This window comes from Phascolarctobacterium faecium (genome assembly GCF_003945365.1).
Taxonomy (GTDB): Bacteria; Bacillota; Negativicutes; order Acidaminococcales; family Acidaminococcaceae; genus Phascolarctobacterium; species Phascolarctobacterium faecium.
Map to the genome: position 1 here is coordinate 345,415 of NZ_AP019004.1, position 461,373 is coordinate 806,787.

Below are 461,373 nucleotides of genomic sequence, written 5' to 3' on the forward strand. Positions count from 1 at the left end.
GCAATACCCAAACCGGTGTCGGTACGGCACGCAGAAACGTAAAGAACGCGCTCAGAGCATACGTCACAAATTTATTTTTCATCAGGTTACGGGCACCAAAGGCAGCTAATACCAATCCCAGCAGAACGCTGTAAATAGTTGCCAGCACAGTTATTGCCACTGTCTGGGAAAAGGCCTCCAGCGTCAGCCCAAAATCGTGAAAATCCAGCAGCGCCAGCAAACCAAAGGTCTTCCCCAGGTCAGGCAGCCTGGAAATAAGCTTCAGCCAATCCAACTGCAGATAATATAACGCCACTATCGAAACGACTGTTACAGCTGCTAAAAACCAGCGCAGCTCACTATCCTGCCCGCTGCGGGCAACACGGATCCTGCCGTTACTGAACTCAAGACACTGCACCCTCGCCTGTACAAAAGTCTGCTCCATTTTATGTCAACACCTTTCTTCGCAGATAATTAGTTAAAAATTCCACCATAATGACCATCGCCGCAATAACCAGAATAATTCCTGCCGCGCCGGCATAATTAAACGACTTGATATAGGAAAACAGCACCAGCCCGATCCCCCCGCCGCCTACCATTCCCACAATAGTCGATGCGCGTATATTAAGTTCGATGCAGTACAGGAACCAGGCGATAAACTGTGTCAGGCAGGTCGGTACGATACCCTGACAGACCTTCTGCCAAAACGTACCGCCGCAGGCCGTCAGCCCTTCCATTGCATCACAGGATACCTCGTCGATCACTTCAATAAACGCTCTTGTCATAAAGGCAAAGGTCGAAATCAGCAAAGCAATAAAACCAACACCGGTACCAATACCCAGTGACGAAAAAAGGATAAAAGCCCAGACCAGTGTCGGGATATTCCTCAGAAAAGTGGCAAACCCCCGGATCGTTCTGGCCAGTCCCTTCCAGGGTGATAAAGAAGTGCTGCCGAACACAGCGAAAAGAAAAGCAAACACTGCCGCAACGAAGCTGGACGAAACCGCCAACGCAAAAGTTACAAGAATCGATTCTACTACTACCGGCGAAGCATTGAAGCGTGGCGGCAGGAAATCCTGAAACAGAAATTTCCAGAATTCTCCCTGTTCCCAAAGCACCTCCAGCGGATTAAAACGGGAAATATAAGTCGCCAGGCAGAACAAAACCAGCACGACCACTAAAAACCAGGTATAAACCTGTTTTTCACGGGGATTCATTATACTTATTTTTTCAGGCATAATTTTCACCCTGCTTAATGATCAGATTTTCCATCGAAGTATTATAAATTTTCTCTATCACTGCATTATTCAGCTGCTGCGGGGTTCCGTCAAAAATCATTTCTCCTTTTGCCAGACCGATGATGCGCGTAGCATAACGCATGGCCACATCCAGCTGATGCAGATTGACGATACAGGCAATATTACGGCGCTGCGTCATCTGATAGATCAGATCCATAATGATTTTAGACGCATTAGGGTCCAGTGAAGCGATCGGTTCGTCACAAAGAAGCAGCTTCGGTTCCTGCATAATCGCCCTGGCAATACCTACGCGCTGTTTCTGACCGCCCGAAAGATCACTGGCACGGTTATATAAACGATCGCCCATCTCGATTTCCTGCAGCAAGTCAATCGCCTTACGTTTATCCTCTTCCGTATAATTACCCAGCATCCCGTCCAACGCCGACATATAACCCAAGCGCCCATGCAGCACGTTCTGCATTACCGACAGCCGCTGCACAAGATTATAATGCTGAAAGATCATCCCGACTTTACGCCGCAGCAGCCGCAGCTTTTTGCCGGACGCACCGGTAACTTCCTCGCCGTCGATGTATACATGACCTCCGCTGGGGACTACCAGCTGATTGACCGTTCTCAGCAGGGTGGACTTGCCCGATCCGGAAGGACCTATAACAGCGACAAATTCTCCGGCTCTGACCTCCAGACTGATATCATGCAAAGCGCGGACCTGATTGCCATAAACTTTCTCGATATGCTCCATTTTTAAAACCGTGCTCATGCTTCCTCCTATAAAAAAGGCCGGACAGCGCCGGCCTCTGCTCCAACTTATTTACTGCTGCTCAGGGCTTTGTTCAGATCAATGATACCTTTGTAATCTTCAATACTGCATTCTACGAAACGCTTATCCTCTGCACCCATTACCCCTTTGTAGTAAGCGGCATTGTCATAGCTCAGGATAAAGTTTTTTACCTTTTCCTTCACTTCTGCCGGCAGATCCCTGCGCAGAGCCATCGGTTCGGACGGGATCGGATCAGAAGCGAAAATAATTTTAACGTCATCTTTGCTGACACGTCCCGCATTGATCTCAGCCGCCAGAATTGCATCAGAGATAGGAGCTACCTGCACATCACCCTTGACTACAGCCGCCAGACCTGCTTGATGCTTGCCGGAAAAGCTGACTGCCTGGAAAAATTTGCCATTAGTATGCAGATCATCCATCGAAAGCTTCTCACCGGGAAATGCTTTCATAATCGCCGCTGAAGGGATCAGATTGCCGGAAGTGGAATTCGGGTCAACGAACGCCATCGTTTTCCCTTTGATGTCCTGGATACTATTGATATCAGTATTCTTGCTGCTCGTAACCAGAACAGACTTATAAGTCGCGTTCTTTTTATCTTTATCCTTGGCAATCATCCCGATCGGTTCTGCACCTGCACGTTCATAAGCCAGGCAGAAGCTTAACGGTCCAAAATAAGCCATATCGGCTTTACCGGTACGCATAGCCTCAATCACCGCATTATAATCGTTAGATACCAGCTCTGTGACCTCCATTCCCAAAACCTTGCTCAAATCGCCCGCCATACCTTTTCTGGCATCGGCATTTTTATCTGTCGATTCATTCGGCAGATAAGTGATCACAAATTTCTTTTGCTCAGACTGACCGCCGCAGCCGCTGAACAGCAAACAGCTCATTACTGCCAGCATCAGCAGGGCGCAGACCTTGAATAATTTTCTTGATTTCATTTCCTTCTCTCCTTTTTCACAAGTACTGAAATTTTGCTTGCATCTGGAAACACTGTCATCATAACAAAGCTTTCTTTGCTTTGAATTAAGAAGGCTTTAAGTTCTTGTAAAGAATTTCGCCTTTCTTTAAAGGTTTGTTAAAGCATGACCCTTAAAATACCCGTGAAAATAAAAAAAGTCCGCAGGCTGACATACATCAGCCTGCGGACTTGCACTTTTTAAATTGTTTTAAGCTGTTAGATCTTTACATCGATCTGGGCCGATACGCCCACACCCTGCACGCGGTTGATACCGCTGATAGCGACCTTATCGACCGGGATCAGCGCTTTCGCACGGAAGCTTTTAAAGAAGGAAGCCTCCAGCTGCAAAGCAGCCTGACATTTATCTACCTGCTCCTTCGGTCCCGATACCTGAGCAGCGCCGGCATAACTTCCGTCACCCACGGTAATGATCGGCACTACCTTGGTAGCGTAATCGCTGGAGATAGGATATTTTGCCGTCAAAGTATTGATAGCGCTGTTCAGCTGGTCGGCAAACTGGCTGACCAATAACGATACAGCGCCGCCTTTAACTACGGTACCCAAAATACCGGCCTGCGCCGGAGCCGTTCCCTGTCCCAGTAAAAATCCGCAGACCAGTGCCGCGGCGATCCATTTTTTCCCCTGCATAATATTACCTCCTCTGCCTTAATCATTTCAGATTTATCGTTTCAATTCGACATCAACAAACAAAACTCTTGCTCTTTTGCAAATTGTTCACCAAGAAATCACAAAATATTTCTCCTGCCGATAATTTTATGAAACTTCTGCATTTTACAAACTGCCTGTTTTGCGATACGATAGGTTTAAGAAGATTTTACAGCGGCAGCATTTGCCGCAGCAAAGGAGCTGTTATTATGGAACAGTTTAAATATTACGCACCTACAAAAATACTTTTCGGTAAAAATACCGAAGCCGAGGTTGGTGAACTCTGCAAAACACAAGGAGCAAGCAAGGTCCTGGTACACTTCGGAGGCAGCAGTGCCAAAAAATCCGGTCTGCTTGATCGTGTCTGCGGCGCACTGCAGGAAGCAGGACTGCACTATGTGACCCTGGGCGGCGTTGTGCCCAATCCTCGTTTAAGCAAGGTTTATGAAGGTATTGAAATCTGCAGGCAGGAAAAAGTTGATTTTATTCTCGCTGTAGGCGGCGGCAGCGTCATCGACAGTGCCAAAGCCATTGGTTATGGGATTACCAATCCCGGCGATGTCTGGGACTACTACAGCGGCAAAGCGCCGCAGGCCTGCGCCCCTATCGGTGCCGTCCTTACTATTGCCGCGGCCGGCAGTGAAATGAGCAATGCGTCAGTCATTACCAATGAAGACGGCTGGCTGAAACGCGGACTGCAGTCGCCCTATGCCTACTGTAAATTTGCCGTTTTAAATCCCGAGCTGACCTGCACTCTGCCGCCCTACCAAACAGCCAGCGGCTGTACTGACATCATCGTCCATACTTTAGAACGTTACTTTACCAAACCCGGCGTCACCTCCCTAGCCCTCACTGACGGCATGGCCGAAGCTCTGCTGCGCAACGTCATGCGTAATGCCCGACTGGCTTTACAGAAGCCTGCCGACTATGACGTCCGCGCCGAGATCATGTGGGCAGGCACGCTTTCCCATAATGACATCACCGGCGACCGCAGTCAGGGCGACTGGGCTTCCCACCAGCTGGAGCATGAATTGGGCGGTATGTTCGATATTGCTCACGGCGCAGGCCTTGCAGCGATCTGGGGCAGCTGGGCCCGCTATGTGCTCAAACAAAACCCCTGCCGTTTCGCGCAACTGGCAGTTAACGTACTGAATGTTCCCTACAGCTTCGGCAATGACGAAAAAACAGCGCTTGAAGGAATCGCCGCCATGGAAGACTTTTTCCGTTCCATTGGTATGCCTACCTCGATCAGCGACATGGAAATCGAACTCACCGACACCCAAATCAAAGAGCTGGCACACAAATGCAGCTTTATGGGCAGAAGAACGATCGGCGGCTTCGTCACCCTAAACGCTGCCGATATGGAAAATATTTACCGGATGGCCAGATAAAACAGCGGCTATACTTGCTGCAGAAACTTTTACCCTCTTTAAAACACAAAGGACAAGCAGTTAAACTGCTTGTCCTTTGTATTTTTTACTCTGCCGGCGTTTCTTCATCCTGCAGATTCACTTCATCAAAAAGCACGGGCTCGATTTTTACTGAATTATTCTCCAGCTGTATTTTACGGTTTTCTTCAATATGCCAATCCCTGTCATTGACCAGGCTCTGTTCCCACGCCTGCACAACTTTTTTCTGAAGGCTGGTCAAAGTGGCCGTATATTTGTCATCTGTAGCGGGAGCCTCTGGTTTAGGTTCCGGCTGAGTACCGGATTTTACCACCAATGTGCCTGTCAGCTTCAGCGCATAGCCGTCCTGCGTAGAATACAGCAGCTCGCCCAAATCATATTCACCGGCTGCCAAACCATCTAATCCCAGGATTTTATCAGGGTCTACATTTATACCCAACTCCTGCAGTTTGGCAAGCAGCGCGGTCTTAAAATCACTGCCAGCTGCAGCTTCCAGCCTGCCCACATCACCGCTGATTTCCTGCAGAAACGGCTTCAGATACGGTGCCGTCTGTTTTTGATCGGTCTGCCAGACTTTTTTATCTTCTTCTCCCAGCCCATCTGCGAAAGCCTGATTGAACTCTGCTGTCGTAGCATATACTGTTCCTTCACCGTATTTTTGGTAACCGCTATCGGTGAGGAAATAGGCATTCCGGACGGCAGAAACTGCTTCTGTATCGGACGCGCCCATAATTGCATCTACGTCAGCACTGCCGCTGACCTTGCCTAAATTATAAACATTAGCAACGCTGCCATATTCTCCCAGCCCTAAAATACCGCCGATATTTTTATTACCGCTGACACTGCCGGTATTATAAGCATTTTTGATACTGGCATAGTCTAGCTCCTCATCATTGCCGTCATAACCGGCAACACCACCCACATTATCTGCGCCCTCGACAGCGCCGGTATTGTACACACCGTCAACCAGCGCATTGGCATTAGCGCCGCAGACCCCGCCGACATAATTTCCATCAGCAGTTACGTCCCCTGTATTATAGCTGTTTGCGATACTGCCGCCGGAATTAAAACCACAGATACCGCCGGCAAAACTATCCCCTTTAGAATTACCGCTGGTGATAATACCTTTGTTAGAAGCATTTACTATTTTCCCGCCATTGGTATTATAACCGGCAATACCGCCAGCGAGCTGCTGATCTGCAGAAATATTGCCTTCATTCGCTGCAGCTTCAATCAAACCGCCTTTATTGTTACCAACGATACCGCCTATATAACCATTGCCGCTCACATCACCGCTGTTAAAGGCCTCGATGACCGATCCTTTTCCATTCGCGTTTCTGCCTACGATCCCTCCGGCAGCAGAAATAACACCGATAATATTACCGCTGTTCTCAGTGTTCCTGATACTGCCGGAATTTTCCCCAACGATCCCGCCTACAGCTACGCCGCCAAGGATAGCGCCTTTATTAACAGCATTTTCGATAGTTCCCTTATCTATGTTATTGCCGCTGATACCGCCTACCGAATTGCCACCCATTGTTCCCTCTTTATATATCTTAACGTCGCCTTCGTTGACCACATCTTTTATTGTCCCTTTATTGATCCCGCTGATCCCCCCAAAACCGGTACTGTCGTTCACATTGCTTGTAACAGAGCCTTGATTAACAGCGTTTTCAATAGTTCCCTTACTATTGTTGACACCGGCGATGCCGCCGAGATTTCCCCAGCCAATAACAGCACCAGTGTTTTCAGCGTACTTTATAATACCAGTTTTGTTCCCGTCACCATTACTGCTGGCAATGCCGCCAACACTACCGCCATTTGTTGCCGTGATACTGCCGCTGTTACTGACAAATTCCACCGTACCATAATTAGTGCTGGTGATACCACCTACCGAAGAATTACCTTTGACAGCGGCTTTATTGGCAACATTACGGATCAGCCCCAGGTTTTTTCCCGCTATGCCGCCGACGCTGCTTTGTCCGCTGATACTGCCGGAGAGTGTCAAATTCGTTACTCGCGCGCTTTCCGTCAGACAGCCAAATAAACCAACATACGATTCGCCGCTGCGATCGATCGTTAAATCACTGATAGTATACCCCATACCGTCCAAACTGCCGGTGAACCCGCCTTGAAATCCACTTGGGGTTCCCATGGGCAGCTGTTTTAAAGCGCCAAGGCACGCAAACCCCTGACCGCTGTTCCAGCTGCTGGTAACAGAAGCATCTATTTCGTTAGCCAGCATATAATCGCCATTGACATAACTATAGTCAAAATTTGCACTGTTTTTTTGGGTTTCATAATTATTATTGATCGCCTGCAGCTCATATACGTCATGTACCAGCATACAATCAGTAATATTTTTTTCACTGCCGTCTAAGGCCGCTGTGACAATGCCCAAGCTGCTGGCTTTTGTTCCGCCGCCTTTGCTGTAATCGCTGACAGTATGCCCCCCGCTGCCATCGCCTACATCAATGGTAGTCTTATCCGTCACCTCGTAGCCGATGTTGATATTGTCCTTGGCCTTCAAGCTGACTTTACCCAGGTCGCCGCCTTGTATCTGCAGCGTATCAGCCTTGATGATCGAGATATTATTACCTTCAAAATTTATGGCGTCGGCAGCGATCGTTCCTAAATTAACAATATCGGCCTGGATTTTGGCAATACCATCGGCATCCAAATTTCCCAAAGTCCCGTTAAAGCCTTTACGGGCCTCTTCCGGCAGACTTCTTGTCGATGCTGTCAGGCTGCCTACATTGACCTCTGCCGCGGCACCAAACAAGATCCCGTTGGGATTGAGCAGGAAGACATGCGCGCCGCTGCCATTCAGCTTACCGAAAATCTCGCTGCGCTGGCTGCTCGTCACATAATTTAAAACGGCCTGCATATTTTTAAAATTTACTGTTTCTCCCTGGGCTATATTAAAGCTGTCCCAGTCTATAGCCAGATTGCCGCCGTTGCCGGTAATATCCATTGCACCGCCGCCAGGAGAGCCGATACTGCCACTGCCGCCCACGACCTGGCCGCCCTGCGGCAGGGCATAGCCCCAGTTTGGCAAAAGCAGCATGCCGCTGCTTACAATCGTGACCATGATCTTTTTATATAAAAGCATTTTCTCATTTTTCATCTTCACACAGCTCCTTATACTTGACCGATATTAAAACAGCTTGTAGGCCAAAAACCACAGCCTGCCGTTTTTATCGCTTTCTTCACTGGTAAACTCTTCACTGCCCAGCTTGCGCGCATAGTCAAGCCGCAGATAGTAATCGTCAGCCTTGGCGTACTGCAGGCCCAGTCCCCAACCGGCCAGACCGCGGTGCTGACCATAGCTTTTAGACAGCTCGACTTCGCCCCAATCCACATAAGCTGCCAGAGTCAGATCAGGTACGGGAGTGGCATAACGCAGTTCTGCCGTAGCCTGGTAGCCGCTGTCGCCACTGGCTTCACCCTGCGGATAAGCCCGCACACCGTTAGCGCCGCCTAGAACAAACTGTTCGCTGCCATCCAGATCTTTGCTGGCCAGCTGACTGTGGAAATTTACATGCAGATTCAAAACATTGCCTAATCTGCGGATATGATTGACGTCAGTATTGAATTTGTGATAGCTGCCTTCCGTGTAGCTGCTGGCATCGTCATAACTTAGCCGTCCCGCATAATATAAAGCGCTGTAGCCAGTATAACTGCCGGCACCTTTAATATTGCCCGCTATGCCGGCATACAGTGCATTACTGTGTTTTTTTGTATCGATGCCAAAGGTACGCAGCTCATCTTTCAGCTGGCGGTTATCGTAGCCATAAACTGCCGCCAGGTGATCAGAAGCAGTATTTATCAACGGCGTACTGCCATAAATGCTGAAAGTTTTAGCCCGTCCGACCGCGTCAAGGATATTATAAAAGCCGCTCAGCGTATAATCCATCAGGCTATAGCTGACGCCCAGTTTTGTCCCGCGGCTGCCGACCGGCATTTCGTAACCCAAATTATAGTTATGCAGGTTATCATTTGAAAGCATCCCACCCAGAAAAAATTTATCGCCGATCCTGCCGGGATTGTTGATCGTTGTCTGAAAGCCATATCTGTATCTGCCGCTGTATTTATTGCCATAATTATCAGTGTATAAAATCGTCTGCTGCGGTTTATCAGCCCGAAGATCGATCACAAAATCGCTGGTACCATTGGCCTGCCCAGCCCGCAAAACACCTACGGCTGTAACGCCGGCCAGATCGTTGATATTATTCAAAACTGTTTCCAGCCGGTCTGTACGCAGCAGCTCTCCCTTTTGCAGAATCCCTGCGGCTTTTTCTGCCTGTCCTTCCGCCAGAGCCGAAGTATTATTGACCTGTACATAGCTTAACCGCCCTAAGACTATTTTGACTTCAATGATACCGTCAGTGATTTCCTGCTGCGGCAAAAAAGCAGTAGCAACCGCGTAGCCCTGTCCGCGCAGATACGCAGTCAACTTATTGACCGCCTGCTGCAGTTCATTAAAATCGACTTCACGTCCGCAATAGCTTTCTACCAGCGCAGCCAATACGTCCTGCTGGATAGCATCTTCACTGGTAAAGACAAAATTCTGCAGATAAAACTTTCTGCTGCCGCTCACATCAGTGTTTGTTTCTTCTTTTGTCAGAACAGCCGTTTTATCCCCGTCCGCCCTGTTTTCTTCCAAAGCGCGCAGATCCCCGCTGCTGTTTGGCAAAGCTGTGGCAGCCGAAGCGCCGGCGCAGCTCAACACCAGCATCAGGCTTATGATTTTAGTTTTCATTTTTATTCTCCTTACACCATCAAACATTTATTTTGGGAAATATTTTTAATATATCAGTTATATTGTTTTATATTATACCACGTCTGTACCCCCCCACAAGACACGTTAAATTTTTAGTAAGATTTACTTTTTCTGCCGCGTTAACGGGTACGCGGCCGGCAGCAAGCTGCCCGCCCGCTATTTTCTGTATTTACGTCGAAAAATAGACTTCTCAAAAATAAAAAAGCTTTCTTTTCCATCGGATAAAATCCCATAAAAAAAGAAAGCTAAAAAACACAAAGACGCGTCTGCCAAAAGGCAGGCACGTCTTTTTTACTGCGCCCTAACGCATATTATTTACTTTTGAATCAGTTTCCTACGCCGGCGCCGTAATTATCAGCCTTTGATATCGCCGGCCTCTGCCACCATCAGCTGATCGACAAACTGCATCCTGACCGGTACTAAAAGCTTCTGTCCCGGTTGCAGGTTCGTATTCGCCAGCGCATTGGTTTCGCAGATACGGTAAATGACTTCGCGTACATCTTCGTCCTGATCGGCCCAGCGGTCAGCGATAGCCCACATGGTATCGCCTGTATGTACAGTGATCTGTTCGTAATGATAAACAGTATCATCCTGTAAAAAATTATAGCCTGTATATAAAATAGTGGTCATCAGCATTAATACAAACAACTTCTTCATAACTCCACGACCTTTCGAAACATCTGTTCGTTAAACATATAATAAACCGAACTGTTTTGTTTGTCAAGAGTTTTTCTAAAAATTTGTTCGTGTTTTAGGGTTTTAAGGCGAACGTTTCTGCAATCAGGCGAACAGATCTAACCACGCAGCACCCACATATAAAACGGCGTCGTTATTACTGCCAGCAGTGTACTGACCACCGTCAGCATCGCCGCATACTTGTAATCGCCGCCATAAACCTTAGCTACAATAGAAGTGTTCGTCATCGCCGGCATAGCCGCCTGCATAACAAATACATCGCTCATCAATTTCGGCAGCGCAAAAAACGGCAGACAGACCATAACGCACAGCGGACAGATCACAAACCTTCCCACCATTGCCGCCGTCAGCTCTCTGTCAAATTTGATCTCGCTCCAGGACGCTTTACTGATCGCGATACCGATAAACAGCATGGCCAGCGGCGTCGTCATTCCGCCCAGATAACGAAAAGAAGCTTCGATCGGCATCGGCAGCCGCCAATCAAGCATTACCAAAATAATTCCTGCCAAAAAACCTAACAGCGGCGGGTTCAGAACCACTTTCAGAGTCTTTCTGCTGAGCCACGGTGCCGCCACACCGGCATCAGACGCCATATCGTGCACGGCTACGACCCAGAACATCGTAGTATTGACCATATAATACAGCATGACATAAGGAATACCTTCTTCACCGAACAAAGCCAGCGTCATCGGCAGGCCGATGAAAATAGTGTTGGAAACAAAAAAGACAGTACAGAACACGCCGACCCGGTCACGCCGCACCTTCAGCAGCCGTGCTGCCGCATGGCCGATAAAATAGCCCAATGCCATGGAAATGATCGGTACCGGCAGACCGCCACTCATCTCGATCAGCTGATCGTGGCTGAAATTGACCGTCAGATTGACGATCATATAGGTAGGCAGGCAGACCTTGGTCACCAGCTGGGCCACAGCCGAGCTGAAGCTTTCAGAAAACCAGCCCTTACGGGACAGATAAAAACCGGTAGCTATCATAATAACGATAGTCAAAATGCCCTGCAGTGCGTGTAAGACTGCCGCCATAAAATCACTTCCTTAAAATAAAAGGCACCGAAGCCTTCGCCTCGGTGCCGCTCAAATCAGTTTTGGGCCTGTTTCGCTTCTTCCAATTTATGCTTCATCCAGTCGATCATGGCCAGTTTGCCGAATTCATGCCAGGTTTTACATTCAGTATTCCTGGCGATATATTCGTTCCATTTATCCTGGTTCACCTGTTCTACCTCCAGCAGATTCATGATGCCGAAGCCGCTGCGCCAGATCAGATCGTCCATCGAGGTATATTTACTGTTTTCCGTTAAAAATTTATCGTTGAACAATTCCTGAAAAGATACCTTTGCCAAAATCTTTCCCAGTTCCTCATCATGGGTAAAAATCTCCAGATAATGCTTAAACTCTTTTTCAATATCGATTGCTGCCATTGTTTCATCCTCCGACGGTAAATTATTGATTTTATAATTTATACTTTCTATTTTACCACAAAAAAGCCGATGGCGCTAACCATCGGCTTTTCTGTAAAACTAATGTGAATAAAAGGAGGGGTTGGAGATGAAAAATCTTAACAGTAAAACAGCTGTCAGTGACCGCAGTCGTGGCAGCAGCCGCTGCACACTTCAATACCTTCGGTCGACATACCGTTTTTGACCTTATAGTCATAAATCGCGGCACGCAAGCCGTCAGCTGCCAGGTTGGAACAATGCATCTTGATCGGCGGCAGTCCGTCAAGTGCTTCAGCTACCGCCAGATTAGTCAGTTCCAGCGCTTCCTCGACAGACTTGCCTTTAGCAAGCTCTGTTGCCATACTGCTGGTAGCGATAGCCGCACCGCAGCCAAAAGTCTGGAAACTGATATCGGTAATGATATTGTCTTTGACTTTAATAAAAATCTTCATGATATCGCCGCATTTGGCATTGCCTACCTCGCCGACGCCGTCGGCATCGGGCATCACACCCACATTACGGGGATTCATAAAATGATCCATTACTTTTTCACTGTATGCCATAAACTACACCTGCTTTCTTACTTGTGGTAAAGAGGCGACATCGCCCTTAATTTTTCAACGATCAACGGTAATTGCTCCAAAACATAATCGACATCGGCACTGCTGTTTTCTTCCGACAAGGTCAGACGCAGCGAACCATGCGCGATCTCATGCGGCAGTCCGATAGCCAGCAGAACATGCGACGGGTCCAGAGACCCGGAAGTGCAGGCACTGCCGCTGGAAGCCGCGATACCCATATGGTCAAGCAGCAGCAGCAGGCCTTCGCCTTCAATATATCTGATGCTGACATTTACATTATTCGGCAGTCGGTCAGTAGGATGTCCGTTTAACCTTACTTCAGGGATCTTTGCCAAAATCCCTTCGATCAATTTGTCACGCAAAGCACGTGTTTTTTCGGCATTGGCTTCCATATTTTCTTTCGCATAAGCAGCTGCCAGCCCCATACCGATGATCCCGGCCGTATTTTCAGTGCCGGCACGCAGGCCTTTTTCCTGCCCACCGCCGACGATCAGCGCCGGTACACGCACACCCTGACGGATATACACCGCGCCTACGCCCTTTGGTCCATGAAATTTATGCGCCGTCAATGTTAAAAGATCGATATTGTCGCCGGTAACATCAATAGGGATATGACCTGCCGCCTGTACTGCGTCAGTATGCAGCAGCACCTTATGTGCGCGGCAGACTGCGCCGATCTCTCTGATCGGCATTATCGTACCGATCTCATTATTGGCATACATCACCGAAACAAGGATCGTATCGTCGCGTAAGGCGGCCTCTACCTGGGCCGCTGTAACCCTGCCGAATTCGTCTACCGGCAGGTAAGTGATCTCAAAGCCTTCCTTCGCCAGTTCTTCACAGGTATGCAGTACAGCGTGATGCTCGACCTGCGTAGTGATAATGTGCCGTCCCTTCTTGGCATTGGCATGAGCCACGCCTTTAATAAGCATATTGTCACCCTCACTGCCGCCGCCTGTAAAAATGATTTCCTTAGGTGACGCGCCGATCAGATCCGCAACCTGCTGACGGGCAGCGGCAATAGCTGTTGCCGCACGCTGTGCTGCCTTATATATACTGGAAGGGTTTCCATAATTTTCTACCATAGCCTTTGCCATAGCCTCTGCTATTTCCGGTCTGACCTTAGTCGTGGCCGCATTATCTAAATAAACTTCCCGCATTGCGATCCGTCCTTTCTTAATTCCTACTTGTTTAGTATGATTACACTTTCAGTATAGTAATTCCCAGTATTTTTGTCAAGATTATTTTGTGAATTTTTTGTGTAGAAAAAATTTTTTTGTTCAGCTATTGAATTCCTAGTAAACTAGTAGTAAAATAATGTCAAGCTTTTGAAAGGACGTGTGCTTATGAAAATCTCTACCAAAGGACGTTATGCTTTGCGGCTGATGCTTGACCTGGCTTACAATCATACCGGCAGCTTCATCCCCATTAAAAATATCTCCCAGCGGCAGGATATTTCCGACAAATATCTGGAACAGATCATTACCCAGCTGAGCCGCGCCGGACTTGTCAAAAGCGCCCGCGGCGCCCAGGGCGGCTATATGCTCGCCAAAGAGCCGCAGGAATATACTGTAGGCGAAATACTGCGGCTGCTGGAAGGCAATCTGGCCCCGGTAGCCTGCGTAGACGATACCAAGGACGCCTGCACCCGTGCAGACGAATGTGTAACCATGGAAGTATGGCGTGAAATAAAAGACGCCGTTAATAAAGTAGTCGATAACATCACCTTGGCTGACTTAGTGGAGCAACAGCGGCAGAAATGCCGATGTTGTAAGTAAATTACCGCTTGCAGCATAATTTATTAAAGAAAGGTTTTGATATCATGACTAAAATTTATCGTAGCCTGATCGACTTGATCGGCAACACCCCGCTCTTAGAGCTGACCAACTATAACAGGAAATTTGCTCCGCAGGCGACTATCATCGCCAAGCTGGAATATTTTAACCCGGCCGGCAGCGCCAAAGACCGTATCGCCATGGCGATGATCGACGCCGCCGAAGCCCGGGGACTGCTGCAAAAAGATTCGGTCATCATCGAACCGACCAGCGGTAATACAGGTATCGGCCTGGCCAGCGTAGCCTCAGCACGCGGTTACCGCACGATCCTGACCATGCCTGAAAGCATGTCTGTTGAACGGCGCAACCTGCTGAAGGCTTATGGAGCCGAGCTGGTACTTACACCCGGTTCTTTGGGTATGCAGGGAGCTATCGACAAAGCAGAAGAACTGGCAGCAGAAATACCCAATGCTTTTATCCCCGGACAATTTGTTAATCCGGCCAATCCGGCCATCCATAAAGCAACCACCGGCCCCGAAATCTGGCGCGATACCAACGGCGAAGTCGACATTTTCGTTGCCGGCGTAGGCACAGGCGGTACTGTCAGCGGTACTGGCGCTTACCTGAAAGAAAAAAATCCGCGCGTCAAGATCGTCGCCGTCGAACCCAGCGATTCTCCCCTGCTGTCCGGCGGTAAGGCCGGCCCGCACAAAATCCAGGGCATCGGCGCCAACTTTATCCCCAAAAACTTTGACCGCAGCGTTGTCGATGAAGTTATCGCTATCGACGCGGCAGATGCTTTCAGCACCAGCCGCGAGCTGGCGAAAAATGAAGGCCTGCTGGTCGGCATTTCCTCCGGTGCTGCGGCCTACGCCGCTACGCTTCTGGCGCAGCGACCCGAAAACGCCGGAAAAAAAATCGTCGTCATGCTTCCCGACACCGGTGAACGTTACCTGTCCACCCCGGGCTTTATCGGCGACTGAATCAACTTTACCCTCTCCTGACAAACAAGCGCAGAGTACACCTCTGCGCTTGTTTTATGGTACTGTTTGAACCCTTGGCGAGGTATTTTCGAGCCTAGTGTTCATACGTGCCTTTATGGTATAATTATTTTATTAAATACGCGTCAATACGCATAAACGGAAGGATTGATTTTCATGGCTGATTTAACCCGCAGTGAAGCCTGGGAGCTGCTGACAAAATATAATAAGGAACCTTTTCACCTGCGGCACGCGCTGACGGTAGAAGGCATCATGAAATACTTCGCCAAAGAACTGGGCTATGCCGACGAAGCAGACTTCTGGGCTCAGGTCGGCCTGCTGCATGATCTGGATTTTGAAGTTTATCCTGCTGAACACTGTCTCAAATCACAGGAAATCATGCGCGAACACGGACTGGACGAAAGATTGATCCGCGCTACCGCCAGCCACGGCTACGGCCTGGCGCAAAACGATATCGAACCGCAGCACCAGATGGAAAAGGTGCTGTTCGCTATCGACGAGCTTTCGGGACTGATCGGCGCCGCTGCCATTATGCGCCCTTCCAAAAGCGTTATGGACCTGGAACTGAAATCAGTCAAGAAAAAATACAAAGATAAAAAATTCGCTGCCGGCTGCTCGCGCGACGTTATTGAAAAGGGCGCTGCCAACCTGGGCTGGACCGTCGACGAGCTGATCGAAAAGACTATTCTGGCTATGCGCGAATACGAAGCCGCTATCAACGAAGCCTGCGCTTCCTTTGATGCCTGAACGAACGAGGTTTTATAATAAATTATGAAGAAAAAAGTTTTAGTCGCCATGAGCGGCGGCGTTGACAGCTCTGCCGCGGCTATGCTCCTGCAGCAGCAGGGCTACGATGTAACCGGAGCCACGCTGCGTATGTTCTCCAACGAGGATCTGGGACTGGAGCAGGACAGTGCCTGCTGCTCACTAAGCGACGTTGAAGACGCCAAACTGGTTGCACACAAGCTGGGCATTCCCCACTATGTCTTTAATTTCAGTCCCTGCTTCAGGCACTGCGTCATCGACCGCTTTATCAGCGAATACGAAGCCGGCCGTACGCCAAACCCCTGCGTCGACTGCAATAAACACATCAAATTCGGCGAACTGCTCGATCGCGCCCGGTTGATGGACTGTGAATATCTGGCTACCGGTCACTATGCCCGCATCATTTTCGATGCTGACAGAAACCGCTGGCTGCTGGCCCGCGGCGACGACCACGCCAAAGACCAGAGCTATATGCTTTTTAACCTGACCCAACAGCAGCTGGCGCATATCCTGCTGCCGCTGGCAGATATTACCAAACCCGAGATCCGCCGGATGAGCGAAAACCGCGGCCTGGTAACGGCTCATAAGCCGGACAGCCAGGATATCTGCTTTGTCCCCGACGGCGACTACACCGCTTTTATCGAACGCATTACCAAAAATAAACCGCGCCCCGGTAAATTCATCCACCAAAACGGTCAGGTGCTGGGAACGCACCAGGGACTGATCCACTACACTATCGGCCAGCGTAAAGGTTTGGGCATTGCTTATGAATACCCGCTTTATGTTATTGATAAAGACATTGCCAGCAACACAGTTATTTTAGGCCCTAATGATGCTTTGTTCCAGAAAGCTCTGCTTGCCGAAAACTGTAACCTGATCGCGATCGATAAGCTGGAGGCGCCCCTGCGCGTCACCGCCAAGACCCGTTACCGGCAGAAAGACGTACCGGCAGTTATCGAGCCGCTGGCGGACGGTAAGATCAAAGTTACCTTTGACGAACCGCAAAGAGCCATCACCCCAGGTCAAGCCGTAGTATTTTACGACGGCGATTACGTAGTCGGCGGCGGTATTATCGCCGCGCCGCTGAAGGAGTAAGAAACATGAAATTCTTTCTCGCTGCTATCGTCACAGCAGCACTGCTCGCTGAAATAATCCCTGTTTGGGCCGCTGACCCAGGCAACGATAAAATCAAAAATAAGGCTCCTTCTGTCCATACAGAAGCTGATAACAGTAACGGACATCCGCCTGAAGGCATCAGCATCACGCCGCAGACACAGGCCCAGAGGCTGACAGCAGCTACAGCGAAAGCACAGCCGAACGCCAAAACACCGGCTGATACTGCGTCCAATACTACCTCCTCTGCCGATGCGGATATCAAAACTCCTCCTGCTGATATGCAGCCGGAACCAACCAAACCGGTGATCAAAAAAATCAAACCTCCGGTCCCTGAGGAAAAACCGCTGCGCGTGATCTGGCCGCAGGACTTTTATTATTATTCCTATAACGGCGATCCTTATTACAGCCTGTCGCTGCCCAAGGATTTCGGTACTGATACCCTCGCCGGACTGCCTGCTGCAGGTCCCATGCTGATGCGGGCCCAAAGCAACACTGTTTTGATGACCTTTGCCGCCACAGAAAATGATCCTGTTAAAAACCGGATCTTCAGCGAAGCGCTCAAAAACAGAAGCGAGATACCGCTGCCGCCATTAGGACCGAACGAAGAATACGAATATATCCCAGCCCCGCGTTATACTTACAATACTGACCCGGCGCCGCTGGAGCTGCCCAAGCAGATCACCAACGTCAAAATAGTGGATGCGGGCAGCGGACGGACAGCAGAAAACCTGATCGTTCAATATCTTTATCTCAGCTGTACGGCCGACGGACAGCATTGCATGGCTGTACTTACCCACAGCGAACGCAATCAGAAAGCCTTTGACGGACTGTTCGTCTTTCCTTATGCTGAAAAACAAAATTATATACCGTTAGTTACCTTCACCGCGCAGAGCCTGCGGGTGAGGAAATAAACAATAAAAGCTGATAAATAGAAGCGCTTAAACGCCTATATTTATCAGCTTTTTAATTATACTATCATCTATTTACAACAGCCCGGCCGGTATATACCAGTTTCTGGCATCTATCGGCAGCAAATCATTGGCGAAACAGATCACGCCGCCTGCACCTAATTTCAAGGCCCGTTCTCCCTCTGCCACCGGCCGCAGGATATCAAACTTCTTCGTTTCTTTCACCGGACTGGAGCTTTTGCGGATCGCCAAAGGATGTATGCTGCCATCAACATTCAGCACAAGCTCTACCTCCCGGCTGTTAAAGTCACGGTAATAACCAAGCGGCGGTATCTGTCCGCAATTACTGAAGCTCTTGTAGATCTCCATTACCGCCCATGTTTCCAAAAAGCTCGACGACATTGCCCCTGCTTCCAAGATCTCGGCATTACTCCAGCGCAGCAGATAAGCAGCCAGGCCGGTATCGGTAAAATATACCTTCGGCGCTTTCACACCATATTTTAAATTTGGATGCATGAACGGCTCCAGTAAATATACCAGCCCCGCCGCTTCCAGTACCTTCAGCCACTGCTTCGCCGTTGGCGCAGTGATCTCCGCTTCCTTGGCCAGCGCCGCATAGTTGATCATACTGCCGGTATAGCTGGCTGCCGCACATAAAAACCTGTAAAATTGCAGTTCATCATTGACCTGGGTCAGCGCCCTGACGTCACGCTGCAGAAAGGTCTGCACATAGGAAGAGTAATAGTTGTTCCAGTCCTGCTCTGAGGCATTGTTCAGCGCCGGCATACTGCCGCGCCAAATCTGCCCAAACAAATCACGCATCGGCAGTATCTCAGCTTCCTGCGCCCGCTGCAATAAAAATTTTTCTTCAGGCACAAAAGCTCCCGCACCAAGACCGGCTACTTCGGCATGACTGAACCCTAGCAGATGAACGATAGCGATCCTGCCTGCCAGGCTTTCTGTGACGTTTTCCATCAAATCAAAAGCATGCGACCCTGTCAGCCAAAAGTCACCGTTATTGCCATGCTCGTCTACGTACATTTTAATGTACGGCAGCAGCTTCGGCGCCATCTGGATCTCATCGATCAAGAGCGGCGGTTTATACCGCTGCAGAAACAGCCCCGGTTCCGTCATTGCCAAGCTGCGTACGTTGATATCGTCCATCGTCACATAAGTCCTGTTGCCTTCTGCCAGCCTGCGCAGCAAAGTCGTCTTTCCTACCTGACGCGGCCCAGTAACCAGCAGCACCTTACAACAACCGCTCAGTTTTTCAATTGTCGTCTCCAAATGGCGTTTGATATACATTCTAAAATCTTCCTATCTTTATTTTTACAAAATACTGCTTTTACTTACTGACCGTTGCTCTTTAACTCTATCAATATTCCCAGCGCAAGCCTACAGCTACCAGTTTGCTGCTGTCACTGCGTCCACTGGTATAATCCGCATTTTTGATTTTGGCATATCCAAGTACGCCGTCCAGATACAAAGACTTATTCAGCTTTTTCACATAGGTCAGCTGCACTTCATGCACACGCGGATTTCTGACAGCGGCACGATCCATATCCATACCGGTATATTCCAACCCGATCCGGTCGCCGTTAGCCAGATAATGGCTGATACTGCCATAATATTTCCTGGTATTTTTACCCATGGCATCACCCAGAATATCGTCTTTATAGGTCCAGCCATTAACTAAAGTCCAGTGGCTGTACCAGACGTTGTTAGTATCGCCCAGTTCCATACGCAGATCCCAACTGCCGTCACCGCCAAACAGCTGCGGGAAATACACACCGACACTGCGGGCGTGCTCACAGGGGAACCCGCCGGCCTGATCTTCGCCGTACAAAGAGCCATAAAGCTGGACACCAGGGAAACGGTAACGCAGATCGATGCCGCCAATATCGTTCCACTGGTCGTCACTCTCAGCATTATCACCCAGTATCCAATGCTTATTTAATGACTTGAACATTGATACACGTTCAAGTCCTAAAGACAGGTTATCTGTCGGCACTATATCAACCCTTACTCCCAGCAGTCCGGCATGATCCTTTTCACGCTGCCAGTTTGCTATCCCAGCAGAATGCGCTTTGTCTGCCCGGTTACCTTCCAAACGGCTGTAAAAAACGTTGACATTAGCTTTGCCCAGAAATTTTAAAAAACCGTTATCAAAGGTGTGCGGTTCCAGCAGATTCAGCTTGAGCATCGTCTGCGGCGTGGCATTGTTACTCATGGCAAAGGGCGCTTTCCCCCACTGCACAGCCTGCTTGCCAAGTTCTATCCCCCAGACGCCCAGATGTGTTTTTGCGTAACCTTCTTCAATACTGGCGTCACCATGCTGGTCTTTATCATAGCTGAACCTTGGCGTCAGGCTCAGAGCCAGATCTTTATTCAAACTGCCGGAGATCTCTGCTGCGCCGATAATATTAATGCCGTCGCCATACCTGTAGCCGTTGTTATTGCGATTCAGCGGCTGCCAGGAAGCATTGATCCCCTTACGGTAGCGATAGGAATTCTGCTGCATATCGCCGTAAGCCAGCCTGGCTTCGACAGCACGCAGCTTGATGTTGCTGCCATAGTCTGTATTTGTACCCTGTAAATAAGCAATTTCTTCTGCCAGATCGGCGCGCATTTCTTCATAATAAGTTTTCAGATAGCCTGGCATGGGTTTCGTCTGTGCTTTCTGCTGTGCTTCCATGATCCATTTTGCAATATCCAGACGGCTGTAAGGTCTGGTGCCTGTCGGCATATCTTTGATATAACCCATTCCTTCCAGTTTGTCGATATAGCTGTAATATCTGCTGTCCAGCGGCACATTTGCTGTTACCAGCGGCGACGCTGTTGCCGATACAGCAAAATATCCAGTTAGTAATATAGTCGTTATACTAAACAAAATATGTTTTTTCATTAATCATCCATCCTATAAGTTATATTATAAAGTATTTTATTTTTGTTATTTTTCACTATTACGTTTGTCATAAAATAATTTCCAAGCAGTTATTATTTCATCCACTGTTAAACTCTGATTATGTTCTGTAGTTGCAATTAATCCTTTTTCTTCTTCCTGTATCCGTTTATTAACATAATAAGTATAATCTCCTATTTTTCTTGCAGGAACTCCTGCGTATATACCATTTGAAGGTAAATCATGGTTTACAAAACTATTTGCACCAACGATGACATTTTCTCCAATTTTTACATCATACAATATTGTAGAACCACTACCTATAAAAGTATTCTTGCCTATTTCTATACACCCAATTCTTTCTTTAAACTTTTTCTGTGTTCTAGAACAATTATTAAGCATATAATTAATTCCGTCATGGGTTAAGAAAGTAACATTACTGGCTATTCTCACATTATCATTTAATTTTATTAATTTAGAATATAATGGCACTATACGGGGCATGATGGACACATTTTTCCCAACAAAACCATAAATATCTCGCGTGCGTACATAATCTGCACGTTTCATACTATCACCGATCATACAAAGTCTTATAGTCCACCATAAACGTTTAAATCTCATCATTATTTCTCCTATATATTTATTTATGTATTTTTCTTGAACAAAAACCATACATTTTCTGCTGTATGATTACCATAAGCCCCAATTCTTTTAAAATAAAAGCTAAATACAAAGATGCTAAAAAGAATGAACAAAAATTTAAATATTGATTCTTCCAGTAGTAAGCACCTATAACAAACATTGCTATCAATAAATTTATAATACTAATATTACACTTATCTAACTTGATATATTTATTAACATAAAATTTTCTGTGTTGAAACATTATAAAATTAGCAATGCAATGTGCAAAACTTACCCCGTAGACCTCAAATTCACCAATTAGAAATATTCCTAATATAATATTTGTGATAACAGCTGATATAGTCGTGTATCCTATTGCTGTAGTATCTTTATATGCAGTTAAAATTCCCCCTAAAAATATTGCTAAACAGTAAAAATATGCAGACAAAAATAATAAAGGAATATAATTCATAGCTTTGAAAAATTTTACATCTATAAAAAAATAAAAAATATATGGTACTATTGTAAGAACCCAAATCAAAATACTTGCCAAAAAATAATATGTAGTAAAAAATAAATTATTATATAAATCTTTAGAATATTCATTTTTAACAACACGAGCTGCTGTCTCTTGCCATGCTATACCAAAAAAACCATATATTACTCCAATAACTGTTGCTAGCTTATTGGCTACAGCATATATTCCAGCAGTAGCAAAATCTAAAAAACTAATAATTATAATCCTATCAGCTATTGACATAATAACAAGTGCTATTCTATTAGGGATAAGAGGAAAAGAATACAATACCATTTCTCTAATCTTTAACAATTTATAAAAGCGAAAATCAAAAAAACGCCAAATTTTAATATATATTCCAATTAATATCGAAATAATAATATGCGCAGACGCATTGGCCAATAATAAACCATCCACTTTCATATCAAAAAATAATACAATTATAAGAGTTAAAGTTACTAATAATAGAGAAATCGATGCATTATATAAAGTATATAGTATAAATAATCCTTGCCCCCTTAATATAGGATTGATTATATATGCCATTGAACATGCAAAATAATATAATGTTATAAAAAAACTATACTTGATATTAAATATATAATATGATACACAACCAAATAGGACTATTAGAAACATGCCCAATATTTGTATCAATAAAGAGTTAGTAATGACTTCTTTTTTCTCTTCGGCACTTTTACAATCAATTAAGAAGCGGAACATGGACTCATCCATAAGCATAGACACAATCGGGATAATACAAGTTCCAAGCGTACATATATAATCGTATAAACCATATTCCGTATTGTTAAGATATATAGTATAAAACGGTATCAAAAGAAAACTTAATATTTTCGTGGTAATACTTCCGATTGAGATAATAACGGTATTTTTTAAAAGACGTTTTTTTTCATCCATTATTTTCGACTCGTTTGCTTTTCAACTTTTTAATATATAAATATTTCCATATTCCAAATATCCCTATTAACGCCCAGAAAGGTTTATAGTACCAAAAAGAATCTGAAAACAGTAACTTTACACAACTAGATAAAAATATTACAAGCAATGCTTTCCAACACATATCTTTACAGCTTACTATCATTTTACCCACATTATAAATTAACCAACCAATAAATATACTTCCACCCAAATAACCAAAACATACAAAAACTTCTAAGAAAAAATTATGTGCATAACCCCAGTAAAATCTTTTCCCAATTTCATATCTGTCCCCATATACGCCGTGCCCAAATAATCCACCCTCTTTAATCAGATCTACAGCAGTATCATAAATAATATCTCTGCCATTAGCCTCTGTAATTTCTCCATTTACAAACATTTCAATAGTACGTGATTGAGAGTCAAATGAATTTAAATATACACTCAATAGTAAGGCAATATTATCCCACATCAATGCTGTTACAATTAAAACATTTGATAACAATATCCCAATTATTATTGTCTTGGTCGCATATTTACGAAATTCACGCCAATAAACTAACATACATATTGGCAAAAAAACTGCAATGCATGATAACGCTCCTCTTGATCCTGCCATTAGCATAGTATATGAACCTATAGGTATATATAGCAAATAACTTTTCTTCTTGGTATAAATATATGCTGCTAAAAATACTATCAGACAAAATGCCATATTGTATCCGAAAAGTAATTGATATCCCAATTCCACAGTATCGCCGTTAGCATCAACACCAACCCAATAACCCCGTACACTGGCTGCATAATATTGTAAGAAATAAAATATAAAATTTAATTTAGATGCAATAATAAGGCAGTTAAATATCTTTTGTCCATCACAGAAAAGACTTATAATAAGTAATGCGTATACACCTCTTGTCAATACAAGAAATCTATTTTCAATACCAAAATCTTCGTGTAAAAACCATATGTCATACTCTGGAAATATTATCCATGTTATAGCAAACAAAATAAATATGCCAAGATAATATTTCCAAACACTAAACTTATTATTTTTAACACTATAAATAGTACATAAGAAAATTGGTACCGCAAGTAATATATTCTCAATAGGTTTTAATATCTCCCAAACATTATTGGTGACGTTGGGAACAATTCTAAATAATGCTGCATCTAAAATATCACTGCAAAAAAATAGTATGAAAGCAAATGCGGCTAATTTATCTTTGATACTGTATTTTAAAATTTGGGTAAAGCTTCCCATGGTATTTCCATTAATTCTAATCACAGTTACCTCTTTAGACCTTAAGTTGGCTATACATTACTTTTCCATTATTATTTCGTGGTATATGTTCAATATATTTACTGACAAAACATTTTTTATAAAGCCCTAGTTTCTTACTTATATAAGAAACTACTTCTTCCAATATTTCTTTATTTTCTAAAAAAATTATCATCTTTTGATCATTACCTAAACATGCACAATCTATCTTAAATTCATCACTAATAATATTTTCACATTGATCAAGGCTAATACGTAAACCATACAATTTTAAAAATCTGGAAATTCGTCCAATTATATAGTAACAACCATCCTTATCTCTTTTAGCTATATCCCCTGTAATATAATAACCTTTACGCTCATCATTTTTATTCAAATCTTCCTTACAATTAGCGTACCCCATCGTAACATTATCTCCTCTATACGCCAGTTCTCCCTCCGCTATCATTTCCTCTATTGGAATACACTGTTCTACATCTAATAACGATAATTGACCTCCAGGTATCGCGCGACCAATACTACATATTTTACTAATTGCCAATGCGGGATCTAAATATGCTAATCGTGCAGTAGTTTCTGTTGTCCCAAATGTTGCATAAAATTTTTTACTATATTGTTCACAATATAAAGCTACTTTTTGAAATAAAACATCATTCATTCTTCCTCCGCCCTCAGCAAGAATTTTTAAAGTAGGATAATCTTTTAAAAAAAAGCCTAATTTATCAAGTACTTCATAGCTAAATGGTACACCTGTAATATCAGTAATTCCCTTTGTATTAAAAATTTTCCAGAACTCTTTATTTATCAAATTATAATCCGTCAATACTACTTCACTGCCTGCATAAAGATGACTACAAATCACAGATAAACCCATAGTATAGTTTATTGGTAAATCAGCCAAACCAATATCATTTGCTGTAAATCCAAAAAACTCTGCTACTTGTTTATAACTGAAATATACGTTTTTATAGCTGTGGCGCACCAGTTTAGGTGAACCAGTGCTACCAGACGTTGTTAAAAGAAAAGACAACTCTTCATTTACGGCATATTGAGGAAATTTAGTGTATAAGACAACAAAATTGTTTATTTTCGATACTAATATATAATTATTAAATTCAACTTCCATATTTCCTGGTACTATTAAATATTGTGGTTGATAGACATCAATTAAATTTCTCAATAAATCTCTATCCAAATCCTTGCCTAATAACAAAGGTACTACTTTATTTTCAATACAAGCTAAAAAAGTAGCAACTGCACCAATAGTATTGGAGCATAAAATGAATACTACTGATCGAGTTGGCATTACATTTTTGAAATTCAAGATAAAATTTTGTAATTGTCCATACGACATTGTCTCACCGGTATCATCAGTTAGAGCTATTTTATTTTCGTTATGTGCATCAATATTTAAAAACATATAATTACCCCGTTAGAAAACAAATTTTTTATAATGACGTGCATCCATCTACACTTAACACTTGTCCCGTTATATAAGCAGCATTATCTGAAGCTAAAAAAAAGCATGCTTGTGCAATTTCTTCCGGTTCAGCCATACGTTTCAATGCAATTCTATTTATTCTATTTTCCAAAAATTTTTTATCTGTATTTTTTATCATTTCAGTACGAGTTAATCCAGGAGCTACAGCATTTACGCGAATATTTTTTGAAGCAAGTTCTTTAGCTGCCGTTTTTGTTATCGCTATTACAGCTCCTTTAGTAGCAGAATAGACGAGTTGCCCCGGGTTTCCCTGAATACCTACCACAGAAGCAATATTAATGATATTGCCACCTGTACCTTGCCTTGACATTAATCTGCTAATTATCTGTAACATATTAATTGTGCCTGCAATATTAATCTCTAACATTTCCATCATATGCAAATAAGAAATCATCCCTATACATTCGTTATATTCAACAGCGGCATTATTAACCAATACGTCTAAATGTTTACATTCTTTCCGTATTTGATATATTACATTTATTGCCGCTTTTTCATCAGTAATATCGAAATTAAGAAATATTATTTTACCTATTGCCATTTTATTCCACTCTTGTATCCAACAAGCATTTTCTGCATTGCGGCCTACAACATAAACAATAGCTCCATTTTGAGAAAATAATTGAGCAATAGCCTTGCCAATTCCCCTCGTTCCACCAGTAATTAAACAAAATTTACCATCAAGCATTAAAATCTACACCTTTAGATTGCAATATTTTTTTCCCATTTTCATAAGAACCAAAATTTAAAATTTCTTCTGTATCTAACATTACATCAAAAACAGTTTCCAGATCCGCAATTAAGCCCATATGAGTAATAGAATCCCAATTTTCAGTATTTGCAAAAGTAAAATTATCATTTAATACCTCTAAAGGTACATTAAAAATATCAACAAACACCGACTGATATTTTTTTAAATTATTCATATTTCACCTCTATAGTTAAGATTATGGTGCAGCAATAATAATTAAACTGCTGCACCAGCTATTGAAATCATTATTTCATAAGCTCAAGAATATCCTGAACTGTCTGAAAACCTTTTACTACTTCACTAGTAAGTTTTATACCAAATTCATCTTCCATCATAACAATAATAGAAAGTTTAGACATAGAATCATATTCCTCAACATCACAAAGATCCATATCTGCTTTCAACGAACCTGCATCCATCTCCATAGTTTCTTCCAGTAATGCTAACTTTTCTTCAATAGTCATTTTCTTACCCCTTTACTTTTATTTATATAGATCACATCTTACTCTTCGTAAGAAATGTATCCATCATCAAAATATTCGTCAGTGTGTACCAAAGGTAAAATATCTTTAGTATTAACGAAACAATCGATAGTACTCCAGGATAAACCTACACCGAACCCACACATAAGTGTATGGATCACCTTATTCTTTTCATCATTTCCATATTTATTGACCATAGAAATAGGAACTGAAGAAGAACTGGTATTACCAAATTTATCTAAAGAAATTAAGGTTTTATCCATTGAAAACTCTGTCCGTTTCGCAACTTGCTTCATGATAAAAAGATTAGCCTGATGCAAAACCAGACAATCATAATCATCAGGAGTATAGTTTTGTAATTGCATCGTTCCTTTTATCAAATCCGGTACTTCAGATATAGTAAAATTAAATACTGCTACATCATCCATATATGAACACTTCTTTTCTTCTGGCGCTTCTGGGTGACGCCATTGACCATAAGGCGCAATAATTGCCTTAAAGCCATTACCGTCAGTTTTAGAAATCATTTTAATTGGTTTACTTTCCTTTTCCTTAACAATCAATGTTGCCGTGCCAGAATCACCGAACAGCATACTTGCCGAATGGGTAGTTTTAACTTTTACACTGGATTTCTTTTCTTTGGCAGAAGTATCACCACATAATAACAGTGCCATTTCAGTATTACTGTTTTGAAGCAAACTGGCTACAATATTCATTCCGTAAGTAAAGCCTGAACAACCAAGGTTTACATCAAAAGCAATACAATCTTTAGGCAAACTCAATCTATCCTGCAATACACAAGCAGTAGCAGGAATACCATAATCAGCCGTTTGAGTCACGAAAACAAGAATACCGATTTTCTTCACATCAATATTCTTTTCTTCAATGATTTTTTTTGCAGCCGCATAGCAGAAATCAGAAGTAGTCTGTTTTACACCAGCATTATAACGTCCTTCTACACCAGTCTTTTTAGTGAATTTTTTTATTACATCTGGATCTTCGTCAGAAATTTCTGTTAATGCTGTCCAATTATTTGATACCGCAGCAGCCATTGCCGCAATTTTAATATTATTAAATTCAGATATTACCAATTTTATATCCTCCAAACTATCAATTAGTAGTCAACCCACCATCAACTGGTAAACATATTCCAGTAATAAATCTTGACGATTCACTTAATAAAAAAGCTATTGCAGCGGCAACATCTTGAGATTCACCTATTCCAAGATACTGTCTGCTTAACAAGCCTCTATTTGAATTACCTTCTATCCCACCATTACCTTCTAAATACTTATAATACATATCTGTACGAATCATGCCTGGAGCTACTGTATTAACACAAATTCCTTTTTCAGATAATTCTCTAGCCAAACACCTAACCGCCCCATCCATACCTGCTTTAGATGCTGAATAAGCAACGTGTGCTTTTGTTCCCTTTATAGCTGAAGTAGAAGATATACCCACTATCCTCATTCCTGGATTAAAATTTTTCTTTTTCGTTAAACATCTTATGATTTCAATAAATCCACACAAATTTACATTCAAAACATTACTTACAACCCCTGGTTTAAAAAGCTGTAAAGGTCTATCATTATTTATACCTGCTGCATATACCAGCCCATCAACTGCACCAACATCGTCAACGATATTCTTAACACACGCTTCAATTTTTTCTAACTCATTAATATCCAGTAGATAATATTTATGCCCTTCCCCTTCTAGCATTGATATGGTTTCCTGTAGTTTCGCTTCATTACGGGCAATCAACATCATTTTAGCACCTAATTTGCTTAGCATAACAGCAGTATCCCTGCCAATGCCCTGTGATGCTCCGGTAAGAACTATTTTCTTGCCAGTTAAATCAACCAAATTAAACATTATATCCTCCTTTAATATTCAGACGGATTTATTATCCCATCTTTATAATATGAATCTGTTTCTAATACAGGCAAAATATTTTTGGGGTCTATTTCAAAAGAAGTGATTCCCCAAGATAAACCTATGCCAAAGCCTGCTGCTAAAATATTCTTTTTTTCCATATCGTTATCATCGCCGAAAGCATCACAAATAGTTAATGGTATTGAAATTCCACCGGTATTACCATATCTATCTAAAGAAATAAGAACCTGTTCTTGCGCCGCTCCTATTCTTCTGCTAATCTGTTTGATAATAAACTGATTAGCCTGATGCAATAGTATATGATCGTAACTATCAGCAGTTGTATTTGTTTCTTCAAAATATTCTAAGATAGATTTAGGAACATCCGATGTAGAAAATGTAAACACCGAAACCCCATCCATATATATATCGTATTTAGTACGCCTAATATTGTCGGAACATAAATATTCTTCATGAGAAGCATCCATATCTCTAAAACCACCAGCTGGTAATATTATAGATTTAAATCTATAGCCATCTGTATAAAGCGAAGTTTTAATAATGCTCCCGTTATTTTTTTTATATAAAATGGCCGCACCAGCATCGCCATACATCATTGCTATAGACTTATCATTAGGATTTACTAACTTACTTGCAGTTTCTCCCAAAAGCAGTAATCCGTATTCAGATTGGCTGTTTTGTAGCATTGAAGTCAAAACCTGTTGCCCATAAATGAATCCGGAACAACCCAACCCTACATCTAATGCTGCACAATTTACAGATAATTCTAATCTTTTTTGTAAAACACAAGCAGTTGCAGGTCTCCTATAGTCAGGCGATTGTGTTACAAAAACCAGCATACCTATTTTATTTTTCTCAACATCAATATTATTTAGTAACTTGTTAGCAGCTTCATATGCTAAGTCACTGGCTGTTTGTTTTGGGACGGCCCTATGTATACATTTTATACCTGTACTTTTTATAAACTTAGTAGTTACATCTTCGCCAAATTGTTTAACAAAATCGTCTCTTTCCAATTTATTTTCAGGTACTACGACTGCCATACCAACAACAGAAATATTATTAACTGTAAAATTAGCCATTACTTTCCTCCCACAACTGATAGTCTTTTATATAAAAACCATTAAAGTGTCCTGGATAAACAAAAACATCTTCTGGCAATGATTTTAGAAGCGGCAATGACTTTTCCTGCCATTTCTTTTTACTTCCTCCAGGTAACCCTGTTGTTGTCGGATAATCTCTAAAAAGCGAATCCCCTGAAAACAAAATTTCATTATTTACTAAAATACAAATACTTCCTAATGAATGTCCTGGACATTCAAATAAACATATTTTATTTCCTTGCCACTCTAGCGTTAAATGATCCTCAAAAGACCTGTCCGCTTGGCATGAATAATCAATATTTACTACTGGTTCTTCCACTGTTACCCATGTTTGCAGTTCACAAAAAGCATCAAAATAGCGTGATAAATTTTTCCTGGAACTTTCAATATTTTCTGCACAAATATTACTGCAAACAACTTCAGCCTCACACTTTTCTTTCCAGTAATTTACGCCACTTATATGATCATAATGTTCATGTGTAAGAAATATATAATCTACAGTTTTATTTTCCAGTCTTATATCTATAATACAAGGGTCTATAAGAATCAAATGATTATTTTCTTCCAACACATACATATTCGAAGATATTAAATTAGAAATTATATGGAAAATTTTCATATTTTCATGTAACTTTAAAGTATTATATACTTTGTTCTCCTCTGCATCTTTAAATAATCTTCTATAATTTATTTTTCCAAAGCTCTCATACGTTTAGCAGGATTGCCCAACACGGTCGTACCAGACTTAACATTGCCAAACACAACACTGCCAGCAGCAATTATTGCTCTATCTCCTATATTTTTCCCTGGTACAATAAAGGTATGCCCCCCAACTGTAACCTGTTTTCCTATTTTGCAATATCCACTAATACTAGTGCCTGGCATTATGCATGAGTATTTATCAATAAATACATCATGTCCTAAGGATACTCCACTATTAATAAAGACACCATCTTCAATATTCATATTGACAGACAACAAGGTATGACCTACAATTACACAATCTTTACCTATTTTTGTAGAAGGAGGGACATAAACATCAGGAGCTATTAAAGATTCAAATTTAACACCATTGGCGTTTAAAAAATCATGGATTTTCTTTTTTACACTAACATTGGCTATGGAACAAGTGCAAAATACCTCTTTATGTCGAAAAATCCACTCGCTGTTCCCTAATATTTTATAACCATTAATATTAGTTCCAACCTTGACATTATCATCTAAAAAACCTAATAAATCATACTTACCCATGTTCCCCTTCTTTATTTCAATCGCATTGATAATTTCAATCATATTGGCTATTTCTCTAGCTAAGCCACCAGCACCATACAATACAATCTTTTTCATACTAATTTGTCTCCAAAAAAGCTATTTATTTTATTTTTCTTCTCCTATAAATTTTCCATAGAAACAGAACTTTTACAATTAATTCCGCTTTTATTTATAACAATAAACACTATTTTCAGTATATTGTATATATCATAGAATTTTTATTTCTCAAAGAAATCCCCGACACATATAATTATGTTGTCACCTTTTTGTATTATACCTATTCCAACATCAGTCAATAACATTTTGATCAAATTGCTTAACTAAACTACTCACAATACGTTTCGTAAACACATAAAAGCTTCTGCTTTATTTACACAAATAGTAGAACCACGTAAATTGGCAAGTGCATCTATCGCTTGTAGCGACCTTGGATGTGGAAATTCTTGAAGCTGTGTTTGATAACATTTCATTGCCTCCACCTTGCTTGTAAATGTATTTGTAATATCATTCCAAACATTTGGCATAAAAGCATTTTCTGCATTTGGTATACTCCATTCTGTTTCTGAAAGTGTTTCATAAGCATAAATCGCTTTTAACTGTGGATTATTGACAGGTCTTAACGCAACCATAGCAGCCATAGCAACCTCATAATGATCAATATGCATATCACCCTTATGAGGTATAAAAGCTACATCTGGTTTTACCTTTTGAACTATTTCAAGAAAACTGGCATTAAGTTTATCGACTTCTAAATTTTTTAAATTTACAACAGGTAAATCTAAAAAAACCGTTTCTGTTACACCTAATAATTTATGTGCCTGCAAAGCTTCTTTTTTAATCTTTTTTACAATATTTTCATTTGAGCCAGATGTAACTTCACAAACAATCACTTGATTTCCTGACTGAGTATATTTAGCAATAGTTCCACCAACACCAAGTACCTCATCATCATTATGCGGTGCAAAAACTAAAACCTTCATACAACACCTCTTTACCTAAATTTGTGCCCGACAACTAAATTTTTATCACCAATGATTGTATAGTCATATACTTTCAACAAACCATCCTTGCATATAACTTCAAAATATGATTGCGAAACATTTGCTATTTGACCAGGTATACCAATATACTTAGTATTGTCTTCTAAGTTAGCTCTCCAAAAAATCACTTTCATATTATCGTCATAATTTGAAAATGCACCTGGATATGGTCTTGATACGGCTCTAATCAAAGTGTGTATTTCTTTCCCAGTATTTTCCCAATTAATAAGCCCATCTTCCGGATTTCTTTTTAGCAAGTACGTTGCTTGTTTTTCATCCTGCTCAATTGTTCGCATATTACCATCCATCAAATCCTTCAATACGCGTTCAAATAATTTAATAGCTGCTTTTCCACATTTTCTATGTACATCCTCAGCATAATCATCAGAAGAAATTTCATAATCTTCCTGCCCTAAAATATCTCCTGAATCCATTCCTTCATTGATTAAAAATAATGTACATTTAGTCTTAGTTATACCAAGTAATATTTGCCAAACAATAGCTGCACGTCCGCGAAATTTTGGTAATGGTGTAGGATGAAATCCAACAACCCCCAATTTTGCACAATTTAGTAATGGTTGTTTTACTAATTGCGATAAACCCACTACAAAAATCAAATCTGGTGCTATTTTTTCTATAATTTCTATATTCTCATTATCATTTATATTCTTAAATTTTTTATAAGGAATATTATTACTAATAGCTATATTATGATTTGGAAAATATCCCGAAACATTTTCTGAATATTTTTCATCCAAAGAAAACACCATACTAATGGGAAAGTTAAGCTTAATCATAGTTTCTAACAAATCTTTGGTTGAACCAACAGCTCCAACAACAATTGTTTTCATTCTGATAACTTCCTTGTAAATTTATTTTCGCCTAATACCACGATAGCAACTGTTTTAAATAATATTTTCATATCTAACATTAAAGACCAATTTTCAACATAAAATACATCATATTTTATACGATCTTCCCAAGACAAAGTTATGTTTCCATTTACCTGTGCTAAACCTGTCATGCCAGGTACAACATCTAACCTTTTACGCTGAAAAGTATCATATTTTGTAGCCTGTTCAATTACAGTTGGCCTTGGTCCAACCAAACTCATATCACCCATAAAAACATTTAAAAGCTGTGGCAACTCATCAACTTTCGTTCTCCTCAAAATTTCGCCGAAGAAAGTCAATCTTTCGGCATCTTTCGAAAAATCATGATTTTCTTCTGCAATTGTATCTATCTTCATTGTTCTTAGCTTTAAGATATTAAATGGTTTACCTTTATAGCCTGCCCGTACTTGTTTAAAAAATACAGGTCCTGGCATAAAAATCTCAATTCCTAATATAGATATAATCAAAATGGGTGATATCAAAATCAAACCAATACTACTGCCAAACAAATCAATCAATCTCTTTATTTTTATCATCACAGTATTCCGTCACTTCTATAAACCTCAAATCTTTTCTTATTTAATAAAATCTATAATCCAAATTTAATATATACTAAAACAAATACAATAAACTAATAGTGTACTTGGTGTGATTATTACTATTTTAAATAATAAAACTTTCTATTTATTTTTTCAAAACAACCCCAAACAATCTCAATAACCTTCTCCTGCTCTTCTGCCGTCATCTTGTTATCGCTGGGCAGGCATAAGCCTCTGTGGAAAATATCCATACCTACGTCTAAAGGCATTCCGTCTTTTCCAACACTTCCGCCGCTGATATAGGCATTAGTCTTGGCACGGCCGCTACCTTCCCTATTTACAAAACCATTCATTCTGTAAATAGGCTGCATATGCATAGGCTTCCAGATTGGACGTCCTTCAGCATTATAAGCTGCCAGTGTTTCCAGAATCTCAGTAGGACAACTTTTGCCCCTTTCACTTATATATAACGCTTCCTGCTCACTGCGCACCTGTTTGCACATAGCTTCTGAATCCAACAGCAGACAGGATAACCAGAAGTTTGGTTCAGATTTCTTTGCATCAAAGGGATTCATCATTACAGGTAAATCTTTAAAACCTTCCTTATATCTCTCATATATGGCTTTTTTCTGAGCAATATGTTCCTCTAAGTATGGATACTGACCTCTGACAACGCCGGCAATAACATTACTCATCCGGTAGTTGTAACCCAGCTCTTCATGCTGATACCAGGGTGCGTTCTCTCTGGACTGGGTTGACCATTTTCTTACTTTATTTGCAGCTTCCAGATCGTCTGTCAACAGCATCCCACCGGAGGAACCGGTAATGATTTTATTACCGTTAAAGCTGATACAGTTATAATCACCGAAAGTACCGGTCTGTTCCCCTTGATAAGAAGCGCCAAGGGATTCGGCAGCATCCTCTATAATAATGGCGCCATACTTATCGCAGACAGCTTTGATTTCTTCAATCTTTCCTGGCGTGCCATAAAGATGCGCTATAACAACTGTCCTGACCTCCGGATAAAGCTCAAAAGCCTTGGAAAGAGCAACCGGATCCATATTCCACGTATCATATTCCGTATCAATAAAAACCGGCTCTCCACCTTCGTACACTACCGGATTTACAGTTGCATCGAAGGTCATATCGCTGCAAAATACTTTCTTTCCCGGTTTTATACCTGCCAGCTTGACTGCCATATGCAGTGCAGCTGTACCGGTAGAAAGTGCTACAGCATATTTACAGCCAACTTTTGCGCAGGTTATACGCTCTACTTCGTCAATATTCTTTCCTACCGTCGACATCCAGTTGGTCTCATAAGCCTCGGTAACATATTTCAGTTCTTCGCCATGCATAGTTGGTGAACTCAACCATACTTTCTTTGCGAACGGCTCAAACTTCTTAACATTGTCACTTCTCATTACAATCCCCTCTAATCCTTGATTCTGTTTGGTGTATATGTAGGAACTACTTTCTTCAGCATTCCTACTACGTTTTCTTCATCCGCCTGTTCCAACAGCTTCTGTACCCACATATCCATTTTTTCTTTGCTGACTTTTTTGAGTTTTGCCGTAAAAATCTTTTCGTGGCAGGTTTCTTCTGTGCCGTCTTCGGCTGAAAGCAGTTCTTCAAACAGCTTTTCACCAGGTCGCAGCCCTGTGTATTTTATTTCTATGTCTTTCTCCGGTGTCAGCCCGGACAAAGTAATCAGTGTTTTTGCCAAATCGCAGATCTTGACCGGCTCGCCCATATCCAATACAAAAACCTCGCCGCCTTTGGCCATTGCTCCGGCCTGCAGCACAAGCTGACTGGCTTCGGGTATCGTCATAAAATACCGTTTCATGTCAGGATGCGTTACGGTTACCGGCCCGCCTTTGGCGATCTGCTTTTTAAAGAGCGGGATAACGCTGCCGCGGCTGCCCAGAACATTACCAAACCGTACGGCGACAAAGCGGGTTTTGCAGGTTCCGTTCATGCTTTGCACAAACATTTCGGCTACCCGTTTCGTGCAGCCCATTACGCTGGTCGGATTAACTGCTTTATCAGTAGAAATCATAACGAAGGTCTCTACGTTATGCGCTGCAGCTTCTTCTGCTACTGTTTTTGTTCCCAGTACATTATTTTTTACCGCCTCGATTGGCTGGTACTCCATTAACGGTACGTGCTTATGCGCCGCTGCGTGAAAGACTACCTGCGGTGCAAAGCAGTCCATAATCCCTTTTATTCTTTCCCGGTCACGCACGTCGGCGATGATCGGTACTTTTTTCAGTTCGGGATAAGTTGCGTTCAAGTCCTGTATGATCTCATAGATGCTGTTTTCGCCTTTGCCTAAAAGCAGCATTTTCTGCGGCTGCATTTTTGCTATCTGACGGCAGATCTCGCTTCCTATAGATCCGCCTGCTCCGGTCACAAGTACGATCTTGTCTTTAAGATAAGCGCTGACCGCTGCTGTGTTGAGTTTGACAGCTTCTCTGCCCAGCAGATCTTCGATCCCAACATTGCGCAGCTGGCTGACACTGACTGTGCCATCGATAAGCTCATATACGCCCGGCAATATCTTCAGCTTGCATTTTGTACGCTTACAGATTTCCAGGATCTGCTTTAAGGCTTCTCCTTTGACAGACGGCATCGCAACAATAATCTCTTCTACGCCCAGCCTGACTACATTTTCCTTAATTGCCAACCTGTTCCCCACTACTTTGACGCCAAACATCCGCTTACCGATTTTTTTCTCGTCGTCGTCTATAAAACCGACGACATTTCTGCCGTCGCTATGGTAACGTTCTATTTCACGGGCTATCACTGCTCCCGCATCACCTGCACCAATAATAAGTACTTTTTTAAAGCATCTGTTTTTAGAAAATCTCGCACTGAACCCTGGCTTGCACGACAGATAATTATAGACTCTTAGCGCCAGCCGCGAACTGCCTAAAAATAACAGCAGCAATACTCCGGAGATGATATACATACTACGCGGCAGCAGACTGTCTAAAAGCAGTGAATACGCATACCAGCTGAATGCTGCGCAGACAGCAGTTCCTGTAACTGCCAGCAGTTCACTGGATCCGGCATAACGCCAGATGCGGTCATAAAGCTTAAACATCAGGGCAAACATCAGCGTCAGTATAATAAATGACGGCAGCTGCATGACCAGCAGATCTAAATATTTTTCCGGCACAATTACATCAAACCGCAAATACGATGAAAGCAGTAAAGCCGCTGCCGTACTGATAATGTCTAGCGCCGCTAAAAATAACGGCAATAATAAATGTCCCAATCCTATCATCCCTCTAAAACAACTGTCTTTCGAATTCTTAACAATACTACTGATATCTTTTCAATACCTGCGCAGCTTCCATCTCACTTCTGGCGACGAACGTCCCCCCCGGATGTACTGTCGGAACCATAGTAATAGTAGTAACCATAGCCGTGCGTATGGGCCAGTTCTACCTTGTTAAGGATAACTCCCAGAATATGCGCTCCTGCCTGCAGCAGCCTCTGTTTAGCTTCTTTCGCTGCTGCTGGCGTAACTTCGCCGGAGCTGACCAACATGACCAGCCCGTCTACCTTACCAGATAGTACTGCCGCATCCGTTACCGGCATGATTGGCGGCGTATCGATAAGTATATAGTCATAATCCGGCTTTAACTGTTCCAGTAACTGTTCCATCCGTTTGCTTCCCAAAAGCTCGGATGGGTTGGGCGCTACCGGCCCGCTGGCTAAAAGCTCCAGATTCTCTATCCCTGTTTTTTGAATGACTTCCCGCACCTCTTCACTCGCCGAGATGCAGTTGCTCAGACCTTTATTAGTCAGCTTAAAAAGCTTATGTTGTGTCGGGTTGCGCATGTCACAGTCCATTAAAAGCACTTTGTGCCCGGCCTGCGCCATTACCACCGCCAGATTGCTGATCGTTGTACTTTTACCTTCGTTTGGCGTAGCGCTGGTAACGATGATCGTTTTCAGCTCCTGACCAACGTTGGAGAACTGGATGTTGGTCCTGATCGTTCTATATGCTTCCGCTACCGGTGATTTGGCATCACGGTCGGCAATCAGTGTTATCGTTTCCATAAGTACCTCCGCACTTTGTCAGCAAAGCTTTCCTGCTGTTTTCTTTCTTTGTTTTTCTTCAATGATTCATAATCCGGCACCGAGCCCAGAACAGGCAGGTCCAGATAGTTCACTACATCGTCCGCTGTCTTGATGGTTCTGTTCATCAGTTCTTTAGCAATAACAAAGCCGCTGCCGCCGAAGATTCCAAAAAAGGCTGCCAAAAGCAGGGTCAAAAGCTTTTTCGGTTTTACCGGGTCTTCCGGCAGTGTGGCCGTATCTACTACCTGTACCTCGGTGGATACCGCTACTTCGGCTACCTTGGCTTCTTCCAGGCGTTTGGCCAGCATGATGTAAATTTCATTGGCGACGCTGACGTCGCGCATCAGGCTCAGGTATTTCTGTTCTTTCTCGGAAAGCCGTTCTACGTCTTCCTGATTTCTTTTATCCAGACGCTCCAGCTCGGCAAGGTTGCTTTCAGCTACGCTGATCGCTGCTTCGCTGCCGAATTTACTGGTCAGCAGCTGCTGGTGCACTGGATTATCCGACGGCGCCTGCAGGGAGGCCACTTTGGCTATTTCCTGCTGCAGCTTGCTTTTTAAATTGGCGATAGCGTCTTCTGTTTCGATGACTTTAGGATGTTTGGCTGTATATTTGTCCAGATAATCTATCCTCTGGGTCTCTAGTTCGGCCAGTCGGGCATTATACTGCTTGATAACTGCGTTATCCGCTGTCGCTTTGGCTTCGCCGCCCAGCTGCTGGTCTGTTGCTGACAGCCGTGCCTGCGCTGTGGCAAGCGCCACTTTGTTTTCTGCACGCAGTTTATCGACGATACCCATTTTATCGGCCGCCAGCTGCATTTCGTCCGTCGGTGACAGGATCTTGCTGGCTTTTTTATATTCGGTCAGCGCACTTTCAGCTGCTTCAAGCTCGGCTTTAGAGGCTACGACCCTCTCTTCGATAAAGGCGCGGGTAGTTTTCTGTTCTTCACGTACCAGACCGGTCAGACGCTGCAAAAAGCCGTTAACAATCAGGTCGTTGGCTTTCTGGGCTCCTTCCGGCGTATTAGCGTTGACTGTAACTTTTAAGATCTCTGTATCTTTAAAAGGGTTGGTAGTGATCCTGTTTTTGATATAATCTTCATAACGCATATATTTGCCGTCACTGTCTGCTTCTTCCGTTTGTTCGATGACCGGAACGATGACGCTGCGGCTTTTTAAGATTTCCGCATAGGTGCTCATCAGCTGTTTGCTGGCCATGGCATTACCCATAGGCATGCTTTCTAAAAGCGACGAGCCTATCCCTTTGGGCTGCTTGATGCGCAGCAGCGAATCTGATTCGTAGACCGGTGAAGCTATAAGCAAATACAGCCCGGCGGCGACTATGCATCCGCCCGTGACTTTAGCGATGAACCTTGCGTTTTTCTGCACTATATGCGCCAGCTCGCGCAGGTCGATTGTGATTTCCTCTTCCACTTTATCTCTCCTCAGGTCAGTCGTTATTTTTGATTTCCGATACCATGTATGCGCCGCTGACGAAGGGCATAATATCACGTGCAATATTAATTTTGCCGTTGCTGGTCAGATACAGACAGTCGCCTTCGTTTAAAACATAGTTTTGGCTCTGTTCGGACTTTTTAAGATAATTGTTGATATTGACCAGTACAGGTTCTTCCGCACCTTTTCTGATCAGAAAGATTTTCTTTTTGGCGGCTTTTTCTGTAAAGCCTTCCGCTTTGCCCAGGGCATCTAATACGCGGTGGCTTTTTTCAAGCTCGTACAGTCCCGGTTTTTTTACTTCCCCCAGCACATAGACACGCGTCGTTCCCAGCTTTAAGATATTAACGCTGACCTGCGGCCTGACAAGGTATTCGGCCAGGCTCGCTTCCAGTTGCCGCGTAAATTCTGTTACTGTTTTTCCTGTCACGTCTATATCGCCGATCAGGGGAAAGGTTACTTTTCCATCAGGGCGTACTGTATAGGGGGTAGTGTTGCTGTTGGGCGGGCTGCTCAGATCTTCATGTCCATAGACTACTACCTGCAGCTGGTCGCCGGGACACATAATATAGTCGTTGTCTGCTGCTGACGCTGCTGCCAGTCCCTGCAGACTCAGCGCCAGGGTCAACGCCAGAATTGTTTTCTTCATCGGGATTCTCCTTTTTCTCTTTACTTCAATCTTTAATTTATTATTTGCCAAAGAGTCTCTGCCAGAAGCTCTTTGGTTTGTCTTCTAAAAATACTTTGGGCTGCTTGAGCTCTATTTCCTGATTTTTTAAGATCGCCTGCGGGTTCGTTTCTGTCATCTGCCGCAGTACTTCTTCTCCGGCCAGCTGCCTGATGACCGCCGCTGCCCGTGACATATCCGTATTGCGTCCTTCGCTGCGGTGCCCGTCCGACCCTAACAGATCGACCAGACCATTTGCCAGCAAGACCTTGGCATTCTCGCAGACGCTGCTGCCGAACATGCCGGTAAAGCTGCCGCTGTTGCACTGCATAAGCATGCCACGCCGCCGCCACAGTAGCAGCAGGTCAGGGTTTTCGCGCAGCTGCTGATACCTCTCCGGATGGGCAAGGATCGGCATTATCCCCTTCAGCTCCAGCTCATACCAGAATTCATCGGCATAGGCAGGGATTTCTGCCGCCGGCAGTTCGACCAGCAGATATCTACCGCCGTTTAAACAGTACGCGCCAGTCGCTCCCAGCTCCGGCAAAAGCTCCCAGTTCATCTGCACTTCTGCTCCGGGATAAAGCATAATATCTATCTGTGCTTCTGCACACAGCTGCCGCAGCTGCTGTGTTTTTTCCTTTATTTCTTCCCAGGAAGGCTTGTTCGCTCTTTCGATGACGTGCGGGGTCGCAAAGATAGCTTTAGTCCCGCTTCTGGCCGCAATCTCCAGCATTTGTAACGACATGCACTGATTCTTAGAACCGTCGTCTATATTCCATAAGATATGTGTATGTGTATCCAGCAAATGATCACCTTTATCTATCTTGAACTTAGTGTTGTTAATTAATTTCGTAATAATTGCAATCTGTATCCTAATGCTTTAATAAAACAATTAAAATATTTGTTTTATCAACTTTAGATTATACCACACTTGTACCCCCCCACAAGACATAACAGCTTCTAAAATTATATTTCAGTAACGTTTTTGCTCTTACTTATATTTTCATCGTACCTGTGCATCAATATTTACAATCTCACTTGCCAGCAACTATTTGTCACCAAAAGTACGAAGCCACAATTTTGCCGATTTTTTATTCTTATAAGCTATATTTATATCTTAATTATTCAATATTTTCTTACTCATTTTTGTATATTTCCAATACATAAAAACTTCCCTAATATTTTATAATTATTGTACCACGGTTGTACCCCCCCGCAAGACATAAGCACGTTTTCTTTTATATTTAAGTATACTTTTTGCTCGTACTTATATTTTCATCGTACCTGTGCGGCAATATTTACAATCTCACTTGCCAGCACCGCCTCTGCTGACATGCAAAAGCCGGACTCTATTCCCATAGAGCCCGGCAAAAAATAATCGCTCTCAACTTTAGCTGAGAGCGATTATTTTTTATCTTTTAATCTAACAGCAGTTTCTTCCTACAAGACTTTACTTAAAATCTATTTCCTTTCCCAGCACCTGCAATATCTTATCCAGCAGATTAACGCTGCAGTTGCATTCCTCCCGTTCGATACGGCCGTAATAATTGACCGACATATTACAGCGTTCGGCCACGTCGTTTTGGGTCAGCCCCAGCTCCAGCCGCAGCTGGTATAATTTGCGGCCGATGTTATTATAAGTATGCTTGCTCATTTTGCACCTCAGCTAAAAGTTTTGACTGTGAAAAATTTTAACCGCAAAAGCAGCAAAGCAAAATAACCCTATGGGTTGTATTTCTTATAGCCTACCCCAAAGGTTGTTTACAAAACAAATACAAAGGCGCATACTGAGCCCTGTTATGCATAACGCTTTACAGTACGGCCCGCCGTCATAAAATTATGGGAAGAACTGATATAAATAGCTATTTTGACAGATACTAATACAAGCAGCGCGGCTGCCCAGGCACTGCAGCTTTTGATAACTGCGGCGCAGGCAGGCGACAACGGTGCTTTACTGAAGCTGTGCAGTGATTTTAAGCCCCTGCTCAGCAGCGAAGCACGGCGCGAGATGTTTTATAATTCACTGGGGAAAGATGCGGAAGGCATCGCTGTGCTGGCTTTTATCGAGCTGGTACTCAAATACAGTGGTACTGATTATGTAAACTGGCCCGGTTACGCGCGCTGCAGAGTACATTTCGCTTTGTTCGACGCCATGCAGAAGCAGGGCCGGATCTGGGAAAACGAGATCGCCGTCAATACTGACAGCGAGGAAGGCACCGCCCTTCTGGATGAGGCCGGGTTGCAGCAGGGGCTGCCGGACGATATTGCCCAACTGCTGCTGTCACTGGAAGTACGGCAGGCTTTAAAACGGCTGACTGCCGAACAGCAGCAGGTTATCGAGCTGTTGTTTTTGCGCGAACAGAAACCCAAAGAAGCAGCCCGCCTGCTGGGCTGCAGTGTACGCAACGTCACCAAGCACCGGCTCAAAGGGCTGGATAAGCTGCGGCTGCTGCTGAGGCAGGACGGCTGACCGGCTCAACTAATCGCCGTAATTTCATAGATAAAAATAAAAAAGCATCGACAAAATTTGTCGATGCTTTTTAGCTTTTTATTTTTAGTGATGTGTGCCTCTGACAACAGTAATCCCCTGCTGCTCCAGGTATTCGGCAGTTTTGGTGATCACCGGGCATTCATGTTTTTCTCCCTGTGCGTCCTTCTTTTTGGTACAGCCGCTCAAATGCACGGCTTCAACGCCGATAGTAACAAGGCGATCCAGCTTTTTGCGCAGACCTTCCTCGTTATTGGGCATCTGTACATCACCGCAGCCGCTGCAGTTCAAAAAAGCGGCCAGTTCTGTTTCCTCTGCCTCATAAACGGCAAAAGCGTTGGTTTTATTATTGAATGCTTTAAGACAGCCGCTGCCGGTACAGTTATTACTGGTACGCAGACATCTTAAAACAGCGATCTTTTTCATAGGCATTTTTCCTTTGATTATTTTTTATTTTGTTATTTCTTTCATATAATTAGTCAACCTAACACCAATATTTTCCGGAATACCTGTGATCTTAAAATAATGCATACCTATTGCTCGAAACACTTCTTCCTCCAACAGTATCGTTGCTTCAAACAGTCCCAATAATTCTCTGCAAAAACATCTTCTTATATAATTATCACCTAATAACAAATCAAGCGCCAAAATATACGCATAAATATCATGAACAGCAACTTTATTTTTATTGATATCCTTCCATCTCAAAAGATTTTTGCTAACGATTTTTGTAGTTATGGTAGGGCTCAATTTATTTCTTGTAGGTTTAAATGTAATAAATTTCAAATTATGTGCTATTTTATTTCTATATTCCCTGATGATATTTAATGAAGAAATAGTAAATTCAACTTTGTTATTGTAGGGGATCGCGGCATCAGGCAGTAACATTTGGATAAGTTTTTGTTGCTCCGATGCTTGTAACAGCCTTATGAGATTAATCGTATTACCAAAAGAAACATTTTTCAACAATATCCACGGCGGTATATGGTTATGTTTTTGCATATAATGTTTGGTTGGCTGTGATATAGGTTTTACACCTGAATAAATATCATTACAATGTCTTTTAAAATCAGAAAAAAACAACTTATTATTATACGATTTATAAAAGCAACGCTCATTTAGATATTCATCCTGATGCACACCAAGATTTTCGGCTAAAACATAAGCCAGCTTTGTCTTAAACGAATTTTCGACAATAGTACTATATTTGAACAGGATAGATTGTATTCCCTTATCTACTAAACTAAAAAGATATATAAAGTCTATTGTCATTCCTTCAATAAACCGTTCTTTTTCCATGAAACAATCTTTGTAACCATTAACAAGATCATAGTAAGTAAGTGATTTTAACGCAGCTTCAGCAAAATCCTCATCTTCTATAATAAGTCCATAACGATTTTTTAAAATATCTATTTGTTCGCGATAAGTTTTAAATGGTTTATCATATTCCATAGGATCCCCCTATATAAAATAAAAACCCCACCGCCTTAGCAGAGGGGCAATGTCTGACCGCGAAGGCCGGACGTTTCATCTGATTAGATTATACCAAGATGACACTTGTGCTGTCAACTGTTATTTTGATGCTTCTGTTTCTGCCAGCACTTCTTTAAAGCAGTTGGTCAGGCTGGCAAAATCTGCCAGCGACAGCGTTTCGCCCCGGCGCTTGGGGTCGATACCGGCACGTTCCAACCATGCCGCAGCCTGTACGCTGCTGATGCCCATATTTTTGAGAGCGTTACTGAGCATTTTACGGCGTACGGAAAAAGCCGCCTTTACGACTTTGAAGAACAGTTTTTCGTCGCAGACCTCGACCGGAGGCACGGTGCGGCGTTTGCAGACAATGACGGCACTGTCGACATTGGGCGCCGGGATAAAGGATTCCGGCGGTACGATAAAGGCTATCTCCGGCTCAGTATAATATTGAATCGAAACTGACAAAGCGCCGTAATCTTTGCCGCCGGGCTTCGCGACCATCCGCTCGGCTACTTCCTTCTGCACCATGGCAACCAGCCGTTCCATAGGCAGGCGCTGTTCCAGCAGATTGAAAATGATCGGCGTGGTAATATAATAAGGCAGGTTAGCCGCCACCTTAAAGGTCGGCGCGCCAACAATATTTTTGATATCGACTTCCAGGATATCGCCGTTTTCTATACGCACATTATCGTAGCCTTCCAGTGTTTTTGCCAACACCGGCAGCAGCCTTTTATCCAGCTCGACTGCTACGACCCTGGCGCCGCTCTGCGCCAGTCCCTGCGTCAAAGTGCCTATACCGGGGCCGACCTCTAAAACCGTGTCGTCCTCAGACAGTTCTGCAGCAGCAACGATCCTGCGTACGACTTCTTCGTCGATCAGGAAGTTCTGTCCCAGTCTTTTATCCGCTTTTAATTTAAAGGTGTGCAATATATGATTGGTGACTTCGCGTCTGGCAATGATCGGTTTATCCATGCTGTTCTCCTAACTGCGCAAGCGCCTCGTCAAATTCGCTGCGGGTGACCCCATAGCTGTTGAGCCGCTCTAAAAACCTTTTGGCGTTGCCGTAGCCGATGCCCAGCAAAGCGCCCATTTTATCACGGCGATACGCCGCACTGCCTGTTCCGGCCAGATCGTTCTGCCACAGGTCTTGGCTGGTAAATTCGCTGTCAGGCTTATATTCATGGTGGCGCACCTTACTCAGCGCTGCCAGGATCGCCTCAGGCTGAGCCTGCTCGATGCCCACATCATTGTGCGCCGTAGCGTCCGCTTTAGGTACAAAGGCCTGCCCCGCTTCGGGAAAGCGCTGCGTCAGAAAGCGGCGGATACGTTCGCCGGCACCGTCCGGGTCAGTTAGGATAATGATGCCCCGCTTTTTATATGCGGCTTCGATCTGCCGCAGGGTATATGGCGCTAAGGTAAAACCGCCTGTTTCGATGGTATCGGCTTCCAGGGCGCGTTTGATCGCCACTGTATCCATTTTTCCTTCTACTACGAGAACTTCTTTCAGCAAGTCCGCGCCTCCGTTACTCTAAGATATATACGTCTAAGGTACGGCGTCCCCATTGAATGGCTCTGTGCCAGTCGTGCATAAACACGTCCAGCCGATTGCCGCGGATAGCGCCGCCGGTATCGCCGGCCATGGCAATGCCATAACCGGGGATATACAGTTTAGTATAATACGGGATAACCCGCGGGTCAACGGCCACGATACCTTCGTAAGGCACCAGTCCTATCGAAGTTCGTCCGGTACCGCTGCCTTCACCCAAGGTATAGGCGGTGATTTCCATGGTCATAACTTTATTATAACGCATCCGCCCGCGCGAAGTTTCGATAGAACGGGCCATGCCGCGCTCTACCAGCTCACGTCTAGGCTCTTCCAGCACTGTCTTGCTGATGATATGAGTTTGGAACAGGCCGTCTTTAAGCGTAGTTTTTCTGGTCACCTTCATCTTGCCGGGTACGCCCGGTTCCAGCACCTTATTCTCACCATACGGCTTTTCCAGATTATCAACAAACTCCACAGGCGGCTCGATCGGCTGCTCTTCTTCATGCAGCTCATCAAAACGCCCTAAAATATGGATCTCCAGGTCGGAAGTGATCGGCGTATCAACAGCAGGATAGACTGTTTTGCCTTCATAATTGATCGCCAGGGCATCCAGCGCCTCGCCGACAGTTGCTTTACCGGTATAGAATTTTTTGCTGACGCCATATTTTTCGATCGTTACAGGCAGAGCGCGTTTCAGCTCAATAACTTCCATGGTCTTTTTTTCGGCATTTGCCGGAGAGATCAGTATGCGGTCTTCTTTGCCGACCTTGACGCCGGACTCTTCCAAAATAGAACGGGGATCTTCAAGAATAGTGGTCACTACTTTTTCCTGCCCGTCGTAACGCAAAACTATTTCTTTGCTGTTAGCCAGACAAATAGCGCTGAAAACTAAAACTACCACTAACAGCAGCGGCAAAATTTCCATTGCTCTATATAATGATTTTCTATTAGGCATAAATTGTACCTCCTTTTAAAGACGTATAATTTTACCATAAAGAAAAATTTTCTGTCAAACTGTCGCCCTTAAACACACATAAGCTTTTGCACAAAAAACAAAAACGTAAAAACTACTGTGGACACAGATACTTGTTTTGACTTCTGGAAAATAACAGCCTTAAAATACAAACTGCCTGTTTGCGAAAAACAAACAGGCAGTTTGTATTTTATTTTATTTTATTAAAAAGAGTTTTGACATTTTTAGTAGTCTGCGCTGCCAGCGCTTCAAAGGTCGTGCCGCGCACTTCGGCCGCATTGCGTGCTACCAGCTCGGTATAACCCGGCTGATTACGCTTGCCGCGATAAGGCACCGGCGTCAGATAAGGTGAATCTGTTTCAAACAGCAGCAGGTCATCCGGCACATACTGCAGGACCTCGCGCACTTTTGCGGCATTTTTATAAGTAGAGGTGCCGCCAAAACCAAGATAAAATCCTCGCTTAAGCAGTTCCTTCGCCATTTCCAGTGAGCCGGAATAGCAGTGGAACACTGCCCGCACACCTGTGACTTCTTTTTGGAAGATCTCCAGGATATCGCCGTGCGCATCGCGGTCGTGAATGATCACCGGCAGGTCGAACTGTTTGGCCAGATCGAGCTGTTCTAAAAGACGGCGCTTCTGCACGTCCTTCGGCTCGTTGCCCTTCCAGTAATAGTCGAGGCCGATCTCGCCGATGGCTACTACCTTGGGGTGGACGGCCCAGGCTGCCAGCTCGTCAAGATAGCTGTTATCCAAAATACCCTCAAGGTCTTCAGGATGCCAGCCCACAGCGGCATACATAAAATCATATTTTTCAGCTAAACTTACAGCGAAACCCGACGTGATCTCATCACAGCCGGGATTGATGATCCCGTCCAGTTCTTCCTGCAGCTGTGTAAGCAGCGCGTCGCGGTCATCGGTAAAATAGTCCGAGTCCATATGGGCATGGGAATCGAATAGTCCTGTACGTGACATCTTATTTCACCTTGCTCCCGGAAGCGATATCGGGGGCATCAGCCAGCACCAGCTTACCTTCTCCGTCAGAGGCGGCCAGCAGCATCCCGCGGGATTCGATCCCACGCAGTTTTGCAGCTTTCAGGTTGGCGATCACGATAACATTGCGGCCGATCAGCTCTTCGGCAGTATAATGCTGCGCGATCCCGGAAACGATGGTACGTTCTTCTTCGCCGATCCTGACCTCAAGCTTCATCAGCTTATCGGTTTTAGGTACGCGCTCTGCTGCGGTAATGGTAGCTACGCGCAGATCTATCTTCATAAAATCATCGATAGTTATTTCTTCTGTTGCCGCGGTTTTGCTTTCCGTTTTGGCCTCAGCTTTTACTTCGGCCTTAACTGCTTGTTTAGCGGCCGGAGCAGTCTTTTTGGTAGCGGCGATAACAGTTTCTCCGCTTTCAGTGATCTCGATACGCGGATACAGCGGCTCACCCTTCTGCACTTTGGTGCCGTCAGGCAGCCCGCCCCAGGCGGTATCGGCCAGCAGGAACTGCTCGGGAGCAGTGAGGCCCAGCTGGGTATAGATCTTGGGACTGGTAGAAGGAATATAAGGACTTGTAAGGATAGCGACGATGCGCAATACCTCTGCCAGATTATACATAACTGTTTTCAGACGCGCTGCTTTGGCGGGATCTTTTGCCAGCAGCCAGGGGCCTGTTTCATCAATATATTTATTGGCACGGCTGATAAGCGCCCACAGAGCTTTGATCGCCGTGTTGATTTCCATATGGTCCATAGCGTTCTGATATTTCGCAACAGTTTCATTGACCAGGGCGATCAGCTCGTCATCAAGAGGATCACTGCAGGCGGTTTTGTGGATCACGCCGCCGTGATATTTTTCGATCATGCTGACCGTACGGTGCAGCAGGTTGCCAAGGTCATTGGCCAGATCAGCGTTGATGCGGGTGATCAGCGCGTCGCGCGAAAAATTGCCGTCACTGCCGAGGTTGATCTCGCGCAGCAGGAAATAACGGATAGCATCGGCGCCAAATTCGTCGATCAGCGCCAGAGGATCAATGACATTGCCCTTGGATTTGGACATTTTGTCGCCTTCAACTACCAGCCAGCCATGTCCGTAAACCTGTTTCGGCAGTTCTTCACCCATAGCCATCAGCATGATCGGCCAGATGATAGTATGGAAACGCACGATCTCCTTGCCGACCAGATGCAGGTTAGCAGGCCAGTATTTATTGAATTTTTCCGGATCACTGCCGTAACCAATACCGGTAAAGTAGTTGAGCAGCGCGTCAAACCAGACATAGACAACGTGTTTGTTGTCAAAAGGCACAGGGATGCCCCAGTCGAAGGTGGTGCGGGTGATGCTCAGATCTTCCAGTCCCTGTTTGATGAAGTTGATCATCTCGTTGCGGCGTGCCACAGGCTGAATGAAGTCGGGATGAGTTTCGATATATTCCAGCAGACGGTCCTGATATTTGGAAAGCTTAAAGAAATAGCTTTCTTCTTCCATACGCTCTACCGGACGGCCGCAGTCGGGGCATTTGCCATCGACCAGCTGACGCTCCAGCCAGTAGGATTCGCAGGGTACACAGTACCAGCCTTCATAATTCTTTTTATAAATATCGCCCTGTTCAAAGATTTTCTGCAAAATACTTTGCACAACCTTATGATGGCGTTCTTCGCTGGTACGAATAAAATCGTTATTGGTGATATTGAGGCGCTGCCATAAAAGTTTGAAATTTGCGATGATCTCGTCAACATATTGTATCGGGGTAACACCCATCTCCGTAGCTTTACGCTGAATCTTCAGACCATGCTCGTCACTGCCGGTCAGAAAAAAGACGTCTTCGCCCTTGGCGCGGTGATAACGGGCCACGGTATCGGCGATAGTCGTACAGTAAGCATGACCGATATGCAGTTTATCGCTGGGATAATAGATCGGGGTGGTGATATAAAACGTTGGTTTTGTCATATGTTGATCCCTTCTTCTTCTGAAATTAATTTATTATATAATTCCCGTTTGGGAATCTTATTTGCTTTAGCAACCTGCGCCAGCGCCGTTTTTTTATCGACGCCGCGAGCCAGCAGTTCCTGTACCTGCGCCAGCGGATCCTTTGCTTCCTGCGCAGGCTGCGGCTGTTCCAGGCCTCTGGCGATGACCAGGCAGAATTCACCGCGGGGCTTATTTTCATGCAGCCAGGTCAGGCACTGACTGACCGTGCCCCGGAAAAACTCCTCATGCAGCTTGGTCAGCTCACGCGCTGCTGCCAGCTGTCTGTCCCCCCAGACCTCCAGCACTTCCTTCAGCACCTGTTCGATCCTGTGCGGCGCTTCGTACAAAATAATCGTAGCCGGCAGATACTGCCATTCTTCCAGCTGCTGCCGCCTGTTTTTTTTGCTCTTGGGCAGAAATCCGCCGAAAAAAAACGGTGAGGCAGGCAGACCTGAAGCAATGAGCGCGCATAACGCGGCGTTGGCACCAGGTACAGGCACTACCTGCACGCCGGCATCGATCGCCAGTCTGGCCAGTTGTTCGCCCGGATCAGCGATACCGGGAAACCCGGCGTCACTGACTAAAGCGATATTTTTTCCGGACAGCAGTTCGTCCAGCAGATAAGCTCCCTGCCGTTCTTTGCTGTGCTCATCATAGCGTACCAGCCGTCCCTTGATATTGAAACGGTTCAATAACTGCAGTGTATGACGGGTATCTTCGGCAGCGATAATATCCGCCTCGGCCAGCATTCTCTGCGCCCTGGGCGTCATATCTTCCAGATTGCCGATCGGCGTCGCGCACAAATATAAAATTCCTGCCATTATTCTGCCTCCTCCGCCATACCGTAATACTCCAAAGTCTGTTTGCTGTGGCTGCCGTCCTCATTATACATAATAAGCGGCGGCAAAACCTCCAGTCCGTAACTGCCGCCTTTGACCATTTCCATGAGAAAGATCCAGGCGGGCTTATCCGCAAAGGCATGTACCCATTGCAGTTTTTTCGGCTGCAGACCATATTTAAGCGCCAGTTCCATACATTCCGTAAACCGTTCGGGCAGCTGCACAATGGCAAAACGCCCTCGATATTTGACCAGATAGGCGGCGGCGCGGAAGAAATCCTCCAGCGTTGCCGTCAGTTCATGGCAAGCCGCAGTCGCTACCCGGCGAACCTTACCGCTGTTACGGTAGGGCGGATTAGCTGCGATCAGATCGAAACTTTCCGAACGATAAAGCGCTTTCAGCTCCCGCAGATCGGCCAGCTCGGCACTGACACATTCCTCCAGCCCGTTAGCCGCAATGCTGCGGCGCATCAGCTCTACTACATGAGGATTACAGTCAACGCCTACTACTTGAGCCGCACCGCGTGCTGCCAGCAGCAGGCTGATGGCCCCTGTACCGGCGCCAAGTTCCAAAACACGGGCCTGCCTAACCAAATGCGGGAAAGCTGCCAGAAAAACAGCATCCGTCGTAAAACAAAATTCTTCCGAGTCCTGCCAGATCGCATAATTACAGCCGGGCAGGGAATCGCAGCGTTCTGTAGCTTTACTCATTTCAGATCGGATCGGCCTTGGAAGCATCAACGATCTCGTCCCATTCTACCTGGATAACGTTATCGGGCGTCAGCTGCACGGAAGCCGTACGCATAGCGCGGTTGATGCCTGTTACTTTGCCTTCTCCCAGCGGCGTTACTACCAGCGAGCCCAATTTGGGGATCTCGACACGGTCGTTGCCGCAGTTACGTTTACAGCCGCCTTCTTTGCAGCAGTACATATGGTTTTCATATTTCAGGCAGCACATCAGACGACCGCAGATACCCGAAATCTTCGCCGGATTCAGCGACAGATTCTGATCTTTAGCCATTCTGATCGATACCGGTTCAAAGTCACCTAAAAAAGTAGAGCAGCACAACGGCCTGCCGCAGCTGCCGATCCCACCCAGCATTTTTGCTTCATCGCGCACGCCGATCTGGCGCAGCTCGATCCGGGTACGAAACACAGCGGCCAGGTCTTTGACCAGCTCGCGGAAATCTATACGCCCTTCGGCTGTGAAATAAAATATGATTTTATTGACGTCAAAAGTAAATTCCACATCGATCAGACGCATCGGCAGATCGTGATTAGTGATCTTACGCAGGCAGATATTGAAAGCTTCTTTCTCGCGTACGATATTTTCTTCGACTTTCTGGGCATCTTCATCAGTAGCTTTGCGCAGCACCGGTTTCAAAGGCGAAACCACCTCACTGTCGCTGACCTCGCGCGGCCCTACTACTACTTCGCCGTATTCTACCCCGCGGGCAGTTTCGACAATGGCATGATCCCCCTGGGTTACGCTGCTGAGTGCGGGATCAAAATAATATATTTTACCTGCTTTTTTGAATCTTATACCTACAACTGTTGGCACTATCTCTCCTCCTTCCGAAGTATGTCTGTTTTAAGTACCACCGTTTCCAAAACCAGCTTGGCGCCGGCATTGCTTTCGATGGCCTGATATGCTTGCTGGGCGATGTCCGCCGCCTGCTTCAAATGCGAAGCGGGCCATGAGGCGGCCAAACGCCGTAATCTATCTGTGCAGTCACAGTTATAAATCTGTTCCTCCAGTCCGTTTTGCCAAAGCAAAACGTCCCGGGCTAAAAACAGCAGCATTTCCGTAAATAATAAACCGCCATGTTTGTCATAGCTTTCGAGCCATGGCTGCGAAGCTACATACCGCATGGGCTGCGCCAGCGGCAGGGCTTCCAGAAATTCCAAAGCCTGATCGCGGTAGCTGACGGCATCTGCAGCAGCCAAATTGACAGCAGCGCCAAGCGAACCGCCTGCCAGGCGGGCCAGCAGTTCCGGGCGTTCCAGCCCGAGCCTGTTCAAAGCCTCCTGTGTCAGTGCCAGGGGTATCTGGTCAAAGCGTAATTGAATGACCCGCGAAAGGATCGTCGGCAACAGGCGTTCCAGCCGCGACGCAACCAGAATAAACATCCAGTTTGACGGCGGCTCTTCGAGCAGCTTTAAAAGGCTGTTCGCCGCTTCTACCGTCATCCTGTCAGCAGCGTCGATGACGCATACCTTATGGCTTGAAAGCGCAGGCGCAAAGGCGGCCTGCCTGCTCATTTCCTTGATCTGTTCTATTTTCAGGTCTTTCCCGGGAGCTTCCTGCTCCACCAGAATAAAATCAGGATGGGCAAAGCTGTGCTCTGCCAGATTGATCAGACGGCAGGATTCGCACCTGCCGCAGGGATGTTCGTCCGGCTTCTGGCACAGGAATGTTTTAGCAAAACGCAAGGCCAGCTGCTTTTTACCAATACCTTCCGGGCCGTAAAAAAGCAGTGCATGCGGCCTGTTACCCGGCTGCAGCAGCCTGGCTAAAAATTCCTTATTCTGTTCATGTCCCAGAATATCGTCCCACATAGGCATCCTTTCCTCGCTTACTCTTTAAGTAAAGCCTCCAACTCGCTGATCAGACAGCCGCGTACGCTTTCCTGTTCCTGCAAAGCATCAATGACCCTGATCCGCTGTGGATAGGCCTTACTGAGTTCGACAAATCCCTGCCTTACCTTGAGCTGAAAAGCAAGTCCTTCGTTTTCAAAACGGTCGGTCACACCGCGCTGCGACCTGCGGCCTGCAAGCAACAGAGGATCTCCGTCCAGCAGCAGCGTCAAATCTGGTTCCAGCCCGCCCGTTGCAAAAGTGTTCAGCTGCAGCAGCTCCTGCAGCGGCAGACCGCGAACAAAGCCCTGGTAAACCAGTGTCGAATCGCTGAAACGGTCACAAAGCACGATTTTTCCGGACGCTAACGCCGGACGCACGACCTTATCTAAATGATCAGCACGTGCTGCCAGATACAGCAAAGTTTCTGTACGCGCGTCTATGGCCAGCTGCGGGTCAAGCACCAGCTGACGCAGGCGTTCAGCAGCTTCGCTGCCTCCCGGTTCACGGGTGCAGACAACTTCTCGTCCGTTCTGCCTCAGGTACTCTGCGATCAGCTCCAGCTGCGTGCTTTTGCCGCTGCCGTCGGGGCCTTCCAATGTGATAAAATACCCTTTGTTCATCAAAACACCACTCGTATTTCCCTCAAGCTGCCGTCAGCGGGTCCGCTGACCGGCAGGTTCAAGTTTTTCATATTTTCACAGTAAGCGATGATCGCTTCCGTAATCAGCTCACCCGGCAAAAGTACCGGTATGCCGGGCGGATAAAAGCTTACCTGCTCGGCACAGATTTTTCCGGCCGCACGGCACAGAGGTATGCTGGTCTTCGCGCTGTCGAAGGCCTGCCGTAAAGACATCACCTGCTGCGGTGCAGGAAGCTGTGGGCTGACCGTCAAACGGCGCGGCGTTTTTTTGTTTTTTTCCAGTTCGGTAAAAACCTGTTGTATCACAGCGAGTACGGCATCATAATCAGCGCCGCCGTCGCTATAGGTAACTAAAAATAACACGTTATCGGCATCTGTCAGTTCTACGGCAACACCTGCCTGCCGCAGTTTTTCCCCGGCTTCAATACCTGTATAACCCCAGGCGGCTACATTGACCGTCACCTTGGTGCTGTCAAACCCGGCAATACCGTTACTGCCGGCACAATCAGCCGTCAGCAGCTTCAGCCCCTTGAAGGTCTGTAAAAGCCGCCGCAATCTGTCTGCCGCAGCCACAGCCTGTGCCGCCATCTGCCTGCCGCCTGTCGCCAGCTGGAAACGCGCCGCGTCCAGAGACGCCATCAGCAGATAATTGGGGCTGGTTGTCGTCAGCAGGCTCATAACATCAGCAGCCCGCTTTAAATCAAGGCGCCGGCCCTGCACATGCAGCATCGAGCATTGCGTCATAGCACCCAAAATTTTATGCGTGCTTTGCGCGCAGGCATCCGCGCCGCACTCCATAGACGAAGGCGGCAATAATTCGCTGAAACCAAGATGCGGGCCGTGCGCTTCATCTACCAATAGTGCAGCACCATATTTATGGGCTATTTGAGCAATCGTTTTAATATCAGCAGCCTGACCGTAATAATTAGGGCTGGTCAGAAACACTGCTTTAATAGAAGGATCTTTTTGCAGAGCTTCTTCGACCTGCCCGGCAGTGACCTGCGTGTTGATACCAAAAACCGCATCAAACTGCGGTAATACGTATACCGGTTCCAGATCACCTAAAAGCAGCCCTCCGGCAACACTGCGGTGAGCATTGCGGGGAATAAGAACTTTACCGCCCGGTTTGACAGCAGTCATCAGCATTGCCTGAATGGCCTGCGTCGTACCGTTAACAGCAAAAAAACAGCGGTCGCTGCCGTAAAGCTGTGCGGCCAGGGTCTGCGCTGCGGCAATACAGCCTTCAGGACAATGGATGTCATCCAGCTCCGCCATCAGCGAAACGTCCATCTGCAATGCGCCTGCTCCCAGCTCGCCAGCCAGAAGCGGTTCCATTCCGCGGCCGCCTTTATGTCCCGGCGTGTGGAAAGGATAGACCTGTTCTTTTTTATATTTGAGCATAGCCGCTACAAGCGGCATTTTTTTCTGATCTGCCTGCAAAAGAAAGCCTCCACGATAAATACAAACACTTATCCATGTTATCTTTACATTTTATCACAAGCAGCAAGGCGTTACAAGCAATTGTAACGCTTCGTCAAACTACCGCTGCAACCGCCTGCTCACCGCAATAAAAATACTCCGGCTGCAAACAGCCGGAGCAAAGATATTCTGTTGTTCAGCCAACCATAGCAGCCTGCGGCTGCGGCTCGATTTCGTCTTTTAAATCTTCCCAAACGATAAAATTGGCTTTACTGAAACCGTTGAAGGTCGTCGCCGAAGCCGAAGTATAAGCGCCGCAGGAAGGAACCAGCAGCAGATCGCCTACCTCCTGGCGTACAGTCAGTTTGCCGCGGAACATGATATCCAGCGAATCACAGCTGGGACCGGCAAAAGTGGCTTCCACTTCTTCTCCTTCTTTAAAGCTGATCAGCTTAAAGTCCCACTGGTCAAAAATAACGCCGGAAAAAGTTCCGTATAAACCATCATCAAGGAAATACCAGGGCTGACCGCCGCGTTCAGTAACACCGATGACGCTGGTAATAAGGTTGACAGCCGTACCGCACATAAAACGTCCCGGTTCCGCCCAGATCTCTACATTGGGAAAATCTTCGTCCAGACGGGCGTTGATCTGTTTAAGCATTTCTTTTAAATTAAAACGCACCTTGGGTTCGGGAATCGGAAATCCGCCGCCAATATCTAAGATCCGCAGCTGCATCCCTGCAGCGGCAGCTTCTTCAAAAATCTCGCGGGCCAGATCAAGCGCATTCAGATATGGATCGGCGCTCATCGTCTGGCTGCCGACATGGAAACAAACGCCGGCGGCGTCAAGACCGGCAGCCTGTGCTGCCTGCAGTAGTTCTACTGCGCGTTCGCGGCCTACGCCGAATTTTTTATTCAAATCTACATGTGCGGAAGAATTGTCGATACGGATACGCAGAAGCACCGTAGCACCGGGGCAGCCCTGTGCCATTTTTACGATTTCACTTTCGCTGTCAAAAGTCATTTTATGTACACCGACGTCACAGCAGGCCTGCAGACCGCCGCCGGTTTTGATAGGATTGGCGTAAATCAGACGCTCGCCGTCAATACCCATTGCTGCCAGAGTTCTGATCTCGCCGTCAGAAGCAACATCAAAGCAGGAACCCAGGTCACGCAGCAGTTCCAAGATCCGCTGATGCGGATTGGCCTTGATCGCATAGTAAAGCTGCACACGCGGCAAGTGCTTTTTCAAAAAGCGATAGTTCTTTTCTATTTGTTCTAAAGAAAGTACCAGCAGCGGCGTTCCAAAGCGCTCTGCCAGCCTTTCTGCAGCATTTTGACTAAGTTGAAAAAAGATGTCCTTCTTCATATCCACTCTCCCCTTGCTTTAGCATTGATTTTACTCATATGATTTTACCACAAATTACTGAAAGTACAATAGGAAAATGAAAGAAATTGAAAAAAATTTGAGGAGTTTCAGGCAAAACCGTGATAATCACGCTTAACGTCTGTTTTTACTAAAATTTTACTGGTTTTTTAGGATTTTTAATATTTTTTTACTAAATAAGTCACTACTAAATATAGTAATCTATGCTGATTTGACAACACAAAATACCTAAATATGGAAAACCCCCGCTTATTAAAAGCAGGGGTTTGCAAAAACTACTTATTTTTTAGGTGCTTCGATAACGTCGCAGCCCATATAAGGCCGCAGGACTTTCGGCACGATAACGCTGCCGTCTGCCTGCTGGTAATTCTCGAGAATAGCGGCAACAGTACGTCCTACCGCCACACCTGAACCATTCAGGGTATGTACGAATTCCGGTTTGGATTTAGTGTCGCGGCGGAAACGGATGTTAGCGCGGCGAGCCTGGAAATCAAGGAAATTGGAGCAGGAAGAAATTTCACGATAGCAGTTAGCCGCCGGCAGCCACACTTCCAAATCATAAGTTGCAGCAGAACTGAACCCAATATCACCTGTGCAAAGACGCACGACACGATACGGCAGTTCCAATAATTGCAGCACCTTTTCGGCATTAGCCGTCAGTTTTTCCAATTCGTCCCAGGAATCTTCCGGCTTGGTGAATTTTACCAGTTCTACTTTATTAAACTGATGCTGACGGATCAGACCGCGGGTATCGCGGCCGGCACTGCCTGCTTCAGCGCGGAAGCAGGCGCTGTAGGCAGTATAATACAGCGGCAGATCGTCGCCGCTTAAAATTTCGTCGCGGTGCAGATTCGTGATCGGAACTTCGGCAGTAGGGATCAGGTAATAATCCAGCCCCTCCAGTTTGAACATATCTTCAGCAAATTTAGGAAGCTGGCCTGTTCCCTGCATACTGTCTTTATTGACGATGAACGGCGGGAAAAATTCCGTATAGCCGTTTTCACCGGTATGGATATCCAGAAAGAAATTGATTACGGAACGTTCCAGCCGGGAACCGAGTCCGCGGTAAAAAGTAAAGCGGGCGCCGGAAACCTTGCCGGCACGTTCAACATCGAGGATGTTCAATTTTTCGCCGATATCCCAATGAGCCTGAGGCTCAAAAGCAAATTTAGCCGGTTCGCGCCAGGTACGCACTACCGGATTATCGGCATCACTGCTGCCAACAGGTGTATCTGCTGCCGGCATATTCGGAATCGTCATCAGAATTTCTTTTAATCTGGCTTCGATATCCTTCAGCTCTTTATCATCTTCCGCGATCTTATCACCCAGGGCACGGACCTCGGCCATCTGCGCATCTGCATTCTCACCGGCTTTTTTCATTTTGCCGATTTCCTGAGAAGCTGCGTTGCGCTGGCTTTTAAGAGCCTCGACCTGCAGGGTCAATTCACGGCGTTTCTTTTCCAATTCCAAAAATTCGTCAAGGTTCACATTGGCGTTACGCTTACGCATAGCGTCCATAACCAATTCAGGATTTTCCCTAACAAATTTCATATCTAACATTATTCATTCCTCCAAATGTTGAATTACTTCGCAAACTTTATTTTAGCACAATTTACCATAATATGAAAGAGAACACGCCGAAGAACATCGGCGTGCCCGTAAAATCACTGTTATTCAGTTTAAAATCAGCTGTATTCTTTAAAAGTTTCAATCAAACCGTCACGTTTGGCCAGATAATTGATCGCGCTGATAGCGGCTTTCTGAGCCTGACCAGCCGCACGATTGACCTGCCAGGGCTGACCGGTGCAGTCGCCGCCGGCGAAAACGCCTTCGATGCTTGTTTCAGCCTGGTCGTCGACAAGAACAGAACGGCCGCGCATCTGCAGACCCGGCAAAAAGCTGTTGAGCGGATCAGAAGCACGGAACATAAAGACTGCCTGGACACTGAAAAATTCACCAGTGGTATGCAGCCCGGTTACTCTGTCGGTACCGGTAATATCAGTCGGCTGATCCAGGACCACCGTTACATTTTTGCGTTTTGGAGCTACGAAGCCCTGAAAACGGGGAATAAAAATTACTTCACTGCAGATATCAGCCAGATATTCTATTTCTTCCATCGCATCAGGAACAGTGGCGATCGCAGCAACGCGCTTACCTTTGTATTCAGCGCCGTCGACTTTGGCGCAGTAGCTTACGCCGCGGCCTAAAAATTCTTTTTCGCCCGGCAGCAGGCTGGAACGGGAAATACCCGTAGCAAGAATTACCGTATCGGCATTATACTGGCTGTTAGGCGTACCCAGTTCAAAATAACCGGCTTTCTCTTTTAATGAAACTATTTTTTCTTCGATAATCTCCGCACCGATATGGCGTGCATGCTCGATGAACCTGTCCATCAGCTCATTGCCGGAAATATCGGGACAGCCCATATAATCTGTGATAAGCTCGACACTGCGCAGACGGGGACTGAAACCGTGAGCCTCAAACACCACTACCTTCCGTCCTTTACTGCTGGCAGTAATAGCCGCCGACAGGCCCGCCGGACCGCCGCCGATAATTGCGATATCATATTTCATGTTTTAATCCTCCAAAAAATTTTTAGGGGAAGCCTTCATTTAGTTCAACAAGCTAACTGTTTTTATTTTACCTTCTTTAACACGTCAGCGTCAATCCTTTCCACATGTATACACAATTTTACCGTTTTTTTAAAACAGCTTCCTGCGGTTTTAGGAAAAATTAGAAAAACAGCGAAAAAACTCTTGCCAAACTTTCCATTTTCGTGTATTCTATATAAGCAACATTACGACGGCCCATTAGCTCAGTTGGTAGAGCACCTGACTCTTAATCAGGGTGTCGTAGGTTCGAGGCCTACATGGGTCACCAAAATTTGGCCGGTTGGTCAAGCGGTTAAGACACCGCCCTTTCACGGCGGTATCAGGGGTTCGATTCCCCTACCGGTCACCATTCGGGCGCTTAGCTCAGCTGGGAGAGCGTCTGCCTTACAAGCAGAATGTCGGCGGTTCGATCCCGTCAGCGCCCACCATTTTTTATTTTGGTAGAAGTTTTATGTAGCCCCACCAATGGCCCGGTGGTTCAGTTGGTTAGAATGCCGCCCTGTCACGGCGGAGGTCGTGGGTTCGAGTCCCATCCGGGTCGCCATTTTGCCTCGGTAGCTCAGTTGGTAGAGCAAAGGACTGAAAATCCTTGTGTCCACAGTTCGATTCTGTGCTGAGGCACCATCAAAGAGCAACACCCTTCTTTTAATAAAGAAGGGTGTTTTTGTTTTAAATCAATATCCAGATATAAATAAAAACTCAGCGCTTCAGCGCTGAGTTTTATCGTTTAATTTATCAAATCATGTTATTTGCTGAAAGTGTTGCCTGTCAGGGTGACTTCTTCCCAGCCTTCGTTTTTTATTTTATCAATTATCTGCGCTTCCGTTTTCCCACCTTTGTCAACACTGTTGGAAATACCACCTAAATTCGTCCCTTGGGGACTATAATACCATTTTTTAGCTGCAGAATCGTATATATAATTAGTGCCCCAATCTCCACTATTTTTAAAATCGCCATTACCATTTGCATAGGTCAGAAAACTGCCATCTGCAGTTAAATGGAATTTAAAATAAATCGTATTGCCATTTAAATCTACTCCGCTGGGCCATTTTCCTTTTTCTTTATAATAAGCTTCTCTAAAACCATCATTGGTCTTTACTAATGCACCAGAGGCATAAGTTGGCCACCAGCCCAGATCCTTCAGTTGCTGATCTGTCATAGCGCCGTACTTATCAAGAAATTCTTGAAAGTCATTCGTAATATTATCTATAACACTGGCATCATCGCTGACATTAGCTTCATTATGCTCAGCAATAGAACAGACTACTTTTTCATTACTGACGCTGTAAGTGCCATTATCGGCACATTTAGGGACAAAATTAAAATATTTATTATCGTTAGGTTCTTTTACAACTTCTGCCAGAAATCCCACCAGTGTCCCGTTGTAGTTCGATGCCTGCTGAGCGTGGAACATCCGCATGATCTGCGTCCGGTTAGCCAGACATTCCTTTTTCGCCGCTTCCTCGCGGGCTTCCATAAAATATGGAATCGCCAGACCTGCTAAAATTCCCAGCACTGCGATAACAATCACCAATTCAACTAAAGTAAAGCCTGTTTGTCTTTTCACTTTCGGACGCTCCTAAATCTATTCTCATTTGAATTTAACCATATATTCTTCAGAAAGTAAATATTATTTTTTAAAATAATATATTTTATTAATCTGCTGTTAATTATAAATCACATATTCATAATATGATTCAAATAAGAAATATGTATTCGCAAGGGGTAAGTGCAGCATTATTTACATCATCCAGCCAGAGTCTGCTTATCCCCGATGTCAAAAACGACAGTTTTTTTTACTTTCACTGCAGAAAATCTTGGTTGGCAGCAGGAATTATAAGCAGCTAAAGCGAATTGATAATAGTTAATTTATATATTGATGGAGGTAGCTATGTTTACACTCATAAAAAATGCTCATATTTACGCTCCTGCCGATACAGGCTGCCAGGATCTCCTGCTGGCCGGACGTAAAATCGTTCATATGGCTCCGTCAATCGGCGAGCTGCCTTTTGACTGCACCGTTATTGACGTCAGCGGGGCTAAAGTCACTACCGGTTTTATTGACCAGCATATTCATATTACGGGCGGCGGCGGCGAAGGCAGCTTTGCTACCCGCGTACCTGAAATCCAGCTGTCACAGCTGACAACGGCAGGTACTACGACAGTAATCGGGCTGCTTGGCACTGACGGCGTGACCCGCAGTATGGAAAATCTGCTGGCGAAAGCCCGTGGCCTAGAAGAAGAGGGTATTTCCACCTGGATCTATTCCGGAGCCTATCCTGCTGACAGCAATCATATCACCGGCACTCTGCGCAGTGACATCGTTTTGATCGACAAAATATTGGGCGGCAAGGTCGCAATGAGCGATCACCGTTCGTCTATGCCCAGCACACAGGCTTATGCCAGCCTGGCAGCAGAAGCCCGTATCGGCGGTATGCTGAGCGGCAAAGCCGGCGTGCTGCACATCCATATGGGCGACGGTAAACGCGGTCTGGAACCGGTTCTTGAGATCCTTGAAACTACAGAGCTGCCGATCAGTGTGTTCCGTCCTACTCATGTCAACCGAAATCCCATGCTTTACAAACAGACTATCCAATTCGCACTGCAGGGCGGTATTATTGATCTGACCTGCGGCATGACAGGCAGTGCTATCCCTGTGCCTCAGGCTGTTAAACAGGCTTTAGACGCAGGCGTACCTTTGGAACGTCTGACCTTGAGCAGCGATGGTAACGGCAGCATGCCTAAATTTAACGAAAACAATGAACTGATCGGGCTGACTGCCGCTGCGCCACGTTATCTATACGAAGAAATGCTGAGTATCGTCAAAGCCGGCGTATTGCCCTTTGACAAAGCATTACAGCTGATAACCTGCAATGTTGCCGATGCCCTGAAGCTTGAAGACAAAGGCCGTATTGCCGTAGGTAAAGACGCTGACCTGATCGTTTGGAACGACGACCTAACCTTAAACAAAGTTTTTGCCAGGGACCGCCTGATGGTAGATGAGGGGCAGGCCGTTGTCAAGGGAACTTTTGAAAACTAAAGGAGCTAAATTATGACGGCTAAAATCATTTGGACTTTGATCTTTTTCTGTTCTATCCGCGGTGTTTATGCCAACGCTGCAAAAAAAGAAATTGCCTATACCGTAGCATTTACAGTTACGCTGTTTTTCTCCATGTACATGCTGGCAGATCTTTTTGGAGTACTGCCGCCGGGCTTTATCGAACAATTATTTTGAGCAAGAATAGAATAATTAAAGCAAAAGGACTATTTCTTAACGAAATAGTCCTTTTTTCTATCTGAAATTTATTCGCCGCCCAGCAACCTGTAACCAATCCCCGCTTCGGTGATCAGATATTTAGGCTGCGCCGGATCAGGTTCTATTTTGCGCCGCAGCTGCCGCATATAGATCCTGATATAATGGGTATCCGTATCATATTCATTACCCCAGACAGCTTTCAGCAGCTGTTTATGCGTCAGCACGCGTCCGGCATATTTAAGCATCACCTTAAGCAGCTCATACTCTGTCGGCGTCAGCTTTACTTCACGCCCTTCCACTACTACCCTGTGTTCCAGAAGATTGAGCTGCAAACCGCCGCAGGTCAGTATCGGTTCTCCTTCTTTATTGCCGGCCCGGCGCAGACAGACTCTCATTCTGGCCATCAGCTCACCCATACCAAAGGGTTTGGTCACATAGTCATCAGCTCCGACATCTAAGGCGGCAATTTTTTCCTGTTCCTGCTCACGCGCCGTCAGGACAATGATCGGCGTTTCCGACCATTCCCTCAGAGCTTTCACTACTGCTTTACCGTCCATATCAGGCAGCCCCAGGTCAACCAAAATAATATCCGGCCTGAAGGAGGCCGCCATTAACAGCCCGTCCTGCCCTGTAGCAGCTTCACCCAGCTCATAGCCGTAGGCCTGCATTGATATTTTTAAAAGCTTTCTGATTGCGGGTTCATCATCAATAATTAAAACGCGCAATGTATTTTCAGTCATTTTTTTCACCAGCCTTTTCTTCCGGCAATGTTACAGGCAAGGCAAAAGCAAAAATACTGCCGCCACCAGTGCGCTGTTTAGCCCAGATCCTGCCGCGGTGGGCATCGACAATGCCTTTGCAGATCGCCAGCCCCAAACCGGTGCCGCTGATTTTCTCCGTTTGTCTGGCCCTGTAAAATTTATCGAACAAATGCGGTAAATCTTTGGCCGTCACCCCCAGCCCCCGATCTTTGACCATAACGATCACTTCGCTATCGTCAAGACAGGTCTGTATTTCGATCTCACTGCCTTCTACTGAATATTTTACCGCATTATCCAGTAAATTCAACACTACGTGCTCAAGTAAGGCCGCATCGGCATAAATCAGCGGCAGATCGTCTGCTATCTCTACTTTGATCTTATAGCTCTGCGTATGTTCCTTGCTGCGCCGCAGCGCACCGCTGACAACATCCTCCAGATCGCACCAGTCCAGCTTCAGCTGCAGCATCCCGCTTTCCAGACGGGCGGTATCTAAAAGGTTGCCGATGATCCGTTCCATCCTTTTAGAGGCATCGGCAATGGTTTCCAGAAGCTGCTGCCGCTGTTTCTCACCATAAGCAACAGCTTTATCATTTAAGGTATATACCGAAGCCATGATAGCCGCTAAAGGCGTTCGCAGTTCGTGGGAAACAGAATTAAAAAGCGCTGTACGTAATTTATCTGCCTCACGCAGCATTGCGGCCTGTTTTGCTTCGCTGCTCAGCCCGGCCCGCACCAAAGCGATCGCCAGCAGGCTTACCCACGCGCCCAGTACAGCCCTTTCCTCCGGCGATAACTTCCGTGTATCGATAGCGATGCCAACAACACCGATAACTTTTTCTCCATTCATCAGCGGTAAAAAAAGATTTTCAGCACCGGGTAAAGTATCAGTAGAACGTCCGGCGGCCTGTCCGTGTTCCTGCACCCAAGCTGCTACAGCATATTCTGACGGCGGCAGCTGAAATTCCGCGGCCGCATCCTCCTGCTGTACAGCATAACAGGCCTGCAGCCGCAGTACTTTACTTTCAGGCAATAAAATCAGCACTGTCCGCTGCAGCTCTCGTCCCACATGACTGACAAATTCTTCCATGATCGTCACTGCGTCATCGACTGCGGCAATACGGCTGCTGAAACGGTATAGACTGTTGACATTGCTTTCACGGCGTCTGGTACTTTCCAATTCCCGCCTCAGCGATTCTGTCTTTCCACCGACTAAAAATGCTACCAGTCCAAAGATCAGAAAGCTCCACAGATATCTGATATCATAAATAGTAAAAGTAAAAATCGGTTCCAAAAATAAAAAGTCAAAACCTAAAACACAAAAGAGCGCTGTTACATAGGCCGTACTTCTGCCCCACCAGGCTGCTGTCAACAATACCGGCAGCAAATACAGTAAGGATATATTGACCAGCTCCAGCTGACCGCGGAAAACATAGCAAAGCCCAGTAGTAATGACAACTGCCGCCAGCGCCCCTACATACTGGCGCCAGCCGGCCTGCTGCTGCGGTACTGCCGTAGTGATGACAGGAGACTTTTCTTCCTCTTCCCGCCCCTGGATGACATAAACATGGATAAACCCGCTCCTGTCAATCAATCTGTCAACCAAGGTTTTTCGGCCTATCTCATACCAGCGGCGCGGCCCTGATTTCCCGACCACGATCGCGGTAACATTTTCTCTGACAGCGATCTGCAGAACCGTTTCCACAAAATCCGTACCGGCAGTAGTCAGGATCTGACCTCCCAGCTCTTTAGCCAGATTCAGGTTACGCCAAAGCCTTTCCCGTTCTTTATCACCATGAGGAAATCGTCTTTCCGGTGTTTCGATATGCACAGCCAAAAATTCTGCGTGCAGTCCCTGAGCTAAACGCTGCGCCGCTCTGATCAGCTGTGCTGAAAAGGGACTGGCGCTGACGCAAACCATGACCTTGCCGGAAGCCGGCCAGGGACCTTCTATTTTATGCAGGCGCATATAGGCCAGCATATCCTGATCAACATGCCGGGCCGTAAATCTTAAAGCCAGCTCACGCAGCGCGCTGATATTGCCCTGTCTGAAAAAGCCCCGCAATGCCTGCTGGGCCTGCTGCGGACGATAAACCTTGCCTTCCTTCAAACGCTGCAGTAATTCTTTAGGCGGAATATCGATCAATCTGATATCATCTGCCAGCTCAAAAAACGCATCCGGTACAGTCTCACGAACAATACTCCCGGTAATTTGAGCAACAACGTCATTCAGGCTTTCGATATGCTGGATATTGACAGCAGTATAAACGTCGATACCGGCAGCCAAAAGTTCTTCTACATCCTGATACCGCCGCTGATGGCGCGAACCCGGCACATTACTGTGCGCCAGTTCATCAACGACTACCAGCTGCGGGCGGCGTCTGAGAATAGCATCCAGATCCATTTCCTGCAGCATCTTGCCATGATATTCTATTTCCTGCTCGGGGATACGCGGCAAACCTTCCAAAAGCGCTGCTGTCTCTTTGCGCCCGTGCGTAAGCACCAGGCCGAGTACAATGTCAGTCCCCTCCCGCAGACGGGCATGTGCTTCCTGCAGCATGCTACAGGTTTTACCAACACCGGCAGCAGCACCTAAAAAAACAGTCAGCTTGCCGCGCTGTTCTTTATTGGCAGCAGCCAGCAGCGTTTCAGCATATTCATGTCCACTTTGAGGTTTCTCTGTCAGTTCCATAACCTTCTCCTTCGCAAGATAGTCAAATAGGGCTGCCTGAATGCAGCCCTAACTTTTATTGATTCTGTTGTAAATTATCAAGCGCCAGATTCAATTTTAAAACATTGACTCTGTCCTCTCCGACAACTCCCAAATCAGCATTTTCAATATGTTCTGAAACCAGATCGCGTACCTGTCTGATTTCCAGACCACGTACTTTGGCAATACGTTCGACCTGGCAATAAGCAGCTGCCGGCGTCAGGTGCGGATCCAAACCACTGCTGGAATTTGTTACCAGTACGCTGGGCACTTCTTGATCAGATGTCCAGCCATTGGCCGCACGTACAGACTCTGCCAGCTCGCCGACCTGCTGCTGCAGTTTAGCGCTGGTACCGCCATAGTTAGTGCCGCCTGAATTGGCAGCGTCATTACCGCCTGCAGAAGGGCGGCTGCTGAAGTAGCGGGCATCTGTGAACGCCTGACCGATCAGAGCCGATCCTACCGGAACTCCGTCTTTTATTATTATACTACCATTAGCCCGGCTGGGAAATACCACTTGCGCCAAGCCTGTCATGGCCAGCGGATAAACCAGCCCGGTAAAAATACTCAAGGTTACAACCATTACTAACGATCTTATTATCGCGCCCATATTTCCACCTCATTCTTTCTTAAGCCAAGCCTAAAGCAACTAAAAGCACATCAATGATCTTGATGCCAATAAACGGTACGATGATACCGCCGACACCATAAATCAGCAGATTTCTCTGCAGTATTTTAGAAGCTCCCAGCGGTTTATAGGCTACGCCTTTCATCGCCAGCGGTATCAGCGCGATGATGATCAGCGCATTGAAAATCACGGCGCTTAAAATAGCGCTCTGCGGTGAATGCAGCTGCATGATATTGAGCACTTCCAACGGTGCATAAGTTGCGGCAAACAAAGCCGGGATAATCGCAAAATATTTGGCAATATCATTGGCAATACTGAAAGTTGTCAGGGAACCGCGTGTCATCAAAAGTTGTTTACCGATCTCCACAACTTCGATCAATTTCGTTGGATTGGAATCAAGATCGACCATATTGCCCGCTTCCTTAGCCGCCTGTGTACCGCTGTTCATTGCAACGCCCACATCTGCCTGAGCCAGTGCCGGCGCATCATTAGTACCGTCACCTGTCATTGCTACCAGCATTCCCTGCTGCTGATAGGAACGGATCATTTTCAATTTCGCTTCCGGCGTTGCTTCAGCCAGAAAATCATCCACACCGGCTTCGGCAGCAATCGCTGCCGCTGTCAACTGGTTATCACCAGTGATCATGATCGTTTTGATGCCCATTTTCCTCAATTCACTGAAACGTTCTTTAATACCGCCTTTGACGATATCCTTTAGATAAATAACACCCAGGACCTGTTTATCTTTGGCAACTACTAAAGGTGTACCGCCCTGATGCGCAATATTTTCACAGGCACTGCGGACTTCAGCAGGAAAAGCCCCACCCAGTTCGCTGACATAGTTCTGCATGGCTTCCATCGATCCCTTACGTATTCTGGCATCGACGATATCAATACCGCTCATTCTGGTCTGGGCGGTAAAAGGAATGAATTCTGCCTGTAAATGTGTAAGATCACGCTCGCGCAGGCCATATTTTTCTTTAGCCAGGACAACGATACTACGCCCTTCCGGAGTTTCATCAGCCAAAGAAGCCAGCTGTGCCGCATCGGCCAGTTCTCCCGCAGTAATGCCAGCAGCAGGAATAAATTCCGTCGCCATCCTGTTGCCCAGGGTAATCGTCCCCGTTTTATCAAGCAGCAGCACATTTACGTCACCGGCTGCTTCTACAGCACGGCCGCTCATTGCCAGGACATTACGTCCCAAAAGCCGATCCATTCCGGCAATACCTATCGCTGACAGCAAACCGCCGATCGTTGTAGGAATCAGGCAAACCAGCAGCGCAACCAGTGCCGTTACAGAAATAACCGTACCGGAATAAATCGCAAACGGTTCCAAAGTTACTACTGCAAACAAAAAGATAATCGTCAAACCAACCAAAAGAAGCGTCAAGGCGATCTCATTCGGGGTTTTCTGACGTTTAGCACCTTCAACCAGCCCGATCATCCGATCGAGAAAGGTTTCGCCGGGATTAGTAGTCACCCTGACTTTAATCCAGTCGGATAACACCTTAGTGCCGCCGGTTACAGAAGATTTATCACCGCCTGATTCGCGGATAACAGGCGCTGATTCACCGGTAACAGCGCTTTCATCCACCGATGCCATGCCTTCGATTACTTCGCCGTCGTTAGGAATGGTATCGCCAGCTTCAACCAAAACTATATCACCCTTGCGGATAGCTTCGGAACCGACGATTTCAAAACTGCCATCAGCTTTAATTTTCTTTGCCTGCAGAGATTTGCGGGCTTTACGCAGACTTTCTGCCTGCGCTTTGCCTCGGCCTTCGGCTACGGCTTCGGCAAAATTGGCAAACAGAACCGTAAACCACAGCCATAAATCTATATGCAGGTCAAACCAGCCTTCCTGTGTATTGCCTGCCATAAAAGCACGTACAGCCAGAACTGCTACTAAAATCGCGCCCAGAAAAACTATGAACATAACAGGATTCTTCCATTGGATACGAGGATCGAGCTTCAGGAACGCATTACGCACGGCCTCGCCCAAAATCTCTTGCTGTTGTCTATCTCTTTTCATCTCAGATCCTCCTTAAAATACCTTGCCCTGCAGCATAAACAATTGATCTACGATCGGTCCCAGGGCCAGGGCCGGTAAAAAAGTCAACGCGCCGACGATCAAAACAACACCGGCCAAAAGCACGGCAAAAAGACTGCTGCCCGTATTAAAAGTACCGGCATTGGCAGGAGCGATTTTTTTGGTTGCCATATTGCCTGCAATGGCCAAAACAGGCACAATAACGGCAAAGCGGCCGATCAGCATTGCCAAACCGATCAAAACATTGTACCACAGGCTATTGGCGCCCAAACCGGCAAAAGCACTGCCGTTATTGCCGACACCGGAAGCGAAACCGTATAAGATTTCACTGAGACCATGCGGCCCGGGGTTGGATATCCCGGCCTGACCGGCTTCCGTAAGACAGGATACAGCCGACATCGTTAAAATAGTGGCAGCCGGAATCAAAAGTCCGGCAATTGTCAAAACAACTTCTTTTGCTTCAATCTTTTTCCCCAGATATTCAGGTGTACGTCCTACCATCAGGCCAACAATGAAAACTGTGATAAATACATACAGCATCATACCGTAAAATCCGGCGCCGACACCGCCCAGAACAACTTCTCCCAGCATCATCTGCAGCATAGGCACTAATCCGCCGGTACCGGTGTAGCTGTCATGCATCGAGTTTACTGCACCGCAGGACGCAGCTGTGGTAACCGTTGCAAACAAACTGCTGCTGCCGATACCAAAACGGACTTCTTTGCCCTCCATAGCAGTATCGCCGCTGATGCCCTGCGCAGCAACTATCGGATTACCATATTTTTCAGAAGCATAGCAAACCCCCAGCATCAAAACAAAAAGCAGCAGCATGGATGCCAAAACAGCATAGCCTTGTTTTTTATCTTTACACATCTCACCAAAAGTAAATAATAAACCTGTAGGGATCACTAAAATCAAAAACATTTCCAGGAAATTGCTCCAGGGAGTCGGATTTTCAAACGGATGAGAAGAATTGGCATTAAAAAAACCGCCGCCATTGGTACCCAGCTCCTTAATCGCTTCCTGAGAAGCAACCGGTCCCATAGCAATAGTCTGCTGTGCCCCTTCGACGGTTTGTACATCGACATAAGGATTAAGGTTTTGGATAACACCCTGAGAAACCAGCAGCAATGTTGCTACAACACAAATCGGCAGCAGTATTCTGGTCGTACATCTGATTATATCTGCCCAAAAATTGCCTAACTCACCAGTATTTTTACGCACCAGACCACGGATCAGAGCAATTGCGACAGCAGCTCCTGTTGCCGCCGACAAGAAGTTTTGTACAGTCAAGCCCAGCATTTGTGTCAAATAACTTAAAGTCGTTTCGCCGCTATAAGCCTGCCAGTTAGTATTGGTCATAAAGCTGGCAGCCGTATTAAAAGCAAGATGCCAGGTTTCGACGTTGGGCAGCTGCTGCGGATTGAGCGGTAAAAAAGCCTGCGTCAGCTGCAAAACAAAAAGTGATAACATACCTAAAGCATTAAAAATAATGAGATTCAGGCAGTATTCCTTCCACGGCATTTCTGTGCGCGGGTCAACTTTAGCCATTTTATAAAAAATATTTTCCAAAGGTGCAAAAAATCTTTCACCACAGGTTTTTTCGTAATTAAAAACTCGCGCCATATATTTACCAAGCGGCCAGGCGCACAGCAATAATACGGCTAAAAACAGCACAAATAGCATAATGTCTTTTGTCATTTTAAAAATCCTCCGGTTTCAATAATGCATAAATCAGATAAAATAAAATACCTACTGCTAAAAGCGAACTGAGCCATAACTCAGTCAAGGGCAGCATTTCCATCATCATTTTCCCTCCTTGTACAAAAACACCACTTGCAAATCACCTTACTACTGATGATGACTTATTGTACTACTACCTTGCGTAAAGCCGCTGTCAAAAGAACCCTCCCCGCTGTAAAAAAGTTGTAAAAATTTGCCGTTCTGCGATTACTGTTTATTCTGTTCTAATAGAAGACTATAGCTGAAAATAAATAAAAATACCTCGGGAAAAATCCCGAGGTATTTTTCAGTTTATCTCAATAACCTTACCAACACCAATTTCTTTAACAGGTATCTGTGCATGTACTGCCGCTTTCGCTTGAAAGGAACAGCAGTGGCACGGATACAGCTCCCGAATATTATGCTTCTGTAAATAGGCGATCGTTTTTTCCAGACGGTCGTCGACCTTAAATAAATGCCAGCCGCCGATAACCCCCTGAACCTTAGCTTCACCGCAAACCTTTTTAGCATATTCAATGATATTGCAGATCCCGCTGTGCGAACAGCCTGTAATCACAAATAATCCTTCTGAGCCTCGGTAAACTAAAGCCGTATCATCAAGTACTAAATCTACAGGATCCTCAGCACTGCCAAACCCATGCCGCTGTTCAAAATCATTCAGTGTTGGGACCTCGCCTAAAAAAACCAGCCGTTTTGTTAACCATACCGGTTCTTTACTAAGCCGCAGCCTACACTTTTCCTGCAGCTGCTGTGCTGTAAAAGGGGCGCCTATAGCTTCGCCGGCAAACTGCTTCGGCTTCAGGGCATCCGGATGCGCCAGCAGCTGCAGTTCAGAAAAATATTCCTGCTCGCTCAGCCATAGCAAACCCCGTGTATGATCATTATGCCCATGTGAAAGCACTACCTGCTGTAAGCGGCTCAAATCAATCCCCAACGCCTGGGCGTTTCTAAGAAATATATCCGAATAACCCACATCAAATAAAATTCTGACATCACCATCTTCCAGATAATAGGCTACGCCCGGCTCACCTAAATAATAACGGTCAATCAGAGTATTGTTATCTACCAACACAGTCAGCTGCATCATATACCTCCATTATTTTCAAAAAATCAGTCTGTAACTTTTTTACTTTCCCTCCATAACTTTTCACGAAACCAATACTCCTACAAGCTGTATTTACTTTCACATTAAAGCTTCCCTGCAAGTATCATAAGTCATTCCTTCTCAGAATACAACTTTTTTCTAAATCTGCGGCATCGCGCCATAAAAGAAACGTCCTGCACTTGGTAGCGCGGGACGTTTCGTAAAAATTATAAAATTGTTCTTTTAACCTGCTAAACAACCGACACGGTCATTTAAAAAATGCAGCAGCCGATAACGGAAAAAGGAACCATTAGTAAAGCTTTGACACAGCTTTTCCAGCCAGCTGTAGGAACAGCCAAAATCCTCATAAAAAACTTCTTCGCACCAGATCTGCTGCTTTATATATTCAAAAACCTGTGGCACCTCTTCAAACAGCAGGATCTGTGCTACCGCAGTTGTATCCAGCCTATGTGAATTGAAAGCAGTACAGATATCCTGAAGCTGCTGCAGGCATTCACCTTCAGGCAGTTGCCACAGCTGCTGCAGCTTTTGTAACAGTTCCAGCATAGCAGCTTTATTTTTAACATCGCGGCCGGCAATATAGTCACATAAAGCCCCCGTACTTACCAGAGGCATTTTTAATTCATTATTTCCATACATGCTATGATAAAAAACTGTAGGAAAATACACATACTGCAAAAAGCCAAGCACGGCATAACAATTCGGCAGGCACAGCCATTGACTGCTGAAAATCTGCATTTCAGCAGCGATGATACTTGCGTTAACAATCACCGTTTCCTGCGTATTGTCTTCACAAAACCCGACTGTCGCCAAACGCTTTTCTGAAAGAAATTTATCCCAATAGGTCAGTTCATTATAACATTCATAATTTTTCATGCTAGATCAACGTGAGAAATATTCTACAACGAGCTGGTCTTCGATCTGAATAGGAATCTCTTCCCGCAGAGGCAGACGAACCAGAGTACCGCTGAAGCTTTCTTTATCCTTACTGATATACGGCAAAGCAAAGCTTTCACGTTCCAGGAAATTACTTTTAAAAAGCTCGTTACTGCGCGAATTTTCTTTCAAACTGATCACATCGCCTGCCTTACAGATATAAGACGGGATATTGACATTTTTACCATTGACCAGAATATGACGGTGCGTTACCTGCTGGCGTGCCAGACGAATAGAATTTGCAAAACCGATACGGTAAACCAGGTTGTCTAAACGGCATTCCAGTGTGCAGAATAAAGCGTCTGCCGTACGTGCCTTACTTTTACTTGCAGCTTTATAGTATCTCAGTAATTGACGTTCAAAAATGCCATAATAAGCTTTTATTTTTTGTTTTTCTAAAAGTTGTTTACCATATTCTGACATTTTTTTACTGCGTTTTACAGTTGTTCCCAATCTATCCAAAGCTTTAGGATGACCACACACATTGATGCCGAATCTACGGCACTCTTTAAATCTCGGTCCTCTTCTTGTTGCCACGTTTACATCTCCTTTATTATAAAAAATCATCAGCCGCTCTGGTTAGCTATCGCTAACTTCAAGCTACATTATAGCAACAACTTGCCCAGCCGTCAATATCTGCACAAAAATATACAAAAAGCACCCTGTAATAAGTACAGGGTGCTTAATTTCATAACTAAAAGCTAATATTATTCGCAGGTAAATGGCAGCAGAGCTACGTTACGTGCGCGTTTGATAGCAGTAGTCATTTGGCGTTGATGTTTAGCACAGTTACCGGAAATACGACGGGGCAAAATTTTGCCGCGTTCAGTAATATAACGGCGCAGCTTAGCAACGTCCTTATAATCGATTTCTTCAACTTTATCAACACAGAAGCTGCATACTTTTCTTCTGGTTCTTCTGCCTCTTTCACGTTTCATTCGCATAACCTCCCTATTTAGAATGGGATCTCTTCATCAAAAGGAACTGCGGAACCAAAAGATTCCATCTCGCTCTTCGGACCTGCATCGCCGGACTGAACCGGAGCTCCGCTGCCAGTTGCTTTACGTTCAATGAATTCTACGCTGTTGGCAATAACTTCTGTCACCCAGCGTTTCGTACCATCTTTAGCATCATAGCTGCGAATCTGCAAACGACCGTCTACAAGAGCCCTTTGACCTTTTGTAAGACTATTCCCGCATAATTCAGCGATTTTACCCCATACAACGATAGCAATAAAATCAGCTTCTCTTTGGCCTTCCTGATTAGCAAAAGGTCTGTCTACCGCTAAAGTGAACTGGCATACAACTTTGCCTGTCTGAGTATAACGAACCTCAGGATCACGAGTTAAGCGGCCCATTAAAATAACTTTGTTCATACTAGTTACCCTCCTGGTTACTCACCTTTTCTGATAATCATGTGACGCAAAATTTCATCGGTAATCTTCATAACGCGGTCAAGTTCTTTGACTGTTTTAGGTTCTGCACTGAAAGTTACGAGAACATACAAACCTTCTGCGATATCGTCGATTTCATAAGCAAGACGTTTCTTGCCCCAACGATCGGTTTTTTCTACAGTACCACCGTTATTGTTGATGAGGTTGTCAAATTTAGCAACAAGAGCTTCAAAAGCTTCCTCTTCAACGGGTTTTACGATGTACATGACTTCGTAGTTATTCACGAAATCACCTCCTCCTTTGGACTTTGGCCCCCTAATGGGAGCAGGGGAAGTATATATTACTATATACAAGCTTATGTATTATACCATTAGTCCCAGTAAATTGCAAGGGCAGTTTACTAAAAATAACCGTCATACTAAAAGCATGACGGTTATTTCCTTCGGCTGTTTTCTACGACTCTTTCCCTTATTTACGGCTTGTCTTATTTAGCGCCGAAGCTTTATTTTTCCCTCATAAGGCCCTTTTTATCAGGCGTCAGTTTTGACAAAATCGTCAAGCACCGCGCCGGGAGCTACCATTGGTTCAACCAGATCACTTTGTTCTACTACCGCTTCGATCAGGAAATTTTTTCCTTGTTTACGCGCTTTTGCCAATGCGGCGGTAAATTCAGCACAAGTAGTTACTGTCGCACCGTCTGCGCCGCAGGCTTTAGCAAAACCAACAAAATTAAACGGCGTCAGAATAGTAGAAGAGTAACGTTTATCATAAAAAACCTGCTGCCATTGACGGACCATACCCAAACAACTGTTATTGATGACAACAGTAATAAAAGGAGCGCTTTCACGCATCGCTGTATAGATTTCCATACCGGTCATTTTAAAGCCTCCGTCGCCGCAAATCTGTACAACCTGCGACTCAGGCAGGGCAATTTTAGCTCCCAAGGCTGCCGGCAGACCAAATCCCATCGTTCCGCAGCCGCCGCTGGTCAAATGATGCCGCGGCGCGTCTACTTCCAGATGCAAGGCTGCCCACATCTGATTTTGCCCGACGTCAGTAACAAATACCGTATCTTCACCTTTAAAGCTGCGCGTCAGTTCTTTCATCAGCCAGGGCGCTGTCAATCTTTCGCCGGACTGTGCCGCACGGTTTTCTGTCGCATCCCAGGCTTTGATCGTATGCCACCAATGTTCTATATCAAGTTTTTTCACCCGTTCACTCAGCTTGTTGAGGTTCTCTTTCATATCTCCGACTAAAGGCAGCGCTGTCATAACATTCTTATCTACTTCAGAAGGATCAATATCCAATTGGATAATCGTTTTTTTACCAACATAACGATTACGGTCACCTGTGACTCGTTCACTGAAACGGCTTCCCGCTACGATAAGTACATCGGCATTAGCAACTGCCATATTGGCTGCAATGTGTCCGTGCATACCTGTCAGCCCCAGGCATTGCCGGTCGCTTCCCGGAAAAACCCCAATCCCCATCAGCGTATTGACGACTGGCATCCCTGTTTTTCTGGCAAAACGCAGCACCTCTTCCGCAGCACCACTGTGAACAGCGCCGCCGCCTACCAGAAATACCGGCTGTCTGGCATTAGTAATAGTAACTGCTGCGGCTTCCAATATCTCTTCTCTGGCCGTTTCCATAACAGGCGGCGTCAGTGGCTCCGCTTCCATCCACTCCACATCTCCGACCTGCAGATTGCTGGGAACATCCACCAGCACCGGTCCCGGACGACCTTCCTGTGCCAGGTAAAATGCCTGCCGCAGCGCCGGCAGCAAATCCTCAGGCTTACGCACCAAAATATTATATTTCGTTATCGGCAATGTCACACCGACAATATCTATTTCCTGAAAAGAGTCTCTGCCTAAATTTGCAACAGAAACCTGTCCCGTAATCGCTACCAGCGGTACGGAATCTAAATAAGCTGTAGCCAGTCCCGTAACGATATTGGTCGCACCGGGGCCGGAGGTAGCTATACAAACCCCCGTTCTGCCGCTGGCACGTGCATAACCGTCAGCAGCATGGATGGCTCCCTGTTCATGCGCCGTCAGTACATTACGCAGCGGCGCGTCATATAACGCATTATACAAGGGAATTACCTGACCGCCCGGATAACCGAAAACAGTATCTACTCCCTGTTCCAACAAAACTTTAATAATAGCTTGCGCACCAGATAACTTCATTCTTCGCTTTCCTCCCAAAATCAGCACTTTCAGACTGCAGCTTGTTCCTGCAGCATCAAGGTATTTACGGAAACCACCGCGACCTGTTTTGCCAGCAGCTTCGCCATTTGCGCAACATCACTTTCAGTATTCAAAACAATTTCCAGTTCCATTCCGTCAGACTGAACCTTCATATTGAGTTCCTGCACGTCCACACCTTGTTTTGACAATACCCGCAGCACTCTCGGCAGTAAAGTCTCCTCATTTTTAGCCTTTAAAAATAATTTTCCCGACATTTTGATTTCCTCCCTCGTATGATTTTGATGGAAAGCAGTGCGTTAGGAACAAATAAAAAACGCCCCTGCTTTTGCAGGGGCGTATAAAATACGCGGTACCACCCTAATTTATAACTTCGCACCAGTCCATCAACCGGCTCAGAATTAACGCATCTGGTACGCATCATGCTACTTACTTCTGCTTTCGCTGACGAGTTCATGGGTGATTTACTCAACAAGCGCTCCGTGCCGATTTCCACCAACCATCGGCTCTCTGTGACTTTACATCTTGTCTTTCTTCCCAATCATCACTTTTACAATACAATATTAAGATTGGTCATATTATGCCACTTTTAACAGCACTTGTCAACACTTTTTTCAAAAAATATTATATTTGTTCCAATGTTTACAATGTTCTTAAATAATTGCCTACCAAAACAGAAATTCGTTCACTATATGCGGCATGATTAACTGCTAAAACTTCTTTGACCTGATCTGCAAAATTACCTGCTTCCGGAGCCAGCAAAGTTTTATAACTTAATGCGTAAGCTTTTCCTGTCTCAGTCTGTGGTATCAGAGCGTCTGTTTCTGCTAAACCGGCATAATCCCGCATTTGACAGGCCAGCTGCGGTGCCAGCTTCAGCACCGTTTCCCAGGCTGCCAGCCACAATACGCTGCTGAGCTTAAAATGCACTTTCCCTTTCAGGGTTTTAGCTACTGCTCCCAAATCTTTTAAGGTCAAATCAGCATGTAAAAAACTCAGTCTGTAGCCAAAAGTATCAGCAATAGCGGCATGGGTCTGCAGCATTTCCTGCAGCAGCTGCGCCTCATCCAGAGTATTGAGCCCTAAAGCCGCAAATTTAATGCCGTTACGTTGCAATTCATTAGCAATCAGGTAATGCTCCTGTGGAGAAAGTAATTTACCCTCTTTAGATATCAGCAGCTCAAAATCTATTTCCCAGGGAGTATTTTTAAGATAAGAATTATAAATGAACTGTGCGTGCATAATAGCTTCACCATATTCCAAAACGATACGCCGCAGCTGTTCAGGCTCAAAATGAATAACTTCACTTCCTACCTGAAAATTTGCTTCCAAATATGAGCCCTGCATCGCATCACGAAATTCCTGCGGAAAATCATTATAACGCTTCTCTACCTCTGCATCTGACATTTTTTCGATCTGCAGATTTATTTTATCGCTGCAGTCCAGGCCAATCATGCTATAGCCGTATAATAATGCCTTTACAATATCTTCTTCACTTTTCAACCCTTCAGCATTGGCACCATAGCCTTCTTTATAACCTGTTTCAAAAACTCCCCAGGTTGCAGCATCTACAGCTTCCAGAAAATTGCGTTTTAAGAGCACGCTGTCAGCAGCTGAATATTCTGCAAGGACAGGCTTTACCTGCTTTTTAGCAAACAGCGGCGCAATGCATCCGCCTGCAGCTCCCAGCCAGTCACTGAAACCGATACTCGTACCTTTAGTGCCGCAGGCACTGGGCGCTGCCCATTTTACAAAACGACGGATAACTGCCGCATTATTTGCATTCAAAGACATAATATCCACATGCAAACCATCCTGTTCACAGGAATTTTCGACAGCCCACATCGCTGTCAAAGGACATTCCCCCTGTGTAACACAGACTAATTTTTTATCAGCAGCCTTTATAACCAGTGCGACCCAGCCGTTAGTGACTTCGCTCATAGAGGCTGACACAACCTTGCCGCCTGCCGCAGCCTCCATTGTTTTTACTGCCAGTGCTTGTTTAATAGCCATTTTTCATCCTCCAAAAATCTCAGTTATCTTCCTTCTAATATTATCCACAATCTGCGCCTTTTACGCAAGTAAAACCCGGAAAATAACTAAACGCTATTTAAACCTTTGTTCGCCAAACTATAAATTATGCTTATCGACAGTACTTTTAATTTATCCACCTAAGGCGGATACAAAATATATGTGTCAAAAAAGCAAAATCCTCTCCATTTATCAACAATATCCACATAGTTTTCCACAGCATTCTGTGTATAAATTACATATTATACACAGTTTCAATCTTTTTTTCCCCTAAATTTTCCAAGTTATACCATATCACCCTTAAGTTATACACATTTTATCAACATTCTGTGGATAACTTTCAGAAAACTTTCCCCATTTTTCCACAACACAATATCTAGTTTGTTTATTGGCTCATACAGATGCTGAAGTCTATACTTTGTGTTCAAAGTGCACTGTCAAGGGCAACTTTTAATCGTTTGATTAAAAGTTTTATTTAAGCGCTTCTTGACACTGACAAAAGCTTTTACAAGTGTATATTTAAAGCCTTCTTTCTTCAGCCTAAATTTTCTGAAAATAAAAAAGCAGCAGTTTTTTTTAATTTAACTGCTGCTTAACTCAATTTTTACCGCCGTTTTATCTGTGCTATAGTAAATAAAAACAGACCAAACCATATCCAACCAAAAGCGACCATATGTACGGATGTGAAGTTTTCTCCGTACATAAAAACGCCTATCAGCAAACTGATTGTTGGAGCAATATACTGTAAAAATCCAATTATTTTTAACGGTAAAAGCTTTGCCCCTGCCGTAAAAAACAATAACGGCGTAGCCGTCACTACACCGGCACAGGCCAGCATTATCAACGTACTGGTTTCTGCTGTTTGATAAGCACTGGTTCCATGCAGGCTCAAATAATATTCATAAGCCAAAGCCAGCGGCGTTATAAGCAGTGTTTCCAGCATAATACTCGTCATTGTCGTTACCGATAAACATTTCTTGATCAAGCCGTATAAAGCAAAAGAAACAGCTAATGATACAGAAACCCAAGGCAGCTGGCCCAGGTTCCAAACCATTGTACCAACACCGATCACAGCGCAGATAACTGCTGCCATTTGCCAGTTATCCAAACGTTCTTTCAAAAAGAAAACACCAAAAACAATGCTCACTAAAGGATTGATATAATAGCCCATACTGGTTTCTACTATTCTGCCGTCATTGACAGCCCAAATAAACAACCCCCAGTTGAAACTGATCGTAATTGCCGCAGCCAGCATTGCCAGAGCCTGTTTAGGATTTGTAAAAATATCCTGAGTTTCTGCTAAAAAACTTTTTACTCTGCCGGAAGCGATGATCAATATCCATACAAAAACACAGGACCAGATAAAACGATTTGATAAAATCTCAAAAGCCTGTACTACGCCTAAAGTTTTCCAATAAATAGGCAAAATTCCCCATAGTAAATAAGCGGTCAAGCTATAAATTATTCCCTGTCTGAAAGTGCTTTCCATTGTTCCTCCATCTATCTGCCAATAATTATTTTCTTAAACTTGCCGGAATTGGAATTTTCAGGGCAATGATCGCCGCAGCTACCGGCAGCCAGGTAACGATCTGCATTACCAGCGGTAAACCAAAATTATCGGCAATAAATCCTAAAATAGTAACGCCAAAACCACCCATACCGACGCTGAAACCAATAGTAAGACCTGCTGCCATCCCAACGTTATCAGGCAGCATCGTCTGCGCTAAAACGATAGTTGTAGCAAACGACCCGATGATAAAAAAACCAGAAGCCACAACAGCCAGCATTGCGCCAATTTCCGTTCCTGCATGGCTGATCAGCCATATCGTTGGAATACTTAGTATAATCGATCCTAAAATGATCCTGCGGGCTCCTAAACGGTCACTGAGCACTGCACCCGTATAAGTTCCTGCTACACCACCCAATAAAAATGCCGACACCAAAGCGCTGGCAAAAATTGCTTCACTGCCACGAAATTTCATAAAAAATAACGGCAGATACGTAGATAATCCCGTATGGATAGTAGACCTCATAAAGATAAAAAACAGCAGTATAAACATTCCTGTATAAGAGAGCTTTTCTGAAGCAGCTTTAATTTGTACTGCAGCTTTTTTCAAACTATGCTCCGCATTAACACGTTTGTAATCTGGCATATATTTCATCATTAACCCAAAAACAAGCAGCCCTGGCAGAATAAAATACATCGTATTATGGATGCCATCCTGCAGTCCAATGAGAAAAGTCATCAAAATGGAGCCGACGGCCATACCGGCATTGCCTCCCAGAGAAAAAATGCCCATATTTTTGGCTTTACTGTTTTCATCGCTTAAAAAATTAACAGTTTTTGAAGCCTGAGGATGATAAGTCGCACTGGCTATACCGATTATAATAACGGTCAATAAAATTAAACTATAACTGGAAACCCAGCCTATGGCGGCAAACCCTGCACCTGCCATAGCAGCGCAAAAAGGCAGCAGGACAGGCATAGATCGCTTATCCGTAATATAACCAAATACCGGCTGAATAACCGACGACGTAATATTCTGCGTCAAAACTATAGCTGCCAGCTGCGAATAACTCAATGTAAATAATTCTTTAAGGTGTGGCAATACTATTGGTAAAGCACCAGCCTGTAAGTCAGTCACCAAATGACCTACTGCTAATGCTAAAATAGGTAAAAAATTTTTCTTTTGCATAACATGTCCTTTCAGAGCGATAAGTATATTGTAACATAAATACTCCTTTTAGTAGTGTTTTTAAGAAAAATTTACTTAAAGCGGTTATTCATTATAAGAATCGATATTTTACTTCATAAGTACACAGGCATACAACTTCCGGTTTTGCCTGCCATGTGTCCCAGGGCAAGGTCTGGCCGGATTGTATTTACCTAACATAAAAAAATAACCATACCGTATGGTATGGTTATTTTTTAACCGGCAGCTTTCTATCCTCCCAGGCCGCTTCCAGCCAAGTACTTTCGACGTTTAAGGGCTTAACTACTGTGTTCGGGATGAGAACAGGTGGATCCCCTTAGCTATCGCCACCGGATTGTTTCAGAAGGTCTTTAAGCCTTCAAAACTATATAGAAGAGTACAAACTTTTGAGTTCGCTGTGTGTTTTTACTTCTTTTCGGCGATTCACTTTCATCAAAAACGCTCCCCTCAGGTCGCTTTTTCGATATAAGTTCCGCCACCTCTAATTCTGACTTCGCTTGCGCTCGTCACAATCAGGGCATCACTTAAGTCAAGCCCTCGACATATTAGTATCGGTCCGCTCAATACATTGCTGTACTTACACTCCCGACCTATCAACCTCATCTTCTTTAAGGTGTCTTACTAGATTGCTCTATGAGAGATCTCATCTTAAGGCTGGTTTCACGCTTAGATGCTTTCAGCGTTTATCCTTTCCGAACGTAGCTACCCAACTGTACCCCTGGCGGGATAATTGGTACACCAGCGGTTCGTCCACTCCGGTCCTCTCGTACTAGGAGCAGCCCCCTTCAAATCTCTTGCGCCCGCGATGGATAGGGACCGAACTGTCTCACGACGTTCTGAACCCAGCTCACGTACCACTTTAATGGGCGAACAGCCCAACCCTTGGGACCGACTTCAGCCCCAGGATGTGATGAGCCGACATCGAGGTGCCAAACCTCCCCGTCGATATGGACTCTTGGGAGAGATTAGCCTGTTATCCCCAGGGTAGCTTTTATCCGTTGAGCGATGGCCCTTCCACTCGGTACCACCGGATCACTAAGCCCTACTTTCGTACCTGCTCGTCGTGTTTGACTCGCAGTCAAGCTCCCTTCTGCCTTTACACTCTTCGCGCGATTTCCGGCCGCGCTGAGGGAACCTTTGGGCGCCTCCGTTACTCTTTCGGAGGCGACCGCCCCAGTCAAACTGCCCGCCTGACACTGTCCCGGATTTCGTTACTCTCGCGGTTAGAATTTCAATACATCAAGGGTGGTATCCCAACGTCGGCTCCAGCCAGACTAGCGTCCAGCTTTCCATGCCTCCCACCTATCCTGTACGTAATGTATCAAAACCCAATGTCAGGTTACAGTAAAGCTCCATGGGGTCTTTCTGTCCAGTCGCGGGTAACCTGCATCTTCACAGGTATTTCAATTTCACCGGGTCCCTCGTTGAGACAGTGCCCAAATCGTTACACCTTTCGTGCGGGTCGGAACTTACCCGACAAGGAATTTCGCTACCTTAGGACCGTTATAGTTACGGCCGCCGTTCACCGGGGCTTCAGTCGAATGCTTTGGACTAATCCGAACATCCTTCCTTAACCTTCCGGCACTGGGCAGGTGTCAGCACCTATACGTCAGCTTTCGCTTTAGCAGGCACCTGTGTTTATGGTAAACAGTCGCTTGGGCCTCTTCTCTGCGACCACTCTATGCTCCATCCGCATGGGACTTCACAACAGTGGCTACCCTTATCCCGAAGTTACGGGTACATTTTGCCGAGTTCCTTAACGAGGGTTCTCCCGCGCACCTTAGGATTCTCTCCCCGCATACCTGTGTCGGTTTACGGTACGGGCGGTAGCTCTCTCACTAGAAGCTTTTCTCGACAGTGTGGGGTCAACAACTTCGCTCGCATCTCTGCTCACTCCGCATCACGCCTCAGGCTTTCAGTGCACGGATTTGCCTATGCACCACCCTACACGCTTACACATGCTCTTCCATTCGCATGCTTGCCTGCCCTTCTGTGTCACTCCATTGCTCAAACAATTACTACCGGTACTGGAATATCAACCAGTTGTCCATCTCCTACGCTCTCTGCCTCGGATTAGGTCCCGACTTACCCTGAGACGACGATCGTTGCTCAGGAATCCTTATGCTTTCGGTGGAAAGGATTCTCACCTTTCTTTTCGCTACTCATACCAACATTCTCACTTCCCACAAGTCCACCGAACCTTCCAGTTCGACTTCTACCCTATGGGAACGCTCCCCTACCCCGTATACTTTACGTATACAGCCACAGCTTCGGTTTCGTACTTTAGCCCCGGGAATCTTCGGCGCAGGGTCTCTCGACCAGTGAGCTATTACGCACTCTTTAAATGGTGGCTGCTTCTGAGCCAACATCCTGGTTGTTTATGAAACCCCACATCCTTTTCCACTTAGTACGACATTGGGGACCTTAGCTGGTGGTCTGGGCTGTTTCCCTTTTGACCACGGATCTTATCACTCGTAGTCTGACTCCAAGGCTCTACAGTATATCCATTCGGAGTTTGACAGGGTTCGGTAACCTTTACGGCCCCTAGCCCGATCAGTGCTCTACCGCCTATACTTACTACCTCAGGCTAGCCCTAAAGCTATTTCGGGGAGAACCAGCTATCTCCGCGTTCGATTGGAATTTCACCCCTACCCACATCTCATCCGAAAGCTTTTCAACGCTCACCGGTTCGGTCCTCCACGCAATTTTACCTGCGCTTCAACCTGGACATGGGTAGATCACTGCGGTTTCGGGTCTACCTACACTAACTAGCGCCCTCTTAAGACTCGCTTTCGCTGCGGCTCCGTGTCTTCCACTTAACCTCGCTAGTGCAGATAACTCGTTGGTTCATTCTTCAATAGGCACGCCGTCGCTTTCGCTTCGACTGCTTGTAGACATACGGTTTCAGGTACTATTTCACTCCCCTCCCGGGGTTCTTTTCACCTTTCCCTCACGGTACTATGCGCTATCGGTCGCCAAGTAGTTTTTAGCCTTGGAGGGTGGTCCCCCCTGCTTCCCACAAAATTCCTCGTGCTTCGTGGTACTCTGGATCTCGGCCTCTCTGCTCTGCCTTTCGTCTACGGGGCTTTTACCCTCTCTCGCTTACCTTTCCAGGTAATTCGACTAGGCCTGACTTCGATTCTGCCGGTCCTCAACCCCGAAAAGCCGGAGCTTCTCGGTTTGGGCTCTGCCCTCTTCGCTCGCCGCTACTGTGGGCATCTCGTTTGATTTCTCTTCCTCCGGGTACTTAGATGTTTCAGTTCCCCAGGTTCCCTCCCTTGCGGGTGACCATCCATGACGATGGCCGGGTTTCCCCATTCGGATATCCACGGATCAATACTTGCTTGCAGTTCCCCGTGGCTTTTCGCAGCTTACCGCGTCCTTCTTCGGCTCTTGGCGCCTAGGCATCCACCGTATGCCCTTAGTAGCTTGACTTTTCAGCTGCTAAGAAACTTACGTTCCTAGACTTTTTTCTCGTTAACTCTCATCAAATATAGCATTTTGATTAGAGGTTTATGTCTATTACTACTCACTCATCATTTTCATAATAAACTGTTTGTCTCTTCTATATGGTTTTCAAGGTTCAAAAAAGAAGGCTAAGCCTTCAAAACTAAACATTAACCAACGAATGTGCGTCGACTTGAAGTCTACGAGATATCTTACTATCTCATGTCTCCATAGAAAGGAGGTGATCCAGCCGCACCTTCCGATACGGCTACCTTGTTACGACTTCACCCCAATCATCGGCCCCACCTTAGACGGCTGGCTCCTAATAGGTTACCTCACCGGCTTCGGGTGTTACCAACTTTCGTGGTGTGACGGGCGGTGTGTACAAGGCCCGGGAACGTATTCACCGCAGTATGCTGACCTGCGATTACTAGCGATTCCGACTTCACGCAGGCGGGTTGCAGCCTGCGATCCGAACTGAGATCGGGTTTCTGGGGTTTGCTCTGCCTCGCGGCTTCGCTTCCCTCTGTTTCCGACCATTGTAGTACGTGTGTAGCCCAAGACATAAGGGGCATGATGACTTGACGTCATCCCCGCCTTCCTCCAGGTTGTCCCTGGCAGTCTCCCATGAGTCCCCAACTTTACTTGCTGGTAACATAGGATAGGGGTTGCGCTCGTTGCGGGACTTAACCCAACATCTCACGACACGAGCTGACGACAGCCATGCACCACCTGTTTTCTTGTCCCCGAAGGGAAATCTCTATCTCTAGAGCGTTCAATCAATGTCAAGCCTTGGTAAGGTTCTTCGCGTTGCGTCGAATTAAACCACATACTCCACCGCTTGTGCGGGCCCCCGTCAATTCCTTTGAGTTTCAACCTTGCGGCCGTACTCCCCAGGCGGGGTACTTATTGCGTTAACTCCGGCACAGAAGGGGTCGATACCTCCTACACCTAGTACCCATCGTTTACGGCCAGGACTACCGGGGTATCTAATCCCGTTCGCTACCCTGGCTTTCGCATCTCAGCGTCAGACACAGTCCAGAAAGGCGCCTTCGCCACTGGTGTTCCTCCCAATATCTACGCATTTCACCGCTACACTGGGAATTCCCCTTTCCTCTCCTGCACTCAAGCCTAACAGTTTCCAGCGCCATACGGGGTTGAGCCCCGCATTTTCACGCTCGACTTATTAAGCCGCCTACATGCTCTTTACGCCCAATAATTCCGGACAACGCTCGCCACCTACGTATTACCGCGGCTGCTGGCACGTAGTTAGCCGTGGCTTCCTCGTTTACTACCGTCATTGCAATGCATTGTTCACACACTGCACGTTCGTCATAAACAACAGAGCTTTACAGACCGAAATCCTTCATCACTCACGCGGCGTTGCTCCGTCAGACTTTCGTCCATTGCGGAAGATTCCCCACTGCTGCCTCCCGTAGGAGTTTGGGCCGTGTCTCAGTCCCAATGTGGCCGTTCATCCTCTCAGACCGGCTACTGATCATCGCCTTGGTAGTCCGTTACACTACCAACTAGCTAATCAGACGCAGGCCCATCCTTTAGCGATAGCTTACTTGTAGAGGCCATCTTTCTTCATCCTGCCATGCGGCAAGATGATCACATCCGGTATTAGCACTCCTTTCGGAATGTTGTCCCCGTCTAAAGGGCAGGTTGCCTACGCGTTACTCACCCGTTCGCCACTAAGAATTCTACCGAAATAAAATTCTCCGTTCGACTTGCATGTGTTAGGCACGCCGCCAGCGTTCGTCCTGAGCCAGGATCAAACTCTCCAATAAAGTTTTATTGAGAAAGCCGATTGGCTCTTTCGATTTGTTGTTAAGAAATTATTTTTTGACTTGGCAAACGCTCCTCTTTCAAGAAACGCTCGCCCGCACATTCGTTTTTGGTTATTGTTCAGTTTTCAAGGTTCTGCCTGCCGCCGCATTTCGGCGACTTGTATATAATAGCATTCCCCGTTACTTCTGTCAACACCTTTTTTGTAACATTTTTTATATTTTTGCATGATACACCAGGCAGCGTTGGCAACGTCTCCCGCTTGACTACAAGCCATTCCCCAGTTATTTTTTTGAAAAAATAACTGTTTATTGCATTGTCCGCCGTCCAAAAACGCTTCTATAATAGTTTACCTTTTACTGAATTTACAAATCCTGCCACACTAAAAATAAAAATCCGGCTTTGCCTTCTACAGCAAAACCGGATTCGAACAACTTAATCCAAACTATTATTCCCGATGTGCCTCCATCGAACGGCTGGCAATAATATCTACTCCCAATCCCAGAATATTTTCTACAATAATCTGGCCTTCAGTCACCGGAGCCTTTACGGCTATTTGGCGCAATGCCGCAGCACAATCCAAAATACGTTCTTTAGGCAGTGTAGTTTTAGATACGACGGGCAATAATGGTAAAAGTCCTCCTTTTACCTGTACGGTACTTGTCAGCATCCGCTTGGGGGCAACTACTTCATCATGGGCATATTTAGGACCACGGGGGCAGGTATTACCGGTAACACTTGTTACCGCACCGTCTTCTATAGTAACAGTCATCTCACAACCCAAAGGGCACATGATACAGTTCATTATACGAGTTTCTACAGCCATTTTTATGCCTCCTTGTTCAATGCCACAGTCAAAGTTTCTCCGATAAGCGCTGTCTTTTCTGCTGGAATATCGACAGCAATCATTTCACTTGGCTTGGCAACAGGCAGCATTTTTGTCAAAATGACATTTTCGCCGCTCTTTACTTCTAATTTTACTTTACGTTCCAGATTGGCAACACGCATAAATAAACGTGCTTTTTCACCATTTTCGGGCAGAGACAGTCTTTGCGGTACACATGTACGTACTCCGTTCGAGGTAATCACATTTACTGTACGCAAGTCGCCATCCAATTTTTCCTGCGCATCTAACGCTGCAAATTTACCTGCTATTTCCGCTTCTTCCGAAACAAAATCTACCAGGTCGTGTACATGTACAACATTGCCGGCAGCATAAAAACCAGGAAGACTGGTACGGCGGCGTTGGTCTACGATAGGGCCGCTGGTCAGAGGATGCATCTCTAAATCCAAACTGCGCGATAGTTCATTTTCCGGAATCAAGCCGACAGAAAGCAGTAAAGTATCACATTCAATATCAAATTCAGTCCCGGCAATCGGCTGCATTTTTTCGTTGACCTTTGCTACAGTTACACCGGTAACGCGATCACGTCCGTGGATCTTTGTGATAGTATGGGAAAGATACAAAGGAATATCATAATCATCAAGACACTGCACTATATTACGGGTCAAACCATTGGAAAACGGGCAGATTTCCAAAACGGCCTGCACTTTACAGCCCTCCAGGCTCATTCTCCTCGCCATGATTAATCCAATATCACCGCTGCCTAAAATTACTATTTTATGTCCAGGCAGATAACCTTCCATATTGACCATCCGCTGCGCCGCTCCGGCAGTAAAAACACCTGCCGGCCGTTCACCCGGAATTCTGATCGCACCGCGTGTACGTTCGCGGCAGCCCATAGTCAGAATAACGGTTCTGCCTGCAATTTTCAGCAATCCATGTTCAGGGCTGACTGCAATTACCGTTTTGTCCTGCAAAACTTCCAAAACCATCGTATCAACCAAGGTTTCTATTTCCGGTTTATCTTTGATCATTTCAATGCAACGATAAGCATATCCGGGTCCAGTCAGCTCTTCTTTAAAATGATGCAAGCCAAAACCATTATGAATGCACTGCTGCAGAATGCCGCCTAATTCCCGGTCACGCTCAATAACCAAAATACTTTCAGCACCATTCTGCCAAGCGCTATAAGCAGCAGAAAGTCCAGCCGGACCACCGCCGACAATAATTACGTCATATAAATTTTTCATTTTTATGCTTCCCCCTCATCTGCAGAGTTTTTTTCATAAAACAAATGAGAATCAGCACGTTCTTTCAAAACTTCCGGTACGGGTATACCCAGTTCCCGTGCCAGGATCTGGGTAACGCGCGGACCGCAGAAACCGCCCTGACAGCGTCCCATACCGGCACGCGTACGGCGTTTAACACCGTCAACTGTTTTAGCTCCGCAGGGCGCTTTGATAGCAGCGATAATCTCCGCTTCCGTGACCGTTTCACAACGACAGATAACACGGCCATACAATCTATTTTTTTCAATAAGCTTTGCCTGCTCCTCATGTGACAATCTATGAAAAAGAGGATTTTGCGGTAAAACAGCTTTAAAATCAGCTTTTACAGCGGCCGGACAATATGCCAACACAGCTTCAACAATCATTTCGGCTACTGCCGGAGCAGCTGTCAGTCCAGGCGATTGCATCCCTGCAGCATTAAACAAACCTGCTACAGGTGAAGCGCCGATGACAAAATCTCCGCTGCCGGAAACTGCACGCAGCCCTGCAAATTCAGTAATCGAAGCACCCATCGGCAAATTTGGAATCAGTTTTCTGGCAAAATTCATAATTTCGTCCATCCCTGTCAGAGTAACGGCAGTATCTTCCTTATTCTCCATATCCTGTGCATTAGGACCGATAAATGTATTGCCATGCGTAGTCGTACAGATCAGTATACCTTTAGACTTTTTATTAGGTGTTGGGAAAACAACGCCTTTAACCAAACTGGCTGCAGCAGTTTTATCAAAAAGAATATATTCGCCGCGGCGCGGATGAATAGTGAAGCTTTCATCGCCAGCCAAACGAGCGATACCATCTGCATAAACACCACCGGCATTTATGACACAAGCAGCCTTGATCAAACCTTTTGAAGTTTCTACAGCCGTAATTCTGCCAGCTTCCTTAATAAATCCAGTTACACGGCAGTCCGTAACTACTTCAGCGCCATTCTGCACTGCACATTGCGCAAAAGCCACAGCCATGGCAAAAGGCCAGCAAACGCCTGCCGACGGCGCCCATAAAGCGCCAACAACTGTTGTCAGATTTTTTTCTTTGGCTAAAACTTCTTCTCTATTTAAAATACGCAGGCCTTCAACGCCGTTTTTCTGACCGCGTTCCAATAATTCCTGTAAAGTCTGCATTTCTTCTTCACTGGTAGCAGCAACAAGAGAACCTGTCCATTCAATATCCAGACCTAATTCTTTTTGCAGCTCATGATATAATTTATTGCCGCGTACATTAGTAACTGCTTTTAAACTGCCTGTCGGCGCGTCAAAACCAGCATGTAAAATAGCACTATTAGCTTTCGTAGTACCTGCAGCAAGGTCCGGTTCTTTTTCAACAAGCACGCATTTTAAATCATACTTCGACAACTCACGCAGAATTGCAGTACCAACAATACCGCCGCCGATAACAACGACATCCGCTGTTTTGAAAAATTCCATCATTTCACATCCTAAACAAAAATTCTAAGTTATACTTAGTAATTTTATCACATTCTTTACAAAAAAAGAACTTACTTTATAGTTTTTACAAGAAAAATTTCATTTTTTGTCACCCACGGGACTTTTAAAGTCCCTATCACTAAAAAAATATCCTGTCAAATTTGACAGGATATTTTAAAAATTATTTTACAGCTTTATCCGGAAAAATTTTATTTAAAAAATCTATACATTTATCACTCACCGGCGTCAGTAAAACCCAACTCAAACCAACCAAAGAAATACTTAAAGAACCTACAGCAATATCTGTAAACCAGTGCGCTCCGGCCATAATACGCGGCAGCATAAAAATTATTAAAATAATGCAGCTGACGGCAAAAGCTTTTTTGCCAAAATATCTAAGCATGAAACCGGCATAAATCATCAGCATCAGACCATGATCGCCTGGAAAACTGTCGCCAGAATAATCCTTAGCTTTAAAAACCAGCATTTTACTGACACGATGAATATTTTCAAAAAATCCTGTCGGACTGCATCGCTGTACAGGAATCAAATGCCCCAGCTGATTTAATATTACCGCAAAAAACAGCATCGTGACACCGATAAACCACATTTTTCGTTTACCTAAATGATCCTGTTTAGAATAATAATAACCATATAATGCCAACATAGCCATTAAAGAAATTATATCGAAATGACGTACATTAGTCAGACCGACAAAATACGTAAAAGAGCTTTCAGGTTGAAGCTGTTCATTAAAGTAATAGAAAATGCTTTTATCCAATGTAAACCAAAAACCATGTTCAGCAGGTAAATACCAGCTAAAAAATATTGTTAAACCTACAGCATTTAAAAATATAATTTTTCCTAAGTTTTTTCCCACTTCCGACTCCTTTTACTGCGCCTCTTTCTGCAAGTCCTGCAACAATTCCTGTTGTTTGCCTGCATCTAATAACTTAATCATTTTATTTTCCACTATTCTTACAGCTGCTGCATCAATAGCGGCTGTTGTCAATTTATTTGTTTTTACAGCTTCCAGTACACCCTGATAAACCTGCTGCTGATGTTCATAATTATGACAAACCAGCAAAACATCAACTCCGGCCTGAACTGCTGCAACCCCCATTTCACGAAAACCATACATACTTGTTAAAGCTCCCATTTCCATATCATCTGTAATGATGATACCCTGAAAACCAAGCTCATTACGCAGAAAATTATTGATTACCTGAGGTGAAACACTGGCCGGCAATGTATCCAGTCCTGTATAAATCAAATGCCCTACCATAACCATAAAATCCTGGTTGTCAAAATTTTGGATAATATTTTTAAATGGTATTGTGTCTTCCTGCAATAAAATCTCTTTAGAAGCTGTAATCCGATATTGTTCTGTATGCGGATCGACCTCACTTTTTCCCATACCGGGGAAATGTTTCAAGCTGTAAATAATTCCTGCCTGATCATAACCACGGCAGGCCGCTTCGGTAAACTTGCTCACGGACGCAGCATCGTGCCCATAAGATCTTCCATAAGGAATACCAATATCTAAAACAGGAGCAAAATTTACATTGAAACCAATCGTTTCCAATTCCATAGCTGTCTGGTAAGCCCAGCGACGTGCATCTTCAGGAGTGCCCTGTTCAGCTATTCTGGCTGCTGCAGGAGCAACGGTCAACCCCTGCTTCATTCTGGCAACCATCCCGCCTTCCTGGTCAACACATAAATAAAGCGGTAATTTATTATATTCTTTATTCAGTCGCTGCAGGTTAGCATTCAGTCCTGTAACCTGATATTTATTATTCATATTGCGGTCAAATAAAATCACGCCGCCAACATGATAATCTCGCAGCATGCTCAACGCACCCTCGTCTATTTCCGTACCATCAATACCGATCAGCAGCATTTGTCCGATTTTTTCTTCTAAACTCATACCGGCAACCATTTTTACAGCCGCATCATGCAATGTCGGATTTTTTACTTCCGATTTAGGTTCAGCACTCTGGCCACAGCCAGTAAACAAAAAAACCGTCATAAAAACTATAAAAGCCAGACCTCTGCCGGCAGAAAATATTCTTTTCATAGTTACCTCATTTCTAAAATTTAGCTATATGTATATTTTAACATATTTTCTTTAATTTTTACAAATAGTTTTCAATCGTCTCTCTTGAAAAATTGACAGCTTCATTCGATTAAATTAGAATAAAATTAAAAAGAAAAGCAGGTGATAACTAATGAAACGTATTCTTTATCTGACCTTAACTATCATGCTTTGTCTGACATTTTTTACTGCTGTAACCTGGGCTGAGGAAAAAGCTTCTGCCGCCTCAGATAAAATTCTGAGCCAACAGCAAGTCGATGAGCTTTTGCAGGCTGATGATAATCCGGCTGCTTATGTTAAGATAGACGAAGATGCTTACAAGGTCTATCCCGATTTTAAAGATAAAAAAGCAGTCCGTAAAGAACTGTTAAAAAATCTTCCTACTAACAAAGTGCTTTATTTACTGACAGCCAGTGAGCAGACTTTCACCCTGGCTTTTGATGTAGTAAAGGATCTGGAAAAATCAGGCCGTCTTTATGATAACAGCCGTTATATGGGTGGTAAAGATGATTCTGATGCCGGCGCTGAAAACATAAAGGCAAATATTCATAAGTTCTGGTTTATGAAAATCCCCCGCGGCAGCACTGTTTATGATGACGGTGTAAATGTTGGTATCGGAATCGGTATCGGCCGGCGACATCGCGGCGGTATCGGTATCGGCTGGTAAAATTTATACAAAAAAGAAAAAGCCCTGCTGAGCAGGGCTTTTTTATTTTATTCTTCTGTAGCCTGGGATGTTTCTATGATCTCATCAGAAACATCGACTGTTTCCGTCTGCACATCATCTGTTATTACTTCTTCTGTAACGTCATCTTCAGCCTGCTGAACGGCAGCCAAAGAAACTACTTTATCATCATCATTCAATGTCATCAGTTTAACGCCCTGAGCATTACGTCCAAATTGGGAAATGCCTTCGACGTCAATACGGATAATGATGCCGGCAGCAGTTATCATCATAATCTCCTGCCCCGGAGTAATAACCTTCATTCCAATCACAATGCCTGTCTTTTCATTTACTTTGATATTTATTACGCCCTTACCACCACGAGTCTGTTTGCGATACTCGCTGACAGAGGTGCGTTTACCAAGTCCCTGCTCAGTCGCAGTCAATACTTCACTGTTTTCACTGGTCACGCTGTCCATAGCAACAACTTCATCACCATAATTCAGCTGAATACCGCGTACACCGTGAGCAGTACGTCCCATGGGACGCACATCCTGTTCATCAAAACGGATCGCAATACCGTTTCTGGTAGCCAGAATGATTTCTGAATTGCCATCAGTCAATTCTACACCAATAAGCTGTTCATTTTCATCCAGAGTAATAGCAATCAATCCAACCTTACGTGCACTGTTAAAATCTTCCAGATTGGTCTTTTTGACTGTCCCTTTATCTGTAGCCATAAACATATACTGCTCTGTCTTAAACTCTTTCACCGGGATAACTGCTGTAATCTTTTCTCCCTGCTCAATAGGCAGCAGATTGATAATCGCCGTTCCCTTAGCTGTACGTCCAGCTTCGGGAATTTCATAGCCTTTTTGCCGATAAACACGACCTTTATTGGTAAAGAAAAGAATATTATGATGAGTTGTCGACAGGAACAAATGCTCTGCACAATCGTCATTTTTCTTACCGCTGCCACCGGTTTTGCCGACACCGCCGCGTTTTTGATTACGGAAATTATCAAGAGTCTGACGTTTGATATAACCCTGATGGCTGATCGTTATGACAATATCTTCTTCAGCGATCAAATCTTCCATATCCATGGAAGAAGTATCATGTGAAAGAATCGTACGACGTGCGTCGCCGAATTTTTTTTTCATTTCCAACAGATCTTCTTTAATAATATTGAGGACTTTTTGCTCATCTGCCAAAACGCTCTCCAACCAATCAATCGTTTCCATAACGTCGATATATTCATCGTCGATTTTTTTACGTTCCAAACCTGTTAAACGCTGCAGACGCATATCCAAAATAGCCTGAGCCTGACGCAGGCTTAAAGTAAATTTTTCTACTAACGCAGTTTTAGCAATATCTGCATTAGCACTGCTGCGGATAGTATTGATAACTGCATCCAGATTATCCAGGGCTATTTTCAAACCTTCCAAGATATGCGCGCGGTCTTTGGCTTTACCTAATTCATATCTTGTACGACGGGTGATAACTTCTTTTTGATGGTTCAGATAGTGGACAAGGATTTCTTTCAGATTTAAAACCCGAGGATGTCCGTCAACCAAAGCCAGCATGATAATACCGAAAGAATCCTGTAATTTGGTATGTTTATATAATTGATTTAAAATAACATCAGGAACAACGTCATTTCTTAATTCGACAACGATACGCATACCACGGCGGTCAGATTCATCACGCAAATCAGTAATGCCTTCGATCACACCGTCTTTAACTAATTGAGCAATACTTTCGATCAGACGGGCTTTATTGACCTGATAAGGAATTTCCGTAACAACGATGCGGTGCTTGCCCTTCTGCATGGGTTCTATTTCTGCCTGTGCGCGGATTTTTACTATACCACGGCCGGTAGTATAAGCGCTGCGGATGCCTTCGGTACCAAGGATCGTAGCTCCGGTAGGAAAATCAGGACCCTTGATTGCTGTCATCAATTCCGGTATTTCTATATCAGAATTGTCGATCAGCATAATCAATCCGTCAACTACTTCACTCAGATTATGCGGTGGGATATTGGTGGCCATGCCTACAGCAATGCCGGCACTGCCATTAATGAGAAGAGCAGGTACCTTCGCCGGTAAAACGCTTGGTTCTTTCAGCGATTCATCATAGTTAGGCACAAAATCAACAGTTTCTTTTTCAATATCTTCCAGCATAACTTCAGCAACCTTGGCCATACGCACTTCCGTATAACGCATAGCAGCAGCCGAGTCACCGTCGACACTGCCGAAGTTGCCATGACCGTCTACCATCAGATAGCGTGTCGAAAAATTCTGTGCCAAACGTACTATGGCATCATAAACGGAAATATCACCGTGAGGATGATATTTACCGAGAACTTCACCAACGATACGGGCAGATTTTTTATAAGGCTTGTTGGATGCCATACCGGCTTCCTGCATTGCATATAAAATTCTGCGGTGTACCGGTTTTAAACCGTCACGTACATCAGGCAAAGCACGCTGCACGATAACGCTCATTGCGTAATCGATATAGGATTTTTGCATTTCTTCTTCAATGTAGACCGGTAAAACTTTACCAGTACCTGTCTCTAAATCCACAATATCACCTCAACATCTCATAATTACTTAAACAACAATTCATAAACCTGCTTGCCTATTAAAAGCGTGGTTACGATCAAATAAAGCGGTTTAACATAAGAAGCACCATGCCTGATAGCCATACGGGAACCAAAATAAGCACCTATCACCATGGCAAAGCCCATCAAAAGACCATAAGTCCACAAAACTGAACCACTTAAAGTAAAAGACAACAGCGCTCCGATACCACTGGCAAAATTCAGGGCCTTAGCATTACCGGCTGCCGTTACAAAATCATAACCCAAAAATAAAAATCCAAAAATCAGGAACGAACCTGTTCCCGGACCAAAAAAACCATCATAAAAGCCAATACCAAAGGCCATTACTACAGACCCAAGCAAGGCTGCCAATCCCAATTGTTTAACTGCCGATACATCGCCCCAGTCTTTACGACGGTAGGTGTAAACAGCAACTGCGACTAAAAGGACAACGATCACATTTTTCATCAGCTGTTCCGGCAGAAGATAAACTACATAAGCACCTAAAGCCGATCCGAGAAAAGAAAGCGGCATCAGACTTATGGCAACCTTTTGATTGATCTTTCCTGCACGCCAAAAAGAAAAAACACTCATCAAACCGCCCATAGAAGCAGCCAGCTTATTAGTTCCCAAAGCAAAATTTACAGGCAACCCTAGGGCCAGTAATGCCGGCGTAGAAATTAAACCGCCTCCGCCAACAGTTGAATCGATAAATGCGGCTATAAATCCTGCTAACAATAAAAAAGCAATCGTACTTGGATCTAAAATTTCCAAAATTTTCCCCTCACCCATCACCAAGCTTAAAGTTTATATTTAAGATAAAAACCTACGCGACCCTGATTACAGGTAAAAACCACTTTTTCCTGTTCAACCATATTACTGATAGCATAAGGATGAGCTGAAAGCAGTGGCGCATACTCCAAATTCCATTGAACGCCCTGCAAAGTAACTTCATTGCAATCTGTTAATGGCAGCAACGACAAAGCTTCTATATTTTCAGGACTGAAAGGTTTGAAAATCAAACTTTCATCCTTTTGGAGCAGTAATAAAATTTCCTGTTCATCAGCCATAACAACCTGCACATCACGTTGAATTTTATAATTCAGCAAAGAAAAAACATTACTGTACAAATGATCAAATCTGCCGCCCCAAATACCGCTGGCAACAATATTTACAGCATCCGGCATAGCTGCCAGTAAAAGCTGTAAGTCTGTATCATCTTTCAGAGGATCATGCAGAAGTATTTTTACTCCCGAAAGCTGTGCTTTCTCCCAGCAGTCTTTTGCCGCACTATCAGCATCGCCGCATAACCAAACAGGTTTTAAATTATTTTCACAGCAGCATTCGATCCCTTTATCAGCACAGTAAATATCTTTAGATGCAGCTATTTGCACCAGCCATTCGGACGCAGGCTTTCTACCTCCGGCCAATAATAAAGCTGTAGAAGAACCCTGCCTGGAAGTTTTTATTTCCAGCTCTCCCTGAGGCAAAAGTAGCTTCCAATTCTCCATTACCTTAAATCCTTCTTTTTAGCAGGTGCAGGTTTAATTATGATTTGTCCCTGTTCCTTATAAATTTTCCAGACAACGTCACCATTACCATTTTTAAACCAATCCATGCTTATTTCCAGCAAATACTGATTTAATTTTTCTTGAGCTTCAGCAGGTAATAATAATTCTTTCGCTGCTGCGGCTTTATTTTTCATTTTAGAAGAAACTATTTTTTCATCAGCATCAAAAGCATTTTCAAAGCTTTCTTTTTCTACATAGCCTTTAAACATTTCTTCATCAGAAAGATTTTTTTTGATTTTCATAATGACCTCCGTAATTACAGGTCCAGATTTCTTACTTTACCGGCATTAGCCTCAATAAATTGACGCCGTGGTTCTACTTTATCACCCATCAATATGGAGAAAATTGCGTCTGCTTCAGCAGCATCCTCCAAATGTACCTGTAAAATCGTTCTTCCGTCAGGATTCATAGTTGTTTCCCATAACTGCTCCGGATTCATTTCACCTAAACCTTTATAACGCTGGATATAGGGATTGCTGTCACGACCAACTTCATCCAAAACAGTCTGCAGTTCATCATCGCTGTAAGCATATAAATGCTTCTGACCTTTGCGGACCAGATATAAAGGCGGCTGAGCGATAAATACATGTCCTTCTTTGATCAAAGGCTGCATATAACGATAAAAGAAAGTCAACAGCAGAGTTCTGATATGAGCTCCGTCGACATCGGCATCTGTCATGATAATAATTTTACCGTAACGCGCTTTTTCCAGATCAAAATCTTCACCAATACCACAGCCAAAGGCAGTAATCATATTTCTGATTTCGTCACTGCTTAAAATTTTATCCAATCTTGCTTTTTCAACATTCAAAATCTTGCCGCGCAAAGGCAGAATAGCCTGAAAACGACGATCACGTCCCTGTTTGGCACTGCCGCCTGCAGAATCACCTTCGACAAGATAAATCTCTGTTTCTGAAGCATCCTTACTCTGACAATCGGCTAATTTACCAGGCAGACTGCTGATTTCCAAAGCGCTTTTACGCCTTGTTAATTCACGTGCTTTACGTGCTGCCATACGTGCCCTGGCGGAAAGAATTGATTTTTCTACAATCCTCTTGGCAATAACAGGATTTTCTTCAAAAAATTCTCCTAAACCTTCGCTGACTAGATTATCAACGATCGGACGAATTTCACTGTTTCCAAGCTTAGTTTTAGTCTGACCTTCAAACTGAGGCTCCTGAATCTTAATACTGATAACTGCAGTCATACCTTCACGGACATCATCACCGCTGAGGTTTTCTTCTCCGTCTTTCAAAGCACCGATTTTACGGGCATAATCATTGATAGTACGCGTCATTGCCTGTTTAAAACCGCTTAAATGTGTGCCGCCTTCTTCAGTATTGATATTATTGACAAAAGTAAATAGATTTTCAGTATAAGTATCGCAGTACTGCAGAGCTACTTCAACAATATTAGTATCTTTGATACCTTCGATGTAGATAGGATCATCATGGAGCTTATCCTTATTTTCATTTACATACTTTACAAATTCAATGATACCGCCTTCGTAATGAAAGCTTTCCTGTTTTCCAGTACGTTCATCATTGAGATTAATACGGATGCCTTTATTTAAAAAAGCCAGTTCACGTATTCTTAAACGCAGGGTTTCATAACTGTAGATAAGTTCCGTAAAAATCGTCGGATCAGGTTTAAAATGTACAGTAGTACCTGTTTCTTCAGTAGTACCCTTTTCATAAAGCGGCACAACTGTTTTACCACGGGAAAACTCAATTCCATAAATTTTACCGCTACGACGTACCTCAACCTCCATATGCTCGCTAAGCGCATTAACACAGGATACACCTACGCCATGCAGACCTCCGGAAACCTTGTAGCCTCCGTCACCAAACTTGCCGCCGGCATGCAGGATAGTCATAACTACTTCTACAGCAGGCTTGCCAACTTTATGCATTTCTACAGGAATACCACGACCATTATCACGTACAGTAATGCTATTATCGCTATGGATAGTCACATCAATAGCATCGCAATAACCTGCTAAGGCTTCGTCTATACTATTATCAACTGTTTCATACACCAAATGATGCAAACCACGGGCAGAAATACTGCCAATATACATACTTGGTCTTTTACGTACAGCTTCCAGACCTTCCAGGACCTGAATCTGTCCGGCACCATATTGTCCCTTAACCTCAGTTGCTTCTTCCAAATTAGACATAGTAACCTCCACATTCCTATAATTCAAGTATATTTAATACTTTCCTTCAACGATCAAAAACTTTTATAAATGGCATCACTGCCAAAATCTTCTTCAGCCCTTCGTTTTAAAGTCAGAGCGGAAATTCCCGATAAATACAAAGTATCAGTTGTTAAAATACAGCTTGAACACTCACCATTTTCCGATAAATCAATAATTTTATATTTATCCTTATTCACAGAAATATAATTATCATAAATTTCCGACTGTTGATCACGAATATTAAAAATAGCTATAATATCCGTATTTTTTATCATGCAGTCGGCACCAAGATGCAGATACATATTAATATTTCCTCCGCAATCCTTTAATAATATTTTGTGCAAGCTGTTCACTGATTTTATCAGGCTGCATCCCTGTTTTTAACATCACAGCCGTCATTTCTTCTCTGATATCAGACTGATTATTATAAACCTTAGCATAATAATACTGTTTCAAAGAATTTTTTACACTATCGAATAACATTTTATCACATTTGACATATTTTTGACAGTCATTGTAATTCAGCCAAGGTTCAGATGTCAAAATAGATACTATTTCTGTTCTCAATTTCTCTTTTTCATAACGCTGGCAGACGCGGCAAAGATCATTTTTTTCAATTAACGCAGCACCACAATATTTACATTTCATATCATTGTTTTCGATAAGTAATGCTTTTTTTCTTTGCAGACAAACTTTCCTGAAATGAGCAAGCTTTTTCTGCAATTCCTGATTATTAATATTTACCAGTGCCTGTCTAATAAAAATTTTCTCTGATTCCGTCAAAGGTTTAAAATTTAATTTCACTTCCTGTTCTTCTTTCGGAAGCTGCAAAAAATTTTCAATAGAGCCTGTGAAAAATTTTATATCCTTGACAGGGTCATTAGTCATAACACGATTTATATTATTAATAAACTGCTGTTTCATCATCAAAAGATGATTAGCCCAAACAGAGCTATCCGTATTTATATATAAAACTTTGCGTTCCAAACGTACTGGTTTTGAATGCTTAGCTACGTTAGCACCACAGATCTGTTCCCATTTACTCTGCATAGAAAAAATAAAATATTTATTACGACCTTCCTGATTAGGAAGCATTTTTAAAAGTACTCTTTCTATACCTTCCATTTTTATCCCTCTGCGATTCTGCCTTCAATAATCCTGAAATACGCATTTCCGCTCAAATCCGGAATCAAAGCTTTATCGTTTACCGTAATAAAAGTTTGAACTTTACCATCAATAAATTTTAATAGCTGACAACGTCTTTGATCATCAAGTTCACTCATTACATCATCCAACAGTAATACAGGAAACTCATCTATTTCCTGGCGGACATATTCAAGCTGTGCCAGTTTTAAGGCTAAAGCAGCACTGCGCTGCTGCCCCTGTGAACCAAAAGCTTTCAAAATTCTGTCATTTACTTTAAATAACAGATCATCACGATGAGGTCCTATACCCGTACTGCCTCTTAAAATATCTACCTGCTGCCGTTCAGACAGCTTACTGCGATAGAAATCTTCCCAACAGATAGCTTCATCAGGATAAAGAAGCTCGCCATTATTAGCTTTAAGTTCATAAAAAACAGTTAATGTTTCCAATTCACCAGTTAAAGCAGCATAAATATCTTTAGCTATATTTTTTAATTTCTGCAAAGCGGCCATCCTTTTTACAGCTATTCTGGCCGCAGTCAGCACAAATTCCTGATCCCAGGTCAATAAAAGCTCAATACTGGCATTATTATCACGGATATCTTTAAGAAGCCTGTTGCGCTGCTGTAAAATACGATTATATTTTATCAACAGATCATAATAAGCTTTATCAGTCTGTGAGATCTGCATATCAAAAAAACGTCTGCGTAAAGCGGGCTCACCTTTGATAAGCTGCAGATCCTCAGGTGAAAACATCACCATATTTAAAGTTCCGTAATGTTCCTTGGGCCGAACCTTTACATCGTTCAAAAACAATTCTTTTTTATTCTTACCATCGAGCTGCTGTCTTTTTATTTTAACATCATTTACCCCATGTAAATCTTCAAAATTAATACAAACAGCTAACTGATTTGTATCCAGACGCTGCATATCATCTTCCTGGGCAGTACGATGTGACATTCCAAAGGCAGCATAAAACATCGCTTCTAAAAGATTTGTTTTTCCCTGGGCATTCTGCCCATAAAAGATATTGACCATTGAAGTAATTTCCAAACAGCATTCTTTATAATTTCTAAAGTTAACTGCATAGATTCTTTTTACTTTCATAAATTATTCCGTTATAACTTTTATTTCTACTTGCTGATCTAAAACAACAGTATCCTGCGGAAAAACTTTCTTGCGTTTTTCCGTAACTATAACACCATTCAACGTAACTACTCCCGCTTCAATAGCCTCATGCGCCTGTCCTCCGGTCTCTAAAACTCCTGCATATTTCAAAAGATTAGAGATCGTAATAAATTTAGTAGTGATACCGACAGTTATTTTTTCCATTTTTTACCTTCTCGCTTAAAATACGACTCTGACAGGAGTAACGATATAAATATAATTACTTTCAGCAATCGGTTTAATGCAAACAGGACTCAGAGAAGTATTTAACTCCATCGTAGCCTGTTCATCAGTAAGATTTTTTAAAATATCAATGATATATTTAGAATTAAAAGCTACATTGATCGTTTCGCCCTGAGTTTGACATTCGATTACTTCACGTCCCTTACCAACGTCTGGACTGCTTGAGCTTACAACGATTTCATTATTTCCGACACTTACTTTGATAATACTGTAATCACCATCACTGGAAAATAAAGCAACGCGTTCTACAGCTCCGGCCAGTTCTTTAACATTGAATAGAGTTTTAATGTTAAAAGCAGGAGGAATAACTCTACGATAATCAGGGAATTTTCCTTCGATTAAGCGGGAAACAATTACCACTTTATCGATCTGTACCATGATTTGATTATTTAATAAAGAAAGTTTTACTTCCTGAGGTAACTCACTTGTTAAATTACGAGCAATTTCACTTAAAACTCTGGAAGGAATAATCATTGACATAGCTTCGCTGCTTTCCTGTTCCATAGTTTTGATTGATAAACGGTGAGTATTAGTACCTACAAAAGTTATCTTACCATCCTGGAGTTCCACTAAAATACCTGTGAACAAAGGTCTTGCTTCGTCTGTAGAGCAGGCAAAAATAGTTTTTTTAATAAGTTCCTTGATTTTTTCATCTTCTAAAACTATTTGTTTATCAGCATTAAATTCTGGAAATTTTGGATAATCATCTTCATTCATCAGTAAGAGCTGAAAATCAGATTTATCGGATTGAACATTGATAGTTTTTTCTTCTTTATTTTTTACGATGGTAACATTTTCGCCAGGAAGCTTACGCATCAATTCTGAAAAATGCTTTGCTGAAACAACTATTTCTCCTTTTTCCTGTATTTCCGCTTCTATACTGCAAGCTATAGCCATATTCAGATCCATTGCATGGATCTCTAAAATGTTATTATCTGCAATTAAATGGATTCCGGAAAAGATAGGAGTACTAGGTTTGGAAGAAATAGCTCTTTGAACTGTTTGGATTGCTTTGTTAAGGTTAGTTGTTTTACAGGTAAAAATCATGTTATACAGACCTCCATCTTTTTTATTATTGCTATATTAATTTAAAATCTTAGTAGACGTCGTAGTAGGGAGTGTGAATATGTGGAAACAGCCTAAAAACACTGATAAAAGCTTTTATGAAACTTGTTGATATAAGTGTGGATAATTGGGAAAATTTATTAACATTATCAACAGTTTTTTGTGTGATGCTTTTTATTAACTGTTTATCCACAGAAATAACGCAACTTATCCACAGAAACTGTAGATAAGTATTATATAATGGTAGAATTTTGAAAGTTATTGTTTTAATTTATCTACAAGGTAAGTAATAGTTTTTTCACAATTAGGATCTTCTTTGATCTTTTTTACGATTTTTTCATATGCATGGATAACAGTAGTGTGATCGCGGCCTCCAAAAAACTCACCAATTCGGGGATAAGAAAAATCAGCCATTTCACGACACAGATACATTGCTATCTGTCTTGGATAAGCAATATTTTGAGTACGTTTTTTTGTAAAAAATTCTTCTTTTTTGATTTTGAAATAATCAGATGTAACCTGAATGATATCGTCAAAAGTAATTTGTTTGTTTTTAGTGCTGGTTCCCATAGCGTCAAGTATTTTTTTTGCCAGATCTATAGTTATCGGACTTCCCATCAATGAAGCATAGGCTACTATTTTTGTATAAGCGCCTTCTATTTCACGTATATTGGTGTCAATGCTGGATGCAACAAGAGAAATAACATCATGAGGAATAGAGATGTTTTCTGATTCTGCTTTTTTTCTCAAAATAGCGATTCTTGTTTCCAGATCTGGAGATTGAATATCTGCGAGAAGTCCTGATTCAAAACGTGAACGCAATCGGTCTTCCAGCGTTTCGATTTCACGCGGAAGACGGTCGCTGGATATGATAATCTGTTTGTTAGCTTCGTATAAGGTGTTGAAAGTATGAAAGAATTCTTCCTGTGTCATTTCTTTATTTTTTAAAAATTGAATATCGTCGATAATTAAGCAATCGATATTACGATATTTTTTTCTGAAAGCATCTGTATTTTTATTTTGAATAGAATTAATTATTTCATTGGTAAATTTTTCACTTGAGATGTATAAGATTTTCATTTTGGAATCATTTATTTTTATCTGATTGCCAATCGCATGCATCAAGTGTGTTTTACCTAGACCGACACCGCCATAAATAAAAAGTGGATTATAGGCTTTAGCAGGATTTGAAGCTACAGCTTGAGCTGCTGCATAAGCAAACCTGTTGGAATTGCCGATAACGAAAGTTTCAAAGATATATTTTGGGTTAAGGTTGCTTTGGATATCATCTTCAAAAAGATCTTGCTGGGTAAAACTGTTTTTTACAGGCGGCAGAACTGCCTCAGGAAGCAGAGACCTGTTTTCAGTTTGTACTGGAGTAGTTTCTGCTGAATTTATAGGGAGTTCTTCAGTTTTCAAATCAAGGTTTTCAATTTTAAACTGCAGGTTTGTGCCGGTAATACTGGCAAGCATACCTTCAATGACTGTAGTATACGTTTCTTCAAGCCATTTTTTTGTAAAATTATTTTTGGCGCCTACTTTTAAGTAGGTATCTGTTATTTCTAAGGGAATCAAAGGTTTGATCCAGGCATTATAAACATTTTCACTGGTAGATTCATGGAATTTTTCCAGGAATTTTACCCAAACCTCTGCTAAATCGTACGAGCTCATAAAATACATCCTTCCTGTGGCTACTCATAAACGGCTTGTAAGGCGTTGAAATAATAATTTGAGACAAAAAATAATAGCAAGGCTTATAAAAAATCCTACAGTCGGTTTTCTGTCGCTGTAAAATATAAAAAATGACATAGTAAGACTATTATTACTATCACTATATTCTATCAAAATTAAGAGTTATTAGCAATTTTTAATTGAGAAGAAAATTTTGAAGGATAGAAAATAATAAAAATTTCTTTAACTAACTGCTTTATTCTTGACACTTTAAGTCGTTTCTAATATAATTTCTGTAGCTATCAATTCAAATCAATATAGAATTTGATAAAACTAGTGAGTGGTAAGGAGGTAAGATTTCATGAAACGTACTTTTCAACCTAACAACCTTAGAAGAAAAAGAACCCATGGTTTTAGAGAAAGAATGAAAACTTTGGGCGGTCGTCAAGTTCTCAAAAGAAGACGTGCTAGAGGCAGAAAGAAATTGTCTGCATAATATCATAAAAATAGGCCGCGAGAGTGGCCTATTTTTTCCATGCGGGCAGGTGCAAGAATTTGGAACCAAGAAAAAAGTTCACTTTTCCTAAAAAAAATCGAATCAAGTCTAAAGCCGGTTTTCAATTGGTGTATACTACCGGACGTTCTGTCGTTGACAGTTTATCTGTACTTTATGTTTTACCTTTAGACGCAGAAGGTCCTAAGATTGGTTTTGCTGTCGGTAAAAAAATTGGTAACGCCGTAGTACGTAATCGTGTCAAAAGAATGATGAGAGAAGTATTTCGTCATCATAAATCGGAATTGTTGACGAATATACAGCTTATTTGGGTAGCTCGTAAAAAACTGGCTGCTGCAGATTTAAAAACTTATGATCGAGTATTTATGCGTTTAGCTAAAAGAGCCGTTTTATTGAAGTAAGGTGAATTTCTGTGAAAACATTGATGATTGTTTGTATCCGTTTTTATCAGTTATTTATTTCACCGTTATTTCCGCCTACATGCAGGTTTTATCCTACATGCTCTCAGTACGCCATTGAAGCTATCCGAAAAAAAGGCGCTTTAAAGGGCGGCTGGCTGGCAGTTAAAAGGATAGCAAAATGTCATCCTTTTCATCCGGGCGGTTATGACCCTGTTAGTTAACAACTTGATAATGCAAATTAAAGTAGTAAATATATACACTAACCTCTAAGGAGTGATATCTTGGACTTTCTCAGTAATATTGTTCAGCAGGTTATTACGGTACTTTATAATATGACTGCTACTGTAGGTTTACCTAATTATGGCCTGGCAATTATCATTATGACGATTATTGTTAAAATACTGTTGTATCCTTTAACAAAAAAACAAATCGAATCAACAAAAGCAATGATGGCTATGCAGCCTAAAATGAAAGCTATCCAGGAAAAATACAAGAACGATAAACAACGTTTGAATATGGAACTGGCAAACCTTTATAAACAGGAAAATGTCAATCCTTTAGCTGGCTGTCTGCCGTTATTAGTACAAATGCCGATTATGATCGGTATTTTCTATGGTATTCGTGATTTTCATTATGTTGGACCGGCTAATTTTTTATGGATTCAAAGTATCTCTAATCCGGATCCGATGTATATACTGCCGGTTTTATCAGCTTTGACTACTTTTGTGCAGTCAAAACAGACTATGCCGGATACTTCTTCAGCACAAAATAAGATGATGCTGTATTTTATGCCGCTTTTTATCGGCTATATCAGTTTTAGCTTCCCAGCTGGTCTGGTGCTTTACTGGGTTGTTATGAACCTGATGCAGATCGGTCAGCAGGCACTGATGAATAAGGCTACTGTAAAATAATTGCTACAGGAGGCGAAAAAGATGGGTTTCCTAGAAAAAACAGGAAAAAATGTTGATGAAGCTTTAGAACAGGCTTTGAATGAGTTAAAAACTACTCGGGATAAAGTAAATATCGAAGTTATTGAAGAAGCGAAAAACGGTTTATTTGGTTTATTTTCTAAAAAAGCTAAAATTCGTGTTACTTTAAAAGATGCTGCTGCTAAAATTGGCGATGTTGTTGAAGAAGCTTTAGATAATATTAAAGCTGACGTTCAGGCCGGTAAAGAAGAATATAAAAATACTGTTGTAGACACAGATACAGAAGCAGCAGTAAAAAAAGAATTTGTAGTTGATGAAGAAGCAGTCCAGGCCGGTAAGGAATTTTTACAGAAAATATTCCATTCCATGAAAATTGAAGTGGTTATGGAAAAATTCGTTAATAAAGCTGATAGTACTGTTACTTTAAAATTGCATGGTCCAGATATGGGGATACTGATCGGCAAACACGGACAGACTTTGGATGCTCTGCAATATCTGACTAATCTCGTGGCTAATAAAAATTCCAGTGAAAGAATTCGTATTATTATCGATGTTGAAGATTACCGTGAGCGGAGAATAGAAACATTGAGCCGTTTGGCTGTACGTCTTGCTGATAAAGTTAAACGTAACGGTGAAAGAGTAGTTCTTGAACCGATGAACCCTCATGAAAGAAAGATTATTCATATGGCGTTGCAGAATGATCGCCGCATTACCACTTTAAGCGAAGGTGAAGAACCTTATCGTAAGGTAGTAATCGAATTAAAAAAATAATTTGTGTCTGAGACCCAGTAATTTATTTTACTGGGTTTCTCTATTGGAGAGTAATTATGGCAAAGAAACATACAGTTTCTGAAACTAACGAAACAATCAGCGCCGTTATTACGGCTTTAGGTGAAGGCGCGGTAGGAATAATACGCATCAGTGGTACTGAGGCTGCTGCGATAGGTGATAAGCTGTTTCGATCAGCTTCGGGTAAAAAATTGACCGAACATACACCGCATCTGCTTGTTTATGGTCATGTAGTTGATGAAGAAAATAGTAAAATAGACGAGGTGCTTGCTGTTTATATGCAGGGACCACATTCCTATACTGCAGAAGATGTAGTGGAAATACAAAGTCATGGCGGTTTACAATCGTTAAAAACTATCCTGGGTCTAACCTATAAAATGGGCGCTCGTCCGGCTGAACCGGGCGAGTTTACAAAGAGAGCTTTTTTAAACGGACGTATAGATCTGATCCAGGCGGAAGCAGTTATGGATATTATTAAATCACGCAGTGAAGCTTCTTTAAAAATGGCAGTACGTCAACAGGATGGCCAACTGTCTAAAAAAATCAAAGGTCTGCGCCGTAATTTATTAGATATTGTAGTAAATCTGGAAGCAGTTATTGATTATCCGGAAGAAGATATTGAGGAAATAACTTTTAATACTGTCAGTGAAGGTATGGAAAAGGTCAAACAGGAACTGGAATATCTGCTTAAACATGCTCATACCGGTAAAATATTACGCGAAGGTCTGCAGACAGTAATTGTCGGTCGTCCTAACGTAGGCAAATCAAGTCTTTTAAATGCTCTGCTCAGTGAGGAAAGGGCTATTGTTTCAGAATATGCCGGAACTACGCGCGATGTAATTGAAGAACAGTTATTGCTTGGCAGTGTGCCATTGGTATTAGTTGATACTGCCGGCATCAGGCAGACAGAAGATTATGTTGAGAAGATAGGGGTTGCCAGGAGTAAGGAACGTCTTGACAAAGCAGAATTGGCTGTAGTAGTTTTGGATGGATCTCAGCCTTTAAATGAAGAAGATGAAGAAATTTTAAATGCAGTTGCAGGTAAGCCCTGTGTTATAATAGTAAATAAAGGTGATCGACCGCAGGTAAATGATTTAACAGCTTTACAGAAACGCTTTGGTAAAGATAGAGTACTGCTTTTATCTGCAAAAACCGGCGGTGGGCTGGAACAGTTTACTGCCTGGCTGCAAAGTTATGTTTATGGTTCAGAGCATGCTATATCTGGTGGTGCTTATGTACAAAATACACGTCACGAGAATCTGCTGCGTGAAGCTTTGTTAAGTGTAGAAGAAGCAATCAGAGCAGCGGCATCGATGCTGCCATATGATTGTCTGGTCATTGATCTGCATAAAGCGATCGATGCTATGGGTTTGATTACAGGTGATACTCTTCAGGATGAAATCATCAATGAGATTTTTTCAAAATTCTGTGTTGGGAAATAAGAGTTTAGGTTGTAGGTGACAAAATGTATATTACTGATAATTATGATGTCGTCGTTATCGGTGCAGGTCATGCCGGAGTAGAAGCGGCCCTGGCGGCTGCACGCCTTGGCGGCAGGACTCTTCTTGCTACTTTGTCTTTGGATAATATTGCTTTGATGCCCTGTAACCCTTCTGTCGGCGGCCCGGCTAAGGGTCATTTAGTGCGTGAGATTGATGCTTTAGGCGGTCAGATGGGTCTAACTGCTGATGAAACCTGTATTCAGATGCGGCTTTTAAATACAGGTAAAGGTTATGCTGTCCATGCGTTAAGAGCTCAGGCTGATAAGCCTTTTTATCATACTTTGATGAAGCAGGTTGTGGAAAACCAGGAAAATCTGGATGTTAAACAATTGATGATCGACAGATTATTAGTTGAAAATGGAGCTGTAGTTGGTGTAGAGGCTGAAACGGGCGAAGTTTTTGAAGCGAAGTGCGTCATTTTAGCTACCGGCACTTATCTGCGCGGGCGTATTGTTTATGGTCAGGTAAATTATGAATCAGGACCTAACGGATTGCGCTCAGCCAATAAACTGTCGTCTTCTTTATTAGAGAATGGAGTAGAGCTGATGCGTTTTAAAACGGGTACGCCGGCGAGAATCGATGCCCGCAGCCTGGATTACAGCAGAATGGAAGCTCAATATGGCGATGAACAGGTACGTAATTTTTCTTTTATGAGTACGATTACGGAGAGAAAGCAGATTCCCTGCTGGCTGACTTATACCAATGCTGATACTCATAAGATAATTCGTGATAATCTGCATTTGTCAGGTATGTTCAATGGTATGATCGAAGGCGTCGGTCCACGCTATTGTCCTTCTATTGAAGCTAAAATCGTACGTTTTGCCGATAAGGAACGGCATCAGTTATTTGTGGAACCGGAAGGGCTACGTACAAATGAAATGTATGTGCAGGGAATGTCATCATCTTTGCCCGCACATGTTCAGCTGCAGTTTATGCAGACTATACCCGGTTTGGAAAATTGCCGGATGATGCGCGCCGGTTATGCTATTGATTATGATTGTCTTGATCCGCTGCAATTGCAGCGGACGTTAGAACATAAAGCTATCAGCGGACTTTTTTCTGCCGGTCAGGCGAACGGTACCAGTGGGTATGAAGAAGCCGCCGCGCAGGGGCTTCTTGCCGGCGTTAATGCCATGCAGAAAATAAGGAATAAAGAGCCGCTTATTTTAAGCCGCAGCGAAGGCTATTTAGGTGTTTTGATTGATGATCTGGTTACAAAAGGAACGAATGAGCCTTACCGCATGATGACTTCGCGTGCTGAATACCGGCTGCTGCTGCGTCAGGATAATGCTGACCTTCGGTTAACGGAAAAAGGCAGAGCTGTTGGTCTGGTAAACGATGTTCGTTACGAAGCTTTTACTGCAAAACGCAGTTTGCTTGAACGGACATTGCAGAATTTGAGCAGTACACATTTACCTCCTAATGCGGAAGTGCTTGCCAAATTGGCAGAGCTGGGAACAGCGCCGATTCGTTCGGGGATGTCACTGCTGGATCTGCTGCGCCGCAGTGAAATGACTTATGAAAAATTACAGCAGGCTTTTGAAGTGCCGGAGCTGCCGGAAGTAGTTGCCGAGCAGGTAGAGATTTTTGCCAAGTATGAAGGTTACATCAATAAGCAAAAACAGGAAGTGGAAAAAGCATTGAAGCTGGAAAATAAAAAAATACCGGCTGATATCGATTATTTAAGTATCAAAGAGCTGTCTTCCGAAGCAGTAGAGAAGCTGGCGAAAGTGAAGCCTGCTTCAATCGGTCAGGCTTCACGCATTTCCGGCGTTTCTCCGGCTGACGTCAGCGTGTTGATGATAGCGTTGGAAGTAATGCGCAGGAAGGAATATGAATCATGACGTTTGCTGAAATAATGCAGTTGAAAGGGAAAGAAGCGGGACTGAGCTTTACAGCACAGCAGCTGGAACAATTCAGTGCTTATTATGAACTGCTTGTGGAGACGAATAAAGTGATGAATCTGACGGCGATAACCGAGCCTGAAGAAGTAGCCGTTAAACATATGATTGATTCTCTGCTGGCATTTGATGAGAAGCTGTTTGGTGAAAAAACTTTAGCTGATGTTGGTACAGGGGCAGGATTTCCTGGTATCCCCCTGAAAATATACTGCCCTTCTTTAAAAGTAACTTTGATTGATTCCCTGGCTAAACGGCTGAAATTTTTGGAAACGGTTATTATTGAATTAGGACTAAAAGGTATTCGCTGTGTGCATTTACGGGCCGAGGATGCCGGCAGAGATCCCAGGCATCGTGAAAAGTATGATCTGGTGACGGCAAGAGCAGTTGCCAGACTGAGTGTTTTGGCAGAATATTGCCTGCCGTTAGTAAAAACAGACGGCAGCTTTATTGCACTAAAAGGCAGCAAATATCAGGAAGAGATAGCTGCTGCTGATAAAGCGCTGCAAATTTTGGGCGGGCGCCTGGTAAGTGCCGACGCCGTAAAGCTTCCTGGGTTGAATGATGGTCGTGCTATTGTGAAAATAGCCAAAATAAAAACTACTCCCAAGGCATATCCGCGTAAAGCTGGTTTGCCGGACAAACAACCCCTGGAATAAATAGTGGAGGTTAAGTTTATGACAGTTGATGATGGATTTTCTGTTTTAGAAGCAGGACGTGCGGAAATGGGTACCAAGCATAGCAGTAAAGCAATCGAGGTAGTACGGGTGCCTTTAGCTAAAGTTATACCGAATCCTTACCAGCCGCGTAAAACATTTGATGAAGATGGTTTACAGGATCTGGCGGCATCTATTGCCCAATATGGTGTTTTGCAGCCGCTTTTGGTAGCACCCATGGAAGATGGCAGCGGTAATTATCTGCTTATCGCCGGCGAGAGACGTCTGCGTGCTTCCAAAATGGCAGCTTTGAGTGAAATTCCTGTTATTATCAGTGATTATACTCAACAGCAGATTGCGGAGATAGCTTTGATCGAAAATCTGCAGCGAGAGGATCTGCATTATTTGGAAGAAGCCGAAGGCTACGAAATGCTGATGAACGAATTCCATCTGACGCAGGATTCTATGGCGGCTCGGGTTGGTAAAAAACAATCGACTATTGCCAATAAGCTGCGTTTATTGCGTTTGCCGCAGCCTGTACGCGAGTCTCTGCGCAAAAATGCCTTAACAGAAAGGCATGCCAGAGTTTTGCTTAAGCTGCCGACAGAGGCAGAGCAGCTGCAGATTGTAGAAACGATTGTAAAGAATAATTTCAGTGTGCGTCAGACAGAAGAATATGTAAAAAAATATTTGGATACAGATGAAGGCGAAGTTACTCCGAAGAAAAAGCGTCTGGTGATCGTTAATGATGTGCGTATCTATCTTAACAGCATTAAGCAAATAGTTTCTACGATAAAAGATGTTGGTATTCCCGTATCAATGGAGCAGGATGTTGACGGCGGTGACGTGCTGGTGACTTTAAGAATCCGTAATACTAAAAAACCAAAAGAGCCGCGTTTGTTTTAAGCCTACTGAAGCAGTGGTCTGTAAAGATCACTGCTTTTCTCTATGTATTTTTAAGAATAGTTCTGTACAAATCCAGCTAATGTAGTAAAATAGAAACAAGGTGACAGGAGAATAAGGGAGGGTCAATTCCATGGATTATAATGAGGTTTTAGAAACGGCGCGGACAAAAATCGGTACTAAATGTAAGGCTTGTCCCATATGCAATGGTGTAGCCTGCAGAAATACGATGCCAGGACCAGGGGCGAAAGGTATAGGAGATACTGCTATCCGCAATTATCAGAAATGGCAGGAGATCCGTGTCAATATGGATACTATTTGTGAGAAAAAACAGATAGATACAGGTTTGGAGCTGTTTGGCAAGCACTTCAGCTATCCTTTTTTTGCCGGTCCTGTAGGAGCAATAGCAATGCATTACAGTAACGCTTATAGTGACGTTACTTATAATGAAGTCCTGGTTTCAGCCTGTGCGGAAAATGGTATTGCCGCTTTTACAGGCGACGGTCTGGACAGCAGTGTCATGGCAGCGGCGACGCAGGCTATCAAAGCTGTTGACGGGCAGGGTATACCTACTGTCAAACCCTGGAATCTGGAAACGATTAAAGAAAAGCTGGCCCTGGTAAAGGAGTCTGGCGCTTTTGCCGTAGCTATGGATATTGATGCTGCTGGATTACCGTTTTTACAGAATATGATGCCGCCGGCCGGCAGCAAATCCGTTTCTGAACTGGCAGAAATTGCGCAGCAGGCAGGTGTACCATTTATTGTAAAAGGTATTATGACGGCGAAAGCAGCGTTAAAAGCGCAGCAGGCGGGAGCGCAGGCGATCATTGTTTCTAACCACGGCGGACGTGTCCTGGATCAGTGTGCCGCAACGGCAGAAGTATTGCCGGAGATAGCGGCGGCAGTAGGCGGGAAGATGCGTATTATTGTTGACGGCGGCGTTCGCAGTGGTGTTGATATTTTTAAAGCGCTGGCCTTGGGAGCTGATGCTGTTGTTATTGCCCGTCCTTTTGTTACTGCTGTTTTTGGCGGAGGGAAAGAGGGTGTCAAAGTATATATCGAAAAACTGGCTGCTGAACTGAAAGATACTATGGCGATGTGCGGTGCGTTTACATTGAAGGAAATAACCTCTGAGATGGTGCGCCGCAGTTAAATGTTTATAAGTGCAGAAGCATTATGAAGAGGATGTTTCACGTGAAACATCCTCTTTTTACTCATATTTGGAAATAGTGAAGGAAAGAAAGATGGAAATAATAAAAATTGTAAGACGAGAACGAAATTTGCTGGAAATATTAATGATTATTTGGGAAGATTCGGTGCGTCATACACATGATTTTTTGAGGGAGAGCGATATTAAAGTGCTGCGTCCGTTGGTATACAAGAATTTGGAATCTATTCCTGAATTATGGGCTATTAAGGCTGAAGATAGCTGTTATAAGGGTTTCATGGGCATTGACGGAATAAAGCTGGAAATGTTATTTGTCGCAAGCAGTGAACGTGGGCAGGGATTTGGTTCGAAGCTGCTGCGCCATGCTGTCAGCGGGCTTGGAGTGACGGAAGTCGACGTTAATGAACAAAATCCGCAGGCCTATTGTTTTTATCAGAAACAAGGTTTTAAAAAATATTCGCGGTCTGAGTTGGATGGACAAGGCAACCCGTTTCCTGTTTTGCATCTCAGGTATATATCTGCGAAAGATGGTTAAAAATATAAAGAAGGCAGGTAGATCATAATGAAATTTCAGGCAGCACTTCTGGTTGTAAAAAATATGGAAAGGTCAGTCAAATTTTATAAAGAAGTTTTAGGACTGAGAGTTACTATGGATCTGGGTGCGAATGTTACTTTAACAGGCGGAGTAGCGTTACAGACTCAAGAAAGCTGGTGTGAATTTATCAGTAAGGATCTTCAAAGTATCAGTTTTGGCGGCAATGCTGCTGAACTTTATTTTGAAGAAGATAAACTCGATGATTTTTTAAAAAAGCTGGCAGCAATAAAAGGGATCTTTTATGTACATCCAGTTCAGCAATATAGCTGGGGGCAAAGAGTAATTCGCTTTTATGACCCGGATTTTCATATCTTGGAGGTGGGTGAAAATATGAAGTCTGTCTGCAGAAGGTTTCTTGATAGCGGCATGACTATAGAAGCTGCTGCTGTAAGAATGAATGTGCCGGAAAAATTTGTGCGTGCCTGTGTGAGATAAAGCTGGAAGGTGGATAGATGATGTTAAAAATAGAAATGCTGACGGTGGAAACAGTTGGTGCGTTGAAACCTTTACTATTGGAGCTGGCAGATTACCATAATCAGACAGCTTTAAATTTCCGGGGGCTGTATCCGCTGGTTTGTGCAGATGAAAAGATCAGGACTCTGCAGCGGGGAATCAGCGCAGGCAAAACTGTCGCAGCAGTTCTGGCTGTTGATCATGGGTGGAAAGGTTTCTGTGTTTTTTCGCATACTGATGTCTGCGGCAGTATTGACTATCTTTATATCAGGCAGGAGCTGCGTGGGCAGGGGGCGGGAAAGATGCTGATGCAATGGATGCTTGAACGACTTGAGCGTCTGCCTTTGAAGCTGTTGAAACTGAAAGTTGTTTGTGGGAATACTGAAGCGGAGCGGTTTTATGAACATTATGGTTTTGCTGCCAGAACAATAACTATGGCCAAAGAATTAAAATAAAGGCTGCTGTTTATAGGAGAGAATTTATGCTGGAAAAGGCATTGTCGCAGAAAGAGTTAAGCGCTTTATTAGGGATGACGACATTTGAAATTTATAAGAAACTTTGTTGGCAGATTGAAGCCGATTATGATATGGAACACATCTGGAATAAAGGCGGCAGTTGCTGGCGTTATGAATATAAATACCGTCGCGGCGGCAGAACTTTATGTGGATTATATTTACGTGAAAGCTGTTTAGGGTTTATGGTTATTTTGGGAAAAGCTGAAAGGGAAAAATTTGAACAAGACAGAGCAAATTTTTCTGATTCAATAGTACAGGCGTATGATGCTGCAACTACGTATCATGATGGTAAATGGCTGATGATAGAACTGCAGGATGAACGCCTATTTACTGATCTGAAAAAGTTATTATATCTTAAACGCAAGCCAAATAAATAATAAGTACGAACATAAAAACTGAAAGATGAAGGTGGAAAATGTTTAAATTACGTCCTTGTCGAATTTTTAGGAGAACAATGGGAAATAATAGAAATGGAGTGGTTGGCAGGTGAGAGATAAATGTATACTGCCGTTTTTAATAACTGAACGGCTGGAATTTTTTCAATTGACACAGGCTGATTTGCCAGAGCTGGAAATATTGCTTGGTGATCCTGAGATCATGTATGCCTGGGAACATGGCTTTACTAAAATAGAATCACAGGCCTGGTTGAATGAAAATCTTCGCCGTTATAGCAGTGATGGTTACAGCTACTGGGCAGTTCGTAAAAAAAATGATGGCAGTCTTATTGGGGTGATGGGGATACTGAAAGAAGTGGCAGAAGGTAAGCAATATATTGGAATAGGATATATTCTGAACAAAAAATATTGGGGACAAGGCTATGCAGGAGAAGGAACTGCGGCTTTGTGTCAATATGCTTTTCGTAAACTGCAGCTGCAAACGCTTACGGCGCAGGTCAGGACGAATAATTTTGCTTCGCAGCACATTGCAGAAGGACTTGGTATGAAGGCAATGTGTAATTTTGTGAAAATTTACCGAGGTCAGGAAATGCCGCATTTTCTTTATACGCTGGATCGTGATAAATGGCTGAAGACAGCATCGAATGGAACTGTAATAATGCTGGAACTGGAAGCAAAAAAAGATTTTTTACAATTATTACTGCTGGGGGACGAAGACGAGAAAATGCTGGATCGTTATCTGAAGAGAGGAGATCTGTTTGCTTTATATAAGGGAGATTTGAAGGCGACAGTGGTCGTGACCCAGGAAAAAGAGGATGTGTTTGAAGTCAAAAACCTGGCGGTATGGCCGCAGGAACAACGTAGTGGTTATGGACGTTTTTTAATGACAGAAATGTGCCGCTTGTATAGTCGCTTGGGAACAAGAATGCTGGTCGGAACAGGTGATGTTTTTGAAACGCTGAATTTTTATCAAGCCTGTGGTTTTAGAAGAAGCCATGTGATAAAAAATTTTTTTACAGATAATTATCCTCAGCCGATTTTTGAAAATGGCATACAGCTTAAAGATATGGTGTATTTAGAACGTTTTTTGAAGAACGATCGTAGGCTTAAAAAGTAAGCTGTGTTATGAGATCTATAGTTGTAATGATAAGCTGTACATATAATAAAAAGCGATGTTTCATTTGAAACATCGCTTTTTGCTTTTATGCTGTTATCTGATAGCCGTTGGTTCTTAATGCAGCAGCAGCCTTCTGCAGATGGGATTCTTTGATAAGGATATAGTCAGTATTATAGGTTGAAACGGCAAAAATACTGATACCGGCATTTGCCAGCAGACTGGAAATTTTAGCGAGGATACCGACTAAAGCAAAATCAAGTACGCCGCAGATCTTTAAAGCCCGCCAGCCTCGTTCGCATTGCAGAACTGCTGCAGGAAGGTCGGTTTCAGGGCAGACCAGGGACAATTCTTCAGCAGTTTTACTAAAAAAAAACAGCGGCATCTGCCAGTTTATTTGAGAAGTATCTTGAATCTGGCACACAGCAAAGGTTTGTGGTAGAATCTGTAATTGCATATAATTGCTCCTTAAAATATTAATGATACTTTAAGTATAAGCAGTACAGTCGATTACTGCAAATTTATTTGCCAGAGAATATCTGTCCGGCTACGGCAACAGCATTGAGGACTTTAGGGAAACCCGTATAAGGTATGCAGTGCAGAAATGCTTCGATAATTTTGTCTTCTTTTATGCCAAAATGTAATGCTGCGTTGATATGTACCTGCAGCTGGGCTTCGCAGCCGCCTGCAGTCAAAAGGCTGGACAGCGTCAGCAGTTCTCGTTCCTGCAGACTGAGCCCGGGACGTTCGTAAATCTGGCCAAAAGCAAATTCAATGATATAGCGGGCCAAATCAGGAGCAATATCACTGAGATTTTCGATGACGTTACTGCCTGCAGTCCCATCGATTTTCTTTAAATTTTCTAAACCTGTTTTAAAATAATTATCAGACATTTACATTCACCTCCAAAATGATTACAATGAAAGTATAAATTTTAGACTATACTCTAAGTCAAGGATTAAGGATAAAAAATGAAAATCGGTGCATTTGCGGAATTAACTGGGATCAGTGCTTATACTTTGAGATATTATGAAAAAAAGGGCCTGTTGTTTGTTAAACGTGATCAAAATGGCTGTCGCAATTATCTGGCCGAAGATAGGGAATGGGTACAGTTTTTGTGTAAATTAAAAGCGACAGGGATGCTGCTGCGTGATATAAAGAGATATGCACAGCTGCGTTATAATGGGGACGGTACTATTGCCGAGCGGTTGGAGCTTTTGCTGAAACATCAGGTTTATGTAGCTGAAGAAGTACATAAATGGCAACAGTACAGTGAAAATCTGCAGGCTAAAATAGCTGTTTATCAAGAACAATTATTACAGCAGCGACAGAATGCAGATCTGAAATAGCAGTATACTCAGGTTATATTACGGCAATTATAAATACAGGATGTAAATTCTTTATCAGCGGATGAAGAAAATGATTGGGTGTTCTAAGTCACGCCTTGTTTTTGAAAGGTGTAGATTTAGACACTTTTTTTGAAGGGAGCAGACAAATGGTAAAAATTTATAATTTTTTGTGTACAGAAGCAAAAACTATCAGAGAAAAAGTTTTTATGGAAGAACAAGGTTTTAAAAATGAATTTGATGAATATGACGAAATGGTTCCGCATGCAGTACTATTTATGGAAGGGCGTGCTGTGGCGACAGGAAGGTTACTTCCGGGAGAGCGGTCGGGGGATTTTATTATTGGGAGGGTGGCTGTTTTGCCGAAGTTCCGTGACAGAAATTTAGGGGCACAGATCATGCTGGCACTGGAACAGGAAGCACGCAGAGTTGGCGGTAAGCGGATCAGTTTGTCCGCTCAATGTCGTGCCAGTGGCTTTTACCAGACTTTAGGCTACCGGGAAATTGGTGAGGCATATTTGGATGAATTTTGTCCGCATATTTTAATGGAAAAAAGCCTGTAAAATAAAAAACAGATTTTGATGAAGTTTTAGTAAAAGCAAATTTCATTAAATATGTGGATAAAACTGTGGGTTATGTTGATAAAAACTCAAAGCAGTGGTAATAGAAGCAAAGCTGGAGGAAGTTTTGGCTGCAAAGAATGTTGCAGCAATGTTTCACGTGAAACATTGCATGGAAGAAGCTGTGTAAAAGACGATGATTTGAAAGAAAGTAAGTGAATTTTAGTTTTTGCTATAGGTGAAACACTTAATTTGTGATAAAATGGGAAACAGATGAAATTCAAATAATTTATTTTGAAGATATTAAGGGTGAGGTGAAGATTTTGGTTAAGGTTATCGCTATTGCCAATCAGAAAGGCGGCGTCGGTAAAACTACGACTACTGTCAATTTGGCGGCGTGTCTGGCACAGAAGGGACGCAAAGTATTATTGATAGATTCTGATCCGCAGGGTAATTCTACCAGCGGGTTGGGATTTGATAAGCGCGATATCAAAAAGTGTATTTATGATACGTTGATCGATGATGTGCCGATGAAAGAATTGATCATCCATAGTTCCTATGATAATTTGGACGTACTGCCGGCGACGATCCAGCTGGCAGGAGCCGAGATCGAACTGGTAAGTCTGATGAACAGAGAAGGTCGCCTGAAAAGCTCATTGGAACGTGTTAAGCACGACTATGATTATGTGCTGATCGACTGCCCTCCGTCTTTAGGACTGCTGACTATCAACGCACTGACGGCTGCCAGTTCGGTGCTGATCCCTATTCAGTGCGAATTTTACGCCCTGGAGGGTGTCAGTCAGCTGATGAATACGATAAAATTAGTGCAGAGAAATCTTAATCCGGCTTTAAAGCTGGAGGGCGTAGTGATGACGATGTATGACGCGCGGACCAATTTATCGGCCGACGTTGTCGATGAAGTAAAAAAATATTTTGAAACGAAAATGTACAATACTATTATCCCGCGCAACGTACGCTTGAGTGAAGCTCCCAGCCATGGACAGCCGGTCATTGTCTACGACCCAAAATCCAAGGGTGCGATGGTTTACCAGGAACTGGCACGGGAGGTAATCGGTGATGAATAAAAAAGGTTTAGGCAAAGGTTTGGGTGCAATTTTTGGTGATGCAGCCGATCCGGTCAATACAGCGGTAGAACCGGTACGTAGTGACGAAGAAAAGAAGGAGCTGCTTCTGAAAGATATTGTTCCTAATCCACATCAGCCGCGGCAGGTTTTTGATGCAGCGAAACTGGCAGAATTAGTTGAATCTATCAAGCTGCATGGAGTAATTCAGCCGTTGGTAGTACGTAAACACGGACGTAAATATGAGATCGTTGCCGGAGAGCGTCGCTGGCGTGCTTCCAAGGAAGCCAAGCTGAAAACTGTTCCGGTTATTATTCGTGATTATGATGATGCAACGATGATGGAAATTGCTTTGGTAGAAAATATTCAGCGTCATGATCTTAATCCGCTGGAAGAAGCAGAAGGCATCAAACGGCTGATGACCGAATGCAAGCTGACACAGGAAGATGCTGCGAAAAAAGTTGGCCGCAGCCGTACTGCTGTTGCTAATCTGCTGCGGCTGTTAAATTTACCGCAGCAGATCAGAGAATATGTTTCACGTGAAACATTGACGATGGGGCAGGTAAAACCGCTGCTTTCTTTGGATAATGAAAAGCAGCAGCTTGAAGTTGCTGCGGCCATTATTGAAAAAGGCTGGAGTTCACGGACAGTGGAAGACGTTGTCAAAGAGCTGAAAACTGGGCGCAGATTCAAAGTTACTGAAGAAGCGGTAATTGTTGCTGAGGAAAAAGCAAACAATAAAAAAGTAAAGGCAGCCGCGGCAGGAGATGTTTTTACCAGCGATTTTCAAAACAGGTTGGTAGAATTATTAGGAACAAAGGTCAAAGTTGTGCCCAAGGATGAAAAAAAAGGCAAAATAGAAATAGAATATTATTCACCTGAGGATCTGGAGCGGATATATGATTTGCTGAACAGACCGGCGCAGCAGACATTAAAAAGGAAGAAGCCCTGGCTGTCTGTTTAAAATAAAGTGTTGCTGCATTGGTGAAAGAATGAAGTAAGTGCAAAGGATCTGGCACGAGCAGCGCTTACCGGGAGGGGAATTATGGTCGGTTTGGGAACGCTGGTTAACTCCGGAGCGATTTTAGCCGGAGCGGGCGCAGGATTATTGCTGCGCCGCGGACTGCCGGAAAAATGGCAGGAAAGCATCATGCAGGGTGTGGCACTGTGTATCATTGTTATAGGTGTACAGATGGCTTTTAAAAGTGAAAATATCATGATTGTCATTTTCAGTATTGTTTTAGGTGCTATCGTTGGCGAAGGTATCGATATCGATACGAAGCTGCAAAGATTTGGAGATTGGATCGGCAGTAAGCTGATTGGCGGACATGATGCCGGAGCGGCCAAAGCTATTGGAGAAGGTTTTGTTGCTGCCAGCCTGATTTATTGTGTAGGCGCAATGGCGATTATCGGCAGTTTGCAGGATGGATTAAAAGGTGATACAACGATCTTATTCGCTAAATCGACTTTGGATGGTATCATTGCGATTATACTGACGGCCAATCTTGGTATCGGCGTCGCTTTGTCAGCAGTAAGCGTACTGTTATATCAGGGTACTTTGACTTTGCTGGCCGGGGTACTGGAACCGGTCTTAACTACCAGTATTTTAAATGAAGTAACTGCTACGGGCGGTATGCTGATTATGGCGATCGGTGTCAATATGCTGAAAGTGGTGCAGATTCGTATTTCTAATCTGTTGCCGGCAGTGCTTTGGGCCGGGATCATCGTTGCAGTTTCAGGTCTTTTATAAAGGGAGAAGGAAGAACAATGGAACAGATCAATCAAATTTTGGGCAATAATCTGCTGTTTATAATAGCGGTACTACTGGTCTTGATAGTATTTTTGCTGGTGATGCTGGTAAATATGAATAGTAAGCTGAGAAAATTACAGTGGAAGTATGATTATTTTACTAAAGGCACAACTATGGATTTGGACGAAGTACTTACTCAGACGCTGGAAGATGTGCGCAGTGCGGAAGCCAAAATAACAGCTTTGGAAAAGAGCCGTGATGATCTGCGGCTGCGGTTAAAAAGTTGTGTGCAGAATTTACGCGTGTTAAGATATAATGCTTTTGATAATACAGGAAGTGATTTAAGTTATTCTGTAGCTCTGGTTGATGAAGAAAATAATGGTGTGGTGCTTTCAAGCATTTATGGCAGAGAAGAAAATCGCTGTTATGCCAAACCGGTTATAGCTGGAAAATCCCAGTATGTACTTTCAAAAGAAGAACAGGAAGTATTGCAGCAAAAGTGATAAAACAGACAAAAAAAGCATCGTTTTAAACGGCCTGTAAGGCTGGCGAAATCAAAAATGAATAGAATGGACTGCATCATAAAGGAAAAACGCTCACAAGCGATTTGTGGGCGTTTTTTCTGTGTTGACCTTAATCAGCAAATGGATCTTCACTAAGACTTTTTTTGCCATATAAAGTTTTTAAATTTGTGCTTGTGTTTTTATAATTTTTATCTGCCAGCGAGTTTGTTTCTTCCAAAACAGGAAAAGGAATCTGCATGATATTGATAAGCGTATCAAAAATAAGGTCATTAGTAAAATAGGCTGACGTATGCTTCTTTAAAATAGCCATAGTATGCGGGTATTTTTGAATATAGTTATCAGAGAAATACATATACAATGGAATGCGTGCCATATCGAAAGTAAATCTGGAAGCGTCGTGACCAAGACCTGCATCAACATCATCGGCATGATCTGAAAAATAAATCAGCCCCTGAAAGTTTGGCAGATCTTTTACCGCACTAAAAAGCTGCTTCATGACAAAATCGTTGTAAAGAATACTGTTATCATACTTATCAATATGAGATTTTCCCGTCCAGCGATTAAACGCATGCGGATAACGTTCTTCGTAAGAACCATGATTACCCATCAGATGCACAACTATCAGGGCTTTGTCGAATACCGGCAGTTTTTTTAAAACATCTACCAGACTCAAGTCGAAATGAGTAGTTTGAGTAGTTTCTCCCAGATGTCCGTTTAACCAGTATTGTGTTTGTGACTGATCAGCAATTACGGAAACCGGAGTATCCCAAGCGCCGTATTTTACCTGATTGCTTATCCATACAGTATGAAAGTCTGCTGCCTGAGCAATTTCTATAATAGATGCTGCCTGTTCCAGAGGCAGAGTATTATACTGATTTTTAGCTGTTAGAGCATAAGTCAGAACGGGAACAGTATGACTGTGACAGGAATAGGCGTTATCAAAAAGCAGAAAGCCATGCTGGTTTTTGATTGATTGAAGCCATGGTGTCGTAGGCCGGTGATAACCGTAAGCAGACATGTGGCCTTTATTTTGCGATTCGCCTATAACCAGAACGTAGACACCTGCAGCGTTTTTGGGAAGGGATTTTAAAGACCCAAGTATTTTTTGACGGGCGTTTTTTTGGGCAGAAAAATTATCATATTGAGCCAAAGCATTTCTTGTCTCCCGTAATGTATTGGTAAAAAAATTATCAGGGGTTATAGAACTTTTATATACTGTCAGCAGGTTAAGAAGCACAAATACAGCAATCGCTACTGGAGGCATATTATTTATGCGGCAGCTTTTAAGACGCAAGTGTAAAAGCAGAGAAAACACCAGATAAACAAGAACAAGAAAAAGAAATAATAATAAAGTCTGCCCAGTAAAGTTTGTTTGCAGATATTCGTAACTTTCAGAAACATTGGTTTGTAATAGTGCAAGAATTGTTGTGGCAGTGGGGAAACTTTGGCTGGAAGTATAATAACCCCAAACTGCTGTTGAAAGAAGAAACGTACAGATTTGGAGTAACAGTACTACTGGAGAAAGAAGTCGTAGAGTTTTATATGCGGTACTGTAATAATACAGAAAAAAAATGATATTGGTAAATGAAAGTGAAAATATAGAATAATAAGCTATATTGACGGAAGTTATAACTTCGCCGGCTGCGGTTTTACAAAATAGCAGTGATAAAAGCGGCAGCAGAGCTAATAAATAATTGTAAAAATAAATTCTGGAATAGGAGAATATTGATGTAAGGCAGCTCGTAATAAATACGGTGAATAACAGCTGCTTTGTTTTGGTAATAATAAAAGTTCCGCTGCCAAGCAGCTGTAGGATTAGCAGGACTGCAAATAAAATAAGAAAAAAGTGCCTAAATTGTTTGGTGAAAATATTTTTCATAAGTAATAATTTGTTTTTTATCATTATATGCAATAAAATCGCCTCCGAACAAATATTTTAGCACATTTGCCCCCCCCCACAAGACCGCAAAACTAAAAAGAGGTTATAATAGCTGTTATTTATTTGGAGGAAATAAAAAAGCGATTCCTAATAATTTAGAAATCGCTTTTATAATGTTTACATATATATATTGGTAATTCTTATTTTTGTAGAAAAAGATGAGCAGTTCTACGCACTACATATTTCCGTGGAACAGCTGCAGAAGGATGAACATTATTTGCGCGCTCATCAGGTACTTAAACCAGATTTTAGCATAAATAAATCCCTGTGGACTTACTTCATAGGCACCGGCAATACGTCCCTGGACACCATAAGACTCCAAAGCAGAAAGAAATAACAGCATACATCCGGGTTCCCAGCTGTCACCGGTAATGAGCCAGATACAGTAGAATAAGAAAAGAATATCAATGAGAAAATAAATCAGAAAAAAAATAGTGGTTTTATCAATAAAAACAACATGTACCTTTTTGGTACTTCTGCGCGCTTCGACTATGGCCCGGAAGTTATGCAGGAATAAAGCCAGCTCCCGGTGATATATGAAGGAAAAAACTTTCGCACATAAAAAAAGTAAGGGTATATAATGCATAGGAGCTCCTATCTGTAATCGATTAACATACAAGGATATTATACATCATATCAAGAAAAGCTGCCAAGCCATTTCCATGAATTTTGTATACAGTCTATGTTAAATGGAAAAAAGTATCTTGGATACGGATTAAAATAAAAAAAGTCCAAAAAATACAAAATCGTAAGGTAAATTATTTGTTTTTTGTATGGATTTACAAAAAAAGAGTTGACAAAAGTGTGAAAAATTATTTATAATTGTGAGCAGATAGTTACAAACGTAGCTTTGCCAGGAAAATACTGTTAAGAGGGGAACAGCGTCGGCTGCTGCATAGAAGTAACCAATTTATACTATTATAGGAAAAGGGGAAAGAACAAATGAAAACCTGGAAAAAAGTTGCCAGTGCTGCTTTGGCAGTGATGGTATTTGCTTCGCTGACAGCAGGCTGCGGCGGCGGAGACAAAAAGAAAGAGGCTGCAAACAGCAACGAAATCGTAGTAGGTGCAAGCTTTGAGCTGACCGGTAATGTCGCCAATTACGGCAAGTCTACTCTTTCAGGCTTAAAAATGGCTTTTGATGAAGTAAATAAAGCCGGCGGTATTGATGGTAAAAAATTGCGTATCGTGGAAAGCGATAACAAGTCGGAACCTTCTGAAGCAGGTAACTCGGTTACCAAACTCGTCACTCAGGATAAGGTAATAGCTGTTGTCGGACCGGCAACCAGCGGTTGTGTAGCTGCTTCCACACCTATCACTACTGCTAATAAAGTGCCTTTGATTGCACCTTGTGCAACTGCGCCGAACATTACTGTCGAAAATGGCAAAGTAAAAGAATTTGTGTTCCGTTCCTGCTTTATCGATCCCTTCCAGGGACGTGTTATGGCAGAATTTGCTGATAAAAACCTGAAAGTAAAAAATGTAGCGATTTTGTATGATGCTTCCAGTGATTATTCCAAAGGCTTAGCTGAAGTATTTACTAAAACTATGGAAGAAAAAGGCGGCAAGATCGTCGCTAAAGAAGCTTTTCTTGCTAAAGACCTTGATTTTAAATCTGCCCTGACGAAAATCAAATCCACTAATCCGGAAGCAATCTATATTCCCGGGTATTATGAAGAAGTTGCTAAAATCATTAAACAAACACGTGAATTGGGGTTGAATGTTCCGCTTTTGGGATGCGATGGCTGGGATAGTCCGAAGCTTGTTGAAATCGGCGGTCCTGAAGCTTTGAACAATACGTATTTCTCCAGCGCTTATTCCGCACAGGATAAAGAGCCTTCCGTACAAAAATTCATCGCCGGTTATAAAGCTATGTATAATAAAGAGCCTGATGTTTTCTGTATGCAGGGTTATAATGCCGGTCTGATTTTAGCTGACGCTATTAAACGTGCAGGAACTGCTGACGGTACTAAATTGGCTGCGGCTATTGCTGCGACTAAAGACTTGTCTGTTGCCAGTGGTAAATTGACTTATGACGCAGATCATAACCCGATCACCAGCGCTATTATTATTGAATTAAAAGACGGCGTTCAGACTTTCAAAGAAAAAATCACGCTGTAATTCAGATAAAAAAACTGTTTGCAAAAGAATATATAATATAGAACCCAGGTAGACCCATTGTTTTTTAGATGTTTTTTAGTCCGGCGTGTTTTAAACGCGCCAGATTAAATATATTTTGCAGTTTTCATCAGAGGGGGAAAAACAATGAAAAAAGTTACCAAGGTATTCTCAGTAATGGTAGCAAGCGTAGCTTTAGCAGCTATGCTCAGCGGCTGCGGCGGCGATAAAAAACCGGCCGGCGGCGATACCATCAAGGTCGGCGGTAATCTTGAGATGACCGGCGGCAGTGCCAGTTTTGGTATTTCTTCGAAAAATGCTATTGAGCTGGCTTTCAAAAACATTAATGACAAAGGTGGCATTAATGGCAAAAAACTGGAGCTTGTTGTGGCGGATAACAAGTCCGAAGCAGCAGAAGCTACCAATGCCATGCAGAAGCTGGTCTCTCAGGACAAGGTTGTTGCCGTTATCGGCCCAAACCTTTCCTCGGCTACGATAGCCGCAGGCGCGATCAATAACGGCAGTAAAGTGCTGGATATTGCTCCTATGGCTACCAACCCTAACGTTACAGTTGATCCGGCGACAGGAAAAACAAAAGAATATAATTTCCGCGCTTGCTTTATTGATCCGTTCCAGGGTACTGTTATGGCAAACTTTGCTAAAAATGATTTACAGGCAACAAAAGCAGCGATCCTTATCGATAATTCTTCTGACTATGCCAAAGGTCTGGCGGCGTTCTTTAAAGAGAACTTTATCAAGAACGGCGGCACTGTTGTGGCTGAAGAATCCTATCTGCAAAAGGATACCGATTTTAAAGCTACTTTGACTAAAATCAAAGCTGCGGCTCCGGATATTCTGTATGTTCCCGGCTATTACCAGGAAGTTGGTATGATCGTTAAGCAGGGCCGTGAGATGGGTATCGAGATCCCCATGGCCGGCGGCGATGGCTGGGACAGCGCTAAACTGCCTGAAATAGCAGGTAAGGCGGCACTCAATAATACTTATTTCTCAAGCCTTTATTCTCCTGATGACGATTCTGCTTTGAATAAAGCGTTTGTCAGCGAGTATGAAAAGGCTTATAAAGTAAAACCAGACGTTTTTGCAGCGCTTGCTTATGACTCTGCTTTGCTGGTTGCCGAGGCAATCAAAAACGCAGGCGATACCGATCCTGTGAAAATCGCTCAGTCTATGGCCAAGATCAACGGTTTTCAGGGCGTATCAGGTACCGTAACCTTTGACGCGCAGCATAATCCGGTTAAAAGTGCTGTAATTATCGAACATAAAGACGGCGCTCAAACCTTCAGGACAAAAATCAATCCTTGATAAAAATCCACAATTAATTTTTGCAATGGTGCGGGCTGTGGTATTACCACAGCCTCATTGCGTTTAATCCACGAGATCAGGAGGACGGGAATTATGGACATGGGTTCCTTTATGCAGCAATTTGTCCAACAGCTTATTAACGGCATTTCGTTGGGCAGTATTTATGCGCTGGTAGCATTGGGATACACGATGATCTATGGTATCATCAAGCTTATCAACTTCGCTCATGGCGATATTTACATGTTGGGTGCGTATTTCGGCTTTATAGCAACTACAATGTTTGGCTTTTCTTTTATTCCGGCTATACTCTTTTCTATGGCCTGTGCCGCATTAGCCGGTATTATTATTGAACGCGTGGCTTATAGGCCGATGCGTAATGCTCCAAGAATCGCAATCTTAATTACGGCAATCGGTGTATCTTTCTTTCTGGAATACAGTATGATCCTTATTGCAACGCCGCAGCCGCGTACGTTCCCGGCTGTGTTTGAAGCGACTATTTATCATTTTGGACCGTTGGTAGTAAACAGCCAGCAGATCGTTATCCTGATCAGTGCGCTGATTTTGATGGCCGTACTGACTTACATTGTACAAAACACCAAAGCGGGCAAAGCGATGCGTGCAGTATCTTTTGATGCTGATGCCGCCCGTTTGATGGGTATCAATATTGACCGTGTTATTTCCATGACTTTTGCTTTAGGTTCTGCTTTGGCAGCAGCCGGCGGTGTTTTGGTAGGTATCTATTATAACTCTATCGATCCGCTGATGGGCATGGTGCCTGGTATCAAGGCTTTCGTTGCCGCAGTTCTCGGCGGTATTGGCATTATTCCCGGCGCTATGCTGGGAGGGATTATCCTGGGCGTTGTCGAGGCGATGGTCAGCGGTTTCTTTTCTTCAACCTTCCGCGATGCTGCGGCATTTGCTATCCTGATCCTTATTTTGCTCTATAAACCTGCCGGTATATTGGGCAAAAATGTACGTGAGAAAGTGTAGGTGAGAGCTATGAATGCATTGAGAAAAAAAGATTTGCTGACATTGGTAGCCTGCGCTGTACTTTTTGCTGTTATGCAGGGATTGATGATGGCAGAGATCATCGGACCTTTCTGGGAACTGAATATCGTTCTGATTTGTATTAATATTATTCTTTCAGTCAGCTTGAACCTGATCAATGGTTACACAGGCCAGTTTTCTATCGGACATGCGGGCTTTTTGGCGGTTGGTGCTTATACCGGCGCTATCGTTACGGTCAAGCTTGGTTTTTCATATGAGCTGGCATTGATAGCGGGCACAGTTGCTGCCGGCTTTTTGGGATTTTTGATTGGTCTGCCGACATTACGTCTGAATGGCGATTATCTGGCGATTGCGACACTTGGTTTAGGTGAGATCATTCGTATCTGTATCCTGAATATCGATTATGTGGGCGGTGCTTCCGGACTGATGGGCATACCCCGTTTGACCAATTTCCCCTGGGTTTTCTGGATTATGATCTTCATCATTTTCTTTATTAAAAATTTCAAGAATTCAGCGCCAGGACGCTGTTGTCTGGCAATTCGCGAGAATGAGATCGCTGCTGATACTATGGGTATCGACACTACGAAATACAAAGTTATGGCGTTTACGCTGGGGGCTGCTTTTGCCGGCACTGCAGGCGTATTGTTCTCGCATTACTTTTATATTGCACATCCGGCATCCTTTACTTTCATGCGTTCTTTCGATATTCTGACCATGGTCGTTTTAGGCGGCCTGGGCTCGATGACAGGCGCTATTACCGGCGCTGTGCTGCTGACTTTTATTTCTGCTTATCTGGCAGAATATCCTGAATGGCGGATGATAATTTACTCGATTACTCTGATCGTACTGATGCTGCGCCGTCCGCAGGGACTGTTCGGTAATAAGGAGCTCAGCTTGAAAATGTTTCATTTAGGAGGTGGCAAAGATGGAAGCACTGCTGAAAGTAAATGATATTTCGATGGTTTTCGGCGGCTTGCGTGCTGTCTCCAACTTTTCCATGGAAATCAAAGCAGGTGAGCTGATTGGGCTGATCGGTCCCAACGGAGCCGGAAAAACTACGGCTTTTAATATGATTACCGGTGTTTATACACCTACTGAAGGCGAGATAATGTTCAACGGTACGCGAACCAGCGGTAAAAAATCGTATCAGGTAACGCAGCTGGGAATGGCGCGTACTTTCCAGAATATCAGACTTTTTTCCGAGCTTTCGGTTATCGACAATGTCAAAATTGCTTATAATATGCATGTCAAATATACTTTAGGCGAGGCGATTGCCCGGATTGGCCGTTATTTCAGCGAAGAGGATGAAATTACCAAAAAAGCCCTGGAGCTTTTAAAAATCTTTAAGCTGGAAGATAAAGCTTATGAAACAGCAAAAAATCTTCCCTATGGTGAACAGAGACGGCTGGAGATTGCCCGCGCACTGGCCACGGAACCGAAGCTGCTGCTTTTGGATGAACCGGCTGCAGGTATGAATCCACAGGAAACTAAAGAGCTGATGGAAATGATCCGCTGGATCAGAGATAAATTCAGCTTGTCGATTTTGCTGATCGAACATGATATGGGTTTGGTTATGGGGGTCTGCGAGCGGATATATGTTCTGGAATATGGTTTTTGTATTGCCAGCGGCACGCCTGATGAAATCAAAAATAATAAACGCGTTATCGAAGCATACTTGGGCGAGGAGGTATCCTGATGTTAAAGGTAGACAATATCGATGTATATTATGGTGCTATCCACGCTATCAAGGGCATCAGTATCGAGGTACCGAAAGGTGAGATCGTAACTCTGGTAGGGTCTAACGGCGCCGGCAAAAGCACAACGCTGCGGACTATTTCCGGGCTGATGAAACCGAAAAACGGCACGATCTTGTTTGAAGATAAAAATATCGTCGGCGTACCGGCACATAAAATTGTGGGTATGGGCCTATGTCAGGTTCCGGAAGGAAGGCATGTTTTTGCAAATATGTCGGTCATGGAAAACCTGGAACTGGGTGCATACCTGCGTAATGATAAGGATGGTATTGCCCGCGATCTGGAAGACGTTTTTAAAAAATTTCCTAGACTGCTGGAACGTAAGGACCAGATTTCAGGAACACTTTCCGGCGGTGAGCAGCAAATGCTGGCTATGGGACGGGCTTTGATGAGCAGGCCGAGACTTTTGCTGTTGGATGAACCCTCAATGGGTCTGGCACCATTGCTTGTTAAAGAAATTTTTAATATAATAAAAGAAATAAACGAGAGCGGTACAACGGTGCTTTTGGTAGAACAAAATGCCAATATGGCTTTATCAATTGCCGATAAAGCTTATGTATTGGAAACCGGCCGCATCGCTTTGGCAGGTACAGCACAGGAATTAGCCAGCAGTGAAGCTGTGCGTAAGGCTTATTTGGGCGGCTGATGCCGGAAAAGGAGCGTGTTTACAATGCTAGTTAAAGACTTTATGACACCTAACGTATTAACGATTTCAGAAGACAAAAGCATGCTGGAAGCCCGGGAACTGATGAAGAGCAGTGCTTTTCGCCGTATTCCGGTTGTAGATGATATCAAAAGAGTGATGGGCATTATCACTGATGGCGACGTTGGGCGCACTTCACCTTCTGATGCCAGTACTTTATCACGTTATGAAGCTAATTATCTGCTGTCACGCCTGAAGGTACGCGACGTAATGACCCGCGATGTGATTACTGTGCGTGATAACAGTGCAATTGAGGATGTAGCCTATATATTGTATAAACATAAGATCAACGCTCTGCCTGTTGTGAATGAAGATAACAGGCTGTGCGGCATTATTACGGACAGCGATATTTTCCGCGCTTTTGTTACCATCATGGGCATTGCTAAAAGCTGCACTCGTATCACGATCGATGTTACTGATAAGGTCGGCGTTATTGCCGATATCGGCGGTATGTTCCGCGATCAGGGCATCAATATCATTTCTGTTGTAACCAAGCGTAATGATGCCGATACTACGGAGCTGACTATTCGCGCTGACCTTTCGCAGCATGGTATGGATATTATTGAGCAGATCCGTGAAGCCGGTTACGATGTAACGGATATCAGTACGGTGAAGGGTGTAGAATAAGCTATGTTGGACGCTAAGTTCAATGTCGGCGATGTAGTGCGGATGAAAAAAGCTCATCCCTGCGGGTCCTTTGAATGGGAAATTACCCGTACAGGAATGGATTTTGGTTTAAAATGCAGGGGCTGCGGTCATTTTGTAATGATTGCCAGGCCTAAGTTCATTAAAGCTGTAAAAGCTGTGGTTTCTGCGGCCGATCAGTAAAATAGCAAAAAGCTCTGCTGTAAGGCAGAGCTTTTTAATTAAAAATATTGAAAGAGAGCGGCGCAAAATGCAGATTACAGCTTTAGATCATTTGGTTTTGACAACGAGTAATTTTGAACTCTGCGTCTGGTTCTATCGTGATGTCCTGGGGATGGAACTGTTGTGCCAGGACGACCATTATGCATTTCGCTTCGGTATGCAGAAGATCAATGTTCATCGTTGTCCTGCGGAATTTTTGCCGGCGGCCGGAAATGTGGCTTACGGCAGTCTGGATATTTGTCTGCTGACGGTAACGGAACTGCCCATTGTTTATCAGGAGCTGGCAAAGCATGGTATCGCGGTTGAAGTTGGTATCGTCGAGCGTAATGGTGCTTTAGGGAAAATGCAGAGCCTTTATGTGCGTGACCCTGATAACAATCTGGTCGAAATCAGCAGATATGAATGAAAACGGTTGAAAAACAAGCCCCCCTGTTTCTGATGAAACGGAGGGCTTGTTTTTTTATAAAGGCTGAAGTGACGTTGCAGGGCAAAGAGTACAAGGCTCTGTTCCGGTGTGATAGTAACAGTTTCCGGAATTTGATGATTTTATTCCAGTTTACTTTTAAAGGTCCAGCCGGCAATACTTAGTGTTAAAACAGCTATTAAGGCCAGCGGTATCAAATTTATCAGCACATGATACATATCCATATTTTTCAGCAGTAAGCCTTTGGCAATGACCAGAAAGAAACGCAGCGGATTAAGGTAAGTGAGGTATTGCAGTATGACCGGCATATTATCAATAGGCGAGATAAATCCTGATAACAATACGGCAGGCATCTGAAAGGTAAAGACACCTAAAATAGCCTGCTGCTGCGTTCTGCATAAGGATGAAATAAACAGACCGACACCGACTAAAGCTAAAAGAGCGACAAAGTCAGCTGCTAAAAAAACTGCAAGCGAACCAACCAAAGGAAAATCAAAAAAGTGTACTGAAATAGCAAGCATCACCATTGTCAGAAGCCAGGCTAAGAGCTGGGCCGGTACGGCTTTGCCGATGAGGATCTCGGTAGAAGACAGAGGGCTGACAATGAGCTGGTCAAAAGTACCGACTTCTTTTTCCCGGGCAATAGACAGCGATGTCAGTAAAAGCACAATGACCATCGAGAGCATAGCCATCAGGGAAACGAGTGAGTAATACTTATAATCAAGGTTGACATTGAACCAGTTTCTGGTGACTATTTCCAAGCGTGGCTCGCTGCCGGATAATTCTTTGGCATAGCTTTGGATGATCTGTGTAGCATAGCTGCCGATGATTGAAGCGGAATTTGTCTGCCTGCCGTCTGTTATCAGCTGCACGCTGGCGCCGGTCTTGTTTTTTATAGATACGGCAAAATCAGGAGGTATTTCCAGAGCCAGGCTTGCTTTTTGGATATCAATGCTTTGTTTGAGCTGTTCAGGCGTGTCAACAACCGCTACAGAGTTGAACCAGGGCGAATTTGCAAAATGGCTGATCAGCTCGCGGGAATAGTAGCTGCGGCTGTTATCCAGCACTAACATATCAATATTTTTTACTTCCATTGTTACAGCGTTGGCGAAAACAATAAGCTGAATAATAGGCATGATGGTAACGATCATTCTGCTGCGGGGATCTTTCCAGATTGCTTTAAATTCTTTAATGATCAGCGTCAATAATCGTGTTGTCATTTTTCCAACCTCACTAACGTATTTTTATAAACTAAAAATAACAACACAAGGCACAGACAGCTTAAATAAACGGTGTTGATCAGAACTATATCACTGATAGTTCCTGCTAAAAACTCACTTTCAATAAACGACACAAAATAACGCTGCGGTAAAACTGCTGTTAAATATCTGAAAAAAGCAGGCATGGATGAAATCGGAAACATCAGCCCGGAAAGGAGCAGTGCCGGTAAAAAACCCATGACTAAAGAGATCTGGCAGGCCAGAAATTGATTTTTAAAAATCGTGGATACCAGTAAGCCGATGCCCATACAGGTCAGCAAAAACAGGCTGCCCACCAAAAATAGTATGATATAAGAACCGCGGAAGGGCAGATCAAAAACAGCGATGCATAAAAACACGTTAAACAAAAGCGAGCAGATGCCCAAAATATAGTAGGAAAAATATTTTCCGGCTACAAAATGCAATCTGCTGAGCCTGGTGCTTAACAAAGCTTCCATTGTACCCCGTTCCCATTCCCTGGCTACGACAAGCGCTGTTAAAAGGATACCGACCAGACTTAGGGTTACAGCCAGAGAACCGGGCAAAATAAAATAATGGCTGTCAAGCTTCTCGTTATACCAGATCCGCAGCTGTGGATCTATCAGACTTACCTGTTGCTTACTGTAGCCGGTCGTTTCCAGCCACTGATAAATAACGCCGCTGGCATAGCTTTGGACATAGTTGGCAGTGTTGGTTTCGCTGCCGTCGGTAATGACCAGGATCTGTGCAGTGCGGCCATTGTTAAGAGTGACAGTAAAATCGTTAGGCACGATCACGGCTCCCTGAAGTTTGGAATTGACGATATCGCTGTACATGGCGTCCTTGTCATCGTAGACCTTCGTTCTGATATACTGATTATTACTGAAAGACCTGGCCAGAGAAACTACTCTGGGGTTGGCGTCATCCAGCTTAAGGCCCAGATTGATATTGACGGAGTCGACATTGATGCCATACATATAAATCAAAGACAGCAGCGTCGGCAAGATAAAAGCAATCAAAATACTGCTGGGATCGCGAAAGATCTGCAGGAATTCTTTTTTGATAAAAGCCCATAAAATTCTCATAGCCGTCCGCTTTCTGCATCTTTGCGGTTAATAAGCGTAATAAAGGCTTCTTCCATCGTCGCAGCAGCAGCCTGCGCTTTTAAAGCTGCCGGAGTGCCGACGGCTATAGTTTCGCCCTGATAAAATAAACTGATGTTATCACAATATTCCGCTTCATCCATAAAATGAGTAGTAATCAAAATCGTGACGCCTTTTTTTGCCAGGGCGCGCAGATGACACCAAAATTCTTTGCGGGTGACCACGTCTACGCCGGAGGTGGCTTCGTCCAGAAATAAGATCGGCGGATTATGGATGAGCGCGCAGGCTAAAGATAAGCGCTGTTTGATGCCCAAAGGCAGTTTTTCTGACAGCTGGTCAAAATAGACAGTCAAACCAAAATAAGACGCGATGCTGCCGACACGTTCTTTGATTTTTGCCAGGGGAATACCGTAAATACCGGCGAAGAATTCCAGATTTTCGCGGACTGACATATTGCCGTATAATGAAAATTTCTGCGCCATATAGCCTAGATAGGAGCGGGCTAAAGTAGGATTTTTCCTGATATCTACCCCCATGATTTTTGCAGTACCGTCTGTTGGCCGGGCCAGGCCGCACATCATTTTAAAGGAGGTAGATTTGCCGGCACCATTAGGGCCCAGCAAACCAAAAATTTCACCTTTTCTGATGTGAAAGGTGTTATTTTTTACAGCGGCAAAGTTACCGTACATTTTTAAGAGGTTTAAAGCTTCCACGGGATATTCTACAGTGCTTTCCCGATAAATATAATGGGCTGCGATCTGTGATTTTTTTTCTTCATAGCCGCCCATCAGGCGGATAACTTCGCGTTCAAAATCAGCAGAAGTGGCAGCCAGTGTTTCCGGCGGACCATGAAAGATGACTTTTCCCTTATCGATAACGACGGTATTGTCAAAACTGTTAGCTTCGTCCAGATAAGCCGTAGACCAGATTACGGTGGTATCTTCTTTGATCGTCGCCCGTACCAGACGCATTAAATCGCGGCGTGAGATGGGATCTACACCAACAGAAGGCTCATCTAAGACCAGGAATTTAGGGTCTCCTAAAAGCGCGCAGGCTAAACCAAGCTTCTGCTTCATACCGCCGGATAAATTACCGGCCAGTCGTTTTTGAAAGGGCCGCAGACCGGTAAAGTCCAAAAGTTCGTCAAAATTTTTATCGACTGATTTCAAATCTGCATAGAATTCCAGGTTTTCACGTACGCTCAGGTCTTCGTACAGTCCAAATTTTTGCGGCATATAACCTATTTGAGCGATAAGTTCTTTTTTTTGCCGGGCCGGATCATAACCAAGGGTCGTAACGGTTCCCGAATCGGCACACAAAAGCCCGATTATGATACGCAGAAGCGTGGTTTTACCCGCGGCATCGGCACCTACGATACCTGTCATTTGTCCTGTAGGTATGGTAAGCGTCAAATCGTCTATAGCAGTCGTATGTTCAAATTTTTTAGTAATATTATTTATTACTACCGTATCCATTTTACTTACCCCGGGTATCCTTCAAATCGATCAAAACAGTCGTGGGCATTCCCTGACGCAGAAATTTATCCGGGTTATCGGCATAAACACGGATCATGTAGACTAGATCTGTACGCAGATCGGTTGTCTGTACGCTTTTGGGCGTAAATTCGCTGACAGGGGAAATATAACCGATATGACCCTGATACGTTTTCCTGGCGCCTGTCTGCGGATCAGTACTGTCGGTAATGATCTGTGCCGGCATACCATCGTAAATATTGCCCAGATCTGTTTCATTGATATAGGCTCTGACCCAGATCGGGCGCGGTTTGGATAAAGTATAGACGGCCGTTCCTTTTTGAATGATCGTACCAGGCTCAACTAAACGTGCGGTAACGATGCCTTCTTCCAGTGCATAAAGTTTGGAGTAATCACTTTGCCTGGCTAAAAGATCTTTTGCGGTTACGGATGCATTATAAGCTGAGCGCGCTTCCTTCAAGGTGTTTTCCACAGTTTCAAAATCCAGCTTGGAAATAGCGCCTGTGCCATATAAAACAGTATATTTATCATAGACTGACTGCGCCTGGACCATTGCTGCATAGGCCTTGGCTACTTCACTTTCCGACTTGGCCTCCTGCAGCTTGTAATCTGCCGCGTCGATCTCTGCGACTAGGCTGCCTTCCCGTATTGTATCTCCTTCTTCAAAATACATTTTGGTGATTTGTCCCGGAACCTGAAAGCCAATATCAAATTGGCGGATATCTACATTCCCATATAGTGTTACCAGCGTAGGATCTTTTGCAGCAGGTTTCAAGAAAAACCACAGGCAGCTTATTACCGCTGTTATTACTGCTATCATGATTAAAAATTTTTTCTTCATCATACGGCTCCTTTGAGTGCTTTCTTAATTTAATAATAGAAGAAGAGCAGCCTCTTGGCAATCAACAAATCAGGGGCTTTTGTCGGATTTTGCAGTCATTGCAGCCAGCAGGGCGGGCTGGTCGATAAAGCTGCGTAGTTTGAGCCAAAAATCGAGCGGTGAAAGCGGACTGTCATGCTCGTAGCAATAGACCAATACCTGCAGATGACCATTGATGATAAATTCTATCAACAGCTGCAGCTGCGGTGTTATCTGCTGAGTAGTCAGCTGCAGGTTTTGGATCAGTACTTTCCGAATATGGTTTTTCATTTTATGGACAAAACGCGGATCGCCGTTCTGGCCTAGGAGCATTGCCAAAATACGGGCATTGCTTTTAAAAAATCTTTGTGACAACAGGCGTTCTTCTGCTGTAGGCATACCTGTGCGAAAAATACGAAGGCCATGCGGCAGAAAAGTGTCGACAAGCTGAAATAATTCATTTTCTAATTGTTTCAGCAGATCATCTGTATTATTGAAATAGGCGTAAAAAGTACTGCGGTTGTAACCGGCTTTTTTTGTAAGCTGTGAAACTGTTATTTTGTCGCAGGGCAGGGTCTGGCACAGCTGCAGAAAAGCTTCTACAATGCAGGTACGTGCTGTTGTCGGCTTAGTCATGGCAAAATCCCCTTTGCTTTTATTAATTTAATTATATTATAATCTGTCAGACTGCAAAAGAGAAGGCCGGTAAGCCGAGGGTAATTGATCGGAAACAGATCATTTATTGCCCGGGTAATATTTACAGCTTTTTTATGCTGGTCAGGGCTATTTTTACGGTTCCTGACATTTACCTGCCGCTGGGGCAGCGGTATTATATGGTTATGAAAGAGAGAGGTGAAGATAAATGACAGCCGCAACCTTTAATGCTTGTTTGAGTTTAGCAGTATTGGGTGTATTAACCTTTGCCTGCTGGCGTAAATACAGAATCTGTCTGCATACTAACGTACATAAATAAAGCGGTATCCGTGATAGGAAGTGAACCTGATGGTTGATTTGCTGGTGGTGCTGTTTTTTCCGGCAGTACTGACGGTATTGCTGAGCATAGCAGAGCTGCGCATTAAATATGCAGAAAAATAACTCCTGAATAAAATAAAAGAGCACTTCTAAACAGAAGTGCTCTTTTATTTTTTATTTATCTTCCTGCATATAGATATTCATACCTGGAACAGCGCCTTTGACGCCATTGGCGGCATAAGCTTTGCTGATGTTTTCCAGCAGGTCAAAATATACATTCCAGTAATCGGAGCCCTGGGCCCAAACACGGATCGTATATTCTACGGCATATTCTTTATAACCGGAAAGCCTGATAAATGGCTCAGGATCATTCAGAGTATTGTCCGTAGCTGCAACTGCCTCGGTCAGAGCTTTTTTTACAGTGGCAATATCGTTATTATAGCCGGCGCGGATCACAATATCGACGCGGCGTACCGGTTCCGAGGAAAAGTTAGTGATTTTTCCGCCGGCGATCTCACTGTTCGGTACGAAAATATCTTTGTTGTCGACAGTGATGATTTTGGTGCAGAGCATGGAAATTTCTTTAACTGTACCTTCGATACCAGCTGCGGCAACATAATCGCCTGCTTTGAATGGTTTGGTGATCAGCAGCATGATACCATTGGAAAGATTGGATAAAGCGCCCTGTACAGAAAGTGAAACAGCTAAACCCAACATACCTAAAACGGCCAGCAGTGAAGCAATAGGAATACCGATACTTTCAGCAACGATGCATACAGCGACAAAATTGAGCACTACTCTGATAACAGTGCGTAGAAAACCGCGCAGCGTCAAATCTACGTTCAGTTTATCCAGCAGTCTTTCTATTGGACCCATCAATGCTTTGATTACTGCGTGGCAGACAAGAAAAATGACAAGTGCGGAAATAATGTTGCCAACAGTCAGTTTACCGACTGAAAAATTAAGGATTTCCTGAATCGTTTCCATCATATAAACAGCTCCTTTTCATACTTGTTTATACAAACAAGCTAAAATATATTATTATTATAACATAAAATAATGTAATTAAATATCTTTAAATGAGAATTTAATAATTTACTGCAAAAATATATACTGTAGAAATATAAATAAATATGGGCTGAAAACAACTAATAAAAGCAATGGCATAATCTCCGCCGCAGTAATGATATTGCATAAAAACTGTCTTTGAGGTAAAATAAAGTATTACTAATAGATGAGGAGCGATCAGAGTGAGTACCAATTTAGAAGTAGGGATAGTAGGTTTGCCTAATGTCGGCAAAAGCACCCTGTTCAATGCTATTACCAAAGCGGGAGCAGAGGCTGCCAACTATCCTTTTTGTACTATAGAACCTAATGTAGGTGTTGTTGATGTGCCTGATAAACGCTTGTCTGTTTTGGGAGAAATGGTCAAAGCAAAAAAAATCGTACCTGCGGCAATGCGCTTTGTAGATATAGCCGGGCTTGTTAAAGGCGCGTCTAAGGGTGAAGGCCTGGGTAACAAATTTTTGGCGCATATCCGTGAGGTTGATGCCGTTGCACAGGTCGTACGTTGCTTTGAAGATGGAAATATCACTCATGTCGAGGGCAGTATCGATCCTCTGCGTGACATTGAGATCATCAATACAGAGCTGTGCCTGGCAGATATGGAATCGGTTGAAAAACGCCAGGAAAGACTGGTGAAGCTTTTAAAGACTGGTGATAAAAAGGTGCCAATCGAAAAGGCTGTTCTGGATAAAGTCTTGGCAGGACTCAGCGAGGCAGTGCCGGCACGCCGTCTGGGGCTGACTGAAGATGAGCTGGAATTTTTGAAAGAACTGCATCTTTTGACTATGAAGCCTGTTTTATATGTAGCCAATGTCAGTGAAGAGGAAGTTGCCGACGCATCTGCCAATCCGCATGTGCAGGCTGTTGTAAAGTATGCGGCCGGTGAGGGTGCAGAAGTGATTACCGTATCGGCGAAGATGGAATCGGAGATCGCCGAACTGCCGGATGAAGAAGCGCAGGAATTTTTGGCGATGGCCGGATTAGAAGAAGCAGGGCTTGATCGCCTGATCAAAGCCGGATTTAAACTTTTAGGGCTGATGACCTATATTACTGCCGGCGAAATAGAAGTACGTGCCTGGACGATCGTACGTGGAACTAAAGCGCCGCAGGCAGCAGGCAAGATCCATACAGATTTCGAACGCGGCTTTATCCGTGCGGAAATCGTTTCCTATAATGATCTGGTTGAGTGCGGGAGTAAAGCGGCTGCCCGCGATAAAGGGCTGGTTCGGCTTGAAGGTAAGGAATACGTGATGCAGGATGGCGACGTAGTCGAATTTCGTTTTAACGTTTGATTTGCAGACTCTTTTGGACGGTTTTAATAAGCGGTCCAAAAGAGTTTTATTTATATCACGTTATAAATTTTCACAAATGTTTATGAACCGGAAATATTTTTGAAGTGCAGATAAAAGTATGCTATAATAATTGCAAATTATCCATCTGATGATATTTACAAATGATTGAGAAACTTTAACAGTTATTTGTAAATATTCAGACGAACTCGGTTAAAGGAGCGATTCTAATGAAAAAATTATTGTTAGTTATTTCCATGTTGATTTTTGCAATGCTCATGACTGCCTGTGGTGGCAGCAGTAAAAGTGTTTTCACTGAGCCCGGCGCTATCGGGAAAATTATGGGCGAGCTGCAGAATAAAGATGGTTTAAAAGGACAGGAGCTTAAGGTATTTCAGGATATTACGATTGTTTCAGGAAAAGATTACGGCGGTAATTTTATTTCTATCAATATCCTTAAACCAGGAACCAAAGAAGATGTCGATCATTATGAATACCGCAACGGGAGCTGGAGCGGCCCATCTGCTGTAAAGATTACCGGCAGCGGTAATATGGAAGATAATCTGATCGCTTTGCAAGCATTAAATATGGACAAAATTCCTGAGATGTATAAAGCCTTCCAGGAAAAAGTAAGTGATAAAAAAGATGTAAAAGTCAAAGAATCGTTAGTGTATCGTTTTTGGAAAGGCGATTGGACCGTCATGATGGACGCAGAGAGCGACAGAGAAGCATACAGCGCAGAATTCGATTTAAATGGTAAAATGATTGATTTTAAAAAACGTTGATAAAAAAACTCCTTAACAGAATTTTTTCTGTTAAGGAGTTTTTTAATACCGGTTAAATATTGTGAAAAATAGTTTTAAATAGTTTTTCTAGTTGCTTTTTCAAGCCTATTTGATACAATATAAACTACGAAAGGATGGCCAGAATATGATTTTTGACACACATATGCATTGTGATTATTCCTGCGATAGTCATATGAAAATTGCCGAGGCCGTCGCTGCGGCAAAGCAGCAGAATATTGGCATCGTTATCACTGAGCACTGGGACGATGATTATCCGACGAATCCGAGTGCATTTATGTTTGATGTAGACGAATATTTTGAACGGTTTGGCCCTTATCGCAGTGACAAAGTGCTTTTGGGAATCGAGATCGGAATGCAGAAGCAGACAACAGCTGCAGATGAAGCTTTGGCTGGGAAATATCCCTTTGACTATGTGCTGGCATCCATGCATTGCATTAATGGCCGCGATCTGTATGAAGAACGCTGTTATGAAGGGCTGGCAAAAGTTGAAGCTGTACGTGAATTTCTGATAGATACACTGGCTAATTTGGAGCGGCATAATAATTTTGACGCTTTTGCCCATATTGATTATATGTGCCGGTATATGCCTTACGCAGATAAAGAACTGATTCTGGGAGAAGCGCCGGAACTTTTTGATCAGGTTTTTAAGCTGCTGATAGCAAAAGAAAAACCACTGGAGATCAATACCCGCCGGTTGGATGATGCTGGAGCTATGGCTTCATTACTGGCGGTGTACAGACGTTATGCACAGCTGGGAGGTAAATATGCGGTGATCGGCAGCGATGCCCATTATAAAGAGCATGTAGGGCGCCGCATGAGAGAAGCGCTTAGTTTAGCAGATGAGGCAGGCCTGGAGCCTGTATATTTTAGAGAACGCAAGATGCGGAAGATGAGGAGTTAAAATTTATGAGATGCGTACGTTTTGAAGAACAGGGCCGTGCCAGGATTGGTTTTATCGACGGTGATGTTATCCGCGCTGTCTATGGCAGTATTGATACTTATTGGCGGATGACAGATGAGGTTTTTCCTTTGGCTGGCGCTAAACTTTTGGCTCCATGTGTGCCGAAGCAGATTATTTGTGTCGGTTTCAATTATCGTGACCATGCAAGAGAATTTCATGTGGACGTACCTAAGGAGCCTGCGCTTTTTACTAAAGCTGCGCATACTGTTATCGGTAACGACGGCAAAATCATTTATCCGCGTCAGAGCCATGAGGTAGTTTATGAGGCTGAGTTAGGCGTTGTTATCAAAAAGCGGATGAAAGACGTAGCTCCGGAAGATGTGCCGGATTATATTTTAGGGTATACCTGCGCTAATGATGTTACAGCACGGGATCTGCAGTTGTCGGACGTACAGTGGCTGCGCAGTAAATCTTTTGATACTTTTTGCCCATTGGGGCCCTGGCTGGAAACTGATCTTGATCCTACAGATCTGTCGATCAAATTGTATTTGAACGGACAGCTTAAGCAGAATGGGCGCACCAGCGACATGGTATATAATCCCTATGAGATATTAAGCTATATTTCGCAAAGTATGACACTGGATGCCGGCGATCTGATTCTGACCGGTACGCCTATGGGTTGCGGTCCAATGCTGCCTGGAGATGAAGTTGTCGTAGAGATCGAGGGTATCGGCAAGCTGCGTAATGAAGTGGTAAAAGGATACTGAAATAAATAAAAAGGACGCTGCGGCGTCCTTTTTTATTGTTTGAAGAGGCAGTGAATTGACAGAAAAAAATTTGTCTTGTTAAGATATTTGAATCAGTAAAAAAAGAGATTTGATTTATTTGTGAATTCATCCTGAAGATGAATTGCAAATATTTGAAATAAATGTTAAAATTAAGTTCTGACTGATCAGTCAGGAAATGGTTGGGTGGTGTTTTTATGGTAAGGAATATGACAGAGGGAGATCCGCTGAAGCTGATCCTTCCTTTTATGGTACCGCTTTTGATCGGTAATGTCTTTCAGCAATTATATAATATAGCAGATATCATCATTGTAGGACGGACGATAGGGGTCAACGCACTGGCGGCAGTTGGGGCTACAGCGCCTCTGTTCATGATGCTGGTTGTGCTGACGATGGGTTTGTCTAATGGGTTCACGGTGGTTACGGGCCAGCGGTACGGCGCCGGTGATCTTGACGGTGTGCGCCGCAGTGTGGCGATGAGCACGATGCTGAGTTTGTTTTTTGTTTTGATAATGATGCTTATAGCAACATTTGCCCTTGATCCGGCTTTAGCGGCGATGAACGTTCCTGAGGAGTTGTTTGAAGATGCTAAAAGTTATGTTTTGATCATCAGTCATGGTATTATCGCCATGATGGGATATAATCTTCTGGCAGGCATTTTGCGTTCTCTGGGCGACAGTAAAACACCGTTATATTTTTTGATTATCGCAACGATCCTGAATATTTTTCTGGCGCTGCTGTTTATTATTCAGTTCGGCTGGGGCGTGCCTGGTTCAGCAGTAGCGTTGGTTATTGCGCAGGGCTTTTCCGCGCTGCTGTGTATTGTTTATATTGTCAAAAAATTTCCGATCCTGCGTCTGCAAAAGCAGGACTGGCATTTTGATTGGAATTTTGCCTGGGAGCATCTGCGTATGGGCCTGCCAATGGCGGTGCAGTTTTCAGTGTTGGGGCTTGGTATGATTTTCATTCAGGCTGTTTGTAATAAGTTCGGTCCGACTACGATCGCAGCTTTCACTTCCGCAATGCGGATCGAACAGCTGGCCTTGCAGCCGATGATTTCTTTTGGCTTGTCGATGGCGGTTTTCAGCGCGCAGAATTTTGGCGCTCATCGGTTTGATAGGATCCGCGAGGGTGTAAAAAAATGTTCGTTGCTGGCTCTGTGTTTTAGTTTATTTGCCGCTGTTATTATGTATTTCTTCGGCCGCGAAATGATCAGTATTTTTATCAGCGAAGCTAATGAACAGGTTTTATCGCAGGCGCAGCAGTATCTGCATCTCAGCGTGCCGTTTTATTTTTTCCTCAGTCAGATTTTTATCTATCGTAATGCCGTACAGGGTATGGGTATTGCGATGATACCTATGTTCAGCGGTATCGTAGAGCTGATACTGCGTACTTCTGCCGCAGTATATCTGACCGAATATTTTGGTTACAGCGGCATTTGTTACGCCAGTCCGATTGCCTGGCTGGGTTCGTCGTTATTTCTCTTTGCGAGTTATCATTATTTCATCAGGCTGCTGGAGGATTCATATAAACAGCATGCTGGTATAAACGGCTAAAAAGAAAAACTCCCGGAAAACCGGGAGTTTTTCTTTTTAGAATAGATACTCCAAAGACAGCATACCTTGGAAAGAACTGTAAGAATTACTGCCAAAACGTCCGCTGAGATCAGCAGAGATGAACCAGTCTTTATTGAATTCTTTTTCATAACCGAGACGAAGTTCGCCAAGATTTTTGTTACCGTCTTGAGAAATACTGTCACCAAGAGAAGAAATAGTGTAATTATTAGAATTGTGGAGCCAGTTTACCTCGGTAAAGAAAGAATCTTTTTTTGTCGAAGCTGTATTCTGTTCACTTAACCAACGCAGTCCCAAACGTGTTTGAAGATTGGCTTCATTGCCAAAAGCGATAGTACTGCCATTATTTTCAGTATACGTATCATTATTAAGCTTGGTATAGGTAAGCTGAAGCTTAGGCTGCCAAGAATAAGTACGCCGATCTGTTTCTTTGTAATTTATGGATTTACCGATTTCTGCCGAAAGTCCCCAGCCGTTGGTATCATAGCTTTCTTTGCTTAGTCCGGCACCATTGACTTCGTTATCAAACCAGCCATATTGGAACCAGGTATCAGCATACCAGCCGCTTCTGTCATGTGCGTTTTCAAACCAGCTGCCATAGACACCTAATAAAAATCCATCGACAGAACCTTTGGAATCACGGTTGGCGAAACTGGCTGAAGTCGTCTGGCTGCCATTGCCATAAGCTGCCATTATGCCGAACAGCTGCTGTTCACCTTTATCACTGACTTCATTATAAAGATCAGTGCCCATGCGCAGTTTGTATAGATTGGCATTACCGTGGATCTGATCGTTGCTGAAATCCTGTTTCGTACGGGTATAGCTGTTTATGATCCAGATATTAGGGCCATCTTCCTGATTGTTTTGATGCTGCAGATGCGTTTCACGATCATAAAGGCGGAGATCGAACATAGAACCGGCTAAGGCCATGTTTCCCAGATATGAACCTGTTTCAGGACGATAGACAGGGGCAGTAGTAGGCGCATAGGATGTTAAGTACCAATCACTTTCAGTACCTTGATTGCCGCCTTTGACGAGTGAATATTCATATAAGCCACCGACCAGGGGATTAGACTTGATGAAATTACCATCAGAATTCCCGAGAACTTCAATGACCTTGATACCCTGAGCGGTCTGTGCGCCACTGCCACCGATATTTTTAAAATTGATATAGGTTGTGCCTGAAGTGTCACCGCCGATGATCATTTTATCAGTTGCAGAATCGTCTTTGCCCAAGACGACATTCATATGCAGCTGGCCATTGTCGCCGCTGTAGTTTCCCGCCACATATAAATTTTTGAAATTTTCAGCCTTTTGAGCTTCGAGAAGCTCATTATCGTTGTTCCAGTCCAGATGACCAAATTTAATAACTGAATTATTCAGGGACAGATCAGTAACAAAGTTGCCTTCTGCTTCAGATCCCTGCCATAAATTTTTTGCAGAAGCGTTTTGGGTCATATTCCAGGTACTGTTATCCGTCAGAGCAAGATCAAGCCTGCTGCTTTTACCGGTACTGTCTATTGTATAATCTGTAAAAATAGCACCGTTCAGAACAGTGTTTTTAGAAGTATTGACAGTAATATTACTGGCAACAAGATCCGGATTAGTTGTCGTTTGACCGCCATAGGTAATATGGATCAAGTCTTTATTACTGGAATCATGAGCGGTTGCTGTACTGTTTACCAAGTTTAAAGTAGCGTCCTTGACTGCATCCGCGACATTGATAATGTCACTGTAATTAGTACCGCCAGGATTGCTGGCACGTTGATGCCCGTCAGTGGTTATTTCCTGGCCATGTGAACCTATCTGTATCAGGTGGCCGGTATAGACACCGTCACTGTCACTGGTGCTGGCAACTCCGTCATTAGTGATATCAGTATTTTCCAAATGGATGATTTGCTTACCGGCAGCCATATTATTACCGGTCTTATCAGTGGAGTTGCCCAGAGCTGAAGAATATTTTACGGCTGTGGAGCTGGCGTGGATTTTACTGCGTTCAAGCTGTCCATCGACAGCAAACATATTGAATCCAGCCCCATCTCCTGCTATTTTGATGCCATAAGCTTTTTCATGATCTACTTTTATATCTGCAGTACCATAGAGGTTGACCTCCGATGATCCGTATTTACTTCCCAGATGTTTTTCTGCAGCTTGATTTGTTGCAGCCAGAGTACCGATAACAATACCATGTTGATGATTGCGGCCGCTGGTTTCGATAGTAGTTTTGAAATTACTGCTTTGAGTACTGTTGATATCTATTCTGCCGCCGCCAATGGCGATAATACCGGATTCGTGATTGCCTCCTGTACGGATATCAAGCTCACCGCCCTCATAGCCAAGTACTTCTATCTGCCCGAAATTGCCTGTTTCCAGTGCCGTAGCTCCTGGTCTGCCGGCACCGTCATTTCTATTGAAGCTGCCTCCAAGAAAAGTTATTTTAGCCTGTTCGTTAATGTCTTTAGCAGGATCGCCGTTGGCTAAGAACATTCTGCCATTGCTGTAGCCGGTTCCGTCTATTTCCACTCGGTCAAAATTGATTCTCCCTGTCCCGTTGGCAACTACCATCCAGCGCTGACTGCTGCTTGCTGCTTTAAATAAGGCTGACTGGTCATCGCTTTTACCATTGGAAAAAGTTATAGAAGCTCCATCCTGAGCGGCTACAATGCGGCTCTGACTTACTTTGACAGTTGTCGTGTCACCGGTTACATGTATTTCACCATTGTTGTAAGCAAAAAATGCTGATTCAGAATTTTTATAGTTTGTGGATTTGGAGGTAATAGAATTATCGGTACCGCTGAGGATTATTTTACTGCCGCTGCCGTTAGCAACAATTCCAGAATAACCTACTCCTGTAGAATAGGTATCGCCTAAACCGACCGTGGCATTTAAACTGCCATTAACAGTAAGCTGACCGCCGCTGCTGGCGGTGAGGGATTCGCTGCTGTTTACACCGTTGACGGTTGTTGCACCGGCGGTGACAGAAACCTGAGCGCCATTAGAAACTTTGATACTGTTGATAGTATCGGTATGTGTGATAGGATCATAAGTGTCTGTGCCATCTGCAGTGTATTTGCCGTCTGTAACAGGTACCGGTGCAGCCATTACGTTAGTTCCGTAAAAGGTGCAGTGCGCTGCAAGGAGCGCCAAAAGTATTGCTTGACGTTTCTTGTTGCTGTACATAATTGGGTCCTCCTTAAGAATAAAACAATAGAAGATAAAAATAATAAAACAATTATTGCAATAAAGAATTTTAAATCCTATAAGTTAAAATAATTATATTTTGCAAAAATGTACTGTGTCAAGCATTTATAGATTATATATCTATACAGTTTAATCGAGGAAAAGGAAATAATACTGTGTTTTTAGAAGAAAGCGCAGGGTATTACTCCGGGTAATTTGAAATTACAATAGCTGATAAAAAGTCGGCTATATTTAAAATATTAAGAATAAAACTGAAAAATTAGAAATTAAAATGCAGACTAATATTAGTCTGCAAATGAATAAAATAAAGAAATATAAAAAACGCCGTTATCTAAATGATAACGGCGTTAAAATAGTGCTTTTAGTTGTTTCTTTTCCGGATCTCGGTAACAGAAATGCCTCCGATGCCCCAATTATCAGTATCGACTTCATCGATAACGACAACAGTAGTCTTTTTGTTTTTACCGAGCACGTCGTGCAGCAGATTGGTAGCACCTTCTATCAGGGCTTGTTTTTTCTCTGGTGTCACGTTGCCTTCACGGGTGATTTTAATATTTACGTAGGGCATAACAAAGACCTCCTTTTTTCTTTCAGTATAGCATGAAAGAATGAAAAACAACAGGAATTTTAAAGTGGGTGATATCATGAGTACGCTGTGTTTCCACGGTGCTTTTTACAAAATATACAGGCAGGGACCTAAAGAAAGGTTTTTTTGTAAAGTAAGGTAAAAAACGCTTGTCAAGGCCGGAGTGCTTGTGCTATTATAGCGGTGACCGTAAATGGCCGGGCAGTATCTTTGTGAGCTGTACCATAAGCCGCAGGTCTTAATTTAAAATCAGTCATTAATCGCTTGGATCAGTAATGACCGGGACGAGACGCAATAACAAGGCCTTTTTATAAGTATTTTTGCGCTCTCCCGGCGGGAGTGCGTTTTTTATTTTACTGCCTTGGTTATGCTCTCAAGCGAAGAAAGGGAGGGAACCATGAAAATAGGCATCATTGGGCTGGGTAAGGTTGGCAGTGCTTTTTTGAAAGCCTGTGCAGTAACTGCTGCTTTACAGGTAGTCAGCGTCAAAGCGGGTCGATCGCCGAAAAGTTGTGCGAGGCTGGCGGGCATGGGTGACTTTCAGATTACTTCAGTCGGGGCAGAGGTGCTGGCGGCTGCTGATGTAGTTTTGCTGGCAGTTCCGGACGGGCAGATCGCGGCAGCAGCTGAAACACTGGCTGCGGAAGTCGGTACTGCCGGGCGGAGGGATATTCTGTCAAAGAAGGTGTGCCTGCATTGCAGCGGTTCTTTGGGGTTGGACCCTTTGGCGGCGCTTTCTGCCTTGGGGATCCACTGCGGCAGTCTGCATCCATTGCAGAGCTTTGCCGGAGGCAGCGCTAGATTTAAAGATATCGGCATGGCTGTTGATGGTGATAATGAAGCACAGCAAGCTGCCTGTTATCTGGCCGAAGCGCTTCAGGCATATCCATTCAGAGTTCCTGAAGCGGAGCGCAGTGCCTATCATGCGGCTGCTTGTTTTTGTTCTAATTATCTTGTGACAATAACTGCGATAGCACAGCAACTGTTTGAACGCTGGACACCTGACAAGGCAAGGGCTTTGCAGTTTTTGCTGCCGCTGCTGGATGGGACTGTCAGTAATCTGCATCAGACTTCGTTGGCCCGCAAGGCATTGACCGGGCCGATTGCCCGCGGTGATGTAGGCACTGTAGCAGGACATCTGAAAATTCTGCCGGAGGAACTGCAGCTGGTTTATCGGGAACTGGCACTTCAGACTATGCGTCTGGCGAGTGAAAACGGCAGTATCGATGAAGCGAAAGCAAAAAGTTTACAAGAACTATTGAAAGCTTGACAGTAAAGGAGTAAAACCATGAATAAAAAAGCAATAACCACATCGACTATCAAAGCAATGAAACAGCAGGGTGAACCGATAACGATGGTTACAGCATACGACGTTGCGATGGCCCGTAATGTTAATGAAGCCGGTGTTGAGATGATTCTGGTAGGTGATTCTGTTGGTAATGTGATGTTGGGTTACGGTTCTACTGTGCCCGTAACGATGGAAGAGATGCTTCATCATACCAAAGCAGTGATGCGCGCCTGCGGGCCGGCACTGGTTGTCGCTGACATGCCTTTTATGAGCTATCAGGCCAGCATTGCTGACGGTCTTTATAATGCGGCCCGCTTTTTAAAGGAAACTGGCTGCACGGCAGTAAAACTGGAAGGCGGCAGTGAAATCTGTGAACTGGTACAAAAAATGGTTGCCGCAGGCATTCCCGTGGTCGGACACATTGGTCTGACGCCGCAGTCTGTCAATCAAATGGGTGGCTTTAAAGTGCAGGGCAAGGATGTAGACGCAGCGCAGAAATTGCTGGATGATGCTAAAGCGTTAGAGGCAGCAGGAGCCTTTGCTATTGTGCTGGAATGTGTGCCGGCTGCTTTGGCTGCAAAGGTGACTGCTGAACTGAAAACAGCGGCAACTATTGGTATCGGAGCCGGAAATTCCTGTGATGGGCAGGTACTGGTCTGTAATGATCTGCTGGGATTTTCGGACGGGTTCTGTCCGAAATTTGCCAAAAAATACAGCGATCTGCACGGAAGTATTGTCAGCGCAGTGCAGCAATACATCAGGGAAGTTAAGGAGCGCAGTTTTCCTGCGCCGGAGCATACGTTTAAAATAGATGATGAAGTTTTAGAGAAATTATATTGAGAGGAAGCCTTAAAATGAAACTTTGCCAAACGACAGCAGATTTACAGGAAGAGGTAGCTTTAGCAAAGGCAGCGGGTAAAAGCATCGGTCTGGTACCGACTATGGGGGCTCTGCATGAAGGGCATGGTTCACTCATTGCTGCCGCACGTAAAGAGAATGAGCTGGTGATAGTCAGTGTTTTTGTCAATCCGACACAGTTTGGGGCGGGGGAGGATCTGGAAGCCTATCCGCGCACTTTGGAAGCAGATTGTATATTGGCAGGGAAAATGGGGGCCGATATCGTTTTTGCCCCTGCGGCTAAAGAAATGTATCCCAGTGCCGATATGACCTGGGTAGAGGTAACAGGTGATATTACAAAGGTTTTATGCGGCCGCAGCCGTCCCATACATTTTCGTGGCGTGACTACTGTTGTCAGCAAGCTGTTCAATCTGGCACAGCCTGACAGGGCGTATTTTGGGCAGAAGGACGCGCAGCAGGTACAGGTTATCAAACGAATGGTCAAAGATCTGTTTTTTAACGTTCAGCTGCGGATTATGCCGATCGTACGTGAGGCTGACGGCTTGGCTAAAAGTTCGCGTAATACTTATTTGAGCCAGGAAGAACGCACAGCCGGTTTGATTTTATCAAAAAGCCTGCGTTATGCGGAAGAACTTTTTAAGCAGGGTGAGCGTGACAGCAGTAGAATTGCAGCTGAAACTGCCAAGCTGATCGGTTCAGAGCCGTTGAGTGAGATTGACTATGTAGAAATTTATGAGCTGCCCGATCTGAAACCTGTTGCAGGTGATATTACCGGTTCGTGCCTATTGGCAGTAGCAGTGCGTTTTGGGACTACGCGGCTGATCGATAATGTGATTTTGGAGGTTGAATAAATGCTTTTGAATATGTTTCATGGAAAAATCCACCGTGCTACGGTGACAGAAGCCTGTCTAGAATATATGGGCAGTATTACCATTGATTCCGAGCTGTTGGAACTTTCCGGCATCATGCCGGGCGAGCGGGTACAGATCGTTGATAATAATAATGGCAGCCGCCTGGAAACCTATGTTATTGCAGGGGAACGCGGCAGCGGTGTGATTTGCCTTAATGGCGCTGCGGCACGCAAGGTCGTAGTGGGTGATACAGTGATCATTATCGCTTATGCGCTGATGACGCCTGAAGAGGCGGCAGGTTTTGAACCAAAGGTAGTTATGGTAGATGAAAATAACCGCCCTGTTAATGTGCGCGGAACAGAAAAAGAACGCGAAATAGGTTAATAAAAAACCTCCGTAAGCATTTGCCTGCGGAGGTTTTTGTTATGTTAGACGTGAAAAACAGCAGTACTGCCACGTTGGCCGGGGATTACTTCCAATCGGGCTGAAATGCGTTCGCGCAGCTCGCTGACGTGGGAAATGATTCCTACCAGACGCCCGCCTTTCTGCAGATCGGTAAGCGTGCGGATAGCCATATCCAGGGCTTCGGAGTCAAGCGTGCCAAAACCTTCATCGACCAGAATGGTATCAAGGCGGATACCTCCCGCATAGGCCTGTACTACATCGGAAAGCCCTAAGGCCAGCGAGAGTGAAGCCAGAAACAGTTCTCCGCCGCTAAGTGTTTTGACAGGACGGGCAACGCCTGTAAAGCTGTCGGTAACTTCAATGTTCAAACCGTTTTCCCTTCTGGCATCCAGAACATCACCGGTACGTGATAAACTGTAACGGCCACGGCTCATAGAGGTTAAACGCAGATTGGCGGCCTGCAGTACGTCGTCTAAAATAGCCTGCAAAACAAATGCGGAAAAGGTAAGTCTTGAGGGATTATTGCCTCTTGCGGTTTCTGCCAGAGAGGCTGCTGTTTGATAGGCATCCTGTAAAGTGCCCATCTTTTTTTCCAATTCCTGCAGCTGGAGCTGTGCTTTTTGCAGATCAGAAAGCTCTTTGGCGGTTACTGCCGTTTGAGCTGTCAGCTGACGGTAGAGAGCGTCTGCCTGCTGTTCCGCTGCTTTGCAGGCACTGAGTTCTGGCTCGGTCTTACCGTTGACGGCATTTTGAGCGCGTTGCAGGCGGTCTGTTGCTGCGGCCAGATTTTGTTCATAGGCGGCGATGGTCTGCTGCAGTTGTTTTCGCGTACTTTCAGTACGCAAAGCGGCAAGAAAGGCTGTCTGTGATTCAAAGTCTGAAGCGTCCAGGCGTTCTTTAAAATGTTCGCGCAGAGCGCTGAATTCTTTGGCAGCATTTACAGAAGCCGCCTGGTTTGCTTTCAGAGTAGCTTCGCAGCCTGCCAGATGCAGCTGAGCCTGCTGATAGCTTTGCTGCAGCAGCTGTAAGCTCTGGACCTGTCTGGTAATCGTCTGTGTTTTCAACTGCAGCTCAGATTTCTGGGCCGCAGTTATTGTAGCCGGGTGCGGATGCTGCAAAGCTCCGCAGACAGGACACGGTTCATTGTCAACGAGAGCCGCGGCCAGACGTTCTAATTCAGAAGTGACACCGGATAATTTAGCGGCTTCGCTGTGGAGCTGCAGGATCCGCTGGTTCAAAAGCTCCAGCGCTTTATCCAGGTTCGCAGTATCCTTGATACTTTGACCGTCAAGCTGTTGTAATTGTTCTGAAAGCTTTTGGTGCAGTTCCTGCAGCTTTGCTTGCGCCGCTGCTGTTGCCTGTTGAGCGCTTTGTTCGGCTGACAGACATTCCTGGTTGTGTTTATGTGCGCGCAGGGTAGAGTTGTAAATTTCTTCCAGCAGTGCGGCTTTATCAGCCTGTGCTGCTTCAGTTTTTGCAGTTTCAACAGCGCTGCGCTGTTCTGTCAAAGTTAAGAAAGCCGTTCGTGCTGCAGTTGCTTCCGCAAAAGCATTATGCAGCTCCTGAGCCTGCTGCAATTGCAGTTTTGCTGCTGCAAGCTGTGCGGAAGCAGTCTGCAGTGCAGCCGTTTCTTCCTTTTGCCGCTGCAGAAATATTTGTATGTCAGCAAGAAGCTGGTCGTTGTTTTCACATTCGGTACTGTTCAAAATAAACTGTTGTTGTTGTTTAAGTGCTTTATAATCGTTGTCGATAGCAGTGCTGCGTTCTGCCAGCAGTGCTTCGATACGCCGGTACAGCTCGGTTTTGAAGATCGTTTCCAGAATCGCCTTGCGGTCTTTCGATTCAGCGATCAGAAACCGTCGGAATTCTCCCTGGGGCAACAAAACTATTTGACGGAACTGTTCCGCTTTAAACCCAATAAGTTCTGTAATTTTTTTGGTCACTTCGTCACTTTTTGCGGCCAGCGGTTCCTTGCTGCCGTCAGTAAGGATTTTAAAAAGGGCGGCGGCTGCCGGTACCTTTCGAGTGCCCTCGCCGCGTTGCTTTTTTAATTCCTGCTCGGGAGATCTCAGTACCTGATAGATATATTCCCCGCTTTTAAAGGTAAATTCTACTTCGGTTTTTTGTTCGGCGGGAGCGTAGTCGCTGCGCAGGTTTTTACTTTCGCGCAGATCGCCGCTGGCGCTGCCGTATAAAGCGAAGCTGATCGCATCTAAAATAGTAGTTTTACCGGAACCGGTCGGTCCGTGGATCAGGAAAAAGTTTTTATCTCCTAAAAGCGTGAAGTCAATAATTTGCTCACCGGCATAAGCACCAAAGGCCTGCATGGTAAGTTGTAATGGTTTCATGCTCAGGCCTGCCTTTCTGTCTGCACTTCGCTGTTAATAATGTCCGATAAAAGGGATTTTTCACTGTCAGTGAGCTGACGATTGTTGACTTGTGTAAAAAAAGCTTCAAAAAGCTCGGCGGTACCAAGCTTTTTATGATTTACTGCGGCAGTGTCCGCATCGCGGCCAGTATGCAGCCGTGCGTATTCTAAATGCAGGATATTGGGGTAGACCTGCTCCAGCCGGTATTTGGCATCCAGTATCGGCTGTTCGTCAGTCAGGGTTACCTGCAGATAACAATCATATAATTCCGGCTGCGGCTTGCTGACTAATTCAGAAAAACTGCCGCGCAGACAGGCCAGTTCCCGGCGAGGCTTGAGCTGTACTGTTTCAACAGTAATACTGCCGTCTGCGGCCATATCTACAATATGTACGCCCTTGGACTGCTGGACTTCATTAAAAGAATATTTGAGCAGGGAACCGCTGTAACGTACCTTGCTGCTGCCGTTCTGGCAGGCGTGCAGATGTCCTAAAGCCGCATAATTAAACGGGGCAAAGCAGTCGATGCCTACGGTGGTTGCTCCGCCGATAGCCAAAGGGCGTTCGCTGTCCGGAGATTCCTGCGCTCCTGTCAGAAAGACATGCGCCAGCGCAACCTTACGCGCTGTATCAGGGATCTGTCTTAACTGGTTGCTTATCTGCCAGCGAACAACATCTTCGTGTGTTTTTAAAGGCTGCCGGAGCAGTTCGGACGCTGCCAGGGGCTCGCCATAAGTCAGTGGTGCAAAATAAACTGGCCCGTAGGTATCATATAATACAACGGGCTGGGTAGAAGGGCTGACTGGCCCGGTGATATAAAGCTTGTTCTGAGATAACAGGCTTTGACCGAAGCCGAGACGGTCGGCATTATCGTGATTGCCGGCGATCATAATGACATTTTTGCCGGCCGCCTGGACTAAACGGCGCAGAACCTCGTCCAGCAGGGTCACTGCCTGTGTCGGCGGTACGGCGCGGTCATAAATGTCGCCGGCGATCAGGACGGCGTCAACATTACTTTCTTTGACCAGGGCGATTAATTCTTCCAGTACTATAGCCTGATCGTCGGTCATATGTAAGCCGTGAAAAATACGGCCCAGGTGCCAGTCGGAAGTATGTAAAAAACGCATGGTTCCTCCTTTATTACTTACGATAAAGCTGCATGATTTCGTGAAATTTTGCTAATCCGCATTCGATACCGTGATCGTGCAGCTTTAAAAGCTGCTGCGGTTTCTGGTCCAGTCTGCCGATCTTTAAAGGTACGGTTGGACGGATGATAACGGCCTTGCCGTCCTGTTCCAGTTGTTCGGCAAAAGCAAGCTGGTCATTATATAGGTCAGGACGTCTGGCCATGGTTTCCCATAATTTAGGATAGTGTTTATAGACGAGGCGCAGCAGATATTGCGGTACCGGGTGTTTTTTACGGTAACCGGCATTACGGGTAAGTACGATAACGAATTTCTGATAACCGTCAGCAATGGATTTGCTGATAGGTATGGGCTCTACTATAGCTCCGTCTAATAATTTATGGCCGCCGATGGTGACGACAGGAGCAAAAAAGGGCAATGAAGCGGATGCGCGCAGCGGCAGAAAATCTTTATCCATATCGCCCTGGGTATACCAGACAGGCTTGCCTGTGATAACATCGGTCGTGCCGACATAAAGCTGTCCGGGATATTTACGAAAAGCTTCATAGTCAAAAGGCAGCAGATTCTGCGGCAGTTCTTTGAGAATGAAGTCAAAACCAAAAAGTGAACGGGTCCTGAGCCAGTTGCTCAGGCTGCAGTAACGTTTATCACCAACAAAATTTTGAATGACACGTCTGGTACGCAGCGGCTGCTGTGACATATAGGAAACAATATTGCAGGCACCTGCAGAAACGCCGACAATATGCGGGAAAATAAGTTCTTTCTGCATGAATGCTTCAAAAACTCCGGCGGAAAACATGCCCCGCATACCGCCGCCTTCCAAAACCAGGCTGATACCGCTTACTATCATACATGACACCTCGTAATCAATGATATAAATATTATACACCATTTGTAATGCCAGCGGGAATTTGGGTGGCAGGAAATTGTCTGCCGGCGGCTGATATGTTATGATGAAGTAAATAATGATGCAAGGAAGGTGCGAGCATGAAAAAAGTTGTTGTAATGACTACAGGCGGTACTATTGCCATGAAATATGATCCTGTGACGCAGGGCCTGATCCCGGCTGTCAGTGGTGATGATTTGATCGAAGCCGTCCCGGCACTGCGGGAGATTGCCGAAGTTGAGGTAGTTGAATTTTCCAATGTGCCCAGCGGTCACATAACACCGCAGATGATGTTTGATTTGGCAAAAATGGCTGATCGGTATGCAGAGCGGGAAGACGTCAGCGGCATTGTTGTGACCCACGGGACAGATACACTGGAAGAAACAGCTTATATGTTAGGTTTGGCAGTAAAAACGAACAAGCCTATCTGTCTTACAGGAGCCATGCGCGGCGCTTCAGAAACAGGACCGGACGGACCGGCAAATATCCTGGCGGCAGTAATGGTCGCTGCCAGCGATGAAGCCTTGGGCAAAGGCGCATTACTTATTTTTAACGATGAGATACATGCTGCTGCAGAAGTTACCAAAACGCATACTACGTCCTGTGCTACATTTCATTCGCCGGGCTGGGGTCCTATAGGGCATATTTATTTTGACAGAGTGGTTTTTCGACGTCAGCCGCTGAATCTTGAAAAAATCTGTCCGGCAGTGCTGGCAGAAGATGTCTGTTTGCTGAAAACCTATGCGGGGATGGATGCGTATTTATTTAAAATGCTGGCGGAAAAGCCGGTACAGGGATTGGTAGTTGAAGCTTTAGGCTGCGGGAATGTGCCGCCGGCAGTTAAGGAAGGGATCGAATATGTGCGGAGCAGGGATATTCCTGTAGTTTTGGCTTCACGTGTTCATACGGGGCGTGTAGTTCCGGCGTACAGTTATTTTGGCAGCGCCAGGTCAATGGAAGCAAGTAAGATCATTCTGGGCGGGGAATTAACAGGACAGAAAGCCAGAATAAAGCTGATGCTGGCTTTGGGACTGACGAAGGATAATGAGGAACTGCGCAGATTTTTTGATAACTGAGCGGAATTTGCAGTTAAATGGAAAACGATAACTAATAATTAAAAAACTTTGCGTTTATGCTTAAAATTGGTGTAAACGCAAAGTTCTTTGTTTTTTTGGAACAGAAATTTGTGATGTGGGGGGGTACATGTTATAATAATCGTACTTGAAAAGTAGAAAGAGAGGGTGCAGAGATGAAGGAGCAACATGATATTTTGACGGGTATGCTGAATTGTACCGAGGCTGCATCAATTTTGTTAGCAATGACGACATCACTGGCCGATGAAAATGCTTTAAAAGAGCTGTTACAGAAACAAGGTTACAAATTTGCTGTTACGGAACTTGGCGGCGATGCATCTAAAAGCGAATTTAGAGAAAAAATGACACGGTCAATTATTGGAGCCTGTCTCAACTGTAGTGTTATTTCAAAAACTGCGCAGGAGATACATGCGGTATTACATGCAGCAGCTGATGCAAAATCTGGTTATTCCCAGAACCTGCTTCAGGCCAATATTTCGTGTAAGGTTGCGATTGTAAGAGGAAATGGATGGATTGCCGTAACTTTTTATGGAGATTCAGCGGCGCATTATATCACTAATCATAAACGCATGGGTTTTGGCATTATGCATATATAGAAAAGTTTGAAAATATTTAACAAATAATTGACAAATCGATTTTTTGTGTTATTATAAAAGCGTAGAGAATATGAGAGCTTTACCAAGAGAGTATTTGAGAGTTTTCAAAATAGTTTATTACAACTGCATAGTGGTGACGGAGTGATAGTGATTCTATTACTTCGTCTTTTTATTTTTAAGCATGTTTCGATGACGGACAAGGCTCCGGTAAAAACCGGTTAGGATAAAGTCTTGTGAGTGTGCGAGTGTTTGGCATTAATTTTCCTGATTGGCAATTGCAAAGTGGTGAAAGAGAGATGGAGATGATTCTGTTTCTCTATTTTTTTTACCATAATTTGGTTATCCGGAAACCGACAGTTGATACGCCAGGAAAGAAAAGTTTGAAAGGGGTTTGAAGCAATGAATGTTTATGCGTATGCAGGATTTTCTTACTTGTTCACTGCGGCTATTTCGTTGTTTATGATTGGCGTAGTGGTATTGCTCAATAAATTGATGGGCAATAATAATTCTAATGGAGAAGGGATGGAATAACGATGGAAATGAGTCTGGTCGCAACATTGTTTCCTGGTATTGCCAGTTTATTTGTGCAAGATCCTGTAATCGCCTGTGCGCGTATTTTTATGATAATTTTCGGTTTTATTCTGGCTTATCTGGGCTTTAAGAGAACCTTAGAGCCTTTGATCATGGTACCGATGGGTGTTGGTATGATTTGTATCAACTGCGGCGTACTTTTTTTAGACGGCGGTAAGCTTGGCACTTTGTTTTTGGATCCGCTCGTTTCAGAACCGGGCGCATTGATGAATATCATGCAGATCAATTTTTTGCAGCCGATCTATAATTTGACCTTCAGCAACAGTCTGGTAGCCTGTCTGGTTTTTATGGGCATTGGGGCTATGTGTGAAATTGGTTTTATTTTGGCTAATCCGTGGACTTCCATCATTATTGCTATTTTTGCCGAAGCAGGTACCTTTGTTACGCTTATTCTGGGTGTGAATCTTGGATTGACTCCACCGGAAGCTGCTGCTGTAGCTTCGATCGGCGGTGCTGATGGGCCGATGGTTCTGTTTACTTCCTTGATGCTGGCTCCGGAACTGTTCGTCCCGATTTCCGTTATTGCTTATCTTTATTTAAGCCTGACTTATGCAGGCTATCCGACATTAGTAAAAATGCTGGTGCCTAAAAAATATCGTGGTATCGATATCATTTTTGATGCTCCTGAAATTCCGAAAACCAAAAAATTTATTTTTATTTTAGTATGCTGTGCTTTGTTATGTATTTTATTGCCGATGGCGGCGCCGTTGATCATGTCCTTCTTCCTGGGTATGACGATCAAAGAAGCTGAAATCGTTCCGTATCAGGATCTGCTGGAAAACGTTATCCTTTATGCTGCTACTTTGATGCTGGGTCTTTTGCTTGGCACTTTATGCGAAGCCTCTACCCTGCTTAATCCCAAAGTTGCACCGCTGATCATTCTTGGTGTGGTAGCTTTGGCAGTATCAGGTGCTGTTGGTGTTTTAGGCGGCTGGATAGTTTACAAATTCAAAAAAGGAAATTTCAATCCTGTTGTTGGTATTGCCGGTATTTCCTGTGTGCCGACTACTGCTAAAATCGCTCAGCATATAGCTGAAGATGAAGATCCGTTCGCCGTAATAATGCCGGTGGCAATGGGGGCTAATATCGGCGGCGTTATCGTCTCGGCAATTGCCTGCGGCGTCTTCATTTCGACGATCCACCTGGTTAAGTAAAATTTGAGACGGGGCAATAAAGATGGTAGAAATAAAGAAGATACTGCACAATAAAATATATTATTATGAGCAGTTGGATTCTACTAATCTGAAAGCGCTGGAGCTTGCAAAGCAGGGGGCAGCAGAAGGTACAATTGTTATTGCCACAAGGCAGACTGCCGGACGAGGACGAATGCGGCGGAAATGGGAATCACCGGAGGGGAAGGGATTGTGGTTTTCCATGATCCTCAGACCAACGATAGCTGCCGAATACTGTGCCCAAATAACGCTGCTGACAGCCGTTGCTGCGGTGAAAGCTTTGCAGGTGCTAACTGATAAAAAATTTTCTATAAAATGGCCCAACGATATCATGCTGGACGGTAAAAAAGTCTGTGGTATTTTAGCAGAAATGGCACTGACTGCTGATGGCAGTATCGAGTACGCCGTTGTTGGCATTGGTATCAACATAAATATGTCTTCTGAAGATTTCGGAGCCCAGCTAGAAGCTACAGCCACTTCTCTTTATCTGGCAACGGGCATCGAATACGAGCATGAACAGGTCCTCAAGGCGTTTCTGGATGAATTCGATCTGCTTTACTCTCACTGGCACTGCTGCGGTTTTGCTTTGATCAGGCAGGACTGGCTGGACTACAGCTGTACACTGGGTCATAAGGTTACAGTAAGGGATAATGATACAGAGATTTATTCCGGAGTGGCGGAAGACATGGATGATTATGGGAGTTTGCTTGTACGAAATGCTGCGGGAAAAATCGAAAGCTTCGATTTTGGTGAAATAAGCATCCGTAGCTGCTGAGGTTGCAGTAAAGGGAGGGACTGAGAGATGGAAGCGTTTTTACAGGGTGAAAGTGTTAAAAGCGTAGGCGTAGCGGCAATGCTGCTGGCGCTAACACGTACGCTGAAGGACGAGGAAACGGCTAAAAGAGCGCTGACTGAAGTTGGTCATAAATTTGTAGTGACAGAGGTCGGCGGAAAAACTTCTTATGATGATTTTCACGAAAAGGTGAACAGGGCCGTAATTGGGGCCAGTCTCAATTCTGGAATCATTGAAAAGACGGCTAATGATATTCACGCTTTGATTCACGCTACGGAGGAAGCTAAAAAAGGTATTTTAGTCAGCGTTTCTTCTAGTGCCAGTCTGGCGCTGAAAATAGCGGTTGTACGTGATGATGGCTGGCTGGCGGTGGCATTGTTCGGTAAATCGGCACTGCATTATATGACTAATCATGAACGGGCCGGTTTGGGAGTTATGCATATATAGATCCGGGTGAAAGTAAATAGTGGTGAATGAGAGAATGAAGGCGCAGTTTGCAGCTGTGCTTTGTTCTCTCTTTTTTTATCCGGGTTCGGTATATATGAAGCAGTTTTGTAATAAGAAAGGAGAGAATGTAATGGAGCTTAAAGGTATTACGCGTGAGTGGGACTCTTTAAAGAAAGATGCTGCGGCAAGAGCTGCCTCAGCTGCCCCTTACGTCAAAGAAGGAAAAATCGTTGATGCCAAAGATGCAGTCGCTTTACTGGAGGCTGTTATCAAACCCGGTGATAAGGTCAACATCGAGGGCAACAACCAGAAACAGGCCGATTTTCTGGCGAAAACACTCTGCCAGGTAGATCCTGGTAAGGTGCATGATCTGCACATGGTACAGTCTGTTTTGACCTTGCCTGAACATCTGGATGTTTTTGAAAAAGGTATCGCTAAAAAGCTGGATATGTCCTTTTCCGGCCCGCAGGCAGGCCGAATTGCCGAATTTTTAAAAGAAGGCAAATTGGAGCTGGGAGCTATCCATACTTATTTGGAACTGTATGGACGTTATTTTGTTGATTTGACTCCGCGTGTCGCATTGATTGCGGCAACGAAGGCTGATCGCCATGGCAATCTGTTTACCGGTTTCAGCACTGAGGATACTCCGGCGATCGTAGAAGCGACTAAATTCCGTCAGGGTATCGTTATTGCGCAGGTCAACGAGATCGTAGACGAGCTGCCGCGCGTTGATATCCCCGGTGATTGGGTCGATTATGTTATTCAATCTCCGAAACCGTTTTACATCGAACCGCTCTTTACACGTGATCCGGCACTGATTACTGATGCTCAGGTTTTAAAGGGCATGATGGCGATCAAAGGTATCTATGGCGAGTATGGTATTAAAAGCCTGAACCATGGTATCGGTTTTGATACGGCTGCAATCGAGCTGCTGTTACCGACTTATGGTGAGGAGCTGGGATTGAAAGGCAAGATCTGCACCAATTTTATTTTGAATCCGCATCCTTCGATGATCCCGGCTATTGAAAGCGGTTGGGTCGAATCGATCCACTGCTTCGGCGGTGAATTGGGAATGGATGAGTATGTAGCTGCCCGCAGTGATATTTTCTTTGTCGGGCCGGATGGTTCAATGCGTTCAAACCGTGCTTTTTCTCAGACGGCAGGACATTATGCTATTGATATGTTTATCGGCGGCACACTGCAGATCGATCCTTATGGCAACAGTTCTACAGCTACGGCTAACCGTGTGGCAGGCTTCGGCGGCGCTCCGAATATGGGCTGCGACCCGAAAGGCCGTCGTCATTCTTCCGAAGCATGGCTTAAATGCGGTGAAGAATATGGCGTTAAAGAAGCAATGTGGGGACCTGTACACCGCGGCAAACGCCTGGTCGTACAATTGGCCGAAACCTTCCGTGAAAAACTGGCGCCTGGCTTCGTAGAGGAACTGGATGCTTTTGCTTTGGCTAAAAACGCTAATCTGCCGATTGAACCGGTTATGATCTACGGCGATGACCTGACTCATATCATTACCGAGGAAGGTATCGCATACCTGCATAAATGCAGAAATATGGAAGAACGTACTGCCGCTATCCGCGGTATCGCAGGCTTTACCGAAGTCGGTATGAAGGCTGATCCGAAAGAGACCCTGCGTCTGCGTGATCTTGGCGTGATCAAGACTGCCGATGATCTTGGTATTGATATGAGCAGAGCTAACCGTTCCATGCTGGCGGCTAAAAACGTACATGACCTGGTCGTTTGGTCTAAAGGTCTGTATAATCCGCCTGCTAAATTCAGAAACTGGTAAGAGGAGGAGATTAACGTGGCATTACAGGTTTTGGAATTTGAATTTAAATCTGCTGCAACACAGGAAATCGCTAAGGAATGGTCGCATCTTGGTGTAACCGGTTCCGGCGATTTGGAAGTACTTATGGAAAAGAAAGATTTGAACGGCGGCGTTAAAGCCAAAGTAGTTACTCCTGTTAAAGGCTTTGATGCGGTTTGGGAAAAAATGCTCGGAAAATTTGTAACTGATACAGGTGTTGGCAATGTAAGTATCGAGATCAACGATGATAACGCCACCCCGATCGTTGTTTATATGAGATTACGCCAGGCACTGGCAGAAGCTACTGCAAAGGAGGCTGAATAATTATGAAAAACTGGACTGAACTTGAAAACAGCAGCTTCTTTGACGCTAATGCCCGTGAACGTGCTTTGGGCATGGTCGACAAAGGGACCTTTACGGAGTTTTTAAATCCGCTGGATCGTTATTGCAGCCCGCATCTGCCGGTACTTGGGACTGCTGTGGAATTTGATGACGGTACTGTCTGCGGCGTTGGTTTGCTGGGCAAGCATCCTGTTTTTGTAGTATCAATGGAAGGGAAATTTATTGGCGGCGCTATTGGCGAGGTCAATGGCGGTAAAATGGTCGCAACTATTCGCCTGGCATTGAAGGCGGCTGCTGACATTAAAGCTAAATATCCTGAAGAATATGCTGCAAGACGTCCGCTGGTTGCGGTTTCTTTTGAAACCGGCGGCGTACGTCTGCACGAAGCCAATGCCGGACTTCTGGCCCATGCCGAAGTAATGGATGCCTTCCAGGACTGCCGCGGTATCGTTCCAGTAGTAGCGGTAGTTGGCAGTAAAGTCGGCTGCTTTGGCGGTATGGGCTTTGTAGCTGCAGCTACCGACGTCATTGTGATGAATGAAGAAGGGCGTATCGGCCTGACTGGTCCGGAAGTAATCGAACAGGAAATGGGCAAAGACGAATTTGACGCTTCCAACAAGGCTTTGGTTTACCGGACAACCGGCGCTAAACATAAATATATCATTCAGGATTGTAACTATCTTGTTGAAGATAAAATCGGTGAATTCCATAAAACTCTGGCTGAAGTGGCTGAGATACCAATGGCTGAGATCGAAAAAATGCGCCGTATCGGTTCTCTGAAGCTGGTACAGGAACAGCAGGAGCTGGTGAAGCTTGTTGGAGATATGCAGCCGAAGGATTCGATGGATCTGTGGAAATATTTCGGTAATGAAGATCCGGCAGCTTTGCCTGAGATGACGACAGCGGAATTCCTTAAAGTAGTAAAACGCAGAGTACGCAGTTAAGGAAAAGGAGGAATATGAATATGGAAGAATTGGACAACACTATGATAGGTCGCGGACGCGATGCTATTGATATGATCATCGATAAAGATTCCTTCCAGGAAAATATCATTGACGGTTACAGCTTCGATCCTGATTATGGCCCCGGGTCTGTTGTCGGTACTGCTAAGCTGAACGGCAAACCGACTACGATCATCGCTAATGATGCGATGGCGTTTAATGACAGATTTCCTGTTGTTTTCGGCGGGGTCATCGGACTTGAGGAAGGTTATAAGATGGCAACGGCAGTTTATCGGACTATGGAAGCCGATAAGGATAAACCGCTGCCTGAGAAACGCGCTATCGTTTTGATAGTTGATACTCCTGGTAACGGTCCCGGCAAAATGGAAGAAATCGCCGGTATGAATAAATCCACAGGCGGTTATCAGCTGGCTTTAGCCGAAGCACGCAAAGCAGGACATCCAATCGTGGCCATGGTCATTGGCCGCGCAATTTCCGGAGCTTTCCTGTGCCATGGTTTACAGGCCGACCATATTTTGGCCCTTTCCAAAGATTTCGGCACCATGATCCATGTTATGCCGCTGACCTCCATTGCCAGGATCACGAAAATGGATATCGAACGGTTGGAAGAGCTTTCTACCAGCAATCCTGTTTTTGCAGCCGGTGTAGATTTCTTTTACAAACTGGGCGGCGTACAGGAAATTGTCAATCAGGTAGAAGATATGCGGGAAGTAATTATCCGGCATATCGATGAGGTTGCTAAATTAAAGGCTGAAGGGAAAGGCGAACTGCTCGGTCCCTGGGGCAGAGGTATTCTGGGCAATGAGCGGGGCGGACGGATCCATAGAATGGAAGCTATTGCCAAGGTCAATGCAGAATTTACTGCAGTTGCCGATAAATATATCAACGCGTAAGGAGATTGCAGATGAACAGCTTGCTTCAGGAAATAAGCCTGCTGGTCGAAGATTTCGGTTCTGCTCCCAAACTGGAGGAGATGCCGAAGCGTACTTTGGCGGATAAAGGCATTGCCGGGCCGACGGCGGCTCATGTGATCGAAGATGTTCATACGCCTTTGAATCTTGCTTATCTTACCTTTACAACGGGAACATCAGCTTTTCAAAATATCGTCGGAGTTACCTATGCTGAATTGCCGGCACGCATCAGAGCTTCGGTCAGGATCTTAGAGCGCGCTGGACTAAAGCACGGCGATAAGCTGCTTGTTACTTATCCGCCGCTGGTAAATGTTTTTTCAGGGCAGGCTTTAAAAGATTTTGGTTTGAAATGCTCGTTTTTAGTGCGCTCCAGCCGTGATGCCTTTCTGGCAGCGCTGTATAAAGAGAGGCCTGCAGCTGTGGTGGGTGAGTCTGCGTTTTTACGGGCGGCACTGACAGATGCTAAAAATATGGGCGTTGCTGAAGATCTGCCTAAAGGAGTAAAGCTGTTGACTGCCGGTACGCCTCTGGATCTGGAGTTGCTGCCGGTGGCGCAGGAACTTCTGCAGGCGGAAGTACATGATTTATACGGCTGCCAGGAAATAGGCTGGCTGGCTATGGACGGTATCCCTGTCAGGGACGATATCGAACTGACACCGGCGGCCATCAGGGGCGGACAGCAATATTATGAGCTGATAGCAGGCGGCCTGCCGATGGGTGACAGTTTTCCGTGTTCAGAGTCGGGACATGTCTGTAATAAGGCCGGTAAGATCATTACTTACCGCCGGGAACGGACTTATCCGGAGTATGAAGTGATCGTAAAAGCTACTACTCTGGCCTCAGCCGTTACCTTAAACAGGGTGGCCCGCAGTATTTTGAGGATTAAAGGCCGGATCGTCAAGGTCAGTCCTGAAGTACAGGTCAATGCCGAACAAACAATATTGGAACTGCGGGGCGATCCTATATCAGGAATTGAAATACCTTCTGTTACAATCACCGGGCCGGTACAGACGGAATTTTTCGACACTATGGTACAGGCGCAGCTTGATTATCAGCAGAACAGTAAGGCGGATCCCGTATGGACAAAACGCAGTTAAAAAGGCATGACCTGGTTTATCCGAGCAGTATCGGCAGGGCAAGGCTGAAACAAGTGTTTTTAAACGAGCTGACAGGGGAAAAGGCATTTTTAGCGGCGGATATTTTCCGCGCTGACAGCGTTATTCCCGGAATAGTCAGACGTGCGGAAGTACTTTCGGCAGACGTGATACCGTTGGGCTTTGTGCATCCGCAGCTATGTGAGGGACGGCGTTTACGCCTGACAGCAGAGCTGGAGGTAGGCGAAGCAGTTAAATTGAAACGGCCTTATGAGCTTGCGGCAGCTGAATTTAAAGTATCTACGAATTGTCTGGCAGCGGCGCAGGCGGCATGCAGCTATGCGGCAGAGAGGCGGCTGAAACTGGGAATTTTAGGTTCGGCCGGGTTGGAAATAGCTACCGGTTTACCTTTTACCAACAGCGAATCTGATCTTGATCTGTTGATAACGGGATTGTCTTTGCAGCAGCTGCAGGAGGTATATACAGAACTGCAGGCCATTGGAAAGAAGTTTCAGGTAGACATTGATCTGGAAACGGAGCTTATTAATGGCTATGGTATTAAGGCGGCTGAATTATTTCAGCCGACACAGACAGTTTTAGGCAAGAGTTTACAGGATGTACAAATATTAAAGAAAAAGACAGTTGTAGAAATACTGTCACAGGAGGCATAAATCATGGAAATTAAATCTCGCGTACCCGGCAAAATCGTTCGCTTTGAAAAACAAGTAGGCGAAAGCGTTGAAGTAAAAGACGTACTGATAGTAATGGAAGCAATGAAAATGAAACAGCTGGTACCTTCCCCGGTAGCCGGAGTAGTCAAAGAATATAAAGTGCAGCCCGGCGACCGCGTAAGTGCCGGCCAGGTCATTGCCGTAGTCGAATAAGAGCAGACTAAAATTTAAGGAGATGTCGAATCATGGAAATTAAATCCCGCGTACCCGGTAAAATCGTTCGCTTTGAAAAACAAGTAGGCGAAAGCGTTGAAGTAAAAGACGTACTGATAGTAATGGAAGCAATGAAAATGAAACAGCTGGTACCTTCCCCAGTAGCCGGAGTAGTCAAAGAATATAAAGTGCAGCCCGGCGACCGCGTAAGTGCCGGTCAGGTTATTGCCGTAGTTGAATAAGTAAATTTTTACCGTTGCCTTTAGTTGTTTCGCTTCCCTTGAGTGGGGAGCGATAATAAAAAATTGTACTAAGGTGGTGTAATCTCATGATTATTTATGGTGTTGCGTTATTAGCATTTTGTTTTTTAACAGGTAATTACATTGGCGATATTTTAGGCGCGCTTCTGGGTGTTAAAGCTAATGTCGGCGGGGTTGGTTTTGCTATGCTGCTGCTGATTATTCTTACCAATAAAGGTATAGATGCAGGCTGGCTTGATAAAAAGGGTCAGGAGGGTATCGCGTTCTGGAGTGCCATGTATATTCCCATCGTTGTGGCTATGAGTTCCATTCAGGACGTTGTCGCCGCTTTATCCGGCGGAACGATCGCTGTATTGGGCGGAGTACTGGGCGTAGCCCTCGGCTTTGTCTTTATTCCTATTTTAAGAAAATTTGGTGCATAGTCATAAAAAGAATGGGAGGCGTTTTATATGGATTTCGCAGCAATGTTCATTAAACTTATTACTAAAAACGGATTAGTTGCGGCTTTTATTATCATCGGTATCACTACCTGGATTGCCTATAAAATCGGCGGTTTGACCAAGGGACGTATCCATGGCTCCGCAATTGCGATCTTCTTCGGTCTGATTCTGGCATATATCGGCGGTGTAGTCGGCGGCGGTCATAAAGGTTTGGCGAGCATTCCGATGTTTGCCGGCGTTGGTGTTATGGGCGGCGCTATGTTCCGTGATTTTGCCATCGTTTCCACTGCTTTTGGCGCTGACCTGCGTGAAATCAAAAAAGTTGGTCTTGTAGGTGTACTTTCGCTTATTTTTGGCTTATTGACTTCCTGGGTAGCAGGTGTGGGTGTGGCTTATGCCATGGGCTATACTGATTCTGTAAGTCTGGTAACCATCGGCGCCGGTGTGGCAACCTTTGTTGTAGGACCTGTAACAGGGGCTTCACTGGGCGCGTCTTCTGAGGTTATAGCCATCAGCATCGCAGCCGGCGTTGTTAAATCTGTTCTGGTTATGATTCTGACTCCATTTGTTGCTAAATTTGTCGGACTTGATAATCCTCAGTCCGCCATGATCTATGGCGGCTTGATGGGTACTACTTCCGGTACGGCTGCCGGTATGGCCGCAGTCGATCCCAAACTGGTTCCGTATGCGGCAATGACAGCTACATTCTATACCGGTTCCGGTTGTCTGGTATTTCCGTCAATTCTGTATTTTGCAACAAAAGCTATTTTTGGTTAAGTAATGATCCCGGCAGAAAGCAGGTGCAGCGATGTATGATCACCAAGCTAAAAAATTAAATGAGCAAGGTACGTTTAAAGAAATAGTAGTCGAGATATCAGCCCGCCAGCTTTCTGCTAAATCTGAAACTTTACGGCAAATGAGTATGTTTTTGACGCAGGCGGTTTTTATGGAGGTTTGCGTCCATCCAAAACCAGGCTTAGTCACCCGTCATGGCAGCGGTGCTCATACAGATATGAGTATTTTGACTTTTGCTGCCGGTTCTGCGGTTTTGGCAAAAGCTTTCAGTGATTTACAGATTTTAGGGATGAAGCATAATGGAAATTATCAGGAGTTATTTGGAAAGGTAAGACGTTACGGCGTCAGTGCGGAGCAGGAGCTGCTGCGCGTGACGAAAGGAGTCAATACCCAAAGAGGCATTTTATTTGCCGGTGGGCTATTGGCTGCTGCCGCAGGGGCTGCCATGAATAAAGGTCTGGACAGTAAAGCACTGTGCTCTATCGTGGCAGAAATGACGCAGGGGCTGACAGAGAATGAGCTGGCTGGACTGCAGGCAGACCGGCCTTTGACGGCAGGAGAAAGATTATATCAGGCTTATGGTATCACGGGTATCCGCGGCGAAGTGGAAGCAGGATTTCCCAGTGTACGACAGAACGGGTTGCCCGGCTTAAAGGAAGCGTTTGCCAAAGGCGCTGGACTGAACGATGCTTTGGTTCATGCTTTGGTTCATTTAATGACGGTTGTGCAGGATTCTAATGTCATCTGGCGCGGCGGTTATGCGAAGCTGCCGTTTGTACAGCAGCGTGCCAGAGATATTTTGGCGCAGGGAAGTATTTTTACTGATTCTGGACGCCGGCTGCTGGCAGAAAGTGAAGAACTTTTCAGGAATGAACGGATCAGTCCCGGCGGCAGTGCCGATCTGTTGTCTGTTACGGCTGCGTTATATTTAGTTGAAAACAAGGAATTCCCCGTTGCGATTATTTAGGACAGGTCGCAGGGGAAAGATTAGATAGATGTTTACTGCTTCCGGCATAGAAGGTGTGATTATGCCATTCCTCCATCAAGCAAAATAAGGCCCGCTAAAAGGGCCTTATTTTGCTGTTACAACCAGAAAAGAGGTGCGGTATGGAATTTGTTTTAAAAGCACTGGAAGGTATTTTCAGTATAGTTTTTATTATTGGTATCGGTTTTGTGTTAAGCAGACGCGGCTGGTTTGACGAGTACAGCAGCGCATTGATCGCCAGGCTGGTAACTGCTGTGTCATTACCTCTTTATATGATCGTCAGTATCAGTAAAAATTTTGATCATAATAAACTGGTTGCCATGGCGCCTGATCTGCTGCTGCCGATCTGTTCCATGCTGCTGGCTTTTGGTGTCGGTAAAATAGCTGCTCACGTTTTTAAAATCAAAAAAGAACGGCGCGGCATTTTCTGTACTAATTTTTTTATTGCTAATACCATGTTTATTGGTCTGCCGGTCAACCTGGCTCTGTTTGGTGAAAAAAGTATCCCGGCAGTAATGCTTTATTATATGGTCAATACAACCTTTTTCTGGACACTTGGTGTACATAATATTGTGCAGGATACCCTGAGTGATACAAAGAATAAACCAGCGTTTTTTTCTCCGGCAGCACTGAAGAAAATTTTTTCTCCGCCACTGGCCGGCTTCATTGTCGGTATCATTTTAGTCTTGCTGGACTGCAGGCTGCCGTCTTTTTTGATGAACAGCTTCCAATATATAGGTAATTTGACGACGCCTTTATCGTTGGTTTTTATTGGCATCGAGATGAGTAAGATCCCGTTGGGAGAAATCGGTTTCGATAAAGATCTGCTGCTAGGCGTTGCCGGACGTTTTCTGGTTTGTCCAGTATGTGTTTTGGCTCTGGTACCGCTGCTGCCGGTAACGCCGCTGTCAGCACAGATTTTCACTATGCAGGCGACCATGCCGGCGATGACACAGATGGCGATCGTAGCTAAAACTTATGGCGCGGATTCTGCTTATGCGGCGACGTTAAGTTTTTTAACGGTGCTTTTAGGTATTGTTGTCGTACCGTTGTATATGATGCTGGTTAATATGTATATATAAGTAAGAGGTGATTGAATGAACACAGTAACAGATGTAGCTGCTCATATCAAACAGATCTGGAGCAGCAGCGCGTTTATGAATTTGCTGAAGATAGAGATCGATGAGATCCACTGCGGCGGTGCAACGGTAAAGATGCCGATAGATTTTGACATCCATACCAATCACTGGCTGGGTGTGCACGGCGGTGCTTTGGCGGCATTAGCCGATGCAGTTATGGGCATTACCGGAGCCAGTGTCGGCGAGGTTGTGCAGACATTGAGCTTCAATATCAATTTTATCAGCAATCTGCCGGGTACGGGGACGGCAATCGTTAAAAGCCAGGTCAAACACCATGGGCAGACAACTATGGTCATTATGGCGGAAATGACAGACGAACAGAATAATCTACTGGCTGCTATTACGACGACTATGTTTATCGCCGGACATTTTAATGAAATACCCAGAGAATGGTAATGAGGGTATGAAATATTAGATAACAAATAAAACCGTACTTGTGATCCAAAACAGTACGGTTTTATTTTATGCAGACACAAGATGAATTTAGTTAAGTTTTCTGCAATAATTTAGTGGAGAAGCAGGCGTTAAATATGTTACAATTAATATATCTAAGCTGGTGTAAAATTTTATTGCAGATAGGAGAATGGATATGCAGCAGGATATGATCGTAATTTTAGATTTGGGCAGCCACGAAAACACAATGGTGGCTCGCGCCGTAAGGGAATTGGGTGTTTACAGCGAGATCAAACCCCATGATATCACAGCAGCAGAACTGAAAGCTCTGCCTAATGTTAAAGGTATCATCATCAACGGGGGAGAAAACAATATTATCGACGGTCAGCCGATCGACGTGGAAGCAGCCGTTTATCAGTTTGGCGTGCCGGTAATGTCTGTCGGCCATACTTTGGCTAAAGTAGAAAATCTGCCTGCCTGGCCGGAACATACAGCTATGCTGGAAGTGCTCAAAAAATTTGTTTTTGATGAGTGCCATGCCACAGCTAACTGGAATATGAAAAATTTCATCAATGATCAGATCGAACTGATCAAAAAACAGGTCGGCGATAAAAAAGTTCTGCTGGCTTTGTCCGGCGGTGTCGATTCTTCTGTTGTAGCAGCGCTTTTGATCAAAGCTATCGGCTCGCAGCTGACCTGCGTGCATGTTAACCATGGCCTGATGCGTAAAGATGAGTCTGAAAGCGTCGTCAGAGTCTTCAGAGACGAACTGAAAGCTAATCTTGTCTATGTTGATGCCAGCGAACGTTTCCTCTCTAAACTGGCTGGCGTAGCTGATCCGGAAGCGAAAAGAAAAATCATCGGCGCCGAATTTATCCGTGTTTTTGAAGAAGAAGCGCGTAAACTGGACGGTATTGAATTCCTGGGACAGGGCACTATTTATCCTGACGTAGTAGAATCCGGCACTAAAACAGCCAAGAGCGTTAAAAGCCATCATAATGTCGGAGGACTGCCTGAAGATCTGCAGTTCAAGCTGGTCGAACCTTTGTATCAGCTTTTTAAAGACGAAGTACGTGCCTGCGGTATCGAACTGGGCTTGCCGCACAGTATGGTTTACCGTCAGCCGTTCCCCGGACCGGGACTTGGCGTAAGATGCCTGGGCGCTATAACTAAAGAGCGTCTGGAAGCAGTGCGTGAAGCTGACGCTATTTTGCGTGAAGAATTCGCCAATGCCGGATTAGATAAAAAAGTATGGCAGTATTTTACCGTTGTACCTGATTTTAAATCCGTCGGTGTACGCGATAACGCCAGAACCTTCGAGTATCCTGTGATCATCCGTGCGATCAATACTGTTGACGCCATGACGGCAACTATCGAAGAACTGGACTGGCCGATCCTGCACAAAATCACCAACAGGATCTTGGCTGAAGTCAAAAACGTCAACCGCGTCTGCTATGATTTGTCGCCCAAACCGAACGCCACTATCGAGTGGGAATAAGTAGCTGATTTATGGTTATTTACTTATAAGAATATTGAGAATGTTAAGGAGGGGTTTATGGAGAATTTGCAAAGAATCGCGCTTTTAATTGATGCAGATAACACTCAGTTGGCAAAGTTGGAGGATGTTATACAGGAAATATCTACACATGGCCGTATCGTTGTAAAAAGAGCGTATGGTAATTGGAGAAAAGATACATTAAAAAACTGGGAAAATGAGCTGAAACGTTTAGCGATAAAAGCGGAGCAGCAGTTTGACTATGTTTCTGGTAAAAATACAACTGATATGGCGTTGGTAATCGATACAATGAATTTGCTGCATAAAGGGATTTATGATGCATTTGTTATCGTTGCCAGCGACAGTGATTATACTCCCTTGGCAATAAATTTGCATGAATCCGGAGTATATGTTATGGGTGTTGGTGAAAAGAAAACACCGGAAGCTTTTAGAAACAGTTGTGATGAATTTATTTTTCTGGAGAACCTTGGCGAAAATATAAAAGCAGCAAAGTCTAAAACTGAAAGCAGTGAAAAAGCAATAGAGATAGAAGAGGAATGCTTGGAAACTGCTACAGTCGATTCTACGAAAGAAGATATAAGTGTAATACATAATTTATTAAAAATAGCATCTGACAAGTACCAGGATGATGAAGGCTATGTAAATGTTAGTTCAGCCGGACAATTTATAAAAAGAGTAAAACCGGATTTTGATGTGCGAACTTTCGGGTTTATTAAATTGCCGAAGCTAATAGAAGCATTCCCCAGAAAATATGAAATAAAAAAGTATCCCGGAAAAGGTAAAGTTACCATTATCGCCTATAGATGTAAGTAATAAATACAGAGGTATTTGTGTACATTATTGATCTGTGTTAGACTTTTTGCGATATTGAAATTACCATAAAGAAAAGACCCATCTTTTGATGGGTCTTTTCTTTATGGGGCTTACTTGTGGCATATCAAGGTCATAGCGGTTCATTTTAGTTTGCTATCATTATTTATAATACTTTGCCGAGCAAGTTCAACACGTTTTTGTGGGTGATTTTTTCAATGGTGCTGTCGCTGTAGTTTTTGCTTTGCAGGTATTCGATCAGCGGTTTGTAATCCTGTACGCCATGGATATTATAAGGCGGGTGACTGATACCGTCGAAGTCGCTGCCGAAACCGACGTGGTCGTCATTGCCCAAAAGGTTCAGCATATAATCGATATGGCGGTACACACTGTCGATGCAGGCATTGTTATAATCTTCTTCTAGGAACTGTCCGGCAAAGGTGATACCGATCAGACCGTCATTGGCATTGATGGCTTTGATCTGGTCGTCATTGAGATTACGTGGATGACTGCAAAGTGTTTTGGCATTGGAATGGGTAGCAATGATTGGCTTGGTAGAAGTTTCGATAACATCCCAGAAGCCCGCTGTAGCAATATGGGAAACGTCTACCAGCATGCCCAGACGGTTCATTTCTGCAACTACCTGACGGCCAAAGGTGGTCAGACCGCCGCCGCTGCATTCTTCGTTGACGCCATCGGCAATGTCGTTGCGGTTGCTCCAGGTAAGGGTGATAGCGCGCACGCCAAGCTCATAGAGCATGCGCAGGGCTTCCAGACTGCCATCGATAGCGCCGCCTTCTTCGATAGCCAGCAGAGTTGCTGCTTTGTGGTTGAGCACGTCGGCAGCATCGGCTTTAGTTAAAACGGGAAGTACGTCGATGCCTTTCTCCTGCAGTGCTTTAAGCTCCTGCTTATATTTGTCGAGGAGGCAAAGCGTATAACGCAGTCCGCCGTAGTAACGGAATTCGTGGGTCGGGACAAAAATAGCGCAAAACTGCAAACCGCCGCCCAGCTCTATCTGACGTTTAATGTCGAAGTGCTGATCGTTGTCATACAGGGAAGTGCCTTTTTTGTAAAGCTCGGTAAGTGTGTCGCAGTGACAGTCGCAAATGAACATGATTTACACATCCTTTCTAAAATAAGAATAGCCGCCCGCAGGCAGCTATTCTGTTTTATCAAAATTTCAATTACCCTCTGTAATAGTAGAAGAATGTCATACCGATGTTGACAATCATTGCACCGGCCATCGGGATAGCGGTACGTTTTACCAGGTCAAACGGAGAAACGCCGCCCATGCCGGAGGATACAACGATAACTGCTGTGATCGGTGAACAGTTACGGGCAATAGAAGCCGCAAAATGCATCGGCAGAAGCATCAGTACCGGATGCAGTCCTGTATGGGCTGCAACAGCAGGTGTCAGAGCCGCAAAGGCAAAGAACGGAGCGTTGCCGCTGCCCATAACGATAGCCGAGAAGGTGATGATAGCGACCATAACGAGCATCATAGCCATCGGGCCAAAGCCAAAGCCCTGACTGCCGGAGATCAGCGCATTGATAGTACCCATGGACAGAAGGCCCTGAGCAAAAGTCTGACCGGCTACGATCAAGGTGATAACGTTAGCCATCTGCATTCCTAAACCGTCAAAGAAGGTCTGGATGTCGCCGAGAACTTTTTTGCCGTCATGCCAGCGCATGTATTCGCAGCAGGCGCCAATAAAAAGTCCAATGAACATAGCCATAACGATGTTCATTTTGATTGAGGTGATCCACAGCGGGCTGAAGGAGAGGATCAAAGCCAGCGGAATAACCGGCAGGACCGCATACCAGAGCGGCGCGCTGTCAGCCGGATCATCTTCAGCAGGTTTTTCAACTTCCATCGGCTGGACGACATGTCCGTCACGTTTATCCATATATTTTTGAGTGAAATAGTGCAGTGTGCCGACAACAACGAAAGCAACCAAAACGATCGGTACCTGGTAGTCAGTCCAGTAAACTACCGGGTTCAAGCCGGCGGTTTCAGCAGAAAGGATGGTGCCGGTATCACTGGGGCTCCAGTCGAAGCAGAGCGTAGTAGCAACAGCAGCCGTAGCAGACAGACGGCTGACACCAAGTCCGATCAGGATCGGGAACATGGTGACCATCAGCAGCATGGCCAGACCAGATGCACTGTTGATGCACAGACCGATCAGCATACCGACAACCCAGGTGCCGGATAAAACGATATAAGGTGATTTTAAAGCCAGTAAAGGACGGATAGTCAGACGAACTAAAGAACGGGAAGCGCCGATTTTGTCCATATAGCGGGCAAAAGCGCCAACTGCCATAATGTTCATACCGAGCTTGCCGGCATTAGAACTCATGGTAGCGCGAATAAATTCAAAAGCATCAAAGAAAGTAGAGCCTGTAGCGGCTTTGGCCGGTAAGATAGTACCGTAACCGAAAATGGCGGCAATATACATTAAGATCATACCGCCTAAGAATAAGACCGGTTGAGGTTTGTACTTTTTGTAGATCAGAAAGCCGACCCAAAAAGTAACAAGAGCAGAGATTACTAAACCCATTGGTGCAACACCCTTTCTTCATATATAATGTCTTTCAATGACTAAAGTATAGCATTCTAATATCTCATAAAGCAAGAGCAGCAGCAACAAAGGGTAACAAATTTACAGAAAATTTTATTAAAATAAAAACGCTGTAATATTTTTGTACTGATTTCCAGAACATAAAAGGACGTTCTTCCTTAGAAGAACGTCCTTTGGACTAACAGTAATTATTTATCTTTGAACACCGGCTTCAGCAGCAACTGCATGCTGTACATAAATAGCCTGTACTGCGGCATTGCGGCCGATACCCTGCAGGTGACCTACAGTTTTAACGCCCATTTTTTCGATCATGGATTTCCAGGAATCTTCTTCATCTCCGTACATATCGTTGTTGGCATGGTCGCCTGCAACGATCATCAGGGGGAACATATGCACAGTTTTGTAACCGCGTGCTTTGATTTGTTCCAGAACTTCGTCCACGTTAGGAGTATCCACTTCTTCAACAGTGCCAACTACTACCGGTAAACCCATTTTATCAAAGGTTTCCTGCAGCATTTTGTAGGTGTTGCCAAAGGATTGGTTGTTATCACGGGGAGAACCGTGACCCATCAAGACAACGCCTTCACCTTTGCCAAGAGTCGGGAATTGAGTCGCAACAGCGGAAGCAGCGATAGCGAAATCGTTTTTACCTACCATCAGAGGATCGCTGACAACGATGCGGTCAAAATCACCTTTGAATTTATCAACGGTGGTCAGGACTTTATGCTCATATTCTTCGCCGTGCAGCAAATGAGTCGGTTGTACGAGAATGTCTTTATAACCGGCTTTTTTCAGTTCTTTTAAGGTTGCAGGCAAATCGTTGACTTTGATGCCTTTATTTTTTTCCAATCGTTCCATGATGATGTAGGAAGTAAAAGCACGTTTAAAATCACGGTTCGGGAAAGCTTTGGCAACAGCTTCTTCGATCCCGCCGATATCTTTCGTACGGGTGTCGTCGAAGGTCGAACCGAAGCTGACTACTACGACAGCCTTGTCGTTTTTCGGTGCTTTAGCAGCGGCAGAAGTGCCCATAGTTCCCAGTGCAAAAACCATCATTGAAGCCATAACTAACATTGAAAGCAGTTTTTTCATAAATTATTCCTCTTTCCTCTGATTATTTTCTGAATAGGTAATAAAAAAACCATCCATAAATATTAGGGATGGTGATAAAACATGGTTAGACCCATGATCTTTCCCCGTCCTTCGCAGGTCACTAAGATCGCGATGCAGGTAGTTCTTCTGGCTTGACTTCATGGCTCGGCCTTCCTTCCCGGAATATTCCAGTGGTTCTATAGGCGTTGCTCCATCTTACAGCGGCGGGACCGCGCCGGCTTTTAACCGGTCTTCTCTGTTATTCCTGACGGAACCTGCATTACCGTATTCAGTTTGATATACTAAATTATAACATCTTTGAATAGAGTGTCAAGCAAATTAGGAAAAAATATCATTAAGATACAGAGGTATACAAGAATAAACACCCTTTAATTATTTAAAGGGTGTTTAGAAATTTGCAGAGTTATTTTTTTGCAGCTTTATCAAGATCCTGAACGAAAGCATTGGCCATGCGCTGCCACATATTTGTTGTATCACTGTCTGCTGTACGGCTGCGTGTATCGCGCAGACTGAAAATTATTTTTCCTGTAGCAGGGTCAAAAAGATGAAAAGCTACATCAACGTAGCCGTCATATACAGTGCTGGCCGGAACATATTCATAAACAGTTCGTTCTGCATCCCGTTCGATCCAGTTTCCTTTATTGTCTTTGACCTTTTCTTTGTAATATCTGGTACGCGGTTCTTCGTGAGCGGGGATGACCCGTCTGTTGTAACCAAATTTATGGGCGATTATTTTCAGATCAGCAGTTGGAGCAGGCGCTATTTTGGTCGATATATCTGTATAAGTGCCGCTTAAAGCATCTTTGGTCAGTTGGGAAGCATCTTCTTTGGTAATTGAAAGATTTGATTCGATGCTTGTATCAAAAACATAATCTTTTTTAGTTAAAGCTTTTTGTAAAGCACTTATTATTTTTTCGGTCGCCATATCGTCAACAGTAAAATTGCTGCCGACAGGATCGACTACACTTATGGAAACCAAATTGATGCGGTGAAGTTTATTAAAATCGTAATTGGGATTCGTCCATTTCGTTTTGTCTGCATGAGCGGCCAGCGGCAATGCCAGCATTGCGATGGCAACAGTAAGCAAAAGAAGTAATTTTTTCATCATTGTTAAAACAGCTCCTTTGAATTGTTAAGAGTTTTTGATCAGTTTTTTTATCCCGGTAAAGGTTTCGGGGCTGATAACATGTTCGATCCGGCAGGCATCTTTTTCAGCTGTTTCTTCGGATACGCCAAGATTTTCGCGTAAAAAGCGCGTCAACAGCAGATGTCTTTCCAAAACAGCGTTTGCTTTAGCGAGCCCTGTTTCAGTCAGAATGATGTTGCCGTCCGCTTCCATCAGAATGTAATTTTCGCGTTTTAAAATACTCATAGCCCTGCTGACGCTGGCTTTGGTAAAATTCATATGCGTTGCAATGTCGATAGAACGGACACTGCCGTTTTGCTGCTGCAGCATCAGAATGGTTTCCAAATAGTTTTCTCCAGATTCTTGCAAAATCATAACAAGTCCTCCGTTGGCAATAGTGCCGTTTGATTGATCGTGTAATAAAACACAGCCGGTGAAAATTAGTGAGCAGTAAGAATATTCCGGCAAATATTATCAGTACTATTTTAACATTATAAAAAGGTCTGGGCAAGTATAGTTAGAGCAGGATAAAAAACGCCTGAAGTTTTGACTTCAGGCATAGAAAAAGTAGCGGTCAAGAACGTTCGTAAACGCGTTTTGTCAGGGTTAATGTTTTCTCTAAAACAGAAGCAAATAACCCGGATGTTAATGCTGTGAAAATCATTCCAGGAAGAGCTGCTGCCAACAGAGGGTAGACTGCCTTACCAATAAAAAGACTGAGTGCAAGACGTGCTGCGGAGGAAGCGACAGCTCCTGATAACAGGTAGAAGATTTTGGTTTTTCCTAAAACTGCATATAATAAGGCAACGACTATTCGAAAAAGCATTGCAATAAGGACGTTGAAAATAGTTTGCGTACCCAGGAGTAAACCGCCGGCAGAGGCCAGAATACCTGCAAGCAGATATTTTTTGATGCCAAAAACACCGCAGATCGCTACAGCAATAGGAGCGGAGAGTTGAAATTCACTTCCTGGAATAAAGCTGGGAAGCTTAAAAGCCCCGCTGACGGCGATAAATGCTGCTAATAAGGCAATTTCACTGATTTCACGAATTTTAAAAGTAGACATAAAGATCACCTTAATTATGGTTAACTATAAACTGAAATTAAGTTTACGATAATAGTATATAAAACTTGATGGTGGTATGTCAACCATAAGAATGGTAAAAGTTAACGCAATAAAAGTATGACGGCAGGTAAAGTTTCGTGTACAATAAAGTTGTAGAGAAGGGAGCGGCGTAAATGTTGGATTTTATTAAGGAAAAACAGGACGTTTGGCAGATTTTGCAGCTGACTGACAAGCCTGTTGTTTTATATGGAATGGGTAACGGTGCCGACCAGATTATTGACTTGTGTGACAGGATGCAAATAAAGGTCGCCGGTATTTTTGCCAGTGATGAATTTGTTCGCGGGCAGGTTTTTCGTGGTCATATGGTCGAGACTTATACCGCAGTTAAAGATCGGCTGGGTGATTTTCTGATTGTTATTGCCTTTGCCTCAGAGTCGCCTGCAGTTTTAAACCGCTTTCAGGAGCTGAGCACAATGCATGAAACAGTAGCGCCGCATTTGCCGCTGTTTCCCGGAGATGAAACAGTTTCGTTTGACTGGCTGCAGCAGCATCAGCAGGAATTGCAGCAGGTATATGACAATTTGGCTGATGATTGGTCCCGAGACGTGTTTGCAGCATCACTGAATTATAAGCTGAGCGGTAAACTGCATTATTTATGGCAAAGTGAGACGGAGCGGCTAAAAGATCTGCAGAGTATTTTCAGTTGGAGCGAAGAAGAAACGTATGCTGATCTAGGTGCCTATAATGGTGATACGATCAGGGAATTTTTACAGCTGACTAATAATAAATATAATCGGATTTTTGCGGCAGAGCCGGATAGGCGTAATTATAAAAAATTATCTGCTTATTTAGAGGCAAGTGGTTTGTCTGATATCAAAATTTTTGAAAGAGCCATTTGGAAAGAAACGGCAGAACTGTCTTTTTCTGACAGCGGCGGCCGTCAGTCAACGTTGCTGACAGGCCAGCGTCACATAGTGCAGGCTGTCGATATTGATACACTGCTTGAAGATGAGCGTGTAACTTACATCAAAATGGATGTGGAAGGCGCTGAGATGGAGGCTTTGAAAGGGGGAAAGGAGCAGATAAAACGTAATAAACCTAAATTATTTATTGCCGCTTATCATCACGATGCGGATATTTTCCTGCTGCCATTGTTTATGTGGCAGTTAGTGCCTGAATATAAGGTTTATCTGCGTAAACATCCGTATGTGCCGGCGTGGGAATTAAATTTTTTAGCAGTCGTATAATCGCGGGACACAAAAAATCCCATAGGGTCAAAAGTGTCGTATTGTCGATTGACAATGGAATGTTTTTTAAATAAGGCGTAAATGTGACATAAATTTTAATTTTTTGTAAAACTTTTTTTCTAATGTAAGCAGGAATTTTACAAAGCCGGGCGAACTTTAAGGGTAGTATGACAACACAAAGGAGTGGATGTTTAATGAAAAAAGCAAAATGGTTGTGCACTGCAGCAGCAGTTCTGGCATTATCAGTAGCAGTTGCCGGCTGCGGCGGCAGCGACGATAAGAAAGCTGCAGATTCTAAAGGCGGTCCTAAAGGCGACGTTATGGTTTATACCTCTATTTATCCTGATATCATCGATAAAATGTGTAAACCTAATGTAGCTAAAGCATTCCCTGATATGAAAGTTACCTGGTTCCAGGGCGGTACTGAAAAAGTAATCACTAAAATTACCGGCGAGATCAAAGCCAACAAAATCGGTACTGACGTTCTGATGGTTGCTGATCCTTCCTACTACCTGACTTTGCAGGATCAAGGTTTGCTGCTTGATTATGTTTCCCCGAACCTGAAAGATGTCATCACTGATAAAGACAAGAACGGTGCTTGGTCCTCTGTTCGTGTCTGCAACATGATCATTGCTTATAACTCTGATAAACTGAAACCCGAAGATGCTCCGAAATCCTGGAAAGATCTGACCGATCCGAAATGGAAAGGCAAAATCGCTATGCCGAACCCAATGCTTTCCGGTACTGCTTATGTAGCGGTTGGCGCTTTGGCCGATAAATATGGCTGGGAATATTTCGACCAATTGAAAGCTAATGATATTCGCGTTGAAGAAGGCAACTCTGCTATTCAGAACAAATTGCTGACCGGCGAATATGCTGCTGCAATGATTTTGGAAGAAAACGTCCTCAAATTGGCTAATACTAAAAATGAGCCTTTGAAAGTTTCCTATCCTGAAGACGGCGTTATCATCATCCCGTCTCCGATCGCTATTTTTAAAGCAACCAAAAACCCCGAAGGTGCTAAAGCTCTGGTTGACTGGTGGTTGTCTAAAGATGGTCAGCAGGCAGTTGTTCAAGGCTGGATGCACTCTGTACGCGGTGACGTAGAGCCGCCTAAAGGCGCTCCTGCTCTGAAAACTTTCTCTGATAAAGCTATTAAAGTAAACTGGGAAAAACTTTCCAAAGAAAATGCTCAAATCAAAGAGGCTTTCCGCGTAAGAGTTATGGAATAGTTCTTATTAAAATTTGTTGAGTAACAATTTTTAAGGGATCAGGGGTCGTTTTTGACGATCCCTGTTTTCCAATTTCTTTGCAGGAAAATCCTGTAAATGATTTTTCACCGGTCTCAAAGCCGGGGAAAGGAGCCATAGTGGGGTCTTTACCTAGATTTAATAGTAAATTCATAGTTATTGCTGTTTCCGTTATTTTATTATTATATTTTGTGGTTTTCCCGATGGGAATACTGCTTTATGACAGTATTATGGTTAATGGAGCCATCAATTTCGGCAATTATGCTGATGTTTACAGTCAAGATGTTAACTGGCGTGCTTTGTCCAATACTGTGCAGCTATCGCTTTTAGTTATGGTAGCCAGTGTTATTATTACGTTCCCGCTGGCCTGGCTTGTTGGCCGCACCGATATGCCCGGTAAAAAAACATACCGGACTTTACTGGTTGCCAGCTATATGATCCCTCCTTATGTTGGCGCGATTGCCTGGGTACAGCTTTTAAATCCCAGCGTCGGTTATTTGAATTCGATTTTTAAGTGGATTCTGCAACTGCAGCAATCTCCATTTGATATTTATACTATGGGTGGTCTGGCTTGGGTATTGACCCTGTTTTATTCGCCTTTTGCTTTTATTACCATTTCCCGGGCAATGGAAAAAATGGATCCGACGCTCGAAGAAGCGGCACGTGTTTCCGGAGCTTCCCCTCTGCGTACCCTGGTCGATGTTACTTTGCCTTTGATGGCACCAAGTATTTTAGCAGGCGGTCTGTTGGTTTTCATTGCTGCCGGTTCCTGCTTCGGTATTCCTGCCATTGTTGGTATGCCTGGTAATATCGAGGTTATGACTACCCGTATCGTCACCTATATTTACATGGGTAATGATGAGGGTATCCGTGATGCCACGGCTTTAGCAGCATCTTTGATGTTCCTTGCCAACTTCTTACTGTTCTTTATGACCTGGATGCTGGGCCGCAAGGATTATACAACGATCAGTGGTAAGAGTACCCGTCCTAATATCGTAGAGCTTGGCAAATGGAAATGGCCTGCTTTCTGTGGTGTAGGTCTATATGCGTTTATTGCAGTAATTTTACCATTAGGTTCTATATTGCTGACATCACTTTTAAAGAGTATGTCGCGCGGAGTTACCTGGTCGAATATCGGCTTTGATGCATGGGAGCCTGTTATTACCAGCAGTCAGTATATGGAGAGTATCTGGAATTCGGTCGTGTATGGCGTAATCGCCGCCACTATTGGTACGATACTTTCAGTGTTCATTGCTTATCTGGCCGTTAAAACAAAAGTCAAAGGACGTAGCTTCCCGGATCTGCTGACCGTTATCGGCGGTTCTACTCCGAGTATCGTTATCGCCCTGGCTCTGGTTATCACCTTCTCCGGTAATTTCGGTCTCAATCTTTATTCGTCGATGTGGATTCTGGTCGTCAGCTATCTGGTCAAATATATGACCATGTCTGTGCGGACAATAGCGGCTTCCCTGAGTCAGGTGCACGTTTCTCTTGAAGAAGCAGCATTAAATTCAGGTGCCAGCTGGATCAGAACCTGTAAAGATATTATTATGCCGTTGATCGCTCCGTCCATCATCGCCGGTTGGTTCCTGATCTTTATGCCGTCTTTCTACGAGCTGACGATGTCGCTCCTTCTGTACGGTGCAGAAACTAAAACTATCGGTGTTTTGCTGTACGAGCTGCAAACTTATGCAGATACACAAAATGCTTCTGTATTATCAGTAATCATTTTGACTATCGTTTTGGTTGGTAACCTGATCCTTAACAAACTGACCAAAGGCAATGTGGGAATTTAAAGAAGGAGTGGAATAAATTGGCACAAGTACGTATTGAACATGTATTTAAACGTTTCGGGCCTGTAACGGCTGTTAATGATTTCAACCTGACGGTTGAAGACGGCGAATTCGTTTCTATCCTCGGTCCTTCCGGCTGTGGTAAAACAACTTCCCTGAGAATGATCGCAGGCTTTGAAAAAGCTACAGAAGGCGAGATCTATATCGGTGACCACTGCGTCAGTTCTTCGTCGCAGAATAAATTTGTTCCTCCGGAAAATCGCGATATCGGTATGGTATTCCAGTCATATGCAGTTTGGCCGCATATGACGGTTGTTGAAAATGTGGCTTATCCGTTGAAGATCCAAAAGGTTCCCAAAGAGGAACGTTTGAAAAGAGTAAATGAAATGCTGGAGCTCGTGCATTTAGGCGAATATGGCCACCGTTATCCGCATCAGCTGTCCGGCGGTCAGCAGCAGCGTGTCGCTTTGGCTCGTGCTTTGGTTGCGCAGCCAGGTTTGCTGCTGTTAGACGAACCGTTATCCAATCTGGATGCTAAACTGCGTGAAAGCATGCGTTTTGAGATCCTGTCGATTCAAAAAGCACTTGGTATTACCGTTGTTTATGTAACCCATGATCAGGGTGAAGCCATGGCAATGAGCGACCGCGTAGTTGTTATGAGTAAAGGCGTAGTGCAGCAGATCGGTGCTCCGCATGAAATTTATACCAATCCTGCCAACAAAATGGTTGCTGATTTTATCGGGTTGGTCAATTTTATGCAGGGTGAAGTATCGGATGACAGAGTATACCTGCAAGGTACTACAGCTTCTTTCCCCAATACTTCGGGTGTTTCCGGCAGTGCTACCATCGCTGTACGTCCTGAGAATATTACGATGAGCCGCGGCGGTGGTATGCTTGAAGGGACATTGACGCATCGCTTCTATTTAGGTGATGCTGTTGATTACCGTGTTACCGTCGGTGATCATGATGTACGCGTTATCGTCAAAGGGGCAGACTTGAAAGAATTTGCCGACGGAGAAAAGGTATATCTTGATTTTGAAAAAGTAATGATCTTTGACCGCGAATAATTAAAAAGCTGTTTATATGAAAAAAGAAACCCTCGGATGTTTTCATCCGAGGGTTTTATTTTTAATTTAGCGGGCTTTTACTGAACTGTGCCATATAAAGCTTGTAATATTCTCCCTGCAAAGCCATCAGATCGTCATGAGAACCATGTTCGCTGATACCGTTGGGGGTGAGGACAACGATACGGTCGGCATGACGGATCGTTGCCAGGCGATGGGCTACGATCAGGGTAGTGCGGTTACGTGACAGCTGCATCAGTGATTCCTGGATAAGGTTTTCCGTTTCATTATCCAGGGAAGAAGTCGCTTCGTCTAAAATCAGGATGGGCGGATTTTTGAGAAAAACACGGGCAATGGCAATCCTCTGTTTTTGGCCTCCGGACAATTTAACACCGCGTTCACCAAGCTGGCTGTCATAACCATCCGGCAGCTGATTGATAAAAGCATCAGCTTCGGCCAATCTGGCAGCGGTGATGATTTCTTCCATACTGGCATGAGGGTTGCCGTAAGCGATATTTTCACGTACAGAGTCAGAGAAAAGGAAGATATCCTGCTGAACTATGCCGATATTACGGCGCAGTGATTTTAAGGTCACATTGCGGATATCCATTCCGTCAATGGTTATAACGCCCTGCTGAAGTTCATAGAAACGCGGCAGCAGATTGCAGATCGTGCTTTTACCAACACCTGTAGTGCCGACAAAAGCGATAACTTCACCGGCAGCGATATCAAGATCAAAATTTTGAATAACAGGTTTGCCGGGATCGTAGCCAAAGCTGACATTTTTAAAGGAAATAGAGCCTTTTAAAGTACCACAGTCGACTGCGCCGGGCAGATCTATATTTTCAGAAGGGGTATCCATCAGCTGGCAAAAGCGCTGGTAACCGGCCATACCTTTCTGATAGGATTCTGCTAATGCGGTCAGGCGCAGGATGGGGCGGATAAAGATTGATACATACAGTAAAAAGGCGACCAGATCGCTGATCTGCATTTTACCATATGCGATCATGGCGCCGCCTACGACAATGATAACAAGATTAGTGACATTGGAAAACAATACAGCGTTGCTGTTCAGGCGTGATAAAAGGTCGAACGATGTTTTACGTGCCTGTAAAAGAGCTTGTCCGTTTTTATCAAGGCGTTTTTCTTCCCATTCTTCATTGTTGAAGGATTTAACTAGGCGTATGGCATTCAGACTTTCATTTGTCTGTGCTGTAAGATTACCGACCTGTTCGCGGATCATACGCCCTGATTGTTTCAGTGCATGATTGGTAGCAACTGATTCATAAGCTTTTCCTAACAGCAGCAGATTGACCAGTAACGCTAAAGGCCAGTTAAGATAAATAAGTATTCCCAGAGTACCAAGCATGGTTATAGTACAGACCAGCAGGTAATTAGGACCAAGAAAAACAAGCTCACGGATCTCGGCAATATCGCTGACAATACGGGAAATCAGCTGGCCGATACGGATGTTGTCAAAATAACGGAAAGACATTGATTGGACATGCTGAAAAAGGTCACTGCGCATATCCTGTTCTATTTTTGCACCCATTAGGCGGCCGTGTCTTGAGACTTGATAACTGATTATAAAATTAAGCAGGTATAAAAAAAGCAAGATGATCGTAGCCTGCCCTAAGAGGAAAAGATTGCCTTCGGGCAGTACATCGCCCAGGATATAGCGCATAAAGAGCGGAAAACATAAATCAAGGGCGGATGTGATAACGGATCCGAGCAAAGCAAAAAACAATGTTTTTCGGTAAGGGCGGTAGTATTTTAATAAACGTTCTGGCATATGGCAGACCTCGCAGATAAATGTACCTACTGCTGCTGCAGCCGGTAGAAATATAAAAATGACGAATAAAAATCAACTATAATCAATTATAACACATTGAACTATAAGAGCAGAGGTTATTTTGAGTATTTGTAAAGTAATTTGTTAATGTGATTTTAAGTGTATTGGAAAAAAGTTAGCTTAAGCTAACTCGAGAAAAATAAAAAACTGTGCGTGAGAGCTGTTAAGCACAGTATCGAGTGAGCGTTAAGTTGATAAGTGTAAAAGTTTGGAAGCGGGCAACCCCAAACAGTTAGCTTAAGCTAACGTATAAATTATACTTAAAAAAAGCACTGATGTCAATAATTAAGTTCAAATTAGCAGCTGTACGGGAATTTTGATCAATGATAGTGATTTTTCGCGGTAATGCGTACCCTTGTGGTACTGTATGAAAACTTGGCGAGGTATTTTTGAGCCTAGTGAGAATACGTACCCTTGTGGTATAATGAATTTATTACCATAAAAGGCGGTCGAACTATGAAAGTAATTCTGGTAACAGTGCTGTCAATTGTGTTTCTCTGCAGCGGTTGTAGCAGTAACATCAAAGAAGAACAGAAAAGTATCAAGATCTGCAGCAGCCTGAATGAAACAATGACAGATATTTTAGCGGAAGATTTTGCCAAACAGCAGAATGTGAAAGTTGAAGTCAGACATTTGCCGGCAGGGAATTTGGATGAACGGCTTAATTTTCTGAGAGAGGGAAAATTCGATGTCTGGCTTGGCGGTACGCCTGAAGAATATTATCTGGCAGGAGAGCAGAAAATGCTGCGCAGCTACAGGCCGAGGGAGGCCTATAAAGTACCTGCTGAAATGCGTGAGAATCAGTGGCGCTGGACAGGTCTTTATGTCGATTATATAGGATTTTTGACTAATCGTGACCGACTGCGCGAGTTGGGGCTTTATGCTCCTGAGACATGGGATGAATTGCTGAAACCGGAGCTTTGGGAAGAAACAGCGCTGGCTGATTTTAAAAACGGCGGTCGGAGTTATGGCATGATAACTTCTATCTGGCAGCTGCGCGGCGAAGCTAAAGCTATGGAGTATGCGGCTTCTTTTAACAGCCAGCTGCCTTTATATACGGCCAGTGAATGGGAGGCTATTGAAGCGGTTCGCAGCGGCAGAAAAACGATCGCGGTAGTTTCACTTTCCACAGCATTGCAGCTGGAAAGGCAAAATCGCGATCTATTCGCAACTTTAGTCAAAGACGGTAATAAAAACTGTATTACCGGTGCTGCTATTCTCCAAGGGGCAAATTTAGCAGAAGCACAGTCTTTTATGGACTATTTGCTGTCAGAACATTCAAAAGATTTACTGGCCTCTAAGGGTTATCCGCTTTTGTGGCGTGTCAGTGATTATGCCCATGATGACGGGCGGAAAATGATGATCGGTGATTTAGAACTGGCGGTTGATGACCTTAGCTGGACTGCGGGTCAGAAAAGCGTTATTATCCAGCAATGGCTGAATGCTCAGTAAGATAAAAACATTGACGATAACATTGAATCGGTTATAATTAAGATATAGTAAGCAGGCAAATTTTGATAAAGACCTGCAGTGATGAGAGGATGACTTATATGAAAAAATTAGTAATGCTGGTAACTGTAGTTTTAACAGTGGCAATGGCCGCGGTATGTTTTGCTGCCGGAGACGGTAATGATTTAAATAAACAGCAGAAAATAGTTGATAAGTTTGTAGCGGCATTGACTGTTGCGGACGACAGCGGTTATGCAGGTGCTGCAGCGGGTTTTAGCCCCGAACTGAAGCAAAAAATGGATGTAAAAGCTTTTGCTGCTTTGCAAAAGCAGGTCAAAGATACTTTAGGGACAATGAAGGAAATGAAATTTGTTGCTTATGAGCGTTTTGATCAGGGTGACCGGTTGACTTATCTGGGAAGCTACAGTAAACAGCAGCTGGTACGTGTGATTTATGGCTTTAATAAAGAGGGCAAGCTGACGGAGTTTATTTTTGCTCCGGTAGAAGTTCAAAAACAAGAACAAAAATAATCAAAAATAAAACGTCATAACCTAAAGGTTATGACGTTTTTGTTTTTCACTTTATTTTTTCGCAGCAGCAACTGCGCTAAAAGCTATTTCAGCTGCCTGTAATGTTTTTTCGATATCTTCAGGCGTATGGGCCAGAGATAAGAAATTGGTCTCAAATTGAGATGGAGGAAGATAAATGCCCTGTTCCAGCATGCTATGGAAATAAATGCGGAACGCATCTAAATCGCTTGTGCAGGCGCTGTCATAGTCATAAACTTCCTGATCAGTAAAGAAAACAGTAAACATAGAACCAAGACGGTGCACCTGTACAGGCACTCCTGCCTTGGCAGCGGCTTTAGCAAGGCCTCCGGTCAGGATGGCTGTCATGCTTTCCAGCTGGCTGCAGACATTGTGTCCGCGCATGTAGGTAAGGTTGACGATACCGGCTGCCATAGCCAGAGGGTTGCCGCTCAAAGTGCCGGCCTGATACATGGGGCCAACAGGAGCAACCTGTTCCATGATCTGGCGTTTACCGCCGTAAGCGGCTACCGGCAGCCCGCCGCCGATAACTTTGCCCAGACAGGTGATATCAGGATCAATGCCGTAGAGGCCCTGAGAAGATTTTTCACTGCTGCGGAAGCCAGACATGACTTCATCACAGATAAGCAGTGTTCCATATTTTTTTGTGATGGAGCGAATGAATTCCAGATAGCCGTCCTGCGGTAATACCAGTCCCATGTTGCCGGGAGTTGGCTCCATGATAACGGCGGCAATATCGCTGCCTTTAGCAGCAAAAGCAGCTTCCAGGGCAGCCCGGTCGTTAAAAGGAACAGTGATGGTATTGGCGGCAACGCCTTTAGGAACACCGGGGCTGTCAGGAACGCCTAAAGTAGCTGCGCCGCTGCCGGCTTTGACCAGCAGGCTGTCGTGATGGCCATGATAACAGCCTATAAATTTAACGATGCTTTCACGTCCTGTATAAGCGCGTGCTAAACGCAGAGCACTCATGGTAGCTTCTGTTCCGCTGTTGACCATACGTACCATTTCCATAGAAGGGACAAGTGTGCAGAGAAGTTTGGCAAGCTCTGTTTCAGCCAGGGTCGGCGCGCCATAGGATGAGCCTTTGGCGGCTGCAGTTTGGATGGCTTCGGTGACCTGCGGGTGTGCATGCCCTAAAAGTAAAGGACCGTAAGAAAGTACATAATCGATATATTCGTTGCCGTCGATGTCGGTGAGTTTGCTGCCGCTGCCTTTGGCAATGACAGGCGGAACACCGCCAACACTGCGGAAGGAACGAACGGGGCTGTTGACGCCGCCGGGAATGTATTGTTTGGCTTCGGTAAAAGCTGCCTGAGATTTGCTGTGATCCATATGCGGCCTCCTTATTTGCCCAGCAGCCATTTGGCTACGTCGAGAGCATGATAGGTGATGATCATTTTGGCGCCGGCACGTTTAAAACCGAGCATCGTTTCCATAACGATACGCTGTTCATCGATCCAGCCTTTTGCTGCTGCTGCTTTGACCATAGCGTATTCACCGCTGACATTATAAACGCATAAAGGGCGGTTAAATGTTTCTTTGACACGGCTGATGATATCCATAAAAGCCAAAGCGGGTTTTACCATAACGATATCTGCGCCTTCCTCGATATCAAGAGCCACTTCACGCAGAGCTTCGTCACTGTTGCCGGGATCCATCTGATAGCCTTTGCGGTCGCCTGCAGAGGGAGTGGAATCGGCTGCAGCGCGGAAAGGACCATAATAGGCTGAAGCGTATTTAGCTGAATAAGCCATCAGGGACACATTGCTGAAACCTGCTTCGTCTAAGGCTTCACGCATAACTTTGACATAACCGTCCATCATATTGGATGGCGCAATGACATCAGCGCCAGCTTGAGCGTGGGAAACTGCGATTTTAGCTAAAAGCGGCAACGTTTCATCATTGTTGACAGTACAGCCGTTTTCCAGAACGCCGCAATGGCCATGTTCTGTATATTCACACAGGCAGGCATCGGTGACGACTACCAGTTCGGGATAAGTGTTTTTGATCAGGCGGCAGGCCTGCTGTACAGGTTCTTCTGCATCCCAGGCGCTACTGCCGACAGCATTTTTATAAGAGGGGATACCAAACAGTATAACGGCAGGAATTCCAAGTTCGCTGATTTCCTGTAAAACTTCCGGTAAACGGTCTAAGGACCAATGGTAATTGCCCGGCAGCGATTCAATTTCATTTTTTACACCGGTGCCCGGGACGACGAATAACGGATAAATGAGGTCTTTAACGGAAAGTTCAGTCTCTCGGATCATGCTGCGCAGGTTTTCTGTAGCGCGCAGGCGGCGGGGACGGTAAATAGGAAAGCCCATACTGATCACTCCTTATAATATCTTTGAATAGCGTCTGTCAAACCTGCAATAGTAAATGTTTCAGCTATGATGTCAGGTTCAAGATTATTTTGGCGGCAGGTTTCGGCGGTAACAGGGCCAATAGCCGCTGCTGGAATATTATTGATAAGTTCTCTTTGATCGCCTAAGGATGCCAAAAGATTAGTAACAGTTGAGGAACTGGTAAAAGTAACAAGATCAACTTCTCCGTTTTGCAGAGCAGTCAGCAATTCTTCTTTGTTATCCAGAGCGGTAACAGTTTCATAGGCAGTTACAACATCAACGCTGGCTCCTAAAGCACGCAGGCTTTCCGGTAATACTTCACGGGCTACTTTAGCGCGTGCCAGCAGGATTTTATCACCAACTTGCACTTCTGCTGACAGGGTTTCGGCCAGTTCTTCAGCCTTGAAGGCTGGGGGCACTAAATCGGCGGAGATGCCATAGTTTTTTAAAGCTTTCGCCGTTTCACTGCCGATAGCGGCTATTTTGATGTCAGACAGGGAACGGGAATCTAATCCGGCATTATCAAGGCGATTGAAGAAAGCGGTAACGCCGTTAGCACTGGTCAGGATCAGCCATTTGTAGGTTTTGATGTTTTCGATTGCTTTATCCAGCGGGGTATAATCTTCCGGGGGTATGATTTTGATTGCCGGCGCCTCGATTACACGAGCACCAGCGGCTTCCAGCTGTCTGGTCAAAGCACTGGCCTGCGCGCGGGCTCTGGTTACTACGATTGTTTTGCCAAAGAGAGGTTTGTTATCGAACCACTGCAGCTGCTCGCGCAGTTTGACAACATTACCGACGATAAAAATTGCCGGCGGTTTCAGATTTGCCGCGGCAACGTCGGCAGCAGCAGTACCGACAGTAGTGATCAGAGTGCGCTGTTCCGGTTTGGTGCCCCAGCGAATGACTGCTGCCGGAGTATCGGCGCTGCGCCCGTTGGCGATGAGATTTTTTGTAATATTAGTAAGATTTTCGACACCCATCAGGAAAACTAAAGTATCAACAGCGGTAGCAAGACCGCTCCAGTTAATAGTTGATTCGCCTTTGGTAGGGTCTTCGTGGCCGGTAATGACTGCAAAGGAAGTGGCTACGTGACGATGGGTGACAGGAATGCCTGCGTATTCAGCAACTGCGATGGCAGAAGTTACGCCGGGAACGAATTCAAATGGCAGTCCGGCTTCTAAAAGTTCAATAGCTTCTTCACCGCCGCGTCCGAAAACAAAAGGATCACCGCCTTTGAGGCGGGCAACAGTCTTACCTTCGGCTGCCAGCTTTACCAGCAGTTTATTGATATCTGGCTGACGCATTGTATGGTTGGCAGAAGCTTTGCCGACATAAACCATTTCTGCGTCGTCTTTAGCATAAGCTAAAATTCTCGGATCTGCCAAACGGTCGTAAACGACAGCGTCGGCTGTTTGCAAACATTCCATGGCTTTGATTGAAAGCAGACCGGGATCACCGGGGCCTGCACCGATCAAGTAAACTTTTCCCTGTTTTGTCATTAATTTCTCTCCTTACATGATCTCGGCGAGGATTGCACGGCCGCCCTGATCTAACATTTTATTGCCAAGTTCTTTTCCAAGTTCTGCAGCGTTTACAGCCTGGCCTCTGATCGTATCGCGTAAAACAGTGCTTCCGTCCAGAGATGCGATGATTGCTTCAATAGATACAGCATCTCCTTCAGTGACAGCATGTACACCAATAGGGACCTGGCAGCCGCCCTCAATGAGCCCTAAAAAAGCACGTTCGGCATCAGTAGCCTGTTTGGTAGGCTGGTCATTTAAAAAATTAAGCATAGCTCTTACTTCTGTATTATCGGTGCGGCATTCGATTGCCAAAGCGCCTTGTCCAACTGCGGGTAAGCAGAAATTATGGGGGATTATTTCTCTGATCCGATCGGTATATCCGAGACGAGTCAATCCTGCCGCAGCAAGGATTATAGCATCCATTTGGCCGTCGTCAAGCTTCCGCAGACGCGTATCGACGTTGCCTCGTAAATCTACGATTTTCAGATCCGGGCGTGCTGCCAAAAGCTGGGCTTTGCGGCGCAGACTGGAAGTACCCAGAACTGCTCCCTGCGGAAGTGTTTCGATAGAAGCATATTTATTGCTGACAAAAGCGTCGCCGGCATTAGCCCGCTTGGTAACCGCTGTCAGGCACAGGCCTTCCGGCAGAATAGTAGGCATATCTTTCAGACTGTGGACGGCAAGATCGATCTCACCTTCTAGAAGAGCAGTTTCCAGTTCCTTGGTAAAAAGTCCCTTGCCGCCGATTTTGGCCAGCGGTACATCAAGGATACGGTCTCCCTTGGTAATGATTTTTTTTAAAGTTACAGTACATTCCGGATATTGCCTGCGCAGCAGGTCGGCAATATGATTGCTTTGCCACAGAGCCAGCAGGCTCTGTCTAGTCCCAATAATCAAATTTGTTTTCATCACCTATATAGTCCTCTCCCGAATCGTTGAGTAAAAATAACTCGCAGATCATATCTCTGTAACGTTCTTCATCTGCCGTTCCGGCAGCACTGTTCATAGCTGTCATTGGTTCGCGCAGGAATTTGTGTTCCAGGCGCTGAGTCATGATATCGATGATACGGCGTTCTTTATCAGTAAGATTTGGCAGTTTGGCAAATGCCCGTTTTAAAACCTTCTGCCGCAGAAAATTCATTTTTTCATGCAGCTGAACCATTACAGGCCGCATCGTCAGATAGCGCAGCCGTTCTTTCAGTGCCGTTATTTCTTCGTCAATAATTGCTTCAGCCACCTTGGCTTCAGAAGATCGGAAATTCTTATTCATATCGACAACGCCTTCCAGATCGTCGATATTATACAGGGTAACGCCTTCTATATCTCCAACCAGAGGATCAACGTCACGGGGAACGGCAATATCAACTAAAATAAGCGGTTTGCCGCTGCGTTTAGGAATAATATCGCGTACACCCTGTTCTGTTATAACATAGTGAGGCGCTCCTGTAGAAGTGATAATGATATCAGAGGTTATCGCCTGATGCATAAATTCGTTATACGGGATCGCAGTACCGTTAAATTTTTCTGCCAGTTCTTGAGCGTGAGACAGATTACGGTTACTGACAAAGATAGTTTTAGCGCCTTTATCAATCAAATGGCGGGCGGTCAGTTCACTCATTCTGCCGGCACCCAATACTAAAATATTGGCTTTAGTCAGATCGCCGACAACGTCGATAGCCAGATCTACCGCGGCGGAAGAAACAGAAACAGAACTGTAGGCGATCTTTGTTTCTGTACGTACACGCTTGCCGACGGCGATAGCACGATTAAATAAGGTGTTGAACAAAGTGTCTGTCATACCGCAGCTGCGGGACAGATGATATGCATTTTTAATCTGGCTCAGGATCTGGCCTTCCCCGATGATGAGTGAGTCAAGGCTGGAAGCGACTTTAAACAGATGACGGACGCAATTAATGCCGGTCAGATTATAGAAATAGTCGGGTTTATATTGCTCGCCTGCCAGATGGCGCAGCAAAGTACGGATAAAATGTAATCCGGCAGCAGGATCTTCCAGCACCATATAAAGTTCAGTACGGTTGCAGGTTGAAAGTAAAACTGCTTCGTTGAGGTTGTCGTTATTGCGCAGCCGGCGCAGCACACGAACCGTTCTATCCTGTGAAAAATTGAAACGTTCACGGATCTCAACGGGGGCTGTTTTGTGATTCAAGCCTAAAACGATTAGCTGCATCAGTAATGATCTCCTTTGCTTGGTCAAGCCTACCTGCATGAAGCAGGCCGATGACGGATTGGTTTAAAGTCTGACGCCAGAAAGCAGTACGCTTTTCAGGTGTAGTAGCTATTGTTTTCAGTTCTCGTCGAAGCTGTTGTAAGAATTCGTTGAATTCGGCAAAATCAGAGCCATAATATGCCCTAAGGTCCTGTGACAGTACCCGCGTCAAAGCGGGCATACCTCCGGTAGACAGAGTAAATGTCAAAGCCCCGTTTTTTACGGTTGAAGGCACACTGAAGTTACCTAATGACGGTTCTGTAACAACATTACAGAGACAGGGTGCAGCAGCAGCGATTTTTCTATTGATATGAAAATCGTCGGTTGCTGCAATCGTTACAAAAGCATCAATGAGATCGTTGTCTGCATAAGCGCGCAGTTCCAGCTGCAGCAGTCCGGTCTTTGCTAAAGTCAACAGCTGCGGATCAGCCGCAGGTGCGATTACAGTCAGGTCCGCACCTGCTTCGATCAATGGCAGCGCTTTACGGACGGCTACTTTACCACCGCCGATAATGACACATTTTTTATTTTTTAAGTCCAGCATGGCCGGATAAGAAAAAGAATTCTGCTGCATGTTTACCTGCTTATAAAAATAGATTTTACGTAAGGATAAATGTTGAAAAATACAACAACTATAATATCATAAATTAGGATTTATTTCCAGTTAAAAGAGTGTTGCAGAGCAGGAAACCAGAGCTGTTGCTTGCTATATTAAAATTAGAAAAAGGATTTGCTGTTTGAGCGGCGAATACTTACAGATAAACACCAGCCTATGATAGGAGGAATGACTTATGAACTGTGCTTTTTGCCCTCATCACAAATGTTATACCAGCGGTCAGAACTGTACTCGTCTGACTCATGAAGAAATCAGCGAGTATTATACCGACGAAGATAAAAAAATGATGCGAGCGTCGTCTGCGACAGAGAGCCGCAATTATTTGAAAATGACACGGTTGGAAGAAAGCGTATTTTTCGCTAAAGAGATGGGTGTAAAAAAAGTCGGGATAGCCTTTTGCATCGGTTTAGCCAATGAAGCTCATTTTTGTGCCCAGTATTTTAAGAATGAAGGGCTGGATGTTCAATCAGTATGCTGCAAAGTCTGTTCCGTCGATAAAGATCTGCTGGAACTGGAAAAAATCAAACCCGGACAGCGTGAAGCTATGTGCAATCCTAAAGTTCAGGCCCGCCTGCTGAATGAAGGCGGTACAGAATTGAATTTTATCGTAGGGCTTTGCGTAGGTCACGATATGCTTTTTACCATGGAATCCAAAGTGCCGGTTTCCAGTATAATTACTAAGGACAGGGTTTTAGCAAATAATCCTGCAGGGGCGGTTTATTCACGTTACTGGCGCCGTAAGCTGGGAATTTTGGAAGAAGGCACTGTTTGACTGCCATGTAAATATTGTTTAAGGACTGCCGTTTTAACGGCAGTCCTTATTTTTTTTATAAAGATGCAGGCTAAGATGCAGGCTTTTAACTAGCAGCCCCAAAGCAGTCCATCCTGTCAGCAGCAGGTATTCAGTTTTACTCAGCGAAGCAGAGGTACCGGGCAGCAGCATGGCAGCAATAATGAGAAAACTGACGCAGCATGCAGCACTGATACCCGCTTTGCCGCCAGGGACTTTGTAGGGGCGGTATAGATTTGCTTCGCTGCTGCGCATTTTATAACAGGCCAGACTGACCATCATACAGGAGAACATGAAGGTCAGGGCAGCAACATTTGTCAGAGGCAGCAGCATATTGCTTCCCAGGAAAGGGGCGAGAACGATACTTGTGCTGAGCAGAATATGTGTAGATTTGGCAATAGCCTGAGAGTGGTCGGAGGGGCTGAAGGCTGCAGGCAGTTGTTTTTTTCGGGCCATAGCCAGTAAAATCCTGGAGGATGAGGCATAAAAGGAGTTCATAGGACCCAATGCTCCCAAAACAGTTATGCAGAGCATGAGAAAGTATAAATTAAAATTGATGTGCTTAAGACAGGCAAGAGCTGCCAAAGGCTGTTTGACAAAACTTGTCCAGGGGATAAGACTGCTGAAAGCTGCTATGCAGATAATGTAAAAGGTAGCTGCAGATAAAAGTGCAAGGCTGATAATTCTGCCGAATTTGTGCCAGTCTAAGCCCTGAGCAGCTTCTTCTGCCTGCTGCGGGATAGTGTCAAACCCGGTATAGAAAAAAGGCGTTACTGTAAGCAGGGCAAAAATACCGGTCCAGAGAGAGGTGGCCTGAGTATGTGCTGTCGACTCATTGACCGGAAGAAAAAGCGGTTGCCAGTTTGCAAGACTGCCTTTGTCAAAAGCACTGATAATGGCCAGCAGTAATCCTGCGAGCAGCGCTTTAGTCAGGAAAGACTGGGCTTTAGCTGCTGCTTTTGGGCCGTGCAGATTTTGTCTGATGATAAATCCTGAAAGGCAAAGCGCTATCAGTACTGGGAAAAGGTATACATCGGCACCTAAAATGCTGTAGAGCCTGATTGAACGCAGCCATGGAAACATATCTCCGAACAGGGTTCCAAAAAGGGTGGAGACAGCAATCGTTTCCCATGGACACATGATAATATTACTTAGCAGCAGCAGCCAGCCTGTAATAAAAGATACTGTTTTACCGTAGGTGCGGTCAACATATTCTATTACCCCGCCGTCAATAGGCAGAGCGCTTGTAAGCTCTCCGAATACAGCTCCGATAGGCAGTAAAAGCAGCGCCCCCAGTAAAAATGCCAGCATGGCCGGAATGGGTCCTCCGCTGATGATGATCCATTCGCCGACTAAAAAAATCCAGCCGGTACCGATGATCGCACCGAACCCGATTGTAAAAAAATTCCAGAGCGTCAATGTCTTTGATATATTCTTTTGTTTGACAGAGTCAACGGACATAAAAAAGTCCCCTTACATAAATTTTCAGGAATAAAAATGATAATAATTTTAGTTTATACTTTTAAAGTATATAGTGCGGCTAACACTGCTTGTTTAATCGTTTACAATAATGCCTGATAAAAGCTTTCTAAAATTACAAATTCTGCCAGAAGTTATAATGTGAAAATGTCGCAAATTGTCTGAAAATTAATTTACAAATGTTCTGACAAATGTTAAAATTACGGTAAATACATTTGTGAGGTGATCGGAAATGCTGACTTTGCCTTTACTTAGAAAAATGCTGAATCGTGCTGGTACAGAGCTGAAAGCTAACAGTAAATATTTATGTGAGCTTGACAGTGTGGCTGGCGACGGTGATCATGGAATCACTATTGGCAGAATGGCTGATGTGATGAAAGAAAAAACAGAAGATACTACTATTGATACGATGAGGGTCTTGCTGGATGAGCTGGGCGACGCTTTTATGGGTATCAACGGCGGCAGCGCCGGACCGCTTTGGGGTACGGTGTTTACAGGGATGGCCGAAGGAATCGACGATCAGGCTGAACTGACTGACTTGGAGCTGCGGAAAATGTTTACGCAGGCCAAAGAAGATTTTATGGATATTTCCAAAGCAAAGCCCGGTGATAAGACTATGGTCGATGCGCTGTATCCGGCTATCGATGCCATTATTGAAACACAGGGAAACTTAAAAGAAATCATGACAGCTGCGGCTGCAGCTGCTGACGCTGGTGCGGAACAGACCAGTACTATGGTTGCCAGATTCGGCCGCGCTAAAAATATGGGTGAGCGCAGTATCGGTACTAAAGATCCCGGTGCTGTATCAATAGCTATTTTATTCAACGGTATGGCGCAGGCCTTATAAAAGGCTTAATTTTCCGCAGGTGCGGAAACAAATAAAATTTTGGAGGTTGAAAAGCATGAAAAAATTTATTAACGATCCCGAAAATCTGACCAGTGAATTACTGGAAGGTCTGGCTCTTGCCAATAAGGATATCATCCATCTTGAAGATGGCAACCTGGTTGTAAATAATAAATTGAAAGATGCTGACCGCGTTACGATCGTCACTTTGGGTGGTACCGGCCATGAGCCTGCTATCAGCGGTTTTGTCGGCGAAGGTATGGTAGATATTTCCGTGGCTGGTAATGTTTTCGCCGCTCCTGGCCCGCAGGCCTGTATAGAAGCAATCAAAATGGCAGATAAAGGCCACGGTGTTTTGTTTGTTGTTTTGAATCATGCCGGCGATATGCTGACCGGTAATCTGACAATGAAACAGGTTAAAAAACTGGGATTGAACGTAATAAAAGTTGTTACGCAGGAAGATATAGCCAATGCTCCGCGCAGTAATGCTGACGATCGCCGCGGGTTAGTCGGTTGTGTGCCGTTGTATAAAATTGCCGGCGCAGCAGCTGCTGCAGGTAAGTCTTTGGAAGAGGTGGCCGCTGTTGCACAGAAATTTGCTGACAATATGGCTACGATCGCTGTTGCAGCTAAAGGCGCTACTCATCCGGCTACGGATATGGTCATTGCTCAGATCGAAGAAGGTAAAATGGAAATCGGCATGGGGCAGCATGGTGAAGGCGGCGGTGGCTTGACTGAAATGAAAACTGCTGATGAAACTGCAGCTATTATGATAGATGCCCTTCTGAGAGATTTGGATATCAAAAAAGGTGAAAAACTTTTGGTTATCGTTAACGGCGTTGGCGCTACTACGCTGATGGAACAACTGATCGTTTTCCGTAAATGCTGTCATTATCTGGCAGAAAAGGGTATTGAAGTTGTTGCCAATATTGTTGGTGAAGTGCTGACAGTACAGGAAATGGCCGGATTCCAGCTCTTTATTGCCCGTATGGATGATGAACTGCTCAAATATTGGAATGCACCCTGCCGCACCCCGTATTATAAAAACTAAAGTAATATTTTTAAGGAGATAAAAATGGCAGATAAAGACGGTAATATTATTGCTAAAGATTATGGTATCGGCATCAAGCCGCCCGCCCAGCACTTTCATGTAAAAGGTCATGAGAATGCCGGCTGGGGTATGAAGGCACGTCTGTCACAGATTTTTGCGGCTGACGGGCGCACAATCATGCTGGCGTTCGATCATGGTTATATCATGGGCAGTACAGCTGGTCTGGAAAGACTGGATCTGGTCATTCCGCCGCTGATGGATCATGCTGATTGTCTGATGGCGACTCGTGGTGCACTGAGAACCTGTATTCCAGCCGATAACCGCAAGGCGATTGCTTTGCGCTGCAGTGCAGACAGCTCTGTTTTGAAAGACGATATGAGTATGGGTGTCATTGGTACCGATATTGAGGAAGCTCTGCGCATGAACGCTTCCTGTATGGCCGTACAGTGCTTTATCGGTTCTGCTTCTGAAATTGCTTCCCTGCACAATCTTTCTTACTATATCAATAAAGGTGAACGTTATGGTATTCCCGTATTAGGTGTCGTCGCCGTTGGTAAAGAGATGGAACGTACCACGCGTTATTTTGCTTTAGCGACAAGGCTTTTGGCTGAACAGGGAGCACATATCATCAAGACCTATTACTGTGAAAATTTTGAGCAGATCACTGCTGCCTGTCCGGTCCCAATCGTCATTGCCGGTGGTAAAAAAGTTCCGGAACCGGAAGCTTTGGATATGGCTTACCGTGCTGTTAATGAAGGCGCAGCCGGTGTTGATATGGGGCGCAATGTTTTGCAGGCAGAATGTCCGAGTGCTATGCTGCAGGCGATTCGTATGGTTGTGCACGAAAATGTCAAACCTGAAGCTGCGTATAAGGCTTATCAAACATTGATGAAGGACGTGAAATGATGAAACAGTTTATGCATGTGGGAGTACCCACTGATAAAATCATGGAAGGCGCTGTTTATGCCGAAGCTATCAAGACATATATCGTAGCTCCTGAAACTAATGAATTCAATATTGAATACCTGCGTTTTGAGAAAGATACACCTTTGCCGAAAGAACTGCAGACTATGGTCCATGTTGCTTATAAGGTAGACGACCTGGATGAACAGGTAAAAGCAAATACTGTTGTTGTTGAGCCCTGGTTTGCCGATGAAAATACCCGCCTTGCTTTTATTATGAAGGACGGTATTTTAATGGAATTGATGGAAGTGAAATAAATTGCTGAGCGGCAAAGAACGAACTGATCTTGTCAACGTGGCCCGGCTCTATTATGAACAGGGGCTGACGCAGGATCAGGTCGCTAAGCGAATCGGAGTTTCCAGGCCGTTAGTGAGTAAGATGTTGACGCGTGCGCGCGAAGCAGGGATCGTACATATCGAGATCCGCAGTTCGACAGAAGGCGATGCTGCTTTGTTAGAGGCACTGCAAACAAGGTATGCCCTGCATGGAGGTATGGTTCTGCCGGTACAGGACTCAATGGAAGAAAATCTTAAAGCGGCTGCGGATTATCTGTCCGGTGAGCTTTTGTATGAACGTAATTTAGGATTGGGATGGGGGTATCTGTTGGGAGAAAGCATCAGTCTGCTGACGCAGCAATGTAACCGTCGGCAGCCTGGTGCTGTGCTGCCGCTGATCGGCAAGGCACATATCCCCAATAAAGGTTACCGTGTGGACGAACTGGCAGAAACGCTGGCCTCAGCTTGCGGCAGGCATGCTTATCGTCTTGCTGTACCGGCTTTTCCGGACAGTTTGGAAGAACGGCAGCAGTTTGAAACGACTGAAGCTTATTTGGAACTTGACGCTATGTGGCAGAAACTGGATGCTGCTCTTGTTGAGATCAGAGATTTTCCCAGTGTTCCTGATGAAGCAACGGCGACACGTTTTGGTGACAGTTTGAAACGTCAGCGGGCAGTCGGCAGCTTTTTGTCCTATTATTATAATGAGCGGGGCGAATTTATCAGTGGCGAAAATGATTTTGCTGTCAGGATTCCGTTAGGAACTTTGCGGCATTGTCCCAAAATTATCGGTTTAGCACTTGGTGCTGCGCCGAATGCCATAACAGGAGCTCTGAAAACAGGTTTATTTACGCATCTGCTGGTAACGGAAAGCACTGCGCGTAAAATTTTGGAGAAATGATATAAATGTTTTTACGCCTGTCCGGCGCTTTTGTACCGGACAGGCGTATTATTTTTGAACATTTTGTGTTCGAGAATGCTGTGGGGCTTAACAAATCTTGTTTTTGAGTTTATACTGTTTTTGAATAATTATCACAACAGTAAAGAAAGCTGGCAGGAAAATGCAGAAAAGCAATACAGTTTTGATTTTACGGGGATTTGTTGTTTTAGGTGTTATTTTGATGCACACAAGCTGGTTTTTCAGCAGCGGCGGCAGTGAAAATATGGTAGCACTTTCTTCAATGCTGCTGGAGGTGCTGTCATTGTTTGCAGTGCCGCTGTTTATGGCGATAGCGGGTTATTTGTTTACAGGACGTAATAAGCACGCTTACATTTACAGCGCTGCTTTTTTTAAGAAGATGCTGCTGTCGGTATTGTCGCCTTATTTGTTGTTTTCTACCCTCTATATAGTAACTGCTTTTGTTTTTGACGGTCATACATATACGCTGGGTGAAATAGTCGTTGATATGCTGACGGGAAGTGCTGCGGTGCATTTGGGATTTTTCAGGGCGCTGATCGGGTTCTATCTGGTGTATCCGTTTTTAATCAGGATTTTTACTAAATGCCGTGAGTCAGGCTGGCTGAAATACTATTTTGCTGCGGCAGCTGTTTTGCAGATCTCTTGGAAGGTGTTGAATAATATTCAGTTTGAGACTGTTTGGATCAGCTACCTGCTTATGGGGACAATGTTTCTGCGTTATCTTGTTTATTTTTCGCTGGGAATGGCGGCCTACTATTATAAAAAAGAATTTTTAGAGTGGATCGGCAGGAGTCGGAAATTTTTGGTTTGGCTGCTGATCATTTTTATTCCTTTAGTTACCGTATGCTGGTTGGAAAAGTACTATTGGAAGACCTATTATATTTTGGAGTTTATCTGTTTTCCGCTCAATATGTTTTTATATACGATTTTGATAGCGATGCTGTTTTATCATTCTGAGGATATTGATAGAAAAAATACCCTGCAAAAGCGGTTTGTGCTGTATTTGGGCAATTATTCGTTCGGTATTTTTCTTATCCATATCTTTTTTATGTATCTGTGTACTGAGTATCTGCTGCCTTTGCTGCAGATCACGCCTTCGATGCTGACTTTTTATCCGCTGCTGTTCGTTTTGATGCTGGTATTGAGTCTTGGGAGTATGGAAATACTGGCGCGGCTTCCTTTTCACGAGCTGCTGATAGGGAAGGTTGAACGCCGGCTGCTGCTGCGCAGAAAAAGCGGCAGAACTAATAGCTTATAAGTTTGATTTTTCTGATAATTGATGTTAGAATAACGATAATCTCAGTTTGGAATTGCCAGGCTGTAAGTAGAATTTTGTAGAATGGAAGGATGGTAGTAATGAACAGAAAGAATTTACGCAGTTTAGCTGCAGGTGTAGCTCTGCTGATGGCAGTAGGAGCTTTAGCTGGCTGCGGCGGCGAAAAGAAGGCTGACGACAGTAAAAAAATGGTAACGGTTGGTATTGCCCAGCTGGTAGAACATGGTGCATTGGATGCCGCCAATAAAGGCTTTGTGGCAGGTATGGCGTCTAAAGGCTTTAAAGAAAATGAAAATGTAAAATATGACCGGCAGAACGCACAGGCTGATCAGTCTAATCTGCAGAATATCGCACAGCGTTTTGTCAGTAATAAGGTGGATCTGATTTGTGCTATCGCTACGCCGACGGCTCAGACGATGGCTAATGCTACGAAAGATATACCCATTGTAGCGACGGCGGTTACCGATTATGAGGTAGCAAAGCTGGCTGCTTCTAATAACGAGCCGAAAGGCAATGTTACGGGAACCAGTGATATGAATCCGATTGACCAGCAGTTGGAGCTGCTTTTGAAGATAGCGCCGCAGACAAAAAATATTGGAACCGTGTACAGTTCCAGCGAAGTCAATTCACAGCTGCAGGTCGATGTTTTGAAAAAGCTGGCAGGTGATAAAGGCATCAATGTTATCGAAGCTACGGTTTCTACAGTTAATGATATCCAGCAGGCTGCGCATAGTCTGGTTGGTAAAGTCGATGCGGTTTATGTTCCGACCGACAATGTGATGGCTTCGTCAATGCCGACTTTGGTAGCAGTAACAGATGAAGCCCGGCTGCCTGTTATTTGCGGCGAAAGTGATCCGGTACGGGCTGGAGGTCTGGCTACTTTAGGTATTGATTATTATAAACTTGGTGAACAGACCGGCGTGATGGCTGCTGAGATCCTGAGCGGTAAGGGCAAACCTCAGACAATGCCTGTCCAGATGCAGAAAGAGTTTAAGGTCGTAGTGAACGAGACTACTGCCAAACGCAATGGGATTACGATTCCGCAGGATATTTTGGCTAAGGCTGAGATCGTAAAATAAAATACAAAACAGGGCTGGTTTGTTACGAAACAGCCCTGTTTTTATTGTTTTGTTTGTGTTTTGTGATAATAAATGATAGAATTATTCTATCCTTATATGTGTTCGTCAAGGATCAAAAGTGATACTGTAGAATGGAAGGATGGTTATTATGAACAAAAAAATGCGTGCTTTAGCAGCAGGCATTGCCCTGACTTTGTCTTTAGGACTTTTAGCGGGCTGCGGCGGCGAAAAAAAGGCTGCCGATAACAGTAAGAAAGTAGTAAATGTAGGTATTGTCCAACTAGTTGAACATGATGCTTTGGATGCCGCCAATAAAGGCTTTATAGCGGGAATGGCAGCTAAAGGCTTTAAAGAGAATGAAAATGTAAAATATGATCGGCAGAATGCGCAGGCAGATCAGTCTAACCTGCAGAATATCGCACAGCGTTTTGTCAGCAATAAAGTAGACTTGATCTGCGCTATCGCTACTCCAGCGGCCCAGACGATGGCCAATGCTACCAAGGATATTCCTATCGTAGCAACAGCGGTTACAGATTATGAGGCAGCAAAGCTGGTTGCTTCCAACAGTGAACCTAAAGGTAATGTTACAGGGACCAGCGATATGAATCCGATTAAAGAGCAGCTGGAACTGCTGCTTAAGTTAGTGCCTGGTGCTAAAACTATTGGTACGATCTATTGTTCCAGTGAAGTCAATTCACAGCTGCAGGCAGAGCTGCTGAAAAAATATGCGGCAGAGAAGGGCGTGCAGGTAGAGGAAGCGACTGTATCTAATGTCAATGATATCCAGCAGGCTGCTCAAAGTCTGGTCGGCAAAGTAGATGCTGTTTACGTGCCGACAGATAATGTGCTGGCTTCGGCAATGCCGACACTGGCCCAGGTAACTGAGCCGGCTAAACTGGCCGTAGTTTGCGGCGAGGGCGGGATGGTCATGGCCGGAGGCGTAGCTACTCTGGCGATCGATTATTATCAGTTGGGCGAACAAACAGGTGAAATGGCCGGCGATATTCTGAGCGGCAAGACTAAACCCCAGACAATGCCTATCCAGCTGCAGAAATCTTTTAAGGTCATTATCAACAAGGAAAATGCTGAAAAAATCGGTATTAAGATTCCCGAAGATCTGCTGAAGGCAGCAGAAAGCTCTAAATAAACAAGCGCGGGTTTCTCCTTGTTTCAGAGGAGAGACCCGTTTTTACGGATATATCACAGGAGGAAGATAGATGATAGACTTATTGATGCCAACGATAGCACAGGGACTTTTATGGGCGATCATGGCACTGGGCGTATATATAACTTACAGAGTTTTGGATATTGCTGATTTGACGGTGGAAGGAAGTTTTCCGCTGGGAGCTGCTGTAGCAGCTTCTTTACTAGCTGGCGGATATTCTCCGTGGCTGGCTTTTGGTGCGGCGATGCTGGCTGGTATGCTGGCTGGCGTTGCGACCGGACTTTTACATACTAAGCTCAAAATACCGGCTCTGCTGGCCGGCATTTTGACGATGATCGCTTTATATTCTGTCAATCTGCGTGTAATGGGTAAGGCTAACTTGTCGCTGCTGCGTGTAGATACAGTATTTTCCATTATGCGTGATATTGGTGGTTTCAGTAATGCTCAGGCTGTATTGTGTGTGGGTATCGTCAGCTCACTTTTGATCGGAGGTTTGATTTATTGGTTTTTTGGTACGGAAATAGGAGCGGCTATTCGTGCTACAGGCTTTAACCCGCAGATGATCAGGGCGCAGGGCGTGGATACTAATTTTACGATCATTCTCGGGCTGCTGATAAGTAATGCCCTGGTAGCTTTGAGCGGTGCTTTAGTAGCACAGAATAATGGTTTTGCCGACGTCGGAATGGGTACAGGCACGATCGTTATCGGTCTGGCTTCAGTCATTATCGGTGAGGTACTGTTTGGTACCCGCAGCTTTAAAAACTGTATCATCAGCGTTGTGCTGGGCTCTATCGTTTATCGTCTGGTTATTGCCGCTGTACTGCAGATGGGAATGCCGCCAAACGATCTGAAGCTGTTTACAGCTATTCTGGTAGCGTTTGCTTTGTCGCTGCCGCTTATTAAAAGTAAGCTTGGTCTGCGAAAGGCGGTGAAATAAATGCTGCGTGTTGAAAATATCTGTAAGACATTTTTTGCAGGAACAATCAATGAGAAAAAAGCTCTGCAGGGTTTATCGCTGCATTTGAAACCGGGTGATTTTGTAACGGTCATCGGCGGTAATGGCGCCGGTAAGTCGACTTTGATGAATTCTATTGCCGGAGTTTTTCCAATCGACAGTGGAAAGATCATTATTGACGGTAATGATATTACAAAAACGCCGGAACATAAACGGGCCAAATATATTGGGCGTGTCTTCCAGGATCCGATGATGGGTACTGCTGCGGGGATGATGATCGAAGAAAATCTTGCTATTGCCGCCAGACGGGGTAAAACGCCTGGATTAAAATGGGGCTTGGACAGCGATAATCAGACTTGGTTCAGCGAATTGCTGCAGGAGCTGGATCTGGGTCTGGAAAACAGAATGACTGCTAAAGTCGGGCTGCTTTCCGGCGGCCAGAGGCAGGCGTTAACGCTGCTGATGGCAACGCTGATCAAACCAAAGCTGCTGTTGTTAGATGAACATACGGCAGCCCTGGATCCGAAAACAGCTGCTAAAGTTCTGGCTTTGACGGAACGGATCGTTAACAGGGATCATTTGACGACGCTGATGATTACTCATAATATGCGTGACGCCTTGCGCTGCGGCAACAGGCTGATCATGCTGCATAACGGACGGGTAATTATTGATGTCGAAGGTGAAGAAAAGTCGCGTTTGACGATTCCTGATCTTTTGAAGATGTTTGAGCAGGCCAGCGGTGATATGCTGGACAGTGACAGACTGCTGCTCAGTTAAATAAAGTAAAATAAAAGGCGGGTTCTTAATGAACCCGCCTTTTACTTTACTTATTTTTCCAAACCATAGGTCCAGGAGCTGACTGCTCCTAAGTCATAAATTTTTGCATAGCCTAATGAAATCAGGGTATCTGCAGCGATTGCACTGCGTCTGCCGCTGCGGCAGTATACCACTATTTCAGTATTTTTATCCTGCGGCAACTGATCGGATTTTACTTTGATTTCATCAAAAGGAATCAAAAGACTGCCGGGAATATGCCCGGCTGCATATTCGTCAGGGGTGCGAACATCAATAACAGTAATCTTATCACCTTTATCAAGACGTTCTTTGACCTGAGACGCAGTTATTGGCTGATAGCTTCCTGATGAAGCAGTATCACTGCTGGGGCTCATAGCCTGTAAAGGACAGGCGCCGTTGTTGTAGAACCAAAGCCCGACTGCTGCAATGATGCAAAGTGCGAAGATACTCCATTTACTCATGCTGATGCTCCTTTTCTTCGGCGGCAACTACTGCTAATTGATCTTCAGCAACAGTTTGCTGGCAATGGGGACAATAGTAATGTGTTTCTACAGTATGATTACAGCTTTTATGGATCAGGCGTTTATAGCAGGTAGTAAGATGTTTTTCACCCCAAAGCACCAGGCTGTTAAAAACGATATTCAAATCCTCGCCAGCAGGTGTAAGTGTATAACGGTAGCGGGGCGGATGCTTCTGGTATAAATCGCTGCTGATCAGTCCGTCGGCTTCAAGCGCTTTCAGGCGGCTGGAAAGCAGATTGCTGGCAATCTGGCCTTCCAGGCTGTTGTAAATCTCTTTATAGGTCTGGTGTCCGCTCATAATACCATGCAGAATGAGAAGAGACCATTTGTCGCCGATAATATTGAGTGCTTGAGCGATATTACATTGAAAGGGATATTGCTGACTCATAAAAATACTCCTTTAATCTAAAGTTGAAAACAAATCATTTAAAAATTCGCTCATAGAAGGATGTGTATAAATATTATCCCGCAGAACGGTATAATCCAGGTCGGCCTTCATTGCCAGTTGGACGATATTGATGATTTCCGAGGCTTCGCTGCAGAAAAATGCCGCACCGAGGATTTTGTTGCTTTCAGCATCAACAATAGCCTTCAGGTAACCTGAAGTGCTGCCAAACAGGCGAGCCCTGGGACTGGCTGCTTCTGCGATTTTGGCAACTTTGATCTTATGGCCGGACAGCAGTGCTTCTGCTTCACTGAGGCCGACGCGTGCAAAGGTAGGGTCTAGAAAAACGGAATAGGCGACAGGCGGCCGGTTAGCTGTTGTACGGTCGTTTTGACCGAAAAGCTGCTCTTTAATAATGCGGAAGTCATCCAGGGAGATGTAAGTGAACTGCAGTCCGCCTTTAACGTCACCAAGCGCCCAGATATGAGGGACGGTTGTCTGCAGTAATTCATTGACGATGATTTCGCCGCGTTCATTTACGGCAACGCCGGCGGCTTCAAGATTAAGGCTTGCTGTGCTTGCTTTGCGTCCTGTGGCTACCAATACAGCGTCAGCTGGAATTTTAACGGACATACCGCTGCTGCGCTCAAGATAGCTGACAGTAGTCAATTCGTTTTCGTCGGTTATTTCATCGACCTGTGCATTAAAGATAAAGCGAACGCCCAGCTCTTCCAAACGTGTTTGGATAACATTGGCAATATCGCGGTCTTCACGCGGGATGAAGGTATTGCCGTATTCCAGAACAGTGACCATGGAGCCATAATTAGCATACATGGCGGCAAATTCCAGACCGATATAGCCGCCGCCGATGATAACCAGTCTTTGTGGCAGGGTGCTGAGTTCCATTAAAGTAGTACTGGTATAAACACGCTTGCTCAGCTGTAAGCCTGTGATCGGAGGAATGACCGGTTCAGAACCGGTATTTATAAAAATTTTTTCGCCGTATAAAGATATTTTTCCGTCCGGCAACTGGACTTCTACCGTATGGTCAGTCTGAAAACGGGCGGCACCGGTATAAATATCTGCAGCTGCAGCGACATTATCATAGTTTTTCTGACGCAAAAGCGCAGTTAAAGTATTTTTTTCACGAATGGCAGCAGCATAAAAATTATTTTTTTCAGAATAATCTGCCTGCTGATTTTTTTTAGCGTCAGCTGCAGTATGGATGAGTTTTTTTGTAGGAATACAGCCGATGTTTATGCAGGTACCGCCGTACATCAGCGGAGATTTTTCAATAACAGCTGTTTTGATTCCTTTTTTGCCGAGGGCAGCTGCCAGTGTTTTTCCACCTTTGCCAAAGCCGATGATCAATGCGTCATATTTTTTCATAAGTTAAACACGCTCCTTTACTGTTCTTATTTTAGTTTAACACTAAAAGAATAAAAAAACAAGTAACTTTAAAAAATAAAGTCTAAATAAAGCGGGAAAAATTTTACCTCAACAGTAAAATACTATATAATAAACATATGATTATGAATTATAGGAGCTTGGCATGACTGATCAAAAACAATGTGCAAAACTTAAAAATATCAAGTGTTTTTTGTTTGATATGGATGGTACGATTAATTTAGGCAATACATTAATCCCGGGGATGGATGTATTTTTTCAGAAATTACGTGCCGCAGAACGTGATTTTTATCTGGTAACTAATAATTCCTCCAAAGGACACGAGCATTATGTGGAAAAAATGGGGCGGATGGGGATACAGGTAACTCGTGATAATGTTTTGATATCCTCGGATGCTTTTGTTTATTATATGCAGCAGCTTCGGCCGGCGGCCAGATTATTTGTTTTAGGGACGGAACAGCTGAAGAAAACTATTCGTGAGGCAGGCTTTACCATAACGACGACACTGGAAGAAGGTACTGATTTCGTTGTGGTTGGGTTTGATATGTCTTTGAATTACGAAACACTGACTATTGCCTGCAGACTTATCGACAGGGGCGTGCCTTATGTAGCAACGCACCCGGATGTACGCTGCCCGATCGAAGGCGGAGAATTTATTCCCGATTGCGGGGCCATGATCGAGCTGATTAAAACTGCTACAGGGAAGGCCCCGCAGCAGATTTTAGGCAAGCCCTATCACTATATGATCGATGTTATTACAGCCAGGACAGGCTATAAACGGGAAGAAATTGCCATGGTTGGCGACCGTTTATCGACAGATATTGCTTTTGGGCTCAATAACGGTGTTTTATCAATACTGGTTCTGACCGGCGAGGCAACTTTAGCTGACGTGGAGCATGGCAGCATCAAGCCTGATATTATTTTGAATCACGCTTCAGAGCTGGCTGACTATTTTTAAAGTGAGAGATTTTTATGGCGATACAATATGAGCGGATTAAGAAAACTATAGCTGATTTGGCTGCTTACGGAACATTACCGCAGGGTGGGACGACGCGTCTTTCCTATACGGCAGAGTATTTGGCGGCGCAGGCTTTTTTGCAGCGGGAAATGCTGGAGTCGGGCATGCTGGCAGAGGTAGACCCGATTGGGAATCTGATTGGGACTTATGTGGGACGAGATCCTGAACTGACTGCCGTCATGAGCGGTTCACACCTCGATACCGTACCGGCAGGCGGAAATTTTGACGGAGCTTTGGGTATCGTCGCAGCACTGGAATGTGTGCGCAGCTGGCAGGAAGAGGGCTATCGCCCGAAACGAACAGTACAGGTAATTGCGACGATCGAAGAAGAGTGCACAGCTTTTGGTATGGCTTGCTTTGGCGTACGTGTACGCGGAGGCGAATTTAAAAAACAGAAGCCGGAGTCTATCGTGCATTTGACAGGCGGCTCCCTGGCCGAATGTCTACAGGCAGCCGGACTACCGCATAGCGCGTTGCAGGATGCCGCAGTAGGGTTTCAGGATCTGGCGGCTTTTGTAGAACTGCATATCGAACAGGGCGCTGATTTGGAGGAACGTGGCCTGACCTGCGGGGCGGTGACTGCTATTGTAGGCTACGATAGATTATTCCTGACTTTACATGGAGAAGCTAACCATGCCGGGACTACTAGCATGAGGCGCCGCAGAGATGCTTTGGCTGCGGCAGCGGAAGTCATTTTAGGAGTCAAGGAGCTTGCTGAAGCTGATAACAGGTTCGTAGCTACCGTGGGTCAGTTGAATGTCGCTCCCAATGCTGTGAACATCGTGCCTGGAAAAGTGCAGCTTGCTATTGAAACAAGGGCTGCTGACGATAGGGTTTTAGCAGAGGTTAGTGCAAAGATCATGAGTTTACTAGAGCGGACGGCGAGTAAAAGCGGTGTCGTGATTACAAAGGAGAATGATTTTCATGTGGCTGCTGTACCGTTGTCAGAGTCAGTCAGGAAAGTTATTGAGCAGTCTGCGGCTGAGTGCGGTGTCAGTTTTCAGGCCATGCCCAGCTGGGCAGGACATGATGCACAGATTTTTGCAGCAAGCGGCGTACCTACAGGAATGATTTTTGTACCAAGTATAAATGGTGTCAGCCATTCCAAAGAAGAGAGCAGTGATTTTCAGTCTGTTACTCAGGCAGTAAAAGTACTGGAAAAAACTTTAAAGACTTTAGCTGAAGTCTGAAATATATATAACTGAACGGTTAGGAAAGTGAGGCAGCAATGAGTAATCTGCGGGACGCCATTGTACGTATGGCTTTACGGCGCCCTTATTTGTATTTGCTGGTTACTTTGGTTATCAGTATCGTGCTGATGGAAGTGCTGGTAGAAATAGCTGAGCATACTTTTATTAAGCCGGCATTGCAACAGCTGGAGCTGCAGTTTATTGCTTATGTACAGCAGTTTGTTACACCGCCGCTGACAGCAGAGGTAATGCTCGTTACGGCAAGCGGGTCCAGTACTTTTTATCTTCTGGCAAGTGCGCTTGTCTGCTGCTGGTATTTATACAGCAGGCAAAAAGACAGGCTGTATCTTTATCTAGTCTGTTTATGCGGTGGTGGTATTTTAAATCAGGTACTGAAACGCATTTTTGAACGTGTAAGGCCAGATATTTTCCCTGTGATTGCTGAAAGTGGTTACAGTTTTCCCAGCGGTCACGCTATGGGAGCGATTTGTTTTTATGGCATCCTGGCATATTTTGCAGGATTAGGCTTGCGAAGTAAACCGCTGCGCTGGGGATTGATGGCGGCAGCCGGCATTTATATCCTGCTTATCGGCCTGAGCCGTGTTTATCTGGGGGTGCATTATCCGACGGATATTTTAGCCGGTTATGCAGCTGGAGCGACCTGGTTATTTTTTTGTATTACGCTGCATCGTATTTTTAGAAAGCGTTATTAAAGGCGCAGCTGCTGTCGTTATAAAAATATGTTTTGGCTTTGTTTACGCAAAATAGCCTGTGCATTTAAATGCACAGGCTATTTTTATATAAGAAAACAGATAGTTAATTATTTTGCAGAGTCCAGTTTTCCGCAGCTAAAACTTTTGAGTTAGCTGCAGGAGCTGTTTCTTTGACTGCGTATTCTTTGTTCAATATTGCCTCAAATTTATCCTCAGGCAGCGGTCTGTAGAAAAAATACCCCTGGATCATATTGCAGTTGACAGATTTAAGGAAGGCTACCTGTTCGGCAGTTTCGATACCTTCGGCGACAGTTCGGATGCTTAATTTATTGACGAGATCGATAATACCTTTAATAACGATGTTGTCTTTTTCTTTGTGGATACTTTCTCTGAAAAAGCTTTGATCGATTTTGAGCACATCAATAGGAATATTTTTCAAAAGGCTTAAAGAAGAGAACCCGGTACCGAAATCATCAATAGAAATCAAAAAACCTTTACTTTTCAGTTCACTGACTGTTTTTTCGAGAAAGGTCACATTATCAAAGGCGATTGATTCTGTAATTTCTATTTCTAAAAGGTGATCAGGGATACGGAATTTGTTTTTGATATCTTCATATGTTTTTACAAAATCTGAATTGTAAAATTGCAGTCGGGAAACGTTGACGGAGATTGTATTTACAGGAAGGCCAGCATCGAGGCGCCGTCTGATAAAAGCGCATACCTTTTTAAATACATACTGGTCAAGTGATGAGATAAGATATTTCTTTTCAAAGATGGGAATGAATTTATCAGGCGGAATGATCAGTCCTTCATCTGTCTGCCAGCGTACCAGCGCTTCGGCCTGTGTTGCCAGACCTGTCTGCAAGTCGACCTTGGGCTGAAAGTAAACGAGGAATTCTTCATTTTCCAGTGATTTCAGCATACGGTTTTCGATGGATTTTTCATAACGCAGCTGTTTACGGATACTTTCATCATAAACAGCATATTTTCTGTTAAGTCCTGTTTTTACAGTTTTACGCGCATAATTTGCACGGTCTAAAATACCTTCTATCTGCAGATCCTCTGCCAGGTCCTCCAGATAGCAGATACCGCATTGGACAGAAACTGCCTGACCACCGTACATATCATGCATGAATTCTGTTATTTTGATATCGACCTGCTGCTGCCGGACCATAATGTCGTTTTTCTCATTATAGTAACGCAGAATAACGAAATTATCGGCGGAAACACGCCCCAGCACTTCTCCTGTACGCAGTTCGTTACTAATGGTAGCGGCATAATTGATAAGGATCTCATCGCCGTATTTATACCCGAAAACATCGTTGATATATTTAAAATCAGCAAAATCAACATAGCTCAGCGAATATTTTTTAGTCGTTTGTGTGAGTAGTTTCTGAGCTTTTTTCTTAAATGTTTCAAAATTATAAGCACCGGTAAGCGGGTCTTTTGTCGTTATATCATAAAGTGTTTTGTTGCTGCTTTCCAGTGAATATAATTTACGCAGGTACACCATAAATAAGGCGATCCACATGATAATGATGCCTGCCAGCATTAAAGCAGAAAGAAGTGTCAGCTGGTGACTTTTGGAAGTAGTATAGTTATCAGCAGCGAAAACAGTATTATTGGCGATCTCAAAATGTACTTCGCTGGACTGCAGCAGCAGTGGTGAATTGGCAGGGTTTTGGCGCACGGCGTAAATATTGCTTTTTACCCGATGCCATAGTGTATTGAGGGCGGAAAACTGCTGCTGATAATCAACATTGGGAATTTTTTCCAAACCGTATTTACCGTCGGTGTTTTTAAGGTCATAAATGATATCGTCGATATAAGCTATAAGCTCATCGTGAGGCTGCTGCTGCAGCTCAAGCTTGACGAGCCGCTGGGTTGCGCCTCGGACGATGCCCAGGTAATTGATGAGTGTTCCGTAGGATTGTACTTTGCTGATTGAGTAAACAGTAAAGCTGCCTACGAATATCGATAACAAAAATAAAACGATAACGCTTATTTTGCCTAAATTTTTCATGGGGGAATCAACTCCGAAAAAGATTTAAAAAATTAGAATAATTTGAATTATAAATACTATTTATATAATCTTATAATATTTGAATTTAAAATACAAGATAATAAATTTTAATTATAAAAATAATTTTCTGCTGAATTTATCAATTTATCTTAAAATATTGAAGCGATAACTACGATTTTGATAGCTGACGAATTTTGTTATTTTTCATAAATATATGAAAAATATAAGTTAGCCTTGACAAACTTAGAAAAATCACTTATAGTGTTCTTATGTAGGAACAATGAAGGTGAAATATGGATATTATTGAAAAACTTACTTATTTTAATCTGACCAGACAGGAAGCTACGCTGTATTTGACCCTGCTGGCAGAAGGACGGCTGACCGGCTATGAAGCGACAAAGCTGACAGGTATTTCCAGATCTAATACTTATACGGCGCTGGCAGGTCTGGTAGAAAAAGGCGCTGCTTATGTGCTTGAGGATAAGGCTACAAGATATACGCCGGTGCCCTTGGATGAGTTTTGCGAAAACAGGGTAAGAAGACTGCAGGAACTGAAAGAAGAATTACTGCGTGAGCTTCCCAGTACGTCACAAAGCGTTGATGGTTATATTACGATCAAGGGAGCGACCGAAATCATCAATAAGCTCAAAAATACGATTGTTAAGGCTAAAGCTCGTATTTATGTTTCGGCAACAGATTCGGCTATAGAAGCTTTACGTGGTGAATTGACTGAGGCGGTAGGCCGGGGATTAAAGGTGGTCATTATCACCGGCAGGCCTTTTGTCTTGGAGGGTGCGATTATTTATTATGCGCATAAACCCAATAGCCAGATCCGTCTGATCGCCGATTCACAGGAGGTTTTGACAGGAGATCTGGCTGATGGCAGTAATTCAACCTGTTTATATTCCAGCAAACAGAATCTGGTAGATTTATTTAAGGATGCTTTGAAAAATGAAATAAAATTGATAGAATTGCTTCCTGAAGCAGAGAAAGGTGAGAAAGAATGAGTAAAAAACCCTTTGTAAGTAAAGAAAAATTAGATGAGATCGCCGCACAGTATGCAACGCCGTTTTATTTATATGATGAAGCGGCTATTCGTGAAACTGCGCGTCGTGTGAATAAGGCGTTTGCCTGGAATCAGGGTTTTAAAGAATATTTTGCCGTTAAAGCTACCCCTAACCCGGCAATATTGAAAATATTGCATGAGGAAGGCTGCGGTGCGGATTGTTCTTCGTATACGGAACTGCAGATGGCCGATGCCGTTGGTTTTAAAGGCGATGAAATTATGTTTTCGTCCAATGCAACGCCGGCAGAAGATTTTCAGCTGGCAAGGCAATTGAATGTCACTATCAATCTGGATGATATCACTCATATCGACTTTCTGGAAAAAGTTGCTGATATCCCGGATACGGTCAGCTGCCGTTACAATCCAGGCGGGCATTTTGCCATTGCCAACAATATTATGGATAATCCCGGTGACGCCAAATATGGTATGACCAGAGAGCAGATGACAGAAGCTTATAAAATTCTTTTAAGCAAGGGTGTTAAACATTTTGGAATGCACGCTTTTCTGGCCAGCAATACTGTGACTAATGATTATTATCCGGAACTGGCACGGATATTGTTCCAGGTCGCTGTGGAATTGAAGGAAGAGACAGGAGCGCATATTGAGTTCATCAATCTGTCCGGCGGTGTCGGTATACCTTATCGTCCCGATCAGGAGGGCAATGATATTATGGTTATCGGCGAAGGCGTACGTCAGGCTTTTGAGGATATCCTGGTGCCTGCAGGAATGGGAGACGTAAAAATTTTTACAGAGATGGGCCGTTATATGCTGGCTCCCTATGGGGCGCTTGTTGCTAAAGCCATCCACGTTAAACATACCTATAAAGAGTATATCGGACTGGATGCCTGCGCGGCTAATCTGATGCGTCCAGCCATGTACGGGTCCTATCATCACATTACCGTAATGGGTAAGGAGGATGCGCCCTGCGATCATAAATATGATATTACCGGCGGTTTGTGCGAGAATAACGACAAATTTGCTATCGACAGGATGCTGCCGGAAATCAATATCGGTGATCTGCTCTTTATTCATGATGCGGGAGCACATGGTTTTGCCATGGGCTACAATTATAATGGTAAACTGCGCAGTGCGGAAGTGCTGCTGAAGGAGGACGGCAGTACGGAATTGATTCGCCGTGCGGAGACTCCGGCAGATTACTTTGCCACTTTTGATTTTACAGGATTATTTAAAAATATATAGGCTGAATGAGGGGAAACAGGGCTGATATTTAATATCGGCCCTGTTTCATTATTTATGGTAAGATAATAGAAAATACTTTTTTAAAGGAGTGAAACAATGACTATTTTAGAGCATGAGATCATGATGACAGAGCAGCTGCGGCGCGTACCTGCTGATGAGCTGCAGGCACGCCTGAATAAATTCAGAGCCGTTATGGACAGAGAATTTCCCGGCTGGGAAATAGCCATCGTCAACCATAAAGTCAATATGTATTATTTTGCCGGTACAATGCAGGACGGTGTACTGGTAATCAGGCCGCAGGACGAGATTTTATGGGTCAGGCGCAGTTATGAACGTGCCTGCAATGAATCGTTGCTGCAGGATATCCGTCCGATGAAAAGTTTTCGTACTTTGGCTGAGTTTTATCAGCCGCTGCCTGCTAAGGTATACTTGGAAAATAAAACAGCGACGCTGGAATGGCAGCAGCTGTTGTATAAATATTTGCCTTTTGCCTCTGAGGCAGGGATGGACAGTGTGATAAGTGAGCTGCGACTGATAAAAAGCCCTTATGAACTGGCACTGATGAGAAAATCAGGTTCTATTCATCGCAATGTTTTAGATGAACTGGCACCGCGGTTTATTGTTCAAGGTGTGAGCGAGGCAGAACTGGCAGTCAACCTGTATGCAGAAATGCTGCGTCGAGGTTCGCACGGGGTAGCGCGTTTTAATTTGCCTTTAGGTGAGGATGTTGTGGGTCTGGCTTCTTTTGGGAAAAGCGGTCTGGTGAAAACAGCTTTTGACGGCCCCGGCGGTACAGGCGGCACTTGTGTCGCTGTACAGTCGATCGGCTCTGCTTTTCGTAAGCTGCAGGCTGGGCGTTTAGTATATCTGGATATACCCTGCGGTGTGGATGGTTATCATACTGATAAAACAGTGGTGTATTATTATGGAGATTTAGATCAGGATCCTTTTAGTGATAAAATCAGGGCTGCTTATGAGCACTGTGTTTTTCTGGAAGAACTGACAGCATCGCTGCTGCAGCCGGGCATGGTGATCGAAAATATCTACCGGCAGGTAATGGAACAGTTTGATCCACAGTATGCAAACGGGTTTATGAACGGCGGCAAATTTTTAGGACACAGTATCGGGTTGGTGATGGACGAATCTCCTGCGCTGGCAAACGGTTTCAAAGGTAAGCTGGAGGCGGGTATGGTTTTTGCTGTCGAGCCTAAGATAGCTTTACCGGGAATCGGTATGGTCGGTACAGAGAATACGTATCTGGTAACGGCAGGCGGTGCGAAATCACTGACAGGGAAACCTCAGCCGCTGCGCTGTATTTTATAAGTATTGCTATTGGCAGGAAAAAGCGGAAGAAGAGCGAATAAGATAAAGATATTATTGAAAACAGGAGCAGAAAAATGGAAAATAAAATTTTAGAACAGATCAAAAAATCAGAAACTGCCATGCTGGATACTTTGGCGCAGATCGTTAATATCGATTCAGGCTATGATGCTTTGGAGGGGATTGATGAGGTTGCTCATATCATAGGCGACTTTTTAACGCCGTATGGGTTTGAGGTGCAGTATATCGAAACACCGAATGCGCCTACACATGTACTTGCTAAACGTCCGCGTCCGGGCAAGAAAAAAGTTATGCTGATGGGACATATGGATACGGTTTTTCCTAAGGGGACGGCGGCTGCCAGACCGTTCAGGATCGAAGATGGCAAGGCTTATGGTCCCGGTGTTATGGATATGAAGGCAGGGATAGCGATTTCACTTTATACAGTTAAGGCATTGTTGGATAATGGCTGGGATGATACTGACCTGACGCTTTTCTTCTGCGGAGATGAAGAACCGGCGCACCCATTGACAGATGCTGTAGAATGGTTTAAAAAAGAAGGTCTGGGCAAAGATGCTGTTTTCAATATGGAACCAGGACGCGCAGACGGCAGTGTAGTTATCGGGCGTAAAGGCGTTATTCGCCCGGTGCTGACTGTAAAAGGTATCGCTGCCCATGCCGGAAACGAACCTGAAAAAGGCGCCAGCGCTGTTTTAGAACTTTGCCATAAAACTATTGCTTTACATGCGTTAACTGATTTAGAAGTCGGAACTACCTATAACGTAGGCGTTTTTAATGGCGGGAGCCTGGCAAATATTGTCGCCGATCACGCAGAGGCACGTGTCGATATCAGATTTAAAACAGCTGAAGAAGCTGAAAAAGCAATAAAAAGTGTGGAAGCAATAGCGGCAAAAACTTATGTGGCCAATACAACAACTACTGTAACAGAAAACAGGATCGAGTTTATGCCGCTGGAAACTACTGACGGCGTACAAAAGCTGTATTGTCATTTGTCTAAACAGGCTGAAAAGCTGGGGCTGCCCGTCCCGGGAGCTTTATATGTCGGCGGCAGTGCTGATTCTGCCTGGACGGCCATGGTCGGTGCGCCGACTTTATGCGGGATGGGTCCGCAGGCTGTAGGTGCTCATAGTAATAATGAGTATTTATTCGTGCCGTCGATGACTGAAAGAGCGCAGCTCCTGGCGATGTGTATCATGCATCTGGATGAAATGCAGTAATAAGCGGTTAAGCATAAAAAAACAGTATGGGATTAAATCTCATACTGTTTTTTATTTTAGAACTTATTTATAAATTTTCCGGAAATATGATTTTTTATGAGCGAAAAGCAGGAAAAAAAGCATGGTGAGCGAATAATATAAGAATTATACTTGTATTTATGCAGAGGAGAGTTTTGATGAAAACGAAAATTTTAGATCAGATCAGAGGATCAGAGCAGGGGATGCTGCAATTACTGGAAGAATTGGTGAATATTGATTCAGGAGCAGATGCTTTGGCCGGTATAAATGCGGTGGCACAGAGAATAGGAGCGTTCTTAGAAGTGCTGGGATTTACTGTAGAATATCTGGAAACTGATGGTGCTCCTGTACAGCTGCTTGCTAGGAAAGCGCAGCCCGGTAAAAAGCAGGTACTGTTTTCAGGACATATGGATACGGTGTTCAATCAAGGTACAGCGGCGGTTCGCCCATTCAAGGTTGAAAACGGACGGGCTTACGGCCCAGGCGTACTGGATATGAAAGGCGGGCTGGTTATGGCTTTATATGTAATCAGGGCCTTGCTGGAGAATGGCTGGCAGGAGACGGATATGACCGTTTTACTGTGCGGTGATGAAGAAATGTCACATCCTTTTACTGATGCGGTGGCACAGTTCAAAAAAGCGGGCGCAGGGAAGGATGCTGTTTTTAATCTGGAATTTGGACGCGTTGACGGCAGCGTCGTTACGGGCCGGAAGGGAACTACCAGGCCAACGCTGGTAGTAGAGGGGATCGCTTCACATGCGGGGAATGAACCTGAAAAAGGCGCCAGTGCGATTTTGGAACTGGCACAGAAAACAGTAGCTATCCATGCTCTCAATAATTTTGCTGTTGGGACTACATATAATGTTGGTGTTGTCAGCGGCGGTACTATGGCTAATATTGTTGCTGATAAGGCCGTTGGCGAGGTTGATGTGCGCTTTAAAACTATTGTCGAAGCAGAAAAGTCTATTGCCGATGTGCAGCGGATTGTAGAAACGAATTATGTTCCTCATACTAAGACTACGGTAACTGGCAATGTGATTAAATTTATGCCATTTGAAACTACACCCGGAGTGCAGCGGCTGTACGAACACTATGCAAGTCAGGCTGAAAAGCTCGGGTTGGCAAAACCGGGTCAGCAATATGTTGGCGGCGCTTCTGACGCGGCCTGGCCGGCCATGACAGGTGCACCTACTCTGTGCGGTGTAGGACCCTGCGGCGCCGGGGCTCACAGCGACAGTGAGTATATAGAGGTAGCTACATTAACTGAAAGAGCGCTGCTTTTGGCCAGCTGTATTATGGAACTGGATGAATTATAGGCAAAAAGACGAGTCCTAACGGACTCGTCTTTTTTATGCAGGTTTAATTTTTACCAAAAAATATTTCCAGGTCAGTATCTACATCAGTGATTCCGGCAATACCAAAGTTTTCGATCAAGACTTTGGCAACATTTGGCGACAGGAAGGCCGGCAGAGTAGGGCCGAGATGAATATTTTTAACGCCCAGGGAAAGCAGTGCCAGAAGAACGATAACGGCCTTTTGTTCATACCAGGCGATATTGTAAACAATAGGCAGCTGGTTGATATCATCCAAGCCAAAAACTTCTTTCAGCTTGAGTGCGATCAGCGCCAGCGAATAGGAGTCGTTGCATTGACCTGCGTCTAAAACACGGGGGATGCCGCCGATATCGCCGAGCGGCAGCTTATTATATTTATATTTGGCACAGCCGGCAGTCAGGATAACAGTATCCTGTGGTAGAGCTTTCGCGAAATCTGTATAGTAATTACGTGCCGGGCTGCGTCCGTCACAGCCTGCCATAACAACAAATTTTTTGATGGCTCCGCTTTTGACTGCGTCAACGACTTTATCTGCCAGAGCGAGGACCTGGTGATGTGCAAACCCTCCTACAAGTTCGCCCCTTTCCAGCTGTGTGGGAGGAGGGCACTTTTTAGCGTGTTCAATGATAGCAGAGAAATCTTTGGTTTCCCCGATTTCTCCATCAATATGTTTACAGCCGGAAAAACCTACCGAGCCTGTAGTGTAGATACGATCTTTGTAGCTCTCTTTGGGAGGCACTAGACAATTGGTAGTCAGAAGGATCGGACCATTGAAGGCTTCGAATTCTTCTTTTTGTTTCCACCAGGCGTTGCCGTAGTTGCCTGCAAAATGAGGATATTTCTTGAAAGCCGGATAATAATGTGCCGGCAGCATTTCAGAATGGGTATAAATGTCGACGCCTGTATTAGCAGTCTGTTCCAGCAGCATTTCTAAATCACGCAGGTCGTGTCCGGAAATAAGAATCGCGGGATTGTTTCTGACACCAAGCTCAACTTTTGTGATCTCAGGGTTGCCATAGGTCGAAGTGTTGGCAGTATCAAGCAGTGCCATAACTTTGACGCCGAAGCTACCTGTTTCCAGGACAAGGGATGTCAGGTCATCGGTACTCAGACTGTCATCTAAGGTTTTTGCTAAAGCTTTCTGCAAAAAGGCATCGATAGCTGTATCGGCGTAACCCAGAACGTTAGCGTGTTTGTTGTAAGCAGCCATACCCTTTAAGCCGTAGAGGGTCAGCTCACGCAGACTGCGTAAGTCTTCATTCCCGGTGTCCAGTACTCCCACCTTGTCAGCTTTTAAGGTCCTTTCTTCTGCGGTACGATATTGCCAAGAAGCGGCATCGCTCAGTCCTGTATCGTCATGGAGCTGTTCAAACAGTTCGTCACGGCTGGATAGAGTTTCATTGATTCTGTCGATAAAACGGTCATCGTCAAAATTAGCGTTAGTGATGGTCATGAACAGGTTAGTAGTGATCAGCCGGTCGATGGCTGCTGGGATTTCTTTGCCTTCAGAGCGCAGGCGGGTTGTTATTTCGGAAAGTCCCTTGGTCACATAAATCAGCAGGTCCTGCAGATTAGCGGTTTCAGGTTTTTTACCGCAGACACCTCCAAACATACAGCCTTTATTGCCGGCTGTTTCCTGACATTGAAAACAAAACATTTTCGGTTCCATAATATCACTCCTTATAATTATGGAGATTTCCTTCTCCTTTATTGTGGTTGCTGCCATAACGGCAGAGTAGACAAATACTTCTTTCATGTTTATGATATTATAATTACAGTTTAAAGTAAGTTGTATTTACAACGGAAAAGAGATTTCTTTATTGCGAAAATAGTTGTTTCTAAATAAAAAACTCCATTCCAGTATAACTGGAATGGAGTTTTAATTTCAGTATAAACTGACGACTGCTTTACATGGTCAAAATTTTCATGATGAACATAGCGATACCGGCATTCAGGAAAGAAATGCTGAGTAGGATCGGATAATGTCTGGAAGGAACGCCGGCAGTGCCCAGCAAACGGCCCAGATATTGGATCTTGGAACCCAAGAGGTAGATAGCGGGGATAACGATGGTAATCGAGCGTTCATCGATGCCGCCGTCGTTATAAAGCGCCATGCAGACACCAACAGCGCCGCCCATGGACATGAGCGCACTGAACAGTACCATGATTGCTTCGCCGGGAAGACCCCAGATGGCCATAACAGGAGCGAAGAATTTACCTGCCAGAGTCAGGAGTCCGGTAACGTTTAAGATTTTGATGCAGACATAAGCCATCAAAACGTTAGGGATAATATTATCAATAGCGATGTTCCAGCCTTTGCGGGCACCGCGAACGAAGATATCCATTAAGGAAGGTTTTGCTAATTTTGCGTTAAGTTCCGCCTCTGCCGCAGCTGCAGCGTCTTCGGGAGCGTGGTTGATTTTTTCTTCACTCATGCTTATGCGGCCTCCTTGCAGAATATTTTTACATAGGCGCGCATCATATTAGCGCCGAAAATTTTCATAACAAACAGTACTGCCAGAGGTATGGAAATAGGTACTGTCAAGAATCCAAACAGTGCGGAACCGGAAGAAAGATAATTAGTGATCAGGCCGCCTGCTGTAAACTGGAAAGCACTGAAAATCAAAAGTTCATTATCAGTGATCTGTTTTTCCAAATGTAATTGTCTGGTCATACCTGCGCCGGCGTCAGTGCTTTGCAGTGAAGAAACGAGCGCGATACCGCAGATACCAGGAATACCAAGGATCGGACGCAGAATCGGAGTCATCAGCTTTTGAGCTGCTTTAAGACCGCCGTAATGCTCAACTACTTCAATGAGGCCCATTGCCAGCATAACGCCGGGAGCCAAACCGAAAGCAAACAGGAAGCCGTCGCGTGCACCGCTGCCGCCTTGACCTGAGAATGTTGCTTTAGCGCTTTTCATTGTACCGAATTTACCGTTTAATGTGTCAAAGTCGAAAATATTCAGACCATGACCGGCATTTGCAAACAGACCGGAGAAAATTGCAATGGCGATAACCAAAACAATGTATCCGGAGAGCGGAACCTTATTTAAGGTTTCCTTAACTTTGTCCATGTGGGAACCCCTCCTCAAATTATAGATAAGTGCAAGTTTGCCATCCTGATAAGAAACAGAATGTGCTTTACATTATATCTAAAAAACAACTATTTGACAAGGGAAAACTGATAAGTTATCAGTAAAATTTCGCAATATAAAAGAATAAGATTACTCACCCTCGGCCATTTTACGAAGATCTTTGGCTAATGTATCGTCGGTGAGGACATAAAGGAAGTCGCCGGCCCGCAATCTGGTGTCGCCTATGGGGATCAGATCGCTTTCGCCGCGCTTGACGTCCACGAGCAGTGTATGCTCAGGCCAGTTGATTTCTTTGATCAGACGTCCGTCGATAGGACTGCCGCTGCAGACTGCCAGTTCAATGACGTTCCGCTGTCTTTCACAGTGACTGCCGTCATTTTTATTGGCGGACTGCAGACTGCGTGCCAGCAGTTCTTCATAGATCGGTTTGCTGCGGCACAGCTCGGCGGCAATAAAGGCCACGATTGAGGCAATGGACAAGACCAGCATATGCTGGAAGGAGCCGGTCATTTCCATAATAAGGATGATACCGGTGATCGGAGCCCGTACCGAGGCGGAAAAGAAAGCCGCCATAGAGATGACGATGATATTGGAGTAAAAGAAAGGATCAAGAAGCCCTAAAGCGATCATGATATTGCTGATGACACTGCCTGTGAGTGCTCCAATGACAAGCATAGGCAGAAAGAAGCCGCCGGGGACACCGCTGCCGTAGCTGAGCATTGTAAAGATGAATTTACCTGCCAGCAGCAACAGTAAAGCCTGCAGAGTGTAAGGTGTTTTGGCAATATTGTTGATCAATTCGTTGCCGCCGCCCAGCACCTGCGGATAAACAAAACCTAAAATACCGGCGCAGAATAATGCGAAGACTATTTTGCTGAACGGAGTAGGGAAAAGTTTGTAGAAACGGGGAATATTTAAAAGTCCGGCGTTAAAAATTACGCCTGCCAAACCTACGACCAGGCTTAAAAGGGCCACATAGCCGTAATATTCCAGCGGCAGGAAAGGCAGACCGAAAAAATCAAAAATAGTGTCGTTGCCAAAGAAGAAACGTGAAATAACCGTTGCAGTCATTGCGGCAGCCATGGCTGGCAGTAGGACGACGACGGAAAAATTGCGGTGCAGTTCTTCTAAAGCAAAAATAACGCCCGCTAACGGAGCGTTGAAGGCTGCCGCCAAGCCGGCACTGGCGCCGCTTGTAAGCAGGTAACGTTCTTCGAGCCGGGTGCGTTTCAGCAGGCGGCTGAGTCCCTGGGCGGTTACGGCGCCGAGCTGGATCGAAGGACCTTCCCGCCCCAGGGAAAGACCGGCTCCGATGCCGATGATACCTGCGAGCAGTTTGACCCAGAGGATTCGCAGCCAGCGCATTTTAATGAAGCCTAAAATGGCGCCTTTGACCTGAGGGATACCGCTGCCGGCAGCCAGAGGTTCATATTTTGTCAGTCTGTCTAAAGTGAAGGCTATTACAGCTAAAGCGATGAACCAAAAAGCAGTCCAATACCAGTCTGTGTTTTTAAGAAAGGTGTAAATATGTTCACGGTTAGTTTCTACCAGATGCAGGGACCAGCGGAAAAAGCTGATGATCAGCCCTGAAAGGATACCGATTATGATACCTTCAATAAACAGCTTCAAACGGAAGCTGCGCCAGTTATTGAGCGCACGGTAGGTATTTATGACTTGATCTTTTGCTAGCATTTTCAGGACTCCTTATAATCACCGCGGCCTTCGGCTATTTCATAGCCGATAGAATGCAGCCGTGCGGCGAGGTCATTCTTGGCTTCGGCGGCTTCTGCTCCGCTACAGAGTTTATTATCATAAAGAAGATAATTTTGGCGGACATCTGCCGGGGAGAGATTGGGCATTACAACATTGGCACCTGCTAAAATACCAAGCTCACGTCCGTTGGGAACGATGGTGCCGAGAGCCGTTGTCGCAGGCAGTAATACCTTGGGAAACATCAGGCGCAGGACGGACAGCAGTGTTAAGGTCTGTTCCAGCGTTCCTGCGGGATAATTTTTAAAGGGTGTAGCATGGTGGGGAATGAAGGGACCGATACCAATCATCTGCGGCTGCAGTTCACGGATAAAGGCCAGGTCTTCGAGCAGATTAGCCATTGTTTGCCAGGGCGAGCCTACCATAAAGCCAGTGCCGACCTGATAACCCAGTTCTTTGAGATCGCGCAGGCAGCGTTTGCGGTTACTCAGTTTGAGTTCTGCCGGGTGCAGTCGTGCATAATGTTCGCTATCTGCTGTTTCGTGGCGCAGCAGATAACGGTCTGCGCCTGCTTTTTTCCAAAGCTGATAGGCTTCACGGCTGCGTTCGCCAATGGAAAGTGTAACGGCACAGTCAGGATAAGCCTGTTTTATGGCGCTGATGATAGCTGCCAGATCTGTGTCGCTGTAGATAAGATCTTCGCCACCCTGCAGAACAAAGGTCCTAAAGCCCAAGGCGTAACCCTGCTCACAGCAGGAAAGGATTTGTTCTTCGGTCAGGCGGTAACGAACAGCTTCTGTGTTGCTGCGTCGTATTCCGCAGTAATAACAGTCATTTCTGCAGTAATTGGTGAATTCGATCAACCCGCGAATATAGATTTTATTGCCGAAAACAGCCTGAGCAGTTTGCTGTGCAGCCTGAGCCAGTTCTGCACGGATGACAGCGTCGCTGAAAGCGGCTGTGAGCAAGGTCTGCATTTGTTCCGGCTGCAGCTGGTGTGTGTGCTGCAGTGTGTGTATCAATTGTTTTATATCCATAATATGTGACCTCTAATTAATGATATATGTTTATTATAGCATATGTACAAATGCAGCGAGTAATCGTTGCCAAGGCAATTTATATTTGTTATAATTGTAAAACAATAAGTAATTAATAAAAAATATGAAAGTGAGAATTGAATGGCTTTAAAGGGTATGGATAGTATAGAACTGGAAGAAAATATATATCCGATAGATGCAATCGATCAGGAGCTTGCAGGGAATTTAACTATAGATAAATTATTTGATGTTTACCGCTTCGTGGATATGAGGACACACTTAGTCCACGATTATAATGACGGCAAGATGTGTGAGCCCTGCCGCAAATGTTATGAGCTGTGGAATCGCAGTAAGCCCTGTCCGAATTGTTCATCCGAAAGGGCTGTCCAGCAGAAAAAGCAAATCATGAAAATGGAATATCTGGGAGATAAAAGTATTTTGATCCTTAGTACGCCCTGGGAGCAAGATGGTAAAGAATATGTGCTGGAGCTGGGACGCGATGTGACAAATTCTTTCAGCGTTTATGATGCTACCAGCGAAGACAGCAGTGAGCTGCGGGAACTAATCAGCAGTTACAGTGAACTTGCGGCCCGTGACAGTTTTACGGGCCTTTACAGTAAAGGCCATGCCAATAATCTGCTGCAGGAAATGTTTGCTGTTCAGAAAGAACAGTTAAAGCTGACGCTGGCGCTGATTGATATCGACCATTTTAAAAGTGTCAATGACAGGTTTGGGCATTTATGCGGCGATGAGGTCATTCTTTATGTAGTTGACAAAATAAATGCGCTTAATGAGCAGTGCAGCGGCTGGGCAGCCAGGATCGGCGGCGATGAGTTTTTACTGGCCTGCCCTTTCAGTGATAAAGACTATGTGGAAAGGCTTTGCCTGGAAATGTCGGAAACGATTACAGGTCACCGTTTTAAAAAGGGGCACAGTGAGTACAGTATAGCAATCAGCTGCGGCGTGGCGGCTTATGACGGACAAGAAACCCTGGAAGAGTTTTTGGAACGTGTCGATATGAAGATGTATGAAGATAAAGCGCAGAAAAAACAGTAAAAGACAGCAGAGAATTTTCTCTGCTGTCTTTTTAAATGGTTTCGCTGATAAAAAGCTGGTTCATCATTTCCTGAGTACCAATGATCCAGAGGATGTCGCCTTTTTGAAAGACAAAGGAGGCATCAGGATTGAGATGCGTATAATTACCACGTTCCAAACCTAAAGCCAGACAATTGACCTTGCCGAGGTAAGAACTTTTTTTGAGAGTGGAGCCGCAGAGCGGCGAATGCCTGTCGATCGGCATCGCGTAACAGAAGTAGGATGTGCCGCCATGCTTTGGATCAGCTAAAAACTGGTGCAGTGTCTGCTGGTTATCAGTAGCCAGCGGCAGAATCTGCATATCATAGGATTGGATTGCCAGTTCAAAATTCTGCAGCTGTCTGGGCGTACCTGTTAAAAGCAGCTGAGAGCCGGCATAGATAGCGGCACTGCCGCTGGGGATAGGCAGGATCTGGCTGCCGTTTTGGATTTCAAGCACGAAAACATTATAACGGCGGTGCAGATTAAGTTCTTTGAGGCTTTTACCGCCGCAGAGTGAAGTCGCTGCTACACGGTAGCGTTTGACATGCAGCTGTTCATCGAGCCAGGCAGGATGGTTGGCGGCGTGTTTTTTCTGTGCTGCCAGAGTTTTGGCATTCAGGTTAATCATAAACTGAGCCTCGATCTGTAAATAGCGTTCCACGAAATACTCTGAGGAATAGATGAATTTTGCCAGAATGCAGGCTGCAGCAAACGCGATAAATTTGCTGAAACCCAGTATACTTGTAAATACGGACAGGATAAAAAACAAACCAACAGCGATCTTAATAAAAAGCAGAAGAAAAATGGGCAGATGATTAGCGGTTTTTTGGAACCACAGACTTGCTATAAGGTCTGTATGTGCAACCCTCTGGAACATGACCGCCATTAAAAATGGCCCCATACACAACAGCAGGATAACTGCGGCAATAATATCAGCTGTATAGCCGTCAAAAAGCCTGTGGCAATATGGCAGCAGCTTACTTTGTCCCAGATAGGCAAGGAAGCTGAGAATTACACAGAAAACTGTGAGGCGGGTAAAGTAACTCTGCAGCAGTTCTTTCCAGGCACTGCGCTGCTCATCGCTGGCGGGAGCTTCATCAGGCTGGGGTAAAAGCCGCAGCAGTCTTGCGGGAAGATTACGCAGAAGCCAGCCGGATACTTTATCGGCGTGGCGCAGGATTGAAGGCGTAAGAAAAATACTGATAACTGAAACAGCTACGAAAACAGGATATAAAAAATCGCTGGTGACTTTGAGGGCAGCGCCGATAGAGGCTACGATAAAGGTTATTTCACCCAGCTGCGTCAAACTGAAGCCGCAGCGCAGCGCTGTCTGTAGGTCTTTGCCTGCCAGAAGGACGCCCAGTGATGAAAAAATAGTTTTGCCGATGATCAAAGCTGCTGTAAGTACAGCGATCGGCAGCGCATATTTAATGATCAGAGCGGGGTCTACCATCATTCCGACAGAAACGAAAAAGATCCCGGAAAAAAGATCTTTGACCGGCGTCAAAAGTTTTTTTGTGGTTTCTGTAAAAGCCGTACCGGAAAGCAGTGAACCCATAAGGAATGCGCCTAATGCCGACGAAAAACCCATTTTAGTTGCCAGGACTACCATGCTCAGGCAAAGGCCCAGCGAGAAAATAAGCAGTGTTTCGGAAGTCAGGTAGCGGCTGACTTTGCGGAAGAAGGTAGGCAGGAAGAAAATACCGCAGACAAAGCAGATAATGAGAAAAAAGGCCAGTTCGCCGATACTGCCGAGCATTTCTGTACCGGAAATGGCAGCGCCTGCCGCGGCGATGGTTGAGAGCATGACCATCATAATGATACCGGAAATATCTTCCAATACCAGGATACCGAAGGTAAATTGCGTGAAGCGTTCTTTCAAGAGTCCCAGCTCTTCAAAGGTTTTACTGACGACTGCTGTAGAAGACATGGTAAGCATAGCTCCGGCAAAGAGACTGTCAATAGGCTGCCAACCAAGCAGTCTGGCACAGGCATAGCCAAGCAGCGTGATGCCTGCCAGTTCTGTGACAGCGGCGATCAGCGCTGTGCCGCCGATACTTTTGATTTTGGCAAAATTGAAATCAAGTCCCAGGCTGAACAAAATAAAAATAACGCCGATGTCCGACCAGACTGTAATATTGGCTGTATCGACTACATTCGGCAGCAGGTTAAAATGCGGGCTGGCAAAGAAGCCTGCCAAAATATAGCCTAAAACCAAAGGCTGATTGAATTTTTTGCAGAAAATGGTAACTATACCGGCAAGTACAAGGATAAAAGCAAGGTCTTCGATAAGAGGAGCAAGTTCGGACAATGTAGCAACTCCTTTATAAATATCAGTTTAAACAGATATTTTTGCTGGAAATTTTAAAAATATTACTAAAATGAATTATACACTGTTGCCGGTGGTTTGAGAAGCAGTGTTTATTCGGATAAAAAAAGCGTCCGCTTCTTTTAAGAAACGGACGCTTGCTTAATTTTTATCTCTCTGTAATATTAAGCTTGAGATGATACGGATTCTTCTTCTTCGGCAGGAGCATATTTGGGATTGAGGAAGTTGACAAAGATCCAGGCCAGCAGTGCGCCTGATATATTGTGCCAAGCTGAGAAAATAGCTCCAGGAACGGTAGCCATAGGCATGGAAGTAAAATGAGTTTTAGCCAGGCCTGTAGCCAGACCGGAATTCTGCATACCTACTTCAACTGAAAGCGCAATGGCTTTTTTCCAGCTCATGCCGGTGATCCGGGCTAAAATAAAGCCTAACAGATAACCCAGGCAGTTGTGGCAGATGACGACCAGCAGAATGATACCGGAGGTTTTGACGATGTTGTCACGGCTGACGGCGATAACGCCGGCAATGATCAGGGAGATAGCGATAGCCGAAACAGCAGGCAGATAATCGGTAGCCTGTTCAGCAAGTTTAGGCAGCAGCGCTTTAACAGCCAGACCAAGACAGATCGGTATAATAACGATTTGAATGATGCTCCAGAACATTCCCAGCGGGTCAAAAGCGATTTTCTGTCCGATAAGCTGATAGGTGATGAGCGGAGTAAGAATCGGTGAAAGCAGTGTGGAAACACTGGTCATAGTTACAGATAAGGCCAAGTCGCCTTTGGACATGAAGGTAATGACGTTGGAGGAAGTGCCGCCAGGGCAGGTTCCAACTAAAACTACGCCAGCAGTTAGAGCCGGGTCTAAATTAAAGGCCATAGCCAGTAAAAAAGCCAGCGAAGGCATGATAAGATACTGGGCGCAGACACCGACAAAAACATCGACAGGCCGCTTTAAAACTAAAGCAAAATCACGGAGATTGAGTGTGGTGCCCATACCGAACATAATAACGCCCAATAAGGTACTCAAAACCGGGATGCCGCCGATATTACCGACTACCCATTTAAAGCTGTCGGGTACGGTCATGCCCAGGATAAGAAATACAACGGCGATGATACCAAAGTATTTGCCTATCAGATGACAAAACGTTTTCATTGTGTAAAACCTCTTTCCCTTGAATAAAAATAAAATATATCAGATCAACACCTTATGGTGTAGATTTTTGTCTGCGGAAAACAGCAGAGGTTTGCATATTTTTATTAATACTTCCAAATATTATAACAAAAAAATTTTAAAGTTAAAAGGCTAAAGATAAAGTTTCGGGAAATATTGCCTTATGCTATAATAAAAACAGCGTATTGGAAAAGGAGTAAAAGCATTGTATACTATCAGGACCGATTACCGTGACGAAACAGTTATTGAGAAATCGCGGTTCATCTGCACGTTGAAAAAAGTAAGCAGTGAAACAGAAGCGCAGGATTTCATCAAGGCTGTAAAAAAAGAGTTTTGGGATGCTACGCATAATTGTTCTGCTTATATTATTGATGAGCTGGCGCAAAGATCGAGTGATGACGGCGAACCGTCAGGAACGGCAGGACTGCCGATGCTTGAAGTGCTGCGGAAAAATCAGCTGAGCGGCGTTGCGGCGGTAGTGACAAGGTATTTCGGCGGGATCAAGCTTGGTGCAGGCGGGTTAGTGCGCGCGTATACTGGCAGCGTGTCCAAAGCTGTTCAAAGCTGCGGCCTGGCACGGAAGATTTTAATGGGTACTTTTGCTTTAAGTGCGGACGCGGCGGACGCAGGAAAACTTCTGAATATTATCTATCAGCAGCAGCTTTTTACAGTGGCGTCGGTAGAATATGGTCAGCAGGCCAGGATTTTGCTGTATATGAAACAAGAGCAGCAGGATGAGGCGGAGCGGTGGCTGACTGAGGCGCTTAATACGGCAACGCAGCTGGAACAGGTCGGCAGCGAATATGTAGAGGTACCTGCCGAGAGAGAAAAGTAATAACAGGTCTGATTATGAAGGAGAGAGAAAATGGAGTTTTTAGAGAGTTTTGTTGCTTTTACCAATGATATTTTATGGTCATATGTTCTGATTGTGATGCTGGTAGGTCTGGGGATCTGGTTTTCATTGCGGACACGATTTGTACAGGTGCGCTGCCTGAAGGAAATGGTACGTCTTTTAAAGGAAGGCGTTGGACAGAAGACTGAACATAACCATATTTCTTCCTTCCAGGCATTTTGTGTCAGCACTGCTTCCCGTGTTGGTGTTGGTAATATTGCCGGCATTGCGATCGCTATCGTCAGCGGTGGTCCCGGAGCGATTTTTTGGATGTGGATCATCGCCATTTTAGGTTCGGCTACGGGCTTTATTGAAAGCACGCTGGCGCAAATTTACAAAGTTCCGCGTGAAGGCGGCGGTTACCGCGGCGGACCTGCTTATTATATTAAGAACGTACTGGGAAACAAACCAATGGCGGCCTTGTTTGCCGTTTTGATCAGTGTGACCTTCGGTTTGATTTTTAATTCGGTACAGGCGAATACGATCACAATTTCCCTGCAGGCTGCCTTTGGACTGGATCGTTTCGTGATGGGCTGTATAATTGCCGCTTTGACCGGTATTGTCATTTTCGGCGGCGTGGCGCGTATTGCGAAGGTTGCTGAATGGATGGTGCCGATTATGGCCGGTTTGTATCTTTTAATAGCTTTAGGCGTGACCTTGATGAATATAGAGAAACTGCCGCAGGTTTTCAACGCTATCTTCAGTTCGGCCTTTGATCTGCAGGCTGTTGCCGGCGGCGGTATGGGTGCGGCACTGATGACCGGTATAAAGCGCGGCCTGTTCTCAAACGAGGCTGGTATGGGCAGTGTGCCGAATGCTGCTGCTACTGCCAGTGCTTCGCATCCCGTAAAACAGGGCCTGATCCAGGCTTTTGGAGTTTTTGTTGATACTTTACTGGTATGCTCGGCTTCAGCTTTTATCGTGCTGTTGTCCGATGGTTATACTGAAGGTAAGCTGACCGGTATCGAATTGGTGCAGCAATCCTTGTCACAGCATTTAGGACCATGGGCGCCGAGTTTTCTGGCAGGAATGATCTGTCTGTTTGCGTTCAGTTCTATTGTAGGCAATTATTATTATGGTGAGATCAACATCGGGTTTATCAGTAAAAATTATATGACGCTGATGTTGTTCCGTGTTTTCGTAGTGGGTATGGTACTGTTTGGCAGTGTGGCTAAAGTTGCCCTGGTATGGGATCTGGCCGATCTGTTTATGGCGCTGATGGCGATAACGAATTTAGTGGCGATCGCGATTTTAGGCAAGTATGCTTATATTGCTTTGCATGATTATATGGATCAAAAACGTGCCGGTATCGTAGAGCCGGAGTTTGATCCGGCGATATTGCCAAGCCAGCGTGGTATTGAGGTGTGGAAAAAGAAGTAGTTTAATAAATAATTGTAAAAATATAAATAGTTGTAAAAAAGCATCGCTCTTTAGAGCGATGCTTTTTGTTAAATAGTGCCGTTAAAAAGTCCAGCGAGCGCCGATGTTCCACTGCCAGTCTTTTTTGAAGTCGCTGCCTGTACTGCGTTCTACGTCAAAATAGAGGTGGCTGCTTCTGCCTGTTTTTAAAGCCGCGCCGATACCGTATTCAAACCAGGTATCATTAAAGATATCGCTGACGGTTACTGCGCCGCTGCTGTCGCGCATGCTTACGTCATAGCTGCCGCCAAACTCGTGCAGCAGGTTGGCTTTAGCATAGACGATACCTGTAGAGCTGACCTCTTTGCCGATGTTGAAGCCAAGGCGGCCAACGGCGCTTTGGCTTCCGCTTTGCCTTACTTCGATACCGTTATTGGTCGTATAGTTGTCGCCCCCCAGATAACCAAGCGTAAGCTGCGCCTGCGGCTCTATATACCAGCCGTTTTGCAAAGTGTTTTTACGGCCGTATTCAGCGCTCAGCGACACGCCTGTATTATTAAAGTCACCGGTGATCTTGTTGCTGTTGGTATCGTAAACAGCAAAATCATTGTCCATATTGCTGATTTTAAAGACGACATCCAGGTAATGCCCTTTGCTGCCGATCTCCGTATTATAGAAACTGATCGCCTTATTGCTGTTATCGCCGCTGCCGCTGCCATAGCTACTGTTGCCGTCAGTATAGCTGAGCGCCGCGCCCTGATAACGTTTTACCTCAGCAGTGTTTTTAGTCAGCTCGTCATAGCCCAGCTCATAAGCCGTATATTTATTTTCAAAACCAAATTTGCCGCTGCGGCCGATTTTACTGCCGTGGGTGCGGAACCAAGCGCCCGTTTGCTCGTCGCCGTTGTGGCGCAGCTCGCCCATACGTTTCAGTAGCTTGTCGTTTTCTGTCCGCCAGGTATGATAATTGAGAGCGTTAGCCGACAAAATAGTATCCACGCTGGTAGTAGTCTGGTCGGTATGGGCTATTTTGTCTAAATACCAGTCTGTGGTAAAGCCGGTTGTTTCGCTGGCTTTGCTGGCCAGATCGTAGTGGGTATAAAACAGCGTTCCTTCACGGTCTTTGGCCGTAAAGGTGCCGCTGCCGTTGACACTGGCCAGCACCAGCCAGGTTCCTTCCGTACTATCGCCTGCAGGTACATAATTATCCTTCTGGTAGATGTCTAAAGCTTGCGTACCGCTGAAATCTTCGGTGACCAAGATCTTATCGCTCTTCATATCGCGCACGTCGATATCTTGCTTGATAACGCCATCACTGCCACTAAGTTTTTTAGTGGTTAAGGTGCTGTAGGTATTATTGTCGGCACGCATATCTATGATACCGCCATTTAAAGTCAGGTCTGTGGTCTTGGAGGTTTGGGTCATGTTCCAGACGGCGCTGTCAGCCAATCCCAGCTTGGCAGAAGCGTTGGTTTCGTAATTTATATCGCCGGTGAGAGAAGAGTCCAGCCCGTTAAGATTTAGCAGGATAGTTCCCGATCCTCCCGCATGTATTCTGCCGATGACGACGTTTTGAACATTTTGATTAGCTTTATTTACTTCTATTGCTCCGCCGTTTTTAGTATAAAGGGCATAAGCGTTGGTTGTGCTTGCAGCTTTAGCTTCGATATGACTGCTGCCGCTGATAGAAGTGTGACCGTCGTCACTGTCCTGGACAGAAACAGCATAAGCTTTTCCCAGTGTTCCCGTGCTTTCGGCAGTGATGATATTAGTGGCCGCGTTAAGATAAATACTGCCGCCTGAAGTACTATAATTAGTGTTTTTATTATTGCAGACGGCGTAAGCATTTTTACTCAAAGCACTGGCAGTAGCCTTGACCTTTAAAGCTGCGCCGCCGATTTTAATTTCGCCATTGGCGCTGCTTTGCAGACCATAACTACTACCTTTAGAAGAAGCAACTGTTATTTCAGTAGTACCTGTAGTGCTGTTATTATTGATATAGGCATTGCCGGCTTTTTGGCTTTCACCAGATAAACTGGGTTCCAAACATATACCATAACTGCCGGCAGAACCGGTAGAAGTAACGTTGATAGCAGTATTTTGTGAAGTTATGTTCAGATCGGCGTTGCCGGTCATCAAAATACCGATACTTTTAGCCCATTTTGCTGTAGTAGCTGCATTGATTACGATATTTTCATGATTATCAAAGAGGATATCCCGAGCTGCATAAATACCTGCGGCGTGGCTGGTATATTGATAGAGGGGATTGTTAAGCTCCGCTGTTATTGTAGTGTTTTTGCCATGGAACTCCATGGCGTTACCGGAAATAGCGGAGTCAGAATCAATTCTTACTCCGCTTATATACGGACTGGCTGTTCCGCCTGTCGCTTTTATTATGTTATTGTCACCATTTAAAATTATTTGCCCGCTCCTGTTTGTCAGCAGTCCATAACTTTGGTTATCGCTCTTAACAACAATATCTAAATTGCCATTGACATTTATGGAACCATCTGTGTCTGCCGTCATGCCGGAAGTGTTAGCACCACTGTTTTCGTTTGCGTTTATATTTATGAATGTGTTTTCTGTATTCAAAAGCACACTTCCGCCAGCTTTTGTATAAATTCCGGCAGCAAAGCTTTTAGTTGTAGAACTATTAGTTCCGCTTGCGCTTTTTTGTGTTGCATTGATGATCAGTGTTTTACCCTGCATGGTAACAGTTTCATTGTTATGTAATGATGTAATGACATGAGTAGCTGTACTTGTGTAACTTGGTTTTTCTACAATATCAAATTGAAGTTTGTTGAATTTTATTTCTACATTTTGTCCATCGGAAGCGATTATGCCGCTTAAATCACCGGTTTGAGTGACAGTTGAGTATTTTTTCCCTAAACTATCCCCCTCAATGTATTGTTCGTCAACGTTGGTGTAATCTTGGCTAGAAATAATAGGATCATCCTGGCTGATATCAATAGTTATAGTATCCTTAGTCGGTTCTGTCGCATAAACAACTGAATTTGTCAAAAAAGCAGAAGTGCTTAACCCCATGAGCAACCCTAAGGTAATAGTTCTAGCAAGTTCCTTTTTCAAAACATCATCCCCTTGTTGATTTGTTTAAAAATATTAATAAAAACTAATAATTGCTAAAATTATAGCACTTTCGCCCCCCCTACAAGACCTCTCCGTTTTTTTTTCTATTAAAAGAATAGGTATAATTTAAATGCTAATAGTAATAAGCGACAAAAAACACCGCCGCTCAAAGTTACAGAACGACGGTGTCGATGCTTGTATATATTGTTGTGTGGGATAATGCCTCTTTTAAGAAGCGTGATAATAAATAAAGCAGCCCGTCCGCATTAATGCGGACGGGCTGCTGCGGTTACAGCATTTTCTTTAATTCTGCGGTATTTTCGACAATCGTGACGTCGTGGGTACGCATTTCTTCGAGTGCCGCCGCAACTGTATCGGGAGCGATTCCGCGGCAGGCGGCAAGGTTCAGGATGACCTCGAAACCTGCGGCACGTAATTGCAAAACAGTATTTTTTACGCAGTAGTCAGTAGCCAGGCCACCGCAGATCACTGTAGTGATGCCATGTTCACGCAGATACTCGATCGCGCCGGTAGAAAGTGTGTTGGCTAAATCATGGTAACAGGCCCCGTAGGGATGTTTGTCGATTTCAATACCTTTGTAGACCTGAAAGTCGTAGTTCTTAGGTTCAAGACCAGTAATAAATTCAAAACCTTTGGTCCCAACAATGGCATGAGCCGGCCAGTATACATCGACATCGGGGTAGCCTCTGACGGGACTGAGCACAGGATGTCCGCTGCCTGCGATCCAGACTGCCTGAGGGGAATGGGCGTCACGCGAGCCGATACGCAGCGACGCTAGAGCTGCCTGGGCATTCAGCTCTCCAACGATCTGGTCGCCTTCGGCAACCGGAAGTTCGTCCGGACAGACCGGAGTAAAGGTATTTTGAGCGTCGATATCGAACGCGGCGATTTTATTTTGGGCGGGTAATTTAGTAAGCATGGCAAAATCCTCCTTAAAAAAGATGCTTGTTAATAGTATTATACTCTATTTTAGCAGGTGATTATAGAGCTTCTTTAAATTGCAGGTAATTGACTGTGTGCTTGACAAGGTTTTTAAATCAGAGTAAGATGTGAATATGAATTTCAATTTCAAATTAGGAAGTGCCTTATGAAAAAACGTAATCCTTATAAAACGGCTCAGCAGGAAGCGATGCTGCAATATTTTTTAGAGGATAAACATAATTTTTTAACTGTTAAAGATTTGCTGAGCAGCCTGCAAAAATTGCAGATCGACATCGGTCAGACGACGGTGTATCGTTTTCTGGAGCGGCAGGCTTTGGAAGGATCTGTCATTAAAATCCAGCCGGTTGATGGATCGGGAACGCAGTATTGGCGTCTGCCCTGTCCGCAGGCTGATTTAAGAGGGAAGCTGGTGTGCCTGAAATGCAGAAAAGTCATTCCTCTGAGCTGTGAGCACTTAGATATGTTTTCAGAGCATGTGCTGCATAAGCATAAATTTAATTTAAGCCTGCAGCACAGCATTTTATATGGTTATTGTGAAGATTGTGATAACTGAGCAGTCTGAGGAAAGAGGTGATAAAGAGTAAAAATAAGGTTGGTGCGTTCTGGCAAGGGCTCACCGGGGAGAAGTGAAGCGGCTTACTGCTTAATAATAAATTTTAGCTGCGGTAATTTGTAGGAGGTAAGAATGAAGAGGTTTTTAGTTGTAATATTGGGTGTGGTTTTACTGGCGGCAGTCGGCTGCGGCAGTGAACAAAAACAGGCTGATGGCAAGCTGCCGGTAGTGGCAAGCTTTTATCCCATGGCTGATTTTACCAGACAGATCGGCGGAGACCTGCTGCAGGTGGATACATTGATCGCTGACGGTGTTGAACCGCATGACTGGGAACCGACAGCCAAGGATTTAACAAAATTAGGCAATGCCAGGCTGTTTGTTTATAACGGCGGGGTCGAGAATTGGGCCCGGCCTGCTTTAGAAGCTGTAAAGGATAAGCAGGTAGCCAGTGTGGAGGCCGGCAAAGGGCTGTTTGACGAAAAAGCTACTCATGTAGATCCGCATGTCTGGCTGAGTCCGAGAAAAGCTGTATTGGAAGTTGCTGCAATAACGGCTGCTTTGGTGCAGGCTGATCCTGAACATGCTGCTGTTTATAAAAAGAACAGCGAAGCCTATCAGAAAAAACTGCTGCAGCTTGACCAGCGTTTGACAGAGCTGGCGGCTAAAGCACCGCAAAAACTGTTTGTCACGACTCATGCCGCCTTTGGTCATCTGGCTGAAGATTATGGTCTGCAGCAGGTAGCGATCATGGGTATTTCTCCTGATGCGGAACCAACTCCGGCTGATTTGAAAAATCTGATCAGTACGATCAAAGACAATCAGGTAAAATATGTTTTCTTTGAAACTCTTGTCAGTCCCAGAATCGCTCAAACTGTTGCGGAAGCCTCCGGAGCTGAAACGCTGGTGCTTGATCCGCTGGAAGGTTTGAGTGAAGCAGGCAGAAACAACGGCGACGATTATTTAAAAATCATGACGCGGAATATCGACAATCTGGAGTTGGCATTGGGCGTTAAATAAACGGTGGATCTATGGAAAATATCATTAAAATAAACAAATTAGGCTATAATTATGGCGAAGGCTGGATTCTGCACGATCTTTCGGTGGAGATTGCCCAGGGAGATTTTGTTGCCGTTATTGGCCCTAACGGGGCAGGGAAAAGTACGCTGCTGCGTCTTTTAGCAGGCATTCTGCAGCCGACTTCCGGCGAGATAGAGCTGTACGGAACGCCGCTGCCGCAATTCGAGGATTGGGAAAAAATCGGTTATGTACCGCAGAATCCTGCTAAACAGCATCGCGATTTCCCAATCAGTGTCAAAGAGGTTATCGGGCTGGGCCTTTTGTGTGGCAGCAGTATGTTTCAGAAAATTTCCCGGGCTGGCAAAGCCAGAGTAGAAACGATGCTGGAACGGTTTTATCTTCAAGAGCTTGCGCATCGTAAAATAGGTGAGTTATCAGGCGGTCAGCAGCAGCGTGTCTTTTTGGCACGCGCTATGGTGCGGCAGCCTGAACTGCTGCTTTTGGACGAGCCTGCTACCGGAGTCGATCCGGATGCGAAGATCGAACTGTACAGAATGCTCAGGGATATCAACCGTGAGCTGGGTGTGACCATCGTGATGGTGTCGCATGATTTGGAGCTGGCAGCCGAAGTGGCGCATAATGCTTTGTGCCTTGACCACGATGTCTGCTTCTGGGGCGACGTACAGCAGGCGCTGGTGCATCGTCATAAGCACGGTTACTTTTACAGATAGAAGGTACTTATATGTTGGAAATGTTTGAAACAGAATTTATGCAGCGCGCCTGGCTGGCAGGTTTGATCGTGGCAGTGATCTGCCCGTTGATCGGCAGTTTTTTAGTGCTGCGGCGGCAGTCGATGATCGGTGACGGCCTGGGACATATCGCCTTCGCCGGTGTAGCGGGCGGAGCGCTGATGGGCTGGCAGCCCGTTTTGAGCGCAGCAGCGGTCACTGTGCTTGGGGCGCTCGTGATAGAATGGGTACGGACCAGGCTGGCGGCCTTTTCAGAGATGATTTTAGCAATTTTCTTTTACAGTGGTATCGGGCTGGCAGTTGTTTTTACAAGTATGAACCGTATGGGCGGTTTTAATTTAAGCAGTATTTTATTCGGCAGTCTGATGACGATCAGCAGCAGCGATTTATGGATAGTGGCCGGCCTGGGGATTTTTGCCTGTATTTTTGTGGTACTTTTTTACCGGCCGCTGCAGTATTTGACCTTTGATGAAACATCGGCACGGGTGGCAGGCTTGCCTGCTGACCGACTCAATATGTGGCTGGCGGTGCTGACGGCGCTGACAGTTGCGCTTTCGATGCGTATCGTAGGACTGCTGCTGGTTTCCGCTATGATGGTGATACCGGTAGCCTGCGCACTGCAGACAGCACGCAGCTTTGCCGGGACAATTTACGGCGGTATTGCTTATGGGCTCGTTATCGTTTCAGGCGGACTGACCTTATCTTATTATGCTAATTTAGCGCCGGGCGGCACTATTGTACTGACTGGTACCTGTATGTTTATTTTGAGCTGTTTATTTGGCAGACATTTTTATCAGAAACCGCAGGCACAGGAGAATCTGACGGCAGAATGCAAGATCTGCCGCTGCAGGAAGGAGGAGCAGACGGATGCAAGTTGATCTACATATCCACAGTACCGCTTCTGACGGTACCTGGACTCCGCCGGAAGTCGTTGCAGCGGCGCTTGCAGCAGGGCTGGGAGCTATTGCTGTTACCGATCATGACAGCGTGGCCAATGTGGCGGCGACACATGAGCTGGCCGTCGCAGCAGGATTAAAATTTATTCCCGGTGCGGAGATCTGTTCGACGAAAGACGATTTCTGTTTTCATATCCTGGGTTATGGTATCGATGTCACAAACAAACGGCTGATGGATTTATTGGAGCATAATGAGCGGCTTTTGAACAGCAAGGATGATGAAAGCATAAAAATGTTGATCGAACGAGGCTGGCCGCTGGATTTTGAAGAGTTTTTGCGGTATGATTATGATAGAAGACGCGGAGGCTGGAAAGCCCTGGCTTTCTTGCAGGATAAAGGGCTCTGCGGCGATGTCAATGATTTTTTCAGCAGGATTTTTACCAAAGAACATGATCTTGGTTTTCCGGTTTTTCCTTCGATCAAAGAAGTTGTGGATGCCATCCATGCTGCCGGCGGCGTAGCTTTATGCGCGCATGCAGCCAGCAGTTTTCATGGGCCGGGGCTGGCAGCGACACTGCTGGAATTGGCGAAGGAAGATTTTGACGGGTTTGAATGTTACCATTCGGGACACAGCAGGGAAGATACTGCGGCACTGCTCACTTATTGCCGTCAGCATCAGCTTCTTGTCAGCGGCGGCAGTGACTGCCACGGCAGTTTTGTGCCGTCACGTGCGCTGGGCCGGCCTGTTATCGACAGCAGCGACCTGAATTTACCAGGATTGTTATAAGGGAGGAATGGAATATGACGAAGGCAAAAGTTTATTTTTCGGATATGCGTACCAGATATGGCGGGTTGAGTTTACCGCAGAAGCTGGGTAAGCTGATCGAAGCAGCCGGGATCGGAGATATTGATTTTCAGAATAAATTTGCGGCGATCAAGATCCACTTCGGCGAACCGGGCAATCTTTCTTTTCTGCGCCCCAATTATGCCAAAGTAGTTGTTGATACCGTTGCCGCACAAGGAGGACGTCCGTTTCTGACAGACTGCAACACTTTATATGTAGGCCGTCGTAAGCATGCACTGGAGCATATTACAGCTGCTTACGAAAATGGTTTCAGTCCTTTTTCAACAGGCTGTCACATCATTATTGCCGACGGCTTGAAGGGTACTGACGAAGCTTATGTAACTGTGCCGGGCGGCGAATTGGTGCAAGAGGCGAAAATAGGCAAAGCATTGATGGATGCGGATATCGTGATTTCCCTGAACCATTTTAAAGGTCACGAAGCTACTGGTTTCGGCGGCGCTATTAAAAATATCGGTATGGGCGGCGGTTCTCGTGCCGGCAAAATGGAAATGCACCATGACGGCAAACCGCATATCAGTGAACGCAAATGTATCGGCTGCGGTGCCTGTGTGCGGATCTGTGCGCATGGTGCGCCGATCATCGAAAATAAAAAAGCGCATATCGATCTGGATAAATGTGTTGGCTGCGGACGTTGTATCGGTGCCTGTCCGATGGACGCGGTGAAGCCGCCCGCTGATGGTTCCAGCATGGAAGCGCTCAATAAAAAGATGGCGGAATATGCCTGGGCTATTTTGCACGGCAGGCCGCATTTTCATATCAGCCTGATCGTTGACGTATCTCCTTACTGTGATTGTCATGCGGAAAATGACGCACCTGTAGTGCCTAATATCGGTATGCTGGCATCTTTTGACCCGGTGGCGCTGGATCAGGCCTGTGCAGATCTGGTCAACGCAGCGCCGGTCATGGCGAACTCACTGCTGGACGATCATTTAAAAGCTGATCCGGAAGGCTGTCAGGGACATGATCATTTCCATAACCTGACACCGGAATCTGAATGGAAGACCTGTCTTGCTCATGCCGAAAAGCTGGGTATGGGAACACGCGCGTATGAACTGGTAACAGTAAAATAAAAGGAGCTGACAGTATGATTGTTACGACCACACCTGCTGTAGAAGGCAGAAAAATCGTTGCTTATAAAGGTATTGTTTTTGGGGAAGTAGTTTCCGGCGTCAATTTTATCAAGGATATGTTTTCCAGCATTACGGATATGATCGGCGGCCGCAGCGGGACCTATGAAAAGGAACTGCAGGAAGCACGTGAAAAAGCGCTGGCAGAAATGTCTGAACGCGCCGCTAAATTGGGCGCCGATGCCGTAGTCGGTGTCGATGTGGACTATGAAGTGCTGGGCGAAACTAACGGTATGCTGATGGTCAGCGTTTCCGGAACCGCAGTTAAACTGGACTAAGAGTATATAACTAAAACCGTGAAGTGGTACTTGAAAGTTGGATAATTAAATAGAGCTCAATGCTATCAGGGCCTGTTGTCTGTATTTTACAGACAACAGGCTCTTTAAGTTTTTTTGTGTGTTTTGATAACAATTGAATCGAAAATTTGTGCAAGACCATAAAAAGTTTGAAATACACCAACGTAAATGTCTTGCGGGGGGGTACAGATGTGGTAATATATCATAAGAGATACAAAATAATTAAAAAATATTAAATAAAACGGCTGTTTTGTATCCGGAAATTCAAGACCTATGTCAGAAATTTTTATTTGATCTTAAATAATCAAGAAAAGGGGATGGTGCTGAATTTTAGGGTGTATGGACAGATATTGAATCATTTTGCCTGTGTTGAAATTTATTGAAGAAGGTGTAGAAAATGTTGGGTAAAACTAAGAAAAATTTGGCACTAAAAATAACACTGGGATTAGTATTAGCTTTGCCGGTAGGAACAGCTTTAGCGGCGGATACAGCGACAATTGTTGATTACGATGCTCTTACTGTGAAGCCAAATGCGGAATTTATATACCACGGCGAGGGCGATAAGAAAGCAGATTTTACTGCTGCAGATATTAAACGCAGTGAAACGCAATGTGTATATGGAATTTTTGTTGGGGATAAAGCCGTTTTGAATGCGGCATCAGAAAATATAAACATATCGGTTACTAATACGGAGGGTGAAGCAAGAGCAGTATATGCGGGGGCTTTCACTGATAAAGACAAGCATGTTATAAATGGCGGGACATTAAACCTTGGTGACAATACAACTAAAAATGTCACGGTGAAGGTTGACGCGAAAAAAGATGCTCTGGGGCTGAATGCAATACGTTCAACGGACAACAGTGAGGTTGAACCGGGCATTATTAATGTCAAAGGTGAAAATGTAAGTATTGAAGCCAATTCGGCGGAAGGATTAGCTGTTGGTATTTGGGCACAAAATAATAAGACTGTAAATGATGGCAATCCGTCCACTGTGAAAATAGATGCTGATAACACATATATTAACGTAACTTCTGGTAATAAAGTGCCAACCGCAGGGGAATATAATAATATCGGCATTGTTAATTATAGCGGTGCTAAAGTAATTATTAACGGTAATTTAACAGTAGAGTCAGGAACTTTTTTGAGCACTCGCGGCGGTGCAACAACAGAGATCAATAAAGATGGCAAGGGCACAGTTAAAATCAACGGAGATATTAATTTTAACTATGACCAACCGACATCAGGAACATCGGTAGATGCAATTGTTGATTTAAATTTAACAACACAAGACTCTGTCTTTAACGGCAATATCTTTGTTAACGGTAATCCTTATCCGCCAGACGGGAAAAAAGAGGTTGGCGGCATGAACTTAGGACTTGCCAACGGTGCACAATGGAATACTGATGAGAACAGCTTTGTTAATAAACTAAATTTTAACGATGGTATTATTAATGTGAATGGCGGTGAGGGACAGGAAGTTAAACTTGGTGACATTAATGGCAGTGGAGGCACTGTAAATATGTTAACGAGCTCCGATTTAAAAACCGCCAAATTATCAATTGGTACGATAGAATCTGATGCTGTAAATAAAATCGATCTCAAAGCCAAAGCGGCGGCCGGTCCTAAACTTACAATTAATTACACTGGTATCACCGCCGACGATCTTAACAATGTGGCTGATGATTTAGGGGGTTTAGCTAAAAATATTAGTGTTGCGGAAGGTACTAATACTGGTCTTACAGCTACGGCTAATGTAGCAGAAGGTTTGTTAAAGGGTTCGGTAAGCGCTGATCTGGATACTGCTGCCATCGGCAGTACGGTCAAGGTTGACAGCGTCAAACAAAATAAGGAAAGTTCTACTATGACTTCTATACGCAATATTGCCAGTGTGGCGATCGTTTCATGGCGGCAGGAGGACAGCACGCTGAGCCAGCGGTTAGGAGAATTGCGTAACAGCAAGGGAGACCAAGGCATTTGGGCACGTATGAGCCGCGGTGAATTTGAATACAGCGGCGCTTATAAAAATCAGTATAATTTCTTCCAATTGGGCTATGATAAAGCTTTTGGCAGCTGGCATTATGGTGCGGCAATAAGCCATAACGACGGAAAAACTACTTACGATAGCGGTAAAGGTGAAAACAAGAGCACCTCCCTGTCACTTTATGGAACCTGGCTGGGTGACAGAGGACATTATACTGATATTGTTTTAAAACAGGGTCGTTTATCCAACGAATACGATAATTATGCGGCAGCAGGGCATACTCATGGCGATTATGATGCTTGGGGAACTTCCTTGAGCGGTGAATATGGTATGAAGGTAGGTCTCGATAACGGCTGGTATGTAACGCCGCAGGCTCAACTGACCTTGATGCGTATCGGCGGTGAGGATTATACTACTAATAACGGTATCAAAGTCAACCAGGATACACTGGAGAGCTGCGTTGGACGAGTGGGCTTTGAAATGGGTAAAACTATCAGCGATAAAGGCAGCATTTATGCCAAAGCTTCATTGCTGCATGAATTTGCAGGTAATGCCGATACTTATCTGAGCCTGAATAGTATCAGCAACAGCTACAGTCAGGATATTGGCGGCACCTGGTATGAAGCAGGCCTGGGCTTCAACTTCAAAACTACGGACAACAGTTATGTTTATGCTGATGTAGTTAAAACATTTGGCGATGATATTAAAACTCCGTGGCAGTGGAATGTGGGTGCTCGCTGGAGTTTCTAAGCAGTATTGAAATCTGAACAGAAGAGAAATAAAAAAGCACCGCCTGAAAGCGGTGCTTTTTTATTTCTCTGTTTTTCTCATGGGCTTCGCTTTTGGTATTTTGGGCGCGGTCAGTTCAAAGCTGTGGGCGATCATGGCAAATAATTCGCCTTTGGGTACACTGTTTACTTCGACGGTGTTCCAATGTTCTTTGTTCATATGCCAGGCCGGGTAAACGCCTTTGTAAGTACGGCGCAGAAATTCGGATCTGACAGGATCACATTTCAGATTTATGCAGAGCTTGCCTTGAAGATGCATAATACAGGCAAACCATTTACCACCGGATGGATGGCGCATAATAGTGAGATCGTTATCGGCAAAGGGATAATCTTCGACAGCATTAGGATAAGTAAGGCAATGAGCGATCAAGGTTTGTTTTTCCATGGCAGATACCTCGCTTTCGTCAGGCGGCATTAATTTTATCATAATTATATAACAAAAAAGCCGACCTCGCAGTCGGCTTTTTATTTTGTGATATGCTAATTATTTCCCTGTCAGTCTTTTGATGATTTCCTGATAGGCTTCTTCGACGCTGCCCATATCACGGCGGAAACGGTCTTTGTCTAGTTTTTCGTTAGTATCCCAGTCCCATAAACGGCTGGTATCAGGTGTGATCTCGTCGGCGAGGATCACTTTTCCGTCTGCATCGACGCCAAATTCCATTTTGAAGTCGATCAGGCGCACTTTACGTTCAGCCAAAAAGGCTTTTAAGATTTCGTTGATCTTCAGGGCGTAGGCTTTGATTTCTGCAACCTGTGCATCGGTTGCCAAGCCAAAAGCTTCGGCATAATCGGCGTTGATCATCGGATCGCCAAGATCGTCGTTTTTATAGTAAAATTCTACGATAGGGCGTTTCATAACATAGCCTTCTTCGACGCCCATTTTTTTGGCCAGGCTGCCGGCGGCGATGTTACGGGTAACTACTTCCATGGGGATGATACTGACTTTTTTACACAGCGCTTCACGATCGCTGAGCTTTTTGATCTGGTGATGGGGGATGCCGTGCTTGGCAAGCAGGTCAAAGAAAAAGCTTGTGATCGTATTATTCATAATGCCTTTATCTGCGATAGTGCCTTTTTTGAGGCCGTTCATGGCGGTAGCGTCATCTTTATAATAGATGATTACTTCATTGGGGTTCTCGGTTTCAAAAACTTTTTTGGCTTTGCCTTCATACAACATTTTTGCCATTGTCTGTAACCTGCTTTCTTTTAAATAAATTTATTAGTAGAGCCGGCGAATGTAAGGCACTCGTCGCCTGCTAAATCGCAAGTGTTGATATTGGTAGATGGATTTTTTACATTGTTAGTTTAGCTTGTTTGCTTTTCATTGTCAATGATTTTTCGGAACATTTAATATAAAAAATAGTAAAAAAAGACGCTTTTATGCTAAAAATCCGAACATTAAAATAAAAATATGAAAAAATATTTGCTAAAACTCTTTACAAATCCTGAAAAGTGATTTATAATCACAGCATAAGCAACAGCGAAGTTGCGGGCCAAGGCCTGAGTTCGCCGTTGCTTTTTTTTATTCTGTTTAGTTTCAGTGAGGGGGAGAAAATTATGAGCAATGTACCGAAAATGTTTGGCAGCCTGGTATTTAATGAAACGGTTATGAAAGACCGTTTGCCGACAGCTACCTACAAGACTTTCAAAAACGCTGTCTTAAAAGGCGAAGCGCTGGATCTGCCGATTGCCAACATCATCGCCAATGCGATGAAAGACTGGGCGCTGGAACATGGCGCGACCCATTTTACCCATTGGTTCCAGCCGATGACCGGTATTACTGCCGAAAAGCATGAAAGCTTTATCGCTCCGACGGCAGACGGCCGCGTTATTATGGATTTCTCCGGGAAAGAACTGATCCAGGGCGAGCCTGATGCTTCCAGCTTTCCTTCGGGCGGTCTGCGCGCTACTTTTGAAGCCCGCGGCTACACTGCTTGGGACCCTACCTCTTATGCGTTTATCAAGGATGGCTGTTTATGTATCCCGACTGCGTTTTGCTCCTATACCGGCGAAGTATTGGATAAAAAAGCGCCGCTGCTGCGCTCGATGTGCTGTGTCGACCAGGCTGCCAGACGTATACTGGCGCTGTTCGGGCAGGCGACCGAGAAGGTTGTGACTACTGTCGGGCCGGAGCAGGAATATTTCCTCGTCGATAAGGAGATGTGGGAGCAGCGTAAGGATCTGGTATATACGGGGCGTACACTGTTCGGAGCCAAGGTTCCGAAAGGGCAGGAGATGGAAGACCATTATTTTGGCATCATCAAGCCGCGCGTCCTGGCTTTTATGAAGGAGCTGGATGAGGAGCTGTGGAAGCTGGGCGTGCTTGCTAAAACGGAGCATAACGAAGTTGCTCCGGCCCAGCATGAGCTGGCACCTATTTTTACTACTACTAACGTAGCTTCTGATCATAATCAGCTGACAATGGAATTTATGAAGCGCGTTGCCCTGCGTCACGGACTGGTATGCCTGCTGCACGAGAAACCCTTTGCTGGCGTTAATGGCAGCGGTAAGCATAATAACTGGTCTATTGCGACTACTGAAGGCGATAATTTACTGAATCCCGGTAAAGAACCACATAAAAATACCCGTTTCTTACTGTTTCTCGCAGCTATCATCAAAGCTGTTGATGAATATCAGGATCTGCTGCGCGTAAGTGTAGCCAGCGCCGGTAACGATCATCGTCTCGGCGCGAACGAAGCGCCTCCTGCGATAGTATCTGTTTTCCTGGGGACGGAGCTGACCAATATTCTGGAAGCTATCGAAAAAGGGAAGCAGTACAATCCTGACGCGGCGGCGTTATTGAAATTGAGCGGCGATGTTATCCCGGCACTGACCAAGGATAATACGGACAGAAACCGTACGTCTCCGTTCGCTTTCACCGGCAACAAGTTCGAGTTCAGAATGCTGGGCAGCGAGTTTTCTATCGCCGGCCCTAATATCGTTCTCAATACTATCGTTGCCGAAGCTTTGAATCAATTCGCAGACAAATTAGAAAAAGCAGCCGATAAAGATGCTGCCATGAAGAAATTGATCAAAGAAACCATCGTCAAGCATAAACGTATCGTGTTCAACGGTGACGGTTATACGGACGCATGGGTAGAAGAGGCCAAATCGAGGGGGCTTCTTAATCTTAAATCCACACCGGAAGCGCTGCCTTATATGGAAGCGGAAAAAAATATCGAATTGTTTGTTAAACACGGTATTTTTACAGCGACCGAGGTGCGTTCCCGGGTGGAGATCATGCTGGAAAAATATGCCAAAACGATCAATATCGAAGCCTTGACGATGCTGGATATGCTGTATAAGGATATCCTGCCGGCGGCAGCGGCTTATACTAATGACCTGCTAGGCAATGCTGCGGCTAAAAAGGACTTGGGGATCAAAAACTGCTTTGAAGCTGATCTGGCGGCGAAGATTTCCGAGTTGACCGCTAAAATGTATAACAGCGGTGAAAAGCTGGCCAAAGCGCTGAAAGGTGCTGAAAAATGCGTTGATATGAAAGCTGAGGCCAACTATTATCATGACACGGTTTTAAAAGAAATGGAGCTCCTGCGCAGCTATGCTGATGCTGCCGAAGAGCTGATCGGTGAAGACTATCTGCCGTATCCGACCTACGGCAAGCTGCTTTACGGCGTCAACAATTAAAGGACGCCCTGGGGAAGCTGACAACGCGAAGAAGCGTATCCGCTGAGGATACGCTTCTTTTTTATAAATAGAGCTAAAATGATTGGATGTGGGGGGACTATGATGATGGAAAAATACGCAGCAGCGGATACGATGTGGGTACTGATCGGCGCGTTTATGGTATTTTTTATGCAGCCGGGTTTTGCCATGGTCGAGACCGGTTTTACCAGAGCTAAAAATGCCGGCAATATCGTGATGAAAAATTTTATGGACCTGTGTCTGGGCAGTATCGTTTTTTGGATCATTGGCTTTGGCCTGATGTTTGGCACGGATATCGGCGGTTTGATCGGTGCGCCTGATTTTTTTGTGCAAAACGATTATGGGGCGTCTTATCCGTCCTGGGCCTTTTTTATCTTTCAAACTGTTTTCTGTGCTACGGCGGCGACTATTGTATCAGGTGCTATGGCCGAACGGACGAAGTTTTCTGTTTACTGTATCTATACAGTATTTTGATCAGCGCGGTTATTTATCCGGTCTCGGGGCATTGGATCTGGGGCGGCGGCTGGCTCGGCGCCATGGGTTTTCATGATTTTGCCGGTTCTACGGCGGTCCATATGGTCGGTGGTGTAGCCGCGCTTGTCGGTGCCAAGATACTTGGTCCGCGTATTGGAAAATATAATGCTGACGGCAGTGTCAATGCCATACCGGGACACAGCCTGACGCTGGGCGCTTTGGGCGTATTCATTCTCTGGTTCGGCTGGTTTGGCTTTAACGGCGGCTCTACAGTTTGCGCGACCGGTGACGATGTCCTGACATCAATGGGCAGGATCTTTGTTACTACTAATATGGCCGCTGCCTCTGCCGCGACGGCAACGATGTTCCTGACCTGGCTGCGTTACGGCAAGCCTGATGTATCGATGACCTTGAACGGCGCGCTGGCAGGATTGGTCGCTATTACTGCTGGCTGTGACGCAGTCAGTGTTCCGGGAGCTTTTGTGATCGGTATCATTGCCGGGCTTGTGATCGTTTTTGCAGTAGAATTTTTTGACCAGATTGCCAGAATCGACGATCCTGTCGGCGCAATTTCGGTACATGGAGTCTGTGGTGCGCTGGGCACGCTGCTGGTTGGTGTTTTTGCAGTAGACGGCGGTCTGCTGTACGGCGGCGGCAGTGAGCTGCTGATCATTCAGGCGACAGGAGTTGCAGCGGTAGCGGCGTATATCGGTATCGTGATGACGCTGATTTTTCAAATCCTCGATAAAACTATCGGACTGCGGGTCAGCACGCGTGAGGAAATCGCCGGGCTGGATATGGAAGAGCATGGTCTGGCCAGCTCTTATGCCGATTTTATGCCGGCAGCAGAAGATTTCCATGGTGCTGTGACTGCTCAGGAAGCAGCAGAGGCTGGTGCTGCCGTTACTCACGTTACTGCCGCTCTGCCGGCAGCAGGCAGACCGAAAATGACGAAGATCGTGATCATTACTTCGCAGCTGCGTTTTGAGATCTTGAAGGAAGCTTTGGATAAACTTGGTATTACCGGTATGACGGTAACGAAGGTTTTGGGTTACGGGCTGCAGAAAGGCAATACCGAATATTACCGCGGTGCGGAAGTAAGCGTGCATCTGCTGCCCAAGGTCAAAGTAGAACTTGTTGTTTCGGCTATTCCTGTGGCTGCGGTGGTGGCCGCTGCGAAAAAAGTGCTTTATACCGGTAAGTATGGCGACGGTAAAATTTTTATCTATGATGTAGAGAACGTCGTTAAGATACGTACTGGCGAGGAAGGCTACGAAGCCCTGCAGGACGAGCCGATCGAGGCATAATAAATAAAGCTGACTGGCGGTACTGTCCTGATATGGCGGCAGTACCGCTTTTTAGTAATCATATTTTAGAAAATAATGCAACTAATAATTATTATTAAGATTTTTGACTGTCGCTGCTTTCTGTGATATAGTGATAATAACAACAAGCGATGCTGTCATTCATTGGCAGCGCGCCGTTGATCTTGAAAAGACAGGAGTTGAAAGTTATGTTGTATACCGCAGAAGACGCGATCCAGATTTATCATGCTAAATCATCGACTTTGGAATTTTTTGCGGCAAAAGTGCCGAAAGCTGCCTGGCAGGGTATCCGCAAAGAAGATATTGAGCCGGCTCAGGAATATTACAGTGACGATATTATTGTAGATTTTGATTTGCTGGACCGGGACGCTTATGAAGAAAAGGTCTGCGGCGGTGCTCATAGCGATCTGCCCGATGCGGCGTTTCCTGTTCTGGTGATCGTCAAGTCTTTGGATTAAAAAATTTTTATACTCAAAAATGACCTTTGCAGGTACTGCGCTTACAAAGGTCGTTTTTTTATTTACTTCTACTGTTTCAGGGGGGTTAAGGGCTTTAAAATGCGCCATTCAGACCTGTAAAAAAGGCGGAAAAAGTATTTTTGTAAGTAAACTGTAATTTTTTTCTAGTTGATATTTAAATATTGAAAACTTCACACAGATGAAAAAGTGTATATAATAAAAATCGTAAACAAAACCTGCTCAGCAGGAAAGGAAAGAGGTCAATGAAAATGAAAAAATCTGTAATCGTAGTGGTCTGCTTATTATTGGTAGGCATTTTTGGCTGGTCTATCGCTAAAGCCAACAGCGCCGATATCAAAGTCCATCTTGGTGCAGGAACCATCGTTATGGATCAACAAGAGCTGGTATTAACTCCTGATGAAGCCATCATGGTTCAAGAAGATACAGTATACCTGCCCCTGCGTCCGCTGATGGAAAAAATGGACTACCAGGTATTCTGGGATGCCGGTATGCAAAATGTTTCGATGGAAAAAGGTGATCAGACCTATTTTATGACTATTGGCAGCAACCAATATGTACGCAATGGCCAAACCATTACTTTGGACAACGCTCCGATTTTAGTAAATGGCAAGACTATGGTGCCGGTTACATTCTTTACCAACGTCATGAACAAAACTGTTGAAGTTTCCAATAGCCATGTTTAAGCCTTAACGGCAATTACATCTCATATATAGTTTCCTACAGGCAAAACACCGCTTTTACAGAAAGCGGTGTTTTGCTTTTTTTCAGCGGCAGTAAAAAACAGCGGCCGGGCTTAAAAAATAAAGATAAAAGTATTTATTTGCTAAAAGTAAAAATGCTATAATATAAAAAATAGGTTATAATTAATAGCGGATAACCTAATTGTTTTATTTTGTAGAATTCAGAGAGCGTTTGTAAAAAATAGAAAGAGGTAGCTTTATGTGGGGAAAACTGCATCGTGAGCTGATCGTCATAACTATAATCTCAGTTTTGATCCTGGCGGTTTCTTTTGCATTCAATTTCAGTGCCAGTCAAAAGGACATTCTGGAACGCCAGACTTACGATTATTTGCTGGACGCAGCCCATCATACCAAGGTTATTCTGCATACCGAGATCCAGCGGCAGAATGAATTACTGGATATCGTGCTGAGAAACGCTCCTCGATATGAAGGGCAGAAGGATAATTTGATCAATCTTTTGAGTACAGTTTCCAACACAGGGCATTTTTCGACTGTTGGACTTACTTATCGTGGTCAGAAAACCCTGATGAGCAATGGCGAGGAAATCGATATCCTGGATCAGGATTATTATAAAAGGGCCTTAGAGGGAGAAGAAGTTGTTGAAGGGCCGGTCGTTTTGCCGTCCAGCGGCAGAAAAGTAGTTATTCTGGCTAAGCCACTGTATAAGGATGAAGAGGTCATCGGCGTTGTCCATGAAGCCTATGATCTTGACAATGCGACGAAAACGCTGCTGGCGGTGCTGAATATGCAGCAGGACCGCATTACGATGATCGCAGATGAAAAGGGCGATGTGATTATGGGCATCGGCAATGGCAAGCAGGGAAATTTCTTTAAATTCCTGGAGCAGGAAGCCATTGGCTGCTCGATGACGGAGCAAGACCTGGAAAAAGCTATTGCCAATAAAGAAAGCGGCGCTTTCTATTATACTGATATCTTTGGCGAGACACAGTATGTAGTCTTTGCGCCTGTAGAAGTTAACGACTGGTACACTTTCCAGATCGTTTCAGGAACCAATCTTCTGGCAGATCAGCAGATGCTGAATAAGATCGCCCGGGATACGATGGGAAAATATTTCCTGCTCATCTGTCTGTGCTTTCTCGTTATCATCTATATCTGGCGGCAGATCGAAAAAGACCGTTTAAAACAGATCAACGCGGAGATAGAGGGTCTGCGGCTGACGGCGGGCTTGATGGAAGGCTGCATGTTTGAATTTGATCTGAAAGCATGTAAATTTCTGATCGTAAAAAATACCGGTGAAGGTGCGGCCAGGCATAATACCGAAAAACAGATACTGGAAAAATTGGGCGGCTTTATTACTGATACTATTGCGGAAAAGAATAGCAGCAGTTTAAATAAGTATTTTCATGAGGAAGACAGCAGTGCCGTGCAGAAGGCTCTGACAGAATTGCAAAGGGCCGGCAGGACAGTTTTTCAGGGGCGCCTGCATACTTCTGATGGCGATTATCACTGGTATCGTTTTTATATGGCGGTGGTATTTGATGATAAGCGGCAGATCAAGCGTGTTTTAGGTAATGTTCTGGATATCAACGATACGCAGAATAAATTTGCACGGATGCAGCATAAGGCTGAGCGTGATCCTTTGACGGGTATTTATAACCGGGCTGTTTTTGAAAAATATGTCAATGAGGTTTTAGCTGACAGCTCGAAACGGCAGCATGCCTTTTTCCTGCTGGATATTGATGATTTTAAAAATGTTAACGACAGCAGGGGACATGCCTTCGGTGATACGGTGCTGTGTGAGCTTACTGCCAATCTTGAGCGCAGCTTCCGCAGCTCGGATCTGCTGGGCCGTATCGGCGGCGATGAATTTGCGGTGCTGATGTGTGATATCACCAGTATGGAAAATGCCCTGGTGAAAGCCGGGCAGATCTGCAGTCTGTACACTAAAGGCGCGGCAAAAGAAGGACTGAAGATATCCTGCAGTATCGGGATGGTGTTCTGTGAATCTGACGACGGCGCTGCTTTTGACGACCTGTATCAGAAAGCGGACAGCGCTTTGTATAAAGCCAAGGGAAAAGGCAAAAATGTTTTTGTCGTATTTGATGAAAATATGCTGTGAGAACAGCAGGGAATATTCCTGGAAAAATGTAAAAGCAGCTTCTCATCTTAATAATGGAGAAGCTGCTTTTTGATTTAAAAATAAATTTCTGAAAAACTATTTTGAAAAAAATGGGAATGTGCTATAATAACATAAATTAAAATATTGCGAATTTAAATATTGCGATATTTAAAATTCGTGAAGTCGATTTTCGGCAAGGTAGATTGCAACCCTCTCCGCCTTGTTTGAAGATATTCCCCAAAAATAGACCTGCCTTAGGGCAGGTCTATTTTTTTATTTGATATTTAAATCTGGTATCTTGTAAGGTGTTGCAAGCTTTGCGGCTTCCTGCAGGCCATGCTGTATAATAAAATCACGGATCGTTTCAAGGATATAGGAAAAACAAATTGCCAGATAAGTGCTGAAACCTTCAATATCCCGTGCTTCCAGGTATAAATAAGCCTGCCATGTATATTTGCAAAGAGTATCCGTCGTTCCTGCAAGATTCTGGCGGTGAAAAGCCAGATAATAACCCCAGTGCAGCAGTTTATTGGTTTCCTGCAGTATCGCCCGCAGCGGCTGCAGCTCCGTAAGTTCGATCAGGGAATTGACTATTAAGGCCAGGGGTACTTTACCTGGCTGACCAAATTCTGACCGCCAGGCTTTCTGTGTCTGGGGATCGATCCTGCCGGCTGCAGCCACAGCGACAGGCTTGATAATAACTGACATTAGCTGCAAGGCGCTGAGATAGATCAGCGTATCTTTTTTGTAACGCTCGTTCTGCATACAATTAGCGGTGATGAAGGTAGGCGGCAGCCTGACAATAGTGCCCTTGGTATTGATGGTTTCTGCGAAGCCGATCTCGTTGAGCAGAGCCAGCGATTTGCGGATCGTGGAAATAGAGACTTTGTAGTTTCTGGCCAGTACAGCTTCATAAGGTAAAAGTGTACCGGGCTCATAGATGCTGGCGGCGATCTTATCGATCAGGTCACGGGCGATCTGGGTATAGTAATGGTCGCGTCCTTTTTCAGCGCTCCAGTTATAATCATAAACAGGTTCGGGAATCTCTGCCTGTTGGTATTTTTTGTATACTTTCCGGATATATTTGTTGACTGAAACAGAAAAGCTGAGATACATATCATTGAAACGCTTATTGACAAGCTGGTAATCATTACTCTGTAAAGCAGCCAGCAGCAGCCGGAAGGTTTCCGGATCATACTTAAACAGCATATTTTTAGGTGCCGCTAAAGTAACCTTAGAATAAGTTTTCAGACTGTTATACAGATCGTTATAGAGCAGATTGTTGGAGCTGCGCAGCAGTTCGTTCAGCAGAGCTGAAAAAGCGGCATCGAGCGCTGCAGTATCCTGACAGTTATTTTTTTTGAGCAGCTTCTGATAGGAAGGCAGCTTTTTGATATCGCAGTGTGCGGCAGAAAAATGAAAAATGGACGGTAAAATGAGCCCCATGGTTTGATAAACTTCTGTCAGCGACTCCTGACGCCGCAGCAGACCAACAGCATAGCTTTGAGAAGCACTGTTTTTTTCAGCCCGGTAAATGACACGTGCCGGTTTGCGTTCTGTCGTTTGGATCAGGCCTTCTGTTTTTAATCTGGCCAAAACATCTTTGACGGTGCGGATACCGACATTATAAATGGCTGCAAGCTGCGGCATGGAAGGCAGAGTATCGCCAGGTTTCAGATGGCCGCAGGTGATCTGGTCGTGTAAATTTTGATAAAGAAATTCAAATAGCGTATTTTTGCTTAACATCGCCAATATCCCTTCGAAAATATTACAAGTAAATTATAACATAAACATTTATAGTAAAACATATAGTGAATTTAGTTATTTGAAAAAACGATTAGATATAATTTAAAAATACTTTATTTTTATTAAAGAATGAAATAACAAATGTAAACGAATAAAAAATATAATTTTATTAATTAATACAAAACTACTTCTGCTAAAAATATGAAAAAGTTTAATATGTGATTAAAAACGGCTTGGAGCAACATTTTTATATAAGATATTGTGCTGGTTTTTAATAAATGCTATAATAAAAACAATAAACTATACTTAATTTAATTGGCAAAATAATTAAACATTAAAAATGTTGGTGTACAGTTTGCAATTATGATGAAATTTGAAATAGAAAAACGTGTAGAAATGCAGGATATATTTTTTTAAAGGAAGCTATATGCATACGTACACAGTAAGGAGTGGAAAATGGAAACTTTAGACAGAAAAAAAATAGGGATGAATATCAAAGTAAGAAGGATGCAGAAACTGATCTCGCAGACAGCGATGGCAGAAAAATTAGGGATCTCGCAGACACATATGAGCAACGTCGAAGTTGGCCGCGCTATGCTTAGCCTGGAACTGCTGCTGCAGCTGAAAAATATTTTAGGCTGTACGATCGACGAACTGCTTTGTCTGGAAGATGAAAACAAACCCAGGAAAAAGAGAGTCAGGGTCATTCGTTACCTTGATTAAAGCTAAGCAAAAAGATTTTAAAGAAAGTGGTGGGACGAATATGCAAAGTATCGATTTGAAAAAAATAGGCAATGAAATCAAAGTCAGAAGAGTAAAACAGGGCATTCAGCAAACAGCTTTGGCGGAAATGCTGGATATAACGCAGACCCACCTGAGCAATATTGAAAATGGCAGAGTCCCCGGCAGTTTGAAACTGCTATTGAAGCTGCGCAGTATTTTCGGGTGCAGGCTGGAGGATCTGGTAGATCCGGAGTGTGATGAAGCGCCGGTCAAAGCTAATGATAAAAGAATGCGGCGCATAAAAGTGATCAGATATTATGAAAATGCCTGATAGCAGGCAGTAATAAAAAACAGGTCAGCTTTTAGAAGGCTGGCCTGTTTTTTATTACTGTCTGAAGTAGCTGGGCTGTACTGTGAGCAGTAGTGAAAAGTTCACAAGTCAGCGGAATTTTTTGTGGTATATTAATAAATAGAGTAACAGAAAAATCTTGTTTTGAGAGTGAACGCCATGACTTTAAAACAAAGTAATTATAAATCGATAACAGCTTTACTGCTGATACTGGTTATTGCTGTCGGCGCAGTCTGGGCCCCTCTATATGTAGAGGCCAGTCACGGACATGACTGCAGCGGAACAGCTTGCCCGGTGTGTCTGACGGTCAGCGTTATCGGCAGCTGTCTTAATTATGTTCTGCCGGCGCTGCTGCCATTGCTGCTGAGTCTGTCAGTTCCGGCTGAAAGTGTTGGAAGCAGGGCTTTGCCTGCCAGTCTGGCAAGGCTGACGCTGATTAGGCTGAAAGTGCGTCTTGATAATTGAGAATTGCCAAAATTTATTTTAAATAAATTTTGGAGGTCGTACCTTGAAAAATAAATTTGTTTATCTCGTTACTATCATTCTGGCTGTGCTGTATCTTGCGGCGGGGCATTATTTTGCTGTGCAGGGTTTAAGTTTTTTTAAAGAGAAATCGCCTACTGACGTTGTTGAGGCAAGGGTAGTGAAGCTTTTGCCGGCAGCAGCAGGGGCTAAATTTGAGCAGATAAGATTTGAAGCCGAATTATTGTCAGGAAGGCAGGAAGGCGTCAAAGTGACGGCTGCGCAGAATAAAGCCGGCAGTTTTGCGGTTGGGCGCGACGTAGCCGTTGGCGATAAGGTGCTGCTGCTGCCGGGACAGAGCAGTCAGGGTGAATGGAGTTATGCCGAGCATCTGCGCAGTAATGTACTGATGTGGCTGTTTGCTGTTTTTGCTTTAAGTATTATCGCTTTTGGACGGATGCAGGGCGTAAATACTTTGATCTCTCTGCTTTTTTGCTGCCTGTCGATCTTTGCAGTTTTTGTACCGGCGATACTGTCAGGCAAGAACGTTTACTGCTGGACGATCCTGACCTGTGCTTTTATTGTCGTGACTAATCTGCTGCTGGTGAATGGCATCAGCAGAAAAACGGTCGCGACTATTTTGGGCTGTATCGGCGGACTTGTCATTGCGGCGCTTATCAGTGCGTCTGCAGACAGTTTTTTGCAGCTTACGGGGCTGGTAGACGAGGATTCCATGTACCTGCTGTTTTTGAATCCTGCTGACCCGGTCGATCTGAAAGCAATCATATTCAGCGCGATCATTATCGGCGCTTTGGGAGCGATCATGGATGTGGCGATGGATATTGCTTCGGCGCTGAACGAGCTGGCGGCTACTACTGCTGAACCTACGAGGAAAATGCTGCTGCAGGCCGGCAATAATATCGGCCGCGATATCCTGGGCATGATGTCCAATACGCTGATCCTGGCATATATCGGCGGTTCACTGACGATAGTTTTGCTGTTCTTTGCTTATAACCATTCGCTGCTGTATCTGCTGAACAAGGAAATGGTGGTCGTAGAGATCCTGCAGGCCGTTATCGGCAGCTTTGGCATCCTGTTTACGATCCCGTTTACTTCTTTTATCTGCAGCAGGCTGTATGTAAAAAAGGCCGGAAGACGTCATAAGTCAGGCTTGGAAAATAAAATATAAATTATACGGCAAAAATCTTGCAGGAATTGATTTGATGTATTATAATAAACCGTGCTGAAAAATTATATAAATTTATTAATTATATAATAAAAAGTATAACTGGTAATACAAAAAATAAACGGGATGCAATTAAAAAATAAGCGGGATGGGAGCAACTGTTATGAAAAATGAAGATGATGTTATCGGCAATGAAATAACGGGTGGCGGGAGCAGTTCCAGCGGTCCTTTAAAAAGTCTGCTGGAGGTATGTCCGATCTGCGGCAAGGAATTTTCCTGCAATAAAACCTATCATGTCTATACGGCACTGGCCGGACGCCGGCGGCAGTATTACTGCAGCTATCACTGCTTTAAACAGCGGCCGAATCCCAAAAATAAATTATAAAACACTAAAACACCGTACATTTTGTACGGTGTTCTTTTATTATGCTGTCGTGCATAGATGACAGGAAGCAGTTTGCAGGATTTGTTGAATGATATTTTTGCAGTGCTTACATATATTCACCCATATGTGGAACCTATAAAGCATGAGCAAGTAAATCAGTATGATTGTCCTGTAGAGGGGTAAAATTACATGATATTACAAAAAAATATTGCTTTTTACAAAAAGCATAACTACAATATTAATTAGATAACGAATAGTTTAGAAAATATTAAATAAAATAATTGTAAAACTTAAATTGATGAGAGAATTTGCAGAAATTTAAAATCATGAGAGAAGTGAAAGCATGAACGCTGACAGTTACGGCCTTAAATTGAACGAACAAAGCAGTGAGCAGACGGTCTATGACTACAATATGCTGATGAGTGCGATGAACGTCAGTGTCAGCAAGCACTTGATGGACGAAAATTTTACCGTAGTCTGGGCTAATGATTATTTTTACTCGCAGACTTTATACACAAAGCAAGAGTATGAAGCGATCTATCATAACAGCTGCCGCAAATATTTTGCGCAGTACCCGGAAGAGTATGAAAAAATGGCGATGGTAGTTGAACAGGCATTGCTGAAAGGGAAAAGTGGTTATGAATGTATCTGCAGGATGCCGCTTAAAGATGGAAGCTGCTCCTGGATCAAAGTCAGCGGTATGTTCAGCGACCAAAAAGTTAACGATATCCCGGTCATTTACGCTACCTTTATTGATGTTACTGAAGCCGTTGAACAAAAGGAACTGCAGCAGCAGCTGGAAAAACGTTCACAGGAGCTGCAGGCGGCACTGCAGGCGGCAGAAGTCGCTAACCGTGAAAAGTCTGATTTTCTTTCCCGGATGTCGCATGATATCAGGACGCCGATGAACGCTATTATGGGGATGACAGATATTGCCTCCGCGCATATCGACACTCCGGAAAAGGTACAGGATTGTCTGCGGAAAATCTCGCTTTCGAGTCAGCATCTTCTGGGCCTGATCAATGATGTGCTGGATATGTCGAAGATAGAAAGCGGAAAAATGACTCTGGCGGAAGAAGTGATCGAGCTGCCGGAGGTGATGGATACTATCGTTTCGATCATGCAGAGCAGTGTCAAGGCCAGGCAGCAGCAGTTTGACGTGCGCCTGCGGCATATCAGGCACGAGCAGCTGTGCTGCGATTCGCTGCGTCTGCGGCAGGTACTGATCAATGTGCTTTCCAACGCTTCCAAGTTTACGCCGCCGGGCGGTACCGTCAGTTTCGATATCGAAGAAACGGCGTCAGAAAATGCGGCCAAAGCCTGGTTCAAATTTACAGTCAGGGATACCGGCATCGGAATCAAGCCGGAGTTTTTGAGGGATATTTTTAAACCCTTCACCCGCGAAAAAGACAGCCGGATCGATAAAACTGAAGGCAGTGGTCTGGGGATGGCGATCTCGAAGAAAATCGTCGATTTGATGGGCGGGACGATCGAGGTCAGCAGCGAGGTTGGTACTGGTACTGAATTTACGATCAGGCTGCCGCTGCCGATCAGTGAACTGGAATTGGGCAATTTTAAGTTTCCCGATTTGAAGATCATCGTAGTCGACGATGATGTGATCGTCTGTGAGCATACGACGGAGCTTTTACGGCAGATTGGCATTCGTTCGGACTGGGAAACGTGTGGACAGCGGGCGGTGCAGAAGGTCCTGGCGGCGCATCAGGCGGGTGAGCCTTACGACGCGGTGATATTGGACTGCAGGATGCCGGATCAGGACGGAGTGGAAACGGCGGCGATCATTCGCCGCGCCATCAGCGAACCGCTGCCGATCATTTTGATTTCAGCATATGATTCGGCCGATGTTGAAACGAAGGCGCGTCAGGCGGGTGTCAACGGTTTTATGACGAAGCCTGTTTTTATGTCGACTTTGTGCCGGGCGTTACAGAGATATGTTTTAGGTCAAGCAGCTGCCGATGAACAAAAGAGTAAAACTGATTTCAGCGGTAAACGCTTTTTATTAGTGGAAGATAACGCCTTGAACCGTGAGATAGCGGTGGAAATGCTGGAATCTGCCGGCGCTGTGGTAGAAAGTGCCTGTGACGGCGCAGAAGGCGCGGCAAAATTTGCGGCGGAGCCGGCAGGATATTATGATCTGCTGCTGATGGATGTGCAGATGCCTGTGATGAACGGCTATGAAGCCACGCAGAAGATCCGCGCTTCTGCTAAGTCCGATGCCAGAACTGTGCCGATCGTGGCGATGACGGCCGATGCTTTTGCCGAAGATATCATCGAAGCGAAAAAGGCAGGTATGAACAGCCATTTAGCCAAGCCTTTAAATTTAGCGACGCTGGTGCGTGAAATAAATAAACAGCTGCAGAAGCATTGAAAAAGAGAATAAAAGTTCTGGGACACCGTATGTGTGATTGCATACGGTGTTTTTTTATTTGTTTGAGAAGAAAAGAGGCTGTTGTCTAAGGCTGGCAAGTAAATAATTCAAATAACAAAACCGTCTGCCTGGGCAGGCGGTTTTTTGCAGTTCGGGTGCCAGTTGCAAGACTTTCAGACAGGCGTATTCACTTATAACAAAAATGTCTTGCGGGGGGGGACAAATATGGTATTATATCAAAAATAATCTATATAGATACTATTAAGTATAAGGAATAAGAAATTATCAAAACAAGAATTAATTAAAATATTGCGAAAGTAGACAGGATGAGTAAGGTTTTCACCAAGACGTTGCGACCCTCCGTCTTGCTTGAAAATATTTCCCCATAAGTGCCGCTTTGCGAAAAAAGCAGAGCGGCAAACCCAAATACACGCTGCGTTTTAAAGACGCAGCTTTGATGAACGTTTTTAGACAGGGAATACAGTCGCTTCCTTTGTTTAAAATATTATTTCCAAACAACCCTTTATGTATAATCGGGGTCTTGCAATCAGCGTGAAAAATTTACAGAAAGGAGCGGGAAAGGCAAAAGCCAGGGCAATCATTTTCATTAGAAGTCAGGCTGTGACACGCCTGCTGCCCCTGTGCGATAAAAGATAAAAATTTGAAGTAAAAATTGATGATGAAGGAGTGAGACAGTTGTCTAAATCCAAAAGATACCAGTTAGAGAAAAAAATCATAGTTTTTTTGAGCAGCAGTTTGTTTGCGATTTCGGGGTTTTGTGCAGGCGACGTTTATGCCGCGGCTGTTTTTGCGGATGGGACCGGGACCAATTCGACTGTTGCCGGTGTAGGCAACAACGCCAGCGGCGAAAATACCAATGCGGTGGGTTACAACAATCACGCTGTTTCTGATAACAGCAACGCTGTCGGTGCGGATAATCAGGCTCTGGCCGAAGCTTCCAATGCCATCGGCAGCAAAAATAATACTTATGCCGATGAATCGAACGCGATCGGCATCGGCAATATCACTAATGGCGTCGGGTCTAATGCTATTGGTAAGGATAATGTGGCCAATGGCTTGGACAGTAACGCTTTTGGTACTGCCAATAAGGCGAATTCGGATAATTCCAGTGCTTTCGGTACCGGCAATCTAGCGGATGGTATCGGTACGAGCGCCTTTGGTTATTTGAATAATGTCAGCGGCAATGAATCAGTGGCGTTTGGTTTTACCAATACCATTTCGGCGGCAGAGGCCGTAGCAATGGGCCGCAATAATCAGGTGATCGCTACCGGCGGCAGTGCGATCGGTAATAATAATCAGGCAATGGCGATGTATTCTACTGCGATCGGCAATGATAACTATGCTATCGGTGAGAATTCCAGCGCGATCGGCCTTGGCAACAATATTACAGCTAACGATGCTACGGCGCTGGGCAACAAGAATACGGCTTCGGGGATCTCGGCAGGCGCTGTCGGTATCAGCAATACTGCCAGCGGCCATAATGCCCAGGCTTTCGGTTATTTAAACGAAGCTACGGGTCAGGATTCTCAGGCCTTCGGCGCTCAGAACAAAGCGACGGAGCGTTATGCCAGTGCTTTCGGGCATGAAAATGAGGCTAAGGCCTATGCGGGCAGTGCGCTGGGTGTGAAAAACGTGGTTACAGGCGATTTTGGTTCGGCGGTCGGTTATGATAATACGGCTTCCAACTATCTGGCCAACGCCATCGGTACCTCGAATGTGGCTTCCGGCGCCTATGCCAATGCTTACGGTGTGTATAATGAAGCTACTGCCAGCTATGCCAGTGCCTTTGGCTACGGCAATAAGGTCGGCGGCGAGCATGCTATCGCGTCTGGCTACAATAATAATATCGCCGGTAATTTTGCCAGCGCTTTCGGTACGGAGAATACGGTCAGCAATATTCGCAGTGCGGCCGTAGGTTCAAATAATACCGTCAGCGGCGAGATCAGTAATGCTTTTGGCTATAATAATACCGCCAGCGGCAATTATACTAACGCGATCGGCTATAATAACCAGGCGCAGGCTTTTGCCGCTTCGGCGATCGGCTATCAGAACAGGGCTACGGCCAGCGCGGTTTCGGCCAGCGCCGTGGGTCGTTCCAACGAAGTGAGCAACGAATATGCCAATGCTTTCGGTGCTTTGAACAAGGCGTCGGGTTCTTCCTCCAGCGCTTTCGGCGTCAACAATAACGCTTCGGGGTCCTTTGCCAGTGCTCTGGGCTATCAGAACACAACGGCCGGCTATCTCGGCAGTGCTGTGGGCGCCAGCAATAACGCGTCTGCTAATTATGCCAGTGCTTTTGGTTATGGCAATGCGGCCTCGGGCTATGTCGGCAACGCTATCGGCAGTATGAATACGGCTTCCGGCAGTTATGCCAGCGCCGTAGGCTATAAAAATACAGCCAGCGGCGTCAAATCCAACGCTATCGGCAATGAAAATACAGCATCAGAAGAATACACTAACGCTGTCGGCGCCGGCAACAGAGTCAGCGGCTACGCCTCCAGTGCCTTCGGCAACAATAACGAGGTGACTGCTGAATTCGCCAGCGCTTTTGGCCACAGCAATAATATCAGCGGCTATGTTTCCAATGCCCTGGGTTATGATAACGCTGTCAGCGGCGATTATTCAACGGCGGTAGGCCTTTTTAATAATGTAGGCGGCAATTCGTCCTATGCTTTTGGCTATGGCAATAATATTGCTGCTAATTCCAGTTCCGCTGTCGGCAACGGCAATACGATCAGCACCGGAGCTGATGATTCCTTCGCGCTTGGTAACGATACCAGTATCTCGCTGGCTAACAGCGTCGCTTTGGGCAGTAATTCTGCAGCGACGGCGATCAACAGCGTTACTGGCAACAGCAGCTATACTAAATGGGCCGGCGTCAGCGACGTCGTGGGCGTTGTCAGCGTAGGCAGCTCCGGGGCGACCCGTCAGATACAAAATGTAGCGGCAGGGCAGGTCAGCGCAACTTCTACCGATGCCGTCAACGGCAGCCAGCTGTATGAAGTAGCGCAGAAAGCAGCGCAGCAGGCTACTGTTTCGGCAGGCGACAGCAACGTCGTCGTTACGCCTACCACGAACAGCAGCGGCGGCACTGATTATGAAGTGAAGCTGGCTGACGAACTGCAGATCGGTACTGGCGTCAATGTCGACGGCACCGGCGATGGCAAGATAGATGTCGGTAACGGCAATGTGGTCATCGACGGCAGCGACGGCTCGATAACTGCCGGCGGCGTGACGATCAATAAAGATGATGAAGGCACGATCAACGGCCTGACCAATACTACCTGGGACCCGGACAATTATGTATCCGGGCAGGCAGCGACCGAAGACCAGCTGAAAGCGATCCATGATAAAGCTGCGGAAGCGGCCGAGCTGGCAGCTAAGCATACAACTATGGAAGCTGTCGACAACAATATCCTGATCGAAAAAAGCACTAACGCTGACGGCGGCGACCATCACGAACTGAAATTGAATGATGTCGTTGAGATCGGCAGCGGCGCCAATAAAGTCACTATCGACGGTACAAATGGCACTGTCAGTACCGGTAATATCAATATGAACGGCACCAACGGCATGATAACTGCCGATAAGATCACTATCGACGGCGGTTCCGGCACAATCGGCGGTCTGACCAATACTACCTGGGACGCAGATAATTACGTTTCCGGGCAGGCTGCTTCGGAAGATCAGCTGAAAACCGTTTATGATACCGCAGTCAAATATGACGTGGACAGCGGCGGTAATATCAACACCGGTAAAATCACGCTGGAAGGCAGCAGCGGCACTACGATCGGCAATGTAGCGGCAGGCGAAGTCAGCGCTACCTCGATGGACGCCGTCAATGGCAGCCAGCTTTATCAGGTCAAGCAGGACATCAATAATATCAATCAGGATATCACCAAGCTGGGTGACGAGATCGATACGGTCGGCGCTCTGTCAGCAGCGATGGCAGGCCTGCATCCGCGCTTCCAGGATGGTAACAAGGGCGAGCTGGCCATGGCTTACGGCGGTTACGGCGGCAAAAGCGCATTAGCAGTCGGCGGCTTCTACGCCCCCAACGAAAAAGTAATGTTCTCACTGGGGCTGGGCATTTCCGAAGGCGGCAGTAAAATGGGCAACTTCGGCGTCAATTTTGCACTGGACCGCTCTAGAGACCGCAAGGCAGAACCGAGAGATATCATCTATACCCGTAAAGAAGTAGATAATTCTTTAGCGGCGCAGGATGAAAAGATCCAGCTGCTGCTGGCCAAGGTCGAAGAACAAAGCAGAGAAATGGAAAAACAAAGCCGTGAAATCGAATACCTGCGAGCACAGGTAGAAAAGTAAATACAGAAAATACTATACTTGCCCCGGCCTGCAAGGCTGGGGCAAACTTTCTGAGCAGAGGAGCAGTAAGTATGAAAAAGATCTGGAGCTTTATCCTATGTCTGGTCATAAGTCTGGCGATGACCAGCGTTTGCCTGGCCAGCGACGGTGCTGACCTGAACAAACAGCAGCAGGCAGTAGTTAAGGTATTTGCCGCCTTAAACGGTCAGAACGGGATGGAATATGCCGGCATACGCCAGCTGATGTCAGCGAAGCTGCAAACAGAGCTGGATGAAAAAACTTTCGGCAGTGTGAAAAATAATCTGCGCCGCAGCTACGGCGAGCAGCGCGAAAACAGGTTCCTGGCCTATCAGCGGTATGCTGACGGCGACCGCCTGGCTTATCTGGCTAAATACAGTAAGGAGAAAGCTCTGCTGTTTATATTCGTTTTCGATAAGCAGAACGATCTAGGGGCGTTTTCCTTTCAGCCCATAGGCGAACAACAGCAGTAGCAGTACAGTTTTGCCCGTTTCACAGCATTTAAATAGAAAGCAGCAGCGATATTTTCAGCAGAAAGCTTGCTGCTGTTCATCTGATTTCAAAAAATGATCCCTTTGCCAGAGCGGCAGATAAGGGATCATTTTTTGAAATTTTAAATGTAACAGTTATAAAAATTATAAGAATTATAAAAAAGTGCTTAATTGTAATAAAAATATCTTGCAAGGTGCAAAGAAAATATGTTAATATAGCAAAAATAATCCATATAAATAATATTAAGTATTAAGGTTTATAAATTAATTAAACTAAAATTACTTAAATTATTACGAATTAAAAGACGATGGAGAAAGCAGAGGTCAGCCTAAAAAACAGAACAGCTTTATAAAAAATAGATGCGGGGCAGATTTATTGTTTCAGCATACTATACAAAGCAAGTAACTATTTAAGGAAAAGAGGTGGGGAATTGTCTAAATCCCGAAAAGTTCAGTTAGAGAAAAAAATTATGATTTTTTTAAGCAGCGGTGTCTTTATTTTTTCAGGCCTGTATGCGAGTAATGTGCAGGCGGCGCCCGTTTTTTCCAGTGGCAGTGCTTCTGATTCCACTGTTGCTGGTGTCAATAATACAGCTTCCGCTAATTCCAGCAGTGCTTTTGGTTATTTCAATACTGCCGGGGGCCTGGCATCCAGTGCTTTTGGCTGGAGCAATACTGCCAGCGCCGAAAATGCCAGCGCTTTTGGTTATGTCAACGAGGCGAGCGGCCTGGCGTCCAGCGCGCTCGGTTTCAGGAATAAAGCGGCCAATGAAAATGCCAGCGCTGTCGGTTATGGCAATAATGCCGGCGGTGTAGCGTCCAGTGCTTTTGGTTTCAGCAATGTTGCTAAAGTGGACTATGCCAGTGCTTTTGGCTATAGCAATGAGGCGAGCGGCCTGGCGTCCAGCGCAGTTGGTTTCAGGAATAAAGCGGCCAGTGAGAATGCCAGCGCTGTCGGCTATGGCAATAATGCTAATGCTCTGGCTGCCAGTGCAGTTGGCTACAATAATACGGCAGGCGGCGTAGGTTCCAGTACGATCGGCTATAATAATACGGCTACGAATGAAAATGCCAGTGCTTTTGGTTACGGTAATACTGCAGGCGGCCTGGCGTCCAGCGCTTTTGGTTTCAGCAATACTGCCAGCGGCGATAATGCCAATGCTTTTGGCTATAATAATATTGCCAGCGGTTCCAAGAGCAATGTTTTCGGAACGGGAAATACTGTTTCCGGCAGCAGCAGTAACGCAGTCGGCACTGCTAATGAAGTTGCCGCTGAAAACAGCACTGCTATCGGCAATAACAATACGATCAGCGCCGGTGCAGAAAATTCGGCGGCACTGGGAAATAATATCAGTATCAGCTTAAAAGACAGTGTAGCTTTGGGAAATAATTCTACAGCGACGGCGATCAACAGCGTTACGGGCAACAGCAGTTATACTAAATGGGCCGGCGTCAGCGATGTTGTGGGCGTTGTCAGCGTAGGCAGCTCCGGGGCGACCCGTCAGATCCAAAACGTAGCGGCAGGGCAGGTCAGCGCCACTTCTACCGATGCCGTCAACGGCAGCCAGCTGTATGAAGTAGCGCAGAAAGCGGCCGAGCAGGCTACTGTTTCGGCAGGCGATAGCAATGTCGTTGTTACGTCAACTACCAACAGCAGCGGCGGCACCGATTACGAAGTGAAGCTGGCTGATGAGCTGGAGATCGGTACTGGCGTCAAAGTAGACGGCACCGGCGACGGTAAGATCGAAGTCGGTAACGGCAATGTGGTCATCGACGGCAGCGACGGTTCGATTACTGCCGGCGGCGTGACGATCAATAAAGATGATGCAGGCACGATCAACGGCCTGACCAATACTACCTGGGACCCGGATAATATCACCAGCGGGCAGGCGGCAACGGAAGACCAGCTGAAAGCGATCTACGATACGGCGGCGGAAGCAGTCGAGCTGGCCGCGCAGCAAAGCTCGGTATCGACAGGCGACAGTAACTTTATCGTCACAAAAACCACTAATGACAGCGGCGGCATCGATCACGAGCTGAAGCTGAATGAAGTAGTCGAGATCGGCAGCGGCGCCAATAAAGTCACTATCGACGGCAATAACGGTACGATCAGTACCGGTAATATCAATATGAACGGTACCAACGGCGTTATTACGGCCGATAAGATCACTATCGACGGCGGTGCAGGCACGATTGGCGGTCTGACCAATACTGCCTGGGACGCAGAGAATATCACCAGCGGCCAGGCGGCGACCGAAGACCAGCTGAAAACTGTTTCTGACAGCGCTATCAAATACGATGTGGACAGCGGCGGCACTATCAATAAAAACAAAATCACGCTGGAAGGCAGCAATGGCACCACGATCGGCAATGTAGCGGCGGGCGAAGTCAGCGCCACCTCGATGGACGCCATCAACGGCAGTCAGCTGTATGCAGTACAGCAGGATATAGGCAATATCCACAGAGATATCAATAAGTTGGGTGATGAGATCGATACGGTCGGCGCGCTGTCAGCAGCGATGGCAGGGCTGCATCCGCGCTTCCAGGACGGTAACAAGGGCGAGCTGGCCATGGCTTACGGCGGTTACGGCGGTAAAAGCGCATTAGCAGTCGGCGGCTTCTACGCCCCTAATGAAAAAGTAATGTTCTCACTGGGACTGGGTGTTTCTGAAGGCGGCAGCAAAATGGGCAACTTCGGCGTCAACTTTGCGCTGGATCGCTCTAGAGACCGTAAGGCAGAAGCACGAGATATAGTTTATACCCGTAAAGAGGTAGACAGCTCTTTGGCAGCGCAGGATGAAAAAATCAAACTGCTGCTGGCTAAGCTGGAAGAACAAAGCCGGGAAATAGAAGAACTGAAAGCAAAAGTAAACTAACAGCAAAACCCCTGTCTGCTTAGCAGACAGGGGTTTTATTCTGAGGATAGGAGCAGCACAGCACGGCTGATGATCTGCATAAAAGCAGTCAACAAAAAACAATGAAACAGCTTTAAAATTTCAAAAAAATTTACTGGAAATCATCTTTTGAACAGAGTGGAGCTGTTTATATGTTTTAGGTTCAAAAGGCAGCCGCAGCAGGCCTTGGCAGGTAATGCGGCTTTTAATCTGGTTTTAATCTTGGTGTTATAAAATAAAGACAAAGCAAAGGCCGGCGACGTAACGGCCGTTAAGGAGGTAAAGGATATGAAAAGAAAATCTATAGCTATGCTGGCAGCAGCTCTCTGCACCTTGGCGATCACAGTTACAGCTTTAGCTGCCGAACTCATCAATGCGGAACAGGCGCGCAGCATTGCTGCTCAATGGGTACCGGCAGGCAGCACACATCTGGTGACTAAGGACGAAAGCTTTGAATTCGTGCCTCATTATGACGTTAAATTCTATGATAATAAAACCAATACCGCCTATGAAATCGAGGTTTTAAGAAACGGCGGCAAGGTAAGAGAGTTTAAAATGGAAGCGCAGACCGCTTTAGGCAGCCATAAAATCGTCCTTTCAGTAAATGATGTGCAAAATCTGGTCCGGAAGGAATTTCCGAATGCTGTTTTTACTAAAGTAGAATTAGACCGCGGTGACGGGCTTTATGAATATGAAGCAGATTTTTACACGCCGGAGGTACGGGGCGAAATGAAATTCAACCCTGAAACAGGCACTGTTATTGAAAAAGAAATAAAATATACTGTGTTTTGAGCAAGAAGCGGACAGTAAAATAAGACCGGATTTTCCGGTCTTATTTTTATTTGACAGCTGCGGTTCGGGTACGGCGGCCAGAGTGTGCTGAAAGTTGTTATATTTGTAATAAGAATACTGTTTGCTGTTGAGTTGGCATTTAAAAAAGTAAAATGTATAAAAATTTTTTCTGATTTCGCAAGTTAGGAAATAAAAGCAAATAATCGAAAATAATATAAATAAGAAATAAACATAAAAAATAGAAATGCTGGCAGATAAAGAAATAAAATGAATTAATATTATAAAATACGATATTAATATACATAAAATGGCTAATTTATCCCTTATAATTGCTTAAATATGCAAAAAGAGAGCAGGATTTTTTTGCTGGATGTTGAATAAATACGGTGAAATTTAGCATGTTTTAGAAAGATGCTAAATAAATCTCAAGGGGGTAAAAGAATATGAAAAGGATGAATAAGGTTTTAGCAAAGGCGGTCGTTTTGATCCTGATAATGGGCGGAGTACATATGGGGGGGCTTTTGTTTAAAAAGCTATGCGGCTGCAGGCAAAGGGTTCATTATCCAGAGTGATTCTAGGATACCGACGAATAAGACTGAGACCATAGGTGGTGTCAAAATAGATGACCCGGAAATATTACACAAAGATTTTGGTTTGGGCGGGCATTGGAACGATGCTGATTGCGGTGAGAGTGCCGGTTACTTGACAGTAGGGCAGATTGCGGAAATAAAAGATAAATTGGTAGAAAATGATAAAAAATTGGCTGATGCAGTTAAGGATGTCAATGATAAAATCGAGAACGGAGAATTGAAAGGCGAAAAGGGTGATAAAGGCGATAGAGGAGAGCAGGGCGCTGCTGGTAAGGACGGCGAAAGCGCTTATGAAAGTGCTGTAGCCGGTAGTTATGAAGGTTCGAAAGAGCAGTTTTACGAAGACCTGGCAACTGATGAAGATACCTATGTCGATAATGAAACCACAATATCATATAATAAAAATGATGATGGAACAGTAACGATCACAGCAGAAAAGAAAGAACATAATTTTGACGGTGAGAATATCATTACCAATGATAAGGAAAAGGTAGATATTAAGGTTGCCGGGACTGATTATGTGGATAATAAAGTAAAAGAAGAAGCTGAACTGCGTAAAGAAGCAGATGTGGCTGACGCTGTTTATGATGCTGAAACAGGTAAGCTGCATTTGAAAAACGAAGCTGGTGAAGATATCACGATTGCTGAAGGCATTGCCAGCAAAGAGGCTGTAGAAAAAAATACCAGCGATATCGTGACCAATAAAGAAAATATCGAAAAAAATACGCAGGCAATCACTACCGAACGGACAGAACGCATCCAGGAAGTACAGCGTTTAGACGGGCGGATCGACGGCTTAAGCAACCGCATCGACGAGCTGGACGGACGCATTGATAAAGTCGGAGCTTTGGCAGTCGCTATGGCCGGCCTGCATCCGCTGGAATATGACCCGGATGCCCCGACTCAATTCTCGATGGCGGCAGGTACTTACAGCGGTGAAAGCGCTATTGCGGCAGGTCTGTTCCACAACCCTAATAAAGACGTACTTTTGAGCGTGGGTTTTTCGATCAGCGGCAGTGAGAAGGCAGCTAATATCGGCGCGACCTTCCGCTTTGGCAGAAGCTCGGAATCAAAAGCCCGTAAAGTGATAGAAGACAAACAACGCGAGCAGGAGCTGGCTGCCCAGGTCGCAGCCGCCAGACAGAAAACCGTTTCCTATCGTGTAGAACAGATTTTGGCTGAAGATACAGCGAAAGCTGAATAGCAGATGGGCAGAAAAGCATTTGATAACAGCATCGATTATAAAGAGATTGGCACCAGGATTAGGATCATGCGGCTGAAGCTGGCGGTTTCACAGACTGAATGTGCCTCTAAACTGGGTATTTCGCAGACGCACCTGAGTAATATCGAGCATGGCCGCAGCGGGATCACTTTGCAGATGCTGTGCCGGGTCTGTGATATCCTGCAGGTAAGCTTGGATTATCTGGTCAGAGGCGCAGAAAAAACCGACGAAAAAAAGCACAGCGAGATCACGATCGACGAAGTTGTGCGGGTCATAAAAATGCTGAAGGGCATAGAAGAAAAGTAAAAATCTGCTTAGCATTGCCATGTTGGCAAATGCCTTTACTGAAGATGTAAGTAAAGCTTATGGAGCAGGCATGGACGGCTATATTACAAAACCAATGTCACTGCAGAAAATAAAAAGAGCATGGCAGAGTATAAAAGAGCAAGAACAGCGGCTTGAGCAATGACGCCCGGCGTGCCGTATATGGCAGATGCATGATGTAAAATAAGAAACCCCGCACATTTCGTGCGGGGTTTTGTTTGGGCATTTAGTACATTTATAAAAATGGTAAAATATATAATATATAAATAAAATAATAATCTTTGGTTTGTAAACCTGATTGCAAAGTGCTATACTAAATCAGGAGATAGCAAATGAGTTGGCTTATCAGTCCCGTAACGGATTGGTGGTGGGACTATGAGCATATATCAGGCATTGTCATTAATGATAGCGTTTGGTATCCTCGTCGCTACCATTTTTCTTGCCCTTAAATAGCAAGAAAATGAGCCCAACATAGTATGCGGGCCCATCTTCAAATACACAATGTTACGAGATGAGCCAACGCTACCAAACATTTGCTATCTCTTTTTCTATATTATATCGCATTTGTCAAGTAAAAGCAAAACCGCCTGCTTAGGTAGGCGGTTTTTGTGTTTGTTATGGTGATTGATTTAGAAGAAATTTTAAGGATGACAAATCTTGCAGAGAGCCATGCCTTTATTGATCGCTTCCTGACGGTTAGAAAAATAAATGCGGTTGCTTTTACGTTGGCAGTCCTGATAATGGAATTTTCAGCTGTTGCGGTTACCGACATAAGTTGCCGCGTATACTGCCAGTGAAATGGAAAGAGCAATGATAAACGCGAAGGTGATAATTATAAATTTCTGCATAAAAGATTACTCCTATGATATTGATATTTCAATTACTTTAATTATCAGTATTATAGCATGTATTATTTTTAAGTATATGTTAAAATAAGGTTAATTGATAGAATAAAATAATTCATAAAAGGAGGCAATGAAAATGGCTTTAAAATTGGATAATTTGGACGACATTACTAGGAAATACATGGTAGAAGAGATACAAGGTGATATATCAGAAAGGAAGGTTTATATAAGTTCTAGATTAAATGCTGATGGTAAAATAAGATTTCAGGAATTATTAATAGCTAGTGCCAAATCAGGCAATGACGGTACATTAGCTGAAAGCTTAGTAGGATATTTTAATGAAAAAGAAAGTAATGGTAAAGGCTCTTATAAAAGCATTCCCTATAATGCAAATGTTACATTGGCAGAAGGAGAATATAATCGTTATTATATTAGAGCCTTATGTAGGCGAGCTATTCTTGAAAATAAGAGAATTGAAGTTTGTAGAGTAAGAGACTCTTCTAGGCCCAGACCAGAATCTGAATGTAAAATAGGTGAAATAGTAGATGCTACTACACTATTGAAAGATTTAAGAAATAATCTAGGCCAAAATACATTTTTGGGCATACCCGGAGGAGTAAATTCAGGACTTAGTGTAAAGTTAATAGATTGATCTAATATATTTAGAAGTGTCTTTTAAATAAACAACTACAAGAAACAATCATACTTGTATATTGAAAGTGAAATATATAGGTGATAAAATAAACACAAAATATAGTATAATGGGGTGATAATGTGGCTGATATTAATGAATTATTTAAAACTTTTAATGATAACATAACTTTGACTAATTCTAAATCTGATGACGTTAGAACAGGAAGAGATGCATTGAGGGAGAAAATAAAAAAATGGTTTAAAGATAATGATAAATTGCAACCAGATTTTTGTTGGCAGGGCTCTTTTGCAATGAAAACCACAATAAATCCTTTAGATGATAAAGAGTATGATTTGGATGATGGTATTTATTTAAATGGGTATTCTGATAAAGAAATTTCTGAATGGCCTGCTACGACAACAGTTCATGGTTGGATAAAAGATGCTGTTGACGGGCATACTTTAGAATCTCCAATAGATAAAAACACATGTGTTCGTGTGGTTTATGCCAAAGGATATCATATTGATTATCCAATATACATATTGAAAAATGGCGAGAACGCTCGGTTAGCTCATAAGGAAAACGGTTGGATTGAGAGCGATCCCAAAGAATTTAAGAAGTGGTTTATTGATAAAGTAACTAGTTACGAAGAACAGCTTAGGCGAATAGTTAAATATCTCAAGGCTTGGAAAGATTTTAAAGATGTATCATTAAAGGGTATAGAAATAACTATTCTTGTTGCTAACAATATTTGTATTTACGAAGGTAGAGATGAAGAAGCTTTAAAAAGAACATTAAATCAGATAATTGACAGCTTAGAGGTTAGTTTCGAGTGTTTAAAACCTGTAGCGCCATTTGAGGATTTATTTGACGGATTTAGTCAAACAAAGAAAGATGACATTATACGAGCATTAAAATTTTTAAAATCCAAGGTTGTGCTGGCAATAAATGAAGATGATCAACTCAAAGCTTCAGAGTATATGATTGAAGTTTTTGGAAGTAGATTTCCTAAAGGGACAAGTAACGATGGTGACAAAACAAGTAAAGTATTTGTTCAAACGTCTGCTCCGGGGGTTTTAAAACATGATGGACGGTCTGCATGAGGAACTAGATTGTTTGTTGTCAGATTTAGGATTTAAAAATATAAAAATTCATAATAAAAAAATATCATGTGATATATTGGTGGAAGAACATGCTCTAAGATTAGAGTGTGTTCTTCCTGATGCATTTCCATATGTTTTTCCCATGATTTCTGTTTACGGAGAAAATATAGAATCTTTACCACATATAAATGACGATAATAGTATTTGTACTTTCGATGTTAATAAAGCTTTTCCAAATTGGAAAGAGCCTGTAAAGATAATTGTTGAATCTATGGAACAAGCCTTAAATGTGATAAAAAAAGGTATTTTAAAAGAGAATGATGAAGAGTATATAGAAGAATTTAATGCATATTGGCAAAGAGAATGTAATTTTATTTGTGAAAGTGTTTTTGATCCTGGTGAAGTAGCTACAGTCATAAAATGTTGTATGTTGGGTGAAAAAATATATATTGCAGGCAGTACAGATGATTTAGATAAATTTTTATATAAAATAGGCAAACAGAATATTTCAAATAGTAAGTATACTGATTGCTTGTATATACCCTTGAGTTTACCAATATATCCTCCATTTTCTTATAGCAATTTAGAGTTTTTTAAAATAATGAAAAAAGACGCTAAACATTATATAATGTACAATGAGTTTCTAAAAAAATATTTGCCAAATAAAGCAGTTATAGCCTTTTCTATTCCAGGTAATAGAGAATCTATGCAAATATTTATTCACTCGGATGTTTCTATACCAAATGGATTTAGAAGAGGTCGTAAATCAAGTATATTGTTGCCAGTTTTTGCATACCAGAAAGATACATATAAGAGACATCCCCAAAAGGGATTTGTTAAAAACATATCTCATAAGAGATTGTTTCATAGAGGAGGTATTGGTGTTCCAAAATTAATTGATAAAGTTTTAATTATTGGTTGTGGATCTGTTGGGAGTTACCTGACGGAAGCTATATCAGAATATGGAGTGCGAAAATTTATTCTAGTTGATAATGAAAAACTATCTGTGGAAAATATAGCTCGGCATTATTGTGGATATGAGGATGTAGGTCGTAGTAAAGTTGTATCTATAAAAACAAAATTAATTAAGCATAATCCTAATGTAGAATGTAATTGCTTTGAAAAAGATGGTAATGTTTTTATAGAAGAATTTAATAATGAAATGATGGATTCTGATATTATTTTTTTGGCAACGGCAAGTACACCTTTGGAGTATCACGTTATTGAAAAATTAAAAAGTATTTCTTTTAATAGACCACTAGTTATTATATGGGTGGAACCGTTTCTATTAGCTGCGCATGCTTTGATAATTAATAGATATGATGATAATATTTTTGAAAAAATGTTTGATGAATCCTTCGATTTTAAAAACAAAGTTGTTATTGATGGTGATCAATATTTAAAAAAAGAATCAGGCTGTCAATCAACATTTATGCCATATTCTGCTTTTTCTCTTAAGCAATTTATATATTCTTTTTTGAATTATTTGATTAACGAAAATATTGCTAAAAATAAAGATGGAAATTATCATTTTACATGGATAGGAAATATTAATAGTGTAAATGAACTTGGTATAAAAATTTCAGATAAGTATGTGCAAGAAAGACCTTATGAAATTATCATCAAGAGGTTTGATTAAATGATGGAAATTGTATTTAAGGATAAAACTACATTAATAATAGAATCAGAGTTATTGGAGAAACTTTACAGCTATGTACAAGTTGGGAGTGCTCCAGAAAATGGTGGAGTTTTATTAGGGAAAAAAGATGTAGAAAGTGAAACGTATTTTGTTACTGATCTTTCGGTGCCTTCTTCGAAAGATATAAAGGGAAGATTTTCTTTTATAAGAAATAAAGATGTTACTCAAAAACTGATTGATCAGCGATGGAAAGATTCAGATGGTATTGAGAATTATTTAGGTGAATGGCATACACATCCAGAGATGCAACCAACACCATCAAGTGTTGACAAAAAGCTTATTAATATCATAATAGAAGACAAAAGCAATGTTTTTTCAAAAGTCTTTTTGATTATACTAGGTATAGATAAATCTATCTATGTTGGTTTAGCTAATGCGGATATATCAAAAAAAATAATAGATTTTAAAATTATAAAGGAGTAGGATTTTTATATGAATTCATATGGATTGAAAAGTGATATAAGAAAAAAAGTGGTAATTGGTATTCTTATATTTAGTATTATTTTCATGTGGCTAATTGGGGAGTGGATAAATAATATATCAGCAGATATTAAGATATTAAATGATTTATTGAATAAAATACATTATTTGGGTTTAGGTGTTTCTATTTCAGCTTATTCATTATTTGGAGGATTTTATTGGTTATTTAATAATTATTTGTGGAAATGGAAGCGATTTAATTTATTTTTGGGAGTACCTGATTTAAATGGAACATGGGAAGGTATATTAATATCATCATACAAAGAAAATAATGAAGAGAAAAGAATTGATATGGTATTGGAAATAGAACAAAAATGGGATACGATAAAATGCCTCTGTAAATTTCCTTCGTCAGAATCGTCAAGTGATATTGTTTGTTTGGATACAGTTAGTTCTCGTAGCAATATTTTAAAATTTACTTTTACTAATAATTCATATGATCTGAATTGTGGATGTTTAGATTTTGCTGGATATAATGAACTAAGATTTGATGCAAAAGAAGATAAATTGATTGGTAAATATTATACAAATAGAAATCCGATGACTAATGGATCAATTACATTATCGAGAAAATAATATTTTTCCATCCGCCTACTTTGGTAGGCGGCTTTTTTTATGCTTTTTTCTATCCCACCACAACCCAAACACCCGAGCAAGACCATAAAAAGTTTGAACTGGAATATCGTAAATGTCTTGCGGGGGGGGGTACAAGTGTGGTAATATAACATATGAAATACAAAATAATTTAAAAATATAAAATAAAACAATTGTTTTGTATTGAAATCATCAAAGCTTCTTTTGTGAAAAATTGTTGGACCTGAGATTACCAAAGTTGAGGAAGGTAATTTTTAAGCAGATTATACAGGTGCTGACGTTTTAAGGAGCTTAATAATTTGAGTGAGGATGGGGTGGTATTATGTTGAGTAAAAGAAAGAAGCATTTAGCGGCACAAATAGCCTTGGGTTTGGCACTGGCTTTGCCAATGGGAACAGCTTTTGCTGCTGAAGGTGCAATCAATGTCAGCGGCAGCGAGAATAGTGTTACTAGAGATGAAAGTTTAAATGTCGTGGCAAATGGTGGCTATGGAGTGTCAGCTACTAAAGGTGCGACAGTTTCTTTAAATGGTAAAGAAATTTCTGTATCTGTAGCTAGTGAAGGTGCGGTTAGCCGTGCGGTCGGTGCAATAAATGGCTCCGATAATGGTGGTATTATCAATCTTGGGAGCCAGGCAACCGAGAGCATAAAAATTAATTCTAAAAGCAATAAAGATGCTTATGGACTTTTTGCAGTAAGAGATGCTAAAAAAACTGGTAGTGTCAGCGTCATCAACGTTAACGGCAAAAAATTGACTATTGATGTTCATGGTGCAGAAAATGCTTATGCATCAGGTATTCATGTGCAAAATAGTACGACTGGTGCCACCAGCGCAGAATCAACTGTGGTGATCAATGCCGAGAATACGGTGATTAATGTTACTGCAGATACAGCAGTTGATGCTGAATACGGAGATAATCATGCTATTGGTATTTCAGCTTTTTCACAAGGAAAGATCGAGATCAACGGCAATTTGGAAATAAATGCTGCTACGGTATTGTCTACAAGAGGCGGCGCTGTAACGAAAATCAATGCAGCTAATGATGCAAGTAAAACAATAAAACTGAATGGCGATATAAATTTCAATTATCAGAAAGAAAGCAGTGGAACACCAGTACAAGCTGATGTAACTATTAATTTGGCTAATGCAGATTCGTATTTGAAGGGCAACATCTTAGTTAATGGGCCAAATATACCCCAAGGTTATGATGAAGTTGATTCTATGAAGCTGGGGCTTGCTAATGGTGCACAGTGGAGCACTGATGCTGATAGTTTGGTCAATGTACTGACTTTAGATAATGGTATTGTCAATATTAACGGCGGTAAAAATCAAACTGTTAATGTTGGAGTGATTGCCGGTAGCGGCGGTATAGTAAATCTTGCTACGACGAAGGAAGAAAATACTTTTACCAGTGGGGTATTATCTATTGGCGGGGAAAAGTATATGCCTGCGCAAACAAGAGCAATTAACGCGCCTAAATTGGAGATAAACTACACTGGCATTACTGCTGATGACCTTAACAATGTAGCTAACGATCTGGGTGTCTTAGCTCAGAATATTGTTGTTGCCGAGGGGACCAATACTGGTTTAACAGCTAAAGCCAATGTAGCAGAAGGTCTGCTCAAAGGCGCAGTGAGCGCCGATTTGGATACAGCTTCTGGTGGCAGTAGTATTGTGACCAACAGTGTCAAGCAGGCTAAGGAAAGTTCCACTATGACTTCCATGCGCAATATCGCCAGCGTGGCGATCGTGTCCTGGCGACAGGAGGACAGCACTCTGAGCCAGCGTTTGGGCGAACTGCGCAACAGCGAAGGCGATCAGGGTATTTGGGTACGTATGAGCCGCGGTGAATTTGAGTACAGCGGCGCTTATAAAAACCAGTATAATTTCTTCCAATTGGGCTATGATAAAGCTTTTGGCAGCTGGCACTACGGCGCAGCAGTAAGCCATAACGATGGCCAAACTACTTATGACAATGGCAAAGGCGAGAACAAAAGCACTTCCCTGTCCCTGTATGGAACCTGGCTGGGCGATAGAGGACATTATACCGATATCGTTTTAAAACAAGGCCGTTTGACCAATGAATACGACAATTATGCAGCTGCCGGCCATACTCATGGCGATTATCATGCCTGGGGTACTTCTTTGAGCGGCGAATATGGTATGAAGGTAGGCCTCGATAACGGCTGGTATGTAACGCCGCAGGCTCAACTGACCCTGATGCGTATCGGCGGTGAGGATTATACTACTAATAACGGTATCAAAGTCAGCCAGGATACGCTGTCAAGCTGCGTTGGACGAGTGGGCTTTGAAATGGGTAAAACTATTAGCGATAAAGGCAGCATTTATGCCAAAGCTTCATTGCTGCATGAATTTGCAGGTAATGCCGATACTTATCTGAGCCTAAATGGTATCAGCAACAGCTACAGTCAGGATATCGGCGGCACCTGGTACGAAGCAGGTTTGGGCTTCAATGTTAAAACTACGGACAACAGCTATATTTACGCTGATGTAGTTAAAACCTTTGGCGACGATATCAAAACTCCGTGGCAGTGGAATGTCGGCGCACGCTGGACTTTCTAAGCAGCATTAAAACTAATGTTGCAACGGAGAATTTGATTAATAGAGGTTAAGTAAGAATAAAACACTCACAATAAAGTTTAATACTATTATTGTGAGTGTTTTAAGTTGATTTTATTTTGTTGTTATTCTTAGTAACAAACGTAATAGCAAAAATATTTTTTGGATTTTGATATTTTTATTGACCCTCCTTATGGTTGCTGATGATCGCCTTGCTCAGTTCGTTTAGACAGGTAGTCAGGCGGTCAAGCCGCTGTTCCATACGCAGCAGCAGATACCAGCTCAGCACCATCGGGAAACCGAAGTTGCCGACAGCGCTGAAAATTTCTTTGGTATCCATGGCGATTATGCCAGCACGGTAACAGTAACGACTTTGATGCGGGCTTCGACGAATTCATTCAGCCCCAGGCCGCCGCTGGTCAGCACGCCTGCTTCGATGATCTTGGCTGCTGCTGCCTGCGCTTCGGCTAAGGTAACGTCTTCACGAGGGTCGGCGATGCTTAAAGTTTTTTTAGCGCCGTCGCTTTTGGTGAAGATGAGTTCTAAAGTTTTTTCCATGTTTGTTCTCCTTTACATTAGATTTTTGTTTGAAATTTTAGGTTATTCTGCTTTGTCGAGTTCGGCTTTTTCGGTAACGTAGACGTTAACGACGGCGTGGCTCATAAGCTCGCCGATGGCTTCGGTAACTGCGAGGCATTTGGCGGCTTCGGCGTCCAGACGGACACTGCCGACAGAGGTGCTTTTGGTTTGCATGGCGCCAAGGGCGTTGGTGCCGTTTTCTACGTCCATGGAAAGTTTGAGGGAAGTAGGATTTTTGCTGACAGTCATATTTTCAGCTCCTTTCATAATTTGGTTTTGTTTTTGTGGTTTGTAACCAGAGGTTACATTTGTGAAAATACTTTTTAGTTTTCTTTATGCAGCTTTCTTGAAAGAAAGCTGCATAAAGAACTTTGCGCACTGTGACAATTCCTGTTTAACTTCGTTCGCTGTCCGGCTTCCGGGCAACTCGGCATTGCAGTACAGAGAAAAGCTTTAGCTGCTGATCGTCAATGCCTCAAACAGTCCCTCCAGCGCTTACAGCTCACAGCGTACACAACGGAATGTGTCACAATGTGCGCTCAAAACCCTTGTGCCGTACTATTCAGCTATGGATTTCATAAGCAGAGTATCGACCGCCTGATATTATCAATATTTACGGTCTATGGCAGTAAAACGTATGATACAGAGGGTTTTAAAGCGCAATCCAAATCTTAACAGCGCTGAAAGTTCTTTGCTGACTTTCTTTCAAGAAAGTCTAAAAAAGCTTGAAGAAAACATTAAAAGAAAACATTAAAAGAAAACATTGTGTTCTTTAAAAAGCAGCCCTTTTAATCAAGGGGGCTGCTTTTTGCATACCACAGGGCCTTGCCCCTGATGACCTGTCCGCCGGGCTTCATAGCTCCGTCGCCGGGTGAATCGCGCAGATACCATAAATCCCAGCGGGTTTCGGCGTCGCCGCTGTACGGTCCGTAGCCGTCGATAAGCGCGGCTTCGCAGTGAGTAAGGATGTTCCCGCGGTCGATAGGGATATTAAGCCCCTGCGCCAGCTTGGCGACTAATTTACCTGCGGCGTCGATCTGGCGGGGAGTGGGCGGAAACTTGCCGAAATCAGTATCCCTGCCGTTATGTGGCAGCGCGCCGTAGGCGCAGCAGAGAGCGATACCGATAGCGCCGGTATTGCGGTGCCACGTATGGCTTTTAAGCTCGGTGAGCTGCGTGCAGGTCTGGTAAACGCTGCTGCCGTCGGCGTCGATATTGAAATGGTAGTCGTCGTAAAGCTGGCCGTAACGCCCGGCGGTCCAGTGCAGATAGATCTGCGAGATGCGGTTGTGCCCCAGGGCGACAAGTTCGGCGAGTTTGGCTGCTGTCAGCAGCGGTGCTGATGATATTTGCATTTGCATAGTAGAGATGCTCCTTTCCTGTGAGTTTGGAGAGCAGGCCATTATTTTAACGTACTCCGTTCAGCATTTTGATGTGCTGTGGCGCCCTCTCACTCTTATATGGCTTTTTAGGCCCTGTTTTTTAACCTGCCGGCAGGAAAAATTTAAAAAGTGTAAAATTTGCTCTTCCAAGCGGCGGATAAAAATTATTTATGTAAAGGGGGTTAAAAATGACCTTGTAAAAAGCCATATAAGAGTAGGGGATATTATTACTGACGCAGTAAGCATACCGAATCTTTTAAATCTTAAAGACCTTTAGCATCTCTTAAAGCTTTTAAATCATTAAAATCTGTAAATCCTTCGTACATACTTATGATTTTGACTTGGAAGTTTTAAGTGTTAATAATGGTTTTGTATTACTGATCTGCGTTAGTATTGATACTTACACCCTAAATTCAGCGAAAGCAGGTAAAAAACATGAATGATTCTTTAGCTTCACAACAAAAATCTAAAAAGACGGGCGGCGATGTGCTGAGTGCCCGTCTTTTGTATTTGGCGCTGAAATGCCCCTTACTGCAGGGAAAACACTGCCAGACAGAGACTGTACGGCCAGTTGAGCCGCAGTCTGCCAGAACGGTGAAACCGCCGAGAAAGGACGATGCTTTAGTAGAGCTGCGTATCGTTTTGCCTTATGGTCTGCGCAAGCAGGCACAGGACGAGCATATCAACTGCAGCGCTTTGTTCCGCAGGGCGCTTAAGCGCAGTTTAACGTCACGCCGCAGTTCTGGCGCAAGGTGTGACTAGTGGATCATTTTACAGCGATCGAAAATGCGTGGCTGGAACCTCCGCAGAGTCTGGCGGAAGCCGTGTACAGCTGTGAATTGTGTAATGAGGCAGTTGGCGCCGGTGATTTTTATATCGAGCTGGATGGGATCATTATTTGTATAGACTGTCTGGACAGCCTGACGGCGCGGGAGCTGGCAGTAGAGGTGTTGAATAATAAGATCACCGCAGCAGGGTGAGATAAGGGGATGTATTGATGACAGTTACTTGCACAGAAACAGCGGAGTGTGATAAATGGGCCGAAATAGTGGCTTTAGCGCAGCAGGGCAATAAAAAAATGCTGGGGGTGATTTTGCAGGCTTTTGATATCAAACTGCGTAAAATAGCACATACCAGCGCTTATAAAGGTTTTGCCGAGGATGGCGAACAGATCGAAAGGGTTGCCGTAGTAAAGGCGCTGGAAAAGTGGGGAGCGCGGCAGGATTTCGAGAAGCTGCCGGCTTTTATCGTCAGTAAGTCGTATGCGGCGCTCAGCAGTGAATGGAAACGCCGGCATAAGGATGAAGAAATGACCTGCCCTTATGAAATAGAAAGCGGCTGTGAATTTGCAGAGGAAGTGCTGACGGCAGATGCGGCGCAGATGACGCGTACTTATTTTGAACAGCAGCAACTGCAGCAGGATTTTGCGGAAGTGCAGGAACTGCTGGTACAGCTTTCGCCCAAACAGGAAGAATTGATCGAACTGCATTTTCTGGAAGGCTGGAGCAACGGCGAACTGGCACAGAGATTTGGCGTCAGTCCTGCGGCGATCAGCAAAACGATCAAAAAAGGGCTTACTAAGCTGCGGCAGCTGCTGCTTGCAGCGCATCAGGCCGAAAAACAGCGGGAAGCGGAAGAACTGATGATGTAGATAAGCTGGAATATGGATCATCAGGCGCAGGCCGGCAGGCTGTTATGGCACTGCCAGCCAGGGTGATCTGCCTGGGAAATGCGTTTGCTGCTGTCTGGACAGAGAAACCCGTAAGTGCGCCTGACCATATAAGCCAATCAAAGGCTGAAAATATTGCGAAGGATGTGCTGAAAAATGGAGAGACCTTATGAACAGATACGGCGGATGATAAAACTGTTTGAATATAACAGACTAAAGCTGCGGTTTAGAAACGAAGATGAACGGGCCAGATTTATTGATGGCTGGGCAGAATGCTTCTGCGAGACGGACGATGCCGAATGGAATATTGCGGTGACTATTATGACTGCCCGCCGCCGCGAACCGAACTTCTATAATATGGAAAAAGCCCTGCGCGAAGCGCAGGGCATAAGGAGGGAGAGGATATTAGATAAAGAACGAAGAGAAAACGATCAAGCGAATACCACAAATGCACAAAAAAGAGCCTTGCAAAAGCAAGGCTCTTATAATTTGAAAGCTACACCGAAAACACCCGAAGAAATAGCGCAGGAAGCACTGCTGCGGTATGAGAGGAAGGGGAGAGGTTAAAATTGGATATAGTTAATTAATTATTAAGGTACTTTTTATTAAATGTTCAATTACAAATCCTAACATGATAACTTGATTTAAAGTAGTCTATCATAGTATCGATATTTGAAGTGATAATATCTTCATATGTAAAGTTATTTCTTAATTTAATCAAAGAATTTAAATTCTCTGGTGGGGCGTTTTTGAGGTTAGTATAAAAAACATCCGTTAAAGTATTATCTAATGTTTTTAACATACAATAGCTCAGTTTTTGTTTCCCTTAAAATTCGTATATGATCATTATTTATAGTCAATTCCATAGAAGATTTTTGTGGGTGTATTTATATTTCTTTTAATATTTTATGTAATAGTGATGAATATTTAAGAGCTTTTATTTGTTTTGATACTATAAAACAAAATTAAATAATTCTATATAGAGAAAGAAATCAATCATTAAATTGTAAAATATAAAATATAAATGATATAATATAATTATATCATTATGGAAGGAAGAATGTTCATGTGTAATAAGCTAGAGAGGGATATAAAAATAGCATATAAAAAATTGAAAGCTAATATATATTTTGATAAAACGCAGCTTCCTTTGAGAAATAAAATTGTCGATTTCGAATTGAATGATTTTGAAAAAAATATAAAAGAAATGAATGATGCCTTATTGGGAAATGATAAAGTATGGAATAAGTACCAAGAAAAAATTTTAAAATCTATAGATGTATTATTATTGCCAAAGAAACTATCTAAAGAAGATTTGCCAGAAGTAATTTTTAATACTAATGAAAATGATATAGTTATTGATAAGCCGCAATTTTTTATAGATCTTGATGTTACCGGACATATATTGGGGGTATTGTGGATTTTATTCATTGGTCGCTTCTTAGATGATGATATGTATGAATATTCATATGGTAATAGATTAAGAAGAACTTTAGTAAATAATGAACTAATGAATGAAGAAAATAATATAACTTTTTCTCCCTCTTTATTTCAACCGTATTTTTCACAATATGAAGATTGGCGAGATAAAGGTCTGAAATTAGCTAAAAATTGTTTAATTGAAAAGCAAGATGCATTAATATTGACTTTGGATTTTAAAAGTTTTTTTTATAATATAGAAATTACAAGTGAAGAATTTGATGCTTTTTATGATGGTAATGAAGAATGGAAAAGAAGGGTAAATTTATTCGTATTTAAAGTTATAAAACAATATTCGAAGTTAGTGAACAAAATTACAGATATGTATGTAGTAGATGGAGCAGAGGCATCTATATTACCAATAGGATTTTTACCATCAAATATATTGTCTAACTGGAGATTAAATCAATTCGATAGGCAGATAATAGATCGGTGGAATCCTGTTTATTATGGACGATATGTTGATGATATTATTATTGTTGATAAAGTAGAAAAAAATAGCTCCTTATTGAAAGAACAACCATCTAAAACAGATATAATAAAATATTATTTTTGCGGATGTAATGCGACGAAAAGTAGAGATAAAATTTGTCCAAATGATAATGAACTTTTTATCTGTAAAGATGAAAAAAATGTGTATTCTGTCAATAGGAAGTTTTTAAACAATACAAAGTCACATATTTCTGTTCAAAATGATAAGGTAAAAGTATTTTATTTTAAGCAAGGTGCAACAGAAGCTTTATTGACATGCTTTCAAACACAAATTGCACATAATGTTAGTGAATTTAGATTTTTACCTGATATAGAGTCAGGTTTAATTGGTAATGACTATAGTGAAATTTTTGATTTAAATAATAGTGGAAGTATAAATAAATTAAGGGACGTAAATGAAGTAACTTTAAACAAATTTGAACTGTCAAAATTTTTAGGTAAATATCTACGTGTTGGTGCAGTAATAGAAGACAAAAAAGAAAGCAAATTTGACAAAGATTTGTTAAATATTTTTGATAAAAGAATGTTAATAGAAAATTATGCATCTTGGGAAAAACTGTTCGAGATATTGGTTGTGAATAATAGAGTCAAAGATATTAAAAATTTAGTGAAGAAAATTTCAGAAGCCATTGGCAATGTAAAATTAAAAGATGAAAATATAAAATTAAATGAATATAGAAAGGGATTATATACAATTCTATATTCTTCTTTAAGTAGAGCCCTGGCTCTTTGTTGGGGAACTCATATTAAAGAGTTATTGACTGATCTTGAGCTTAATAAAATAATAAATTATAAAGCGAAAGAAATTACATGTTTAAGAAAATCTTATTGCTTAACTAGAATGGTAAATAAATATACTACGCCGTTACCAGTCGATTGTATCAAAGAAGAAGCATTTTGTGATTCTAGGAATGATAATTTTTATTTATATAAGCTTGATAGTATGATGAAAAATATTAAAGAGTCAAATTTTTGGGGAATTTTATCAGAAACTAATATTTTGAATAATTATATTTATTACCCATATATAGTGGCTCCACAAGAAATATCTTTTTCTTTAATTTGCAAAAAAATTGCTAAAAATAATAATATAGACAAACATGATGAATTATTGAAAAAAACAAATGATTTATATTTTTATTTAAATTATTTGCACCCAAAAGATTTAGATAGACCTATTATGACTAATGAAATTGAAGTTAAGAAAATAGAGAAGATAAAAAATGAAAGAGAAGACATTTTTGGAATTTTTGTAAATAGTACCAAAAGAAGTAAATTAAGAGCAGCTATTGGAAATGCCATTTTGAAAGAATCAGATGTAATATCGGCACTTTGTAATAAACCTAATCGTACATATGATAGATATAAAGAAGTCTCAAAATTGTTGAGTGACGCTATAAAAGAGGGGGCAGAATTACTAGTATTACCAGAGAATTATTTGCCATTTGAGTGGCTCCCGATACTTACAAGATTTTGTGCTCGAAATCAAATGTCGATAATTACTGGAATTGAGCATGTAGTTTCTTTAAATAATAACAATATTAATAGAGGTGTTGTTTATAATCTTACTGCAGTGATACTTCCTTATAGGCAAGAAGAATATAAGTATGCTCATGTTACATATCATCAAAAAGTTCATTTTTCTCCAAATGAATTAAGATTAATTAAGGGTTATAATTATAGGCCAATGGAAGGAAATGTTTATTGCTTATTTAAATGGGGGGATATATGGTTTTCATTATATTGTTGTTTTGAATTATCATCAATTAAAGCCAGGTCATTATTCCAATCTTATGCTGATTTATGTATCGTAGTTGAATGGAATCGGGATATAAATTATTATAGTAGTATAATGGAATCTTTTTGTAGAGACTTACATTGTTATTGCATTCAAGTTAATTCATCTGATTATGGTGATAGTAGAATTGTGCAACCTTCGAAAACTGAGATATTGAATATAATCAGAACAAAAGGAGGGAAAAATCGTTCAATATTAGTAGAAGATATAGATATAGATGTTATGAGAAATTTTCAAATTAAGGAATATGAATTGCAAAAAGACGATAGCATATTTAAGCCAACTCCACCTCAATTTGATAAAGAAATTTTGAAAATGAAAATGGAAAGAACTTTAAAGGATTATTTATGGAAATAATCCTTTAAAGTTCTAACACAAAAGCCGCTGAATATTGAACCGCCCCAGAGTTAATAGACACAAAATATAAAAGCCAATCATAGAATATCATTGATTTACTCCGTCTGACTCCGTTTTTACCTTTTGTTTAAAAGTATCAATGTAATGTATTGAAAGAATCTTGTTTTGACAGACATACAAAAGCTTTCAGTCGCAATTTATATTCTAAGATTGAAGACTTTTTATTTCAATGTCTATTTTTCAGACTTCTGCTCAATATTCAGAGCGGCTTTTCTAATTTTTAATATACGCTGGAGACAAAGAGGGCAGAACTATTAATATTATTTGTGTAAGTCTTATATTATAAATGAGGCCAGTCAGACAAAACGTATTGAATATATAATAGTTTAAATTATGTAATTGGAAGTGGAGTATTAATTTATAAAATAAACCTAGTATAATGGCGCTGGTATGGTATTATATGATATATATTGATGTTGACTAGTTATTTTGGAAAAACTATTTGTTGATATTTTTCGTTAAGAATATTTTCTATAGCGGATGTTCCTTTAAGTGGAAATTCAGAAAGAGCCCTATTTAAATCAATATCAGTGATAGGGATAATTAATCCTCTACCATCATTTAAAGTATCTGAGCAACGTTTCATAAAAGAATTACTTTCATCTAATGCTCTACATGTGAGAATACCAACGCGACCACGCCTTGGACTAAAACGTCCAGATAGTTGATCTAGTTCTGGGTTTTTTACTTCTCCCACATAGTTTTTACATTCAATAAAAATAAAAGGACAGTTTAAAGAAGAATCTTTTGTTGGTAAGTTAAAGAAGAATCCATTTGAAGAAGAGTTATTAAAAGTAATATCAATTCTTTTTCTGCCTTCATGAATAGGCGTTTCTTTTTTTGGTGTTGATAAATTTGGATAGAACAATAACTCTAGAATTCCTATTATTAAATTATGATAATTAGATGCTTCTGATGAGCCAGGGGAAAGAGTGGATAATTTATCTGAAAGATATTTGCAAATAGAAGTAATATCTAATGGGTTAGTTACATATCCGTCAATAGGCTGTAATTTGGTTGATGTTTGTTCTTTAAAATTTTTGAATATCTCTGGGTGCTGTTTGGTGAATTTAGCAAGATAATCTTTATCCATTGTTTCTTCGCTGTCTATGACACTTTTCTTTGTAACATATTTGGATTTATCTTTGCGTGTTCGCATTAATGCGGTTTGAAGGCGAAGATGTTCATTTTGAAGATAGTTTAAGACGAAGTGTTGTCGATATTCAGTAGGAGTATATTTATCAGAATATGAGACTATACGTTTAGGTACTAGTAATATTGGTTTATTATTTAGGATGAGTCGTTCTGTGTAATTGTTGTCCCAGCTTTTTGTCTTTTGATTCCAATACATTCCTGAAGGAATATTTGGGGTTAGTGGAATATTATGTAAAAAACATTGTTCTTTTGTATATTCAAGTAAATGAATTTTAATAATATTAGCAGTCATGTCAGACACTTTATCTTTATCAACATTCGGAACGAATATACGAAAGTCTTCAATATCTTCCATTACTCCAGTTTTTATTGCATTACTTTGCAAAAGCTGTTGGAATATCAAACTTGTATCTTTCGGCCCCATACCATGACCATTTGGTTTACCACGAGACATACCAAAACAAATATCATTATTTTCTCCTAAATATGAGAATAATTCTTCTGCTTCTTTCACGTCATTATTTCTTAAAAGTGCCAAAAGGAATTCAAAATATGATCTAATAGAGCTATCTGCTGTTATTGCAAAATCAAAATCGCATTTTGAAATATAGTATGGGTCTAAAAAGAGAGGTGTGTCTATTTCTGGATCTATATCAACAAAATCTAGCTCGTATTGAGTTTTATTCAATTTATAAATTTGGCTTATTTTCATGACCAAGACACCTCTCTAATATAATTATTTATTAAACATTATACCATGAAATATTTAAACAAACAAAAAGCCGCTGAATATTCAGCGGCTTCTTTACTTTCAATATAATGGTGGAGACGAAGAGGATCGAACTCTCGACCTTACGGATGCGAACCGTACGCTCTCCCAGCTGAGCTACGTCCCCACTACATAAAATATCTTACTCCTGCCGGCGCAAAATTACAAGTATATTTTTAGTTTCGGGGCTTACCGCTATGTATACACGCGCGCTTATTGACAACTTTTGCCGCTGGTGCTACACTTTAAAGTAATTTCATAAGTATTTGATCGATGATGAGGATTAGTAGCTTTGCCAAGCGGACCTCAGCGAGCCGGTGACAGTGCAAGTCCGGCGTTTGGCGGCAGGGTGAATGGACCTTTAAGATACGGCTTGAGCCCGCAAGGGGGTAGACGCCGTCGGGATGCTTCGCCCGTTACCAGGGAAGGGGATATCGGCCATGGCCCGTATCTTAGCGAGCGGACCTTAATCGGTCAAGCAGGGTGGTACCGCGAAAGTTGTGTCTTTCGTCCCTACATGGGGATGAAGGGCTTTTTTTATTGCCCGATTTGAAGGAGGCTTATATTATGGATAAAGAAAAAAATACCAGGCTGCCGTTGGTGGACCTGATCGAAGTTAAACCAATGCAGGACGGCTACCGCTGGGTAGCGATCACGGCGATGCTGTTTGCTATCGGTATCATCCTGCATACGGTCAGCCCTAATGTGGGCGGCGTGACGCCGAACTGGACGATCGCCATGTATTCTATCGTTATCAATCTGACGAATCCGACGCTGTCGCAGGCTGTGGGCATCGGTTTTATTGCGGGCATCACGCTGGTGCCGTCGTCGAAGTCGGCTTTTCCGCTGGGCAATATCGCCAGCGAGCTTTCGGGGGCGATCACCTGCTGCATCCTGGTCAAGGCGATGCTGCGCTGCGGTTTGGGCAAGTGGAAGCTGCGCCCCCTGGTGACGGGATTTTTGGCAACTATGGCCAGCGGCGGTGTGTTTACTTTCATTTTAAAGATCGTTCTGGGCTTGCCGCTGCATGTCTGGCTGTATGCCATGCTGCCGGTGGTGGCGATCGTGGGCGCGCTGAACGGCATGATCACCTTTTTGCTGTTCGGGCCGGTGCGGAAGCTGTTTTTTGTGCAGGAGGACGATGAATGATGGAGAGCGTTATCAGGCTGGAAAATTTTTATTTTGCTTATAATAAATCGGAACTGGTGCTGCAGGATATCGACCTGGAGATCAAAAAGGGTTCGTTTACGGTGGTGGCCGGCCCCAGCGGCGCGGGCAAAACTACTTTGTGCAAGGCGATGACGGGCATCGTGCCTTTTTATATGGGCGGGCGTTACAGCGGCGATGTGCAGGTGCTGGGCGAATCGACTAAAGGCCGCCGGGTGTCGGATATCGCGATGCGCGTGGGACTGATGCTGGAGGATTACGAAAGCCAGCTGGTTTCGCTGACCGCGGGCGAGGAAGTGGCTTTCAGTTTGCTGAATCACGGTTTTGCGCCGGAGGAGGTGGCGGAGCGTACCCGTAAGGCTTTGGAGGACGTGGGTCTGCCGGGGCGCGAGAGTTATCAGCTGGACGAGCTGTCGGGCGGGCAGCGCCAGCGTTTGCTGCTGGCGGCTACTTTGGCTGTGCATCCCGAGATCATTGTGCTGGATGAGCCGGTATCGGCGATGGACCCGGACGGGGCCCATTCGCTGTATGAGCTGTTATATGCGATCCATCAGCGTTACGGCACGACGATCATCGTAGTTGAGCACCGGGTGGACTATCTGCTGCCTTATGTGACGGACATGGTAGTGCTGAAGGAGGGGCAGCTGGTAACGGCTGATACCTTTGCCGCTGCGGCGCGGACGATGTATGAGGACGAGGAGCTGCGTCCGCTGGTGCCTGCGCTATGGCAGGTGAAGCTGGGCGTCGAGCGCCGTTTCGGTATCACTTTGGGCGAGTGGCGGACTGAGGCTGAGGCGGCTGCGGAATTACAGCTGCTTGGTTTTGAAGGGGGGAACGCCTGATGCTGGAGGCTAAAGAGGTCAATTTTGCTTACCGCAGGGGTCTGCCGGTACTGAACGATATCGCCTGCACGATCGGTGACGGCGAGTTTGTGGCGCTTTTGGGCCATAACGGCAGCGGCAAGACGACGCTGAGCCGTTTGTTCATGGCGCTTCTGCATCCACGCAGCGGGCAGGTGCTGGTAGACGGCGAGGATATCGTCAATTATGAGCCGGCCGACCTGGCTGACAAGATCGGTTATGTATTCCAGAACCCGGATCTGCAGATTTTGGAAGATACGGTTTTTGATGAGGTGGCGTATGGGCCGAGGGCTAAAAAGCTGACGGCAGAGACGATCAAAAAGCAGGTGGAGGCAGCTTTGGCGGCTACGGGGCTGGCCGAGCTGGCGGGCGCGTATCCGCGTCTGCTGTCCTTTGGGCAGAAGCGGCGGTTGGGTGTGGCGTCGGCGCTGGCGCTCAATCCGCGTACTTTGATCTTAGACGAGATCACCAACGGTCAGGATGCGATCGAGAAAGAGCGGATGATGCAGTATTTGCAGACGCTGAACGAAGAAAAGGGGATCACGATCGTGTTGATCTCGCATGATATGGACGTGGTGCGCCGTTATGCGAAGCGGGCCATTGTCCTGAAGGACGGCGACCTGGTGTATGACGGTACGCCGACGGAGCTGTTCGGCGGTGCGTATGCTGTGGAGGAATGGGGCCTGCGCCGGCCGACGGCGGCTGCTTTGGCGGGCAGTCTGGGTTTTACGGCGGCGACACCCGAGGAGTTCTGCCGCCTGTTGGTGCGGAAAGGAGCTGAGGACTGATGCGGATCAGTGCGTTTACTCAAATCATTGTCACTGTCGCTGTGACGGCGTGGGTCTTTATCCTGCCGGTCAAGGCGGTGGCGACGATCCTGGTTTTTGAGCTGGCTTTACTGCTGTCGATCAAGCGCGACCGCATGACGATGGCGGCGATCGGAGGTTTGGCGGTGTTCACCGGGCTGATGATCCTGCTCCAGCTGCTGTTCGGTTCGCCGCTGGAGGTGGCGCTGACGGGCGGTCTGCGGATGCTGGTCATGACGATGGCGTTTTTGTGTATGCTGGCGGCGACGCGTATCCAGGATATTGCCCAGACGCTGGTGGACCGTTTCCACCTGCCCTGTGAATATGCTTTTATGCTGACGACGGCGCTGCGTTTCGTGCCTAATTTCCTGGCTGACAGCGAGATCACGCTGGATGCTCAGTCCTGCCGCGGTTATTCCAACCGGGGCAACTGCGTGAAACGCCTGCTTTCGTATGTCGTGGTCATCAGACCGCTGGTCATGCGGGCGGTGGCCAAGTCCGAAACGCTGGCGCTGAGTATGGAGCTGAAGGGTTTCGGCAGCAATACTTATAAAAATATGCCGCGAGAGCCGCTGGGAGCCGCCGATTTTATCGTGCTGGGATTGGTCGTGGTCCTGAGTACCTATCCGTTCTGGAAATGATGCCCGGCTGAAAATTTTAAATCATCCTGCAAGCAGCTGCTGCCTTAGAAAGGGCGCGGCTGCTTTTTTTGAGTAATATAATAATTTTATTGCCTAAAAGAATATAAATTACAGTTGATAAAAATAATAAATATGATAGAATAAAATCAGCAAAGTATATAAAAATATCGAACTATTTTAAATGTATGGATAGAAGGTGGCTGCAATGGTACAATCGGGTGATACTCTCGTTTTATCTTTAGCTGAATTACTGGGCGGCAAGCAGGTGGATACCGGAGTCATCGACAGGGCTCTGGCGGAGCTCTGTTCTGCTTTTGATTTTGACGGCGGGCTGATCTATGAATTGGACCAGTACAACCATCTGCATCTGAAAGAACGCTGTCTGCGTAAGGAACTGCCTTTGCGGGGCAGTTTTCCGATCGACGCGGTCGACGCTGCTTACCGCAGCTATCTGGCGCAGGAAACCTTTGTCTGGCTGGAGGGTGGACAAAAGAACAGTGCGGCTGAGAATGCTTTGCTGGAGCTGTTTGCGGCGCAGTCGCTGGTAGTGGCTTCAGTAGTCGATGAAACGCTGCAGATCTACGGGCTGCTGGTATTTTTACAGCAGTCGGCCCGGCCGGTGCCGCCGGCGGGCACGCAGCAGCTGCTGAAGACAGTGCTGTCGATGTTTGGCCGGTATATCGGGGTGCGGGTCTATCAGAACAAGCTGACTTTTGCCAAAAATTCGCTGGAAAGCATTTTGGATAATACGGGTATAGATATTTATGTCAACGATTTCCATACCCATGATATTTTATATGCCAACCGTTCTATGGCGGCCCCGTACGGCGGTATTTCGCAGTTTTTGGGGCGCAAGTGCTGGGAGGTGCTGTTCCCGGGTCAAAACGGGCCTTGTGCTTTCTGCCCGCAGCAAAAGCTGATCGATGAGAACGGTGAACCGACTAAGATCTATTCATGGGATTATCAGCGGCCTTTCGACGGTTCCTGGTTCAGGGTGTTCAGCGCGGCGTTCCGCTGGGTGGACGGCAGACTGGCCCATGTAGTGAGCAGTGCCGATATCACTGACAATAAGCGCAACGAAGCTTTGGTCGAGTATCTGGCCAATTATGATTCGCTGACGAACCTGCCGAATCGCCGGATGCTGGTGAAGGAGTGCGAGCGCCGGATCGACAAAACGCAGGAGGGCGGCGAAGGTTATCTGCTGTTTTTTGACATCGACGGTTTTAAAAAGATCAACGATACCTTTGGTCACGAAGCGGGGGACGAGTTCTTAGTGCAGCTGGGACAGTTCTTTTCCGGTATCCCGCTGCTGCATGACGCTATTTACCGCAACGGCGGCGATGAGTTCATCGCGATCATCGACGGGGATAAAACGGAAGCTAATATCCGGAATCTGGCCAGCTTTATCCATCGGCGGTTTGCCCAGCCCTGGCGGCTGAAAAGGGGCGAGGTGTTCTGCAATGTCAGTATCGGCGTGGCGCGTTATCCCGAGGACGGAAGGACGGCGGAGGAGCTGCTGCTCAAAGCTGATCAGGCCATGTACAAGGTGAAGAAAGCCGGCGGTAAGGGTGTCCTGTTTGGATATGAGCTGTAAATCTTAATAATAAAAGCCTTTATGACAAAGTCATAAAGGCTTTTTTATGTGCAGATCCTGATGATCAGTGGCGGTCAGTTTTGGCTGCCGCCAGGTAAAAGTCCAAAAACAGCTGGGCGGTGGCGCTTAACCGGTCTTTTTTGGACCAGAACAGCGTCTGTTCAAAATACAGTTCATCATCAGCCAGCAGCTGCTGCTGCAACCCTTGGGGGAAGTCGTCCCTGCCGCCGGCGGAAACGATGGCGATGCCGCTGCCGTCCTGCACGAAAGCGAGTGCGGCAGTATTGGTGGTGGCGATAAAGCGGATCTTGGGCATGAAGCCGTGCTTGAGGCAGGCTTTGCGCAGCAGGCTGTAGCAGCCGAAGTTACAGCAGACAGGGATATTCTGTAATTGTTTCGGCGTCAGCGGCTGCTGTGGGTCAAGTCCGCAGTTTGCCTGCGGACTGTAAACGGCGTAAAAATATTCTTTCTGCGTTTTGTGGGCGGCAAACAGCTGCGGTGACGGCAGCGGCGCGTTGGCAAAGGCAAAATCACTGCTGTTTTCCGCAATATGTCTGGTCTGGGCGCTGACGGCTTCTTCCCGGAACTGGAAGCAGATTTCGGGATAGGCGGCCGCAAAGGGACGCAGATAGGTGTTGATGAAAAAGGTGCTTTTGGCAGGCGAAACGCTGAAGCGCAGTGTGCCGGAAGCTTTTTTATTGAAGCTCTGCATATCTAAAAGGATGGTTTCTTCGGTGCGGCAGATCTGGCGGGCCTTGCCCAGGAAGGCTTCCCCGGCTTCGGTCAGGGTCAGCTGGCGCTTGCCGCGCGCAGTCTGGATCAGCTTGGCGCCGTAATAGTGCTCCAGTGTTTTGATCTGGGCGCTGAGGGCCGGCTGGGCCAGGGCCAGTTTTTTGGAAGCTGTGGTCAGGTTGCCTGTTTCGGCGACGGTGATAAAATTACGGTAAAATTCAAAATCCATAGCTCACCTCTAAAAAATATAAGAAATTCTTATTATAATAACAAAGAAATAGTATTTTACTTTTTTATACCACCATTCTACAATAAAAATAGTTTGAGAGCAAGAAGGGGATGGGGTTATGTACGGAAGTAAACGCAAGCGCCGCCTGCACAGCGTAGCGGTATTGCTGGGGCCGCTCAGCTTCGGCTTGACGATACTGCTGCTGGAATGGTTCTTTGGCTTCAAAGCGGCTGCGGCGCTGGGGACGACGGTCTGGATGGCGCTGTGGTGGATATTGCGGCCGGTCAATATTTCGGTGACGGCGTTCGTGCCGATCGGTGTCAACGCATTGTTTGACCTGATCCCGATGCAGCACGTTATCAGTCAGTATTTTTCTGAGATCATCGTGCTGCTGTTCGGCGCTGATCTGGTCTGCCTGACCTGGGCGACGACGGGACTCGACAAGCGGCTGGCGATCAAGACCCTTTGCTGTATCGGCACGTCACTGCGGCAGCAGATAGCAGTCTGGCTGCTGGTAGCGACGGTACTGTCCATCTTTCTGCCGAATGTGGTCGTCTGTACGATCCTGGTACCGGTAGCGGTATCCATGCTGCAGTTTATTGGCGAGGAAAACATCAAAAACAGTAAGCTGGCAGTGCCGATCCTGCTGGCGATCGTCTGGGGCGCGGGCATCGGCGGCTTCGGCTCGCCTTTGGGCGGGGCGGCGAACCTGGTGGCGATCAGCTATCTGGAGAAGCTGACAGGACAGGAATTTATGTATATCGACTGGGTGGTGCGTTTTCTGCCGCTTTTGGTACTGGTCCTGCTGCTGAATCTGTTTTTCCTGTTCCATTTGCCGGTGCCGGTAAAGCGCTTGGCTGGTACCAGCGAATATTTTAAGGAAATGTACGCGCAGCTGGGCACGATACGGCTGGGCGAAAAAATCAGCCTGGTGCTGTTTGTCGCGGCGACACTGCTGGCTTTTATCCGGCCGCTGTACGCCGGGTGGCTGCCGGCGCTGAAGCCTGCGTATGTCTTTCTGATCATGGGGCTGCTGGCCTTCACCTTCGAGGATGAGGACGGCAAGGCCCTGCTGACCTGGGAATTTGCGGAAAAGGGCGTTATGTGGGGCATGCTGTTTTTATTTGCCGGCGGCCTGGCTTTGGGCAGTCTGGTGACGGAAACCGGCGCGGCCCTGAAAATGGCTGAGGCGATCACGCTGCTGCCGCTGACTGGCGGTCTGGAAACGGTGTTTGCTTTTACGCTGTTTTCGACGGTGCTGACCGAGATTTCCAGCAATACGGCGGCCGCCGCCATTGCCGTGCCTGTAGTGCAGAGTATTGCGCAGGCGCTGGGGCTGAACCCGATCCCGTATTTGTTCGTGGCGATCGTCGCCTTCAACAGCGCCTATGTGCTGCCGGTATCGATCAGGGCTATCCCGGTCAGCTATGGGCTGGACCCGGCCGAGCTGTTTAAAAACGGGCTGCTGCTGTCGCTGTGCAGTGTACTGCTGATCACAGTCGTTGGTTATTTGTTCATCAGGTACTGGCCGTTGTTCTCTACGGTCTGAAAAGGGTCTGTCGCTCCCACTGCTGCATGGCGGTGGGATTTTTTTGTGCGGGCGCTGGCGGCACAAGGTTTGGGAAAGTATGAGCCGTAAAAAGCGTTCACCAAAAACAAGTATTTATTTAATATTACAATTTAAAGATTGCCAGTAAAAATCTTTTAGAATATAATAAAAATAGTAACTTAATATAATGATTGTATTTATTATAGATAATAACGGAAAATAGAAGGCAGCTGGCAATGAAAAATAATATCTTATTAAAAACTAATTTACTCGTCAGTGTGATTTTGCTGGTTGGTTTCGCCCTGATCGCGACTTTGAGCTACCGCGCTAATTATAATGCTTCACTGGTGAAGATCAAACAGGTCTCCTCGCTGGCCTCGGAAGGTATTTATTACCGTTTGTCGACGATGCTGACCAAGCCGGTGAATATCTCGCAGACGATGGCGCATGACAGCCTGCTGATCAAGCTGCTGGAGGAAGAGGGCAGCCGTTATCAGGAGGCCGGTTACCAGGAAACGATCAGGAAGTATCTGGATACCTATAAAAATAAGTATGCCTATGATTCGGTGTTCCTGGTTTCGGCGTCCACCAATAATTATTATAATTTCAACGGTCTGGACCGCAATCTTGCCCGGGGCGAGGATGAAAACGTCTGGTATTATAATTTTCTGCAAAGCGGCGAAGAATACAGCCTTAATATCGATAATGATGAAGTTGCTGGTGCGGCCAATAAGATCACTCTGTTTGTAAACTGCAGGATCAGGGATGCGTTCGGCCGGGTGATCGGTGTAGTGGGCGTCGGCGTGAATGTCGATTATATCAAAGGCCTGCTGCAGGAATATGAAAAGGAATACGACGTTGCGACATATCTGATCAATGAAAAAGGCGAGATCGAAGTTTCCAGCCTTTATAACGGTCATCAGACGGCGGACTGGTTCAAGGTCAATGACAGCGAAGATATCCGCAGCGAGATCCTGGAATGGAAAAACGGCAGGACCAACTGGGATATCTGGATGCCGGGCGATGTGCAGAATAACGAAAAAAGCTATCTGGTCGTCCGCTATATCCCCGATCTGTCGTGGTATCTGCTGGTAAAGCAGGATACCGGCGCCTTACTGGCCGAGCTGAATGAAAAGATGCTGGAAACGGTAGTTTTGATTTCTGTGGTGATCCTGCTGATCATTCTGACTATCACTTCGGTGATCAGAAAGTTCAACGTGCGGATGACGAAGCTGCTGGAAGAACGGCAGGAGCTGTTCAAGGAAGCGACCGAGCAGATCTACGATAATATTTATGAATTGAACATCACTAAAAACAGGGCAGCCAGCAAAAAGACCGAGCTGTATTTTGAGGCGATGGGAGCTAAAGACCTGCCCTATGAGGAATTTCTGCAGGCTGTGGCCGACAGGCAGCTGCTGGAAGAATACCGGGCCGGCTATGTGGCGACGTTCAGTATTGAAAACGTGATGCGGCACTTTAAGGCCGGCAATAATTATCTGCAGTATGAATTTATGATCACAGAAAACGGCAGTGATTATTTCTGGATGCGGATCGACGCTTATATTTTTTATTCGGAAGCTGATAAGTCAGTGCATATGTTTACTTATCGTAAAAATATCGACGAGGAGAAACGCAAGGAGCTGGAAACACAAAGAAAGGCTTCCACAGATGAGATGACCGGCGTTTATACGAAAAAGGCGACGGAAAGGATCATCGACGGGGTTTTGTGCGGCAAGCTGCAGGGCAGCTACAGCTTTTTTATCATCGATATTGATAATTTTAAGCAGGCCAATGATCTGCACGGCCATATTTTCGGCGATTATTGTATCCGGGAGTTCGTGGAACGGCTGAAAAAATTCTGCCGTGAGGACGATATCATCGGCCGTATCGGCGGTGACGAGTTCGTGGTTTTCGGGACGATATCGGATGAGGAAGGCGCCCGCCGCAAAGCGGCCCGCCTGTGCCAGAAGCTTGATACTATCTGTGAGGACAGCGGCAGCTGCTGGAAAATGTCTGTCAGCGTAGGGATAGCTTTAGCGCCGCAGCATGGCAGAAGCTTTGCCAAGCTGTATGAAAAAGCAGATAAGGCTTTGTATCAGACAAAGGACAAAGGCAAGAACGGTTATACGGTCTATGAGGAAAAGGAATAAAGCGGAATATAAATAAAAAGCCTGCGTTTCATTAGAAACGCAGGCTTTTTGGATGTGAGGAAAGGATTTTTTACGTAAGTTTTTGATATTTACCAGGGGCAGTTGGAATTAGGGCATTCGGTGCGGCCGTCGCCATAATAGCCGCCTCTGTGCTCGCCGCGGTATTCACCTTTATGGTGGCGGTATTTGCGGTGGCCTTCATAGTAATGGCCGCCGCCTGCATGGTAATAGCTGCGGAAATGCTCGCGGGCAGCGTCTTTTTCGGCATCACTCATGCTGTCCCATTTGGCGCGTGCTTCTTCACGGGCTTTCTGGCGTTCTTCAGGAGTCATTTTACGCCATTCTTCACGCTGTTTTTCACGTTGTTCAAAGCGTTCTTTTTCTTCGGGCGTCATATTTTTCATGCGTTCTTCACGCCATTTGGAATATTTTTCTTCGTGTGCCTTCTGACGTTCTTCCGGGGTCATTTTTTCCCATTCAGCGCGTCTGGCTTCACGTTCCTTGACCTGCTCGTCAGTCAGCTGCGGACCGGGGTGCATGGGGCCGCCCCAGTGACGGCCGCGTTCCATATGGTAGGGACGGTCGGGATAATTGTCGCCTTCGTCGTGGTGCAGGATCGTGCCGACACGCTCGCGCATGCTGGGTTTGGTATCGGCCTGCTCGGCCGCAAAAGCAGCGGAAGCACACAGGGCGGTGAGGACACCGGCGATAACAAGGGATTTTTTCCAGGAAGTTTTTATCATAACAACATCTCCTTTAAGATTGTGATTTGAGGTTCGTTTGACCTTGTATGCTTATTGTAGAGTAAACTTATGTCAAAATTATGACGATTTACAGACTTTTTTCTGACATTTTTATTTTAGCATGTTTGGCAGGAAGAAAGCAATTTAGCTCTTTTCAAGGAATGCTTAAAGATTTTTCCATGCATTTTTCCAGAAGCAGCTGCGCCTGGCAGCAGGCTTTACGGGTCAATGGAAAATATTTTTGAATTATGTAAATAAAGTAATTGATAATTAAAATCAATTTAGACTTGTTTTTATAAAGAGAGTAGTGTATAATCAAATCAAAGGTTAGCCAGAGCTAACTAAAACGAAAATAAACTGCGATGAGCCAAAGCTTTTGGCCAAAGGAGGATCTATATGTATAAACAATATCAGCTGCCTTATGCTTATGAGGCATTAGAACCGCATATCGACGCATTGACGATGGAAACACATTATTCCAAGCATCATGCGGCGTATACTAAAAACCTGAATGACGCAGCCGAAAAAGCCGGCGTGGCAGGACGGGACATCACCGAGCTGCTGGCAAACCTGGACAGTATCGCTGACAGCGGTCTGCGTAAAGCTATCAGAAACAACGGCGGCGGTTATTATAACCACAACCTGTATTTTTCGACTATCAGTCCTGACGGCGGCGGTGAACCGGAAGGCGCGCTGGCGCAGGCACTGACCAGAGAATTCGGCGGTTTTGCCGCTTTTAAGGAACAGCTCAGCGCGCTGGCGTTAGGGCAGTTCGGTTCAGGCTGGGCCTGGCTGTCTGCGGCTGCCGGCGGCAAACTGCTGCTGTCTGCCAGCCCGAACCAGGACAACCCGATCATCGAAGGCAGCAGTTTCGTGCCGATCCTGGGCATCGATGTCTGGGAACACGCTTACTACCTGAAATATAAAAATCTGCGCGCCGATTATGTGCAGGCTTTCTATAATGTTATCGACTGGAAAGCGGTAGCGGCTAATTACGAGCAGGTCCAAAACGGCTGATTATCCGGTCGATACTGAAAATAACAGAATTTATAAATCTTGAGGAGGAATCTATCATGTCTAAAAAATTATATGAAAAAATGAATCTTTATCTTGCCAATCAGGAAGTCGCTTATATCAAGCTCCATAATCTGCACTGGTATGTGAAGGGGCGCAGCTTCTTCACTCTGCATGCAAAGCTTGAGGAGCTGTATGACCAGACTGCCGAGATCATCGACGCGGTAGCTGAACGGCTTCTGGCAGTTGGTCAGGCGCCGGTCGCCAATATGAAAGAGGCTTTGGCGCTGGCGACGATCAAGGAACTGGCAGATAAGCCGATTTCTTCGGAAGAAACTGTGCAGGGGCTGATCGCCGATGTGGAATACTGGATCAGGGATACCAAAGAGATCGTGGAGCTGGCAGATGCTGCCGGCGACGGTGTGACTGCGGACCAGTTCAATGATTATTTAGGGGAATATCAAAAACTGCTGTGGATGCTCAAATCCTACATTGCCTGAAACTGAACGGATAAACTGCAACCCTCGCTGCCATAAGGCGGCGGGGGTTTTGCTATGCCCGCAGATAAATTTTGCGGATAAACATTTTTTTGACACATCTTTGTGTTATATTGATTGCAGACAAGTGCGGACCTTATAATATACTTACAGGGAGCTGAGCTGTGCGGAGAATAATTTATCCCCGTACGCCAAAATAAGTATATAATGGTAATAATACATTTACGAGGTGCAGCGATGAATAAAATTTTGATTGCTGACGATAATCAGCAGATAACTTCTATTTTAGCAAATTATGCCCGCAAAGAGGGTTTCGAGCCATTGGTGGCTCTGGATGGACAGCAGGCGCTGGAGCTGTTTGAGCAGCATGAAAAAAATATCGACGTGGTACTGCTGGACGTGATGATGCCGAAGCTGGACGGGTTCGAGGTCTGCCGTGAGCTGCGCCGCCGGTCGATGGTGCCGATCATTATGGTCACGGCCCGCGGTGAAGATTTTGAACGGATCATGGGGCTGGATATCGGCGCTGATGATTATATCCTGAAACCTTTTTCAGCAGGCGAGGTCATGGCGCGTGTCCGCGCTATCCTGCGCCGGGTCCAGCCGCGCGAAGCCGAGCAGCAGAATCTGTACAGCGTCGGCAATCTTGTGATCGATCTGGACAAATATCTGGTCACGATCGGCGGCGCGGACGTGACGCTGACGAAAAAGGAAGTAGAGCTGCTGTGGACTTTGGCTAAAAACAGCAGTAAGGTGTTTTCGCGTGAGAACCTGCTGGACAGTATCTGGGGTTACGATTATTTCGGCGACAGCCGGACTGTGGATTCACATATCAAGCGCCTGCGGGCCAAAGTGGATAAGTTTGAACACGAGGAGTGGGAGATCAAGACCATTTGGGGCGTAGGCTACCGTTTCGAGGAGAAAGAGCATGCGCAATAAAATCGCCTGGAAGCTGACGCTGTATTTTGCAGCGGTACTGCTGATTTTTGCTTTGGTCGTGGGCGGCACCTTTATGCATTTTTTCGGCAAGCATACGCTGGATCTGAAAAAGAAAGAGATGCAGGTGCGGGCAACGAAGATCGCCGAGGTACTGCAGGATAATATGTCGCGGCTGCAGAACCGTTACGGCGGTATCGGCAGCAGCCGTTTCATCCGTTATATCGACAATATCACGATGGAAAACGTGTGGGTGGTCGATGAGAATAAAAATGTCAAAATGCACCGTGAGGACGCCGGCGCGCTGCCCGAACAGCACGGGATGATGCACGGACATAAGCGGATGCTGATGCGTCAGCAGGAGGATATAGCCGAACCTGCCAGTGATTTTGACTATAACGCTCTGTCGCCGGAAATCAAAAGAGCGGTGGAACAGGGCTTTACCGGACAGAACTTTGTCATGGAGGAGATCAATCCCGTACTGGGCGAGCTGGTGGTCACGGTAGGCGTGCCTGTCAGCGATGCCGGCGGCAAAGTCAGAGCTGTGGTGCTGCTGCATTCACCGGTGCAGGGCATGCGCGAAGCTGCCTGGGAGGGGATCAGGATCCTGATTTTATCGTGCGTCGTGGCGATGGTTCTGGTGTTTGTCCTGAGTATGCTTTTTTCGTGGAAGTTTACCAAACCGCTCAATAAGATGCGGCTGGTCGCTGAAAAGATGTCGGAGCATGATTATACGGAGCGCTGCAATATCGACCAGAAGGATGAGATCGGGCAGCTGGCTCAAACGCTGGACGGACTGGGCGAAAGACTGCTGGAAGCAGATCAGGCCAGTAAAAAGCTGGAGCAGCTGCGCCGTGATTTTATCGCGAATATTTCCCATGAGCTGCGGACGCCGGTGACGGTCATCCGCGGTTCGCTGGAAGCGCTGTGTGACAGGATAGTCACCGAGCCGCAGGAGGTCGAGGATTACCACCGGCAGATGCTGGCGGAAACTTTGTTCCTGCAGCGGCTGATCAACGATCTGCTGGATCTGTCACGGCTGCAGAATACGGATTTTCCGATCGAAAAGGAACCTGTGAATTTATGCGATGTGGTGCAGGACGTAGTTCGCAGCAGCCAGCGGCTGGGACAGCAGAAAAATATTACTATCCAACTGTCCTTGGACACGCCTGTCTATATCATTGAAGGCGATTATGGACGGCTGCGGCAGATGCTGCTGATCTTTTTGGACAACAGCATCAAATTTTCACCGGAACAGAGTAAAATCGAAGTTACTCTGCTCGGCAGCAGGCTGACGGTAACTGACCACGGCTGCGGCGTGAAGCAGGAAGAGCTGCCCCATGTGTTCGACCGTTTTTATAAAACGCGGGGTGAAACGAATAAGAGCGGCAGCGGTCTGGGGCTGGCGATCTCGAAGCAGATCAGCGAACGTCACGGTATCGGACTGACAATGACAAGTATACCCGGCGAGGCGACCAGCGTAGTGATGCAGCTGCCGCCGGCTCTGAAGAAAGGAAGTACAGATTAATGAACTATGGTTGTGAAGGCAAGGTCGCCTTTATCAGCGGCGGTACGTCGGGCATCGGCAAGGCTGTGGCCGAGCTGCTGCTGAAAGACGGCGCCGAGGTGTGGCTGCTGGGACGTGATGCCGAAAAGGGTACAGAAGCGGCGGTCACGCTGAGCGCTTATGGCAAAGTGCATTATGTGCAGGGCGACGTTAAAGATCTGGAAGCCTGCCGCAGTGCGGCGCAGAACGTGCGCGAGCAGCGTGAAAATATTGATCTGATCGTCAATGCGGCGGGGATCTATCAGGAACGCCGTTTGGAGAAGGTGACCGAATATGATTTTTTTTCGATCATGGACACTAATGTCAAAGGAACGATTTTTTTGACGCAGACCTTGCTGCCTCTGCTGGCGGCAGAGGGGGCGAGCATCGTGAACATTGCTTCCGACGCTGGGATCAATGGCAATTATGGCTGTCCGTTGTACTGCGCGTCCAAGGGCGCTGTCGTAGCGTTTACGAAAGCGCTGGCCTTGGATCTGGCGCCGCGGGTACGGGTCAACTGTATCTGCCCGGGCGATGTGGCGACGCCGATGCTGGGCAAACAGCTGCAGCAGGCGGACGGCAGTTATACGCTGGAGGATGTGGAGCAGGCCTATCCGCTGGAACGGGTCGGGGAGCCGCTGGAGATCGCGCATGTGATCTGCTCGGTGCTGTCGCCGTTCAACAGTTTTATGACGGGTAGTATCATTCCCGTGGACGGCGGCCTGACAGCGAAGTAATTAATTGCAAATGCAGATGAAAAACAGGGACAATAACCTTTTGGTTATTGTCCCTGTGCTATTTGCTGCAGAAATACTTCATAATTGCCGATTGCGGCAAAGAGCATAAAAAAGACGATGGCGAACAGTATGTAGCGCAGCCGTCCGACCGGTTCTGCTTCGATATGGGTGCCGCAGGCCTGATCCCAGATCGTCGAGCCGCTGTCACGCAGCACCTGCCGCGCAAACCAGGCGGGAACGAACATCATGATCGGGATGCCCAGCCACAGCCCTTTGACATAGGCCCAGAAGGTACGTTTCCAGGCTAAATTGAAATCCAGCGGCGCAAACGGTGAAACTACACGCAGTCCCAGAAAGCTTTTGCCGACGGTAGTGCCTGTGCGGGCCAGCATAAAGGCTTCAGCGCTGATGACGACGATCAGCTGCAGCGCCGAGTAAAGAAAGATATTGTTGAGCGCGAAGATAGAATTACGGCTCAGAAGCAAAAATAAAAAGCCGATCAGGAAATAATCGAACATCCGCGCCCAAAAGCGGCGCCAGCTATGGTAATTGACAGGAGAGACGGTCAAATGCAGCACATCCTTTTCAGTGTGATTTGATTAGCTTGTTGCCCTCTTATTGTAACACAGAATTATTTGCAGATATAGTGTGCTATTTTATGAAAAAAAGCATATAATATAAATAAAGCTCATTGAAATTTTATGCGTGGAAACAATGGGGTTGGAGGGAAAATTATGCAGAAAAATGCACCTATCGGAGTTTTGGATTCAGGCGTCGGCGGTTTGTCGGTCTTAAAATGTCTGCAGGCGGCGCTGCCGCAGGAGGATTTTATTTATGTGGGCGATACGGCGCGTACGCCGTACGGGCCCCGCAGTGAAGCCGAAGTACGCCGGTTTGTAGGTGAGATCATTGATTATCTTGGCGGCCGCGGGGTGAAGCTGGTAGTTATTGCCTGCAACACGCTGACTGTTCTGGGTGTGGACACACTTAAAGGCAGCCATGCTTTTGAGATCGTGGGGATGTCGAAAGGCGCGCAGCTGGTACTTGCCGCCAGCAGCAGGAAAAAGATCGGTGTGTTTGCCACTGAATTTACGATCAACAGCGGTGCGCATAAGGCCGCGATCCTGGCAGCTGATGACGGTGCGGATGTCTATCCTCAGGCCTGCCCGAAGTTTGTGCCGCTGATCGAAGGCGAGCAGTTTGACGGCGCCGAGGTCAGGGCTGCTGTTGCCGAATATGCGGCGCCGCTGAAGGCGGCCGGCATCGACACGCTGATTTTGTCCTGTACGCATTATCCTTTTATCCAAAAAGAGATCGAAAGCGAGTTTGGCAGTGAGGTGACTGTGATCGACCCGGCGGACGCTACCGCGCAGGATACGAAGACGGTTCTGGCTGCAGAGGGGCTTCTGCGCTCTGAAGGAGCAGGTACTTTGGAGGTCTGCTTTACCGCCGATGTGGAACGCGGCGCGCGGATCGCCGGCAGAGTGCTGCCGCAGGGGAAATGCCTTTTTAAAGAAATAAAATTATAAGCGATTCGTCGCAATTAGAAAAAATTCCTGCTATTTGAGCAAATTTGCTGAAAAATAGCAGGAATTCTGCGATTTTTGTCTAATATAAAATAAAAATAAAAACATAGAATAAGGGCAAGATTTTGCTTTTGCCAGGGATGCTGTAAAACTAATTAGCAGACCAGTGTCTCAGGAGGTTCTGTTTCCGATGCTTTGCAACCTAATCAGCCGTACGAAGGGCTGAGGACGAAGCAAAAAACGACATCGGGACATTTCGACCCGTCTTGAAACTGTCGCTATCTATGCAGAATTGTATAGAGACTTTGCCTACCGGTTTCACAAAGACGTGGAAGCGGTATTTGTATTGCTTGAAATAAGTTTGCTGTGAAAAGAAGGGTGGTTGCTGTGGAGAAAGAGAGTGTTTTAAAAGATCGGACGATAGTGGGGTCTCCGCTGACGCATCTATTTTCCCTGGGGATACTGATGTTTGTTTTCTGGCTGGCGCTGTCAGGAGATTTTGCAGTTAAATTTGTCGTGTACGGACTTATCACCAGCGCGGTGGTTGCCTGGATCTGTTACCCGCTGCTGCTTTTGCCCAATGCCGACGGCACCAAAAAATATTTTGCACTGGGTGTTTCGCCGATTGCATTTTTATGCTACAGTCTGTGGCTTCTGAAAGAGCTGGTGCTGGCGAATATCGATGTTGTCAAAGCGACGGTACGGCCGGAGCTCAGGATCGACCCGAAGGTGATCAGCTTCGTGTTCAGGGCAGATAATCCGATGGCGAAGGTGCTGCTGGCAAATTCCATTACGCTGACGCCGGGGACGGTGACGATCAACGTAACGCCGGAGGGGATTTACGAAGTCCACGCTCTGACTGACGGGGCGGCGGAAGGGCTGCTGTCCGGGGCTATGCCGCGGAAAGTAGCAGAGCTTTTCGGTGAAAAATTCGATTTTATGGTATTGAAAGGGGAGTAGCATATGCATTATATGATTATCGCGATAATGATGGCAGTGATTGCTGTTATCGGTATGATGCTGCAGCGTGTTTTCCAGGGGCCGACGGTGTACGACCGGATGAATGGCCTGGGTGTAACGGGTACTGATACGATCCTTTTGATCATTCTGTTCGGTTATCTGGACGGACGTCCGGAAATGTATGTGGACATAGCCCTTTCTTATGCTATTTTAGGCTTTGTCGGTTCGGTGATCATAGCGAAATATCTGGGAGGTAAGGATGTATGATGTTTGAGCTTACTGCACGAGAATTGATCGCCGAGATATTTCTCGCCGGCGGGGCGTTCTTTTTATTGGCTTCAGCTATCGGGATGCTGAGGCTGCCCGATTTTTACTGCCGGCTGCATGCTTCCGGCAACAGTGAGACTCTCGGTATCATGCTTTCTTTTATCGGGCTGATGATCTATGAAGGTATGACGATAGTTTCGGTGAAGCTGCTGCTGATTTCCCTGCTGATCGTTTTGGGGAATCCGATCGGCACGCATATTCTGAGCAAGGCGGCCTATAAATCAGGACATCATGTCTGGACTTTGGAAGAAGACGCAAAGGAGGATAAGGAAGATGCAGATCTACATCATTGAAGCACTGTTATTGGTATTCCTTATAATTACTACTGTTTGCGTTATTTTCTGCAAGGATATCCTGTGTGCGGCTGTCATTTACAGTGAGTTCAGTTTCTGTGCCGTGCTGCTGTATCTGATGATGGGCGCGCCTGACGTAGCCTTTACAGAGGCCGTTATCGGCACGATCTCAACGATCTATTTTGTAGTGTCGCTGAAGAAAATAGACAGGTGGTGTAAGTAATGCGCGGTTTAGTAACAGTTTTACTGGCAGTGATCACAGGGATGTTCTGTTCCTTTGTGACATATCTGCCGTTCATCGGCGATGTCAATTCGGCGCCGAACCAGCATGTTACGCCTGTTTACATCGAGCGCAGCGTGCAGGACACCGGGTCGCCCAATATCGTTACCGGGCTTCTGGCCGACTATAGAGGCTTCGATACGATGTGGGAAACTACAGTGATGTTTCTGGCCGGGCTGTCAGTCGTGATGCTGCTGAGCAGCAGTACGATGGGACGCAGACCGGAAAAGGAGGATGAGGACGCATGAAGAAACCTTTCGGCGGCATAGTCCTTGATACGGCGTTCAGGCTTATAGTGCCGTTTTCTCTGGTTTACGGAGTGTATGTTCTGATTTTCGGCGAGGCCGGACCCGGCGGCGGATTCCAGGCGGGCGCGCTGCTGTCGATCGGTGTGGTTTTATCCAGACTGATCATGGGCGATCAGGCATCGTTCAATATTTCGATAAAAAATTCGCTGGTCCTGGCCGGCGTCGGGACCTTCATCTATGCGGCTACCGGCTGGCTGGCAATGCTTAACGGCGGCAATTTCCTGGATTACAGTTATCTGCCGTTTAAAGCAGAGCATACCAACGAGCTGCATGCTTTGGGGATTTTATTTATTGAGATCGGGGTAACGATCTGCGTTATGATGACGATTCTCAATATTCTGGATGCTGTTGTGGAAAGGGGGGACGAAAATGGGAGCGCTAAATGAATTTTTACAGACCAAGGGGATCTACACGCTGGTCATGATCTTGTTTTTTCTGGGCGTGTACGGTATGGTTCTGAGCAAAAATTACATGAAAAAGCTGATGGCGATGAACGTCATGCAGGTTGCTGTTATTTTCTTCTTCCTGTGCCTGGGACAAAAGGAAGGCGGTATGATTCCGATTTTTGATCCGGCCGTAACGGACGCCGCTTCCTATATCAATCCGCTGCCCCACTGTCTGATGCTGACGGCGATCGTTGTCAGCCTGGGTACAACGGGTGTGGCCATTGCTTTGCTGATGCGGATCAAAGAAGTTTACGGCTCCGTTGAAGAAGTAGAGGTTATAAGGAGGGCCAGCAAATGATCCAGCATTGTCCTGTACTGATCGTGCTGCTGCCTCTGACGGCGGCTCTGCTCTGCCTCTTATTCAGCAAGTTCAATAAGAATCTCGGTTCCTGGCTGGTCATCGGCTCGATCGCCGGTTCGCTGGCCTGCTCGCTGCAGGTACTGCATCAAACTCTGACCAGCGGCGAAGCGATCCACTACTGGATGGGCAACTGGGAACCGCCTTTGGGCATTGAGTTTGTGATCGATCCGCTGAGCGCGGTGATGGCGGTTTTGATAACCTTCATTTCGCTGATGGTTGCTGTGTACAGCAAGCCCTTTATGCGCAAGGAAGACTGGCTGCATATCGGCGGTTATTATACTTTGTACGGACTTTTGACGGTGGGCCTGTGCGGTATGGTCATCACCGGTGATATGTTCAATCTGTACGTTTATTTAGAGGTCATGTCCCTGTCCGGTTACGGGCTCATCGCCATGGGCGGTAAAAAATCCATGCTGGCAGCTTTTCGTTATATGCTGATCGGGACGATCGGCGCTTCCCTGTATCTGATTTCTGTTGCTTATCTGTATGCGATGACCGGTACTTTGAATATGGCTGATCTGGGCGAAAGGATCATGCCTTATCTCAGTTCGCCGCCGTTCGCTTTAGCGGTTGCATGTCTGTTTATCGGTTTCGGTATCAAAATGGCACTGTTCCCGCTGCACGGCTGGCAGCCGGATGCTTACAACTTTGCCCATCCCGGTTCGGCGGCCTTTATTGCCGGCGTGATGAGCAAGGTTCCAGCTTACGCAATCATTCGTTTCTTCTTTTATATTTTCGGTGTCAATAATCCGATCATCAGCACGGCCTTAACAGTTTTAGGCATTCTTGGCATCGGCGGCGTGCTGATCGGTTCGATCATGGCGCTGGCCCAGTACGACTTCCGCCGGATGCTGGCTTATTCCAGTGTGGCGCAGATCGGTTACATTGCTATCGGTCTGGCGATCGGCAATATGTATGGTTTTATCGGCGCCGTACTGCATATCATCAACCACGCTTTTATGAAAAGCGCGCTGTTTCTTGTTATCGGCGGTATCCAGTACCGTTTCGGCGAAATCAATCTGTACCGTTTAGGCGGTCTGAATAAAAAAATGACTTTAAGCACGATCACCGTTACGTTAGCGGCTTTGTCGATGGTCGGTATCCCTCCAACGGCGGGCTTTTTCAGTAAATGGTATCTGATGCTGGGAGCTTATCAGGGCGGGCAGTATTTCTATATCGTTGTTCTTGTTATCAGCAGCTTGCTGAACGCAGTTTATTTCTTCCGTATTCTTGAGCAGATGTTTGTTCAGCACGAGGCGTCGCTGACAGAAATCAACAGGCATGAAGGCAAGCTGGGCCTGCCGCCTGAGATGGCGATCCCGATTTTGTGTGCCGGTATCGGGATTTTAGTTCTGGGCTTCTACAGCGTGGATATTGTTGACGATATTCTCAAATCTGGACTGCCGGAGGTGTTTCTGAGATGACGATCATGGATTGCAGACCCTTCCTGGCAGTAGGAGTTTCCTTCCTCGCGGCGGTGCTGATCTCTTTCAGCCGCAGATATCCTAATGTCCGCGAAAGCTGGAGCGTTATTGCTTCATTTATTAAATTCGGCTTGATCATATCTATGGTACCGGGCGTTCTGGCGGGTGTGACCTATGAATGGACCCTGTTCCAGATCACTGATACGATCGGCTTTACCCTGCGTGCCGACAGCGCCGGTATTCTCTTTGCCTGTCTGGCTGCGCTTTTATGGATACCGATCAACTTCTATTCCATTGGTTATATGCGCTGTAACAATGAGCATGAGCAAACAGGCTATTTTGCCGCTTTTGCTATTTGTATGAGTTCGGTTATGGGCATTGCGATGGCTTCTAATCTGCTGACCTTCTTCTTCTTTTACGAGCTGCTGACGATCGCCAGTTATCCGCTGGTCTTGCATAAGCGCAACGAAGAAGCTCTGCTGGCCAGCCGTAAATATCTGATCTACACTTTGATTTCCGGGCAGCTGTTTTTGGCCGGACTGGTGGCAGTTTACTGCATTTCCGGTACAATGGATTTCAAGGCAGGCGGCTTTTTGACAACGGATATGGCGCCTACCTGGCAGCTGCAGCTCATCTTCCTGATCATGATCCTGGCTGGGTCGGTAAAAGCAGCTGTCATGCCGCTGCATGGCTGGCTGCCGGCAGCGATGATCGCCCCGACGCCTGTCAGCGCCCTGCTGCATGCGGTGGCAGTTGTTAAGACCGGTGTTTTCGCTGTCCTGCGTATCATCGGCTTCGTTTTCGGGCCTAAGCTTTTGGCGGATATCGGGACTGCTGATATCCTGGCCTGGTTTGCGGCCGGCAGTATCATCATTTCCTCGCTGATCGCTATTCAGCAGGATAATCTGAAACGGCGGCTGGCCTTTTCGACGATCGGGCAGCTTTCTTATATCGTTTTAGGCGCGGCGCTGCTGTCGCCGCTCAGTATCAAAGGCGCGTATCTGCATCTGGTGGCCCATGCGGTCATGAAGATCACGCTCTTTATGTGTGCCGGTGTTATTATTGTCAGGACGCACCGCAGTAATATCAGTGAGATGTACGGTATCGGCAAAAAGATGCCGATCACGATGTGCTGCTTTACGATCGCCTCGCTGGGTATTGCCGGGATGCCGTTTCTGGTCGGCTTTATCAGTAAGTGGAACCTGGCGCTGGGCGCTTTGCAGTCCGGCAAACCCTTATATGTTGCAGTACTGATCGCAAGCGCGATGCTGGCGCTTACTTATTTGATGCCGGTCTGTCAAATGGCGTATTTTAAAAGGGACCCACAGGAACAATTCCGTACTTATGGTGAGATCAGCTACAGAATGCTGCTGCCGATCTGTTTCACAACGATTCTGGCGCTTGTTTTAGGCGTGATGCCGGAAATATCCCCGAATTTCTACGCAATGGCTTCGCAGGCAGCAGATAGTATCTGCCAGGGCTGGACTGGAGGTGGCTGGTGATGAAGCTGACGAAAACTGCTTTGTATAAGCTGGTTCTTATAGTAGCGGTGCTTGCCGCTGTCCTGGAGTTTTTCTTCGCTCATCCTCATTATCACGAATGGTGGAACACTACCCCGGGTTTTAATCTGCTGTTTGGTTTTGCAGGCTGCTGGCTGTTGATTTTTGTAGCTAAAATAGTTATGACGCCGCTGCTGCAGCGTCCGGAAGATTATTATGATGACGGAGGTGACGATGACGATGAGTAATCTGCACCCCGGTTTTATCCTGATCGCTGTCGGATTGATAGCATTGTTTGTTCCTAAAAGTCTGCGCCGGCCGGTGCTTGCGGCAGGTCCGCTTTTGGGATTAGGCGCGGTGCTGACGCTGGCGCCGGGCACGAATGCGACGCTGCCCTTTATCAACGGGATCACGCTGCATTATCTCCATGTAGACGCGCTCAGCTGGATCTTCGCCCTGATTTTCTGTATGATGGCGGCTATCGGCGGTATCTATGCCTGCCATAACAGTAACAGGATGGAAGCCTTCTGTTCGATGACTTATGCCGGCAGCGCGCTGGGCGTAACTTTAGCCCAGGACTGGCTGACTCTGATCTTCTTTTCGGAGCTGATGGCGGCTACTTCGCTGTTTCTTATCTGGTGTAAAAAAACTCCTGCTTCGCGGCAGGCTGGTTATCGGTATTTATTAGTGCATATGTTCGGCGGCAATCTGCTGCTGGCCGGTATTTTCTTAAAGGTCAGCGCCGGAGATTATTTAGTTATGCCGCTGGCACAGGGACCATGGGATACTGCCTTCTGGCTGATCTGTCTCGGAATTTCCATCAATGCGGCCGTAGTGCCGCTGCACGCCTGGCTGGTTGACGCTTACCCCGAAGGTACGGTCACCGGCAGCGTTTTTCTGAGTTCGTTCACTACTAAAGTCGCTGTTTATTGTCTGATCCGCATTTTTGCAGGCACTGACTTCCTGATCTGGTTCGGTGTGCTGATGGCTTTATACGGAGCCTGCTATGCGATCATGGAAAATGATATGCGGCGTCTGCTTTCTTACCACATCGTCAGCCAGGTCGGCTTTATGGTCGCCGGCGTAGGATTGGGAACGGCTATGGCGCTGAACGGCGCAACAGCGCATGCTTTCAGCCATATCCTTTATAAATCACTGCTCTTTATGTGTGCCGGCGCGATCATTTATGCGACTGGTATCCGCAAAATCAACCAGTTGGGCGGTCTTGCTAAAAAGATGCCGTTTACGTTCTGGTGCTTTGTGATCGCTGCCCTTTCGATTTCCGGTGTGCCGCTGTTCAACGGCTTCATCAGTAAATCCATCACGATCAGCGCCGCCGCTGCTGCCCATTACGGTTCTGTTGAGCTGCTGCTGCAGCTGGCTGGTGTCGGTACGTTTTTATCCATCGCCCTCAAGATGATCTACTTCATCTTCCTGGCGCCTGACAACGGCGTGGTCATCAAACGTGAAGTTCCGAAGAATATGTATGTAGCCATGGGTATCGGCGCGACTCTGTGCGTGTTATACGGCGTTTATCCCGAGCTTTTGTACAGGTATCTGCCCTTTACGATGGAACCATACCACCCCTTTACGGTCGACCATATTACTCAGTCTATAGAAATGCTGGGAATGGCGATGCTGCCGTTCATGATGTATCTGCCAAAAATGGCGCCGCATACAGCTTTATCACTGGATACGGACTGGTTTTACCGGAAGCCTTTTGCGGGCATCGTGACCGGGCTGTCTTATCTGTGCTGTGCAGTAAGCCGGGCGCTTGGCAATACCTGGGAGGTATTATATGAAAAATCCATGGAGCTGAGTCATAACCCAATGGAATTTTTGGATGCCAAGCCTTTGCGCAACAGTCCCAAATATAATCCGGAAAATTACCGCACTTCGATCGCCGACCCGATCATGATAACATTAACAATATTATTCTGTTCTCTGTGTTATTTTATGGCGATCATTTAATAAAAAATAACGAACCGTACCAGTATTTAAAGCCGGTACGGTTTTTTATTGACTAAATCCCGCCGCTGGCGTACAATGAAATCTATTGATATTTAAAGGAGTGCAGTTTATGCAGCTTTCATTTCGCCTGGGCGTGATATTCATTCTGCTGGCAGCAGCAGCCTGGGGACTGGGCGGCGTTGCCGGCCAGTTTTTATTTCAATTTTATGATGTAGGCGCTCCCTGGCTCATCGCGGTAAGGCAGATCATTGCCGGCGTGGTCTTTTTAGGCTATCTGCTGTGCCGCGGCGAGAATATCTGGGCAGTGCTGCAGGATAAAGAAGATCGTAAAGATCTGCTGGCATTTTCTTTTCTGGGATTGTTAGGGGCACAGTTTGGTTTTTATTACACGATCTCACTGTGCAATGCGGCTACTGCTACAGTGCTGCAATATACGGCGCCGATCTTTGTCATGCTGTGGATGTCCTGGAAAAACCGCTGCCTGCCGGAAGGGCGTGAGTTCGTCGGTATTTTTTTTGCTCTAGCCGGAGTTTTTCTGATCGCTACTCACGGCAGCCTGGATTCGGTGGTATTGTCGCCGGCGGCGCTGACCATTGGGATAATTTCTGCTATTTCCCTGGCGTTTTATACAGTTATGCCGTTTCGGCTGCTGCAAAAATATTCGACGACTTTGATCATCGGCTGGGGACAATTTTTATCAGGCGGATTTCTCTGTATCTTCATCAATCCTTTTGAGCCCAGCGGCCATTGGGATGGTGCGGCAGTCGCTGCTATGGTCTATCTGATCCTGGGGGCTACGGTACTGAGCTATAGTGTTTTTTTAGTGGGATTAAAAGTAGTAGGCGCTACTAAAGCCAGTCTTATTTCCTGTGCCGAACCTTTAGCTTCGATCATTGCCGTAGTGCTGTGGCTGCAAACGCCGCTGACGGTCGAAGATCTGGTCGGCATGACCTGCATTATTTTAACTGTGGTTTTATTGTCACTGCCTAAAAAATAAATTAAAAAAATACATGGACGGAGCTTTCCGTCCTTTTTTATTTGTCATAGTCTATGGTACAATAGAGTTAACAAAAATAAAGGAGTTGATTGTATGAGCATAAGTCATTATTCCTATAAATATGGTCATGGCAGTAAAGAGTTTTCTCTGGAGTCCGACCGTGTTATCAAAGAGGTCACAGTTGCCAAAATGCCATTGCTGGAGGATGTCAAAGCGGCGATTTTAGATGCCGTCTATCATCCTATCGGCAGTGCGCCAATCAACGAACTGGTCAAACCGGGACAGAAGATTGCCTTTATCTGCAATGATCCGACACGTGTGGCCAACAGTTTTGTCTTTATGCCCATTCTGGTCAACGAAATGAATAAGCTGGGTATCAAGGACGAGGATATGCATATCGTTTTTGCCTTAGGCACGCATCGTAATATGACTCATGAAGAAATGGTCGAAGCCGTCGGTGCAGAGGTGGCAGGGCGTTTAAAAATGTATAACAGTGATGCCAAGGTCAGTGAGGATTTTGAGTATTTCGGTGATACCTCCCGCGGTACGCCGGTCTGGCTCAATAAGCATATCTGTCATGTCGATCACGTTATTATGACTGGAACGATCGTACATCATTATTTCAGTGGTTACGGCGGCGGACGGAAAGCCATTCTGCCGGGTGTTGCAGCTATGGAAACCGTACGTGTCAACCACAGCTTTATGCTGGATACTAATGCAGGTCTGGGTAAAACTGTCGGCAATCCTGTTTATGAAGACCAAATGGAAGGTGTGGCCATGTTTGCCAAAAACCATTCCGTATTTCTTTTTAATGCGATCCTGAATGCTCAGCATGAATTTTTAAAGATTTTTGCCGGTGATTATGTAAAAGCACATCAGGAAGCCTGCAAATTCGTCGATCAGGTCTACGGTGTCGAGATCCCGCAGGCGGCAGATCTGGTTATCGCCAGCTGCGGCGGTTATCCCAAGGATATCAATGTATATCAGCTGCAGAAAACAATGGATAATGCCTGGTGTGCTGTGCGTGAAGGCGGGGTAGTGATCATTATCGGCGAATGTGAAGAAGGCAGCGGTTCGAAGGTGCTGGAAGAAACCTGCAAACGTTTGGGAACGGCAGACGCTATCAAAGCCGACTTGGAAAAACATTTTGAGATCGGTGCCAATAAAGCTTTCGCGGTAACACGTCTTACCAAAAAAGCAAAGTTTATTTTAGTTTCGTCACTGGACAAAGAGCTGGCGCATGATATGCTGTTCGAAGCAGTGCCTACCGTGGAAGAAGCTCTGGCTGAAGCCGAAAAAGTAATTGGCAATGACTATAATATTATTCTGATGCCTGAAGGCAGCTTAACGGTACCACTTCTTCCAGCTTAAAGACAATAGTTTAAATATCAATTTAATTTGTATTTTTATAACTTATGCCTATATTTAAAAACGATTACAAATATTTTTATGCAAGAAAGTATTGCTTTAGCCTGAGGTTTAAGTTATAATAAATTCTGCGAATGTATTCTTAGATATTAAAAAAACTATTGCCTGCTGTATCTGCAATTTCGTAAATGCAGATTAAATTAAAAGGAGTTGTGAAGAAATGAACATTGATTACAAAGCTATTGGGGTCAGAATCAAAGCTGCCCGTGCGCGTAAAGGCGTTACCCAAGGCTATATCGCAGAAGTGACCGGTCTGTCTACACCGCATATCAGTAATATTGAAACAGGAAATACTAAATTAGGCCTGCCTACGATTATTCATCTGGCTAATGTTCTGGATGTTTCCGTAGACGAGCTCCTCTGTGATAATATTCACCGCAGCGAGAAGATTTTCCAAAATGAGCTGGCAGAATTATTGCAGGGCTGCGACGCCCATGAGCTGCATCTGATTACTGAACTGGCCAAGGTTGTTAAGAAAAACAGTCTGGACGGAGTGAAAAAAACCAGAGGCCGCAAACCGAAAAATAAAATCTGAGCAAAGCTTTTTAAACCTGCATTTCCAAAACCTTTATGTTATAATATAAATATCAGTAAAAGCTGTAGTGAAAAGGTGGACGGAAGTTATGGATAAATTTGTTCAAACAGAATTAGAAGGTGCCGGCGTTAATGTCGAAGAAACTTTAAGACGTTTTATGAATAATGAAATGCTGATGATAAAGTTTCTGAGAAAATTTGTTGACGACGAAAATATGAATAAACTGCGTACACTCATCGCTGATAAACATTATAATGAGGTACTGCCTGTAGCGCATACGCTGAAAGGCGTCAGTGGAAATCTTGGTCTTATTAAACTATATGAGATTTTTTCCAGAATGTGTCAGGACTGCCGTAATGATCAGTATGAAGATTTGGACGGGCTGTTCGCTCAGGCTGAAGCAAATTATTCTAAAGTCGTAGAGGCGATTAAAAAAATTTAAATGCCAGACCCGGAATTTATTCCGGGTCTTTTTTTATGTTTTAAGGATTTTTAATTAAAGCTATTGCCAAGTAACATTTGATAAAGTATAATAAAGCAACAAGAGTATTGAAAAATAGGAAACCGCTAAAAATAATTGTTATTGATAATTTAAAGGGTCGTTTGCGGAGGGAAAGTATGCAGCTGAACGTTACTACTGACTATGCCATAAGAATAGTTTTGTATTTGGCAATCAAAAAAGAGATCACTACATCAAAAGAAATCGGAGCCGCGATGGGGATTCCGAAAAATTATGTACTGAAAATAACTCATAAGCTGGTAGAGGCTGGAATCATTGAAAGACTGGTAGGAGCGCAGGGCGGCTTTTCGCTGGCACAGAAAATAGATGATATCACTTTATTGGATATCCTCAATATCATGGAACCGACAATGAGGGTTAACCGTTGTCTGGAAGAGGATAAATTCTGCAGCCGTTATGCTACTGAAAATTGTCCGGTCCGCGGGTTTTACTGCAAGCTGCAGGAAGAACTGGAAAAAAGTTTAAAGAAAATGACGATTAAAAGGTTGCTGGCAGACGCAAATTAAAATTTGTTGTTAAAGAAACTTATAACTGAATATGGATATTTAGGCGGAGTATAAAATATTCCGTTTGAATAACTCCCCGGTTACCCGTTTTGTTTTTTTAAGCAAAACGGGTAACTTTTTTTATGCGCCGTTGAAAAACGGCGCTTTATTTTTGAGCTTGGTTAAAGTCAGATTGGTACCAGTTGCAAGACTTTCAGACAAGCGTATGCAATTACAACAAAAATGTCTTGCGGGGGGGGACAAATATGATAGTATAATGTAAATTAAAGAATAAGAATAAAAATAGCAATACAATATATTAATAAAATATTAAGGAAAAATATTAACAAACAGATAAATAATATAGCGGATAAGTGAAAGGAAGCGATAAACTGGCCAAAACATAAACTTATTACTATAAGTTTATATAAAAAATCAAAGGGGAGATAAAAATGGATAACAAGAAAGCTTTAAGAATGGCGGTCACACTGGCGATAATAAATATGCCGCTTTTAGCGCAGGCCGCAGATGTAAGTCCCGTAAGGATTACAGACGGTAGTACCTACACGATGACAGCTGATTCTGTAATAAATACCGGTTCTAATACAACAGGTATTTTTGTCGGGTATAAAGATGGCGGTACGATTGTTGGCGATAATGTCACCGTTACCAGCGACGGCTATGGTATCCAAATCCAGACTTATGCTACAGGGGGCGTTGCAGGCAGCGGCGATTGTAGTATTAAGCTTGGTAAAACGATCGTTGAGGCTAAATCTTCTGCGGTACGTGTAGACTCAAGCAGCTATGGTCAAAAGGCGACAGTTATTTTAGGTGCCGGCAGTATTTTAAATTCATCAGCTAATTCTGCTGTGTACGTTACGGGTAAAGATTCTCTGCTCCAAATAGGCGATGGCAGTACAGTTACCGGCAACAGTTATGGTGCTACAGGGGCAGCGCTTGCTTCCTCCAGCGGCGGTAAGATTGAAATCGGCAACGGTGTTACGATAGGGCACGATAATATCAGAGGCTATGATGTCAACAGCATTGCGGTATTATCGATGGATGGCAATGCGAGCCAAGGCCAAAGTAATATTACAATCGGCGACGACAGTACGATTTATGCCAAAGGGAAAGGTTATGGCGCAAATGCCGTTCAGGCGGGCTATTTATCATATACTGGTTTTAACGGTGTTGGTACTAAACAGGGGAGCTCCGGACAGATAAGTGTAGGCGATAAGGCAACTATCTGGACGGAAGGGGACGAGTCCTTTGCTGTCTATGGTATCCATGCCGATTCCACGCTTTATGTTGGCAAAGATGCCGAGATCAGTACTCAGGGCGATAAGGCTTCGGCTGTCCGCGGCGGCAATATTACCAAAGTATATGATTTTACTGCTGCCGGCGGCAAAATCACTATTGATGAAGGGGCAGAAATCAAAACTCTGGGGGATCAGTCACATGGTGTAGACGCCCGTTATGACGGCACTCTGATCGAATTAAAAAAAGACGCGGTCATAACGACAGTTGGCAGTGAGTCTCATGGCGTAACGGTGCTTGCCGGCGGCACGGTAATTTTACAGGACGCTGCTGTTACTGTGGATTCAACAAAAGATGCTTATGCTTTCAGTGCGGAAGGTAAAGATAGTGATACAGCTGCCGTCAGTACTATTACCGGCAGTGGTGTTTATAATATTGTCGGTGATATCAGGGCTGCGGACGGCGGCATTCTTACATTAGATCTGGCAGAAGGTTCGCGGTTTGAGGGAAAGGCTGTGCTCGACAGTGGCAATGATTCACAGAGCACCTTAACTATGGCTAAAAATTCGCTGTGGACTTTGACTGGCAATTCACAGCTCAACAGTTTGCAGAATGAACAGTCTGTGATCGATATGACCGGCGATAATAAGGCTTTCAGTACGCTGTCTGTGGAAACGCTGACAGGTAACGGTGGGACGATCATTATGGATATTGATGGTTCCCAGGTTGATGCCAGTGATAAAATTTATGTCACAGGTGATTTCAGCGGAAGCCAGACACTGTCACTGAAGGAGATAAATGGACTCGACAGTGATCCGGGAATAGGCCAGGCGGCAGAAAATACTGTTTTAGCCAGTGTCAACGGCAGCGGTACTTTTACGGCTGATGATCAGGAAGGCACTTTGTACTGGCAGCGTTATGAGCTGGGACAAAAAGACAGTGCTGCTTCCGGTTATACGACGGACTGGTATTTGAAAGGCATTACAAATCTTAACCTGCCGACAACCAGTGTAGAGGCTATCGCTGCTTCGGGAGCACTGGCTTATCATACCTGGCGCGACCATGATCAGCTGCTGCAGCGGCTGGGAGATCTGCGCCAGCATGGTAGAGAGGAAGAGGGCGTCTGGGTAAGGGTCAAAGGCGGTAAGCTGAGCCGCAGTGACCAGTTTGAATTTGAGAATAAATACACACAGTATGAGCTTGGCTATGACCAAAAATTGAAGTCAACGCCGGCGTATACGCGTTATGCTGGTATTTCCTTCAGCTATTTGGATGGCGACAGCAGTTACAGCAGCGGCAGCGGCGAGAATAAAGTTAAAGCTTTAAATATTTACGGTACGCAGATCGGTGCTAAGGGCCATTACCTTGATTTAGTGTTGAAATACAGCCAGCTTGATAATGATTTTAAGGTTTTTGATACCTCCGGTAATAAGATCACCGGTGACTATGACCAAAATGGATTATCGATAAGCGCGGAATATGGGCGCAAAAACAATCTGAAAAATAATTGGTATATCGAACCGCAGGCCCAGCTCACTTTTGGCAGGCTGCGCGGAACTGACTACACCACAAGCAATGGCATCAGGGTAGATCAGGATGGAATCGACAGTTTTGTGGGACGTATTGGTTTCAATATTGGTAAAGATATCAATGAAAAAACTAATATATACTTGAAAGCTAATCTGATGCATGAATTTGGCGGCGGCTATAATGCCTCAATGGTGGATGCCAGCGGTACAAAAGCAAGACTGGATCGTGATTTTGATGATACCTGGTTTGAATATGGCTTAGGCGCAGCAGTGCAGACTGGTAAAAACAATTACTTCTATGTTGATGTCGAGCGCAGTGCCGGCAGTGATTATAAAAAAGACTGGCAGTGGAATGTCGGCGCCAGATGGAGTTTCTAAATAGTTGCTTTGATTTTCGGCAAGGTGTTGCAACTCTCCAGCTTGCTTGAGAATATCCCCAGCCTCCGTTCCATTTTTATGGAACGGAGGTTTGTTTATCGACGGGCAGTAATTAAAATCCTGCTGAGAAAATGAGCTGTTGCAAACAGGGTATATTGACAGCACTTGCCGGGTTGCGTTATACTATATGGCAGAGCTTATTATGCTCTGAACCGCTACTGTAGCTCAGCTGGTAGAGCATCTCATTCGTAATGAGAGGGTCGCAGGTTCAAATCCTGTCAGTAGCTCCAAAAAAAGATAGCTCAAGATTTTTCAAAACTATGAAAAATCTTGAGCTTATTTTTTTATAATATATTTTCTGGTGCAATCATAGAGGCTGCAGCGATTTGATTATTGTTGTGAGTTGCTGCAGATGTGTTTCTTCCGTATCCCAGGAATCCATCATAAATAAATATATTTTTTTCTTAAAAACAATGAAGGCATTTGATTTTACAAAAGGAAGCTGCTTATCTTTTTTGTATATTTCCATAGGCAAAGAGGCGTTCACAAGAAGTACATAATGAGGGCCTATATTTTTACAGTCGGCGAAAGTGATATTATATTTACTTGATGCCTGTTTGGTCATCCCGATAAATGCGTCAAAATATTCATTTAATAATTCTTTAGGCATATTTCTCAAAGTTGCGTTTTCCTTTTCGTCTATAACCGGAGAAACGCCTACCCTTACAGTGCTTTTTTTATCGTCTGAAGCCGTAAATATCAGCACCATACCGCCTTCCTGGGTGCTCTTGTCTGAAAGGTTCCAGTTATCGCCGATATCGATCAGAAAATCATTTTCGATATTTTTATAGATCGCGGCATTACAAATATTGTTCGTCAGTAAAAGTATCATAAGAACAAGGAACATTTTTGGCATAAATTACCTCCCTTTTGTAGTAATGTTTTAGGTTCTTTTAAGTGAATGGAGTACGTTCAGTAATCTGTTCAAAAATCAATACCGCTATTATTATATACTTACGCAATGAAATAAACAATATAAAAGAAAATGCTTGACAGGAATATTTGCTCGTGCGTGTTGCGATCGAGGTGGTTCTGATAATTATTTTAATAAAAGCATGTCCGAAAATGGCGGGAATTATAGAAATGTTATGATATAATTAAAGCGATTTCAAGTAAGGAGGCAAACGGTGATGCAGGAAAATATCAAGGGATTGTACGCGGCTTTTAAAGCCAAAGATGCCCGTTTTGACGGACGTTTTTTCGTTGGCATATCGTCTACGGGAATCTATTGCCGTCCGGTTTGCAAAGCCAGACAGCCCAAAGCGGAAAACTGCACTTTTTTCAGGACGGCCGCCGCTGCGGAACAGGCCGGCTACAGGCCCTGCCTTTTGTGCAGGCCGGAACTTGCTCCCGGGACCTCTGTTACTGATGCTACGGCTGATTTAGTTTACCGGGCTGCGCGAATGTTGGAAAGGAATTGCGGCAGCGGCCAGAGCCTGCGGGAAATAGCAGAACGGCTTGGTTGTACGGACAGACATTTGCGGCGCGTATTTACTGCGGAATACCACGTTTCCCCTGTCCAATATTTACAGACCTGCCGCTTGCTGCTTGCCAAAAATCTGCTTACCGACACCGATCTTTCAGTGCTGGAAGTTGCAATGGCGGCAGGATTTGGCAGTCTGCGCCGTTTTAACGATTTATTTAAAAAACATTATCAGCTTGTGCCCACAGCTTTGCGGAAAAGACAGGCAGAAGCAAAAAGCCATAACGGTGAGATCACCTTGGCTCTTGGTTACCGCCCTCCTTATGCCTGGGATAAAATATTAAAGTTTTTGGCAGGACGGGCAATAACAGGAATAGAAGTTGTAAATAATGATGAATATCTGCGTACGGTAAAGCTGCAAAATGCGGAAGGCCAGCAGTTCTGCGGCTGGGTGCGGGTCGGGCACAGACCGGCTGAAAATACTTTGAGCGTTACGGTCAGCGAAAGTCTTCTGCCGGTGCTTCCTGAGGTATTGGTCCGCATCAAGAATTTATTTGATTTATATTGTGAGCCTAAGGCAGTATATGAAACGCTGCAGGTGATGAATACTCTGCAGCCCGGTTTGTGTGTTTTAGGAACCAGACTGCCCGGCTGCTTCAATGTTTTTGAAATGTCGGTGCGGGCTGTACTGGGTCAGCAGATCACTGTAAAAGCTGCAAGTACTTTAGCGGCAAGGCTCGTCGCTGTGTATGGAACTCAGGTCCAGACAGGTATTGAAGGTCTTACGCACAGCTTTCCTGCACCTGCGGCGATACTTGCACTGGGAGAAAATATTAGTGAGCATTTGGGAAAATTAGGTATTATCTCTGCGCGTGCGAATACGATTTATCAACTGGCACGGGTATTGGCAGACGAAAAAAATGATTTTGGATTTTGCGGCAATCCGGAGGAAGAAATGCAAAAGCTGCAGGCTATTCGCGGTATCGGCAGTTGGACGGCGCAGTATATAGCCATGCGGGCAATGGGCTGGCCCGATGCTTTTCTGCCAACGGATGCAGGAATAAAAAAGGCGCTGCCGGATCATACGCCTAAAGAACTGCAGGTACTGTCGGAAGCCTGGCGTCCCTGGCGCAGTTATGCTACGGTTAATTTATGGAATACATTATAGAGGAGGCCCTATATGTACTACTCTACGACTTATTTATCGCCCCTGGGAAAAATTACGCTTGCGTGTGACGCTTGCGGTAAAAATCTTGTCGGCTTATGGCTGGAAGGGCAAAAGTATTATCAGGGTACGCTGAAGGAAGCTTTGATTGAAAAGGATGCTGTGCCGCTTTTCGATATTGCAAAAAAGTGGCTGGACAGATATTTTTCCGGGCAGAAGCCTGATGCGGCAGAGCTGCCGCTGGCACCACAAGGCAATGCGTTTCGTCAGGGCGTTTGGGAAATTTTATGTACGATCCCTTATGGAGAGGTAATAACTTACGGCAGTATTGCTAAAAAAATGGCAGTGAAGCTGCAGAAGGAACGGATGTCAAGCCAGGCTGTCGGCGGTGCTGTTGGACATAATCCCATTTCTATTATTATTCCCTGCCACCGGGTCGTTGGTGCAAACGGCAGTCTTACTGGGTATGCCGGCGGTATTGAAAAAAAAATAAAACTGCTGGAGCTGGAAGGCGTAGATATGTCTGGATTTTTTATCCCCCAAAAAGGTACGGCATTGTAATATACTAATAAAATCGGAGGGAAATTATGATTACGTATAACGGCGAAAGGATAGTGGATGCGGCATTTGCTGAGCAGGTGTATGAGGCAGTCGCCCGGATACCTCGCGGTAAAGTGGCTACCTACGGACAGATAGCGGCGCAGGTCGGTGATACGCTGGCTGGGCGTGAGGTAGGGCACATCATGAGCTGCGCTCCTTCTGGACGGAATTTGCCCTGTCACAGGGTCGTGAACCGTACCGGGGCTCTGGCACCTGACTATGCTTTCGGCGGGCAGGAAAAACAACGTGCTTTGCTGGAAGCGGAGGGCGTAACCTTCCTTGCCGACGGGCGAATAGATATGACGCTGCATTTATGGGGCAAATATGAACAATTTAATATTTTTGATATGAGCTGACAGGCCGGTCGATATTTCAAAATGCTCTGCAGTGAAAATGTTGACAAATATTTAAACAGATGCTAAAATAACCTTGTTTTTACGGAAACACCTCGGAGGGCAGTACTGCCGGATAAGAGATACTCTCTTATCCGGTTTTTTTATTAGATTAAAGGAGGAAAAATAATGCTTACGGAAAACGCTTCAAAAATCCAGCAGAAATATTTAGGCGCAAAGGGTTTGATCGTACTGATCGCTGTGATGAATATGTTTGTACCGTTGTCGATAGATTTATATCTGCCGGCACTGCCGACGATAGGTACAGAATTTGCTGCGACACCTTTGATGGTCAATTTGACGCTGGTCAGTTTTTTCTTCTTTTTCGCAGTGGGGATTCTGCTGTTTGGGCCGGTAAGTGATAAATACGGACGCCGGAAGATTTTACTGCTGGGAATAGTTCTGTATACGCTGGCAAGTGGTCTGTGCGCCTTTGCCGGCAGTATTTACAGTCTGATAGCGTACAGAATCGTGCAGGCTTTGGGTGCAGGCGGCATGGTTGCTGTGTCGATGGCGGTTGTTAAAGATGCTTTTTATGGCACCACTAAAAATCGTGTTTTGGCGCTGGTGCAGGCTATGGCCGTTATTGCGCCGATGGTCGCCCCTGTTATCGGCGCATTTCTGCTGCAGTTTGTCAGCTGGCGCGGTACCTTCGGGGTCCTGATCGCCACCGGTGCTGTTAATCTGGCCGCCAGCTTCTTTTTTGAAGAAACGCTGTCGGAAAGCGAACGTTATAAGGGCAGCTTTTGGAGTACCTTCGGCAGATTGGCAGTTGTCGGTAAAAATGTTGGTTTTACTGGTGTACTGACTGTATTTTCACTGCTGGCAGCACCTTATATGGCTTACGTGGCAGTATCTTCCTATGTTTATGTACAGTATTTTGGGCTTAGTGAGCAGGTCTACAGTTATTTTTTTGCTGCTAACTCATTTTTTGCCGTTGTCGGTCCGTTTTTATATATGAAGTTGATCGGGATCGTATCGCCGCGTCAATTTACCTATGGCTGTTTTATTTTTACTGTAGTAGCAGCGGCAGCGCTGCTGACAGTAGGGAGTATTTCACCGTGGTGGTTTTTAATAGCCTTTTTACCGGTTACGATCATGGAAAGCGCTGCCAGGCCTTTCAGTACGGCCATATTATTGGATCAGCAGAAGACGGATATCGGCTCTGCCTCGTCGCTGATCAATGCGGTGAATACTGTTTTTGGCAGCTTGGGTATGATGCTGGGTGCATTGAACTGGAGCAATTTTATTGAAGGGCTGGGGATCATTACCGCTGTTTGCGTCACCTTGGCAATTGCGGGCTGGCTGGCTCTGCTGCATTTTAAAATCAGGGTAGAAGGTTTATAAAAATCAGTCAAAATAAAAAATACCTGCCGTTAATCAACGGCAGGTATTTTGCTTTGCAGCGAAAATTTCAGTCGCTGCCTATAGGGGAAAGATGCCCAAGCAATCCACTATTTAACGATCAAGACCGGTATTTCCGCATACATGGCAACTTTGGAGCTGACGCTGCCAAGGATAAATTCTGCAACAGCGTTCATGCCGCGGCTGCCGATGAGGATCATGCTAGCTTCGGATTTTTTGGCGGCGGTCAGGATTTGCTGCGCGGCGTTGCCAACTAAAGTTTCATAATGAACGGGAACTTTGGCGGCAGCTGTTTGTTTTTTTGCTGCTTCCATTAATTCCTGACCGGCCAGTTCATATAATTCATTGGTTTGTTTGACCATAGCGGGGTTTAACTGGTTCAAAATGGTCGATCGTTTGCTGTAAGGTTCGATTACGTGGACTACTTTTATTTCTGCGTCAAGCTTACCGGCCAGATTGATACCATAAGCAAGCACTTTACTGGACGAATCAGAACTGTCGATAGCGATTAAAATTTTCTCTTTCATATAAATCCCTCCCTGAATTTTGCATCCTGCTCTTTACTTGACTGTTCTTCTTTTCTTTAATATTATTATAACAACAATAAAATCATACTTAAAATACTTATTTTTGAAATTATAATACCTAAAAAGTATGAATGGAGGAATACTTATGAATTTGCAGCAAATGCGGTATTTCGTAATGGTAGCGAGGCTGGGCAATGTTACAGAGGCTGCCAAAGCGCTGCATATCGCGCAGCCGCCTTTAAGCAGACAAATCAAACAGCTTGAGCAGGAACTGGGCGTGGTGCTGTTCGACAGATCAGGCCGGCGTCTGCATCTGACAGAAACCGGTCATATGCTGCTGCATCGGGCAGAAGAAATCTTAAATCTAACGGATCGGACTGTATGTGAATTATCCAGCAGTGAGCTGGGACAGGAGGGTATTTTATCACTGGGAGTTGTCCCTTCGATGAGCCTGATGGTATTACCGCAGATGATTGCCGCTTTTAAAGAGTTGTATCCCAAAATAACCTATCGGTTGTTGATCGGCGAAAGTTTACGGGTGATCGAACTGCTGGAAAAGGGGGTCATTGAAACTGCTATCGTTCATTTGCCTGTGGACGAGGATTATTTTGCAAGCTATAAGCTGCCAACTGAACGCTTGGCATTAGTCTATGATGCGGCGTTTTTTCCGCAGCTGGAGGGGACTTTTGAACTGCCTGTAAGCAGGCTGCAGGGGCTGCCGCTTTTATGCCACCGCCGTTATAAGGAACTGTTGGAACAGTCTGCTGCTAAAAATGGCATTCAGGCATATTTTTTCTGTCTCAGCGATGACAGTAATTATCTGATTGCCTGGGCGAAAGCCGGTTTGGGACTGGCCGTTATCCCAGAATCAGCAGAAGCGATCGCCAGGCATGAAGGGCTGGCCTGTGTCCGTATGGACGACCCGGAGCTGACGACTACGGCGGCAGTGGTATGGGGGCGCAAGCATTATCACTCGCCGACAACACGTAATTTTATCAGTTTTATACCGCAGTATTTTGAACAGTGCAAAAAGTTCTGCTGAGTGCTGTTGACTGTAGATCAGAGAAAATATAAATAAAAAGCCCCCGGAATTTTTAAGATTCCGGGGGCTTAGTTTTTAATTATTTCCAGGCCGGTAAAATGGTACCCTGGAAGTGTTCCATAATGAATTTTTCATTATCAGCTGATTGGTAAATTTCTTTCAGTTTAGCGATCCGGGGATCGTTTTCATTGGTTTTCTTGGTTACGAAGATGTTGACAAACGGATTGTCAGCAGATTCCAGAATGATGGAATCTTTGGTAGGGTTCAGGCCTGCTGGAATAGCGTAGTTGGCATTGATTACAGCAAAGGTAACGTCGGGCAGGCTGCGGGGAATGGTAGCTGCATCCAGTTCCAGGAATTTGAAGTTATGTGGATTTTCGGTGATATCGGCAACGGTGGTAGTAACGTTTTTGATATCTTTGACTTTGATCAGCCCGGCATTGGCAAGAACTAAAATCGCACGGCCGCCGTTGGATGGATCGTTAGGAATACCGATTGTGGCGCCGTCAGGAATGGCGTCGCCTTTTTTCAAAGTTTTGGAGTAAGCGGCCATCGGGAAGTTAACGGTTTTGAAAACTTCTACCAGGTCAAATTTAGGTTCTTTTTGCAGAGTGGCATCTAAATAGGGGCGGTGCTGCATGCTGTTGGCAAAAACTTCGCCTTGGAATAGTGCTACATTAGGAGTTACATAGTCGTTGAATTCAACGACTTCGATTTTCAGACCTTGTTTTTCAGCAAGTTTTTTGACATTGTCCATAATTTCAGCATGAGGACCTGCAGTAACTGCGATTTTGATAGGTGCATCGCCGGCAGGAGCTTTTGCTGCTTCTTTTTTATCGTCACCGCAGCCGAAGGTGGTCAGGGCAGCTACGCATAAAGCTGCTGCGGTCAGTATTTTAGCTAATTTTTTCATGATAATTTCCCCTTTATAAGATGATTTTATAGTTTGTTTTTATTAAGCTTTTTGGAAAAGTAGTCGCCGAGTGACTGGATAGATTGGACCATAACGATAAGTACGACGACAGTGATCAGCATAACGTCCATTTGGAAACGCTGATAACCGTAACGGATCGCCAGATCGCCTAAGCCGCCGCCGCCTAATGTACCAGCCATGGCGGAATAACCGATCAAAGCGATAACAGCGAGGGTGATACCTAAAACGATGGAATGCAGTGCTTCCGGCAAAAGGACCTTGCGGATAATCTGCATGGGGCTGGCGCCCATGGCCTGAGCCGCTTCGATAACGCCGTGGTCGATTTCCAGCAGCGAAGATTCGATGATGCGGGCAATAAAGGGTGCGGCTGAAATAGTCAAAGGTACGATGGAAGCGGTAGTACCTATCGAAGAGCCTACTAAAAGGCGGGTCAGAGGAATGATCGCTACCATTAATATAATGAAGGGAGTTGAGCGGGTAGCGTTGACAATAGCGCCTAAAACGCTGTTTACAGGAGCGTTGGGCAGGATATGGTTTTTACGGGTGACGGTTAAGATCACGCCGAGCGGTACGCCGATGAGTGTGGCGAGTATTGTGGAAGCCAGCACCATATAGCAGGTTTCCCAAAAGGATTTAAGTAAAAGAGCTAACATTTCAGGAGACATAACCGATCACCTCAACTTTCAGCTGCTGTTCATGCAGATATTGCAGAGCATTTTTGATACCTGCGGCGCTTCCTGAAATCTCAATGACCAGGGTGCCGAAGGGTATATCCTTAAGCGAGTCGATATTACCGTAGATGATATTGATATCGACATCGAATTTTTTGACCATACCGGAAACGATCGGATCGCCGGCTGAGTTACCGATGAAGGATAATCGCACGATCAGTTTGCTGCCTTCGGTGTAGACTGCGCTGATTGAAGAAGATTGCAGCAGTGCAGGCAGTTCGACATTGTTGATGCTTTTGACGAAATCTTTGGTAGTGGGCTTCTGCGGATCGGTGAAAACATCGATCATGGAACCTTCTTCAATGATCTCGCCGTTTTCGATAACAGCTACTCTGTCACAGACTTCTTTGACTACTTCCATCTGATGTGTGATCATGACAATAGTCAGATTCAGGCGTTTATTGATATCTTTGAGCAGGTCGAGAATAGATTTTGTTGTCTGCGGGTCCAATGCCGAGGTTGCTTCATCACACAGCAGTACTTTAGGATCGCTGGCCAGAGCACGGGCAATACCGACACGTTGTTTCTGACCGCCTGACAACTGGCTGGGATAATAATCGCCGCGGTCCTGTAATTGTACCAGCTCCAGCAGCGGCTGCACCCGCTTTTTGATTTCAGACTGCGAAATACCCTGTATTTCCAGCGGAAAAGCGATATTATCATAAACTGTGCGGGAGGCCAGCAGATTAAAGTGCTGGAAGATCATCCCGATATTTTGGCGTGCTTTGCGCAGTTCCTGATTGTTCATTGCAGTCAGTTCCTGTCCATCCACAAAGACCTGACCGCCGGTAGGTACTTCCAGCATATTGATGCAGCGGATCAGGGTTGATTTACCGGCACCGCTGAGGCCGATGATACCGAATATTTCTCCGGCGTTGATATGCAGATTTGTTTTCTTTAAAGCGTGGATATCACCTGCATTGCTGTAATAGGTTTTTTCCACATTGCGTAAATCGATCATACAGCGTTCCTCTTTCTTTTCTAAAATCGTAAAAAAACCCTTCACACAGGTGAAGGGTAACGAAAGCGTTTCGTACTGCTTCATCTGTCGGATTTACATCCGTTGGATTTGGCACCGTTCACGTCGTGATGGTTGCCGTAGCTTCATAGGGCCAGTCCCTCGGCTACTCTTGATGAAATACCGTTTGAAGTTGTTAAACAAAATAATACACTTACAATCGGCACTTGTCAATAAAAATTTTAAAATTTTTGTAAAAAACCTTGCCTTTCACAAGATAAAGTGATAAAGTATAAAAGAAAAAAGGTGCTAGCACCAGCTAAATTTAAGGAGGCAATCATGGCTGCAAAAACCAGAGACCATTTGACCGATCAATTATTTAAAGCGATTCTTAGCTTAAAAAGTGAAGAGCAGTGTTCCAACTTTTTTGAGGATATTTGCACGATCAGCGAACTGAAATCCATGGCGCAGCGTTTGGAGGTTGCCAGAATGCTTGATGCAGGCTGTATTTATGAAGAGATAGTAGAAAAAACAGGCGCCAGTACGGCGACGATCTCACGGGTTAAACGCTGTTTGGTTTATGGCGCTGACGGCTATAATTCGATAATGCCATTATTAAAAAAGGAAGACAAGCACAATGCTGAATAATAAAGCTTTGCAGGTGCCGTATGGAACTAGGGACGTACTTCCGGGTGAAGCCGGCGCCAGAAGGATAATTGAAAATAAGCTTGCCTATACCTTTAAAGCCTGGGGCTATGACGAAGTGGTCACGCCGACTTTTGAATATCTGGATACTTTTGCCGCAGCAGGTCAGCTGTCAGACAGCAGTTTTAAATTTTTTGACCGTCGTAATAATATTTTATTGCTGCGGTCGGACATGACGACTCCTTTGGCGCGTTTGGTAGCTACTCGGCTCAATGAGGGACCGGCGGTAAAACGGCTTTTTTATCTGGCGAATCTATTTCGCTATGAGGAAACACAGGCCGGACGCCAGTGTGAGTTTAATCAGGCCGGTGTTGAAATGATGGGTGCGGCCGGACCTTCGGCAGATGCCGAGATGCTGGCTTTAGCAGTAGCTTCGCTGCAGGCAGCAGGGTTAAATGATTTTGTGATCAGTGTTGGCCAGATCGATTTTATAAATGGCCTGATTGAAGCGGCTGAGGTCACTGAACTGCAGGCGCAGGAGCTGAAACGCTGCCTGATCGAGCATGATGTGGTACGGTTGGAAGCGTTGGCAGATGGCAGCAGGATGTCACCGGAACAAAAAGATTTGTTTAAAGAGCTGCCGTTTCTGCATGGCGGGCTTGAACTTTTAGATAAGGTTGAAGCCTGTGGTTTGAACAATAAAAGCTCCAAGGCTGTGCAGGATCTGCGCGAAATCTATGCTTTGGCCGAGGTCTATGGTGCGGCTGGTTATCTGCGTTTTGATCTGGGGCTTTTGCGCGACCTTGATTATTATACTGGAATGTTATTTGAAGGCTACGCTGAGGATATGGGTTTCCCGATCATTGGCGGCGGCCGTTATGATACAATGATGGAAAATTTTGGCAGATCCTGCCCGGCAACAGGATTTGCTATAGGGATAGACAGGATCATGTTGATTCTGAGTCGGCGCCGGCAGCTGGACAATATCAGCAGCTGGGATGTTCTGGTGGCCTGGCAGGCAGGCTGTCTGCCACAGGCGATCGCGCAGTGTATGCGTCTGCGCAGGAGCGGCAAAACAGTGAAGCTGGCTGCCGAGCCTTTTAACCAGAGCGAAGCAGTGGACGCGCAGCGTGCTAACGCCTGCGATACGCTGCTGTATATCGAAGATTGATAAAGGAAGTGCCGTAATGGATTATATTACCGTAGCGCTGCCGAAGGGCAAGCTGTTTCAAAGATCAGTAGAGCTGCTGGCTAAAGTAGGCTATAGTGCTGATAACGTAACTGAAGATTCGCGCAAACTTGTTATCAGTAACGAGGATAGCAAGGTGCGCTTTATAATTACTAAAACTGTCGATTTGCCGACCTATGTAGAATACGGTGCTGCCGATATCGGGATCATTGGTAAAGATGTGCTGCTGGAAGAACGCAAGGACGTATATGAGCTGCTGGATCTGAAATATGGACGCTGTCGTTTGATGCTGGCAGTTCCTGAGCAGATGCAGCGGCCCAGGCTGACTGATTATGCGCATCTGCGGGTAGCAACTAAATATCCGAACTGTGCCCAGGAGTATTTTCGCAGTCTGGGGATTCAGACCGAGATCATCAAGCTTAACGGCTCGATTGAACTGGGGCCGATGGTTGGATTGTCGGAGCTGATCGTTGATATTGTGGAAACAGGCCGTACCCTGAAAGAGAATAAATTGGTGGAGGTAGATTCCATCTATACGGCGACAGCAAGACTGATTGCCAACAGGGTGAGCTTTAAATTGAAATTTGACCGTCTGGATAAACTGGTCCGAGATTTGCGTAAGGTACTGGATGAGGAGGAAGAGCAATGCAAGTAACAGATGCCAGAGGAATGAGTGCTGTTGAAATAGCAGCTTTGATGCAGAAAAAAGCTTTTGATGAATGTGAGCTGTCCCCCGGAGTACAGGCAGGTGTTACCGCTATGTTTGGTGCGCCGCTGACAGCAGCCCAGGTCGTCGAAAGAATTGTGACTGACGTAAGGGCCGGCGGTGATGGAAAGCTGATTTATTATACTAATCTGATAGATAAAGCAGGCTTGAGTGTCCAAAATATCCGGGTCAGCAAGGCTGAATTTGCAGAAGCCCGACAATCAGCTGATGCCGAAGTGGTAGGAGCCATAGAACGTGCTATTGCAAATGTGCGTAGCTTTCACGAAGAACAGCTGCCAAAAACCTGGCTGACTAACCGTGAATGCGGTGCTATGCTGGGACAGAAGGTAACTCCTGTTGACTCTGTGGGTATCTACGTCCCCGGTGGAACTGCGGCTTATCCTTCTTCGGTGATTATGAATGCTGTACCGGCTGCAGTAGCAGGAGTACCACGGATCGTGATGGCAGTACCGCCCGGACGTGATGGCAAAGTAAATCCTTATGTGCTGGTTACGGCTGAATTAATAGGTATCAGGGAAATTTATAAAATGGGCGGTGCACAGGCCATTGCTGCGTTAGCTTTTGGTACGGAAACTGTACCAAAGGTTGAAAAAATTACCGGCCCGGGCAATATTTTTGTGACGCTGGCTAAAAAAGCTGTTTACGGGCACTGCGACATTGATATGCTGGCAGGTCCCAGCGAAATATTGATTATAGCCGATGATGGCGCTGATCCTAAATATCTGGCAGCTGACCTTTTGAGTCAGGCGGAACATGATCCTCTGGCCAGCGCTATTTTAGTTACGGACAGTGAGCTGTTGGGCAATGCTGTTGCAGCAGAGCTTGAGATGCAGCTTGCTGTTTTACCGCGGCAGGAGATCGCTGCATTGTCTTTAGCAAATCATGGCAAGATTATTATTGCGTCTGATATGGAAACAGTAATTGAGATGGCGAATATATCAGCACCGGAGCATTTGGAGGTTATGACGAAAGAGCCTTTTGCTCTGCTGCCTTATCTGCGTAATGCCGGTGCGATCTTTTTGGGCGCTTATTCACCGGAGCCTTTGGGCGATTATTACGCAGGACCGAACCACATTCTGCCTACCGGCGGCACTGCCCGTTTCTACTCAGTTCTGAATGTGGAGACGTTTATGAAGAAAACAAGTATCATTGCTTATACGCAGGGCGCCTTGACTGCTGTGGGCAGTGACGTTATTAAAATGGCTGAAGCGGAAGGGCTTCAGGCGCATGCTAACGCTATCCGCGTGCGTATGGAAAAGAGGTGAGGAGATGGCTGGATTTAATGCCAGGACCGGCTTGGAAGAATTGGAAGAATATGCTGTAGAACATGTGGCTGCCGATATTATCGTCAATGCCAACGAAAGTAATTATAATCTGCCGCGGCCGATTGAGCAGGCTGTAGCGGCGAAGCTGGCCGGGTTTCCTTTTAACCGTTATCCGCCGATGCAGGCTGAAACGCTGCGCGGGCTGATTGCTGAAGATCTGGCGCTGGATGCAGACAATATCAGAATCGGCAACGGTTCCAGTGAACTTTTGCAAATGGCCTGTTATGCTTTTGGCGGCAATGGACGTAAAATCGCTTTTCCGTATCCGTCCTTTTCTATGTATGGCGTTTATACCAAGCTGGCCGACAGTATAGCCGCACCGTATCCGCTGACGCTGACGGGATATGTCGATCCAGATAAGGTCATCGAATTTTGCAGGGCAGAGCAGCCGGCGCTGTTGATTGTCTGCAATCCAAACAATCCGACGGGAAATTATAATCCGCTTGAAGTAATGGAGAAGATTTTAGCAAATGTCAGCTGCCCGGTAGTAATGGATGAAGCCTATATGGAGTTTGCTAAAGGCAGCGGCGTTGATCCGCAGGATCTGCGCCCGCTGAATAAATTAAAGCTGGTAGCAGGTTCGACTTTGGCTCTGACAGGTAAATACAGTAATTTTATGTGCTTACGTACTTTTTCTAAAGCTTACGGACTGGCTGGACTGCGTGTAGGTTATGCTGTCGGCAGTGCCGGTATCATGCGTGTTTTGGGAAAAACACTGCTGCCTTATCATGTTAATGCCTGGTCTTTAGTTGTAGCGGAAGAGGTTTACCGCCAAAAAGACTTATATAAAGAACAACTGGAAACTATTATCGAGCAGCGTGATCTGATGCGGGAACAACTGGAGCAAATGGGCTTGAAAATCTGGCCGTCCGCAACGAATTTTCTGATCTGTTGCCCGCAGGGCGAACTGACTGCCCGTTTAGCGGCTGCCTGCGAGCAGCAATATGGCAGCCAGGGTGAAAAAACACAGCAGATGCTGGCAGGAATGTACTTATACCGCAAACTGCTGGAGAAGAAAATTTTGGTGCGCGATTATACCAGTCATCCTGTATTGCAGGGATGCCTGCGGATCACGGTAGGCCTGCCGCTGGAAAATGCTGAAATCATCAGCCGGCTGGAGCTCTTATGCGGAGAGGAGGCAATATGATGCGGCAGGCAGTTAAAGAACGAAAAACTTTAGAAACTGCGGTCAGTGTCAGTATTGGGCTTGATGGCAGCGGGAAAGCGGATATCGCTACAGGCGTCGGTTTTTTTGATCATATGCTGACACTGCTGGCCAAGCATGGTTTTCTTGATTTGCAGGTGAAAGCACAGGGAGATCTGCAGGTTGACTGTCACCATACGGTTGAGGACTGCGGCATCGTTTTAGGAGAAGCTCTTAAAGCGGCTGTTGGCGATAAAAGCGGTATTCACCGCTATGGCAGTTGTTTTATTCCAATGGATGAGGCTTTGGCACAGGTAGTACTGGATTTTTCCGGGCGGCCGTACCTGGTTTTTGAAGCCGAAATTCCTAAAATAACTTTGGGTAACTACGATACAGAAATGACTGAGGAATTTTTCCGCGCCGTAGCCGTGGCCAGCGGCATGACTCTGCATATTCGAGTCTTGTATGGTAAAAATGTACATCATATTATTGAGGCGGTTTTTAAAGCTTTTGCCCGCGCGCTGGCAGAGGCAGTAGCTGCAGATCCGCGCGTTCAGGGCGTGATGAGCAGCAAGGGGGCTTTATGAGTTCGAAGATAGTCATTGTTGATTATGGGATGGGAAACCTGCACAGTGTTAATAAAGCGATCGCTGTTGTTGGCGGCGACCCGGTTATTTCCAGTGATGCCGCAGTTATTGCACAGGCTGATAAACTGATTTTACCGGGAGTAGGGGCTTTTGGCGATTGTATGGCTAATCTGCAGCGCAGCGGTCTGGTACCGATACTGCAGAAATATTTGCACAGCGGCAGACCGTTTTTAGGTATCTGTCTGGGAATGCAGGTTTTGTTTGAAGGCAGTGATGAAGCTCCCGGAGTGAAAGGTCTGGGCTATTTTCAAGGGCAGGTGCGCAGACTGGATACCGCTTTGAAAATACCGCATATGGGCTGGAACAAGCTGAGTTTACGCAGCAGTTCTCCGCTGCTGCAGGAAGCAGGAGATGAATATGTGTACTTTGTGCACAGCTTTCATGTTGAGCCGCAGCAGCAAGAGCTCATTACTGCCGTATGTGATTATGGTATGGAAGTAACGGCTGCCGTCGGCAGCGGCAGTGTGCAGGCTTTTCAGTTCCATCCAGAAAAATCAAGCCGGGCAGGCCTTGGCCTGCTGCGCGCTTTTAAGGAGTGGCAGCCATGATAATTTTTCCTGCTATAGATATCCGCGGCGGCCGCTGCGTCAGATTGACGGAAGGTCGTTTTGACCAGGAAACTGTTTTTGCTGATGATCCTTCGGAAATGGCTGCCCGCTGGTCGGCAGCCGGAGCCGAATATTTACATGTCGTCGATTTAGACGGTGCTTTGGCCGGTGCGGGACGTAATCTGCCGGCAATCCAAAAAATCCTGGAGCACGCTTCTATGCCAGTGCAGGTAGGAGGCGGAATCAGAAGTCTGGCAGCTGTAGCAGAATTGCTGGAATTGGGGGTCAGCCGTGTGATTCTTGGATCAGCAGCAGTGCGGGAACCGCAGCTGGTTGCTGAAGCCTGTCGGGAATTTCCTGGTCAGGTTGTTGTAGGTATCGATGCTAAAGACGGGAAAGCCGCTATCGAAGGCTGGGGTGTCAGCGGTGGTATCGATGCTGTAGAGTTGGCTCTAAAAATGGCTGCTATCGGGGTCGAGCATATTATTTTTACTGATATCAGCCGTGACGGTAAGCTGAGTGGGGTGAATGTAGAAGCCACTGCCGCTTTGGCAAAAGCCTGCGGTGTTAAAGTCATTGCCAGCGGCGGTGTGGCATCGTTGGAAGATATACGCCGGCTGCAGCAGCGGTCCTCCTCTGGGATCGAGGGCTGCATCATAGGGAAGGCCATTTATACCGGAGCTATTGACCTGCGGGAGGCTCTGCGGGTCGCAAAGGAGGTCTGAGATGCATACCAAAAGAATTATTCCCTGTCTGGATGTAAAAGAAGGGCATGTAGTCAAAGGCACTAATTTTGTGGAATTGCGTGATGCCGGTGATCCTGTTGAACTGGCGGCCTTATATGACACTGAAGCTGCCGATGAGCTGGTTTTTCTTGATATCACTGCGTCTGTCGAGCAGCGTAAGTCTATGCTGGATGTCATAAACCGTACGGCGGGACAGGTTTTTATGCCGCTGACAGTTGGCGGTGGGATCAGCACGGTGCAGGATATCCATAATGCTCTGAATGCAGGTGCTGATAAAATTTCTGTAAATACGGCGGCAGTAAAAAATCCGCAGCTGATTGCTGATGGTGCAAAGCTGTTTGGCAGCCAGTGCATCGTTTTAGCTGTAGATGCCAAACGCTGCGGTACAGATAAATGGGAAGTTTATGTACATGGCGGACGTACTCCTACGGGAATTGAGGTACTGGACTGGGTCAGAACGGCGGCAGAATTGGGCGCCGGCGAGATTTTACTGACCAGTATGGATGCTGACGGTACAAAAAACGGCTATGATATACCACTGACCCGGGCGGTTGCCGAAGCGGTGAAGGTACCTGTGATAGCCAGCGGCGGCGCAGGTAAGTTGGAACACTTCTATGATGTTTTGACGGAAGGTAAAGCCGATGCCGTTTTGGCGGCATCAGTCTTTCATTATAAAGAGTTTACTATCAGGCAGGTCAAAGAATACCTGCGGTCTAAAGGTGTAGAGGTGAGATTATAATGCAAGTAGATTTTTCTAAAATAAAATTTGATGAAAAAGGCTTGATTCCGGCCATTATTCAGGATGCAGCAACCAATGCCGTGCTGATGCTGGCCTATATGAACGGCGAATCACTGGCGAAGACTGTGGAAACCGGTTATACCTGGTTTTGGAGTCGCAGCCGTCAGGAGCTGTGGAACAAAGGCGCTAGCAGCGGCCATGTGCAGAAGGTCGTCAGTATTGATTATGATTGTGATGGTGACAGTCTGCTGGTAAAGGTTGAACAAAAAGGTGCAGCCTGCCATACCGGAAATTATTCCTGTTTCAGTTATCCATTATGGAACAGCGGTGCAGGCAGAAATCTGCCGGTACCTGAACCGGATGGTATTCACGGTATTTTGGCTGAATTGTACCGCGTCATTCAGGACAAACGCGTCCATGGCGGCGAAAAATCTTATACCCGTTACCTGTTTATGTCAGGACAGGATAAGATTTTGAAAAAGGTCGGCGAAGAAGCTGCAGAAACTATCATTGCTTCCAAGAATAATAACGGCAAAGAGGTTTTGTATGAGATGTCTGACTTGTGGTATCATTGTTTAGTGCTTCTGGCATATCATAATATCAATCCGGCAGAACTGCTGAACGAATTGGGTGGTCGCCGCAGTAAAGAAAATAACAGTAAATATTAAAAAAAGAAACCTTCTGCAGTTTGCGGGAGGTTTCTTTGCTTAAAATTTACTGCTGACAGTTTTATTTTGTGCTACAATGACAAGTAAGAAATACGGGGATAAGAAGGTGGAAGCATGGAAAAAACGGTTTTAGTTATCGGTCACCGTAATCCAGACACGGATTCGGTCTGTTCTGCCATCGCCTATGCTTATTTAAAGCAGCAGCTGGGTTTGAACGCAGTTCCGGCACGTGCAGGCAAGATCAATCCGGAAACACAGTTTGTGCTGGAACATTTTGGCGTACCGGTACCGAAATTAGTAGATGATCTGTATCCGCGGTTAAGTGATATACGCCTGGCGCAGCCGCCGACAGTGGGGCCAGATGCGTCACTGCGTGATGTGGGCAGGCTTTTTGTAGAGCACGAAGGTTTAAAATCCGTACCGGTATTGGATCAGGAAAATAATATCGTCGGCATCATTACTGTCGGCGACCTGGCGAAACGTTATTATAATGAGCTGTCAATTCAAGATCTGGACGACGGCGAAACAGATTACAGAAGTATTGTCCATACTTTAGATGGTCAGCTGATCTGCGGTGATCTGACACATACCTTTAATGGTAAGATCAAAATTGGGGCTTCGGAGCCTGAAACACTTAGCACGGCAATTAAAAATGGAGATTTGGTTATCATCGGTGACAGAGTTGAGGCGCAGCTGGCAGTACTGGAGGCCGGCGCCGCAGGTTTGATTCTGACGCGGGATACGGAAATAACGCCAATCGTACTGCAGACGGCCCTGCGTTATAAGGCTGTTGTCATCAGCACGCCTTATGACACTTATACTACGGCACGGCTGATCAATCAGAGCATTCAGGTCAGGCTGGTGATGACGAAAAACCTTGTGACTCTGAAAACGACAGACTTACTTTCTGATGTCAGAGAAAAGATGCTGGCGGCAAAATTTGTCAGTTACCCGGTGTTGGAGCGTGGTAAATATGTAGGGATGATGGATCGTGGTATGATGCTGGTTCCCGATCGTCAGGAGGTTATTTTAGTAGACCATAATGAACGCAGTCAGGCGGTGGAAGGCATTGAAGAAGCGCATTTGCTGGAAATCATTGACCACCATCGGCTGGGCGGGCTGACGACAGGCGCGCCGATCTTTATCAGACAGGAGCCTGTAGGTTCAACTGCTACTATCGTTGCCAACCTTACCTGGCACAGAGGTATCGAACTGCCGCCGGCTTTGGCAGGTATTTTATTTGCGGCTATAGTTTCTGATACTTTGTATTTCCGTTCTCCTACTGCGACTCTTTTTGACCAGGATACTGCTAAACGTTTGGCAGAGCAGGCCGGCATCAAGGATGCGGAAGCTTTTGCGATGGAAGTACTGCGTCATGGTTCTGCTATTGGTACGATGCCGGTGCAGGATATTGTGCGTAATGATATTAAGGAATTCGATTTTGGCGAACACCGGATTACAGTCAGTCAGATCAATATTATGGATCGGCAGCAGGCTTTAGAACGGTTAGGAGAACTGCAGAAAGCTCTTAATGAATTTCGTAAGCAGGAAGGTTATGACCTGTCGCTGCTGATGGTTACTGATATTTTGGGTGAAGCGACAGATCTTTTAGCTGCAGGAAGTCCGCAGACACAGCTTGTTCACGCTTTTGGCGAAGCTGCTGCGGAAGGATGCTATCACCTGCCAGGCGTTTTGAGCCGTAAAAAACAAATCATTCCGCCCTTGACAGAAGCCTTTAGAAAACAGGACTGAATTATAGAAAAAAGACTGCTTCTTTAAGAAGCAGTCTTTTTTACTGTTAATTAGCAGGGAAGAAAGGCCAAACAACTGGGATTACAACCAGGGATACGATAAAGGCTACGATAACGAGGCCGGTACCGCATTTTACGTAGTCCATGAATTTGTAGCCGCCGGGGCCAAGTACCAAAGTATTCGGAGGAGTGCCTACCGGAGTTGCAAAAGCACAAGAAGCAGCAACTGCAATCGCCATCAATACTGCTTTCGGATCAGCGCCAAGCTGTTTAGCAATAGCAATACCGATCGGACACAGCAAAGCTGCGGAAGCAGTGTTGGACATAAATTGGGTCAGACCGCAGGACAGAATGAACAGAATAGCGGTCACTACTAAAGGAGACGGACTTCCTCCCATCAGGCCGACGGTCCAGTCAGCTATCAAAGCGCCGGCGCCGGTAGTATCCATAGCTGCTGAAACAGGCATCATACCTGCGAACAGGAAGATGGTTACCCAGTCGATAGAAGCATAAGCTTGTTTTTCGGTCAGGCAGCCGGTCAGTACGCAAACAAGCGCGCCGGTGATAGCAGCGATTTCCAAAGATACGCCAGGGATACCAACAGCCATGGTGATGATAACCAAAGCAAGGATGACGCCAGAGATGATTTGTTTGGTAGAAGAAGTGGAAGCGGCTTCGATTTCCTGTTCAATTTCCTGGTCAGCAGAAAGATCTACTTTCGGAAGCAGGTATTTGCCTACGAACATCATGTACAGCATACCAGCAATAGAAACCGGAATACCGATCCAGGCAAATTCAAAGAAGCCAAAAGGTTCAAGACCGGCAGAGGTCATAGCTCCGACTGCAATAATATTAGGCGGCGTGCCTACCATAGTAATGATACCGCCCCAACCGCAGGCAAATGCCAGAGGCATCAGTTGACGGGAAGCGGGGATCTTAGCTGCGGCACAAATACCGAGCGCAACTGGCAGCAGGCAGGCTGCAGTACCAGTATTGGACAGGCAGGAAGATAAAACCGTACCGACCATCATTAAGCCAAACATCAAGCTGTTCTCGCCTGTACCACACATTTTTACTACTACACCGCCGATTTTTTGAGCAAGACCGGTGTAGAACATGGAAGCACCTACGACGAACATACCTGCAAACAAGACTACGGTAGAGTCGGATAAACCCGAGAATACCTGTTTTGCAGGAATAAAACCTAACAGGCCGCAGGAAATCGCGCCTGCCGTTGCAGTAATTGCCAAGGGAATAAGTTCAGTTACGAATAAGAGAGCAACTACTGCCAACAAAATTAAACATTTTACTGCTTGGGACATATTATTCCTCCTTTTAAAATTTTAAAATGCGTTAACAGAATAGCAAATTTTGAAAATCTCCTCTGTTGCAACGGCAACATTTTTAAGTAAAATTTATTATAATTATTCATTTTTACAAAAAGTTTTACCTGAATTTTACTTATTTCTTAGATGAATGATACGAAATATCAACATTGTATAACTTATTTAAAAGAAATAAATAATTGGTGATTTGAAAATAAATAAATAATTTTTAATAATTAACCGATTTATATTTTTATTATTAAAAATAATTGATAAGATTAAAACTATATAGATTAATTTAAAAGCAAAAAGAACGCAGATAAAATATCTGCGTTCTTTTTGCTTTTAAATAAGATTTTTGTGCCGCCAGACTCCACTGTGCCAGCGATAAATAAATATCAGTGCCCTTAAACATTCATCCATCATCATAGCGATCCAGATACCTATCAAGCCAAAATCGAGGACGATACCAAAAAAGTAGGCACCTGCTACGGAAACCAGCCACATGGAAAGCAAGCCTATTGTTACAGGACCTTTGATGTCACCGGCAGCCTGCAGTGACATGACCATAACCATGTTGACGGCACGGCCGATTTCCAGAAAAATTTCAATGAGAAAGATGTGGCGTCCCAACTCCAGCACTTTGGGGTTATCAGTAAAGATACCATAGATATGGTCGCTGTTGAAATATAAGAGCGTTGTCAGGGTACCGCTGATCAGCACCGCTAACCGTACAGTTTGCCAGACTCTTTGGCTGACTGCTTCCTGGTCGCCGCGGCCTAGAAGAAAACCAACGATGATTTGCGTCGCCATTGCCAGAGCCTGCGAATAAATGTATGAGAACATAGCAATGATATAGGCATATATTTTGGTCGTTATGACTACTAAACCCATCAGATTGACAAATTTCATAATCACCATCTGCGACAGCTGATACGAAAGCGACTCGCCGCCGGAAGGCAGACCCAGATAGAGGATATTGTGCAAAGTTTTTTTGGGAAAAGGACGAAGATATTTAAAAGACAAGGGCAGATTGATAAAACGACGGAAAAAATATAGAATCAGCAGCAGACCCAGTACTTTACTGCTGTTGGTTGAAATAGTCACTCCCAATACTCCCAAGGGGGGGATGGGCCCGAAGCCATGAATAAGGAAAACATTACAGATAATATTGATAACATTCATGATGATAGAAGTCATCATCGTTACTTTTAGCAGTGAATAACCGCGGAAAAAAGAAATAAAAGAGATGTATACTGCCTGGACAACTATGAACAAGCCGATATAGCGTAGAAATAAGCCGGCTTCAGACCGGATGTCATCAGGTACGGCCAGCAGATCAAGAAAGAAGTTGTCGAAACAAAACAGAATTGAACTGATGATAAGTCCGAAAATGAAGTTTGTTAAAAGAGCTACGGTACAAACTTCCGTGACTTTTTCCTTATTACCGGCACCACGGTATTGGGCAATCAGGATTGTTGCGGCCATACTTATTACGCTGAGGGCAATAATAACGATGTTGATGATTTGATTGGCGTTACCAACGGCAGCAACGGATTTTTGAGAATAATGACTGAGCATGAATTGATCTACATTGCCGACCATCATCTGCAGCAAAATTTCAATGAAAATCGGCCAGGTCATTTTGAAAACAGAAAGCTTGGCCGCGGTAGTTTCGATAGAACGCATTGTCAAACACTCCTGAAAAAATAAATCTGCCTTCCTGAAGGCAGATTTGACCCAGGAAGGCAGGCGTCTTTGCTTGCGTCATACATTATAGCACGGTGCTTAACCTACTGCAATATTTTTGAGTTATATTTTACAATTATATTGACAAGTAAGGCTGTTTTCTATTATAATCTTAATTGTCTTGGGGGCATAGCTCAGCTGGGAGAGCGCTTGAATGGCATTCAAGAGGTCAGCGGTTCGATCCCGCTTGTCTCCACCACTGTTAGAAGTAGGCACTGCAATAGTTTGCAGTGCTTTTTTTATTGTATGGGAGTTTCCTTTCAATGGGTCAAGGGAGTTGAATGGGAGTTTGTAAATTATTTTGACCTTTTAGTAATACATATTTTCAGCAATTTCTGCAAGCTTTTTTCCGCTACCTTTTTTCTTGTGTGCATATTTCAAGGTTGTTTCAATTTTGCTATGTCCTACGGCTGCACTGACATCTGCTAGTGGCATTTGTGCCAGCATTTCAGTGATGTATGTATGCCTGAGAAAATGAAAGCGCCTGTAGGGGATATTCAGCTCGCTTAGGATACGTTTCCACGTCCGACGCATATTGTTCCGGCTTATGGGTGTACCTGTGCGGGTACTGAAAAGATATTCGCTTGCATATTCAGTGCGTTCTATATATTCATCTAAGATATCGCATAACTTACGGCTTAGATCATAGGTGCGTATTGATTGTCTGTTTTTGGTATTTCCTAGAATGGTTTTATTGTTTTTATCCTGTTTTACAGATTTTTTTATTTTTATCTGCTGATTGGTAGAATTATACCATTTTTTTAATATACCTAACAACTCACCGATACGGCAGCCCGTTGATACTTCAAGCAAAATCATTACATAGTATTTATGTTGGTTGTGATCTGATTTTAGGTAATTTAAAATAGTTTTGATTTCTTCCTGTGAAAATGGTTCAGGTTCATCATCTTCGTTTTTATAAGCTAGTTCGGGTTTGGGGACCGCAAGCATAGGATTGAATTGAATTATTTGGCGGGATACGGCAAACGCAAATACCATTTTTAAAAATTCATATGTTTTGCGCTTGTCATCTTGACTACTTTTTAAACTCAAAAAGTAGTGCTGTAAAATTTCAGTTGTTATATTTTTTATGGGATATTTTACCAAAGGAGCTATTTTGTTGGCCCGGCGCTGATAAAATATTTCTGTTCCTTCTGATACAGTAGGATATGTTTTAAAATCAGCAAGATATTTAATAACAAATTGTCCAAATGGAGCTAAACCATCTTTATTATAGACATTTTGTTTGATTTTGGCTATTTCTTCGTTTTTGTAGTCGATAGCTTCCTGCTGTGAATCAAAACGCTTCTGGATAACACCGGCTGGCGTTACTATTCTTACACGCCATTTTTGACGTTGTTTTTCAAAATATACTGAGCCTTCGCCTTTAGCTCGAACGCGCGACATAAAATATCAACTCCTTTAAAACGTATGTTTGGTGAAGCGTTTTAAATATTGCCGCTCCATTAGGAGCGGCTTTTTGTTTTTTAGAATAAACCACCTAAAACAGCACGTGCTACGTCAGTTGCAACTTTAGTATTTTCTTTGTTTTGTTTGCTGCGTTTTTCTTTTTCTGCTTGAGTCTGTTCTGCATCTTTTTCTTTTTGGATTTGAATATCCTCTGCTTTGTCCGCCTCGGAACGTAATTTTAATACTTCTTGAAAGATTTGTTCACCTATTGAACTAGGGATAACACTTTCCCATGTTTCAGAACCTTTCGTGTTACGTAAAAAATTACCTTTGGAACTATAGTCAATAATTTCAAGAGATCGGGCTTCGTCGCCCATTTCGGTTCGTTTAAAATTCATTTTTTCTAAAGTTACGGCTATTTTTTCGCCTTTATAGTTTTTTTGGGCATAATCAGCATATTTTATCTGCACCCATACTGTGTATATTCCGTTTACACGTGTAATATTATCTGTATTGATTGATACTGTAACATCATCTGTTGACGTTAGCCATTTCCAACTAGCTGCAGAGGCGAGCGAGGAGAAAGCTAAACATAAAGCAAGCGTAAGTAATAATATTTTCCTCATTTCAAGTACCTCGTCAGTTTAATATTTTGTGTAATAAAGATTCTTTTTTCTCCGGGATTTTATCGGCCCGGCTTTTGTCAAACGTTAAATCAGAAACATTTTTAGTTTTGTTATCAATATACATGGAAAAATCAGTGCGTCTTTTCCCACCTGCATCGTTTGTCATTACAAAATAAGAACTAATTTTAGTTTTATCAGGCTTTTTAGTAAAACTCCAATCGTAAACGCCCCAATACTCAATTTTGTCTGTATGTGGAACTTGCATTTCGTCTAATTCTTTCTTTATTGCTGTTTCTGCTATCTTCATTAATGATTCTTTATCACTTCTACTCAAATAAAATTCATTTGCGTTATGTTGGACTTTACCATTCGCAAAAACATCAAATTCATATTTTGTGATTTTATAAACCGATCCATTTGGTGCAAGTAATAAATTATAGTAATTTAGTTCGCCATATTCAATTTTGTACCCTTTTTCAGCTGCTCCTGTAGCGTTATCTAAAGATTTATCCTCTGATAATTTATAATTTTCAAAGCCACATTGTGCTAACACAGAAGCTACATTAGCTGATTGTTGATCTGTTAGATTGGGTATTTGAATAGATTGTGGAGTAGGGGTTTTAGTTTGGTCAGAATTTGAAGGCGACTTCCCGCAACTGTTTGCAAGACCTATCAAAAACGCAAATATAAATATCCCATATAGTATTTTTTTGAGACACCCGAAACATCCACTGTTTTCTCTATTTATAGGTGGTTGATCCTTTATCTGAAGATTAGGTAAAGATTGTTTCGGTTCATTATTTTCTAAGTCATTAGTGTTAGTAGAATTGGCTTGTAGCGGCTGAATTTGTTCAGGGGGAATTTGTTCAATTCCATTAATTAAAGATGAAATTATATATAGTGGAAGATCATAAGGCGGAAAATGTAAAATAAAAGGGTTTTGTCGTCCTTCTTTAAATATATTTAATCCGCCTTCACCATAAGATAAAGATAATATCTTAGATATAGAAATTGTAAAATTTTTTGTTATACCAAGAAACCCTATACGTTGATTTGTAATGAAGAATTTTCCATAATCTTCATCTTCCCAAAATTCATTAGTTTCTCGTGTAGGTGAAATAGATCCCAACCGGTATCTAACGCCTTTACAAATCTTTATACTGGTTGTTATTCCTCTATAATTTACGGTTTTTGTAACTTTTCGTTTTTTGCGCATGGATGCATCTGAAACGAAATGAATAACTTCATTAGGTTTTAACATAATATTTACAGCGCTATCGGGTAGAATAGGTAATTCTCCACTTGTTTTTATTTTATATATTGAATTTAAGTTGCCAATAGCTGAAATTAATTTTGTTCTTACTTCTTTTGGCAGATATGCACAGTAATCGATTAACAATTTGAAATTTGCAAGCTCAGCATTGTCTAAAATATCATCAGACATAACTTGCTTGTAAAATCTGGCACAGGCCACAACTTGCGCTTCTTGTAACTGTTTTTTGGAAAATGATGCGCTTGTTGCAAATCTTGTTAATTGATCTAAATCATTAGGATTTATTTTTCCTACTTCAGCTAATCCTACAAGCCTTTCAATATATTCTTGTACTTCTGATTCGCTTGCAGAAAAAAATCCCATGAAATCATCCCCTATTTCTTAAAAATTTTTTCTAACCTGGATAACCTTGCCGAAAATTTTAACTACATTCATTTCTTTGCCAGAAAAAATTCTGGGTGGGTAAACAGGATTAGCGGCTTCCAATATCATCACATTATCGTGATATCTGACACGTTTTAGAGTGCCTTCCTCACCATTTATAATGACTACTGCAAGCTCACCGTTTTCGATAGTACATTGACGTCTTACAATGGCAATATCGCCGTCAGATATGCCGATATCTTTCATACTATCACCTTTACACACAAAGGCTGTAACATCGCCGGTAAGACTATCATCAACAAAAACATAACCTTCTAGATATTCATATGCCAATCCATTAGGTCCGCATTTTACGGAGCCAATGATTGGTATTTTTTTATTTTCTACAACAGGACCAAGATAGTTCGATAGTTTATTTGGATCTACATCATTACCAAGCAAATAATCTGTAGTAACACCAAATAACGCGGCTAATTCAGAAAGTTTACGTACTGGTTTACTGCTTCCGCTTTCATATTTTACATATGTTGTTCTGTCTATTCCGAGTTTATCAGCGACTTCTTGCTGAGAAAGACCATGTTGCTCTCTCAATGATTTTAAAATTTCAGCAGTGTTCATATTTTCCACCTCGATTATATTATATGTGATTATAATTCACATTTAAAGCCGTGAAATAAATTCACAAAAGGTATTGACAAGTGGAGTAAATGCACATATAATAAACTCGAATAGTGAAGAAACTTCACGGAAAGAGAGGTGGTGAAAAAATGAACTTGAAAGAAGCAAGAAATAGAGCAGGTCTTACGCAACAAGATATTGCTGATAAATTAAAAATAGATAGATCTTCTGTTGCGAAATGGGAGTCGGGTGAAGTAATGCCACGTGCAGATAAACTAAAACAGCTATCGGAGATTCTAGGTTGCACTATTGATGATCTGCTGAGTGAGCAGAAAGGAGTTGTAAGTAATGCGAATGACACTAAAAGCCTTTTGTGAAAAGCATGGCTTTTCGTACCGAGGGATGCAAGACCGGGCGGCAAAAGGTGAGTTTCCTCATTCTGGCGGTGGTAAGAAAGGGTCGCTGGTGTATGTATTTGAGGACACACTTTTAGATTTTTTTAGACGTCAGGATGAAGAAAACGCCAGGAAGAAGGCGGAAGCAATCAATCAGTCAAAACGCAGGCCTGCTTCTATGAAACAATATCGGAAGAAAGATCAAATATCTGCCGATAACTGGGCAGAGGAGTTACGCAAAGGTATCGAAAAGCGTAAAGCAGAACGAGCCGCTCAACTACTTGCTGAACAGGCTGTTTGATTACTTGAAATAATATCACGAAAGGAGAGTTACAACATGCAAAAAAACAGCATGAACCCTTATTTAAATGCCCGACTTTTTGCAGGTATGACAAGGCCTAAAGCAGCTATGTTATTGATAGTATCGGAACGTAGTCTTGCAGAATACGAACTAGATGGCAGGGTTGTTCCTGATTGGCTTGTGTTAAAAATGACTGAAATGTATCGGACTCCATGGCTTAGAGTACAACACCTGCAACGAAACCCTGTATTTTGCGATATTTTCGGTTTAGTTCCGATTAATGATGCAGAGGGCATAAAGATATTAAGGGTACATAAAGAAGTATCTGACGTGTCAAAGTTTCTGCCTGAGATGGTAGAGAAGACACTAAGTAAAACCGAACTTGGCAGCCGAATGATAAAAGAATGTAGAGAAGCAGCACAGTCATTATTGGCACTGATTGGATCAGAAAGAGAGGTAGCAAAATGAAAAATATTTATAAAGACATTCACTTAGCTTACTTAGCAGCGGTTGATGTAACAGCAGACTTACTTGATAGTATTGCAAGGTATCCGGCTATGTGGTTGCTGACTGTAGTAGCAGCTCTGGTAGCAGTACGAATGATCTACAATATTGGCTACGCTATGGGGCAGGTGGCAGGCTTATGATTAGAGATTTTACCGTAGCAACTACTGCAATATTTGTCGGAACATACATTGCTATTATGGCTGCTGTAGTGACTGTAGGGGTGTTAAGATGAGCAAAGGTAAACGTCTTATAAAAACAAACAAACTCTGCCTTGCGAACGGTGATGAGTTCGACAAAACAGAGTTTGAAGTGGATACTGATGTCCTAGCTGGATTTATTAAGGTCAAAACAGAAGGTAAAACAATTTATGTTAATCCAGAGTTCATCATATCCTTTGAAGAAAGTAACTTGTCCAGAGTTATTTCTTCTTGCCGGTAGTTTTAGTCTGAGAGAGCGCGCTTCCAGCTACAGACTTAGATGTTTTGCTGTAGTTATTGTTTTTCAATATCTTGGATGCCTTGCTTGCTACAGATTTTGATGTTTGTTTTGTGTTTGCCATCATAAATCCCCCCCTTTCTACATAATATTCTTAAGATAGTTGAGAACGATAGAATGAAAAGCAGAATATACGTTCACACTATATATAGTAATTATACTAACCATAGGAAGAGGTGTCAAGATGAACAAAATTAAACAAATTCGTGAACAAAAAGGATTGTCAAGGTATCAAGTCGCTAAAGCCAGTGGTGTTTGGTACAAGAATTTACGTGATATTGAAAATGGTAAAGACGTGACATTATCCACACTCAGGAAAATTGCAGCAGCAATGAACTGTGAAGTATCTGATTTAGTTTAGGAGGAGCGATTATGACAAAGCAAAAGAAAAAGAGCTACCGAAGTTGCAGCTTCGATAGCTCAGGTGGACTGTAAATTTTACGAAGTTTAGCGTCCACCTTTATTTTAGCAAAACGAAGGAGATTTGTAAATGGATAAGTTACAGCAGGAAAAAATCGATCGTTTGAATACTGCAGTAGAAATAATAAAAAAGACGTTTTCAGAACCAGTTAAATTTCCAGTCCGTTCATCTCCATATCCAGTCGTTGTATGTGTACATTGTGGATGTAGAGTGCCAATAGAGGATACACGCTGTAGATGCGGCGGTCAAACTTTTAGAGAGTTTTAGGAGGACGTAGAAATGAATGAGAAAGAAAAGTTAGCGGCCTTTCGTGCGCTTCAGCAAGCATACGGTGAGCCTAAAGTCCCCGCAAAGCAGGCTGTTAAATTGCTTAGACGTGCAGAGCGGTGTAAAGGGAGGAATAAGTAATGTTTAAAAAGGCAGAACGTAAAAGAAGCTATGTAAAAATTGCTTTGTGTGGTGTATCTGGAAGCGGTAAGACATATTCCGCATTATTGATGGCACAAGGGTTAGGCGAAAAGATAGCTATGATAGATACGGAAAATGGTAGCGGCGAATTATATTCTGATCTTTATGATTATGACGTTGCGCAAATTGTCCCGCCTTTTACTACTACGAATTACATCAATGCCATAAAAGAAGCTGAAAATGCTGGTTATGATGTGTTGATCATTGATAGTTTGTCACATGTATGGAATGGAGCAGGTGGGCTATTAGAGCAACAAGAACAAATTGCCAGAACTAAATATAAGGGCAATTCTTGGGCTGCATGGAAAGATATTACGCCAATGCATGATAAATTAGTGCAGACAATTTTGCAAAGTAAAATGCATGTTATTGTGACCATGCGGTCCAAACAAGATTATATTCAAACCGAAGATAAGAAAATAAAAAAAGTCGGTATGGCTCCTGTACAACGTGAGGGGTTGGAGTACGAATTTACTATCATGTTTGATATTGATCGTGAAAAACATGAGGCTACGGCAAGCAAAGATCGTACACGTCTTTTTGATAATTCTGTAGGTGTAATAACCCCGGAAATAGGAGCTAAAATACGGCAGTGGATTGAGCAGGGGGCAATAGCACATGAACCAGTTAAAGTGCCAGAGGAAGAAGCTGCAGTAAAAACTACTGAGTTTGTAAAATTTGATGGTACAAAATGTTATGTTCGTGGTAACGCAGGTTGGCAGAATGTAGAAGAAATGGGTATCGAAGGATTAAAATTTATTCTTTCAAAACCACAGTATGAAAATGCGCATTCCTGTGCAAAAGCGTGTCTTGATGCAATAGAAGTAGCAGAAGAGGCAATGGAATGAAAACCACGGTAAAAGACCTTCAGCTGATTCAGACATGGCAGGGGGCAAGTGTTGTGATTCCGCTTTCATCGTCAGAGGCGGAAGAGGTTGCAGAATTAAAGAAGAAAGCTGACGATGGAAAACCATTGCAGTTTGAATTAAAAATCATTAGAAAACAACGTAGCCTTGATGCAAATGCGGCATTATGGTTTTTGTTACAGGAAATGGCGGCTAAACTACGGACAAATAAAGATGCGCTATATCTTGAAATGTTGGGTAGATATGGAGTATTTACGCATATAATTGCAAAAGCTAATGCTGCAGAGCGATTTAAAGCTCAATGGCGTACTGTTAAGGATCTTGGCGAAGTTACTGTCAATGGGCAGACTGGTAAGCAGCTACAATGTTATTTTGGCAGTAGTACTTATAATACGCTTGAATTTAGTCGGTTATTAGATGGAACGATTAACGATGCTAAGGAAATTGGTATAAACCTTATTTCCGATGCTGATAGGGCGCTTATGCTGGCAGAATGGGGGAAATAATAATGAAAAAAGAAAAAGAGCATGTCCTGAAAATATTGACAGAAAAGCTGGAAAAAAATGAGCCTTTATTTGTGATGATAGAAGGGAACGTTATTATATCCGGGGAGTTTGAAAATCTTGCTGACTTACACGCACGAACTGCGGCATACATTGCTCACCTAATGCTTTCGTTAGAAATGGAAACTGGATGTACAACAAAACTTATGACTAAAATGGTTGGTTACTCTTTGAGCTTGTTGAGGAAAGTAGCAAAGCATGGCTAAGAGTATCATGCAGACAGGAAAATATTGTTATAACTGTGGGATAGAAACAGGACTTCATTTGCACCATATTTACTATGGTACCGGCAAGCGGAAAATTAGCGATAAAAACGGTTTTACCTGTTGGCTGTGCTGGCGTTGCCACAATGCTGTGCATGATGGCAGTGAACTGGGGACTTTGTTAAAGGTAGAGTGCCAAATGGTTTTTGAGCTTGAACACAGCAGAGAAGAATTTATGAAGATTATCGGAAGAAATTATTTAGACGACTGAAAGGATTATTATGAACTACGTTGCACAGATGAATGCGTTTTGGAGCTGGCGGTTACTCAACCAACTTAATAGCCGAGCTGCTGATTTGTATATGGCATTATTGCACTTTAACAATTTAGGCGGATGGCAAAAAGAGTTTACCGTGTCCAGCACGATGCTGCAATCGGTGTGTGGAATTTCTCGGACTGAATTAAGTAGGCATAGGAATACTCTAATTCAGATGGGGCTGATTTCATACCAGGGCGGCAAAGGTAGTCGATCAGGTTTTTATCAGATATTTGATTTGTGTATCGTATACCGAACACAAACTGATACACAACCTGTAACACAACTTGTAACACAAACTGATACACAACCTGTAACACAATCTCGCGCGGAGAAGAAAGTATATATAAATAATATTATTAATAATAAACAAAACGAAAAGAAACAAGAAGCGCCTGATTGTGAGCGGGAAGAATATTTTGCCCGATTTTGGGAAGCATACCCAGTGAAGGTAAAAAAGCCTGTAGCTAAAATCGAGTGGAACAAGCTGGTTGATCCTTGTGTGGAGCTGTACGAAAAAATCATAGCTGCTGTTGAGCGGTATAAACAGACAAGCCGTTGGAAAGAGAACAACGGGGCTTATATTCCATACCCTGAAACCTTCTTGCAGGACAGGCGTTGGGAAGATGAGATACGTGTTACAGAGCAGAAAAAAGAATGGGCATGGTGAGGTGATTTGAATGCTTGATATAGGCGATATAGAGGCTGCGTTTGTGGTATGGCGAGCAGCTGGCTTAACTCCACCACCGATGAATGATGTGCAGCGGGAAAACTTTATGGCTAAAACGTTGGAACAATACAAGTATACACAGGTCAATGATTGGGCGGAAGCTGTTGAGTGGGTAGCTAATAACAATACGCGCTGGGCAACGTGGTTCGACATCAATACAGCGCTGTCTATAGTCCGGCAGAATAAAATTGGCGCAGAAAAGAAAGCTATTGAGCGTAATTCTAAAGCGGCAAATGAGTTTGTTAAAAAGTTGTTTGCTGATCTTGCTGCCGGTAAAACATTTGACGAACTACGGCAGCCAATAAGTGAGAAAGTTAGAGCTGCAGCAAAGAGGATTTTCCCTGACGCCGATGATAGCTTTATAAAGCGTAATTACAACGATATCAGCTTTATCGCAGACGTCGAACGAAAATGCGCTGAATGTATTAACACTGTTGATTGCCCATACAGCGGACATCAACCGTTTTTGAGAGTAGATAAAGAAAGCGGATTTACTTATGTGGTAGCTGATCGTGAACGGTGTTATAAATATCATCCGGTAGTGCCTGATGTAGTACCAAAACGGTCAGCATGTCGTCAAGGTGATTTAGCTAAAGTTTAAAGGAGCGGTAACTATGAAAAAGTATGAGTTGACAGCAGAGTTTATAGAACAATGGGGCAAGAAATTATTTAGGATTAAGGCTTTAATTAGCTTTGGAAGTGTTGAAGCTGGTGAACTTGGTGGATATGTGGAAAAAGAAGATAACTTAGCGCAAGATGGCGACGCTTGGGTGTGCGACGACGCTAGGGTGTACGGCGACGCTAAGGTGTACGGCAACGCTGAGGTGTACGACGACGCTAGGGTGTACGGCGACGCTAGGGTGTACGGCGACGCTAAGGTGTGCGGCGACGCTTGGGTGTGCGACGACGCTTGGGTGTACGGCGACGCTAAGGTGTGCGGCGACGCTTGGGTGTACGGCAACGCTGAGGTGTACGGCGACGCTAGGGTGTGCGGCAACGCTAGGGTGTACGGCGACGCTAAGGTGTACGGCAACGCTGAGGTGTGCGGCGACGCTTGGGTGTACGGCAACGCTGAGGTGTACGGCAACGCTAGGGTGTGCGGCAACGCTAAGGTGTACGGCAACGCTAGGGTGTACGGCGACGCTAGGGTGTGCGGCAACGCTAGGGTGTGCGGCAACGCTGACTATTTATTGATCGGTCGCATTGGTAGTAGATTTAGTTTTACGACATTTTTCAAAAATAAAGACAAAGGTATAACAGTGTCTTGTGGTTGTTTCTTAGGGACTATTGCCGAATTTAGAGCTAAGGTTACCGATACACATGGAAATAATAAGCACGCAAAAATGTATAACCTTGCTGCAGATATGGCAGAACTACAGATTTTAGGCGAAGAACATTTTGACAAGCTGAACACTAATAAGTCAGAACCATTTTGAGGTGAGATTATGAATTGCGATATATGCCATAAGGATACAACGGCGGGTAGTCATGTAACCAGAGGTCGATATTTTGAGGTGCATATTTGCCCGAGCTGCTTGATGTGGTCAGATGATCCGCGGGCCGGGAAGGCACGGGAGACAATTCAAAACTTCGAGAATTTGAGATCTTTGGAAGATATTAGTATAAGTCATGAAGGGACTGAAGCACAATGACTAAGTGTGAAACAGTATACACATTATTATTTATCTTTGCTGCAGGTTTCCTATGGCAGCTCGGTTGTGCTTTAGCTGAGGTTTTTGTAGAGTGGCAGATCTGGCGATAAGTTAAAACGGCCGCGCATACTAACTATATACAAGCATAAAGGGAAGTATACCCCTGCGGAGGTGATTAGCCCGTAGGGGGCGGCCTTTTAAATATAAGGAGTTGGAAACTATGAAACCAATAAATATAAAAATTATGATGGCACTAATTGAAAAAGAACCAGGCGATCAGTATGTACCAGTATTGAAACCAGTACTTATGCAGATACTGACTGAACTCAAACATCTGCGTCGGAAGAATAGCCAGCTCGGTGGGAAAGTAGCTCGGTATCGGAGAGAAAAGGAAGATCTTGAAGATGCTTTGGCGATGTACCAATGACGACGTGGAATGAACTGCCGGCACACCTTGTAAGTAAAATACGTTCGGACAGCGTAACGGCGCCGGCGAATTTACCAGGGACAGAATCCAAACTGAAATATGGCAATAGAGTTACCGAGGTAGACGGTATCCGTTTCGACAGCGAAAAAGAAGCTGACTATTACTGGCAGTTACACTGGATGATGCGCGAAGGTACAGTAAAAGAGGTTGAACTACAGCCAAAATTTGTTTTACAGCCTGGTTATAAGAGAGACGGTAAAAAGATAAGGCCGATTATTTATCGAGCTGATTTTAAGGTGACGGAAGCTGACGGGCATATATATTACGTCGATACGAAAGGGATGCGGACGCAGGTGTATATGATCAAAAAGAAGATGCTGCTATATAAGTACCCGGATATTGACTTTCGAGAAGAATAGGAGATGTTGAAATGGCTGAAACGGAACTGACAAAAGAAATTAAAAAAGCGCTGTTGTATTATGCCAAAGCTGATCAGGCTGGCGTATATGGTTGCTATGAAGTTTGCCTGGGTGCTGGTTATGGTGATGAATATGTAGATTTTATGACTATGAATAGTAAAAATGAATTCAAATCGTATGAAATTAAGGTAAGCTTATCGGATATGAAAAGTAAGGCAAAACTATCTTTTTGTGGCAATTATAATTATTTAGTTTTACCAACAGAGCTTTTGTATAATCCGAGTGCAAAAGAAGAAATTTACCGCCATATATCGCATGGTATTGGGATACTGGGATATAATCCGGAAAATGCTAAGATAATAGAATTGAAGAAGTCAGGACATATGACGCTAAACATCGGCCGTAAAGTTGAGCTTATGCACTACATGATTCGTAGTTTGAGCCGATATCCCGTTAAATTAGCAAAGGCGGTGGAGTAGATGAAAGCGTATTGCTGTAAGGAGCGTGACGGTGATGGATACGCCGTTATTGTATACGGAAAAACAAGAGGTCAAGCAAAACGAGAAGGGGCTAGCGAATTGGATATTGATTTTTTAGATGCCAACGTTAGCCGATTACCGTGGGCGGACGAATACGGCAGTATCAATAATCTTCCGTTAAAGGTCTACTTTGAAAACGGGTGGTTTTGTGAGTGCTGCAAGTGCGGAAGGCTTATCGACGTTGATAGTGAGTATCCGGAAGGTACTTTGGGAAAGTTTGACTATTTGTGTGACGAATGTAGAAAGGCGGTGTAAATTATGAAAAATCTTGAAATCAAGTACGTAGGCTGGTGCCATGAGTGCAAATGCCTAGGAAGTTTTATTTGTGGTAACTGTAAGCCTAATGAGAAATACAGTTTTGCTAGACCTTCTGAATTTATGCCTAAGGACAAAAAACGTTGGGTAAGAATGGAGGAATAAAAAATGAAATACTTAGACTATTGTTATTTATGCATTAATAACAGAAAGGACAGTGAGTTGAGCGAAACCCCAGAATGTAGCAACTGTATTCAGCTTACTGTTATGTCTATGCCAACTAAGTTTAAATCGCGTAGGATTACTTGGGCTGACAGAACGGAGCTAGAAAAACATGAAAATAATTAAATTGGCTAACGTAGTAGTACAGATACACGTTAGAGATGAATATTCAAAGCAGAGAGTACTATATTGTCCGTGGGTTAATTGCAAGCATTATAGTAATGGGGAATGCACTTATAAAGATAGTTATGGCTATAATTGCTGTCGCTTTGTATTAATGAATGGACAAACTTATTGCCAAGGCTATGAGAGGGACGAAGAGCATGATAGCAATTAAAGAAATGGATATGCCTAAGAATTGCTTAAAGTGTCCTTTTATAGATGAAAGAGGGCAGTATTGTTAAGTTAATGGCAAAGCATTAGTGCCTAATATTCTTTGTATAGATATCGAGGGCGCACGAGAGAATTTTAAGGTTTTAGAAAGCTGTAGGAATACAGATTGTCCATTAATTGAGATAAAGGATGGTGAAGAAAAATGAGCGCATGTGATATTAAAATAAAAGAATTAAAGAAGCAAGGCTATATATCTGGCGTTATGGCTGGTAAAGAAATCATGGCGTGCATAGAAAGAACGCTGACCAAGGGAAAGTTTAACGAACGAAAGCTTTACCAATACCTTATGGATCATGCTAAAAAACACGTAATGGCAGAAGCGGTGGACGTATGCGGGACGATCCGCTGGTATTACAATAAAAATGATTTGCTGAATTGGATTGAAGATATGCTTTCAAATAGACGCTGGCTTGAAAGTAAATTTTCTAACAAGGAGTGAACCCGAATGAACATACTAAAGCTAGAAAGATCAATAGCTTTATTAAAACCAATCATCTGGAAAATGCCTATGAATGAGAAAAGGGATGCTTATATAACTTTATTGACGGCTGCTCAAAAGCAGATACCGCAAGAAGTAAATTTGGTAGTCGAAGAGCATTTTATACCAAACTGTCCTTTTCCACAACAAATACCTAAAGGCTGGGCATGTCCTGTATGCGGACGTGAGGTAGATGATGATGCTCATTATTGCAAATACTGCGGTCAAGCTATATGTGATGATTGAAAGGTGTTGAGGATATGAGTAGGAGCAGAGAATTATTTCATTTTTGTGCGGCTATGGATGTTGAAAGTATTAAGCGACAGGGGCTTACGCTTGGAATGTGTCCTGTAGATACAAAGCGTGGAATTAGAATGATTAAAAAATGCCAGTGGCTAACAGTAAATTCTGATCCATTAAAACAGACGTGGGCAACAAGCCATGGGCTTAATTATAGCCGAACAGCTTATAGGCTACGCATAATAATTCCAGGAAAACATTTACGTAATTTGGTTGCAGCGGGAGAATTCGTAAAAACACTGCCAGTAGAAGCACGTTATTTTGTGGAAGATTGGACAGGGTCAGAAGATTGGTACATATATAGGGGAGAGATTCTTCCGCAGTGGATAAAAGAAATCGAAAAGATGGAGGAGCAGATAAATAATGACTAAAATACTGGTTGATAAATTACCTGAAACGTGTTCTGATTGCCCATTATATCAGGCTCCAATAATAATACCAATTACCAACGAATTATCTCAAAACATTCCTGCCAAGTGTAGCATAGGTGAAAAAAATCCTAAATGTTGGAGCTGGTTTCAGGAGGTATCGAACGATGACGAACGATAAAGCCTACTGTATACGTAGTAACAAATTTATGGATAAACCCTGTACTAACACCGACTGCGACCGGCACGAAGCTAATGTACCGCTTGTAGATGATGATGGTAGCCGTAGGGGTTGGGTACTGTTTGAGGAGTGTAAGGAGTATAAACATGACTGAGATTATTGAATTAGTAAAATGGCTTGTATCTGCATGGATAGTATATATGGCGTTAGTTATATTGGCATTTATTTACATATTTTGTAAAACTTGGAAGATTTGGAGGCTATAGTAATGAATAAAGTTATTTTAATGGGTCGCTTAACCAAAGACCCGGACGTAAAGTATACACAGACCGGCAAAGTAGTGACACAGTTCACTTTAGCGGTAGACAGATCTTTTAAAGATGCTAATGGCAACAAAGAAACCGATTTTATCCCCGTTGTTGTTTGGGGTAAAGCTGCTGAATTAGTGGGTAACAGCTGTCAAAAGGGGCATAGACTACTTGTAGATGGACGGCTTCAGATACGTAGTTACGAAGCCAAAGACGGCAGCAAACGTTGGGTGTCTGAAATAATCGCAAATGGTGTGGAGTTTGTAGAGCGAAAATCTGATAAAGGCGGTACAAGCGGCGATAAAAGCGAGTTTGAGCAGTTCGGGCATGCGGTGCCGTTCGATGAGGAGATCCCATTCTAATGAAATCAAATACAGCGTTAGTAATTGGTATAGCAATAGGCGTTATAACGGGTATAGCAATAGGTGTGGGTAGTGAGATAGGACAATATATAGTATGGACTATGATAATGCGGTAGAAGGAGCTGAAAACGTGATAGATTGTGAAAAATGTTATAGGCTAAAAAGTTGTGGGGACAGATATTATTGTGCGTTTATAGGCTTAAATCCTTGTATTAGAGGAGAACATACACCAGTACAAGAGTATAAAGGTGCAGCAAATCCGCTAACATCGACAGATCCACGTTTAGCTCATTTACAAGAGCAGCAACGTAGGCGTGAGGAAGCTAGGGCAGGGAAAGAAACAGACACGGGAAAAGAGCACTACAAGCCGCACAAAACTATGAAAGTAGTATTTAGGGATATCATGGATAAACACGGTGGGATTCCGATATTTCAACCGCTTGGAAATTCGGCATCGTCTAAAGCATTTGACTGGAGCGATATGCATACAACAATTTTTGAAATGGGGTTTGCTGGGTGGGATGTTCCGGCGATTGCTCAAAAGCTGAATGTGAGCAAAAATACGCTATATTCATACATCGGTAGATATAGGGGGTAAAATGATAATGATACTTGGCAAGAAAACCTTAAAGTCTGTAGAAAACAAATTTTTCAATTACCAAAAAATAAAAGATGCCATTATTGATGCACGAGCTGAACAGGATTCTAAAGGTGGTTTTACCGGCGGAGATAATGGACATAGTCGAGTATCAGACCCCACGGCTATAGCGGCACTAAAGCATATAACTCCGCTTCATTATGTGACTATAAAAGATGGTCTATGGGATATTAAGTTTTATAATCCTGAAAAATGGATATCGATTATAGAGTATTGCTTTGGTATATATAATAATTCTTTGACTGGCGAATTAGCTAAACGCAGGTATATAAAACACGAAACGCCTGAGTTTACTATGGGAGAAATGAGAATCAGTAGTAAAAATACGTATTATTCGTGGCGTGATGATATTGCTATGATGGCTGTAATGTTAGCTGTAGGAGAAGGTATTATTGATCCAACTACTGTTACAGAATGAAATGGAGGTTTAAGGATGTCTTATATATACAAGAATGAACCTAAAAAGCCTCCTTCTCCTCCACGGATAGGTTATTTTAAAGGCGAAGAAAAGTATAAAGCTGATATTAAATTTTAAAAAATAATTAAAGATCTTTATCCTTCGAATTTACGGCAGAAAGACATTGTACAACTTATGCATAGTCGTTATGGATGGTCAACTAGCGAAAGCGCCTTTTGCGATAAGATGCGTAGAGGACTAAAACTTTGCGAAGCTGAACAGTTGTTGAATGTATTAGGTTATGAATTAATAATAAACAAGAAGTAAAAAGTTCTGAACCTTTTTCTACTTTTTATATGTTATATTATTAATGTAAGCTTCTGTCTTATTAATAAAACGAAAGCCTGTGGGTGAGTAGTTGGGGTCCAAAGCTGCGGCTACGGGCCTTTAAATGATTTATCAAAAAGCATGGATTTTGATAAGTAGGGAAAAGCCACTTATCAAAAATAGCTTATTTTGATATAACGCATACGCAGTAACCCGCTCACTATCCGAGCAAGTGGCAAACCGTATGCTAATATATTGGCTATGGCGTTCGCCGTATGATGGCATATGATAGCTGCAATTTATCGTATGAATGATGCGGATAACTACCCATAGCACCTACCGTGCGGCTTGCAGCGGCCGCACTGGTAGTATCAAAACATCGCAGGGAAGCCTAGTAACGGGATAACCTGCAAAGGTGAAACGTTCAGGCTTAGCGCTTGGACACTGCCCTGCCGTTGGGGTAATACAGCGGCTTAATTTAGCATAAAAATAAGGAAGTGTAATTATGAGAAAAACCGAAATGGAATTAAAAGATACAGTTGAATTAATGAATAGTGCGGATTACAAAGATAGGTTTAAAGCTGAGTACTGGCAAAACCAACTTAGATACGAAAAACTACATGATATGGTAATCAAATATGAAGCAGGTACTTTAAACTTTACGCCTACTTGTGATATTGAATTGCTGAAAAAACAAAAATCGCATATGGGGCAGTACCTTTACTACTTAGAGTTAAGAGCAGAGATTGAAGGGATTGACCTAAAAGGCGTGGATATGCCACAAAAAGATATTGTTGTAGCAATTCATGGAAGAAAAATGCCAAATAATTGTGGGGAATGTGATCTGCGAGCATTTTTCAAAGCAGATGTTCCGCCAAGAGAAAATTGCGAAAGATGTATTTTAACAGATTGGCCTGTTGATGTAAATGATAAAAAAGGGCGGTCGCCTGGTTGCCCGTTTGTTGAAGCGATTACTCTAAAATAACATAAGAATAACTAAAGGCACTTAACTTCGGTTAGGTGCTTTTATTTTTAGAGAGGTTAGATGAGACCATGGGCAGATTCTCAGGAAAAATAAATAAATTATGTACTGCACTTTCACAGCGTGGAAAAATATATCTTATAGATCGTAGGCAGCAGTATAGCCGAAAATTAAATAAACCTGTAACTATTATTATCCTCAACCGTCTTTACACAACAGCAGAATATAATAAACTATTTCCTATGAATAAAAAGGATCCGAAAAAACAGAAATTTGTAAAGAAGCCAGTATTGGATAGTTTTAAAGAAATAGAGATATTATTGGCGCTTGTAGCTATTTATAAAGAAGGTGATGATAGTGCTTGATAAGCTTACGAAAAAGCAAAAATTGTTCGCTGATTGGTATATAAAGTTGGGCAATGCTACAGAAGCTGCAAAAAAGGCTGGGTATAGTGAAAAGACGGCTAGAGTAACTGCTTGTGAAAACCTAACCAAGCCTAACATTCTCGCGTATATAGATGAGCGTTCCAAGCCGCAGCAAGAGGAAGAAGAAAAACTAATTGCCGAAGGCGAGGATGTTTTAAAATTTTTAACAAGTGTTATGAACGGTGAAGAAAATGATCAATTCGATCTTCCACCACAACTAAGTGATCGTATAAAGGCTGCGGAACTTCTTGGGAAACGTTATTCACTTTTTAGGGAGGTAAAAACTCTAAAACATGAAAGTAACCCATATGAAAATTTGTCAGAAGATCAACTGATGAAACTAGCTGATGAAAATGAATAAAAAAATGATTGCCTTCGGTGCTAAGTGTGAATTAGCACGGCGAAGGTTTTTTTATTACTGCAAACTAAAGGCACCAGATTTTTACCGCGAAGACAGACCCTATATTGTAACACTATGTGATAATTTACAGAAATTCATAGAAGGCGACGATGATGTTTTAATACTTAATTTACCGCCAAGGTTTGGGAAAAGTCGTACTGCACAAAACCTTGTGGAGTGGATATTGGGAAAAGATAAGACTTATAAGATTATGACTGGTTCTTACAACGAAACACTGTCCACTAATTTTGCCAAAGGTGTGAGAAATTCTATACAAGAAGAAAAAGCAGATGATTATGTACCAGTATTTTCAGATGTGTTTGCTGGAATAAAAATAAAAGCTGGTGACGGAGCTATGAACCTATGGAGTTTGGAAGGCGGATATAATAATTATCTTGCTACATCGCCTAGCGGAACAGCAACAGGCTTTGGTTGTAATCTTTTGATCATAGATGACTTAATTAAGTCTGCTAAAGAAGCATATAACGATAATGTTAAGCAAGAGCATTGGAGTTGGTTTACTAATACAATGCTGTCGCGTTTAGAGGAAGGCGGCAAAATTATAATTATTATGACGCGCTGGGCTAGTGATGATTTAGCTGGCAAAGTGCTAACAAAATTTACTGCATTAGGTAAAAAAATAATGCATATCAACCTTAAGGCCAAGCAAGATGATGGTTCCATGCTCTGTAAAGAGATCTTTTCTGCTAAGTCGTATGAGTTTAAGAGACAAACATTAGGTATAGATATATTTATGGCCAATTATCAACAAGAACCAATTGATTTAAAAGGTTGTTTATATAGCAGTTTTAAAACATATGATGATATTCCGCGAGATGTAAACGGTACATCGTTGTTTAGCAGTATAAAATGTTATACCGATACTGCCGATACCGGCGAAGATTATTTGTGCAGCATTGTTTATGGCGAGTATAACAAAGAGGCTTATGTACTTGATGTTTTATATACTAAGGAACCAATGGAGATTACGGAGCCAGCTCAAGCAAAAATGCTTGTTGAAAACAATGTAAATGATGCTGATATTGAAAGTAATAATGGTGGTAGAGGATATGCGCGTAATGTAGGGAGTATTTTACAGACACAATACAACTGGAATAAATGTCGTATAAATTGGTTTCATCAGTCAGCTAACAAGAAAGCGCGTATTTTATCTAATGCTACTTGGGTTATGGAACATATTTATTTTCCTGCAAATTGGAAAGACCGGTGGCCTGAATATTACGAAGATATGAATCGGTATCAACGTGAAGGTAAAAATGCGCATGATGATGCACCTGATGCTACTACTGGCATCGCAGAAAAGATGGCTACAGGATACAAAAGAAAAATTAATCCTCGGATATTACGGAGGTAAAAATGAGAACGAAACCGCATTCAAAACCGTTAAAAATGAAAATAAATAACATGATAGTTGCCGATACTGCTCCTAAAATGTTGTGCCCGGATGATTTTAACCTGCCCTATACTTTGGGTGGTGTGCCGGAAGAACAGCAAGTTATTTTAGATAGTTGCTTTGCTCCGGTATCGTCACTTTTAGAGCACAGCATCAAGGGGCTTGCCGCAGAAGGTATCCCGATGTTTGTCGGCTATGGTGTTTTAACAGGCCTTGCGCAAGTCGGGATTGTTCGCGCCGGCATTGAAATGCGGTCTGACGAAATGACTCGTAAATGGGGCGAGTTTATCAGGACTGGCGATAACGATGACACTGATACTGATGATAATGACGATAAAGTCAAAAAACTTAACGAAGATGCTGTGAAATATAAATTGCCTGCGATATTTAATAAAGCTTCTAGCTATTGCGGGTATTATGGCGGCACGCTAGGCTTTATTGATACTGGAGAGGCGCAGGATAGATGGGCTGATCCTCTGATTTTATCGCAGGAAACTATCAAACAAGGTGGGTTTAAAGGTGTAAAACTTATTGAGCCATATGTAGTAAGCCCTGGTTATTATAATTCGGTTAACCCGATGGCAGATGATTATTACAAGCCTACACTATGGTATGTGCAGGGGATACCAGTACATGCTTCAAGGATGCTGTACTTCGCAGAAAATGCACTGCCAACTATTCTGCGGCCGGCTTATAATTTTTTTGGCTTATCATTAGCGCAAAAGGTATTGGATGCAGTAAGTCATTTTACTGGTTGTCGAGAGTCGGCAAACCGGTTGCTTGAAAAATATTCGCTTACTGTTTTTAAAACTGATATGACTGAAATATTAAGTGGTGGTATGGATACGACACTGCAGCAGCGCATACAGTATTTTGTCCAGAACCGGAGTAATGACGGCTGTGCTACGATCGACAAAGAAAAAGAAGATTTGGTCGTTATGACCACGTCTTTGGCTGGTGTAACTGATTTGGTAAGGCAGGCAATGGAATATGTTGCGGCGATGTTTAACGAGCCTGTAACGAAGATGTGGGGACTTTCACCGGCAGGTTTTAATACCGGCGACTCTGACCTGCGTAATCACTATGATAATATCGAAAGTCTGCAGCAGAAAATGTTTGGCGAACCTATGACAAGGTTATGCAAACTTTTACAGCTTAATGCGTTTGGCGAAATTGATCCGGCAATAGAGTTTAAATTTGCACCATTATCAGAAGATGATGAAGCGCTTAAAATTACCAATAATAAGACTAAAGCTGAAACTAATGTAATGCTTATGGATGCTGGGGTCGTAGCTCCGGAAGAAGTACGCGAACAGTTGATTAATGATCCGGACAGCGGTTTTAATAATTTAGAACCTTATGACCCTGCTGCTCCGAGTACTGACCCGTTAGAACCTTTTGACCTGTCTCTTGATCCGCTCGATAGCCCTGATATTGAACGGAAAGAAGTGACAATAGATGCCAATTTTAATGAAAGCGATCACAAGCGAGATGCAGATGGAAAATTTACATCTGGCGGCGGTTCAAGTGAAAGTGGCAATGAGTTGACAAAATCGGCGAAGGAATTGATGGGCAAGGAGTATAAAGGCTACACAGGTCAAAAGGCTATAGATAAGTTGCTTCAAGAGAAAAACGGACATATAAAAAAACGCCTTTACCCGTGAGGATATAGGCGGCATAAGTGTATTATGGGGTGACGATAAAGCGGGGCTAAAACATATAATTACACAACGTACTAAACAGGGGTTTACACAAGAGAAACTTGATAAATTTTTCTCTGAACTTGGTAATGTTATTGAAACAGGTGCATTGGGAAAAAATGATCGAGGAACTTTTGAGCTGTCGAAAGACGGAAAAGTTGCTGTTGTTTCACCAGAACTGCATGAAAATAATTTTACATTTCTTCTAACTGAATTCAAGAGAAGAACAAAAAAATAAAATAGATTGTCGGATGGACGCCGTCTGGGATTGACACCCAGTTCCCATCATTCGTTAGCAGCTAAGGCGACTTTCTGCTGTCGACAATCTATTTGGTAAATACATTATATCATATTACCAATATAGGAGCAATATATGAAACAGCAAACTTTTGGTCGCAGTCGCCCAAGTATAGCTTGGGAACTGCAATACAGGCGAGTGTTAGAGGAACTTATTGCTAAGATGCAAAAAGATGTTGAGCAGGAAATAACTCAATATTATAACAACGAACTTGTTACTGATGCTGCTTCGGTTAAGTGGGTACAGATAATGAAGGCGCTTCGACAAAAGTGGTACCGTGAATTTGATGTAAAGGCCCGCGAACTGGCTAAGTGGTTTGCGGATAAAACCAATAAGCGAACTATGGCGCAGATCCAGCGCAAGCTAAAGGAAGTGGGTATGACGATAACTCCTTCTTACACAGCAGCGCAGAAACAACTCATCAGTGAGATTGTTGCTGAAAATGTTGGAATGATTAAATCCATACCGCAGCAGTATTTGAGAGGAATACAAAAAGTCACTGCGGGCACTTTTAAGCGTGGTGGTGATCGGGCGACACTGGCGAAATACCTTGAAAAAGTCTTAAAACGTGTTGTTGATGGCGAAAATAAAAAAATACGGCATCGTGCCGTACTTATTGCCAGAGATCAGACCAATAAGGCTACACAGCAACTGGCAACTGCCAATGCACAGGCGTTAGGTGCAACTAAAGGTCGTTGGATACACGTGCCAGGTAAATATAGCAGCCGTAAAACTCATGTTGAAATGAATGGGAAAGTATTTCCTTTGTCAGATGGGTTGTACGATAAAGATGTACGCAGAAACGTCAAACCGGGTGAGCTTATATATTGTAACTGCCAATTTGAGGTTTTAATGCCCGGATTTGATGAATGATTAAATAACTCAGACGTCTACAAAAGTAGGCGTCTTTTTTATGCCCACTTTTAGAGAGAGGGGGTGAAACCAAAATGAATCGAGATAAAAATAAAATTGCTTTTGACGCTCGTTTGAGTGTGCGCCACATTGACGACAACGGTTATTTACATGTTGCGCTGACGCCTATCAGTAAGGCCTGTGTCAATCCTTACCTTGGCCGTGAACTGCCTGGCTGGGAAGAAGAAGGTCTTGATCCGGACCGCATTTATTATGGGCTGCGTGATCCTGAAGAACTGGAAAAAGCAGCTTCGACTTTTAACGGGCTGCCGCTGCTTTTAGATCACCATACTATCAGCGCAGATAATCCACAGAAGGATTACACAGTCGGTAGTACAGGGACAGACGCAGTGTTTGAAGCACCGTATCTTAAAAACAGTATGAGCGTTACTGATGCTGAAGCTATTGCTGCTATTGAGGATGGCACAGCGAGAGAAATTTCCTGCGCTTACAGATTTACGCCAGACTTTACAGCCGGAGAATATGACGTAGGTAATGGTGACAAGGTACATTATGACTTTATTATGCGTGAGATATCGGGAAACCATGTCGCGCTTGTGGCAGAAGGTCGTGCAGGGGCTGATGTAGCCGTTGCAGACAGTATGCCACATTTAAATATTATTAAACAAAGGGGGACCAAACAAATGACCAAAAGACAAAGAATTACAGCTTTTAAACGCCGTCGCAACGGTTTGGCGCAGGATGCTAATTTAGGCATCGAAGCATCCGAAGTTACCAGCGCTGGCTTTTTAAAAGCGGTCAACGTTATTGAAGCACAAGTTGAGGGCTACGACCCGCGTGAAGTAGGTCTTGATATTGATGCTAATGCTACCGTTGACGAAATCGTAGCTAAGTTTATGCCAGGTTTGGATGATGAAAGCAATGAAGCTTACAGAGGGATTCTGACCAAACTTAAAGGTGCAGACGTTGCCGATGAGGATATTGAAAAAACCTTAGAGGATGACGACTTTGAGGAAGGCGTCAAGTATGGTGAAAAACTGGAAAAAGATCCGGCAGAGCGTCGGAAACTTGACAGTGAACATGAATCTGAGGGAATGAAAAAAGTCTTGGACGAAGATGTCAAAGTTGAAGATGATGAACTTGACGAAAAAATGAAGGACCCTGCTTTTAAAGCAGCCTTTGAAATGGGCGTCAAATATGGTGAAAAACGTGAAAAGGCTGATCCTACACGTATTGACCGTGACCACGAACGTGAGGGAGAAAAACGTGCTCTAGGCGAGGATACTATCGCTAAAGTTAAAGCTCAGGTTGCTAAAGAGATGCGTGGTAGCTTGCGTGCGTTAAACAACGCTGCAGCCAAAGTAAGACCTATTGTTGGCACTATTCAGGACCCTATGGCTTTTGACAGTGCCGAGGATATTTATGCATTCGCTTTGCGTCAAGCAGGCAAAGACCCTGCCAACTATAGCAAAGCTGCTTATGCAGGTATGGTTGATATTTTGCTTGATGCTAAAGCTGCTTATCCTATCGCTAACGACAGTGCTTTTGGACGTCGTAGTACTTTAGACGAAGGAAGCATGAAAGCTTTTGAACGTCTTGAAAAAATCCAGTAGAGGAGGATTAAAATAATGGCTGATTTTCAAACTAAAGTAAATATTTATCCTGCGGTGGGTGTACCGGGTGCGTTTGCATCTGTCAACCCTATCGTATCTACATCGCTCGGACGTATTGCAGGCGCCGATGTACCTATCGGTGGCTTCTGCTGGGATGACCCGAGCAATGAGGGCGAAGTTTTGCCCAGCGGTACCGGCAAGCCTTTAGGCTTCGTCTGTCGCGATGTGATTTATCCTATCGCATCCTTTGATCCTGCGCAGAACTTTGTGCCTGAAGGTTATACTCCATGCATTATGGTCGAAGGGGACTTCTATGTTCAACCGGAGGCTGCAGTAACCAAAGGGCAGAAGGTGTTTGCAAATTTAACTACAGGCGCTGTATCGGGTGGCGCTGCCGGTGCTACTGTGTCCGGCTCGGTTGAAACCGACTGGGCATTTGCTACTGGTGCAGAAGCTGGTGGCATCGCGATTATTACTAACTACGGAGCCACTCCGGTTATTCCGGCAGCTGGCGCGTAAGGGGGGACATAAATAATGCTTACTGAAAGAGATGCAATGCGCTTGATGCGCGAAAAGGGATTTGTCTTTGATCGCGCACAAGGCTTTATTACTGAAAAAAATATGCAGCGTATTTTACAGGATAGCGCTGCAATGATTACTGCTCCTAACAGCGGTGTACCAGCTGTAATGACTACATGGATTGATCCTGCTGTAGTGGAAATTCTTACAGCACCAACTAACGCCCGCGAGATCTTTGGTGAAACGAAGAAAGGCGACTGGACTGACAGCAACGCTATCTTCAAGGCTGTTGAGGCTACCGGTGAAAGCACTGAATACACCGACTACGGCAACGGTGCTACGGCTGACGTTAATGTTACCTATCCGACACGTCAAAATTATCTGGCTCAAACCCATATCCGGTATGGTGAGTTAGAAATGGCAGTGTCTGGCCGGGCCATGATCAATCTGGCATCTGAAAAACAGCGTAGCGCCGCTACAATCATCAACAAGGAACAGAATAAGTTTTATTTGTATGGCGTGAAAGGTAAAGAAATCTATGGGTTACTCAATGACCCAAATTTGCCTGCTGCACTGACACCGTCCGTAGTTGATACAGACAAGACTAAATGGACAGATAAAACTACTCAACAGATTTATAATGATATCCTGCTTTTGGCAGCAGAACTGTTTGAGAATTCTAATGGCAATATCGACGAAAAGTCCGACCTTGTGCTTGCAGTTCCGCCTACTGTCAATGTTATGCTGGGCAAAGCTACTGATTTCAACGTTAGCGTCAAAGATATGCTTACTAAGTATTTTGACAATATCAGCTTTGTAACTTTGCCTGAATTGGCAGCAACCAGCGGTAACAGTGTTATGCTGATTGCTAGGACTGTACAGGGTTTACCGACTGCACAACTGGGGTATAGCGAAAAAATGCGTGCATTCCAGCTTATCCCGAATACTTCCAGCTGGGAGCAGAAATTTGCATTCGGTACTTATGGCGCGATTATCTATCGTCCGTTTGCGATCGCCAGCATGGCAGGCGTATAAACTTAAAATTAAGGCATCTGTGAAACACAGGTGCCTTTTTTATTTAAAGGAGCGATAATATGGCAACTAAAAGAACATCTAAAACTACTACTGACGAAGTTGAAAACAAAACTACAGAAACGACACAAGAAGCGGAAAAAGTGACTTCGACGGCTACTACTGACGAAGTTGTTGACGGCGAAGTAATCGGTGGCGAAACAGAAGAAACTGTCGAAGAAGCACCGATGCAGACTAGCGGTGAAACTGTAACCGTCTGCTCTAACTACCCGCGCGACTTGAAATTTATGGTTCCAGATAATTCCGGACGTCAAGTAGCTATCGTTATCAAAGGTAATGCCACAAACCTGCGCGGCAAAGAAAAAGGCATTATCCCTATTGGTGGCTATGGTGTGACTACGGGCGTGCCAAAAGATGCCTGGGAATGGATTTTAAAACATCGTCCTGACGATGAGTTTATTAAAAAAGGATTGGTTTTTGCTACTACTGCAGCCAAAGCCAGAGCTGCTGCTAAAGAACGCGCTGAATTGCGACATGGTTTTGAGCCTGCCGATACCAAAAAAGCAAACAGCCGTCCCTATAATGGCTGATCATGGACGGAGTAGTAATATTTGATCCTGCCAAATTCAAGGAACTGTATCCGCAATTTGCTGCGGTGTCCGATGTTATCTTAACTAATTATTTTAATGCGGCAACTCTGCTTTTGAATAACACGCCTAAATCGCTGGTTACGGACCTTGCTGAACGCGAAACGTTGCTTTATATCCTGACCTGCCATATTGCAACGCTGAAAGAGCGCGGTGACACGCTGGTAGGAACAATAACAAGCGCAGCAGAGGGAAAAGTCAATGTGTCGGTAACGCCGTTCAATAATGCTAACTGGTATCAGCAGACGCAGTGCGGAGCAATTTACTGGGCGGCCACCGCTAAATATCGTTTGGGGGTGCGCTACAATGCCTGGCATCCATGTTAAAAAAATAACCGGTGGCGAAAAGTTGCAGCAAAAACTGCGGGAAATAGCGGCGATCAAGGCACAGGCAAAGGTAGGCTTTTTTGACAGGGCTACTTATCCAGATGGAACATCAGTGGCTTATGTGGCCTATCTTAACGAATACGGCGGCCATAATCCGCGTCGGCCTTTTATGAAGCACACTGCACGCAAGAATATTAAGAAATGGGTACTTGGTATCAAAAAAAATATCAAAATGGCAGGTATGTCAAGGGCGAATGTTAAGCGTGCCTATGAACGCGCTGCGGTTGTTGCTGTTGGCGATGTTAAAAAGACGATTAAGGCGTGGCCACCGGGCGGTAATAAAGAATCTACAGAAAAAGCTAAAGAACGGCGTGCCCGTAGCGGTAAGAATCTGCAGGCGATAAATCCTGAAACAGTATTGATTGATACAGGTCAAATGATTGGCGCTGTCAGTTATGAGGTGAAGGTATGATAGGTTTAAACTTGCATAAGGTCGTGCGGGGCGTTATTACTGCTGTGCATCCTGATGAAGAATGTACCCTTTATCAATCTGTTGGACAGGTCAACGTCAAAGGCATAGTCAAAAGCAAATATAGTGAGCCGCAATCCGTTAAGGTAAACTTTCAGCCGCTGGATACACAGGCGCTGCAGCATCTTGAACGTGTGGGTGATACCAAAGCCAGTGAGCAGATTTTTTTATATTCGGATATGGTGATGCCGATTTCAGCAGGACAACGTCAGCCGCTTTTACGCAGTGGTGATTTTATTAAACGGATTGATGGTACTTGGTGGCTGATAACGTCTGTTATTGAGGATTGGACACGTGACGGCTGGGCTAATGCAGGCATCAGTCAGCAAATCACGGCACCGGATTTTAGCGCCAGCGACTGGAGCAAGGGTGATACAAATGTTTGAGGCAGTAAACGATTTTATTTTGAAATTCGCGCCTGGTGTGGTACAGGACAATATTTACCGAGGTTATTTTAACAGGGCCAGTCTGCCGGATGTTCAGGATTATACGGTAATTTCTGTTTCTGATACTTCGCGTGTAGGTACTAATATCGGCGACGATGCGCAGGCTGCCGACAATATCTATACGACAAAGGCCCTGTATGAATACACGATTGATATTGACTTTGTCTGTGATGATCAGATGACAGCACACAAAAGAGCCTCAGCATTGGCTACTCTGGGACGCGATTATATTGCAGTTGATTTTTTCAAAGGCTATGCTATCGGCTTTAATTACGCTGACGATATGGCCTATTTACCTTTTGTCGATTTAAGTGACCAATACATACACCGCTATCGTGTGACGCTGCACCTGACACAATGGGAAAGCGTTAGCACTAGCCAGGAGTATGCAGAAAAGGTTGAGATCAACCTGGTCGAAAATATCGACGCTCACCATAAACCAAAAAAGGAGTGATATTATGGCAATTCCTGCATCACAAATTGTAAATGTAACGCCGCGGGTTATTAACGCCGGCGGTAATGATCTGGAAATTACAGGGCTTATTTTAACAACAAATCCTTTGTGCATCGTGCCCGGGACAATGGCTTTTACATCTAAAGCAGCTGTAGGAAGTTATTTCGGACTTGACAGTGCTGAATATCTGGCTGCAACAAAATATTTTTTAGGTTATGATAATAGCTTTAGGAAACCGCGCCGTCTGCGTTTTGCCCGCTTGCTAACTGAAGCAGCAGCCGGTAGTTTGATCGGTGGCACAGCGAAAAATCTGGAAACGCTGAAAACCATTACAGACGGTGGTTTGACTATCAGTATCGACGGTACTGAAAAAAGTGTGACAGGGCTGGATTTTAGCAGCGCCAATACTCAAAGCGATGTGGCCGCCGCGCTGCAGGCAAAACTTACGGGGACTACAGTAAACTATAACAGTAATTTAGGCAGCTTTATTGTTACATCGGCTACGACCGGTGTTGCATCGGCAGTTTCGGTTGCTTCTGGTGGCACCGCGGTTGGAGGTTATACTCCGGCGCAGGCTTTAGGTCTTACTACAGATACCGGAGCTTTGGTATCTGCCGGCTCTGCTGAACTTACCCCGAGTCAAAATATGGACAGCATTATCGATCAAAACCAAAACTGGGTAAGTTTTACCACGTTGGATGCAGTAGACGATGCAACTGTTGTTGCTTTGGCCGAATGGACTAATCTGCAGAATGTTTCTTATATGTATTGCCCTTGGACACAAAACCCTGCAGATACGCTGCCCAGCAATACTTCCAATTTGCCTAATACTTTAATTGCAGCAAATCTTGAAGGGACTATCTTAACCTTTGGTGGGTTAGAAGATGCTTTACTGGTCCTTTCTATTGGTGCGTGCATTGATTGGAACAGGGTAAACGGCCTTGTAACTTATGCTTTCAAAACACAAACAGGGTTAGCTGCATCCGTGACAGATGAAACCACTGCTGAAAATCTGGTAGCTATGAATTGTAACTATTACGGGCGTTGGGCTACACGTAATGATGACTTTATCCAATATTATCAGGGCAAGATGATTGGCGGTAACTTTGGTTATGCTGATGCATATGTTGGTAATATCTGGCTGCGTAACGCTTTGCAGGTAGCTATTATGAACGGCTTGAATCAAACGGGACGTGTACCATACGTAGAACGTGGCTATGCCATTATCAGAGCGTGGTGCAGTGATCCAATCAACAGAGCACTGAATAATGGCATTATTGATACTGGGGTGACTTTATCTGAAGCGCAGAAAGCTGAGCTGATTACCGAAATCGGTCAGGATGTATCCAGTGAGATATTTACTAACGGCTACTATCTACAGATAACAGACCCGGGGGCAGTTGTTCGTGCTAACCGCGAAAGTCCTGTTATGGGACTGTGGTATACATATGGCGGCAGTGTTCATAAGGTAGAATTGCCAGCTACAGCAGTATTATAAATAAAAAGATCCCTCGTAATTGAGGGATCTTTTTTATCCGATTTTTAATTCTTTAATCAGGGCTTTTTGCAAAACATTAGAGAAGTTTATATTTTCGTCTAATGCTTTTTGATTAAGCCAAGCTGGGATGGTCAAAGTTTTTTTGACAGATTTAGTATTTTTCGCTAAATCTATATTTGCCTGAATTAAAGATATATATGTATTTTCTTCTTCGAGAATAATATTCTTAGGAGAGGTTGCTTGAGGAAGTTTTTCCCCTGCTTCCAAAATACCTAAGATATAACACTCCACTGCTTCAGCAGCGTTTGCAAGAATTTCTTGTTGGTTGTCCCCTTGTGTAGAGCATCCAACTAAATCTGGAAATTCTGCCCATAAACCGTCTTTGTCATCGTGTATAATTGCTGGATAAATAAGTAACATAATATTTACTCCTTTTATAATATGTAGAACGGGGCTTTATTCAAGCCCTGTTCTTTTTAAAATCTTTTTTAATAGTCCGAGTTTCATGTCTTTTCCATGAATTGGTATAACCTCTAATTTACCATCTTTCTTTAGTCGGTGATGGCTGCCTTTTATGCCATCTAATTCCCAACCATTTTTTATTAGTAATTTTAGCAGGTCTTTATCTTTCATTGTGACCATTAGCTGACCTCCTCACATGCATATTATAACACGTGTACACGTATAAAACAAGAAGGGTTAAATATTTTTTATTAAAATTAAGGAGTTGACAACATGGAAAATAGAAACATTACATCCGCTGATGCGACAATTGTATTACAATGCGAAGATTTATTTCCGCAGGGTATCATTTTAGAACAATTTTCTACTGATGCTATGATTTCACAGGCAGATGAAACCTTTGCAGAAACACGAAAAGGCGTCGACGGTCAAATGGTTGCCGGTTATGTAGACGGAGTAAAAACTTTGACTATTACACTTGAACCGTCCAGCCCTAGCGTCGAATATCTTGATACTTTAGCCAGGGCTACACGTTCAGGGAAAAAGATTTACTGGCTTACATTGCTGATGTCTATTCCGGCACTTGGTAAAACGCTTACTTACAGCAACGGTGTATTAAAGACAGGCAAGCTTTTGGCAGATGCACAGCAGGTTTTTGCGCCGATCCCTTATACATTCGATTTTGAAAGTGTTAAGTAAGGAGTAAATTATGAGAAAAGAAGTTTTATTTAATATTACTGACGATGGCCGCCAGTTGACTTTTAAGGTCAAACAAATGCCGGCAACCAAAGGCGAACGATGGGTTAACAGAGTTGTTGCTTTATTGGCTAACTCTGCTACTGGACAAATCAGCGATTTTGAATTTAGTAGTTTAAAATCTAAATTCAGTGGGCCCGACAAACTGCAGGAAATTTTTAAGGTTATTGGTCAGCTGGATTATGACAAAGTAGAGCCGCTTTACGATGAGCTTTTGAATTGTTGTGAGCACGTACCAGACCCAGTTAATACAAGCTTTTCTGTACCGTGTACTGCGGCGAATATCGATACTATTATCGGTGAATTTAAAAATCTGTATCGCCTGAGATGGGAAGCATTAAAGGTGAATTTTGATTTTTTTCAGATCGGGCAGAATGCCCAAGGCCAGCAGGTCCAGCCGTCAATTACCTTTGCGAAAACTACCGCAATGTCGGGACGCTGACCGGTATCGTAGTATCTCAAAAGTTGGCAACGCTTTGCGAATTGCAGAGCGTTTACAGCTACGAGGATCTGCTCGATTTTTATGAGATCGTTGTAGTCAATAATATCAATGAATATCGAGCGATGGAGGAGGCGAAACGAAATAATGGCAGGTAGGAATATTGTTGATGAATTTTTTATTGCTATTGGTATGGACACCAGCGATGTAGATAAAAATATCAATGCACTAGTTGATAATGTAAGCAACAAATTGAAAAGTATCGCTATGGGTGTGGTTGCCCCTGCTTTAGCCGCTATTACATCAGGACAGATAGTGCAACAGTTCACGCAGGAGATTATTCAAGTGGACAGATTAAGCGAATCCTTGGGCATCAATATTGAGAAATTGCAGCAGTGGCAGGGTGCCGCTGAGATGGCAGGTGTCGCAGGAGAGGAAGTTGGTGAACTGTTTGCTGATATTAACGATTGGATGACAGATCTTGCTTATAATGACAGTGGACCGTTAAAAGATGCAGTAGAAAAGGGGTTATTAACACCGGTAAAAAATGTTAATGGCGAATTAAAAAACTCTGAACAATATTTAATGGAGATGGCAGATTCTTTCCGCAATATGAGCAAACAGGAAGCTACAGGCATAGGCCGGCAGATAGGCATCGGCAGAGCTGATGTTGTGGCATGGCTACAGCAAGGCAGTGCCGGTATCAATGCTCAGTTAGAGCATGTTAAAAGACTTGGTGTGTATACCAAAGAAGATGCTAAAGCGACCAAAGAATTTACTAATGCCAGTAATGATTTAGCCAGAGCTATGAAGATGATGCTTCTGCCGGGTTACAGGGTACTTGCTCCGGTAGCCACGAAAATTGCCGAAGGGTTGTCTTTTCTGGCGCAGCACGCCGAAGCATTGATACCTGTTTTGATTGGAGTTGGGGTTGCTGTAGCAGTACATTTATTGCCGGTTTTAAAAGAACTATTTGTAACAGCGCAGGCTTTTCTTTTATCGCCATGGGGTGCGTTATTGGCAGCACTTTTGGCTATAGGGTTAGTTTTTGAGGACTTTATAGTATGGCTCGAAGGCGGAGAAAGTGCTTTTGGCGATTTTTATGAATCAATTTTTGGGAGTACTGAGAATGCGAAAAAAATTATCAATGGTTTTGTTGATGATGCGCTGGAAGCCTTTGAAGAATTTAAAACTGTTATGTTAGAAGTCTGGACCGAGATAAAGCCACATGTTATTGATTTTGGTGGACTTTTACTCAGTATTGGTATTACAATCTGGAACTGGGCTAAAACAGTCTATGATGCAGTTTGGTTTGTTATAGACGTTATTAGGATGTTAGTATCTGGTAGCAAAGAGGCAACTGATAGAGTAGCTAACTCTTTTGGTAAGTTGAAAAACAGCTTTAATAAAACCTTTGACAGCATGAAGGATACCTTGTTTAAGTGGTGGGATTTTGTCGCACCTATCTTTAACAAATTGCTCAACTTTTTCGGTAATGGCAATAAAAACGTGCATCTGTCTATTGATGACCGTAGAGCTGGTGGGATAGATAACAGCAATCGTCATACCGATGTCAAACTAACTAATAATTTTTATGGTGTTAAAGATGCAGAAGAAGCACGTGATAAATTTGCTCGAGAGGCTCTTAGCAGTCCGCTTGTTGATGGGCCTGCTAATGGATCATATTAATGATAGAGGTATAAGATATGACAACATTACCAATTTCAGACAAACAAAAACAATCAAGTAAATGGCGCTTTGTAAATGAGCAAGGACGAAATGTACTGCCGGACGCAGTTGTATTTCAGGTAAGCGTTACATCGGGTGGCAAGGTGGTATCTGAACCTATCGAAAAAGGTTCTTTTATGAGCTATAACAAAGTTACTAGCCCTCTGGAAATCAACGCTGATCTATCATTTTCGGGGACTAATGCTTATTTACAATCTGTAATTGACATGATAGAGAATTTAAAACAGGAAATCAGCTATTTTTCTATTGTTACGCCAGTTTATGAGTATGAGCGTATGACACTGCAAAATTACGATTACAGTCTTAATGCTACTGATGGCTTAGGTGTGCTGCATATTAATGCGCAGTTTGTCGAAATTCGTGAGGTCGATGTAGCTTACAGTAGTGTTGATGTCAGTACCATAACGGCGGCTGACGCTAAAAATCCGTCAGATGCCAGCAAAGTAAATACCGGTACTACTACGCCAGCCGAGCCGACAGGTGAACAGCAGGAAGCTGGAGAACGAGCTGAATCAATAATGCATAAGGGAATAGGCAAAGTGAAATATCCAAGCGGGAAGTGATAATATGCAAGTCATACCATTACAGCAAATACCAAATCAAGAATTTAATATTGTGTTGAATGGACAAAACTGTACTATCCATTTGTACCAAAAGGGTGATTATATGTATCTGGATTTGACCTGTGACGGTACTATTGTAAGGCAGGGAGGTATTTGCTTGACAGCAATGGATTTAGTGCAGTATCCGACGCCGTATTTTAGCGGTACGCTATTTTTTGCCGATATGACGAACAAAGATACTGCCCCGCATTATAGCGGGCTTGGAACGCGTTATGTGCTTTACTATGAGGACGAATTATGACAAGTTTCAGCGAAAAAACAATCAGGACAACTGTATATATGCGGCAAGGTAGTTTTAATGGCGGCAGCAACACTGTAAGCTTTGAAGGACTGCCGATCGAAGTAAACGTATCTAAACCGGGAGGCGAGGATATGGGCAAGGCTACTGTTACAGTAAATAACATGAAGTTAGATACTATGCAGCAGCTAACTATGCTGGCATTCAGGAAACTGCAAACTTTTAATAACGTTATCAAAATAGAAGCGGGCGAGTTGGGACGGAAGCTGAATACAGTATTTGAAGGTGAAATATCGTCTGCTGTACCAGTGATCGGAAATGATGGCAGCGTCAGTTTTAAAATCGAAGCTAGAACAGGCTATTATCCTAATCAGCTTCCGACTCCTCCTACGTCGGCCAAAGGCGAAACAACAATCGAAAAACTAATGAAAATTTTTGCTGGCGAAGCTGGGTATGGTTTTGAAAACAAAGGCATTACTGCCAGCGTAAAGAACAGTACGTTTATTGGCTCACCTATCCAAAAAGCGCATGAATTGGCACGGCAGACTGGTATCGATTTGTTGATAGATGACCGTAAGTTTATCATTCAGCCTTATGAGATCAAAAATTCTGGGAATGTGGTTTTGGTTAAAGGCGATTCAGGTCAGTATGGTTATCCTTCATTTACAAATGACGGCGTACAGTGCAAGATCTACTTTAATCCCAATCTTTCATTGGGCGGGTTTTTCGAGTTACAAACGATTTTGCCGGCGGCTTCCGGGATATGGAAGATAAGTAAGTTGGAGCATAAATTGAGTGCCAATAAACCAACTGGCGGCGATTGGATGACCAGCCTTAACGGCGTGTGGGTTCAGGGGGTATGAGCGTGTCAAATAATGAAGCAGTACAAGGTCAAAAAAATATCTATAGCGCTAACAGTGATGTTAATGCTATAGATTTTTTTGTGCGTATGTTGCAGAACAAAATAGCTACTGCACAGCCGGTTAAAGTCGTTGCCGTTGATACGCAGGGGGCACAAGGACCTACAGGTTATGTAGATGTTTTGCCACTTGTTACCTATGTAGATGGCAAAGGTCAGGCAGTGCAGCCTGTAACGTTGTATCATTTGCCATACAGTAGAATACAGGGAGGTAAAGCAGCACTGATTATTGACCCGGTCCCTGATGATATCGGAGTTGCTGTTTTTGCCCAATCTGATAGCAGTAATGTTACAGCAGGGACAACAGAACCACAACAACCAGGTAGCTTACGTAAACATAGCCAGTCTGATGGTTTTTACATTGGTGGTTTCTTAAATCAGGCTCCTAGCTGCTACTTAGAGTTGACGCAGGATAATAAGTGCAATCTGATTGCTACATCAGGTGTGAATATTAAAGGCGATGTAACTGTTGAAGGTGATGTTATCGCTAATGGCATAAGCCTTACGAAACACGTGCACGGTGGTGTAGAAAGTGGCGGCAGTAATACCAGCGGTCCGAAATAAGGAGGTAAATATGTTTAATCGGCGTTTATTAATAAATTCGGGGGGGACACCGCCGCAAACGTATTCAGTACTTGAAGTTCACGTAGATACAGCCGACGGCAGTCACATCAGTTCAGCCCGTGTAGAGATAGCATATAACGGGAAAAGTAATATATCAAACACGGACAATAAAGGCATAGCCGTGTTTGCAAACGTACCGACCGGAACAGAAATAACTTATAATATCTCCCAACTTGGATATAACACGGCGTCGGGGACGTGGATTATTGATACTGACGTTGAATATGAAACAGAATATGTTGTTTTATCCCCCCTTGTTAATTATGATTTTGAATTAACCATAGGGCAAAACTACAATGTCGAGCTAGGTGAATATCAATCGGGATTTTTTATAAATAATTTTGGCAGGATAAGCCCCGCTCAATTTATGCAGCACACAATAGAAAAAGTTGGAATAGACGCCCTACAGGATGTTTCGACAGGTATGTATATGACAAACACGTTAACAGTAGCGTTAACAGGCGATACCCGGAGTGCTATAAGTCAAATAACGATATATGTAGCTGATAATATGTATTCGTTAAATAACGTAACTTATAATGGTGCTGCCACATATTACTATATCGAAATGCTCGATGATACTACGGTATTAGATTACTTTGACCGAAGGAACGGGAAAACAGTAGATATTCAATTAATAGACGAATAAAAAAGGCGGTGCGAATATGTTTACTAGACGCTTGTTTGTAGATGTGGGGGGGACAGCGCCCCACCGCTGCCTGATGTAGATACTGACTTGTGGAGTACAACGGCAGCAGATGAAGACGGTTTTCGCGATACGTTTGATATTATTATTCCCGCCGCCGTAAATGTAGTTTACGTAGGTGGCGGAATAAACGGCAGCATAACCGGCGAGCCTTGCTATTGCAGCATGTATTCAAACTTTAGCGGTAAAACATGGTTTAGCGCTTGGGGACAAGACAGCGCAAGCGCTACGAATTATATCGGTGTCACGCCGCTGAAAACTTATCGTATCACGGTCGCTTATGGCAGTGGAATAGTCGGAACAGACGGCAGTGCATTTATAAGATTTTCGCAGCGTATTAACGCGGTAAAACCTACTGTGCTAGATTACTAAAAGAAGGTGAATAAAATGAATTGGATATTATATATCATAGCCGATGTTGCTTTTAGTATAATTTGCTACCTGACTAATTGGCTGGTGATTTTCTTTGCTGATGAATATGGCAATATGCCAAAATGTTTGCGTTGGTGGCAGACATATGATAACTGCCTTGACGTAGATTTTATTGCAAAAGAAGTTGTGCCTAAAATATTTAGATACGATTTTGATAAGCACTATATTTATTATCCCGAAGTAAAAGACGGGGCATTGATGATTCCTGGATATGTTAAAATAATTGATCCTGAATTTACGCTTAGAGAGCGCGTGCAGCGTTATTTCTGTCGTTTATGGTGGTTGTATCGTAATACTGGTTATGGCTTTGCATACGAGGTTTGCGGACGTGATTATGATAAGTATGATGTCAAGACTTACCGAAATTATGAAAATTCAGATCAAGATGCGTGTTATATCGGCATCGTACAGGACGACAGAAATATTTTCACTAAAACGTGGAGCTTTTATTATTGTAAAAGATACTGTAAATGGTTTTATATAAGAATTTATTTAGGTTGGAAAATAAAAGGTTTAAGCGGTAGGGCTATGATAGCTTTTCATATCAATCCTTTCCGGCTGGCTGATTGAAAGGGGTAAAAATATGGCACAATTAGGGTTTTACGGTGGGACGGTGACAGCAGGAGGTACAGATGGGGCTTTGCTTTTAACTACGAATCCTTTAAAGTATGCTGCAGAAAAAGGAAGCTTGGGCGATGCAGTGAAATACGCTTTACGCTGCCCTGTAGAAACCAATGTTTATAACGTTACTATATCGGTCATAGGGACTAATCCTGATTGGTTGGAACTATCAGCAGATGCTAAGACGTGGAGCAGTACATTATTTTTCAGCAATATTGGTAGCACTAATACGTTATTTTATGTAAGAGCCAATATTCCTGCAGATGTGCAATACAGTACAGCGGTAGTCAATAATTTGGTTTTCAAATATATTGAAACTGTAAGCGAACAGGGGGCGTAAAAATGGTTAGATTTTATATTAATGGCACCGCGGGCTCGCAAGACGGAACAGAAGTGACTGCAGACAATCCTATAGTTGCAGATGGTATGTTTCCTTCTGGAAGCACGCCAGCTACAAAAACCGTCAGTGTATCTATTCGAGCAGATGTAGGAGAAAGTTATACAGGCGTATTGATCGGTACTACTGTTGAACAATCTCTTAAAATATCTAATGTTTATATGACGAAAAATGTCATAAATTTAGAAGGTAGCAGTAACTATTCAGGGATTAGATTTTTAAAAAATGTAACAGATAGAAACCAGCAACTTACAATAGAGTTTACTTCAACATCGGATGAAACAGGTACAATTGATACAAGTTTAATTTTGTACGCGCTGCCGTTAAATTGGCAGGTATAGGAGGCTAAAATATGGCTAATCATTTACATTGGTATATCAACGGTACTGCCGGCGCAAAAGACGGTACAGAAGTAGACGTTAAAAATATTTTAAATTTGGGGGCAATAAATACATTTTCTCTAATGACGGGCAGCGGTACTTCCACTGGAGGTTATTATCCCCCTGTAATAATGCCGTTATATTTTAGATGTGAAAGCGGTTTTGAAATTTCCGAGGGTACATTAAAAATAGGGTTTAGAGATATGAACAACGGCAATTTTATAGGAGCTTTAGGCAATCGTTATAGTTACGATCAATGCGCTCCGCTTATGTTTAAAACCATTCAGGAAATTAATACGGCTTTACTACGTGATTATATTGGAATTAGTCGCATGGATAATGGAAATGCTTTAACAATAACAGAAGAAAATAAAATAACAGACGTAAACAGTGCTGTCATTTTAATATTTCTAATACACGATGCTACAAAAATCGGCAGTGCATTTCCCATGGATTTAATCAACTTTAGCTTTACTGAAACGGCTGTAACAGCATAAAGGAGGCTAACTATGGCAGAAACAGTCACTATACAAGGCTACGCAACTGCAGCTCCTGACGAGTCGAAGTTTATCAAGGCTGCAACCCGCCGAGAATGGGAAGCATACCCTACGCTCAAAGGCTACATAACAACGGCGCCAGATGCATCGAAGTATGTTAAAGCTGATACTCTGAGAGAATGGGAAGCGTATCCGACAATTAAAGGTTACGTTACTGCTGTGTCTGACGAAAGTGAATTTGTTAAAGGGAATACTTTACGAGTGGTTGGCGGGTATATAGAAGAAGTATCTGCAGTTTATAATTTTGAACAGTTGCAAGGGCAAATGGTCAGGTATCCGTTTGAAGGTCTGCTGTCATCTTTAGACAGTGAAAATACCTGCATTGCAGAAATCACAGTTTTGTCACCGGAGCCTGAGCCGATACCTGTACCAAATAATCCGGAGCCTCTTATTACCGGCGGCGAATATGATAGTTATATTGATCCTTACAATCCAGCAATAAAGTATGGGCATACCCTATATCTTGATAAAAACTGGGATATAAATGTTAATGATGCTGGTAATATTGCTACTACAAAAGGGGCTTATGCAGTAGCGCAGAATGCGGCGAATAGAATCAGGCTGTTTACTAATGACGCTTATTTTAATGCGACTCAAGGTATTCCACACTTTGATATCGAACTGGGGAAACGTCCTGATGTGTCGGAATCCATGCTTGTTAATCGCATAAAAAAAGCCGTTATGTCAATATCGGGGACGACTGGCTGCGAGCCAGTACTCGAATATGACGATGACGGCAGGCTGGTTAGTGGTAATGTAGTTATTACATTGGATGGCGGCACAACAGTAAGTGTACAGCTTTAAAAATATTTTTGGGCACTATAGCGATATAGTGTCTTTTTTATACCCATTTTGGAAAGGAGCAGGGATATGGCAATAATATTTAACCCTGATACTGGCTTTATTGCTGATGAAACCGGTACGATACGTAATCAAATTGCAACTGACTGGAAAACTGCATTTAAAACTGATGAAAGTGCGCCAGAACTTAATACCGGTCCAGAAACGCCAGCAGGTCAACTGATTGATGGTATGGCCGCATTAGTAGCCGAAAAAGACGGGGAAGTGTTACGACTGGCTAATGGATTTAACCCTAAAACGGCCACAGGTATTTATCAGGATGCTTTAGCCGCGATTTATTTTTTAGATCGGCAGGTAGCGCAACCGACACTAGTAACATGCCAGTGCGCTGGCTTGCAGGGTACTATAATCCCCTATGGAGCCGTAGTGCAGGATGTTAATGGTTACACTTTTTACAACATCAATGCTACGACGATTGGTGCAACCGGTATAGCAGAATGTATCTTTAGATGTAGTCAGTATGGACCAATACAAGTCGGAGCAAATATCGTTAATAAGATTATTACTGTAATACCTGGTTGGGATAGTGTTAATAACGCTGCTGCTGGTGCTCCTGGGCGCGATTTTGAGACACAGGCTGAATTTGAACAGCGCCGTAGTGACAGTGTCGCTAAAAATGCCCACGGGCTTGCAGAAGCTGTTGAAGGGACAGTCGGCAATATCGACGGCGTTATCGCCTGTAGAATCGAGCAAAACCGCGGGGATGTGACAATAACAAAATATGGCGTTACAATTCCTCCTCACAGCGTTTATTTGAGCGTTTACGGCGGTGAACAGGAAAAAATAGCTATGGCAATGCACGAGAAAATTGACGGCGGCTGCGGGACTACGGGAAACACGAAGGTAACGATTGCAGATCCTACTAATGGCAGTGAGCAGGTTTATTATTATCAAAGCCCTACTGTAGTAGGAGCAGCAGTCAAGGTGACTCTTAAACAGACAGCGACAACACCTACTACCATTACTGCAGATATTAAAGCTGCTGTTTTGGCTAACTTTAACGGCCAAACCGTGGATGAGCCACGGGTGAAAATGGGTGATACTCTGTATGCCAGCCGTTTTTATAACTCGGTTACGAGTGCCGGTGTGAAAAATCTTTCGTCTATAGAGGTTGCTTTTCCGTCAAATGGGATTTTCAGCGACGAAGTCGATATCCCACTGGATAATATGCCAACGTTGTCGGAGGATGACGTAACGGTAATTTTGGAGGCTTAACATGGACTTTCATGGACAAGAGGACGTCAGGGCAAGCGATGATATCAGGATGGAACCTCAGCCGTATATCCAGTCGCAGTATTCAGCAAGCCCTGTGATTAAGCAAATACTTGATGATTTCAGATCCAATATTCGCCCGGATGCCGATATCCAGACTTTTTATAAAAATATGATGGACATTAAAACAGCTACCGGTGTAGGACTGGATACATGGGGCAATATCGTTGGTATTGCACGCACTATTATTTTAGATGATGATACTAAAATAACGCTTGATGATGATTTTTACAGGACATTGCTTATGTATAAAGCTTTGGCTAATATTACTGACGCATCGCTTTATACACTAAACTACATGATCAATAAGCTGTTTCCACAGTATAACGCTATGGTTTTCAGCGTCATCATCGAAGCGCAGGATAAAAACGGTACTTACTACAATACCTATCCAATGCACGTTCGCTGGCTTTTTCAACGTTATCTTACAGATGAAGAACTGGCGTTGTTTAAGGTTGGCGGCACTCTATGTGTCGGAGCCGGAGTAGGCTGGGACTTATACCAGATCGATAAAGAAAATGTTTTTGGTTTTGCTGGCAGCGGGTTGCAGCCTTTTAACTGCGGCGTATTTGACCCTGTTGGAACCATAACGGAATAGAAAGGCGGTAAATTATGGCAACATTACCAGTAGTACAGGAACCAGTCAATCTTTTTAGTCGGCCTTTTGCAGATCAAGGCTTAAAAACTATCCCACCAGATGACAATGCTGGTACGGATGGGCGCGCAAGTTTAACACAGGGCTTCCCGCCGATAACACAGGTTAAACCGGAAGCAGGCGGTTTGCCGCCCCAGAGAGCGGATTTTAATGGTATATATTATATGCTGTCAGCTTTTGCTTATTGGTTGCAATCAGGAGGTCAGTGGCAGTATAAAGCTACACTTCGCTATGCGCCTAACTGTATGGTTATTTATAACGGTATCAGTTATATGTGCATTAAAGAAAACGGCGTTGACACTGCTGCGGGTGTTGTAATACCTGGCACAGAGGGAAGCACTGTTTATTGGCAAGAATATTTGGTGTGGCTTGGATCGCTTAGTGCTGATCAGATAAAGGATTTGGTTAATAGTGCAGTAGATGATGCTAAAAAGACGTTGGTCAGCAGTCAAACTGTCTGCGGTAAAAATACATTGAATTTTACTGCAGCAGCTGCTGCTAATAGCATAGCAGTTATGGCTACAGCAGACTGGGGACAAGCCCCGGATGGAGGTTGGAGCAGTTATGCAAATGTTACAGTCCAAGTTAATGGGAATACAGTTGGTACATTAAACATGAGTACTAGTGTAACAAAATCAGGTAGTAAAGGTCATTATTGGGGTTATCCGACATCAAACAGCGATGCTAACACTTTTAAGTATTCAATTAAACAAGGTGACATCATTAACATTACTACAGCTTATGGTAATCGATTTTCAAAATGTTCTATTCAAGCAACGTTAAGTAATTAGGGGAGGCAGTAAAAATGAACTACACAAAAGTATCACGTGCCGCATCTTTACGGTCAGCGCGTATTGCTGCTGACATCCAGACTTTAATAAATAATCGGTCATACTATAAATTTCAGTATACACCGTTGACTGGACCACTGCCAGGACTTAGCTTTGAGCAGCAGACAGAGGATGCTATAAACGATATAGGAAATATGTCTTATGGATCATATGAAATAGCAACTCAGGCTTTAACAACTGCAAATCAGGCGTATAATGCAGCACAATCTGCAATAGAAATAGCTAACCACGCTGAAACTACTGCTCAAAACGCACAGACTACGGCAAATAATGCGGCAAAAGCTGCAGCCGGCGCTCAAAAAACTGCAGATAATGCGGCAAAAGCTGCAGCCGACGCTCAAAAAACTGCAGATAATGCGGCAAAAGCTGCGGCCAAAGCTCAAGAAACTGCGGACAATGCTCAGTCTTCTGCTAATACTGCGATTGCGACTGCGACAGATGCGCAGACAACGGCTGATAATGCGCAAAATGATGCCACATCAGCGTTAAATAGGTTAGACAGCCTTACTCCTGTTGTTGAAGAATTACGCTATTACGATAATATTGATACTGCTGTAGATCTTAATGACAAAACAGAATTTGCCCGCGAACTGCTGGAAGCATCCAATAATACTAACGCGCCGGAAACAGGCAGCGGCTGGTTGGATGTAGACGATGATTTCAACGAAACATACATCAGGCAAAAGTTTATGGGGCAAGCTAGCGGTAAAACTTATGTTAGATTCGGAACGATTGTTCCGGACAGCGATCCTGTTACCGTGTCGGAGTGGTCAAACTGGGTAGAATATACGTTAAAATCTGATTTAGATAATACTACAACAGATTTAACAGAAAAAATTAATACAGTAGCTACTGACCTTGCTGGACATGAAGCTGACTTCAATAACCCGCACAAAGTAACCGCCGAACAACTCGGATTAACAACGGTATATCAATATAAAGGCAGCGTTGCTACCTACGCCGATTTACCGACTACAGGGCAGAAAGTAGGCGACGTGTGGAACGTTGAAACGGCAGACCCCGACCACGGTATTAAAGCAGGGGACAATGTAGCATGGGACGGCGCACAATGGGATATTCTAGGCGGTAACCATGATTTAAGCGGCTATGCGCAGCTCAATGCAGCTAACACCTTTACGGCGGCGAATAAGTTCAATTCAAACATAGTTGTTCGCGCTGCTACCGCTGCTGGTAGTGCTGGTATAATTACGCTGGGTGAAAAACCTTCTTATAAGACTGAACAGTGTTTAATAAATGCAGCGGGCAACGGTAACGTCATTATTCAAGCGTCTGAAAACCAGATTGTAGCCCTACAATCCGGGTCGGTGCCGCAATGGTCCGTTGTATCGGATGAAGCAAACACAAAAACTTCTGCATATCTACATTCTAATCTTGCTGCAACTTACACCCCGGCTACTGGTGTGGTATGGGAAGGCAACGCAAACACAGCGACCAAACTTGCCACTGCCCGCACTATCAACGGCGTACCGTTCGACGGAACGAAAGATATTACAATTGAAGCAGGCGGTGGCGGCGGTGATGTTACTGCCGCGGGAGATAATAACTTTACAGGAACAAACACATTTAATAAACCTATAACAGTGAGGGACGGCGCACTTGCGGGCATTGGTGGAACTATCACATTAGGCATGAAGCCTAACAGCGCAACAACGCAAGCAAAGATAAATTCCACTACCACGGGAGCAATGTATTATACAGCCACAGAAGGACTGGCGCACTTTTTTAATGTTGGTGCAACAGAAGTTGCCACAGTGGGCGGGACTGAAACGACGGCTACACTTGACTTTTTAGCTAATCGTATTCTAGACTTCAACAATACGAATGGCTTACAAGTTGGAGCAGGAGCGACAGGCAACATCTATTTAAATCCGACAACAGCAGATACAAAAGGTAGTTTGCGACTTCGTAGTGTTGGCGCAATGGAGTTTAACGGCAACGAATTACATTTAAATAAAAACGGCGATTTTAACGGATTCAGCGACTTCATAAACATTAAATTCAATAACAACGCTATTATCACCTATTCAAATGCTTTTAAAAATCTAGGTATAAGAGCTATGGGGGACGATAATAAAGTTGAAATAGGCGTAGCGGCGGGAGCGTGGAACATCCAACTCCCGAATAACAACGGTGATGTAAGAATAGCGAACAGGCTTTACGTCGGCAACAAAAACGGTGTAGGTGCAGGTGTTATCAGTGCCGAAAATTCTGAACAATGTTTGTATTTTATGGGAACAGCCGAAAACACCTACTACGCAACTCCAAACACTGGTAATACAATTAGCTACCAAACGTCGGCGAATTGTTATCTAATTAACTGTTCGATTAATAATCCGTCGTCTTTAAACATGAATTTTTCAGGAATGAACTTCAAAGCGACGGTCGGTAGTAGCCCGTATATGTGCAAAACATTAACATTCTGGCTTGCTGTAGGTGCTACAGTGCCAACAGTAGCATGGACGTTCCCGACAGATAGCGCAGTATACTACCCGAAAGGCGTTGCGCCGGTATTAACTGCAAATGCTAACAATATCATAAATGTTATTGCAATTGTAGATGACACAGGTAGTTTTAGTATACAGGTTTGCGATAGTGTAGCATTGCCGTTTAGCGGTTAAAGAGGAGGATCTAAAATGTATAAAAAGATAGTCTACACTTATTTAGGTAATACTTATGATGACTTTGATAAAATCAAGAGGCTTTTACCAAATGTTTCGTGGCCGCTAAATCCGACCGATGAGCAATTAGAAAATTTTGGTGTTAAAAGAAGCGTTATTGATTTAGATTTGCAGGAAACAAAGGCGCAGAAAATTGCAGAACTTTACGCTATGTACGAAGCGGAACGCGATAGACCGACTGAGTATAAAGTTGGTGATACTACCTATTATTTTGACCGTCTGGAAGCAGATATTAACAAATTTAATTCTGCCTATAATGTTGCACTATTAAAAGGGGAGAATGGCTATGGCGTAAAAAATGCTGAAGGCGAAAGTCTATGGGTAATGCTATCAGCTTCTGATTTTCAAAGTGTACTGGTTAAGTCAGCAGCAGAGCAGTCTGCGGCTTACAATCGGTTTTATAGTCTGCGGAACAAAGTGCAAAACGGTAAGTCGGTAAGTGCAATTAAAAAAATAAAATGGACAACTAAAATTTAGGCGGTGCAAAGATGGTTGAAATGGCAATGGCCTCAATAACAATCTTTAGCTTTTTATTTGGCATAGTAGGTTTTGTATTTAAGATTTGGATAATAAATCCTTTGTCTACAGCAATAGAGAACCTCCAAAAGACTGTTGACGCTTTAGCTAAGACTATTAATAGGGAACAAGAACGTACAACAGATTTAAAAATAAAATTTGCTGAGATTGATCAGAGGGCAAAATCTGCACATAACAGGATTGATGAAGTTGGCGAACGTCTATTACTGGTAGAAAACAAATGTAATAACTGTTCATGTAAGGATAAGTGATATTTATGTTTGAGAAAATAAAAAACTTAATAGTGAGTGCCAGAAATAAAGTAGCCTCAATGTCGCCAAAAATAATGGCTGTCATTGTAGGCTATTTTATTGCAGTCGTTTTGCTGGTACTGACCTATTACGCTGCATGGATGTATATGTGGTTATGGCTAGATAAGATTATTATGTCTGACCTGCTGGCGTTGATACGTGAGATCACAGGTCCGGCTATGGTTGCATTTGTGACCTTTATAGCTACAAGTTTAGTAGATAAAGACGGGGACGGTGTCCCTGACAAGTTTGAACAGGAGGCAGAGAATAATGGTGACAAAAAGAATCACTTTAGATGAGCTGCGGCAGTTAGCAGCAAGGGCTAGAGGTAATATTGATAAGATCTATCTACACTGGTCAGCTGGTAATTATCACCAGTTTTTTAGTGACTATCACTTAAACATTGACAGCGACGGCGCTGTTATGGCGACAACAGACGATTTGACTGAATATAAGGCTCATACATGGCGGCGCAATTCTAGAGCTATTGGGATTGCTTTAGCTTGTTGTGTAGATGCTGTAGCCTATGCTGATGGTCGTGTCGATTTTGGCAACGTGCCACCGACAGAGTTACAGATAGATAGTATGGCAAAAGTTGTAGCTGTACTGTGTGAGGAGCTTGGATTGGACATTAATGCCGATACCGTAATGACACATGCAGAAGCAGCAGACTTAGATGACTACGGCCCGGCAACTACTTTTGAACGCTGGGACTTGTGGAAATTATCTGATTTACCGGGCGATGGAGTACTAAAGCCAGGCGGTGATGTAATTCGTGGTAAGGCGATCTGGTGGCATCATAATTGGTAAACTAACTATTTCCAAAATAGAAATAGTTGAAAGGAGGTTTGACCATGGAAAAGATTAAAGAGTATATCACTAGCAAACTTTTTTGGATTGGTATGATTATCGGTTTTACTTTAGGCGCATTGCATAATTATTTTGGGCTGTAGGTTTCAAGTTCTTTCAAGTAGTTTCAAGTAAAGTTTTCATACGATTTTCGTTTGATTATCGTGCGATTTAAGTTGCTAAAAAAACGCGCGCTAAAATTAAAACTAACGAGAAACGGCAGAGCAGCGTCGTTTTTAACATGCTGGCAATTTGCTGTTTCTCGTTTTATATCGTACGATTTTCGTGCGAAAGTAGAGTTTGATATGTATTTGTAAATTAAATTTACAAATAAAAAACTTGCTGTTTTATTGACATTGGGGGGATATGTAGCGTAAACTATACATAACAAGAGAATACCAAAAGGAGATATCGCAATTTGGCGATTTTTATTTTTAGCAATTTGCGAATAGGTTTATTTTGTGTACCCTTTTTTCTATTAGGATAGTAGGGGAGGAGTAGTTATGGCTACAAGTAGTTTCATGAAAGAGTTTTCTGTTAATAAGAAAAATGCTGTTAGATACGCAGATGCAATCAAAAATAGCAGGAATGTTACGTTTCAGCAAAATCATAAAGTTGAATGTATAAAACGTGAAAAACTCAGTTCGTTTTTGAATGGAGTAAAAAAATAATGGGGTATAGTATTCTGCATCTTGGCGATGTACTTGACGTTCTGGAAGACGAAACGGAATGTAAAGGTATACTCGCCAATTTTTCATGCCCATTTGATGAAGATATTGAATATTTTCTAAAAGATAAAGCAATAATAAATCAGAAAATGGGGTTATCTCGTACATATCTTGTTTATGCAAGATATAAGAATGAAAACGTATTGGCTGGATATTTCGCTATTACAGTAAAACCTCTGATAGTAAGAAGTAAAGTTTCAGGTGTTGTAAGAAAAAAGATAACTGGGTTTAGAAGCAAGGAACCTAGCGAGGTTTCGGTATTTTTGATTGGTCAGCTATCTAAAAACTTTGCTAATGGTTATGCCAAAATTCCTTTGATAACGGGACGAGAACTTTTAGGTTTAGCAATGGGGCAAATATTAAAAATCCGGCATCTAATAGGCGGCAGGGTTATATTGGTGGAGTGTAGAGACGAGCCCCATCTTAGACGATTTTATGAAGATAATGGATTTGAGTTCGTTGAACAAGATGGAAGAGATGGACTACTAAAATACATAATAGAGGCTAGCAAGGTTACAGTCGAATAAGTTTGTTAAGCACTTTGCAAATTACGCAGAGTGCTTTTTGGTACTATAAAAAGCGTAAGTGTAGAACACCGATAGGTGCTCCGCATTTGCGTTTTTTCTTTTCTATGGAGGAATAGTATGTATGAAAAAATCAAAAGTTGGATATCTAATAATCGCTTCCTTATTGGTCTGGGTGTTGGCGCAGTTCTTTTTCTTGCCTACCTGTTCAGCCGAGCCGGCATACATGATAACGGAAAGCGAGCTGGTGACACTGGAAAAAAACTCAACCAGGCAATTAGAAATCAGCAGGAAATTAGCGCTGGAATTACAGATAGCAAGGGAACAGCAGACGCTATCGGATCAAGCATCGAGCGAAGCCAAACTGCAAATAGATCAGCTGCAGAAGCAGTTGACAGAGCTGGAAGCCTGGTCGAAGAAGCAGGAAGAATTGCAGCAGAAAATCTTGAAATCCTTGCCACCGTCCGCGCCAGGGGTTCTGCGGGAGATCGGAGCCAAGATTGATATTGATCACTACGTTACAGGTATCAGCTACGGAGTGAGCCGATTGATAGGATCCAAGTATCTGGGTCTGCGTGGCGAATATGATTGGCAAGATAAAAAAGCCGGTGTATGGGTGACATACGCATACTAAAAGGAAAAAGCCTACTGATTACGTAGGCTTAATATGATAAAATTTAATGGGAGTCAAATGGGAGTTTATGACTTTGTTTCTTCACGAAAAAATGCGGGTTTTCGCGGTTGCTAAAACAAGCGCTATAATGCTGCTAGCGACATAAAATCAAGCTTTTTTTAAGGCTTGTGGCTGGAAATGGCATTCAAGAGGTCAGCGGTTCGATCCCGCTTGTCTCCACCAATTGAAAATGTAGAATCCATGCAGACTTTACGGTTTGCATGGATTTTTTTGTTTTGAAAATAAATGGGTTGGCATTGAAAGTTGAATGGCAAAAATATAAAATTATCGTAATAAAGGCAGACTTCCAGTAAGTTTAGCAACCTTCTTTTTTGAGCCGCAGATTGCAAGACCAAAATATTTTAAAGCGCTTTCCGGTACTTGAGTCATTTTTTGAGTAAAATCATCATAAGTTTTACAGCTCTGCGCTAAATCAGAAAAATCAACAACGAGCAGGTCATGAAAAGCGTCTTGATAGAGTTGTTCCCTGATATATTTAAGTTTTTCTGCAGAGCTTTTCAAGACAGGAACAGGGAATTTGATAATGCCGAGATGACTCTTTTCTGTCTGATCGATTACATCAGGACCGACTGCTTCAGGCATGGTTTTGCCTAGGGTTATCCCCAAGATCACAGCAGTATTTGCAATAATTCCTAACGGCAGCTCTTCGTCAACGACGATGACACATTTTTCATTTTGCAGATTCATAATAAGCCTCTTTTCTATACAATGTTTTATAAGCTCCAAGCATTACAAAACTATTGTAACGATAAAGTAAAGAGGTGTCTTGTAGAATATTGGCAATGACCAAAATATTACGTTGATATATTAGAATAGTGATTATAAAAACTAAAAATTTGACGACGCTAAAAAACAGGGAGCACGATTTGTCTTAAGTCTCTTTATAGCCATCTGCTAAAAGATCAAGTTTACCCGTATGGGGGTCAATGATAAGTCCGTGGATAGGTATATCATTGGGAATAAAAGGATTTGCCTTAAGTTTTTTAATGACTGTAAGTACATTTTTGGCGGGGTCGGTGTAAGGATCAAGCCAAACTTGAAAATCTTTTTCAATCAGTTTTAATTGCTGCTCTGAGACGCCTCTGCTTTTCATATTATGTAATATGTCTTTTGATGATGTCAGAGCGACACCGCAATCATAATGTCCGACTATGAAAATTTCTTTGATATCAAAAACATAGATGGTTAGCAAAAGACTTTTTACGGTTTCTCCCATTTCTCCGATTAAAGAGGTTCCGGCATTTTGAATTATTTTTGCATCGCCTCGGTGGATGCCCAGTGCTTTGTTGATCAGTTCAACAAGTCTGGTGTCCATACAAGTGAGCAGGGCAAACTTTTTCTGCGGATATTTGGATATTTCTTTTGTACACTTGTTATTTGCCAAAAATTCATGGTTGTTTGTCAATATCTCTTGTAGCAGCGTTGCCATTTTATCGCATCCCCTCGGTTTTTGCACTTTTTTAAATGAAGTGTATTTTATTTAAGATTATCAGTGAAATTGTCATATGTTTATTTTATCATTTATCAACTGTTTTTGAAATGAAAGATATTTAGTAAGGTTTTGTTTACATTTGTCTATACAGAAGTTAAAATACGTGCATTATTGTACTTAGCTTAGAAATATAAAACACCGCAGATTTCTGCGGTGTTTTATATTTTAATTATCAATAGATTATTTTGCAGTATTTTTAGTTATCTGCAACAAGTAATTTTTCATAGTTTTCCAGCTGCATAGGACGGTAAAAATAAAATCCCTGCGAATATTTACAGCCAATTTCCTGTAGTGTTATGGATTGTGCCTGTGTTTCAACACCTTCACAGATTACCTGCATACCAAGCTCTCCGGCCATATGGATTACGTTGCCGACAACTATTTTTTCACGCATACCTGCAACTCCGTGGCTTACAAAGCTGCGGTCTAGTTTTAAAACATCTGCAGTCAGTTGCTGTAATTGACCTAAAGATGAATAACCGGAGCCGAAATCGTCAATGGCTATTTTGAATTGCATTTCTTTAAGTATCTGAAAAACCTCTGCAATAGTCGTTGATTCTTCCAATAGGACACTTTCGGTTATTTCCAATTCTAAAAGATGGTGCGGAACATTCCAACGGTCAGCGATTTCACAGATTCGTGCAGGGAAATCACTTTGTTGAAAATGTAGTCTTGAAAAATTGCAGGAAACAGGGAAAAGCGGATAGCCTTTTTCTGACCAAGTGCGCATTGTTTTACAAACTTCTTCAAACAGCCACAAGTCAACTTTTTTAACCATACCGTTTTTCTCAAAGATAGGGATAAATACGCCTGGCATCAGAAAACCTTTGTCAGGATGGTTCCAGCGAATTAAAGCTTCGCTTCCTATAATGGAGCCATCTTTCATAGAAACCTTGGGCTGATAATAGACTACAAATTCATTTTCCTGCAGAGCCTGATCTAAGCGGCTTTCCAACTGTTGTGCTAAAAGTGCCTGAGCACGCATTTTTTCATCATATAAAACAATAAAACTGCCTGGAGTATCTTTTGCGTAGCGTCTTGAATAATTGGCTAAATCAAGTTTTTGATGAAGGTCAATAGTAGCATTTTTTTCAATCAGACAAACACCAAATACGAAATCAATTTTATAAGGAATATCGGTTTTCGCTTTACGCCAGCAATTCAGCTTTTTAACAAAGTTTTGCATGCGTTTGTCTAAGTGTTCCCAGCAAATATACTTTAGCAGGAGAGCAAAATGGTCGGAGGATATCCTTCCGCAGAATTCATCATCTTCCAGGATTTCCTGTAATATTTTACCGCTGGCTTGCAGTACCTGATCACCCGTAGAAAAACCAAAGTTATCGTTGATAAATTTAAACTGACAAATATCACTGTAGAGTAAAACAAATGACTGCTGTTTTTTGGGGGTATTATTTTCTTCCCATTTCTGATAGAATCCGTTCATATTATAAAGACCGGTCAGTTCATCCTTATACAGCAGATCCTGAATACGGCGGTTACTGCGTAAAGCGTTTCTTAAATTACTGCCTATCAGCAGAATTATTATGCTCAGGACCAGTATCACAATACAGCCTACCTGCCAAAGATGCTGCTCAATAAATTCCAGCATACTGACTTCTTTGGTATTGGCAGAATGCGTTACAAGATAGGCGTCTACCTGCTCTGTAGGAAGATATTGGATACACTTATTAATGATCGAAAACAACTTCGGATCGCCCGACGCAGATAATCCTACACACATTTCATTGATTGGCTGAGCTAAGGTTATAGTGCGCATACCCTGGTAAGCTGATCTGCTTAGATAAGCGCCGGCAACATGAGTGTTTGTACAGGCAGCATCAGCTTTATTGTGCAAAACTGCGTTAAGACAGTCTTCGATAGAATGATAGTATTTGAAGGTATAATATGGATTTGCTGCCTTGATAGCTTCAGAAAGCTGATACCCTTGAGGCAAAGCAATTACTTCCAATTTATCTGAATCGTATCTGGTGATCATTGAGGTAGGTGCACGTAGATAATAAAGTGTGGAATTGATATTGTTTCTACCGTCCCAAAGGTAATCACCGTCAGATAAAGCCAAAGCAGATATTTTCCCCTGCTGTAAAAGTTGCAGAGCTTCAGTTTGATTATGTGCTTCAAATTCAAAACGCAGACCGCTGTTTTTGGCAATAAATTCAAAAATATCTGCAGTTACGCCAGTAATTTGCCCGCTTTTTTTACTCTGGTATGTTAAAGGCGCAAAAGAAGGGTCATAAGATACTAATATCGGTGCAGCTTGTTTTATATATTGGAGTTCTTCTTTAGTAAAAACAGGCTTTTGGTTAACGCTTGGGGCAAGATACTTATCATACAAATCCCGGCTGTAACCAGGATTAGCCAATAGAATATTATTCATGGCCTTGTTGATTTCAGACAGTAACTCGGGATTTGTCTTGGTTACGGCAAAATATAAAGGACTGGGAGAAAACTGGGCTACACTGCGGAAAGTACTGTTTTTTCCAAGGTGGGTAATGGCAACACCGTCCAGTGTACCATTATCAAGTGCCTCTAAAAGTACACTTGTTTCGTCATAATCAATAATATTTAAAACAAGATTATGCTCACGGCAAAAACTTTTAAACCTTTCGCCGTCTACTCCGCCGCGGATAATGCCGACATTCATGCCCTGGAAAGCTTTAAAATCTTCATAATCATAGCGTGGATCATTCATACGAACGTTTAGGGTAGTATAAATACTGCACATTGGTTGGCCGGAAAAGAAAATTTCCTCTGCCCGCTGTTCTGAATGATAAACTGCCGGCAGCAGATCGATTTCACCTTTAACCAGCATATCATATGCAGCATTCCAGCTTGCAATATCAACCATTTCGAAAGGAAGTCCTGATTGTTTGGAAATTTTTTGTAGATATTCAATATTATATCCGCTATATTCTCCGCTTTGACTTTTGGACATATAGTCGCCGTCCTCATAATAGCCTATTTTAATAGGACTTGCATCTGCGGCTGCGGATAGTGGTGGCAGCACCAGAACAAACAATAACATGACTGTAAAAAATAAAGCTATTGTTTGTTTGATCTTGGTATTCATATATATACCTCGCCCATAATTACCTAATTTTTACTGCAATAAGATTAAAATAATTTGTTATAATATAAATATTGTATCATTAATAATAGAAATTTTCTATATTTTGTTATGGTTTTATAGTATAAAAATATATTAGTTTTTTTATAGTGGTTTGTTAGCTTTTAGTAAGTGATTATAGAAATTGACAAACGATTTGGAACGGGTAATAGAAGTTTGCAGCATAAATCAGAAAAGTCTGCAGTTAAAATAAATATAATCAGCACATAATCCTTGATAGTCTTTTGATTAAAATATAAATTCTAATAAATGTATAATAAAGTACATATAATTTAATTATTTTTAATATTATTATTAGAAATAATTGCTTTTTTGAATCATTAGTAGGATAATAGATTAAAATAGAAACTAAAATTTATAATAGGTATTATTATGACTGGAAGAGTGGGGAGATGGACAGGGGTGAAAAAAGAAGTTGTAATTATGCTTTATGTCTTGTCTCAGACTGTCGGATGTTATGCTGCTAACCAGCTTCCAAGCAGTGACGTCCAGCAGAATGGGATGTCTGATAATATGCTTAATAATCAGCGTGTCGTTGTACATAAAGATGATATTTCGGAACATGCGGAAAAATCGCAGTCGATGGTGTATGTTAAAAGATTCCAACTTGATGTTAGTGGAATAGAGGAGTATTTGCCCCCCCCCAAGGCACTTTTGGGAAAATACAGTGGACGTAATTTGGCTGTTAACGATTTGCAGCAGTTGACGAAAGCTTTATCTGTCTATTACAGAAAACAGGGATATCCTGTGGCAACTGCATTTTTACCTCGGCAGGATATTGTGGCTGGTATTGTGACAATTAAGGTTTTTCCTGGGGTATTGGATAAGTTAAGAGTGAAAAATTCTACAAGTCTTGAAGATCATTTTGTGGAAGGGTTTTTAAAAAATTTATATGCTGGGATGCAGTTACGCAGTGATATTTTAGAAATGACGCTGAATAATCTGAATGCATTGCCCGGTGTGCAGGCCAAAGGTATTTTAGAGCCTGGTGATAAGATTGGCAGCAGCAGTTTAACAATTGTTTTAGAGGCATCGCCAATTGTGGAAGGCGCTGTTTATACTGACAATTATGGCGGTAAATATTCGGGACGTTACCGTTACGGAATGCAGGTCATTGTTAATGAGCCGCTGCGCAGCGGGGACAGGCTTGTTATTGGCGGGATGCTTAGTAATGAGAAGATGAAAAATTATAATTTAGGCTATGAAACAGCGGTTAATAGAACGGGAGGTCGTTTAGGTATCAGCTGCGCGGAGTCGGATTATACTTTAGGGGATTATTTTACGCAGGCAGGTGCTGTAGGAACGGCTAAAACGGTGAGCCTATATGGTTCGCAGCCTTTAAGCGGCAGGAAATCCGGAAATTTACGGTTGATTTACGGCTATGAGCATAACCGTTTGAATGATGAACTGCGTGTTTTTGATTATACGGCACGTAAAAGCAGTGATGTGTTTCATCTTGGACTGACTGGAAGTCTGCAAAGTGCTGTTAGTTATAGTGGTTACAGTGCTGTCTTACGTGCCGGTAATTTAAAGCTGCGCAGCGGGGAAGCTCAGGCTGCTGATGAATTCAGCAGGACGGAAGGCGGCTTTAGCCGCTTTAATTTTGATGTTAATCATGTCAGTAAATTAAGCAAAGTGACACAGTTCTATATTTTTGCACATGGACAGCTAGCAAACCGCAATCTAGACAGCAGTGAACAGTTTTATCTGGGGGGTGCTGATGCGGTGCGAGCCTATCCGCAGGGTGAAGCAGGCGGTGACAGCGGTTATCAGGCAACGGCAGAATTAAGGTATCAAACTCCGGTCAAAGGTATGAGTATGACGTTGTTTGCTGATGTAGGTGAGGTTTTGGCACGAAAGGACGGAGATACCTCCGATCCGCATCGCAGGCTGGCAGGTTGGGGTATTGGCGCAGTTTATAGCTTGGATCGCAGCTTGTACGCAAGACTGGATTATGCACGCAAGATAAAGGGTGAATCTTATCGCAGTGAGGCGGAAGATAAAAACGGCAGGTTATGGTTCAGGTTATACAAATTGTTTTAAGAATATCGTGAGCGGAAAAGAGCGGATTAAGATGAAAAACAGGCAGAGACTAGGGAAAACAACGGTCGCTATAGTAGTTAGCACTTTGGCTTTTTCTAATTGCGCATGGGGATTGCCACAGGGTGGGACGGTAGTTACTGGTAACGGCAGTTATACGTCCAGCGGTAATCAGATGGATATTACCGGTACAGGCAATGTGTCGGTCAAGTGGGATAGTTTTAATGTTGCTGCTGGAGAAACGGTAAATTTTAAGAATATGAACGCTATTTTGAATTATGTTACCGGCAGACAGGGCAGTGAGATTTTTGGCGCTTTGAATGGACAAGGGGTACATGTTTTTTTGATCAATCCCAATGGGATTTTGTTTGGTAAAACGGCACAGGTAAATGTTGGTTCGCTGACGGCTTCTACTAAGAGCTTATCTGATGTCGATACAGCTTTACAAAATTTTAAAAACAGCGCTGGTATCAGTGATTTTGGGATAGCGGGAACTGCTGAGCTTGTCAATATGGGTAAACTGGAAGCAGACACACTGCGTTTTGAGGGCAGCCGTATCGTTTTAGATACTGATAATATAAAATTGGGCGGAGATGATTTTGACGGCAGCAATGCTGTTATTAACGGAGATTTTGCCAATGGTAACGTTGTGTTGGGGTATACCGCTCATGATGCTAACGGTTATGCAGGTAAGGATAAAAATTTTGATATCAATGGCGGAGCTCAGAGTGTAAAAGGTTATATGTGGGTGACAAATGCTGAGCAGCTGCAGGACATTAATACTAATCTAAGCGGCAATTATGCTTTAAAAAATGATATTGATGCTAGCAGCATTAATAGTTTTATACCCATCAGCGCTGACAGTACGTTTAAGGGAACCTTTGACGGTCTGGAGAATGATATAAAAAATGTAACTGTAAATGGTGGGAATGGAAGCTACAAAGGGTTGTTCGGACAAACTGCAAGTGGCAGTGTAATCAGAAATCTTACTTTATCCAATTGTAATATTAGTGGATACCAGGCTGTTGGAGCAGTTGTAGGTCAGAATAACGGGTTAATTGAAAATGTTGCAGTAAGTGGTATTGTTTCAGGAACAAGTAAATATACCGGAGGTATTGTTGGCATTAATGCAGGAATAATAAAGAATGCTGAAGTTGATATAACAGTAAATAATACTAGCGGCGGTTATTCCGGCGGCATTACAGGGTATAATTATAAGGGTCTTGGGGAGATTGATGGTATAGTTGGCAAGATAAAAGTTATTAATAGTACGGGTGGTTATACAGGGGGCATAGTTGGCTATAATGCTGGAAGTGTTAAAAATGTAGATGCAGAAATTGATTTGACTGGCGGCGGTGTTGGGATAGGTGGTATTGCTGGACAAAATACTTCTACAGGTACTATTGATGGAATTTTACTAAAAGGAAAAATTGATGCTGGAAATAATAGTGCTGTAGGTGGTATTGCCGGAGCTAATACAGGTATTATAAATAGTGTCCATAACTATGCTTCTGTTAGTGGCAATAGTACTGTTGGAGGAATTGTTGGACAGAATAATGGGAATATCTCTGACGGTATCAATGATGGAAGTATTAAGGGAAATGAACTTGTCGGCGGGATTTGTGGACAAAATAAAGTAAATGGTTATGTATATAATATTGAAAATAGAGGTTTTGTAGGCGGAGCTCGTGAAGTAGGCGGAGCTATTGGTGAAAATAACGGAACTGTGAGCAAAGCACTTAATAAAGGAAGTGTTTTTGTAACCGATGGTGTGAGTGTTGGTTCAAGCTATTATATTGGTGGTGTACTAGGTTATAATGATGCTGAAGGTTCCAACTATGTCAGTGAATTAAAAAATGAAGGTACAGTAAAAGGTTATAGTTATGTCGGCGGTGTTATTGGCTGTAATGCTTCTGGACAAATAATTGTCGATGCCATCAACAATGGTAACATTAGCGGATTAGATAGTGTTGGGGGAATTTTAGGATATTATTATTGTGATGATGATATGCTTTTAGAGAATACCAATAATTCAGGGACAATAACAGGAAGAACAGCGGTAGGCGGTATTGTTGGTATGGGGGGCGGCGTGTCTATGTCAGGACCTCCCAGTGCCGGTATTGGATGTGTATCTGTCAGTAGGGCTGAAAACAGTGGTGCTGTTAGCGGTAGCGGTAATAGTGTTGGTGGGATTATAGGAGTAGGCACATCTTCTAAAAGCATTGATAATGTGTTAAATACAGGTACAGTACAAGGCAGGGACCAGGTAGGCGGAATTATTGGTAATTCTGTTGAAGGGATAGTAGAGAATGCACTGAATTTAGGGCAGGTCATTGCTACAGACGGTAATGCACAGTATTGTGGTGGGATAGTAGGATGGGGACCAGGTGCAATTGTTTCTGATAAGGCTGTTTATGCGACGACCGATAAAGATGGCAATACTTACGATATTTCTAAGTATAACGACAAAGGTGTTGGCAAGGCTTATGCAGATATCTTTCCGGCACCGCCACTACCGCCTGATCCACCAGAACTGCCTGAAGATGAGCATGATATTACTAAACTGCCTGAATTTGAGGATAATTATCATAGTAGCAGCTCTGCTGTAACTTCTGAGCTGCATACCCCTGTAATAATAAATCCAAGTGGTGAAAACACGAATATTGGTGTCGGAACAATTGAAATACATAACAGTGATGACAGCCTGAATGCAAGTGGTTCTGGCAGCAGTTTTAGTGCTGGTTTCGAGAATATTTTAGCTGGTGCCGGTCAGGAAGAACAAGCTGACAGCAATTCTCGCAGTTCCGATACGGGCGATGTGCAAGGTAGTAAGATGGATAATCTGGCTGGTGGTAACGATACTGATTTGAGTATGTTTTCTGATAGTGATACCGAAGATCAGGACGAATAGAATAACGAAGAAAAGTAATTAAAAACTCACATCTTCCGGGGTGTGAGTTTTTAATTACTCGTAATTCGCATATTGCTTTTCTGAAAACCACTTATTTGTACGGTGAGTACTAATAAGTAGAACTATAGCTATAACAAGCCGTAATTTTATATAAAATATATAATTATTTCATATAAATAGCAAAATATTTGAAATATAAAAAATAATAAAATTCATTAATTTTAAGTGCATTTACATATTTAAAGACATATAATTTCTTTGCATGTATAATTTTATTTTGTATAAATGAGTAATATAGTGCACGTATGTGCTGTATTTTATACAGCAAATGCATTTTTTTGTAAGATAATAAGTATAAAACCAATATCTATAAAAGTTTAATTGTTAAGGTGAAAAAAGTCATGTTTGCTGAGAAATATAGAAGTATAGGCTTAAATATTTTATATTACAGAAGACTGAAAGGTTTAAGTCAGGAAGCATTGTCTATTAAAGCCGGTTTGACCCGTTCCTATATATCAAAAATAGAACGTGGTGCTGCCAGATGCGGTTTGGAAGTATTTTTTCTTATCGCACAGGCACTTGAGGTAGATCCGGCTGAACTTATCAGCGATCTGCCGCCAGGAACAGAATCGGCGCAAAAATAAATTTATTTAGTAACAGGTGATGAAGGAGGTATCTTTATGAATCCCGATTATAAGGAAATTGGTAAGAATATCAGGTTAATGCGTATCAGACACGGTATCAGTCAAAGTGAGCTGGCCCAGCGTTTGGATGTTTCGCAGACTCATATGAGTAATCTTGAACACGGACGTGTCAGTGTCAGTCTGAGGGTATTACTGCGTTTGGCACATTTTTTCAAGTGCAGCGTCGATACGCTGCTGGGCAGTGTTTTGCAGGGGCATGTTACGCCGGAAGTAAATAATGACGGTTATGATATTGAGGATCTGGCTTTGCTGCTTAAGGTTTTAAAACAAAAAAGAGTAGAAGTTCTGTAACGAAAATATGAAAGACTGCCGCAATTTAAAATTGCGGCAGTCTTTTTTTCATGATATGACGTTCAATTGCATTGCAGCCATTCCCTGATAACAGCAAACAGTTCTTCCAAGTGGAACGGTTTGGTAATATGTGAGTTCATTCCGGCTTCACGTTCTTTTTTGATGTCGTCCAGGAAGGCGTTGGCAGTCATAGCAACGATCGGCAATTTTTTTGCGTCTTGGCGTGGTAGCTTACGGATCGCTTTGGTTGCATCGTATCCATTGAGTTTAGGCATCTGCACGTCCATAAAAACAAGGTCATAATAATTTTCTGGAGCCTGAGTAATTTTTGTCAGTGCTGCTTCGCCATCAGTGGCTTCTTCGATCATGGCACCGGTCATACCAATCAACTCACAGGCGATCTCCATATTAAGCGGATTGTCTTCAACGATAAGTATACGCTTACCGCTGCAGTTTGGTTCATTAGCAGCAGACCGAAGCACGTGCTGCGTTCTGGGTGTAACTGTCTGGTGCATTTTGTTGAGTACCTGTGCGAGGTTCGTTTTAAACAGCGGCAGGATCAGAAGTGCGTCAAAAGAATAGTCTTTAATGGTCTGGCTGAGGTCGGAGAAGGTGATCGCCAGAGTTATCTTTAATGTTGGTGACAGCTGGCGTAATTCGTTTAACATCTTTTCCAAATCCAAATCTGGGTTATAGACTATGATGACTGTTGTATAGTCACTGCTGCTTTTTAGGTCGGCTGTTAGCTTAGTAATGGCTTCTGCAAGGCTGGACACAGCTTGACCGTTAATCTGCAGTTGCTGCAGCTGCTGCAGGATATTAGGAGCATAAGTTTGATACTGATCGATGACCAGGGCCTGCAGCTTGTTATGAATGGCAGAAACCGGGACAGGCTGCTTATCGGCCAGCTTCAGGGGCAGGGTGACTGTAAAGGTGGTTCCAGAGCCTGCCGCGCTGGTGACTTCAATAGTACCACCCATCAAATCAACGATATTTTTAGTGATAGCCATACCCAAACCTGTGCCTTCGATACTATCCATACTTGAAGTTTGGGAACGTTCGAAGGGGGTGAACAGGTGCGGCAAAAATTCCTGATCCATGCCAATGCCGTTATCACTGAAAACAAAACGAAAATGCCCATAACCTGTTGGAGCCAGTGTTAATTGCGTGATCTCAAGCTTGAGCTTTCCGCCTTGGGGCGTAAATTTGATAGAATTACTGAGGATATTAGTAAAGATCTGATTAAGGCGTACAGTATCTCCCAGCAGATATTCGTCACTGATATTATGTGTATTTACATGCAGTTCATGCTGATGCTCTTTTAACTGTGGGTTGATGAGTGAGATCAGGTTATGAATAAGTTCAGCTAGATTGAGCGGCGATTCCTTAAGTGATAATTTGCCGCTTTCGATCTTAGACATGTCGAGAATATCGTTGATCAGTTCTAAAAGATGATTTGAGGCCAGTTCGATTTTGCTGAGGCAGTTATTGACCCGAACAGGGTCGTGCAGGTATTGCTGTGCAATCGTAGTCATACCTATGATGGCGTTCATTGGAGTACGGATATCGTGGCTCATATTTGACAAAAAAGAGCTTTTAGCAGTATTGGCCTTTTCTGCAGAAAGCAGAGCAGCTTTTAATGCCTGCTGCTGCCTCTCATAGGCCAGTTTTTGCGTATGGATGTTCCGAAAAGCGATAACACAGCCAGTAATAGTTCCTTCGGTGTTTTTGATGGCCTGGGCTTCCAGACGTACCCATTCGTATTTGTCGTTGGCAAAACGCCTCAGCAATTCTATTTCGATAGAGTTTTTATTGTTTTGAGTCAGTGTTGCATAGATATTTTCTAAAGCAAAAGCCTCTGCCAACTGTTTTCGGAATTTTGCATGAACAAAATTATTGACGAAAGTAGTCCAGGCTTCGGTATGATCTTCTAATCCTTTCAGCATATTAGCAGTGATGATTTCGGTAAGCCGTAAAATATAAAATCTATGCTCCTGCAGGTCGACATAGTAAACGGCATAGTACATTTCAGCCAGCGCATTGGCGATATTATGATGGCGCATTCTGTCGGCGCTGAGTAATGCAAGCTCATGTTCCTGCTGCTTTTTATCGTCGATGTTCCGCAGCAGCAGCATGATTTTTTCACCTTCGATTGTAGAGATCCTGGTACCGTAATAGGTGTAATAGTGCAGTTTTTTGTTTTTATCCCAAATACGCATCTCGCCTTCGGCATAGGTTTGTCTGCTGTAAAGTTTTGCATCAAAGATTCCTGATAAAAGCGCTTTGTCACTGTCCAGCAGCTGTTGATGAAATTGATCGTAGAAATCACGGTAACGGCCGCGTTTTTTCAGCGAGATTATCTCTTCTGAATAATGGATACAGTTATAACCCTGGCGCTCCATATCGACGCTGATTGCCAGTGCGTACATATGGGCAACTGCCATTTTGGCAGTTTTTTCACTGAGCGAATGTTCGACTTTCTGGGTCAGGTCTTCAAAGGCCAGTACCGCATAAGGATAAGCGTCAGAGTAGCCTGGGGCCGGAATGATCTTGACACTGAGCCAAAACCCCTGCTTGTTTTTAAAAATATGCTCGATCCGGTTATTATCGTTGGCAAACTGGCCAATGATGTAGGTGCTGTTGGTAATTTTTAAGAGCGTCTGCTGCCATTTAGGGTCTACGAATTCGTTTACATACATGGAAAACTGTTTATCATAGCATTCTTCCATATGTACGATTTTTTTGAATTGTTCTGGGACACGCAGGCCGCGTAAAGTGTTATTGCGTAGATTAACAAGGTAAACAGCATAATATTCTTCACTTAACTGAGCGATCCAGGCGGTTTGTTCGCGTTGACTCAACTCAAATTGTTTTTGTTTTTCAATATTACGGTAGCACCATAGTACTTTCAGGTGTCCGGTTTGGGTATCAATTGTAGATACGAGATGAGTCTCGATCCATTCAAAGCTATCTGGCGCAACAAGACGTCGCAGTTCGCCAATGATATGCATATTTTCCTGCGGCATATTTTGACGCAGGTTCTTCATTGAAGTAAGGTCCCAAAATTTTTGCCTGTCTTCAGGATGGATCAGCATTTCACCGTAAAGATCATTGGCCTGAGTAAAGCTGCCGGCATGCGGAAAGGCCGAAGCACAGGGGCCGAGCTTCGGAGAAATATAACGGTCGTCGATAAGATCGATAACTACATATTCGTCAAAGAGAACATCGATACCTTGTAGAAGATCTTTGGAATGGTCGTGTCTGATCTTGACTTCGCCGGCAAAAATATGAGGTGTGACAGAAATCGCTAAGGCAGGGATCTGTCTGCCATCCTCGTCCCAAAGAGTTTTTTTCACTCGGACATCTACGTTGCTTCCTAAAATAGATTTTTCAGCAAAATACTGATAATCACCCTGATGAAAATTGACGGCATCAAAGCTGAGTGTGTCAGGATGATAGCGCACACCTTTCTTGAAACCGGCTTTTGCAGCAGTCTGATTGCAGTAAAGTATCTGCAGAGTGGATCGGTCGACGACAAATAATGTTAGATTACTGATATCATCGATGAGTTTGAGGACATTTCTTTCGGAATTCATTATAAATACCTTCCCTATCCTTTATAGTTGAAGGAAAACTTTTATAAATTAATTATAATATAAAAAGATAACAAAGTGAAACGAATGTTGTAATAATTATTGCGATAAAAAACAAACTCCTTAGACATGCAGTCTAAGGAGTTTGTTTTAGTTTTCAGCAGCACCCAGGATTTCGTCGGCTAAAGCAGACAGGCTTTTGTGATCCAACTCGGCAAAGAACGATCGTCGGGAAGGATGTGGCGTCATTTTCCCAGCCACAGCGGCGTTGTATTCGGCGCCATGTTTAAAATCTGTCGGCTGGCATTCCAGTTCGTTGCGACAGTCTTTAAAAAGAGCAGCACCTTTTTCAGTATTGACGAGGACCAGCGTAACGCCTTTATCATCATCGAAAAGCGGGAAATGCTTGTTGACGCCCCAATAGTCGGCTATCGTCAGATCAGCCAGGCTGTGTTTATTGTTAAAAGCGCAGTCGGAACAGGAAGGGCGAGTACTGACATTATTCAGGAATAAACGCATATATGGACCGCGGCGTTTATGTGTTGCAAAGATATGGTTTTCAGTTTGAAAAACGATATTAAAGCGTTTCCAACCGGGAGTTTTATCGCGGAAATTGACTTTTATTACCGGTGATGACGAAAACTCGGTGACTTCGTCCAGTCGTTTCTGGTAGACTTTGGGACTGGGAACCCCATGGCAGACTACGTCAATGGTATAAAGCCTTTCATAGTCTTTACGCAGATATCCTTTCAAGCCTCCGATCTGGCACGGCGTACCGCTGAATAAAACAGTATGGCCTGCCTGAAGCAGTTTTTCGGCGTCCTGGTAGGTAGTGCTGATATCGCTTTGTACATATTTGGAACCGCGTAATTTATTCATTGCATTGACGCTTGTGACAGCGATATGTCTAACGTGCCAGTTGTCGTCAAAGGCCGCCCCGAAGACTGTCCCCTGACGTCCCAGGATTTTTTCGGCAGCCAGGGAGAAAAAACCGCCGCTGGAGCTGACAAAGCGAACGGCTTCGTTTTTATTTTTACAGCCAATAACAGCTAAAATCTCATGAGGTTGAGGTTTGTGCAGCAGAGGACAAACGCGTTCACACAAACCGCAGTGGATACATTTGTCAGTATCGACCAGCGGATAATTGAAGCCTTCTTCGTCTGGTGCCATAGTGATGCAGGAGGTCACGCAGCGACTGGCACAGGCTCTGCAGCCGCAGCAGTCGGTTTTGTTGGTAATGGTAATCATAATTTCACCTTCTTAAACAATTTTTGAAGCTTAGGAATGCTGTGAAAAATAGTTTAAAAACAGTTGGGCGACATTGGAAAGTGGACGTCCTTTAACAATAGATAGCGTTTTATTCAGGAATAGTCTGTCATCGCGGATGATCTTGCAAATCAGATCGTTGTCAAAAATTTCACCCGGTGAAGCTGGTACGACGGCGATGCCGGCATTTTCTTTTGCCCAGGCTATTGTAGACAGTTTAGTAGAATTAATGCTCAGGATCTGCGGGAAGATCATGGAATCGGAACAAACGTTTAAAAATAAAGTCGAACAGCCGCGTGACAGGCAGATGGGCATATCTTCCATATGTGCCAAAAGCAGAGCTTTGTCGTCTGCCGGCAGCCAGGGATTGTCTTTGTGCATTACTGCAACAAGGCGCTCCTGCTTGGTATAGATAGTATCAAACCGGCTTTCCTGTGTCAGCGGAGCATTGGCAACGCCGATCTCCGTTTTCCCGGTCAGCATCTGATTGATTTGTTCCAAGATGGAAACTTCGTACAGCTCATAGTTGATCTGCGGATATTCTTTGGAAAATTTGCTGAGGTAAGTTTGAATAAAGGAAATCGACATCGAAGGCGACAGGCTGACTCGCAGAGTACCTGTATAGCCGTTGACGCAGTCCGATATTTCCCGTTGGGTATCATCTTCCAGCGAACAGAGATATTTAGCTTTGTTATAAAGAATGCAGCCGGCATTGGTCAATTCTATATTATGTACGCCGCGACGGATATTGACTAGCTGAGTGCCGAATTTTTTCTGCAGCAGCTTCAGTTGATTACTGAGGGCTGGCTGGGCAACGTGTACGCGCTTGGATGCCGCTGAAAGACTTCCTGCTTCGACGATGGCAATAAAATTGCGGTAATATTCCATGTCCATAGTCTGCTCTCCTCCTGTTACTGGCAATATAGATTTAAGTTTAAGCCAACTGTAGTTTGTTTATCGTTTAACTACATTATAGATGATAAAGCAGCTTAAACCTATCTTTTTCTGAAAAAATTTTTATAACTTTAGATAAGCATATAAATAAAACTTATAAATTATATCAATTATTTTGATGTTTAAAGATAGATATTGTCAATGAAAATGGCAAATGTTGTTAGAATGAATTTTTTATAAAAGTAATATTACATCAATTTAATTTTATGAATAGAAATAAAGAAAAGTGTAATTTTAAACTCGAAAACCAAATTTAAACATATCAAATAAATTAATATTTTCTATTGCTTTTTGGTATTTTACGTTATAAGTTTCCGGAATTATACTGAAAGTGAAGAAAGGTGTATGAGAAATTTAAATCTGGGAAAGAAGGGATGAAAATGTTAGACAGCACGAGATTAAGAAATCCGCAGTTGTTTGACAAAATCGTTACTCCGGAAGAAGCTGCGGCGCTGATTACTGATGGAATGAATGTGGGCGTCAGTGGTTTTACCCCATCCGGCTACCCTAAAAAAACAACGATAGCTTTAGCCAAAGCTATCAAAGAAGGTAAACGCTGCCGTATCAATATCTGGAGTGGCGCTTCTGTTGGTCCGGAAATTGAAGAGGAATTGGCGGCAGTTGGCGCTATAAAAGGCAGGATGCCGTATTATGCCGCGTCCAACAAAAGCATGAAAAAGGGCATCAATGAAGGCAAGATTGAATATGTGGACCAACATTTGAGCCATTTCGGACAGCAGGTAGATTATGGGTTTTTTGGTGATGTAGATGTAGCTATCATTGAAGCTACGGCAATTACTGCAGAAGGTAATATTATTTTAGGTCCTGGTGTTGGTAATGCGCCGATTTTTGTGAAGCATGCCAAGAAAATCATTATCGAAGTCAATACTTCGATTCCTTTGAATCTGGAAGGTATGCATGATATCTATATTCCGGCGATCCCGCCAAATAGAACTGAGATTCCAATTTATCATGCGGGGGACAGGATAGGTAAACCTTATGTAGAATGCGGTATCGATCGTATCGATTGTATCGTGGAGTCTGATATTTTGGATCATGTGCGTGACTTGACTGCTCCTGATGCAGCAAGCATCAAAATTGCTGAGAATTTGGTGGAATTTTTAGAGTATGAACAAAAGATGGGACGTTTGCCGGAGAAAATGCTGCCCTTGCAGTCCGGTGTCGGCAGTATTGCCAATGCGGTTCTTTTAGGACTGGCCAAATCCAGATTTGAAAATCTGGAAATGTATTCCGAGATTTTACAGGATTCTGTATTTCGTCTGATCAAGCTGGGCAAGATAGCTAAAGCCTCCGGCTGCGCGTTCACTCCTTCGCCTTCGGTTTGGGAGATGTACAAGGAAGATCCTGATTTGTATCGTAAGAGTATTGTTTTAAGACCGCTTGATATCAGTAATCACCCCGAGGTTATCAGGCGTTTGGGAGTTATTGCTATGAATACGCCGTTGGAATTTGATATCTACGGGCAGGCTAATTCAACGCATGTTATGGGCTGCACGATGATGAATGGTATTGGAGGCAGCGGTGATTATATGCGTAACGGTTTCCTTACGATTTTTTCAACGCCGTCTACAGCGAAATGCGGCTCGATTTCCAGTGTAGTACCTATGGTTACTCATGCAGACCATACTGAACATGACACGATGGTTTTTATTACTGAACAGGGTGTGGCCGACATCCGTGGTTTGAGTCCCGTCAAACGTGCTAAAGCTATCATAAATAACTGCGCACACCCTGATTTTCGGCCGCAGCTTTTGGAATATCTGAGGTTTGCACAACAAAAAAACGCCCATATGCCAATTGATTTGGCACATTGTTTCGATATGCAGAAAAAATTTTATGAAACCGGCACTATGCTGTAAACAGCGAAGCGGAATGAGAAAGGGGTCAATGACATGACTAATTATGAAGAAATCAAACAGGGACTGGCGGATTATGAAGCAAAGGTTGCTAAAGCCAATGCCAAATTTCCTGAAAGAAAAGAATTTAAAGAAAAACACGTGTATACTCCTTTGGATGTAGAAGGTTTTGATTACTGCTCTAAAAGCGGGTTCCCTGGACAATACCCTTTTACACGCGGCGTACAGCCGACTATGTATCGTGGGCGGTTGTGGACGATGCGCGCTTATGCAGGCTTTGCTACAGCTGAGGAAACCAATGCCCGTTATAAATATTTGCTGGAAGCAGGTCAAACCGGCCTGTCGGTAGCTATGGACCTGCCGACACAGATCGGACTTGATTCCGATGCGGAGCTTTCGCATGGTGAAGTTGGTAAAGTTGGCGTAGCTATTGATTCGCTGGCTGATATGGAAAAGCTTTTTGAAGGTATTCCTTTGGATAAAGTCAGTACTTCTATGACTATTAACGGCCCGGCTGCAGTGCTTTTGGCGATGTACGTTGCTGTTGCCGAACAGCAGGGTGTTAAGCCGGAACAATTAAAAGGCACCATTCAAAATGATATTTTAAAAGAATATATTGCCCGTGGCACATATATTTTCCCACCACGGCCTTCGATGCGGCTGATTACAGATACTTTTGAATATTGCTCTAAGAGTATTCCAAAATGGAATACGATCAGCGTAGGTGCTTACCATATTCGTGAAGCCGGTGCTTCCTGTGTACAGGAAATCGCTTTTGCATTTGCTAATGCGATGGCTTATATTGATGCGGCAATCAAGGCCGGACAGAAGGTAGATGATTTTGCTCCTGGTATTTCCTGGATCTTTACTGCCGGACTTAATATGTTTGAGGAAGTTGCTAAATTCCGTGCGGCACGCCGTTTGTGGGCGCGCATTATGAAAGAACGTTATGGTGCTACAGTACCGAAAGCACAGATGCTGCGTGTGCATGTGCATACTGCCGGCAGTGTTCTGACTGCTCAGCAGCCGCTTAATAACGTAGCCCGTATTACCTGGCAGGCGTTGTCCGCCGTTTTAGGCGGTATTCAGTCTATGGCCTGCTGTGCTTATGATGAAGCGATTGCTTTGCCAACTGAAGAGTCGGCTACTCTGGCACTGCGTACTCAACAGATGCTGGCTTATGAAAGTGGTATTACCGATACTATTGATCCGCTGGCAGGTTCCTATTATGTAGAAGCCCTGACGGATAGGATGGAAGCAGAAGCTTATGAATATATCAAGAAAATTGATGCTATGGGCGGTGCTGTAGCTGCTATCGAGCAAGGCTATATGCAGGGTGAAATGTCGGCTCATGCTTATGAAGATCAACGCGATATCGAAACTAAACGGTCTATAGTTGTCGGTGTTAATAAGTTTGTTGATAATAAACAACTGGCGGAACAGGATGTTCTGACTGCTGACCTTAGTGTTGCTGAACGCCAGATTGCCAAAGTCGAAAAGATGAAAGACGGACGTGATCAGAAAGCCGTCGATGTTGCTTTAACGGCGCTGAAGCAAGCTTGCGCCGGCGAAGAAAATTTGATGCCTTATCTGATTGACGCTGTTAAAACTTATGCCACTTTGGGAGAAATATGCGGCGTGATGAAAGAAATATTCGGAGAATATAGACAGGACGGTTCCATGTTCTGATCTGACTGACAGGTTGTGAGTGAAAGAACGGAGTTGATTGTTATGACAACGAAAGCATTGGCTGATTTTGTGGCAAGCATACAATATGATAAATTGAGTCCGGAAACTGTTCGGATTACAAAGCAGTGTATTTTAGATTGGCTGGGAGTCTGTATTCGCGGTTCGCAGGAAAAACCTATCCAAATCATTCGTAAGTTGCTGCTGGATGGCGGTGGTAAGGCACAGTCTACAGTTTTGGCTGGACAGACGGAACAAACTACTGCTTTAAATGCTGCATTTTGTAATGGAAGCGCTTCCCATTCCCTTGATTTTGATGACCTTCATAATCCATCTATTATACATCTGGCTACAGTAGTTGTACCGCCGGTATTTGCCATTGCTGAGGCGGAGCATAAAAGCGGTAAAGATATGTTGGCAGCTGTAGTAGCAGGATATGAGGTTGGCGGCCGCGTAGGCGAATCCGTTATCCCTGAGTCCTATTTCTTCTGGCATACTACTGGTACAGCAGGTACCTTAGGCGCTGCCGCTTCGGCAGCGAAGGTTTTAGGTCTTGATGCGGCTGCGACGCTGCAATGTCTTGGCAGTGCTGGTACACAGGCGGCAGGGTTGTGGGAATTTTTGAAAGAGGGCGCAATGAGCAAAACTCTGCATGCCGGTAAAAGTTCATATGCCGGCGTACTTTCAGCATATCTGGCCCGTGCTGGTTTTACTGGTGCGACAAAGATATTGGAAGGAGAAAAAGGCTTTTGCCGGGCTATGGTCACAGAGCCGCATTTGGAAAAATTGACGGATGGGCTGAATGATGGTATATATAAGATTGATAATAATTCGTTCAAACCTTATGCCTGCTGTAAACATTCTCATGCCGCGCTGTATGCGATGCAGGTGCTGCGTACTGAGCATGGATTGAAGCCTGATGATGTTGAAGCGATAGAGATTTTAGTCAATGAGATCACTGATTTTCTGATCAATAATCCTCAACCTGAAAATCCGTATGGCTGCAAGTTCAGTATCCAATATTGTGTTGCCGGGATGCTCAAATACGGCGATATGGGTGTTGATCGCTTCCTGACGGAAGTTATTGGTGATGCTGAAGTCCGTAGCTTGATGGCGAAGACCAAGGTCATGCGTGATGCTGCGATCGAGGCGGTACATGCTGCTGATGCTGCAAAACTGGCATCAAAGCTTATCGTTCGCTGTAAAGATGGGCGAGTATTGGAGTTACAGGTAGATTTTCCGAAAGGAGATCCGCCTAATCCGATGAGCTGGGATGAAAGTGTTGCAAAATTTATGTCTTTGGCTGCTCCTGTTTACGGCGAAGAAAAAACGGCCAAGCTGTGCGGGCTTATCGATAATCTGGAAGCAAGCGCAGATTTTGCAGCAGACCTGGCTGAATGTCTGGCATAAGACGGCGTTAAGGAGGAACTCCCTGTGGTTGAAGCGGAAAAGATCAAAGCAAAGGTCAGCGAAATTTATTCGCATAATAATTTTATGCAGGAGTGCGGCATTTACATCGTAGATATGTCTTGCGGCAGCGCTACAGTTGCAGTAAAAGTAGATCCTAAGCGGCATGCTAATCTTAATGGTATGGCGCATGGAGGACTGGTTGCAACGCTGGCTGATAATGCTACAGGCATTGCAGGTGCAACGATAGGTAAAAGGGTAGTGACATCAACTATTGCTACAGATTTTATCAAAGGCGCACCGGTGGGTACGACGATCAGCGCTACTTCACGGATAACACACGCTGACGACAGATTGGTAACCATCAATATCGAAGTGCGTGATCTGGACAATGATACCCTGGTGGCTAAGGCTACAGCGGCGATGATTGTAGTGGATACATTCGCTGGGATTCCTGAAAAATGGTAATAAGAGCAGGGAGTATTATTCGGCTGTTGTGTCGTTGCAGTTAAATATTGCTGTTTGGGCATTAGCAGAAGGCAATTTTGTAAGAGTGTACAGTTTGCTATGATTTTCTAAAAAAGGCGGCTTAAGCCGTCTTTTTTGTGTTTATTTCGATACCGAAAGTAGTATTTTTGAGACCTTATTTAAATATTGCAAAAGAAAGTTTTCTACCAAATATGGTTGCATGTGCAAAATAAAACACAACATCTAGTAATTTTTGGCTTTACATTAACAATGCGCTGTGCTATGATGATAATGTAAATTTTACGCATAAATAATAATTTTTGTTTGGCGTTAACGATAAGAAATTATGAAAGAAGGCGTCAGTTATGAAAGTAATCAAACGTGATGGCAGTACTGCCGATTTTGACAGCAGCAAGATTATAGTTGCTATCCAGAAAGCCAATCAGGTAGTCGAACCGGAAGACCGTATCGATCAGGAACGTATCGAAGCTATCGCTCATTATGTGGAAAGTAAAAACCGCATGCGTCTTTTGGTTGAAGATATACAGGATATGGTAGAGCATCAGCTTATGGACGAGGGGAAATTCAACCTGGCCAAGTCTTATATTATTTACCGCTATACTCGCGCTTTGGTGCGTAAGGCTAACACGACTGATGAATCCATTTTATCTCTGATCCGTAACAGTAATAAAGATGTTATGGAGGAAAACTCTAATAAAAATGCTGTTATGGCTTCTACTCAGCGCGATCTGATTGCCGGCGAGGTTTCCAAGGACCTGACCCGCCGTCTGATCCTGCCGGAGAAGATTTCTAAAGCCCATGATGAGGGCGCTATCCATTTTCACGATGCTGATTACTTCGTACAGCCTATTTTCAACTGTTGCCTGATCAATGTTGGCGATATGCTGGATAACGGCACTGTAATGAACGGTAAACTGATCGAAAGCCCGAAAAGTTTTCAGGTGGCTTGTACAGTAATGACTCAGATCATCGCTTCAGTAGCCAGCAGCCAGTATGGTGGGCAGTCTGTCGATATTCGTCATTTAGGCAAATATCTGCGCCGCAGCTATGAAAAATTCAAACTGACGATCAAAGCTGAGGTCGGTGACAGTGTTGCTGATGAAGTTGTAGAGCGCCTTACAAAAAGACGTTTGCAGGATGAGCTGCGCAGCGGTGTGCAGACAATTCAATACCAGATTAATACTTTGATGACAACAAACGGACAATCTCCGTTTGTCACTATCTTCCTTAATCTGCAGGCGGACGATGAATATCTGGAAGAAAATGCAATGATAGTAGAAGAGATTCTGCGGCAACGGTTGGAAGGCATTAAAAATGATAAAGGCGTTTTTGTAACGCCTGCTTTCCCGAAGCTGGTTTATGTGCTTGATGAACATAACTGCCTGAAGGGCGGCAAGTATGATTATATTACTAAGCTGGCTGTAAAATGCAGCGCTAAACGTTTATATCCTGACTATATCTCTGCTAAAAAAATGCGTGAGAATTATGAAGGAAATGTTTTCGCACCGATGGGCTGCCGTAGTTTTTTGGCTGCATGGAAGGATGACGAAGGCAATTACAAATTCGAAGGCCGTTTCAATCAGGGTGTCGTATCTTTGAATTTGCCTCAGGTGGCTATTTTGGCACATGGCGACGAAGAAAAATTCTGGCCATTGCTGGATGAACGCTTACAGCTTTGTTATGAAGCTTTGATGTGCCGTCATAACTCATTAAAGGGTATTCGCAGTGACGTCAGTCCTGTACATTGGCAGTATGGAGCGATTGCACGCTTGGAAAAAGGCGAAGTTATTGATAAATATCTGGAAAAAGGCTATTCTACTATTTCACTCGGTTATATTGGTTTGTACGAAATGACTAAGTTAATGAAAGATGTCAGCCACACAACACCTGAAGGGGAAGAATTTGCTTTGCGCGTGATGAAATATCTGCGTGCTGCCTGTGATAAATGGAAAAAAGAAACAGGGTTAGGTTTTGCCTTATATGGTACGCCTGCTGAATCATTGTGCTATCGTTTTGCCCGTATTGACAAAGAACGGTTTGGTACTATTGCCGATGTAACGGATAAAGGCTATTATACTAATTCTTACCACGTAGATGTTCGTGAGGATATCGACGCCTTTAGTAAATTCAATTTTGAAAGCCAGTTCCAGCGTATTTCTTCGGGCGGCGCTATTTCCTATGTCGAAATTCCTAATATGCGCCATAACCTGGAAGCAATGGAAGATGTTGTTCGCTTTATTTATGACAATATTCAATATGCTGAATTTAATACTAAATCAGATTACTGCCATGTGTGCGGGTTTGATGGTGAGATTATCATCAACGATGATTTGGAATGGGAGTGCCCTAACTGTGGTAATAAAAATCAGACTTTAATGAATGTTACTCGCCGTACTTGTGGCTATTTAGGTGAAAATTTCTGGAACGTGGGTAAGACTAAAGAAATCAAATCCCGCGTCCTGCATCTGTAAGCGGGAGGCGTTATAAATGAATTACGCTACGATAAAGACCCATGATACCGCCAATGGGCCGGGAGTGCGTGTGTCGCTGTTCGTCAGCGGCTGCACTCACCAGTGCAAAGGGTGTTTTAACCCGGAAGCATGGGACTTTAATTATGGTGCTCCTTTTACAGAAACAGAGGAAGATACAATCGTCAGAGGATTGGAGCCCTGGTTTATCCGCGGGCTTTCGCTTTTGGGCGGCGAGCCTTTTGAGCCGTCTAATCAACAGGCACTTTTGCCGTTGCTGCGTAAGGTACGTAAGGCTTATCCTGAAAAAACGATCTGGTGTTATACCGGGTATGATTTTGAACAGGATCTTCTTACGGGTCGTTTATGTGATTGGCCGGTTACTGAGGAGTTGCTTTCTTATATAGACGTTTTAGTAGACGGCGAATTTAAGCTCGATTTAAAAAATCCCAATCTGCGTTTTCGAGGCAGTTCTAACCAGCGCGTTATTGATTTAAAAAAATCGCTGTATGGTGATGAACTGGTTTTATGGTCAGAAGCTTATTAAAATTAAAACCCCTTCCACATATAATAATATGGGAGGGGTTTTTTGTATGATATCGTAACTAAATAATTAAAATATATAATTTGCGTAGCTTGTCTCTTCAATTAAATAGCTTTATAATATTATCAATAGATAATAATTTTAATTTTGATGTGGAGTGAAGTGCATGTTAAATGTGTTTAAAAATAAACTTTCACAGATTCACAAGCAAAGTAAAGAAGCGAAAGAACTTTTGCGTTTTATCGGACCTGGTATTTTGGTAACGGTGGGATTTATCGATCCAGGAAACTGGGCTGCTAATTTGGCGGCCGGCGCCGATTACGGGTATGCTTTGCTGTGGGTCGTAACGTTATCAACTCTGATGTTGATTTTGCTGCAGCATAATGTAGCTCATCTGGGCATCGTCACAGGTGAATGTTTATCGGAAGCAGCGACAAGATTTTTACCTAAGCGTATTTCACGTCCAATTCTGGTTACTGCTATTATGGCGGCGCAGGCAACTGCTTTAGCTGAAATTTTGGGTGCGGCGATTGCACTTAATATGTTGTTTGGCATTCCAATTATGGCTGGTGCTGTGATTACCGCTGTCGTTTGCACACTGATGTTGTGGACAAATTCCTACAGTCGTTTGGAAACATGGATAGCGGGTTTTGTTTCTGTTATTGCCATGTCTTATTTATTTGAAATTTCAATGGTACATGTTGATTGGCCGCAGGCCGTTGTCAGCTGGACTGTGCCTAATATTCCAGCAGGCTCGATGCTGGTGGTAATGAGTATTTTAGGTGCTGTAATTATGCCGCATAATTTATTTCTGCATTCTGAAATTATTCAAAGCAGGCATTGGAACCTGGAAGATAAGGCATTGATGGAAAAACAGCTGCGTTTTGAATTTGTCGATACTTTATTTTCTATGAGTATCGGCTGGGCAATCAACAGTGCCATGATTTTGCTGGCCGCTGCAACATTTTTTGTTCATGGAGTTAGTGTCAGTGAATTACAGCAGGCTCAGGAGCTGCTGGTGCCGCTTTTAGGTGAGAATGCAGCACATATTTTTGCAATAGCACTGCTTTTTGCAGGGATTGCTTCTACAACAACGGCGGGTATGGCAGGTGTTACTATTTTTTCAGGTATGTTCGGTGAATCTTACGATATGAAGGATATTCATTCACGTGTTGGTTTGCTGCTGACATTTGTTCCTGCTGTTATCGTTTTATATTTCATCAATGATCCCTTCTGGGGATTGATCGTCAGCCAGATGCTGCTTAGTGTGCAGCTTCCGTTGACTGTATTTATGCAGATTTGGCTCACTTCTTCACCAAAAGTAATGGGGACTTATGCTAATAAGCCTTTTACTAAAGGTCTGCTTTATGCGGTAGGATTTATTGTTACAGCACTCAATTTGTATCTTTTATATGTTAGTTTGCAATAAAATAATGATGCGGTATGAATTAAAACGGTTCAGCTTAGCTGAACCGTTTTAATTATTAATCTGTCAGTTTTTATTGCCCAGCTGCTCCAGCATGGTAGCAACGCTGAACGGTTTATTTTCCAGTAAGGCATCTATGCGCATAGTAATCAACGGATGCTGGCTAAGTCTGCGTGCTGTGATAAGTGCCGCCCGCAATGCTGGTGTAAGCTGTTCGTGTCCCCATTCTTCAAGAATGATAGAAGCAGCGCCGCGCGGCCAATCGTAAATAGAGGTCAAAGCGGCTGTGACTATAGGAACTCCGGTACCAGGGTGCGTTTCCAGGTATTTCAGCGGGATCAAAAGCGCTGTTTCTGATTGTGTATAGGTATTGATGTTTTTTTCGATAAAAGTCAATACTTTCTGGGGACGTTCATCGTTTTCAAAGCCTAGAAGATAAGGAAACAAAGCACTTTCCAGAGGGTGCTGCTTAAGATAATCGAAAAGACGTTCCCATATATCAATATCCAGTTCAAAGGCAAATTCAGCAGTAGTGTAATTTACGCTGCCATCTTCTTTGAATAATTGTGCTTGCACTTCCTCATACCAGTCGCGGCTGTAAATCAGTTTTTCACAGCGGCTTACCAGTTCGTGGCTGGCGTTAGAAGGTAATGCTGCCCAGTTGCTGTCGGTGATAAGCTTTTGCAGTCCAATGGAAATGTTTATTATTCCAATCAGGTCAGCAGGAGTTTTATCATATCGTTCAGCATGGCGCAGAAGCTCGCTGATCAGAGTCTTAGAATCGATACCGCTGATATCAATATAAGTTGGATCACTGTTTCCAATATAGTAACGGTCAAGCATCATAATAAAATTATTAATGATCAAAAGACAGCCACGGTAAGTTTTATAGTCCAGCTGCTCTTTATGCAAATGGTGTAATAACTGTCCCTTACGCATTACTACCAGACAAATCGGAGCATAATCGATTTCGATTTCACAACCGTGCCGAAGCAGCCAAATTTCTTCTTCTTCTGTAGTGCATTCAAGATCATAGAGGGTGAATATACGTCCCCAGCCTCTGGTAGAGCGAACAAGTTCCCATAGCTCGTCCTGTGGTGCAATATTATTGATACGGTAGGCAAAGGTAAGGAAAAAAGTGAATTCTTCACAGCGGCAAAGATCGACTAAATCATCCCAAAGGTTTTCGGAATGTTCTTTGCGCAGCTTCTCCAGTCCAAAGACTGCTAAGATGACGATTGCATATTTAACAAGCTCACGTTTATGCGCTGTATACAGCCAGTCTTCGGCTAAAGCAAGCAGTGGTTCGGGAACTTCGTCTTCTGACAGCAGTTCTACAAGCGGATCACAAACACTGACACATAAAATTTTTATCAATGCTTCTTCAAGAACCGCTTTTGCAGTAGCAGAAGGTTCATCAGCATAAGCCAGCAGCATACTGCAGACGGCTTCAGCACCTGGCAAGTCAGGCGGCATTTCGGCAGTATATATATAGGCATCATCGCTTCCTAATGGCCGTGGTAATGACGGAGTCGGATCATCTATCAAGGCACCTCCTTGATAGATGCCATTTTCATCTAGCTGATCCATTACATAAGCAAAAATACTGTGTTCATTTTTATCCATAAAGTTCATCCCTTAATTTTAAAATTATGCCTATTATACCATATAAGGCTATTCTTGACAGAAAAAAATACCCTGCCTGAGCAGGGTATTTTGCTGTTTATTTTAGAATGTTACGGGTTCACCGTAATAAGCACAGGTCAGAACCTTCTTCATACCTTCAGCATCAATTTTTCTCGGATTAGAACCAGTGCAGGGATCCAATACTGCATTGGCGGCGATTTCATCTATATGTTGTTTGAATAATTCTTCGCTGACGCCGTTTTCTTTATAGGTTTGGGCGATACCAAGTTTTTTGTTCAATTCTTTGATTGAATCGATAAGTGCATCAGTCAGCTGTTTATCTGTATTACCGGTAAGTCCCAGCATACGCGCTATAGTTGCATATCTGTCAGCACAAACTTTGGCATTATATTGGATAACAGACGGTAGCAGGATCGCATTACAGCAGCCGTGCGGGATATCGAACATCGCACCGGTTTTATGGGCCAGGCTGTGGGCTATACCTAAAAGTGCATTCGAGAAAGCCATCCCAGCCAGGCATTGAGCAATATGCATTTTGCCTCGTGCATTTTTATCACCATAATAGCTGTCAATCAAACTGTCATAAATATCACTAATAGCTTTAAGTGCCAGCGGGTCAGAGAAATCGCTGCGTGCAGACGCGACATAAGCTTCGATTGCATGGGTCAAAGCATCCATACCTGTATGAGCAGTCAAAGTTTTCGGCATGGTCAGAGGGATATCGGTATCCAAAATAGCAATATCCGGCGTGATTTCAAAATCTGCCAGCGGATATTTTATATTAGTAGAGTAATCAGTAATGACCGAGAATGCAGTTACTTCTGTTGCCGTACCGCTTGTAGAAGGAATTGCTACGAAAATAGCCTTATTCCTGAGTTTGGGTATATTGAAAGGTTTCTTGATTTCTTCAAAGGTTGCTTCGGGGTGCTCGTAAAAGACCCACATGGCTTTCGCCGCATCTATAGGTGAACCGCCGCCGATAGCGACGATAACGTCAGGAAGGAATTTGCGCATGGCTGCGGCACCTTTAAAGACGGTCTCGATAGACGGATCTGGTTCGATGCCTTCGAAAAGCTGGGTTTCCACACCGATTTCATGCAGGATATCTTCGACCTTCTGCAAAAAACCGCCCCGTTTCATAGAACTGCCACCGGTGAGGATCATTGCCTTTTTGTAGCCTTTCAGATTTTTTAATTCGTCGATTGCACCCGAGCCATAATAAATGTCACGTGGTAAAGTAAATCGTGCCATAGCTTGACACCTCCTAAAATAATTTGCCTTGATACTTTCATTATAACATTTTAACTAAATTCTACAAGGTTAGTAGGAATATAAAAAGTTAAATAATTGTAAATTTAAGGAAACATTTAGTAAATGGAGTTGGGAACCCAAATGGCTATAAATTGAGGAAAGTTTTAAAACTTTGAATAAAGTGCCGTGATACGGGAATTTCCTTTTCCAGGCAGTTTTCAACGGTCAGTATATAAGTGTCATTGAACCAGGGAATGATTTCGCGCACTTTATTCATATTGACAATATAGCTTTTGTGAGTTCTCAAAAAACCGCAGGGACGTAGTTTTTCTTCCAAAGTTTTTAAAGGCAGGTTTGATTCCAGAATACCTTTATTGGTATAGATCAGTATTTTTTTACTGGTATCTGTTTTGATAAGATAAATTTCTTCTTTGGGATTAAAGACTAAAAGTTTATTGTTGTTCCAAATAGAGAGCTTGATAGGAAAATTACAGCGGGATGGCAACTGCTGCTGAGATTGATTCTGCAAAACTTTTTGCAATTTTATAACAGTTGCCTGCAGGCGTGTCTTAGTATAGGGCTTAAGAATGTAATCGAAAGCTTCAAGTTCGAAGGCTCGTACTGCGAATTGATCGAAGCCTGTGGAAAAAATTATTTTCGGAGGGTTGGGCAAAGTTTTAAGTTTCTCGCCAACGGCCAGTCCGTCTAATACTGGCATTTCAATATCTAAAAAAACAGCGTCAGCAGTATTGTTTGAAAAATAATCAAGTACTGCCTCTCCATGTTCACATTCAGCAATGATCTCCAAATTGCTGTTAGTTTCCAGTAAGGCTCGCAGTTCTTGGCGGGACGGAAATTCATCATCTGCGATAACTATTTTTAGCATTTCAATCCTCCTCTTGCTTTGGTATTTTAAAACTGACGGTAGTACCTGTACCATATGTACTGTCTATATGAAGACCGTTGTCCGGGCCGTAAATTGCCATTAGACGTTTATGTATATTAGTCAGGCCAATGGATTTACGGCCAGGGATATCAAGAAGCAGCGAAGCCAGTTTTGCTTCAGGAATGCCAATGCCATCGTCATGCACGGATATAAAAAAATATTCTGTATCTTGGCTGACTGTTATAGTGATAGTGCCGCCATCTAATTTTGACCGTAGACCATGTTTGACAGAATTTTCAATTATTGGCTGTAAAATCAGGGCTGGAACCTTAAAAAAGGCTGTGTCATCAATTTCATAATTTATTTTTAGTTTGTCGCCGAAACGTGCTATTTCAATATTAATATAGGCATTGATGTGCTGCAGTTCCTGCCGCAGGGAAATTAATGTATTTGGATCAGCAAGGTTTTGGCGGTAATAATCAGCCAGATAATTGATAAGTTTTTTAGCTGTCTGAGGCTGTACGCTGCAATAATAGCTGATCGTATTTAGGGCATTGAATAAAAAATGCGGATTGATCTGTGCCTGTAGAGCTTTTATTTCAGCATTGGCCAGCAGTTTAGTACGTTCTTTGATCTGATTGATTTCGATATGCGTAGAAAGCATTGTTGCGATACCTTCAGCCAGCTTTGTTTCAAAGGCAGTCATTTTTTCTGCAACTATATGTCCCACACAAAGATAACCAATCGTGGCAGTATCGTTTGCCAGCGGCAAAGCCTGATAAGAAGTAAGTACAGTAAGCTTTTTATTGTTCAGGCAAAATTTTTCTGATAGCAGTGTTTCCAGGTCTCTCTGCAGGTAGTCAAGAAATGGCTGTTCTTGTTCACAGGCTGCGCAGCCAAGCAGCTGATAGTTAGAGGTAATACAGACAACGTCAAAGGATTTGACGTTTTGCAGGATGCTTTCCGTAATTTTTTGGGCGGCATTTTGATCGAAACCATTCTGCAAAATAGAAATTGAACTATTAGTAACATTCAGTGCAATTTTTGCCGCCAGCCCTTCAAGAATATCCTTCTGTTTATAACTGTCCATGATAAGACCGATAAAACAACCGGTACCTAAAGCTGTCGTGATCATTACCTGGAGAGCACAATCTTCAATTGATGGTGTAAATGTGTGGGGATAACAAAATAAGGCGAGTAAAATGATATGGCTGGAAGCGAAAATAAAACTTACGCCGATAGCGTGAGGCAGCAGTTCTTTTTTTTGTTTGAACCAGTGTGATAAAAGTCCTGCCAGTAGCCCTTCTACTAGGAAAAAGCAGCCGCTCACGAGAGCAGCTTTGGTATGGATAAACAAAACATAGTGAACAGAGATGAGCAGACTTGTACAGAAACCGATTAAAGGACCGCTGACTAGACCAGCTACGATAATAAAGATGGAACTGGTGTTGATAAGCCAGCTTTCGCCATATAAAGACCAGTAAGTATTGAGGATGCCTAGCAACGAAAAAAACGCAATAATATGTAGCTTGTTTTTTAACGAATAATTTTGTTGAAATAAGGTTGTTTGAAAAAACGCGGTTCGGCTGCAGATAAAGAAAATAATTAAAAATACTGCTAGTCCAAACCATAAATGACTCATTGTTTGGTAAAGAAAGTTCAGCATGAATTGCTCCTTATAAAGGCAAAATCATGCATCTTATTGCAGATTTTGTCATCTTGAGTTCATTTTTATCCTAAAAGTTGCATTTTATGTTATTTTAAATTTAGGAAATTGGTTGAATTTATCAGATTAAGTTCATTATATAAAAATTTAGTTATACATACAAGAAATGCATCCATTCTATTATGGAAGGGGGATAGTAGCTAATAAGCGCGAAAGGAGAAATTTATTATGGATTTGAAAACGTGTCTTTATGTTGGGTTTGCTCTTTATACGATATTTGTTATTTATGTGGGTTTTATTGGCTCTAAAAAAATAAAAGGGTTAAGTGATTTTGCGGTTGCCAGCGAAAGTATGGGACCGATATCATTAGGATTGGCTTTTGCCGCCTCTTTCTTTAGTGCTGCTACTTTTCTGGGGTATGTCGGATACGCTTACGCCTGGGGGGCTTCCGCTTTATGGATATTTTTAGCTATTTTTGGCGGGTCTACATTAGGGTTTATCGTTATTGCAAAAGGTGTGCGTGACAGTAACACTAAAATTAAAGCTTTATCATTGCCGGACTGGCTGGGAGAAATGTATAAAAGTGACTTTTTGAGGGCGTTGGTTTCTATTATCGTTATGATTCAGATGTTTTATGTGGCTGGTCAATTATCGGCAGGCGGTACGCTTTTATCAGGCCTTTTGGATATTGATTACAGTACTGCCGTTATTGCGGTAACTGTAGTTACTATTGTTTATGTCACCTTAGGTGGTTTGTTTGCGGATGTTTATACAAGTATTGGTCAGACTTGTTTGATGATGTTTGCTGGTGTGATTGTTTTCTTGTCAGGATTCTTTTTCTTCAAGGGCGGCATTACAGAAGTCAGTACGATCATTGCTGCGCGTGATCCACTGTTGACTGCGGTCATTAATCCTAAATCATTACATATGTACAGCTACGCTACTGTTTTCGGTGTTATTTTGATTGAATTTGCTTTTTCTGGACAACCGCAGCTGCTGACAAAAATTTTAGCATTAAAAGATCCTAAAGATATGAAAAAAATGATCTGGACTTGGATTGTTGCCTCATTCTGCTGTATGTTGGTAATTTTTGGCGGTTTGTATATGCTGGCACTGAATCCTGATCTGCAGCAGCCTGACTATGCGGTAGTAGAATATGTCAGAGCTTATTTTCATCCCATTATCAGCACGCTGCTTGCGGTTTCGATTGTAGCGGCATTGATGTCGACAGCCTGTGGTCTGCTTTTGGTTATGACAACCTGTATTGCTAATGATCTTTTTATTAAAACGTTGGTTAAACGTAAAATCATAAATATTCCGCAGGAAAAAGCTCAGAGGATCGCATTTATGATGACGAAGATATTGCCGGCAGTTTTTGGGATTATTTGTGTTTTGATGACACTGCATCCACCGCAATTTATGGGAGTCATGGTCTGGATTGGCATTTCTGGTGTCGCTTCAGCTACATTAGCACCGATGCTGATTGCTATTATCTGGCCTGAACGTATTAATGCTACTGCCGCTATCTGGGGAGCGATTGCAGGAGAAGCAACTTACATGGTTGTTTATCTGTTTACTAATATTGAAAAAAGCGTTATGGCAGCCGGTGCCTGGGGGTTGATCGTCAGTTTTGCGGTAATGTGGCTACTGTCTTCTAATAAAAAGAAACAGCGAATAACAGAAATGTGATCAAAAGTAAAGGATGTGATGAAAAATGTTGTGGGCAAGTCCGATGCTAACAGTTTGGGCCGTAGGTTGTGTATTGACACTTATAGTTTCATATATCCTTTTAGAAAAATGGTATTGAGGCAGGTGTAAATGATGAGGAAACCAAAAGTCGTAATTCTGGGAACTGGTGGAACTATTGCCGGTAGAGCAGGCTCTAATACAGAAATGACAGGCTATCAGGCTGGTGAAATAGGTATTCAGACCTTGATAAATGCTGTTCCGGAAATGCTTGAAGTTGCGGATGTAACTGGTGAACAGTTCTGCAATATCGGCAGTTTTGATATGATTGATGATATCTGGCTGAGATTAAGCCGTAGGGTCAGTGAACTTCTGCAACAGCCGGAAGTCAATGGTATTGTTATTACACATGGTACAGATACGCTGGAAGAAACAGCATATTTTCTAAATTTAACTGTTAAAAGTGAGAAACCGGTGGTTTTAGTTGGCGCTATGCGTCCGGCAACAGCGATGAGTGCCGATGGTCCTGTCAATCTGCTGAATGCAGTTGCTTTAGCCGGTTCGCAAGAGGCGGTTGGTAAGGGCGTATTGATTGCAATGAATGATCAAATTAATGGGGCTCGTGATGCAACTAAAACCAATACTACACATGTGGAAACATTTAAATCGTGGGAACTGGGATATTTAGGCTATTTTCAAAATGGGAAACCTATTTTCTATAAAGCAAGTCTGCGTCGGCATACGGCAGCAGCTGAGTTTGATATCAGTAAAGTAACTGCTCTGCCGCGAGTTGATATCGTCTATCTGCACGTAAACTGTGATGATATTTTAGTAAGAGCGGCAGTTTCGGCTGGGGCGCTGGGAATAGTTATTGCAGCCTTTGGTCACGGGAATCTGCATATTAATATAAAGCCTGCCCTGATCAAGATTGCTCGAAGTGGTATTCCTGTAGTACGCAGTACGAGGGTCGGTAATGGTATCGTAAGCCGGAGTGCAGACGATACTAATAACAAATTTATAGCTGCGGACAGTCTTAATCCGCAGAAAGCCAGAATACTTCTGCAATTGGCGCTGCTTAGAACGAAAAGTCCAGAGGAAATTCAAAGAATGTTTGATGAATATTAAGAAATAATAGTAAAACACCGCTTGTTTAAACAAGCGGTGTTTTCTTTGTATCAGAAGAAATAAATCTTTTGAATAAGCGCAGCGTCAGGTGCCGTCCGCTCGATGCGGACGAGCGCTTGACAGGGGGGACTACTTGATGATAAAATAAAAATAATAGGAATATTTATCAAAACAATTATATAAACAAATAAGTAAAAATTCTAAATAGTTGTATAAAACAATAAATATATAAGATCAGGTGCAGTAATGCTTAATAGAGAAACAGGTGTAAAACCTGTGCTGTCCCGCAGCTGTAATGCAGAGTTAGTCTTAAAATGTCACTGGGAAACTGGGAAGGCAAGACGAGCGATGAAGCAGAGCCAGAAGAACTGCCTGATTTTGACGCTATAAAATTCCTGCGATTGATGGGATTGCGCAATTATTTGACGCCTTTCTGTATTTATATGCAGAAGAGCGTTTTATTTTGTTTCAAGGGCAAAAGCTTTTGAATAAATGTAGAAATAATATGGGAAATGGATGTGGTTAAAGGTGAGAAGATTTGTAAAGAAAAGGTCATTGATATTTACACTGATTGGTTCAAGTTTTTTGTTTAGTGGTGTTACTGCTCATGCTGAAGAAGTTACAGAAAGTTTTACACTTGACCCTATGGTCATTACTGCTACAAGGACGGAGATGAGCGTGAAGGAAAGCCCCTCGGCTGTAGAAATTGTCAGCAGCAAAAAATTGGAAGAAACACAGGCGAAAACGTTGCGTGACGCTTTAAAATCTGCGTTGGGAGTAAACGTCTTTAATGATTTTCAGGGACGCAGTAATGTCAGTATTCGCGGCAGTGAGTCAAGGCATGTTTTAATTATGGTAGACGGTAAGCGTTTGGGTGGGGAACTTTCCTATAATTCCGCTAATGCCTGGGACGTTGATCGTATTCGCATGGAGGATGTGGAACGTGTAGAAATTATCAGAGGTCCAGCCGGAGCTTTGTATGGCAGTGATGCTATGGCGGGGGTTATCAATGTAATTACAAAAACTCCGGAAAAAAATGCCGGTAGTATCAATTATGAATATGGCTGGTATGAAAATGGTAAAGGTGCTGGCTACAAGTCTAATGTTTATCTGCAGGGGGTTGAAAAAAATGTATCCTATAAGTTAAATGCTGGCTTGAATAATAATAGGCCTTATATGGATCCAGCAGGCAGCGGAGATGAAATGAATTTTTATGGAAAGGAACAACCGATATCTTTAAGTGTAGGTTATAAGTTTGATAATGGAAATCAATTATCTGCCGATTTCAGCAGGATTAAAGAGGATAATCAGAAGGGTAGTTCATCTGTAACAGTTATGAGGCCGGGTGAAGTCTGGCAAAATAAAAAATCTACTATTTATAATGATAACAAACGTACAGATTATTCACTGACCTATAAAGGTGATGATGAAAAGCAAAGCTGGATTATCAGAGCTTATCAATCGGTTTATGATAAACGTTATACAAGTCAGGATGTTACGCAAATGTTTACGGGCGGCAAACCTGGAACAATAACTGTTAAAGATCCTAAGATTGATACTGTAAAAAGGACCTTGAGTGTTATTGAAGGTCACGATTCATGGCATATGGGAGATAAACATTATTTAACGGCAGGGCTGGAGTACCGCCGGGATAACAGTGAAGGGACCAGATTAAAGAAGAAAGGTACTCCTGTAGCTGGAGGCAGTGCATATAATGCTTATGATGAAGCGGCTATTAATTATACTGCCGTATATGTTCAGGATGAATTTAAACCTGATGAAAAATGGTTGATTATTCCTTCTGTACGTTATGATTACAGTGATAAATTTGGCAGTGAAATAACAAGCCGTTTGGCAACTACTTATAATGCGGCTAAAGACATACGTGTGAAGGCTGTTATCGGTCAAGGGTATAAAACTCCTACAGTTAATGAGTTGTACCATTTTTGGGAGATGTACGCTGCTAATCCGGGTGGCTCAGGACAGTTTTTTGAGGGTAATCCAGATTTGCAACCGGAAAAATCTTTAAGTTATGAATTAGCTGTGGAGAAGGACTGGGGAGATAAAACTACAGCTCATTTAGGAATTTTCCGCAATGACGTTAAGGATTTGATAAGTTCATACTGGACAGGCAGATTTACTGATGATGATCCCAATAGCTATCCGGGACTTGGTAGAGATCAGGTTATGACTTATCGGAATGTACCAAAGGCAACATTACAGGGTGTAGAATTTTATGGTTCGCATGAATTAGGGAAAAATATTTTTATGAATTTTGGTTATACTTATTTAGAGGCTAAAGATAAGACAGGCGGAACGCGTTTAACTGATCGTGCTAAGCATCAGTTAACTTTTGGTGTATCTTATCAACCGCAAAATATTTATGCATGGGATTGCAGTTTTGATATTGTTTCTAATCTAAATTATTATTATCACAACGCAGATAAGAGTACAATGGGGAATTCTGTATATTCTACTAAGAATTTTACTATTGCTAATATTATGGCATCAAAACACCTTACTAAAGATGCCAAGATTTATTTGGGGATCGATAACATAAGTAATCATAGGAATTTTGGCGCTTATGCTGATGGAAATTTAGGACGTTTGTATAGAGTTGGTATGGAATATAAATTTTAATACATAGTAGAAATATCTAGCGGGCTTAATGCCTGCTAGATATTTTAAATGGAGTTATGATATGAAAAAAATAATTTTAATGCTGTGCTTGTTGGCAGTTTCAGTAACTATGTATGGCTGCACTTCAAAAGAAATTCATAAAGATAGCGGGTTGATGAAAATAACGGACGATAATGGCAGGCAGGTTGCTTTTTCCAAAAAGCCTGAAAGGATCGTAGTTCTGTCACCTTCTTTTTTAGAACTTTTGGAAGTTTTAGATGGAAATGTTGTAGGACGGGCGGAATCCACAATTGTCAGGACTCCTGATTTTGCCAAAAATGCTGCTGTTGTTGGCTTTATTTTTAATATCAATACTGAAAAAGTAGTAGAATTGAAGCCTGATTTGATTGTCGCTTATAAGGGGATGCATGAAAAATACATCCAACTTTTTGAAGCAAATGGTATTCCTGTAGTAGTTTTAAATTTAAAAACTTATGAAGATGTCAAACATAGTATAAAAATTTTAGGTGAACTGACTGGCCAGAAAGAGAAAGGGCTAAAAATTGCATCAGAGCTTGACAAAAAAGTACAGAATACAGTTAAGCAGCTTCCTAAAAATACTAAAAGGGTTGCTATTTTACACAGCAGCGCACAAAATGTGACATTAGAGAAGGAAAATAGTATTGCTGGCTGTGTTGCCAAGTTATTGCAACTACATAATATTGTCCAGGACATTCAGAGTGTAACTGCTCCAACTGGTGAACAGATGTCTGATAAAGCTCCTTATAATCTGGAATTCTTAATAGAAAAAGACCCGGAAATAATTTTTATTACCTCAATGGGAGATAAAAACGATATTGAAGTGCGTTTGCAAAATGACGTTATGAGCAGTCCTGCCTGGGAATCAATAACGGCAGTAAAAAATAATGCAGTATATTATTTGCCGGATGAATTATTTCTTTTGAATCCAGGACTTAGATACTCTCAGGCTGTAGAATATATGGCATCGAAGCTGCAGGAATAAGGCTAAAAAATTATTTTGGCAAGATTTTGAATTATGGTTTATAATGACAACATAAGTAAGCTAAGGCTAACTTCATGGAACAATGTTATTTCAGCAAACGTAATATGAAAGGAATGAAAATTTATGAAAGATTTTTTGATTGTTTATTCCAGTAAAACCGGCAATACAGAGAAAGTTGCAAAGAAATTTTATGAAGTGGCAGGAGAACGCTGTGACCTTGCTGCTGTGAAGCAGGTGCCGGCAGTAGATGATTATAAGGTTATTTTTGCTGGTTATTGGGTCGATAAAGGTGAACCCGATAAGGATATGCAGGAGTTTTTGCAGACTTTGGATAATAAAAAAGTCGTACTTTTTCAAACGTTGGGAGCAGAAGCTTACTCTGAGCACGGGATCAGCTCATTAGCCAATGCCGGCAGATATTTAAGCACCGGCTGTAAAGTAGTAGGCACTTTATCTATTCGCGGTGCGATTGATCCGAAGCTGATCGAAACAATGATGAAGATGCCTGAAGGACATTCGCATGCACCTACGGAAGAAAGTAAAAAACGGTGGAAGGACGCAAGTACTCATCCTGATGAAGCAGATTTGCAAGCTGCAGGAGAGTATATACAAAAATTTATCACTTTTTATGACAGGTTTTATAAATAAAATTTGTATGGATTTTTAGAAAATACTGGGTAATTTTAAAAATGAAAAAAATAGACAAAATCACCACGCTGGGCAAAATGATGCTTAAAGACAAAATAACTAGTTCCTGGGATAAATTACTGACAGAGAAACCGCAAGGTGACTTAATGGTTTTTTATAAAAAGAGGCTGGAGCACTTTTGGCGTCTGCCGGATTTAGAAAAAATTATCGGCAAAGAGAAGGCTGCAAGCGCATATGCGGCAATGGAAGAAGTTGATGTTTTATTTGAAGATAAAGGCATCAAACCGCTGCCGTCGCCTCTGGGACAGAATGCTTTCAAGAAGCTTTTGCGTGAAGCTTCCAGCAGCAGGCCTATAGCAGCTTATATCCATATTCCTTTTTGCAAGATCAGATGCACTTATTGTAGCTTTTTTAAACAGGGTTCTTCAATAAAAGCAGAAGCAGAATATGTAACCAAGCTTTTGACAGAGCTGGAACAGATGCGTAATATGCATTATTTGAAAACTGCGGAAATCCAAGCGGTCTTTCTTGGCGGCGGGACTCCTGGAACCTTGACGAAAGAACAGCTCAGCAGTATTTTGCAGAAGGTACGCCAAGTGCTTCCTTTAAGTTCTGATTGTGAAATTACGGTTGAGAGCAGTATTTATGATATGGACGAAGAGAAACTTGCTGCTTGCATCGAAAATGGTGCAAACAGATTTAGCTTTGGGGTGCAAACTTTTGCTACGGATCTGCGCCGACAACTGGGGCGTCCTGATACCTGCGAAGAAGTTGTGCGTAAATTGAAGCTTTTTGCTGAGACGGGTACAAAGGTTATCATTGACCTGATTTATGGTTTACCGGGGCAGACAAAAGAATTGCTGCAGCGAGATTTACAGTTTTATCTGGATTGCGGTCTTAGTGGTGTCGATTTGTATAAACTGCAGATTTTTCCTGGGACGCCGCTGGGCAATCAATTTAAAGCTGATCAGAGTAATTTCCCTACAGGGAGGAAGCTGGCAGAGCTCTTTGTCAGCGGCGCAGAATTTTTAAGCAGGAATGGCTGCCGTCAGCTGAGCTGTTGCCATTGGGCAACTGATGACAGGGAAATAAGCCGTTATAATACTATGGTGAAAGAAGGCGCGCAGGTTCTGGCTTTCGGAGCCGGCTGCGGCGGATCATTAGGCAATTATGCTTATATGCAGCCGTTTGATCTGGAAAAATATGGAAGCCTGGTTGATAAGGGTATAAAGCCTTTTGTTATGTTATTTGAAAGAGATGGGTTTGCGCCTGTTTTTGCCGCAATCAAAGGTCAGTTTGACAGTGGCGTCTTTGAACCTCAAAAATTGAGAAGCTTATCAGAAATACCTTTTTCTGAATTGTTGTTTCCTTTATTGGAACGTTGGCGTAACAACGGTTTAATGGAAGCTGCTGATGGTGTTTATAAGCTGACGCCAATGGGTTTGTTCTGGCAGAATCAATTGAATCGTGCAGTGATGATAGCTGTGCAGTATTTAGTATACGGGCCGCGTGTTGCGGGAAGAAAGTCAGCTTTGACAATGATGAGTGCAATGGAAAATCGTACTTAAAAGTTATATGATTAAAGCCCCTGTTCAATAAGAACAGGGGCTTTAATCGGTTATTATTTAAGCTTTTAATTCGATTTCCAGCAGGCAGTCGCCGCTTTCGATACGGTTACCTGCTGTTACATGGATCTGGGCTACGATACCGCTGATTGGGGCGGCGATAGTTGTTTCCATTTTCATAGCTTCGGTAACTACAAGCGGGGTGCCTTTAGTTACTGCTTGTCCTTTTTCCACCAGTACTTTAACAACGGAACCTGATAAAGTAGCGCCGATCTCACCCTGATTGGCTTTATCAGCTTTTTTGCGGCTGATATTGGTAGCTTTGACATTTCTGTCTTTGATATCGATTTCCCTGGGCAGACCGTTGAATTCGAAGGATACTGTACGAATACCATCGGCATTGGCTTCGCCGATATGTACAAGCTTAATGACCAGCATCTTGCCTTGTTCGATTTCTACTTTGATTTCTTCGCCTATTTTCATGCCGAAGAAGAATGTTGGTGTATCAAGTACAGAAACATCTCCGAAATCATGTACGCGTTTGACCCAGTCAGTAAAGACTTTTGGATAGAGACAGTAAGAGCTGACGGCTTCTTCTGTAATAGGTGCTTCCAGTTCTGCAAGTTTAGCTTTTATTTCCTCAAAATTAACAGGCGGCAAAGTATCGCCGGGACGGCCTTCTAAAGGTTTACGTCCTTTGAGAACTATTTGCTGCAGTTTTTGAGGGAAGCCTTGATAAGGAACGCCGATACGGCCTTCAAAAAATTCCACTACAGAAGCAGGGAAATCGAGTACGTCACCTTTAGCATAGATATCTTCTTCGCTGAGATCGTTTTGTACCATGAAGAGAGCCATATCACCGACTATTTTAGAAGAAGGAGTTACCTTGATTAAATCACCGAACATCATTGAGACGCGGTGATACATATCTTTGACTTCTTCCCAACGTTCGATAAGACCGAGAGCGGTTGCCTGCTGTTTAAGGTTGGTGTATTGGCCGCCCGGCATCTCGTGTACATATACTTCCGGGTTTGGAAACAGTTCGGTCTGGTCAGCGGCTTTATAATATGGACGTACGGTTTCCCAATAACGGGATAGTTCGTTCATAGCATCGACGTCTACACGCGGCTGGCGCGGATGACCGCTGAGCGCATAATAGAGGCTGCTGCCGCTGGGCTGAGAAGTGCCGCAACTCATAGCGGACATCGCTGTATCAACAATATCAACACCGGCATCGACGGCACGGGCGTAAGTGTGGATAGCATTGCCGCTGCCTTCATGTGTGTGCAGATGTATCGGCAGGTCAACAGCGTCTTTGAGAGCACTGACAAGGCGGTAAGACGCCTCAGGTTTTAACAGTCCAGCCATATCTTTGATTGCAATAATATTGGCACCGGCGGCTGCCAGCTCTTTAGCCATATCCACATAATATTTCAGATCATATTTATCCCGGCGGGGGTCCAGAATATCGCCGGTATAGCACAGTGCCGCTTCGGCAACTTTATTGCATTCTCGCACAGTATCTATGGAAAGACGCATATTATCAAGTCCGTTGAGGCTGTCAAAGATGCGGAAAACATCGACACCGTTTTTGGCGGCCAGATGAATAAATTCTTTGACGACATTATCAGGATAGCTGGTATAGCCAACTGCATTGGCTCCGCGCAGCAGCATTTGCAGTAAAATATTAGGGGCTTTTATACGGAATTGCTGCAGCCGATCCCAGGGACTTTCGTCGAGAAAACGGTAAGCAACGTCAAAGGTAGCGCCGCCCCAGCATTCGAATGAGAAAAGGTTTGGAAGTTTTCCTGCTGTAGCAGCTGCTACTTTCATCATATCGTTTGTACGCAGACGAGTCGCAAACAATGACTGATGTGCGTCGCGGAAAGTGGTATCAGTGATTAGTACTTCACTTTGGGCCTGTACCCATTTTGCCAATCCTGCAGGGCCATGGGCATCAAGAACCTGTTTGCTGCCATCAGGAATCTTACCGATAAAGGGCTTGGGCATATTCAGGGGGGCAAATTCCGGTTTTGGCTGTACACCTACGTTAGAATAGCCATTGATAGAGATATCGGCAATATAATTGAGCAGTTTAGTACCGCGGTCATGTGTTTTAGGGAAAATAAACAAGTCGGTGTTATCATCAACAAATTTAGTGCTGTAGCTGCCGTCAGTGAATTGCGGATGCTGCAGTACATTTTCCAAAAAGAGAATATTGGTTTTAACGCCGCGTATACGGAACTCCTTCAGACAGCGCAGCATCTTACTGATAGCTATTTGATGTGTCAGTCCCCAGGTGGTTGCTTTAACGAGCAGGGAATCGTAGTACGGGGTGATGACGGAACCAGTAAACGCATTACCTCCGTCCAGGCGTACGCCAAAGCCGCCGCCGCTGCGATAAGCGATCAGTTTACCGGTATCTGGCATAAAATTGTTGGCCGGATCCTCCGTAGTGATACGGCATTGGATAGCATGGCCATGGGTAATGATGTCCTTTTGTTCGGGGATCGCTATTTCAGGATCATGGATGGAATAGCCTTCAGCAATTTTAATTTGTGTTTGTACAATATCGATACCGGTGATTTCTTCGGTAACTGTATGTTCAACCTGAATTCTTGGATTAACTTCAATAAAGTAGAAATTATTGTCCGGTGTTGCTAAAAATTCAACTGTGCCAGCACTGATATAATCAACATTTTTCATCAATTTAACGGCTGCTTCGCAAATACGGCTGCGCAGCTGCTGAGGCAGAGAGAAAGCAGGAGCAACTTCGACCAGTTTTTGATGCCGGCGCTGTACGGAACAGTCACGTTCGTGCAGATGTACAATGTTACCGTGGGTATCGCCGATGATCTGTACTTCGATATGTTTAGGGTTTTGCAGATATTTTTCAAGGTAGATCTCGTCACTGCCGAAGGCTTTGAGTGCTTCTGATTTGGCAAGGCTGTAAGCCTGATCCAGCTCGTCCATGGAAGCTACCATACGCATGCCGCGTCCGCCACCGCCGTTAACAGCCTTGATAATGATCGGGAAACCGTGTTTCCCCGCAAAAGCACGTACTTCTTCTACGCTGCTGACTGTGCCGGTAGAACCGGGAATCATTGGAATACCAGCCAGTTCAGCCTGCGTGCGGGCATTGATCTTATCGCCGAACATTATCAGGTGTTCAAGACACGGACCGATAAAGATGAATCCTTCTTCAGCGCAGCGTTTAGCCAGTTGGCTGTTTTCTGATAAAAAGCCATAGCCGGGATGAATGGCGTCGACATCGTGTTCTCGAGCAATACGCATGATGTCTTCAATATCAAGATAAGCGTCTATGGGGCCTTTGCCTTCACCGACCAGATAAGCTTCATCGGCACGGTTACGATGCAGAGATAAAGTGTCTTCCTTAGAGTATATTGCTACAGTACGGATGCCTAATTCATTACAAGCACGAAAAACGCGTATCGCGATCTCGCCGCGGTTAGCAACTAGAACTGTTTTAATTTTTTTCATGGTAAACCCTCCTTTGGTTGAGACCGTATCCATTGTATAAGAAAAAAGTACTTCTGGCAACATCAAAAGTTCATGTATACATAATTCTTGCACTGCACTTTGTATACATTTTTTGAAACACCGGCTAAGTTGTGGTTTTTTAGTGTAAAATTTTTCGGTATATGCATAAAATTTGCAGGACTGTTTCCTGACAGGAAAATCAGGGCAGAACAGTGGTTAGGATTTTTAGAAATTATTTCGATACTTTATTTAATGAAAAAGAAAGTATTATTGCCGACTTTCACAGATTTTTTGCTTGTTTAATTATCGAAGAACGGTTATCATTTAATATAGAATAATAATGTAAGTACAATATATGTACATATTTGGAGGTTCGGATATGCCAGAGAAAAAAGCTCCCCCTAAAAAGCCGCTTTATTACTATTATATTTTGGCTTTGGCAATAATTTTACTGATCAATACGGTTATCGTACCAACGTTTTTCAGCCCGCAGGTCAAAGAGATTTCCTATGGTAACTTTTTACAGATGGTAGACGATGGTAAGGTTGCAAAAGTAGAGATCACTAATAATAAGATAGCTGTTCTTGCGAAAGACAGTGATAACAAAGTAATTTATGTAACAGGCAGGGTAGAAGACCCTGATTTGGTTAACCGCTTAATGAAGAGCAAAGTAGAATTTTCGCAGGTTATTCCAAAGGAAAATTCACCGCTTGTTAATTTCTTTATGAACTGGGTCTTACCGATCATGATATTCTTCGCATTGGGCCAGCTTTTTATGCGTTATATGGGCAGCAAACTGGGTGGTGGCAATGCCATGAGTTTTGGCAAGAGTAATGCCAAGGTGTATGTAGAAGCACAGACTGGTAAAAGTTTTGCCGATGTAGCCGGGCAGGATGAGGCTAAAGAAGCATTGATGGAATTAGTGGATTTTTTACATAATCCTGCGAAATATCAGGCTATCGGAGCCAATATGCCAAAAGGTGCCTTGCTGGTTGGTCCTCCTGGTACAGGTAAAACTCTGCTGGCTAAAGCTGTAGCAGGTGAGGCGAAAGTGCCGTTTTTCAGTATTTCCGGCAGTGAATTTATTGAGATGTTTGTTGGTATGGGTGCGGCGCGTGTCCGTGATCTGTTCAAGCAGGCTCAGGAAAAAGCTCCTTGTATCGTATTTATTGATGAGATAGATGCTATTGGCAAGCGTCGTGACAGCGGACAATTTGGCGGCAATGATGAACGTGAGCAGACTTTGAATCAGCTGCTTTCAGAGATGGATGGCTTTGATGGCAGTAAAGGTGTTGTGATCCTAGCTGCAACTAACCGTCCGGAATCATTGGATAAAGCGCTTTTGCGTCCAGGTCGTTTTGACCGCCGTATACCTGTTGAGCTGCCTGATTTACAGGGACGTGAAGCAATTCTGAAAGTGCATGCGAAGGCAATTAAAACCTGCGATGATATTGATTATTTGACGGTAGCAAGAGCTACTGCGGGTGCTTCTGGTGCTGAATTAGCGAATATTGTCAATGAGGCTGCCCTGCGTGCTGTCAAAATGAACCGTACCTGTGTAAGCCAAAGCGATCTAGAGGAATCTGTTGAAGTAGTTATTGCCGGTTATCAGCGTAAAGGCGCTGTAATTCCGCCGGAAGAAAAGAAAATAGTTGCTTATCACGAAATTGGACATGCACTGGTAGCTGCTTTGCAGAAAAAATCAGCTCCTGTCCATAAAATTACGATTATCCCTCGTACATCTGGAGCCCTGGGTTATACTATGCAGGTTTCTGAAACTGATAATGTATTGATGAGTAAAGAAGAACTTTTCAATAAGATCGTTACTATTACTGGTGGACGTTCTGCAGAAGAAGTTATTTTCAGTTCTATTACGTCCGGTGCTTCCAATGATATTGAGCAGGCTACCAAGCTGGCGCGTGCGATGGTTACCCGCCTGGGTATGACGGAAGAATTCGATATGATGGCTACCGAAACAATGACTAATATTTATCTTGGCGGAGATCCTTCGTTGAACTGTTCTGACGAAACAGCCAGTAAAATTGATGCCAAAGTTTTGGAAATTATCAAAGAAGCTCATCAGAAAGCGCGTGAGATTCTGGAAGAAAATAAAGAAAAATTACACGAGCTGGCAGCCTTTCTGCTGGAACGTGAAACGATTACCGGCGAGGAGTTTATGCGTTTGCTGAATAGTGAAGCTGATGTTATTGAAACTTCTGCGACGGTTGTAAAAGAAGGTGAAGCTGATGCTGAGGAAGCAAGCAGTATTTGACAGAGAGACTTTTTTGACACTGCCAGATTTACCGCCTCGTTTAAAGCTATGGGGTGAAGATAGAGAGCTTGAAGATTTTCTTGTAAAGAAAGCGTTTATGATTAATCCTATTCCCAGTTCTGTGGCGCGTGCAGATGGCGAGGTGAAAATTGCCGTCGTTGGTTCAGGTCCTGCTGGTTTAGGCAGTGCTGACGAATTGACTCGGTTAGGTTTTAAAGTGACGGTTTTTGAGCGTGACGATCGTCCGGGTGGGCTTTTGATGTATGGCGTACCTAATATTAAGCTTCCTAAAAATATCGTCATGCAGAAAATAGAAGCGCTGCAGGATGCAGGAGTGGAATTTCGTCTGCAGACAGAAATAGGCAAGCAGGTAACTTTTGCCGATCTGCAAAAGGAATTTGCTGCGATTATTGTTTGTGTTGGCAGTACTTCACCGCGACGTTTGAAAATGATCCGCGATGATGCTAAAGGTGTTTACTATGCTAAAGATTTTCTGACTTATGTAACGAAGGAAATGTTGGAGCAAAACACATCTGTTCCCGCTGATACGGCAGGTAAGGATGTAGTGATTATAGGCGGAGGAGATACTGGTATCGACTGCGCTGCAGTGGCTTTTGCCCAAGGGGCCCGTAGTATCCTTCAGCTGGAGCTGAGGGAATGTGAGATGACCGGAAAAACGCAGGACGGTTTCTGTGAGTTGGTCAGCAGTGATCCTACATTATCATACGGCACTATGCTTCAGGATGTTTTATATGATGATAATGGCTTTGTAAAAGGGGTTCGCATCGCTAAGGTAGAATGGATAAGCTCCGCTTCGGGCAGCTTGCCTAAACCACAGTTGATCGAAGGCTCGGAGTCAGAAATCCCGGCGCAGCTTTTGCTGCTTGCTACTGGTTTTACAGGACCGGAGCCTGCTGTGTTCAGTACTTTTGCTTTTAATAAAACTCCTGTTGGCACGATCGCTAAAGGAAGCGGCTATTTTGATACTTCACGTGCCGGTGTATTTGCAGCAGGCGATGCTCGGCGTGGGCAAGGTGTTGTGGAATGGGCTTTTGCAGAAGGTCGTAATGCGGCTGTTGAATGTGCTGAATATTTGCATGCTTTAAAAAAATAATTATAAAAAAACGCCAATATCCTTTTACGGATATTGGCGTTTTTATTTTATTAATAAATGCAAGCGAATTTTTAAATAAAAATAGCAGGGTGATTAAAATACAACGTAAAAATGTTTTTATATACTTTAAAATAAAGTGGAATATATGGGGCTGGAGAATGGCTTCAGTAGCTAATCTACGAACATATGTTGCCTCAGCAACAAAAAGTTGAACATTTGTTTAATTTAATTCAAATATTATCAGCAATATTGTAACAGATTTGTTAACAATTAACTTCGGCATAAGTTGAAAAAAATCTTTACAATAAAGGTTAAGAAAGCAATAGCTTTCAAAAGCGAAGGAGAAATTTTATGTAGTCTATTTTGAGAATTGAGGTGAGTCTTATGACACCGGCAGTAAAATGTCTAATCGTTCTGGCAATAGTGGCTTTATTATTTATTACTGAACTTATTCCTTTGGCCATCACTGCTATGAGTGGCGCTATCGCATGCGGCCTTTTGGGTTTTATCCCGGCCAAACAGGTTTTTTCGGGCCTTTCTAATTCAACAGTAGTACTTTTCGCAGGTATGTTCGTTGTTGGTGCTGCCATGTTCCATACTGGTCTGGCACAGAAAATCGGTATTTCTATCGTTAGATTCTCCGGTACCAGCGAAAACAGTTTGATGTTTGGTATCATGATTGTCGGCGCAGGTTTATCTTCCGTTCTGTCTAATACAGGTACGGCAGCCTGTCTGATGCCAGTTGTTCTTGGCATCTGCGCCGCAGCTAAGATCCCGGCTTCCCGTCAGTTGATGCCTTTGGCTTACGCCGCAGGCGTTGGTGGTATCATTACCTTAGTAGGTACACCGCCTAACATTATCGTTTCCGGTGCTCTGACTTCTTTTGGTTATGAGCCATTCTCCTTTTTCGAATTTGCCTGGATAGGTATTCCTCTGACAGTTGTAGCGATCGCTTACATGATGTTTATCGGCAAGTATTTGCTTCCGAAAGCTGAGCTGGATGCGGATCAGGAAATCGAGCAGGAAATCGAAGCTACTGTACATGACAGTAAAAAACAGATCATTTCCGGTTTGATTCTGGCAGTCGTAGTCATCGTTATGGCGCTTGACCTTAAGAGCATCAGTTTGGAAATGGCAGCTATCATCGGTGCGCTGGTTTGCGTACTGACCGGCTGTCTGACTGAAAAACAGGCTTATGCTTCTATCGACTGGGTAACTATCTTCCTGTTTGCAGGTATGATGCCTGTGTCCACTGCAATGGATAAGACCGGTGCCGGTAAATTGATCGCCGAGTGGGCAGTAAGCCTAATGGGTGGTTCTCCTACCCCGATCATTATGACTTCAGTACTGTTTATTATCTCCTGTACTTTGACGCAGTTCATGTCTAATACGGCAGCAGCAGCATTGCTGGCGCCGGTAGGCGTAGCGATTTCCCAGCAGCTCGGCGCGTCTCCGAAAGCAGTACTGATGGCGATCGGCGTAGCAGCATCCTGTGCATTCGCAACTCCGGTAGGCACTCCTCCCTGTACGTTGGTGTTGGGACCTGGCGGTTACAAGTTTATGGACTATGTAAAAGTCGGCGTGCCTTTAGTTATCCTCTGCTTCATCGTTTCCATCATCGTTATTCCGATGGTTTGGCCTTTCTTCCCCGGTTAATTGGGACGACTGAGGAAGAATTGTACATAAATTTCTCCTTTTTAAAAACAGAAAAGCGCTCTTAAGAGCGCTTTTCTGTTTTATCTATATAAAACTATAAATATATCTCTTGTTATAATTATTATCTAACCAATAGTTCGTTAAGCAGTTCTTCAGTTAAATCAAGTTCGGTATAAACGGTAATACCGTTTTGTTTCAATAAAGCACTGGTTACGCCATCACCGTTCATAAGTGTACCGTTAAAATTTCCGTTATAAATTTTCCCTGTACCACAGGAAGGGCTGCGCGCTTTGAGAACCGCAAATTTTATTTGTTTTCTGCGGGCGACTTCCAGAGCAGCTTCAGCACCTTTGATAAAATTTTCTGTAACATTATAGCCAGCATTGTCGTATACTTTAGCAGTGCCGTTAAGAACGTCGCTGCCATCACCGCCGGTAATTTCTGCTGGTAGACGTGGTATAGTAAGCTGTCCCAGGCATTCTGGACAGATCGGTATAAAAAGACCACAATCTTTATATTTGGCAAGCAGTGTGCAGTAATTGCTGCTGCCGTTGTATTTTACTTTTGCTCCTAATAAACAAGCACTTATAAGTAACATAAGCACACTCCTTTACTGATTAAATATTAACTTAAGTGTGAATTTTTGGCAACCTGAATTGACAGAGCATGCCAAAACTGGTAAGGTAATAAAAGGGAATGGGGTACTCCCTAAATGACTTTAGTCGTTTGAACCGCTTAGAGTTGATAAGCTGATGACTTCTGCCGTGTAGGCGAAGTATCGGCTTTTTATTTTTTTGTAAAGGTGGAAGAAAGATGCAGGAATTATTAGCAGTGGCGCTCGGCGGCAGTATTGGTGCCGTAAGCCGTTATTTGGTTACAAATTATATTTTTATACGCTGGCATTGCCACTGGCCTTGGGCTACTTTTATTGTCAATGCGGCAGGCTGCCTGGCAATGGGATTTTTAATGGTGCTGATTACAGAGAAAGGTTTGTTGACCCCTTATTGGCGTTTATTATTGTGCGTTGGTTTTCTGGGAGGATTGACAACATTTTCTTCATTTAGCTATGAATCGCTGACGCTGCTGTCAGAAGGTAATCTGGCAGGTGCTGGTTTGAATATTATTGGCAGTGTTGTCGTGGGTGTTGTTTGTGCTTGGTTTGGTGCAATGGCAGCGCGCTCTTTATAAAAAACAGCCGGCTTTTAAACCGGCTGTTTTTTAGACATTGATATGGTATTATTTTACATTGTTTTTAGCTGTGTTTAAGATAAAAATAGAAGATAGGATTAGGATCATGCCAAGGATTTTAGCAGTTGTCAGAGATTCTCCAAAAATAAAAATGCCAATAGCGGCTGCGACCAGTGGTTCTAAAGTAGCAAGAATAGATGCCTGACCTGCATCTACATCCTGAAGACCGCGAGTGTAAAGCAGATATGGGGCCACAGTACAGATCAAGGCTATGGCAATGGCACCGATAAGAGCACGCAAATCTGCAAGCAAGGTGAAAAGCTGTAATGGTTCAGCCATAGGTAATGCGGCGATGGCCGCAAAATAAAATGTGTAAGCGGTAATTGTAAGTGTGTTGTAACGCCTTAATGCCAGTTTACTAAAAATACTGTACAGGGCATAACCGATACCAGAGGCAAGTCCGAAACCAAAGGCTTCTAAGGTCAATGTCATTTTGCTGCTGAAGATACCAGTAATAAAAGTACAGCCGCAGAAAGTTGACAAAAGTGCCAGCATTTTGCAGCGTGTAAATTTTTCGCGAAACAAAAATATAGAAAGCAGCATTACAAAAACCGGTGCTGTATATAAAAGCAGTACTGCAATAGAGATTGAACTGCTTTCGATAGAGCGGAAATAACAGTAGTTGAAAAAGACCAGGCTGAAAATTCCTGTTCCGATAAAAAGCCAGCTGTCACGCCAGCGGATTTTTAATAACTTAGGATCTATTTTAAAAATAACAGCAGTCATCAGTACAGCTGCAAATAATACCCGCAGAGCAACTATCTGCAGTGGCGAGAAACCGCAGGCGGTTAAAAATTTGAAAAAAAGAGCGATAAGCCCCCATAAGCTGGCACCGGAGATGATCGATATATAAGCGCTTTGTAACATGCTAAACCTTCTTTTTTTATCTAAGATATTTAACAGTTTAGCATACAGCTGATAAAAATAAAAGCACGGCACCGTATAAAAGATGCCGTGCTTTTTATTATAGAAAGGCACAGTAAACTCTGATTAATGCATCAGATAAAAATGGGTCTCAATCAAAGCGTTGAAAAATTTTTTGAATGTCATGATAAAGTCCTCCTTAGTTAAGACGAAAATGTATTTTAATGCTTCGGTGAAATAAGCTGTCTGAAAATTGTAAATCAAAAAATGCATTACCCTATTAATAAATTATAACATAAAATAATAAAAGTGCAATTATTTCACAAAAAAATAACAATTATAAAAACAAAAGTCTTTAACAAGCGGATAGAAAAGAATGCGATGAAACGTCCCAAAGGGACTATAAAAGTCCCTGTATAAACAAAAAATGTATATAAATTTAAAATGCCCGCCAATAATAGCATAATTATTAGCGGGCATACAAAGCTTCAATAAGTTTTCGATTGTAGTAAAAAAACGGAATGAAACTTACAATAAGTTAAATTGAAACAGTTGATTATGATTTTTGTTTTAAAGTGTCAACAGTACAGAAGATTTTTTTGTTCTTTTTATGAGCAGATGGTTTTGATGTGAACCCTTTACCGAAAACGTCGTTGGCATCTTGAATGATCATAAAGCAGCCAGGATCAATATCGCGTACGATCTGTTTGATTTTTGCGACCTGTGTAAGTTTGGCAACAACTAAAAGAACTTTACGCTGCTGATGTGTGTAGGCTCCTTCCGCATAAAGGTAAGTAACGCCGCGTCCAATTACTTCAATTATGCCGTTGCCTATTTCTTCATAATGTTCACTGATGATAATAATGTTTTTCTTGTAATCAAATCCATCTGTAAATGCATTGCAGGTTTTAAACATAACGAAGAAGGCAAGCAGAGTATAAAGCACTGCCTCTAAACCAAAGTAGAAAACGCCAATAAACATTAAAATAATATTGAACATAAAGCCTGTAGTACCAATGCTGATACTGTAATGTTTGTTAATAATCGCGCCGATGATATCAGTGCCGCCGCTGCTGCCGCCTACTCTGTACATCATTGCTGCACCGATTCCATAAATAACGCCGCCTGCAATACAGGCCAGCATGGGGTCATGGACATAAGGCGCTTTTTCAGCTAAGAAATGGAAGGCATCAAGCGAAACTGAAAAAACAAGCATACCATACAGAGCGCTGACAATATAGGACCGATCCATGAATTTATAGGCAGCGACAAATAAAGGTATATTTAAAAGCAGACTGGTAATGCCCATTGGCAGACCAATGAGATAATATAGAATAACAGAAACGCCGCCGATGCCACCGCTGATGAGCTTATTGGGCATATAAAAGGCGTTAATGGCAATACCCATAAGGACGCAGCCTAAGGTGACCATAAGATAGCGATATAAGTGCTGACGCATAAAAAAGCTCCTTTGTGCAAATTTTGCGAATATTGTATACATAGTAGCACTTTTTAGAAAAAAAGCAATGTTGTGGGTTATAGAAATAAGTAAAATTTTTGAAAAAAAGACTGAAAACACAAATAAAACAGAAAAAATTTATAAAAATGTTCGAATTATCTTGCGACTACACGCGAAGCAAGATAAAATATATTGTATACAGGAAAACAATCGAGGCTATATTATGGAAAAAATATATGAAACAGCTTATGCAAAAATAAACTTAGGACTGGATGTGCTGGGCAAGCGTTCCGATGGTTACCATGAAGTACGAATGGTGATGCAGAGTGTTGGTTTGAGCGATGCAGTGGAAATTGAAGAAGGTGAAGGACTTGTGGTTGAAACAGATCATAGTGGTCTTGCCGGCGGTCCTGATAATCTGGCATGGAAGGCAGCGGAGCTTTTAGCCCGTTGCTGTGGTAAAATCCCGAACGTTCATATCAGACTGAACAAAAAAATTTTTTTAGCAGCCGGACTTGCCGGCGGTAGTAGTGATGCGGCAGCAGTGATGCGTGGACTTAGCCGGCTCTGGCAACTGGATTTGACGGCGCCAGAGCTGGAAAAGTTAGCGGCGGAGCTTGGTTCTGATATTCCTTTTTGCATTACAGGTGGAACAGCTCTGGCAGAGGGGCGTGGTGAAATATTAACGGAATTGCCGGAAGCGCCTGAACTACTTTTGGTATTGGCAAAGCCGAAGCTTGAAGTAGCAACTGGCTGGGTTTATGGTAATTTCCGTCAGCAAAAGGTCAATCAAAGACCTGATATTGACGGTATTATAAAAGCTTTGGAGCAGAGTGCGACAGGACTGCTGCTTGAGAGTTGCGGTAATGTTTTGGAAAGCGTTACGATACCTGCGCATCCGGTCATTGCCGAGATTAAACAGAAGATGCTGGCGGCAGGAGCAACGTGTGCTTTAATGTCAGGCAGTGGGCCTACAGTTTTTGCTGTGGCGGAGAAAAAAGAGATAACTGAGAGAATTTTGACAGAGTTGTCAGAGCTTGATCTGGAGACTGCTGTTACTACTACTGTACAAAAGGAGAGGATCTGAAGATGAGTGGGCACCTTAGACCGATTAAACTAGACAGTTACAAACCTCTGCGTGAACTGGTATGTGAAAATATCCGTCAGGCTATCATTGATGGTACTTTTAGTCCCGGTGAGCGTTTAATGGAAATCCAACTGGCCGATGAAATGGGCGTCAGCCGCACTCCTGTACGCGAAGCTATCCGTAAGTTAGAACTGGAAGGCTTTGTTGTAATGATCCCCAGGCGCGGTACTTATGTAGCAGATATTTCTATTAAAGATATCAATGAGGTTTATGAAATTCGTACTTCACTGGATGTTTTGGCAGCAGGTCTTGCTGCAGAACGTATTAATGATGATGAATTGGAAACATTGCAGCGGCTTTTAGTAGAAATCGGCCAGCATATTGAAGAAAATAATATGGATAAAATAGTTGAAGTAGATATTGCTTTCCATGATGTTTTATATCAGGCCAGCCGTAATGAAAGACTGCGTAATATAATTAATAACCTGCGTGAGCAGATTACAGTTATCCGCGGTCGTTCGATGATGTATCCGGGTCGTTTGGCGGATACGATGGAAGAACATCGCGCTCTCGTTGACAGTATTGCTGCCCGCGATGTTGAAAGAGCACAGAATGCTGCACGTATACATCTGGAAAATGCCGAGCATACTTTGCTCAAAGACATGGTTGAAAGTCATAATGAAAAGAAGAATAAAGAATAAAACCGAAAGAGGTTAAGTGGTATGTATAATGCGGTTATTTTGGCCGGTGGGAAAACGCCGTGGCTGCAAAAAGCCGTTGGAACTAATATCAGAGCGCTGGCTCCATTAGGTGGACGGCGGATGGTAGAGTATATTATTGATGCTTTGGATCAAAGCGGACAGATCGGCAGGATCATAGTTGCGGCTGATGGAAGTCAATGGGAGGCGGCAGTATTGCCGCAGCGTGCTGAACTTGTTGCCGTGGAATCCAGTTCAATGCCTGAAACAGCTGCAGCTGCAGCTGCATTATTGCCTGCAAACAGTAAAATTTTATTTGTTTGTGACGATATACCTTTGCTGACCTCTGCGGCCGTGCAGGATTTTTTGAAGCAGACTGAGGCTGTGGAAGCAGATGCTTATTATCCTGTGATTCCTGAAGCTGATTGTGTAAAAGCTTTTCCTGGTGCCGAACGTACTTATGTTACCTTACCTGAAGGTAGATTCACCGGCGGCAATATGATGCTGTTGAATGCTGATGTTATTTCCGGCGGGGTAATAAAAGCCAAAGATATTTTTGCCCGCCGCAAAAAACCTTGGGAGTTGTGCGGTTGGTTAGGTTTTGGTTTTGTGCTTAAATTCCTGCTGCACAGGTTGACTCTGTCAGATATAGAATTGCGGGCGTCAGAGTTGTTGGGATTTAGCGGGAAAGCTGTAGTTTCGCATTATCCCGAGATCGGTATGGATGTGGATAAAGAAGAAGACTGGCAGCTGCTGGAAAAATATTTTAAGAATAGCAAGTAGAAAAGAGGGGCGCTATGGCTCGAGTCAAACGTATGGAACGTGTAGTTGCTTTGACAAAGCAGCTGGTGGACCATCCGTATCAATTGTTTTCATTTACTTATTTTTGTAAAAAATTTGAGGTTGCTAAATCGACCTTAAGTGAAGATGTTTTAGCTGTGCGTGCCGGATTGGAAGCCTATGATTTGGGTAGGGTTGAAACTTTGGCTGGCGCTGCCGGAGGAGTGCGTTTTATTCCATGTCATTCCGAAAAAGCTAATGAGGAATTTTTAACAGAGCTGGCTTTGCAGCTGGCTGAGCCAGAAAGAATATTGTCAGGCGGTATGATCTATATGACAGATCTGCTGTTTAAACCGCAGCTGGTAATGCGTTTGGGGGAGATTATAGCTCAGCGTCTGCGGCATTTAGAGCCGGAATACATTATGACTGTGGAAACTCGTGGTATACCTTTGGCAGTTTTTGTTGCTCGTGCTTTTAATATTCCGGTGGTTATGGCCCGACGTGTTGGACAGATTACTGAAGGTTCTACGGTAAGTATTAATTATGTGAGCGGTTCATCCAAACAGATTCAGACAATGGCTTTGCCGAAACGTGCTTTACCAAGTTCCGCGAGGGTTTTGGTGATCGATGATTTTATGAAGGCCGGCGGTACGGCACGTGGAATGGCAGAACTGGCGGAAGAGGTTGGTGCCAAAGTTGTAGGAAAAGCATTTTTCATTGCGACGCAGGAGCCGGAAAAGAAAATGATTGATGATTATACGGCTTTGTTTGTTTTAAAGGATATTGATACAGAAAATCGGAAGATCGATATCAGTCCGTTATGAGGGGATGTAAAAAATGACAAAAGATCAGGTAACTTTGAAAGATGTGGAAGCTGCTTCCAAACGATTGGCAGGTGTAGTGCATAAAACACCTTTGGAAAGCAGTCATATTTTTAGTGAAATGGCAGGGTATGAAGTACTACTGAAGTTGGAAAATATGCAGCGTACAGGATCGTTTAAAGTACGTGGAGCCTCAAATTGTATTCAGACCTTAACTAAAGAACAGCAAGCACATGGCGTTATTGCCGCTTCGGCGGGAAATCATGCGCAGGGCGTGGCGTTAGGAGCTCAGGCTGCTGGTATTAAAGCAACTATTGTTATGCCTGAAGGAGCGCCGCTGGCGAAAGTTGAAGCTACAAAGGGTTATGGCGCTGAGGTTGTCTTAAAGGGTGGAGTTTATGATGAGGCTTCTGCAGAGGCTGTACGTCTGCAGAAGGAAACAGGTGCAACTTTAGTTCATGCTTTTGATGATCCGGCGGTAATTGCAGGACAGGGAACGATTGGCCTGGAGATTTTAGAACAATGTCCGGATATACGGTCAATAGTTGTTCCTATTGGCGGTGGAGGTCTTTTGGCGGGTATTGCCACAGCGGTTAAATCTGTAGCGCCGCATGTCAAAGTGTATGGCGTTCAAGCTAGTGGTGCCCCGGCAATGTATTTATCCAAGCATGCTGGCAAGTGGGTAGAAACTCCGGAAGCACAAACGATTGCTGATGGTATTGCTGTAAAATCTCCTGGTAAAATCACTTTTGACTTGATTCAAAAATATGTTGATGATATTTTTGTAGTTAAAGACGATGATATTGCGGCGACGATACTGCTCATGATGGAGCGGGCGAAGATGATCAGCGAAGGTGCCGGTGCTATTGGACTGGCAGCTATGCTGCATGGTAATATTCCCCACGCGGATAAAACTGCGGCTGTTATCAGCGGTGGTAATATTGATGTAAATATGATTTCCAGGATTATTGAAAACGGCTTGGTAAAATCGGGGCGTCGTATTAAGCTGTTGACACATCTGACTGACAGACCCGGCGAATTGCGTCGTTTTGTTTCGTATATCGAAGAGTATAAAGCTAATATCGTTTATGTTTATCATGAGCATGCTGGACGTAACCTGCCTATTGGTCAGACACAGGTAGAAATGGATCTGGAAACACGTGATCACGCCCATGCGGAAATTTTGGTGGCGGCTTTGCGTCGTGCTGGTTATCGAGTAGAATTACTGTAAAAATTATAGTTGTTATTTTAGAAGCGGAGGTTTATCCATGTCAGAGTTAGTGGCGGTTATTTTAGCGGCAGGCAAAGGAACCAGAATGAAGTCCAAGTTGCCGAAGGTTTTACATAAAATTGGCGGAAAACCTATGCTGCAGCATGTACTTGATGCTGCTGATGCAGCAGGGGCTGCCCGGAAGGTAGTGGTCGTGGGTCATGAAGCAGAACTGGTAGAAGCAATGGTTGGCGAACAGGCACAGATGGCTTTGCAAGCTGAACAGCTTGGTACTGGACATGCAGTGATGCAGACGGAAGCTGTTTTAAAAGATTTTTGCGGTACGGTAATGATTATTTGCGGAGATACGCCGTTATTAGAAGCAGCAGAGCTTAAAAAGTTTTATGAAGGCCATGTAGCGTCACAGGCCGCAGCAACAGTATTGACTGCTTTCATGGACGATCCAGCAGGGTATGGACGGATTATACGCGATGCAGACGGCAACGTTTTGGGTATTGTAGAAGAAAAAGACGCTGTCTTAGAACAAAAAGCAATCAAAGAAATCAATACAGGAATTTATTGTGTAGAGGCGCCGTTGCTTTTTGAGGTGCTTGCTACTTTAACTTGTGATAATGCGCAGGGTGAATATTATCTGACCGATGTTCTGGCAAAATTGAACGCAATGGGTAAAAAAGTCGGCGGTGTTGCTACTGCTGACAGCGATATGATCATGGGCATCAATTCTCGCCGCCAATTGGCAGAAGCAGAAAACATTATGCGTCAGCGGATTCTGAATAAACTGATGGATGACGGTGTAACGATCATGGATCCTGCCAGTACCTTTATCGAAAAAGGTGTTGAAATAGGTCAGGACACTGTTATTTATCCATATACCTGGTTGGAAGGGACTACGAAGATCGGTGAAGATTGCCAGATTGGTCCTAATGTTCGGTTGACAAATGTCAGAATCGGGAATACTGCGGAACTGCAATTTGTTTATGGACACGACTGCGAAGTACAGGATAACGTTGTGATTGGTCCTTATGTGCATTTGCGCCCTGATACTGTTATTGGCGATAATGTGAAGATCGGCAATTTTGTGGAAGTAAAAAATTCTCATGTTGGTACTGGCAGCAAGCTGCCGCATCTCAGTTATATCGGTGACAGTGATATCGGCAGTTCTGTCAATATTGGCTGTGGATGTATCACTGTAAATTATGACGGGAAGAAAAAACATCGCACTATTATTGAAGATAATGCGTTTGTCGGCTGCAACAGCAATATGGTTGCTCCTGTTACAATTGGTGCCGGAGCTTATATTGGAGCAGGATCTACGATCACTAAGGATGTACCGGAAGATGATTTGGGTATTGCCCGTGCGAAACAGAAGAATATTGAAGGCTGGGCTGCAAAATACCGCAACGGCTGATTTTACATAAAAAAACGGTTTTTAGTACTTGTGGATTTGTAGCTAATAGTTGTATACTATTAATGATTAACTAAACCTTAAACATTCTTGGAGGGATGGGACAATGTTGTCAGATGAGAATAAACTCAGAATTTTTTCCGGTAATGCCAATCCTGATTTGGCACGAGAGATCGCCGCTTATTTAGGTACTACTGTTGGCGATGCCGTTATCAACCGCTTTAATAACGGCGAAGTACAAGTAATGATAAATGAAAGCGTGCGCGGCAAAGATATTTTCATCGTGCAACCTACCTGTGGCCCGTCCGTTAATGATAACGTTATGGAACTTTTGATCATGGCGGATGCTTTTAAACGTGCTTCTGCCAGCCATATTACAGCAATCATACCTTATTACGGTTATGCACGCCAGGACCGTAAAGCCCGTGGGCGTGAGCCTATTACCGCCAAGTTGATGGCTGACCTGTTGGAATCGGCAGGAATTACCCGTGTCGTAACTATTGATTTGCACGCTGCTCAGATTCAAGGCTTCTTTAATATACCTTTTGACCATATGCCCGGCGGTCCGATTTTGGCAGAATATATCAAAGAAAAAAATCTTGACGATATGATTGTGGTTTCCCCTGATCTTGGCGGTGTCAGTCGTGCCAGAAATATGGCTGAACGTCTGAACTGTGGTCTGGCTATTATTGATAAGCGTCGTCCTGAACCGGGCGTAGCCGAAGTAATGAATCTGATTGGTTCTGTAGAAGGTAAAACTGCTATTTTAGTTGATGATATGGTTGATACAGCAGGGTCTTTGACAGAAGGTGCCCGGGCTTTGAAGAAATTTGGGGCCAAAGAGATTTATGCCTGCTGTACACATCCGGTTCTTACTGATCCGGCCTTAAGCCGTATTGCGCAATCAGATATTACAGAGTTGGTTGTTACTAATACTATTCCTCTACCTCCTGCTAAGAAACATCCGAAAATTAAGGTTCTTTCGGTGGCACCTATTCTTGCAGAAACTGTATTACGTATTTTCAACGACTGGTCTGTCAGCCAGTTATTTGAAAAATAAGAAGTTTATTTAAGCATTTAAAGAGGCTTGTCCCTGCGGGCAAGCCTCTTTAACATAAGTTAGGAGAAGGTTATGCGACTTATTTATATAATAGGACTGCTGACAGTTATCGGTACGGGTGCTTTATGGTGCGGCTGGTATGGTATGGTCAGGCGCAGAATTGCCGCCATGTTGGCGGCTGTCTCTATACTTGCTGGAGGAGTACTGCTGTTACTGGCAGTTTTACCTGATTATAGTTTTTACGGTACAACTGTAATACATAATTTCGCTGCCGGTAAAAATGTGGCTTTAACTTTTGATGATGGTCCTTATCCCCCTTATACAGATGAACTGCTAAAAATATTGGAGCAGCGTCAGGTCAAAGCGACTTTTTTTATGGTTGCTGAAAATGCTGAAAAGCATCCTGAACTGGTGGCGAAGATTGCTGCGCAGGGGCATGAGATTGCTTTACATGCATTGAAGCATCGTGACTTTTTGAAATTGAGTTTAGCGGAGCAGCAAAAAGATATTGCTGCAGGCAAGAGGATTTTGGAAAAGCTGAGTGGACAGAAAATCACATTAATGCGTCCGCCGCATGGGTTTCGCGATTGGGCTGTGATTGATACACTGCAGAAAAATGGTCTGACAGCAGTTAACTGGTCAGTGATACCGCGTGATTGGACAAACCCTGGAGTTTCAGTTATCGTTGACCGGATAATGGAACAGATGCATCCGGGGGCTATCATTCTGCTGCATGATGGTGACAGTCCTAAATACGTTGCGTCCAGAGAAGAAACAATACAGGCAGTATCAGTCATTATCGACAAACTGCGTGCGGAAGGGTATAATTTTGTTACCGTCAATGAACTGATGCAAAAAGGAGAATGACATGAAACTTATTGTTGGTTTGGGTAATATCGGAAAAGAATACGAAGCTACCCGTCATAATATTGGCTTTATGGTGCTGGATGAACTGGCCCGCCGCTGGGGTGTAAATACTTGGAAGAATGACCGCAATGCTCTGTGCGGGGAATATCGCATACCTGAAAAAGTACTGCTTTTAAAGCCGACGACATATATGAATCTGAGCGGTGTTGCAGTAGGTGCCTATGCGAACTTTTTCAATGTTGATCCGCAGGATATTGCTGTGGTTCAGGATGATCTTGACTTGCCGACAGGGCAGGTCAGAGTTCGCCGCAAAGGAAGTGCTGGTGGACATAATGGGATTAAATCCGTGCAGGAACATTTAGGAACAGGTGAATTCCCGCGTTTCAAAATTGGTATCGGGCATCCTGCCCATAATAATAAAGCTGTGGTCAAGCATGTTTTACAGCGCTTTGGTGCTGAAGAACAGGAGCTTGTAGCGGAGGCAGTGGGGAAAATGGCGGATGCTTTAGAGTTGTGGTTGCAGGGAGATATGGATGCTGTAATGCAGGAATATAATAAAAAGCCGCCTAAGCAAAAAGCAGAGTCAAATGAAACTGTTAAAGAATAAATTTGGTATAATTTCAAATATTTTTCTTTGTCTGCTGACGAATCAGATGTATACAGAATAAAAAATAGCAGGCTCTGCTGTTGTGGTTACAAGTGCAGCGCCTGCTATTTTTGCTGGCCGATTTATTTTTTATGTTTATGGCGCTCATAGCGCAGACGTCCTTCTTCAAAGGCGCGTTTTTCTTCTTCTGTTTCCAGAGTCAGTTCTGGTACTTTGGTGGGACGGCCTTTTTTATCAAGCGCTATCATAGTGAAGAATGCAGTCAAAGCCCGTTTTTTACCTTCTGTTTCCAGGTCTTCGACTTCTACTATTACGACTATTTCCATGGAGCTATTGCCGACATAGACTACCTGTGCTGTACAGATAACCAGATCGCCGATAAAAATCGGCAGGTGGAATTCTACTTCGTCTACCCTGGCTGTAACGACATTAGTACGTGCATAGCGGCGTGCCGTAGCATAAGCCGTAGAATCCATCAGCTTGATGATCTCGCCTCCGTGGATATTGCCGGCTACATTGGCCTGATGCGGCATCATGACCTCGCTGATGACGAGTCTGCTTTCAGAGGATGTTTTTTTCAAGATTTAGAACCTGCCTTTCTTATAAGTGAAAAGATCAAGAGCTGCATAGCTCAAACTTTGTTTATTTACGTGCACATTAAAAAGAGTGCTGCATCCTGAAATGCTTGCTGCGCTTATTATAACCCTTCCGTAGTTGTGGTGCAAGCAGGTAAAAGTAAAGTTTCTGAAAATAGTTCTTGCATAGCTAGGGGTACTATGGTATACTTTATAAGCGTTAATATAGAATTATGATGTATAGTCATATAATAGTTAGACAGTAAAGTGAGGTGCAATCAGAATGAAACAAAACATCCATCCGAAATATGGTGAAGCTAAAGTAACCTGCGCATGCGGCAATTCTTTTATGAGCGGCAGCGTTAATCCGGAATTGCGTGTTGACGTTTGCTCTAAATGTCATCCGTTCTTCACCGGCCAACAGCGTAACTTAGCTGCTCGTGGCCGTATTGAAAAATTCAACAAACGCTACAATGTAGAAGAAAAATAATTACACCCACAGCAGAGCGAAAGCTCTGCTGTGTTTATATCCGAAACTTTTAGGGAGATATTGTCATGGAAAAGAAACCTAATGTTGGCGGACAAGCTGTTATTGAAGGCGTGATGATGAGGGGAAAGGATAAAATTGCTGTAGCTGTAAGGCAGCCGGATGGGGAAATTGCTATTGATGTTGGGCCGGCTAACAGTATTACAGACAAGTATCCTTTTTTGAAAAAACCATTGCTGCGCGGCGTAGTCGCCCTTTGTGAATCTTTATATCACGGAATGAAGGCGCTGGCTTATTCGGCACAGGTTTCCGGTGAAGACGATGAACAACTTGATAGTAAGGAAATGGCTATGACGATCGCATTTTCGATTGTTTTGGCTGTAGTTTTGTTTATTATCATTCCTACTTGGTCAATGCGCTTTTTGAATGCATGGACTCATGACCATATGATTTTGAATTTAGCCGAGGGCGCATTGAGGATGCTGATTTTTCTCGGATATATAACTGCTATTTCTTCGATGAAGGATATTCAGAGAGTGTTTCAGTACCATGGTGCTGAGCATAAGACGATTTATACTTATGAGGCAGGTTTACCGCTGGAAGTAGCGAATGTACGTCAGTTCAGTACACTGCATCCACGCTGCGGCACTAATTTTCTGATGATTGTAATGCTGATCAGTATGTTCGTTTTCACCTTTTTAGGGTGGCCGAATCTGTTTGAACGTATTATGTCACGGATTATTCTGATGCCGGTTATTGCTGGCGTAAGCTATGAGATTATTCGCTATGCAGGGTCGCACATTGATTCAGCCTGGGTTAGAACAGCTATCTTTCCGGGCCTTTGTCTGCAGAAGCTGACGACACGTGAGCCTGACGACTCTCAGATTGAAGTGGCAATCGCTTCGCTTAAGGCTGTGCTGCCGCCTGAAGAATTGGCAGAAAAGCAATCTACAGGAGAAAACAATGCTGGATAAATTACAGGCAATTGAAGATAAATATCTTGATTTAGAGGCTAAGATCAGTGATCCTGATATCATCGCTGATCAAAAAGAATGGCAGAAGTGTACTAAAGCTCATGCTAAGCTGACTGATATCGTAACTGTTTTCCGCGAATATCGTGATTTGGTAAAAGCAAAAAATGATGCGGAAGAGATAATTGCTGCTGGCGATGACAGAGAACTGACAGAAATGGCTTATGATGAATTGAAAGAGCTGAAGCCGCAGTTGGCTGTATATGAAGAACGGTTAACTGTTTTACTGTTGCCATCTGATCCCAACGATGATAAAGATGTTATTGTAGAGATACGAGGCGGTGCCGGCGGTGACGAAGCCGCTTTGTTTGCAGGCGTACTTTTTAGGATGTATACCCGTTATGCAGAAGCTAGGGGCTGGCGCATTGAAATTATGGATTCCAACCCGACTGAATTGGGAGGCTTTAAGGAAGTTGTTTTCCAGATCTGTGGTGACGGTGTTTATGGCCGAATGAAATTCGAAAGCGGCGTACATAGGGTTCAAAGAGTACCGGAAACTGAGTCACAGGGACGTGTGCATACTTCTACTGTTACGGTGGCAGTACTGCCTGAGGCTGAAGAGGTTGATGTGGAAATCAATCCTGCCGACTTAAGGGTGGATACTTATCGTGCAGGCGGTGCAGGTGGCCAGTATGTCAATAAAACTGAATCAGCAGTGCGGATCACGCACTTACCGACAGGTATCGTAGCTCAATGCCAGGATGAAAAATCACAGCTCAAAAATCGTGAAAAATGCATGCGCGTTCTGCGTGCCAGAATTTTGGAGAAGGCGCAGGAGGAGCAGCGGGCGGCTACGGCTCAGGACCGTAAAAGCCAGGTTGGCACAGGCGACCGCAGTGAACGTATACGTACCTATAATTATCCGCAGGGTCGTGTGACCGATCATCGTATCGGGCTGACTTTGCATAAACTTGATATTGTGCTCAACGGCGAGATGGATGAATTACTGGACGCGCTCCTTACGGCCAAACAGAGCGAGCAGCTGCAGCAGGTGAAATAATATGGAAAATAAACCCTTATGGACGATTACAAGGGTTTTGGAATGGACAAAGCAGTATTTCGCAAATAAAGGGATCGAAAATCCGCGTTTAGATGCTGAAATACTGCTTTGTGCTGTTCTAAAATGCGAAAGAATAACTTTATATGTACATTTTGATCAACCGTTGGATGATACTGAGTTGGCTGAATATCGCAGTTATGTTACGCGGCGCGCTAACCAGGAACCATTGGCGTATATTTTAGGAACCAAAGCTTTTATGAAGCACAGCTTTAAAGTTACTCCTGCAGTACTGGTTCCGAGGCCTGAAACGGAATTGCTGGTAGAAAGTGTTGCTAAGGCTGCTGTGGGAGCGGGTGCTGAAAATTTACTCGACATTGGTACAGGCAGCGGTGCTATTATAGTATCATTGTTGGATCTTTTGCCGCAGTCAAGAGGTACGGCTGTCGATATTTCATCTGCTGCATTGGTTGTTGCTGGCGAAAATGCCGAAAATATCGGTGTCGGTGAAAGATTGACGTTAGTTGAATCTGATCTGTTCAGTAAGCTTGATTATAATAAAAAATTTGATATTATTGTTTCAAATCCTCCTTATATTCCGGCTGCGGCTATTGCAGGTCTGGCAGCCGATGTGCAGAAGGAACCCCTTGGAGCTCTGGATGGGGGGGCTGACGGACTTGATTTTTATAGAAGAATCGTTTCCGGCTGTGAAATATGGCTTCAGCCGGACGGGTTGCTGGCTTTTGAAGTTGGCATCGATCAGGCGCAGTCGGTTTGTCAGTTATGCCGCCAGGCTGGACTAATAGTAACGGCAGTGCGTAAGGATTATGCAGAAATAGAACGTATGGTTTTTGCGACGAGAGAAGGTACTTATTATGCAGACCATTTACTGGAATTTACAAGCTGATAATGAAACAGAAATTTTAAAGGCAGCGGGTTGTTTATTAAGGCAAGGCGAAGTAGTTGCTTTTCCTACGGAAACTGTGTATGGTCTGGGTGCTGACGGACTGAATGGTACAGCTGTGGCTAAAATTTTTGCAGCCAAAGGACGCCCAGTTGACAACCCTTTGATTTTACATATTGCCAGAGTAGAGGATATTTTGCCGCTGACAAGTGGACTTACTGCTAATGCCCGGGCATTGATGCAGTCATTTTGGCCAGGACCGCTGACTTTGATCGTAGCTAAGTCTGATTTGATACCTGACGAGGTCAGTGCCGGGTTAGACACAGTAGGTGTAAGAATGCCTTCGCATCCTATAGCAGCAAGGCTTATCAAAGAGACAGGTCGCCCTATAGCAGCTCCTTCAGCGAATATTTCTGGTAAACCAAGTCCTACGGACGCTTCTGCTGTTTGGGACGATATGCAGGGGAAAATAGCTGGTGTAATTGACGGCGGCAGTTGTGGTATTGGTGTCGAATCGACTGTAGTAGATACGACTTCAGCAGTACCGATGATATTACGTCCTGGCGGAATTACCCGTGAAATGTTGGAAGAAGTTTTAGGAGCAGTAGAGATTGATCCGGCGCTTGAAGGAAAGGGTGATTTTAAACCTAAAGCACCTGGGATGAAATATAGGCACTATGCTCCGCAGGCAGCAATGTATTTATTTGAAGGTGAAGCTATCAGCAATATGCTGCCTATAGTGACGGCGACTGCCGCTCAGGGCATTAAAACAGGTGTTTTATGCAGTGAAAAAATTGCTGTTCATATTCCTGAAACTGAAAATATCTTGGTAAGCTCGTGGGGGCAGGATATTGAAAGCCTTGCAGAAAAGCTTTATAGTCTGCTGCGTGGTTTCGATAAACAGAATGTACAGATGATTTTTGCTGAGGGTGTCAGTGAAGACGGTTTGGGGCTGGCAGTAATGAACAGACTTCGTAAGGCGGCAGGTTATCAAATTGTAACCGTAGTCAACGGAAGTCTTTGTTCAAAAAGCGGTACGCTTTTGCCTGAATTTATGTTAAAATAACATTATGATTTAATTTGTTTAAAACATGAAAAGTGTATAGAAAATATTTAGAGGTGACTTATATGAAAATCGCGGTTGGCAGTGATCATGGCGGGATCCATTTAAAAAATCATATCAGGGAGTATCTGACTGCTAAAGGTATTGAAGTGCTTGATTGTGGTACTTATACGGAAGAATCTACAGATTATCCCGATTATGCGGCTAAAGTCTGTCAGGCTATTAATACAGGCGAAGCCGAACGGGGTATTTTGGTTTGTGGTACTGGTATTGGTATTTCTATTGCTGCTAATAAAATTCACGGTATCAGAGCGGCTTTGTGCGGCGATGTATTTTCTGCCCAAATGAGCCGTGAGCATAATAATGCAAATGTGCTGTGTATGGGTGAGCGCGTTATTGGCGTGGGACTGGCAGAAATGATAACAGATACCTGGCTGCAGGGTGAATTCGCAGGTGGACGTCATGAACGTCGTGTTGACAAAATAGCTGCCCTGGAGGCGATGCGGTAATGCATACTGCAGAAATAGCTGCACAGGTAACAGCTGCGGCACAGGAGCTGTTGCAAATAGGTGCGGTCAAAGCAGGGCAGGTTTTAGTTGTTGGTTGCAGTACCAGTGAAGTGATTGGTGATAAAATAGGTACTGCTGGCTCCATGAAAGTTGCTGAGGCGATGTTTGCCGCATTAATTAAGGTGACTGAGGTGCATGGAGTTTTTTTAGCGATCCAGTGCTGTGAACATTTGAACCGTGCTTTGGTTACGACAAGGTATGCTGCAGAGAAGTATGGCTGGCAGGAAGTTACTGTGCGGCCTGTACAGCATGCAGGCGGCGCAATGGCGACAGCAGCATATGAAAATTTTGTGGAACCCATTATAGTTGAAGCAATCTCGGCTCATGCGGGCCTTGATATAGGGCAGACGCTGATAGGTATGCATCTTAAAAGAGTTGCCGTACCTGTACGTTTGTCGGAATCTAAGATCGGCGAGGCTGTGCTCACCGCGGCATGGACGCGTCCTCCTTTAATCGGTGGAGAACGTGCCAAATACCCAAGATAAAATATTGATTTGGAGGGAGTAATTATGAATCTGGAAAAATTAGCTGCTGTCGATCCTGAAATTAATGCTGCTATTTGCGAGGAGCTTGGTAGGCAAAGAAATAAAATAGAATTGATCGCATCCGAAAACTTTGTTTCTCCTGCAGTAATGGAGGCGATGGGTACTGTTCTGACTAATAAATATGCTGAGGGGTATCCCGGACATCGGTATTATGGCGGCTGTGAATATGTCGATAAAGTGGAAATACTGGCTATAGAACGTGCAAAGAAACTATTCGGTGCTGATCATGTCAACGTACAGCCACATTCTGGCGCTAATGCAAATACTGCTGTTTATTTTGCCTTTCTGAAGCCAGGTGATACTATCATGGGAATGAATCTGTCTCAGGGTGGACATTTATCACATGGATCGCCAGTAAATATTTCCGGCAGTTATTATAACGTAGTTCCTTATGGTGTTGATCATGATACTGAGACTATTGATTACGATGCTTTGGCACAAACTGCTGCTGAAACAAAACCTAAAATTATCGTTGCTGGTGCCAGCGCCTATTCCCGAATCATAGATTTTAAACGTATGTCAGAGATAGCGCATAGTGTCGGTGCTTTACTGATGGTTGATATTGCGCATATTGCCGGACTTGTAGCCGCTGGTTTACATTCCAGCCCTGTGCCTTATGCGGATATCGTTACGACAACTACACACAAAACACTGCGCGGTCCGCGCGGCGGCCTGATTATGTGTAAGGAACAGTATGCTAAAGCTATTGATAAGGCAATATTCCCTGGTATTCAGGGTGGTCCTTTGATGCATATTATTGCTGCCAAGGCAGTTGCTTTTGGTGAAGCGTTAAAACCTGAATTTAAAGTATATCAGCAGAATATTCTTGATAATTGCAGAGTATTCGCGGAAGCTTTGCAGGAAGAAGGATTCCGTATTGTTTCAGGAGGTACTGATAATCATCTGATTCTGGTTGATGTACGCGGTCAGAAGCTGACTGGTAAGATAGCAGAACATTTATTAGATGAGGTTGGTGTAACCTGCAATAAGAATACGATTCCGTTTGATCCTGAAAGTCCTTTTGTTACAAGTGGTATCAGGTTGGGTACTGCTGCCGTCACTACACGCGGTTTTAAACAGGAGGATATGCGTGAGGTCGCCGCAATCATTGGTTTAGTTTTGAATAATCCTGAAAATGAGGAAAAACATAAGGAAGCGGCAGCTAGGGTAGCGGGTTTATGTGCTAAATATCCTATGTATCCCGGCTTCTAAATTCAGGAAGGAGATTTTAATGATGCAAGTTACAGTTGTAGATCATCCGCTTATTAAACAAAAAATTACTAAAATGCGTGCGGAACATACTTCTTCACGTGATTTTCGTGAATGTCTGGATGAAATAGCAATGCTTATGACTTATGAAGTGGCTAGGAATCTGCCGTTGCAGGAAGTTGAAGTTGCCACTCCGGTAGCTAAAACTACAGGGTATAAAGTAGCCGGCGATATTTTTGTTGTGCCTATTTTAAGAGCTGGTTTAGGATTGCTGACAGGCGTATTGAAGATGATTCCTGATGCACGGGTAGGTTTTATTGGTTTATATCGTGATGAAGAAACTTTAAAGCCGATTGAATATTACTGCAAACTTCCTGATAATAAAGATGGCGTGACGATTGTGGTTGATCCGATGCTGGCAACCGGAGGCAGCGCTGCTGCTGCGATTTCGATGCTGAAGGCGCGCGGTTTAAAAAATATTCGTTTTATGTGTTTGGTGGCAGCTCCTGAAGGAGTAAAGGTTATGAATGATGAGCATCCTGATGTGCCAGTTTATACTGCCGCCTTAGATGAAAAACTTAATGAACATGGTTATATCGTTCCCGGACTTGGCGATGCCGGTGATCGTATTTTTGGTACACATTGATGTATGATAACAGACCTGACTGGGACAATTATTTTATGGAGATAGCCCAGGTAGTAAGCAAGCGCTCCACTTGCCTGCGTCGCAGCGTCGGTGCTGTTATCGTCAAGAACAGACAGATAGTGGCTACCGGTTATAACGGTACGCCTTCTAAACTTGAGCATTGCTCAGTGACAGGTTGCCTGCGTGAACAATTGAAAGTACCCTCCGGACAAATGCATGAATTATGCCGCGGTATCCATGCTGAGCAGAATGCCGTTGTTCAGGCCGCTTATCATGGCGTATCCGTTAACGGAGGTACGTTGTATTGTACTCATCAGCCGTGTGTTGTCTGTACTAAAATATTGATCAATGCTGGTATTGAGCGGATTGTTTATGCAAATCCTTATCCTGATAAATTGGCTGAGGAGATGTTGAAAGCTGCCAATATGAAGGTAACGATACTGCACGATGAAGATTAAAATAAATACAGCATTGCAGTGCTTTTTAAAGGCATTGGCAGTTGCTGTATTTATTTTTTCCTGAAAATGTTGCTTTCGCAACAAAAAAATCAAAGAAAAAATGTTCAAAATGGTATTTTTTTGATATACTATTACACAAGAATGACCTTTATAAGAAGAATGTAGAATTTTTAGGTATAAATAAGCGGCTTTGAACGCTATGAGGTGAATAATTGCAAGTGTATATTTTAGCTTTTGTGATAGCTCTTTTTACCAGTTGGCTTTTGACACCTTATGTCAAAAAATTGGCTTTTCGTATAGGTGCATTAGATAAGCCTGACGGAAGAAAAGTTCATAAAGGCATCATGCCGCGATTGGGTGGTCTGGCCATTTATCTTGGGTTTGTAGTAGCTGTTTTATGCAGCATGCATTTGTCTAAGGATGTAATGGCGCTTTTGCTTGGCGGTACGGTGATTCTGATAGTCGGCATTATTGATGATGTTTATCAGCTGCCGGCAAAGGTTAAGCTGCTGGGGCAGATTGCTGCCGCAGCCGTATTGGTGTTGTTTGACATTCGTATCGAATGGCTTAATAATCCCTGGGGTGGGTATTTTTATCTGGAGTATCTGTCGATACCGTTTACGATCTTTTGGGTAATCAGTTTTACCAATGTTGTCAATCTGATGGATGGTTTGGATGGATTGGCAGCCGGAGTCGCTGGTATCGCATCAATAACTGTAATTCTGGTAGCTATTCAGCAGGGATTTTATCCTGTTGCTGTAATTACAGCTGCCTTGGCTGGCGGTATTGTAGGTTTTATGCGTTATAATTTTAATCCGGCAACAATTTTTATGGGTGATACCGGCAGTATGTTTATCGGCTATATGTTAGCGGCTATTTCTATTTTTGGCGCTGTTAAAAGTGCGGCTACAATA

The 461,373-nt window shown here is 43.9% G+C and carries 459 protein-coding genes, 8 tRNA genes, 3 rRNA genes, 2 pseudogenes, 4 riboswitches and 1 other annotated feature (2 of these 477 cut by a window edge); of the genes and pseudogenes, 300 read left to right on the forward strand and 172 right to left on the reverse strand.

Going from position 1 to position 461,373, the window contains the following annotated elements:
* The 5 genes from PFJ30894_RS01660 to PFJ30894_RS01680 form a co-directional block, all read right to left on the reverse strand.
* Window positions 1–424, reverse strand: partial view of a PhnE/PtxC family ABC transporter permease gene (locus tag PFJ30894_RS01660; RefSeq protein WP_021717772.1) — the 5' portion only. 407 nt of this gene lie to the left of the window's left edge; only the first 424 of its 831 coding nucleotides appear in the window; the start codon lies at window positions 422–424; its stop codon lies off the left edge, out of view.
* 1 nt (window position 425) lies between these two features.
* Window positions 426–1,217: a PhnE/PtxC family ABC transporter permease gene (locus PFJ30894_RS01665; protein ID WP_021717773.1), complete on the reverse strand. Its 792-nt coding sequence runs from the start codon at window positions 1,215–1,217 to the stop codon at window positions 426–428.
* On the reverse strand, window positions 1,210–1,995 hold the full coding sequence (phnC, locus tag PFJ30894_RS01670) for a phosphonate ABC transporter ATP-binding protein (RefSeq protein WP_021717774.1): 786 nt from the start codon (window positions 1,993–1,995) through the stop codon (window positions 1,210–1,212). The genes PFJ30894_RS01665 and phnC overlap by 8 nt, the downstream gene beginning before the upstream one ends.
* A 47-nt stretch (window positions 1,996–2,042) precedes the next feature.
* Window positions 2,043–2,960 carry a phosphate/phosphite/phosphonate ABC transporter substrate-binding protein gene (locus tag PFJ30894_RS01675; RefSeq protein WP_113077909.1) on the reverse strand — a complete coding sequence of 306 codons (918 nt, stop codon included), beginning with the start codon at window positions 2,958–2,960 and terminating at the stop codon, window positions 2,043–2,045.
* Window positions 2,961–3,196: 236 nt separating this feature from the next.
* Window positions 3,197–3,628 (reverse strand): hypothetical protein, encoded by a 432-nt coding sequence (locus tag PFJ30894_RS01680; protein ID WP_021717776.1) that lies wholly within the window; start codon window positions 3,626–3,628, stop codon window positions 3,197–3,199.
* 227 nt (window positions 3,629–3,855) lie between these two features.
* Here PFJ30894_RS01680 and PFJ30894_RS01685 point away from each other — a divergent pair, with 227 nt between their 5' ends.
* Window positions 3,856–5,037, forward strand: a complete 1,182-nt coding sequence (locus tag PFJ30894_RS01685) for an iron-containing alcohol dehydrogenase (RefSeq protein WP_125668859.1) — start codon at window positions 3,856–3,858, stop codon at window positions 5,035–5,037.
* 85 nt (window positions 5,038–5,122) lie between these two features.
* Here PFJ30894_RS01685 and PFJ30894_RS01690 read toward each other — a convergent pair whose 3' ends face one another.
* From PFJ30894_RS01690 to nifS, 7 genes are all read right to left on the reverse strand, one after another.
* Window positions 5,123–8,182: a filamentous hemagglutinin N-terminal domain-containing protein gene (locus PFJ30894_RS01690; RefSeq protein ID WP_125668860.1), complete on the reverse strand. Its 3,060-nt coding sequence runs from the start codon at window positions 8,180–8,182 to the stop codon at window positions 5,123–5,125.
* Between the two features lie 30 nt (window positions 8,183–8,212).
* Window positions 8,213–9,817 (reverse strand): ShlB/FhaC/HecB family hemolysin secretion/activation protein, encoded by a 1,605-nt coding sequence (locus PFJ30894_RS01695; protein ID WP_167457001.1) that lies wholly within the window; start codon window positions 9,815–9,817, stop codon window positions 8,213–8,215.
* Between the two features lie 375 nt (window positions 9,818–10,192).
* Window positions 10,193–10,495 (reverse strand): LysM peptidoglycan-binding domain-containing protein, encoded by a 303-nt coding sequence (locus tag PFJ30894_RS01700; protein ID WP_113077913.1) that lies wholly within the window; start codon window positions 10,493–10,495, stop codon window positions 10,193–10,195.
* Between the two features lie 137 nt (window positions 10,496–10,632).
* Complete coding sequence (locus PFJ30894_RS01705) at window positions 10,633–11,574, reverse strand: AEC family transporter (RefSeq protein ID WP_113077914.1); 942 nt, start codon at window positions 11,572–11,574, stop codon at window positions 10,633–10,635.
* A 56-nt stretch (window positions 11,575–11,630) separates the two neighbouring features.
* Entirely contained in the window at window positions 11,631–11,969 is a 339-nt protein-coding gene (locus PFJ30894_RS01710) for a hypothetical protein (protein WP_125668862.1), read from the reverse strand.
* Between the two features lie 155 nt (window positions 11,970–12,124).
* Window positions 12,125–12,550, reverse strand: coding sequence for a Fe-S cluster assembly scaffold protein NifU (gene nifU / locus PFJ30894_RS01715; protein WP_021717781.1), 426 nt, complete (start codon window positions 12,548–12,550; stop codon window positions 12,125–12,127).
* Between the two features lie 17 nt (window positions 12,551–12,567).
* A complete protein-coding gene (gene nifS / locus PFJ30894_RS01720; RefSeq protein ID WP_125668863.1) occupies window positions 12,568–13,728 on the reverse strand; it encodes a cysteine desulfurase NifS in 1,161 nt (386 codons plus the stop codon).
* A 186-nt stretch (window positions 13,729–13,914) separates the two neighbouring features.
* Here nifS and PFJ30894_RS01725 point away from each other — a divergent pair, with 186 nt between their 5' ends.
* The 5 genes from PFJ30894_RS01725 to PFJ30894_RS01745 all read left to right on the forward strand — a co-directional run bounded on the left by PFJ30894_RS01725 (window position 13,915) and on the right by PFJ30894_RS01745 (window position 18,136).
* On the forward strand, window positions 13,915–14,346 hold the full coding sequence (locus tag PFJ30894_RS01725) for an RrF2 family transcriptional regulator (protein WP_021717783.1): 432 nt from the start codon (window positions 13,915–13,917) through the stop codon (window positions 14,344–14,346).
* A 44-nt stretch (window positions 14,347–14,390) separates the two neighbouring features.
* On the forward strand, window positions 14,391–15,326 hold the full coding sequence (cysK, locus tag PFJ30894_RS01730; RefSeq protein ID WP_125668864.1) for a cysteine synthase A: 936 nt from the start codon (window positions 14,391–14,393) through the stop codon (window positions 15,324–15,326).
* A gap of 174 nt (window positions 15,327–15,500) precedes the next feature.
* Window positions 15,501–16,091, forward strand: coding sequence for a hydrolase (locus tag PFJ30894_RS01735; protein ID WP_125668865.1), 591 nt, complete (start codon window positions 15,501–15,503; stop codon window positions 16,089–16,091).
* Window positions 16,092–16,115: 24 nt separating this feature from the next.
* Window positions 16,116–17,204, forward strand: a complete 1,089-nt coding sequence (mnmA, locus tag PFJ30894_RS01740) for a tRNA 2-thiouridine(34) synthase MnmA (RefSeq protein WP_125668866.1) — start codon at window positions 16,116–16,118, stop codon at window positions 17,202–17,204.
* A gap of 5 nt (window positions 17,205–17,209) precedes the next feature.
* Window positions 17,210–18,136, forward strand: coding sequence for a hypothetical protein (locus tag PFJ30894_RS01745; protein ID WP_125668867.1), 927 nt, complete (start codon window positions 17,210–17,212; stop codon window positions 18,134–18,136).
* A gap of 72 nt (window positions 18,137–18,208) precedes the next feature.
* Here the strand turns inward: PFJ30894_RS01745 and PFJ30894_RS01750 are convergent, their stop codons facing one another.
* From PFJ30894_RS01750 to PFJ30894_RS01865, 24 genes are all read right to left on the reverse strand, one after another.
* Window positions 18,209–19,438 (reverse strand): ATP-binding protein, encoded by a 1,230-nt coding sequence (locus PFJ30894_RS01750; RefSeq protein ID WP_125668868.1) that lies wholly within the window; start codon window positions 19,436–19,438, stop codon window positions 18,209–18,211.
* A gap of 70 nt (window positions 19,439–19,508) precedes the next feature.
* Window positions 19,509–21,038 (reverse strand): capsule assembly Wzi family protein, encoded by a 1,530-nt coding sequence (locus PFJ30894_RS01755; protein WP_125668869.1) that lies wholly within the window; start codon window positions 21,036–21,038, stop codon window positions 19,509–19,511.
* 45 nt (window positions 21,039–21,083) lie between these two features.
* Window positions 21,084–21,662, reverse strand: a complete 579-nt coding sequence (locus PFJ30894_RS11880) for an acyltransferase (protein WP_167457002.1) — start codon at window positions 21,660–21,662, stop codon at window positions 21,084–21,086.
* Window positions 21,663–21,678: 16 nt separating this feature from the next.
* On the reverse strand, window positions 21,679–23,097 hold the full coding sequence (locus PFJ30894_RS01765) for a lipopolysaccharide biosynthesis protein (RefSeq protein WP_125668871.1): 1,419 nt from the start codon (window positions 23,095–23,097) through the stop codon (window positions 21,679–21,681).
* Window positions 23,090–24,406: an O-antigen ligase family protein gene (locus PFJ30894_RS01770; protein WP_125668872.1), complete on the reverse strand. Its 1,317-nt coding sequence runs from the start codon at window positions 24,404–24,406 to the stop codon at window positions 23,090–23,092. Before PFJ30894_RS01770 ends, PFJ30894_RS01765 begins: the two co-directional genes overlap by 8 nt.
* Window positions 24,407–24,416: 10 nt before the next feature.
* Window positions 24,417–25,820 (reverse strand): AMP-binding protein, encoded by a 1,404-nt coding sequence (locus PFJ30894_RS01775; RefSeq protein ID WP_125668873.1) that lies wholly within the window; start codon window positions 25,818–25,820, stop codon window positions 24,417–24,419.
* Window positions 25,821–25,848: 28 nt separating this feature from the next.
* On the reverse strand, window positions 25,849–26,589 hold the full coding sequence (locus PFJ30894_RS01780) for an SDR family NAD(P)-dependent oxidoreductase (RefSeq protein ID WP_125668874.1): 741 nt from the start codon (window positions 26,587–26,589) through the stop codon (window positions 25,849–25,851).
* Window positions 26,582–26,827 (reverse strand): acyl carrier protein, encoded by a 246-nt coding sequence (locus PFJ30894_RS01785; protein ID WP_125668875.1) that lies wholly within the window; start codon window positions 26,825–26,827, stop codon window positions 26,582–26,584. The genes PFJ30894_RS01780 and PFJ30894_RS01785 overlap by 8 nt, the downstream gene beginning before the upstream one ends.
* A 70-nt stretch (window positions 26,828–26,897) precedes the next feature.
* Complete coding sequence (locus tag PFJ30894_RS01790) at window positions 26,898–27,116, reverse strand: acyl carrier protein (RefSeq protein WP_125668876.1); 219 nt, start codon at window positions 27,114–27,116, stop codon at window positions 26,898–26,900.
* Between the two features lie 38 nt (window positions 27,117–27,154).
* A complete protein-coding gene (locus PFJ30894_RS01795) occupies window positions 27,155–28,225 on the reverse strand; it encodes a 3-oxoacyl-ACP synthase III family protein (RefSeq protein WP_125668877.1) in 1,071 nt (356 codons plus the stop codon).
* Between the two features lie 19 nt (window positions 28,226–28,244).
* Complete coding sequence (locus PFJ30894_RS01800; RefSeq protein WP_125668878.1) at window positions 28,245–29,012, reverse strand: SDR family NAD(P)-dependent oxidoreductase; 768 nt, start codon at window positions 29,010–29,012, stop codon at window positions 28,245–28,247.
* An 11-nt stretch (window positions 29,013–29,023) separates the two neighbouring features.
* Window positions 29,024–30,115: a 3-oxoacyl-ACP synthase III family protein gene (locus PFJ30894_RS01805; protein ID WP_125668879.1), complete on the reverse strand. Its 1,092-nt coding sequence runs from the start codon at window positions 30,113–30,115 to the stop codon at window positions 29,024–29,026.
* Complete coding sequence (locus tag PFJ30894_RS01810) at window positions 30,108–30,707, reverse strand: MBL fold metallo-hydrolase (protein ID WP_167457003.1); 600 nt, start codon at window positions 30,705–30,707, stop codon at window positions 30,108–30,110. Before PFJ30894_RS01810 ends, PFJ30894_RS01805 begins: the two co-directional genes overlap by 8 nt.
* A gap of 116 nt (window positions 30,708–30,823) precedes the next feature.
* Window positions 30,824–31,483, reverse strand: a complete 660-nt coding sequence (locus PFJ30894_RS01815) for a PglD-related sugar-binding protein (RefSeq protein WP_125668881.1) — start codon at window positions 31,481–31,483, stop codon at window positions 30,824–30,826.
* Between the two features lie 254 nt (window positions 31,484–31,737).
* Window positions 31,738–32,388, reverse strand: a complete 651-nt coding sequence (locus PFJ30894_RS01820; RefSeq protein WP_125668882.1) for a PIG-L deacetylase family protein — start codon at window positions 32,386–32,388, stop codon at window positions 31,738–31,740.
* Between the two features lie 11 nt (window positions 32,389–32,399).
* A complete protein-coding gene (locus PFJ30894_RS01825; protein WP_125668883.1) occupies window positions 32,400–33,299 on the reverse strand; it encodes a methionyl-tRNA formyltransferase in 900 nt (299 codons plus the stop codon).
* Window positions 33,296–33,877 carry a sugar transferase gene (locus PFJ30894_RS01830; protein WP_125669913.1) on the reverse strand — a complete coding sequence of 194 codons (582 nt, stop codon included), beginning with the start codon at window positions 33,875–33,877 and terminating at the stop codon, window positions 33,296–33,298. Before PFJ30894_RS01830 ends, PFJ30894_RS01825 begins: the two co-directional genes overlap by 4 nt.
* 122 nt (window positions 33,878–33,999) lie before the next feature.
* Entirely contained in the window at window positions 34,000–35,301 is a 1,302-nt protein-coding gene (locus tag PFJ30894_RS01835) for a DegT/DnrJ/EryC1/StrS family aminotransferase (RefSeq protein WP_125668884.1), read from the reverse strand.
* An 11-nt stretch (window positions 35,302–35,312) separates the two neighbouring features.
* A complete protein-coding gene (locus PFJ30894_RS01840; protein ID WP_125668885.1) occupies window positions 35,313–37,157 on the reverse strand; it encodes a polysaccharide biosynthesis protein in 1,845 nt (614 codons plus the stop codon).
* Between the two features lie 83 nt (window positions 37,158–37,240).
* Window positions 37,241–37,948, reverse strand: a complete 708-nt coding sequence (locus PFJ30894_RS01845) for a CpsD/CapB family tyrosine-protein kinase (protein ID WP_125668886.1) — start codon at window positions 37,946–37,948, stop codon at window positions 37,241–37,243.
* On the reverse strand, window positions 37,936–39,402 hold the full coding sequence (locus tag PFJ30894_RS01850; protein ID WP_125668887.1) for a GumC family protein: 1,467 nt from the start codon (window positions 39,400–39,402) through the stop codon (window positions 37,936–37,938). Before PFJ30894_RS01850 ends, PFJ30894_RS01845 begins: the two co-directional genes overlap by 13 nt.
* 16 nt (window positions 39,403–39,418) lie before the next feature.
* Complete coding sequence (locus PFJ30894_RS01855; protein WP_125668888.1) at window positions 39,419–40,072, reverse strand: polysaccharide biosynthesis/export family protein; 654 nt, start codon at window positions 40,070–40,072, stop codon at window positions 39,419–39,421.
* Between the two features lie 40 nt (window positions 40,073–40,112).
* Window positions 40,113–40,898, reverse strand: coding sequence for a tyrosine-protein phosphatase (locus PFJ30894_RS01860; protein ID WP_125668889.1), 786 nt, complete (start codon window positions 40,896–40,898; stop codon window positions 40,113–40,115).
* A 645-nt stretch (window positions 40,899–41,543) separates the two neighbouring features.
* Window positions 41,544–41,747 (reverse strand): helix-turn-helix domain-containing protein, encoded by a 204-nt coding sequence (locus PFJ30894_RS01865; protein WP_021717821.1) that lies wholly within the window; start codon window positions 41,745–41,747, stop codon window positions 41,544–41,546.
* A gap of 213 nt (window positions 41,748–41,960) precedes the next feature.
* Between PFJ30894_RS01865 and PFJ30894_RS01870 the strand changes: the two genes are divergently transcribed.
* Window positions 41,961–42,563 carry an RNA polymerase sigma factor gene (locus PFJ30894_RS01870; RefSeq protein ID WP_167457004.1) on the forward strand — a complete coding sequence of 201 codons (603 nt, stop codon included), beginning with the start codon at window positions 41,961–41,963 and terminating at the stop codon, window positions 42,561–42,563.
* 84 nt (window positions 42,564–42,647) lie between these two features.
* Here PFJ30894_RS01870 and PFJ30894_RS01875 read toward each other — a convergent pair whose 3' ends face one another.
* From PFJ30894_RS01875 to PFJ30894_RS01950, 16 genes are all read right to left on the reverse strand, one after another.
* A complete protein-coding gene (locus PFJ30894_RS01875) occupies window positions 42,648–43,007 on the reverse strand; it encodes a CGGC domain-containing protein (protein ID WP_046430779.1) in 360 nt (119 codons plus the stop codon).
* Between the two features lie 24 nt (window positions 43,008–43,031).
* On the reverse strand, window positions 43,032–44,033 hold the full coding sequence (locus PFJ30894_RS01880; RefSeq protein WP_125668891.1) for an Abi family protein: 1,002 nt from the start codon (window positions 44,031–44,033) through the stop codon (window positions 43,032–43,034).
* 120 nt (window positions 44,034–44,153) lie between these two features.
* A complete protein-coding gene (rsmA, locus tag PFJ30894_RS01885) occupies window positions 44,154–45,026 on the reverse strand; it encodes a 16S rRNA (adenine(1518)-N(6)/adenine(1519)-N(6))-dimethyltransferase RsmA (RefSeq protein ID WP_125668892.1) in 873 nt (290 codons plus the stop codon).
* Window positions 45,019–45,564 (reverse strand): ribonuclease M5, encoded by a 546-nt coding sequence (gene rnmV, locus PFJ30894_RS01890; protein WP_046430774.1) that lies wholly within the window; start codon window positions 45,562–45,564, stop codon window positions 45,019–45,021. The genes rsmA and rnmV overlap by 8 nt, the downstream gene beginning before the upstream one ends.
* A 13-nt stretch (window positions 45,565–45,577) precedes the next feature.
* The gene (locus PFJ30894_RS01895) at window positions 45,578–46,555 is read right to left on the reverse strand and encodes a 3D domain-containing protein (protein ID WP_113078168.1); all 978 of its coding nucleotides are present in this window, start codon (window positions 46,553–46,555) and stop codon (window positions 45,578–45,580) included.
* Window positions 46,556–46,763: 208 nt separating this feature from the next.
* On the reverse strand, window positions 46,764–47,546 hold the full coding sequence (locus PFJ30894_RS01900) for a TatD family hydrolase (protein ID WP_113078169.1): 783 nt from the start codon (window positions 47,544–47,546) through the stop codon (window positions 46,764–46,766).
* Window position 47,547: 1 nt separating this feature from the next.
* Window positions 47,548–49,515 (reverse strand): methionine--tRNA ligase, encoded by a 1,968-nt coding sequence (gene metG, locus PFJ30894_RS01905; RefSeq protein ID WP_125668893.1) that lies wholly within the window; start codon window positions 49,513–49,515, stop codon window positions 47,548–47,550.
* Window positions 49,512–50,357 carry a 16S rRNA (cytidine(1402)-2'-O)-methyltransferase gene (gene rsmI / locus PFJ30894_RS01910; RefSeq protein ID WP_125668894.1) on the reverse strand — a complete coding sequence of 282 codons (846 nt, stop codon included), beginning with the start codon at window positions 50,355–50,357 and terminating at the stop codon, window positions 49,512–49,514. Before rsmI ends, metG begins: the two co-directional genes overlap by 4 nt.
* Window positions 50,357–51,085 (reverse strand): tRNA1(Val) (adenine(37)-N6)-methyltransferase, encoded by a 729-nt coding sequence (locus PFJ30894_RS01915; protein ID WP_044491698.1) that lies wholly within the window; start codon window positions 51,083–51,085, stop codon window positions 50,357–50,359. The genes rsmI and PFJ30894_RS01915 overlap by 1 nt, the downstream gene beginning before the upstream one ends.
* Window position 51,086: 1 nt before the next feature.
* The gene (locus tag PFJ30894_RS01920) at window positions 51,087–51,935 is read right to left on the reverse strand and encodes a PSP1 domain-containing protein (RefSeq protein ID WP_113078172.1); all 849 of its coding nucleotides are present in this window, start codon (window positions 51,933–51,935) and stop codon (window positions 51,087–51,089) included.
* Window positions 51,935–52,933, reverse strand: a complete 999-nt coding sequence (locus PFJ30894_RS01925) for a DNA polymerase III subunit (RefSeq protein WP_167457005.1) — start codon at window positions 52,931–52,933, stop codon at window positions 51,935–51,937. Before PFJ30894_RS01925 ends, PFJ30894_RS01920 begins: the two co-directional genes overlap by 1 nt.
* A 17-nt stretch (window positions 52,934–52,950) precedes the next feature.
* Entirely contained in the window at window positions 52,951–53,574 is a 624-nt protein-coding gene (gene tmk, locus PFJ30894_RS01930; RefSeq protein ID WP_046430768.1) for a dTMP kinase, read from the reverse strand.
* A complete protein-coding gene (locus PFJ30894_RS01935; RefSeq protein ID WP_231997927.1) occupies window positions 53,574–55,034 on the reverse strand; it encodes an aminotransferase class I/II-fold pyridoxal phosphate-dependent enzyme in 1,461 nt (486 codons plus the stop codon). Before PFJ30894_RS01935 ends, tmk begins: the two co-directional genes overlap by 1 nt.
* Before the next feature lie 175 nt (window positions 55,035–55,209).
* Window positions 55,210–56,382, reverse strand: a complete 1,173-nt coding sequence (locus tag PFJ30894_RS01940) for a type III PLP-dependent enzyme (protein WP_113078174.1) — start codon at window positions 56,380–56,382, stop codon at window positions 55,210–55,212.
* Between the two features lie 297 nt (window positions 56,383–56,679).
* Window positions 56,680–57,960: a serine--tRNA ligase gene (serS, locus tag PFJ30894_RS01945; protein ID WP_021717836.1), complete on the reverse strand. Its 1,281-nt coding sequence runs from the start codon at window positions 57,958–57,960 to the stop codon at window positions 56,680–56,682.
* 125 nt (window positions 57,961–58,085) lie between these two features.
* A complete protein-coding gene (locus PFJ30894_RS01950) occupies window positions 58,086–58,973 on the reverse strand; it encodes an NAD(P)/FAD-dependent oxidoreductase (protein WP_021717837.1) in 888 nt (295 codons plus the stop codon).
* Between the two features lie 231 nt (window positions 58,974–59,204).
* Here PFJ30894_RS01950 and PFJ30894_RS01955 point away from each other — a divergent pair.
* From PFJ30894_RS01955 to PFJ30894_RS01975, 5 genes are all read left to right on the forward strand, one after another.
* Window positions 59,205–59,280: transfer RNA gene (locus PFJ30894_RS01955), tRNA-Lys, on the forward strand.
* A gap of 6 nt (window positions 59,281–59,286) precedes the next feature.
* Window positions 59,287–59,361: transfer RNA gene (locus PFJ30894_RS01960), tRNA-Glu, on the forward strand.
* 3 nt (window positions 59,362–59,364) lie between these two features.
* A tRNA-Val gene (locus PFJ30894_RS01965) sits at window positions 59,365–59,440 on the forward strand.
* 39 nt (window positions 59,441–59,479) lie between these two features.
* Window positions 59,480–59,556, forward strand: a tRNA-Asp gene (locus tag PFJ30894_RS01970).
* A gap of 4 nt (window positions 59,557–59,560) precedes the next feature.
* Window positions 59,561–59,636: transfer RNA gene (locus PFJ30894_RS01975), tRNA-Phe, on the forward strand.
* 121 nt (window positions 59,637–59,757) lie between these two features.
* On the opposite strand, the gene PFJ30894_RS01980 is transcribed toward PFJ30894_RS01975, so the two are convergent.
* Complete coding sequence (locus PFJ30894_RS01980) at window positions 59,758–60,579, reverse strand: prepilin-type N-terminal cleavage/methylation domain-containing protein (protein ID WP_125668896.1); 822 nt, start codon at window positions 60,577–60,579, stop codon at window positions 59,758–59,760.
* Between the two features lie 324 nt (window positions 60,580–60,903).
* Here PFJ30894_RS01980 and iadA point away from each other — a divergent pair, with 324 nt between their 5' ends.
* Window positions 60,904–62,052: a beta-aspartyl-peptidase gene (gene iadA, locus PFJ30894_RS01985; RefSeq protein ID WP_197714967.1), complete on the forward strand. Its 1,149-nt coding sequence runs from the start codon at window positions 60,904–60,906 to the stop codon at window positions 62,050–62,052.
* 12 nt (window positions 62,053–62,064) lie between these two features.
* Window positions 62,065–62,247, forward strand: a complete 183-nt coding sequence (locus PFJ30894_RS01990) for a hypothetical protein (RefSeq protein WP_021717074.1) — start codon at window positions 62,065–62,067, stop codon at window positions 62,245–62,247.
* 68 nt (window positions 62,248–62,315) lie between these two features.
* On the opposite strand, the gene PFJ30894_RS01995 is transcribed toward PFJ30894_RS01990, so the two are convergent.
* From PFJ30894_RS01995 to nagZ, 25 genes are all read right to left on the reverse strand, one after another.
* The gene (locus PFJ30894_RS01995; protein ID WP_046430783.1) at window positions 62,316–63,008 is read right to left on the reverse strand and encodes a response regulator; all 693 of its coding nucleotides are present in this window, start codon (window positions 63,006–63,008) and stop codon (window positions 62,316–62,318) included.
* On the reverse strand, window positions 63,001–65,718 hold the full coding sequence (locus tag PFJ30894_RS02000; protein ID WP_125668898.1) for a sensor histidine kinase: 2,718 nt from the start codon (window positions 65,716–65,718) through the stop codon (window positions 63,001–63,003). The genes PFJ30894_RS01995 and PFJ30894_RS02000 overlap by 8 nt, the downstream gene beginning before the upstream one ends.
* A gap of 55 nt (window positions 65,719–65,773) precedes the next feature.
* Complete coding sequence (gene kdpC / locus PFJ30894_RS02005) at window positions 65,774–66,346, reverse strand: potassium-transporting ATPase subunit KdpC (RefSeq protein ID WP_021717077.1); 573 nt, start codon at window positions 66,344–66,346, stop codon at window positions 65,774–65,776.
* Between the two features lie 19 nt (window positions 66,347–66,365).
* Window positions 66,366–68,396, reverse strand: a complete 2,031-nt coding sequence (gene kdpB / locus PFJ30894_RS02010) for a potassium-transporting ATPase subunit KdpB (protein WP_113078179.1) — start codon at window positions 68,394–68,396, stop codon at window positions 66,366–66,368.
* Window positions 68,397–68,408: 12 nt separating this feature from the next.
* On the reverse strand, window positions 68,409–70,115 hold the full coding sequence (gene kdpA / locus PFJ30894_RS02015) for a potassium-transporting ATPase subunit KdpA (RefSeq protein WP_046430751.1): 1,707 nt from the start codon (window positions 70,113–70,115) through the stop codon (window positions 68,409–68,411).
* A gap of 1 nt (window position 70,116) precedes the next feature.
* Entirely contained in the window at window positions 70,117–70,224 is a 108-nt protein-coding gene (gene kdpF / locus PFJ30894_RS02020) for a K(+)-transporting ATPase subunit F (RefSeq protein WP_194202131.1), read from the reverse strand.
* A 219-nt stretch (window positions 70,225–70,443) separates the two neighbouring features.
* A complete protein-coding gene (locus PFJ30894_RS02025) occupies window positions 70,444–71,241 on the reverse strand; it encodes an MBL fold metallo-hydrolase (RefSeq protein WP_125669916.1) in 798 nt (265 codons plus the stop codon).
* A 243-nt stretch (window positions 71,242–71,484) separates the two neighbouring features.
* Window positions 71,485–72,138, reverse strand: a complete 654-nt coding sequence (locus tag PFJ30894_RS02030; protein WP_046430749.1) for a hypothetical protein — start codon at window positions 72,136–72,138, stop codon at window positions 71,485–71,487.
* Window positions 72,139–72,144: 6 nt separating this feature from the next.
* A complete protein-coding gene (gene rpsD, locus PFJ30894_RS02035; protein ID WP_113078188.1) occupies window positions 72,145–72,735 on the reverse strand; it encodes a 30S ribosomal protein S4 in 591 nt (196 codons plus the stop codon).
* Between the two features lie 170 nt (window positions 72,736–72,905).
* A complete protein-coding gene (rpsR, locus tag PFJ30894_RS02040) occupies window positions 72,906–73,136 on the reverse strand; it encodes a 30S ribosomal protein S18 (RefSeq protein ID WP_021717084.1) in 231 nt (76 codons plus the stop codon).
* A 17-nt stretch (window positions 73,137–73,153) separates the two neighbouring features.
* Window positions 73,154–73,573, reverse strand: a complete 420-nt coding sequence (locus PFJ30894_RS02045; RefSeq protein WP_021717085.1) for a single-stranded DNA-binding protein — start codon at window positions 73,571–73,573, stop codon at window positions 73,154–73,156.
* Window positions 73,574–73,590: 17 nt separating this feature from the next.
* Window positions 73,591–73,875: a 30S ribosomal protein S6 gene (gene rpsF / locus PFJ30894_RS02050; protein WP_021717086.1), complete on the reverse strand. Its 285-nt coding sequence runs from the start codon at window positions 73,873–73,875 to the stop codon at window positions 73,591–73,593.
* A gap of 246 nt (window positions 73,876–74,121) precedes the next feature.
* Window positions 74,122–75,783, reverse strand: coding sequence for a biosynthetic-type acetolactate synthase large subunit (ilvB, locus tag PFJ30894_RS02055; protein ID WP_125668899.1), 1,662 nt, complete (start codon window positions 75,781–75,783; stop codon window positions 74,122–74,124).
* Window positions 75,784–75,812: 29 nt separating this feature from the next.
* Window positions 75,813–76,058, reverse strand: coding sequence for an ACT domain-containing protein (locus PFJ30894_RS02060; RefSeq protein WP_046430741.1), 246 nt, complete (start codon window positions 76,056–76,058; stop codon window positions 75,813–75,815).
* A 72-nt stretch (window positions 76,059–76,130) separates the two neighbouring features.
* Window positions 76,131–76,355, reverse strand: a binding site (T-box leader).
* A gap of 88 nt (window positions 76,356–76,443) precedes the next feature.
* Entirely contained in the window at window positions 76,444–77,814 is a 1,371-nt protein-coding gene (locus PFJ30894_RS02065) for a tagaturonate epimerase family protein (protein ID WP_021717089.1), read from the reverse strand.
* A gap of 622 nt (window positions 77,815–78,436) precedes the next feature.
* Window positions 78,437–79,321 carry an EamA family transporter RarD gene (gene rarD, locus PFJ30894_RS02070; protein ID WP_021717090.1) on the reverse strand — a complete coding sequence of 295 codons (885 nt, stop codon included), beginning with the start codon at window positions 79,319–79,321 and terminating at the stop codon, window positions 78,437–78,439.
* Between the two features lie 25 nt (window positions 79,322–79,346).
* Entirely contained in the window at window positions 79,347–80,528 is a 1,182-nt protein-coding gene (locus PFJ30894_RS02075; RefSeq protein ID WP_046430737.1) for an MFS transporter, read from the reverse strand.
* A gap of 235 nt (window positions 80,529–80,763) precedes the next feature.
* Window positions 80,764–80,880 (reverse strand): 5S ribosomal RNA (rrf, locus tag PFJ30894_RS02080).
* A 191-nt stretch (window positions 80,881–81,071) separates the two neighbouring features.
* Window positions 81,072–83,981 (reverse strand): 23S ribosomal RNA (locus PFJ30894_RS02085).
* Between the two features lie 246 nt (window positions 83,982–84,227).
* Window positions 84,228–85,786 (reverse strand): 16S ribosomal RNA (locus PFJ30894_RS02090).
* The 16S, 23S and 5S rRNA genes sit together here, the layout of an rRNA operon.
* 446 nt (window positions 85,787–86,232) lie before the next feature.
* Window positions 86,233–86,610 carry a DUF1667 domain-containing protein gene (locus PFJ30894_RS02095; protein ID WP_021718837.1) on the reverse strand — a complete coding sequence of 126 codons (378 nt, stop codon included), beginning with the start codon at window positions 86,608–86,610 and terminating at the stop codon, window positions 86,233–86,235.
* A 2-nt stretch (window positions 86,611–86,612) separates the two neighbouring features.
* Window positions 86,613–87,878 (reverse strand): NAD(P)/FAD-dependent oxidoreductase, encoded by a 1,266-nt coding sequence (locus PFJ30894_RS02100; RefSeq protein ID WP_125668900.1) that lies wholly within the window; start codon window positions 87,876–87,878, stop codon window positions 86,613–86,615.
* A 2-nt stretch (window positions 87,879–87,880) separates the two neighbouring features.
* Complete coding sequence (locus tag PFJ30894_RS02105) at window positions 87,881–89,344, reverse strand: NAD(P)/FAD-dependent oxidoreductase (RefSeq protein ID WP_125668901.1); 1,464 nt, start codon at window positions 89,342–89,344, stop codon at window positions 87,881–87,883.
* Window positions 89,345–89,522: 178 nt separating this feature from the next.
* Entirely contained in the window at window positions 89,523–90,221 is a 699-nt protein-coding gene (locus PFJ30894_RS02110) for a phosphatase PAP2 family protein (protein WP_046430437.1), read from the reverse strand.
* Window positions 90,222–90,233: 12 nt separating this feature from the next.
* Entirely contained in the window at window positions 90,234–91,418 is a 1,185-nt protein-coding gene (nagZ, locus tag PFJ30894_RS02115) for a beta-N-acetylhexosaminidase (RefSeq protein WP_125668902.1), read from the reverse strand.
* A 151-nt stretch (window positions 91,419–91,569) separates the two neighbouring features.
* On the opposite strand from nagZ, the gene PFJ30894_RS02120 reads away from it, so the two are divergent.
* Window positions 91,570–92,103: a hypothetical protein gene (locus tag PFJ30894_RS02120; protein ID WP_021718832.1), complete on the forward strand. Its 534-nt coding sequence runs from the start codon at window positions 91,570–91,572 to the stop codon at window positions 92,101–92,103.
* A gap of 47 nt (window positions 92,104–92,150) precedes the next feature.
* Here the strand turns inward: PFJ30894_RS02120 and gyrA are convergent, their stop codons facing one another.
* The 11 genes from gyrA to dnaA form a co-directional block, all read right to left on the reverse strand.
* Window positions 92,151–94,631 (reverse strand): DNA gyrase subunit A, encoded by a 2,481-nt coding sequence (gyrA, locus tag PFJ30894_RS02125; RefSeq protein ID WP_125669917.1) that lies wholly within the window; start codon window positions 94,629–94,631, stop codon window positions 92,151–92,153.
* Between the two features lie 77 nt (window positions 94,632–94,708).
* Complete coding sequence (locus PFJ30894_RS02130; protein WP_197714969.1) at window positions 94,709–95,476, reverse strand: TSUP family transporter; 768 nt, start codon at window positions 95,474–95,476, stop codon at window positions 94,709–94,711.
* 26 nt (window positions 95,477–95,502) lie between these two features.
* Entirely contained in the window at window positions 95,503–96,213 is a 711-nt protein-coding gene (locus PFJ30894_RS02135; protein WP_125668903.1) for a thiamine diphosphokinase, read from the reverse strand.
* Window positions 96,213–96,515 (reverse strand): hypothetical protein, encoded by a 303-nt coding sequence (locus tag PFJ30894_RS02140; protein WP_113077629.1) that lies wholly within the window; start codon window positions 96,513–96,515, stop codon window positions 96,213–96,215. The genes PFJ30894_RS02135 and PFJ30894_RS02140 overlap by 1 nt, the downstream gene beginning before the upstream one ends.
* 14 nt (window positions 96,516–96,529) lie before the next feature.
* Window positions 96,530–98,452 carry a DNA topoisomerase (ATP-hydrolyzing) subunit B gene (gyrB, locus tag PFJ30894_RS02145; RefSeq protein WP_125668904.1) on the reverse strand — a complete coding sequence of 641 codons (1,923 nt, stop codon included), beginning with the start codon at window positions 98,450–98,452 and terminating at the stop codon, window positions 96,530–96,532.
* 53 nt (window positions 98,453–98,505) lie between these two features.
* Entirely contained in the window at window positions 98,506–98,775 is a 270-nt protein-coding gene (remB, locus tag PFJ30894_RS02150) for an extracellular matrix regulator RemB (protein ID WP_046430430.1), read from the reverse strand.
* A gap of 1 nt (window position 98,776) precedes the next feature.
* Window positions 98,777–99,598, reverse strand: a complete 822-nt coding sequence (locus tag PFJ30894_RS02155) for a DUF721 domain-containing protein (protein WP_021718825.1) — start codon at window positions 99,596–99,598, stop codon at window positions 98,777–98,779.
* A 2-nt stretch (window positions 99,599–99,600) separates the two neighbouring features.
* The gene (recF, locus tag PFJ30894_RS02160) at window positions 99,601–100,725 is read right to left on the reverse strand and encodes a DNA replication/repair protein RecF (protein ID WP_125668905.1); all 1,125 of its coding nucleotides are present in this window, start codon (window positions 100,723–100,725) and stop codon (window positions 99,601–99,603) included.
* 3 nt (window positions 100,726–100,728) lie between these two features.
* Window positions 100,729–100,950 (reverse strand): RNA-binding S4 domain-containing protein, encoded by a 222-nt coding sequence (locus PFJ30894_RS02165; protein ID WP_125668906.1) that lies wholly within the window; start codon window positions 100,948–100,950, stop codon window positions 100,729–100,731.
* A 15-nt stretch (window positions 100,951–100,965) separates the two neighbouring features.
* Window positions 100,966–102,075, reverse strand: a complete 1,110-nt coding sequence (dnaN, locus tag PFJ30894_RS02170; RefSeq protein ID WP_125668907.1) for a DNA polymerase III subunit beta — start codon at window positions 102,073–102,075, stop codon at window positions 100,966–100,968.
* Window positions 102,076–102,351: 276 nt separating this feature from the next.
* The gene (gene dnaA / locus PFJ30894_RS02175) at window positions 102,352–103,764 is read right to left on the reverse strand and encodes a chromosomal replication initiator protein DnaA (RefSeq protein WP_125668908.1); all 1,413 of its coding nucleotides are present in this window, start codon (window positions 103,762–103,764) and stop codon (window positions 102,352–102,354) included.
* Between the two features lie 361 nt (window positions 103,765–104,125).
* Here dnaA and rpmH point away from each other — a divergent pair, with 361 nt between their 5' ends.
* The 16 genes and pseudogenes from rpmH (at window position 104,126) to PFJ30894_RS12080 (ending at window position 115,599) form a co-directional block, all read left to right on the forward strand.
* The gene (rpmH, locus tag PFJ30894_RS02180) at window positions 104,126–104,260 is read left to right on the forward strand and encodes a 50S ribosomal protein L34 (RefSeq protein ID WP_021718820.1); all 135 of its coding nucleotides are present in this window, start codon (window positions 104,126–104,128) and stop codon (window positions 104,258–104,260) included.
* Window positions 104,261–104,319: 59 nt separating this feature from the next.
* Window positions 104,320–104,679: a ribonuclease P protein component gene (gene rnpA / locus PFJ30894_RS02185; RefSeq protein ID WP_113077624.1), complete on the forward strand. Its 360-nt coding sequence runs from the start codon at window positions 104,320–104,322 to the stop codon at window positions 104,677–104,679.
* A gap of 11 nt (window positions 104,680–104,690) precedes the next feature.
* On the forward strand, window positions 104,691–104,900 hold the full coding sequence (yidD, locus tag PFJ30894_RS02190) for a membrane protein insertion efficiency factor YidD (RefSeq protein WP_113077623.1): 210 nt from the start codon (window positions 104,691–104,693) through the stop codon (window positions 104,898–104,900).
* A 60-nt stretch (window positions 104,901–104,960) separates the two neighbouring features.
* On the forward strand, window positions 104,961–105,590 hold the full coding sequence (locus PFJ30894_RS02195; RefSeq protein ID WP_021718818.1) for a YidC/Oxa1 family membrane protein insertase: 630 nt from the start codon (window positions 104,961–104,963) through the stop codon (window positions 105,588–105,590).
* Window positions 105,591–105,611: 21 nt separating this feature from the next.
* Window positions 105,612–106,379, forward strand: coding sequence for an RNA-binding cell elongation regulator Jag/EloR (jag, locus tag PFJ30894_RS02200; protein ID WP_125668909.1), 768 nt, complete (start codon window positions 105,612–105,614; stop codon window positions 106,377–106,379).
* Window positions 106,380–106,435: 56 nt separating this feature from the next.
* On the forward strand, window positions 106,436–107,839 hold the full coding sequence (gene mnmE, locus PFJ30894_RS02205) for a tRNA uridine-5-carboxymethylaminomethyl(34) synthesis GTPase MnmE (RefSeq protein ID WP_125668910.1): 1,404 nt from the start codon (window positions 106,436–106,438) through the stop codon (window positions 107,837–107,839).
* 23 nt (window positions 107,840–107,862) lie between these two features.
* Window positions 107,863–109,743: a tRNA uridine-5-carboxymethylaminomethyl(34) synthesis enzyme MnmG gene (gene mnmG / locus PFJ30894_RS02210; protein ID WP_125668911.1), complete on the forward strand. Its 1,881-nt coding sequence runs from the start codon at window positions 107,863–107,865 to the stop codon at window positions 109,741–109,743.
* Window positions 109,740–110,456: a 16S rRNA (guanine(527)-N(7))-methyltransferase RsmG gene (gene rsmG / locus PFJ30894_RS02215; RefSeq protein WP_021718814.1), complete on the forward strand. Its 717-nt coding sequence runs from the start codon at window positions 109,740–109,742 to the stop codon at window positions 110,454–110,456. The genes mnmG and rsmG overlap by 4 nt, the downstream gene beginning before the upstream one ends.
* A gap of 18 nt (window positions 110,457–110,474) precedes the next feature.
* Window positions 110,475–111,359 (forward strand): ParB/RepB/Spo0J family partition protein, encoded by an 885-nt coding sequence (locus PFJ30894_RS02220; protein WP_021718813.1) that lies wholly within the window; start codon window positions 110,475–110,477, stop codon window positions 111,357–111,359.
* Window positions 111,360–111,489: 130 nt separating this feature from the next.
* Window positions 111,490–112,509 carry an alpha-hydroxy-acid oxidizing protein gene (locus PFJ30894_RS02225; protein WP_125668912.1) on the forward strand — a complete coding sequence of 340 codons (1,020 nt, stop codon included), beginning with the start codon at window positions 111,490–111,492 and terminating at the stop codon, window positions 112,507–112,509.
* 91 nt (window positions 112,510–112,600) lie between these two features.
* A complete protein-coding gene (locus PFJ30894_RS02230) occupies window positions 112,601–113,059 on the forward strand; it encodes a GNAT family N-acetyltransferase (RefSeq protein ID WP_125668913.1) in 459 nt (152 codons plus the stop codon).
* Window positions 113,060–113,086: 27 nt separating this feature from the next.
* The gene (locus PFJ30894_RS02235) at window positions 113,087–113,554 is read left to right on the forward strand and encodes a VOC family protein (RefSeq protein WP_125668914.1); all 468 of its coding nucleotides are present in this window, start codon (window positions 113,087–113,089) and stop codon (window positions 113,552–113,554) included.
* A gap of 17 nt (window positions 113,555–113,571) precedes the next feature.
* Window positions 113,572–114,027 carry a GNAT family N-acetyltransferase gene (locus tag PFJ30894_RS02240; RefSeq protein WP_125668915.1) on the forward strand — a complete coding sequence of 152 codons (456 nt, stop codon included), beginning with the start codon at window positions 113,572–113,574 and terminating at the stop codon, window positions 114,025–114,027.
* 26 nt (window positions 114,028–114,053) lie between these two features.
* Window positions 114,054–114,464, forward strand: coding sequence for a DUF3788 domain-containing protein (locus PFJ30894_RS02245; protein WP_125668916.1), 411 nt, complete (start codon window positions 114,054–114,056; stop codon window positions 114,462–114,464).
* Between the two features lie 109 nt (window positions 114,465–114,573).
* Window positions 114,574–114,972, forward strand: a pseudogene (locus PFJ30894_RS12075) (GNAT family N-acetyltransferase); the annotation flags it as partial.
* A gap of 168 nt (window positions 114,973–115,140) precedes the next feature.
* Window positions 115,141–115,599 carry a GNAT family N-acetyltransferase gene (locus tag PFJ30894_RS12080; protein ID WP_367998608.1) on the forward strand — a complete coding sequence of 153 codons (459 nt, stop codon included), beginning with the start codon at window positions 115,141–115,143 and terminating at the stop codon, window positions 115,597–115,599.
* Window positions 115,600–115,684: 85 nt separating this feature from the next.
* Here PFJ30894_RS12080 and PFJ30894_RS02255 read toward each other — a convergent pair whose 3' ends face one another.
* Both PFJ30894_RS02255 and PFJ30894_RS02260 read right to left on the reverse strand, forming a co-directional pair.
* Complete coding sequence (locus PFJ30894_RS02255; protein ID WP_046430423.1) at window positions 115,685–116,053, reverse strand: ACT domain-containing protein; 369 nt, start codon at window positions 116,051–116,053, stop codon at window positions 115,685–115,687.
* A 64-nt stretch (window positions 116,054–116,117) separates the two neighbouring features.
* Window positions 116,118–116,489, reverse strand: a complete 372-nt coding sequence (locus PFJ30894_RS02260) for a carboxymuconolactone decarboxylase family protein (RefSeq protein ID WP_125668918.1) — start codon at window positions 116,487–116,489, stop codon at window positions 116,118–116,120.
* Between the two features lie 78 nt (window positions 116,490–116,567).
* On the opposite strand from PFJ30894_RS02260, the gene PFJ30894_RS02265 reads away from it, so the two are divergent.
* From PFJ30894_RS02265 to PFJ30894_RS02290, 6 genes are all read left to right on the forward strand, one after another.
* Window positions 116,568–116,945, forward strand: coding sequence for a MerR family transcriptional regulator (locus tag PFJ30894_RS02265; protein WP_125668919.1), 378 nt, complete (start codon window positions 116,568–116,570; stop codon window positions 116,943–116,945).
* A gap of 146 nt (window positions 116,946–117,091) precedes the next feature.
* Window positions 117,092–117,505: a GNAT family N-acetyltransferase gene (locus PFJ30894_RS02270; RefSeq protein ID WP_125668920.1), complete on the forward strand. Its 414-nt coding sequence runs from the start codon at window positions 117,092–117,094 to the stop codon at window positions 117,503–117,505.
* A gap of 320 nt (window positions 117,506–117,825) precedes the next feature.
* Complete coding sequence (locus tag PFJ30894_RS02275; RefSeq protein WP_044492090.1) at window positions 117,826–118,587, forward strand: ParA family protein; 762 nt, start codon at window positions 117,826–117,828, stop codon at window positions 118,585–118,587.
* Window positions 118,580–119,548 (forward strand): ParB/RepB/Spo0J family partition protein, encoded by a 969-nt coding sequence (locus PFJ30894_RS02280; protein ID WP_231997930.1) that lies wholly within the window; start codon window positions 118,580–118,582, stop codon window positions 119,546–119,548. The genes PFJ30894_RS02275 and PFJ30894_RS02280 overlap by 8 nt, the downstream gene beginning before the upstream one ends.
* An 81-nt stretch (window positions 119,549–119,629) precedes the next feature.
* Complete coding sequence (locus PFJ30894_RS02285; RefSeq protein WP_125668922.1) at window positions 119,630–120,334, forward strand: DUF554 domain-containing protein; 705 nt, start codon at window positions 119,630–119,632, stop codon at window positions 120,332–120,334.
* 17 nt (window positions 120,335–120,351) lie between these two features.
* Complete coding sequence (locus PFJ30894_RS02290; RefSeq protein ID WP_021718799.1) at window positions 120,352–120,837, forward strand: DUF4446 family protein; 486 nt, start codon at window positions 120,352–120,354, stop codon at window positions 120,835–120,837.
* A gap of 130 nt (window positions 120,838–120,967) precedes the next feature.
* Here the strand turns inward: PFJ30894_RS02290 and PFJ30894_RS02295 are convergent, their stop codons facing one another.
* Window positions 120,968–122,761: a sulfatase-like hydrolase/transferase gene (locus tag PFJ30894_RS02295; RefSeq protein WP_125668923.1), complete on the reverse strand. Its 1,794-nt coding sequence runs from the start codon at window positions 122,759–122,761 to the stop codon at window positions 120,968–120,970.
* Between the two features lie 211 nt (window positions 122,762–122,972).
* On the reverse strand, window positions 122,973–123,140 hold the full coding sequence (locus PFJ30894_RS11770) for a hypothetical protein (protein WP_155164053.1): 168 nt from the start codon (window positions 123,138–123,140) through the stop codon (window positions 122,973–122,975).
* Window positions 123,141–123,739: 599 nt separating this feature from the next.
* On the opposite strand from PFJ30894_RS11770, the gene PFJ30894_RS02300 reads away from it, so the two are divergent.
* The 9 genes from PFJ30894_RS02300 (at window position 123,740) to PFJ30894_RS02340 (ending at window position 130,976) form a co-directional block, all read left to right on the forward strand.
* Window positions 123,740–124,918 (forward strand): ABC transporter substrate-binding protein, encoded by a 1,179-nt coding sequence (locus PFJ30894_RS02300; RefSeq protein ID WP_125668924.1) that lies wholly within the window; start codon window positions 123,740–123,742, stop codon window positions 124,916–124,918.
* 144 nt (window positions 124,919–125,062) lie between these two features.
* A complete protein-coding gene (locus PFJ30894_RS02305) occupies window positions 125,063–126,238 on the forward strand; it encodes an ABC transporter substrate-binding protein (protein WP_021718795.1) in 1,176 nt (391 codons plus the stop codon).
* A 93-nt stretch (window positions 126,239–126,331) separates the two neighbouring features.
* Window positions 126,332–127,228, forward strand: a complete 897-nt coding sequence (locus tag PFJ30894_RS02310; RefSeq protein WP_021718794.1) for a branched-chain amino acid ABC transporter permease — start codon at window positions 126,332–126,334, stop codon at window positions 127,226–127,228.
* 9 nt (window positions 127,229–127,237) lie between these two features.
* Window positions 127,238–128,197, forward strand: a complete 960-nt coding sequence (locus tag PFJ30894_RS02315; protein ID WP_021718793.1) for a branched-chain amino acid ABC transporter permease — start codon at window positions 127,238–127,240, stop codon at window positions 128,195–128,197.
* Window positions 128,172–128,942: an ABC transporter ATP-binding protein gene (locus tag PFJ30894_RS02320; RefSeq protein ID WP_125668925.1), complete on the forward strand. Its 771-nt coding sequence runs from the start codon at window positions 128,172–128,174 to the stop codon at window positions 128,940–128,942. The genes PFJ30894_RS02315 and PFJ30894_RS02320 overlap by 26 nt, the downstream gene beginning before the upstream one ends.
* Window positions 128,942–129,646 (forward strand): ABC transporter ATP-binding protein, encoded by a 705-nt coding sequence (locus tag PFJ30894_RS02325; RefSeq protein ID WP_021718791.1) that lies wholly within the window; start codon window positions 128,942–128,944, stop codon window positions 129,644–129,646. The genes PFJ30894_RS02320 and PFJ30894_RS02325 overlap by 1 nt, the downstream gene beginning before the upstream one ends.
* 24 nt (window positions 129,647–129,670) lie before the next feature.
* On the forward strand, window positions 129,671–130,330 hold the full coding sequence (locus tag PFJ30894_RS02330; RefSeq protein ID WP_021718790.1) for a CBS and ACT domain-containing protein: 660 nt from the start codon (window positions 129,671–129,673) through the stop codon (window positions 130,328–130,330).
* 3 nt (window positions 130,331–130,333) lie between these two features.
* Window positions 130,334–130,531 (forward strand): DUF951 domain-containing protein, encoded by a 198-nt coding sequence (locus PFJ30894_RS02335; RefSeq protein ID WP_021718789.1) that lies wholly within the window; start codon window positions 130,334–130,336, stop codon window positions 130,529–130,531.
* 67 nt (window positions 130,532–130,598) lie between these two features.
* The gene (locus PFJ30894_RS02340) at window positions 130,599–130,976 is read left to right on the forward strand and encodes a VOC family protein (RefSeq protein WP_046430420.1); all 378 of its coding nucleotides are present in this window, start codon (window positions 130,599–130,601) and stop codon (window positions 130,974–130,976) included.
* 140 nt (window positions 130,977–131,116) lie between these two features.
* Here the strand turns inward: PFJ30894_RS02340 and PFJ30894_RS02345 are convergent, their stop codons facing one another.
* The 6 genes from PFJ30894_RS02345 to PFJ30894_RS02370 all read right to left on the reverse strand — a co-directional run bounded on the left by PFJ30894_RS02345 (window position 131,117) and on the right by PFJ30894_RS02370 (window position 137,649).
* On the reverse strand, window positions 131,117–132,214 hold the full coding sequence (locus tag PFJ30894_RS02345) for an ABC transporter permease (RefSeq protein WP_125668926.1): 1,098 nt from the start codon (window positions 132,212–132,214) through the stop codon (window positions 131,117–131,119).
* Window positions 132,211–133,317, reverse strand: a complete 1,107-nt coding sequence (locus tag PFJ30894_RS02350) for an ABC transporter permease (protein WP_046430417.1) — start codon at window positions 133,315–133,317, stop codon at window positions 132,211–132,213. The genes PFJ30894_RS02345 and PFJ30894_RS02350 overlap by 4 nt, the downstream gene beginning before the upstream one ends.
* Window positions 133,314–134,810, reverse strand: a complete 1,497-nt coding sequence (locus PFJ30894_RS02355) for an ATP-binding cassette domain-containing protein (RefSeq protein WP_125668927.1) — start codon at window positions 134,808–134,810, stop codon at window positions 133,314–133,316. Before PFJ30894_RS02355 ends, PFJ30894_RS02350 begins: the two co-directional genes overlap by 4 nt.
* A 1-nt stretch (window position 134,811) precedes the next feature.
* Window positions 134,812–135,672: an efflux RND transporter periplasmic adaptor subunit gene (locus PFJ30894_RS02360; protein ID WP_113077603.1), complete on the reverse strand. Its 861-nt coding sequence runs from the start codon at window positions 135,670–135,672 to the stop codon at window positions 134,812–134,814.
* Between the two features lie 66 nt (window positions 135,673–135,738).
* Window positions 135,739–136,323, reverse strand: coding sequence for a TetR/AcrR family transcriptional regulator (locus tag PFJ30894_RS02365; RefSeq protein ID WP_021718783.1), 585 nt, complete (start codon window positions 136,321–136,323; stop codon window positions 135,739–135,741).
* A 510-nt stretch (window positions 136,324–136,833) separates the two neighbouring features.
* Window positions 136,834–137,649, reverse strand: a complete 816-nt coding sequence (locus tag PFJ30894_RS02370; protein WP_125668928.1) for a mechanosensitive ion channel family protein — start codon at window positions 137,647–137,649, stop codon at window positions 136,834–136,836.
* Between the two features lie 260 nt (window positions 137,650–137,909).
* On the opposite strand from PFJ30894_RS02370, the gene ychF reads away from it, so the two are divergent.
* From ychF to PFJ30894_RS02395, 5 genes are all read left to right on the forward strand, one after another.
* Window positions 137,910–139,016 (forward strand): redox-regulated ATPase YchF, encoded by a 1,107-nt coding sequence (ychF, locus tag PFJ30894_RS02375; RefSeq protein WP_046430414.1) that lies wholly within the window; start codon window positions 137,910–137,912, stop codon window positions 139,014–139,016.
* Between the two features lie 227 nt (window positions 139,017–139,243).
* The gene (locus tag PFJ30894_RS02380) at window positions 139,244–139,798 is read left to right on the forward strand and encodes a hypothetical protein (protein ID WP_021718778.1); all 555 of its coding nucleotides are present in this window, start codon (window positions 139,244–139,246) and stop codon (window positions 139,796–139,798) included.
* A 145-nt stretch (window positions 139,799–139,943) separates the two neighbouring features.
* Complete coding sequence (locus tag PFJ30894_RS02385) at window positions 139,944–140,720, forward strand: histidinol-phosphatase HisJ family protein (protein WP_125668929.1); 777 nt, start codon at window positions 139,944–139,946, stop codon at window positions 140,718–140,720.
* A gap of 5 nt (window positions 140,721–140,725) precedes the next feature.
* The gene (locus tag PFJ30894_RS02390) at window positions 140,726–141,487 is read left to right on the forward strand and encodes a fumarylacetoacetate hydrolase family protein (RefSeq protein WP_021718776.1); all 762 of its coding nucleotides are present in this window, start codon (window positions 140,726–140,728) and stop codon (window positions 141,485–141,487) included.
* 215 nt (window positions 141,488–141,702) lie between these two features.
* Complete coding sequence (locus PFJ30894_RS02395) at window positions 141,703–143,061, forward strand: MATE family efflux transporter (RefSeq protein ID WP_172602489.1); 1,359 nt, start codon at window positions 141,703–141,705, stop codon at window positions 143,059–143,061.
* Between the two features lie 36 nt (window positions 143,062–143,097).
* Here the strand turns inward: PFJ30894_RS02395 and PFJ30894_RS02400 are convergent, their stop codons facing one another.
* Both PFJ30894_RS02400 and PFJ30894_RS02405 read right to left on the reverse strand, forming a co-directional pair.
* The gene (locus tag PFJ30894_RS02400; RefSeq protein WP_125668930.1) at window positions 143,098–146,259 is read right to left on the reverse strand and encodes an autotransporter family protein; all 3,162 of its coding nucleotides are present in this window, start codon (window positions 146,257–146,259) and stop codon (window positions 143,098–143,100) included.
* A 382-nt stretch (window positions 146,260–146,641) separates the two neighbouring features.
* Window positions 146,642–146,848, reverse strand: coding sequence for a tautomerase family protein (locus PFJ30894_RS02405; RefSeq protein WP_125668931.1), 207 nt, complete (start codon window positions 146,846–146,848; stop codon window positions 146,642–146,644).
* A 415-nt stretch (window positions 146,849–147,263) separates the two neighbouring features.
* Here PFJ30894_RS02405 and PFJ30894_RS02410 point away from each other — a divergent pair, with 415 nt between their 5' ends.
* From PFJ30894_RS02410 to panD, 4 genes are read left to right on the forward strand one after another with little or no spacing between them, the layout of a single operon-like run.
* On the forward strand, window positions 147,264–148,136 hold the full coding sequence (locus PFJ30894_RS02410; protein ID WP_167457006.1) for a Rossmann-like and DUF2520 domain-containing protein: 873 nt from the start codon (window positions 147,264–147,266) through the stop codon (window positions 148,134–148,136).
* An 18-nt stretch (window positions 148,137–148,154) separates the two neighbouring features.
* Window positions 148,155–148,994 (forward strand): 3-methyl-2-oxobutanoate hydroxymethyltransferase, encoded by an 840-nt coding sequence (gene panB / locus PFJ30894_RS02415; protein ID WP_125668933.1) that lies wholly within the window; start codon window positions 148,155–148,157, stop codon window positions 148,992–148,994.
* Window positions 148,995–149,008: 14 nt separating this feature from the next.
* Window positions 149,009–149,863: a pantoate--beta-alanine ligase gene (gene panC, locus PFJ30894_RS02420; protein ID WP_125668934.1), complete on the forward strand. Its 855-nt coding sequence runs from the start codon at window positions 149,009–149,011 to the stop codon at window positions 149,861–149,863.
* Window positions 149,864–150,247 carry an aspartate 1-decarboxylase gene (panD, locus tag PFJ30894_RS02425; protein WP_021718769.1) on the forward strand — a complete coding sequence of 128 codons (384 nt, stop codon included), beginning with the start codon at window positions 149,864–149,866 and terminating at the stop codon, window positions 150,245–150,247.
* Between the two features lie 44 nt (window positions 150,248–150,291).
* On the opposite strand, the gene PFJ30894_RS02430 is transcribed toward panD, so the two are convergent.
* Genes PFJ30894_RS02430 through PFJ30894_RS02440 form a run of 3 tightly spaced genes read right to left on the reverse strand, consistent with a single transcriptional unit; the run spans window position 150,292 to window position 154,629 of the window.
* On the reverse strand, window positions 150,292–152,616 hold the full coding sequence (locus PFJ30894_RS02430) for an AAA family ATPase (protein ID WP_125668935.1): 2,325 nt from the start codon (window positions 152,614–152,616) through the stop codon (window positions 150,292–150,294).
* 2 nt (window positions 152,617–152,618) lie between these two features.
* Window positions 152,619–153,761 carry an exonuclease SbcCD subunit D gene (locus PFJ30894_RS02435; RefSeq protein WP_125668936.1) on the reverse strand — a complete coding sequence of 381 codons (1,143 nt, stop codon included), beginning with the start codon at window positions 153,759–153,761 and terminating at the stop codon, window positions 152,619–152,621.
* Between the two features lie 13 nt (window positions 153,762–153,774).
* On the reverse strand, window positions 153,775–154,629 hold the full coding sequence (locus PFJ30894_RS02440) for a patatin-like phospholipase family protein (protein WP_167457007.1): 855 nt from the start codon (window positions 154,627–154,629) through the stop codon (window positions 153,775–153,777).
* Between the two features lie 137 nt (window positions 154,630–154,766).
* On the opposite strand from PFJ30894_RS02440, the gene PFJ30894_RS02445 reads away from it, so the two are divergent.
* The 21 genes from PFJ30894_RS02445 to PFJ30894_RS02540 all read left to right on the forward strand — a co-directional run bounded on the left by PFJ30894_RS02445 (window position 154,767) and on the right by PFJ30894_RS02540 (window position 171,714).
* Complete coding sequence (locus PFJ30894_RS02445) at window positions 154,767–155,741, forward strand: asparaginase (RefSeq protein WP_125668938.1); 975 nt, start codon at window positions 154,767–154,769, stop codon at window positions 155,739–155,741.
* A gap of 173 nt (window positions 155,742–155,914) precedes the next feature.
* Window positions 155,915–156,355, forward strand: a complete 441-nt coding sequence (locus PFJ30894_RS02450; protein ID WP_021718764.1) for a HutP family protein — start codon at window positions 155,915–155,917, stop codon at window positions 156,353–156,355.
* 399 nt (window positions 156,356–156,754) lie between these two features.
* Window positions 156,755–156,886 (forward strand): hypothetical protein, encoded by a 132-nt coding sequence (locus PFJ30894_RS12000; RefSeq protein ID WP_021718763.1) that lies wholly within the window; start codon window positions 156,755–156,757, stop codon window positions 156,884–156,886.
* Window positions 156,887–156,894: 8 nt separating this feature from the next.
* Window positions 156,895–158,100: a Na+-transporting malonate decarboxylase, carboxybiotin decarboxylase subunit gene (gene madB, locus PFJ30894_RS02455; RefSeq protein ID WP_046430447.1), complete on the forward strand. Its 1,206-nt coding sequence runs from the start codon at window positions 156,895–156,897 to the stop codon at window positions 158,098–158,100.
* 22 nt (window positions 158,101–158,122) lie between these two features.
* A complete protein-coding gene (locus tag PFJ30894_RS02460; RefSeq protein ID WP_125668939.1) occupies window positions 158,123–158,893 on the forward strand; it encodes a biotin--[acetyl-CoA-carboxylase] ligase in 771 nt (256 codons plus the stop codon).
* Between the two features lie 27 nt (window positions 158,894–158,920).
* Window positions 158,921–159,358 carry a HutP family protein gene (locus PFJ30894_RS02465; protein WP_113077591.1) on the forward strand — a complete coding sequence of 146 codons (438 nt, stop codon included), beginning with the start codon at window positions 158,921–158,923 and terminating at the stop codon, window positions 159,356–159,358.
* Between the two features lie 145 nt (window positions 159,359–159,503).
* Complete coding sequence (gene mdcA, locus PFJ30894_RS02470; RefSeq protein WP_370832956.1) at window positions 159,504–161,162, forward strand: malonate decarboxylase subunit alpha; 1,659 nt, start codon at window positions 159,504–159,506, stop codon at window positions 161,160–161,162.
* 15 nt (window positions 161,163–161,177) lie between these two features.
* Entirely contained in the window at window positions 161,178–161,504 is a 327-nt protein-coding gene (mdcC, locus tag PFJ30894_RS02475; protein ID WP_125668940.1) for a malonate decarboxylase acyl carrier protein, read from the forward strand.
* 2 nt (window positions 161,505–161,506) lie between these two features.
* A complete protein-coding gene (locus PFJ30894_RS02480; protein WP_113077589.1) occupies window positions 161,507–162,466 on the forward strand; it encodes a biotin-independent malonate decarboxylase subunit beta in 960 nt (319 codons plus the stop codon).
* Between the two features lie 14 nt (window positions 162,467–162,480).
* On the forward strand, window positions 162,481–163,377 hold the full coding sequence (gene mdcE, locus PFJ30894_RS02485) for a biotin-independent malonate decarboxylase subunit gamma (RefSeq protein WP_370840848.1): 897 nt from the start codon (window positions 162,481–162,483) through the stop codon (window positions 163,375–163,377).
* A gap of 11 nt (window positions 163,378–163,388) precedes the next feature.
* Complete coding sequence (locus PFJ30894_RS02490) at window positions 163,389–164,492, forward strand: acyl-CoA synthetase family protein (RefSeq protein WP_125668942.1); 1,104 nt, start codon at window positions 163,389–163,391, stop codon at window positions 164,490–164,492.
* A complete protein-coding gene (gene mdcG / locus PFJ30894_RS02495; RefSeq protein ID WP_113077586.1) occupies window positions 164,474–165,160 on the forward strand; it encodes a malonate decarboxylase holo-[acyl-carrier-protein] synthase in 687 nt (228 codons plus the stop codon). The genes PFJ30894_RS02490 and mdcG overlap by 19 nt, the downstream gene beginning before the upstream one ends.
* A 3-nt stretch (window positions 165,161–165,163) precedes the next feature.
* Entirely contained in the window at window positions 165,164–165,373 is a 210-nt protein-coding gene (locus PFJ30894_RS02500) for an acetyl-CoA carboxylase biotin carboxyl carrier protein subunit (protein WP_125668943.1), read from the forward strand.
* A 32-nt stretch (window positions 165,374–165,405) separates the two neighbouring features.
* Window positions 165,406–165,615, forward strand: coding sequence for an acetyl-CoA carboxylase biotin carboxyl carrier protein subunit (locus PFJ30894_RS02505; RefSeq protein ID WP_125668943.1), 210 nt, complete (start codon window positions 165,406–165,408; stop codon window positions 165,613–165,615).
* A gap of 86 nt (window positions 165,616–165,701) precedes the next feature.
* Window positions 165,702–166,055 carry a malonate transporter subunit MadL gene (madL, locus tag PFJ30894_RS02510; RefSeq protein ID WP_021718752.1) on the forward strand — a complete coding sequence of 118 codons (354 nt, stop codon included), beginning with the start codon at window positions 165,702–165,704 and terminating at the stop codon, window positions 166,053–166,055.
* Window positions 166,056–166,082: 27 nt separating this feature from the next.
* A complete protein-coding gene (madM, locus tag PFJ30894_RS02515; RefSeq protein WP_021718751.1) occupies window positions 166,083–166,850 on the forward strand; it encodes a malonate transporter subunit MadM in 768 nt (255 codons plus the stop codon).
* 31 nt (window positions 166,851–166,881) lie between these two features.
* Window positions 166,882–167,835, forward strand: a complete 954-nt coding sequence (locus PFJ30894_RS02520; protein WP_125668944.1) for a triphosphoribosyl-dephospho-CoA synthase — start codon at window positions 166,882–166,884, stop codon at window positions 167,833–167,835.
* Between the two features lie 140 nt (window positions 167,836–167,975).
* Window positions 167,976–168,935 carry an AEC family transporter gene (locus PFJ30894_RS02525; protein ID WP_125668945.1) on the forward strand — a complete coding sequence of 320 codons (960 nt, stop codon included), beginning with the start codon at window positions 167,976–167,978 and terminating at the stop codon, window positions 168,933–168,935.
* A gap of 15 nt (window positions 168,936–168,950) precedes the next feature.
* Complete coding sequence (locus PFJ30894_RS02530) at window positions 168,951–169,388, forward strand: PaaI family thioesterase (RefSeq protein WP_125668946.1); 438 nt, start codon at window positions 168,951–168,953, stop codon at window positions 169,386–169,388.
* Window positions 169,389–169,581: 193 nt separating this feature from the next.
* Window positions 169,582–170,883 (forward strand): glutamine-hydrolyzing GMP synthase, encoded by a 1,302-nt coding sequence (gene guaA, locus PFJ30894_RS02535; protein ID WP_125668947.1) that lies wholly within the window; start codon window positions 169,582–169,584, stop codon window positions 170,881–170,883.
* 57 nt (window positions 170,884–170,940) lie between these two features.
* Window positions 170,941–171,714, forward strand: coding sequence for an NYN domain-containing protein (locus PFJ30894_RS02540; protein ID WP_021718745.1), 774 nt, complete (start codon window positions 170,941–170,943; stop codon window positions 171,712–171,714).
* A gap of 163 nt (window positions 171,715–171,877) precedes the next feature.
* Here PFJ30894_RS02540 and PFJ30894_RS02545 read toward each other — a convergent pair whose 3' ends face one another.
* The 6 genes from PFJ30894_RS02545 to PFJ30894_RS02570 all read right to left on the reverse strand — a co-directional run bounded on the left by PFJ30894_RS02545 (window position 171,878) and on the right by PFJ30894_RS02570 (window position 177,598).
* Window positions 171,878–172,828 carry a dipeptidase gene (locus PFJ30894_RS02545; protein ID WP_125668948.1) on the reverse strand — a complete coding sequence of 317 codons (951 nt, stop codon included), beginning with the start codon at window positions 172,826–172,828 and terminating at the stop codon, window positions 171,878–171,880.
* A gap of 70 nt (window positions 172,829–172,898) precedes the next feature.
* A complete protein-coding gene (gene dcuC / locus PFJ30894_RS02550; RefSeq protein ID WP_125668949.1) occupies window positions 172,899–174,272 on the reverse strand; it encodes a C4-dicarboxylate transporter DcuC in 1,374 nt (457 codons plus the stop codon).
* Window positions 174,273–174,485: 213 nt separating this feature from the next.
* Window positions 174,486–175,385: a sirohydrochlorin cobaltochelatase gene (locus tag PFJ30894_RS02555; RefSeq protein WP_113077575.1), complete on the reverse strand. Its 900-nt coding sequence runs from the start codon at window positions 175,383–175,385 to the stop codon at window positions 174,486–174,488.
* Window positions 175,386–175,505: 120 nt separating this feature from the next.
* A riboswitch (cobalamin riboswitch) is annotated at window positions 175,506–175,679 on the reverse strand.
* Between the two features lie 130 nt (window positions 175,680–175,809).
* Window positions 175,810–176,514 (reverse strand): hypothetical protein, encoded by a 705-nt coding sequence (locus PFJ30894_RS02560; protein WP_021718730.1) that lies wholly within the window; start codon window positions 176,512–176,514, stop codon window positions 175,810–175,812.
* A 24-nt stretch (window positions 176,515–176,538) separates the two neighbouring features.
* Window positions 176,539–176,907, reverse strand: a complete 369-nt coding sequence (locus PFJ30894_RS02565; protein WP_021718729.1) for a metal-dependent transcriptional regulator — start codon at window positions 176,905–176,907, stop codon at window positions 176,539–176,541.
* A gap of 199 nt (window positions 176,908–177,106) precedes the next feature.
* On the reverse strand, window positions 177,107–177,598 hold the full coding sequence (locus PFJ30894_RS02570; RefSeq protein WP_113077574.1) for a hypothetical protein: 492 nt from the start codon (window positions 177,596–177,598) through the stop codon (window positions 177,107–177,109).
* 173 nt (window positions 177,599–177,771) lie between these two features.
* Between PFJ30894_RS02570 and PFJ30894_RS02575 the strand changes: the two genes are divergently transcribed.
* From PFJ30894_RS02575 to PFJ30894_RS02590, 4 genes are all read left to right on the forward strand, one after another.
* Window positions 177,772–178,845 (forward strand): FkbM family methyltransferase, encoded by a 1,074-nt coding sequence (locus PFJ30894_RS02575; protein ID WP_206671981.1) that lies wholly within the window; start codon window positions 177,772–177,774, stop codon window positions 178,843–178,845.
* A 194-nt stretch (window positions 178,846–179,039) separates the two neighbouring features.
* Entirely contained in the window at window positions 179,040–180,077 is a 1,038-nt protein-coding gene (locus PFJ30894_RS02580) for an ABC transporter substrate-binding protein (protein WP_021718726.1), read from the forward strand.
* Between the two features lie 137 nt (window positions 180,078–180,214).
* Window positions 180,215–181,891, forward strand: a complete 1,677-nt coding sequence (locus PFJ30894_RS02585) for an ABC transporter permease (RefSeq protein WP_021718725.1) — start codon at window positions 180,215–180,217, stop codon at window positions 181,889–181,891.
* A gap of 17 nt (window positions 181,892–181,908) precedes the next feature.
* Window positions 181,909–182,955 (forward strand): ABC transporter ATP-binding protein, encoded by a 1,047-nt coding sequence (locus PFJ30894_RS02590; RefSeq protein ID WP_021718724.1) that lies wholly within the window; start codon window positions 181,909–181,911, stop codon window positions 182,953–182,955.
* Between the two features lie 61 nt (window positions 182,956–183,016).
* Here PFJ30894_RS02590 and PFJ30894_RS02595 read toward each other — a convergent pair whose 3' ends face one another.
* On the reverse strand, window positions 183,017–184,744 hold the full coding sequence (locus tag PFJ30894_RS02595; protein ID WP_113077573.1) for an ABC transporter ATP-binding protein: 1,728 nt from the start codon (window positions 184,742–184,744) through the stop codon (window positions 183,017–183,019).
* A 516-nt stretch (window positions 184,745–185,260) separates the two neighbouring features.
* On the opposite strand from PFJ30894_RS02595, the gene PFJ30894_RS02600 reads away from it, so the two are divergent.
* Both PFJ30894_RS02600 and PFJ30894_RS02605 read left to right on the forward strand, forming a co-directional pair.
* Window positions 185,261–186,256, forward strand: coding sequence for an ABC transporter substrate-binding protein (locus tag PFJ30894_RS02600; protein ID WP_021718722.1), 996 nt, complete (start codon window positions 185,261–185,263; stop codon window positions 186,254–186,256).
* Between the two features lie 98 nt (window positions 186,257–186,354).
* Window positions 186,355–186,783: a DUF3887 domain-containing protein gene (locus PFJ30894_RS02605; RefSeq protein ID WP_046430594.1), complete on the forward strand. Its 429-nt coding sequence runs from the start codon at window positions 186,355–186,357 to the stop codon at window positions 186,781–186,783.
* A gap of 51 nt (window positions 186,784–186,834) precedes the next feature.
* Here PFJ30894_RS02605 and hemL read toward each other — a convergent pair whose 3' ends face one another.
* The 6 genes from hemL to PFJ30894_RS02635 are packed head-to-tail and all read right to left on the reverse strand — an operon-like array spanning window position 186,835 to window position 193,473.
* Window positions 186,835–188,133, reverse strand: a complete 1,299-nt coding sequence (hemL, locus tag PFJ30894_RS02610; RefSeq protein WP_113077571.1) for a glutamate-1-semialdehyde 2,1-aminomutase — start codon at window positions 188,131–188,133, stop codon at window positions 186,835–186,837.
* Between the two features lie 11 nt (window positions 188,134–188,144).
* The gene (gene hemB / locus PFJ30894_RS02615) at window positions 188,145–189,125 is read right to left on the reverse strand and encodes a porphobilinogen synthase (protein WP_113077570.1); all 981 of its coding nucleotides are present in this window, start codon (window positions 189,123–189,125) and stop codon (window positions 188,145–188,147) included.
* 5 nt (window positions 189,126–189,130) lie between these two features.
* A complete protein-coding gene (gene cobA, locus PFJ30894_RS02620; RefSeq protein ID WP_125668951.1) occupies window positions 189,131–190,648 on the reverse strand; it encodes a uroporphyrinogen-III C-methyltransferase in 1,518 nt (505 codons plus the stop codon).
* 12 nt (window positions 190,649–190,660) lie between these two features.
* The gene (gene hemC / locus PFJ30894_RS02625; RefSeq protein WP_125669920.1) at window positions 190,661–191,581 is read right to left on the reverse strand and encodes a hydroxymethylbilane synthase; all 921 of its coding nucleotides are present in this window, start codon (window positions 191,579–191,581) and stop codon (window positions 190,661–190,663) included.
* Window positions 191,553–192,860, reverse strand: a complete 1,308-nt coding sequence (hemA, locus tag PFJ30894_RS02630; protein ID WP_021718716.1) for a glutamyl-tRNA reductase — start codon at window positions 192,858–192,860, stop codon at window positions 191,553–191,555. Before hemA ends, hemC begins: the two co-directional genes overlap by 29 nt.
* Window positions 192,814–193,473: a precorrin-2 dehydrogenase/sirohydrochlorin ferrochelatase family protein gene (locus PFJ30894_RS02635; RefSeq protein WP_125668952.1), complete on the reverse strand. Its 660-nt coding sequence runs from the start codon at window positions 193,471–193,473 to the stop codon at window positions 192,814–192,816. Before PFJ30894_RS02635 ends, hemA begins: the two co-directional genes overlap by 47 nt.
* Before the next feature lie 217 nt (window positions 193,474–193,690).
* Between PFJ30894_RS02635 and PFJ30894_RS02640 the strand changes: the two genes are divergently transcribed.
* Window positions 193,691–194,287, forward strand: a complete 597-nt coding sequence (locus PFJ30894_RS02640) for a DUF1847 domain-containing protein (RefSeq protein ID WP_021718714.1) — start codon at window positions 193,691–193,693, stop codon at window positions 194,285–194,287.
* Between the two features lie 33 nt (window positions 194,288–194,320).
* Here the strand turns inward: PFJ30894_RS02640 and PFJ30894_RS02645 are convergent, their stop codons facing one another.
* The gene (locus PFJ30894_RS02645) at window positions 194,321–195,766 is read right to left on the reverse strand and encodes an APC family permease (protein ID WP_125668953.1); all 1,446 of its coding nucleotides are present in this window, start codon (window positions 195,764–195,766) and stop codon (window positions 194,321–194,323) included.
* Between the two features lie 250 nt (window positions 195,767–196,016).
* On the opposite strand from PFJ30894_RS02645, the gene dhaL reads away from it, so the two are divergent.
* The 10 genes from dhaL (at window position 196,017) to PFJ30894_RS02695 (ending at window position 205,088) form a co-directional block, all read left to right on the forward strand.
* Window positions 196,017–196,631 (forward strand): dihydroxyacetone kinase subunit DhaL, encoded by a 615-nt coding sequence (dhaL, locus tag PFJ30894_RS02650; protein WP_125668954.1) that lies wholly within the window; start codon window positions 196,017–196,019, stop codon window positions 196,629–196,631.
* Window positions 196,632–196,686: 55 nt separating this feature from the next.
* Window positions 196,687–197,679 carry a dihydroxyacetone kinase subunit DhaK gene (locus PFJ30894_RS02655; protein ID WP_021718707.1) on the forward strand — a complete coding sequence of 331 codons (993 nt, stop codon included), beginning with the start codon at window positions 196,687–196,689 and terminating at the stop codon, window positions 197,677–197,679.
* Between the two features lie 24 nt (window positions 197,680–197,703).
* A complete protein-coding gene (gene lsrF / locus PFJ30894_RS02660) occupies window positions 197,704–198,585 on the forward strand; it encodes a 3-hydroxy-5-phosphonooxypentane-2,4-dione thiolase (protein WP_021718706.1) in 882 nt (293 codons plus the stop codon).
* Window positions 198,582–198,899: a VOC family protein gene (locus PFJ30894_RS02665; protein WP_021718705.1), complete on the forward strand. Its 318-nt coding sequence runs from the start codon at window positions 198,582–198,584 to the stop codon at window positions 198,897–198,899. Before lsrF ends, PFJ30894_RS02665 begins: the two co-directional genes overlap by 4 nt.
* Window position 198,900: 1 nt before the next feature.
* Entirely contained in the window at window positions 198,901–199,818 is a 918-nt protein-coding gene (locus PFJ30894_RS02670) for a sugar-binding domain-containing protein (protein WP_113077564.1), read from the forward strand.
* Between the two features lie 160 nt (window positions 199,819–199,978).
* Window positions 199,979–201,094, forward strand: a complete 1,116-nt coding sequence (locus tag PFJ30894_RS02675; protein ID WP_021718702.1) for an acyltransferase — start codon at window positions 199,979–199,981, stop codon at window positions 201,092–201,094.
* 89 nt (window positions 201,095–201,183) lie between these two features.
* Window positions 201,184–202,191: an ABC transporter substrate-binding protein gene (locus PFJ30894_RS02680; protein WP_113077563.1), complete on the forward strand. Its 1,008-nt coding sequence runs from the start codon at window positions 201,184–201,186 to the stop codon at window positions 202,189–202,191.
* A gap of 148 nt (window positions 202,192–202,339) precedes the next feature.
* Complete coding sequence (locus PFJ30894_RS02685; RefSeq protein WP_021718700.1) at window positions 202,340–203,338, forward strand: ABC transporter substrate-binding protein; 999 nt, start codon at window positions 202,340–202,342, stop codon at window positions 203,336–203,338.
* Window positions 203,339–203,408: 70 nt separating this feature from the next.
* The gene (locus PFJ30894_RS02690) at window positions 203,409–204,293 is read left to right on the forward strand and encodes an ABC transporter permease (RefSeq protein ID WP_021718699.1); all 885 of its coding nucleotides are present in this window, start codon (window positions 203,409–203,411) and stop codon (window positions 204,291–204,293) included.
* On the forward strand, window positions 204,294–205,088 hold the full coding sequence (locus PFJ30894_RS02695) for an ABC transporter ATP-binding protein (RefSeq protein ID WP_021718698.1): 795 nt from the start codon (window positions 204,294–204,296) through the stop codon (window positions 205,086–205,088).
* A 50-nt stretch (window positions 205,089–205,138) separates the two neighbouring features.
* Here the strand turns inward: PFJ30894_RS02695 and PFJ30894_RS02700 are convergent, their stop codons facing one another.
* The 3 genes from PFJ30894_RS02700 to PFJ30894_RS02710 are packed head-to-tail and all read right to left on the reverse strand — an operon-like array spanning window position 205,139 to window position 207,401.
* Complete coding sequence (locus tag PFJ30894_RS02700) at window positions 205,139–205,567, reverse strand: rhodanese-like domain-containing protein (RefSeq protein WP_125668955.1); 429 nt, start codon at window positions 205,565–205,567, stop codon at window positions 205,139–205,141.
* A complete protein-coding gene (locus PFJ30894_RS02705) occupies window positions 205,560–206,015 on the reverse strand; it encodes a winged helix-turn-helix transcriptional regulator (RefSeq protein ID WP_113077560.1) in 456 nt (151 codons plus the stop codon). The genes PFJ30894_RS02700 and PFJ30894_RS02705 overlap by 8 nt, the downstream gene beginning before the upstream one ends.
* A gap of 12 nt (window positions 206,016–206,027) precedes the next feature.
* The gene (locus PFJ30894_RS02710) at window positions 206,028–207,401 is read right to left on the reverse strand and encodes an FAD-dependent oxidoreductase (RefSeq protein WP_125668956.1); all 1,374 of its coding nucleotides are present in this window, start codon (window positions 207,399–207,401) and stop codon (window positions 206,028–206,030) included.
* 163 nt (window positions 207,402–207,564) lie between these two features.
* Between PFJ30894_RS02710 and PFJ30894_RS02715 the strand changes: the two genes are divergently transcribed.
* The 3 genes from PFJ30894_RS02715 to PFJ30894_RS02725 are packed head-to-tail and all read left to right on the forward strand — an operon-like array spanning window position 207,565 to window position 210,340.
* Complete coding sequence (locus tag PFJ30894_RS02715; RefSeq protein ID WP_125668957.1) at window positions 207,565–208,377, forward strand: HAD-IIA family hydrolase; 813 nt, start codon at window positions 207,565–207,567, stop codon at window positions 208,375–208,377.
* A gap of 14 nt (window positions 208,378–208,391) precedes the next feature.
* Entirely contained in the window at window positions 208,392–209,627 is a 1,236-nt protein-coding gene (locus tag PFJ30894_RS02720; protein ID WP_125668958.1) for a Zn-dependent hydrolase, read from the forward strand.
* Window positions 209,628–209,665: 38 nt separating this feature from the next.
* On the forward strand, window positions 209,666–210,340 hold the full coding sequence (locus PFJ30894_RS02725) for a phosphatase PAP2 family protein (protein ID WP_021718692.1): 675 nt from the start codon (window positions 209,666–209,668) through the stop codon (window positions 210,338–210,340).
* A 103-nt stretch (window positions 210,341–210,443) separates the two neighbouring features.
* Here PFJ30894_RS02725 and PFJ30894_RS12140 read toward each other — a convergent pair whose 3' ends face one another.
* Window positions 210,444–212,363, reverse strand: coding sequence for a putative bifunctional diguanylate cyclase/phosphodiesterase (locus tag PFJ30894_RS12140; protein WP_125668959.1), 1,920 nt, complete (start codon window positions 212,361–212,363; stop codon window positions 210,444–210,446).
* A 293-nt stretch (window positions 212,364–212,656) separates the two neighbouring features.
* Here PFJ30894_RS12140 and PFJ30894_RS02735 point away from each other — a divergent pair, with 293 nt between their 5' ends.
* The 5 genes from PFJ30894_RS02735 to PFJ30894_RS02755 all read left to right on the forward strand — a co-directional run bounded on the left by PFJ30894_RS02735 (window position 212,657) and on the right by PFJ30894_RS02755 (window position 218,521).
* Window positions 212,657–213,370 (forward strand): TrmB family transcriptional regulator, encoded by a 714-nt coding sequence (locus PFJ30894_RS02735; protein WP_125668960.1) that lies wholly within the window; start codon window positions 212,657–212,659, stop codon window positions 213,368–213,370.
* Window positions 213,367–214,629 (forward strand): diaminopimelate decarboxylase, encoded by a 1,263-nt coding sequence (locus tag PFJ30894_RS02740; protein ID WP_046430558.1) that lies wholly within the window; start codon window positions 213,367–213,369, stop codon window positions 214,627–214,629. The genes PFJ30894_RS02735 and PFJ30894_RS02740 overlap by 4 nt, the downstream gene beginning before the upstream one ends.
* A 96-nt stretch (window positions 214,630–214,725) precedes the next feature.
* Window positions 214,726–215,952, forward strand: a complete 1,227-nt coding sequence (locus tag PFJ30894_RS02745) for a M24 family metallopeptidase (protein ID WP_125668961.1) — start codon at window positions 214,726–214,728, stop codon at window positions 215,950–215,952.
* A gap of 74 nt (window positions 215,953–216,026) precedes the next feature.
* Entirely contained in the window at window positions 216,027–217,187 is a 1,161-nt protein-coding gene (locus PFJ30894_RS02750; RefSeq protein ID WP_125668962.1) for a M20 family metallopeptidase, read from the forward strand.
* Between the two features lie 176 nt (window positions 217,188–217,363).
* On the forward strand, window positions 217,364–218,521 hold the full coding sequence (locus tag PFJ30894_RS02755; protein WP_046430552.1) for a M20 family metallopeptidase: 1,158 nt from the start codon (window positions 217,364–217,366) through the stop codon (window positions 218,519–218,521).
* A 43-nt stretch (window positions 218,522–218,564) separates the two neighbouring features.
* Here the strand turns inward: PFJ30894_RS02755 and hcp are convergent, their stop codons facing one another.
* The 5 genes from hcp to hydE all read right to left on the reverse strand — a co-directional run bounded on the left by hcp (window position 218,565) and on the right by hydE (window position 224,383).
* Window positions 218,565–220,208, reverse strand: coding sequence for a hydroxylamine reductase (gene hcp, locus PFJ30894_RS02760; RefSeq protein WP_125668964.1), 1,644 nt, complete (start codon window positions 220,206–220,208; stop codon window positions 218,565–218,567).
* A 238-nt stretch (window positions 220,209–220,446) separates the two neighbouring features.
* Window positions 220,447–220,884 carry a YjiG family protein gene (locus PFJ30894_RS02765; RefSeq protein ID WP_044492066.1) on the reverse strand — a complete coding sequence of 146 codons (438 nt, stop codon included), beginning with the start codon at window positions 220,882–220,884 and terminating at the stop codon, window positions 220,447–220,449.
* 92 nt (window positions 220,885–220,976) lie between these two features.
* A complete protein-coding gene (locus PFJ30894_RS02770) occupies window positions 220,977–221,615 on the reverse strand; it encodes a nucleoside recognition domain-containing protein (protein WP_021718683.1) in 639 nt (212 codons plus the stop codon).
* 150 nt (window positions 221,616–221,765) lie between these two features.
* Entirely contained in the window at window positions 221,766–223,328 is a 1,563-nt protein-coding gene (locus tag PFJ30894_RS02775) for a ClC family H(+)/Cl(-) exchange transporter (RefSeq protein ID WP_021718682.1), read from the reverse strand.
* A gap of 2 nt (window positions 223,329–223,330) precedes the next feature.
* Window positions 223,331–224,383: a [FeFe] hydrogenase H-cluster radical SAM maturase HydE gene (gene hydE / locus PFJ30894_RS02780; protein ID WP_125668965.1), complete on the reverse strand. Its 1,053-nt coding sequence runs from the start codon at window positions 224,381–224,383 to the stop codon at window positions 223,331–223,333.
* A gap of 141 nt (window positions 224,384–224,524) precedes the next feature.
* Between hydE and PFJ30894_RS02785 the strand changes: the two genes are divergently transcribed.
* On the forward strand, window positions 224,525–225,439 hold the full coding sequence (locus tag PFJ30894_RS02785) for a GGDEF domain-containing protein (protein ID WP_113077549.1): 915 nt from the start codon (window positions 224,525–224,527) through the stop codon (window positions 225,437–225,439).
* 31 nt (window positions 225,440–225,470) lie between these two features.
* On the opposite strand, the gene PFJ30894_RS02790 is transcribed toward PFJ30894_RS02785, so the two are convergent.
* Both PFJ30894_RS02790 and PFJ30894_RS02795 read right to left on the reverse strand, forming a co-directional pair.
* Window positions 225,471–227,771, reverse strand: a complete 2,301-nt coding sequence (locus PFJ30894_RS02790; protein WP_125668966.1) for a cation:proton antiporter — start codon at window positions 227,769–227,771, stop codon at window positions 225,471–225,473.
* A 182-nt stretch (window positions 227,772–227,953) separates the two neighbouring features.
* Window positions 227,954–228,943, reverse strand: a complete 990-nt coding sequence (locus tag PFJ30894_RS02795) for a bile acid:sodium symporter family protein (protein ID WP_046430541.1) — start codon at window positions 228,941–228,943, stop codon at window positions 227,954–227,956.
* A 223-nt stretch (window positions 228,944–229,166) separates the two neighbouring features.
* Here PFJ30894_RS02795 and PFJ30894_RS02800 point away from each other — a divergent pair, with 223 nt between their 5' ends.
* Both PFJ30894_RS02800 and PFJ30894_RS02805 read left to right on the forward strand, forming a co-directional pair.
* The gene (locus PFJ30894_RS02800; RefSeq protein WP_125668967.1) at window positions 229,167–229,796 is read left to right on the forward strand and encodes a YigZ family protein; all 630 of its coding nucleotides are present in this window, start codon (window positions 229,167–229,169) and stop codon (window positions 229,794–229,796) included.
* A 30-nt stretch (window positions 229,797–229,826) separates the two neighbouring features.
* Window positions 229,827–231,233 carry an alanine/glycine:cation symporter family protein gene (locus tag PFJ30894_RS02805; RefSeq protein WP_125668968.1) on the forward strand — a complete coding sequence of 469 codons (1,407 nt, stop codon included), beginning with the start codon at window positions 229,827–229,829 and terminating at the stop codon, window positions 231,231–231,233.
* 81 nt (window positions 231,234–231,314) lie between these two features.
* Here PFJ30894_RS02805 and PFJ30894_RS02810 read toward each other — a convergent pair whose 3' ends face one another.
* Together PFJ30894_RS02810 and PFJ30894_RS02815 are read right to left on the reverse strand one after the other, a co-directional pair.
* On the reverse strand, window positions 231,315–234,299 hold the full coding sequence (locus tag PFJ30894_RS02810) for an autotransporter family protein (protein ID WP_125668969.1): 2,985 nt from the start codon (window positions 234,297–234,299) through the stop codon (window positions 231,315–231,317).
* A 289-nt stretch (window positions 234,300–234,588) separates the two neighbouring features.
* A complete protein-coding gene (locus PFJ30894_RS02815) occupies window positions 234,589–235,239 on the reverse strand; it encodes a nicotinamidase (RefSeq protein WP_125668970.1) in 651 nt (216 codons plus the stop codon).
* Between the two features lie 168 nt (window positions 235,240–235,407).
* Between PFJ30894_RS02815 and PFJ30894_RS02820 the strand changes: the two genes are divergently transcribed.
* The 8 genes from PFJ30894_RS02820 to PFJ30894_RS02855 all read left to right on the forward strand — a co-directional run bounded on the left by PFJ30894_RS02820 (window position 235,408) and on the right by PFJ30894_RS02855 (window position 243,496).
* Window positions 235,408–235,815, forward strand: coding sequence for a Fur family transcriptional regulator (locus PFJ30894_RS02820; protein WP_021718674.1), 408 nt, complete (start codon window positions 235,408–235,410; stop codon window positions 235,813–235,815).
* Between the two features lie 132 nt (window positions 235,816–235,947).
* Window positions 235,948–236,832, forward strand: coding sequence for a metal ABC transporter solute-binding protein, Zn/Mn family (locus PFJ30894_RS02825; protein WP_125668971.1), 885 nt, complete (start codon window positions 235,948–235,950; stop codon window positions 236,830–236,832).
* Window positions 236,833–236,843: 11 nt separating this feature from the next.
* Window positions 236,844–237,563, forward strand: a complete 720-nt coding sequence (locus PFJ30894_RS02830) for a metal ABC transporter ATP-binding protein (RefSeq protein ID WP_125668972.1) — start codon at window positions 236,844–236,846, stop codon at window positions 237,561–237,563.
* An 11-nt stretch (window positions 237,564–237,574) separates the two neighbouring features.
* Window positions 237,575–238,459: a metal ABC transporter permease gene (locus tag PFJ30894_RS02835; RefSeq protein ID WP_167457009.1), complete on the forward strand. Its 885-nt coding sequence runs from the start codon at window positions 237,575–237,577 to the stop codon at window positions 238,457–238,459.
* A complete protein-coding gene (locus PFJ30894_RS02840) occupies window positions 238,449–239,264 on the forward strand; it encodes a PHP domain-containing protein (protein WP_125668973.1) in 816 nt (271 codons plus the stop codon). Before PFJ30894_RS02835 ends, PFJ30894_RS02840 begins: the two co-directional genes overlap by 11 nt.
* A 14-nt stretch (window positions 239,265–239,278) precedes the next feature.
* Entirely contained in the window at window positions 239,279–240,412 is a 1,134-nt protein-coding gene (locus PFJ30894_RS02845) for a DUF362 domain-containing protein (RefSeq protein ID WP_021718669.1), read from the forward strand.
* Between the two features lie 14 nt (window positions 240,413–240,426).
* Window positions 240,427–240,747, forward strand: a complete 321-nt coding sequence (locus PFJ30894_RS02850; protein WP_021718668.1) for a heavy metal-binding domain-containing protein — start codon at window positions 240,427–240,429, stop codon at window positions 240,745–240,747.
* Between the two features lie 415 nt (window positions 240,748–241,162).
* Window positions 241,163–243,496, forward strand: coding sequence for an autotransporter outer membrane beta-barrel domain-containing protein (locus PFJ30894_RS02855; RefSeq protein ID WP_125668974.1), 2,334 nt, complete (start codon window positions 241,163–241,165; stop codon window positions 243,494–243,496).
* Window positions 243,497–243,556: 60 nt separating this feature from the next.
* On the opposite strand, the gene PFJ30894_RS02860 is transcribed toward PFJ30894_RS02855, so the two are convergent.
* Together PFJ30894_RS02860 and purC are read right to left on the reverse strand one after the other, a co-directional pair.
* Window positions 243,557–243,919, reverse strand: coding sequence for an MmcQ/YjbR family DNA-binding protein (locus PFJ30894_RS02860; protein ID WP_113077635.1), 363 nt, complete (start codon window positions 243,917–243,919; stop codon window positions 243,557–243,559).
* Window positions 243,920–244,018: 99 nt separating this feature from the next.
* Complete coding sequence (purC, locus tag PFJ30894_RS02865; RefSeq protein ID WP_125668975.1) at window positions 244,019–244,723, reverse strand: phosphoribosylaminoimidazolesuccinocarboxamide synthase; 705 nt, start codon at window positions 244,721–244,723, stop codon at window positions 244,019–244,021.
* A 371-nt stretch (window positions 244,724–245,094) separates the two neighbouring features.
* On the opposite strand from purC, the gene PFJ30894_RS02870 reads away from it, so the two are divergent.
* From PFJ30894_RS02870 to PFJ30894_RS02890, 5 genes and pseudogenes are all read left to right on the forward strand, one after another.
* A complete protein-coding gene (locus tag PFJ30894_RS02870; RefSeq protein ID WP_113077541.1) occupies window positions 245,095–247,182 on the forward strand; it encodes a glutamine synthetase III family protein in 2,088 nt (695 codons plus the stop codon).
* Between the two features lie 105 nt (window positions 247,183–247,287).
* Window positions 247,288–248,981 (forward strand): annotated as a pseudogene (locus PFJ30894_RS12010) (ammonium transporter).
* Window positions 248,982–249,187: 206 nt separating this feature from the next.
* A complete protein-coding gene (locus tag PFJ30894_RS02880) occupies window positions 249,188–249,457 on the forward strand; it encodes a hypothetical protein (RefSeq protein WP_021718662.1) in 270 nt (89 codons plus the stop codon).
* Window positions 249,458–249,726: 269 nt separating this feature from the next.
* Window positions 249,727–250,161 carry a stalk domain-containing protein gene (locus PFJ30894_RS02885; protein WP_046430522.1) on the forward strand — a complete coding sequence of 145 codons (435 nt, stop codon included), beginning with the start codon at window positions 249,727–249,729 and terminating at the stop codon, window positions 250,159–250,161.
* A gap of 256 nt (window positions 250,162–250,417) precedes the next feature.
* Window positions 250,418–252,298, forward strand: coding sequence for a sensor domain-containing diguanylate cyclase (locus tag PFJ30894_RS02890; RefSeq protein WP_125668976.1), 1,881 nt, complete (start codon window positions 250,418–250,420; stop codon window positions 252,296–252,298).
* A 273-nt stretch (window positions 252,299–252,571) separates the two neighbouring features.
* On the opposite strand, the gene PFJ30894_RS02895 is transcribed toward PFJ30894_RS02890, so the two are convergent.
* Window positions 252,572–254,044 (reverse strand): GntR family transcriptional regulator, encoded by a 1,473-nt coding sequence (locus PFJ30894_RS02895; protein WP_125668977.1) that lies wholly within the window; start codon window positions 254,042–254,044, stop codon window positions 252,572–252,574.
* A 456-nt stretch (window positions 254,045–254,500) separates the two neighbouring features.
* Between PFJ30894_RS02895 and PFJ30894_RS02900 the strand changes: the two genes are divergently transcribed.
* The 20 genes from PFJ30894_RS02900 (at window position 254,501) to PFJ30894_RS02985 (ending at window position 278,152) form a co-directional block, all read left to right on the forward strand.
* Window positions 254,501–254,767: a helix-turn-helix domain-containing protein gene (locus PFJ30894_RS02900; RefSeq protein WP_021718658.1), complete on the forward strand. Its 267-nt coding sequence runs from the start codon at window positions 254,501–254,503 to the stop codon at window positions 254,765–254,767.
* A 40-nt stretch (window positions 254,768–254,807) separates the two neighbouring features.
* Window positions 254,808–255,098, forward strand: coding sequence for a helix-turn-helix transcriptional regulator (locus tag PFJ30894_RS02905; RefSeq protein ID WP_113077537.1), 291 nt, complete (start codon window positions 254,808–254,810; stop codon window positions 255,096–255,098).
* 177 nt (window positions 255,099–255,275) lie between these two features.
* Window positions 255,276–255,581: a hypothetical protein gene (locus PFJ30894_RS02910; protein ID WP_125668979.1), complete on the forward strand. Its 306-nt coding sequence runs from the start codon at window positions 255,276–255,278 to the stop codon at window positions 255,579–255,581.
* A gap of 43 nt (window positions 255,582–255,624) precedes the next feature.
* Window positions 255,625–256,767, forward strand: coding sequence for a YibE/F family protein (locus PFJ30894_RS02915; protein WP_125668980.1), 1,143 nt, complete (start codon window positions 255,625–255,627; stop codon window positions 256,765–256,767).
* Between the two features lie 160 nt (window positions 256,768–256,927).
* Window positions 256,928–257,149 (forward strand): hypothetical protein, encoded by a 222-nt coding sequence (locus PFJ30894_RS02920; RefSeq protein WP_021718653.1) that lies wholly within the window; start codon window positions 256,928–256,930, stop codon window positions 257,147–257,149.
* Window positions 257,150–257,492: 343 nt separating this feature from the next.
* Window positions 257,493–259,535, forward strand: a complete 2,043-nt coding sequence (locus PFJ30894_RS02925) for a hybrid sensor histidine kinase/response regulator (protein WP_125668981.1) — start codon at window positions 257,493–257,495, stop codon at window positions 259,533–259,535.
* 696 nt (window positions 259,536–260,231) lie between these two features.
* Window positions 260,232–263,882, forward strand: coding sequence for a hypothetical protein (locus PFJ30894_RS02930; RefSeq protein WP_125668982.1), 3,651 nt, complete (start codon window positions 260,232–260,234; stop codon window positions 263,880–263,882).
* A gap of 71 nt (window positions 263,883–263,953) precedes the next feature.
* Window positions 263,954–264,373, forward strand: a complete 420-nt coding sequence (locus PFJ30894_RS02935; protein ID WP_113077532.1) for a hypothetical protein — start codon at window positions 263,954–263,956, stop codon at window positions 264,371–264,373.
* Window positions 264,374–264,822: 449 nt separating this feature from the next.
* Complete coding sequence (locus PFJ30894_RS02940) at window positions 264,823–267,267, forward strand: hypothetical protein (RefSeq protein WP_125668983.1); 2,445 nt, start codon at window positions 264,823–264,825, stop codon at window positions 267,265–267,267.
* A 306-nt stretch (window positions 267,268–267,573) separates the two neighbouring features.
* Window positions 267,574–268,077: a PepSY domain-containing protein gene (locus PFJ30894_RS02945; RefSeq protein WP_125668984.1), complete on the forward strand. Its 504-nt coding sequence runs from the start codon at window positions 267,574–267,576 to the stop codon at window positions 268,075–268,077.
* Between the two features lie 443 nt (window positions 268,078–268,520).
* Window positions 268,521–268,649, forward strand: a complete 129-nt coding sequence (locus PFJ30894_RS12015; protein WP_269461228.1) for a hypothetical protein — start codon at window positions 268,521–268,523, stop codon at window positions 268,647–268,649.
* 82 nt (window positions 268,650–268,731) lie between these two features.
* Complete coding sequence (locus tag PFJ30894_RS02950; protein WP_197714971.1) at window positions 268,732–269,871, forward strand: YadA C-terminal domain-containing protein; 1,140 nt, start codon at window positions 268,732–268,734, stop codon at window positions 269,869–269,871.
* Window positions 269,872–269,874: 3 nt separating this feature from the next.
* Window positions 269,875–270,195 (forward strand): helix-turn-helix domain-containing protein, encoded by a 321-nt coding sequence (locus PFJ30894_RS02955; RefSeq protein ID WP_049896948.1) that lies wholly within the window; start codon window positions 269,875–269,877, stop codon window positions 270,193–270,195.
* A gap of 420 nt (window positions 270,196–270,615) precedes the next feature.
* On the forward strand, window positions 270,616–270,666 hold the full coding sequence (locus tag PFJ30894_RS12095) for a hypothetical protein (RefSeq protein WP_408634579.1): 51 nt from the start codon (window positions 270,616–270,618) through the stop codon (window positions 270,664–270,666).
* Window positions 270,667–271,194: 528 nt separating this feature from the next.
* On the forward strand, window positions 271,195–271,710 hold the full coding sequence (locus tag PFJ30894_RS02960) for a hypothetical protein (protein ID WP_125668986.1): 516 nt from the start codon (window positions 271,195–271,197) through the stop codon (window positions 271,708–271,710).
* A 122-nt stretch (window positions 271,711–271,832) separates the two neighbouring features.
* A complete protein-coding gene (locus tag PFJ30894_RS02965; protein ID WP_125668987.1) occupies window positions 271,833–272,795 on the forward strand; it encodes a CBASS cGAMP synthase in 963 nt (320 codons plus the stop codon).
* The gene (locus PFJ30894_RS02970; protein WP_125668988.1) at window positions 272,776–274,434 is read left to right on the forward strand and encodes a ThiF family adenylyltransferase; all 1,659 of its coding nucleotides are present in this window, start codon (window positions 272,776–272,778) and stop codon (window positions 274,432–274,434) included. The genes PFJ30894_RS02965 and PFJ30894_RS02970 overlap by 20 nt, the downstream gene beginning before the upstream one ends.
* A complete protein-coding gene (locus PFJ30894_RS02975) occupies window positions 274,435–274,917 on the forward strand; it encodes a Mov34/MPN/PAD-1 family protein (protein WP_125668989.1) in 483 nt (160 codons plus the stop codon).
* Between the two features lie 9 nt (window positions 274,918–274,926).
* The gene (locus PFJ30894_RS02980) at window positions 274,927–275,550 is read left to right on the forward strand and encodes a Cap15 family cyclic dinucleotide receptor domain-containing protein (RefSeq protein WP_125668990.1); all 624 of its coding nucleotides are present in this window, start codon (window positions 274,927–274,929) and stop codon (window positions 275,548–275,550) included.
* 340 nt (window positions 275,551–275,890) lie between these two features.
* Complete coding sequence (locus tag PFJ30894_RS02985) at window positions 275,891–278,152, forward strand: autotransporter outer membrane beta-barrel domain-containing protein (protein ID WP_125668991.1); 2,262 nt, start codon at window positions 275,891–275,893, stop codon at window positions 278,150–278,152.
* A 175-nt stretch (window positions 278,153–278,327) separates the two neighbouring features.
* On the opposite strand, the gene PFJ30894_RS02990 is transcribed toward PFJ30894_RS02985, so the two are convergent.
* The 4 genes from PFJ30894_RS02990 to PFJ30894_RS03005 form a co-directional block, all read right to left on the reverse strand.
* Window positions 278,328–278,489 (reverse strand): YvrJ family protein, encoded by a 162-nt coding sequence (locus tag PFJ30894_RS02990; protein ID WP_125668992.1) that lies wholly within the window; start codon window positions 278,487–278,489, stop codon window positions 278,328–278,330.
* A 5-nt stretch (window positions 278,490–278,494) separates the two neighbouring features.
* Window positions 278,495–278,707 carry a DUF2922 domain-containing protein gene (locus PFJ30894_RS02995; RefSeq protein ID WP_021718644.1) on the reverse strand — a complete coding sequence of 71 codons (213 nt, stop codon included), beginning with the start codon at window positions 278,705–278,707 and terminating at the stop codon, window positions 278,495–278,497.
* 42 nt (window positions 278,708–278,749) lie between these two features.
* Window positions 278,750–278,977, reverse strand: a complete 228-nt coding sequence (locus PFJ30894_RS03000; RefSeq protein WP_046431328.1) for a DUF1659 domain-containing protein — start codon at window positions 278,975–278,977, stop codon at window positions 278,750–278,752.
* Between the two features lie 539 nt (window positions 278,978–279,516).
* On the reverse strand, window positions 279,517–280,089 hold the full coding sequence (locus tag PFJ30894_RS03005; protein WP_167457010.1) for a peptidoglycan recognition protein family protein: 573 nt from the start codon (window positions 280,087–280,089) through the stop codon (window positions 279,517–279,519).
* 456 nt (window positions 280,090–280,545) lie between these two features.
* Here PFJ30894_RS03005 and PFJ30894_RS03010 point away from each other — a divergent pair, with 456 nt between their 5' ends.
* The 6 genes from PFJ30894_RS03010 (at window position 280,546) to PFJ30894_RS03030 (ending at window position 285,905) form a co-directional block, all read left to right on the forward strand.
* On the forward strand, window positions 280,546–280,872 hold the full coding sequence (locus PFJ30894_RS03010; protein ID WP_113077922.1) for a hypothetical protein: 327 nt from the start codon (window positions 280,546–280,548) through the stop codon (window positions 280,870–280,872).
* Window positions 280,872–281,090, forward strand: coding sequence for a hypothetical protein (locus tag PFJ30894_RS03015; RefSeq protein WP_125668994.1), 219 nt, complete (start codon window positions 280,872–280,874; stop codon window positions 281,088–281,090). Before PFJ30894_RS03010 ends, PFJ30894_RS03015 begins: the two co-directional genes overlap by 1 nt.
* 17 nt (window positions 281,091–281,107) lie before the next feature.
* Window positions 281,108–281,761: a sigma-70 family RNA polymerase sigma factor gene (locus PFJ30894_RS03020; protein WP_125668995.1), complete on the forward strand. Its 654-nt coding sequence runs from the start codon at window positions 281,108–281,110 to the stop codon at window positions 281,759–281,761.
* A gap of 44 nt (window positions 281,762–281,805) precedes the next feature.
* Window positions 281,806–281,952 carry a hypothetical protein gene (locus PFJ30894_RS11775; RefSeq protein WP_167457011.1) on the forward strand — a complete coding sequence of 49 codons (147 nt, stop codon included), beginning with the start codon at window positions 281,806–281,808 and terminating at the stop codon, window positions 281,950–281,952.
* Window positions 281,936–282,346: a hypothetical protein gene (locus PFJ30894_RS03025; protein ID WP_113077925.1), complete on the forward strand. Its 411-nt coding sequence runs from the start codon at window positions 281,936–281,938 to the stop codon at window positions 282,344–282,346. The genes PFJ30894_RS11775 and PFJ30894_RS03025 overlap by 17 nt, the downstream gene beginning before the upstream one ends.
* A gap of 499 nt (window positions 282,347–282,845) precedes the next feature.
* Complete coding sequence (locus tag PFJ30894_RS03030; RefSeq protein ID WP_125668996.1) at window positions 282,846–285,905, forward strand: reverse transcriptase domain-containing protein; 3,060 nt, start codon at window positions 282,846–282,848, stop codon at window positions 285,903–285,905.
* Window positions 285,906–286,389: 484 nt separating this feature from the next.
* On the opposite strand, the gene PFJ30894_RS03035 is transcribed toward PFJ30894_RS03030, so the two are convergent.
* Together PFJ30894_RS03035 and PFJ30894_RS03040 are read right to left on the reverse strand one after the other, a co-directional pair.
* Entirely contained in the window at window positions 286,390–287,832 is a 1,443-nt protein-coding gene (locus PFJ30894_RS03035; RefSeq protein WP_113077927.1) for a hypothetical protein, read from the reverse strand.
* A gap of 108 nt (window positions 287,833–287,940) precedes the next feature.
* Window positions 287,941–288,016: transfer RNA gene (locus PFJ30894_RS03040), tRNA-Ala, on the reverse strand.
* 440 nt (window positions 288,017–288,456) lie between these two features.
* Between PFJ30894_RS03040 and PFJ30894_RS03045 the strand changes: the two genes are divergently transcribed.
* The 5 genes from PFJ30894_RS03045 (at window position 288,457) to PFJ30894_RS03065 (ending at window position 292,957) form a co-directional block, all read left to right on the forward strand.
* Window positions 288,457–289,038 carry a tryptophan transporter gene (locus tag PFJ30894_RS03045; RefSeq protein ID WP_046431081.1) on the forward strand — a complete coding sequence of 194 codons (582 nt, stop codon included), beginning with the start codon at window positions 288,457–288,459 and terminating at the stop codon, window positions 289,036–289,038.
* Window positions 289,035–289,898, forward strand: coding sequence for an energy-coupling factor ABC transporter ATP-binding protein (locus tag PFJ30894_RS03050; protein WP_231997936.1), 864 nt, complete (start codon window positions 289,035–289,037; stop codon window positions 289,896–289,898). The genes PFJ30894_RS03045 and PFJ30894_RS03050 overlap by 4 nt, the downstream gene beginning before the upstream one ends.
* On the forward strand, window positions 289,898–290,704 hold the full coding sequence (locus PFJ30894_RS03055) for an energy-coupling factor ABC transporter ATP-binding protein (protein ID WP_021718624.1): 807 nt from the start codon (window positions 289,898–289,900) through the stop codon (window positions 290,702–290,704). The genes PFJ30894_RS03050 and PFJ30894_RS03055 overlap by 1 nt, the downstream gene beginning before the upstream one ends.
* On the forward strand, window positions 290,704–291,363 hold the full coding sequence (locus PFJ30894_RS03060; protein ID WP_125668997.1) for an energy-coupling factor transporter transmembrane component T: 660 nt from the start codon (window positions 290,704–290,706) through the stop codon (window positions 291,361–291,363). The genes PFJ30894_RS03055 and PFJ30894_RS03060 overlap by 1 nt, the downstream gene beginning before the upstream one ends.
* 205 nt (window positions 291,364–291,568) lie before the next feature.
* The gene (locus tag PFJ30894_RS03065) at window positions 291,569–292,957 is read left to right on the forward strand and encodes a GGDEF domain-containing protein (RefSeq protein WP_125668998.1); all 1,389 of its coding nucleotides are present in this window, start codon (window positions 291,569–291,571) and stop codon (window positions 292,955–292,957) included.
* A gap of 64 nt (window positions 292,958–293,021) precedes the next feature.
* Here PFJ30894_RS03065 and PFJ30894_RS03070 read toward each other — a convergent pair whose 3' ends face one another.
* Window positions 293,022–293,918, reverse strand: coding sequence for a LysR family transcriptional regulator (locus PFJ30894_RS03070; RefSeq protein WP_125668999.1), 897 nt, complete (start codon window positions 293,916–293,918; stop codon window positions 293,022–293,024).
* Between the two features lie 118 nt (window positions 293,919–294,036).
* On the opposite strand from PFJ30894_RS03070, the gene PFJ30894_RS03075 reads away from it, so the two are divergent.
* Together PFJ30894_RS03075 and PFJ30894_RS03080 are read left to right on the forward strand one after the other, a co-directional pair.
* The gene (locus PFJ30894_RS03075) at window positions 294,037–295,467 is read left to right on the forward strand and encodes an SLC13 family permease (RefSeq protein WP_046431090.1); all 1,431 of its coding nucleotides are present in this window, start codon (window positions 294,037–294,039) and stop codon (window positions 295,465–295,467) included.
* A 236-nt stretch (window positions 295,468–295,703) separates the two neighbouring features.
* The gene (locus tag PFJ30894_RS03080) at window positions 295,704–297,617 is read left to right on the forward strand and encodes a sensor domain-containing diguanylate cyclase (protein WP_125669000.1); all 1,914 of its coding nucleotides are present in this window, start codon (window positions 295,704–295,706) and stop codon (window positions 297,615–297,617) included.
* A gap of 89 nt (window positions 297,618–297,706) precedes the next feature.
* On the opposite strand, the gene PFJ30894_RS03085 is transcribed toward PFJ30894_RS03080, so the two are convergent.
* Entirely contained in the window at window positions 297,707–298,360 is a 654-nt protein-coding gene (locus PFJ30894_RS03085; protein ID WP_125669001.1) for a hypothetical protein, read from the reverse strand.
* 396 nt (window positions 298,361–298,756) lie between these two features.
* Here PFJ30894_RS03085 and PFJ30894_RS03090 point away from each other — a divergent pair, with 396 nt between their 5' ends.
* The 5 genes from PFJ30894_RS03090 to PFJ30894_RS03110 all read left to right on the forward strand — a co-directional run bounded on the left by PFJ30894_RS03090 (window position 298,757) and on the right by PFJ30894_RS03110 (window position 303,090).
* Window positions 298,757–299,377: a superoxide dismutase gene (locus PFJ30894_RS03090; protein WP_021717460.1), complete on the forward strand. Its 621-nt coding sequence runs from the start codon at window positions 298,757–298,759 to the stop codon at window positions 299,375–299,377.
* A 56-nt stretch (window positions 299,378–299,433) separates the two neighbouring features.
* On the forward strand, window positions 299,434–299,874 hold the full coding sequence (locus PFJ30894_RS03095; protein WP_125669002.1) for a Dps family protein: 441 nt from the start codon (window positions 299,434–299,436) through the stop codon (window positions 299,872–299,874).
* A gap of 234 nt (window positions 299,875–300,108) precedes the next feature.
* Window positions 300,109–300,810, forward strand: a complete 702-nt coding sequence (locus PFJ30894_RS03100; protein ID WP_021717462.1) for a response regulator transcription factor — start codon at window positions 300,109–300,111, stop codon at window positions 300,808–300,810.
* A complete protein-coding gene (locus tag PFJ30894_RS03105; protein WP_125669003.1) occupies window positions 300,800–302,335 on the forward strand; it encodes a sensor histidine kinase in 1,536 nt (511 codons plus the stop codon). The genes PFJ30894_RS03100 and PFJ30894_RS03105 overlap by 11 nt, the downstream gene beginning before the upstream one ends.
* Window positions 302,335–303,090, forward strand: coding sequence for an SDR family NAD(P)-dependent oxidoreductase (locus tag PFJ30894_RS03110; RefSeq protein ID WP_021717464.1), 756 nt, complete (start codon window positions 302,335–302,337; stop codon window positions 303,088–303,090). The genes PFJ30894_RS03105 and PFJ30894_RS03110 overlap by 1 nt, the downstream gene beginning before the upstream one ends.
* A 44-nt stretch (window positions 303,091–303,134) precedes the next feature.
* Here PFJ30894_RS03110 and PFJ30894_RS03115 read toward each other — a convergent pair whose 3' ends face one another.
* Complete coding sequence (locus PFJ30894_RS03115) at window positions 303,135–303,659, reverse strand: RDD family protein (protein WP_125669004.1); 525 nt, start codon at window positions 303,657–303,659, stop codon at window positions 303,135–303,137.
* A gap of 165 nt (window positions 303,660–303,824) precedes the next feature.
* Here PFJ30894_RS03115 and murI point away from each other — a divergent pair, with 165 nt between their 5' ends.
* The 19 genes from murI (at window position 303,825) to PFJ30894_RS03210 (ending at window position 319,904) form a co-directional block, all read left to right on the forward strand.
* Entirely contained in the window at window positions 303,825–304,619 is a 795-nt protein-coding gene (murI, locus tag PFJ30894_RS03120) for a glutamate racemase (RefSeq protein WP_125669005.1), read from the forward strand.
* Between the two features lie 384 nt (window positions 304,620–305,003).
* Window positions 305,004–305,576, forward strand: coding sequence for a Na+/H+ antiporter subunit E (locus PFJ30894_RS03125; RefSeq protein ID WP_125669006.1), 573 nt, complete (start codon window positions 305,004–305,006; stop codon window positions 305,574–305,576).
* A gap of 3 nt (window positions 305,577–305,579) precedes the next feature.
* Window positions 305,580–305,843, forward strand: a complete 264-nt coding sequence (locus PFJ30894_RS03130; RefSeq protein WP_231997938.1) for a monovalent cation/H+ antiporter complex subunit F — start codon at window positions 305,580–305,582, stop codon at window positions 305,841–305,843.
* Window positions 305,840–306,196 (forward strand): monovalent cation/H(+) antiporter subunit G, encoded by a 357-nt coding sequence (gene mnhG / locus PFJ30894_RS03135; RefSeq protein ID WP_197714972.1) that lies wholly within the window; start codon window positions 305,840–305,842, stop codon window positions 306,194–306,196. Before PFJ30894_RS03130 ends, mnhG begins: the two co-directional genes overlap by 4 nt.
* Window positions 306,177–306,419: a Na(+)/H(+) antiporter subunit B gene (locus tag PFJ30894_RS03140; protein WP_125669007.1), complete on the forward strand. Its 243-nt coding sequence runs from the start codon at window positions 306,177–306,179 to the stop codon at window positions 306,417–306,419. The genes mnhG and PFJ30894_RS03140 overlap by 20 nt, the downstream gene beginning before the upstream one ends.
* The gene (gene mbhE / locus PFJ30894_RS03145) at window positions 306,419–306,724 is read left to right on the forward strand and encodes a hydrogen gas-evolving membrane-bound hydrogenase subunit E (RefSeq protein ID WP_125669008.1); all 306 of its coding nucleotides are present in this window, start codon (window positions 306,419–306,421) and stop codon (window positions 306,722–306,724) included. Before PFJ30894_RS03140 ends, mbhE begins: the two co-directional genes overlap by 1 nt.
* Window positions 306,721–307,170 (forward strand): MnhB domain-containing protein, encoded by a 450-nt coding sequence (locus PFJ30894_RS03150; protein WP_125669009.1) that lies wholly within the window; start codon window positions 306,721–306,723, stop codon window positions 307,168–307,170. Before mbhE ends, PFJ30894_RS03150 begins: the two co-directional genes overlap by 4 nt.
* Window positions 307,154–307,528: a sodium:proton antiporter gene (locus tag PFJ30894_RS03155; protein WP_125669010.1), complete on the forward strand. Its 375-nt coding sequence runs from the start codon at window positions 307,154–307,156 to the stop codon at window positions 307,526–307,528. The genes PFJ30894_RS03150 and PFJ30894_RS03155 overlap by 17 nt, the downstream gene beginning before the upstream one ends.
* The gene (locus tag PFJ30894_RS03160) at window positions 307,525–309,015 is read left to right on the forward strand and encodes a complex I subunit 5 family protein (RefSeq protein ID WP_125669011.1); all 1,491 of its coding nucleotides are present in this window, start codon (window positions 307,525–307,527) and stop codon (window positions 309,013–309,015) included. The genes PFJ30894_RS03155 and PFJ30894_RS03160 overlap by 4 nt, the downstream gene beginning before the upstream one ends.
* On the forward strand, window positions 309,012–310,517 hold the full coding sequence (locus PFJ30894_RS03165; protein ID WP_113077937.1) for a monovalent cation/H+ antiporter subunit D family protein: 1,506 nt from the start codon (window positions 309,012–309,014) through the stop codon (window positions 310,515–310,517). The genes PFJ30894_RS03160 and PFJ30894_RS03165 overlap by 4 nt, the downstream gene beginning before the upstream one ends.
* Window positions 310,517–310,762: a hypothetical protein gene (locus tag PFJ30894_RS03170; RefSeq protein ID WP_021717476.1), complete on the forward strand. Its 246-nt coding sequence runs from the start codon at window positions 310,517–310,519 to the stop codon at window positions 310,760–310,762. The genes PFJ30894_RS03165 and PFJ30894_RS03170 overlap by 1 nt, the downstream gene beginning before the upstream one ends.
* Window positions 310,731–312,485 carry a Na(+)/H(+) antiporter subunit D gene (locus PFJ30894_RS03175; RefSeq protein WP_113077938.1) on the forward strand — a complete coding sequence of 585 codons (1,755 nt, stop codon included), beginning with the start codon at window positions 310,731–310,733 and terminating at the stop codon, window positions 312,483–312,485. The genes PFJ30894_RS03170 and PFJ30894_RS03175 overlap by 32 nt, the downstream gene beginning before the upstream one ends.
* Window positions 312,486–312,594: 109 nt before the next feature.
* Window positions 312,595–313,482: a DMT family transporter gene (locus PFJ30894_RS03180; RefSeq protein WP_125669012.1), complete on the forward strand. Its 888-nt coding sequence runs from the start codon at window positions 312,595–312,597 to the stop codon at window positions 313,480–313,482.
* Window positions 313,483–313,575: 93 nt separating this feature from the next.
* The gene (locus PFJ30894_RS03185; protein WP_125669013.1) at window positions 313,576–314,853 is read left to right on the forward strand and encodes a nickel-dependent lactate racemase family protein; all 1,278 of its coding nucleotides are present in this window, start codon (window positions 313,576–313,578) and stop codon (window positions 314,851–314,853) included.
* 217 nt (window positions 314,854–315,070) lie between these two features.
* Window positions 315,071–315,445 carry a helix-turn-helix domain-containing protein gene (locus tag PFJ30894_RS03190; RefSeq protein WP_021717480.1) on the forward strand — a complete coding sequence of 125 codons (375 nt, stop codon included), beginning with the start codon at window positions 315,071–315,073 and terminating at the stop codon, window positions 315,443–315,445.
* Between the two features lie 88 nt (window positions 315,446–315,533).
* Window positions 315,534–315,887 carry an Hpt domain-containing protein gene (locus PFJ30894_RS03195; RefSeq protein ID WP_046431111.1) on the forward strand — a complete coding sequence of 118 codons (354 nt, stop codon included), beginning with the start codon at window positions 315,534–315,536 and terminating at the stop codon, window positions 315,885–315,887.
* A gap of 176 nt (window positions 315,888–316,063) precedes the next feature.
* Window positions 316,064–316,471 (forward strand): RrF2 family transcriptional regulator, encoded by a 408-nt coding sequence (locus tag PFJ30894_RS03200; protein ID WP_021717482.1) that lies wholly within the window; start codon window positions 316,064–316,066, stop codon window positions 316,469–316,471.
* A gap of 431 nt (window positions 316,472–316,902) precedes the next feature.
* A complete protein-coding gene (locus tag PFJ30894_RS03205; protein WP_125669014.1) occupies window positions 316,903–319,614 on the forward strand; it encodes an autotransporter family protein in 2,712 nt (903 codons plus the stop codon).
* Window positions 319,615–319,828: 214 nt separating this feature from the next.
* Window positions 319,829–319,904, forward strand: a tRNA-Thr gene (locus PFJ30894_RS03210).
* A 77-nt stretch (window positions 319,905–319,981) separates the two neighbouring features.
* Here the strand turns inward: PFJ30894_RS03210 and PFJ30894_RS03215 are convergent.
* Window positions 319,982–320,530: a hypothetical protein gene (locus PFJ30894_RS03215; RefSeq protein WP_113077940.1), complete on the reverse strand. Its 549-nt coding sequence runs from the start codon at window positions 320,528–320,530 to the stop codon at window positions 319,982–319,984.
* Between the two features lie 274 nt (window positions 320,531–320,804).
* Here PFJ30894_RS03215 and PFJ30894_RS03220 point away from each other — a divergent pair, with 274 nt between their 5' ends.
* The 4 genes from PFJ30894_RS03220 to PFJ30894_RS03235 all read left to right on the forward strand — a co-directional run bounded on the left by PFJ30894_RS03220 (window position 320,805) and on the right by PFJ30894_RS03235 (window position 324,601).
* Entirely contained in the window at window positions 320,805–322,265 is a 1,461-nt protein-coding gene (locus PFJ30894_RS03220; RefSeq protein WP_125669015.1) for a DNA-3-methyladenine glycosylase 2 family protein, read from the forward strand.
* A gap of 12 nt (window positions 322,266–322,277) precedes the next feature.
* Window positions 322,278–322,823, forward strand: coding sequence for a methylated-DNA--[protein]-cysteine S-methyltransferase (locus PFJ30894_RS03225; RefSeq protein WP_125669016.1), 546 nt, complete (start codon window positions 322,278–322,280; stop codon window positions 322,821–322,823).
* A 26-nt stretch (window positions 322,824–322,849) separates the two neighbouring features.
* Window positions 322,850–323,218 carry an MGMT family protein gene (locus PFJ30894_RS03230; protein ID WP_113077943.1) on the forward strand — a complete coding sequence of 123 codons (369 nt, stop codon included), beginning with the start codon at window positions 322,850–322,852 and terminating at the stop codon, window positions 323,216–323,218.
* 165 nt (window positions 323,219–323,383) lie between these two features.
* Window positions 323,384–324,601 carry a Bcr/CflA family efflux MFS transporter gene (locus tag PFJ30894_RS03235; RefSeq protein WP_113077944.1) on the forward strand — a complete coding sequence of 406 codons (1,218 nt, stop codon included), beginning with the start codon at window positions 323,384–323,386 and terminating at the stop codon, window positions 324,599–324,601.
* A 107-nt stretch (window positions 324,602–324,708) separates the two neighbouring features.
* On the opposite strand, the gene PFJ30894_RS03240 is transcribed toward PFJ30894_RS03235, so the two are convergent.
* Window positions 324,709–325,146 (reverse strand): universal stress protein, encoded by a 438-nt coding sequence (locus tag PFJ30894_RS03240; RefSeq protein ID WP_125669017.1) that lies wholly within the window; start codon window positions 325,144–325,146, stop codon window positions 324,709–324,711.
* Window positions 325,147–325,291: 145 nt separating this feature from the next.
* Between PFJ30894_RS03240 and PFJ30894_RS03245 the strand changes: the two genes are divergently transcribed.
* Window positions 325,292–326,188: a LysR family transcriptional regulator gene (locus PFJ30894_RS03245; protein ID WP_167457012.1), complete on the forward strand. Its 897-nt coding sequence runs from the start codon at window positions 325,292–325,294 to the stop codon at window positions 326,186–326,188.
* Window positions 326,189–326,267: 79 nt separating this feature from the next.
* Here the strand turns inward: PFJ30894_RS03245 and PFJ30894_RS03250 are convergent, their stop codons facing one another.
* Genes PFJ30894_RS03250 through PFJ30894_RS03260 form a run of 3 tightly spaced genes read right to left on the reverse strand, consistent with a single transcriptional unit; the run spans window position 326,268 to window position 328,814 of the window.
* Window positions 326,268–327,101: a MetQ/NlpA family ABC transporter substrate-binding protein gene (locus PFJ30894_RS03250; protein ID WP_113077946.1), complete on the reverse strand. Its 834-nt coding sequence runs from the start codon at window positions 327,099–327,101 to the stop codon at window positions 326,268–326,270.
* A 26-nt stretch (window positions 327,102–327,127) separates the two neighbouring features.
* Entirely contained in the window at window positions 327,128–327,787 is a 660-nt protein-coding gene (locus PFJ30894_RS03255; protein WP_021717491.1) for a methionine ABC transporter permease, read from the reverse strand.
* Window positions 327,777–328,814 carry a methionine ABC transporter ATP-binding protein gene (locus PFJ30894_RS03260; protein WP_125669019.1) on the reverse strand — a complete coding sequence of 346 codons (1,038 nt, stop codon included), beginning with the start codon at window positions 328,812–328,814 and terminating at the stop codon, window positions 327,777–327,779. The genes PFJ30894_RS03255 and PFJ30894_RS03260 overlap by 11 nt, the downstream gene beginning before the upstream one ends.
* A gap of 77 nt (window positions 328,815–328,891) precedes the next feature.
* A riboswitch (SAM riboswitch) is annotated at window positions 328,892–328,993 on the reverse strand.
* Window positions 328,994–329,150: 157 nt separating this feature from the next.
* Here PFJ30894_RS03260 and PFJ30894_RS03265 point away from each other — a divergent pair.
* The 11 genes from PFJ30894_RS03265 to PFJ30894_RS03315 all read left to right on the forward strand — a co-directional run bounded on the left by PFJ30894_RS03265 (window position 329,151) and on the right by PFJ30894_RS03315 (window position 338,941).
* Window positions 329,151–329,459, forward strand: a complete 309-nt coding sequence (locus PFJ30894_RS03265; RefSeq protein WP_021717493.1) for a YerC/YecD family TrpR-related protein — start codon at window positions 329,151–329,153, stop codon at window positions 329,457–329,459.
* Complete coding sequence (hisZ, locus tag PFJ30894_RS03270; RefSeq protein WP_125669020.1) at window positions 329,449–330,627, forward strand: ATP phosphoribosyltransferase regulatory subunit; 1,179 nt, start codon at window positions 329,449–329,451, stop codon at window positions 330,625–330,627. The genes PFJ30894_RS03265 and hisZ overlap by 11 nt, the downstream gene beginning before the upstream one ends.
* A gap of 16 nt (window positions 330,628–330,643) precedes the next feature.
* The gene (gene hisG / locus PFJ30894_RS03275) at window positions 330,644–331,300 is read left to right on the forward strand and encodes an ATP phosphoribosyltransferase (RefSeq protein ID WP_021717495.1); all 657 of its coding nucleotides are present in this window, start codon (window positions 330,644–330,646) and stop codon (window positions 331,298–331,300) included.
* Window positions 331,291–332,637 carry a histidinol dehydrogenase gene (hisD, locus tag PFJ30894_RS03280; protein ID WP_125669021.1) on the forward strand — a complete coding sequence of 449 codons (1,347 nt, stop codon included), beginning with the start codon at window positions 331,291–331,293 and terminating at the stop codon, window positions 332,635–332,637. The genes hisG and hisD overlap by 10 nt, the downstream gene beginning before the upstream one ends.
* Before the next feature lie 4 nt (window positions 332,638–332,641).
* Window positions 332,642–333,844, forward strand: a complete 1,203-nt coding sequence (locus PFJ30894_RS03285) for a pyridoxal phosphate-dependent aminotransferase (protein WP_125669022.1) — start codon at window positions 332,642–332,644, stop codon at window positions 333,842–333,844.
* Complete coding sequence (gene hisB, locus PFJ30894_RS03290) at window positions 333,841–334,428, forward strand: imidazoleglycerol-phosphate dehydratase HisB (RefSeq protein ID WP_113077950.1); 588 nt, start codon at window positions 333,841–333,843, stop codon at window positions 334,426–334,428. Before PFJ30894_RS03285 ends, hisB begins: the two co-directional genes overlap by 4 nt.
* Window positions 334,425–335,036: an imidazole glycerol phosphate synthase subunit HisH gene (gene hisH, locus PFJ30894_RS03295; RefSeq protein ID WP_113077951.1), complete on the forward strand. Its 612-nt coding sequence runs from the start codon at window positions 334,425–334,427 to the stop codon at window positions 335,034–335,036. The genes hisB and hisH overlap by 4 nt, the downstream gene beginning before the upstream one ends.
* On the forward strand, window positions 335,033–335,761 hold the full coding sequence (gene hisA, locus PFJ30894_RS03300; protein WP_125669023.1) for a 1-(5-phosphoribosyl)-5-[(5-phosphoribosylamino)methylideneamino]imidazole-4-carboxamide isomerase: 729 nt from the start codon (window positions 335,033–335,035) through the stop codon (window positions 335,759–335,761). Before hisH ends, hisA begins: the two co-directional genes overlap by 4 nt.
* Before the next feature lies 1 nt (window position 335,762).
* Window positions 335,763–336,521 carry an imidazole glycerol phosphate synthase subunit HisF gene (gene hisF, locus PFJ30894_RS03305; RefSeq protein WP_125669024.1) on the forward strand — a complete coding sequence of 253 codons (759 nt, stop codon included), beginning with the start codon at window positions 335,763–335,765 and terminating at the stop codon, window positions 336,519–336,521.
* The gene (hisIE, locus tag PFJ30894_RS03310) at window positions 336,521–337,189 is read left to right on the forward strand and encodes a bifunctional phosphoribosyl-AMP cyclohydrolase/phosphoribosyl-ATP diphosphatase HisIE (protein ID WP_021717502.1); all 669 of its coding nucleotides are present in this window, start codon (window positions 336,521–336,523) and stop codon (window positions 337,187–337,189) included. Before hisF ends, hisIE begins: the two co-directional genes overlap by 1 nt.
* A gap of 114 nt (window positions 337,190–337,303) precedes the next feature.
* Window positions 337,304–338,941 carry a putative manganese-dependent inorganic diphosphatase gene (locus PFJ30894_RS03315; RefSeq protein ID WP_021717503.1) on the forward strand — a complete coding sequence of 546 codons (1,638 nt, stop codon included), beginning with the start codon at window positions 337,304–337,306 and terminating at the stop codon, window positions 338,939–338,941.
* A 46-nt stretch (window positions 338,942–338,987) separates the two neighbouring features.
* Here the strand turns inward: PFJ30894_RS03315 and PFJ30894_RS03320 are convergent, their stop codons facing one another.
* Together PFJ30894_RS03320 and PFJ30894_RS03325 are read right to left on the reverse strand one after the other, a co-directional pair.
* Window positions 338,988–340,262 (reverse strand): SLC13 family permease, encoded by a 1,275-nt coding sequence (locus PFJ30894_RS03320; RefSeq protein ID WP_046430703.1) that lies wholly within the window; start codon window positions 340,260–340,262, stop codon window positions 338,988–338,990.
* 348 nt (window positions 340,263–340,610) lie between these two features.
* On the reverse strand, window positions 340,611–341,954 hold the full coding sequence (locus tag PFJ30894_RS03325; RefSeq protein WP_125669025.1) for an MATE family efflux transporter: 1,344 nt from the start codon (window positions 341,952–341,954) through the stop codon (window positions 340,611–340,613).
* 183 nt (window positions 341,955–342,137) lie between these two features.
* Here PFJ30894_RS03325 and PFJ30894_RS03330 point away from each other — a divergent pair.
* Window positions 342,138–342,213, forward strand: a tRNA-Ala gene (locus PFJ30894_RS03330).
* 110 nt (window positions 342,214–342,323) lie between these two features.
* On the opposite strand, the gene PFJ30894_RS03335 is transcribed toward PFJ30894_RS03330, so the two are convergent.
* The 4 genes from PFJ30894_RS03335 to PFJ30894_RS03350 form a co-directional block, all read right to left on the reverse strand.
* Complete coding sequence (locus PFJ30894_RS03335; protein WP_125669026.1) at window positions 342,324–343,421, reverse strand: tyrosine-type recombinase/integrase; 1,098 nt, start codon at window positions 343,419–343,421, stop codon at window positions 342,324–342,326.
* An 80-nt stretch (window positions 343,422–343,501) separates the two neighbouring features.
* Window positions 343,502–344,050 carry a surface-adhesin E family protein gene (locus PFJ30894_RS03340; protein WP_125669027.1) on the reverse strand — a complete coding sequence of 183 codons (549 nt, stop codon included), beginning with the start codon at window positions 344,048–344,050 and terminating at the stop codon, window positions 343,502–343,504.
* A gap of 13 nt (window positions 344,051–344,063) precedes the next feature.
* A complete protein-coding gene (locus PFJ30894_RS03345) occupies window positions 344,064–345,686 on the reverse strand; it encodes a hypothetical protein (protein WP_125669028.1) in 1,623 nt (540 codons plus the stop codon).
* An 18-nt stretch (window positions 345,687–345,704) separates the two neighbouring features.
* The gene (locus PFJ30894_RS03350; protein WP_125669029.1) at window positions 345,705–346,325 is read right to left on the reverse strand and encodes a LexA family protein; all 621 of its coding nucleotides are present in this window, start codon (window positions 346,323–346,325) and stop codon (window positions 345,705–345,707) included.
* A 149-nt stretch (window positions 346,326–346,474) separates the two neighbouring features.
* Here PFJ30894_RS03350 and PFJ30894_RS03355 point away from each other — a divergent pair, with 149 nt between their 5' ends.
* The 5 genes from PFJ30894_RS03355 (at window position 346,475) to PFJ30894_RS03375 (ending at window position 347,966) form a co-directional block, all read left to right on the forward strand.
* Window positions 346,475–346,702, forward strand: coding sequence for a helix-turn-helix domain-containing protein (locus PFJ30894_RS03355; protein WP_125669030.1), 228 nt, complete (start codon window positions 346,475–346,477; stop codon window positions 346,700–346,702).
* Window positions 346,674–347,021: a hypothetical protein gene (locus PFJ30894_RS03360; RefSeq protein WP_125669031.1), complete on the forward strand. Its 348-nt coding sequence runs from the start codon at window positions 346,674–346,676 to the stop codon at window positions 347,019–347,021. The genes PFJ30894_RS03355 and PFJ30894_RS03360 overlap by 29 nt, the downstream gene beginning before the upstream one ends.
* Window positions 347,022–347,057: 36 nt before the next feature.
* A complete protein-coding gene (locus tag PFJ30894_RS03365) occupies window positions 347,058–347,489 on the forward strand; it encodes a hypothetical protein (RefSeq protein WP_125669032.1) in 432 nt (143 codons plus the stop codon).
* On the forward strand, window positions 347,486–347,668 hold the full coding sequence (locus tag PFJ30894_RS03370) for a hypothetical protein (RefSeq protein ID WP_125669033.1): 183 nt from the start codon (window positions 347,486–347,488) through the stop codon (window positions 347,666–347,668). The genes PFJ30894_RS03365 and PFJ30894_RS03370 overlap by 4 nt, the downstream gene beginning before the upstream one ends.
* Before the next feature lie 88 nt (window positions 347,669–347,756).
* Window positions 347,757–347,966, forward strand: coding sequence for a hypothetical protein (locus PFJ30894_RS03375; protein WP_125669034.1), 210 nt, complete (start codon window positions 347,757–347,759; stop codon window positions 347,964–347,966).
* Here PFJ30894_RS03375 and PFJ30894_RS11780 read toward each other — a convergent pair.
* Window positions 347,947–348,090, reverse strand: coding sequence for a hypothetical protein (locus PFJ30894_RS11780; protein ID WP_167457013.1), 144 nt, complete (start codon window positions 348,088–348,090; stop codon window positions 347,947–347,949). The two genes, PFJ30894_RS03375 and PFJ30894_RS11780, sit on opposite strands and share 20 nt — an antisense overlap.
* 117 nt (window positions 348,091–348,207) lie before the next feature.
* Between PFJ30894_RS11780 and PFJ30894_RS03380 the strand changes: the two genes are divergently transcribed.
* The 38 genes from PFJ30894_RS03380 (at window position 348,208) to PFJ30894_RS03545 (ending at window position 372,032) form a co-directional block, all read left to right on the forward strand.
* Window positions 348,208–348,384 (forward strand): helix-turn-helix domain-containing protein, encoded by a 177-nt coding sequence (locus tag PFJ30894_RS03380; RefSeq protein ID WP_125669035.1) that lies wholly within the window; start codon window positions 348,208–348,210, stop codon window positions 348,382–348,384.
* A 129-nt stretch (window positions 348,385–348,513) separates the two neighbouring features.
* Entirely contained in the window at window positions 348,514–348,711 is a 198-nt protein-coding gene (locus PFJ30894_RS03385; RefSeq protein WP_125669036.1) for a hypothetical protein, read from the forward strand.
* A 12-nt stretch (window positions 348,712–348,723) separates the two neighbouring features.
* Window positions 348,724–348,852 carry a hypothetical protein gene (locus tag PFJ30894_RS12020; protein WP_269461229.1) on the forward strand — a complete coding sequence of 43 codons (129 nt, stop codon included), beginning with the start codon at window positions 348,724–348,726 and terminating at the stop codon, window positions 348,850–348,852.
* Window positions 348,852–349,760 (forward strand): ATP-binding protein, encoded by a 909-nt coding sequence (locus PFJ30894_RS03390; protein ID WP_125669037.1) that lies wholly within the window; start codon window positions 348,852–348,854, stop codon window positions 349,758–349,760. Before PFJ30894_RS12020 ends, PFJ30894_RS03390 begins: the two co-directional genes overlap by 1 nt.
* Window positions 349,757–350,284: a hypothetical protein gene (locus tag PFJ30894_RS03395; RefSeq protein WP_125669038.1), complete on the forward strand. Its 528-nt coding sequence runs from the start codon at window positions 349,757–349,759 to the stop codon at window positions 350,282–350,284. Before PFJ30894_RS03390 ends, PFJ30894_RS03395 begins: the two co-directional genes overlap by 4 nt.
* A gap of 2 nt (window positions 350,285–350,286) precedes the next feature.
* Entirely contained in the window at window positions 350,287–350,547 is a 261-nt protein-coding gene (locus tag PFJ30894_RS03400) for a hypothetical protein (protein WP_125669039.1), read from the forward strand.
* Window positions 350,540–350,815: a hypothetical protein gene (locus PFJ30894_RS03405; RefSeq protein ID WP_125669040.1), complete on the forward strand. Its 276-nt coding sequence runs from the start codon at window positions 350,540–350,542 to the stop codon at window positions 350,813–350,815. The genes PFJ30894_RS03400 and PFJ30894_RS03405 overlap by 8 nt, the downstream gene beginning before the upstream one ends.
* Window positions 350,816–350,825: 10 nt before the next feature.
* Complete coding sequence (locus PFJ30894_RS03410) at window positions 350,826–351,530, forward strand: cyclic nucleotide-binding domain-containing protein (protein WP_125669041.1); 705 nt, start codon at window positions 350,826–350,828, stop codon at window positions 351,528–351,530.
* A gap of 10 nt (window positions 351,531–351,540) precedes the next feature.
* Entirely contained in the window at window positions 351,541–352,191 is a 651-nt protein-coding gene (locus PFJ30894_RS03415) for a hypothetical protein (RefSeq protein WP_125669042.1), read from the forward strand.
* Between the two features lie 13 nt (window positions 352,192–352,204).
* Entirely contained in the window at window positions 352,205–353,026 is an 822-nt protein-coding gene (locus tag PFJ30894_RS03420) for a bactofilin family protein (RefSeq protein ID WP_125669043.1), read from the forward strand.
* 436 nt (window positions 353,027–353,462) lie between these two features.
* Window positions 353,463–353,669 carry a hypothetical protein gene (locus PFJ30894_RS03425; RefSeq protein WP_125669044.1) on the forward strand — a complete coding sequence of 69 codons (207 nt, stop codon included), beginning with the start codon at window positions 353,463–353,465 and terminating at the stop codon, window positions 353,667–353,669.
* Window positions 353,666–354,088, forward strand: a complete 423-nt coding sequence (locus tag PFJ30894_RS03430; RefSeq protein WP_125669045.1) for a DUF1064 domain-containing protein — start codon at window positions 353,666–353,668, stop codon at window positions 354,086–354,088. The genes PFJ30894_RS03425 and PFJ30894_RS03430 overlap by 4 nt, the downstream gene beginning before the upstream one ends.
* An 11-nt stretch (window positions 354,089–354,099) precedes the next feature.
* Window positions 354,100–354,567, forward strand: a complete 468-nt coding sequence (locus tag PFJ30894_RS03435) for a hypothetical protein (protein ID WP_125669046.1) — start codon at window positions 354,100–354,102, stop codon at window positions 354,565–354,567.
* Window positions 354,568–354,882 (forward strand): hypothetical protein, encoded by a 315-nt coding sequence (locus tag PFJ30894_RS03440; protein WP_125669047.1) that lies wholly within the window; start codon window positions 354,568–354,570, stop codon window positions 354,880–354,882.
* Between the two features lie 3 nt (window positions 354,883–354,885).
* On the forward strand, window positions 354,886–355,047 hold the full coding sequence (locus PFJ30894_RS11785; RefSeq protein ID WP_167457014.1) for a hypothetical protein: 162 nt from the start codon (window positions 354,886–354,888) through the stop codon (window positions 355,045–355,047).
* A 592-nt stretch (window positions 355,048–355,639) separates the two neighbouring features.
* Window positions 355,640–355,936, forward strand: coding sequence for a hypothetical protein (locus PFJ30894_RS03445; protein ID WP_125669048.1), 297 nt, complete (start codon window positions 355,640–355,642; stop codon window positions 355,934–355,936).
* A 6-nt stretch (window positions 355,937–355,942) separates the two neighbouring features.
* Complete coding sequence (locus PFJ30894_RS03450; protein ID WP_125669049.1) at window positions 355,943–356,221, forward strand: zinc ribbon domain-containing protein; 279 nt, start codon at window positions 355,943–355,945, stop codon at window positions 356,219–356,221.
* Window positions 356,222–356,235: 14 nt separating this feature from the next.
* Window positions 356,236–356,646 carry a hypothetical protein gene (locus tag PFJ30894_RS03455; protein ID WP_125669050.1) on the forward strand — a complete coding sequence of 137 codons (411 nt, stop codon included), beginning with the start codon at window positions 356,236–356,238 and terminating at the stop codon, window positions 356,644–356,646.
* A 164-nt stretch (window positions 356,647–356,810) separates the two neighbouring features.
* On the forward strand, window positions 356,811–356,978 hold the full coding sequence (locus PFJ30894_RS11790; RefSeq protein ID WP_167457015.1) for a hypothetical protein: 168 nt from the start codon (window positions 356,811–356,813) through the stop codon (window positions 356,976–356,978).
* Window positions 356,979–357,092: 114 nt separating this feature from the next.
* Entirely contained in the window at window positions 357,093–357,494 is a 402-nt protein-coding gene (locus PFJ30894_RS03460) for a single-stranded DNA-binding protein (RefSeq protein WP_125669051.1), read from the forward strand.
* A gap of 94 nt (window positions 357,495–357,588) precedes the next feature.
* Complete coding sequence (locus PFJ30894_RS03465; RefSeq protein WP_125669052.1) at window positions 357,589–358,092, forward strand: helix-turn-helix domain-containing protein; 504 nt, start codon at window positions 357,589–357,591, stop codon at window positions 358,090–358,092.
* A gap of 7 nt (window positions 358,093–358,099) precedes the next feature.
* Entirely contained in the window at window positions 358,100–358,570 is a 471-nt protein-coding gene (locus PFJ30894_RS03470) for a hypothetical protein (protein WP_125669053.1), read from the forward strand.
* Window positions 358,571–359,381: 811 nt separating this feature from the next.
* Window positions 359,382–359,861, forward strand: a complete 480-nt coding sequence (locus PFJ30894_RS11865; protein WP_197714973.1) for a crAss001_48 related protein — start codon at window positions 359,382–359,384, stop codon at window positions 359,859–359,861.
* A gap of 68 nt (window positions 359,862–359,929) precedes the next feature.
* On the forward strand, window positions 359,930–360,223 hold the full coding sequence (locus PFJ30894_RS03480) for a hypothetical protein (protein ID WP_125669054.1): 294 nt from the start codon (window positions 359,930–359,932) through the stop codon (window positions 360,221–360,223).
* Window positions 360,216–360,644, forward strand: a complete 429-nt coding sequence (locus PFJ30894_RS03485) for a terminase small subunit (RefSeq protein WP_197714974.1) — start codon at window positions 360,216–360,218, stop codon at window positions 360,642–360,644. The genes PFJ30894_RS03480 and PFJ30894_RS03485 overlap by 8 nt, the downstream gene beginning before the upstream one ends.
* Window positions 360,637–362,058, forward strand: coding sequence for a phage terminase large subunit (gene terL / locus PFJ30894_RS03490; protein ID WP_125669925.1), 1,422 nt, complete (start codon window positions 360,637–360,639; stop codon window positions 362,056–362,058). The genes PFJ30894_RS03485 and terL overlap by 8 nt, the downstream gene beginning before the upstream one ends.
* 2 nt (window positions 362,059–362,060) lie before the next feature.
* On the forward strand, window positions 362,061–363,761 hold the full coding sequence (locus PFJ30894_RS03495; protein ID WP_125669056.1) for a DUF1073 domain-containing protein: 1,701 nt from the start codon (window positions 362,061–362,063) through the stop codon (window positions 363,759–363,761).
* A gap of 13 nt (window positions 363,762–363,774) precedes the next feature.
* Window positions 363,775–364,035: a hypothetical protein gene (locus PFJ30894_RS12100; protein ID WP_408634580.1), complete on the forward strand. Its 261-nt coding sequence runs from the start codon at window positions 363,775–363,777 to the stop codon at window positions 364,033–364,035.
* Between the two features lie 135 nt (window positions 364,036–364,170).
* Window positions 364,171–364,968: a phage head morphogenesis protein gene (locus tag PFJ30894_RS03500; protein WP_125669057.1), complete on the forward strand. Its 798-nt coding sequence runs from the start codon at window positions 364,171–364,173 to the stop codon at window positions 364,966–364,968.
* 74 nt (window positions 364,969–365,042) lie between these two features.
* Window positions 365,043–366,581: a DUF2213 domain-containing protein gene (locus tag PFJ30894_RS03505; RefSeq protein WP_125669058.1), complete on the forward strand. Its 1,539-nt coding sequence runs from the start codon at window positions 365,043–365,045 to the stop codon at window positions 366,579–366,581.
* Between the two features lie 15 nt (window positions 366,582–366,596).
* Window positions 366,597–367,100, forward strand: a complete 504-nt coding sequence (locus PFJ30894_RS03510) for a structural cement protein Gp24 (protein WP_125669059.1) — start codon at window positions 366,597–366,599, stop codon at window positions 367,098–367,100.
* Between the two features lie 15 nt (window positions 367,101–367,115).
* Window positions 367,116–368,135, forward strand: a complete 1,020-nt coding sequence (locus PFJ30894_RS03515; RefSeq protein ID WP_197714976.1) for a major capsid family protein — start codon at window positions 367,116–367,118, stop codon at window positions 368,133–368,135.
* A 59-nt stretch (window positions 368,136–368,194) separates the two neighbouring features.
* Entirely contained in the window at window positions 368,195–368,722 is a 528-nt protein-coding gene (locus PFJ30894_RS03520; protein ID WP_125669060.1) for a hypothetical protein, read from the forward strand.
* 2 nt (window positions 368,723–368,724) lie between these two features.
* Window positions 368,725–369,105 (forward strand): DUF4054 domain-containing protein, encoded by a 381-nt coding sequence (locus PFJ30894_RS03525; protein WP_125669061.1) that lies wholly within the window; start codon window positions 368,725–368,727, stop codon window positions 369,103–369,105.
* The gene (locus PFJ30894_RS03530; protein WP_125669062.1) at window positions 369,086–369,577 is read left to right on the forward strand and encodes a hypothetical protein; all 492 of its coding nucleotides are present in this window, start codon (window positions 369,086–369,088) and stop codon (window positions 369,575–369,577) included. The genes PFJ30894_RS03525 and PFJ30894_RS03530 overlap by 20 nt, the downstream gene beginning before the upstream one ends.
* On the forward strand, window positions 369,574–370,020 hold the full coding sequence (locus PFJ30894_RS03535; RefSeq protein ID WP_125669063.1) for a hypothetical protein: 447 nt from the start codon (window positions 369,574–369,576) through the stop codon (window positions 370,018–370,020). The genes PFJ30894_RS03530 and PFJ30894_RS03535 overlap by 4 nt, the downstream gene beginning before the upstream one ends.
* Complete coding sequence (locus PFJ30894_RS03540; protein WP_125669064.1) at window positions 370,013–370,534, forward strand: phage neck terminator protein; 522 nt, start codon at window positions 370,013–370,015, stop codon at window positions 370,532–370,534. The genes PFJ30894_RS03535 and PFJ30894_RS03540 overlap by 8 nt, the downstream gene beginning before the upstream one ends.
* Window positions 370,535–370,538: 4 nt before the next feature.
* The gene (locus PFJ30894_RS03545) at window positions 370,539–372,032 is read left to right on the forward strand and encodes a DUF3383 domain-containing protein (protein WP_167457016.1); all 1,494 of its coding nucleotides are present in this window, start codon (window positions 370,539–370,541) and stop codon (window positions 372,030–372,032) included.
* Window positions 372,033–372,065: 33 nt separating this feature from the next.
* On the opposite strand, the gene PFJ30894_RS03550 is transcribed toward PFJ30894_RS03545, so the two are convergent.
* Complete coding sequence (locus PFJ30894_RS03550) at window positions 372,066–372,452, reverse strand: type II toxin-antitoxin system HicB family antitoxin (protein WP_125669066.1); 387 nt, start codon at window positions 372,450–372,452, stop codon at window positions 372,066–372,068.
* A 36-nt stretch (window positions 372,453–372,488) separates the two neighbouring features.
* Window positions 372,489–372,674 carry a type II toxin-antitoxin system HicA family toxin gene (locus tag PFJ30894_RS03555; protein WP_197714977.1) on the reverse strand — a complete coding sequence of 62 codons (186 nt, stop codon included), beginning with the start codon at window positions 372,672–372,674 and terminating at the stop codon, window positions 372,489–372,491.
* A gap of 93 nt (window positions 372,675–372,767) precedes the next feature.
* On the opposite strand from PFJ30894_RS03555, the gene PFJ30894_RS03560 reads away from it, so the two are divergent.
* The 25 genes from PFJ30894_RS03560 (at window position 372,768) to PFJ30894_RS03675 (ending at window position 390,835) form a co-directional block, all read left to right on the forward strand.
* Window positions 372,768–373,193 (forward strand): phage tail fiber protein, encoded by a 426-nt coding sequence (locus PFJ30894_RS03560; RefSeq protein ID WP_125669067.1) that lies wholly within the window; start codon window positions 372,768–372,770, stop codon window positions 373,191–373,193.
* Window positions 373,194–373,203: 10 nt separating this feature from the next.
* The gene (locus PFJ30894_RS03565) at window positions 373,204–373,692 is read left to right on the forward strand and encodes a phage tail assembly chaperone (protein ID WP_125669068.1); all 489 of its coding nucleotides are present in this window, start codon (window positions 373,204–373,206) and stop codon (window positions 373,690–373,692) included.
* Window positions 373,693–373,836: 144 nt separating this feature from the next.
* Entirely contained in the window at window positions 373,837–375,378 is a 1,542-nt protein-coding gene (locus tag PFJ30894_RS03570) for a hypothetical protein (RefSeq protein WP_125669069.1), read from the forward strand.
* Window positions 375,379–375,395: 17 nt separating this feature from the next.
* Window positions 375,396–376,001, forward strand: a complete 606-nt coding sequence (locus tag PFJ30894_RS03575) for a phage baseplate protein (RefSeq protein WP_125669070.1) — start codon at window positions 375,396–375,398, stop codon at window positions 375,999–376,001.
* A 4-nt stretch (window positions 376,002–376,005) separates the two neighbouring features.
* Window positions 376,006–376,302: a phage baseplate plug family protein gene (locus tag PFJ30894_RS03580; protein ID WP_125669071.1), complete on the forward strand. Its 297-nt coding sequence runs from the start codon at window positions 376,006–376,008 to the stop codon at window positions 376,300–376,302.
* Entirely contained in the window at window positions 376,299–377,162 is an 864-nt protein-coding gene (locus PFJ30894_RS03585; RefSeq protein WP_125669072.1) for a baseplate hub protein, read from the forward strand. Before PFJ30894_RS03580 ends, PFJ30894_RS03585 begins: the two co-directional genes overlap by 4 nt.
* 2 nt (window positions 377,163–377,164) lie before the next feature.
* Window positions 377,165–377,782: a baseplate assembly protein gene (locus PFJ30894_RS03590; protein WP_125669073.1), complete on the forward strand. Its 618-nt coding sequence runs from the start codon at window positions 377,165–377,167 to the stop codon at window positions 377,780–377,782.
* A gap of 10 nt (window positions 377,783–377,792) precedes the next feature.
* Window positions 377,793–378,491: a hypothetical protein gene (locus PFJ30894_RS03595; protein ID WP_125669074.1), complete on the forward strand. Its 699-nt coding sequence runs from the start codon at window positions 377,793–377,795 to the stop codon at window positions 378,489–378,491.
* Between the two features lie 87 nt (window positions 378,492–378,578).
* Window positions 378,579–378,920: a hypothetical protein gene (locus PFJ30894_RS03600; RefSeq protein WP_125669075.1), complete on the forward strand. Its 342-nt coding sequence runs from the start codon at window positions 378,579–378,581 to the stop codon at window positions 378,918–378,920.
* A 15-nt stretch (window positions 378,921–378,935) separates the two neighbouring features.
* Window positions 378,936–379,550: a DUF7338 family protein gene (locus PFJ30894_RS03605; protein ID WP_125669076.1), complete on the forward strand. Its 615-nt coding sequence runs from the start codon at window positions 378,936–378,938 to the stop codon at window positions 379,548–379,550.
* Window positions 379,551–379,563: 13 nt separating this feature from the next.
* Complete coding sequence (locus PFJ30894_RS03610; protein WP_125669077.1) at window positions 379,564–379,941, forward strand: hypothetical protein; 378 nt, start codon at window positions 379,564–379,566, stop codon at window positions 379,939–379,941.
* Window positions 379,942–379,943: 2 nt separating this feature from the next.
* Complete coding sequence (locus PFJ30894_RS03615; protein ID WP_125669078.1) at window positions 379,944–380,339, forward strand: hypothetical protein; 396 nt, start codon at window positions 379,944–379,946, stop codon at window positions 380,337–380,339.
* Window positions 380,340–380,350: 11 nt separating this feature from the next.
* Window positions 380,351–380,875, forward strand: coding sequence for a hypothetical protein (locus tag PFJ30894_RS03620; protein WP_125669079.1), 525 nt, complete (start codon window positions 380,351–380,353; stop codon window positions 380,873–380,875).
* A gap of 12 nt (window positions 380,876–380,887) precedes the next feature.
* Entirely contained in the window at window positions 380,888–381,739 is an 852-nt protein-coding gene (locus PFJ30894_RS03625; protein ID WP_125669080.1) for a hypothetical protein, read from the forward strand.
* Window positions 381,740–381,805: 66 nt separating this feature from the next.
* Window positions 381,806–383,011: a baseplate J/gp47 family protein gene (locus PFJ30894_RS03630; RefSeq protein WP_125669081.1), complete on the forward strand. Its 1,206-nt coding sequence runs from the start codon at window positions 381,806–381,808 to the stop codon at window positions 383,009–383,011.
* 1 nt (window position 383,012) lies between these two features.
* Entirely contained in the window at window positions 383,013–383,666 is a 654-nt protein-coding gene (locus tag PFJ30894_RS03635) for a DUF2612 domain-containing protein (RefSeq protein WP_125669082.1), read from the forward strand.
* A 14-nt stretch (window positions 383,667–383,680) separates the two neighbouring features.
* Window positions 383,681–384,514 carry a hypothetical protein gene (locus tag PFJ30894_RS03640; RefSeq protein WP_125669083.1) on the forward strand — a complete coding sequence of 278 codons (834 nt, stop codon included), beginning with the start codon at window positions 383,681–383,683 and terminating at the stop codon, window positions 384,512–384,514.
* Between the two features lie 14 nt (window positions 384,515–384,528).
* On the forward strand, window positions 384,529–387,213 hold the full coding sequence (locus PFJ30894_RS03645; protein WP_125669084.1) for an autotransporter outer membrane beta-barrel domain-containing protein: 2,685 nt from the start codon (window positions 384,529–384,531) through the stop codon (window positions 387,211–387,213).
* Window positions 387,214–387,228: 15 nt separating this feature from the next.
* On the forward strand, window positions 387,229–387,750 hold the full coding sequence (locus PFJ30894_RS03650; RefSeq protein WP_125669085.1) for a hypothetical protein: 522 nt from the start codon (window positions 387,229–387,231) through the stop codon (window positions 387,748–387,750).
* A gap of 11 nt (window positions 387,751–387,761) precedes the next feature.
* Window positions 387,762–388,061 (forward strand): hypothetical protein, encoded by a 300-nt coding sequence (locus PFJ30894_RS03655; protein ID WP_113078058.1) that lies wholly within the window; start codon window positions 387,762–387,764, stop codon window positions 388,059–388,061.
* Between the two features lie 59 nt (window positions 388,062–388,120).
* Window positions 388,121–388,399 carry a hypothetical protein gene (locus PFJ30894_RS03660; protein ID WP_125669086.1) on the forward strand — a complete coding sequence of 93 codons (279 nt, stop codon included), beginning with the start codon at window positions 388,121–388,123 and terminating at the stop codon, window positions 388,397–388,399.
* Window positions 388,371–388,910, forward strand: a complete 540-nt coding sequence (locus PFJ30894_RS03665; RefSeq protein WP_197714978.1) for a peptidoglycan recognition protein family protein — start codon at window positions 388,371–388,373, stop codon at window positions 388,908–388,910. Before PFJ30894_RS03660 ends, PFJ30894_RS03665 begins: the two co-directional genes overlap by 29 nt.
* 542 nt (window positions 388,911–389,452) lie before the next feature.
* Window positions 389,453–389,620 (forward strand): hypothetical protein, encoded by a 168-nt coding sequence (locus PFJ30894_RS11800; protein WP_167457017.1) that lies wholly within the window; start codon window positions 389,453–389,455, stop codon window positions 389,618–389,620.
* Window positions 389,620–390,204, forward strand: coding sequence for a hypothetical protein (locus PFJ30894_RS03670; RefSeq protein WP_125669087.1), 585 nt, complete (start codon window positions 389,620–389,622; stop codon window positions 390,202–390,204). Before PFJ30894_RS11800 ends, PFJ30894_RS03670 begins: the two co-directional genes overlap by 1 nt.
* A 121-nt stretch (window positions 390,205–390,325) precedes the next feature.
* A complete protein-coding gene (locus tag PFJ30894_RS03675; RefSeq protein WP_125669088.1) occupies window positions 390,326–390,835 on the forward strand; it encodes a hypothetical protein in 510 nt (169 codons plus the stop codon).
* 324 nt (window positions 390,836–391,159) lie between these two features.
* Here PFJ30894_RS03675 and PFJ30894_RS03680 read toward each other — a convergent pair whose 3' ends face one another.
* The 3 genes from PFJ30894_RS03680 to PFJ30894_RS03690 all read right to left on the reverse strand — a co-directional run bounded on the left by PFJ30894_RS03680 (window position 391,160) and on the right by PFJ30894_RS03690 (window position 395,475).
* The gene (locus tag PFJ30894_RS03680; protein WP_125669089.1) at window positions 391,160–391,582 is read right to left on the reverse strand and encodes a DUF2000 domain-containing protein; all 423 of its coding nucleotides are present in this window, start codon (window positions 391,580–391,582) and stop codon (window positions 391,160–391,162) included.
* A gap of 184 nt (window positions 391,583–391,766) precedes the next feature.
* Window positions 391,767–392,324 carry a beta-class carbonic anhydrase gene (locus PFJ30894_RS03685; protein ID WP_125669090.1) on the reverse strand — a complete coding sequence of 186 codons (558 nt, stop codon included), beginning with the start codon at window positions 392,322–392,324 and terminating at the stop codon, window positions 391,767–391,769.
* A gap of 259 nt (window positions 392,325–392,583) precedes the next feature.
* Window positions 392,584–395,475, reverse strand: coding sequence for an EAL domain-containing protein (locus tag PFJ30894_RS03690; RefSeq protein WP_125669091.1), 2,892 nt, complete (start codon window positions 395,473–395,475; stop codon window positions 392,584–392,586).
* Window positions 395,476–395,934: 459 nt separating this feature from the next.
* Here PFJ30894_RS03690 and PFJ30894_RS03695 point away from each other — a divergent pair, with 459 nt between their 5' ends.
* From PFJ30894_RS03695 to PFJ30894_RS03710, 4 genes are all read left to right on the forward strand, one after another.
* On the forward strand, window positions 395,935–397,575 hold the full coding sequence (locus PFJ30894_RS03695) for a ShlB/FhaC/HecB family hemolysin secretion/activation protein (RefSeq protein WP_167457018.1): 1,641 nt from the start codon (window positions 395,935–395,937) through the stop codon (window positions 397,573–397,575).
* A gap of 31 nt (window positions 397,576–397,606) precedes the next feature.
* Window positions 397,607–400,483: a filamentous hemagglutinin N-terminal domain-containing protein gene (locus PFJ30894_RS03700; protein WP_125669093.1), complete on the forward strand. Its 2,877-nt coding sequence runs from the start codon at window positions 397,607–397,609 to the stop codon at window positions 400,481–400,483.
* Window positions 400,484–400,884: 401 nt separating this feature from the next.
* The gene (locus PFJ30894_RS03705; protein WP_021717512.1) at window positions 400,885–401,127 is read left to right on the forward strand and encodes a helix-turn-helix domain-containing protein; all 243 of its coding nucleotides are present in this window, start codon (window positions 400,885–400,887) and stop codon (window positions 401,125–401,127) included.
* 36 nt (window positions 401,128–401,163) lie between these two features.
* Entirely contained in the window at window positions 401,164–401,478 is a 315-nt protein-coding gene (locus PFJ30894_RS03710) for a helix-turn-helix domain-containing protein (protein ID WP_125669094.1), read from the forward strand.
* A 62-nt stretch (window positions 401,479–401,540) separates the two neighbouring features.
* Here the strand turns inward: PFJ30894_RS03710 and PFJ30894_RS03715 are convergent, their stop codons facing one another.
* From PFJ30894_RS03715 to PFJ30894_RS03725, 3 genes are all read right to left on the reverse strand, one after another.
* Complete coding sequence (locus PFJ30894_RS03715; protein ID WP_125669095.1) at window positions 401,541–405,074, reverse strand: hybrid sensor histidine kinase/response regulator; 3,534 nt, start codon at window positions 405,072–405,074, stop codon at window positions 401,541–401,543.
* A gap of 147 nt (window positions 405,075–405,221) precedes the next feature.
* Window positions 405,222–406,319, reverse strand: a complete 1,098-nt coding sequence (locus PFJ30894_RS03720; protein ID WP_125669096.1) for a Coenzyme F420 hydrogenase/dehydrogenase, beta subunit C-terminal domain — start codon at window positions 406,317–406,319, stop codon at window positions 405,222–405,224.
* Window positions 406,320–406,349: 30 nt separating this feature from the next.
* The gene (locus tag PFJ30894_RS03725) at window positions 406,350–407,231 is read right to left on the reverse strand and encodes a LysR family transcriptional regulator (RefSeq protein WP_021717516.1); all 882 of its coding nucleotides are present in this window, start codon (window positions 407,229–407,231) and stop codon (window positions 406,350–406,352) included.
* Window positions 407,232–407,671: 440 nt separating this feature from the next.
* Between PFJ30894_RS03725 and PFJ30894_RS03730 the strand changes: the two genes are divergently transcribed.
* The 7 genes from PFJ30894_RS03730 to PFJ30894_RS03760 all read left to right on the forward strand — a co-directional run bounded on the left by PFJ30894_RS03730 (window position 407,672) and on the right by PFJ30894_RS03760 (window position 417,191).
* Window positions 407,672–409,171 (forward strand): succinate CoA transferase, encoded by a 1,500-nt coding sequence (locus PFJ30894_RS03730; RefSeq protein ID WP_046430697.1) that lies wholly within the window; start codon window positions 407,672–407,674, stop codon window positions 409,169–409,171.
* Window positions 409,172–409,204: 33 nt separating this feature from the next.
* Window positions 409,205–410,857, forward strand: coding sequence for an acyl-CoA mutase large subunit family protein (locus PFJ30894_RS03735; protein WP_125669097.1), 1,653 nt, complete (start codon window positions 409,205–409,207; stop codon window positions 410,855–410,857).
* A 42-nt stretch (window positions 410,858–410,899) separates the two neighbouring features.
* Window positions 410,900–412,264: an MmgE/PrpD family protein gene (locus tag PFJ30894_RS03740; RefSeq protein ID WP_125669098.1), complete on the forward strand. Its 1,365-nt coding sequence runs from the start codon at window positions 410,900–410,902 to the stop codon at window positions 412,262–412,264.
* A gap of 24 nt (window positions 412,265–412,288) precedes the next feature.
* On the forward strand, window positions 412,289–412,729 hold the full coding sequence (locus PFJ30894_RS03745; protein ID WP_125669099.1) for a PaaI family thioesterase: 441 nt from the start codon (window positions 412,289–412,291) through the stop codon (window positions 412,727–412,729).
* Between the two features lie 365 nt (window positions 412,730–413,094).
* On the forward strand, window positions 413,095–415,221 hold the full coding sequence (gene nrdD, locus PFJ30894_RS03750; RefSeq protein ID WP_021717521.1) for an anaerobic ribonucleoside-triphosphate reductase: 2,127 nt from the start codon (window positions 413,095–413,097) through the stop codon (window positions 415,219–415,221).
* A 16-nt stretch (window positions 415,222–415,237) separates the two neighbouring features.
* Window positions 415,238–415,765, forward strand: coding sequence for an anaerobic ribonucleoside-triphosphate reductase activating protein (gene nrdG / locus PFJ30894_RS03755; protein ID WP_113077966.1), 528 nt, complete (start codon window positions 415,238–415,240; stop codon window positions 415,763–415,765).
* A 163-nt stretch (window positions 415,766–415,928) separates the two neighbouring features.
* Window positions 415,929–417,191: an Nramp family divalent metal transporter gene (locus PFJ30894_RS03760; RefSeq protein ID WP_125669100.1), complete on the forward strand. Its 1,263-nt coding sequence runs from the start codon at window positions 415,929–415,931 to the stop codon at window positions 417,189–417,191.
* 63 nt (window positions 417,192–417,254) lie between these two features.
* On the opposite strand, the gene PFJ30894_RS03765 is transcribed toward PFJ30894_RS03760, so the two are convergent.
* The 4 genes from PFJ30894_RS03765 to PFJ30894_RS03780 all read right to left on the reverse strand — a co-directional run bounded on the left by PFJ30894_RS03765 (window position 417,255) and on the right by PFJ30894_RS03780 (window position 422,638).
* Entirely contained in the window at window positions 417,255–418,814 is a 1,560-nt protein-coding gene (locus PFJ30894_RS03765; protein ID WP_113077968.1) for a hypothetical protein, read from the reverse strand.
* Window positions 418,815–418,916: 102 nt separating this feature from the next.
* Window positions 418,917–420,086, reverse strand: a complete 1,170-nt coding sequence (locus tag PFJ30894_RS03770; protein ID WP_113077969.1) for an iron-containing alcohol dehydrogenase — start codon at window positions 420,084–420,086, stop codon at window positions 418,917–418,919.
* A 145-nt stretch (window positions 420,087–420,231) separates the two neighbouring features.
* Window positions 420,232–420,972, reverse strand: coding sequence for a LytR/AlgR family response regulator transcription factor (locus PFJ30894_RS03775; protein ID WP_167457019.1), 741 nt, complete (start codon window positions 420,970–420,972; stop codon window positions 420,232–420,234).
* Window position 420,973: 1 nt separating this feature from the next.
* Complete coding sequence (locus PFJ30894_RS03780; protein WP_125669102.1) at window positions 420,974–422,638, reverse strand: histidine kinase; 1,665 nt, start codon at window positions 422,636–422,638, stop codon at window positions 420,974–420,976.
* Between the two features lie 228 nt (window positions 422,639–422,866).
* Here PFJ30894_RS03780 and PFJ30894_RS03785 point away from each other — a divergent pair, with 228 nt between their 5' ends.
* The 6 genes from PFJ30894_RS03785 (at window position 422,867) to hutW (ending at window position 431,308) form a co-directional block, all read left to right on the forward strand.
* Window positions 422,867–424,327, forward strand: coding sequence for a sodium:solute symporter family transporter (locus PFJ30894_RS03785; protein WP_113077972.1), 1,461 nt, complete (start codon window positions 422,867–422,869; stop codon window positions 424,325–424,327).
* Window positions 424,328–424,456: 129 nt separating this feature from the next.
* A complete protein-coding gene (locus PFJ30894_RS03790; protein WP_125669103.1) occupies window positions 424,457–425,449 on the forward strand; it encodes a type II asparaginase in 993 nt (330 codons plus the stop codon).
* A 219-nt stretch (window positions 425,450–425,668) separates the two neighbouring features.
* A riboswitch (cobalamin riboswitch) is annotated at window positions 425,669–425,839 on the forward strand.
* Window positions 425,840–425,977: 138 nt separating this feature from the next.
* On the forward strand, window positions 425,978–428,089 hold the full coding sequence (locus PFJ30894_RS03795; RefSeq protein ID WP_167457020.1) for a TonB-dependent receptor plug domain-containing protein: 2,112 nt from the start codon (window positions 425,978–425,980) through the stop codon (window positions 428,087–428,089).
* Between the two features lie 61 nt (window positions 428,090–428,150).
* The gene (locus PFJ30894_RS03800; protein WP_167457021.1) at window positions 428,151–429,092 is read left to right on the forward strand and encodes an ABC transporter substrate-binding protein; all 942 of its coding nucleotides are present in this window, start codon (window positions 428,151–428,153) and stop codon (window positions 429,090–429,092) included.
* Between the two features lie 123 nt (window positions 429,093–429,215).
* Window positions 429,216–429,740 carry a flavodoxin family protein gene (locus PFJ30894_RS03805; RefSeq protein WP_125669104.1) on the forward strand — a complete coding sequence of 175 codons (525 nt, stop codon included), beginning with the start codon at window positions 429,216–429,218 and terminating at the stop codon, window positions 429,738–429,740.
* A gap of 41 nt (window positions 429,741–429,781) precedes the next feature.
* A complete protein-coding gene (gene hutW / locus PFJ30894_RS03810; protein ID WP_125669105.1) occupies window positions 429,782–431,308 on the forward strand; it encodes a heme anaerobic degradation radical SAM methyltransferase ChuW/HutW in 1,527 nt (508 codons plus the stop codon).
* Window positions 431,309–431,365: 57 nt separating this feature from the next.
* Here the strand turns inward: hutW and PFJ30894_RS03815 are convergent, their stop codons facing one another.
* Window positions 431,366–434,806, reverse strand: coding sequence for a pyruvate carboxylase (locus PFJ30894_RS03815; RefSeq protein ID WP_125669106.1), 3,441 nt, complete (start codon window positions 434,804–434,806; stop codon window positions 431,366–431,368).
* A 379-nt stretch (window positions 434,807–435,185) separates the two neighbouring features.
* Here PFJ30894_RS03815 and ftsH point away from each other — a divergent pair, with 379 nt between their 5' ends.
* From ftsH to PFJ30894_RS03830, 3 genes are all read left to right on the forward strand, one after another.
* On the forward strand, window positions 435,186–437,078 hold the full coding sequence (gene ftsH / locus PFJ30894_RS03820; RefSeq protein WP_021717544.1) for an ATP-dependent zinc metalloprotease FtsH: 1,893 nt from the start codon (window positions 435,186–435,188) through the stop codon (window positions 437,076–437,078).
* Window positions 437,053–438,192 carry an FAD-dependent oxidoreductase gene (locus PFJ30894_RS03825; protein ID WP_113077980.1) on the forward strand — a complete coding sequence of 380 codons (1,140 nt, stop codon included), beginning with the start codon at window positions 437,053–437,055 and terminating at the stop codon, window positions 438,190–438,192. Before ftsH ends, PFJ30894_RS03825 begins: the two co-directional genes overlap by 26 nt.
* A gap of 384 nt (window positions 438,193–438,576) precedes the next feature.
* Window positions 438,577–439,848 (forward strand): SLC13 family permease, encoded by a 1,272-nt coding sequence (locus tag PFJ30894_RS03830; protein ID WP_046430226.1) that lies wholly within the window; start codon window positions 438,577–438,579, stop codon window positions 439,846–439,848.
* Between the two features lie 121 nt (window positions 439,849–439,969).
* Here the strand turns inward: PFJ30894_RS03830 and PFJ30894_RS03835 are convergent, their stop codons facing one another.
* Entirely contained in the window at window positions 439,970–440,446 is a 477-nt protein-coding gene (locus PFJ30894_RS03835; RefSeq protein ID WP_021718146.1) for a DUF523 domain-containing protein, read from the reverse strand.
* Between the two features lie 85 nt (window positions 440,447–440,531).
* Window positions 440,532–440,617, forward strand: a riboswitch (Fluoride riboswitch).
* Between the two features lie 44 nt (window positions 440,618–440,661).
* On the opposite strand from PFJ30894_RS03835, the gene crcB reads away from it, so the two are divergent.
* Window positions 440,662–441,036 carry a fluoride efflux transporter CrcB gene (crcB, locus tag PFJ30894_RS03840; protein WP_021718147.1) on the forward strand — a complete coding sequence of 125 codons (375 nt, stop codon included), beginning with the start codon at window positions 440,662–440,664 and terminating at the stop codon, window positions 441,034–441,036.
* Between the two features lie 48 nt (window positions 441,037–441,084).
* Here crcB and PFJ30894_RS03845 read toward each other — a convergent pair whose 3' ends face one another.
* The gene (locus tag PFJ30894_RS03845) at window positions 441,085–441,963 is read right to left on the reverse strand and encodes a DMT family transporter (protein WP_021718148.1); all 879 of its coding nucleotides are present in this window, start codon (window positions 441,961–441,963) and stop codon (window positions 441,085–441,087) included.
* 553 nt (window positions 441,964–442,516) lie between these two features.
* On the reverse strand, window positions 442,517–443,419 hold the full coding sequence (locus PFJ30894_RS03850) for a YitT family protein (protein WP_021718149.1): 903 nt from the start codon (window positions 443,417–443,419) through the stop codon (window positions 442,517–442,519).
* Between the two features lie 223 nt (window positions 443,420–443,642).
* Here PFJ30894_RS03850 and ispE point away from each other — a divergent pair, with 223 nt between their 5' ends.
* From ispE to pth, 9 genes are all read left to right on the forward strand, one after another.
* Window positions 443,643–444,506, forward strand: coding sequence for a 4-(cytidine 5'-diphospho)-2-C-methyl-D-erythritol kinase (gene ispE, locus PFJ30894_RS03855; RefSeq protein ID WP_021718150.1), 864 nt, complete (start codon window positions 443,643–443,645; stop codon window positions 444,504–444,506).
* A gap of 2 nt (window positions 444,507–444,508) precedes the next feature.
* Entirely contained in the window at window positions 444,509–445,207 is a 699-nt protein-coding gene (locus tag PFJ30894_RS03860; RefSeq protein ID WP_021718151.1) for a GntR family transcriptional regulator, read from the forward strand.
* Window positions 445,208–445,228: 21 nt separating this feature from the next.
* The gene (locus PFJ30894_RS03865) at window positions 445,229–445,987 is read left to right on the forward strand and encodes a nucleotidyltransferase family protein (RefSeq protein ID WP_021718152.1); all 759 of its coding nucleotides are present in this window, start codon (window positions 445,229–445,231) and stop codon (window positions 445,985–445,987) included.
* Between the two features lie 14 nt (window positions 445,988–446,001).
* Window positions 446,002–446,808, forward strand: a complete 807-nt coding sequence (purR, locus tag PFJ30894_RS03870) for a pur operon repressor (RefSeq protein WP_046430236.1) — start codon at window positions 446,002–446,004, stop codon at window positions 446,806–446,808.
* A 13-nt stretch (window positions 446,809–446,821) separates the two neighbouring features.
* The gene (ilvA, locus tag PFJ30894_RS03875) at window positions 446,822–448,036 is read left to right on the forward strand and encodes a threonine ammonia-lyase (protein ID WP_021718154.1); all 1,215 of its coding nucleotides are present in this window, start codon (window positions 446,822–446,824) and stop codon (window positions 448,034–448,036) included.
* Window positions 448,037–448,073: 37 nt separating this feature from the next.
* Window positions 448,074–449,444 carry a bifunctional UDP-N-acetylglucosamine diphosphorylase/glucosamine-1-phosphate N-acetyltransferase GlmU gene (gene glmU / locus PFJ30894_RS03880; RefSeq protein WP_021718155.1) on the forward strand — a complete coding sequence of 457 codons (1,371 nt, stop codon included), beginning with the start codon at window positions 448,074–448,076 and terminating at the stop codon, window positions 449,442–449,444.
* Between the two features lie 103 nt (window positions 449,445–449,547).
* On the forward strand, window positions 449,548–450,501 hold the full coding sequence (locus tag PFJ30894_RS03885; protein WP_046430241.1) for a ribose-phosphate diphosphokinase: 954 nt from the start codon (window positions 449,548–449,550) through the stop codon (window positions 450,499–450,501).
* Between the two features lie 72 nt (window positions 450,502–450,573).
* On the forward strand, window positions 450,574–451,368 hold the full coding sequence (locus tag PFJ30894_RS03890; protein WP_021718157.1) for a polysaccharide deacetylase family protein: 795 nt from the start codon (window positions 450,574–450,576) through the stop codon (window positions 451,366–451,368).
* A 1-nt stretch (window position 451,369) separates the two neighbouring features.
* On the forward strand, window positions 451,370–451,975 hold the full coding sequence (pth, locus tag PFJ30894_RS03895; RefSeq protein WP_021718158.1) for an aminoacyl-tRNA hydrolase: 606 nt from the start codon (window positions 451,370–451,372) through the stop codon (window positions 451,973–451,975).
* A gap of 122 nt (window positions 451,976–452,097) precedes the next feature.
* Here pth and PFJ30894_RS03900 read toward each other — a convergent pair whose 3' ends face one another.
* On the reverse strand, window positions 452,098–452,511 hold the full coding sequence (locus PFJ30894_RS03900; RefSeq protein ID WP_049896902.1) for an acyl-CoA thioesterase: 414 nt from the start codon (window positions 452,509–452,511) through the stop codon (window positions 452,098–452,100).
* A 322-nt stretch (window positions 452,512–452,833) separates the two neighbouring features.
* On the opposite strand from PFJ30894_RS03900, the gene rpmE reads away from it, so the two are divergent.
* From rpmE to PFJ30894_RS03955, 11 genes are all read left to right on the forward strand, one after another.
* Window positions 452,834–453,040 (forward strand): 50S ribosomal protein L31, encoded by a 207-nt coding sequence (gene rpmE / locus PFJ30894_RS03905; protein ID WP_021718160.1) that lies wholly within the window; start codon window positions 452,834–452,836, stop codon window positions 453,038–453,040.
* Between the two features lie 65 nt (window positions 453,041–453,105).
* Entirely contained in the window at window positions 453,106–454,011 is a 906-nt protein-coding gene (locus PFJ30894_RS03910; protein WP_021718161.1) for a DUF1385 domain-containing protein, read from the forward strand.
* Entirely contained in the window at window positions 454,001–455,068 is a 1,068-nt protein-coding gene (prfA, locus tag PFJ30894_RS03915; RefSeq protein WP_021718162.1) for a peptide chain release factor 1, read from the forward strand. Before PFJ30894_RS03910 ends, prfA begins: the two co-directional genes overlap by 11 nt.
* 1 nt (window position 455,069) lies before the next feature.
* Complete coding sequence (gene prmC, locus PFJ30894_RS03920) at window positions 455,070–455,972, forward strand: peptide chain release factor N(5)-glutamine methyltransferase (RefSeq protein ID WP_125669107.1); 903 nt, start codon at window positions 455,070–455,072, stop codon at window positions 455,970–455,972.
* The gene (locus PFJ30894_RS03925) at window positions 455,941–457,035 is read left to right on the forward strand and encodes an L-threonylcarbamoyladenylate synthase (protein ID WP_113077766.1); all 1,095 of its coding nucleotides are present in this window, start codon (window positions 455,941–455,943) and stop codon (window positions 457,033–457,035) included. The genes prmC and PFJ30894_RS03925 overlap by 32 nt, the downstream gene beginning before the upstream one ends.
* 62 nt (window positions 457,036–457,097) lie before the next feature.
* Complete coding sequence (rpiB, locus tag PFJ30894_RS03930) at window positions 457,098–457,541, forward strand: ribose 5-phosphate isomerase B (protein ID WP_113077765.1); 444 nt, start codon at window positions 457,098–457,100, stop codon at window positions 457,539–457,541.
* Window positions 457,541–458,086 (forward strand): TIGR01440 family protein, encoded by a 546-nt coding sequence (locus PFJ30894_RS03935; protein ID WP_125669108.1) that lies wholly within the window; start codon window positions 457,541–457,543, stop codon window positions 458,084–458,086. Before rpiB ends, PFJ30894_RS03935 begins: the two co-directional genes overlap by 1 nt.
* 24 nt (window positions 458,087–458,110) lie before the next feature.
* A complete protein-coding gene (locus PFJ30894_RS03940) occupies window positions 458,111–459,358 on the forward strand; it encodes a serine hydroxymethyltransferase (protein ID WP_125669109.1) in 1,248 nt (415 codons plus the stop codon).
* A 22-nt stretch (window positions 459,359–459,380) separates the two neighbouring features.
* Window positions 459,381–460,001: a uracil phosphoribosyltransferase gene (gene upp / locus PFJ30894_RS03945; protein ID WP_044491850.1), complete on the forward strand. Its 621-nt coding sequence runs from the start codon at window positions 459,381–459,383 to the stop codon at window positions 459,999–460,001.
* A gap of 35 nt (window positions 460,002–460,036) precedes the next feature.
* On the forward strand, window positions 460,037–460,459 hold the full coding sequence (locus PFJ30894_RS03950) for a deoxycytidylate deaminase (RefSeq protein WP_231997940.1): 423 nt from the start codon (window positions 460,037–460,039) through the stop codon (window positions 460,457–460,459).
* A gap of 212 nt (window positions 460,460–460,671) precedes the next feature.
* Window positions 460,672–461,373: the 5' portion of a glycosyltransferase family 4 protein gene (locus tag PFJ30894_RS03955; RefSeq protein WP_021718170.1), read on the forward strand. The gene runs 309 nt beyond the window's last position; only the first 702 of its 1,011 coding nucleotides appear in the window; it begins with the start codon at window positions 460,672–460,674; the stop codon falls past the right edge of the window.

Coding starts and splice junctions, on each gene's coding strand:
- dhaL (WP_125668954.1), top strand. CDS start 196,017: ATGCTGACTTTGCCTTTACTTAGAAAAATGCTGAATCGTGCTGGTACA.
- madM (WP_021718751.1), top strand. CDS start 166,083: ATGGATTTCGCAGCAATGTTCATTAAACTTATTACTAAAAACGGATTA.
- PFJ30894_RS02030 (WP_046430749.1), bottom strand. CDS start 72,138: ATGAAAAATTATGAATGTTATAATGAACTGACCTATTGGGATAAATTT.
- PFJ30894_RS02775 (WP_021718682.1), bottom strand. CDS start 223,328: ATGCTAGCAAAAGATCAAGTCATAAATACCTACCGTGCGCTCAATAAC.
- PFJ30894_RS03410 (WP_125669041.1), top strand. CDS start 350,826: ATGAACTACGTTGCACAGATGAATGCGTTTTGGAGCTGGCGGTTACTC.
- PFJ30894_RS02695 (WP_021718698.1), top strand. CDS start 204,294: ATGCTGCGTGTTGAAAATATCTGTAAGACATTTTTTGCAGGAACAATC.
- PFJ30894_RS02850 (WP_021718668.1), top strand. CDS start 240,427: ATGATTGTTACGACCACACCTGCTGTAGAAGGCAGAAAAATCGTTGCT.
- PFJ30894_RS01880 (WP_125668891.1), bottom strand. CDS start 44,033: ATGGAATATGATAAACCATTTAAAACTTATCGCGAACAAATAGATATT.
- PFJ30894_RS01830 (WP_125669913.1), bottom strand. CDS start 33,877: ATGATAAAAATAAAGAGATTGATTGATTTGTTTGGCAGTAGTATTGGT.
- PFJ30894_RS03785 (WP_113077972.1), top strand. CDS start 422,867: ATGGATTTGAAAACGTGTCTTTATGTTGGGTTTGCTCTTTATACGATA.
- PFJ30894_RS03650 (WP_125669085.1), top strand. CDS start 387,229: ATGTATAAAAAGATAGTCTACACTTATTTAGGTAATACTTATGATGAC.
- PFJ30894_RS02430 (WP_125668935.1), bottom strand. CDS start 152,616: ATGAAACCATTACAACTTACCATGCAGGCCTTTGGTGCTTATGCCGGT.
- PFJ30894_RS03355 (WP_125669030.1), top strand. CDS start 346,475: ATGAACTTGAAAGAAGCAAGAAATAGAGCAGGTCTTACGCAACAAGAT.
- PFJ30894_RS02710 (WP_125668956.1), bottom strand. CDS start 207,401: ATGAAAAAATATGACGCATTGATCATCGGCTTTGGCAAAGGTGGAAAA.
- PFJ30894_RS01900 (WP_113078169.1), bottom strand. CDS start 47,546: ATGTCACGTACAGGACTATTCGATTCCCATGCCCATATGGACTCGGAC.
- PFJ30894_RS03660 (WP_125669086.1), top strand. CDS start 388,121: ATGTCGCCAAAAATAATGGCTGTCATTGTAGGCTATTTTATTGCAGTC.
- PFJ30894_RS03320 (WP_046430703.1), bottom strand. CDS start 340,262: ATGTCCCAAGCAGTAAAATGTTTAATTTTGTTGGCAGTAGTTGCTCTC.
- gyrB (WP_125668904.1), bottom strand. CDS start 98,452: ATGTCTAATTTGGAAGAAGCAACTGAGGTTAAGGGACAATATGGTGCC.
- PFJ30894_RS03770 (WP_113077969.1), bottom strand. CDS start 420,086: ATGGCACGATTTACTTTACCACGTGACATTTATTATGGCTCGGGTGCA.
- PFJ30894_RS03235 (WP_113077944.1), top strand. CDS start 323,384: ATGCTTACGGAAAACGCTTCAAAAATCCAGCAGAAATATTTAGGCGCA.
- PFJ30894_RS03255 (WP_021717491.1), bottom strand. CDS start 327,787: ATGTCTCCTGAAATGTTAGCTCTTTTACTTAAATCCTTTTGGGAAACC.
- PFJ30894_RS03390 (WP_125669037.1), top strand. CDS start 348,852: ATGTTTAAAAAGGCAGAACGTAAAAGAAGCTATGTAAAAATTGCTTTG.
- PFJ30894_RS03340 (WP_125669027.1), bottom strand. CDS start 344,050: ATGAGGAAAATATTATTACTTACGCTTGCTTTATGTTTAGCTTTCTCC.
- PFJ30894_RS02895 (WP_125668977.1), bottom strand. CDS start 254,044: ATGTTAAGCAAAAATACGCTATTTGAATTTCTTTATCAAAATTTACAC.
- PFJ30894_RS02530 (WP_125668946.1), top strand. CDS start 168,951: ATGAACACAGTAACAGATGTAGCTGCTCATATCAAACAGATCTGGAGC.
- PFJ30894_RS03165 (WP_113077937.1), top strand. CDS start 309,012: ATGACGATCATGGATTGCAGACCCTTCCTGGCAGTAGGAGTTTCCTTC.
- PFJ30894_RS03615 (WP_125669078.1), top strand. CDS start 379,944: ATGGTTAGATTTTATATTAATGGCACCGCGGGCTCGCAAGACGGAACA.
- PFJ30894_RS03185 (WP_125669013.1), top strand. CDS start 313,576: ATGAGCATAAGTCATTATTCCTATAAATATGGTCATGGCAGTAAAGAG.
- PFJ30894_RS01735 (WP_125668865.1), top strand. CDS start 15,501: ATGGCTGATTTAACCCGCAGTGAAGCCTGGGAGCTGCTGACAAAATAT.
- PFJ30894_RS02990 (WP_125668992.1), bottom strand. CDS start 278,489: ATGGATACCAAAGAAATTTTCAGCGCTGTCGGCAACTTCGGTTTCCCG.
- PFJ30894_RS03835 (WP_021718146.1), bottom strand. CDS start 440,446: ATGTTACTTATAAGTGCTTGTTTATTAGGAGCAAAAGTAAAATACAAC.
- PFJ30894_RS03630 (WP_125669081.1), top strand. CDS start 381,806: ATGGCAATAATATTTAACCCTGATACTGGCTTTATTGCTGATGAAACC.
- hcp (WP_125668964.1), bottom strand. CDS start 220,208: ATGGAACCGAAAATGTTTTGTTTTCAATGTCAGGAAACAGCCGGCAAT.
- PFJ30894_RS01855 (WP_125668888.1), bottom strand. CDS start 40,072: ATGAAGAAAACAATTCTGGCGTTGACCCTGGCGCTGAGTCTGCAGGGA.
- PFJ30894_RS02655 (WP_021718707.1), top strand. CDS start 196,687: ATGAAAAAATTTATTAACGATCCCGAAAATCTGACCAGTGAATTACTG.
- PFJ30894_RS03460 (WP_125669051.1), top strand. CDS start 357,093: ATGAATAAAGTTATTTTAATGGGTCGCTTAACCAAAGACCCGGACGTA.
- PFJ30894_RS03480 (WP_125669054.1), top strand. CDS start 359,930: ATGGGCAGATTCTCAGGAAAAATAAATAAATTATGTACTGCACTTTCA.
- rarD (WP_021717090.1), bottom strand. CDS start 79,321: ATGGAAAGCACTTTCAGACAGGGAATAATTTATAGCTTGACCGCTTAT.
- PFJ30894_RS03710 (WP_125669094.1), top strand. CDS start 401,164: ATGAATCCCGATTATAAGGAAATTGGTAAGAATATCAGGTTAATGCGT.
- PFJ30894_RS03335 (WP_125669026.1), bottom strand. CDS start 343,421: ATGTCGCGCGTTCGAGCTAAAGGCGAAGGCTCAGTATATTTTGAAAAA.
- PFJ30894_RS02505 (WP_125668943.1), top strand. CDS start 165,406: ATGGAAATTAAATCCCGCGTACCCGGTAAAATCGTTCGCTTTGAAAAA.
- PFJ30894_RS03265 (WP_021717493.1), top strand. CDS start 329,151: ATGGCTGCAAAAACCAGAGACCATTTGACCGATCAATTATTTAAAGCG.
- PFJ30894_RS03465 (WP_125669052.1), top strand. CDS start 357,589: ATGGACTATGATAATGCGGTAGAAGGAGCTGAAAACGTGATAGATTGT.
- PFJ30894_RS03430 (WP_125669045.1), top strand. CDS start 353,666: ATGACGACGTGGAATGAACTGCCGGCACACCTTGTAAGTAAAATACGT.
- hisF (WP_125669024.1), top strand. CDS start 335,763: ATGCATACCAAAAGAATTATTCCCTGTCTGGATGTAAAAGAAGGGCAT.
- ispE (WP_021718150.1), top strand. CDS start 443,643: ATGGAAAAAATATATGAAACAGCTTATGCAAAAATAAACTTAGGACTG.
- PFJ30894_RS01765 (WP_125668871.1), bottom strand. CDS start 23,097: ATGGATGAAAAAAAACGTCTTTTAAAAAATACCGTTATTATCTCAATC.
- PFJ30894_RS02370 (WP_125668928.1), bottom strand. CDS start 137,649: ATGATGGAAACGATTCAGGAAATCCTTAATTTTTCAGTCGGTAAACTG.
- PFJ30894_RS02880 (WP_021718662.1), top strand. CDS start 249,188: ATGTTGTATACCGCAGAAGACGCGATCCAGATTTATCATGCTAAATCA.
- PFJ30894_RS03260 (WP_125669019.1), bottom strand. CDS start 328,814: ATGATCGATTTACGCAATGTGGAAAAAACCTATTACAGCAATGCAGGT.
- PFJ30894_RS02000 (WP_125668898.1), bottom strand. CDS start 65,718: ATGGAACTGACAGAGAAACCTCAAAGTGGACATGAATATGCTGAAACG.
- PFJ30894_RS02260 (WP_125668918.1), bottom strand. CDS start 116,489: ATGTCTGATAATTATTTTAAAACAGGTTTAGAAAATTTAAAGAAAATC.
- PFJ30894_RS11790 (WP_167457015.1), top strand. CDS start 356,811: ATGACGAACGATAAAGCCTACTGTATACGTAGTAACAAATTTATGGAT.
- PFJ30894_RS03080 (WP_125669000.1), top strand. CDS start 295,704: ATGAAAAATAATATCTTATTAAAAACTAATTTACTCGTCAGTGTGATT.
- PFJ30894_RS02690 (WP_021718699.1), top strand. CDS start 203,409: ATGATAGACTTATTGATGCCAACGATAGCACAGGGACTTTTATGGGCG.
- PFJ30894_RS03540 (WP_125669064.1), top strand. CDS start 370,013: ATGTTTGAGGCAGTAAACGATTTTATTTTGAAATTCGCGCCTGGTGTG.
- PFJ30894_RS02120 (WP_021718832.1), top strand. CDS start 91,570: ATGAAACGTATTCTTTATCTGACCTTAACTATCATGCTTTGTCTGACA.
- upp (WP_044491850.1), top strand. CDS start 459,381: ATGCAAGTTACAGTTGTAGATCATCCGCTTATTAAACAAAAAATTACT.
- PFJ30894_RS03685 (WP_125669090.1), bottom strand. CDS start 392,324: ATGGCAACGCTGCTACAAGAGATATTGACAAACAACCATGAATTTTTG.
- PFJ30894_RS02675 (WP_021718702.1), top strand. CDS start 199,979: ATGCAGAAAAGCAATACAGTTTTGATTTTACGGGGATTTGTTGTTTTA.
- PFJ30894_RS03130 (WP_231997938.1), top strand. CDS start 305,580: ATGCATTATATGATTATCGCGATAATGATGGCAGTGATTGCTGTTATC.
- PFJ30894_RS02825 (WP_125668971.1), top strand. CDS start 235,948: ATGAAGAGGTTTTTAGTTGTAATATTGGGTGTGGTTTTACTGGCGGCA.
- PFJ30894_RS02985 (WP_125668991.1), top strand. CDS start 275,891: ATGTTGAGTAAAAGAAAGAAGCATTTAGCGGCACAAATAGCCTTGGGT.
- PFJ30894_RS03635 (WP_125669082.1), top strand. CDS start 383,013: ATGGACTTTCATGGACAAGAGGACGTCAGGGCAAGCGATGATATCAGG.
- PFJ30894_RS02560 (WP_021718730.1), bottom strand. CDS start 176,514: ATGATGAAAAAATTACTTCTTTTGCTTACTGTTGCCATCGCAATGCTG.
- PFJ30894_RS03525 (WP_125669061.1), top strand. CDS start 368,725: ATGGACGGAGTAGTAATATTTGATCCTGCCAAATTCAAGGAACTGTAT.
- PFJ30894_RS02995 (WP_021718644.1), bottom strand. CDS start 278,707: ATGGAAAAAACTTTAGAACTCATCTTCACCAAAAGCGACGGCGCTAAA.
- gyrA (WP_125669917.1), bottom strand. CDS start 94,631: ATGCAAAAATCCTATATCGATTACGCAATGAGCGTTATCGTGCAGCGT.
- PFJ30894_RS03110 (WP_021717464.1), top strand. CDS start 302,335: ATGAACTATGGTTGTGAAGGCAAGGTCGCCTTTATCAGCGGCGGTACG.
- PFJ30894_RS03740 (WP_125669098.1), top strand. CDS start 410,900: ATGACAACGAAAGCATTGGCTGATTTTGTGGCAAGCATACAATATGAT.
- nifU (WP_021717781.1), bottom strand. CDS start 12,550: ATGGCATACAGTGAAAAAGTAATGGATCATTTTATGAATCCCCGTAAT.
- PFJ30894_RS03180 (WP_125669012.1), top strand. CDS start 312,595: ATGCAGCTTTCATTTCGCCTGGGCGTGATATTCATTCTGCTGGCAGCA.
- PFJ30894_RS03285 (WP_125669022.1), top strand. CDS start 332,642: ATGGCTGGATTTAATGCCAGGACCGGCTTGGAAGAATTGGAAGAATAT.
- PFJ30894_RS02450 (WP_021718764.1), top strand. CDS start 155,915: ATGAAGGAGCAACATGATATTTTGACGGGTATGCTGAATTGTACCGAG.
- PFJ30894_RS03940 (WP_125669109.1), top strand. CDS start 458,111: ATGAATCTGGAAAAATTAGCTGCTGTCGATCCTGAAATTAATGCTGCT.
- PFJ30894_RS03805 (WP_125669104.1), top strand. CDS start 429,216: ATGAAAGATTTTTTGATTGTTTATTCCAGTAAAACCGGCAATACAGAG.
- PFJ30894_RS02680 (WP_113077563.1), top strand. CDS start 201,184: ATGGTAGTAATGAACAGAAAGAATTTACGCAGTTTAGCTGCAGGTGTA.
- PFJ30894_RS02640 (WP_021718714.1), top strand. CDS start 193,691: ATGAACTGTGCTTTTTGCCCTCATCACAAATGTTATACCAGCGGTCAG.
- PFJ30894_RS12140 (WP_125668959.1), bottom strand. CDS start 212,363: ATGAAAAATTTAGGCAAAATAAGCGTTATCGTTTTATTTTTGTTATCG.
- PFJ30894_RS03030 (WP_125668996.1), top strand. CDS start 282,846: ATGTGTAATAAGCTAGAGAGGGATATAAAAATAGCATATAAAAAATTG.
- PFJ30894_RS03150 (WP_125669009.1), top strand. CDS start 306,721: ATGAAGAAACCTTTCGGCGGCATAGTCCTTGATACGGCGTTCAGGCTT.
- PFJ30894_RS03155 (WP_125669010.1), top strand. CDS start 307,154: ATGGGAGCGCTAAATGAATTTTTACAGACCAAGGGGATCTACACGCTG.
- PFJ30894_RS01845 (WP_125668886.1), bottom strand. CDS start 37,948: ATGGAAACGATAACACTGATTGCCGACCGTGATGCCAAATCACCGGTA.
- PFJ30894_RS02935 (WP_113077532.1), top strand. CDS start 263,954: ATGAAAAAGATCTGGAGCTTTATCCTATGTCTGGTCATAAGTCTGGCG.
- kdpF (WP_194202131.1), bottom strand. CDS start 70,224: ATGATGATGGAAATGCTGCCCTTGACTGAGTTATGGCTCAGTTCGCTT.
- PFJ30894_RS03845 (WP_021718148.1), bottom strand. CDS start 441,963: ATGTTACAAAGCGCTTATATATCGATCATCTCCGGTGCCAGCTTATGG.
- PFJ30894_RS01950 (WP_021717837.1), bottom strand. CDS start 58,973: ATGAAATATGATATCGCAATTATCGGCGGCGGTCCGGCGGGCCTGTCG.
- hisZ (WP_125669020.1), top strand. CDS start 329,449: ATGCTGAATAATAAAGCTTTGCAGGTGCCGTATGGAACTAGGGACGTA.
- PFJ30894_RS02500 (WP_125668943.1), top strand. CDS start 165,164: ATGGAAATTAAATCTCGCGTACCCGGCAAAATCGTTCGCTTTGAAAAA.
- PFJ30894_RS02575 (WP_206671981.1), top strand. CDS start 177,772: ATGTTGGATTTTATTAAGGAAAAACAGGACGTTTGGCAGATTTTGCAG.
- iadA (WP_197714967.1), top strand. CDS start 60,904: ATGTTTACACTCATAAAAAATGCTCATATTTACGCTCCTGCCGATACA.
- PFJ30894_RS01690 (WP_125668860.1), bottom strand. CDS start 8,182: ATGAAAAATGAGAAAATGCTTTTATATAAAAAGATCATGGTCACGATT.
- PFJ30894_RS02265 (WP_125668919.1), top strand. CDS start 116,568: ATGAAAATCGGTGCATTTGCGGAATTAACTGGGATCAGTGCTTATACT.
- PFJ30894_RS03620 (WP_125669079.1), top strand. CDS start 380,351: ATGGCTAATCATTTACATTGGTATATCAACGGTACTGCCGGCGCAAAA.
- PFJ30894_RS03415 (WP_125669042.1), top strand. CDS start 351,541: ATGCTTGATATAGGCGATATAGAGGCTGCGTTTGTGGTATGGCGAGCA.
- hemL (WP_113077571.1), bottom strand. CDS start 188,133: ATGGATCACAGCAAATCTCAGGCAGCTTTTACCGAAGCCAAACAATAC.
- PFJ30894_RS02770 (WP_021718683.1), bottom strand. CDS start 221,615: ATGGACAAAGTTAAGGAAACCTTAAATAAGGTTCCGCTCTCCGGATAC.
- PFJ30894_RS03350 (WP_125669029.1), bottom strand. CDS start 346,325: ATGAACACTGCTGAAATTTTAAAATCATTGAGAGAGCAACATGGTCTT.
- PFJ30894_RS03220 (WP_125669015.1), top strand. CDS start 320,805: ATGCAGGAAAATATCAAGGGATTGTACGCGGCTTTTAAAGCCAAAGAT.
- nrdD (WP_021717521.1), top strand. CDS start 413,095: ATGAAAGTAATCAAACGTGATGGCAGTACTGCCGATTTTGACAGCAGC.
- PFJ30894_RS03760 (WP_125669100.1), top strand. CDS start 415,929: ATGTTAAATGTGTTTAAAAATAAACTTTCACAGATTCACAAGCAAAGT.
- rsmG (WP_021718814.1), top strand. CDS start 109,740: ATGACGTTTGCTGAAATAATGCAGTTGAAAGGGAAAGAAGCGGGACTG.
- PFJ30894_RS02025 (WP_125669916.1), bottom strand. CDS start 71,241: ATGCAGCTGACTGTGTTGGTAGATAACAATACTCTGATTGACCGTTAT.
- PFJ30894_RS02380 (WP_021718778.1), top strand. CDS start 139,244: ATGAAAAAATTATTGTTAGTTATTTCCATGTTGATTTTTGCAATGCTC.
- PFJ30894_RS03095 (WP_125669002.1), top strand. CDS start 299,434: ATGTCTAAAAAATTATATGAAAAAATGAATCTTTATCTTGCCAATCAG.
- dnaA (WP_125668908.1), bottom strand. CDS start 103,764: ATGAGCTCGTACGATTTAGCAGAGGTTTGGGTAAAATTCCTGGAAAAA.
- PFJ30894_RS02340 (WP_046430420.1), top strand. CDS start 130,599: ATGCAGATTACAGCTTTAGATCATTTGGTTTTGACAACGAGTAATTTT.
- PFJ30894_RS02230 (WP_125668913.1), top strand. CDS start 112,601: ATGGAAATAATAAAAATTGTAAGACGAGAACGAAATTTGCTGGAAATA.
- PFJ30894_RS03675 (WP_125669088.1), top strand. CDS start 390,326: ATGAAAAAATCAAAAGTTGGATATCTAATAATCGCTTCCTTATTGGTC.
- PFJ30894_RS03580 (WP_125669071.1), top strand. CDS start 376,006: ATGCAAGTCATACCATTACAGCAAATACCAAATCAAGAATTTAATATT.
- PFJ30894_RS03595 (WP_125669074.1), top strand. CDS start 377,793: ATGTTTAATCGGCGTTTATTAATAAATTCGGGGGGGACACCGCCGCAA.
- PFJ30894_RS03360 (WP_125669031.1), top strand. CDS start 346,674: ATGCGAATGACACTAAAAGCCTTTTGTGAAAAGCATGGCTTTTCGTAC.
- purR (WP_046430236.1), top strand. CDS start 446,002: ATGGCTCGAGTCAAACGTATGGAACGTGTAGTTGCTTTGACAAAGCAG.
- PFJ30894_RS02490 (WP_125668942.1), top strand. CDS start 163,389: ATGAACAGCTTGCTTCAGGAAATAAGCCTGCTGGTCGAAGATTTCGGT.
- PFJ30894_RS02900 (WP_021718658.1), top strand. CDS start 254,501: ATGGAAACTTTAGACAGAAAAAAAATAGGGATGAATATCAAAGTAAGA.
- PFJ30894_RS01915 (WP_044491698.1), bottom strand. CDS start 51,085: ATGAGTAAAGCTACAGAACGCTGCGATTCCCTGCCCGGCTGTAATTAT.
- PFJ30894_RS03765 (WP_113077968.1), bottom strand. CDS start 418,814: ATGGATAAAAATGAACACAGTATTTTTGCTTATGTAATGGATCAGCTA.
- PFJ30894_RS03515 (WP_197714976.1), top strand. CDS start 367,116: ATGCTTACTGAAAGAGATGCAATGCGCTTGATGCGCGAAAAGGGATTT.
- hemC (WP_125669920.1), bottom strand. CDS start 191,581: ATGAAAACAAATTTGATTATTGGGACTAGACAGAGCCTGCTGGCTCTG.
- PFJ30894_RS01800 (WP_125668878.1), bottom strand. CDS start 29,012: ATGTTTAATTTGGTTGATTTAACTGGCAAGAAAATAGTTCTTACCGGA.
- PFJ30894_RS03140 (WP_125669007.1), top strand. CDS start 306,177: ATGCAGATCTACATCATTGAAGCACTGTTATTGGTATTCCTTATAATT.
- PFJ30894_RS01895 (WP_113078168.1), bottom strand. CDS start 46,555: ATGCCTAATAGAAAATCATTATATAGAGCAATGGAAATTTTGCCGCTG.
- PFJ30894_RS11775 (WP_167457011.1), top strand. CDS start 281,806: ATGGCACTGCCAGCCAGGGTGATCTGCCTGGGAAATGCGTTTGCTGCT.
- PFJ30894_RS02740 (WP_046430558.1), top strand. CDS start 213,367: ATGAGTAAAAAACCCTTTGTAAGTAAAGAAAAATTAGATGAGATCGCC.
- PFJ30894_RS03585 (WP_125669072.1), top strand. CDS start 376,299: ATGACAAGTTTCAGCGAAAAAACAATCAGGACAACTGTATATATGCGG.
- PFJ30894_RS02735 (WP_125668960.1), top strand. CDS start 212,657: ATGGATATTATTGAAAAACTTACTTATTTTAATCTGACCAGACAGGAA.
- PFJ30894_RS03815 (WP_125669106.1), bottom strand. CDS start 434,806: ATGAAAAAAATTAAAACAGTTCTAGTTGCTAACCGCGGCGAGATCGCG.
- PFJ30894_RS01665 (WP_021717773.1), bottom strand. CDS start 1,217: ATGCCTGAAAAAATAAGTATAATGAATCCCCGTGAAAAACAGGTTTAT.
- PFJ30894_RS03380 (WP_125669035.1), top strand. CDS start 348,208: ATGAACAAAATTAAACAAATTCGTGAACAAAAAGGATTGTCAAGGTAT.
- PFJ30894_RS03935 (WP_125669108.1), top strand. CDS start 457,541: ATGCATACTGCAGAAATAGCTGCACAGGTAACAGCTGCGGCACAGGAG.
- PFJ30894_RS02350 (WP_046430417.1), bottom strand. CDS start 133,317: ATGAGAATTTTATGGGCTTTTATCAAAAAAGAATTCCTGCAGATCTTT.
- PFJ30894_RS03625 (WP_125669080.1), top strand. CDS start 380,888: ATGGCAGAAACAGTCACTATACAAGGCTACGCAACTGCAGCTCCTGAC.
- PFJ30894_RS01705 (WP_113077914.1), bottom strand. CDS start 11,574: ATGGCGGCAGTCTTACACGCACTGCAGGGCATTTTGACTATCGTTATT.
- PFJ30894_RS02095 (WP_021718837.1), bottom strand. CDS start 86,610: ATGGCTGTAGAAACTCGTATAATGAACTGTATCATGTGCCCTTTGGGT.
- mdcG (WP_113077586.1), top strand. CDS start 164,474: ATGGACAAAACGCAGTTAAAAAGGCATGACCTGGTTTATCCGAGCAGT.
- PFJ30894_RS03100 (WP_021717462.1), top strand. CDS start 300,109: ATGAATAAAATTTTGATTGCTGACGATAATCAGCAGATAACTTCTATT.
- PFJ30894_RS03645 (WP_125669084.1), top strand. CDS start 384,529: ATGAACTACACAAAAGTATCACGTGCCGCATCTTTACGGTCAGCGCGT.
- PFJ30894_RS03470 (WP_125669053.1), top strand. CDS start 358,100: ATGATACTTGGCAAGAAAACCTTAAAGTCTGTAGAAAACAAATTTTTC.
- PFJ30894_RS03950 (WP_231997940.1), top strand. CDS start 460,037: ATGGAGATAGCCCAGGTAGTAAGCAAGCGCTCCACTTGCCTGCGTCGC.
- PFJ30894_RS02440 (WP_167457007.1), bottom strand. CDS start 154,629: ATGATAGTAAGCGGTATCAGCCTGGTTTTGGAAGGCGGCGGTATGCGG.
- hisG (WP_021717495.1), top strand. CDS start 330,644: ATGGATTATATTACCGTAGCGCTGCCGAAGGGCAAGCTGTTTCAAAGA.
- PFJ30894_RS02890 (WP_125668976.1), top strand. CDS start 250,418: ATGTGGGGAAAACTGCATCGTGAGCTGATCGTCATAACTATAATCTCA.
- PFJ30894_RS02405 (WP_125668931.1), bottom strand. CDS start 146,848: ATGCCCTACGTAAATATTAAAATCACCCGTGAAGGCAACGTGACACCA.
- hisIE (WP_021717502.1), top strand. CDS start 336,521: ATGCAAGTAGATTTTTCTAAAATAAAATTTGATGAAAAAGGCTTGATT.
- PFJ30894_RS01685 (WP_125668859.1), top strand. CDS start 3,856: ATGGAACAGTTTAAATATTACGCACCTACAAAAATACTTTTCGGTAAA.
- PFJ30894_RS03005 (WP_167457010.1), bottom strand. CDS start 280,089: ATGCAAATGCAAATATCATCAGCACCGCTGCTGACAGCAGCCAAACTC.
- rsmI (WP_125668894.1), bottom strand. CDS start 50,357: ATGGCAGGAATTTTATATTTGTGCGCGACGCCGATCGGCAATCTGGAA.
- PFJ30894_RS01675 (WP_113077909.1), bottom strand. CDS start 2,960: ATGAAATCAAGAAAATTATTCAAGGTCTGCGCCCTGCTGATGCTGGCA.
- kdpC (WP_021717077.1), bottom strand. CDS start 66,346: ATGGGCGCGATAATAAGATCGTTAGTAATGGTTGTAACCTTGAGTATT.
- PFJ30894_RS03175 (WP_113077938.1), top strand. CDS start 310,731: ATGATGACGGAGGTGACGATGACGATGAGTAATCTGCACCCCGGTTTT.
- PFJ30894_RS02845 (WP_021718669.1), top strand. CDS start 239,279: ATGACGAAGGCAAAAGTTTATTTTTCGGATATGCGTACCAGATATGGC.
- PFJ30894_RS03035 (WP_113077927.1), bottom strand. CDS start 287,832: ATGAAAATAAGCCAAATTTATAAATTGAATAAAACTCAATACGAGCTA.
- PFJ30894_RS02815 (WP_125668970.1), bottom strand. CDS start 235,239: ATGCTTACTAAATTACCCGCCCAAAATAAAATCGCCGCGTTCGATATC.
- phnC (WP_021717774.1), bottom strand. CDS start 1,995: ATGAGCACGGTTTTAAAAATGGAGCATATCGAGAAAGTTTATGGCAAT.
- PFJ30894_RS02290 (WP_021718799.1), top strand. CDS start 120,352: ATGGAACAGATCAATCAAATTTTGGGCAATAATCTGCTGTTTATAATA.
- PFJ30894_RS02235 (WP_125668914.1), top strand. CDS start 113,087: ATGAAATTTCAGGCAGCACTTCTGGTTGTAAAAAATATGGAAAGGTCA.
- PFJ30894_RS03680 (WP_125669089.1), bottom strand. CDS start 391,582: ATGAATCTGCAAAATGAAAAATGTGTCATCGTCGTTGACGAAGAGCTG.
- PFJ30894_RS03505 (WP_125669058.1), top strand. CDS start 365,043: ATGAATCGAGATAAAAATAAAATTGCTTTTGACGCTCGTTTGAGTGTG.
- PFJ30894_RS02835 (WP_167457009.1), top strand. CDS start 237,575: ATGTTGGAAATGTTTGAAACAGAATTTATGCAGCGCGCCTGGCTGGCA.
- PFJ30894_RS03575 (WP_125669070.1), top strand. CDS start 375,396: ATGACAACATTACCAATTTCAGACAAACAAAAACAATCAAGTAAATGG.
- PFJ30894_RS02285 (WP_125668922.1), top strand. CDS start 119,630: ATGGTCGGTTTGGGAACGCTGGTTAACTCCGGAGCGATTTTAGCCGGA.
- PFJ30894_RS02435 (WP_125668936.1), bottom strand. CDS start 153,761: ATGCGTTTTTTACATACTTCCGACTGGCACCTGGGCCGTATTTTTCAC.
- PFJ30894_RS02245 (WP_125668916.1), top strand. CDS start 114,054: ATGCTGGAAAAGGCATTGTCGCAGAAAGAGTTAAGCGCTTTATTAGGG.
- murI (WP_125669005.1), top strand. CDS start 303,825: ATGCAGAAAAATGCACCTATCGGAGTTTTGGATTCAGGCGTCGGCGGT.
- PFJ30894_RS03160 (WP_125669011.1), top strand. CDS start 307,525: ATGATCCAGCATTGTCCTGTACTGATCGTGCTGCTGCCTCTGACGGCG.
- PFJ30894_RS02305 (WP_021718795.1), top strand. CDS start 125,063: ATGAAAAAAGTTACCAAGGTATTCTCAGTAATGGTAGCAAGCGTAGCT.
- PFJ30894_RS02700 (WP_125668955.1), bottom strand. CDS start 205,567: ATGAGTAAATGGAGTATCTTCGCACTTTGCATCATTGCAGCAGTCGGG.
- PFJ30894_RS02270 (WP_125668920.1), top strand. CDS start 117,092: ATGGTAAAAATTTATAATTTTTTGTGTACAGAAGCAAAAACTATCAGA.
- serS (WP_021717836.1), bottom strand. CDS start 57,960: ATGTTAGATATGAAATTTGTTAGGGAAAATCCTGAATTGGTTATGGAC.
- PFJ30894_RS03800 (WP_167457021.1), top strand. CDS start 428,151: ATGAAAAAAATAATTTTAATGCTGTGCTTGTTGGCAGTTTCAGTAACT.
- PFJ30894_RS02525 (WP_125668945.1), top strand. CDS start 167,976: ATGGAATTTGTTTTAAAAGCACTGGAAGGTATTTTCAGTATAGTTTTT.
- madL (WP_021718752.1), top strand. CDS start 165,702: ATGATTATTTATGGTGTTGCGTTATTAGCATTTTGTTTTTTAACAGGT.
- PFJ30894_RS02605 (WP_046430594.1), top strand. CDS start 186,355: ATGAAAAAATTAGTAATGCTGGTAACTGTAGTTTTAACAGTGGCAATG.
- PFJ30894_RS03640 (WP_125669083.1), top strand. CDS start 383,681: ATGGCAACATTACCAGTAGTACAGGAACCAGTCAATCTTTTTAGTCGG.
- PFJ30894_RS02600 (WP_021718722.1), top strand. CDS start 185,261: ATGAAAGTAATTCTGGTAACAGTGCTGTCAATTGTGTTTCTCTGCAGC.
- PFJ30894_RS02750 (WP_125668962.1), top strand. CDS start 216,027: ATGGAAAATAAAATTTTAGAACAGATCAAAAAATCAGAAACTGCCATG.
- PFJ30894_RS03395 (WP_125669038.1), top strand. CDS start 349,757: ATGAAAACCACGGTAAAAGACCTTCAGCTGATTCAGACATGGCAGGGG.
- PFJ30894_RS03605 (WP_125669076.1), top strand. CDS start 378,936: ATGAATTGGATATTATATATCATAGCCGATGTTGCTTTTAGTATAATT.
- panC (WP_125668934.1), top strand. CDS start 149,009: ATGAAACTTTGCCAAACGACAGCAGATTTACAGGAAGAGGTAGCTTTA.
- PFJ30894_RS03070 (WP_125668999.1), bottom strand. CDS start 293,918: ATGGATTTTGAATTTTACCGTAATTTTATCACCGTCGCCGAAACAGGC.
- rpsR (WP_021717084.1), bottom strand. CDS start 73,136: ATGAAACGTGAAAGAGGCAGAAGAACCAGAAGAAAAGTATGCAGCTTC.
- PFJ30894_RS02105 (WP_125668901.1), bottom strand. CDS start 89,344: ATGATGGAATTTTTCAAAACAGCGGATGTCGTTGTTATCGGCGGCGGT.
- PFJ30894_RS02280 (WP_231997930.1), top strand. CDS start 118,580: ATGAATAAAAAAGGTTTAGGCAAAGGTTTGGGTGCAATTTTTGGTGAT.
- prfA (WP_021718162.1), top strand. CDS start 454,001: ATGCTGGATAAATTACAGGCAATTGAAGATAAATATCTTGATTTAGAG.
- PFJ30894_RS02705 (WP_113077560.1), bottom strand. CDS start 206,015: ATGAGTCAGCAATATCCCTTTCAATGTAATATCGCTCAAGCACTCAAT.
- nagZ (WP_125668902.1), bottom strand. CDS start 91,418: ATGAAAAGAATATTTTCTGCCGGCAGAGGTCTGGCTTTTATAGTTTTT.
- PFJ30894_RS01700 (WP_113077913.1), bottom strand. CDS start 10,495: ATGAAGAAGTTGTTTGTATTAATGCTGATGACCACTATTTTATATACA.
- PFJ30894_RS03495 (WP_125669056.1), top strand. CDS start 362,061: ATGAGAACGAAACCGCATTCAAAACCGTTAAAAATGAAAATAAATAAC.
- PFJ30894_RS02240 (WP_125668915.1), top strand. CDS start 113,572: ATGATGTTAAAAATAGAAATGCTGACGGTGGAAACAGTTGGTGCGTTG.
- crcB (WP_021718147.1), top strand. CDS start 440,662: ATGCAGGAATTATTAGCAGTGGCGCTCGGCGGCAGTATTGGTGCCGTA.
- PFJ30894_RS03085 (WP_125669001.1), bottom strand. CDS start 298,360: ATGATAAAAACTTCCTGGAAAAAATCCCTTGTTATCGCCGGTGTCCTC.
- hisB (WP_113077950.1), top strand. CDS start 333,841: ATGATGCGGCAGGCAGTTAAAGAACGAAAAACTTTAGAAACTGCGGTC.
- PFJ30894_RS02745 (WP_125668961.1), top strand. CDS start 214,726: ATGACTATTTTAGAGCATGAGATCATGATGACAGAGCAGCTGCGGCGC.
- hutW (WP_125669105.1), top strand. CDS start 429,782: ATGAAAAAAATAGACAAAATCACCACGCTGGGCAAAATGATGCTTAAA.
- PFJ30894_RS02635 (WP_125668952.1), bottom strand. CDS start 193,473: ATGCAGCAGAATTCTTTTTCTTATCCGGCCATGCTGGACTTAAAAAAT.
- PFJ30894_RS02785 (WP_113077549.1), top strand. CDS start 224,525: ATGGCTTTAAAGGGTATGGATAGTATAGAACTGGAAGAAAATATATAT.
- PFJ30894_RS01775 (WP_125668873.1), bottom strand. CDS start 25,820: ATGTTTTTAAATATTGATGCACATAACGAAAATAAAATAGCTCTAACT.
- PFJ30894_RS02155 (WP_021718825.1), bottom strand. CDS start 99,598: ATGGAAGGTATAGAAAGAGTACTTTTAAAAATGCTTCCTAATCAGGAA.
- PFJ30894_RS01725 (WP_021717783.1), top strand. CDS start 13,915: ATGAAAATCTCTACCAAAGGACGTTATGCTTTGCGGCTGATGCTTGAC.
- PFJ30894_RS02045 (WP_021717085.1), bottom strand. CDS start 73,573: ATGAACAAAGTTATTTTAATGGGCCGCTTAACTCGTGATCCTGAGGTT.
- PFJ30894_RS02820 (WP_021718674.1), top strand. CDS start 235,408: ATGAAAAAACGTAATCCTTATAAAACGGCTCAGCAGGAAGCGATGCTG.
- PFJ30894_RS01745 (WP_125668867.1), top strand. CDS start 17,210: ATGAAATTCTTTCTCGCTGCTATCGTCACAGCAGCACTGCTCGCTGAA.
- PFJ30894_RS02685 (WP_021718700.1), top strand. CDS start 202,340: ATGAACAAAAAAATGCGTGCTTTAGCAGCAGGCATTGCCCTGACTTTG.
- PFJ30894_RS03790 (WP_125669103.1), top strand. CDS start 424,457: ATGATGAGGAAACCAAAAGTCGTAATTCTGGGAACTGGTGGAACTATT.
- PFJ30894_RS03375 (WP_125669034.1), top strand. CDS start 347,757: ATGAGCAAAGGTAAACGTCTTATAAAAACAAACAAACTCTGCCTTGCG.
- ilvA (WP_021718154.1), top strand. CDS start 446,822: ATGACAAAAGATCAGGTAACTTTGAAAGATGTGGAAGCTGCTTCCAAA.
- PFJ30894_RS03700 (WP_125669093.1), top strand. CDS start 397,607: ATGAAAAACAGGCAGAGACTAGGGAAAACAACGGTCGCTATAGTAGTT.
- hisA (WP_125669023.1), top strand. CDS start 335,033: ATGATAATTTTTCCTGCTATAGATATCCGCGGCGGCCGCTGCGTCAGA.
- PFJ30894_RS03455 (WP_125669050.1), top strand. CDS start 356,236: ATGAGTAGGAGCAGAGAATTATTTCATTTTTGTGCGGCTATGGATGTT.
- PFJ30894_RS02860 (WP_113077635.1), bottom strand. CDS start 243,919: ATGGAAAAACAAACCTTGATCGCTCATTGCCTTACTTATCCTAATGCT.
- PFJ30894_RS01790 (WP_125668876.1), bottom strand. CDS start 27,116: ATGACTATTGAAGAAAAGTTAGCATTACTGGAAGAAACTATGGAGATG.
- PFJ30894_RS02355 (WP_125668927.1), bottom strand. CDS start 134,810: ATGGATACGGTAGTAATAAATAATATTACTAAAAAATTTGAACATACG.
- PFJ30894_RS03565 (WP_125669068.1), top strand. CDS start 373,204: ATGAGAAAAGAAGTTTTATTTAATATTACTGACGATGGCCGCCAGTTG.
- PFJ30894_RS03655 (WP_113078058.1), top strand. CDS start 387,762: ATGGTTGAAATGGCAATGGCCTCAATAACAATCTTTAGCTTTTTATTT.
- PFJ30894_RS02325 (WP_021718791.1), top strand. CDS start 128,942: ATGTTAAAGGTAGACAATATCGATGTATATTATGGTGCTATCCACGCT.
- madB (WP_046430447.1), top strand. CDS start 156,895: ATGAGTCTGGTCGCAACATTGTTTCCTGGTATTGCCAGTTTATTTGTG.
- PFJ30894_RS11800 (WP_167457017.1), top strand. CDS start 389,453: ATGGCTACAAGTAGTTTCATGAAAGAGTTTTCTGTTAATAAGAAAAAT.
- purC (WP_125668975.1), bottom strand. CDS start 244,723: ATGGCAAAAATGTTGTATGAAGGCAAAGCCAAAAAAGTTTTTGAAACC.
- PFJ30894_RS02645 (WP_125668953.1), bottom strand. CDS start 195,766: ATGTCCGTTGACTCTGTCAAACAAAAGAATATATCAAAGACATTGACG.
- PFJ30894_RS01925 (WP_167457005.1), bottom strand. CDS start 52,933: ATGTGGGACGATATTCTGGGACATGAACAGAATAAGGAATTTTTAGCC.
- PFJ30894_RS03825 (WP_113077980.1), top strand. CDS start 437,053: ATGCTGAGGAAGCAAGCAGTATTTGACAGAGAGACTTTTTTGACACTG.
- PFJ30894_RS03500 (WP_125669057.1), top strand. CDS start 364,171: ATGAAACAGCAAACTTTTGGTCGCAGTCGCCCAAGTATAGCTTGGGAA.
- hydE (WP_125668965.1), bottom strand. CDS start 224,383: ATGGATATAAAACAATTGATACACACACTGCAGCACACACACCAGCTG.
- PFJ30894_RS03730 (WP_046430697.1), top strand. CDS start 407,672: ATGTTAGACAGCACGAGATTAAGAAATCCGCAGTTGTTTGACAAAATC.
- PFJ30894_RS03570 (WP_125669069.1), top strand. CDS start 373,837: ATGGCAGGTAGGAATATTGTTGATGAATTTTTTATTGCTATTGGTATG.
- PFJ30894_RS01805 (WP_125668879.1), bottom strand. CDS start 30,115: ATGGCTAATTTTACAGTTAATAATATTTCTGTTGTTGGTATGGCAGTC.
- PFJ30894_RS02765 (WP_044492066.1), bottom strand. CDS start 220,884: ATGGATATCTTCGTTCGCGGTGCCCGCAAAGGCTGGAACATCGCTATT.
- PFJ30894_RS03715 (WP_125669095.1), bottom strand. CDS start 405,074: ATGAATTCCGAAAGAAATGTCCTCAAACTCATCGATGATATCAGTAAT.
- PFJ30894_RS02795 (WP_046430541.1), bottom strand. CDS start 228,943: ATGAAAACGTTTTGTCATCTGATAGGCAAATACTTTGGTATCATCGCC.
- PFJ30894_RS03545 (WP_167457016.1), top strand. CDS start 370,539: ATGGCAATTCCTGCATCACAAATTGTAAATGTAACGCCGCGGGTTATT.
- PFJ30894_RS01785 (WP_125668875.1), bottom strand. CDS start 26,827: ATGAATAATTTAAAAAAATATCAGTCGGTGTTTGTTGATATTTTTAAT.
- PFJ30894_RS03200 (WP_021717482.1), top strand. CDS start 316,064: ATGCAGCTGAACGTTACTACTGACTATGCCATAAGAATAGTTTTGTAT.
- PFJ30894_RS02925 (WP_125668981.1), top strand. CDS start 257,493: ATGAACGCTGACAGTTACGGCCTTAAATTGAACGAACAAAGCAGTGAG.
- mnmA (WP_125668866.1), top strand. CDS start 16,116: ATGAAGAAAAAAGTTTTAGTCGCCATGAGCGGCGGCGTTGACAGCTCT.
- PFJ30894_RS03025 (WP_113077925.1), top strand. CDS start 281,936: ATGGAGAGACCTTATGAACAGATACGGCGGATGATAAAACTGTTTGAA.
- PFJ30894_RS02445 (WP_125668938.1), top strand. CDS start 154,767: ATGAAAAAAGTTGTTGTAATGACTACAGGCGGTACTATTGCCATGAAA.
- PFJ30894_RS02345 (WP_125668926.1), bottom strand. CDS start 132,214: ATGACAACACGATTATTGACGCTGATCATTAAAGAATTTAAAGCAATC.
- PFJ30894_RS02910 (WP_125668979.1), top strand. CDS start 255,276: ATGACTTTAAAACAAAGTAATTATAAATCGATAACAGCTTTACTGCTG.
- PFJ30894_RS02140 (WP_113077629.1), bottom strand. CDS start 96,515: ATGAAAATCAAAAAAAATCTTTCTGATGAAGAAATGTTTAAAGGCTAT.
- PFJ30894_RS03090 (WP_021717460.1), top strand. CDS start 298,757: ATGTATAAACAATATCAGCTGCCTTATGCTTATGAGGCATTAGAACCG.
- PFJ30894_RS03450 (WP_125669049.1), top strand. CDS start 355,943: ATGAACATACTAAAGCTAGAAAGATCAATAGCTTTATTAAAACCAATC.
- PFJ30894_RS02665 (WP_021718705.1), top strand. CDS start 198,582: ATGATGAAACAGTTTATGCATGTGGGAGTACCCACTGATAAAATCATG.
- PFJ30894_RS02540 (WP_021718745.1), top strand. CDS start 170,941: ATGGAGAATTTGCAAAGAATCGCGCTTTTAATTGATGCAGATAACACT.
- kdpB (WP_113078179.1), bottom strand. CDS start 68,396: ATGAAAAGAGATAGACAACAGCAAGAGATTTTGGGCGAGGCCGTGCGT.
- PFJ30894_RS01940 (WP_113078174.1), bottom strand. CDS start 56,382: ATGAAGAAGGACATCTTTTTTCAACTTAGTCAAAATGCTGCAGAAAGG.
- PFJ30894_RS11780 (WP_167457013.1), bottom strand. CDS start 348,090: ATGATGGCAAACACAAAACAAACATCAAAATCTGTAGCAAGCAAGGCA.
- PFJ30894_RS02480 (WP_113077589.1), top strand. CDS start 161,507: ATGAAAAACTGGACTGAACTTGAAAACAGCAGCTTCTTTGACGCTAAT.
- PFJ30894_RS02570 (WP_113077574.1), bottom strand. CDS start 177,598: ATGTCTACTTTTAAAATTCGTGAAATCAGTGAAATTGCCTTATTAGCA.
- PFJ30894_RS12080 (WP_367998608.1), top strand. CDS start 115,141: ATGCTGGAACTGGAAGCAAAAAAAGATTTTTTACAATTATTACTGCTG.
- PFJ30894_RS01820 (WP_125668882.1), bottom strand. CDS start 32,388: ATGAAGGTTTTAGTTTTTGCACCGCATAATGATGATGAGGTACTTGGT.
- PFJ30894_RS02905 (WP_113077537.1), top strand. CDS start 254,808: ATGCAAAGTATCGATTTGAAAAAAATAGGCAATGAAATCAAAGTCAGA.
- hisD (WP_125669021.1), top strand. CDS start 331,291: ATGCAAGTAACAGATGCCAGAGGAATGAGTGCTGTTGAAATAGCAGCT.
- PFJ30894_RS03405 (WP_125669040.1), top strand. CDS start 350,540: ATGGCTAAGAGTATCATGCAGACAGGAAAATATTGTTATAACTGTGGG.
- nifS (WP_125668863.1), bottom strand. CDS start 13,728: ATGCGGGAAGTTTATTTAGATAATGCGGCCACGACTAAGGTCAGACCG.
- PFJ30894_RS03780 (WP_125669102.1), bottom strand. CDS start 422,638: ATGCTGAACTTTCTTTACCAAACAATGAGTCATTTATGGTTTGGACTA.
- PFJ30894_RS03865 (WP_021718152.1), top strand. CDS start 445,229: ATGTATAATGCGGTTATTTTGGCCGGTGGGAAAACGCCGTGGCTGCAA.
- PFJ30894_RS03225 (WP_125669016.1), top strand. CDS start 322,278: ATGTACTACTCTACGACTTATTTATCGCCCCTGGGAAAAATTACGCTT.
- PFJ30894_RS02975 (WP_125668989.1), top strand. CDS start 274,435: ATGATGGAAATTGTATTTAAGGATAAAACTACATTAATAATAGAATCA.
- hisH (WP_113077951.1), top strand. CDS start 334,425: ATGAGTTCGAAGATAGTCATTGTTGATTATGGGATGGGAAACCTGCAC.
- PFJ30894_RS02315 (WP_021718793.1), top strand. CDS start 127,238: ATGAATGCATTGAGAAAAAAAGATTTGCTGACATTGGTAGCCTGCGCT.
- PFJ30894_RS03775 (WP_167457019.1), bottom strand. CDS start 420,972: ATGCTAAAAATAGTTATCGCAGATGATGAATTTCCGTCCCGCCAAGAA.
- PFJ30894_RS02395 (WP_172602489.1), top strand. CDS start 141,703: ATGGTAAGGAATATGACAGAGGGAGATCCGCTGAAGCTGATCCTTCCT.
- PFJ30894_RS03050 (WP_231997936.1), top strand. CDS start 289,035: ATGATGGAGAGCGTTATCAGGCTGGAAAATTTTTATTTTGCTTATAAT.
- PFJ30894_RS02390 (WP_021718776.1), top strand. CDS start 140,726: ATGAGATGCGTACGTTTTGAAGAACAGGGCCGTGCCAGGATTGGTTTT.
- PFJ30894_RS03735 (WP_125669097.1), top strand. CDS start 409,205: ATGACTAATTATGAAGAAATCAAACAGGGACTGGCGGATTATGAAGCA.
- PFJ30894_RS03720 (WP_125669096.1), bottom strand. CDS start 406,319: ATGATTACCATTACCAACAAAACCGACTGCTGCGGCTGCAGAGCCTGT.
- PFJ30894_RS01750 (WP_125668868.1), bottom strand. CDS start 19,438: ATGTATATCAAACGCCATTTGGAGACGACAATTGAAAAACTGAGCGGT.
- PFJ30894_RS03230 (WP_113077943.1), top strand. CDS start 322,850: ATGATTACGTATAACGGCGAAAGGATAGTGGATGCGGCATTTGCTGAG.
- PFJ30894_RS03900 (WP_049896902.1), bottom strand. CDS start 452,511: ATGATGCCGCATCAGGCCAATGTAGCCGGCAATATCCACGGAGGCGAG.
- PFJ30894_RS01680 (WP_021717776.1), bottom strand. CDS start 3,628: ATGCAGGGGAAAAAATGGATCGCCGCGGCACTGGTCTGCGGATTTTTA.
- hemA (WP_021718716.1), bottom strand. CDS start 192,860: ATGCAGCTAATCGTTTTAGGCTTGAATCACAAAACAGCCCCCGTTGAG.
- PFJ30894_RS11785 (WP_167457014.1), top strand. CDS start 354,886: ATGAAAAATCTTGAAATCAAGTACGTAGGCTGGTGCCATGAGTGCAAA.
- PFJ30894_RS02135 (WP_125668903.1), bottom strand. CDS start 96,213: ATGGAGAATTGGAAGCTACTTTTGCCTCAGGGAGAGCTGGAAATAAAA.
- PFJ30894_RS02320 (WP_125668925.1), top strand. CDS start 128,172: ATGGAAGCACTGCTGAAAGTAAATGATATTTCGATGGTTTTCGGCGGC.
- tmk (WP_046430768.1), bottom strand. CDS start 53,574: ATGAACAAAGGGTATTTTATCACATTGGAAGGCCCCGACGGCAGCGGC.
- rsmA (WP_125668892.1), bottom strand. CDS start 45,026: ATGGATAAACCGATCATTGCCAGACGCGAAGTCACCAATCATATATTG.
- cysK (WP_125668864.1), top strand. CDS start 14,391: ATGACTAAAATTTATCGTAGCCTGATCGACTTGATCGGCAACACCCCG.
- PFJ30894_RS02565 (WP_021718729.1), bottom strand. CDS start 176,907: ATGATTTTGCAAGAATCTGGAGAAAACTATTTGGAAACCATTCTGATG.
- mnmE (WP_125668910.1), top strand. CDS start 106,436: ATGGCAAAGAAACATACAGTTTCTGAAACTAACGAAACAATCAGCGCC.
- PFJ30894_RS02060 (WP_046430741.1), bottom strand. CDS start 76,058: ATGTCGGGAAAATTATTTTTAAAGGCTAAAAATGAGGAGACTTTACTG.
- PFJ30894_RS03250 (WP_113077946.1), bottom strand. CDS start 327,101: ATGAAAAAATTAGCTAAAATACTGACCGCAGCAGCTTTATGCGTAGCT.
- rpmE (WP_021718160.1), top strand. CDS start 452,834: ATGAAACAAAACATCCATCCGAAATATGGTGAAGCTAAAGTAACCTGC.
- jag (WP_125668909.1), top strand. CDS start 105,612: ATGGGTTTCCTAGAAAAAACAGGAAAAAATGTTGATGAAGCTTTAGAA.
- PFJ30894_RS02805 (WP_125668968.1), top strand. CDS start 229,827: ATGGAGTTTTTAGAGAGTTTTGTTGCTTTTACCAATGATATTTTATGG.
- PFJ30894_RS03535 (WP_125669063.1), top strand. CDS start 369,574: ATGATAGGTTTAAACTTGCATAAGGTCGTGCGGGGCGTTATTACTGCT.
- PFJ30894_RS02920 (WP_021718653.1), top strand. CDS start 256,928: ATGAAAAATGAAGATGATGTTATCGGCAATGAAATAACGGGTGGCGGG.
- PFJ30894_RS02100 (WP_125668900.1), bottom strand. CDS start 87,878: ATGAAAAATTTATATGACGTAATTATTGTCGGCGGTGGTCCGGCTGGA.
- ftsH (WP_021717544.1), top strand. CDS start 435,186: ATGCCAGAGAAAAAAGCTCCCCCTAAAAAGCCGCTTTATTACTATTAT.
- PFJ30894_RS03665 (WP_197714978.1), top strand. CDS start 388,371: ATGGTGACAAAAAGAATCACTTTAGATGAGCTGCGGCAGTTAGCAGCA.
- mdcE (WP_370840848.1), top strand. CDS start 162,481: ATGAATATGGAAGAATTGGACAACACTATGATAGGTCGCGGACGCGAT.
- cobA (WP_125668951.1), bottom strand. CDS start 190,648: ATGACAAAACAGGGAAAAGTTTACTTGATCGGTGCAGGCCCCGGTGAT.
- PFJ30894_RS03215 (WP_113077940.1), bottom strand. CDS start 320,530: ATGCCAAAAATGTTCCTTGTTCTTATGATACTTTTACTGACGAACAAT.
- PFJ30894_RS11880 (WP_167457002.1), bottom strand. CDS start 21,662: ATGATGAGATTTAAACGTTTATGGTGGACTATAAGACTTTGTATGATC.
- PFJ30894_RS02980 (WP_125668990.1), top strand. CDS start 274,927: ATGAATTCATATGGATTGAAAAGTGATATAAGAAAAAAAGTGGTAATT.
- PFJ30894_RS02945 (WP_125668984.1), top strand. CDS start 267,574: ATGAAAAGAAAATCTATAGCTATGCTGGCAGCAGCTCTCTGCACCTTG.
- PFJ30894_RS02955 (WP_049896948.1), top strand. CDS start 269,875: ATGGGCAGAAAAGCATTTGATAACAGCATCGATTATAAAGAGATTGGC.
- PFJ30894_RS03245 (WP_167457012.1), top strand. CDS start 325,292: ATGAATTTGCAGCAAATGCGGTATTTCGTAATGGTAGCGAGGCTGGGC.
- PFJ30894_RS02335 (WP_021718789.1), top strand. CDS start 130,334: ATGTTGGACGCTAAGTTCAATGTCGGCGATGTAGTGCGGATGAAAAAA.
- PFJ30894_RS02255 (WP_046430423.1), bottom strand. CDS start 116,053: ATGCAATTACAGATTCTACCACAAACCTTTGCTGTGTGCCAGATTCAA.
- PFJ30894_RS02755 (WP_046430552.1), top strand. CDS start 217,364: ATGAAAACGAAAATTTTAGATCAGATCAGAGGATCAGAGCAGGGGATG.
- prmC (WP_125669107.1), top strand. CDS start 455,070: ATGGAAAATAAACCCTTATGGACGATTACAAGGGTTTTGGAATGGACA.
- PFJ30894_RS03610 (WP_125669077.1), top strand. CDS start 379,564: ATGGCACAATTAGGGTTTTACGGTGGGACGGTGACAGCAGGAGGTACA.
- PFJ30894_RS03425 (WP_125669044.1), top strand. CDS start 353,463: ATGAAACCAATAAATATAAAAATTATGATGGCACTAATTGAAAAAGAA.
- nrdG (WP_113077966.1), top strand. CDS start 415,238: ATGAATTACGCTACGATAAAGACCCATGATACCGCCAATGGGCCGGGA.
- PFJ30894_RS03690 (WP_125669091.1), bottom strand. CDS start 395,475: ATGAATACCAAGATCAAACAAACAATAGCTTTATTTTTTACAGTCATG.
- PFJ30894_RS03190 (WP_021717480.1), top strand. CDS start 315,071: ATGAACATTGATTACAAAGCTATTGGGGTCAGAATCAAAGCTGCCCGT.
- mnhG (WP_197714972.1), top strand. CDS start 305,840: ATGATGTTTGAGCTTACTGCACGAGAATTGATCGCCGAGATATTTCTC.
- PFJ30894_RS03365 (WP_125669032.1), top strand. CDS start 347,058: ATGCAAAAAAACAGCATGAACCCTTATTTAAATGCCCGACTTTTTGCA.
- mnmG (WP_125668911.1), top strand. CDS start 107,863: ATGTATATTACTGATAATTATGATGTCGTCGTTATCGGTGCAGGTCAT.
- lsrF (WP_021718706.1), top strand. CDS start 197,704: ATGGCAGATAAAGACGGTAATATTATTGCTAAAGATTATGGTATCGGC.
- PFJ30894_RS02725 (WP_021718692.1), top strand. CDS start 209,666: ATGAGTAATCTGCGGGACGCCATTGTACGTATGGCTTTACGGCGCCCT.
- PFJ30894_RS03520 (WP_125669060.1), top strand. CDS start 368,195: ATGGCAACTAAAAGAACATCTAAAACTACTACTGACGAAGTTGAAAAC.
- PFJ30894_RS03195 (WP_046431111.1), top strand. CDS start 315,534: ATGGATAAATTTGTTCAAACAGAATTAGAAGGTGCCGGCGTTAATGTC.
- PFJ30894_RS03000 (WP_046431328.1), bottom strand. CDS start 278,977: ATGACTGTCAGCAAAAATCCTACTTCCCTCAAACTTTCCATGGACGTA.
- rpiB (WP_113077765.1), top strand. CDS start 457,098: ATGAAAATCGCGGTTGGCAGTGATCATGGCGGGATCCATTTAAAAAAT.
- PFJ30894_RS03385 (WP_125669036.1), top strand. CDS start 348,514: ATGGATAAGTTACAGCAGGAAAAAATCGATCGTTTGAATACTGCAGTA.
- PFJ30894_RS03060 (WP_125668997.1), top strand. CDS start 290,704: ATGCGGATCAGTGCGTTTACTCAAATCATTGTCACTGTCGCTGTGACG.
- PFJ30894_RS03205 (WP_125669014.1), top strand. CDS start 316,903: ATGGATAACAAGAAAGCTTTAAGAATGGCGGTCACACTGGCGATAATA.
- PFJ30894_RS03435 (WP_125669046.1), top strand. CDS start 354,100: ATGGCTGAAACGGAACTGACAAAAGAAATTAAAAAAGCGCTGTTGTAT.
- PFJ30894_RS03315 (WP_021717503.1), top strand. CDS start 337,304: ATGGAAAAAACGGTTTTAGTTATCGGTCACCGTAATCCAGACACGGAT.
- PFJ30894_RS02855 (WP_125668974.1), top strand. CDS start 241,163: ATGTTGGGTAAAACTAAGAAAAATTTGGCACTAAAAATAACACTGGGA.
- PFJ30894_RS03830 (WP_046430226.1), top strand. CDS start 438,577: ATGACACCGGCAGTAAAATGTCTAATCGTTCTGGCAATAGTGGCTTTA.
- PFJ30894_RS01710 (WP_125668862.1), bottom strand. CDS start 11,969: ATGGCAGCAATCGATATTGAAAAAGAGTTTAAGCATTATCTGGAGATT.
- PFJ30894_RS03400 (WP_125669039.1), top strand. CDS start 350,287: ATGAAAAAAGAAAAAGAGCATGTCCTGAAAATATTGACAGAAAAGCTG.
- PFJ30894_RS03555 (WP_197714977.1), bottom strand. CDS start 372,674: ATGGTCACAATGAAAGATAAAGACCTGCTAAAATTACTAATAAAAAAT.
- PFJ30894_RS02465 (WP_113077591.1), top strand. CDS start 158,921: ATGGAAGCGTTTTTACAGGGTGAAAGTGTTAAAAGCGTAGGCGTAGCG.
- panD (WP_021718769.1), top strand. CDS start 149,864: ATGCTTTTGAATATGTTTCATGGAAAAATCCACCGTGCTACGGTGACA.
- PFJ30894_RS12015 (WP_269461228.1), top strand. CDS start 268,521: ATGAAAAGGATGAATAAGGTTTTAGCAAAGGCGGTCGTTTTGATCCTG.
- PFJ30894_RS01780 (WP_125668874.1), bottom strand. CDS start 26,589: ATGCTTGATGGTAAATTTTGTTTAATTACTGGTGGAACGAGGGGAATT.
- PFJ30894_RS02365 (WP_021718783.1), bottom strand. CDS start 136,323: ATGACTAAGCCGACAACAGCACGTACCTGCATTGTAGAAGCTTTTCTG.
- kdpA (WP_046430751.1), bottom strand. CDS start 70,115: ATGACAAAAGACATTATGCTATTTGTGCTGTTTTTAGCCGTATTATTG.
- PFJ30894_RS12020 (WP_269461229.1), top strand. CDS start 348,724: ATGAATGAGAAAGAAAAGTTAGCGGCCTTTCGTGCGCTTCAGCAAGCA.
- PFJ30894_RS01865 (WP_021717821.1), bottom strand. CDS start 41,747: ATGAGCAAGCATACTTATAATAACATCGGCCGCAAATTATACCAGCTG.
- PFJ30894_RS02410 (WP_167457006.1), top strand. CDS start 147,264: ATGAAAATAGGCATCATTGGGCTGGGTAAGGTTGGCAGTGCTTTTTTG.
- PFJ30894_RS02360 (WP_113077603.1), bottom strand. CDS start 135,672: ATGATGAAGAAAAAATTTTTAATCATGATAGCAGTAATAACAGCGGTA.
- PFJ30894_RS03440 (WP_125669047.1), top strand. CDS start 354,568: ATGAAAGCGTATTGCTGTAAGGAGCGTGACGGTGATGGATACGCCGTT.
- PFJ30894_RS03345 (WP_125669028.1), bottom strand. CDS start 345,686: ATGGGATTTTTTTCTGCAAGCGAATCAGAAGTACAAGAATATATTGAA.
- rpmH (WP_021718820.1), top strand. CDS start 104,126: ATGAAACGTACTTTTCAACCTAACAACCTTAGAAGAAAAAGAACCCAT.
- PFJ30894_RS01995 (WP_046430783.1), bottom strand. CDS start 63,008: ATGACTGAAAATACATTGCGCGTTTTAATTATTGATGATGAACCCGCA.
- PFJ30894_RS03055 (WP_021718624.1), top strand. CDS start 289,898: ATGCTGGAGGCTAAAGAGGTCAATTTTGCTTACCGCAGGGGTCTGCCG.
- PFJ30894_RS03445 (WP_125669048.1), top strand. CDS start 355,640: ATGAGCGCATGTGATATTAAAATAAAAGAATTAAAGAAGCAAGGCTAT.
- PFJ30894_RS02460 (WP_125668939.1), top strand. CDS start 158,123: ATGGTAGAAATAAAGAAGATACTGCACAATAAAATATATTATTATGAG.
- PFJ30894_RS03510 (WP_125669059.1), top strand. CDS start 366,597: ATGGCTGATTTTCAAACTAAAGTAAATATTTATCCTGCGGTGGGTGTA.
- PFJ30894_RS03885 (WP_046430241.1), top strand. CDS start 449,548: ATGTTGTCAGATGAGAATAAACTCAGAATTTTTTCCGGTAATGCCAAT.
- PFJ30894_RS02075 (WP_046430737.1), bottom strand. CDS start 80,528: ATGCAAAAGAAAAATTTTTTACCTATTTTAGCATTAGCAGTAGGTCAT.
- PFJ30894_RS02220 (WP_021718813.1), top strand. CDS start 110,475: ATGACAGTTGATGATGGATTTTCTGTTTTAGAAGCAGGACGTGCGGAA.
- PFJ30894_RS02400 (WP_125668930.1), bottom strand. CDS start 146,259: ATGTACAGCAACAAGAAACGTCAAGCAATACTTTTGGCGCTCCTTGCA.
- hemB (WP_113077570.1), bottom strand. CDS start 189,125: ATGGGCTTTCCTATTTACCGTCCCCGCCGCCTGCGCGCTACAGAAAAC.
- PFJ30894_RS11770 (WP_155164053.1), bottom strand. CDS start 123,140: ATGCTGTTATTTCTTTCTGCTTTGGAGTCTTATGGTGTCCAGGGACGT.
- PFJ30894_RS03530 (WP_125669062.1), top strand. CDS start 369,086: ATGCCTGGCATCCATGTTAAAAAAATAACCGGTGGCGAAAAGTTGCAG.
- PFJ30894_RS03325 (WP_125669025.1), bottom strand. CDS start 341,954: ATGCGTTCTATCGAAACTACCGCGGCCAAGCTTTCTGTTTTCAAAATG.
- PFJ30894_RS02555 (WP_113077575.1), bottom strand. CDS start 175,385: ATGAAAAAACTGCTTTCAATGTTAGTTATGGCTTCAATGATGGTTTTT.
- PFJ30894_RS03420 (WP_125669043.1), top strand. CDS start 352,205: ATGAAAAAGTATGAGTTGACAGCAGAGTTTATAGAACAATGGGGCAAG.
- PFJ30894_RS02545 (WP_125668948.1), bottom strand. CDS start 172,828: ATGTTCATTTGCGACTGTCACTGCGACACACTTACCGAGCTTTACAAA.
- PFJ30894_RS03850 (WP_021718149.1), bottom strand. CDS start 443,419: ATGCGTCAGCACTTATATCGCTATCTTATGGTCACCTTAGGCTGCGTC.
- pth (WP_021718158.1), top strand. CDS start 451,370: ATGAAACTTATTGTTGGTTTGGGTAATATCGGAAAAGAATACGAAGCT.
- PFJ30894_RS03705 (WP_021717512.1), top strand. CDS start 400,885: ATGTTTGCTGAGAAATATAGAAGTATAGGCTTAAATATTTTATATTAC.
- PFJ30894_RS02295 (WP_125668923.1), bottom strand. CDS start 122,761: ATGATAAAAAACAAATTATTACTTATGAAAAATATTTTCACCAAACAA.
- PFJ30894_RS03910 (WP_021718161.1), top strand. CDS start 453,106: ATGGAAAAGAAACCTAATGTTGGCGGACAAGCTGTTATTGAAGGCGTG.
- PFJ30894_RS02310 (WP_021718794.1), top strand. CDS start 126,332: ATGGACATGGGTTCCTTTATGCAGCAATTTGTCCAACAGCTTATTAAC.
- PFJ30894_RS02580 (WP_021718726.1), top strand. CDS start 179,040: ATGAAAAAAGCAAAATGGTTGTGCACTGCAGCAGCAGTTCTGGCATTA.
- recF (WP_125668905.1), bottom strand. CDS start 100,725: ATGAAAGTAAAAAGAATCTATGCAGTTAACTTTAGAAATTATAAAGAA.
- PFJ30894_RS03860 (WP_021718151.1), top strand. CDS start 444,509: ATGAGTGGGCACCTTAGACCGATTAAACTAGACAGTTACAAACCTCTG.
- PFJ30894_RS03045 (WP_046431081.1), top strand. CDS start 288,457: ATGGATAAAGAAAAAAATACCAGGCTGCCGTTGGTGGACCTGATCGAA.
- PFJ30894_RS02830 (WP_125668972.1), top strand. CDS start 236,844: ATGGAAAATATCATTAAAATAAACAAATTAGGCTATAATTATGGCGAA.
- PFJ30894_RS03075 (WP_046431090.1), top strand. CDS start 294,037: ATGTACGGAAGTAAACGCAAGCGCCGCCTGCACAGCGTAGCGGTATTG.
- glmU (WP_021718155.1), top strand. CDS start 448,074: ATGTCAGAGTTAGTGGCGGTTATTTTAGCGGCAGGCAAAGGAACCAGA.
- ilvB (WP_125668899.1), bottom strand. CDS start 75,783: ATGAAGTTATCTGGTGCGCAAGCTATTATTAAAGTTTTGTTGGAACAG.
- PFJ30894_RS03670 (WP_125669087.1), top strand. CDS start 389,620: ATGGGGTATAGTATTCTGCATCTTGGCGATGTACTTGACGTTCTGGAA.
- PFJ30894_RS02225 (WP_125668912.1), top strand. CDS start 111,490: ATGGATTATAATGAGGTTTTAGAAACGGCGCGGACAAAAATCGGTACT.
- PFJ30894_RS02330 (WP_021718790.1), top strand. CDS start 129,671: ATGCTAGTTAAAGACTTTATGACACCTAACGTATTAACGATTTCAGAA.
- PFJ30894_RS03020 (WP_125668995.1), top strand. CDS start 281,108: ATGACAGTTACTTGCACAGAAACAGCGGAGTGTGATAAATGGGCCGAA.
- PFJ30894_RS01815 (WP_125668881.1), bottom strand. CDS start 31,483: ATGAAAAAGATTGTATTGTATGGTGCTGGTGGCTTAGCTAGAGAAATA.
- PFJ30894_RS02840 (WP_125668973.1), top strand. CDS start 238,449: ATGCAAGTTGATCTACATATCCACAGTACCGCTTCTGACGGTACCTGG.
- PFJ30894_RS01835 (WP_125668884.1), bottom strand. CDS start 35,301: ATGAGAAGTGACAATGTTAAGAAGTTTGAGCCGTTCGCAAAGAAAGTA.
- PFJ30894_RS02885 (WP_046430522.1), top strand. CDS start 249,727: ATGAAAAAATCTGTAATCGTAGTGGTCTGCTTATTATTGGTAGGCATT.
- PFJ30894_RS03560 (WP_125669067.1), top strand. CDS start 372,768: ATGGAAAATAGAAACATTACATCCGCTGATGCGACAATTGTATTACAA.
- remB (WP_046430430.1), bottom strand. CDS start 98,775: ATGTATCTGCATCTTGGTGCCGACTGCATGATAAAAAATACGGATATT.
- PFJ30894_RS01695 (WP_167457001.1), bottom strand. CDS start 9,817: ATGAAAACTAAAATCATAAGCCTGATGCTGGTGTTGAGCTGCGCCGGC.
- PFJ30894_RS01755 (WP_125668869.1), bottom strand. CDS start 21,038: ATGAAAAAACATATTTTGTTTAGTATAACGACTATATTACTAACTGGA.
- PFJ30894_RS11865 (WP_197714973.1), top strand. CDS start 359,382: ATGAGAAAAACCGAAATGGAATTAAAAGATACAGTTGAATTAATGAAT.
- PFJ30894_RS03370 (WP_125669033.1), top strand. CDS start 347,486: ATGAAAAATATTTATAAAGACATTCACTTAGCTTACTTAGCAGCGGTT.
- terL (WP_125669925.1), top strand. CDS start 360,637: ATGAATAAAAAAATGATTGCCTTCGGTGCTAAGTGTGAATTAGCACGG.
- PFJ30894_RS12000 (WP_021718763.1), top strand. CDS start 156,755: ATGAATGTTTATGCGTATGCAGGATTTTCTTACTTGTTCACTGCGGCT.
- PFJ30894_RS03890 (WP_021718157.1), top strand. CDS start 450,574: ATGCGACTTATTTATATAATAGGACTGCTGACAGTTATCGGTACGGGT.
- PFJ30894_RS02960 (WP_125668986.1), top strand. CDS start 271,195: ATGGCTTTAAAATTGGATAATTTGGACGACATTACTAGGAAATACATG.
- PFJ30894_RS01875 (WP_046430779.1), bottom strand. CDS start 43,007: ATGAAAAAGATCGCTGTTTTAAGATGTCTGCGTACCAGTAATAACTGT.
- PFJ30894_RS03240 (WP_125669017.1), bottom strand. CDS start 325,146: ATGAAAGAGAAAATTTTAATCGCTATCGACAGTTCTGATTCGTCCAGT.
- PFJ30894_RS03065 (WP_125668998.1), top strand. CDS start 291,569: ATGGTACAATCGGGTGATACTCTCGTTTTATCTTTAGCTGAATTACTG.
- PFJ30894_RS01990 (WP_021717074.1), top strand. CDS start 62,065: ATGACGGCTAAAATCATTTGGACTTTGATCTTTTTCTGTTCTATCCGC.
- mbhE (WP_125669008.1), top strand. CDS start 306,419: ATGCGCGGTTTAGTAACAGTTTTACTGGCAGTGATCACAGGGATGTTC.
- PFJ30894_RS03925 (WP_113077766.1), top strand. CDS start 455,941: ATGCAGACCATTTACTGGAATTTACAAGCTGATAATGAAACAGAAATT.
- PFJ30894_RS02385 (WP_125668929.1), top strand. CDS start 139,944: ATGATTTTTGACACACATATGCATTGTGATTATTCCTGCGATAGTCAT.
- PFJ30894_RS02870 (WP_113077541.1), top strand. CDS start 245,095: ATGAGCAATGTACCGAAAATGTTTGGCAGCCTGGTATTTAATGAAACG.
- PFJ30894_RS02720 (WP_125668958.1), top strand. CDS start 208,392: ATGGCGATACAATATGAGCGGATTAAGAAAACTATAGCTGATTTGGCT.
- dnaN (WP_125668907.1), bottom strand. CDS start 102,075: ATGATTTTTACCTGTAAAACAACTAACCTTAACAAAGCAATCCAAACA.
- PFJ30894_RS03725 (WP_021717516.1), bottom strand. CDS start 407,231: ATGGACATGGAATATTACCGCAATTTTATTGCCATCGTCGAAGCAGGA.
- PFJ30894_RS02520 (WP_125668944.1), top strand. CDS start 166,882: ATGTATGATCACCAAGCTAAAAAATTAAATGAGCAAGGTACGTTTAAA.
- PFJ30894_RS02715 (WP_125668957.1), top strand. CDS start 207,565: ATGACTGATCAAAAACAATGTGCAAAACTTAAAAATATCAAGTGTTTT.
- PFJ30894_RS03010 (WP_113077922.1), top strand. CDS start 280,546: ATGAATGATTCTTTAGCTTCACAACAAAAATCTAAAAAGACGGGCGGC.
- PFJ30894_RS02065 (WP_021717089.1), bottom strand. CDS start 77,814: ATGGCTATTAAACAAGCACTGGCAGTAAAAACAATGGAGGCTGCGGCA.
- PFJ30894_RS02595 (WP_113077573.1), bottom strand. CDS start 184,744: ATGCCAGAACGTTTATTAAAATACTACCGCCCTTACCGAAAAACATTG.
- PFJ30894_RS03550 (WP_125669066.1), bottom strand. CDS start 372,452: ATGTTACTTATTTATCCAGCAATTATACACGATGACAAAGACGGTTTA.
- PFJ30894_RS02970 (WP_125668988.1), top strand. CDS start 272,776: ATGATGGACGGTCTGCATGAGGAACTAGATTGTTTGTTGTCAGATTTA.
- PFJ30894_RS03170 (WP_021717476.1), top strand. CDS start 310,517: ATGAAGCTGACGAAAACTGCTTTGTATAAGCTGGTTCTTATAGTAGCG.
- PFJ30894_RS03105 (WP_125669003.1), top strand. CDS start 300,800: ATGCGCAATAAAATCGCCTGGAAGCTGACGCTGTATTTTGCAGCGGTA.
- PFJ30894_RS02300 (WP_125668924.1), top strand. CDS start 123,740: ATGAAAACCTGGAAAAAAGTTGCCAGTGCTGCTTTGGCAGTGATGGTA.
- PFJ30894_RS01825 (WP_125668883.1), bottom strand. CDS start 33,299: ATGAAAACAATTGTTGTTGGAGCTGTTGGTTCAACCAAAGATTTGTTA.
- PFJ30894_RS02165 (WP_125668906.1), bottom strand. CDS start 100,950: ATGGAAAAAATAACTGTCGGTATCACTACTAAATTTATTACGATCTCT.
- metG (WP_125668893.1), bottom strand. CDS start 49,515: ATGACAAAACCAACGTTTTATATCACCACCCCGATCTATTATCCCAGC.
- panB (WP_125668933.1), top strand. CDS start 148,155: ATGAATAAAAAAGCAATAACCACATCGACTATCAAAGCAATGAAACAG.
- guaA (WP_125668947.1), top strand. CDS start 169,582: ATGCAGCAGGATATGATCGTAATTTTAGATTTGGGCAGCCACGAAAAC.
- dcuC (WP_125668949.1), bottom strand. CDS start 174,272: ATGGGTTTAGTAATCTCTGCTCTTGTTACTTTTTGGGTCGGCTTTCTG.